This is a genomic window from Paenibacillus sp. FSL k6-2145 (genome assembly GCF_037976585.1).
Classification (GTDB): Bacteria; Bacillota; Bacilli; order Paenibacillales; family Paenibacillaceae; genus Paenibacillus.
This window is the reverse complement of sequence record NZ_CP150267.1, coordinates 4,209,790-4,671,162: the sequence shown is the minus strand read 5'-3', so window position 1 is coordinate 4,671,162 and position 461,373 is coordinate 4,209,790. Positions and strand designations below refer to the sequence as shown.

Here is a 461,373-nt window from a genome sequence, read left to right as displayed (position 1 = left end):
CGACCGATAATCCGGCCTTTCATTTCTTCATTTGGCAGAGTAACAACAGATACCGTTGTTTCCGCTACGTGGTCAGCCGCACAACGTTGGATGGCGAGTGTAATAATCTCGCGGGACTTTTTGTCCGCTTCTTCCTTCGCTTGTTGTTCAATGTCCTTGATCATTTGAGCCGTCTCATGACGAACTTCCTGTTCTACGTTGGACAGTATGATACTGCGTGCGTCTTCCATGGTGAGGTTGGATATACGTTCCAACTCTGTCACCTGGTTTTTGTAAATCATTTCGATCTGCTGCTGAGTCTCATCAATTCGTTTCTCTTTGTTAGCCACTTGCTCTTCTTTACGTTCGAGTGATTCCAATTTTTTATCCAGCGACTCTTCTTTTTGCAACAATCGTCTTTCTTGTCGTTGAATTTCATTCCGACGTTCACGAGTGTCTTTTTCAGCTTCAGCACGAATGCGATGGATTTCATCCTTCGCTTCCAGCACCGTTTCTTTCTTCAGTGCCTCTGCCTCTTTCTTCGCGTTCTCCACGATTTGTACGGCAGCTTGTTCCGCACTAGAGATTTTAGCCTCTGCAAGAGATTTGCGAATAAAATATCCTACTCCGAACCCAATGATTAGCGCGGCCACAACGAGAGCGATCGTGATTGCAGGATTCATACTGTTCACCTCCTCGTTGGTTCCTCCAAGGCATTCCTTGGGTCAATTTGCAGTTTTCAAACCTTACATATGTTTGGGAATAACGAATACTCACGGCGATCCCCCGCCGATTTTCATTTCACATGTACATGTTTCCACGTACTATTCACTGTTTCCAGCGAACCCATAATTAAGAATGGTATAAATCTTAAGAAACCGAAACCGCTTTTTTGGAAGGAAAAAGGGTTGTCCATTTCTTACAGACTCATGTCCATTTTAGTATTTGACGAAAGAAATTGTCAAGAGAATGCAGTATAGAGACTCTAGTCTGCTAATCCCATAACAACGCTTCGTCATCTTCAGGGTCCCCAGCCTCATCTTCTTCAATTAAACAATTCACGACCCGGCGCACCATATCCATTGAAAAACCACGTCTCATTAGGAAGGGAAGCGTTTTATTTTTCTTCTCTTTGACGTCCCCTTTGACCTGATTCCATTTTTTGCGTCCGGCACTCAAGGCAGTCTCAAATTCCGCATCTGTACTAATACCTTCTAGTGCCTCAACAATGAGATCATTGGCAATGCCCTTTTGACGCAGCTCTTGCCTTATCCACAGTTTTCCCTTCCGCTTGCCCTCCATACGCTGTCTTGTCCATTCCTTCGCAAATAGATCATCATCCACTAACTTCTCCCGCTCAAGGCGATCCAGCGTCTCTTCAATTAATGGTGCAGCAAACTCCTTCTGACGAAGTTTCTGACTTAATTCATGGCGCGTACGTGGCTTATGCTCCAAAAAACGCAGAGACTGTGCATACGTCCGCTGTCGCTCATCAGCTACAATGATTTCCTCCAGATCCTTCTTCATAAACGTATTGCCTTGAGTCATCCTGTATTTAATCATCACATCTTCAAGAACCGTAATGGAGTGGATACCAAAAGTGATTCGATAACGAGCTTGCCTGCTCTTCGTTCGTTCTACACGTGTAATAATAAGTTCTTCGTTATCCGGAAATTGGGATAGGCCATCCTGTTCTGCTTCTTCATATAAATCCTCGTCATGTTGATCCATTCAGGTCTCCCCTTTCATAACATTTTCATTCTGACTACGCCAAGCACATCTCCACACATAAGACAAAGAACACTAATAATACAAAAGACCGGGAACTCTGCCCGGCCTTTACTCCACAGTTAGCGTGCTAACAGCCCCTGTCCATTGGGACAGGGGCTGTTAGACAGCATGAGTACTCCCACTACAATCCATTATCCAGATTGATCCAAGCTCAATCTGATAAGTTTACGGAGCCCAGTGGGGAACACCCTCAGGGTCCTCCCTACAAGGGAGGACCCTGAGAAATTACTCGTTGATTTCAAACAATTCTTGTTCTTCTTCTGCTTCTTTTTGTTGCTCTTCACTAGTTGGCGCAGGAACTGCGGTAGTCAAGTTACTAGCTACCCGAATTTTTTGTTCAATGATTTCAGCAATGTCTTTATGCTCTTTCATGAACTGCTTTGCGTTCTCACGGCCTTGTCCTAAACGCTCGCCTTCGTAGGAGTACCATGCACCACTTTTATTAACGATATCCAGCTCTGTACCAATGTCAATGATACTGCCTTCTCTCGAAATACCCTCGCCATACATGATATCCACTTCCGCTTGTTTAAACGGAGGTGCCACTTTGTTTTTCACAACTTTAATACGAGTACGGTTACCAATCATGTCATTGCCTGATTTGATACTCTCAATACGACGCACATCCAGACGTACTGTGGAATAAAACTTCAGAGCACGACCACCAGGTGTTGTTTCCGGGTTACCAAACATAACGCCGACTTTCTCACGAAGCTGGTTAATGAAGATTGCGATTGTTTTGGATTTGCTGATTGCACCAGACAATTTACGCAACGCCTGAGACATCAAACGCGCTTGCAAACCAACGTGTGAATCACCCATTTCGCCTTCAATCTCTGCTTTTGGAACCAAGGCAGCTACGGAGTCAATAACAACGATATCTACTGCACCACTGCGTACAAGAGCTTCTGCAATTTCCAGCCCTTGCTCACCCGTATCTGGCTGAGATAGAAGCAATTCGTCAATGTTAACACCCAATTTGCTTGCATATTGAGGATCAAGAGCATGCTCGGCATCGATAAATGCTGCTTGTCCACCAACACGTTGTACTTCAGCAATCGCATGTAATGCGACAGTTGTTTTACCTGAGGATTCAGGTCCATATATTTCAACAATACGGCCTTTAGGCAAGCCGCCTGTTCCTAATGCAATATCCAAAGCCAAGGAACCACTGGGAATAATTTCCACATTCATATGAGTGGACTCACCCAGTTTCATGATGGATCCTTTACCAAATTGCTTCTCTATTTGACGGAGCGCCATATCAAGCGCGGCACGACGGTCTGACAATAAGCTCACACCCTTTACTGTTTATAAGATAATGATACCTTGTTTTAACACGTTTGCCAAGCTTTTTTTCGAACATACATTCGTTTTTTTGTAAAGGCCGAGGCGCCTCTTCCTCAAGGAAACTTTCCATTAAACAGAAAAAAGAACCGTAAACAAGGCTGTAAAGCCTAATTCTACGGTTCTTCCGTCTTCCTTAATTATACTTGCTTGGAACTGTAAATGCAATCGAAGCTATTAACTAATCAATCCATCGCCACAAGTTTTTGCCATAAGCGATAGAGAATCGCTTTGGCTGAACGAATGCGAACAGTCTCACGATTACCATTAATACGCAGCTCATGAATTTCCGTCTCTTTTCCACGTTCAGCAAGAGCGATGAAGACAAGTCCGGGTGGTTTACGTTCCGAATATCCCGGTCCAGCTACACCGGTAACAGCCAGGCCAAAATCAGCATCGCCAATCATACGGATCTGTTCAGCAAGCACTTTTGCAACCTCAGGACTTACCGCCCCTGGTGCATCTTCACCTTCCAGATAATCATGAGGCACATTTAGCAACTTTTCTTTAATTTCATTGGAGTAACAAACAATTCCACCTTTGAGCATTGACGCACTTCCGGGTACAGAGGTCAGACTTTGCATGACAAGCCCTCCTGTACAGCTCTCAGCAGCGCTGAGCGTCAACCCCATGTCAGACATCATGGTTACAATCGTGTACTCTATAGGCACATCCTCGTTCGCGTAGAGATGTTCTGTCAAACGCTCCCGAATCTGAACCTCCATCGCATCCAGCTTCAGCTTCGCCTCTCCCTCACTCGCAGCCTTCGTGGAGACACGTACCGTAACTTCGCCTTCGCTCGCGTAAGGAGCAATCGTGGGGTCTGTCTGCGCGTCAATCAGATCCAATAGTCGATCTTCCAAAGCAGATTCACCAATACCTGCGAATTTGAGCATTCGGGAATAGATTGGCATCTCTTCTGTGAGCACATGCTGGAACAGCCAAGGCTTGACTTCCTGTTCAAACATTGGAATCAACTCTTTAGGTGGTCCAGGCATTACAACATAATATTTGTCATTGTCAGAAATCGCATTTCCCGCCGCAAGTCCTGTTTCGTTGGCAAGAGGTGTGCCGCCATCAATAACGATCGCCTGACGTCGGTTATTCTCTGTCATGTCCACATTACGATCTCTGAAAAAGCTCTCAATTTTGTCCATTGCCATTCGATCTGTATGCAGTTTCCGGTTAAGAACAGCTGCGAGCGCATCCTTGGTCAGATCATCTTGGGTAGGTCCGATGCCACCGGAAAACAAAATAACGTCTGCACGGCCCTGCGCAATGCGTATAGCTTCACTAAGACGGTTCAGGTTATCCCCAACCACCGTTTGGAAATATACATCGATCCCCATCGCAGCCAATTCACGGGATAGGTATCTGGCATTGGTATTGACGATTTGTCCAAGCAGTAGCTCTGTGCCAACTGCAATGATTTCTGCCTTCATTGAGCATCCTCCTGTACACGTGGTGAGTGATCAAAGGGCAATAGGATAATTTCCTATTGCCCCTGACCCAATGCTTCCTTCATGATTACCCATTTAAGAACAAACCATTATGCTTTTGTTAAATGAAGCAAATTTTTGTTTTTGATAAAGTAATCGATACCCGACCAGATGGTAATAAGCGCTGCTGCCCATACCGCAATAATATCGACGTGAATACCCGTGTATGAAAACGGGAAATTGTTCAACAGCAACAGCACAATCGCCACAATCTGCACTACAGTCTTCAGCTTGCCCCAAGCACTAGCGGCAACAACCGAACCATCCAGCAATGCAATTTGACGCAAGCCGGTAACTGCGAATTCACGACTAATAATAACAACTGCAATCCAGGAATCCAGCTTGCCCATCTCCACAAGCGAGATCAAAACTGCAGTAACCAGCAGCTTGTCTGCGAGTGGATCAAGCAGTTTCCCCAGATTGGTAACCATGTTATTTTTCCGCGCAAGGTATCCGTCAATTCCATCTGTGCTTGCGGCGATGATAAAAATAACAGCAGCAATCAGTTGATTATACGGAAGCGAAAAGCTTCCAAGCTGCAACGGCTCTGGATAAAATGGAAAATCCACGAGCAGGAACACCATCAAAAAAGGGATTAAGCAAATTCGTGCAAGCGTAATCCGGTTGGGTAAATTCACAAGACGCCCTCCCTCATATCCTCCATTACTCCAAACAATCATCATAATCCCGTTATCATCATCCGGAACATGAAATGTACAGTTTCAATGTCAATCCATATTAACATGATCCCACTATGTAGAAACGCAAAAAATAAAGTCAACCGCTCAAAAGCAAAACCGCTTTAAACGTTCCGGTGACTTCCAGAAGATGTACTGCTTTTCACAAAGTCAGCAAACGATGAGGACTGGACTTGATGCATGACTGCCAGCAATGCACACTTAGTATAATATACGCCCAATACAGTGTCAAAAAACACTTTTGCTACAAAAAGGCCATATTACTTGAAATTTGTATATTGCAAATCCAGAGGTAGGTTAGCACCATTTAGCAGCTGCATGACAGCTTGCAAATCATTTTTACTCTTACCAGTTACCCGGAGTTGGTCTCCCTGAATCTGACTCTTCACCTTCATCTTGGAATCGCGAATTAGAATATTGATTTTCTTGGCGATGTCCTGATCAATCCCCTGTTTAAAATTCAAACGCTGTCGGACTGTACCAGAAGACGCTGGCTCTACCTTTGCGTAATCAATGTTTTTCAATGGTAGACCACGCTTCGCCATTTTGGATTGCAGCACGTCAATGACAGCCTTGAGTTTGGTCTCATCATCAGATACGATCGTTAACGCATCCTTATCCAGTTTCAGGCTGCTCTTGCTGCCCTTGAAGTCATAACGAGTGCCAATTTCCTTCTCGGTTTGTGTAACGGCATTTGTCAGTTCTTGCAAGTCCATTTTGGACACGATATCAAATGAATTTTCTGAACTCAAACCAGTCACCCTTTCAGTTAATCGTATGTTCTGTAACATTATAGAGGATACCTTAAGCAAAAGTCTAATTTCAAGCTGTTTTAGACAAAGAAAAAAGCATTTTTGGCTTCCACTTGAAGTGGCTGCCAAAAATGCTTGCTGGTCCAGCTTCCAACCTAATAGCGGCTGCGGTTGGGCTGTCTGAACATATCGAGCACACCCAAAAGCACATGTGCAAGTCCAAAACCCAATATTCCGTAACCCCAAGCACTTGGAGTCAGGTAATAACCCAGGAGGCTGACAATGATCCCTAAACCTGTTACGATCCAGCTGACTGTCACAGCCATCCACCTCACTTCACCAAAAGTTAACTGCAAGTTAAGACACGGTTATTGTCTCCTGCAGTTGACCCGGTTATTCGCTCCCCGTGGTACCCCCTGTACCGTCCGTTGATCCATTTTCAACACCTGTAGAAGAAGTAGTACTACTACTACTGTCTTCACCAAGCTTCAAACGGATCCGATTGGTCGCCTTGCCATCCGTTACAACTTGCCCGCCAACCTCAATCGTGGTCGCTGCAGCGTAACCGGACTTAATATACATGCCTGCACTATCCAACTCAAAGGTATAGCTGTCACCTTCCGCTGTGTTACCATACTCCAACTTCTCTCCACTGGAGTTTTCGCCTTTGTACACTTCCAGCCAGCTATGACCTGTTGCTTTGATCGTAACCGTTACAGGTTGCCCTGCACTACCGTTAACTTTAAAGTTCGTAATATTTCCTGATTTCCCATCTTCGGCAACAGTCACATTAGACGGTGAATTGTCAGTTGGTTCTTCCTCAGTTTCATCCGTCTGTCCGTCCGTTTGGCCATCAGTTTGACCATCCGTCTGTCCTTCCGTGTCTGTACCACCGCCGTTACCGCCAGCTTCGCCCTCACCAGTACCGTCAGTACCTGAATCTGTCGCAGGCGGATTAGATGCCTGTCCGTTGTCGGCAGGTTGATCCGGTTTATCCTCAGGCTGTTGTTGACTGTCCGTAATTTTGACCTGATCAAGCCCCGGATTATCTGATTCATCACCATTGTTATACACCACGTATACATACAACAGTACTACGATCAAAACAGGGAATGTCCACATCAGCGCGACAGACATCCACCGATTACTACGCTCAACCGGACGGCTGGAACGCTTCTGTATAACCGGTTCCATCGTTGCTTCCGCCTCTTCTGCGGGTACGTCTTTTTTGTGTCCCTCCAGCAGCTCATCAGGGTTCAGTCCCACGGTCTCCGCATAGGTTTTGATGAAAGCACGCACGTAGAAGCTACCCGGCAGCACTTTATAGTCTCCTGCTTCTATGGCCTCCAGATACCTCTTGCGAATTTTTGTCATTTCCTGTACATCGTCAAGACTCATCCCTTTTTGCAGCCGGGCCTCCCTTAACTGCTGACCCAGTTCAGACATGCCATCTCCTCCTTATGTTTATCTCTTGAGTTGTTGCTAATCTATTTCATGATTCCGTACGGTTCCTTACAATTCGTCGGTGTAGCTAGCCGTAAACGTATCATAAATAATTTCTTCATTCGGATTGTTGCGAAGTTCAATAATAATATCAAAATCATTAAAATCATATTCGGATTCCTGTACAAAAATATCCGGATGTTCAATAACTTTGGTGCTAGGCATGGTCATAATATCCTGCAACAGGTTGTAATGCCGCTCACTGGAGCGTATCGTGCTAACAATACCGTCGATAATGAACACATTGTTCGGGTTCAATTCGTCTTCGGACATTTGACTCCTTATCGTCTGACGAAGAAGTGTGGAGGAAACAAACGTCCATCGCTTCATTGCGCATACGCTACCCGCAATAATGGACTCCGTTTTACCAACACGAGGCATTCCACGCAAACCAATGACCTGATTGCCTTCCCTCTTAAATACTTCACCCAAAAAGTCCACAAGTAACCCAAGTTCATCTCGTGTGAAACGAAATGTCTTGCGATCATCCGAGTCACGGTCAATGTATCTGCCATGACGCACGGCCAAAATATCCACCAATTTAGGTTGACGCAAAGCCGATACGGTGATGCTGTTTACTTTGCCAAGCATTTCACCAAGCAAACGGATTTTTTCATCATCATCCGATTCAAGCAGCATGCCTCGAGTTTTGCCTTCAACACCGTTAATGGTCAATATATTCACTTCAAGCATCCCCAGCATAGAGGCAATATCGCCTAACAAACCGGGTCTGTTCTTATGTATTTTATATTCCATGTACCATTGTTTAGATTCCATTTCAACACCCCGTAATGCATTATTCCACATTATTCGACAGCAACAGAACGTGTCCACTGGACAACAATCTGAGACATCTTCTAAAAATGGGTCACGTTAATGATATATAAAATGAAAATGAATTACAAGAACAGCTCTGTAATCCGTTTGTAATCATTAGAGAAAAGCCCCCTTGCGGGAGCTCTTCATCTGTAATCTTATGCGTTTTGTTTGGCCAATTTGACCATCAGGCACGCAATCGTACGACGCTCATCTGCATCGCCGACATCCCATAACTCTTTCAATGCCCGGTTGGAATGGTTCGCCGGATCGACTTTCTCATCAAGGAAGTCGCCGATTTCATACGCAAGTTTGTTGATGGTTTCTTCACTCATCCCCATCTTCTCTGCTTGCAGTACGCGGTCACCCAGGAACTTCTTCCATGTGTCAAAACTGGAGAGCACTGTTTTTTCTGTTGACATGATAAATCCTCCTTAGATGACGCATGAGATTTAAAATCAACAGTTGTAATATGTGCTTTCGAGGCATTTTATATACGAGCATTTTGAAAATAATCCGGAAGACGGTTGCTTCCAGGCAATCTTCACCTGTTTCATCTACAGCCAGTCAAGTTTTCTTGCTTTTTTACGTTAACCAACCGCCATTTGGACTGATAATCTGCCCATTGATATAACCAGATTCAGGGAGTGCCAGAAAATAAACCAGTGATGAGATTTCATCAGGTTGAGCAAGTCTTCCTGCCGGAATTTCCTCTTCCAGCATCTTCAGTTCACTCTGATCCAGATGGTTCAGCATGGATGTCTGAACGGCGCCAGGAGCAACGGCATTTACGGTTACTCCGGAAGGTGCGAGTTCTTTCGCAAGCGCTTTGGTGAATGCATTCACCCCACCCTTGGTTGTGGAATACAGCACCTCACAAGAAGCACCAGACAGTCCCCAGATCGACGATACGTTAATGATTCGGCCATACCTTTGGGAGATCATGTGAGGCATCATTTCCTGTGTGCACATAAACGTGCCTTTGAGGTTAATCGCCATCACTTCATCCCAGATCTCCTCTGTAACATCAGACAACATCCCGTAGTGCGAGATTCCTGCATTATTCACAAGAATATCTGGCATGAGATTATGCGACTCGAGTTTCTCACGCATGCGCTCAATCTGTTCCCGGCTGCGAAGATCCGCAGACACGGTCATGATTTTTCCACTGCCCTGTTCCATACACCGTCTGGCGGCTTCATTGGCTGCCTCATGCGATTTCATATAGTGTATAACAACATTCATTCCCACTCTGGCGAAGCGTTCTGCGATAGCCGCTCCAATGCCACCGCTTGCACCAGTTACCAGTACAGTCATTTCCCCGATTGCCTTCAATTGTCCTGTTCCCCTCTCCATATCAAGGACTCACGACTAGCGATACAGCCAGTTGATCCCAGCGAATATGCTCTCTCAGTCTGAGATTTACCTCTTCCAGTGTAATCGATTCATAGAGCGGGAGCATATTGAAAAAATCACCGCCACGGAATTGCTGACGTGTAAATTCATGCGCAATGTTCTCCGGAGAATTGAGCATACGCAAATATCCGCCTATTTTCTTTTTGCGTGCACGTTCAAAATCCGTGGATTCGAACCCTTTTTCTACAATGGCATCCACTTCTTCACGTATACGCGCAAGCAGTTGATCAGGGTCTTTTGTATCACCACCAATGGCTGAAAACGCATATTGCGGCGAACTGTTATACTCATGGCCAAAGCTGTCCGAGATCAGATCTTCATCGTAGAGCTTCTGAAATAATCGTGTGCTTGAGCCAAACAAAAGATCCATCATCAGCTGCGTTGTCATATCTCGCCGTAACAATTGTTCTCCGGTAAGTCCAATGTCTGTCTCCTTGAATCCAAACAGACATTTGGGCAGTGAAACAGCCAGTTTTGCTTCCCGTCTGGCTTCTCCTACCTGCTCAGGCTCCGGTTCGAAGAAGCGTTCAATACTCCCCTGTGGCTTATAATCCTTCTGCTCCTGGTTCGATCGAACCATATCAATGACTTCCTGTGGATCTACACCACCCACCACAAACAAGAGCATGTTACTCGGATGATAGAAGGTGTTATAACACTCATATAACATCTCTTTGGTAATCGTACGGATGGATTCCACCGTTCCTGCAATATCGATATGCACCGGATGTTTCTGATACATGGCTTCGATCAATCCAAAATAAACACGCCAATCCGGATTATCAGCATACATGTCAATTTCCTGTCCGATAATGCCTTTTTCCTTTTCCACGTTTTGATCGGTGAAGTAAGGATTTTGCACAAAGTCGACTAATGTTTGTATATTTTCATTCACATGTTCGGTCGCTGAAAACAAATAAACCGTCTGATCAAAGCTCGTAAACGCGTTAGCTGAAGCACCATGAGACGCAAATGTTGCAAAAATATCACCTGTTGGTTCTTCAAACATTTTATGCTCAAGGAAATGAGCAATCCCATCCGGGACCTTCACTTCTTCCTGCCCTTCAACCTGAAAATGATTATCCACCGATCCATACTTGGTTGCAAACGTAGCATACGTTTTCTGGAATCCCGGTTTAGGCAAAATATAGACATGCAGTCCGTTATCCATTACTTCGTAATATAGTGTCTCCTGCAAATGCTCATACCGAATGCTCTCCACCGATTATTCCTCCTTCTCATCCCGCAAGAAATAAATCGTATCCAGACGGAATTGTTCTGCCGCCTCACGCACATCTTCCTTGCTAATATGTTCTACTTGAGCCAACAGTTCTTCAGCCGTTCTTTCTTTGCCAGACAACTGTCGATTGAAGTCATAAGCGATCATCTCAAAAGCAGAATCCTTCATTTCCTTAAGCAGGTTACGGATCATCGCTTTGGTCTGGGACATTTCAAGGTCACTGATTGTACCGCTTTTCATTTCTTCCAGCTGCTGCTTGATGATCGTGACGGCCTTCTCATAATTCGGGATTTCAATCCCGGATTGAATCGTTGCAATGCCCTTATGTCCGTCATATCGCGAAGATGCGTAATACGCCAGGCTTTCTTTTTCACGAACATTGACAAACAGTTTGGAATGAGGATAACCACCGAGAATCCCGTTGTACATTAGTGCTGCAGCATACTGAGGATCTCCATAAGTGATAGATGTACGGAGTCCCATATTGAGTTTTCCCTGACTCACATTCAGTCGCTCAACAACGGTCTCCACTTCCTTATCTCCTCGAACCGCTGCCTGTGTCTGGTAATCAGAAGAGGACGTTCGATCTACATTGAAATGACGTTGAACGAGGTTCTCAACCTCCTCCAATGTCGTATCACCCACCACATACAGATCCATACTCGCCTGTTGCAGCCACTCCTGATAAGACGCAGTCAGTGTGTCAGGATCAATTCCGGGCAGATCCTTTCGCTCACCCAGTGGGTGAAGACGGTACGGCTCGTTCTTGCACATTTCCTCAATACTGCGTTCAGCGGCATAGCGCATTTTATCATTCACGATGGACTCCAGCTTTTTACGAACCGTCTCTCGCTCTGCTTGTACATAAGACGTCCTGAAATGTCCATTCTCCTGTGCAGGTCGAGTAAGAACCTCTCCAAGGAAGGCAAATGAACGATCCAATAGCTGCTCATCCCCTCCAACAAAGGAATCATTAATGGTATCCATTCGGAACTGTACAATCTGGTAATCCCCGCGTTTATAGACGTCAAAACCAAAACCTGCTCCATACAGATGCTCCAGTTGCTCACGAAATTGCGTTGTTTCCGGATAGGACTGCGTGCCACGTCGCAGAACAAAAGGTGTCAGCGCTACTTTGGTTACTGTATCTTCCCGTAAGGGAACTCCTGCATATAACGATATAGCAAACGTTTTGAAACGTTTAGTCGGAAGCACATGTATACGAAACTCTCTCTTGCTACCTCGTTCGAATCCTGATGTATTCAAATGTCAAAACCCCTTTACGGCGTCATTTATCATGCAATCGTATTAAGCTAAACGTAACAACCATTTTAACCCATTCAAAAGGCAAGAAGCAACCGAAGTCACGCCTTCTGGTTGCTTCCAACATCATCACATACAAAAGATATGCTGTCCGATTGTTTTCACTTGTGGGCGGGTCCAGATCCATTTGGATGTTGCTGTCTTCGGGTTAAAATAATAGAGACATCCACCCGACGGATCCCATCCATTCAGGGCTTGCTCAACTGCCTTTTTGGCTTGTGCGTTCGGTTCCAGATAGATCTGTCCGTCCGCTACAGCCGTAAATGCACCTGGTTGAAAAATTACACCAGAAGGCGTACTTGGAAAACTTGGTGAATTTACGCGATTCAGAATTACTGCTGCTACTGCGACTTGACCTTCAAACGGTTCACCCCGGGCTTCACCATACACAGCGTTAGCCATAATCTTGAGTTCATTCTCTGAGAGACCAAGGGCATTGGCAGATCCCATATTATCTTGCTCTTTATCTGCCGTATTGCTGCCGCCTCCACCCCCACCTGAGGATTCCTTGTGCAGCGGCGGCTCTGTTGGCGACCATTTGGTTGACGCATTGTACAGCTTGAGCTTGGTCTCAGCTCCAACCACACCATCTGCCTTCATGCCAAACTCGGATTGAAACCATTTGACGGATTTCAGCGTACTGCTGCCAAAATTACTGTCGATTTTACCATTGTAAAATCCCAGGTACTTCAGACGCCCCTGAAGCTCATATACATCCTGACCGTAACTTCCATATTTCACTGTATTGCTGCTAAACGTAGGCAAGGCCTTTTCTTCTACCTGCGGTGTACGCTCGGCTGAACTTTCAGTTGCTGTATTCGCAGGAAGCAAATAACGAATCCCCAATGCGGATATCAGCAAAATAGCAGTGAAAAGCCATAGGTTCATTTTTCGCATCGACTGTGCTCTACCTTTCTCTTGTGGGATTAACAGAATCGCTAAGCTTATTATGACAAGCCTGCTTATTTCCTATGCACCAAATCATCCGATCTTTGGAGTAGATGGCAAAACTTCAGTCTCCTGAGCAAGCAAAAAGCCCTCAACCAATATGGTTGAGGACTTAAACGATTCGTTGTAACCATGTTACATGTTACACTACGAGCTTATTTTATTCTGCTGATACTGTTCAAGTGAAACCAGTACTTCCCTTGGTTTACTGCCCTCGTAAGGACCAATTACACCCCGGGCTTCCATGGAGTCAATTAAACGCGCTGCACGTGTGTAACCAACCCGCATACGACGTTGCAGCAGGGAGACTGAAGCTTGTTTTGCCTCCAAAATAATCTGTACAGCTTGCTCATATAACTCATCTTGTACTTCATCTGCTGCCTGAATGGAATCATCCACTTCAGGTACAATGGATTCATCATACTGCGCTTCACCTTGACCACGTACGTAGTTTACAATATTCTCGACTTCTTCATCGCTCATAAATGCACCTTGTACACGAACCGGTTTTGATGCGCCCATTGGCATGAACAACATGTCTCCACGACCCAACAGCTTCTCAGCCCCACCCATATCCAGAATCGTTCGGGAATCGACTTGGGAGGATACGCCGAAGGCAATCCGCGATGGAATGTTAGCCTTGATTACCCCGGTAATAACGTCAACAGATGGACGTTGTGTGGCAATAATTAGATGGATTCCGGCTGCACGAGCCATCTGAGCAAGTCGTGCAATAGCATCCTCCACATCTCCGGCTGCAACCATCATCAGATCTGCAAGCTCATCCACAATGACAACGATATAAGGTAGAACAGCTGCAGGATTATCTTTCATCAGATTATTGTAACCCTCGACGTTACGCGTCCCTGATTTGGAGAACAGTTCGTATCGTTTCTCCATCTCAACCACAATCTTTTTGAGAGCAAGTGACGCTCGTTTAGGATCAGTTACTACTGGCGCCATCAGATGTGGAATTCCGTTATATACGTTCAACTCAACCATCTTGGGATCGACCATCAGGAACTTCACTTCATCCGGCTTGGCTTTGTACAATATGCTGGTAATAATTCCGTTAATACACACCGACTTACCGGAACCTGTAGCACCCGCGACCAGCAAATGGGGCATACGAGCCAAGTTACCAATAATCGTCTGACCCGAGATATCTCGGCCAAATGCAATGGTCACTTTGGATTCTGCATCCTGGAACGTTGCTGTCTCCATTACTTCACGCATCGTTACAACTGATACCTCGCCATTAGGTACTTCGATACCAATAGCAGACTTTCCGGGAATCGGTGCTTCCATCCGAATATCCTTTGCCGCCAGAGCCAACGCGATATCATCAGTTAGGCTGACAATCCTGCTGACCTTAACACCAATATCAGGCTGAATTTCATACCTTGTAACGGCAGGGCCCCGGACCACTTCAAGCACCTTGGCGCGAACACCGAAACTCTCCAGTGTAGCTTCCAGCTTGCGTGCTGTCTGCATATAATCCTTCTGGTCACCCGCCTTGCCCCCATTGTTTGGCTTGGCAAGGAGACGGAATGACGGCAGCTTGTACGGCTTAGGAGGTGGCGGTGGTGGTTTCACCGGTTGTGTTTCCTGCCCTTCAGGAGTAGGAGTATCTGTTCCCTGCATTGCATCATTAGGTACTTCTTCTCCACTCTGAATCTCATCCACAGCATTCAACCCGTTCGTACCCGCATCGGATGCAGACCACTCTGTCTCTACCAGTTCATCCGTTATTTTAATGGCATGCTCGCCCTGTTGTACTACGTTTGGATCGGCCAGATCATCCGGGAAAGGATAAGCATCGTCCAGATCATCTTCAATGCTTGCCTCTTCTGCTCTGACGTGCTCGAAAAAGTCTCGAATGATCGGCGCTGAGTTAGGTTTAGCCTGAACAGGAACACGTGATGAAGCTGATTTGTTCACTACGTCTTCGGTCGCATCCTGCCACGCCTCTACATTGTGATCTTGTTCGGCGCGGTACACAATCTGTTCTGTTTCTGCCGAATCGACCTCATCCATTTTACGTCCTGATGTCGCCTGTTCCCGATTAGCTCCCCATTTCCCAAAAAGTTGGAAGAATATTGGCGATTTTCGTTTTGGCAGATGCTGTTCCTCTAATTCATCCTCATACTCGTCTTCGTCATCTTCAACAGGAACAGGCACCACTTTACGAGCGTTACCTTTCTTCCTTCCATCAGATGCTGAAGCAGAACGTGCAGAGGGCCTCGACTCCAGCTTCTTGTACATCGAACTCCCGGCATCCCAAATCTTTGTACGGAATATTCGAATCAGATCCACATAAGATAGACTTGTGATCAGCATAAAACTGATGATAAACATGACAATCATGATGAGTCTCGCCCCAAGGCTGCCGAACAGCCACAGGAAAAGAGCAAATTGCCCAGCTCCGAGATAACCACCGCTGATGTCCTTATTAAGCATGGAGTCCCTCTCACCTGGCGCAGCAGGAGTTAGTAACTCGGTTTGCATATCATTATGTACCTGTGTAATTACAGCACCAGGCTCAAGCGCACCAACCGGAATGAGCTTCTGGTGCATTGCAGAGACAGTACTCATCAAGGTTAAAGCAAAGACCAGCAATACCAGTCCTGTTTTGCGTGTAGTCCAGCCACTCGGCCATTTCCGGTGAATCATCACCATAAGACCATAATAAATACCAACAAGTGGAATCGCAAAATAAAACTTACCAAGCATCAGTCCGAACATCTTGGAAAGCGAACGTCCAACGGTGGCTTCACCCGATAATGCTATGACAGCAAGGGTAATAAGCACAATCCCGTAAATTTCATATTTTAAAACGCCGCTAAAACCAGCGCCCTTTTTTTTCCTCTTTTTTCTTCTGGCCAAAATCAGGTCACCCCCAGAAGAATATTATACCATACAAATATAATCCGTACATATGTTCTTTTTCTGCTCAATTTGTCTGAATTCGTCGCGTTATGCTGATCCCAAGTTACCCGAAAGCGGAATGGTCGAACCGGGCATATTAGCAGGATTGAGATAGGCTTCAAGTGGACAATCCAGCAAACGTACAATGACGGCTTCATTGTCATTAACAGGTCTCACCTGCATCAATAAACCATTCATCTTGATCTCCTTTGTATCTTCGCCCTCTTTCCACATTCCCGACCAGAGTTGTTCCGGGGGCATCACTGTATATAATGTCATTGGGTATAACCTCCCGCCTGCAGGGTCTGTCTCTTGTCTCCTATGAGCTGATTTAACTGAGCAATGGCTTGTCCAATTCCGCCTACTGCATCCATCAATCCATATTTCACTGCATCTGCGCTTCCTACAGCTGTGCCGATGTCCCGATTCAACTCACCGGTCTTAAACATCAGCTCTTTAAACATCTCTTCAGAGATATTCGAATGCGAAGTCACAAATCGAACAACCCTTTCCTGCATTTTCTCCATATACTCAAACGTTTGAGGTACACCAATGACAAGGCCGTTCATCCGAATCGGATGGATCGTCATCGTTGCACTTCCGGCAATCAGGGAATACGTTGAAGCTACAGCAATCGGTACTCCAATGCTATGCCCGCCTCCAATGACCACAGTAACCGTAGGTTTGCTCAGAGAAGCAATCATCTCTGCAATGGCCAGACCCGCTTCTACATCTCCACCTACCGTGTTCAAAATGATCAGAATACCTTCAATACGCTGATTCTGTTCCGCAGCCACCAGCTGTGGAATGATATGCTCATACTTTGTTGTTTTATTTTGTGGTGGCAAAATCAAATGCCCTTCGACCTGTCCAATAATAGTCATACAGAAAATATTCGATTCACCTGCAGGCGACTGTGTCTGCCCAAATTGCTGAATAGTCTCTGTCACGGGAGAGATGGCCTTGTCCTCCTGAATCGGAATCTCCGGTGCTTCAACTTCCGGTTGATTGGATCTTGATGCCTGCTTGCCATTCATACGTTCATTCATTTCAATAATCCCCTTCTCCATAAACATTTAATGTATTTCCTTAGTATGGGGATTTTTCCAACCGCCTTATACCCGGTACAGCAAATTGCTTCACATATTGATCCTATTGCAGATCTTCCTGAAAACGCAAAAAAAGCCCCTTCTCTACGAGGAACCGTCCAATATTACTCGTAGAGAAGGGGCGACTGTGTGCCTGAATATATGTTTTTGTTTAGCCTATTTTAAACTTCCATAATGATTGGCAAAATCATCGGTCTACGACGAGTTTGCTCATACAGGAAGCGTCCCAGTGCATCTTTAACATTTGTTTTGAGTGAAGCCCACTCGTTAACGTTCTCACTCATCAACTTCTGCAATGTGCTGCTAACGATCCGGTTGGCCTCATCCAGTAGTCCTTCCGATTCACGTACATACACAAATCCACGAGAGATGATGTCAGGACCGGAAACAATTTTTCCATCCTGTTTGCTCAGTGTTACCACAACAACAAGGATACCATCTTGTGACAACAATTTGCGGTCACGAAGTACAATGTTACCCACATCGCCTACACCCAAGCCGTCGATCAACACATTACCTGCAGTAACTTTACCTGCTCTACGTGCTGCTCCACCTTGAATTTCAATCACTTCACCGATATCCGTGATGAAAATGTTCTCAGGTTCTACCCCTACAGACTCAGCAAGAACCGCGTGGCGACGCTGCATACGGAATTCACCGTGAATTGGCAAGAAGAATTTCGGTTTCATCAGGTTGAGCATCAGTTTCAGCTCTTCCTGGCTACCGTGACCAGATACGTGGACGCCACTGTTAGCACCGCTGTAATGCACGTTAGCACCCAGACGGAACAGTTCATCAATCGTACGGCCTACATATTTTTCATTACCTGGAACCGGTGTTGCTGCGATAATGACGGTATCACCTGGCAGGATGTCCACTTTACGGTGTGTGGAACGAGCCATACGTGTCAATGCTGACATTGGCTCTCCTTGACTTCCTGTGCAGAGAATCACGACACGATCAGCTGCCATCTTGCCTACTTCTTCAGGTTCAATGATCATGCCATCCGGAATCTCAAGATAACCCAGTTCTGAAGCAATACCAACCACGTTCACCATGCTGCGTCCGATAACTGCAACTTTACGTCCAGTCACTTCTGCTGCATTGATCACCTGTTGGATACGGTGTACGTTGGAAGCAAATGTCGCTACAACAACACGTTGACTAGCTTTACGGAAGATATCTTCCAGAACGATACCCACATTTTTCTCCGATGGTGTGAATCCAGGTTTCTCAGCGTTTGTACTGTCGGACAACAGCGCTAACACGCCATTTGTTCCGATCTGTGCCATACGCTGAAGATCTGCATATTGACCATTGACTGGAGTATGGTCGAATTTGAAGTCACCTGTGTGAACAACTGCACCTTCCGGTGTTTCGACACATACACCAACTGAATCCGGAATACTATGGTTAGTAGCGAAGAACGATGCTTTCAGAACAGATCCAAGTTGGATCTCGGAATCAGCATCAATCAGAATACGTTTTGTTTCACCCAGCAAATTCGCTTCTTTCAACTTGTTTTCTACAAGTCCAAGCGTAAGTCTTGTTCCGTATACAGGAACATTCAGATGTTTGAGAACATATGGCAGACCACCAATGTGATCTTCATGTCCGTGAGTAAGGATGATTCCTCTTACTTTGTCACGGTTCTCAGTCAGGTAAGAAATGTCAGGGATGACAATATCAATACCAAGCATATCTTCTTCCGGGAATTTAAGACCAGCATCTACGACTACAATGTCGTTGGCGTATTGGATGACGTACATATTTTTACCAATCTCGCCTACGCCGCCCAAAGCAAAAATCATCAGTTTATCGTTATTATTTTTCTTAGACAAATGAATCTAAACCTCCTATGGTAGTTGGACGTCGTACCTTATTATTTATTGTAAGTTAAGAAAAGTAGTCCATACATCACATACCCACCTATCGGGATGAATGCAAAAGAACACCTTTATTCACGATATTTGGAAGAAGTTCTTCGAAGTTATTCCCTTTGACCAACAAGTTGGATTTGAAATTCCCTCTTAGCCGTTCCTTCCTTTTTCACCGCAAAGCTACACCACGAAACGATGTCGCTTTCAATTTCAAAAAAATACCGCACCCAGTCACTTGACATCATTATACATGATTAAAAACAAAAAAAACAAGTCACTCTCTCGTTAACCTGTAGGTTTCCCCTTAGCAGTGGAAAAGAAACCTCACATTACTCGTAAAAAAAAGAACCGCAGCCTCTACGAAGAGGAGCGGTTCTTTTGCTAATCTGAAGGATATTCCCATGATTAATAAAATAGTCCATATACAACCAAAATGATTACAAATTAAGCAAACCTTTGATATAAACCTTCTCCTCTTCCGTTGGCGGAATAAGGGGCAACCGTACGGAGCCAACGTCTAGACCACGCAATGTCAGCGCATATTTTACCGCTACCGGGTTCGGTAGAGGCTGTGGACACTCAAACAGGCCTTTGAACACTGGGAACAACTGCTGATGAATCTGAGCAGCCTGAAGAGGTGCTCCGCCATAGAAGGCGTCAATCATTTTTTTCATTTCTGCCCCTACGACATGACTGGCCACGCTGACAATTCCATGTGCTCCAACCGCAATCGCTGGTAAGCCTGAAGCATCATCACCGGAATAAACTCTGAAATTTTCTGGAGCACTTGCTGCAATCAGTGTAACCTGCTCCATGGACGCACATTCCTTCGTAGCGACGATGTTAGGAATCTGTGCAAGACGAAGCGTTGTGGCTGCTGACAGGCTGGTTACTGTACGCCCAGGCACATTGTAGAGCATAACAGGTAGTTTGGTTGAGTTTGCAATTGCTTCAAAATGTTTGAACAAACCTTCTTGACTTGGTTTGTTGTAATACGGAACAACCAGCAATATGCCATCCACTCCGGCACGTTCAGCTTCCTGTGTCAAATGGATGGAATGTGCCGTGTTATTGCTTCCCGTTCCGGCTATAATTTTGCACCGACCGGCCGCATGTTTCACTGCAAATTCGAATAATTGAACTTTCTCAGTATCACTAAGTGTTGGAGACTCCCCTGTTGTTCCAGAAACCACAAGCGTCTCCGACTTTTGATCTACAATCAGATAGTCGATTAGACGTGCCGTTTCCTCCCAATGAATCTCTCCTTGTTCATTGAACGGAGTGACCATTGCTGTAATCAATCTTCCAAAGTCCAATTCGATTCCTCCTTCAAAACAGGTTTGGCTCCTCTAACTTCAGTTATTTACAAATGAAGTTCGAATGAGGCGTGAAGTGCCCTCAGGGCCTGAACCATATCTTCTTTTTTTACGAGTACCCAGATCGTTGTGTTCGAATCTGCCGATTGCAGGATCTGAATGTCTGCCAGTGTCAAGGACTCCACAATTCGAGCCATGATTCCAGGTACACCATTAATGCCTCCGCCAATGACGGACACTTTGGCACAACCGGAAAGGCTTTGTGGCTTGAGACCTATCTCCTGCAATACCTGTATTGCTTTCTCGGAATCACTGTCAAAAACCGTATAGACAACTCCCGAGGGGGTAACATTAATAAAATCAACGCTGATTGAATTATCAGCCATGGTTTTGAACACTTTTAGTTGCAATCGATCTGCACCACCAGGCACATCCACCGTAATTTGCGTTACATTGCTCACGTAGGCGATGCCTGTTACATAACGGTCAACAATGCCTGTCTGCACATCCTGGAATCCTTCCGGATGCGTAACCAGCGTTCCTTCCGTGTCTGCAAAAGTAGATCTTACCCGTACTGGAATCTGGGATTGCATCGCAATCTCAACCGCACGTGGATGGATAACCTTGGCCCCGTGGTGGGCCATGTTACAGATCTCTGCATAACTCACAACAGTCAGTGGACGTGCATCCTCAACAATTCGCGGATCAGCGGTTAGTATCCCGTTCACATCTGTGTAGATATCCACCATTTCAGCACGTAATGCTGCACCGAGAGCTGTAGCAGACGTATCGCTTCCCCCACGACCCAGTGTCGTGAAGTCTCCGTTCTCTGTCTGCCCCTGGAATCCGGTTACAACAACGACACGGCCAAGCTGAAGCTGCTCCAACACACGAACAGGACGGACATCCAATATCCGGGCATTCCCGAAATTGTCGTCCGTCACAAAACCTGCTTGTGCACCGGTCAGCACTGTAGTTGGAATGCCTTCATGTTCGAGTAAACTGCTCAACGTTGTCGCAGATATGATTTCACCACAGCACAGCAGTAAATCCTTTTCGCGTGCGGATAGTGCGTTTCCGTTCTGTGCAGCCCAGTCTAGCAACGTATCAGTCGCATATGGCTCGCCGCGGCGCCCCATCGCAGACACAACGATGACCAGACTCAATCCTGCTTCAAGTTCACGTTTAACGTGACGGAGCACATGCTCTCTCGCCTGAACAGTGGAGAGAGACGTGCCTCCGAATTTCTGTACCATGATACGCATCTTTATTCCTCCATTTGTGTACGCAAGAAGACTGGACACGGGTCAAATCAACAAATGGATCACTCTAGGGAGCGTTCTGATGCGATAATTTCAGCATTTTATACGGCATTCCATCCCGCTCCTTTTTTTGTAATTGTCTAGGACAATCGCAAATTAAAGGTCGCGGTTGTTATCGAGGTCATGACGCATACATTCACAATAGACCTCTCCCGCTTGCTTAACCTGTACTGCCCGCAAGCAGGAATGCCTTATATACAGGAACGTGGACATAGTAGCTGTTCAATCCAGCATATCGTCCCCCATGATTTTCTTTGTCTCTCGAACCCCTTCATTTCTCCAAGCGCATAAACGTTGTCACCGAATCATTGTTCCATCAAGCCTGTGAAGAACGCTCCACAATCATCGGCTGCAACTGTTTGCCCTCAAGAGCACTCCAGCAAGCCTCTGGAATCAATTCCATTTTGGCGACTAACGAGTTTGGTTTTTTCACTGGATCGTCTTGCCCAAATGGCACAAAATACAAGTATTTAGCCACGAGCAATTTGGCGATATTCGCAGCATTCAATCCCAGACCGTCATTCGTGGAAATCGCGAGCACAAGCGGACGCTGATTGCGCATCTGCGCTTTGGCTGCCATAAGCACTGGACTGTCGGTCATCGCATTAGCCAGCTTGCTTGTTGTATTCCCTGTGCATGGAGCAATCACCAGCACATCAAGCAGCTTGGAAGGCCCTAATGGCTCCGCTTCAACAATTGTAGAAATGATATCATTACCTGTTATATCTTTCAACTGTTTTTGCCAATTTTGCGCCGTACCAAAGCGTGTATCCGTCGTCAGAACCGAATTCGAAATAATCGGAATGACGTTGGCACCTTCAGCTACGAAGCGGCTAATTACCGGCATAACCTCTTCAAACGTACAATGAGAACCCGTAATTGCATAACCTACCGTTTTTCCCTGCCAGTTCATGATTTAACCTCCCGTGCGTTCTGTTCTTCCAAAAGCAAACGGATCAACGCGTCGGCAATAATGCCGCCAGCCGTTTTGGGAGCAACAATGCCGGGGAGGCCAGGCGCAAGTAGCGCTTTGATACCGCGTTTGTCGGCATACCTGAAATCACAGCCGCCAGGAGCGGATGCGAGGTCGATAATGACAGCCTTTTGCGGCATTCTGGACAGGATTTGTGCTGTGATTATCATAGTCGGTATCGTATTAAAAAGCAAGTCAACTTCCCCGGTTTGAGCGGCCAAATCCGTTGTCATGAAAGGCTTCCAGCCCATTATTGTAGCGCGGGCAGCATCCTCTTCCCGCCTGATTCCCACCCGTACATTTGCTCCAAGTCCCTGCAATGTTTTGGCCATTGTGAATCCTGTTCGACCAATGCCAAGCACAATGCATTCCGAACCATGGATTGTGAAGTCCGTCTCCCGAATAGCTATGGCGATGGCTCCCTCAGCTGTTGGAATAGAGTTATAAAGTGCAATATCATCACGATCAAGTACTTCAACAAGTCGCAGCCCATTTTCAAGACAAAGTTCGCGCAAGAACGGCTTTGCCATACCTGTGAACACAATACAATGCTCTGGTAATGCTGCAATATGTTCCTTTTTCAAATAGATCGGTGTGTCACTGAATGAAGTACTTACTTTTCCCTGGTCATCGCAACCGACAACAGGCAGTACCAGTACATCTGCGGAAGCAAACACTTCATCCTCCAGTTCCTGGTGCTCGATCCCTGGAATGGAACGCTCTATTTTATCGAAACCCACCACACTTACCGTTGCATCCAGCTCAGCGCACTTTTGAATGACTTCAAGCTGCCGCGCATCTCCGCCCAGGACTACAATCCGGACTCCGGTCAGCATCGGGACGTCACTCCTTTCACCACATGTATGCCTTATCGTATGCAGGGGCCCACAGGGGGGTGAAAACAATAATTGCATTCCACCGTCCGTTTCTCGAATGTAAAAAAGAGCCGCCCCTGTCAGGGACGACTCTAAAGAATGGGTATATTTACGCTGCTTATTTCCCGGTATGACCGAATCCGCCTTCGCCACGTACCGTTTCCGAAAGTTCATTCACTTCCGTCAATTCAACCGCAGGCACGGTCTGGAAAACGATCTGTGCGATGCGCTCTCCCCGTACAATCGTGAATGGTTCCTGACCCAGATTAATCAACAGAACTTTAACTTCTCCGCGATAATCCGCATCAATGGTCCCCGGTGTGTTGAGGCAGGTAATTCCATGTTTGAAAGCCAGTCCGCTCCGAGGACGAATCTGTGCTTCCAATCCAGCTGGCATTGCCATCGCAAGTCCGGTAGGAATCAGCGTACGCTGACCCGGCTGCAATACAACGTCTTCCTGAAGTGCAGCTACTACATCAAAGCCGGATGCCAGCTCCGACATTTTTTGAGGCAGTTTAATATCTTCATTGCCCGGCAGTTTCTGTATTTGAACGTAATGCAACAAAATCATCCCTTCTCAATCCAGCGATCGTTTTATCTGAAGCGCCAACCATAGCAAGTGCAAAAGGTTCAGCAAACATCAGATCAAGTACCGCATTAATATCGTCCATGGTAACTTGCTCAATTTTGGTGATCATCTCATCCAGCGTATGGTGTCTGCCCAGCATGAGTTCGTTTTTACCCAGACGATTCATGCGACTGCCTGTGCTTTCCAAGCTCAGAATCAAGCTGCCTTTGAGCTGTTCTTTTCCTTTACGAAGTTCATCTTCGGACAAGCCGTTTACAGCCAGATCGCGCAGAACCTCTTTGGTCAGATCGAGCACTTCTTTGGTCTGTTTTGGTGCTGTACCCGCATATATCGTGAAAAGTCCGCTGTCCGCATGAGAGCTATGATAGGAATACACGGAGTACGCAAGACCCCGTTTCTCACGAATTTCCTGGAACAGTCTGGAGCTCATGCCTCCACCAATGGCGTTATTCAGAACAACCATAGCGAATTGCAGCGGATCTCCGATTTTACAGCCCGGGAACGAAATACAGATATGATTCTGTTCCGTTTTCTTTTTGTGAAAGAGCTGTCCGCTTTGGAAGGCTGGCATCGTGACTGCTTCCGTTACTCCATTTACATCAAAAGCACCAAAATGCTTCTCCATCAGATCGATTACACTGTCATCAATATTACCCGCGATACTAATGACCGTGTTCTCAATCGTGTAGTGCTCCTTCATATATGCACGCAGATGACTGGAATCCATCGCTTTGAGACGTTCTTCCGTACCCAGGATTGGGTATGCGAGTGGATGCTCACCATAGGCGGCCAAGGCCATCAGATCATGAACCATATCATCAGGCGTATCTTCATACATCGAGATTTCTTCCAGAATGACGTTTTTCTCCTTGATCAATTCACCATCATCCATTTTGGAGCGGAAAAACATATCAGACAATACATCAACCGCAATCGGCAAATGTTCATCCAACACTTTAGCATAATAACACGTGTATTCTTTGGAAGTGAACGCGTTCACGTTACCGCCAATCGCATCGAACTGCTCCGCAATCGCCTTGGCATCATAACGATCTGTTCCTTTGAACAGCATGTGTTCAATAAAATGTGATACTCCGTTACTTGCAGGTTGCTCATTGCGCGAACCTGTCTTGACCCATATTCCGAAAGACACAGAACGGCAGGTCGGTATCTGTTCCATGACAACTCTGAGGCCATTGCCCAGCTGAATTTTTTTCATGGTTGGCCCTCCTACATCTCTATAATTGCCTTGATCTCAACCTTGAAATTGAAATCGACATTTGGTTCCAACTGTTTGATATTAACAAAAAAACAACGTTCACTCAACCGCAGAGGTATTTACACGTTCCGAGGACAGCGTCTCACTTACTGTTCCGAGCACCAAACCTTTGGCCCGTATGGATTGAATCATACCCTTTAAAGCTCCCGAAGAAGCAGCTGTAGGGTGCATTAGAATTAAGGTGCCTGCCTCGGTATTTTTTGCAATTTTGGCAACAACGGCATCCGGGCTTGGCTTACGCCAATCCACAGTATCTACTGTCCACAACACGGTTTGCAGTCCCATGGATGAAGCAATGTCAACGGTCTTCTGATTAAAGTCACCGGAAGGCGGAGCAAACCAACGATTCTCTACGCCAAGTGTTTTATGGAGCAGATCCTGGGTTTTGCTAATTTCCAGCTTGGCCCGTTCTGCGCTCAATCGGCTCATATTAGGGTGAGAATATGCATGATTGGACATCTCATGCCCACGCTTCTGAATTTCTTTGGCCAGTTCAACGTTTTTGCTTAACCAACTTCCATCCAGAAAAAAAGTAGCCTTCACTTTCTCGGCATCAAGCGTATCCAGCATCGGTTTAATGTATTCGTTCCCCCAGGCCACATTAATCATAAAAGAAACCATCGGTTTGTTTGCATTGCCCCGATAGATCGGATGTGCACCCAAATCTTTAAGCTGAATCTCCGGCTCAATCTGACGGTAGACATACGCTATTTTGGTATTCAACGTTCCACTCAGCGCCTTACGGTATGTCGCTTCCACATCAATCTCCATGCCATTATAACCAGGAATCGCTTTCCATACCCGATCCACTCTGGCATTCACCGGAGCAATTTTCGTTTCAGCCGCTTTATCCCGAATCGCAGACAACAGCGCATCTTCTCCAGTTGCCTCCTTAAACATGTCAAAAGCATTTTGCGTACCTGGCCCATCACGGATCTCCGTAATGTATGTACGTACACTGCCAACTTGTCCGATCAATATGACCGCAGTCACACCCGCCAGAACAGCCGCCAGCTTTTTGGATTGGTTTCCCACAGCTCCATCCTCCCGCCGTCTTTGTCCCCATCATATGAGGACAAGGGCAAAAATATGAATGCTAAACCATGGTTTCATCCTTGCTTTACGTATTTAAACGTTAAAAAAAGAGCCAGAAATTCACATTCTGTCTCTTCATTCAATCTATCCATTTATAACCTGTCGCTTCGGTATCCTAGGATTGAGCCGGAGCTTCAGCAGTCAAAACTGCTTTACGGGACAAGTTGATTCGACCTTGTGGGTCAATTTCCGTTACTTTTACCGTAATGGAATCACCGATAGCTACAACATCTTCCACTTTGGCAACACGTTCAGTTGACAGTTGCGAGATGTGCACCAGACCTTCTTTGTTCGGAAGTACTTCAACGAATGCACCGAATTTCTCTACGCGTTTTACTTTGCCGACATAAATCTCGCCGACCAATACTTCGCGCACAATACCTTCGATGATCGCTTTGGCTTTATCATTCATCTCCTGGTTGGAAGAAGCGATAAAGACACGTCCATCCTGTTCAATATCAATTTTAACACCGGTTTCTTCGATGATTTTATTGATAATTTTACCACCTGCACCGATCACATCACGGATTTTGTCCGGATTGATATGCATCGTTGTAATTTTAGGTGCATATTGTGATAACTGCTCACGTGGCGTATTCATCACTTCAGTCATTTTGCTCAAGATATGCAAACGACCTTCTTTGGCTTGAGCCAATGCTTCAGACAAAATTTGACGATCAATACCATCAATTTTGATGTCCATTTGAATTGCAGTTACACCTTCAGGTGTTCCGGCTACTTTGAAGTCCATATCACCGAGGTGATCTTCCATACCTTGAATATCACTCAGAATGGATACATGATCTCCATCTTTGATCAGACCCATAGCTACACCCGCAACTGGAGCTTTGATTGGTACACCTGCATCCATCATAGCTAGTGTGCTGGCACAGATACTTGCCTGGGAAGTTGAACCGTTGGATTCCAGAACTTCAGATACGAGACGAATCGTGTATGGGAAGTCTGTTTCGGAAGGGATGACTTTGGAAAGCGCACGCTCACCCAGAGCACCATGTCCGATTTCGCGACGGCCTGGAGCACGTAATGGACGAGCTTCACCTACGCTGAATGGTGGGAAATTATAGTGATGCATGAAACGTTTCGTTTCTTCAAGGCTGATTCCGTCCAAAATCTGAACGTCGCCCAGTGCACCAAGGGTACAGATGCTAAGTGCTTGTGTTTGTCCACGTGTGAACAAACCTGAACCGTGCGTACGTGGCAGCAGGGAAGTATCACATTCAATTGGACGAATCTCAGCAAGTCCACGTCCATCCGGACGAACTTTATCATGCGTGATCAGACGGCGCACTTCTTCTTTAACGATATCGTGCAGGACTTCCTTCACGTCTTTAAGCAATTCAGGACTTTCAATATATTTCTCTTCGAAGTGAGCAACAGTTTCGTCATTCACTAGATCGATTGCATCTTGACGAGCATGCTTCTCGGCAATTTTAACCGCTTCAACCAGACGAGCACTTGCGAAATCACGCACACTGCTGTTGACTTCCGCATTAACGGCATGTAACTTAACAGCCATTTTTTCTTTACCAGCAACTTGCACGAGTTGTTCGATTACCGCAACAATGTTTTTGATCTCGTCATGTCCAAACATGATTGCTTCAAGCATTACTTCTTCCGGTAATTCGTTTGCTTCAGCCTCAACCATCATGATGGCATCCTTGGTTCCTGCAACCACCAACTCAAGTTCACTGATTTCAAGCTGTGCAATCGTTGGGTTAATGATGAACTCGCCATCAATACGTCCAACTTTCACGCCACCAATCGGTCCGCTGAATGGAACATCCGAAATGCTCAATGCTGCTGATGTACCAATCATTGCAGCGATTTGCGGTTCACAGTCTTGGTCCACACTCATAACGATATTCAGAACTTGTACATCATTCCGGAAGCCTTCAGGGAACAATGGACGAATTGGACGGTCTGTCAGACGGCTTGAAAGAATAGCTTTCTCACTCGGTCTGCCTTCACGTTTAATAAATCCACCCGGGATTTTACCTACGGCGTACAATCTTTCTTCATAGTTCACCGTTAATGGGAAAAAGTCCAAATCTTTCGGCTCACTTGATGCTGTCACGGTACACAATACCACGGTATCCCCGTATGTTACCTTAACGGCAGCATTAGCCTGCTTGGCCAAACGCCCGGTTTCAAACGTAAGCTTTCTTCCGCCAAGCTGCATTTCAACACGCTGTTCCATGAAATTCCTCCTTTTATTCGTCCTAACTCAATGGATTCTGCATATTCACAGTATTTCCTGCTTGTCCTGCATTCATTAGCTATGTAAGATCTTGCAACATGCTAATCTGCACAACAAAAGCTCCTCACGGAGCCCCATCTACAAATATATGGCAACATGTTCATCTACAAAACAACCCGGCTGTAGGTTCCGCTTGTCCTTTTAGACAAAAGAATGACGGATAACAGCCAGGTTGGTTTTGAAAACATGTACGATAATTAACGACGCAATCCGAGTTTTTCGATCAGTGCGCTGTAACGTTTAACATCTTTGTTTTTCACGTAAGCCAAAAGCTTACGACGTTGACCTACCATTTTCAAAAGTCCACGACGTGAGTGGTGGTCTTTCTTATGCGTACGCAAGTGGTCTGTCAAACTTCTGATGTTTTCCGTAAGGATAGCAACTTGCACCTCTGGAGATCCTGTATCGGACTCGTGAGTTTTGTGCTCGTCGATCAGTTGTTGTTTACGTTCTTGAGTCAATGCCATCCTGTTCACCTCCTTCAATATAATCGCCATTAGCCTCGTCACCGCCGGTGAGAGCAAGCAACCAAGCCAAGGTTAATGTTGTCTCAATCGACAACGTAGTACAGTATATCATAATTGCCTAGTTAAAGTAAATGTAAACATACATTTAATCCTGAACCTTTAAGATAACAGGCGGCCGGCAGTTAATGCATCTTCACGAATCTGGCTAATCAATGCATCAATGGAGTCGAACTTTCGTTCTGCACGAATATAGTGAACGAGCTCAACCTTTAGTTCCTGGTCATATAGGTGTCCATCAAAATCAAGCAGGTGCACTTCAAACGTAGGTTTCATCCCGCTTTCGTGAAACGTAGGTTTCACACCGAGATTCATTACGCCATGCAGTTCCTGTTCGCCATACTGCACACGAACAGCGTAAACACCCTTCGACGGGGTAACGTAATGATCCGTGAGTTCAAGGTTGGCTGTAGGAAATCCAATCGTTCGTCCACGCTTCTCCCCGTGAATGACGGTTCCTCTGATGCTGTAAGGTCGGCCAAGCCACTGACTGGCCTCATCCATCTCCCCACGCTTCAACAGGCCACGAATGAGAGAGCTGCTCACTTTTTCACCATTTAACAAGAAAGGAGGAACGGTTTCCACCGTCATCTCTCCTTCTCCCAAAGTACGAAGAAGTTGTTCATCCCCTGCACCCTTGTGACCAAAACGGAAGTCAAAACCCACCACCGCTGTTCGTGTCTGAAGAGGAATCAACAAGTCTTGTACAAATTGTTGCGGCGTCAACCGTGAGAAATCTTCATTGAACTCCACCACATACAGTACATCAACGCCCATTCCTGCCAAGATGTCTTCTTTATCTCTCAAGGGAGTTAAATAACCCTCGTAATCCCCTTTGCGCATAACTTCCTTCGGATGTGGATGAAAGGTCATGACCGCTGCCTGCATGCCCGTTTCCCGCGCAATGCGGACAGCTGATAAAATGACACTTGCATGTCCGAGATGCAGTCCGTCGAATTGACCAATCGCAAGCACTTGGGGCAGTGTGCTCAGCTCAGTCGAATGTAACGTCTGCGGATAGGTTAGCATTACGGTTTTCACAATCATTCACCTGCATTTCACTAGATAGGCCAAGCTTGAGCATCACCACAACTCTAAGCCCGAGACCTCTTTATTCCGGCAAAAAGACTTTAACTGCCCTCACCGTTGGTTTTAGTTCATCCCGTTCAAATATCCCCAGAAACGTACCATCCTGAGCATACAACCGCAATAAACCAGGTTGCTCTACAGGCGGTTCCAGAAGACGTGCAGACAGTTTCTGACCTTGAAGTGCTCCTTTGGCCTGTTCTTCTCCAACCTTGTGGGCCGGAATTGAAGCAATAGCCTCGTCAACAGGAATCAGCGCCTCCGCCAAAGTCCCGTCAGCCATAAGTTGTTCCACTTCTTCAATACGAAGACAACGATCTGCAGAGATACCTGCCGATATCGTACGCTCCAGTTGAACCATGGTCGATGGATATCCGAGTTGCCGGCCAATGTCTACACACAATGTACGAATATAGGTACCTTTTGAACACAAGGCCCGGAAGGATATATCGGTGGTCTCACCCTGAGTCTCAATCCCTGTAAGTTCGAGCTCATAGATTGTGACCTCTCGGCTCTTACGCTCTACCGTCTTACCTTCACGAGCAAGTTCATAAAGACGTTTACCGTCTACCTTTACCGCAGAATACATGGGTGGTACCTGAGAGATCGTGCCCAGAAACTGTTCAAGCACCTGTTGAACCTGTTCCTGTGTTACTTCCACAGTCGTTTCAGCCCGCTCAATGACTTCCCCTGTCATATCCTCTGTGTCAGTAGAGAGTCCCAATCTGAGCGTAGCAAGATATTCCTTCGGAAGCTCCTGCATGTACTCCACCACACGTGTCGCCCGTCCAAGACAGAGCGGCAGAACGCCTGTAACTTGTGGGTCAAGTGTGCCCGTATGCCCAATGCGCTTCATTTTGAGAATGCGACGCATTTTGGCTACAACATCATGAGAAGTAAATCCCGCCGGTTTATATACCGGAAGTACACCTTCAAATGGCTTTACCATTGTGAATTCACCTGCTTCAGTACTTTTGCGACAATATCATCAAGTTTTCCTTCCAGACGACATCCGGCTGCGAGCACATGCCCGCCTCCGCCAAAGGTCTGTGCTAGTGCAGCAACATCAATCTTCCCAGCTGAACGCAAAGAAACCTTGACTGCATTCTCGTTGATGACTTTGAAAAAGATACCAACTTCCACGCCCTGAATGTTGCGCGGATAGTTCACTACCCCTTCAAGATCTTCATTAGCTGCTCCACAAGCCACCATATCATCTGGTGTAATAACAACCCAGGCTATCTTTCCATCATCTGTCATCTGCAGGCTTGATAGTGCCTGATTCAAAATCCGAACTTGCGGAAGAGTCACCTGCTCCAACAATGTCTGGGCGAGATAGGGTCCATCCACGCCATGTTCAAGCAGTCTGGAGGCCGTTGTCATTACATTTGGACTGGTGTTGGCATAGCGGAACCCACCTGTATCCGTAAGCAATCCTGTATAAACTGCCGTCGCAACATCTTTATCCCATGTTACTTGGAACAGGTTAAGAAAATCGAACAAAATTTCAGCCGTTGCAGCAGCATCTGACTTAATGATGTTGACTGTACCATAACCGTCATTTGTAGGGTGATGATCAATATTCAAAATAACAGCATCGTCTTCGAAATAATGACGTGTCAAACCTACTCTGGCAAAGTCTGCACAATCCACACAGATAACAGCTTTGTATTTTCGCTGCGGTGGTTGTTCGGTCATGTTCACAATGTTGCCTGCTTCCCACAAAAATTGCATGCGCCCGGGGATTTCACCTTCATTAATCATCGTGAATGTCTTACCCAGACATGACAGCAGCCAGCCCACCGTTACCGTCGAGCTGACTGCGTCACCGTCCGGCTGTACATGCGACACGACCAGGTAATCATCATGCTCCAGCAGAAATTGCTTTCCCGCCTGGAGCGCCTGTTCATAAGTGTGCATTGCCGTCTCCTCTATTCTGTTACTGGGATTCGTTCTTGTCGGAACCAATATCGCCAAGCAGCTTCTCAATTCGGCTGCCATAAGCGATGGATTCATCAATCTTAAATATCAATTCGGGAACATGCCGGAACCGGATACGTTTACCCAGCTCGGAACGCAAAAATCCATTTGCTTTTGCCAGAGCTTTGAGCGTGTTATCTTTTTGTTCCTGTTCACCGAAGACACTCAGATAAACTTTGGCTTGCGACAAGTCTCCTGTCACTTCGACTCCCGTTACCGTAATAAAGCCGATACGTGGATCTTTCAGTTCAGACTGGATGAGCAGACTGATTTCTTTCTTGATCTGCTCGCCCACTCTACCTGTACGAATCTTAGCCATCGTTGTTCACCTCATGCTTCCTTGCTTATCGTTGTACTGTCTCCATAATGAAAGCTTCGATAACGTCGCCTTCTTTGAGATCATTATATTTATCCAGTGTGATACCGCACTCGTAACCTTGTGCTACTTCTTTGGCATCATCTTTATAACGTTTCAGGGAATCCAGCTTACCTTCGTAAAGGACAATGCCATCACGAATCAGGCGTGCTTCCGCAGAACGCGTAATTTTACCCGAGGTAACCATACAACCAGCGATGGTACCCACTTTACTGATGGAGAACGTGCTCCGAACTTCAGCATGACCGATAACTTTTTCTTTGTAGATCGGATCAAGCATACCTTTCATCGCTTGTTCAATTTCTTCGATAACACTGTAGATTACGCGATGCAGACGAATGTCTACTTGCTCTTGATCTGCAGTTGCTTTCGCCTGGTTATCAGGACGAACGTTGAAACCAATCACGATGGCATTGGATGCTGCGGCCAAAATGATGTCGGACTCAGTGATTGCACCAGCGCCGCTATGAATGATTTTCACGCGTACACCTTCAACTTCGATCTTCGCAAGGGAACCTTTCAATGCTTCAACCGAACCTTGTACGTCACCTTTGATGATTACGTTCAGATCTTTGATCTCACCATCTTTGATGTGTTGGAACAGATCATCCAACGTTACGCGAGTATGTGTACCCAGATCGGATTCACGTTGCGTAATCGCACGTTTGTCAGCGATGGAACGCGCTTTGCGCTCATCTTCAAACACCATGAATGGATCTCCCGCACCTGGAACTTCAGTCAAACCTGTGATTTCTACAGGTGTTGAAGGTCCAGCCTCTTTCAGACGACGACCTTTGTCATTGACCATCGCACGGACACGACCGAAACAGTTACCTGCTACGAAAGCATCGCCGACTTTCAATGTACCGTGCTGTACGAGGATACGTGCAACTGGGCCACGTCCTTTATCCAGCTCGGCTTCAATCACCGTACCACGGGCACGTTTGTCCGGGTTCGCTTTGTATTCGTTCACTTCTGCAACGAGCAGAATCATTTCAAGCAGACCTTCCAGACCCATTCTTTGTTTTGCTGATACGTTAACAAAGATGGTATCTCCGCCCCACTCTTCTGGAACGAGTTCATAGTTAGTCAATTCTTGTTTTACTTTATCTGGATCAGCGCCCGGTTTGTCAATTTTGTTGACAGCCACGATAATTGGAAGCCCCGCAGCTTTGGCATGGTTAATTGCCTCAACTGTTTGTGGCATAACACCGTCATCGGCAGCTACGACAATAATTGTAATATCCGTAACCTGTGCTCCACGTGCACGCATTGCTGTAAACGCTTCATGACCCGGAGTATCCAAGAACGTAATTTTTTTGTTGTTGATTTCGACTTGGTATGCACCAATATGTTGCGTGATTCCGCCTGCTTCGCCGCCTGTTACATTCGTGGAACGAATGGCATCCAGCAAAGTTGTTTTACCATGGTCAACGTGACCCATGATTGTAACTACTGGAGGACGAGCTTGCAAGTCAGCAGCATCATCATTCTCTTCCAGTGTTTCGAAACGGTCATCTTCAAGCACAATCTTCACTTCAACCTCAACACCGAATTCACCTGAAAGCAGAAGGATCGTTTCGATATCAAGCTCTTGGTTGATTGTTGCCATAACGCCCATAGCGATGAGCTTTTTGATAACTTCGGAAGCATCCTTATGGAGCAACTTCGCTGTTTCACCTACAGTCATATCACCACGAACGATGATTTTCTTAGGTGTGTTATCAATTTTCTCACGTTGTTGGTACTGTTGTTGATTTCTGTTGCGGTTGTTCTTGCCACCACGGTTACCACGGAAGTTGCCACCACGGTTGTCATCATAACGACGTCCACCGCCACCGCTGTTCGAACGGTTACCACTATTGTTGTTGCTGCCAGTAGTACCACCTGGGCCGCTTCTGCGTTGGCCTTGTCCTTGGCTCTGACCTTGGCCACCGCTACGGTTGCCAGCAGTACCCGTATTGCCACCGCTGTTAGGTCCTGAAGTTCTTACTTGACCGCCACCGCTGTTATTTGGACGTTGACCCGATCCTTGCGGACGGGATGCAGTACTGCTTTGTCCACCTTGAGCTGGTCTTGGACGGTTAGTTGATTGTCCTCCTTGGCTTGAGCCTTGGGAAGAGTTCGTTCTGTTGCGGCTGTCTTGGCCGCTGGGTCTTTGGGTGCCATTGTTATTGTTGGAATTTGGTCTATTGTTCATACCTACCTGCTTTTCCTGTTGTATTTTTGTTTGTACGGGACTACCGGATGGGTTACTGCTCTTCGGCGTGTTCACTCCGCCGGCCGGCTTGTTGCTGTCCACTGGTTTGTCACTGCGCACTGCCGAAGTAGCAACTGGTTTTGCATCGTTGCCTTGTTTCGAAGCAGCAGTGGATTTTATATCTTTAAAAAATTGTTCCACCTTACCGACTGAACCATTCTCCATGACACTCATATGATTGTTTACGGGAATTTCCAGCTTTTTAAGAATGGTTATAATTTCTTTACTACTCATATTAAGGGACTTCGCATATTCATAAACTCGCAATTTATCCTTGTTTTCCTGTTTACTCAATATACTCCACCTCCGACATTATACCGACTTGCTTGGAGATCATTTTTGCAAACCCTCGATCCGTTACTGCAAGAACAACACGCGTGTCTTTACCGATACTTGAACCCAGACTATCCCGGTCAAATCCGATCAACAGAGGAACCTTATACGTTCCGCATTTATCGCGAAATTTCTTTTGTGTATTGGCTGAGGCGTCACCCGCAACAATAACCATTTTTGCTTCGGAAGAACGGATCGCTTTAAGTACAATTTCTTCACCTGTTACAAGTTTGCCTGCACGCATAGAAAGTCCCAGATAAGACAGCGTTTTAATATTAGTCATTTTCACGCTCCTGTGCTGCTTTGAATTCATCCTCAACCGCGATGAAGTCAGCTGCTAATTGCTCGTAAATTTCAGGTGAGACTTTGCCTTTTAACGCCCGATCCAAAGCCCGGTTTTTGAGTGCGAGCTTAAAACAGGACTCTTTGCCGCATAAATAGGCACCACGTCCGGATTTTTTGCCAGTCAAATCGATCAGCACTTCATCCTCTGGCGTTTTAACAATGCGAATCAGCTGCTTTTTGGGCATCATTTCTTGGCATGCCACACATTTGCGCAGCGGCACTTTTTTTGGTTTCATACGTCAGCGCCCCCCGTACTTTACTTTAGTCGACGGAGACGGAATCCTGATGCATTTCAGAAGAAGAATCTTTTTCTCTGCCGAATTCCTGTTCCGCCTGGCTCTCGCTCTTAATGTCGATTTTCCAGCCGGTTAATTTGGCTGCCAATCTGGCATTTTGGCCTTTGATACCAATTGCGAGCGACAGTTGATAGTCCGGAACGATAACCCGAGCCATCTTTTCTTCCTCAAATACATGAACTTCCAATACTTTGGAAGGACTCAGTGCATTAGCAACATATTCGTCTACCTGATCGGAGAAACGAACGATGTCGATTTTTTCACCGCGCAGCTCACCCACAATGGTCTGCACGCGCATTCCCTTAGGACCTACACAAGATCCAACTGGATCAACTTCCTCGTTGCGGGAATGAACGGCAATCTTGGAGCGGAACCCTGCTTCGCGAGCGACGGAGCGAATCTCAACTACACCGTCAAAGATCTCAGGCACTTCCAGTTCAAAGAGACGTTTCAAGAGGCCCGGATGGGTACGGGACAAAATGATTTGCGGCCCTTTGGTCGTATTCTCGACCTTGGTGATATACGCCTTAATACGGTCACCATGAACAAACTTCTCGTTCGGCATCAATTCGGTCAGCGGTAAAGCCGCTTCGATTTTGCCCAGATCGATGTAGATATTGCGCAAATCCTGACGCTGCACCACTCCCGTAACGATATCTTCTTCCTTATCTACGAAAGCGTTGTAGATCAGGCCGCGTTCGGCTTCACGAATCCGCTGGGTCACTACCTGTTTGGCAGTTTGTGCCGCGATACGTCCGAAATCACGCGGCGTAACTTCAATCTCCGCAATATCTTCCAGCTGGAAGTGTGGGTTGATTTCTCGTGCAGCAGGCAATGAAATTTCGGTACGTGAATCCAGGACTTCTTCCACGATCAATTTACGGGCATACACCCGAATAACTCCCGTATTACGGTTCATGTCAACACGCACATTCTGGGCCGTGTTGAAATTCCGTTTGTAGCTGGAAATTAGTGCAGCCTCGATCGCTTCAAACAGCACATCCTTGCTGATCCCTTTTTCCCGTTCCAATTCATTCATTGCTTCAATAAAATCCATACTCATGAATGTTGATCCCCCTTTCAAACATGGCATCTCATACGTAAAACGGCGAAAGGCTCTGAACTCATGAGCACCTTGCCGTTATCGTGAGATGTGTCTTTTTCATTAATAAAGTGAACAAGGCACTTAAAACAAAATAGCTAGGCGCGCACTGGCAACCTTATCATAAGAAATGGCATGCTGTTTTTTGCCTGCTTCGATCACGAGTTCCCCGTCATCAAAGGAAAGCAGCTTGCCTTCAAATTCCTTCAATCCGTTCACCGGCTCGTAGGTTGTAACAAAAACATTTTTGCCTACAGATTTGGTAACGTCCTCAGGTTTTTTCAGTGGACGCTCCGCACCGGGAGAAGACACTTCAAGGAAATAGATGGTTGGAATCGGATCGTTCTCATCCAGCTTGGCGCTCAGCTTTTCGCTGATCAAGACGCAATCGTCGATGTCGATGCCACCCTCTTTGTCGACATACACCCGTAAAAACCAGTTGCTGCCTTCTTTGACGTATTCGATGTCAACCAGCTCGAAGCCTTGTTCGTTCAAGTAGGGTTGGATCATTTCTTCCACGGTAGATTTAATGTTCGTTGTGCTCAAAACCAATAACCTCCAACTTAGGTTACACCAGCAAAAAAGCACTGGCAGATTATTCAATACCCAAGATTCTTGTATACCAAAGACTAAAGAGTGGGTTTCCCCACTCTTTAGAAATTCGTACTATCTCGTTCACTTCAAAAATTATAACATAGTCTGGTAATAGTGACAAGTAAGCGATGGTTCAGGCAGTTTACTTACTAATGAAGGAAAAATTACGTTCCTCCAACAATCGCTCTGTTTAGATCCAAATTCAATCCTAGAAAAGGGAAAGCTGATTGCTCTCTGGCAAGCCACGGAAACATCCCATATTCGACAGGAGTTCAACAATGGTCTTACTTGCTTTCGACTTCTGCTGGAAGTCCTCAACCGATAGAAACTCACCATGATCTCTTGCTGCAGCAATATTGCGAGCAGCATTATCCCCGATTCCTGCCAACGCCGAAAATGGAGGGATTAGTGATTTTCCGTCAACGATGAACTTTGTCGCTTCCGAACGGTATAAGTCAATGGATTTCAGCGAGAATCCGCGCGCTGCCATTTCCAGACCCATTTCCAGAACAGGTAACATGTTTTTCTCTTTCGGAGGTGCCTGGAAACCTAATTGCTCAATCTCCGTAATTTTGCGATAGATCGCGTCATATCCCTGACACATCAGTTCGATATCAATCTCATCCGCCCGAACGGTAAAGTAAGTTGCGTAATATTCAATCGGATGATAAAGCTTGAAGAACGCCGTACGTACTGCTGAAATAACATAAGCGGCCGCGTGAGCCTTCGGGAACATGTACTGGATTTTCAGACACGAATCAATGTACCATTGAGGCACTTTACAATTCTTCATCTCGTCAATCCATTCCTGTGGCAGACCCCGTCCCTTACGAACACTCTCGGTAATCTTAAAGGCAAGACTTGCGTCCATTCCCGTTTTATAGATCAGGAACAACATGATATCATCCCGACAACCAATTACCGTCTTAATGTTACACGTTCCGTTCTTAATCAGATCCTGAGCGTTTCCAAGCCATACGCCTGTACCATGGGACAATCCGGAAATCTGCAGTAAATCGGCAAAAGACGTCGGCTGGGATTCGACAAGCATCTGACGTACAAACTTCGTGCCCATCTCCGGCACACCAAACGTCGCGACTGGCGACCTAATCTGTTCTGGTGTAACACCCAGAGCGTCGGTTGAGTTGAACATGCTCATGACTTTGGGATCATTCATCGGAATGGTCGTTGGATCGACTCCTGTCAAATCCTGTAACATCCGCATCATAGTTGGATCATCGTGCCCCAGAATATCAAGTTTTAGCAAGTTTTCTTCAAAAGCATGATAATCAAAGTGTGTTGTTTTCCACTCCGCATTAACGTCATCAGCCGGGAACTGAACGGGTGTAACGTCTTCGACCTCGATATAATCAGGTACTACGACAATACCGCCGGGGTGCTGTCCAGTGCTCCGTTTTACCCCTGTACATCCCGAAGCCAAACGATTCAATTCAGCTCCGCGCCATTTCTTGTGATGTTCTTCCTCATATTTCTTGGCAAAACCAAATGCTGTTTTCTCAGCCACCGTACCAATGGTCCCCGCACGGAAAACACTCTTCTCACTAAAGAGTACTTTCGTATAGTTATGAGCATGAGGCTGATAATCACCAGAGAAGTTCAAGTCAATATCCGGAACTTTATCTCCTTTAAATCCAAGGAAGGTCTCAAACGGAATATCCTGACCTTCTCCTTTAAGTGTTCCACCACAATCCGGACACTCTTTCTCCGGAAGGTCAAATCCACTCCGAACACTGCCGTCCAGGAACCACTCGCTGTGTTTGCATTCCGAATTCACACAAATATAATGAGCAGGTAGTGGATTAACCTCGGATATACCCAGGAATGTAGCAACAACAGAGGAGCCTACCGATCCCCGTGAACCTACGAGGTAACCATCCTGATTCGATTTTTTGACCAAGCGTTCCGAGATCAGATAGTTGGCAGAAAACCCGTATTTGATAATTGGAATGAGTTCTTTCTCTAGTCGTGCCACGATTACTTCCGGTAATTCCTCGCCATAAATTGACTTGGCAGTGTTATAGCAGGTATTACGGATTTCTTCGTCCGCACCTTCCAGAATCGGAGTAAACAGTTTGTCCGGGAATAACTTAATTTCCTCAAATCGGTCAGACAACTCCACCGTATTTGTAACAACGACCTCGTAAGCTTTGTCTTGACCCAAGAACTGGAACTCTTCCAGCATTTCCTCTGTCGTTCTAAAATGTGCATCCGGTTTACGCTGATCTTTCAGTGGACTAAATCCTGTAATTCCGTGAATTGTGATATCCCGATATAACTTGTCACGCGGTTCCAAATAGTGCACGTTACCTGTGGCTATGACCGGTTTATTAAGTTTTGCACCTATATCAATGACTTTACGGATCGCTGTTTTGATTTCTTCGGGTGTAGCCACCAACCCTTTATCCACCAAATGCATATACATTGTAAGTGGTTGGATCTCCAGTATGTCATAGAACTCAGCGATCTCTTCCGCTTCTTCGAGCGATTTGTTAAGCACCGCTTCGAAAAATTCACCTTTTTCACAGCCTGATATAACAACAAGGCCTTCACGCAAATTAATCAGTTTCGATTTGGGAATGCACGGTACCCGCTTGAAATGTTCCGTATGAGAGAGAGATACCAGCTTATATAGATTTTTCTTACCGACATCATTCAATGCATAGATTCCACAATGGAAAGGTCTTGTATTCGACAAGTCGACACCTACATAATCATTCAAGCGATCAAGCCTCGTCAAACCTTTCATCTGGGCAGCATCATTTAATAATCCGATCAGTATACCCGCGAGTGCAACCGTATCATCAATGGCACGGTGATGACTTTCGAGTCCAACCTTATATTTATCCGCCATCGTATTCAGACGGTGGTTCTTATTTTTGGGAAATAACAATCTCGCCAGTTCCAATGTGTCAAGGACCGGGTTAGGAAGCTCTGGCAATCCAATTTGCTTCAGGGAAGCCTGGATAAAGCCCATGTCAAAACGTGCATTATGCGCAACAAGCACACCATCACCAGCAAACTGCACAAAATCACGAATAACAGGCTCCAGCTCAGGTGCGTCTTTTACCATGTCATCATTAATATTGGTCAACTGCTGAATGTTGTAGGGAATGCGTTCATGCGGATTCACAAACGTTGCAAACCGGTCAATTTCTTTACCATCTTGCATCTTCACGGCAGCAATCTCAATAATTTTGTTCTGCGTTACCGACAGACCTGTGGTCTCGATATCAAATACGATGTATGTCGCTGTTTGCAGATCCAATGGCTGAGGAGCCATTACAACGGCAACAGAGTCATTCACAACATTGGCCTCAAGGCCGTAGATCATTTTAATCCCGTTTTTCTTAGCAGCCTTGGAAGCCTCGGGATATACCTGCACACCACCATGATCAGTGACAGCAATCGCCTTATGTCCCCACTCAGCTGCCATTTTCACGTATTTGTCAATTGAAGTTACAGCATCCATCGTACTCATTGTAGAGTGCAAATGGAACTCCACCCGTTTCTCTGGTGCATTATCTTTGCGAGACGGCGGTGCTTTAACTTCAATCAAATCCGAAGGAATCATGGCGAGTTCAGGAATTTGCATAAACCGGTCATATTCTACACGACCACGCACTTTTACCCATTTACCGTTAGCCAGCAAACTGAGAATTTTAACATCCTCTTTTGTTTTGGCAAACATCTTCATTTGCATGGAATCCGTGAAGTCGGTCAGGTAGAAGGTAAACAACGTATTTCCGTTTCGCAATTCTTTACGATCCAGTCCAAACACCGAACCTTGAAGCGTGACCTTTTTCTCTTCATCTTGGATTTCCTGCATGGGTACTGCTGGCTCCTTGATGTCATAACCCATTTGCAAACGCAGATCACCCTGCTCCTCATCCACCGGGATTTCTGTGTCCACTTCACTCATCATCTTTTCGATGACCTCAAGTTCCTCTACACGTTTTTGGGCCTGGAACTGTTCCATGGCCTCTTTATTGCTTCCTACTTCGCCCACTTGCATCTTGATGCGAAGAGGTAGATGAAAGTATTTTTCATAGAATTTCGTAATAGCCTGATCAATCTGTTTCTTACGAGCCAATTCCATCGACGTTGCATCACTCATTGTCAGTTGTAGGAGATCCTCTTCACATTCAAAGGTTGTCCGATTCATCCAGCCATTTACAGACGGAATCTCACGGGTAACCCACTCCAGAAACAGATTCCAATATTCACTGACGATATCACCATTTTGTACCTTGTCCGTATATTTGAAGCCAAATGAAATTTTGGCGATATGATTCATCTTCTCTTGAATATGCAGACAAAATGTGCGATAGATTGGAGCGGGTACCAATGTGTCCTTCGCAATCAGAATATTCCATTCCCGATTACTTCGATTGGTCTCTACTTGTTCAATCCATCCATCCAAAAAATAGGGCTCTAACAGACCAGCCGGAAGCTCTGCCTGTTTCATCAACAACTCAAACCGTTTTCTTTTCTCCTCGAATCCGCTCATCGTGTTCCTCCTTGTACCCCCTTAAAGCATGAAAAGCCCCTGCATTCAAAAATGTCACCGATCCGAACTCGCACCGACTCATTTTATCCGACAGAAGCTCTCCATTCATTACTCAACTGGTGAATAAGTGCTTTTCGTCAAGTGATCCTGACTTAGTATGCTCTTGCAAACACAACCGTGTGTTCTGCCTGTTCACCACAAGCCAGGCACGTATGCTTTTCTTCCGCAGGCTGGAACGGAATGTTCCGGCTTGTTGCACCTGTGACTTCTCTTACTTTATCTTCGCAAGCTTCTGAACCGCACCATCCAGCCAGTGTAAACCCGCGTTTATTTTCCATCAGTTCTTTCATCTCATCGAGTGTATCCACGGAGTAGAAGTTATCCGACATAAATGTGCGAGCACGCTCTAACATATCTACCTGAATCTGTGTCAGCATAGCCTGGATCTCTTCTACCAGGTTTGCTTGTTCTACCACTTTCTTCTCACCTGTGATGCGTGATACGAGTACACAAACACCATTTTCCATATCACGTGGACCAATCTCCAGACGAATCGGAACACCGCGCATCTCGTATTCATTGAATTTCCAACCTGGGCGAACATCGCTGCGATCATCCATTTTCACACGGACTCCAGCTTTTTTCAACTCAGTGAACAACTCATCTGCACGCCCAACAACAGCATCACGCGTTTTCGGAGGTCCAATTGGGATCATGACCACTTGTGTTGGTGCCACTTTAGGAGGAAGTACGAGACCACGATCATCTCCGTGAACCATAATTAATGCACCGATCAAACGTGTGCTTACTCCCCATGAAGTAGTGTAAGCCAGCTCCAGCACATTATTTCGGCTAAGATACTGGATTTCAAATGCTTTTGCAAAGTTCGTCCCCATGTAGTGAGATGTACCTGCTTGTACAGCACGTCCATCCTTCATCATGGCTTCGATCGAGTACGTATCCACCGCACCCGCAAACTTCTCGGATTTGGTTTTCTGACCCACAATTACAGGAATAGCCAAGTATTCCTCAACCACTTCACGATAAATCTCCAGCATTTTCATCGTTTCTTCACGTGCTTCTTCTTCCGTCTCATGCGCTGTATGACCTTCCTGCCACAGGAACTCACTTGTGCGAAGGAAAGGCAACGTTCTTTTTTCCCAACGAACTACGTTAGCCCACTGGTTAATCAGTACCGGAAGATCCCGATAAGACTGAATCCACTTGGAATACATGTGACCAATAATCGTTTCGGATGTAGGACGGATTGCCAGACGTTCTTCCAGCTTCTCTCCGCCAGCTTCCGTAACCCATGGTAATTCAGGGTTAAAACCTTCCACGTGCTCTTTTTCCTTTTGAAAGAAGCTCTCAGGAATGAACATCGGGAAGTACGCATTGCGATGACCCGTTTCCCGGAAACGACGATCCAACTCATCCTTAATGTGTTCCCAGATTTCAAAGCCGTCTGGTTTAAACACAATACAACCGCGTACGGGTGCATAGTCCATGAGATCAGCTTTTTTGATAACATCGATGTACCAGCGTGAGAAGTCCTCACCCTGTGGTGTGATTTCAGTCACGAACTGTTTATCATTTTCCTTTGACATAAGACTCCAGCGTCCTCCCATAACGACTATCTCTGAATGTCCAGAGCGTAGTCCAACCGTAATTATCCGTTAATTAAACGTAATATATCATTGTAAGTTACTGCCAGCATCAACACAAACAACATCGCAAATCCGATGAAATGCACCATGCCTTCGCGATTGGGATCAACAGGTCTGCCGCGCAGCGCTTCAATTCCTAAAAAGACCAGACGACTGCCGTCCAGTGCAGGTATTGGTAGCAGGTTGAAAATCCCAAGATATAGACTCAAAATCGCTGCCCATCTCGTTAACTGCTCAATCCCTTGTTTAGCAATTTGCCCTGTCACTTCGAATGTACGAACTGGACCACCAATATCATCCATGTTGAATTGATTGATCAGATGTTTAAAACCTTCAAATATCACTTTGGTTGTATCAACCATGGCCACGCCTGAGACTTTAAATGTCTCTACAAATCCAACAGATCGGGTTGGTAACGTAGGTACGATTCCCACTTTACCGCCCTCTTGTCCTTCTACAGCACGTGGAGTAATCGTTATATTAAACGTATCCGAACCCCGGCGCAGCGTCCATTCCATCGGCTTGTCTTTGGAATCGGCAATCATCGACACCATTTTTTGTGAATCTGTACCAATCACTGTACCATTGATCGTCTCAATAATATCACCTTTTTGCAGGTTCGCCTGATCGGCTGCCCCACCTTCAAGCACTTCACCAATTTCAAGATTTTTTGGATTTTCCACAGGAACTCCTGCCATCTGCGCATATACAGCAAACAGCACAAAGGCTAAGATAAAGTTCATGAGTGGGCCTGCAAAAATAGCCAATGCACGCTGTCCAACGGTTTTGCTGCCGAATTGACGATCTTTCGGTGCAATCTGCGTTTGTTTACCACGACTTACCAACATTGCTTGAGGATGAATACGATACTCCTGAATCTCACCATCTACATCCAGTTGAAGCTTCAGGGCGTTCTCCATATCAATGGAGATAACTTCACCACGTATTACATTTTTACGGTTATCCAACTGATCCAGATAGATCATCTTCACCTGGTCATCCGCTGATCTTACCGCAATGGTCTGTCCTTCCTGGATCTCTACCAGTTCCGGATCTTCCCCTGCCATCCGTGCATATCCACCAAAAGGCAACAAACGCAATGTAAACTGGGTCTCGTTTCTTTTATATGAGAACAATTTGGGACCAAAACCGATCGCAAACTCCCGTACAAGAATACCGGCGCGTTTGGCAAAATAATAATGCCCCCATTCATGAACCGTCACGATGACAAAGAACATGAGCACCGTTAGAAATACCACTTGTATGGTTTCCAATCCCTATCCATCCTCCTTCACGGCACATACCGCAGTCTGTCCCTCTAGATTATCATTATTCTCTGATGCCGCACAAGAGAATCACTTCTTCCAATTTGTTATGAAAAAAGAGATTACAGACTGGCCGCAAGCTTACGGCTCTCCTGATCACAACGCGCGATCTCCTGCAGATCAGGCTCGTCCACATTGTGGTGTGCTTCCAGCACAGAAGCAATAATATCTTCTATTTTAAGGAATGAAATCTCTTTACGCAAGAAACGGGCTACAGCAACCTCGTTGGCTGCATTAAACGCCGTTGTTGCGGTTCCTCCCATTTTACCACACTCATACGCCATTCTTAAACACGGGAACCGTACCATATCCATCTCACGGAAATGTAATTTCCCAGCTTGAGCAAGAGACAGACGCTTTGCTGGTGATGGCAAGCGGTCAGGGTAAGTCAGTGCATATTGAATTGGAACTCGCATATCCGGATTCCCCAGTTGTGCGATGATGCTGGTGTCATCAAATTCCACATAGGAATGAATAACACTCTCTGGGTGAAGTAATACATTAATCTGATCATATCGAAGACCAAATAACCAATGTGCTTCAATGACCTCGAGACCCTTGTTAACCATCGTTGCCGAGTCTATCGTAATTTTGGACCCCATTGACCAATTCGGATGTTTAAGCGCATCCTCTATAGTCACGCTCTTCAACTGTTCACGGGTAAGATCACGGAATGATCCACCTGAAGCGGTGAGCGTAATGCCTGCCAAGCGTTCTCTGTTTTCACCATTCAAGCATTGGTATATCGCAGAGTGCTCACTATCGATGGGCAGCAAAGAGACTCCTTTGGCAGCCGCTCTTGTAGTAACAATATGTCCCGCCGTAACCAATGTCTCCTTGTTGGCCAGCCCAATCTGTTTGCCTGCGTCTATGGCAGCAAGCGTTGACTCCAATCCAACACTCCCCACCACCGCTGTTACAACCGTATGCGCATCAGTTCCTGCCGCAACTTCTACGAGTCCTTCTGTGCCATAAAATAGTTGCGTTCCTGCAGGCAAATGTGGAGCTACCTTCTCCGCCAATTCTTTGGACCCCACCGATACTTTCTTCGGCCGATAACGTTTGGTTTGTTCGATCAGCAGGTCTGTATTGCCTCCGGCAGCCAGTCCCTCTACTTGAAAGAGTTCTGGATGCATGTCAACTACATCCAGTGTCTGGGTTCCAATAGAACCGGTTGACCCAAGAATCGCAATTTTTTTCATGCTGCACCTCATCTTAAATTATCCAATGCCTACGGCGAACAATGCTGGTATCTCAGACTCATGTTCGTTCTTTAGTAGGGCAGTAGCATTAGTATATGTACGAATGGAAAAACAACAATCCAGCTGTCGCACCGATCAAGAATGCCTCCATGCCCTGGGAGAAGACTGCCTGAATCCTTGATATTATATACACGTTTGTATGCAGACTGGATCAAGTCACCCATCTGACCTACAACTGCACAGGCAATTCCGATCACAATCGCTCTCTGCCAGGAAAGTAAACCATCTGATACTAATGCAAAAATAACAGAAGTAACAATTGCAATCACGATGCCACCCAGTGCACCCTCCACGGTTTTGTTTGGACTAATGGAAGGCCACAGTTTGTTTTTACCAATTAGTTTCCCTACAAAATAAGCTCCTGCATCACTGGCCCATATGGAGCCCAGCAAAAGGAACGTCCAGAACAATCCATGATGCAGATGTCTGGATTCTGCAATGTAATAGAAACCGATCCCTATATACAACACGCCAAGGAAAAGCATGGCCACTGTATTCACGGGAACCTTATTTTTGGTGACAACCGAAGCTGTCATCAGTACAAGCATTACTATCCAGATGACCTGAAATAAGGATAGCGGTCTTGCCTCCCAAAGCATTTCCCAAGGAAACACAATGGCAAAAACACCAGCATATCCAATCAGGGCCACACCTGAAAAAGGCATCACCCCGGTCATTTTAACAAATTCATAATAACCGATGAGAGCCATAAGCAATACCAAACCATGGTACCAGGGTCCGCCCAGCATGCAAAAACCTAAAAACAACACACCTGCTATGATTCCTGTCGTTAATCGCTGTTTCAACGGCTTCATCCTCCATCTATTTCAAACCGCCGTAACGCCTTGTTCTGCGCTGATATTCGGCTACTGCTTCAAGCAAATGCTTTTTGCCAAATTCGGGCCAGTATATATCCGTAAACCATAATTCACTATATGCAAGCTGCCAGAGCATAAAGTTGCTTAATCTCAACTCTCCACTCGTCCGGATCAGCAGATCCGGATCGGGCATGTCAACCGTCAGCATATGTCTATCAATGAGTTCAGGTGTTATGTCCTCTGCCGATAGTTCCCCCGATTTCACCTGCAGAGCGATCTGTTTAACACAGTCCGTCATTTCACGACGACTTCCATAGTTCATTGCAAAGTTCAAAACGAGACCTGTATTATGTTCCGTAAGACGAATGGCTTCCCGCAAGGCATTAATGGTATGAGAAGGTAAATGTTCCTCTTGACCCATCATGCGAATGCGCACATTTTTTTCTATAAGTTCATCCAGCTCTATGGCTAGAAATTCTTGCGGAAGTCGCATCAGAAAATCCACTTCTTCTTTTGGACGCGTCCAGTTTTCTGTCGAAAAAGCGTACATCGTCAGATATTTGATGCCCAGTTCATCCGCCGCGATGGTCGCACGTTTGACCGCCTTCATGCCATTTTGGTGCCCGGCTATACGCGGGAGTCCCAAACGTTTGGCCCATCGTCCATTGCCGTCCATGATGATGGCGACGTGCTGCGGGATATTGTCCTCGGATATAGTCAGCGTTTCCTGCTTGTCAGCCCCATTCCACCACGACCGAACCCGTTTGATCATTCCTGTTCCTCCAAAATCCCTGAAGTTTCTTTATCTGAAGCTTGGAAAAAGAGACAAAACCCCACCGTATTGGAGGGGCTGCGCTTGTCTTACACTTCCATGATTTCTTTTTCTTTGGCAGCGAGTACCTTATCGACTTCAGCAATAAACTTGTCGGTCGATTTTTGGATGTCGTCCTGATGTCTCCGCGATTCATCCTCGGAAATATCTGACTTTTCCATTTTCTTGATGTCATCATTCGCGTCACGGCGAATGTTACGAATCGCTACTTTACCTTCTTCACCGAACTTCTTCGTCAGCTTAACAAGTTCCGCTCTGCGTTCTTCCGTCAATGCCGGAATAGACAAACGGATCATGCTACCATCATTGGCTGGAGTAAGACCCAGATCTGATTTCATGATGGCACGCTCGATGTCACCCATGGAGGATTTGTCCCAAGGCTGAATCATCAGTGTACGGGAATCCGGAGTACTGATATTAGCGAGTTGATTCAATGGCGTCATTGCTCCATAATACTCTACCTGAATTCGGTCCAGAAGAGCTGGAGTTGCGCGGCCTGCACGCAAAGTAGCCAGGTCACGACGCAATGCTTGAATTGCTTTTTCCATACGCTCTTCGGCATGTTGTTTAACCGCTTGTGGCATTAATCTACACTCCCTTTAACGATTGTTCCGATACGTTCGCCCAGAACAACACGTTTGATGTTACCTTGTTCCGTAATGGCAAATACGATCAACGGGATGTTGTTGTCCTTACAAAGCGAGGATGCCGTTGAATCCATTACACCAAGGTCTTTGTTAAGAATATCCATGTAAGTCAACTGATCAAATTTCACAGCTGTACTGTCCTTAAATGGATCTGCTGAGTATACACCATCAACTTTATTTTTGGCCATCAAGATAACTTCTGCTTCAATCTCCGCTGCGCGCAGTGCTGCTGTTGTATCCGTGGAAAAGAACGGGTTACCTGTACCTGCTGCAAAAATAACGACCCGGCCTTTCTCCAGATGGCGAATAGCTCTACGACGAATATAAGGCTCTGCAATCTGTTGCATTGCAATAGATGTCTGTACACGCGTAGGCACTTCAATCTGTTCCAAAGCATCCTGCAGTGCCAGCGAGTTCATTACTGTCGCCAGCATACCCATATAATCGGCAGTTGCACGATCGATGCCGTTTTCGCTACCGGCAATACCACGCCAGATGTTTCCGCCGCCACATACAATAGCAACCTGTACACCAAGTGCAACAACCTCTTTTACCTGTTGGGCAATCGACGAGATCGTATCTGCATCAATACCGTAGCCGTTTTGACCGGAAAGAGACTCTCCGCTGACCTTTAAGACAACACGTTTAAATACTGGCTGTTCCAATTATTCACCCTCCACTTTGAATCGAACACGCTTGGTGTCCAACCAACAAAACTTCTCGCGCATGGCCTCCTGCTTAAAAAGAAAGGAACACAGTTGTGTTCCGCTCTTTTAGGAAAAACATTTAACCGGTAAGGCACTGTTTTCCTGAGATATAAGGGAGTTTACGCTTCGAAGTTTCATCATTCTTATATCTTCGAAAATCAATTCTGCTCGCCGGTTTATAGAAACCGTCTTATTTGTTTACTTGGGACATTACTTCTTCTACGAAGTTGTCTACTTTTTTCTCAAGACCTTCACCCAGTTCGTAACGAACGAAACGACGGATGGAGATGTTTTCACCAATTTGGCTGATTTTTTCGTTCAGCAATTGAGAGATCGTTTTGTCTGGATCTTTAACGAAAGTTTGTTCCATTAGGCAGTACTCTTCGTAGTATTTACCGATACGGCCTTCAACCATTTTTTCAATGATTTTCTCTGGTTTACCTTCGTTAAGAGCTTGAGCTTTCAAAATTTCTTTTTCTTTTTCCAGCTCTTCTGTAGGAACTTCTTCGCGTGTAACGAATTTAGGATTAGCTGCAGCGATTTGCATAGCTACATCTTTAACGAAATCCTTAAATTGATCCGTTTTACCAACGAAGTCTGTTTCACAGTTAACTTCAACCAAGACACCAATACGTCCACCAGCGTGGATGTAAGATTCTACAACGCCTTCAGTTGCTGCACGGCCTGCTTTGCTTGCTGCTGCAGAAAGACCTTTCTCACGCAACAATTCAGCTGCTTTTGTTACATCACCGTTTGCTTCTTCCAGTGCTTTTTTGCAATCGAGCATACCAGCGCCCGTTCTTTCGCGAAGTTCTTTTACTGCACTCGCATTAACTGCCATTATAAATTCCCTCCAAAATTAAGTATTGTACGTACACTCTAAAAAAAGGGCAGTGAGAGGTTATCCACCTGCCAACCACCCTTTTCATTTAGTTTATAACATATGTTCGAATCTATTAAGCGGAAGTTTCTTCGCCTTGGTTAGCTTCGATTACAGCATCAGCCATTTTACCTGTCAGCAATTTAACAGCGCGGATCGCGTCGTCATTACCTGGGATAACATAATCGATCTCATCCGGATCGCAGTTAGTATCAACGATACCTACAATTGGGATACCCAATTTGCGAGCTTCCGCAACAGCGATACGCTCTTTGCGTGGATCGATGATGAACAGGGCGCTTGGCAGGCCTTTCATATTTTTAATACCGCCCAAGAATTTCTCCAGACGATCTTTTTCTTTGCGAAGCAAGATAACTTCTTTTTTAGGCAATACAGCGAATGTACCGTCTTCTTCCCAAGCTTCCAACTGTTTCAAACGATCAATACGTTTTTGAATAGTTTGGAAGTTAGTCAGGGTACCGCCGAGCCAGCGTTGGTTAATGTAGAATTGACCAGCACGTTCAGCTTCTTCTTTAACGGAATCTTGAGCTTGTTTCTTAGTACCCACGAAAAGAATTTTACCATTCTCTCCTGCGATTCCTTTAACGAAGTTGTAAGCCTCTTCGACTTTTTTCACCGTTTTTTGCAAATCGATGATGTAAATTCCGTTTCTTTCAGTGAAGATATAACGATCCATTTTTGGGTTCCAACGACGAGTTTGGTGACCGAAGTGTACCCCAGCTTCGAGAAGCTGCTTCATGGAGATTACTGCCATCTTCACACACCTCCTAATATGGTTTTTATTGTGTCCTCCGCCGGCATCATTTTTCGCCAAGACTCTCCATAAGGAAAGCACCCTCAACAAAATTAGCACATGCGTGTGTTTTAACACCGTTATCTAATATATCACAACTGACTGTCTGATGCAACAGTCTTTGAAGCTAAAATCTACTTTTTACTTTTTGCTAGTATCGAATCATTTTAAATCTGATATGTAAATCAACACTAATTATTATCAAGCTTTGAAAATGCACCGTTTAATACGCAAAAACCGCCCTGTCCGAGCATGCTCAGTTTGACGGTTCTTTCGTAATTTTTGCGATAATGGATTTGAAACTTTCACCTTTTTCAAGCGCATAAGTACCCACTTGGATTTTGGTATTGATTCGCTCAGCCTTGCCAGCCTTTATGAATGCTTGAGCATCATCTACGATTCCCGCGGTTTTGAGATTTGCTGCTACGATCGCCAGACTATTGCCTGAACGTACTTTGAATGATACTGTTGCGCCTTTTGGATTGCTTGGCGTTACAGGTTCTGTTGTCTTCGGCTCTGTTATCTCTTTCCGCCCTTCACCTTCACTTACAGCAGGCTCTTGTGGCTTCTCAGGCTCTGCGGGTGTTTCCGTAGAGGTTACTGTCTCAGGTGGCGTTGCTGTATTCCCCTGCAACTCACTGCTCTCCTGCTTTTTCTTTGCTACCCACTCTGCTTCTGTGTATAGTTCCTCTTCAGAACCGACCAACTTCATATCCAAGGTTTTTGCGACTGTTTCAAGCTGTTCTTTGGTCATATTGGCGGTCTGCTCGGGGTCCAGATTACTATCCGACAAAGCATTTTGTCCAACTGTGGCCAGTTGAAGCAAAACCGCACCAATAATCATGCCGCTCCCCAGACCAATCCATAAGGATCGCTTGTCCATGACTTAGCTTTCCTCCCGTTCTGCCAGTTGCAGTATTAACTGTACCTCACCACGCTGAATACCTGTCTGCTTGGATATGGCATCCATCGACTTACCCTCAGCGTGTAGATTAAAGAGTTCTGCATATCGATCTTTAATAGATTCACGCCCAGGCAAAGATTCGACTTCACTGGTCTGTACGTCTGCTTCTAAAGCCTGCTGGGCCGCCTCAGCTTGTACACTTTTCACGAGGGCTTGTGCTTGCAAACCTTCGGAAGATTGTACGGATACATTCCCGGAGTGTGGAACAGGTGATGCGACAGGTTCGTTCTTTTTGCTCTGTTCGAGCTGATCCAACCGCTGCTGTAATTCCTGAAGTTGCAATTGCATACGTTGATCGGCTGCTGTCGCTTCTCCCTTCATTTCAGCCACACGTTGAATAAGAGCATCATTATCATTTTCGATCTCGGTCATGTAGTGTTCAAGCGTAGATTCCATCTCCTGCACCAGTTGATGCCCGGGCTCTTGCGCCTTGTTTTTCCGAGGCATTATATAAGCGTAGGCGATGGCGCAGGCCCCTAATATGACAATAATGATCCATGGTGACAAATTGGGTTCTCTCCTTCTGATTCAACCATCGGTGCGCAAGACTCCATGTCCATAACAACCATTTATTATAAAGACAGATCTATGTGTTTTCCTTTGTACGGGTGCTCTGCAGGTTTAACAGTTTCTTGAGCCTGAGCAGTCTCCTGTCCATCGGAATCACTCTGCTGATCCCCATCATGGGTATGACCATCACGCACCGAAGTCTGTGAAGTTTCGTCCATTGCTTCACTTCGTTGCCTTGCTTCATTTGCTTCTTTCGACGTTTGCTCTGCCAAAAGATTCTGATCCGTAATCGGTCGCTGCTGGGCTTCACTTTGATAACGTCCCGCTTCACTTGTTCGTGGTACCGCAATCTGCAACTCCACTGCTTTGAAACTCATACGCTCACCTCACGGTTTCGAATGGATTTCTTCCTGTGCCTGAATGCTGTACTTAAACGTATGGAACCATCGTAATATCACCATCGTGATAATAAAATGAAATTCGACTCACTGGATCTTTAATAAATTTCGTGTATCTGCCGATAACTATTTTAGAGCCGCCATAAATCATCTTCAGAATATCAACACGAGCCTTACTTGTATCTTCAAGTGCCTTCTCAATTTCAAAGATACGCATTTTCGTTTCTTCACTTATACGAAGAGCGGATTTCTGCGTAGCATTCAGCTTGATTCGCATCGACATCTTATCTGGAGTTAGTTGTCCAGCGGCAGCTAATTGATCCAGCAATGTCAAAGCTTTCTTCGTTTTATCCAAGGAATCCATCTGCTCTCTGACTTCCTTGCGCAGATCATTAAGTTCGTTACGCAGCTTTGGCAGCACACCAACTTCAATGGAAGTGACCGTGGACATGCTGTTGCCCACAACACGCGCTGAGACGTTCTGACCAGCCTGGATCGAGCCACCAACGATAAGACCTTTGGTGCCCGCACAGATGACACCATGGCCAGCACGAATATTGGAATGCATAATACTTTGGGAAACCAGAACATCTTCACCGGCATCCACGTTGCCTTCTTGAATGAAAGTACACTTGACATTATGGCCTGCTTGTACCAGTCCTTTGTTATAACCAATAATACCACCGGTAATTTCGATTGAGCCGCCTGCTTCCAGTTCAGCTCCTTCGACACCTCCGACGACACGAATGTCACCTGCTGCTTTTACTTTAAATCCGGTAAGTACATTGCCTCGTATGACAACGGTGCCTACAAAGTCGATATTACCGTTATTGTAATCAACGTCACCATTGACTTCATAAACCGGAAACACATTCAGTTTGTTACCGTCCGTTTTGGTAACCAGCCCATCCAGTGCAGCATACATCGCAGAACCATCCGGGTTAATCACAACGTTTTTCCCAACTTTAAACCGAGCTTCTTTTCCCGGACGATAAGGAATTTCCTCACCCGTTACTGCCCTGCCTGGTATGCCATCGCTAGGAGCGATCCGCTCTGCAATGATCTGACCACTACGAACATTGTTTAACCGGGTCACTTCTTTGTAATCGACGGTTCCATCTTCCGATTCCAATGGTCGTCGTTCATTCGTATCGTCCATCCCAACCAGGACCTTGATGAAGCCATCTGTTCCTTGAATGGGAGCGACACCTTCTGCAATCTTGTATTTATCTTTCAAATAGGTTTCAGGGTTGCTCACAAAAAGTAATAATGCCTCTCGCGATACACCTTGTTTGATGCCCTTGTCCGCCACAAATTGTTCAAGTTCATCGATCGTGCAGGCAAAGCCTTCTTCCTCTTTGGAAAATTCAAGGTAGGCTGTGCATTTGTCGTCCGATAAAACAATGTTTAAACATTGTTCCAAAGCAGTCCGCTGTGTCACTGCAATTCTTCCCCCTTTTAGACTTTCCACTCCCCAAACTCCAATGATATTACTTCTCTTTATTAATCTTTACGCATCAACAAATCTTTCTGTTTGTCCAACGTGCCGCGTAATCGTAATATTGCCTTGGAATGTAATTGGGATATACGAGACGGAGAAAGAGACATAACCTCAGCAATTTCACTAAGAGAAAGATCTTCGTAATACAAGAGTGAAACAACCGTTCTCTCTTTTACCGTCAACTTGTCAAGCCCTTGCACCAAAGCTTCCTTCAAATAAAACTCATTCACTTTATAATCTGGATTTTTGGCTTTCTCATCCACCATCAAAGACAGACGAGTCTCAGACTCTTCCTCACGAATTGGGTCCTCCAGCGAGCAAAGTGACATGACTGCCACTTCCTGAAGCATATGTTGAAAATCTTTAGTGGATACGTCCAAGTACTCGCTCATTTCCTCATCACTAACAGACCTGAGATAACTTTGTTCCAACTGTTGGTAGGCGTCTTCAATTCGCTTGGCCTTCTCCCTGACAGAACGCGGAACCCAATCACCTTGACGCAGACCGTCAAGAATGGCTCCGCGAACCCTCCATGATGCATAAGTTTCAAATTGCAGACCACGTTCATAGTCGAACTTCTCCAATGCATCAATTAACCCCATAACACCATTGCTCTCCAAGTCATCCTTGGGAACATTTTTGGGCAAACCAACAGCCAGTCGACCGGATACATAATTTACAATATGAAGATACTTTTCAATCAAAGTTTTCTTGGCTTCAAGATCTCCATGTTCTTTCCACTTTTCCCACAGATCAGAATGGTTCAAATGTGAAGCTTTACGCTCGTTCAATTGCTTTCACCCTCCTTATTTGTCTGTCAGGTGACGAACGGCCTGCGCCAATTCCTCCGGATCCTTGGTCCGGACAAGTTTAGGCGGATCCAAAGGGGCGAATCCCGTTGGAGCTTTCGTCTCAGATGGCGGAAGATCGTCCCCAGATGAAGCGTTCTGTCCACTCTTGAGCAAATCATTCAGCTCTTGTCCATCGTCTTCGATTTTAATGTCCACCTGTGAACCTCTTTGATCTTGAGCATTTGGTGAATCATAACCATACCCATTTCCCTCGATCTGAGGGTTCAGCAGCAATCCCAATCCCCAGCGTAAACCATATGCAAGGACAAACCAGGCTACGAATCCGATCAATCCGCGAATTAAACTGGTCATCAGCACATTGCTGCTGTATGCTACAAAAAAAGTAAGAATAAACCCAACGATGCCTGCTCCAAGATTAATGCGGTAGTTTCCTATCATAGTCTTATAGTTCCTTTACACCCATTTGTACACTTCGAATAGTCAAAAGTCCAGTTTCACAGTCCATCTCAATCGTTCGTCCATAATTCCCACCCGTATCTTCTGCTAGAAGAGGGATATTGAGTTTTTGAAGCCACTCTCGACAAGAATCTGCATTCCTTGGTCCAATGCGCATTGTATCTCCAGCGCCAGCAAAGGCAAACATCTGAGAGCCTCCGGCCATTTTAGACACAATACGTGAGCGAGAAGCGCCTAGTTTAATCATCTTTTCCAAAAGCTCAGGCAACGCCGTATCCGCATATTTCGCAGTGTTCAGTTTCCCTTCACGGGCGATCTCTGAAGTAGGAAGCATGACATGCGCCATTCCAGCCAGCTTCAAATGTGGGTCATACATTGTTAATCCCACACACGAACCCAAGCCAGTCGTACGGATTACACCAGGAAGATGAGCGATGTTTAAATCCGCCATACCGACTTTAACGACGCTTTTGTCCTCAATCATGGCTCAGTGGCACCCCTAGCGATTCAAATATCTTTGCAAAGGATGGTGGATCCGGAATGAGGAAAAACTGACCCTCAACTTGATCTTCACCTTCAAAGAAAGATGTGTCAATTAACAATGCAGCGTCACCCATCTCGCCAAATTGCAGCAAGCCATAACTTAAAATGGCACCCGCCATGTCGATGGCAAGTCCAGGAACAGTTGGATACATAGCCAACTTCGTGAAATCTGCCAAAGAAGAAAGATAGGATCCAGCCAAAATATTTCCAATCTCGGAAAGCGCTGATTGTTCCATATCTGTAAAAGCGAGTCCTTCTTTCAGATCAAACCCGGCAAGTCTATTCAACAACATTTTAGCAGCCTCTGGTGTCATCATAAAGAAAAGATTTCCCGGTGCTTCGCCTTCTACACGAAGAAACACGGTAACCACGATGCGTTCATCTCCGCCCACTTTTTCGGCAACTTCTTCAAAAGGGAGCATTTGTACTGTAGGTACACCCATGTCAATCGGTCTGTTGAGGAGTTGAGACAACGCCGTTGCGGCGTTGCCTGCTCCAATGTTACCGACCTCTTTGAGCACATCCATCTGGAATACCTCAAATCGGTTGAACATCTCCACGGTACTAGCCCTCAACACTTTCCAGCTGTACAATCTCGCTTTTATTTAATACTTCGTTTAGGTTGAGCATAATCAACAAGCGTGAATCCTCCAATTTAGCAACACCTCGCAGGTATCTCGCTTTGACGCCACCAACCACTTCTGGTGGGCTATCGATTGCACTGCTCTTGATATCAATAACATCATTGGCTGAATCAACGATAAAACCAACTTGCATGTCGTCTACACCTACGATAACAATACGAGTCTGATCCGTGTATTCCGTTTCCGGAAGGGAGAAACGACCGCGTAGATCAATGACCGGAATTACAACACCACGTAGATTAATAACTCCTTTTACAAAGGAAAGTGTCTTGGGAACACGTGTAATTGGCATCATACGCTCAATCGTCTGAACCTTATCTACCTCAATACCATACTCTTCGGTACCCAATTTAAAGACGATGACTTTCAACTCTTCTTCCATGTAAAAAACCTCCCTATTAAATGTAAGACTTAGCTCAATGCTTATTTAATAAATGCATTAGGATCAAGAATCAGGGCTACTTGTCCATCTCCGAGAATGGTTGCTCCAGAGATTCCTTCAATAGCAGGAAGATAGGTTCCCATTGATTTGAGAACAATCTCACTTTGTCCAATAAATTCTTCAACAGCTACGGCTGCAAGACGGTCGCCTTTGCGAATCACGACTATTTCTGTTTCTTGCTCATCAGCGTCATTGAAATCCGGTACCGAGAATACTTCGCTCAAGGACAAGTACGGAATCAGTGACTCACGGAACGTGATCATTTTATTGCCGTGAATATTACGAACTTGCTCACGTTGTACAATGGCCGTCTCTACAATGGAAGACAACGGAACAGCGTATTTCTCTGAACCAAGTCGTACAAGCATTGCAGCAATAATGGATAGAGTCAACGGAAGCTGAACAGAGAAGTTCGTGCCTTTGCCTGGAGTTGAATGAATCGTTACATTACCGCCAAGCGAAGTAATCTTCGATTTTACTACATCCAAGCCAACGCCCCGGCCAGAGATATCCGAGATAATATCAGCAGTACTAAAACCAGGTGCGAACAACAGTTGATTCACTTCATCGTCACTCATCTTGGCACCTTGTTCTTCGGTTACAACACCACGTTTGATCGCAGTTTTCAAAAGCTTGTCGCGATAGATACCTTTACCATCATCTTCAATCTCGATAAATACGTGATTTCCACTGTGGAAGGCACGCAGGTTTACTGTACCCATCTCTGGTTTACCTGCAGCTACACGCTCTGCAATGGATTCCACACCATGGTCAACCGCGTTACGCAGTAAATGCACAAGCGGATCACCAATCTCATCAATTACCGTACGATCCAGTTCCGTCTCAGCACCTGTAATCACCAGATCGATTTTTTTATCAAGTGTCTTAGCCAGATCACGGATCATGCGCGGGAATCGATTAAATACGGTATCTACCGGAACCATCCGCAATTTCAGTACAATATTTTGCAAATCTGTGCTAACTCGACTTAAATGAGCTACTGTATCGGATAAATCATTGTTGCCTGTTTCACTGGCCAGTTGCTCCAGACGTGAACGGTCAATCAATAATTCACTGAACAGGTTCATCAATACGTCGAGACGTTCAATATCCACACGAATGGTACGTGAAGGTGCAGCAGCTTGCTTCGGTGCAGCTGTTTTAGCTGGTGCCGTTGTCGCCTCTTCTTTGGTTACAGAATTCTTATCCGGCGAAGCAACCTCAGCTACAGCTGTTGGTGCGGGTGGCGCTTCAACTGTAGCTGCTACCTGATTGGCCATCTGCTGAAGAGTCTCCTGATCCAGTTGAATGAGCTTCGCACTTTCAATTTCAGAGATACTCATGATGCCTTCTTCCAGTTCGTGCGCCTCTTTAGTTGTTATGTAATACAACGAGAAACTGCGCTCAAACTTCTCCTGCTCAATATCCTGAACGGATGGGTAAGCCTTAACCACTTCACCTGAACGTTCCAGCATATCAAAGACCATATAAGCCCGTACACCTTTTAACTGGCTATGCTCGCTAACAAGCACATCCACGTAGAACACACGATGACCTTCGGCGATCGACTGATCCAGCACTGAATATTGGAATTCATCCAGCTCAACAGCCGAAGAGATTGAAGTGTTAGCCGACTTGTTTGTATCTGTAGCAGGTCCATCTCCTTTTGTCATTTCACCATTTTCAATGGCCTGAAGTGAAGCTACAATTGACGACACATCTGCTTTACCTTGTCCACCTTCGGTAATATCCTGAACCATGGTTTCCAAAGCGTCCAGACTCTTGAACATGGTATCAAAAATGTAATCCTGCATTTTCAACTTCTCATTACGAACCAGATCCAACACATTTTCCATTTTATGTGTCAGTGATGCCAAATCTTCAAAGCCCATAGTTGCTGCCATACCCTTCAAGGTATGAGCAGAGCGGAATATAACCTGAACTATGCCCAGGTCTTCCGGATTGCCTTCAAGTTGAAGCATGTTTTCGTTAAGCGATTGCAGATGATCATTAGACTCATCAATAAACATGGATAAATATTGGTTCATGTCCATTGTGAGGCACCTCCTCCGTGAGTTACACTCCGTTATTTCACTGCTTGAACAAGTTTAGAAGCAATCTCCTGCAATGGCAGAAGATGACGAACGCATTGCAGCTCTACAGCAGAACGCGGCATACCATATACAACACATGTTTCTTCATTCTCGGCAAAGGTTGATGTAACTCCAGCTTCGTATAACCTCTTCATCATACGTGCTCCATCACTTCCCATTCCTGTCAGCAAAACAAGATGCCTTTGTAAAGATGTAAACGGCAGAAGTGACTCAAACATCGTATCCACTGAAGGTCTATGTCCATTCACTGGTTGATCTTCAGTCAGCTTCACGATAAACTTCCCGTCTGCTGTTTTGTTAACTTTCACATGGAATCCGCCGGGTGCTATATAGGCGGTTCCTTTTTTCAGAACCATGCCATCTTCAGCTTCAACCACATGCAGTGGACTGAATGTATTCAATCGTTGAGCCAGAGAACGGGTAAAATTGGGCGGCATATGCTGCACAATAATGACCGGTGCAGGCAAATCAGCAGGCAACTGCTCAAGCAATGTCTTGAGAGCCCTCGGTCCACCCGTAGAACAACCTATTGCCACAAGTTTGTTGAATGGTCCTTCCAGCCCCCCTCCACCTTTGGGAACAGGATTAGGCTTGATTACATCCTTGGCTTTTGCAGAGGCAGAGGTTGCCGCTATTTGATCAGCTGCCACTCTAGCTGCATTAGGTAGTCGAACTTCCTTTGGAGTCTGTACTGGATTAGCTGACCTCACTGCTTTTTCTGCCTTCGTCCCCAAATTACGCTCAGCCTTTGGCAAAGGCTCTGGTTTGTTCTCTACGCGACCTGGTTTTGAAGTTGACAATGGTTCAATTGCTTTCTTTGATTTGGCCTGAAAGGCTTCAGTCCGCTCCCGAAGAGAGCGTTGACTCGTTTGGACAGGTTCGATTGTTTTTTTCACAGGCTCCGCTGGATCCCTGACCGGCATTTCTTTCTGCACTGGCTGAGTTGGGGGAGCAACTACTCCTCGCAGCATGTCTCTATTTTTCATGGATAACTCACGATCAGCTTTTCTTTTGATCTCATTCATCGCAGCACGCATGCGCTCAACCAAGGCTTTACCGACTTGAGCAATATCCTGGTCATGTGAAATAGATGGTTTGCGAATGAAGTCAAATGCCCCAGCTTCAAGCGCCATAATGGTTTCTTTCATGCCTTGTTCATTGATACCAGAGAGCATAATCACAGGAACGAAGGATTCCTTCATAATTGATTTTAATGCATCCAACCCATTCATTTCGGGCATCTCAACGTCCATTGTAATAATATCGGGTTTCAATTCTAGTGATTTTTGAATCGCTTCTCTACCGTTTGATGCCGTTGCCGTTACCTTGAATTCCGGATCCGCTTGGATCAAATCCGTAACAATCTTACGCATAAAAGCGGAATCATCGACAACCAATACTTGATACGCCGCCATGTTGTGTCACCCCTGTTTCCTTTATTCAGAAATCATGTTGTCCGTTTAAGCCACTTATTCATAAATCCCCTGATTCCTGTCAAGGTTCCGGATCCCGGAGTTGCAGGTACAGCCAGATAACGAAGAGCAAGTTTCTCTATATCTTTGGAGGCTTTGGCATTGGGATAAGCCAGACTATAGGGCATTTGCCTTTTGACAGCCTTGACTACCTGGGCGTCTTCTGAAATATACCCAAGCAGCGGAATATCCGTCTGCAAAAACCGCCTTGCCACTCCAGCTATTTTTTCTGCCACTCGTTCCGCTTCTCGTTCGTCTTCCACCCGGTTAACGATCATCCGAAAGGGTGTAGCATTTTCCTGGCCGTGCATAACTTTGACTAAAGCATAAGCATCGGTTATTGAAGTCGGTTCAGGTGTGGTTATAATCAGGCATTCATCGGCAGCACCGATGAACTTCATATTCTCTCTGGAGAGTCCTGCCCCAGTGTCAAAGATGACATAATCCATTTCCTGGGCAATATCCTCGACTTGACTGGCGAAGAACTCCAGATCACGATCAGACAATGAGAACAACTCTTTCATGCCCGATCCTCCAGCAATGTAAGGCAAGCCACTGGCACCCAATTGTATGATTTCCCTTATGGATTTTTGTCGGTACAACAGGTGGTAAAGATTATAGGAAGAAGACGTACCCATAAGAACATCAATATTAGCCATTCCAATATCAGCATCAAATACAAGTACCTTTTGCCCCAAAGCCTGCAATGCCAAGGCAAAGTTCAGTGTAAAATTGGATTTACCAACACCTCCCTTACCACTGGCCACAGTAATGATTTTTGAGGATCGAATATCTCGCTCAATGCCTTCCAATTCCAATGGCGCGGAGACCATACTTCGAAGTGCAGCTGCCTGATCCTTCATTGTGACCATTCTCCCAGCAACTGTTTAGATAACGAATCTGCATCTGGTTTCAACAAATCGTCCGGAACATTTTGTCCATTTGCCACATATGCGAGCTTGAGTGGAAAACGGTGTAACAAGTTAAATAGCGGACCGCAGCTCCCAGTCTCATCCATTTTGGTGAAAATCACCTTATCCAGACCATATTTACTGAAATGTTCCGTGATCTGAACCATATCAGCACTTTTGGAAGTCATACTCATGACCAGAAAAGTTTCGCTATTCTCTACAGGAGCAAGCAAACTTTGCAGTTCCGAAACAAGTAATTCATTTCTGTAGTTTCTACCCGCTGTATCCATAAAGATCAAGTCACAATTCTCTAATCGAGAAATGGCACGTTGTGTATCACCGGGCGATTGTACCACCTCAAGTGGAACATTCAGTATAGAAGCATATGTTCTAAGCTGTTCTACCGCCGAGATCCGATACGTGTCTGATGTAATGAATCCAACTTTACGCTGTTTTTTGAACATTTGTTCAGCAGCCAATTTTGCAATTGTCGTGGTTTTCCCTACACCGGTTGGTCCAGCTACATAGACGATTCGCGTGGTAGGAAGAATGCCTTCTTCAATACGTTGCTCCAAAAAGTGCATGACCTCAAGCTTCACTACTTGTTCTACATCCTGTTCTTTCAATCCACCCTCAGACCATTTTGCTTGAATTGAATCAAACCAGGATTCCCATACTTCCGGCCAGACATCTTGTTCTGTCAAACGTTCTCGGATCATATGCAGTTCCTCTGGCACAGGGTCCGCAGAAGTACCTTGCTTCGAAAGCCTGGTCACCATCTGTTTAAGATCCTGCAATTCAGTCATCAACTTGTCCTGCTGCAGGTCTGAACCTGTTGGCATTGGACCAGTTGTTGAACCCGAAAAATCCGCCCCTTGCGGTCGCGGTTTATGATCCATGCTCGAAGAACCTGAGCCGCTGTCTATGTCTGAACCGATATTACGCGATTCAAACACAGACGGCGCAGCCGCAGATTGGTCCTGTACACTTTGATCAGCTGTATTCGTTGTCGCCGACTCATCAGAAGCCGCAACAAACGAACGAGCTGTTTGCCGATAAGCCTCAGGTACAAATGCACGAGGTACAGGTGTGAATTGATTTTGTACTGGCTTTGTTGTTTGCTTGTTTTCTTCCTTATCCACTGCAGCTACAACTTCGATCCGTTTTTTGCGAAACATTCCCATCACACCGCCCACCTTAATCTCTTTGGTGGACAGAATAACGGCATCACTTCCCAGGTCTTTGCGAATTTGAAGCATAGCTTCGGGCATGGTCTCAACAACGTATTGTTTTACTCTCATAAGTTCACCACCCCGATACTTTGAATTTCAACATTCGGCTCCAACTCGCTGTAGGAAAGCACAGGAATGTCCTGCATTGTACGTTCAATAACCTGACGCAGATACATCCGAATGGTTGGAGAAGTTAATACAACAGGTTGTTGACCTGATTGAATCAAACGGTTCACTTGTTCACTCAGCTTCTGATACACACTTTGTGTAGATACAGGGTCTAGCGCAAGATAACTGCCTTGATCCGATTGTTGCACACTTTCAGCAATTTTCTTCTCAAGACCAGGTCCAACCGTGATCACGCGAAGTGTCTCACCTTTCTGTGAGAACTGCTGAGTAATCTGACGTGAGAGGGATTGTCTGACGTATTCAGTCAGCACATCAGGATCCTTCGTATACGTACCATAGTCAGCCAGTGTCTCGAAGATGGTCACCATATCCCGAATAGATATTTTCTCACGCAATAACTTGGCAAGCACTTTCTGTACATCACCAATGGAAAGTAGAGAAGGGATCAGTTCATCCACAAGGGCAGAATAGTTCTCTCTGAGATTATCCACAAGTGCTTTTGTTTCTTGTCTTCCAAGTAACTCATGCGCATGTTTCTTAATCAGTTCCGTCAGATGTGTAGCTACAACGGAAGGCGGGTCTACGACTGTATATCCTGCAAGTTCCGCTCTGTCCTTGGTTACTTCATCAATCCAAAGTGCTGGAAGTCCAAAAGCCGGCTCTGTCGTTTCAATACCTGTCACGGACTCCTCATCATAGCCAGGACTCATGGCAAGGTAATGATTCAACAACAGCTCTCCTCCGCCTACCACATTACCCTTGATTTTGATAACATACTCATTGGGTCTGAGCTGGATATTATCTCGAATCCGTATGACCGGAACGACCAACCCCAGTTCAAGAGCACACTGCCTCCGAATCATAATGATCCGATCCAATAAGTCACCACCCTGCTGATTATCAGCAAGTGGTATTAAACCATAACCAAATTCAAACTCAATAGGGTCCACCTGAAGCAGGTTAATTACACTTTCAGGACTTCTAACCTCTTCAATCTGCTGTTCTTCTTCCAACTGTTCTTCCGCTACTTGTTTCATATTCAGATTATTTTGCATACGCCACGCGGCATATGCCAACACACCTGCCAACGGAAGCGTAGTAATAACATGAATTGGTGTGAAGAAACCGAGCATGGCAATAACGAAAGCTACGATATAAATAAGTATTGGATATGTAAACAGTTGCCCCGTAATATCATCTGCCAAGTTTCCTTCTGATGACGCTCTGGTGACGATCAGTCCTGCTGCTGTGGAAATAAGGAGAGCAGGGATTTGGCTTACCAATCCATCTCCGATAGTCAGTACAGAATACGTTGACATTGCATCTGCGAAAGCCATCCCATGCACAGTCATACCGATAATAAATCCACCAATGAGATTGATCAGGAGGATGATAATACTTGCAATTGCGTCACCTTTTACGAATTTACTTGCTCCATCCATCGCTCCATAGAAGTCGGCTTCACGTTCAATTTTGGAACGACGCTCACGAGCTTGTTGCTCGTTGATCAGACCCGCATTCAGATCCGCATCAATACTCATTTGTTTACCAGGCATCGCATCGAGGGTGAATCGGGCAGCAACTTCAGCTACACGTTCAGACCCCTTTGTAATAACGATAAACTGAACGACAACGAGGATCAAAAATACGATAAATCCAATCGCAATTTGCCCTCCAGCAATCCAACTACCAAAGGTAGCAACTACGGCTCCGGCATCCCCTTCACCAAGGATTAGCTTGGTTGTCGAAATGTTCAGTGCCAGTCGGAATAGTGTAGTGATCAACAGCAAAGCTGGAAAGATAGAAAACTGCAACGCTTCTTTGCTGTTCATTGCAACAAGGAGTATCATCAGTGCAATTGAAATATTGACGACCAGCAACAAGTCCAACAGCCAGGTCGGGATCGGAAGAATCATCATCAACACAATGCCAATGATACCCGCAAGGACAGCTATATCTTTAATCTTCAATGAATGTACGGCCTCCGATCCCCTTTTATTTCGTTCTGCCCTTTAGTTTATATACATAAGCCAGCACTTCAGCTACCGCTTGAAACAAATCGGCCGGTATAGCGTCACCAATCTCGGCTCTCTGGAACAATGCCCGTGCCAGCGGCTTGTTTTCCATCGTAATAACACCGTTTTCTTTGGCAATTTCCTTAATACGCAAGGCGACATAATCCTGACCTTTGGCAATAATCTGTGGTGCCTCCATCTCGGAACCTTCATACTTTAGCGCAACCGCAAAGTGGGTCGGGTTCGTAATGATTACATCCGCATTCGGCACTTCCTGCATCATGCGCTGCATAGCCATACGACGCTGACGTTCCCGGATTTTACCTTTGATCAGCGGATCACCTTCCATTTTCTTGTACTCATCTTTAATGTCTTGCTTGGACATACGGATCTTCTTCTCATGGTCATACTTCTGATACATGTAATCAAATATCGCAAGTATCATCAATGCCGCTGCAATCTTGATACCAAGACTTAAAGTGATCGACGCAGCGAAATGTAAAATGGCATCCAATGAAAAATGAGAAAGTGAAGCAATATCTGACTGGTAGCCCTTAATTGTACTGTAAACGAGATAACCGATAATCGACATTTTCAAAATGGATTTAGCAAATTCCACTAATGAACGGAGAGAGAAAATATTTTTGAAACCTTTAATCGGGTCCAGTTTCTCAAGTTTTGGCTTCAAACCTTCCCCTACAAGAAGAAAACCAACTTGCATGTAGTTAACGATCAAAGCAACCAGTACCGCACCCAGCAAAACGGGAGCGATCAATAACAAAACTTCAATGCCATAGCGCATCATAAGCGCCATCACATTCTCTCCAGTGATTTCCATACTCAATCGATTGATGAAGATATCTGTGAACAGACGAACTATACGTTCTTTATAGAAATTGCTGAATACCATCATGATCAAAAACGCGAATAGAAGAATGGATGCGCCAGATAGTTCAGCGCTTTTGACAACCTGTCCTTTTTTTCGTGTATCCTGTCTCTTTTTCGGGGTAGCTTTCTCCGTCTTCTCCCCTGAAAACAACTGGAGGTCGAGTTGAAGTTTCATCCGTGTCTTTTCCTCCGTTTCACTCAGCCGGGCCTTTGTCCAATGGTTCCAAGCAATTTTTCCATGGATCTGAACATTACTTCGAACAATTGACTAAATACAAAGGAGAAACTGGGAACCAGCAAAAGCAAAATAGCAACCCCGACGAGTACCTTAAGTGGCATTCCGACAGCAAATACATTAAATTGAGGAGCAGTCTTCGCAAGAAACCCCAATCCCACATCCGTCAAAAACAAGGCAACTACAATCGGTGCAGACATCTGAAAAGCCAGCATAAATGATTCACCTAACGTCCGAACCAAAAATTCAGCAATACTTCCATCTGCCAACCGCAGGAAAAATGCGTTCGATAATGGAATCCACCGGTAACTGTATACGACGGCATCCAGCAGATGATGGTGTCCGTTCATTGTCAGAAACAGCAGCATAGCAAAGGCATACTTGAAGTTACCTGTAAGCGGGGCTGATGCACCTGTCATCGGATCATATACGTTAGCCATAGCGAATCCAATCTGTAGATCGATAAAGGTCCCCGCAGTCTGAACAGCCGTCATCAACAGATAAGCCACAAAACCTAAAAGCAGGCCAATTAGAATCTCTCTGATGATCAATAAAACATAGCTCAGATCGGTGGGTACGGTCTGGTCTATTCCGTAAATCAGATAGACAGACAATGTGACAAATGCAGAAATACCAATTTTAACTGAAGTTGGCACATTTCGAGCCGAAAAAACTGGCGCAGTTACAAAAAATGATGTGATTCGACAAAACATAAGCAGAGCGACAGGGAAACTTTGCAACAATGTCTCCATCTGCTAAAGCCTACCCTATGTATCTGTATAGATTATCGAGTATGTTGAACGTAAAATCGACCAATATATTCAAGATCCAAGGTCCAAACAAAAGTACTGCCAGAAGTACGGCAACAATCTTGGGCACAAAGGCTAATGTTTGTTCCTGAATTTGAGTTGTCGCTTGAAAAATACTGATTGCAAGTCCTACAACCAGAGCTAGTATAAGCATGGGTGCACTGGCCAGCAATGACGTGTATACCGCTTTCCCGGCCAGACCGATAATAAATTCCGAAGTCATGACCGTCCTCCTTTAACTTTCCGGATCAAGTGTTAAAACTCAGCAACAGTGACTTGACAACCAGATACCACCCGTCCACAAGGACAAAGAGCAGTATTTTGAAAGGTAATGAGATCATGACCGGCGGAAGCATCATCATCCCCATTGCCATGAGTGTACTCGCGACAACAATGTCTATAACCAGGAATGGAATGAAAATCATAAACCCCATCTGAAATGCTGTCTTTAACTCACTGATTACATATGCCGGTACCATAACAGTAATTGGGATATCCTGGTAGGTCTTTGGTTGTTCAGTCTGATTGTACTTCATAAACAGCAGAAGATCTTTTTCTCTCGTGTGACTAAACATAAATTTCTTTATTGGGTCCGCTGCTTTTTCAAGTGCCTCGGTTTGCGTAAGTTCTCCCTGAAGATAGGGCTGAAGCGCTACCTGATTGATGGAAGACAACGTCGGCGACATAATGAAAAGTGTCAGAAATAGTGCCAAGCCAACCAAAACCTGATTGGGTGGCATTTGTTGTGTACCCAAAGATGTACGTACAAAACCGAGCACAATCACAATCCGAGTAAAACTGGTCATCAGTACAAGCATTGCTGGTGCAATGCTAAGCACCGTAATTAACAGAATGATGGACAGTGAACTTGTGCTTGGTGTCCCTCCGTCACCGTTTCCGATTTGAATATCAATATTCGGAATGGGCTCGGCAAAGGCAACTGTAACAGAAGCTAGACTGATAAGTCCTAGCAAACAACACGCTAACCAAATCTTTTTCTTCATGAATCCCTCGACCGATCTGTAGTATTGTCTTTATCCAGGAGCTTCTCCATCTTCTCCTTACGGTTAGGCATCTGCCGAAGTTTGGATTCAAACATTTCGTGAAAAGAAGTTGTGTCCTCCAGTTCCATTTCCCGCGGCGGTTCATCTTTACGGAAGCGTTTTGTGAGCTTGGCAATGAGAGGTGACAGATTCCCTTGTTGTGCAGCAGCATCTCGTTCAAAGGAATCAATGATTCTTTGCGCCTCTTCCAGATCCGAAACCTTATCTATCAACTGGATGTCTTCACCTACACCAAGCAGATATACACTCCCACCAATTTCTATAATTTGCAGCGACTTGTTTTGTCCCAGTCCAACCCCGCCAAGAGTACGAATTGTGCCGTGCCGGAACATTTGCTGATTCCGTTTGTTTAAGAACCGGATCAGATAAACAATAAGGACCAGGATGACGGCCAGGACAACAATCACCCATACAAGCTGTAAATAATAATTGGCTCCCGCGCCAGCTGCTTCTGGAAAATCACCCTGAGCCATCATCATGTCTCTTAAACGCCCAGTGTCTTGCTAATCGCTTCGATAACCCGATCAGATTGGAACGGTTTAACAATAAAGTCTTTAGCACCTGCTTGAATAGCGTCGATTACCATCGCTTGTTGACCCATCGCGGAGCACATAATTACTTTAGCGTTAGCATCAATCTTCTTGATTTCTTTCAAAGCTGCAATGCCATCCATCTCAGGCATCGTAATATCCATTGTGATCAGATCCGGACGAAGCTCTTTAAATTTCTCAATTGCTTGTGAGCCATCCTGTGCCTCACCAACAACCTCATATCCATTTTTGGACAAAATGTCCCGGATCATCATTCTCATAAATGCAGCGTCGTCTACGACTAAAATTCGGTTTGCCATCTTGATTCAAGTCCTCCCTAAATTGTGCTTATTGTAATTTCTGAATTCGGTCCCATTGGCTAACGATATCTATAACACGAACACCAAAGTTTTCGTCAATAACAACAACTTCTCCCTTGGCGATCAGTTTGTTATTCACCAAAATATCGACAGGTTCCCCGGCTAACTTATCCAGTTCGACAATCGAACCCTGTGACAGTTCCAAAATATCTTTAATTTGCTTCTGGGTCCTTCCTAATTCTACGGTGACTTTAAGGGGAATGTCCATCAATAAATTCAAATTGTTTTCGTCTACCTGCCCATACGCCCCATTTTGCAAATTGGCGAATTGAACTGGTTGTACGTTAACATTCCTATTTGGCATTCCACCGTAATGTTGAGGTGCACCATAAGGTTGCTGCGGGGGCATGCCATAAGGCTGCTGCGGCGGCATTCCTTGCGGCATCCCCATAGGTGCCTGTCCATATCCGTTATTATAGTCCTGAACAGGCTGCTGAGGAGCCTGTGGGGGCTGCTGGTGTTGAACGGGCGGCTGCTCCGCAACCGGTGGTGGCGTTGCTGGTACAGCTGCTGGTGCAGGTTCAGGTGTTGATGCCACTGGTGCGCTGGCAGTTGACTCCTGAGCGCCTCCAATCAGCATATCTACCATGTTTTTGGCAAAATGCACTGGAAGCAACTGCATCAGATTGGAATCGATCAGATCCCCGATCAACAAACGAAATGAAACTTGAATGAGGGTCTCATCTGCTGGAAGATTACTTACACCCTCTCCACTCTCCAGATTGAGAATATCGATTCCCGGAGGGGAAATATTCACAAAACGATTAAAAATCGTGGACATTGAGGTTGCAGAGGAACCCATCATCTGGTTCATCGCTTCCTGTACCGCACTAATATGGATTTCATTCAGTTCTTCATCGACCGGATTTCCTTCGCCCCCCAGCATCAAATCAGCGATGACTTGAGCATCTCTCTTCTTGATAACAAGTGAGTTAATGCCTTCGAATCCATCCACGTAATTGACATGAACGGCAACATGCGGCTTAGGAAAAGCTTCTTCAAACTGCGTTCGACTAATGATAGAAACTTTAGGTGTTGTAATATCTACTTTGAGGCCTAATAGCGTGGATAATGCTGTTGCCGCGCTACCAAATGTAATGTTACCAATCTCCCCCAAGGCATCCTGCTCCAACTCGGTCAAAAAATCATCAACCGTCTTTTCAGCGGGTTCCGAGCTGTTTATCGATTCCGATTGCCTGAGCAAAGCATCGATTTCTTCTTGGGATAAATAATCCTTACTCGTCAAATTCTTCAACTCCTTCGGTGACAATCTTGTCTATTTGCACAGCCACACGGTCTTTGATTGTCCCCGGACTGCCCATGTATTTCAGTTTGTCACCCACTTTAATGGAAAGTCCCTCATCAACTGGTTTGTTCAACGTAATGACATCACCAACGGACAGACCCAGAAATTCTGCAATTGAAATTCTCGATTCTCCCAATTCCGCAACGATGGGTAACTTGGCTTTGTTCACACGCTCTTTTAGAGCATCATACTCCTCCGGAGCTCTCGTTTTCTTCTCCGAAACAAACCACTGATGAGTTGACAACCGTGACATAATAGGTTCAAGAACGACATGCGGTATACATAGATTGATCATGCCTGTCGTGTCACCAATTTTGGTACTGAGCGAGATCAGAGCAATGGTCTCATTGGGAGATACAATCTGCATAAATTGCGGATTGGTCTCGAGCGCTTCCATCCTTGGGGAAATATCCAACACAGTCTTCCATGCTTCTTGCAAACTTTCAAATGCTCGGCTGAATATCCGCTCCATGATGGTCGTCTCAATCTCCGTCATGGATGCGATCTTGGTTGGAGCAGTTCCGGTTCCACCAAGCAGGCGATCCAACATCGCATATCCCACGTTTGGATGGACTTCCATCACCATTCGTCCCTGTAGTGGCTCCGCTTCAAAAATGTTCAATATCGTCATCTTAGGAATAGAACGGATAAACTCATCATAAGGCAACTGTTCGACCTGAACGACATTGATTTGAACGAACGTCCGCAGTTGGGCTGAAAAATAAGTGGTGAGAAAGCGTGCAAAGTTTTCGTGAATACGAGTCAAGCTTCTGATATGGTCTTTGGAAAAACGCACTGCCCGCTTAAAATCGTACGATCTGATTTTCTTCTGAGTTTCTTCCTTCTTCAATTCTTCTGCGTCCATTTCACCAGAAGAAAGGGCTGCTAATAGGGCGTCAATCTCATTTTGTGATAATACATCCACCATGTTCTCACCCCCTTACAGGTCTACAGCGTGTTCTGTTCATTTACATTGGTGCTATAACAATGTCTGAAAAACTAGTGCTTTTCAATTTCGGCTCAGGCAATGCCTCATTAATTAGACCTGTCAGTTTCTCATTGAATTGTTTCATACCCTTGGCCGAACTCAGTTCCTCAGCCTTGGTGTCTGCAAGTGCCTGAATAATAATGGGCTTCACCGTAATGCTTTTGATTTTTTCAAAATCTTCTTTGGCTGTTTTGTCAGATAACTTGAAAGAAAAACTAACCATAATAATACGATCCGGATCGGCCAGATTCGTTTTAATCTGTGCAAGCTCTGACGATACTTCTACAATTTCATCCGCAGTCATTTTTTTTTCTTCAGCAGCTGCCGCCGTATGTGTGTCGTCCTTATTCCCGTTCTGTCCTTGCATAAATACAAACACAACCACCACAATGAGTGTTATCGCCAGCAACATTGTTGCAAGCCAGGGCATCATTTTTTTCATCAGGATTCCTCCGTTTGCTGCACTTTAATAGTGGCTGCCTGAACCCCGATTTCACGGTTGTAATCTTTAATCTTGGAAATAACGTCAGTGGCTTTTTCAAGCACAATCAGTCTCTTTCCAGTTACCAGAGTAATATACGTATCCGGCGTCTCTTCCACAATTTCAACCATCAGCGCATTTAACCACATGGGAGAACCATTTAACCGCGTAACCGAAATCATGCTAAGCCCCCTTGATCAGAGTAGGAGGAGCAAGCTCCCCCACGTTTTAAAAATTCATTAATCAGTTATTAACGTTTCAGGTTAACAACTTCCTGAAGTATTTCATCCGACGTTGTAATGATCCGGGAGTTTGCCTGGAATCCACGTTGAGCTACGATCATCTCAGTAAACTCTCCAGTCAGATCCACGTTAGACATCTCGAGCTGTCCAGCAATGATTGCTCCTGTTCCGTCCTCAGCACTGTTCGCTGTTAAAGGATCAAGAGTACCGTCAGGATTTGCGTTAGCTGTCATCCGGTATAGGTTACCCCCTATTTTTTCCAATCCTTCAGGGTTAACTACCTTCCCTATTCCAATTTGAGTATCGCCTTCGATTGTTCCATCAGCCATTGTCTGATTAATCATACCGTTCTGTCCGATTGTGAATGAAACAACATCATCCCCAATTGTAATGGGCTCTCCCTCACTACTTAAGACGAACAAACCATCTGAAGTTACAAGATTTCGAGCAGCATCAACATGGAAATCCCCTGCACGTGTCAAGTAAGGAATTTCCTGATCTCCACCCAAGGAGACAAGAAAAAAGCCATCTCCGTTAATACGTAAGTCTGTCGGATTGTTTGTAGTCATTGGGCTTCCTGCGAGATGCAGTGTATCTATAGATCCCACAGATACACCCAAACCAATTTGCTTTGCATTCACACCACCAGATGGAGCATCAGTTGGGGCAGTTACCCCTGCCGTTGTTTGGCTCATAATATCTTTGAACATAACCCGACTGCCTTTGAAGCCAACCGTGTTTACGTTCGCAATATTGTTACCAATTACGTCGAGTTTTGTTTGGAAACCCCGCATCCCGGAAACGCCTGAGTACATTGATTTCAACATTTTTAAAAATCCTCCCAGTCTTCATTTGGTTACCGCATCAGTCGGTCAGCGGCATTCCGGCTCCCGAGAAGGGCCAGCCGGTCAAGAAATGATTACGGCACTATCAATCTGAGTGAACACATTATCCTTCATGCTCTCACTATCCATAGCTGTAACCACAGTACGATTTTTGACATTGACGATAAAAGCCATATCCTGCATTAAAATCAATGACTCTTTGGCTCCTTTGGCAGCAGCTTTGTCCAAAGCAGAACCAATCTGTTCCATTTGCTCGGTTTTGAGTTCAATACCACGCTGTTCCAGTCGTTTGGCAGCATGATTGCTCAATTTCAGAAGGTTATCTTCCAGCACCTTGGCAAAAGGTTTTTCGGGTATAGCCGAAGCTTCTCCCGTTTTGGGTCTTTGAAGCATATTCGGTGTAATCGGGCCTGCGTATAATTGTCCAACCGTTATGCGATCACTCATATCGTTTTCCCGCTATCTTCCGTATCACCCGTTTCAGCGGATGATTCAACTTCCTGGCTCTCGTTCGTTTCAGGGGTTACATCCTGAACGTTCTGTACCGGAGTTTGACTCTCTTCTGCCTGTTTTGGATAATTCACCTGAATGATCTCATCCAGCTTAATCTCGTCGTTGCCCACTTTTGCGTATTGAACGCCATCTCTTACAATGATGGAATCTACAATACCCTGACGAAGAGTTCCGTTATCATCTTTATTAGAAGAAAGCCAACTTACCTCCATGCCAATCATACCGGATACAGCACCAAGGGACTGGTTCAATGTTTTAAGCTGCGTAGAAATATTGACCAGTTGTTCCACTGAGCTGAACTGTGCCATTTGAGCGATAAATTCCTTATCCTCCATCGGCTGCATCGGGTCTTGATTTTGCAGCTGGGTAATCAGGATTTTTAGAAACTGATCTTTACCCAATTCTTTTGTTGCAGCACTTGTGGTTGCTTTATTGGCTGCCGAATAGTTCGGCCAGGTATTATTCATTGAAACATTTTCATTAGCCATTTACTCACCTCATTTCTGCTTAAGCCTTAGCACTAAATGTATCTCTCTGTAATTCGTTTCCTTCGACTTGCTCGCTACGCCAGTTACGCAATTCTTCTTGTATCCCTGCTGTAGCTATAGCATCATCCGATTGTTCCTCACGCTCACGCGAACGGCGTTGTTGTTGAGAGTTACTTCCCGGCTGACGGCCTCCGTCCTGATACATCTGTGATCCGATTGAACTGTTCTGAGTAACCTCAAGTCGTTCCACCTGAATCCCCTGGGCTTGAAGTGAAGAACGCAGCTGCGTCATTTGTTGTTCAAGCATGTCTTTAGCCATCGTATGCTCAGTCATAAACCGTGCAACCAACTGCCCGTTCTGCAAGGTAATTTGAACATCCAACTTACCTAGATGCTCAGGCCGAAGTGAGATGGTCGCCTCGGAAAATCCTTTTTGCTGGACAATATCCAGCTTGTTAACAACAAACTGTGTCATTTCCTTGGCAAACTGTGATGTTTGCATTACAGGTTCAGCCGGTTTTCCTGCTGTTGTACCTGATGAACGCAAGGACAACTCTCCTGCAGTAATGATGGTTGAGTGTTCCACTTCTCCACCTGCATTTGAAGCAGATGTGGTCTCAGCCTCAGCTTTCACCTGGGTTCCAGAATTCGCGACTGCCGCAACAAGAACTTGTGGCACAACAGAATCCTGTTTGGATGTTTGAAGCGAAGCACTTGGAGCTACCTGTGCAGTCTGATCCTTAACTGCAGTCAATGTATCCAGTATGGATTTCAGTTCAGTCCATCCTTTGTCACTAGTGGTATCCACTCCAGCCTCTTGAAGCTGACTCTGCAGAGATTGTAACAAATGTTTGAATTCAGGAGCGTTCTTCGCAACGTTACTCTCAGGATCATTCATTCCAGCTACTAATTGTGTAAGCATATCTTGCAGAACAAAACGTACTGCTGCCGGATGCTGCGACAGTTCAATTGCGGGTACTGTTTTTACGCTTTCCGCTCCAGTCGAAGATTCGTCGGAACCTTCTGTATTAGTACCTGAAGGATTACTTAATTGTGTATACATCTGTTGAATCAGAGTTTGCAAACCTGCAAGTAGAGCTGGGTCATTTTCCAAAGCTTCGTCAAGCGAATCCAAGTCCGTGAACAACGAATTCAGTATAGCCGTGATTGATGTCGCTTCTCCTTCTTCACTTGTAGCAAAGGAAAACACCAGCGGATTGGCTGTTAAACTTCCAGTAGCGCTTGAACTATCACCTTCTGTGTTTCCTCCAGATAGCGATTGTGCAAGAGTTTGGAGAAATTCACCGCTAGCACCTGCAGCTGAACCTTTCGATTGTGCTCCGGTTGTCTGACCTGCTCCTGTTGCTTTTGCAGATGCTGTGGATGCCATTTGATATACAATCGACATTTATTTTCACCTCCTCTCAGATATCACATGAATAAGATCTACTTGTTACCCATTAATTTGTTCAAAATTTTTGCAGTTTCAACCGAGTCCTCTGAAGACATGTTCTCAAGCAATTGAGAGCGTGTTGCATCATCTACTGAATTCAGGATGGTCAATGTTTTGTCAGGACTTAACTTGTATGTTTCCAATAATAGCTTGGCACCACTTGAAGCAGACATCGAAGCAAATGTTTGACTAAGCTGGTTTTTATCCAGGTTTTTGCTTGTGGTTGTGGATGCAGTTGAAGTTGCTGCGGTTTCTTTCTTCAATCTGGATTGCAGTGCATCCAGTGCCAGATCCCCGGACGGTTTAGCATCCTTCATCATCATGGTGACATCGGCTGCTGTTTTCGGGTCCATCTTTTCAAGCACCTTGGTCCGAGCAGATGACTGCATGGCATTCAACAACAATACCATTTCCTCATTCGTCATATTTTGCAAAATAGGTGCAGCTTTGCTTGGGCTCATGTCAGCATACATTTTAGCCAAATCTTTGATTTGTTTTTGATAATCAGATTCCGTCTCTGGCGTTGCTGCTGTAGCCGTTTCAGCCGCTTTTTCCGCATCATCCAACTTCTTCTGAAGGTCCGTTGCCTTCTTTGCTTCGGTTGTTGTAGCTTCCTGTGCTGCCTTGAGCTCTGTTTCTTTGGCAGTTACCTGGGATTTCAGCTTTTCGATTGTGGCTTCAGCACTTTCAACCTGCTGCTCACTCTTCTCCAGCTTCTCCTTCTCCGGATCCAGTACAGGATCAGGTACCCATTCCTTGACTACCGGTATCTTGTTGGCGAATTCAAACAAATTATTACGAATATCTACATTAAATAGCGTAAGTAGTACACCTAGCAGTACTACGGTGAATACAATCGGGATTGAAATCATGAGAAATTTTTCCCAACCGCCTCCCGACTCTTTTTCCATGTCGCTATCATCTTTAACAGCCATCGTTCATTCCTCCTTCACGAGACAACTTCGCGTCCGGCTCACATCAATTCGCGCGTCCGGCTTTGGCAGCGAAGCGTACAGTAGCCATCTCGTCCAGATCGTTCTGTTCCCGGAGGAGCATCTCCTGCTGAAATTTGATTTTGGCCTTGTCTCTCGCTCCAAGCCATACTTTTTCGTCAATCATCTTACCGTTTAGAAACGTCTGATTCCGCTGCACATTGACCTGAGCATGTTTAACATCACTGTTTTTGCGTGAAATGCACTCGTCAAGGTGATGTACATAACGCTGCATCTCCTGCAGACTGTTTACAGACGCTGTATTTTCCGTAGCAGATTGGATAATGCCGATCAGATTACTTCTGTCGTTCAGAAGTTGTATCAGATGTTCTTCCTCCGTCTGAAGTTTGCCGATCGCTGTGGATAACATCCACTCTGCCTGTGTTTTTTCATTACTCTTCAGGTCAACAACTTTCTGGAAATGATATCGAAATTTCATCGTTTACCCATTCATCTCCTTGCAAATTCAAGAATCAAACGTTCCTGTACTTCACTTAAAGTGACTTTCTCGTCGACTTTCTGCTTGGTAAAGTTCCATATACTATCAATCTGGTCTATCGATTCATCTATGGCTGCATTTGATCCCCGCTGGTAAGCTCCAATATTGATCAAATCTTCCGATTCTTTATACACAGCCATCAAACGTTTCATATTATTAACGGCTTCCAACTGCTCTTCCGGAGCAATATCCTTCATAACACGACTTATGCTGGCTAGCACATCAATCGCTGGAAAATGACCTTTATTTGCAATGGATCGATTTAACACAATGTGTCCATCCAGAATACCCCTTACCGCATCCGCAATTGGTTCATTCATGTCATCCCCATCGACCAGAACGGTGTAAAAGGCTGTAATCGAACCGGTAGGTCCTGTACCCGCCCTTTCAAGCAGTTTGGGCAAACTTGCAAAAACCGATGGCGTATATCCTCTCATTGCCGGAGGTTCACCTACGGCCAGACCAACTTCCCTTTGTGCCATCGCATATCGGGTTACCGAATCCATCATGAGCATCACGTTCATTCCACGATCTCGGAAATACTCTGCAATAGTTGTCGCAATAACTGCTCCCTTAATCCGAATCAGGGCAGGCTGATCTGAAGTTGCAACAATGACTACGGAGCGTTCCAGTCCTTCCGGACCCAAATCCCGTTCAATAAAGTCGCGTACCTCACGTCCACGCTCACCCACAAGCGCGATGACATTGACATCTGCTGCTGTATTACGAGCAATCATACCCATCAATGTACTCTTACCAACACCAGAACCAGCAAAAATACCTACACGCTGTCCCTTACCTACGGTCAGTAATCCATCGATAGCTCTTACACCAACACCCATCGTTTCAAGTACACGTGGACGATCCATTGGATTGACCGGAGTATTGGAGGTAGAGTACATCGGCATTCTTGATGGAAGAAGGGAACCGTCCAGCGGTTGTCCAAGTCCATCCAACACTTTACCGAGCAATTCGGAGCCTACCTGAACGCCGAGCGGTTTACCCGTACCTACTACATCGCAACCAGGACCGATGGATTGTAGTTCACCCAGTGGCATAAGCAGCACTTTGTTATCTCGAAACCCAACAACTTCGGCCTGAAGAGGCTTGGCTGATTTACCAGGATAGATATAACATACGTCACCGATACTTGCATCTGGCCCTTCTGACTCCACCATAAGACCAATGACCTGAGTAACTTTGCCGTTAATACGAACAGGATCGAATTGGCGCAAATGTTCCATATATCGCTGTGAACTAAGAACCTTCATGTTGATTTTTTCGCTCCTCATCCTCAAGTGCTATGCGGACCAGTTCTTTTTTAATCTCAGCAAGCTGTGTATCAATTCTCGCATCTACACTTCCGAACGAAGAACGAATGACACATCCCTTATCTTTGACCGTTGAATCAGGCAAAATCTGCAATTCTGCCTGAGAGTCAATGGACAGAGACAATTCTTCACGAGCTGCCTGTACAAATGTAAACTGATCAGGTGCCACACAGAGTGTGATTAACCCCTGCTCCCGTTTACGTGACAAACTCTGACGAATCAGTTCCAATGTATGATCGGGTTCAATGGTAAGTTGCTTATCAATGACTTTCTCAGCGATTCCGCAAGCGAGCTCCACGAGGAAAGGTTCGGCTTCCTGAATGATCTGATCTTTCGCTACATAAGCTTCCTTGAGCACTTCCTGGGCTTCAATCATCATCTTTTCGATCTGCACCTGGAGATCCAGTTCAGCTTGTACTTTGCCTTCTTCAAAACCCTGTTGGAAACCTTGTGAACGAAGCGCTTCAGTCAGATGTTCATCCTGTTGTCGTTGTTCCTGCCACCAGCTGTCGATCTGTTCACGGGCCTCTTGAAGCATGCGCTCTGCCTCTTCTGAAGCTTCACGTACTTGCTTTTCTGCAAACTCCTTGGCATCTTCCAGCATTTCTGCGGTAAGACGTTGTGTTTCTTCGTCCACGCGTGCTTGAAGCGTTTCTGCTTCAGAACCTTCAGCACTGTCACCGTATAATTCCGTTTCAGACTCCTCAGTACCACCATAATGATGATGATTTTCAAGTTTTTTGCGGTCATCAACGGGTACATACTGGAAAGATTTAATCAAATTAGACAATGATATCATCTCCTCCACCGCGTGCGATAATGATCTCACCGGCTTCTTCCAATCTGCGTATCGTTCCTACGATACGTGTCTGAGCTTCCTCAACATCACGCAATCGCACAGGTCCCATGAATTCCATCTCTTCTTTGAATGTCTCGGACATCCGTTTCGACATATTCCGGAACACGGCATCCCGAACTTCTTCGCTTGCCACTTTGAGTGCCAGCTGCAAATCTGCGTTGTCGATATCCCGAATAATGCGCTGAATCGAACGATCATCCACATTGACGATATCTTCGAATACAAACATGCGTTTTTTGATTTCCTCCGCAAGCTCAGGATCCTGAATTTCAAGCGAGTCCAAAATGGTACGCTCTGTACCACGATCGACTCCGTTCAGAATCTGAACGATCGATTCAATACCACCCGCATTCGTGTAATCCTGCGTTACGGTAGAAGAAAGTTTTTGTTCCAGAACCCGCTCCACTTGAGAGATGACTTCCGGCGAAGTACTATCCATAACAGCCACCCGGCGAGCGACATCTGCCTGTTTCTCTTGTGGCAAGGATGATAGAATCGCTGCTGCCTGTTCGAATTGCAGGTAAGACAGAACCAGGGCAATTGTTTGCGGGCTTTCATTCTGAATAAAGTTCAAAATTTGGTTCGGATCTGCTTTGCGTGCAAAGTCAAATGGTCTGACTTGCAGCGTAGCTGTCAAACGGTTAATGACTTCAAGTGCTTTTGAAGAACCCAGAGCTTTCTCCAGGATTTCTCTCGCATAATTGATACCGCCCTGAGAAATATATTCCTGCGCCAGACAGATCTGGTGAAACTCGGCCATAATCATGTCCTTTTCGGAAGAATCAACCTTGCGCACGTTGGCAATTTCCAACGTAAGTTGCTCAATCTCCTCATCACGCAGATGTTTGAAGATCTGAGCCGAGACTTCCGGACCTAATGTAATCAACAAAATTGCTGCTTTTTGTCTTCCAGTCAAACCTTGACTGCTTGCCTTCGCCAATGCGTTCACCTCTATTCGTCAGCCAGCCATGTACGCAGCAGATTGACGAATTCGTCTGGCTTTTTCTTGGCCAAACTCTCCAATTGTTTGCGCACCTGACTTTCGTTCGTTACACTGTCCAGCGTAATGGACGGGAACTCTGTTGCTATTGGAAGAGGAATCTCTTCTTCTTCGACTTCGTTTTGTTTGCGGCGACGGCGTACTAACAAAATAACTACCGCTGCGATCAATGCCGCTATGAGTGCGCCTCCACCCCACATCATCGTTGAGGAAAGCTGGAAACCTGTATTGTCTGTAGAGGCAGTCTGGAATCCTTGTGACATGACTGAAACTTTCTTTGTCAGATCGGCGTCACTTATTACAGTGCCTGAGTCTGCCAGTGAAGCACGAACAATGTTAACCAAAATGTTCTCAATTGCGTCCTGAACCGGTCCCTGTAATTCTGTTTCTCCATTCGGTGGTTCAACTGCAACGTTAATGGTTAAATCTTTTACAGTATACGGACTGGAAATAATATCCTTGGCGATTCGATTAACATCGTAGTTTATAGTGCTTGATGATTCTTCGGAGGTAGAGTTACCGGCTGCATCAGATGATGGATAACCCGGAACTTCCTCTTGTCCTGTGCCAGCAACTCCACCTGTTGGGTTGCTTGCGCCAGTGTAACTCTTTTGAATCTCCTGCACACTGATCTCGATGCCTTTCATATTATCTACATCAACAGGTGTGACCAGATTTTCCTTACGTGTTTCTTTGTCAAAATTAAGCTTGGAGGCTACCAAAACATTAACTTTGTCTTCGCCTACAATCTGGGAAAGGAATTGCTTTACGTTATTACGGACATCGTTTTCAAACTTTTTCTGTAATGCCATGTTCTCTTGGACTTCGGAAGACAACCCTCCACTGCCACCTCGGGCAGTTGGAATCAATTCTGCTTCATCTGTGTTCGTAATCGTGATGTTCTCAACAGGCAGATTAGGAATTGCAGTTTTAACCAAGTTAAAGTAGCCATCTACCGCTGCCTGATTGGGGTGATAACCCGGTTTGAATTGAAGAGCTACCGATGCTGATGCTTTGTCTTGTTCTTCTAAACCAGCAAAGATGTTATCTTTCGGCATATTAACGAGTACTTTAGCATCCTGTATCCCTTGCATCCGCTGAAGTAACTGTTCAACTTCTCCGTTTATAGCGTTGTTGTACTTTACATCAAACTCTTTATCCGTCATTCCGATCGGCGATGATGACTCCTCGAATGACTTATACCCTAATGAACCATTCTGAATAATCCCTTGAGATCCAACATTCACCTTTGCAATTGCAACACTTGTACTCGGTACGGATATGGTCTTGCCATCTGAACTTAATTTGTATGGAATGCTAGATGAATCGAGATAACTGATCACGCCCGCTGAATCACTTGCATTCAAATCTGTAAAAGCTACTTCATATTCCGTCTTGGACAATTGCATCGTGAGTACAACAGCAGCCAAAATCAGGAACAGGAAGGTGGATATAAATAATACTTTTTGCTTTTTGCTAAAACTATTCCAATACTGGGATGCCTTATCCCTGTACTGGGCGATTCTCTCATTCACTCTGTCACCCCATCCGAAACTTTGCTTAGTCTGTCCTTACTCAACCCTCGCCGTTTCATAGGTTGACGATCAGGAGCAGCATCGCAGCTGCTTTGTTGTAATGATCAGCGCTATTATCGAAGCGCAAGTAGGTTATTTTATAACTGCGTTCGCATAACTTCCTGGTATGCTTCGACCACTTTGTTTCGGACTTGAGTTGTGAGTTGTAGGCTTAACAAGGCCTGTTCTGAAGCAATCATCACCTGGTCCACATTCGCTTTGCCGACCAAAAATTGATTCGACATTTCATGCGATTGAGCCTCCTGTGCTGCGACGGATCCTAATGCATTCTGTAAGTATGTACCGAAGCTCTGAATGGTTTCGGCTGGTGTAGAAGGCTTACTTTCGGTTGCACTCTTCATCTGTAGCGGTTGTATCCCCTGTGTGCTAAACATGTTGTTCTGAATCATTAATGTCCCTCCCCTTCATCCCTGGTTTGTATTTTTCTTATTTTCATTTCAAAGCAGATTATCTTCCAATCTCCAAAGCTTTGGAGATCATCGCTTTGGTTGAATTCAGTGCTGTTACGTTTGCTTCATAGGAACGCGAAGCAGAGATCATGTCGACCATTTCTTTCGCAATATCCACATTAGGCATAAATACATATCCTTCTGCATTGGCATCTGGATGAGAAGGGTCATACACAGGCTTCAAAGGTGACTGATCCTCCCGAATCTCCGTTACTCTTACGCCATCTCCTGAACCGCTACCTCTCATCTGATTTTGCAACATCGTACCAAATGACGTTTTATTCGGCTCAAGCACAACCATTTTACGTTTGTAAGGGACCGCTTCACCATTGGATACGCTCGCGCGCGTCGTCTCTGCGTTGGCAATGTTGGAAGATATGACGTCCATCCGCAACCGTTGGGCTGTCAGAGCTGAGCTACTGATACTAAAACTATTACTAATGTTCAATTTAGGTTATCTCCCTTCCACGCCAACACGCATAATTTTAATTTGTTCGTTCACTTGCTGAATATAAGCGTTATAACGCAACTGATTCTCCGCCAGAAGACTCATTTCTCTGTCTATATCGACATTGTTTTCGTTGTTATTCATGGAGGTTGACTGGTCCATATTAACTACTGGCGTTGGTACGGAAGAGGAAGGACCTATGACAAAATGCCTTGCATCAGTTACTTTACCCTTAAGAACAGGCATATCTCCATTCATTTGCCCTTGCAACATTTCTTCAAAAGAAACGTTCGAGCGCTTGAAATACGGGGTATCGGCGTTCGCGATGTTGTCAGCAATCGTTCGTTGTCTGATATTGGACGCATCGAGTGCACCTTGCAATCTTTTAAAGCTGATATCGTTTAAAAGATTCACAATCCCCCTCCTCTCTTTAGAAGTAATGGAAAAAGATTGAATCTTTTCCCTTGAAAATTCTTATGTTTTTTTCGACAAAAACATTCGTCTTTACACGGTTTTCTAGGACTTAAGTAGAATTAACTCTGATGTTGTCGTATAACATAAGTTTCTTCGAGTTTGGGATTTATTACAATAAGAAAAAAGCCCTATCTTTTCTGAAAGACAGGGCTTTTTGTGTATTTTCTGCAAATTATGAATTTTTTCGTAAATGTTCGGGCCCAAAACAAAAGTATGTTAATACTCTCCCTGATTGTTCTTAAACATTCTTAAAATAAAAAAAAACTTTCAAGTCTCAACATGAGCTTACAACGCCCGTAATTATGTATATTTCCGAATATTTCATAGTTGATAATGTTAGAATTTTTTGCCGTTGTAGTAAGGGTTTAAGGACAATATGATAGATATACATACAAAGCTATATATTAATCAATTGACAAGTTATCTTTCAATGATGAAGAAAACTCGACCTTCCTACACAACACTTTCTTAACAATTAAGCGGCGTCTATATATTTTAATTTTAAGAAAACAATTAGTGGGTTCACACTTTTCAACAATTCATCATTTTGCGCATTTACGCAACATTTACCAATCTATCGACTAAACCGATGACCAGACTTGGAATAAGAAAAATTCTTTTAATGGGAATCATTGGGTATGTAAACGAAGCATAACTACCACTCTGATAGGTTTTAACTTCGTATACATGCGGCACAAGTCCTAGGTTTTGTCGATCCGTATAACAACCCCACATCTTTTATCGGCTGTAACATCGAAATCCTTTAGCTAGAAACAAAAATAAACGATATGCGTCGTCAAGTAAGAGAGCCTTTGTGGATCGCTAAAGGAATGCTTCCCTTTGTGGATCACACAAATGTTCTCTACTTTCTTGCATACCGTTCATTTATAACATCATTTTAACAACTACATTGCTAGTTCCATGTTACAGGATATACTGACTCAAATCACGATCAAGCGCAATATCATTTAATTTCTCCCGGACATACTCCGGAGTGATCACCATACGTTCCAGTGTAAGCTCAGGTGCCTCAAAGGATAAATCCTCCAAAAGCTTCTCAAGAATCGTATGCAGTCGACGTGCACCTATATTTTCTGTATTTTGATTGACGGATTCGGCCAATTTGGCAATCTCGCGAATGGCCTCATCCGAGAACTCAATCTCAATATTCTCGGTGCGCAGTAGATCAACATACTGCTTGGTCAATGCATTTTGCGGTTCAGTCAGAATGGATACAAACTCCTCCAGTGTAAGACTACTTAGTTCCACACGAATTGGGAAGCGCCCCTGAAGCTCAGGAATCAGATCAGAAGGTTTGGCGACGTGGAATGCTCCAGCTGCCATAAACAGAATATAATCGGTTTTGACAGGGCCATACTTCGTCATTACCGTTGAACCTTCGACGATAGGCAGTATGTCACGTTGCACACCCTCGCGGGACACATCAGGACCACTACCGCGCCCTTGACTGGCCACCTTGTCGATTTCATCTATGAAAATGATACCTGTCTGCTCCGCCCGGCGAATGGACTCCTGGGTAACATCATCCATGTCGATCAATTTCCCTGCTTCTTCCTGGATCAACACTTTACGCGCTTCTTTAATAGCGAGTTTACGTTTTTTCGTACGACGAGGTAAGAGGCTGCCAAACATCTCCTGCATATTCATGCCCATCTGATCATTACCTTGACCAGCAAACATGTCCATCATATTAGGAGCAGTGTCTTCTACATCAATTTCAATGATGTCATCCTCCAACTTGCCGGACAACAGATCAAACTTGATCTTGCGTCGACGCTCCGCAACTCCTGTATCCGGTTCTGGCTCATCCTGCTCCTGAACGTTGTTACCATTATTGCCAAAGATCATCTCAAAGGGATTGCGCTGATTCTTGGACTTAGACTGTGAAGGAGCCAAAATATGTACAATTCGTTCGTTGGCAGCTTCTTCAGCTTTGTCTTTCACTTTTTCAGTCCGCTCCAGCTTCACCATCCGCAGTGATGTCTCAATCAGATCACGCACCATCGATTCAACGTCACGGCCAACGTAACCTACTTCAGTGAACTTGGTAGCTTCCACTTTCACAAATGGCGCACCTACCAGTTTAGCGAGGCGACGGGCGATCTCCGTTTTACCCACACCGGTAGGTCCAATCATCAAAATATTTTTAGGCACAATGTCGTCCTGAGTGTGTTCAGGCAAAAGGCTACGCCGATAACGATTACGAAGGGCCACTGCTACCGATTTTTTAGCTTTCTTTTGACCTACAATATACTTGTCAAGCTCTGCAACAATCTGTCTCGGTGTTAACGCTTGAGTATTCATATTGCTTCCCTCCTACCAGTATGTTGAATTTATTTTACCTAACAAGGACAAAGAATCCCCTGGACGTCCTGGAGCAGATTACAGAATCATGCTCCACTACGGGAGATTTCTTTGGCTTATAATTCTTCTACAATAATATTACTGTTGGTATATACACATAGCTCCGAGGCAATCTGAAGTGATTCACGCGCAATATCTTTCGCTTCCAGGTTTACTGCATGACGTTTCAACGCACGTGCAGCAGATAAGGCAAAGTTTCCACCTGATCCGATAGCAATAACGTCATCATCCGGTTCAATAATTTCCCCGCCGCCTGAAATGAGCAGCATACCTGATTTGTCCATCACAATCAACAGTGCCTCAAGCTTACGCAAGATCCGATCCTGACGCCAATCCTTGGCAAGCTCTACAGCAGCACGCTGCAAGTTACCATGGTGCTCCTCAAGCTTACCTTCGAATTTCTCAAACAGGGTGATCGCATCCGCCACAGAACCAGCAAAGCCAGCAACAACCTGTCCGCGGTACAAACGTCTTACCTTCTTGGCTGTATTCTTCATCACAACACTTTGGCCCATGGTCACCTGACCATCTCCTGCGATTGCAGCCTTACCATTATGACGAACAGCACAGATCGTTGTAGCATGAAATGACATATCCATGATATCAGCATCCTCCCACGAATAATTTATACGCGTTCTGGAACAGTTAGACCTTCTGCCGCAGCAAAACTAGTGATGCCATCCAGTGCACGCTGTGCAAGAGCTTCATTTTTTTCCTTTTTGTTACGAATCTTCGTTTCAAGCTTCGGCAACAAACCAAAGTTTGCGTTCATTGGTTGGAAGTGCTTGAAGTCAGCCGTTGTAATATACTGAGCCATACTGCCAAGTGTTGTTTCTACCGGCAATACCACCAGTTCCTGCCCAAGTGCTGCTTTGGCTGCGTTCATGCCGGCAATCAGCCCTGATGCAGCAGATTCCACATATCCTTCTACACCCGTCATCTGACCTGCAAAGAACAGGTTTGGACGCTCTTTAAACTGATACGTCGGAAGAAGCAGTTTAGGAGAGTTAATAAATGTATTTCGGTGCATTACGCCATAACGAACGAACTCTGCATTTTCAAGTCCAGGAATAAGGGAAAAGACACGTTTCTGTTCTCCCCATTTCAGATGCGTCTGGAAGCCCACCAAGTTATAAAGGGTTCCAGCTGCATTGTCCTGTCTAAGCTGAACAACCGCATGTGGCAACTCTCCTGTATGAGGGTTAACCAGACCTACCGGTTTCATAGGTCCAAACAGAGCCGTCTGTTTTCCGCGTTTCATCATCACTTCGATTGGCATACAGCCTTCAAAGTAGATTTCTTTCTCGAACTCTTTCAATTGAGCGACTTCAGCAGTAATGAGAGCTTCATAGAAGACATCAAACTCTTCTTCTGTCATCGGACAGTTCAGATATGCCGCTTCACCCTTATCATAACGTGAAGCCAGATACACTTTGTTCATATCAATTGAATCTTTTTCGATGATCGGTGCAGCTGCATCATAGAAGTAGAAATACTCTTCCCCCATTAGTGCCTTAATTTGCTCAGACAATGCGGGTGAAGTCAGCGGCCCCGTTGCAACAACAACGATGCCATCTTCTGGCAGAGAAGTTAATTCCTCATTCACCACTTCGATGAGCGGATGTTGGTGCAACGTGGATGTAATCTCACCTGAAAATCCATCTCGGTCCACAGCAAGTGCCCCACCTGCAGGAACTGCATGTTTGTCTGCTGCTGACAATACAAGAGAATTGAGCATTCTCATTTCTTCTTTTAACACACCCACTGCATTGGTCAATCCATTCGCACGCAACGAGTTGCTACATACCAGCTCTGCAAATTTATCCGTATGATGAGCTGGCGTTTTCACAACAGGTCTCATCTCGTATAATTTTACGCGTACGCCGCGACTTGCAATCTGCCAGGCCGCTTCTGTTCCTGCCAGCCCGGCACCAATAACGGTTACTTGTTGTTCATTTGTCAAAATCATTTACCCCCATAAAGCAATTTCATATTTCACTATAATTGAATTGATTCACATATATACTAATCTGCTGATTCGTCATCCGGTTCATCCACCGGCTCCTGATGATCACATGAAGTGCACTGCAATCGTGCTCCCTTTTTGTTCCGCTTTTCAATCATTAGCGATCCGCAACTTGGACATGGTTTGGCTGAAGGTCTGTCCCATGAGACAAAATCACATTCAGGATATTTGTCACAACCGTAGAAAATACGTCCCTTTTTGCTACGACGCTCAACAACATGACCTTCCTTACACTTCGGACAAGTCACGCCGATATCCTTGATAATCGGTTTGGTATTCCGGCAATCAGGGAAGCCAGAGCACGCAAGAAACTTGCCAAAACGTCCAAGTTTATAAACCAGCGGTTTGCCACACTTCTCACAGATCTCATCCGATACTTCGTCTTCAATCTCGATTTCTTTCATTTCTTCTTCCGCAAATTCAAGCCGTTTCTCAAAAGATTCATAGAATTCTGCGAGTACTTTGACCCAATCCTCGGAACCTTCCTCCACATGGTCAAGATCACCTTCCATGTTTGCGGTGAACTCTACATTCAGGATTTCCGGGAAAAACTCTTCCATCTGTTCGATGACCAGTTCACCCAGCTCGGTCGGCATGAATTTCTTTTCCTCAATTGCAACATATCCGCGCTTCTGAATGGTCTCCAGTGTTGGCGCATATGTACTCGGACGCCCTATTCCCAATTCCTCAAGCGTCTTAACCAACCTTGCCTCCGTATACCGGGGTGGCGGTTGTGTAAAATGCTGTTTTGGCTCAATCTCCTGCTTCTCAAGCACATCTCCACTTTTCAACGGAGGCAGCAGACGATCTTCATCGGTTGTACCATCGTCGTTTCCTTCAACATATACCTTCATGAAACCTTGGAATCGTACCTTAGAACCTGCTGCACGGAAAATGGTGTCCCCCGCAGCAATATCTACAGAGAGTGTATCCAGAATAGCCGAAGACATTTGGCTCGCTACAAAACGTTCCCATACCAGTTTATACAACCGGAACTGATCGCGACTCATGAATGACTTGATTGAGTCAGGGTCACGCAGAATTGAAGTTGGACGAATCGCTTCATGCGCATCCTGAGCATTAGCTGCTTTTTTGGAATAGTTTCGTGGAGTCTCAGGTGCAAATGGCTCACCATACTTACCAACGATATATTCTTTGGCTTCTTCTTGTGCAGATGCCGCAATTCGTGTGGAGTCCGTACGCATATACGTGATGAGACCTACTGTGCCTTCTTTTCCAAGGTCTACACCTTCATATAGTTGTTGGGCGACCGACATCGTCTTGGAGGCTCTGAAATTCAATTTACGCGCCGCTTCCTGTTGCAGAGAACTCGTCGTAAACGGGGCGGAGGGGTTACGGCTCCGTTCTTTCTCTTTAACTTCCTTGATCGTAAAGTCTGCACCTTCGATCTGTTTCAGGATCGCTTGCACTTCCGCTTCACTGCCCAGCTCTGTTTTGGCCCCGTTCAGTTTATGAAACTTGGCTTCAAACGGATTGCCGTCTGCTGTCAGTTTGGCGGTAATGCTCCAGTATTCTTCCGGCTCAAAATCATCAATTTCATTTTCACGATCTAAAATGATTTTAACAGCCACGGACTGAACCCGGCCTGCAGACAAACCTTTTTTCACTTTCTTCCATAATAACGGACTAATTTTATATCCAACGAGCCGATCCAGAATACGTCTTGCCTGCTGCGCGTTAACCAAATCCATATTGATTTTCCGCGGCGTTTTGAACGCATCTTTGACCGCCTGTTTTGTAATTTCATTAAATACAACCCGGCAATCTGCCGTATCGTCCAGTTCAAGGGCATGGGCCAAATGCCATGCAATAGCCTCACCTTCGCGATCCGGGTCAGCTGCGAGATATACTTTTTTCACTTTCTTCCGTGCATCCTTCAGTTCTTTCAAAATTGAACCTTTGCCGCGGATCGTAATATATTTCGGATTAAAATCATTCTCTACCTCAACGCCGATCTGACTCTTTGGCAAATCGCGAACATGCCCCATCGAAGCTTTTACGATGAACTTGCTGCCTAAATATTTGCCTATCGTCTTCGCCTTTGAGGGCGACTCCACGATTACGAGTGCATCCGCCATAGGTTCATCCTCCTCTCAGTCATGAAACTGTCATGAAACTGTTTCTGTAAGCTTATGCATAGTTAATAACTTCTGCTAATTATATATTTCCACGCACCACGTAGGTTGTAGCTTCGTCATACCCTCGCGTATTTAGTGCCTGGTAATTGGCTAATCTGCTTTTTTATGATTAAAGATAACAGAACTGAATGCAAATGTCCAAAATCCCAACCAAGCAGCTCAACCAGTTGATCCAATGATTGTTCTCCCTGTTCCAACAGATAAATCACGCGTTGTTCATCTGGAGAGAGCTTTACCTCAGCGAATATCCCTCGCCCGGAAGGCTCGGTTGTTTCGGTCGAACGTCCTCTATTGTAAGGAAGTTGTTCTGCATTTGGCAAGCCCAATCGATACTCTTCCAATACATCTGCTGCACAAGTGACCAATTTGGCCCCTTGACGGATAAGATTGTGTGCTCCCCGACTTTTCGGCGATGTAATAGGTCCAGGGACTGCAAATACATCCCTGCCTGCTTCAAGCGCAGCATCTGCTGTAATGAGTGAACCACTGCGAATGTCAGCCTCAACAACCAATGTTCCCAGTGTCAGACCGGCAATGATTCGATTCCGTTCCGGAAATAATCCCTGGCGCGCTCGCGTACCTGGTGGATATTCCGACAAAAGCAGACCCGTCTCCGCGATTCGCTCGGCGAGGCTTGTATTTTCGGGTGGGTATATATTATCAATCCCTGTTCCGAATACTGCAATCGTTTTTCCTTTAGCACGTAGTACTGCCTCATGACATACGCTATCAATACCGCGGGCAAGCCCGCTTACAATCGCAAGTCCTGCATTGCATAATTGCTCTGCCAGCTTTTCTCCAACTTTGCGCCCATACACGGTTGGCATACGAGTTCCCACCATGGCAATAGACGAATTGTGTAGCAAACTAACATCCCCTCGTGCATACATTACCCAGGGAGGCTGAACGGTTTCCTTCATTAATATGGGATAATTCTGATCCAGATAAGTAATAACCTCTATCCCCTGATTGTAAACGTGTTCTCTTTTACTCTCAATCCAGTCGATAGTAAATTGGCTAGCCAAACGGGCAGCCTGATCTTTGCGCAAGCCTGCTGCGACCCAGTCGCTTTCCCCATAATTCAATAGATCGGGTAATTCATGTTGTCCCAGAATCAATTTCGAGATTGTTTTTTTACCAATACCCTCCATCTCATGCAACCCAAACAAGATCCATCGTTCTTCCATACCATAAACCTCCCAAAGCGGGAAGAGATCTTCCCTCATATTGTGTGTTAAGTGACCACGGAATGCAAGCGTTTACGTCGATGAGAGACAATCCAACCCCCTTTTCCCGTAAAAAAACGCAAAAAAGCAACCCTTCGCCCTGTTCAAGGACAAAAGGTTGCTTACCTTTTCCGTAACCATAATAGTCGATCTACCAGAAATAGATCATTTCCGAGCCGTTTCTTCTATTATAACGAAAAAGAATTAATGTGTCGTGCACAAATTCAAAATACCGCGTTCCTCAAGTACACTCACCAAAGTCGAACCCATCTCAGCAGGAGTTGGTGCTACTTTGATTCCACATGATTCCAGCTTCGCAATCTTCTCTTTGGCTGTACCTTTACCGCCAGAGATAATAGCGCCAGCATGGCCCATCCGTTTGCCTGGAGGCGCTGTTACGCCACCGATAAAGCCAACAACCGGTTTGGTCATGTTTTCACGTACCCAATCTGCAGCATCCTCTTCAGCTGTACCACCAATCTCACCAATCATGATGACCGCATGAGTCTGTGGATCTTCATTGAACCGTTTGAGGATATCAATGAACTCGGAGCCTTTTACAGGGTCTCCCCCGATTCCTACAGCAGAAGATTGTCCAATACCACGTGTCGTCAGTTGATGAACGGCTTCATAGGTAAGTGTTCCACTACGGGAAACAACGCCTACGTGCCCTGCCATATGGATATAACCAGGCATGATACCGATTTTACATTCGCCTGGTGTAATGACACCTGGACAGTTTGGTCCGATCAGGACGGTATTTTTACCTTCCATGAAGCGGTCAACCTTGATCATGTCAAGAACCGGAATACCTTCTGTAATACAGATTACGAGGTCCAGCTCAGCATCAACAGCTTCCATAATGGAATCTGCTGCAAATGCAGGAGGAACATAAATGACGCTCGCTGTTGCGCCTGTAGCTTCCTTCGCTTCCTGTACAGTGTTAAACACCGGCAGACTAGCTACTGTACCGTCTTCCAACGTGATATCCACATTAGTTCCGCCTTTACCCGGTGTAACTCCGCCTACCATCTGGGTTCCGTAGTCCAATGCGCCCTTCGTGTGGAACATTCCCGTTGAACCCGTAATGCCTTGCGTAATGACTTTTGTATTTTTATCGATCAAAATACTCACGTTGCTTCACATCCTTACGGTTATTTTTCAATTCCCGGACAGCTCCGGTACTAAGGAATGAACTTATTTTACGAGGGCAACAATTTTCTGTGCACCATCGGCCATGGAATCAGCAGGAACGATATTCAGGCCAGATTCACCCAGAATACGTTTGCCAAGCTCCACGTTAGTTCCTTCAAGACGAACAACCAGCGGTTTGGTCAGGCCAAGCTGCTTCGCGGCTTCAACAACACCATTGGCGATAACATCACAGCGCATGATGCCACCAAAAATGTTAACAAAGATCCCAGCTACTTTGGCATCGGACAAGATGATCTTAAATGCTTCAGTCACCTTCTCTGTTGTTGCACCGCCCCCAACGTCAAGGAAGTTGGCCGGGTCTCCACCGTAGTATTTGATAATGTCCATCGTTGCCATCGCAAGTCCCGCACCATTGACCATACAGCCGATGTTGCCATCGAGTGCTATGTAGCTGAGGTCGTATTTGGAAGCTTCGATTTCTTTTTCATCCTCTTCATCCAGGTCACGCAGTTCCAAAATGTCTTTGTGACGGAACAGGGCGTTGGAGTCAAAGTTTAATTTCGCATCTAGCGCGATAACGTTTCCATCTCCGGTAACAACGAGAGGATTGATCTCGGCAATAGAGCAATCTTTTTCGACAAATGCAGTGTACAGCGCGAGCATGAACTTAACAGCTTTGTTCACCAGTTCATTCGGAATCTTAATGCTGTAGGCCAGTTTACGGGCCTGGAACACTTGCAATCCAATGGCAGGGTCAATGATTTCTTTGAAAATTTTCTCAGGTGTAGCTTCAGCTACTTCTTCAATCTCAGTACCGCCTTCTTCGGAAGCCATCATAACTACACGGCCTGTGGCACGGTCCACAACAACACCCACATAATACTCTTTGCGGATATCGCATCCTTCTTCAATCAGAAGACGTTTCACTTCTTTGCCTTCTGGTCCAGTCTGGTGTGTTACCAATACTTTGCCCAGAATTTCGGAAGCATAGGCACGAACTTCATCCGTACTCTTCGCCACTTTTACGCCGCCGGCTTTACCCCGGCCACCTGCGTGAATTTGCGCTTTAACAACAGTCACCGGACTGCCCAGTGCCTCTGCGGCCGCAACCGCTTCATCGACTGTATAAGCAACCTTTCCATTTGGAACGGTAACTCCATACTGTTTCAGTACTTCTTTTCCTTGATATTCATGGATATTCATTCTCGAATCCTCCTATCAACATGACTGCAACAAGGCGGGTTGGTAGACTAACAAAAGACAAATGTTGACTATTTTCACTTAAACCCAATTCATTGTAACACGTTTTTAAAACGCTTTCCTTAAAAAATTAATGGTTAATAGACAGTATTTTGATATGAGTATGATCCCATATTGTGAATGCTTGGGTATATATGGAAAAAACCTCAGCTAAAAGCTAAGGTTTCCTTGATGTAAAACTACATTTTATTTTTTGGCTGCGTTAGTGTTGGTTTGGTGAACTTTCTCCAGCAACCCTTTGAACTGACCCAGCAAAGCTTCAAACTCTGTACTGTTCAAACACGCATCTCCCTGAATGGATTCAGGGATGGACAATGCCTTGTTCCGCAGCTCACGGCCGGAGTCGGTTAATGTAATTAATACTTTTCGTTCATCCTGAGCAGAGCGTTCGCGATTAATAAGTCCTGCTGACTGCAACCGTTTGAGAAGTGGTGTCAATGTTCCCGAATCGAGATAGAGTGCCTCCCCGATCTCCTTAACCGTACATTCTTCACGTTCCCACAATACCATCAGAACCAGATACTGTGAATACGTTACGCCGAGCACCTCCAGATAAGGCTGGTACATCTTCGTAATCTCACGTGAACAAGCATATATGGCAAAGCATAATTGGTTATCCAGCTTCAAACTGTCAGTCTGCATATATCTTTCTCACCTGCCTATTGTGCATTCTATTCCTTATAAAAAAGGAACTATAAATCTATCTTATCACAAATTAGAAAAAAAACAGAATAATTGAGCACAAATGATTTTACTATTCAATTTAATTATGATAAATTAAATTGTGTAAAATATAAATATAGATAGAAAATCAGCAGTACATCCCCATGATTTAACAACAATAATAGCTAAGTCCAGCGAACAGATTCACGCTTTCTCGGGTCAAATTTAATAATCATAATGAAAGTTTATACTTAACTATTTTCGCCAAAGCTATTTAATGATTTCCTTCCAGAAATAAAATTCAGGGATCCCGAGAGATGACTACAGCAATGATAATGACTGGTTGACTCCATGATTCCTTTTATATAAAATGCTTAATAGAAGCTGAGGAAGCACCTTAATTCGTAGACTGGCCCGTATTATGCGGAGTCAAGAATCGAGTGAGGTGTTTCTTTGTCATGTACGGAAAATTACACAGTGCGTGTTTGTACGGAATCGATGGCGTTCTGATCGAGGTGGAAACCGATTTATCCAATGGTCTGCCACAGACATCCATCATCGGTTTACCGGATTCAGCCATTCGAGAGGCCGTTGAACGTGTTCGTGCAGCGATTAAAAACTGCGGATATCAGTATCCTTTACAGCGGATCACAATTAATCTGGCTCCCGCTGATCTGCGCAAGGAAGGATCTTCCTTTGATCTAGCCATTGCTATTGGTTTACTTATGACAAGCGGCCAGCTTGTACTTCCTCCCCAGGAACGGACACTAGTGGTTGGCGAACTGGCGTTGGACGGTTCGATCAGGTCCGTGCCCGGCATTTTGTCCATGGTGGATCTGGCCAAACGACAAGGCTTTACTTCCGTGCTTCTGCCTTTCGATAACGTAGAGGAAGCGTCACTGATTCGAGGTATCCAGGTGTTTGGCATTCGTCATTTACAGGATATTGCTCCGGAAAACCCAGATGAACGCGCTAGTTCAGTGGGAATACCAAATAATTCGAATGCAGGACCAGTCGTATTGAAAAATTATGCACACCTCGCTTCTCCTATAACAGATAGGCCACAGAAGAAAATGGATAAAAAGACGAGACAGACTCCATTACTGGTAGATGACTATAGCGATGTTCTGGGGCAGCACCATGTAAAACGTGCGCTTATGATCGCTGCAGCTGGCATGCATAATATACTGCTCGTTGGACCGCCAGGCACGGGCAAAACGATGTTAATCAAACGGTTGCCTACCATCCTTCCACCTTTGTCAGAAGATGAAGCGTTAGAAGTAACCAAAGTATTAAGTGCCGCAGGCAAATTGAAAGAAGCGCCTCAAGGCCTGATTGCAGATAGACCTTTTCGCTCCCCTCACCATACAATATCCACCTCTGGTCTGATTGGAGGCGGTGGTATCCCAAAACCGGGTGAAGTGAGCCTTGCCCACCGGGGCATATTGTTTCTGGATGAATTACCTGAATTCCAGCGTCAAGTGCTGGAGGTATTAAGGCAGCCGTTAGAGGATCGCACAGTGACAATTAGTCGGGCACGCGCTGCATTCACCTTTCCGGCCCAGTTCATGCTAGCATGTTCCATGAATCCCTGTCCCTGCGGTTATTTGTCCGCTCATTCGGAGGAGCAACGCTGCATATGTAGTCCAGCCCGTGTTGCCGCGTACCGAGCCAAAATTTCAGGGCCACTGCTGGACCGCATTGATCTTCAGGTTGAGGTTCCTCCACCAGGCGAGTGGCGCAAGTCTGCTGCTTCCCCTTCCTCTGAAGAAATGCAGACAAAAGTGATCCACGCTCATCAAATTCAGGCTACACGTTATGCCAAAAGTTCGGTTCGTTGGAATAGCCAGCTTTCGGGCACGCTTTTGCGACGGACGATCCATCTCCCCCAAGAGGCAGAGCAACTGTTAGAGCAAACCTTGCAAACGTTAAACCTGAGCATGCGGGCACATGATCGGATTATCAAGATGGCACAGACAATTGCCGATCTGGACCATGAAGGTGAAATTGTGACAGCTCATGTGGCTGAAGCCATCCAGTATCGTCAACTGGATCTTAATTTATTTTGAAGCTATTTTAGAAGCATATGGAGGAAAGAACAGGCCGATTTACCCAAAGGCAGTGATATGGGCATGAAACTGCAGACAGCAGAGGAAGATCGAGAAGGATTCCTTATAGAGATTCTACAATGCGGATATGCCAACATGACAAAAAACGTACAAGCCCTTCTCTTCTGTGAAGAAAGGTACTTGTACGTAAATTTCCCTGTAACATAAGGGGATCGTATATAGCTAAGGTCTACAAATAATTTATTATTCAAAAAGAGTGAGTTTGTCCTTAGCTGGTGTGCGTTCTTTGGCAGAAGGAATAACATCAGGGTATCCCATATAAATCATGCCTACAATCTTCTCTCCCGCCTCTATTCCAAGCGGTTTGCGGAATTTGGGGGCGTACAAGAATGGCTTGGTCACCCAGAACGTTCCAATGTCTTCACTCCAGGCTGCAAGCATAAAGTTCTGAACCAATGCACTGACCGCAGCGAAGTCTTCGTCCCATATATTCTGTCTTGGATCTTCCTCCAGAACGACAAGCATAACGGATGGAACTTGCAAAATATTGGCTGAGAATTTGTTGTCTTCTCCCATTTCTGCATCAATAGCCTCAGCCAGTTTCTTCCGTCCATTCCCGGTAAACAACAAAAATCTCCATGGTTCGCGCAATTTATGGTTAGGAGCCCAGACTGCGGTGTCCAGCAATTCTATAATCTGCTGTGTAGGAACAGCTTCTTTTTTGAATTTTTTCACCGTACGACGGTTTTGAATCGCATTTCTGACTTCATTTATTGTTTTCGTAGCTTTACTCATCGGCCGTACCTCCTGTTTATAATATGATTTGTAACCGTAACGATGGGTTACGGTCTGGAAAAATTCGTTTATGACAAATCAAAAGATTAAAACGCCAGATTACATCCTTGATTATACACCCATCTGATCACGAGATTCAAAGGGAAGGCCTCAACTACTAGGGCTACAGGTATTAAAAACGGTAAAGACGGCTCCGAATCCTGATCTACCGAGGGCGATCATCATGTCAGAGCCGTCTAATTAAATTAGCATCTTATACAAATCACACTATCATATCAATGATGAATCAATATGAACCCGCGCCTTCAAATGTGCCATTAACAAAATCCATTTTGTTGTACTTCTCCTGGTTACCTGCAACATCTGTACTGTAGTACTCTACCACCTTGACATCGGGAGCATAAAACTTGACGGGTCCTTCATAGTTCTTCCATTCTCCCCCATTGATTCGATATTGCGTTGTTTTAACGCCCGAACCTTTGACTTCGTCCGTTGCCTGAAGTCTGAATGTAAATCCTTTAATGTATACCTTCCCGTTCACAGTATCTGTAATAGGAACTAATCTGTACTTGGTTACTGGAGGTGTAATATCTGCATCTTTCTTAAGTACGATATTAAACGTATTACGATCTCCTTGTACGAGGGGAATGTTCTGAGTCGATTTTAAGTACCCTGCTGCTTCCCCCGTTATTGTTATGGTGCCTGTTGGCACGCGCTTTATGAAATAATTTCCTTGAGCATCCGTTGTTGTTGTTGCCGAGCCTCCGGCATTCACTTTAGCTCCACTTACTGGATTGCCCGCCTCATCTACTACTTTCCCCCGTACATGTGCGGCTTCTGTCAAAACAACATCTACGATTAAGGTTTTTCCAGCCTGAACATTCAAACGATCCTGTTCATAAAGCATATAATCCGCAGAATCTACCCAGATCGCAATGTTCGGATTGTAGTCAAAATCAAGCCCGGTAACGGCATACCGACCTTGCTGATCTGTTTTAACCGGGCGATCCAAGGCCCCTGTTACTTTGACCAGGGCATCTGGAATCGGTTTGCCTGTTTGATCGGTTACAGACCCTACAATCGTAGAAGGTTCATATAGCTCGAAATTAACCAGAATCTGTTCCCCTTCTGACAAATAGTAGGTATTACGGTGCCTGTCAGTCACATAGCCCTCTGCTTCAATTATAAAACTAATTTCCGTATAATCCTGGACAGACTCAAGTATAGAATAACTTCCAGTACCATCTGTCTTTACGCTTTTTTCAGTTTCTTCCCCTTGATATCTAAGGGAATACTTGATTGTTGCATCCTGGATAGGAAACCCTTCAAGATCAGTAACTTTACCTGATATTTTTGCCTGTGTAGACGGATCTGCTGCATAAGAAACTCCAGAATACATGATTCCAAACAAAATGAAACATAAAGATAGTGTACTTAGTCGAATTATCCATTTGATACTTGTCTGCATCTTCTCACTACACCTCACCATTTATTTTTATGGATCAAACATTCCTCTTTAGCCTCTTTAATTAACTGACTAAAAGCTCAAGTTTCCAGAATTCTCCGTCCCAAACATATTGCCAAATCCCCTGTCCACCGTTCATGGTCTCGCTGATATCCAGCACTTCCATCCGAGGACACTCCCATACTCTTTTTACTGTGTTGCTCGAAGCGTTCTGAAGCTCTTCCATACATCCCACCAACCTCTTTTTAAATTTTTCAACGTTCTTATTTTATTATAAATGATACGATTTGTATCTAAAAATTCTGAAATACAATGATTTTATTATCAATGCTCTATCCTCTGTTTTGTGATTTCATAGTTAAATCAAAAAAAGCCGCAGTTCCTGTATGAAGAGGAACTACGGCTTTAGTATATTAACTAATTCAAAACTAAAACGAATGCAAAGATAAGACATAATTAAACTTGTACTTCGAAATAACTAATCGACTCACATTAAACAAAGATACATTTAGTATCAATCAATACAGCAATAACTTCGAGTTTAATTCTTAAAAAGCATTAACAATATGATTCACAGAGACAGTCTCCCCTGCTTGATCAAGCATTACGGCAATTACATCAAAACGGATCTGAAGTTCCGTCTCTCCCGTCATTTGCAAATACACAGATGCGGTTGAACGTACCTGCTGCATTTTACGCATATCAACCGATTCCTGAGGTGTACCGTACTGAGTGGCTCCACTTCTGCTTCTTACTTCCACAAAGACAATCAGGCCCTCGCAGGAAGCAATGATGTCAATCTCACCGCTACGGCAACGCCAGTTCTGTCTAATGATCCGATAATCGTGCTCTCGCAACCATTGACAGGCAGCCTCTTCACCTAATCGGCCTTTCTGCTGTCGTGTGAGCTTTAATCCTGGCTCCTGACCCAATCTACGTTCTACCATGACTCATTTTCCTCACGTCCTGAGGCCATTCGATCTGCACGGTAGACATACGTTAGCACCTCTGCGACCAGTTGATACAGTTCTGCCGGAATCTGTTCATCCAGATCCAATTTGGAGAGCACCTCCACAAGTGCTGCATCCTCCTGAACAGCCACGCCGTTTTCTCTGGCTTTATCCAGAATGGCTTCTGCCACTTTGCCGCGCCCCTTGGCTACAACAACAGGTGCTTCACTCTCTCCAGGGACATACTTTAGGGCAACCGCCTTTTTGGAAAGCAGGTCCGGTTGTGACGACTCGTCTTTCATACCTTCAAGTCCACCCCTTTGTATCGTTCAGGACTATAGTCCGAGGCCCGCGTTTTTCGTTCCGCGCCCGGTTCCTGCCCCACAGGCCACGGTTCCGCCTTGAAGGTCAGCAGTTGATAGCCCAGCTTGTCCAATGCCTGATGGATTACCTCTCGTCCGCTCTCCAGGAGCGGTCCCATTCCTTCGCGATCATTTAATACACGCAGACTGACAATGTTATTAACCACATGGACATCTACCAGAGTAGGCCCAAGACTTTTCATATCCAGATCAAACCATAGACGGCAGTTGGACGCATCCAGCTCACCACGAGGTCCACGACGTGATTGAATCTGAACAGACGCCGTTTCTTCCCCATCCGGTCCAGTGATCGGAATAAACCAGTGCATCTGTGCAAAGGTAGCACTGCGATCTGTCGTTAGCAATAACTGCTGACCCGTCAGATATTGCACGGCCTGTCCGGCGGCATCCTTAAGCGCCGCTGGTGCACCTTCGCTGCTGGCAAGCTGCAGCAGCAAACCCTTCAGCGTGTCCGCATTCGCCGGACTGGCCGCATCCCCCACGCGCGGCTGCGCTGCCGCGCCGTGAACGGCCTGCTGCTCGTGCTCCGCACCGAGCAGCTTCAGCACGCGCCCCACCCACGGGTCCCCCTCGTGGGTGACAGGCGCGTGCACTGCCGCAGCTCCCGCAGGTGCTGCGGCATTACCGCCAGCCGGCGGCGCATCAGCGCCGGCTGGCAACGGCTGCGGCACGCCTACGGCAGCCGCAGCCGCCTGGCCGCCCTGCGATGCAGGGGCGGCCTGTACTGCCGCACCAGGCTGTGCCGGTGCGGCAGTGGACGCGCTGCGCAGGGCGTCCAGCAGCGCCAGCAGCTTGGGCGCCAGCTGCGCTGCCGTAGGCGCTGCTGGCGCCGCCTGGCCTGCTGCGGACGGAGTCCCCGCAGCAGCAGGCGTTTCAGCGCGGCCGTCAGTTCGCCCGGCCGCGCCTGCTTCAGGCTGGCCTGCACTTGCACGGCCTGCCACAGATTCAGCTGCCGCCCCTGGTGTACCCGGGCGGCTCCCAACTTGGCCCGCGTCAGCACCGCGCGGGCTCTCGCCAGGTATTCCGGTTCCAGACGGAATACCTGCACCTCCTTTGCCAGCCGTTTCAACATTGCTGGCAACTGCCTTGGCCCCGGCTTCAGCATTTCCTGCGCCTGCGACGGTCTGCTGGTTTCCTTTCATCGCAGTACCTGCATCCTCTGCCCCGCCATCCGTCATGGATATAGATCCTGCCAATGCCGCTTGTCCTTGTTGCGTTGACAAAGCAGGTGTTCCGGTTACAGTCACCTGACGACCATTGCCTGATACAGCCAATCCTTCTTCCGTCTGTGATGCATTTGATACAACAGGTACACCAACCATGACTGCTGGTTTCAACGTAGCAGATTGTTCTCCAGTCAGTACCGGTTTACCTGTTGTTTGAGTAAGCATCGTTTCCAACTGATCAGCCAACCCGCTTAACAACTGATGCAAAGGGGGGCCAAACACCGTCTGGTGTAATCCTTTTACTGTTTCCGCCGTAACCGGAAGCCCACGCTGAAAAGCAATCCCTGTCGCCTGCACCCATTCTTCCACAGGGACCTGTGCAGGTTTGGCAGTCATCATATTCTGGACCATAGCCACATTATCCTTCGTGAGCGGCACTCCGCTACGCTGCATGGCAAGTAACAGTTCCCGGTTCCCTTTTGTATCCGGCAGTCCTACATCCTTAAGCAGGTTGTTCAGCGAAGCTTGTGGCAGCTCAGCAAGTGTTCCAGCCATAGGTTTCATTACCGTTATGCCATTTTCACCTGGAGGCTGCACTTGAAGCAACGTGGTCTCACCCGGACGGAGTGGAGTCTCCAACTTGGCGCGCACCTGCACACCTTGAATCTGCAGAACTGCTTCTCCTCCATCATCGGATACACTAACGACGGAGCCACGAACCACCTGACCTTCCTTTAATTCAAGCGGTTTGGCATTGCCGGGCTTACTATCTCCCATTAACCCCTTAATCATGGAACCGATATTCAAATCTCTCCCCCTCCTTCCTTCAAACCTGTGTTAAAACAAAGATTGCTGCTCTCCAAGCAGGTTGCCGAGAAAACTGCGTCGATGCATCGGGGTTGCCCCCAATGCCATAATTTGCTCCCGATGAACTTTTGTTGCATATCCTTTATGTATCGACAAACCATATTCCGGATATAACGTATCCCATTCTTCCTTACACAGCCGATCTCGCGTTACCTTGGCAATAATAGATGCCGCTGCGATCGATTGACTATTAGCATCACCTTTAATGATGGACAGTTGAGGTACATTGACATCCACCTTCTCGGCATCCACCAGCATATAATCAGGAGTTTCTCCCAATGCTTCAACAGCTCGTTTCATCGCGAGTCTCGCCGCCTGCTTGATATTAAGCCGATCAATCGTCTCTGCATCCGCGTACCCGATACCTACCGCCAGCGCTTTTTCCATAATGACGTCATATAGTGCATCACGTTTTTTCTCCGTCAATTTCTTGGAGTCATTCACACCTTCCAGAATGAGATCCTTCGGTAAAATAACCGCCGCTGCGACAACATCCCCAAACAAGCATCCCCGTCCTACCTCATCAATACCAGCAATACGTTCAAATCCACTGTCCCAATACTCCCGCTCGAAGATCAGCAGGTCTCGAGGTTCACTGGCTTCTTTTTTCTTCTTCGGTCCAACCGGGGTATCCAGTAGATTCAACCCGATCTCTTCATTATTTTCAACCATAACGCTCATCTCCTCTACCCACGCTTTTTCAGCATGCGTATCACTTACAACTTTTTTATAATATAGACGTAGATCCTCTGTCTTTTGTTCTGTACAACCTGTCACTCTCAGCAAAACTTTTCCTTGAGATTTACAATATAAAGATAGTGATGTCTTCATTTATCGGTATTTGATGGTTTAAATTGAATATATCAGACCTCGACTAATCTAAATTGCACCACCATTCATCATAGCACGATTTAGACGCACCTGATATATAGGCCAGCCAATTCCATAAAGCGTACTGTTCTTCAATCCTCTTCCATTTTATCGTTTCGACATATGTTCCAGCGCTACTTCCGCGTTTGTATACACAAAAAAACGACCGCTCCGGGTAATCCGGTAACGGCCGCTTCTTTCGGCACTTGTATATATGAAATGAACAGATAAAGATAATGATCTTCATCGTGTAGAGTCCATTTTTTTAATAGGGAGCTTCCATAGAAAAACGTCCCATTTTACCCGCGCGCAGTTCACGCAGAAATGCTCGTGATGCCTTTTCCAGATCAATGCGTCCACCGCTTACAACACATCCACGGACACGGCCGACTTGTTCCATAATCGCAATAACACTGTCTGAATCATCTGCATCCTTGGAGAACTCCTGAAGTCCGTATCTCTCTTCCAAAGCGTCCCAGTAATAACGCATCAGGTAACTGATTCCAAAAAAGGCGATATCCTCTGCATTCAGAATTTCCTCTTTGATTGCACCTGTTACGGCAAGACGATAACCTACATTTTGATCTTCGAACTTAGGCCACAGAATACCCGGAGTATCCAATAACTCCATTTCTTTGCCTACCTTGATCCACTGTTGCCCCTTCGTCACACCAGGACGATCTCCTGTTAACGCAATACTCCGTCCAGCCAGTCGGTTAATCAGTGTTGATTTACCTACATTGGGAATCCCTACGATCAACCCGCGAACCGCACGAGGATTAATCCCTTTAGCAATTTGACGGTCAATTTTTTCTTTAAGAAGAAGCTTGGCCTGCACGGGAATATCTTTAACGTTGGTTCCCGTCGAAGCATCTACAGGAAAAGCGGTAATTCCTTCTTTTTTGAAATATTCAATCCATTCTTGCGTCACTTTAGCATCTGCCAAATCCGATTTGTTCAACAAAATCATCCGGGGTTTATCCAGCAATATTTCGTCAATCATCGGATTACGGCTGGAGACAGGCAGACGGGCATCCAATAGTTCGATGACCACGTCGATGAGCTTTAACTTATCCTGAATCTGGCGTCTGGCTCGAGTCATATGACCTGGAAACCATTGTATCGTCACCTTGTCTTCACCTCATTATTTACTTCAATTTCAGTGGTTGATCCACTTAATCTCACCGATCGGCCAGAAAATAACATCTGCACGACCAATAATATCTTTTAACGAAACATAACCGATCATACGGCTGTCTGTACTATTTGGACGGTTATCTCCCATAACAAATACATGACCCGCCGGCACTTTGCCGTCAGGGAACTGCTCATTCGGGAAATCCTTCACGTTATAGGTTCCACCATTTGCTTCAGCTGCATCAATGGCTCCTTGAATATACGTTTCATCAACCTTTTTGCCGTTAACCATCACGGTATCGTCCTGAACCTCAACTGTATCACCTTCAACAGCAATAACACGTTTAATGAAATCTCGACCTTCGGATGGTACGTGGAAGACGATAACTTCACCGCGCTTCGGTTCTCTGATATCATATAAGATCTCGTTGACGATCACACGTTCACCCGTTTCAAAGTTCGGCTGCATGGACGGACCGTCCACAACAAACGGTTTGAAGAGCAACCACCGAATCAGAATGACGAGAACTAATGCGATAACAATGGCTTTAAGCCATTCAACAATTTCATTTTTGGCTTTTTTGGATCGACTGTTTTTCTCTTCGGCAGGATTGCCCCGGTCATGTTGAACTTCTTGTTCCATTCAAGATCTTCCTCTCTTCACAGTACATGTTTATAGCAGTACACACATCCAGCATTCTGTATCGTTCCAATAACTCCATGGATGGATACAAAACATTCACATCAGTTATGTAATCTTACACCAAGCATTACAGTACATTTAATCCACAATTCAAATGCCTTCAAGAGGTTGTTCAAAAAGTCGGTACTGAAACCGGTCTTTTGAACACGCACTTCAATAACTGATTTTACAAGCCTCCCGGACTATTCCCCGCATGTGTTGCCATACCATTTTACTCGGAAGTGTACCTCCGGTTCAACTTTTCCCGGACAAAAACGAAAAGGGCTTGTCTCCAAGCCCTTCCCGGTATCCGTTATATTAACGAATTTCTTTAATTCTCGCTGCTTTACCGCGTAGTTCACGAAGATAATAAAGCTTCGCACGACGCACTTTACCACGGCGAGCCACTTCGATTCTATCGATTTTTGGGGAATGAAGCGGGAAAGCTCTTTCCACACCTACACCGTAAGAAATTTTACGAACTGTAAAAGTCTCACTGATTCCACCACCACGGCGTTTAATCACAACACCTTCGAACAATTGGATACGCTCACGAGTTCCCTCGATTACCTTAACGTGCACTTTCAAAGTGTCACCAGGACGAAAACTCGGAATATCCTTACGAAGTTGTTCTTGTGTAATCGCTTGAACGATATTCATCTATGACTCCCTCCTTCCGTACAGGCGTTCATACTTCTTCCAGAGATCACCTTGTCTCCTTCATTATCCATAGAGGACCGCCGTATTCCACATAACAGACTTATTGTATCACGCAGCATATCAAAACACAAGAGAAATTAAACAAATGCCTATTGTTCAATCTGCCGCTCTGAAGCTCATCCATCACATGTTGACTTCATTCTAAAATACATTCTCTCATGTGGACTGTGAATCAACACTCTCATCTGCAAGTCAAGCTGATACAGGAAAAAATACTGTAACTTCCCGTGTAGAAATATCGTCTATGATATAACTTAATGACCACTTTAAAAGGAGAACCCCAAGACTCATGAAATATTGGAAAAAGATCACACTTGCCCTGCTCGCCATGTTCATATGTTCCATTACACTGTATGCATATGCCGTAACTCATCCAACGAATGCACTGTCACACAAAGCCTGCACATCCTGGGACATAGTCAAACGCAAAGCATTCGAGCTGTCACACACTGACTTCTCTAACCAATCTGCGCTGGATCGTTCTAACTTCAAGATTGAACAAGGTACTGCTACAGAAGTTCCTGTGCTGATGTATCATTACATAGAGCCCAAATTGAATAATCATGAGACAGATAATAAATCCATCATTAATCTGGAGGATTTTGAGCAAAATATGAAATACCTGCATGATGAAGGCTACCGAACAATTACACTGGATCAGCTTGAACAATATGTTAATGGAAAGTTATCCTTACCACAGAAGTCCATTGTAATTACCTTTGATGACGGATACCAGAACAATTATACATTAGCTTACCCTGTGCTTCAGAAATATAATTTTCATGCCTCGCTGTTTGTCATAGGCAGTAAAATTCAGGAGCAACCTTCGGAATTTGAGCCCGCCATTAACAGTTTCATCTCCAAGCCAGAGATGCAGGCGGCAACCGACGTATTTGAATTCAACAGCCATACCTATAACCTGCATCACAAGGGATTTATGCGCTGTGGTAACAGTGTGCCTGTCGGTCTGGACACCAGTCTTCTGGATGATGATATCCAGCGTATGAAGCAAACCGGAATAGACACACCTTATCTGGCATATCCTTTTGGTTATACCAGTACACAGATGATCTACAAGTTACAACAACATGGATATCGCATGGCCTTTACCGTAAAGTCTGGATTTGTGCATCCAGGAGATCATCCCATGAAGCTGCCTCGCTTGACGGTCACCACAGGTACTGATTTGGCGACCTTGCTTCAACCCGAATCCAGTCCGCAGAACGAATCATCTGCATCGGAGAATGACCAGTTAAAATCTACACTTTAACTTCACCGCCCGGATACAGAGTCGAGCTATACAGCCTTTTGGGCTGTGGCTTGGCTCTTTTTGCATCGGTAAGTGATAATGTCATCGGGAAGCTGGAATAAATCACTGCTTCCTCTGCGTCATAGATGATGATTTGTTCTTTCCCCGTCTGAACCAGGTCTGCATGCACCGCATATCCCTCTTTCGGGAATTCAGTAACCGTTTTCATATCTCCATCTACCAAAGAAGGCAACACATCTCCACCTCGGCGATACGCCAAAATATAATCGAGTCCACCCTCATCCCAGTTACATACAGGCTCTATAATGGTTAACCAGCCACGAGTCGTGCGATTTTCTTTCCAAATTTCTTGCCCTGTACTATCCAGCATGAACATTCCATCCTTACCATTCTCATCCCCTCGGACAATCCGGTCCAGACCTGCAATCTGTAAACCTTTCATTCCAGAACAAAAATGGCCCAGTGCAATATGCTGTGATTCAATCGAATCTTCATAACGCCACTTCTCATTACCATAGCGGTCCATCATGACCGTCACACTGCCACCGATAACAACCTCGACTTCCCCATCACCGTCAACGTCTCCAAACCATATACAGTCAGCATGATCATCGAGATTATGACAAGACCATAATAACGTCCCATCATGATCCAGCATGTCATACCCCGCCATCACTTCATCTTTCCCATCTCCATCAATATCATATACCCATGGAAAATGTCCTGGGTTTCCCTCATGCTTCCACAACAAATTAAAATCATGGTCAAGTGCCCATAACGTCTTATAGCGGTCTTTCAGTATAATGTCCATTTTCTGCTGGTTGCCAGTCAGGTTGGCGAGAATAATGCAGTCATGTGCTTCATCACCTGGCAGATCACGTGTTTCTTTGATCTCTCCGGTCCGGCCATCCAACACGAGAAATTGTTTGTCCATGACACACAATACTTCATTATTTCCATCTCCATCCCAATCTGCGATCTGAGCGGGATAGTCTGAACCCGGACCACCTGCATCAGGATCAGGAGTTCCGACCTGCCATAGTAATGTTCCTTCCAGATCAAACGCAGTCAAACAACATACCTGATGCGGGACATACCGATCGTCTATACCCCCATCTGCCTGTACCAGCAACATTTCAAGTCTGCCATCCCCATTAAGATCTCCCAAAAGCATTTTGCAGCGTTCTCCGCCTTCGCTAATATCTACTCTGGCGATTTCATAAGGCTGATTGCTCATCATCTTCCTCCTCAGCGTATCGTTAACATTCCATTACAGCTGAGTTCAACATAAAGAAAACCCCTGATTTTTACAACCCTATTATGTGCTCATGCAAAAATGTTCAAAGCTGCAAAAAAGTACCTCGGTCAACAATAACCAATTTAAAGGAATGATTTAAACCCACTCTAAAAACTCAAGACGATTGCCAAAAGGATCATTTATATAGAATCGTCGTACACCTTCATCTGCTCTTGCTTCGTCATCGACAATATGAATTTGGTTATGAATGAGATGATCACGTAACTGATCCAAATGTTGTACATGAAATGCCGGATGAGCTTTTGTAGCGGGAATAAAATCTTTTTGTACCCCAATATGCACTTGGTGTCTGCCACACTCGAACCATACACCACCCCGTTTTCTCAGAATTTCAGGTTTGGGAATCTCCGTCCAGCCTAACACGTTATTGAAAAAATGACGTGCCTCCGCTTCACAACCTTCTGGTGCTGCGAGCTGAATATGATCAAGACCAATAATATTGTAAGTCATTCTTACACCGCCTTCGTTTCATTTAATGAAACTTAGTTTCATTAATTACACTTGTATTTTATATAATATACTAATGAAAATCCAGTTTTCTTTTCAATGTACACAAAAAAAGCCAACCTTTAGTATCAAGGTTGGCCCTTTCGAACTCTGGAAAATAATATTTACGTGTTTATACGATACAAATACTTACTCTGTGCTATTTTCACGGTTTGAGCGCATCTTTTTCAGCCAAACTCGCTCTTTATCCGTCAAATCGGCCGTTTCCAACATCTCCGGTCTGCGCTCCAGCGTACGAAGCAACGACTGTTCTCTGCGCCATGCCTCAATGTTAAGGTGATGTCCCGACAACAGCATATCCGGTACTTTCATGCCCCTAAACTCGGGTGGACGTGTGTAGTGTGGATATTCGAGGAGTCCAGTACTGAATGAATCCGTCACCGCACTTGTCTCATTACCAAGCACACCAGGGATAAGACGTACGATACTATCAATGGCAACCATAGCAGGCAACTCCCCACCCGTGAGTACGTAATCACCAATGGATAGTTCATCCGTCACGAGAAATTCGCGAATACGCTCATCGTAACCTTCATAATGTCCACATATAAAAATCAGATGATCTTCCTGCACAAGTTCTTCTGCTTTTTTCTGTGTAAACGTCTCACCTTGCGGACACATTAGAATGATACGTGGAGCTTTCATCGATGCCGCAGCTTCTCCGCGTTGCTCCAGAACATCTTCTACAGCAGCAAAGATCGGATCTGGTTTCAGCACCATACCTCCGCCTCCGCCATAAGGGGCATCATCTACTGTATTATGTTTATTGGTCGCATAATTTCGGAAGTTGGTTGCACCAAGGGATACGAGCCCCTTCGTTTGAGCTTTGCCCAGAATGCTTGCTCCGAACACACCGTCAAACATCTCCGGGAATAGCGTTAATACATCCACTTTCATGTTATAGCAGCCCTTCCATCAGGTGAATCTTCACTTGCTTCTGTTCGATGTCCACATCAAGTACTACATCATCAATAACGGGAATCAGCACTTCTTTACCTGCTGGCGTTTTGACAACCCATACATCATTGGCACCCGGAGTCAAAATTTCTGAGATGGTTCCAAGCGTTTCACCCTCTTCGGTGATGACCGAACACCCAACGATTTGATGGAAGTAGTATTCACCTTCGTCCAGCTCAGCCAGGTTCTCTTTTAACACTTTGGCCATGCCGCCTTTAAACTTTTCTACTTCATTAATATTTCCGTACTCTTTCAGACGAAGAATATACATATTTTTATGCAAACGTGAAGATTCCACGTTAACCATGACTGGATGATTATCTGGTGTAAAGAAAAACAACTCTGTATTTTTCGCGAAACGCACTTCCGGGAAATCAGTTAAAGGCATGATTCTCACCTCACCACGAATTCCATGCGTATTAACGATTTTACCTACATTCATAAACTCTGCCATATTTCCTCCTACGAAATTAAATCAAACTAAACAGCTACTTCGACTCTCGTACGGTCGTTTCGGCGACGGTTCGTTCTTTCGATCGCTGTTACCCCCTCATTTTTCAAACTTACTTTAAAGGTGAAAATGAGGGGGTAAAGGCGAACGCTAACACTTCTCCAGAATCGATCCCGTCCCCTGCACTGCTCCGAAGTCACTCATACCCAAATATATTTTAATTCAATATCTAATCCAACATATTAAGTTCAGCATGCACGAAAAGGGGCTAGGACATGCATCCTAACCCCCTTTCGTATATCTTTAAGATATGATATCAACGGTAACCCGTTTATCCATCTTAACTGCTGCTGATGTGACGACCGTACGAAGTGATTTCGCGATTCGTCCCTGTTTACCAATTACCTTCCCGACATCGTCAGGATGAACGGTTAACTCATAAACGACAAGCCGGTCTTTCTCAACCGTCCGAACCGCCACATCTTCCGGATGATCGACTAAAGCCTTAGCAATTATGCTTACTAATTCTTCCATAGATGACCCTCCGAATCAGCACTTTATTTAGATAATTTAGACTCGTGGAACTTCTTCATCACGCCCGCTTTGCTAAGCAAGTTGCGGACAGTGTCAGATGCTTGTGCACCGTTTTGAAGCCATGCCAATGCTTTATCTTCATCGATCTTAACAACAGCCGGTTGTTCAACCGGGTTGTAGTAACCGATCTCCTCGATAAAACGACCGTCACGTGGGGAACGGGAATCCGATACCACTACGCGGTAGAAAGGAGCTTTGTGAGCACCCATACGTTTCAGACGAATACGAACTGCCATTTGAAAATTCACCTCCTTCAATGAAATCTGTATATGATCCAGCTTCGCTTAAATCAACGGAAAGGAAACTTCATTCCTTTGCCCATACCTTTAAGCTGCTTCATCGCTTTGTTTTTACCGCCTTTAGGTCCCATCATATCCGAGAACTGTTTCATCATGCGGCGCATCTCATCAAACTGTTTGATCAGACGATTTACTTCAGCCAGAGATGTTCCGCTTCCGGTAGCAATACGCTTCCGGCGGCTATGGTTGATCATGTCCGGGTTGCGTTTCTCTTCGGTCGTCATTGAGTAAACGATCGCTTCAATCCGGCCCATCTGTTTATCATCAACCTTCAGGTCCTTGGCTTGTTTCATCTTGCCCATGCCGGGGATCATATCCATGATCTGATCGATTGGTCCCAGCTTTTTCACCTGATCCATCTGCTCCAGGAAATCTTCAAACGTGAATTCTGCATTACGCATCTTCCGTTCCATTTCCTTGGCTTTATCGGTATCAATGTTTAATTGTGCTTTCTCAATCAGAGATAACATATCACCCATACCGAGGATCCGTGAAGCCATACGTTCCGGGTGGAACGGCTCCAAAGCGTCAAGTTTCTCTCCAAGGGAAGCAAACTTGATTGGACAACCCGTAACTGCTTTGACGGAAAGCGCAGCACCACCACGAGTATCGCCATCCAGCTTCGTCAGGACAACACCTGTCAGATTAAGCTGCTGGTTAAAGTGTTCTGCTACGTTAACCGCATCCTGACCTGTCATACTGTCTACGACAAGCAGTACTTCATCCGGATTCACTACGCTGTGAATCTGGCGAAGTTCTTCCATCAGTTCTTCATCAACATGCAGACGTCCAGCTGTATCGATAATAACATAGTCATTACCATTATCTTTAGCATGTTGAAGACCTTGACGTGCGATCTCAACAGGGCTTGTCTGATCTCCCAGTGTGAATACCGGCGCTTTGATCTGCTCGCCAAGTACTTGCAACTGTTTGATCGCTGCCGGACGATAAATATCTCCTGCAACAAGCAATGGTCTGCTGTTTTGCTTTTGCAGCATTTTAGCCAGTTTACCCGATGTGGTTGTTTTACCAGCACCCTGCAAACCAACCATCATCAGCACCGTAGGCGGTTTGTTCGCTTTAGCCAGTTTGGCCTGGCTTCCACCCATCAAATCCGTTAGTTCCTTGTTAACGATGTCGATGATGACCATTCCTGGCGTGAAGCTCTCCATCACTTCTTTGCCAACAGCCTTCTCTTTCACCTTGGCGATGAATTCCTTGACCACTTTGAAGTTTACATCCGCTTCGAGCAATGCCAGACGTACCTCGCGCATAGCCTCGGCTACATCTTCATCAGACACCTTGCCTTTGCCGCGCAGCTTGCTGAACACATTCTGTAATCGGGTCGTTAATCCTTCAAATGCCATGATCCCACCTCCTTAAGCTTTAATACTGTTTTCAAGACCGATACGTTCCGCTCAGCCAATTTTTCATTCACTAAGCTGAGCAACGATATCGTGTATTTGTTTGTTGTTATCAATGGAGACGCCTGCGCGTTCCAATGCATTTTGCAAATCTTCAAGATTACGATTACGCCGTTCATGCTTTTCCAGCAAGCCCAGCTTGCTTTCGTAATTTTCCAGCACTTGTTCGGCACGCTTGATATGCTCGTATACCGCCTGGCGGCTGATCTCAAACTCGGCTGCAATTTCACCAAGTGAGAAATCGTCATGAAAGTAATACTTTAGAAAAGTCTGCTGTTTCTCGGTAAGTAACAATTCATAAAAAGCAAACAGCAAGTTAATCCGGTTTGTCTTCTCAAGCCGATTTTCTTGACTCACATCGGGGCACTCCCTTCGTCAAGGAAAAACACTTTACACTCTTGCAACGTTCCTAATAATACCTAAAACAAATCAGGTTGTCAAGCAAAAATACTTGTCACAATAAAAACAGCTCTGATGATATGTTATTTCGATGTTTAACGGGTGGTTTATACCCTTTTCGCTACAAGCAAATCCTGTCTGTATCTCTGCGATCCACCTCTATGTAGAAGAAAAAACGAATGCGTCTCAGTCCGTGGAGATGCATCCGTTTATGGTGTTCTAGCGAAGTGGTGTCAGATACAGCAGTACCATAAAGAAATGAAGAATACTGCCTGCTAACACAAAGAGATGCCAAATCGCATGGTGGTACGGAAATCCACGCCATACATAAAAGAGCGTACCCAGTGTATACATCAAGCCTCCAGCAACCAGCAGCACAATGCCGCCTGTAGGAATGGCAGCCATAAGCGGTTGCCAGGCAATAACGATGAGCCAGCCCATCGCAATATAGAAAATCGTGGACATGAATAGAAACTTTTTCGTAAAAAACGCCTTAAAGATCACGCCGAATAATGCGATACCCCAGATTATACCGAACAGAGTCCATCCAAGTGTACCGCGAACAGCAATAAACAAAAGCGGAGTGTACGATCCCGCAATAAACAAATAAATGGAAGAATGGTCGAAAATCTCAAATAAATCTTTCACTTTTCCATCTTTCCATGCATGAACGAGTGTAGAGCTTGTATAGAGCAGCAGCATGGTGATCCCGTAGATCGTGAAACTGACCACATGCCAAGCCGTGCCTTTCATACTTGAAAATACAATCAATATCACCAGTGCAGCTACACTGAGTGCAGCGCCGATTCCATGTGTCACCGCATTGGCGACTTCTTCACGGCGAGAATAGGTATACGTATTGGCCATTTTCAACCGTCCTTTCTAACCCTTTAACATTGCCTTCTTTATTCCCATTATACACGTATTGCCAGTGACATTACACGTGACACTTATCACGTATATCACTGGCAATACGGTTAACATTATTAATTCATGCTATTATTAAGGATTCTAGGAATTAGCTTCCTCTTCTTCAGCACTTTCCGCTGGCTGTTCCTGGATTAATCCGGCGAACAAAGCATGCACAAATTGCTCAGAATCAAACGGCTGCAGATCATCAATCTTCTCACCCAGTCCTACGAGCTTCACAGGCAAGTCCAGCTCCTGACGGATCGCAACAACGATCCCACCTTTGGCTGTTCCATCCAGTTTTGTCAGTACGAGTCCAGTTACACCGCTTTTCTCACCGAAAAGTTTGGCTTGGTTCAAAGCATTTTGACCTGTTGTTGCATCCAGTACCATCAGTACTTCATGCGGAGCATCCGGAATTTCACGCTGAATGACACGATAGATCTTGTTAAGCTCGTCCATCAGGTTCGATTTGTTTTGCAGACGACCTGCTGTATCACAGAGGAGAACATCCGCACCCCGTTGTTTAGCTGCCTGTACCGCATCATACATAACCGCTGCTGGATCAGAACCAGATTGCTGTTTGATAACATCGACACCGGCACGTTGTCCCCATACTTCCAGCTGTTCGATGGCTCCGGCACGGAACGTATCTCCAGCTGCCATGATGACTTTTTTACCTTGCTGTTTAAATCGATGTGCCAGCTTGCCAATCGTTGTTGTTTTACCAACACCGTTAACACCAACGAACAAAATAACGGTAATGCCATCCGGATTCATTTTCAATTCATTATTCTGTTCACCGCGAAGAAGATCCGTCAGTTTCTCAGACAGTACAGGCTGCAGCTCAGCCGCGTCCTCGATTTTGCGTTTTTTCACCTCAACGCGCAGGTCTTCGATCAGATTCATGACTGTATTCACGCCAACGTCTGCTCCGATCAAAATCTCTTCCAGTTCTTCATAGAACTCTTCATCGATTTTTTTGCGGCGGATAACGAGATCCGACACTTTTTCCACTAACCCTTTACGTGTCTTTTCCAATCCATCCTTGAACTGTTTGGTGACCGACTCCGTTTTGCTTGCAATGCTGTCTCTCAGCTTTTTAAAAAAACTCATAAAGCCCCTCCATCGTGTACATAATCTAAGCGCTTTTGCAAAAATGCTCAATCTGAATGATTTTCAATAATTACAATGAGTTCATTTATCTCGCAGGTTTGGATCAGATCAGGCAATTACTGCTTCCTCATCTTCCAGTTTAACCGAAACAAGCTTGGATACTCCGCCCTCTTCCATCGTAACACCGTACAGCACATCTGCCTCTTCCATCGTACCTTTACGATGGGTAACAACGATGAACTGTGTCTGTTCAGAGAATTCACGCAAGTACTGGGCAAAACGTACCACGTTAGCTTCGTCCAGCGCTGCCTCAACTTCATCCAGCACGCAGAATGGTACAGGTTTGACATGCAAAATAGCAAATAACAAAGCCATCGCCGTCAAAGCCCGCTCCCCACCGGATAACAGTTGCAGGTTTTGCAATTTCTTGCCTGGTGGCTGAGCCACAATATCTATTCCCGTTTCAAGCAAACGCTCCGGGTCCATCAGAACAAGGTCAGCACGTCCTCCGCCAAACAGCTTGGTAAACACGGTACCGAACTCACGGCGGATGGCATCAAACGTGATCTTGAATCGCTTCGCCATCTCGTCTTCCATTTCCCGAATAACCTGATACAACGTTGTTTTGGCTTCCACCAGGTCATTCTTCTGTTCACTCAGGAACTCGTATCGCTCATTGACCCGCTGGAACTCCTCAATCGCTCCCAGGTTAACATCACCCAGGGCGGATATACTGCGCTTCAGCTTTTGTACCTCTGCCTGTGTATGCTCTACATCTTCCGGCACAGGATAACGCTCTTTGGCCAGTTCATAGCCCAGTTCGTATTCATCCGTCAGCTTTCGCAGTATATTTTCCAGCTCAACATCCAACCGGTTCACGGAAATTTCTGTTTGTCGCATCTGCTCTTCCACTGCTTTTAACTGCGTACGCTGTTCCTTCGTTTCGCTCTCGGCAAGCTCAAGCTTTTTCGACAACTCACTTCGGGCAGCACGTTTGAAGTCCAGCTCCTGGGAAGCTTCCGCTTTTTTCAGCTTGTACTGGTTCAGATCTTCAATCTGTTTAACACTCTCGGTTTGTGTTTTCTTGAGATCTGCTTCCATCGAAGCCAGCAACGTGCGATTCTGACGCAGATCTTTGACCAGCGACTCTACTTCCCGCTCCAGACGCCGCAATTGTTCCCCATTGGAGAATCGCTCCTGATCGAGCTTGCCTTCGCGCACTTTCAGTTCGGTGAGTTGGCTCTGCAATTCTTCCTTCGCGGATTCATTGGCTTTCCGAGCAAACTCAGCTGCATGAATGGCACGATGAGTCGCTTTTTCTTCCTCTTCAAGCTGCTCCAGCTTCTTCACAGCAACGATGCGAGCCGTATCCAGCTCTTTGATCTCTTCGGTAAACCCGCTCTTCTCCTGCCCGGCAACGGCCACCTGTTCAAGCACGTGGCGAAGCTCATGCTCTACCTGCTTCATTTCCATCGAAGCCTGCTGTTCTGCATTTCGGGTATCGTCACCGGACTGACGAAGTTCATCCAGTTTGTCCTGACACTGCTCCAGTTGAACTTTTACATCATCCACACTGCGATGCAGTTTCACGATCTGATTTTCGGTATCCAAAATATCCTGGTCGAGCTGGTCCAGCTGCCGTTTCCGGCTGAGCAGACTCACATTTTTCTTGTGCTGGCTACCACCCGTCATGGAACCACCCGCATTGACCACGTCACCTTCAAGCGTCACGACCCGGAAACGATACTGGCAGCGAGCCGCAATTTTGTTCGCGACCTCTAGAGTTTCAGCAATAATAACATTACCTAACAGACTGCCAATGATCGAAGCATACTTGGATTCGAATTGTACGAGATCAGCACCGATCCCCACAAAGCCCTCCATGCCTTCAATCATGGAACGTTCAGCCGCGCCAATGGCACGTGGGCGAATGACATCCAGAGGCAGGAACGTTGCACGGCCCAATTGACGTTGCTTAAGGAAAGCGATTGCCTGTCTGGAAACTGATTCATTTTCCATGACCACATGTTGCAAGGATGCTCCCATTGCTGTCTCTACCGCAAGCTCGATCTTTTCGGGAACTTTAACGAGTTCAGCCACAGCTCCATGAACACCGGTAAGCGTGCCCTTACGCGAAGCCTTGAGAACCTCCTTGACACCCAACATGAATCCGTCAAAATCATCCTGCATCTCTTTCATCGTATCGCGGCGGGAGACCTGAGCTTCACGCTTCTGTTCCCATTTACGAACTGTGCCCCGACTTTCTTCGAGCAGCTTCTGCAGCGACTGGAGTCGTTCACTTTCCGTAATGTAACCACCACGTAGATCACTGATTTCTTTGCCCAAGCGAACAACTTTTTTCTCGATGTCCGCTTTGCGACTTTCCAGTGTCTCTTTCTGCTCTTCCCATTTGCCTGATTCTTCAGCCGCGCGATTCATTCTGCGCTCCAGCGTTTCTTTCTGCTGATCCACATAACGAATTTCATTGCGTGTCTGAGCCATCTGATTCATCAGTTCCAGCAAGTTGCCTTTGAGGCTTTCCTCTTGCTGCTGACTAATGCCACCTGTAACACCGATGAGTTTGGCTTCTTCCTGGGACAACTGATTTCTCACATCATTCAGTTCATGCTCAAGTTTGCCAAACTTCTCACGCAGTGCAAGCAGCTCGGTTTCCCGTTCGGAATGTCTCTCTTCACTGGCAGCAAGTGTTACTTTGAGCTGCTCCTGATTTGTTTGCAGATGGTGGGAGCGCTCCTTGAGCAATTCTCCAAGCCCTTCACTTTTCTCTGTCGCTTCACTGAATTGCAATAAAGCGGCTTGCAGTTGCTCTGTCTCTGTTTCTAGGATACGCAGCGCATTCCGATCATTTTCCAGCTTGGCATCATGCGTAGAGACAATCGCTGCGAGTCCAACCTCTTCGTGTTTTAGCGATTGCAGGCGCTCGTTCGCCTTACTCCAGGACGCATGAATCTGTTCGATCTGGTACACATACATGGAAATTTCCTGTGATTTGAGCTGAGAACGAAGTTCCTTATAGTGGATCGCTTTCTCTGATTGTTCTTTTAGCGGTCCAATCTGATCTTCGAGTTCAGTCACCAGGTCATGAATACGCAGCAAATTCTGCTCTGTCTCATCCAGTTTGCGCGTCGCATCCCGCTTGCGGGATTTATATTTAACGATACCTGAAGCTTCTTCAAAGATGCCTCTGCGATCTTCTGAACGGGTACTCAGAATCTCTTCGATTCGCCCCTGTCCAATAATCGAGTAGGCTTCCTTACCGATGCCGGTATCCATAAACAACTCTGTGATATCCTTCAAACGACAAGATTGCTTGTTAATAAAATATTCACTATCTCCGCTGCGATGTACACGACGAGTCACCGTCACCTCACCGAAATCCAATGCAAGTGCATGATCCTCGTTATCAAGTGTTAGCGACACCTCACCGAAATTAACGGCCTTCCGTGCGTCACTGCCTGCAAAGATGATATCTTCCATTTTGCCACCACGCAGCGACTTGGCACTTTGTTCCCCCAGAACCCAGCGAATTCCGTCTGATATATTACTCTTGCCACTTCCGTTCGGACCTACAACAGCCGTAATGCCACGAACGAACTCCATCTCCGTTTTGTCGGCGAATGACTTGAATCCACCCAATTCAATCCGTTTTAAAAACATAGGGTTTCTCGTCACCTCCTCTTGCAAATTTCAAGTATTGCATTCCAGCGCCTAAATAAATTGAACCATTGCATTACACATGATCACTCCAATTGCAATACCATCCTCCGATTGCGATTGGTTCTGCACTCTTCGTTTTGTGTAAAATACGGTTCAACTTATTAGTTAACGATCAGGCAAACTCCGCCTGAACCTCTTTACAAAAAAAAGAGCAAAAAGCAGTCCGGCCGATTACTTCCGCCGGGGCGGACCCGCGGGCTGCTCTTTGCTCTTCGTTTGTCTATGCGCTATCGGTTAAGCTCCGGCTTCCGGAAGCTTCAGTCGATCAAGTGCTGCAGATGCAGCCTGTTGCTCCGCTTCCTTTTTGGAACGTCCTGTACCTCTGCCAAGCCGTTCTTGACCCATATGGACCTCCGAGACAAACTCACGTTCATGGGCAGGTCCCCGTTCCTCAACGATACGGTATTCCAAAGCTCCCATATTGTGATGCTGAGTAAGTTCCTGCAGTTCCGTTTTGTAATCACTCATTTGCAGCTTGCTGCCCAATACGATTAATGGGAAGACATGCTGGTCGAGAAATGCCCGGACAGGCGCAAGCCCCTGATCCAGATACAATGCACCAATGAAAGATTCAAACACATCTGCCAGCAGAGCCGGCCGTGTCCGTCCTCCAGTTAGTTCCTCACCTTTACCAAGAAGTACATACTGCCCAAAACCCAACGCTTCAGCAAATTTGACGAGGGAAGGCTCACAGACAATGGATGCCCGCAGCTTAGTTAATTCACCTTCCGGACGGTTAGGATACAAATGATACAAGTACTCCGATACAGTCAGTTCCAGCACGGCATCGCCCAGAAACTCCAGGCGCTCGTTGTCCTGATGCTGACTGAACCGGTGTTCGTTTACATAGGAAGCATGGGTAAACGCTTGTTTTAAAAGCTGCCTGTTGTCAAATTTGATTTGAAGTTTATGTTGTAACTGCTTCAGATCTTCACTCAAACGAACTAGCCCCTTATGCTTCAAATTTTTTGAGAATAATGGTGGCATTGTGACCGCCGAATCCAAATGAATTGGACATGGCAATATTAACTTTGGTTTGACGTGGAACATTTGGTACATAATCCAGATCACATTCCGGGTCCTGATTTTCCAGGTTAATCGTTGGAGCCAGTGTCTGATGTGTCAGGGACAATCCGCAGATGACCGCTTCTACACCACCAGCAGCGCCAAGCATGTGACCCGTCATGGATTTAGTGGAACTCACGGCGAGCTTGTACGCATGATCACCAAACGCCTTTTTGATCGCAAGCGTTTCGGATCTGTCGCCTACAGGCGTCGAAGTTCCGTGTGCATTAATGTAGTCCACTTCTTCAGGCTCAATACCCGCATTACGAAGTGCCATCTTCATGCAACGTGCTGCTCCGTCCGGATCTGGTTCTGTCATGTGATGTGCATCACCTGTCAGACCGTAACCGATCACTTCACCATAAATGCGTGCACCACGTTTTTGAGCATGCTCCAGGGATTCCAGAATCAGAACACCAGCGCCTTCGCCCATAACAAAACCATCACGTTCTGTATCAAAAGGACGGCTTGACTTCGCAGGATCATCATTACGTGTAGACATTGCGCGCATCGCACAGAACCCTGCAAGACCCGTTGGTCTGATTGTTGCTTCCGCACCACCACAGATCATGGCATCTGCATCACCATTGGCAATCAGCTTAAAGGAATCTCCGATGGAGTGTGTACCTGTTGCACAAGCGGTAACAACGTTAATGTTAGGACCTTTGGCACCAAGGGAAATAGACATTTGGCCTGAAGCCATGTTGGAGATCATCATGGGAATAAAGAATGGGCTTACCCGTTTTGGACCTTTTTGCAACAATGCATTATGTTGGTCCTCCCACGTACCCAATCCACCAATACCTGATCCGATGGATACACCGAAACGCTCTGCATCAATATTCTCGTTAATTTTCAGACCACTGTCTTCAACGGCTTTAAAGCCGGCTGCCACAGCGAACTGTACAAAACGGTCCATTTTGCGAGCATCCTTACGATCCATATATTCTTCCGGGTTGAAATCCTTGATCTCGGCTGCAATCTGTGTCGTGTATTCACTAACATCAAACGCCTCAATCTGAGAAATTCCGGACTTTCCTGCCATTAAACTGCCCCAGAACGTTTCCAAATCTTTTCCGAGCGATGTCATTACGCCCATTCCGGTAATTACTACTCTTTGTTTCAAACCGAGTCACCTCTATATCGACTGCATTACGCAAGTATTTTGTGGGAATATCCGCAAACAGACATCTATTCAACCAAGATAGGCCTGTTTGAGTAGAGCTGCTTGCGGAATGAGAAAAACCAATGAATGATGAGAAGTCCCGCCTGTTCGAAAACATGTGCGGGACTAAAAATGACTTTAGGTATGAGATTGTATGTAGTTTACAACTTCACCTACGGTCGTGATTTTTTCTGCATCTTCATCAGAGATTTCCAAATCAAATTCATCTTCCAATTCCATGACCAATTCCACTACATCCAAAGAATCAGCACCCAAATCTTCTTTGAAAGATGCTTCAAGTGTAACTTCAGCTTCGTCTGCGCCCAAGCGGTCGACGACGATGCGTTTTACACGCTCCAATACATCGGACATCCGGTTCACCTCCTTCTTTGGTATTATACGAGAATCGCAGGCAAAATGCCATAGAAGACATATGCGGCTCCCGGCCGGGGAACCCGGCCTTTTTCCGGCATTTCGGATCGTCCAGCGCCTGTTCCCCGACTATTGTTCAAGTCCGGGAAGAATTACATGTACATGCCACCATCAACATGCAGCGTCTGCCCTGTCATATAAGATGAAGCCTGTGAAGCCAGGAAAGTGACTACACCAGCGATTTCATCCGGCTGACCCAAACGGGACAACGGAATACCACTTAGCATACCGTCCACCAGCTCCTGGGACAACTCTTTTGTCATATCTGTCTCAATGAAACCTGGTGCAACACAGTTAACTGTGATTCCACGAGAAGCCAGTTCACGAGCAGATGCCTTTGTCAGGCCAATGACTCCTGCTTTGGCAGCAACATAGTTCGCTTGTCCAGCATTACCGAGCACACCTACAACCGAGGAGATATTGATAATTCTTCCCGACCGTTGTTTCATCATTGGACGTGTAACCGCCTTAAGGCAGTTAAACACACCTTTGAGATTGGTTTCAATAACCTGATCGAATTCTTCCTCTTTCATACGCATGATCAGATTATCACGGGTAATTCCAGCATTGTTCACCAGAATATCAACGTTTCCCCATGCTTCGAGTGTAGCTTTGACCATTTGTTCAGCTTCATCCATCAGGCCAACATTGGCTTGAAGTGTAATCGCCTTGACTCCTTTGGCACGAATCGCTTCCGCCACTTCCTCAGCTGCCGCTTGGCTACCCGCATAATTCACGGCTACGTTCGCTCCAGCTTCTGCAAGTGCCAGTGCAATACTGCGCCCAATGCCCCGGGATGCCCCGGTAACGAGTGCATTTTTACCTTCTAATGGTTTAGACATAATCATTCCTCCTTTCCCCAAATCTATATCAGTTCAACCAAAGAATGTTTACACTTGCCACTCCGATGACAGAATAACCTTCCGATCGCTGTTATCCCCAGATTTTTTTGATTCCCTTTTCTAAAGGGAAAATCCGGTGATAAAGGCGAACACTCCGCTTCTTCAGGTTTTTTCTGTCCTCTCCGTTCTCGTGTAAAAAGTTTAGTTTAACTCATATAATTCCTTCTAATTCACTTGCCGTTGCTTCGAGCGTTTCAAGACTGTTCACATTGTACAGTTTTACGGTTTTATCTGTTTTTTTAATCAAACCGGTCAATACACTGCCAGATCCAATCTCGATGAACGTATCCACGCCTTGCTCAATAAGCCATGTCACACTGTCTTCCCATAATACAGGAGAATAGACCTGAGCTGTCAACAAATCCTGAACCTGTCCATCTTCTGCAGGTCTTGCAGTCACATTAGCGACTACAGGGACCGCTGCCGGTGAGAACGTGACGGTTTTCAGTTTCTCTGCCAGCTTCTCAGCTGCACCTTTCATCAATGAAGAGTGGAACGGACCGCTTACTTCAAGTGTAATAGCGCGTTTACCACCCGCTTCTTTCACTCGTTCTGCGACAGCAGCTACGCCTTCCTTCACACCAGAAATGACGATTTGTCCCGGACAATTAATGTTGGCAAGTTCAACCGCATGACCACTTTCAGATACGTCACGGCAAAGCACCCCCAGCGCTTCCCGATCCGCACCCAACACAGCAGCCATCGCTCCTTGTCCACCCGGTACTGCCTGTTCCATATACTGACCACGTGCCCGCACAGTGCTCACTGCGTCAGCAAACGATAGAACGCCCGCTGCCACCAGTGCACTGTATTCTCCCAGACTGTGTCCAGCCGTATAATCAGGCTGAATTCCTTTTTCTTTGAAAGCTTCAAGCAAGGCAATACTTGCTGTCAACAGAGCCGGTTGTGTATTTGATGTCTGTTTCAACTCGGTCTCCGGTCCTTCAAATACAAGGTTGCTCAGCGAGAAACCCAATGTTTCATCTGCTGTGCGAAAAATCTCGGTTGCCGCAGGCACGGACTCATACGCGTCCTTGGCCATGCCTACAGCCTGTGATCCCTGTCCGGGAAATACAAATGCTATTTTACCCATCTCATTCATCTCCCAGATGTCTATTTTACCAAACGAGTACCGATGCTCCCCATGTCAAACCGCCACCGAATCCAACCATCAGAACGGTATCTCCTGCTTTCATACGACCTTCCTCCGCAGCTTCTACCAGAGCAAGCGGGATGGAAGCAGCAGATGTGTTTGCATACTTATCCACGTTGACTACAACCTTTTCTTCAGGAAGTTCAAGTCGTTGCATCGCAGATTGGATAATCCGAATATTCGCTTGGTGAGGAACAAACAGATCCACATCCGTACGCTCCATACCAGCCTTGCGTAATACCTCAATGGTAGCCGTCCCCATGACACGTACCGCAAACTTGAACACTTCACGACCGTTCATGTAGATGTAATGTTTTTTATTTTCAACGGTCTCTGCGGAAGCAGGCAGACGGGAACCGCCGCCTTCCATCTGAAGAAGACTACCGCCAGCACCTTCGGCACCGAGATCGAATGCTTTGAAGCCGCGACCTTCGGGAACTTCACCAACAACTACCGCGCCTGCTCCATCACCAAAGAGGACACATGTGTTACGGTCTGTATAATCCGTAATGCGAGACAAACAGTCCGCACCAATAACAAGTGCATTGTTGTACATACCGCTTTGGATGAAGCTCGTAGCACTAGCCAAACCGTATACAAATCCGGAACAAGCAGCCGACAGATCAAATGCCGCGGCACCTTTTGCACCCAATTTGTCCTGCAAGATGCAGGCTGTCGATGGGAACGAAGAATCCGGAGTAATGGTTGCAACAATAATCAGATCAAGATCACTGCCTGTCATGCCTGCAGATTCAAGGGCTTTAATAGCCGCTTCATATGCCAGATCAGAAGTTGCCTGATCGGGTGCAGCGATGTGACGCTCTTTGATTCCAGTACGACTGACGATCCACTCGTCATTGGTATCGACCATTTTCTCCAGATCGCTATTTGTCAAAATTTTCTCAGGCACATATTTCCCTGTACCAATAACCCCTACTGGGCGCAAATTATTCATATCGTCACTCACTTCCCGCTAATTTCCTTAGATATACTCTCTACCAGCTGATTCTGCACTGCAATCCGAGCTTGGCGCACAGCATTTTTGATGGCATTGCCATCAGCAGATCCATGACTTTTCACAACCAGTCTGCTCAAACCAAGGAGCGGCGCTCCGCCATGCTCCGTATAATCCAGCTTTCGTTTCAACCCACGCAGCTCAGGCATTAGTACAGCTGCAGCCAGTTTACTTTTGAGAGAAGATGAAAATTGTTCCTTAAGCAAGGCGAAAATGGCACCTGCTGTGCCTTCCAGCGACTTCAGCAGTATATTCCCTGCAAAACCGTCACATACAAGCACATCACAAGCACCAGTCAGCACATCACGTGCCTCAACATTACCGACAAAACGAATTGGGAGTTGTTCCAGTAAAGGATATGCATGTTTGGTTAACTCATTTCCCTTGCCTGGCTCTGTTCCTACATTGAGCAAGCCCACTCGTGGGGACTCAATGCCCTGTACTTTTTGCCGATACAAACTGCCCATCAGGCCATATTGTGCAAGGTGCTCCGGTTTGGCATCCATATTCGCTCCCAGATCCAACGCAAGCACACCTACATCATCAATCGTTGGAATCATAGGCGCAAGCGCCGGACGTTCAATGCCTTCCATGCGACCTACAACAAGCAAACCCGCTGTCATCAACGCTCCAGTATTGCCCGCCGAAATCATCGCGTCCGCTTCGCCCTCTTTCAGCATGCGGCCTGCGACCACCATGGAGGCATCCTTCTTGCGACGCACTGCTTTGACGGGTTCATCATCCGAACCAATAACTTCGGAAGCATGCCGGACCGTAAGATTGGCAGGTCTCACACCTGACTGACTCAAAAGAGGCTCCAGCTTGGCTTCATCGCCGATCAGGACGATCTGTGTATCCGCCCATTCCGTGGCTGCAGCAATCGCACCTTCTACCGTTGATGCAGGTGCATTGTCGCCTCCCATGGCATCAATGACGATTTTCATTCCAAATGACCTCCTTCTCCGCTGTCTTCTCCACCTGAATGGTAGATTACAAAGTTGCCTTGAAACACCATTTCTTCACCTACATAAGTGAATACTTCCACTTTGGCTTTGCCCTTTTGACCCGGAATCGATCTCACATAAGCCTTTGCAATACATTTCTCTCCCAAATGAACCGAACGGACAAAGCGAATGTCTGCTGATGCAGTCAACGCGATCTCGTCATTAATAATCGCTACAGCCAAGGAGTTAGCCTGTGCAAAGACATAGTGTCCACGTGCAATGCCTGTTCTGGAAAACACGTGTTCTTCCTTAATCTCAAACAGGGAAATCCCGCTCTTGTCCAGTTGTAGATCCACAATATCACCGATAATCTCATGCAAGGGCAACGAGCGTACCTGATCATACGAGAGCTCTGCCATCAGTTTCATCCGCTCCCGAAGTTCGGGTATTCCAAGTTCCAGCCTGTCAAGACGAATCGTCTGAATACTTACCTTCAATTGGCGTGTAAGTTCCTGATCCGTCACAAACGGGTTCTCTTCTATCATTTTGGTTAACTGCTGTTGCCTCTGTCTCTTCGGTACACGTTCGATGCCTGACACCCCCCGCTGTATCGTTTACGGAACCGTCCCGTCCGGCCAGTTCAACCATTCTTTCGTGTTGCTTCTATAGTTGCATCCCTGGTCACCAGGGTCGTTCTCAAACGGATTATGGTTCATCTATATGTAACGTCAAATCTTAGAACCTGGTACTAAACTATAGTATATCTCATCCCGTGTCAAAAAGAAAGACTGGCCTAACAAAAACAATTCACCCTTGTGGAGCAAGGATTTCATGCTAGTTAGCTCACTCTACCTACACTCTCTAATCCAAAAAAAGTAGCACCTCATCGAAATGAAGTGCTACTTAATGTCCAACTATTATTGAGAGATGATCTCTCTTGCTTTGTACGTTCCGCACACTTTGCACACGTGGTGACTAAGTTTAAGTTCGCCACATTGTTCACATTTCACCATGCCCGGTACAGCCAATTTAAAGTGAGTGCGACGTTTGTCGCGACGCGTCTTGGACGTTCTCCGTTGAGGTACTGCCATTATTCCCACCTCCTTATCAAAATCAACCTTTGCAGGTAGTCTTAAAATGTTCGATTTTCAATCATGCTCATTTAAAAAAATCCTTGAGCCCTGCAAGCCGCGGATCGATAACCTGGTTATCACAACCGCAGTCACCTTCGTTCAGCTCATGGCCACACTTGGGGCATAACCCTTTGCATGTATCGCTACATAGCGGTATAAACGGAAGATCCAGCAGAAAAGCTTCCTCGGCATAACCCTTCAGATCAACGCTATCTCCATCCACATAGAGCGTATCATCGTCTTCGTGTAATTCCTCTGGCTGTTTTCCCTGCTTGAATTGCTCATGAAAATCAATATGAAAATGTTCATTGATCGGCTTAAGACAACGGGAGCACAACATGTCCACTCCTATGGTCAGCTTGCCATGAACATCCACAACGTCACCTTCTCTGAATTCTGCAGATAAGTCCGCAGTCAGCGGGGTAACGGCTGTGATATCTTGTCGGTTAGAAACCAGTTCCTTGATATCCCACTGTTCGTTAAACTTCAGGGGGCCATCACTGGTAGCCACTTTGCGAAATGGCATTAACATTTCCATCACTCCAAACGAAACCAATTTCATAATTCATGTCAAACGTATCACGACAGTTATACAGGTCAAGCCTGCTTTTGTAAAGCAATATATCCTGACTGTATGTATTCTGACGATTCATCGTTAAAAGTATTATGAAATTGACTTAACAAACAAAAATCATTATACCGATTTTTCAAGACGTTTGTCAACACTTTTAACTTTACACCCTTTTTAAAACCAATGGCTCAGAACCGTTTACTCCATCTGGTCTATTATAGACTCACTTCAAGATAAATCACAAGTCGTCATTTTAGTTGTAGTTCCTTGCAAACAGCGGTCACATTTCGTTAACGTTTAGTGTGATCTATATCACATAGACCCGCTTGCCCCCTATCTATACTTGCTATAAACCAAAGCACGATCAGCTCCATGACCGATTTATTATCCAACTATTTCATATCATATCGGGAGGGAAAATGTATGTTAAGTGAGAACACTATTAGAGTCATTAAATCTACAGTCCCCGTACTTGAAGTTCACGGTGAAGCGATCACACGCCATTTCTATGAAACGATGTTCGCAGCTCATCCGGAACTGCTAAATATTTTTAATCACGCAAATCAGAAACAGGGACGACAGCAAGCTGCCCTCGCCAATATGGTATACACCGCTGCCCTGCATATCGATAATCTGTCCTCCATCCTGCCTGCCGTCCGGCAAGTTGCACATAAACATCGCAGCCTGGGTATCGTTCCCGAGCAATATGCGATTGTCGGCACCTATCTGCTTCGAGCCATCAAAGATGTACTCGGAGACGCGGCAACGGATGAGATTATCACCGCGTGGGGCGAAGCCTATAATGTCATTGCAGACGCCTTTATCGGGATCGAGCAGGACATGTACACGGAAGCGGTAAACCAGACGGGTGGCTGGGAAGGATTTCGTACCTTCAAGGTTGCCAAGAAAGTGCAGGAAAGTGAAATCATCACGTCCTTTTACCTCGTTCCAGACGATGGTCAGCCTATCGCCACCTATGAACCGGGACAATACATCAGTATCAAAATCCAGCCAGAGGCACAGTCATTTACCCAGATTCGTCAGTATAGCCTTTCAGATACCCCGGGTAAACCCTACTATCGCATTTCCGTTAAGCGTGAGCTAGGTGGATTAGAGCGTCCTGATGGAGTCATATCCACGTATCTCCACGATCACATTGAAGAAGGTAGTCAAGTGGAACTATCCGCTCCTGCTGGCGACTTCACGCTGGATGCAGAGGATAAACGTCCTGTTGTGTTACTTAGTGGGGGTGTTGGCTTAACGCCAATGATCAGTATGTTAAATACGCTGGTTCATTTGAACGAAAACCGTGCAATTACTTTTTTACATGCAAGTCCCAATGGTCAATCTCACGCGTTCCGTGATCACGTGAACAGTCTGGCCGAACTTAATGAGAGCGTTAAAGCATATTATTGTTATACACAACCTGAGAATTCTGATCATATGAGCAGTCATTTTCATAAGGAAGGTTATATGGATGCGGTCTGGCTTCGCCAAGTGATTGAGGAACTGGATGCCACCTATTATCTGTGCGGACCCGTTTCGTTCATGCGGGCAGTGTATACGGAGCTTCTGGCGCTTGGAGTTGCAGCAGACAACATTCATTATGAATTTTTTGGGCCGAAAGCTAGTCTTTCTCCCGCGCCGGAGAGTGTCTAGGTGTTCTGAGATTGTGAGATGTGATTGTCCTAAATTCCTAATGTATAAGTTTATAGGTAAGTGTCCTATCATGCTGAATTATTAAGATGAAGTTATGAAGAGGTCATTCTCCATATATCGAAAATGTGTAATATACAATAGATTTACAGGCACATTCTGACATCCGTTGATGTTGGATTTGTGCCTTTTTCTTGTCTGAATTGGTGCATGATTTGATCTAATACATGACATCCCCTATGATGGAATGGATGTTATACATACTCGGTTATCCAATCGAAAGGAGTACGTCTAATCATGAAAGCCGTAGGCGTCATTGTTGAATATAACCCCTTGCACAATGGGCATGTCTATCATTTGCAAGAAGCTCGGCGGCTAAGCGGCGCAGACGCCGTTGTTGCAGTCATGAGCGGCCCTTTTCTCCAGCGTGGCGAGCCCGCCATCGTGGGTAAAAGGGCACGCACCGAGATGGCGCTGCACGCAGGCGCCGATCTGGTGCTTGAACTGCCGGTTGCGTACGCGGTCCAACCGGCAGAGTGGTTCGCCTTCGGTGCGGTATCGCTGCTGCACCGCACCGGCATTGTGGACTCGCTCTGCTTTGGCAGCGAGTCCGGTGACCTGGACAGCCTGCAGCGCATTGCGCGCGTGCTGGCTGTGGAGCCCGCAGGGATGCGCGAGGACATCGCGCGCCGCCTGCGGGAAGGCGCCAGCTACCCCGCCGCGTACGCAGGCGCGGCGGCGGCGCTGGCGCCCGGCGGCGTCGATGCTCACGACGCCGCTGCACTGCTGGAGCAGCCCAACAATTCGCTTGGGCTGCACTACCTGATCGCGCTGCAACGACTTGGCAGCGCGATCCAGCCCTTTACGGCGGCGCGTACCGGTGCCGCGTATCATGAGGCGACGCCCGGGCCGGGGGCGATCGCCAGTGCAACAGCCGTCCGCCGCCTGCTGATGGCGGACGGTCCCAACGCCGCCGCGCCATACGTGCCGGCGGCAACCCTTGCCATTCTGCATCGCGAATGGCAGGAAGGGCGCGCTCCCATACACTGGGAGCGCTTTGCGCAGCCGCTGTTGCACCTAGCGGCTACCCGCCGTGCCTCCGAGCTGGAACGCATCGCCGAAGTCACGGAAGGCCTGGAACACCGGCTGAGCCGCGCACTCGCTCAGCTCCCGGAGCCTTCAGTCGAAGCACTCCTGAATGCACTGAAGACCAAACGATACACACGCACCAAACTCCAGCGTATGCTCGCCCACCTGCTCCTGAATCACACCAAAGCCGAGTGTTCACCAGAGCAATTGGCTGCCGGACCCGGATATCTCCGAGTCCTTGGATTTAATGCTCAAGGGCAGAGCCTGCTTAAACAAATGAAGAAAACCGCGACACTGCCTGTTGTGCTGAAACCGTCGACGTTCACACACAATCAACTGGAACTGGATATCCAAGCTCAGGTTGCGTATGGACTCGCTTGCGAGCATAGGGACACACGCAGGATGTTCAGTGACTACTATGAGTCGCCTGTAAGGCTGTAATCCGCTTTTGACCACAAGGCTTCATCTCCTAAGGAGCTTTTTATTCCATCATCAATCAGATCATTGATGTCCACTATTCGTTACTCAACTATACAATTAAAAAATCCCCTTGCTGCGCACCGCTTAGGCACCTCGCAACAAGGGGATTTCCTTATTAACTTCTTTTGTTCTCTTAATTCTTTTGGTTATCTTTAACCTTTGGGTCTAGTGAGTTTGTTGATCTTCTCAAATCTCTTGAACACACTTCATTCCACTGTAATCAGTTATTCCGATTTCATCCGTTCATTATCCATCCGGTTCAACGTTGGCTCGATCTCTTCCCGCCCGATTATAATCTATGATTTCACGGACAGGGTTTTCAAATAAGCCAGCGCATCATCTACCGTGCTTACAGGCACAAGTTTCATTTTGGTGCCGATCTGTTCAGCCTTGGCTGCTGCTTCCTTATAGTTATCCTTAGGTACAAAGAAGATCTCCGCTTCTTTCCGGTCAGCGGCTACAATCTTGTGCACTACACCACCAATGGCACCCACCACACCGTCTTTAGTAATGGTACCTGTACCCGCAATTCGATGCCCCTTGGTCAGATCTCCAGGTGTTAACTGGTTATAGATCTCCAACGTAAACATCAAACCGGCAGACGGACCACCAACCTGAGTATCGGTAAAGGAGATCTGTTTGTCCGGATCTTCAGCTTTCACCTTCTGAACCGCACCGATCATAACGCCGAGTCCCGGGCGGGTTTCACCCGTTTTACTATCTTTTACCTGAATCAGTTTCACGTCCCGGCTAATGGTCTCTCCACCACGTTCCAGTTGCATTTCGACTGTATCTCCGACCTTTTTATCTTTTAACTGGGCAGAAAGCACCGTATTATCCGGCGTAGCTGTTCCATTCACTCCCAGAATGATATCTCCCGGAGCAATATCTCCTTCCGGTTTTGGATCTTCGGACAGTCCAAATACAAAGATATGTTCAGGTACAATAGAATAAGTCACACCAGCCTGCTCATATGCAGCCTCCATTGCGGAGGATTGTGAGTCACTCATGAACCACACCTGTTCGGCAGAATATTCCGCTTCGCTTTTGCCGCGCAGTCGGTCTTCCTTTTTATCCACTTGAGCATTTTTATTGAACAGAGAGGTTCCTAGCAAAAACACATTGGCATATGTTGCCGACACGGTCGTCATCATGAACACACCGCGTTCTTCCTGGTCTCCACCCTTAACGGTTACCATTGGTTTTACTTCGTCTGCACTGCCAGGCATATATATGATATACGGCGTTGGCATGTACACGGCAACATAGACGACCAGAGCCACCACGATCACAAAGATCGAAGCTCTGAATCCGCCAGATTTCCGAATCCGATTCATCGCATGAGCCTCCGTTCTTTGTATCTCTATATAAGCTGAACTCTACACTAATCAGCGATCGTAATTCCACCTTGTGAATACTTCCATTCGTCGGTTAGATTCACGCTCCTTATAATGCAGATACTCAGCTCATCTTGTTTAATCATTTTTTTCAAGTCTAACACTCTGGTCCTTGTGCATACAATGGTACAGGCCGGATAGGCCGCTGTATACAATAGCCTGTCCGGTCAAGGCCGAACCGCCCTTCGGGCGTCATTCGGCCGTCCATAACGATTCAGATGCCAAATCGGCGTTATCTGATATGAGGTGAAACGATGACATTACAGAGCGAGGTTAGAGATTCTGGCCCGTTACGAACGATAATCCTAAGTACCGGCGCTTTAATGTTGGTCATTGCGGTAGTTGCTTCCCCCAAAGAAGCGTTTGATGCCTCTATTCAAGGTCTGGATATATGGTGGAAAATCATCTTCCCTGCCATGCTCCCGTTCCTCATGTTATCCCAAATGCTCACTGCGTTTGGATTCACCCACGCGATCGGCGCCTTGCTCGGACCGTTAATGCAACGCTGGTTTAGGCTTCCAGGCAACGCAGGTCTGGCAATTGCCGTTGGCATGTGCGGCGGATTCCCCGCAGGAGCAGATGCAGTATCCCGTTTATTTCAGGATAGACAAATTACCGCCAAGCAGGCGGTTGTCCTTGCGGCGGCATCTCATTTTGCCAATCCAATGATGATCATACTGGTCGTTGGTGCTGCTTTTCTCCACCAGCCAGCAGCCGGATATTTTCTACTCATGGTCCACTGGATCAGCGGCTGGATTGCTGCCATTCTTGCCACACGTCTCCTGCCTGCACCGGGTAACCAGAAAGACAGGGTTGGCTCGACAGCCGTACAAGCAGATAAGAGCTCTCTTGATTCTCAGCCTGCAAGTTCCACAAGTCGCTCATCTGCATCCCACGACGCAACGTTCAAACGACGCAGTATATGGTCTGATATGATGATTGCAGCCAGAGAAGCCCATCGTCGTGATGGAAGAGGATTTGGCAAACTGCTCGGTGACACCGTATCCCAAGCTGTACAGACCTTGATGATGACTGGTGGATACATGATCGGTTTTGCCGTGTTTATCCGGTTGGTCTCCCTATATCTGACTCCCGGGTCCTCTGCTGCACTGTGGCCAGCCTTCTTTGAGCTTCATCTGGGCACCTATCATTTGAGCCATACTTCACTTACACCCATGCTGCTCATATCTCTACTTGCAGCCGTTCTGGGATGGGGTGGATTATGCTCCCATCTGCAAGTCTCTGCTGTCCTGAGAACAACTGGTCCAAGCAGCAAATCGATGTTGTACTTTGCGGGAGTTCGTCTGACTCATGGATTAATCGCCTTTTTCATCAGTCTGTTCCTATGGATGCCGTTCAGCCGTTATAGCACAGAAGTCTGGACCACATTACAAACGAATGCAGAGCAGGACCTCTCGACACCATTTAATTGGCTATTCATACATAGTCTTGGTAACACATACACAATCAACACTGTTTGGAGCGTCTTCCCTGTCGCATGCATGGGTCTTGTGTTACTTCTTGCAGTCATGGTTAGTCTATCGGGTCTTACCTTCTGGTTTAACCGCCGGTTTTCTCGCTGATTTTCTGACGGAGCGCAGCTTCCACTTCAGGTGATACAAGATCTGTAACATCTCCATGATAATGAGCGATTTCTTTGACGATGCTGGAACTTAAATAGGAATACTTCGGATTCGTCATCATAAATATCGTTTCCGCATCCGGATTCAACTTGCTGTTGGTCGATGCCAATTGCAACTCGTATTCAAAATCAGTTACCGAGCGTATACCACGAACGATGACCTGAGCTTCCTTTTGCCGGACGTAATTGGCCGTCAGATCGCGGAAACTGTCTACCTCCACATTTGGTAGATGGCGGGTTACTTCCGTAATCAGTTCTTTGCGTTCCTCCACCGTAAACAGTGGATTTTTGCTCATATTGTTCAACACAGCCACAATGACGCGATCAAATTGCTTTGACGCTCTGGCGATAATATCCAGATGCCCCATCGTTACGGGATCAAAACTTCCAGGATATACGGCGATCCGTTCCTGTCGGTGTATCATTTCAGTCATGAGGAGCCTCCTCTTCCGGTGTAATGGATTCTCCATCTTCAACTGCTTCTGGCGCATAATAATAGATGGATACTGCCGTCTCCCCATACAAAGCCTTGCGCGTTTGTTCAAACGGGCCGAATTGCTCAGGGTAATCATGTTTGGATTCATATTCAAGCACGATGGTTGCTTCGGGTTCCAGAAGTTCCAGTTCGTGCATGGTTAACATCAACTCGTGCCCGTTCTTCATGCGATATGGCGGGTCGAGAAATACCAGATCAAACGTTGTGCCTCGCTTGGCGAGTGCCTTCAATGCCCGACCTGCATCATTACGATATACGGCCGCCTGGTCTTCCAGCTTGGTCGCCTTCAAATTCATGCGGATAACTTCAATACTTTTTGATTCCAAATCAACAAAAACAGCCTTGTCCATGCCGCGGCTCAGCGCCTCAATACCGAGACCTCCACTGCCTGCAAACAGATCCAATGCTGTGCCGCCCTCAAAATAAGGACCAACCATGCTAAATAACGCTTCCTTCACCTTGTCGGTGGTCGGCCGCGTACCCGTGCCAGGAACAGCCTTCAGCGGCCTGCCTTTTGCACTCCCAGATACCACTCTCACTTGACGAGTCACCTTTTCTCTATGTAAGTTTATTGATACGACTATCGTACCACACTCGGGTTCAGTTTGAAAAATGTGCGGTCTTCATTTCCCTTGGAAAATTGTTGACGAATTGTTGACGCATATGTATAAAAAGAAAACAATCGGGCGATTCTATAATTATCGACATCACAAGTGTCGTAGACAACCGCGGAGAAGACTTACGTTTCCCCATAAGCTCTTCGTCCGGTTTCTCCTCTCCCATGAAAAGTAGGCCCTCGAAAGAGGGCCTATTTTTGTTGTTTATATCACTTTATTTTGTTAGTTATACTTTTCTTCAAATTCACTTATTTCGGCTTCATCTTTGGTCTGCAACCATCCGATCTCCCTCAGCCACATGCCCATATCTGTGATAAACTCATTCACTTTTAAATGTTCAATCTTGTATTTCTGGATCTTTTCACTCAAAAAAGCATAAAACTCATGGCTTAACGCATATCGTTGTTTGCTTTTGCTTAATGTCTTATACCGATCCTCGCTAACCACCAGATCGAAATATATAACATTCTCCTTCTTCACATGCCTGACCGTGGACCTTCTCTCGTATTCCTCAGGGAGACACCTGAAAACAAAGAATAGTTCAATATCAACTATTTGATATTTGCTTTCTGCTTGATCAAAAATAGGCTGCAACTCATCCGATAGATTGGCAACCTGCGTTAATCCTGAAGTATCCGTTGATTTTTCGAAGATCATTATTGAACTCCTCCCGTTCATTTTCACCATTCAGAATACAACTAAAAAAGGTTGACTAGTGATGTAATCTCCGTCAACCTTTCCTATGTTCATCCTCCTTGTGCCTTGCCCCAACGTAGCAAGACCTCACGAGTTCAACTCTCTATGTTTCCGATTGGAAATCCGCAAATTGATCAATGGAATGATAAGTAAAACAACCGGCAAGAGAAGATTTATCGAACCCGTCTTAATCATCATGAAGGTAATAAACAACACTGCGAGCCAGGTTATAATCTCCATCATTTCATATTTGGTTAACGTCAGCTTGAAAGCTTTTTTCGAAATGAAACGAATCAAGAAATAAGCGATCAAGCTATAAAACAGGACCATTCCCAAGATAGCAACAAGGATTATGAGGTACATATCCACCATAAAAATCTCACCCGACCCTTATATATTTCCTTAATTATACCATATAAGAGATAAGGTGTAATTCCAAATTCGGAACCAGCGCTTCTTCAAGACTCGCAAATAACGCTTTACTTCTCTTCAACAACAATCGTTGCATTATAGATCACAACACGTTTCCCATTGAGATCAAATAATACTTTATTGCCGTATTCCGTATCTTCCACGTCAATTTTGCCATCATAGGTCTGAATCAATTCACCATTATTGCTGTACACTTTAACAACCCTCTCCAGCCCACCCGAGTTATTGGACCTCATCGTTTTGAGTGCACGTTCACCTGAAGCGGTATTGAAATACCATATGAAACATCCAACAATGATACCCAAGAAGACCAACACCGTCACCCATATACCTGTCTTTGCTTTTTTACTCATCTTGAACCCCCTCTTATGTTTCCTGTCTCGTACATTACGAGGTTGGAGAGAGAACGGTTTCATACAATGCCTCTCAAGCTGTTCGTTGACATAACAAAACAGAGGCCTCCGATGAGCGAAGACCTCTGTTCTTTATAGTATACATTCTTTATTCTGTACGATTCTTTTACTTACAGTGCTCGAATGACAAATTCAAATGTCAGTTCGCCGTCTGAAGGGATCAGGTATTCCGGATGAACTGGAGCACCCCAGCTATCATCACCGCCAACACCCATTTGTTTACCTGCTACAGTCACGACCGTATAGTGCACAGGAGGTAATTCGTACGCATGCTGTGCGTTCTCCAGCTCAAATGCTGTATATGGTGAGACATTCAGCTCGACTGGAGTTCCGGTTGCTTCAATTTTGAAGCCACGTCCCGCGTTGTCTGTCAATTTGGCCCAACGTACGCCCGTACGGTTGCCTGATTCCTGTGGTACCAGATATGGAGCCATGGTATCAACTACCTTGCTGCCATGGATACCCAGACGTGCGCCAAATGCGCGGTCTGCATAATTTTCTTCGGGTCCCATCGCGAGCCATTCCACGTTTTCGAAGTCAGGTGATGTTCTGAAGGACAATGCATGAATTGGCAGGTTTGGCAATCCAGCTGTACCTTTGTACGTATTATGCACACGTACGCTTCCATCTGCATGAACGGTATATACCACTTTCACTTGTACATCCTCCGAAATGTTGAGCTTGTACGTGAACTCGATCCGGTATTGATCCGGTTTCTGTTCCGCTTTCCACTCTACAGAACGTGGCATCAGGCTCGCTGCATACCAGGCACCCAGTTCGAAGCCCATCGCCATACCTTTGTCATTATCCGTCATTGCACGCCAGAAGAGCGGTGCAGGTGGTACAGCAATCGTCTCACGACCGGACAATTTCAGGGAAACCAGTGTCCCAAACTGTTTGGAGAACAGCGCATGTGTCTTGCCAGCACGAACACCAATGTTAACGTCACCTTCAACCACCTGTACATCACTTACAAGGTTCAAGTCGACTTCAACTGCATCATTTACCTGATCCTGTGTGAAAATAAACTGTCCAAATGCCACTTCTTCGCCTTTGTCAGCCCACAGTGTAGCAGCTTTCAACACAAGTGCAGTGTTCACAGCATACTCGCCACCCGTCAGAGCATCTGCACCCAGCGGAAGTTTCACAACCGTCTCGCTTTGTGCATCCACGTTCACTTCCAATGTTCCACGCAGTACTTCATGCCCCTCGCGCTCCAGGCTGTATACCAGTTCCAGCGCAGATGTATCTGCGAACAGATTACCGTTCACGATTTTAACGCCTTCACGATCCGGGAATAGCTTGATGTTTTGATACAGGAATTTAACCTCCTGCATTTTCGCAGTTACTTTACGGTCAGCATGGACGATACCGTTGCCACAGAACGAATAGTCTGATGGACGATCACCAAAATCTCCGCCATAAGCGAGGAACTCTTTGCCGTAACGATCTTTTTTATAAATGGATTGGTCGATGTAATCCCAGATGAATCCACCTTGATACATCGGATATTTGTCTTCCAACTCCGTATATTTGTGCATACCGCCAATAGAGTTACCCATGGCATGCATGTACTCACAGCTAATATAAGGTTTCGTCGGGTTTGCATTCAGGAATTCCTCAATGTCCGCCGGTTTGGCATACATGCGAGTCTCCATATCACTTGTTTCATCGAAACGGCGATCATGGAATACACCTTCGTAATGTACCAGACGTGTTGGATCAGCTGATTTGAAGTATTGGGATACTTTGTAGATGACTTCACCACCATGTGATTCATTACCACAAGACCAGATCAGAATGGACGGATGGTTTTTGTCACGCTCCACCATGGATACAGCGCGGTCCATAACGATATCATGCCATTCCGGTTTGTCACCTGGAATAACCCATGAAGGCTCAACGGCACCAAGTTTCTGCCAAGATCCGTGTGTCTCCAGGTTCATCTCGTCAATAACATACAATCCATATTCATCACACAGCTCATACCAGAGACTTTGGTTTGGATAGTGTGACGTACGTACAGCATTCATATTATTCTGTTTGATCGTACGAACATCCCACAGCATATCTTCCTTCGTAACTGCACGTCCACGACGCGGGTTGAACTCATGGCGATTCACACCTTTGAATACGATACGTTTACCGTTGATGTGCATCACTTTATCAATCATTTCAAATGTACGGAAACCAACGGCTTGAGGAACAACCTCAACCAGTGTACCCGCAGCATCATATACTCGAATATAAAGGCGATACAAGTATGGAATCTCTGCGCTCCACAGATTCACTGTACCAATATCTTCACGAAGACTTACTTGTCCATCGTTAACCTCGGATTCAAACGTTTTAACGGTATTACCTTCACGATCACGAAGTTCAGCCTCTACACGTGCTCCAGCAACCGCTTTTCCTTCCAGTTTCAAATCTAGTTGCAATGTACCGTTCGTATAGGACTTGTCCAGATCTGTGCGCACATGAACATCACGTACGTGTGCAGCAGGGACCGTATACAGATACACATCTCTGAAAATACCGGAGAAACGCCAGAAATCCTGATCTTCCAGCCAGCTACCTGTGCTGCGTTGATACACCTCAACTGCGAGCTTGTTCTCTCCATCCTGTAGGAATGGCGTCAGGTCAAAATCAGATGGCGTAAAGCTATCTTCCCCGTATCCTACGAATTGTCCGTTAAGCCATACATAGAATGCAGACTCTACACCTTGGAAAGAAATATATACCGGATTCGACTCCCAACCTGTCGGCAGGTGGAATGTGCGAATGTAACTTCCAACCGGATTTTTATCCTGCGGCAATGCCGGCGGACGAATTTCGTTCAGGCCATCCCAAGGATATTGTGTATTTACATATTGAATCTGTCCGTATCCTTGTAGCTGGATGTGCCCCGGAACTTCAATATCATCCCAGCCTTCACTGGAAAAATCGGATGTATAGAAAAACTCAGAACGGCTGTCTGGACGAATAGCATAGTTAAATTTCCACGTACCATTCAGATCATAACGCATGGACATCGCGCTTGAACCTACTGCTTCTTCCATTGTTTGGTAATAACGGTGGTCGGAATAAGCATGCAGACGGTTCACCTCAAATACACTTACGTCCCCCAACCAGTTGATATCTGCCTTTGTTGCTTTCATCGGCTCTCTCTCCCTTTAAAACGTTATAGTTTGACTTATTCAAGGTTTACTCTGGATTTCCTTTTGCTTTACATAAACAAAAAAGACAGAGGTACGCCATAACAGCGCCCTCTCTTCTTTCCTGCACCCGTCATTTGCACGGATTATGCTGTTTTCATTACTTCACGGAACCTACCATACCTGCAACAAAATGTTTCTGCATGATGAAGAAAACGATTGCTGTAGGCAGTGTTGCAATAACGATTGCTGTCATGATTACTCCGTAATCTGGAGAATAACCAGCACCCAGATTTGAGATCAATAGCGGAATCGTTTGTTGGTCAGGTGTTTGCAATACAATGAGTGGCCACAGATAGTTGTTCCAGCTACTCATGAATGTAATGATTGCTGCCGCTGCATATGTTGTTTTCATGGTTGGCATATAGATCTTCAAGAAGATGCCGAGTTCACTCAAACCATCAATACGTCCAGCTTCGAGCAAGTCTTTCGGGAACATTTTGGTGTTCTGACGGAAGAAAAAGATCAGGAACGCTGTTGCGATGGTTGGCAGGATCACTGCTGCCATCGTGTTGATTCCGATAACCGGTGCAACTCCCGAGATTGTTGCGAACATACGATACAATGGTACCATAATCGCTGCAAACGGGATCATCATGGACAACAACAGGATATTAAACACGACATCACGGGACTTCGTGCGATATACCTCGAAGCCATAACCTGCCATGGAACCAATAAACAGTGCCAAGACAGTGGAGATTACAGAGATAATCGCCGAGTTTCCGAGAGCCTGTACCAGATTTGTCGAATCAATCAGTTTGTTAAAGTTATCAATGAAAGCTGAACCCGGCAGCAGTCTACCCTTGGTGACATCGACTGATGCATTTGTTGAACTGACCAGCATCCAGAAGAAAGGGAAAATGGATACAAAGGCGACGATGGATAGGAACACATACGTGAAAATCCGTTTTGCTTTAGCTTTAGCCATTTTTATTATCACCTGCCACTTTAAACTGGATGATGGACAATACAATAATCAAGATTACGATGGAATAAGACACTGTTGCTGCATAACCGAAGTCCGGTGAATATTTGAACGAAAGGTTGTAGATGTATTGTGAAATCGACATGGTCGCATTACCTGGACCACCTTTGGTAATATTCATGATCTCATCGAAGATTTGTAATGTACCAATCGTTGATGTGATCGACGTGAAGAGGATAATCGGTTTAAGCAAAGGTACTGTGATTTTGAAGAATTGTGTAAAAGCATTCGCTCCGTCAATTCTTGCAGCTTCATAGATCGATTGATCGATGTTTTGCAGGGATGACAGATAGAAAATCATGTTATATCCGGTCCAACGCCAAGTAACGGCGATTATGATCGTAATTTTAGCCCAGAACGGGTCTGTGATCCATTGAATTGGATCGCCAATAATGTGCAAGCCCATAAGGAATTGATTCACCATTCCATCTGGTGCAAACAAATATTTGAATACAACAGAGTACGCTACCAATGAAGTTACACAAGGCAAGAAAATCGCTGTACGGAAGAAGCTCCGGAAGCGTAGTGTGCTGTCATTCAGCAATACGGAAATAAACAAACCGAGAATAATCATTACAGGCACTTGAATGATCAAGTAGATAAATGTATTCGATAATGCTGTACGGAACGTTGTATCAACTAACAATCTTTTGTAGTTAGAAAGGCCCGAAAATTCAAGATTGGCTCCTACACCAGACTTGAACGATAAGAGCAGCGCTTGGATCATCGGGTAGAAGTAAAATGCAACAATCCCGACAACAGCCAGCAAAACAAAAGCCCATCCAGTCAAATTATTTTTCTTTTGGAGACTGTCTCCTGTATTCATGGCTTTCACAGTATGGCTCCTCTCTCTCCATGGAACATGGGTAGAACCCACGGAGCCTCTCGCCATATCCGGTTCGACTTGCGCCGGACATGGGAGACGGCTCCGATGTTTCCTAGGGTTCTATAAGTTACCTTGGGTATCTTAGTTTAATTGTGCTTCAGCTTGTTTTTGTGCATCAGCCAGAACGTCATCGATTGATTTACCGTTCAGGAATGCTTGCATTTCTACTACCAGAATATCTTCAATGGCATATGTGTTGATACCATAGTTTACGCTTGGAATTTCTTTCGTCCAATTCGCAAAGTCTGTGAAGATTTTTTGTCCGCCGAAGTACTCGTCTGCTTTGGCATACGCGTCACCATCAACTGCTGGTTTGTACGTACCAATTGCGCCGATGTTGTTCAACAGATCTTGATACAATTGTTTGTCAGAACCAAATGTTTTTGCTACAAAATCAGCTGCTTGATCTGCACCAGGAACGTTGTTCATAACATACCAAGAGCTACCACCCAAGTTGGATGCGTGAACAGATTTTGGTTGACCAGCCATTTTCGGCATTGGAGCTACAGCCCATTTACCGGATTGGGAAGCTTCTTGACGTACAGATGGTGAGAACCAGTTACCTGTAGGAATTGTTGCTACGCTACCGTTATTGGCGTTGGCAACGAATTGACTCCAGTCAGAGTGCAATTTAACAATGTTGGCATCCATCATTGCTTTGTAAGTAATAAACGCTTCTTTCAGAGCAGCATTATTAGCAATGTCAGGTGTTTTACCATCTTCTGCGGAATACCATTTACCTGCAGTTTGGATCATCATACGAATCAAACCAAGGTCATTCGGGTCAAGAGAAAGAAGCTCTTTACCTGTTTTAGCTTTTACGTCTTTACCAATTTGGATGTAGTCATCCCAAGTGATGTCTTGCAGGTCAGCTGCTTTGTAGCCAGCTTGCTCCAGCAGGTCTGTTCTGTAGTACAAACCAGCAACGCCGGAGTCAAATGGTACTCCGTATTGTTTGCCATCAAACGCTGTTGGTCCGAGTTTGTAATCTGCAAAATCGGAAGCCGTGATACTGGAAGACAGATCTTTGAACGCATCAGGATATGCATTCAGGAAGCTTTGTGAACGATAGTCTTCAATCAGAACTACGTTTGGGAGACCGCTGGCAGTTCCGGAGTTAAGACCTGTGTTCAGTTTCTGAATGATATCAGCTTGAGCGTATTCAATGATGTTAATTTTCACATCAGGATTTGCTTTTTGATATGCTTCTTTTGCTGTTTCCATTGCAGCTACGTTAAAAGCTTTGTCCCAAGCCCAGACCGTAATTTCGTTTGTTTTTTCGTCACCACCACTAGCGGAATTACCTCCGCCACCGGATGAACATGCGGACAACAGCAGTACTGTAACGAGCATCAATACCCACATTTTTTTCAAAACATTCAACTCCCCTTCGACCTCTTTGTGTGTAATTTGTTTACGTTTTCTGAAAGCGGTTGCTTTCGATGTATTCATCTTATCATTCCCATATCTCCATTCGTTAGTAATAATTTTGTACGGATTTGTCATCTTATTGCCACAATGAAAACCTTTACAGAAACCGTTTGCATTAAATTTGGTTTTTTGTAATTTCTTTTGATTTTGTAATTTCTTGATCTTGAAATAGTACAAAATTCACCCGCTTTACCTCTGACACGTGAAAATCCCCCGCCTCTGTAGAAAACAGAAGCGAGGGATCTCGATTTTAGTGTATTCAATCGAATCGGGTTTCAATTCAACTCGTGATTAAAGGCAATGTAACCGTTACTCTCGTCCCTTCACTGACATTGCTCATAATCGTGACACCGTAAGGTGAACCATATAATAACTCAATACGGTCATGTACGTTGCGAATACCGATACCACTGAATAGTTGACGATTGTTCTTTGGATTGGGCAATGTTTCTCCCATGACAAGCCCTTCAATTCCATCACCATTGTCCATAATCTCACAGATGAGTGATTCTCCCGCTCTGGAAACCATGACATGAATCGTACCCGTTTCTTTCTTGATAAATCCATGGAAAAATGCATTCTCGATAAACGGCTGGATCACCAGTTTGGGTACATGATAGTGTGTACAATCCGGAGCAACGTAGAAAGCTGCTTTAATCCGGCCACCATATCTGACGTGATTAATGAAGACATAATTTTTCAAGTTCTCGACTTCTTGCTCCACTGTAACCGTCTGACTCACATCACTGATCGTATTTTGCAGCAATCCAATTAATGCGTTAATGGTCTCCGCAGCCCTGTCTTTGTTGCCTTGTTGCACCAGAACTTTGACAGATGCAAGTGTATTGTACAAGAAGTGAGGATTAATCTGACTCTGTAATGCCGCAAGCTCTGCGTTGCGTTGTTCATGCTGTGTCTGTACTAATTGATCCACATAATCATGCAGTTCATCAAGCATGTAATTGTAAGCATGACCAAGCTGCCTGCTCTCGTAGCTTCCACTCACCGGAATGTAGTTGTCCAGATCACTTTTTGTAATGTTGGACATCTGCTTCACAAGTCTGCGCAGTGACTTGGTAATCTGGCTGGTGATGAGAAACACAAGGATGAGTGCCCCCACAACGATAGCTGCACAGATCAGGGCAACCGTCTTCATGTCGATAAGTTGACCCATCGCCAGGTCCTTATCCACTACATTGACAATATAAAACCGATAGAACGGTAGATACTCGGATAGCACAACGCTATCCTGATCCATCACACGAGCATTAATACTTCTCGGAGAGTTGTTGTTCATATCCCGGGCATACGATAGCAAATCCAGCTGAGTTGTTCCGATCCAGTCTTCACGATTCGATGATACAATCTCACCTTTTTCATTCATAATGACCACATCATTGCCACGACTTGTAAAGCTGCTGTAAAATTGCCGGAATATGTCTTCTCTCATCGTGACATAGAGCGTACCGTATATTCGGCTGCGTGTTCGGTCCGTCAACGCTTTCGTCGCAGAGATCATCTGCTGACTCCCGATCGTTGCCTCGTTTTGGTAATCATCAAAGATAAGACGACTGGGCGTCTCAGCAGCTTCCATCGTAATTGGCTCTTGCTTCAATTCATCCACGGACAACTGAAGGTGAGCACGATTCGTGGAATAGCTCCGTCCATTAATCCCGATAATCGTTATCCCTACTTCGTAGGATTCGGTTATGGACTGAATTCGATCCATCGTTTCCCTCATATTATAGAAGGATTTGGCCATCGTGAGGGAATCGGCATCTCCTTCGGACAGGAATCCTCTGATCGCTCCACTCTGCGTCACATTATTGGATACGGCAGCAATGGCCTCATTAAAGGATTCAAAATTTGTCTTGATCTGATTAAGCACCTTGGAGTTTGTGATACTGAACGTCTCAGTAAACAGATTGGTTGACATGTGAATGGTCGTCCATAAGATGAGTACAGAAACGAGGACAATACTGACCACCATAACCAAAAACAACTTGGGAAACAATCCGAGACGAGATAATTGGTTCATCCATTTCTTCATGATTTTATCCTTCTGACTTTATGCCCAGAATTTGCGCCGGTATCGGCTTGGTGATAATCCAGTGAATTTTTTGAACACTTTGCAAAAGTAACTATGATCGGAATAGCCTACCATACTGCTAATCTCAGAGATCGTTACATCATCGGATCGGAGCAGTTCCTCGGCTTTTTCTATCCGAATTTTATTTAAGTATTCATTAAATCCTTCTTTTTTGTGAGATGAGAAATAACTGGATAAATACGATGGATTAAAATGAAAATGCTTGGCTACTTCAGCAAGCCCGAGCGGCTGATCAAAGTGCTCATGCATGTAATCCAGCAGCATCTTCATGTTGGGATCACTTCGTTTTCCACCCGCACCAGCGGTGCACTCCTGAACTTCGGTCATGAATTGGTCAAGCACAGTCATGACTTCGTCCAGACTTGAAGCCCCGTCCACATTTTTAAAATACGTATATTTGCTCTCTTCCAGCCCGGTGGACTGGACATCCATATCCGCGAGGGTAATGGTCACGTTGAAGATCAAGTTACCGAGAAATGATTTGATCTCAAACACATCCGCAATATAATCCCGTCCAAGTGTTTTTGCATGATCCTGTAAATACTCCCTTGCCGCTTCGACCCGGTTACGCTTCACATGCTGCAAAAACATATTCACATTAAACTGATAACCTGCGGGATGCATTGGAGGCAGTTCACCATACACCAGGATTGGTCGATCCTTATAATAGAAGCGATATTCAATCAGCTTAATCAGATGTTCCCGGTAAACAACACCCATTTGTTCAAATGAAGTAAAGCTTTCACTAAGCACCCAACCAGGACTGCCTTCTCCTGCTGCATTTTCACTGGCCAACTGTCTGATCCGTTCAAGCATCCATTCATCTCTTGCAGGGTCGACATTAAGAAGCATTACAGGTAATGTACCCTCTGCTGGAACCATTGCACATTCTACTTCAGGCAGATCGCTCCTGAGCTTGGATTCAATCTGTTCCTGATCCATCTTCAGTGGATTTCCCCCAGCACCCACGGGTTTATACACAAGCAAGCGAAAGGATTCATACGGAAAGGTATCTCGAATCATCGGCATTTCGCTATCTTCATCCAGTGTAAATCCGGACAGCATCTTCTCCATCAGTTGCCCAAGTCTCCAGCCATCGTGCGACGGCTCGAACTGTAGCTCCGGAATTTTACCCGCTGTGCGTTGAAGGACTTGCAATAATTCATTTGTATCCAGCTTGGGTTTCAGTATATAATCGGCTGCCCCGTGCTGAAGCGTTGAACGTACATACTCGAATTCACTGAAGCTGCTAAGTACAATAACTTCAATCTGCGGATTACTGGCTTTTAGTGTACGGACAAACGTTTCGCCATCCATGACAGGCATGACAATATCGGTGATCACAATATCCGGTTTTAACAGGTTCACCTGCTGTAATCCTTCTTCACCGTTGGAAGCTTCACCCACAATGATAAATCCTTCCGCTTCCCAGTTCATATGGTGCTTTATGCCCTGTCTTACCAGAAACTCATCGTCAACAATCAGCACCTTGCACAACCGGTTCATGATCGCGACCCCCTTGTCTAATCTTTCCTCTATATCTGTACAGGCTATACCAACTATTATATATCGGTTATAAACACTTTCCAGTGTTAGCGGTTACATTAATTTTAAATTGATTGTACATCTTTTTATATCTTAAAATGATCCTTTAAGCAATGGTAACTATCTATAGTTTACACTATATTTCGACAAAATAAGAAGCCCCGACTCGCCATTTGATCATTTGGCGAATCAGGACCCCTATTTCAATCCTATTTCGTTAAATCACTCACTTATGGTTCAATTCCCCATTGGAGACTTCCCGCGATATAACCGGTGACTTTGGACCAGTCCGTATAGGAAGTCTGACTACCTGCAAAAGAATAATCATCCGTTTGCGTATAGTTGGTCCAATTGTTCTTTGAGATGCGCGTATGGATTTCCGTGCTTTGTCCTGCATTCAGAGTTCCAGCGGAAGCTGTGAATCCAATCTCAAGCACGTGGTCAGCACCTGTCCGAACTGGATTGAGTGCACTGAACGTGCCTGTTACATTCGAACTGCCAGCAGTCGCCCAGTCAGCGAAGAAGTTCTGAGGCTGTTCACCGTTTATCGTATAATAGTATCTGATTTTCACATCAGACAGATTCAAAGCTGTAGTATCCGTATTTGTCAGTTTGAATTTGGGACTAATCGAGCTGCCCGTTGCTGAAGTGTTGCTGTTAAACATCTCAATGCGTATGGTTCCAACAGGTGCAGCTGTCGTGTCTTTAATAAGCAGATTCAAGGTCGCATGAGCGCCTGCGCTGAATTGAAAGGTTAGCGCCGCTGCGCCATTTGGCAGTGAAGCCAGGTAGTTTTTACTTAATACGACCTCATTGCCTGTCAACGTGTAATCTGTACCTGAAACCAGCGTTGCATTCCCGTTGCGAATGGAGACAAGTGTATTGCCGTTCAGCGTTAACGTGACTGGAATATTAACCTGATTGCCTGCTTTGCGATCAAATTCGGCTGTAACCGGTGTAATCACAGAGTTGGTCACTGGTGTACCCCCGCCGTCTCCACCGCCATTGTTACCTCCAACACGGTCAGCATATAAAATTCCGCGGCCATTTGTTCCGAGATATACTCTTCCATACAAACGCGGATCACCCGTAATAGTGGTTACACGAGCATACTGATGCTGATCATCATTGATACGAACCCAATTAGCCCCACCGTCATCGGAGCGGAAGAATCCACGTGTTCCATCGATCTGTGCAACCGTGTATAACGCAACAACGTTTTGCCCTGGGGCCGCTTTACCAAATCCGATACTGTCTGCTTCCTCTACATTGGCAAGCTTCGTGAATGTCGCTCCTGAATCCGTGGAATGCCATAATCCGTAAGGACCTTCTTCCTCACTACCACCAGCAAACCAGAGTTCGCCTTCAACGCCTGGAACGGCATCCAGATCGGCATTTCCTTCCATCGGAAGTCCGGTCGCAGGTGAGGCCGTGAAAGTAGCACCACCATTCACACTCACATAGATTTTACCGGCTGCAAATCCATAAAATTTGTTTGGATTGACACGATCCGATATCACTTTTGCCTGTGCAGGTATCCCCGTGCTTGCCGTCCATGAATTGCCGCCAGTCGAATAATGTACACCTTTATCTGATGTGCTCCATACGAGTTGGTTACCATTCGCAGAGATGGCTACGGTCCCTCCTCCGGTTGTGCCGGCAGGTTCTGCATTGGCCTTATACCACGTAGTGCCTCCGTCACTGGACAAACCAATGGATTTTGCATTTGGATCAGCAGCATAATCTGCTTTACCTACGCGAACCATCGTATTTGGACTTAACTCTGCAAAATCCAGACTTTCTGTGGAAGAATAGTTCGGGCTCGTAAATATGGTAGCTGGCGCCTGGTCCAGATTGTTATGACGGAATCCGGAGACATCCCCCACTCCACTTATCAAATGTGCACCACTTGGCGGGCTGATCAGATCCAGTACGGCAATCTCCTCAACCCCTTTCGCCATCACTGAAATATTGATTTTTTCGTCATCATCCCAGTCTGTCAGGTTCTTCGTCCCATAGATCGTAGCACCTGTTCCATACATCATGCGATCCGAATCAAACGGATCAATCTCCAGATCACCGATCATCCAGCCCAATTTTGGGGTTGTTTCGGGTGGGGCAGGATTGGTGCCAAATGTGAGCCATGGCGCTGCCGAAATATCCTGTGTATAACGCAACTTCCGGTTCGGATATCCTTCAAATTCCCATATGCGTGTCCACGTCGCTCCGCCATCTGTACTGCGGAACAAGGTGGCATCCGGCCACCAGGAATTCAATGTAGCGACCATCAATGTACCGGGATTCTGTGCATCAACAGCCAATCCGCCATATCCAAAATAATTATCCGTGCTGCTGCTTGGAACAGGGCTGATGTTGCTCCAGACACCTGTCGATGTATTCAGTTTCCACACGTCACCTTTTTCCCCATCATACGGTCCAACACCATCGCTGTACGTAATATAGAGGCTTCCGTCTGAATCAAACACACCATGATGCGGGATATAACCTGTAGGTTGACCAGCAACTGCTGACCAGGTCAGGCCGCCATTTGTGCTGCGATACACGCTTTGAGCTTTATCCGCAACACCTACATAGATTGTCTGGGTTGCTTGCCCTGCCGAACCTGTTGTTTTGTCAAACGTGATCCATGCCAGACCTACGATGTCACTGGTATATTCATTCGAAGGATCTTGCACATAATTTCCCGGATTCGGGAAGCTTGTGACTTCGTTCCAGGTCACACCGTAATCGGTACTTTTCCATAACCCATGACCACTTCGTGCACCGAAATACAGAATACTGTTATCATTTGGGTCCACGGTCAGGCGTTCTCCCATTGAACGTCCCGGCATGTTGCCGCCCACTTTGAACGGAAGTGTTGTGGTTTGCCATGTATCTCCCCGGTCCGTAGAGCGCAAGATGGAGCCATTATTTTGGTCCCACGAATTCGTATACGTCCCAACTGCCATATACACCCGATCGGGATCAACCGGGTCCGTAGCCAGTGCGTCCACACCATTCTTGTTCCAGTCATCCCAGCCGACAAAATCCGTTAAGGGTATCCACCTCTCGTCAGCCGCATTCCAGCGATAGGCTCCCCCGATATCCGTACGGGCGTAGATCAGATCCTTTTCCGACTCGTTGAAAATAATACCCGGTACAAACCCGCCTCCTGCACCCGTCACCACATTTTTCCACTCATAGGCTTCACTTGGTGCCGCCAGTGTCGTTCCAGCAAGTCCTCCCAGCGAAGCGGTTACTACGGCAACCGTCAGACTCATCATTCGCAATTTACCCATAAACGTTCTCATATCAACTTATCCTCCTCTTCTACTTCGTTACTGCATTTCGGTCTATCCCCGCTGTCTCATCGTGCTGATGATGGCGTGCCAGACGAATCAATGCATCCCTTGATACAAGAAGCCTCACCCCCTTTCAGTCATATTGTTAAGCGCTTACATAATTGTTCTTGATTCGCGGTTATCTGGATAATACTTTCAATAAATAACATTCGCTGGAAACCCCCAAACCCCTCTGTCGAAATTCCGATTTTTGTAAAATATTTTCAGTGTTTAAAATCGTTTATACAACAAAAAAAGCCGCTAAAATAGCGACTTCAATGGGATATAGATTAACACAAGACTTCAACAGTAAATCCACCAGGGGCTTCAACATAAAAAGTATAACCGTGTGCATGTTTAGGTGCGTCTACTTCAAAGCCATTGTCTTTCAAAAGACTATATATTCTGTCAACCTCTTGTTCGGTCGGTTGGGGAAATCCGATATGAAAAGTCACTGGATAGAGTACGTTTTTACCCTTCATTAGAGTGAGAATAAAGCCTTCATCATCAAACATAACTGCAAATGCGTTTCCTCTCGTACCTTCACATTTCATACCAAAATAAGTCTCTAAAAACTCGCGAGCAGCTGGAACATCAGTAACTGTTAGGTTCAGATGATTTAATTTCATAATTACACCCTTTCCTACATATTTAATGCGTCCTCCGTAGAGCTTTATCTTCAATCCAAATAATACCACAAAATGGAAGTGTTCGGTCCGTTACTTCAATGAAAAGTCGTTTTATTTTTGTTCTATACAGACGATAATCTAAATCAACAAAAAAAGATGCTGTTAGAACAGCACCTTTTGACATTTTATATAAGAGTAAAAAATGAAATCGTTTCTTACCTGGCAAACCAGGCAGAGGTTCACTAAGGTTCACTGCATGACTGGCACCTGTTTATTGCTGGCTACCATAAGCGTGAGTCTCCTGCCCTTTAACTCCCGGTCTGATGACAAAAAGTGAGCCCGCATCCGGTGTCTCTTTCAGACGTTCTTCCTTTATCCCTATACGTGCTGTTGTAATGTATAACTCTTCGAGATCCGGTCCACCAAAACAGCAGGATGTTACCTGATCTGCCGGCACCTCGATCTGTTGCAACAGTTCTGATGTATGGGGGTTCCAGCGAGTGACTCTTCCTCCGCCCCAGTGCGCAACCCACAGCATGCCCTCACCATCAACCGTCATCCCATCCGGAAAACCAAATTCCTCCGGTATGTGAATGATACTTGTCCGATTCTGTATCGTACCTGCCGTCAGATCAAAATCAAACCGGTCAATAGAACGTGTCGGGGTATCAATGTAATACATGGTCTGCCGATCTGGACTCCAGCCCAGGCCGTTGGATGTAGACACACCTTGTACCATTGTGCGAACGGGCTGCCCTTGCTCCAAACAATACAACGATCCGGCTTTGCTTTCATTATTCATGCTCATCGTGCCTGCCCAGAAGCGGCCCTTCGCATCACATTTTCCATCATTAAAACGATTGGTATCCTTATCTTGTTCGGGGTCCTCAATGGCATGCAGCTCACCCGTATGCAAGTGATACGTATGGAATCCACTGCGTAAAGCAACCAAAACTTCGTCACCACGATAGGGAACAACAGCCCCGACATGTTCACCGACATCATAAGCCTGATCCTGCTCTGTAGCCGGATCATACACATGCACCTTAAAACTTTCAATATCTACCCACAATAATCGATTGTTCTCCGCATCCCAGCTTGGACCTTCCCCCAATAATGCCGGGGTTTGTACTGCTACAGTTACGTCGCTCATGCCATCACGTCCTTATTCAGATTTGACGCCGCCTGACCATTCGAATCCGATGGCATCCAAGAGTGCTTTGGACAGTACCATATGGCCCGTTGCATCCGGATGTACCCGGTCATAAGTCAACACAGACGTATAGAAATGATCCCAAAATGGAGCAAATGCAGCCTGTGTATCCACATACACCGCATCGTACTCACTGGCTACCCTGCGTACCGCTTCTCCGTAGATATCCATCGTTGCCCGCATCGGGTCTTCCGGATTGGCCTCAAGATAATAAGGCGTCATTAGTACCAGACCTTTCAGGTTGGGACGAACCGAAGCCACCAGTTCACGCAATGTGGATTCGTATTCTTCAAGATACACATGTGAGTCTGTTGACAATGGGTTGTCGAACTGACGCCATACATCATTAATGCCGATCATGATCGTCAGCCAGTCCGGTTTAAGGTCAAGCACATCACGATCCCAGCGCTGTTTCAGATCACGAATCGTATTTCCACCATTACCCACATTCTGGACACGCAACATCAACTCCGGATATATGGACCGCAAGAGGGCATAGACTTGCGCTACGTAACCATGGCCCAGACCTGAACTGCCTTCACCTACAGGATGTTCCCGACCACAATCCGTAATCGAATCCCCGATAAACAAAAGCTTGTCGTTTTTTTGCAATTTCATCGTTATTTTCTCCTTCGCTTCAAAGCGCTAATATACGGATTGCTCGATTAGTCAGGACCGTTCACTTGATACCAGCCAGAAAATTACCAGCCTTGATTCTTGAGCCATGTGAGACACAGATCCGACCATACCCGAATCGCATGGTTGTCCTCAGCCAATCCAAGACCATGTGAACCTTTCTCAAAAACGTGCAAGTCATAGGGAATGCCATGCTCGCCCAATGCAAGCGCATAACGCAAGCTATTCTCCACAGGTACTGCCTGGTCATCGCTGGTATGCCAGATGAATGCTTCTGGAGCATCCGCTCTCACCTGCTGCTCCGCACTGAAAGCCTTGATCTGCTCGGCAGACGCGTCAGACCCAAGCAAATTCTCACGGGAACCAGCATGTCCGTAGGACTCCATCGTAATTACCGGATAACAGAGAATAACTCGATCCGGGCGTGAACTCTGGCGTTCAATGAGGTCCTCATGATCCGGTTGTCCCTCGTCATATAGCGTTCCCAGTGTTGCTGTGAGATGTCCGCCTGCGGAGAAACCAAGTACTGCAATCTTGGCAGGGTTGATGCCATACTGCTCAGCATGAGCACGAACATAACGTATGGCTCGCTGACCATCTGTTATAGGTGCAGGATGCTGGTGAGGCGCCACCCGATATTTCAGGACAAATGCACTGATACCTGCACGGTTCAACAATTCAGCTATTGGAGCACCTTCATGATCAGCCAAAAATCCATAACCGCCACCTGGACATACAATGACAGCGCTCTCTGAACCGGGGTGAATAAATGGAATCAAATGTGGCATTTCGTCTTCATGGCCCTGGGCTGCATAAGGTGCAGCATGATCCCATAAAGGTATAGTTGTTGTCATCTTCAATCATCCTCTCCAAGTAGAACGGAACCATGGGTCCGTTTAAACGTTTTCGAATCTCAGGAATCGATACCATCATAACGGTAATGACCCTAACGCATCAATACCTTCCTGGCATCACTTTTTGATCATTTGGGTACATGTTAGTACAAATTACGGAACTGTTCAGGAGTCACCCCCTCAATCCTGCGAAAGGTTGCAACAAAATGGCTTGCATCTCGAAACCCTACCCTAACTGCAGTTTCCCTAATCGTGGGTCTATGTTCTGCGGTCATGATTTCCTTGGCTTTGCGAATGCGCAGCAAAATAAAATAACTGTAGGCTGTCATGCCAAAGGACTGCTTGAACAAGGTATTCAGATGTCTGGATGAGATCCCCGTGAGGTCAGCCATATGTTCGAGCCCAATCTCGGGATTCGCATAATGCTGTTCCATGAATGCAATGAGCGGAGCGAGTCTCTCCACGGCATGTGAGATGGAAGAACGATTGCCCGTCATGCCATGTTTTTTGAGCAAAATCAGAAATCGGTATATATCCGCTGACGCTTCGAGTCCCGATAAATCCTGATCACTTCTGATTGAATCCAGCACTTCCTGGCCGTAATCGTTGAACGGACTGCTCTGCTCCCACTGATGGAACGCCGCTTCACCCAGACTAAGCGACTCCAAGATTGCCGGACACTGGGAACCGCCAAATGTAATGTAAAGAGTCTCCCACTCTCCTTGGGCGCGCACATATTCATGCGGTTCATTCGGCGGCAGCAAAATACCTGATGCTTCCCCCAGTATGACCGTGGACCCGGCAAACTTGAATTCTCCGGCTCCCTTCACGGTCTGAAGCCAGTGGTAACAGGGATACCCCACAGGTCTGGACACCTTCTCCTGATTGCCGTTATAACCCAGGCTCTCAATATAAAGGGGTAGCGGCTGATCACGTGATGTCATGAAATATCGTTGATGTCGGGGGGAGATAAACATGGGATGCCTCCTTGGGTATAAGCTGAAATAGACTTCCGTATTCTTATATGAGTCATTACTTTTATTATATTTTAAAAGTCATATGTATCATATAGTATAGGATTATTCTTATACAAGAGGTGAACACATTGATTAGCAGCAAACTGCCCAAAATGTTCTACGGGGGCGATTATAACCCGGAACAGTGGGATCACGAAACCCACCTTGAAGACCTGCGCATGTTCCAATTGGCAGGCATTGATATTGCCACAATCAACGTATTTTCATGGGCACTGATTCAGCCTGATGAAGTTACTTACCGTTTTGAAGAACTCGACCAACTCATTAATCGTTTATATGAAAATGGTGTCTATATATGCCTTGCAACAAGCACTGCTGCCCATCCGGCTTGGATGGCAAAGAAATATCCAGACGTGCTTCGTGTAGATGCCGATGGACGCAAACGCAAATTCGGTGGGCGCCATAATTCCTGTCCCAACAGCCCGACCTATCGCAAATACGCTGAGAAGATTGCAGATAAACTGGCCGAACGATACAAGGATCACCCTGCGGTTCTCGTATGGCACATCTCCAACGAATATGGCGGTGAGTGCTACTGTGACAACTGTGAGAAAGCGTTCCGCGTGTATCTGAAAGAACGCTATCAGACTCTGGAACAGGTCAACAAAGCATGGAACACGAATTTCTGGGGGCATACCTTCTACGATTGGGACGAGATCGTATTACCAAGCAACCTGAGCGAACATTGGGGTAACAATAATTCAACGTTCCAGGGAATCTCGCTGGACTATTCTCGCTTCAACTCCGACAGCATGCTGGATTGTTATCTGTTGGAATACAATGCGATCAAAAAACATATTCCGGACTCCGTTGTGACTACCAATCTGATGGGATTCTTTAAACAATTGGACTATTTCAAATGGGCAAAATATATGGATATTGTCTCCTGGGACAGCTATCCCGGTCTCGCAACACCCGTCAGCTTCACGGCAATGGCTCATGACCTTATGCGCGGACTGAAAGATGGTCAACCGTTTATGCTGATGGAGCAAACACCAAGTCAGCAGAACTGGCAGCCATATAACTCCCTGAAACGTCCAGGTGTCATGCGTCTGTGGAGTTATCAATCTGTTGCGCACGGGGCCGATACCATTATGTTCTTCCAGCTTCGCCGCTCCATCGGTGCTTGTGAGAAGTATCATGGTGCAGTTATTGAGCATGCTGGGCATGAGAATACACGTGTATTCCGCGAAGTTGCTGAGCTGGGTAAGGAATTGCAGATCCTTGGAGATACCACGCTAGATGCATCTGTTGAATCCAAAGTAGCGATTGTGTTCGACTGGGATAACTGGTGGGCCATCGAAAAATCAAGCGGACCTACGGTTGCCCTGAACTATGTGGATCAGATCCATAAATACTACGCAGCCTTCTTCCGCCGCAACATACAAGTAGATATCATCAGTGTGGATACGGATATGAGCAAATACGACATTGTCCTTGCCCCTGTCCTTTACATGGTTAAACCAGGATTTGCCGTCAAACTGGAGAAGTTTGTTGAAGCAGGTGGAACATTCCTGACAACCTTCTTCAGTGGCATTGTCAACGAGAACGATCTCGTGACCACAGGTGGATATCCGGGAGAACTTCGTAAACTGCTCGGAATCTGGGTGGAAGAGATTGATGCCCTGCTGCCTGAGCAAAAGAACCGCATTGTCCTCAAAGAAACCTACGGTGATCTTCAAGGAGAGTATGGCTGCGGTATGCTATGTGACCTGCTGCACAGTGAGGGAGCTGAGGTCATCGCGGAGTATGGAGACGACTTTTATAAAGGCATGCCTGTTGTGACACGTAATACCTTTGGTCAAGGTGAAGCATGGTACGTTGCATCCGACCCGGATGAGCGCTTCCTGGATGGTTTGCTGGGACAGCTTGCAGCAGCCAAGAACGTAGAGTCCTTGCTTGAGACACCAGAAGGTGTTGAAGTAAGCGCACGAACCAAAGACGGCAAGCCCTACCTGTTTGTCATGAACCATAACGCAACCACGCAATCCTATGATCTGGGAACAGCTAAGGCACATGATCTGCTCACCAATCGTGAGCTTTCGGGAAGTGTTGAGATTGAAGCCCGTGGAGTGCAATTGCTCGAAATGAAATAAGCGATTTCGCTTAATTGGAATTATTCGGAATGAAAAAATGTGATAGAAATACCCGTGATACAAAGTGTCACATATTCATTCCTTTTATACTTGTTATTGTCTTCAGCAAGGATATTGGTATAGATTTCAGACCTTTATCGTCTTCTGTAAGCCAAAAGCTGCTACTTCCCGTATCCGTCTACACCGGATACGGGTTTTTGGCATGATCTGTGGTCTTTTTGATAGAAGGAAATATCAGTATGCAAAGCGAATTGGACGAGAAACACATTTTAACAAAGCCTGCCGGAACATGCTTGTGAATCCTGATGTTGATCCATTATAAAATAATGAACAGTTGAAATATTGGTGACACTCATGATGTCACTTATTCGTTGTTACAATAGAAATATAACTACGACATCACTTTCCGGCGGCGCAGATCGAAACGGAGTGGCTGACATGAACAGAACAAATCGGCTTGCTGCCATCGTAATGGCATTACAGCATGGTCACGAAACGGCACACTCATTAGGCGAGAAATTTGAGGTTTCCCGTCGCACGATTCTTCGGGATATTCAGTCCCTCTCCGAGATGAATGTGCCCATTATTGCCATTTCCGGTCCGGGAGGCGGTTTCAGACTTATGGAGGGTTACGTATTACCCCCATTACAGCTGGACCCGGTAGAAGCAGCGACGCTCATATTCGCTCTTGAAGGTCTAAGTCGCTACGCGGATACACCCTTTCATGAGAAACGCTGGACCCTGATGAACAAAGTTAAGGCCATCATTCCGGATGATATCATGTCGCGAATTGATCCCATGCTCAAACAGCTGCATCATCATATTCCAGACCGCAATTACATTCTTCCTCATCTGGACGCACTGCTGGCATGCATACCCGAACATGGGTGGCTTAGTGTGCTATATCGCTCCGCAACACGTCAGCGGTGGTTGCATATCTGTCCCTCACGGGTATATGCTTCCTCCGGCTTCTGGTACTGTGAAGCATATTCGATCGAACATGGTGAACAGCGTCTGTTCCGGGTTGACCGAATTATCGAAGTCAAGGCGATCGAACCACAGGATGCACTCGTGTTTCACGAACAGGCGGAGCAACAGCAGAGCAAGCCGATCCCTCCAGAACAGCCGCCAACACTAGTTAAGGCACGACTGAGTTACCGGGGAATGATTGAAGCTGAACAGGACGAGCATATTGGTGAAAAGATGATTGAAATTGCCCCGGATCTCTGGGAATTATCATTCCTTTGTCCACCAGGGGAATGGGACTGGGCCGTCCGATTCTTTTACCGATTGGGACGTGAAGCTGAAGTGATTGAACCCCTCCAACTTCGCAGTGAGATTCGTCAGCATGCCGAGGAAGTGAGCCAAAGATACCTCGCTTCAACCAAGTCGTAGCCTGACTACACACAAAAAGGAGCCTACTGATATCATGACATATGAAGCCGTTATAACGTACGAACAAGCAGTACAGCGTATCCAGTCTATAGGGCTGCTGCCTCTGGCACCACTATTTGCCGATTATCCTTCGCTGTCATCGCTAACCCCCAAAGAACATTGGCACAAGGATGATGAACTCGATCCTTGGTTATGGCGTTCACGCCTGGCTGAGGAGGGCATTGCTGCATATGGAAAATTTGTCAAAAAGAAAGCGCTTCTTGTCTCATCTGAATACTTCCCTTGGGTACACCGACTGCTGGCCGATTCCAGAACCATCAAGGAACAGTATGAAGCGGGTCTACTCTCCCGTGAGGCGTTCAAACTCCATGCGTTAGTTGCAGAACAGGAAGGCATCGATGGACGTGCCTTGCGATCACAAGCCGGTTTCGGGGCAAAAGAGGACAAAAAAACATTTGACCGTGGACTTCTGGACCTTCAGGGCTGTGCAGCCATTGTGATCAGTGGAACCAAAGAAAAAGAGGGGCTCGCCGAAGGCAAAGTTGCATGGAACAGCTCCGCATATGAAACCGCAGATCACTGGATGCAACGTCATGACATTAAGCCATTTGAAGGCAGCATAGAAGAGGCACGTGAACTATTGACTGTGCAACTACAACAACATGCTTCACCTGCCGCATTATCAAGCATCTCCAAAGCGCTTGGCATCCGTACAATCTAAATAAAGCCAATCCCGGTTGTAGTTCAGATTTCAACCGGAATTGGCTGTGGTTCACCCTATAATGCAACCTAGACGATTAACAGCCCCCATCGACAATGAATTTAGAGAATTACGCCATCCTTGAATATGGCAATCTCCCGGAATCCATGCTGCTCACTGAGTGTATGTGACCGTCCTGAAGCAATATCAATCAGTTGGCTGAACAGCTGTACTTTGACCTCATCCATCGTCTGCCCCTCCAACAGCTGGCCTGCGTTGAAATCAATCCAGTGTTTTTTGCGATTAGCCAGATCGGATTGGGTCGCAATCTTGACGGTAGGTACCGGACCTCCGAAGGGAGTCCCCCGCCCTGTTGTGAAGAGCACAATATGTGCACCCGCCGCAGACAGTGCCGTTACAGATACCAGGTCATTACCCGGTGCTTCTACAATGTTCAGACCGGTTTGAGTTACTCGTTTGCCATAACGTAAAACGTCGACTACGGAAGAACGTCCTCCCTTTTGCGTACATCCAAGTGACTTTTCCTCAAGCGTTGTGATGCCACCAGCCTTATTACCAGGTGAAGGATTCTCATAGATGTTCTGGCCATGGTTCACAAAATATTGCTTGAAGCCGTTCACGAGGTCCACCAAATCATGAAATACCTGCTCATTGGCAGCCCGGTTCATTAAGATTGTCTCCGCACCAAACATCTCCGGAACTTCCGTCAGAATAGCCGTACCCCCGGCAGCAACCAGCATATCAGCAACTGCACCGACCAGCGGATTGGCTGTAATGCCAGATAAACCATCGGAACCGCCACACTTCAAACCAATTTTGAGTTTGCTGAGCGGAAGCGGCTGCCGTTGTTCATGTTCAGCGATCTCCACAAGTTCTTCCATCAGTCGAAGCCCTTCCTCAAGCTCGTCATCCGTTTCCTGTGCTTTGAGAAACCGTACTTTGCCGCGGTATTCCGGAGCAATACACTCACGGAATTCATCGACCTGATTGTTCTCACAGCCCAGACCGATGACAAGCACGCCTCCTGCGTTCGGATGCTCCACTAAGGAAGCCAGCAACTGTTGTGTATACTTCAGATCATCGCCAAGCTGTGAACACCCGAATGGATGCGGAAAGTGAAATACACCATCTACCCGGCTTCCAAATTGGGACTGACCCATACGTGCCAATGCTTCACACACTTTATTGATACATCCAACCGTATTCACAATCCAGATCTCATTACGAATTCCTGCTTCACCATTGGGGCGCAAATATCCATCGAATGAGCGCAGATGTTCCGGAGGCATGTCTGTCTGAACCTTGGCTCCTGGTTGGTACTCATATTCAAGCAATCCGTGCAGCCCTGTCTTCAGGTTGTGACTATGAATCCATCTTCCCTGCTCGATCTGCTCTTGGGCAATCCCGATGGAGAAACCATACTTCATTACATCATCACCTGGTGCCAGCGTATGCACAGCAATCTTATGCCCCTTCGGCACGTCATCGAGCAATGTAAAGGAAACACCGTCTGGCAATGTAATACGTTCTCCTTTGGCATAATCCCGAAGCGCTATAATGACATCATCCTGTGGTTGAATGGCAATCCAGTCATTGATTGTACTTGTTGTGTTCATTTCCCTTCACCTTCCAACAATCCGATTTCACGAACAAGTGCTGCACGCAGCCCTTCTCTTGCATCCAGATTTTCGCCCCAGATCAGGGTATCTGACAACACAGCCGCTACCCGGTTATCCAGTTGGTTCTGATCCCTGTTAAGCATGTCATAACCGTCCCAGTGTGCAGCCAAAGCAGCCAGGACATCCGGGTCATCCCGCAGCAAAATGTCCTCTCCATTCAGTCGTTGTGCCTTGTAACCTTCTGGCGTATTTACCGGACGATAGAGACACAATAATCCAGCAAACCCTTGAATTAAACGTTCTGGCCAACTTCCCTGATTTTGCTCATAAGACAAAAGTGTAGGCAGCACACGAACCTTGAATTTCCCGATCGTATTCAAAGCAATATCTTGCAATTTGTGATTAATATACGGGTTAAGGAACCGTTCGAACACTTCTTCTGCATACTGGTCCAGCTGATGATCGGGCATATCCAGAGCAGGGACGATCTCCTGATGCACAGCTTCCCTGATCCATGAGCCAAAATGTGGATCTTCCATTGTTTCTCTCACATGCTGCTTGCCTTGAAGAATGCCGAGGGATGACATTAAGGTATGCGCCCCATTCAAAATACGAACCTTGCGTACCTGAAAAGGCTTCAGATCTTTCACCCAATGTACATTAAGACCTGCCTGCTTGAGAGGAAGTTTTTTGTCCAATGATTCATCACCCTGAATGGCCCAGAAATGATATGGCTCTGCCGTATTAATCAACTGGTCCTCATAACCCCAACGATTCGTCAGGGAATCGGCTTCCTCCTGGGTCGGCGCACCTGTGACAATTCGGTCTACCAGATTGTTCAAGAAGTGATTATGTTTCTCGATCCATGAACGGAAGCCATCCGAATACCCATAATCCTCACTATGACGGAGGACACAACTGCGCAGCACATCCCCATTGCCTTCAAGCAGCTCACATGGCAGATGAATCAAACCTCTGGATGGATCACCATCAAATTTCAAATATCGCTGATGCAGAAAAACCGTTAATTTCCCCGGAAATGATTGAACGGGTTCACCCTCGATATAGTCCGCATACGTATATTTCAATCCTGATTCGGTTGTATTGGAAATAACGAACTCAAGTGAAGGCAGTTCCGCCAAGTTCAGAAAGGCATCCCATTCCTCATACGGATTGATACACTGTGAGAAAATGGAGATCAATTCTGTCCGCTCAACCGGCTTTCCTTGAGACAGACCACGCGTAATCATTGTATATAACCCATCCTGATCGCGAATCTGCTCCAGCTTGGCCTTGCCTCCCGGTCGTGGTTGGGTAACAGCTACACTTCCATGGAATTTGCCTTGTCTGGCACTCACATGAAGCATCCAGTCTGCAAATCCCCGCAAGAAATTACCTTCTCCAATCTGCAAAACCTTCACGGGACGCTCCATAATCTCCTTGCACTTGCGCTGACCATCGCTCCCCAGTAAATTCAGCTTCAATCTTGGCCGTTTCGTGCTTGCCGACATGGACACTCACCTCATCGATTATTTGTACTGTCGGGATGCAGCTCAAAGGCTCTGCACCCTTTTATTGTAAACGCTTTAAATTCATTGTATCATCAATAAAAGGAAATTAAATTGCTTATATTGCGGTAAATATACTCTCTCATGACCAGGTATAACATCTCGTTGAAGACGATCGTCTGGAAAGGAGTCTTTATGGAACGTTCACCTGTTCGTACGACTATTCAAGCAGAATCCGGTATTCCGTTCCGCCTGGTGTACAGCGACACCAAATCCCCTCAGAACGAACTGCCAGATCACCTTCACGACTGGCATGAAATTATCTATGTATATCGTGGACAGGGAAGCATTTTTATTGATACGGGACTTGAGAATATGCAAGAAGGAGATCTGTTCATCATTCCAGGCAGCACGGTTCACCGAGCCTTGCCGGATGCAGGCAACCCTGTCACATCTTCGGCATTGTTCTTCAGCCCGGGATTGCTTGCATCCACCGCCGGAGGTGCTGCTTCTTCCTTGCTAAGCCTGTTTGAACGTTGTCGTAAACAACGCGTGTATAAGAGGCATCTAAACACAGAGGAGCAATCACAGGTGGCCGCTTTTATTGATGATATTCAGACCGAATTCCAGCTAGGTCATCATCTAAGCGCACATGCGGCCCTGTTAAGGCTGCAACTGTTACTCATTTTTCTGGAACGTCTGGAAGCTGCAGGACCTGCGAATCCGGGTAAATCCGCTCCGGGTCCCTCATGGCTCTCTTCTACGATCTCTCATATTGACGATAACCTTCGGAGTGGCCTGTCCCTCCCCGAACTGGCGCAGTACGCCTCTGTATCCCCTGCCCATTTCAGTCGTGCCTTCAAACGATACACGGGAATGACTCTAACGGATTACGCATTAGCGCGAAGGGTCATTATGGCGAAAGAGCATCTGGTACAAGGTGATGAGACAATGGCAGCCGTTGCCGATGCTTGCGGGTTCGATAGCCTGCCCCACTTTTACCGTCAATTCAAAAAATTAACCGGTACAACCCCCGCAGCTTATCGCAGAACCATGAACAGTTCTCGTTAAAATAGAAACGCCCCAATCATATATATCCACATATTCTTCCATATGGAAGATGTGGTATGATAATCTGGATTATTACTTGTCGGAAACATTGCATTCCGTTGTCAGAGGAGCTTAGCATTCCATGTTAAACGAATTGAATCGCAGGAATATTGGCATCTTCGCCCATGTGGATGCGGGAAAAACAACTACCACCGAGCATATGTTATTTGAGAGTGGTGTCGTCCGCAGTCCGGGACGTGTAGATGACGGAACAACAGCCACAGACTCCCTGGACATTGAGAAAGAACGTGGCATATCCGTACAGGCAGCCATGACCTCTCTGATCTGGAAGAACACCATCATTGACCTCATTGATACACCTGGTCATATTGATTTCAGCTCCGAAGTAGAGCGAACGCTACGGGTAATGGATGGCGCTATTCTCATTCTGTCGGCAGTAGAAGGCATTCAGTCCCAGAGTGAAGCCATCTGGCATGCCCTTCGTTCACTTCGCATCCCAACCATCATTTATATTAATAAAATGGATCGGATTGGCGCATCTGCCCCAGCGGTAATGGAGCAGATTCGTTCTACCCTGTCCCCTTTCGCATGCGAAATCCAAACGTATCAGCTCCATGAAGATTCATTTCATGGCATCGACTCCCTATGGAACCCAAATCAAGATTCTCTGTCAGATGGCACCCCTTCCATTCCAGGTCTGGTCGAGATACTTGCCGAGCTGGACGAAGAGGTCATGGAAGCCTACATTCAGGAAACTCCGTTATCGCAAAGGGATCTGAATGAAGCGTTCCTGCGGTATGTGCATCAGGGTGAGATGTTCCCTGTGTGTTATGGTGCTTCCGGTAAAGGAATTGGCGTCACGGCATTGCTGGACACAGTCCTTGCATTTCTGCCTGCACCTGCACAACCAGTGGACTCTCCCGTATCCGGTGTTGTGTTCAAAATTGAACGTGATCGCACGATGGGACGTACGGCTTACGTCCGTATGTATGGTGGCAGCTTACACAATCGGGATACCATCCATAATTCGACGCGGGAGCTTGAAGAGAAGGTGACGCAGATTCGCCGCATGGATGGGTCGAAATGGGCGGATACCGGTGCCGTTCACGCGGGGCAGATTGCTATGCTGTACGGACTGAGTGACACACATGTGGGTGACATTATCGGCAATCCTGAGGGTGTGCCTCCTCTGCCACAGATGGCTGTACCTTTGCTGACCGTACAAGTGCACGGTAAGGACTCGGCACGTTACCCCGATCTTGTTGCAGCATTGCAAGAGTTGACGGATGAAGACCCCTTACTCGACCTGCAATGGTTGCCGGAGGAACGGGAACTGCATCTCAAGGTCATGGGAACCATTCAGCTTGAGATTTTATCCAGCCTGTTGCTGAGTCGTTTCGGATTGGATGTCGTGTTTGATCCGCCATCCGTCATCTATAAGGAGACACCCCGTACAGCCGGAGAAGGTTATATCGCCTATACGATGCCTAAGCCCTGCTGGGCCATCCTCCGCTTCAAGATTGAACCTTTGCCTCGCGGAAGCGGTCTGATCTATTCCTCAACCGTAAGGACAGATGATCTGCTGTTACGTTATCAGAATGAAGTTGAACGACGAATTCCGGAAGCCTTGTCTCAAGGTATGCTCGGTTGGGAAGTAACCGATCTGCGCATCACGCTGGTGGAAGGGGAACATCATGTCTGGCATACGCATCCATTGGATTTTGTCGTAGCCACGCCTATGGGAATCATGGATGGATTGTCGAGAACAGGTACCACGTTGCTGGAACCCCTTCTTCAGTTCCGGCTGACGGTCCCGGAAGAATATGGCGGTAAGGCCCTTAGCGATCTGGTACATATGCGGGCAACCTTCGAAGCCCCCGTCATTGGTAGCGGACGTTGTATTATTGAAGGAGTTATGCCTCTTGCCACCTCAATGGATTATCCGGTGAAACTGCGTTCCGAGACAAGCGGCCGCGGGGTGCTTACGACTTCGTTTGCCGGATACCAAGATTGTCCTGCGGATGTGAATCATGCTCGCAAACGCAGAGGAGTTAACCCGCTGGATCAGTCGAAATATATTTTAAGTGTACGAAACGCGATTACATCATAAATGGAGTTGAACCTGTGCTTATAAAATTTCTTATCTTTGGGCTTCTATGGCGGATTGTAGGTAATCCGTTCATTGCCATCCTTATTTTACTCGTTATACTGTATTTCCTGGATCGTCGTTACGTTGGCGTATTCCCAAGCTTCACGAAACCTCTGAAGCGTATGCGTAACATCTCCCTTCTTCGGCAGCAGCTTGCCATGAGTCCCAATGAAGTTTCTTCCAAGCTGGAACTGGCTCGCCTGTTAATTGAGCGCAAGCGTTACAATGAGGCACATGCGTTATTGCTTGAACTGGAGCGCCCATACGAACAATCGGCTGAGTACTGGGAGGCATTAGGGACGACTGAGCTTCATTTGGGCAACATCGAAAAAGGCGAACGTCATATTTTGCAAGCCCTCGAGATCAACCCCAGAGTCAAGTACGGACGCCCGTACCTAACCCTTGCTGGAGCCTTCAAAGATACGCATGAGGACAAAGCGCTGGATTATGTGCATCAGTTTCAGGAGATTCATTCCTCTTCCAGTGAAGCTTATTATCTGCTCGGCTCGGTTCACCGTTCCCTCGGACGTAATGCAGACGCGAAGCAGGCATACGAGCAATCGTTGAACGTTTATCGTTCGTTACCCAAATACAAAAAACGTCAGGAGCGCCGCTGGGCTGTCCGCAGTTGGTTCCGCAAACGTGGCTTGTAATGTCGTAATGTCATCCGCTATATACTGTAATCTTCATATATCACTTTTCTAACCAATAAAAGTGCACTGATCTCTGCCCTCGTATGAGCAGAAACAGTGCACTTTATTCATAACAGCGATATTAATATACCAATATTTCACGCAGTCGTTCTTCATGAAGACGCATCCAGTCAATCCGCTGTTTGAGCTTCACAATCTGATCCACAGCCACTTCCGGCTCATCTGTACCCTCGAACATCCGATTGATGAAATGCATGACCACATCCAGACTACGCAGCAAAATCAATCGAGGTATGGCCAGCAACTCTTCTGGTTCCAGGCTGACCTGTTCCCGAAATCCCTCGATCAGTCCCTCCTGAGCCTGCCACATCCAATCCTCACTCTTGTCCATGGTAAGGAGGTCAGACATCGGAACAGCCAGCTCCATTACCCGCAAATCCCATGTCGCAAATTCAAAATCCAAAATGGCACAGATTTCACCATCCTGCTGATCTACCAATACATTCGAGGCATTCACGTCCCCATGAACTAATTGATGCGGCAGATGTTCCATTCCCCGCAGGGCTTCAAACAGATCTGGCAGCTCATCTCTCAGTTGCTTTAGCTCATTCGCACATGCGGCCAATTGCTCCGGCGGCGATGTGCATAGCTGTAATAATCGTTCTGGTGAACAGAGCGGATACGCATCCTGAATTCGATAGTACGGTGGGTATACAGGTTCAAGTGGTATATCCAACGTAGCCATAACAGAAGACAGGGCCCCCGCCGCTTTACCGAGCCCCATCAATTGATCTGGTGTAAGCCAGATGGGATTGACGCCTTCCCTATAACGAAACAGAGTCACGATTTTGGTATGACCTGTGAGGGGTTCTTTTACTGGAAGGAATGTACCTCCCTCACCAGATAACCGCCTTACAGGTGAAGGTGTATCAAGCTTAAAGTTCGAACGTTGGAGGGCTGCCAGCACCTCGTGTTCAAAGGCGATTTTCATCGGATCATTATGTGTTTCATATTGTCTCATGACGTAATTAGTCCCGTCTACATGGAGCATGTAAGTAGAATTATTCATCCCACCCTTTCCACGCTCTCCTTTCCAGTCCGATGTGAAACCATATAAAGCCAACACTTCGGAAATACGCTGCTGCTCTGAAGGATGGAGGGAACCGGAATCGATGTTTTGCACCTAAAATTAACCCCTTTATCTCACAAAATGGAACTGTCTTCTATTTATCTTAAAGGAAGTCCATCGCTCGGTCTAGTTCAGTTCCGGATCTATCAAGAGAATGGATAGTATCCAGTCCGATTAAGCTGCTCTGCAATGACACGATATCCTCTTGCATTGGGATGTACTCTGTCCCAGAACAACAGTTCACGTTCACGACCTTCAAACCTGTCATATACCTGAGCACACGCATAGTTGCCCGATCCCGCTCCATTCAGAAACGAATTATATTGGCGAACCCAGTACGCAGCTTCCGTCGCTTGTGGGTACGGGTTGTACAATCCGATGGATCGGACCATATACTCATGTTTGCCCTTTAACTGCCGAATGTGCCGCATGATCTGGGATACATTACTGCGGGTTTCTCCGAGTACCTGTGTCATTTTACTGGCATTTGGAATGCCATTACTTGCTTTGAACGTACGAATCAGATCATTCCCGCCAATGGATATGGTAATGATATCCGCTTCACGCAGCGATTGCCGTACTCGGGGATGCGAAGAGATCATCTGCAACATTTCCCCCGACGTCAGTCCATTTACGCCCATATTTTCCATGGATACAAACGTACGAACATTCATTTCTGCCATTCGCCGATATAAAGGAACAAAGCCGGTGCCCAGCAACGCTCCTGTACCTACCGTTAATGAATCGCCTATAGCCACATATCGATATACCATCCCGTCGCCCCTCTCTGCTGTGATTTCTCTGAACCATAATGAACTGCTCTATATCTTATGATGAGTGGCAAGACAAGGCGCGGGATGGTGTCCTTAGGCATGCACCTTTCTTTTGCATAAGATTGTAGTTTTCCTGTAGAGGTAAAAAAAGAAAAAGCCCTGCCGCATAACGCGGCAGAGCCTAATCCATTGCAATGCATTACATGCCTATGGTCCGATCCGAATCAACGGAATCTGATTGTTCCTTGTTCGGGAACGGCCACCAGTTGGCCCGGCCAAACATCTTCACCATCACTGGGACGAAGAATGGCAGGAACAGCAGAGAGTACAAGATCAGTCCGCTAAGGACTACTGTGGCAATCTGCATCATCGAGAGAACACCGGATGGATACATGGCAGCAAATGTACCGCTCAGAATGACCGCTGCAGATAAAATGACGGTTCCCATGTTCTTCATCGCGTATAACATGGCATCCTGTACTTTCATACCTTTGTTCTCATTGAAACGGTCCATCAGGAAGATGCTATAATCCACACCAAGTGCAATCAGCATGACAAATCCGAAGAACGGAGTAACCCAGCTGATGCCTGCAAATCCGAGGATATTAACAAAGATCACTTCGGTTAACGCCATCGATGTGAAATAAGCCAGTAATAAGGAAACGATCAGATACAATGGCATAATGACCGAGCGAAGCAGCACGACCAGAATAATGAATGTACCCGCCAGCATCAGCATTACAGTACGTGTATAGTCGTTATTCGAGATCTCCTGCAGATCTGCAAATGTACTCGTAACGCCACCTACGGCGATGTCTGCTTTTTCAAGCGTACTGCCTTGTACCGCACGATGTACAGCCGCCTCAATGTCAGGAACACGATCAATGGCTTCTGTTCCGTATGGATTTTCGGCGAAAATAACATCAATCGTCATCGTCTTCCGATCTTGAGACAGATACGTATCAAATACTTGTGTGAAGTCTTTGCTGTTCAGTGCTTCTTCAGGAACGTACCAGCCTGCCAAATCGGAATCTGGTGAATTTTGCAATTGCGTCAGGTAGCCCTGCGCTGAATCCAGTCCCCCGGACACCTGTTTAATACCATCGACACTTTGATTCAAGCCATCTGTCAGTTGTGTCAGTTGACCACTCAGATCCGAGAAGCCTTGCTGAATTTTCTCCTGACCACCCTGAAGCTGGCCAAGTCCATCCTGAATGGAAGGAATTTCGCTAATCACTTTGCCCTGACCATCCGCAGCCTGTTTGAGACCAGATTGCAACTGACCGATTCCTGTTACAATTTGACCCAGGCCATCGGCAAGCGCCTTTTGTCCGGCTGCTGCGGAGGCAAACCCTTCATTGGCCTGATTAATTCCAGCAGCGGCTTCCCCAAGTTTGGTCTTAATCTGACCCAAACCTTGAGCAAGCTGCGCTGTGCCAGAACCTGTTTCACCAATTGTACCTTTGATACGCTGGTAATCAGCATCCTGCTGTAATTCAGGATAACGCTCTTCAAGTGCTGTGAAGGATTGGGACAGACTCGTTAGAGCTGTTGAAACCCCGTTCAGCTGTTGTTCCAGTTCGCGGGTTCCATCCCCCAATGCAGCGACCCCTGCTCCCGCCTGACGATAGGCTTCAAGCAACTGATTGTTCGCCTGCGCAAGTTGATCTGCGCTCGTTTTGGCTTGCTGAAGTCCGGCTTTCAGATCACCCGCACCTGCGGAACCATCTCGAATGCCTTTTTCAATCTGCCCAAGTCCCTGACTGAGTTGCGTGATACCCGATTGCAGCTGGGCGGTCCCTTTGGTAAGTTCCCCTGCTCCATCAGCAGCTTCTTTTAATTGTGGTTCATTTTTACTTAGCTGACTGCTGGCTTCACTCAGGCCATCACGGATTTTGTCCAGACCCGTCTTGCCTTCACCCAGTCCATCCGATAATGTTCCGACTTGCTGTGTAACTTCAAAATCTTTAATCTCATCACCCGTAGGTCGTGTCATACTGCGGACACCAGAGACTCCGACTACTTTCTCTACTTCCCGGCTAATTTTCTCGGCAACGGCCATATACTTCGCATTATCCATCGCTTCATCGTTCTGGATGACGATCTGACCCGGCAGTGATTCACCCGGACCAAAGCTGTCAGAGATAATGTTGAATGCTTTTACGGAATCATATTTCTCACCAATCTCATCGAGACTATTGAACGAAAGTTTGCCATCGTAGGTTGCCAGAAGAGGCACACAGACAGCTGCAACGATGAGTAACGCAGCCCATGGACGTTTAAGTGAAAAGCGACCAGCTGCACCATAGATCTTGCTCTCCGCATGTTCAAGTGAACCCTTCGACGGCCAGAATAACTTCTTGCCCAGCACCGCCATGAAGAATGGTACGATGGTCACCAAGGCGAGCATCATCACAGCAATACCTACAGCTACGGCAACCGCAGAGCGGTACAACATAAACTGGGCAAAGCCAATCGCAATGAATCCAACCAGCACGGCAAGTGCTGAGAAGAGTACCGTTTTACCGGCAGTACGATAGGTCGCAATGATGGCATCCCACGTATTTTCATGATGAGCCAGTTCTTCCTTGAACCGACTGATCAGCAGGATGCAGTAATCCGTACCAATCCCAAACATGACGGCGACCATAAAGATCTGTGTAAACGTGGATATCGGGAAGTCGAGCCCATCCACCAGGAATGCAACAATCTGTTGCGATACAATGTAACTGATCCCCACCGTCAGCAGTGGGACAAACGGAGCTACAAACGAACGGAAGACCAGGAACAGAATAAGTAAAATAAAGACAACGGTAATATATTCCGATTTCTTAAGCCCCTCTTGTGAACTTTCAATGGTGTCTTCATCAATCAGACCTTTACCGGTTATGTAGTGCTCCACATTGACGGACTTCAATGCTTCATTCAGGTCTTCCCGCATTTCCTTGACCGTACGATCTCCCTGATCAATGGATAGCGATGTTAGAATCGTTTTGCCATCAGCCGAGATCATCTTCTCGGACAATTCAGGCTGAGAGAAAGGTTCCAGAATGGACAGAATGCCCAGCTTCTCCTTGTCGGCCTCCAATTGCTTAACGGCCTTCTCTGCCTCTTGTTTTCCGGTGGTACCCAGACCTTCCGGATTATAAAATACAAGAGCGATCTGGCTGCCTTGCTGCTCTCCTTTTTGTGCTGCAGCTTCATTCAAAATTGCTGCTGCCTGGGTGGAAGAGTACCCTTCCGGAACCGAAAACTGTCCCTTTTCCCGAATCAGTTCACTCATGTTAGGGGCAGTAAACATCAACACGGCAGCTACAACAACCCATAGCCCCATTAACCACCATCTTGCTTTTAGTATCGCTCTCATTCGTTCTCCTGTCCTCCTTCATGCGTTAACAAAGCTGCAAGCTTCTCAAAAGATTCAATGAAAATTCGGACTTCTTCCGGTTTAAAATGAACCAGATATGGCTCCAGAATCTGCTGTATTTCCTGTTCTGTTTCCCTATATACATGTCGTCCGGTATCCGTGAGTGTCAGATATACAACGCGGCGATCACGTTCATCTCCGGCACGATGGACCAGATCGCGATCTACCAGCTTGTTGACCAAAGCGGTAATGCTGCTCTTGCCTATGCACAGAAGCTCTGCCAGATCAGAGGGCGTGCAGGAAGGTTTCTCTTCAATCAGACGAAGTGCGCAGAACTGATCGGTCGTTATGGTCTGCCCCACTTGTTCACGTATCCGCGTATCAAACCGCTTATTGACCAGAAAGGAAGCATCCAAATAGCGGTTCACCAAACTTTTCGCATCCGGTGTATTCATTCTTCATTCTCCTTTCCCTAATCTATATAGTTCACTTAACGAACTATTCTTCTGTGAAACTATTCTATAATGAAACAATCTCTTAAAGCAATACTTTTTTCCTGCTTTTTTGATGAAAACGACAAAAAAAACAGGACGTCCGACTCAGCTCATTGCCAAATCCAACATCCTGTAATGATTATAATCCATATATTTCTTGAAGTAATAAAATACCTCTGTGCTACTCTTCGTCCGTATCTTCCTCTTTTTCAAGCACACAACGGAATCGCTCCACACCTGGGTATAATTCACCCAGACTATATACCACAAACCCCGTATTCCGATAAAACTCCACGGCTTCCAGCTCGGTCTCAGCAATCAGTCTATCTGGATTGTATGTTGCCAACAGTTGTGAGATCATACCACGTCCATAATTTTTAAAGCGGTTTTCAGGCAAAACCGAGATATGATGAATGGTAACCTCACTTGTTCCTGTCTTCTCATATCCAATCAGACCGATCAATTGTCCCTCATCTTCGTAACCGGCCAGATACAGTTCGTCATTCTCTACATATTGTTTTAACGCACGTTTCAGATGATCCGGATCAGGAAAGACCGAGTAGGACAACAGTTCCTGTACTTCCGGCTCCTGTATGCGTGATTTCAGATTAATTAACACCTTGATTCCTCCTATACCTTGCTTGTTTCCGTTATCGTATTGTAGTCGTTAGCCTCTAAAAGTTCAAGTCGTGTGCCGATTCAGCTCCGATTGAAGCACAGTTGAGATGTTATCCGATACGTTGATCTGCGCCAAATGATAGGCATCCAGCAGTGCGCCCCCAACTGCCGGCAAGTTACTGGTTATGTATTGAATTTTTTTCCCTTCGCGCATATAGGCAGCATCCAGCCCTTTCTGAACAGCCTTCACCATATATGGTGAACTCAGACAACTTCCGGTAAGCGTCATGGACACTGTTGGATGTTCAAAACAGGATGCCAGCATGAGGATTCCCACAACAGCCGTATCGGCAGCCGAGTCACATACCCTAACCGCGAGGGGAATATTCCGGGCAGCAGCTTCAGTCACCATAGACGCCATCTGACCAAATTTGCGATTGGTCACCTGTTTATTTTCGGCAAAACCGGCTATCCCCAGCGCAGCGAGCTCTCGAATTGAGGCAACATTCCAATATTTCAACACCTGCTCAATCCATTCTTCATCCTGCAACTCATAACGTTCCGCGAGGATGGAATGCACCGTGTCGTAAGCCAAGAAACGTGCTGCTGTCGGCGCATAATGACCGAACTGATCATTGCGGAGCCAAGCTCCCTGTTCGGTTCTGCCAAGGATCAGAGATCCTGTTCCTCCAATAGCGACAATACCTGGCTCACCGTCGAAGGCCGCTGTATGGGCGATGTGCGTATCGTTTACCGCACTGATCCTGCCTGTAATCCCCGTAAGAGCGAGCAATGCCTCCGCCCAAACTGTATCTTCAGGCCGATTTAGACCCGCCATTCCTGCCTGAATGGCAGCGATCTGATCTGATTGGAGTCCAGCCTGAGTTATGGCTTCAGCGATACCTTCCAACACATTTTGCTCGGCATGGATATCGTGATAACGATTGCAACCTCCCTTTTGCACATATGACAAAAGCTTTCCGTTCTGATCGGCGACAGCCACACGAGTGTGACTACCTCCTCCATCCATCCCAATCACGTATGTATTCATCCTTGACTCTCCCCTCCCAAGCGAACAATAAGAGTGCCGGGGCTTTATCAGGTCCCGGCAGAGAATTTATTGTTTTTGCACAGCGAAACGAAGCAGTTCACAACGAAATTGTGTCGGTTCATCATACTTTTCCTCTTCAATCGTCTGTGTAATATGCTCCTGAAGCAGAATATTCCAGCCTTTGTAGGCATCCTCCAGTATAGCAATCGCCTCGGCTGTGGGCAGGTTCAGCTCAATTAATGGTTTAATCTCCTTGCCTGTATTGATTTCTTTTTCCTCCACATTGGTACTCATCGTAATACAATGAATGCCCCCTGTACGAGTTCCGACCTGTAATCGGTATATCGCTTCCATGAAGGCTTGCTTATTTGAGACATGTTCCAGACAAGAACAAGCAGCGATATAATCAAAATAGTTTGGCTCCACAGCATAATGTTCAACATCTGCTTTCACTGCCTGTACGATATGATCAACCTGATATTCTTTTGCATACTTGCGTAGTCCGTCTACTGCCTCATCCAGCAAATCCACACCGATGACTTCACTGTTCGTTTTTGCAAGGCGCTGTGCAATCGGTATCGTATGCCTTCCCACTCCGCATCCCAGATCGAGGACACGCAATTCCTCCTTGTGAACAAGGAGACGTTCCAGCATATCCATCACCATAGGCATGGGCCTCGACATCCAGGTACCGGAGGCGAATAATTCATTATTCTGATAGAAATTGGAATGATAACCTGCCTCTGCTTTTCGCGCAGCCTCAAATTGTTCGTTTCCCATCAAGACACCCCCATCGCTTAGAAAATGATTTGCATCTTCTACTTAATACCCAGATTGTCACAAAAAAATCAATTAAACGCCGCACCCCTTAATTATTGGCATACCTATATACACAAGGTCATCGCTTTACTTGGCCTCTGCACTTTCAGGTACGAAGCACGAAGGCGACAGATTTTTCTTCATAAAGGATTCCAGTACCGCCTCATATCCGGTGCGATCAACTTGAAACGCTGTGCCATGACCCGCACGGGGGACGGTCAGCAATTCCTTTTCGGTTGGGCAAGCTTCATACAACCTGTACACCATTTCCGTTGGTACAAATGTATCAGCCTCACCGTGGATGAACAGCACGGGAACGTTAACTTTGGCAAGCTGCTTGAGTGCCGAAGCCTCTCTAAAGGAATACCCTGCTTTCCACCGGGAAATTAGACTTGTGACAGGTATAAAAGGAAATGCAGGTAGCTTGTATAATTGCTTTAACTGGAACGTCAGTTCTTCTTCCACGGATGTATACGCACAATCAGACACAATCGCTTTGACCTGAGTCGGCAGGGCTTCACCACCTGTCATCAGTACGGTTGCTCCTCCCATGGATATGCCGTGCAATATGATTTCCCCTTGTGTACCCACTTTTTCAAGCACCCAGTTGGTCCACTGGACATAATCCTTCCGATCTAACCAGCCAAAACCGATGATATCACCTTCACTCTGTCCATGACCTCGATCATCTGGCATGAGTATGTTATAACCGTGCTTTTCCGCATAAAACCGGGCAAAACCAGCCATTTCTCTGCCTCTCCCCGAATAACCATGTGCCAGAATAACCGTCTGATCCGCCCCTTTATTGGAACCGAGCCATGTACCATACAGTTTTAATCCATCATGTGATTGAAGAGATATCTCTTCTGTAGGCTGAGCATCCAGCCACTTCAGGTCAGAAGCACTGCTAATGATTTCATTGTCCGGTTCAGGCATCAGATTCGGATTATCCACCAAAAATGTTTTTGGCGTACGGCGAATGGCAGTTTTGAAAAAATAAAGCCCACCTGTCCACAGAAGAGCAAGAACGATCAGTACCAGTGCTGCAAGTACGTAAAATAACATGAACGAGCCCTACCCTCTTTCCTTATTAGAATGTTCAATCTTTACTTACTCGTTGCAGTGACGCACATGCTGCTTGATAGGCGGGTAACAAAGCATCCAGCAAAGGTTCTGCTTTCCGTGATTGACCTTCCTTCGCGAACTGCTCTATCCGGGCAAACAAAGTTGATAGATAACGAATCCCCAGACTCAAACTCCCTGATTTCAGATCATGGGCTACCTCAGTTGCAGCAACATGGTCGCCCGACACAATATGTCTGCGCAGCACCTCAATCTTGCCAGGTGTTTCGGTACGATACATGTCCAACAACATACCAAGGAGTGTACGATCGCCATCGGTGTTTAATTCCGCAATCTCATGTACGATGCTCATATTTAATACCTCTGTCGGTTCGGAGGATTGCTGCCACTTCTCGATCATCTTACTCAAAATTTCCAGTGTGAAGGGTTTGCCAATAAAGTCATTCATTCCGGCTTCCATACACTTGTCTTTTTCTCCCTGCATGACATTACCTGTCATTGCAATAATGGGTGTGGAATGGCGCATTTCATCCATTTCTATCGAGCGGATTTTGCGTGTTGCCTCCAAACCGTCCATCAATGGCATCATATAGTCCATGAGAATCAAACTGTATTTTTTGCTGAGAAAAGCAGCTATTGCCTCTTCCCCATTCACTACAGCGTCCACTTGGGTTATTCCCAGTTTCTTGAGCTGTAACATAACAAGCTGTCGGTTGATGACATTATCATCGGCCAGCAATACAGATACAGAAGGAGCTTCATCATCCATATCCTGCCCCTGATGCTCTTGAGCGGAAGCAACAGACTGATTAGCGGATTGGTTACCGTCTTTCTTACCAAGTGTAAGTTCGAACCAGAATGTTGATCCTTCCCCCTCCTGACTGTCTACTCCAATCTGACCTTCCATCAGTGTAACGAGAGACTTGCAGATCGATAATCCAAGGCCCGTTCCTCCATACTCACTTGAGCGTCCTCGTTCAGTCTGCACGTAGGGTTGAAATAACTGGTTCTGATCTTCTTCCGAGATACCAATCCCCGTGTCTTCGACTTCAAATCGGATCATTTGTGTAATCTCATCATCTTCCATAAGGGTAACTCGTATCCGCACTGTACCTTCTGATGTGAATTTGTTCGCATTCTGAATTAAATTGATCAGTATCTGTGTAATCCTCGTTGGATCCCCTTCAAGAAGAGTAGAGATTCTGGGGTCACAGTCTATCGATAACTGATTTCCGTTCTTTCTGACTTGGGGTTCGAGCAAACGAACAATATAGTTTATCGTCTCTTGCAGATCCACTTCTCCCAGTTCAAGTCGCATCTGACCCGCCTCAAGTTTGGACAGATCCAGAAGATCCTGAATCAGCTTAAGCAGCAGTTTGGCAGCATCCTGTATAACGGAAACCGAATTCTCCTGTTCTTCAGACAAGGGAGACAACTTGAGCATCTCAGCCATCCCCAATATGCCATTTAATGGTGTACGAAAATCATGACTGATACCTGCAATAAATGCGATTTTTGAATCACCTGCATCTACTGCTTGCTGACGTGCAGCTTCAAGACTGTTATTGTTCTTTGCAAGCAGACGCTGGAGTGTCACCAGTTCATTATTCATATCCGAGAATTCTGCAAGTGTCCGTTCCTCTTGCTCTTTACTCCGAATCATCTGATCCGATAACTGCTCAATCGTTCTGCGTAGCCTCTGTATCTCTCCGCTCTCATTAGACATCACATCATCCCTCTCTTAATCCCTAACCATATCAAGCTGATTACATGTAGCTGGCTGAGCCAGTAATTGTTCTGCAACCGCTACCGCTTCATCGGCTCCTGGAGCATAACCGTCAGCTCCTATCGTTTTCCACAACTCCTGATCAATATTAAAGGGATATCCCCCAACCATAATCTTCACATGTGCCGTTGCCGGATGATGACGGATCAGATGAATCAACTCTTTGGCCAGATGAAGGTGATATGTCATCGTAACCGATATCGCAACAACATCGCCCTGATGCCGCTCTATAGCCTCTATTACACTTCCATTGGGAACATTGGCTCCCAGATAGTGCGTATCCCAACCTTCCATCTCGAACACATCTGTGAGCATACGCAGTCCGATCTCATGTTGTTCACTACCTACACAGGTAGCCACTAGTTTTTTATCCTGACCTGTATGAATCAACCAGCGAGAATAAAGACGTGATATGAATGACTGGGTCGCTGCCGTACAAAAGTGTTCCTGTCCCACACTGATACGATGGCATTGCCACAATCGTCCAATTTCATATTGGGTGGGCTGAAAGATATATCGATAAATATCACGAATCGTCACCCCAGCTTCTAACTGGGCTTCAATGATCTCGAAGGCTTCTTTCCGTTTATTCTCAAGCAAACACTGCAAGTACGATTGCGCGGCATCTCCATATGGCATGGATTCGTTGATGTAACCCGCCTGTGACTCCATGTGTGTTGTTCTATATATTCCCATCTCCAGGTACTCAAGCAAAAATGCCTTTGACGGATGGTCAAATTCTTCTTCCAATGTCTCTTTGATCAGATTGAGATTAATCGCCAGGTCTTCTGGTGATACCTTATAACCCTCAAGTAGAACTTTCAGCCAGGCAATATAATGAGTAAACAGACCTGGACTCTGTACGAGCGCACTTTCTGCCAAATAGTTCAAGCTATACTCCGAATCCTGTTTGGTTCGCATTTTTCCATTCTCGCCAAATCGCTCAAGTAAATCGGGCTGTCTGAGATACTGTTTCTCCGTTATTTTATCAGCTAATTTCGCAGATTCTTGGAGCAAACGTTCTCCTGCTTCTTGATGACTCATAGATGCACCTCTCCTCTACCCGCATCACATCTCCATCATCATTCGTGACTAATCCAGAATGAGATCGATGTTAGCTAACTTGCAATCGGGATAGGTTCTTCTACTTGATCCAATCCATCCATTCCGCTCTTAATCGTTCTGTTCCATTATACATGAACTTTCGATGATCATGTTTTACACACGATGAATGTATAGAACAATCTTCCTATATTATGGAGGGCCTTGCAAGCCAGTCAGCCAGTATATGCCTGTACTTTTCGAGATCCACAAAAAAACTGACCTGCGTTATGAACGCAAGTCAGTTTTCCCTTCTGCCGCCAATCCCAGCTTCTTCAACATCTTAATCGCATCCACTTTCTCGGAAGGGTCAAGTCCTTCCAAAGCATCAATGATGACCTGATGGTGTTGAGGAAATATCTGTGTGAACAATTCTCTTCCTTCCTCGGTTAACTCAGCGTAAATGACACGCCGATCTTCCTTGGATGGTCGACGAAACAGCAGATTTTTATTTTGCAACTTATCTACAACGTACGTAATATTACCACTGGACATTAACACCTTTTCACCAATCTTTTGCAATGCCTGCGGTCCCTTATGATATAACAAATCAAGCACACCAAATTCTGTCGTATTCAGTCCGTGACTCTGGATGTCCCGATTGGAACGTGAGGTCACAGAATTGTAGGCCCGAACAAGAACCACGAATAATTGTAAAGACAGTTCCCGGTTGTCCTCCGTGTTCAGCATTTCAATAATCCTCCATCAGTTGTTTACATTTCGGCTCGTATGAGAGGCCCGCTTCTGCTCCCACTCCTCACGGAGCATCCCCATACGAATTGAATCATAGTACTGCCCGCGAACCATACGACACTTCCGCATTCGCCCCTCCACCTGTAATCCGGCTCTCACAGCCGCACGCATCATACGTTCATTACCAGACCAAGTAGTCAATCCAACCCGAACCAAAGGCATCTGTTCGAACAAATGACTTGACCACATGGTAAGTGAACGTGTGCCAACCCCGCGTCCCCACTGGACAGATCTGTATATTACAATCCCCATTTCCAGCCACATGGATAACTCATCTTCTATGTAATAGCTGATTGTACCCACAATTTGTCTGTCGGATTCAATAATACGGATTGACACGGGTTTGGAATCGCCTGGATCTACGTCCATACGTTTGAGCATACCTTGTTCAAAACTTTCATAACTTTCGTGTTTAAGTGGGTAATAGGGTGCATCCCATTGCTTCCATTCAGGTACGTCATCACTGTAGATCAATTCATAGAGCTCTTTCAGATCCTGTTTCTCCACACACCTGAGTACAAGTTCACCATCAACGATAGGCAGTTCTTTCATACGATGAAAAGCACCCTCTTCCATATTAAGAACGATGAAGCTCTTCGATACTTCCGTCCGCATTGGCAAGAATGACTGTACTAGCCATATCCACAAATAGTCCGTTATCAACAACACCTGGCAGCATGTTCAACTGAACATTAAGGTCCGCAGCGTGATCAATCGCCTCCAAGTGGCAATCTGCTATCAGGTTTCCGTTGTCTGTCAGATAACGTTGCTGTCCATCCATCCGCCACTGTGGCTGACACCCCAATTTTTCGAGCGCCTGTAAGGTCCACTCAGAAGCAAATGGAACCACCTCAACTGGAAGCGGGAATTTCCCCAACTTTTGCACGGCTTTGCTGCCATCCGCTACAATAATCAATTTGTCACTATTGGCTGCCACGATTTTCTCACGCAAAAGAGCCCCGCCCCCCCCTTTAATCAGGTTAAATTCGGGATCTACTTCATCAGCGCCATCAATGGTCAGATCCAGACGTCCAATCTGGTCAAATGGGACGATGGGAATCCCCCATTCACGGGCAAGCTTGTCCGAAGCCTCTGAAGTGGCAACTGCTTGAATGTTCAATCCATCACGTACCCGCTCACCGATCCGGCAGATGGCATAATAAGCTGTTGAACCTGTACCCAAACCAACCTTCATTCCATCCTCAACATATTCTGCCGCACGCTCTGCTGCTATCTGTTTAAGATTCATCTATAAACCCCCGCTGCTCATAATTTGAGAAATGCATATGTAGTTATTATAGATAAAACCGCTTCCGATGTATATCCGTGCCTTCTGTTGCATCTTTGCCATCATATTTTTGTTTTGTTGAAGGATGTATTTTTACCCACCATGTTATAGAATACAGAATGAAGCTAAAAAATGGGAAATTTTAAAATAAACAGTTCTAAATACCTATAATACATCTGATATGTCCATAAATACGTAAAATATTAAAAAAAATTTAACGATACTATTCAATTTAACGACATTTTATACGACATATTAATTATAGATGTGTTTTAATAATTAGACACCTATGGTTCATACGGTACATAAGTCTCTACGAAAGCGACTGATAAACCAAGACCATGGTCGCATAAATTTCCTTTGGAGGGGATCACGGAATGATCTAGTTCACTGTACGAATGCAACCCTAAAGTTTCTTAATTTAAAGAAGATCAGGAGTGGAATTAAGTGAAATCATTAAGTTGGAAAAGCATGTCGTTTTTCTCCAAAAATCTGTTACTCTCATTTACCAATATCATTATCATCGGGGTAGCACTTATCGCAAGCAGTTACTATTTCCAAAAAACAGTTCTTGTTGATCAACTGCATGGACAGGTAGAACAAATTACCAAAAAGTGGGCTGAAGATATCAATCCTGCCGAGGTACAAGCTGCTATTGCGGAAGGTAGCTATGATGGAGCAACACAAACGAAATTACGAGCGTATTTCGATGAAATGCAAGAATATTATCCTAACATTGCACAAGCCTACATCTTCGGTGTTGAGCTCGGTGGCGATAACAAGAGATTAACTTCCCTTGTAGCGATGCCGACCAACCTAAGAGAGGCTTTTCAAAGTGAGAACGTAAATATTGGTGACATGTATGAGCAGCCGGTCGTTGTAGCCAATGCACTGAAAGAAATGCTTAATACGGATCGCCCAACATTCACAACATTTTATTCCGATGATTTCGGAACATGGACAACCATTGCATATCCAATCAAAGACAGCAACGGAAAGATTTTCTCATATTTTGCCATTGATGCAGATGCATCAGCCGTACCCGCAGGACTGAACTCCTTGCTTAAAAACGGAATTATCATCCTTGTCGCCTTCTTGCTGTTATTCCTGATTATCCAATACCTTGTAGTTAAAAACACACTTTCCCCTATCCGTCACTTGATCAAAGGAATTGATGACGTAAGTCGGGGTAATTTGAATGTCAACATTCCGACAGGCAAAGACGATCTGGGACTCGTTAACGAGAAGTTCAACACCATGGTTCGCAAAATCAACGATACTATCGTTAAAGTGCAAATCACATCACAAGAAGTAAATCAGTCTGCCAAAGAACTATATGAAGTATCCGAGCGCAACAGTGAGAATGCAGATTCTATTAATAATAATGTGACTCAAATCACTTCCAACATTCGTTCACAGGAACAGGCAACCCGGGATAGTGCACGTGCCATGTCCGAGATGGCTACCGTAATCCAGACGATTGCCAGCAGCTCGGCAAGTGTAGCGGATGAAGCCTATGAGATGGAACGTCGTTCGCAACAAGGTAACAGTGTTGTCCGTCAGGTATCTGAACAGATGAATCTGATTACGGAATCGGTTAAGAATACGGCTTCTGCCATTAAGGTTCTGGAGAGTCGTTCACAGGAAATCGGCGATATTCTCAATATCATCTCGGGAATCTCCAGCCAGACTAACTTGCTTGCTCTTAATGCATCCATTGAAGCAGCTCGTGTTGGTGAAGAAGGAAGAGGATTTGCAGTTGTTGCAGGTGAAGTACGCAAACTTGCTGAGCAGTCTGAACAAGCAACCAGCCAGGTTGGCGTATTGATCCAAGAGATTCAAGCCGGAATTAAACAAGCTGTACGTGCTATGGAACAAGGTACATCAGAAGTAGATACAGGGCTCAGCGTAGCCGATCAAACAGGACAACTGTTCGAAGATATTTTAGAAGCAGCGAAAAAAGTATCTAATCAGATTCAGGAAGTCTCAAGCGCGACGGAAGAAATCTCTGCGGGTACGGAGGAAATGACCGCTACGGCAGATGACTTGTCTTCAAGCGTAAGTAAGACAGCAAACAGCAGTGAACAAATTTCCTCATCTGTTGATGAGCAAAAAGCATCTTTGATTACACTGGTGGACTCCTCCACACGTCTTAACAGCATGTCTGAGGAACTCCAAGAATTGATCTCTCATTTCAATGTAAGCAAACAATAATTCAAATCCACAAACATTCGGTTTGAACCAAGGAGGAATAACTGAAGTGATTGAAAACCAACCATCTTCTTCCCATTCCATGGAATCTAGCTTGCCAGTTCTGCAGATTCCACTGGATTTTGGGCGACGTCAACAATCATTCTCTTATCAGTCTGCTCAAATCACATTACATGCTTCTCTGAGCCGTGAACTTAAACAGAAGTATGGAGAACAGATGGTGTACCCGGTACTCCTCTCAGCTTATGCAGCCTTGTTATTCCGATTGTCAGCTGAACAGGAACTTGCCATAGGTATACTTTCCCCCGATCAGGCAGCTTCCTATCTTTCTTTACAGATTCAGGGGAAATTGACCTTCAGCCAACTATGTCATGAGGTTTCAGAACAGCTCAAGATTGAATACACGTTGCAAAACGGTGGATACCCTGAATCGTTTTTTATGCTGAATAGTGTACAGTTGCCTCAAGCTCCTCAAATATTAAATTGGAACGTTCGAGATGATCAGAACATGCTCATCCTCGATCTGTTCTATGATAGTTCACTGTTAAAAGAGTCTACCGTGCTGAGATATGCAGAATATTATCAGACTCTTCTACTCGCCCTTGTGCGTGACGGTGAGAAAGCAATCGGTACGGTAGATATTCTTTCCGCCTCAGACCGATTGCTTTACCGTGAAATGAATGATACTTCTGTTCTCGAACCAGAGAATCAGACGGTTCATGGCTGGTTCGAAGCAACGGCAGCGGCATATCCGGATTCACCGGCGATAACATCGCCATCCAAAAGTTATACGTACAGAGAATTGAATGAACGAGCTAATCAGGTTGCACGTGTTCTGTTATCCAATGGATTGCAGAAAGGTGAATTCGTCAGTATCTTTATGGATCGAAGTCTGGAGACCATCATCTCCCTGCTTGGAATTCTGAAAGCAGGTGGTGCATATGTTCCGATCGACCCTGAGCATCCACAAGAACGTAACAGTTATATTGTGGAAGATACGGCGTCCTCATTCGTGCTGACAACGGAGGCTTCTTATGCCCAAGCTTCCAGCTTGTTCTCCAGTATAGCTACGGTCCGTCAGATTCTCGCTGTGGATGGTCGTTTAGCTGGATTTGCAGCAAGTAACCCCAATCTGGATATTCAGCCAGATGATCTTGCGTATATTATCTACACGTCAGGGTCGACCGGTAAACCCAAAGGTGCACTGATTGCCCACCGGGGTGTAACCAATCTTGGCAGTGTGGTTCAGCGTGATTGTGACATTCAACCAGGTGATGTATTAACCCAGTTTGCTACATACAGCTTTGATGCATCCGTGTGGGATACCATTGGCGCCTTGTTCTATGGAGCAGAATTATATCTGTTGTCTGCGGAAGAACGTGTATCCGTTGAAGAATTCGCAAGTGCAATTGAACGGACAGGAACAAACATCATTACGATACTGCCCACGATTTTCTTCAATCAGCTTGCTTCCTACTTATCCGATGAAGGTTTCCACAAGCTGGCCAAAGTCAGAATCATTACTGTAGCCGGAGAAGCGCTCTATGGTGAACAGGTTCGTGCCTTCCAGCGCAAATTTGGAAACCAGATTGATATTGTTAATGTGTACGGACCTACCGAATGTACAGTAGCCACAACTACTCACCGCATCAGTGAGCAGGTTCCCGAACATGTGGTGAACATCCCTATCGGTAAACCAATTCATAACTACAAAGTATACATTGTAAATGAAGAACAACAGCTCTGTCCGGCAGGTGTACCTGGTGAGGTATATATTGCTACCCCTGCACTGGCCAAAGGTTATCTCAATCAGCCAGAACGTACTGAGCAAGCATTCATTGAGAACCCGTTTGCGATAGGTGAGAGAATCTACAAGTCTGGCGATATTGCCAAATTGCTGGATACCGGGTTGCTGGAATATGTCGGTCGCAGTGACTCACAGCTAAAAATTCGTGGTCACCGGATTGAGATCGGGGAGATTGAAGATCACTTTGCACGGCTTGATCAGATCCAGAACGTTGCCGTCATTCCGAAGAAAGAATCCGATGGACAAAATATGCTGGTTGGTTACTTTACATCGAAAGATGGCAGTACCCTCTCTGTTACGGACATCAAGGCAGAACTGACGGAGAAACTTCCTTCTTATTTTGTACCGAAGTGGATCTGTCAGCTGGATGAAATGCCGATTGCACCGACTGGAAAAATCAATCGCAAAGCGATGGTATCCCTGCCTCATGTGGAACGACATGAAGATCGCCCTGACCGGGTCATGCCTGAGACGGAGACGGAATCCATTATCCTGGACGCATGGAAAGAAATCCTTCAGCACGATGACTTCGGTGTCGAAGACAGCTTCTTCAATATCGGTGGTGATTCACTCCGGGTCATTCATGTACTGGTCATTCTGAAGCCACATTATCCGCAGCTGAAAATTGCCGACTTCTTTGCCGAGAAAACAGTCCGCGCTCTCGCTCGGCGTGTGGAAGTATTGTCTCTCAGTGCTGCAGAAGTTACGGATTCAGTGGTGACCGACGGTATGATTACACAATTATCCGAACACCCTGTGGAGCTAACATCCCAGTTGGGGTACCCGCTCATTCGTGAACCTGAGCATGTGTTGCTGACTGGAGCAACTGGTTATCTGGGCTCTCATGTGCTGCAACAGTTAATTCTGAATTCCAGCACACGAATCTACACCCTTGTTCGTCGACCATCCAATGGAATAACTGCAATGGAACGTTTGACTAACGTGTTGGAAGGTTATTTCGGCAAACAACTGACTGACCATCTCTCCACTCGTGTGGAGATTATTGAAGGGGATCTCGAACAACCTAATCTCGGTCTGTCCGCTGAACAAACGGCTTATGTTCAGGATCGAATTGACCGTGTCATCCACTGCGCTGCAGACGTACGTCATTTTGGAGATGCCGATCAGTTCGCCAAAACAAACGTGGAAGGAACGGTCGCATTGCTTGACTTGATTCGCAGCAAACCAGGTGCTTCCTTCCACCATGTATCCACGATGGGTATTCCAGAAGATCTGGCACTCAGCGGACAATGGGAATCTTCCCTGCAATATGATCGGTTCCCGGCTGACCTGCATGTGGACAACCTGTATTCGGACAGCAAACTTGAAGCCGAGAAAGTGCTCATGATTGCGGCAGAGGAAGGTATACCTGTCAGCATCTATCGTGCTGGTAATCTCACTTGCCACTCCGAAACTGGACGCTTCCAGTCCAATATTGATAGCAACGCCTTTTATCGTATGATCAAAGCAATGTTATTGCTCGGCAAGGCTCCTGCGGCTGACTGGATGGTTGATTTTACACCGATCAACTATGCAAGTGAGGCTATCGTTCACCTGGCCTTACGTCAGGATACCGCCGGTCGTGTATTCCACATCTGTAATCCGGAGCCCATCCGCTATGACGAGCTGATCCGTTCTGTGAATCGGGCTGGTTACGAAGTTGAGACGCTACCATTCGCGGATTACACACGTTGGTTGTTCGATGCGAGCATCAGTAAAGAGCCGGAAGCTCTTCAGTTGGCTATTGCACAGCTTGAAGGCGACGGCGCGAAGGATTCAGCATATGTCTATGCTTGCCCTGTCACAACGGCTTATGTGGAACCTGCCGGAATCTCATGTGCAAAAACAGATGATCGCTTCATCTCCGCCATGTTAGACTACGCCGTTCAGATTGGATATTTCCCGTCTGCAATCCGGCGCCATAACGGCACTTCTACAGCAATGGAGTAAGTTCCGTGAAGTTCAACTTTAACTAATAGGAATACGCAGAAGCCACCTCATCGTCATTCACTGACGAGAAGGTGGCTTCTTTACTTCGCATTTTTCAGACGTTTTAGCATTTCTATATCAATCTTTTAGACCCATCGGATAATTGCAATGATGGCAAGATGCGCTGGATAGAAATAACGCCAGACCCAACGTGGCCCCTTCATACGGAATCCCGCTTGGTAATACTGAGCAATAGCAATGCCGGCGGTTGCGAGCACACTATACATTTGCACAGAGCTGTTATGCAGGAGAAGATATAGTGCATTTAACACGACATGTGCCACGACAAGTACAGGACCCCGGAAATAACGGAATAACAGAACCAATAACAACCCGTACATCCCGTAATCCATATGGCTAATTTCCATGAACCAACCTGCTCCAATTACAATCGGAATCCCCAGTAGTTTGGATGGCAATTTATCAATAACAAATAATACCAACAGGGCTGACCACAATGTCCATACCACGTTCAGAGAGTAATGATTAAACGCAGCCATGAACGGCACCTGTGATATGATCGCGATCCAGAACAGCCGCCATATGTATTTTTGTACGTCTCGTGTATGTTTATAACCGATATACACTGCAAAAGCATAAATTGGAAAAGCGATACGACCTATGATCCTCAACTCTATAATATGTGGAAAAAAGACAGCCCCTATATGATCAATTAACATCGTGATCATGGCAATCCACTGCATCATGTTGCGACTCCCCTCCCTCTTTCCCGACGACACGAGTCTGCCATTCATTTATATAATGCGTCTTTTTGAGCAACTTCTTATACATTAAGTTCATAATACATGAATCTGGTATCCTGTGCATATCCTTCGGATTCATATAAAGCTTGTGCTTGTTTGTTACTTAACTCAGTTGAGAGTGATATACGAAGAACTCCTCGCTCAGATGCCAATTGCTTGGCTGCTTGCAAGAGCTTCCTGGCAATGCCTTGCTGACGATAATCCGGGTACACATATAGATCATTAAGCACCCAGACAGGCCCCATTGATACCGAACTGAAACTGGGATATAGCTGAACGAATCCAGTACAGATTAAGCCATTCGAGAGTGACATACCGTTACTTTCATCTGTCCCATGTTCACTTTCCGCATCTGTTTCTGCTACCAAAATCACCGATTCATGGCCTTCCATTCGTTCTCTAATATACTGACGTGCTGCCTCAATGTCAGCATTTTGGTTGTAGAACATCCTGTACTCATTGAACAATCGACCCACTTCGTTACTATCAGGAAGACCCGCTTGTCTGATTCGGTGCTGCATTTCACTCAACTCCTCTGAGATGGAGACCATCGTCTCATCGTTTGTATTTCTCAATTGTAAAACATTCTTTTCCTTTTCCCCATTCATCATCTGCATCAAAGTTTGTAGTATCTTGAGCAGTGAGCTGACATTCGTTCATGCGCGCTTCCAGATTGCATCTTGCTTATCTAGTCCATACCAATTCTGTACGTTTTGTTATATTTACTTCGTATTGGCAAAAATAAAAAGGCGACCAAAGCATCCACTGCTCCGTCGCCGTAATTATTCAGTTCGATTCAGCATTCTGCTGTTCCTGACCAGAATCAGCATCGGGGAAAATGACGCCTTTCTTCAAAATCAGATTGGCATATTGGGCGCGCTCACCAGTTGCAACAATCACATAGGCATTCGAAGCGCGTTTATAAAAATCAAATCGCTCTTCATGATCAAAAGCATCCGTAATGCCTTCGTATTCTTCAATCAACCGGCGATAGTCTTCCCATATGATCGGGATCACCTGATCCCCTTTCACAACCTGCATGACAGCAGCGGGACGCTCAGCATAGGTATCCAGTGGATATAATTGCAGGATGGCATCCAGCAGTTCAACGACTCCCAGTGCGTCACAGCGTACCAGTCGCTTGGCATGACTGGCTGCGGGGAAATTGCCATCCGCCAGAACCAACTCGTCTCCATGGCCCATTTCGGACATGATTTTGAGTAACTCTGGAGGTATTATTGCGGGTATATTCTTTAGCATATACAGCTCTCCTTGGTCATCTCCAACATTAGTTAGAGCAAATTGGTTTTCTCCATACTTCAAGCACTTTGATATCGATTCCATAAAAGCGGTTTCATCACTATTCTAACAGTATTTTTGGATGATTGCACAGCGCACACGTACGTTCGATAAGAGAATATTTCATTTTGACAAAAATACTTGTTTGACATATAGTTGTTATAACAACTAATTAATCGGGACATCTTATTATGGAAGCGAGGTCTAGCAATCACATGGACTATACACTGGAACAATCTGTTGGATTCATGCTGGGTTTCACACATCGTAAAGCTGTAGCTTTACTTGCGACGCGATTCAAACCTTATGATATTACGACAGAGCAATTTTCTGTTCTCTTTAATGTTGACCGCGGTGAAGGTGTTAATCAGAAGGAGCTTGCTGCACGTGTCTTCAAAGACCAACCCACCACTGCGCGGATTATTGATCTGCTTGAGAAAAAAAGCTGGGTAGAACGCCGGACCAGCGAACAGGATCGCAGAGCCTATCTGTTATATCTCACCACGGAAGGCAAAGCGTTAATTGATATCCTCGTTCCGATTGAAAGAGAAATGAATAAAGAACTTGCTGAAGGTATATCCGAAGACCAGATGGAAGCATTTAAACATACTCTTTCCCTCATTAACCGCAACTTGTAATGAATCACAACTCAGGGGGAATACAACATCATGAAAGAACAATCTACACAACAAGTTAGACTATGGACCACCGATTTTATACTGCTGATGCTGTGCAACTTCTTGTTGTTCTTGCAACTGCACATGATCGTCTCTCCGCTTCCGTCCTACGTTCAGGAGCGATTTCACGCCAACGCATTTGAAGTAAGTTTATTCACCTGTCTGTTTGCACTAAGTGCCATTGCAGCCCGTCTCTATTCCGCGAAAGCGCTGGAGAAGGGCCTTCGTAACGCCATGATCTATATAGGCCTGTCCGTTGCCCTGCTGGCAACGCTCGGCTATTATTTTGCTGCTGGTATAGCTGTGCTCTTGTTGCTGAGAATGTTGTTTGGTATCGGGTTTGGTATGAGCAGTACCGCTTTTCCAACGATGGCCTCGGACATTGTGCCCGTCAAACGAATGGGTGAAGGTATGGGTTACTTTGGTCTATCGACTAGCTTGGCTATGTCTATGGGGCCAATCATTGGGGTTACTCTGCTCCAGGGTGCTGGATTTGTAACTCTGATGTTATGTACTGCGGGTGTCCTCGCTGTGATCTATCCACTGAGTTATTCACTGACACGCAAAAAAGCAGTCAGAACCGATAACAGTACAACCATCATGCCACAAGCCACAACAAGTGCTTCAGGGTCCAACCCAAAACAGAAGACACCTTTCAACCGCAAGCTGATTCTGCCCAGTGTGCTGAATTGCCTGTTATCCATTACCTATGGTGGGCTTGTCGGATTCATCGTTTTGTATGGTAAGGAAGCCAATCTGGCCAATCCTGCACTGTTCTTTTTGTTCAATGCACTCGCCGTGTTATTGGTTAGACCATTTGCAGGGCGGATCTATGACAATAAAGGTCCAAAAGCACTGCTCATTCCAGGGGCAATATTCGTTGCTGTCGGCCTCATTCTGCTCTCGTATGCAACCTCCATGTCCGTACTGTTCATCGCTGCCTTTATCTACGGAATCGGTTATGGTTCCATGCAGTCGTCTCTGCAGACCTGGATGATTCAAGTTGTATCTCCTACTCAACGGGGTATGGCTAACGGTATGTTTTTGAACTCGCTGGATCTGGGTATTGCGACCGGTGCCCTTCTACTTGGCGCCATTGCGGCCATCACCAGTTATACTGATATGTATCGATATTCCGTGATGTTTATGATTCTGTTCTTGCTTATATATCTGATTCAGGGAAAACGAAGCGGCAGCTTCTCCATTGAACCTCATGCTCTGCTCGCTCATACTCATATCACTGCAACGGAACCACCTCAAGATCAATCCAAGAATTCAGAATCTGGAGCCGGCAACACCGAAACTAGCCAGTCGAATAAAAGTAAACACGAATGATTGATTAAGGTCATTCTGAACATAAAAACGCGTTTACACCGAGAAAGCAAATTCATCCGCTTTCTTAGGCGTAAACGCGTTTTTTTATTAGAACAGATCTGAATGTTAAACTTAAGACAGCATGGAAATGAACGCAGCATACAGCACCGTCTATCTAAAATGGACTTTTCTTGCGACCTATGGGAGCATACCCTCTACTTGTCTCGATCACATCATTAGATGTTTCATCCTGTTTCTGCTTGCTTCCTGAAGTAGGTTGGTCTCCCTTATCGGGTTTAACTGCGAATAAGGTGAGCAATCCGCCCACTGCGCCAGACGCAGCGAGCACACCAAAAAGCAGGAAATGATGAGAACCGATCAGCAAAGAAACGACAGGTGGACCGAGAGATACTCCAATGAATCGCATGCTGCTGAACAGAGCCGTGATTGTGCCCCGCTGTTTTTTGTCCACGCCTTCTGTAATCAAGGCATCCAGACATGGTAACGTTGCACCTATTCCGGCACTTCCCAATGTGAAAAGACCTACTACAACATAGATATTATCGAATAAACCTATAACGCCAAGGGATACCGTCAGAAGCGCAAGTCCTGTGAAGCCAAGCCACTTCATTCGCGTTTTGTTCTTTCCAATCCACTTCCCTGCCAGGAAAGAAGACAGACATAACGCTGCCAGCGGGATCGCAAGGACAAGTCCTTTAAGTACACCTTTCAGGGCAAATTCGCTCTCCAGCGTCTCGGATAGATAATATAACACACCAAAGATGACAAACATGCAAATACCACCGATTGCAAACAATGCATACAACCAGCGTCCCTTTTCTTTTAATACGTCACGAATGGATGCCACAAATTCTACAAAGGTGGGAGGCTTTTCTTTTTTCCGTGGAGTCTTCACCAGGAAAATAACAAGAACCAGCGAAAGTACACAAAGGATAGGAATAGCCATGAATGGCGCATACCACAACCAGACCGCCAGCGCTGCACCCAGAATCGGACTTATGACTTTACCAAACGTATTCGAGGTCTCAATGATACCCAGGCTTTTGCTTACTTCGTTCTCATCATTAAACATGTCCCCAACCAAAGGGATAACAATAGGAAATGCGCCGGCAGCACCTATTCCCTGCAATAACCTGCCACCCAGAATGGTCCAGTAGGCTATGTTTCCGTTCAGCATCCATGCTGCCACACCAGCGACAGCACCTCCGACGGCTGCAATAACGAGGCTGGGAATGATAACTGCTTTTCTGCCAAAACGATCCGACAAGTACCCTGCAAGAGGAATAAGCAGGATCGCAACTACAGCGTAGACTGTAATGAGCATACTGACCTTAAATGCAGATACCTTCAACTCACGTTCAATCTGTGGCAGGATCGGTATTAGCATGGAATTACCCAAGGTCATAATTAAAGGGATGGAAGCAAGTGCGACGAGGTCCCACTTTTTATCGTTCATACCACAACCACCTTTACAGATTCTACACACATCAGCATTATTGTGCTTGTTTCGGAGGTTGATTATTCAGGACATGCTACAACTACAACAATCTAAAGTGCCGTAACGCTGCTCCACCTTTAAAAATAATATACAGCTCATTCACCTTACGTGGCGCCTCAAGCGAACATTGGACGGTTGTCCACTTGATATCTTTTCCGTTCACACTGCCACCCGGTCCAGAAACTTCACACACACCGAGCAGTTCGCCCTCCAGTCCTCCGGAACGAATCTCCAGTCTGCCCTCTTCCCCAAAAGCTGCCACTCTGGCTTCAAATCCTTGTACTTCCTGAACAGCATTATGGTTGAAAGCGATCCAGGACGATTGCTCCTCTCGATATAAGGGTTCTTCCGGAGTGATTGCCCGAACTGCCGAACGCCCTTCCAGACATTCATCCAGAAGAACACCTGCACAAGCATCGTAATTCTCGGCAAAGGTAAGCAAGTGCAGCGGACGATCCGGAATCGTCTCACCTTCAATTTCAATATCAGCCGACTGACGTATATCTGCGGAAGAACGCCCTGCGAGGATGGCCCAGGTCGCTGTCTCCAGGCAGTATCGATCTCGGGTAACATCCCATAGCGCCAGCTTCTGAACAGGAACCTCGAAACTTATCGTAACACGCGTCCCTGCTTTGACATGAACACGACGGAAAGCAAGCAGCTGCTTCTGAGCGCGTTTCACTCGGGAGGTATATGAAGATCCATAGATCTGTAAGACTTCATCACTGTCACGTTGACCTGTATTGTGTATCTCCACTTCAATCTTCAATTGATCTGTGGTGGTGGATTCCGGCGAAGCACTTCGACTTACACGAATTGCTTCGTATTCGAATTCGGAATACGTCAGGCCATGACCAAATGCATATTGAACCGGTCCTTCATGATACATATAGGTCCTGCGATTCTGAATGATGTCATAATCCATTATGTCAGGCAGCTGTGATTCGTCTTCATACCATGTCATATTCAATCTGCCTGCCGGGGCATAATAACCTAACAGCACATCTGCAAGCGCATTCCCCAATTCCTGACCTGCATGTGTCATATAAACGATTGCGCGGGCAATACCTTTCAACTCCTGCAAAGCAAATGGATAACTGCCCATAATCACAACCACCGTATTGGGATTGGCTTCACATACGGCTTTGACAAGCTCGACCTGACTCGGCGGAAGCAGCAGACTTGGGCGGTCAATTTCTTCTTTGCCGTTGATATAAGGGCTGTTGCCAACAACGACGACAGATACCTGACTGCTACGTGCAGCTTCTACGGCTTGTTTTATTCCGCTTGTCACAATATCAATATTGAATGCAGAAGTTATCTGTGTATTGCCTGGTGATTGACTTGCGTGTCCAGAGTCACCAACATCATTCGGATTTGTACCTGTAGCTGTAGTTTGTTCTCCTTGTGGCCGGAGTGGTGATACAGCAGAATGTCCCTGATACTCGCTCAGTCCAACAGGAATACCGTTCCACGTCCGCAAGGTGTTACTTCCGTCCGTTAGAGGATCTATTCGAACAACTTCCTTCACAAACCAGCCACCAATCTCTGGGGCGTTTGCCTGATAGATGCCTTGCTCGGTTAAACTAACGTATCGATTATTGTTCACACTTCTTAGCGTATGACTTCCCCAACCCCAATCCTGATGTACAAATTCGGCGGCTGTAGGTGCACTGGCTTCCGGCACAGCGACGAGTGTACCTTCCGCACCCAAGGTTATAACCTGACCGTCTGTTGTCTTCAGCTGAATACGGTCATTCCCATCTGAATACGTTATGTCTGATTGAGGGAGTCGATTACGCAATCCATCGAGGACGGATACACGATAAGGCAGTGTGCCACTGTACCAATCGGTATAGACAACATCCGCAAGGGGCCCAATCACACTGATTTTTTGCAACGTTTCTGGCTTCAAAGGAAGCAATCCATCATTTTGGAGCAAAACAATCGATTCGGCAGCGGCACGATAACTAAGTTTGGCATGTTCCGGTGCACATAATACCGACTCGGGAATAGACGCATATGGATTTTGCCCCGACTGATCCAGTTGTCCAAGTCGCATTCGCACACCAAAAATGTTACGAATCGCTCGGTCCAAATCAGCGATCTCCAACAGATTCCGGTCAAAAGCATCCTCCAGAGCAGATATTACAAGATCAACTTCATCTGTAAGACAATCCACTCCTGCCTTCAACGCGCCTGCTGCTGACTCGGCATGGCTGGTATGATAACCATGATAATTCACAGTCTGTGACAGGTCTCCACCATCACATACAATGAAACCTGGCATCGCCCACTCACCCTTAACCACATCATTCACATATGGACTTTCAATGGCAGGTGTACCATTGATGGAATTGTAAGCTGTCATCATGGACAATGCTCCGCCTTCCACAAATGGTGTCTCAAATGCTTTTAAATAATATTCCCGCAGATTGCGCGGATCGATGCTTGATGAACAATTCAGCCGATCTTTCTCATTATTATTGGCAAAAAAGTGTTTCAATGTCGCAACCATTTTCAGATAAAAAGGATCACTTCCCTGCATTCCTTTGACGAGAGCTGCCGACATTTCTCCCGTGAGGACTGGGTCCTCGCCATACCCCTCTTCCGTTCTGCCCCAGCGTGGGTCACGTTCCAGGTCAACCGTTGGTGCCCACAATGTTAACCCATGAACCTCAGGATCACGGTGATGATATGCCCTCGCTTCATCGCCAATGACGGAACCAATCTCCCGCATGAGCCTTGTATTCCAGGTACTTGATAGACCGAGAGGTTGCGGAAATACCGTTGCCTCACCTTTCCATGCAACCCCGTGGGCAGCTTCGCCCCCAACGTTGTAGGCTGGAATGCCCAGTCTTGGCACAGCTGCTTCGCGTGTAGGAATTAGTCGGATCTTCTCCTCCGTTGTCAATCGTGCAATCAGGTCATCCAACCTTTCCTCAAGTGAAAGTGACGCATCCCACATCGGGTATTGATGATACTCCTTCATCCTTCATTCCCCCTGCGAATTAGTTATGTCCGAGTTGCTTCCATTGCTCCAGTAAATCCAGCGTGCGCTGGCGATACTTCCGACCATCTTCAGGTTGATTGACCTGATGTTCATGAACGTAGGCATTAAAATACGAAGACAGTATTCGGTACGCAAGCCTGCGTGCCTGTCCTTCAGCGGATGAGTCCAGTGGACGATCATATCCTTCATGAAAAGCCACCGATTCTGTCGACAATATGGCTTCAAACTCCCTGTCGGCAAACATGGAACGATCTCCATCAATGATGGCCGCAATGTTTAGCTCACCATCTTCCTGATGAACAAGCACATTGGCTTCCGATAGGTCATTATGAACCAGTACCGGATGGGTCACTTGATCGAATAATTCTTTATTTTTGATGAAAATAGCGGCGATTTCTTCTCCCACACCTGACATATAATCGGCTTGTGCCGCTTTAAGTGCCGTTTCTTCTGCAAAAGAGTGCAACACCTCGGACCATTGATCCGAGCCTTTAATCGTCCCATCTCCTTGCGGCCAGCCAAACGATGCACCCTCGATCTGATGCATGATGGCGGTATACGCGCCAAGCTGATGATACAATCGCTCTTTGTCTATGTCTGAAATCGATGCGTGATCCAGCTGCTTACTCGGGATAAACTCCATAAACATGTACGTTCTTGGAATGATGGATCCGCTATCATCACAGGCGATAATGTTGGGAGCAGGAATGCCTGCCTTACGGTAATATTCATACACAATCGGTTCAGCCGCCATCATCGTACGTTCAAAAGAAAAGAGTGGGTCACTCGCAGAACCAGCCGCCATCTCTCCCCGCTCTGGAGCCAAACGTAAAATCACATCTGTATAGGAAGTATGTTCAAGTTGAATCCGATAGGTTGTATTAAAAAGTCCACCTTGCAGGAGACCAAACGCCTTTACTTTGGTATCGCTTCCAAAATTAATCTCTACCAGTTGATGCAGCATCTCTGCTGATATCGTGCAGTGCAAACCGGAATTCATTGTACTCATTTCATTCAATCTCCTATCATCGTAGACAAACAGACGGCACCTTTCGGCACCGTCCTTTTCTTTTACTATATCATTTTACAGTTGGATTGTAAGCGCGCTTTCGCCTGTTGCTGCCGTAACGACAACACCATTTGCACCAGACACTTGGGAACCACCTTCAACGCTGGATACACTCTCAATGCCGCGAAGCACCAAGTTCCATGGTTTGCCTGCACCTTCAGCACGAACATCCAGCACTGAACCATTACGTGTAACGTTAACTGTCAGCTCCTGCTCTGCCGCTTGGTTCACAACGACAGCTTGAGCCGTTTGACCATCAGCCAGTTCGAACAAGTGCAAGGACACATCATTCGCAAAGTCGTAATCCGGTTTGCTATCCACCGCACCCACAGCGATCAGACTGTTTGGCTTAATCATCATTGGCAGTGTTTTAAAGTCATGGTTTTCACTGATCCAGCGTCCACCTTGTACTTTCGCTCCTGTCAGATAGTTCGTCCAAGTTCCTTCAGGCAGGTAATAACGCACATCACCTTCCTTGTTGAAGATTGGAGCCACCAGAATTGAATCACCAAACATATATTGCGTATCCAGGTTATATGTTGTTGGGTCCTCTGGGAAGTCCAGCAGCATAGCGCGCATCATCGGAATACCTTTTACCGTTGACTCTACCGCAGAATTGTACAGGTACGGCATCAGGCTGATTTTGAGTTTGGTAAAGTCACGAACAACGTCCACGGATTCCTCGTCAAACAGCCAAGGCACACGATACGAAGTGCTGCCATGCAGGCGACTGTGTGAAGATAACAATCCGAATTGTACCCAGCGTTTGTATACGTCAGGGCTCGCTGTGCTTTCAAAACCACTGATATCATGGCTCCAGAATCCGAAACCGGAAAGCCCCAGTGAGAGGCCACCGCGAAGTGATTCAGCCATGGATTCATACGTGGAAGAACAGTCACCGCCCCAGTGAACCGGGAACTGTTGCCCACCTGCTGTTGCAGAGCGTGCAAACAGGGCAGCTTCGTTTTTGCCAATCTTCTCTTCGAGCAATTCAAATACAGCTTTGTTATAGAGCTGTGTATAATAGTTGTGCATTTTAACCGGATCAGAACCATCGAAGTACACAACATCGGTCGGAATTCTTTCGCCAAAGTCTGTCTTGAATGAATCTACACCTTGATCCAGCAGGACTTCCAGCTTGCTCTTATACCAGTTCACAGCATCCGGATTCGTGAAGTCAACCAGAGCCATACCTGCTTGCCACATATCCCATTGCCATACGCTGCCATCGGCTGTTTTGACCAGATAACCGTTCTCCATACCTTCATCGAACAAGTAGGATTTTTCTGCAATATATGGATTGATCCAAGCACAGATTTTAAGGCCCTTCTCTTTCAGACGTGCAAGCATGCCTTCCGGATCCGGGAACATCGCTTCATCCCATACAAAATCAGACCATTGGTATTCCTTCATCCAGAAGCAGTCAAAATGGAATACAGAGAGCGGAAGATCACGTTCAGCCATGCCATCTACGAAATGGTTAACCGTTGCTTCATCATAATCCGTTGTGAATGACGTTGTCAGCCACAGACCAAAAGTCCACGCTGGTGGAAGCGCTGGTTTACCTGTTAATTTCGTATAATTATCAAGTACATCCTTTGGATTGTCACCGCCGATAATGAAGTATTCCAACGTCTCTCCTTCTACGCTGAACTGCACTTTAGATACATTCTCGGATGCAATCTCATACGATACGCGTTCAGGATGATTTACAAATACGCCATATCCTTTATTGGACAAATAAAACGGAATGTTCTTATAGGACTGCTCACTGCTTGTACCCCCGTCCTCATTCCAGGTATCTACAATTTGGCCATTCTTAACAAACGGCGTGAAGCGCTCACCGAGTCCGTAAACGTATTCACCAATACCGAGATCCAGCTGCTCGCGGAAGTACGCTTCCTTGCTTGGACCTGTAATATAACCAGCAGCTCTTTGACCGCTACCTGTAATCCGTTTTCCTCCATACAGGAAGCTAATGTCCCAACCGTTTGTTTTGTCGATTTGAACTTCCAGATTGCCGCTTTTCAAAACAGCACCTTGTTCATTTTTTGAGATCTCAACGTTGGCTTCTTGTGTGTTAAGCTCAAATTCAGGCCCTTTTTTCACGCCGCCCTTATGGTGATTCAAGGTTACACGAATAACGTTAGGCATTGGTGAGCTGTACGTTGCTTTCAGCAATGTTCCGTTCAACGTGTCGCCTTTGGTACGAATATATTTAGTTGCCGCATATACGGTCACAGAATTCTCTTTTTGCACAATATCACGAATGTCAGTCGGGTTTTGAATCTGGTACCCTTCACGAGTCATCCAGAATCCATCAGTAAATTTCATGTTTTCTTTCCCCCTTTGGTTATATTATAATAATATTGATATTAATAACGAATTTCTTCTCTTATTTTGACCAAATATATCACGATTTTGATAATAAACATCCGATTCTTGAACATCATCACCAATCTATGGAAACGATTACATTAATAATGTAACAAAAGGAGAATCTGATATGGAACGTGAACGATTACGGGAAGACCGGATTCACGGCAATGCCATGTATCCCGTCAGTGTGTACCCGGATATTCAACAACTAAACGGAGATAGCATTCTCGATTGCCACTGGCATGATGAGATGGAGTTCACCATGGTGACCAAGGGCTGCGCCGTCTTTCAGATCGATATGAACACTGTTGAGGTTCAAGCTGGAGAAGCCATTTTCATCAATAGAGGCGAGATTCATGCGGGGTATCTGAAGGGTGATGTTCCCTGTGTATTCTCTTCCATTGTATTTAATCCCGAGCTGCTTGGCAGCCGCACCTTCGATACCGTCCAAGAGAAATTCATCGGTCCACTGGTACGCAAAACGGTGATTCCCCCCAGTCATATCAAGGCAGATGAGGATTGGGGACAAGAAATTCTGGATCTCCTGAAACGTATCTTTGCCGACCACGCTACCCGAACCGAAACGTGTGAAATGTCAACAAAAGCGTACCTGTATCTCATATTTGCCCGTATGTTCGAACATATGAGACCTGCTCCGCTTAAAGGCACCGTGGCTACAGGGAGTCATGACAAGGTAGAGCGCCTGAAATCCGTGCTCGGTTATATCCACAAACGTTATCCTGAACCGTTAAAGCTGAAAGAACTGGCCGATGAAGCCAATATGAGCGAAGGACACTTCTGCCGTTTCTTCAAACAGATGGTGCAGAAAACCCCTGTAGATTACATTAACTATTACCGCGTTCAACAGGCCTGTGTTCAGCTTGAGAATACGGATCACAAGATTGTTGATATCGCCATGGATGTGGGTTTTGAGCATCTAAGTTACTTCATCACTACATTTAAAAAACATAAAGCCACTACACCTTCACAGTATCGCAAAATGTTCTATGAGAACGTAGGAATGGAGTCTGCCCTAGTTCAGGTGTAAAAGAAGAAGGTGCTCACAGCTATTCAGCTGCAAACACCTTCTTTATCAACTTCCAATTCCCAAGAACTAACAAGATAAGGTTCTGAGGCACGTTGTCTCAGCTAGAACTCATTTCATGTGCTGCTACAAGAACTGCGCTAAGGAATTTATTGATGTCTCACTTTTTCAGCGTCTTCCATGAAGTGTACTCATGTACGGAGAAACCGTTAAAGGACGCATGTACTGAAGCCATTTTTTCGACCAACTTCAATTGTGCTTCCATATAAGCAGATCCCTCTTCATAAAAAGTAATGAAGTCGCCTTCCTTGCTTTGCTTTGTTTCCACGGCGATTGAGATCGTCTTGCCAAGCAGAGCTGCTTCTGCAAGTTCATCCTTCGCCACACTATAGATTGCAGCAGCTGTATCGCGGTAAGCCATAATGGTGATGGAATCAAACTTGCGAATCATCCAGCTACTTACGGCCATCGTGGAACCCGGAATTTTGTAGTTATCGAGCCAGAAAGGCAGATCAGCCGCTACTGGCATCTTCATCCGTGATGCTCTCTCAACAATGTACTCCACATTGCCTTGCCACTGGGTAATTACACTGGCCTGATTGATTTTCCACTGCGGGTGCACATGTGGCTCAATATCCAGATGAATACCAGCAAATTTCTCATTGGGCAACGCTTGCGCCTGATATGTCTCGATCCAGTCCAGGAAAGATGCAATCTGCTCCCGACTTTCCGTCAAGCCCCAGGCTGATCTTCCATCCATGACGTCAACCGCAATGTTCTTGGCTCTCGCCTGACGGATAAAACTTTTATATTCAGGAATTTTTATATCCCGGTTCATCTGCAGATAGATCGTATTGATTTTGTTCGCTGTAGCATAATTTAATACCTCTTGAGGATTACTTCGGATCTGGGTGGTATCCCACACCCATGTCGCTCTCACCGGTGCATCAAGTTTTCCATGAATCGTTGCATAACTGTCGACTGAACCATCCGCAATGGCTTTGGAAGAACAGGCTGTACTCGCACACAGGATCAAACAACTCAGTAATACGATAAAACGGTAACCCCTTTTGCTTTTCATATTTGTACACTCCCTCTGAAGTTATCAGCTCTGACGTGCAAATCTGGATGAAATTGTGTCGTTTCATATTCATTTAATGGATATTTATTAGGTACGACGAATTTGGATTGCTTCTATATGCAATATCATCTTTAAGACTCACTACGAAAGAATCATATAACTATATTTCGGGAATTCGTAGTTCTGTATGTATAGTTCAAAAGTCACAATTATTCACTATTTTCTAAATTAACCCTTATTTCAGCATGACTTCAGTCATTATTGCCATATGCACACCGAGATCCAGAAGACCTAGAAAGCGTTTTCTCCCACAATGTACAAAAAAACCGCCCTAAGGCGGCTTTGCATGTATCTTAATTTATTTGTGCTCTAGTCGACATTTCCGTTCATTCATTACCCGATGGAGCTACAGGTGTATTCTCAACCACTTCATCGAAAAGGGACACCAGTTCAATACCTTCTGCCGAGATCCGCACAAGACCCTTGTCGGACAAACGTAGTTCTGGAATCACAACCAGCGCGAGCAACGAAAGCGTCATGAACGCATTATTCAACGTACATCCTGCAGACTGTAAAGCTTCACTGATTGCTGCCGATTGGGCTGCAACGACTTCGAATGGCTCGGTTGACATCAAACCTGCAATCCGCAGCGGGAATTCGGTTACACCTGCTGCCGTTACCACGGCGACTCCGCCCTGCATTCGAATGACACGGTTACCGGCTTCGGCCATCAGGGCATCATCATTACCGATAATCAACAGGTTGTGACTATCATGAGCAACCGTCATCGCAATCGCTGCAGGGGATGTGAAGCCGATGCCTCCAACAAGCGCTACCGCTCGATTCCCGGTTTGTTTGTGACGCTCCAATACCGCAATTTTGCATACTTCCCCTGAAGTTGAAACCACAACCTTGCCGTTCTCTACGGTGACGGGCAGGTGTTTCTCCTTTGTATCCACATGGTTCTCTGTCACATGAATGATTTTGGCACCAATGATCCCCTCTTGAATCGGCGCAGCCAACTCCAGATCTACTGGCTGAATATTAGCTTCTAACTTCACTGTGTTCAGCGCTTCCTCAGGGTACGTGAAGCTGTCCCAGACCGCCGTCATTTTCCCGTTCTCGGCTACAACTTGCCCGGCAGCAATCGTCATGCCCACACGTACATCCGCCAACCGGCCGTCCAGCAGAATAATATCGGCTATATTGCCCGGAATAACCGCACCAATATCACGCGCAACACCAAAGCGCTCAGCCGTGTTAATGGTTGCCATCTGAAAAGCAGTGACCGGCTTCACACCTTGGGAGATTGCAAGACGAACAACAAAATCCATATGTCCTTCTTTGAGCAGGGATTCAGAGCTTCGGTCATCGGTCACCAGCATCATCCGGCGTGTATCCAGTCCAAGCTCAGTGCAGGCTTTGATTGTCTCAGCCACATCATGCCATGCCGAACCTTGGCGCATCTTCGCATACATCCCGAGTCGCAGACGTTCAACCACATCTTCCTTGGTCACACACTCATGATCCCCTGTAACGCCACTCGCTGCATACGCTGGCAGACGCCAGTCATCTGCAGCCCAGGTGAAATGACCGTCTGCCACTTTACCTGCCCGGATCGTTGCCTGTATCTCACCAATCATCGTCTCGTCCCCATAGACTACCCCAGGGAAGTTCATCACTTCACCAAGACCAATTATGTCTGGACCCCAGGAAAGAGCCTCAGCTACCTCCTCAGGCCCGATATAAGCACCTGTTGTCTCCAATCCTGGATGAGTGGAAGGCACACAGGAAGCCACCTGCATATAAGCAGCCATCGGTGTGGTCCGCGCTTCATCCAGCATCAGTCTCAAACCTTTGAGACCAAGCACGTTAGAGATCTCATGTGGGTCAAAGAAACCTCCGGTCGTGCCTGAAGGCAATACCGCTCTCGCAAACTCGGTTACTTTCATCTGTGTACTTTCGATATGGCAGTGTCCATCCAGCAAACCAGGAGCGATATACTTACCGTTCGCTTCAATAATCCGGGTATGTTCTCCGATGGTGTGGCTTACATCTTTACCGACATAAGCGATTCGAGCTCCCTGTACAGCTATGGACATCTCAGGCAAAATCTCACCCGATATCACGTTTACCAGCGTACCTCCCCGAATGACCAAAGTCGCTGGCAAATCTCCCCGTGCTGTAGCGACCAGATCAGGTACACAATCGGCCATAAGTGGCCGTTCAAAAGATGGTTTGTTCATTTTGTTGCCTCCTTTAATAAACGATCCAAAAAAAATATATTGTTACGATTATATGAGTCCGGACTTCATGTGTAAAGAAAAATCACATCTATTGTGCTTAAATACAAATTATGAAGTCCTCTTTATCCACGGGACCCAATCCTTACGGATTCACGTTAGGTATTTTCATTCAATACGATCACTTAAATGGCTGGAACCTCATCTCGTATAATTCCCTCGCTAAGCTAGCTTCTTCCCGATCTATGTATCATATACAGAAAAACTCCCGTTCCATTGAACGGAAGCCTTCTTCATGCATATGAAGTGTTATGTCAGTCCACTTGCGCAGCAGACACCTTGCCAAGATCATACCATTCTTCCGACTGGGCAGTAATGAAAGGACTCGGTGTACCCACGCAGTAAACGTGCAGCAGATGCATCGCTCGTGTACAAGCCGTATAGAACAACTTGCGTTCATGTTCCTGCGCATACTGCTCCGCAGAGCCGTCATAGATCAGGACAGCATCGAACTCCACACCTTTGGCCAGATACGCCGGGATCACATGAACACCCTGCTCAAAAGCCAGCGTCGTTTTTTTGATTAACTTCGGTGCTGTGGGGAGTACCTTGCTCAATGCAGCATGTACGTCTCTGCTCTCTTCGGCGGTCTTGCAGATGACTGCGACCGATTCGTATCCTTCCTTAATCAAGTGCTTGAGGTCTGTCGTGATGACATTCATATGACGCTCGGGATCAGAAGAAACGATCACTTTAGGTTTCTCACCGCTGCGGTTAAATGGAATTATCTCTTCCCCACCAGGCACCATACCACGTGTAAACTCCACGATCTCCCGGGTAGATCGATAACTTCTAGTCAGCTCAATCACTTCCGTATTGTCTGGTCCGTACAGGTTAGTCAAGGGTCCTGTTCCACTAAGTACTGAAGAGTGGGCATAGATTGCCTGATTAAAGTCACCAAGTGCTGTTATTTTCGCCCGTGGGAACAATCTCTTCATAAATGCCAACTGAAACGCAGAATAATCCTGGGCTTCATCAATGATGACATGGCGAATATTGGAGTTAATATGGAATCCAAGCATAAGCTCACGCAAGTACAAGTATGGCGTAATATCTTCATATGCCAACTCCTGAGACTTCAATCTGCGTAAAGTCATCTTACCAATTTCATCCCATTGAGCAGGCAGTGCTTCGTCACCCAGCAATCGCTCCATCTGAGCCTGATCGCTGAACAGATGTGCATATAATTGTCTTATATCAACGAATCGTAAGGACTTGATCCATTTGCGCAACGGTTTGAGTCGGTCACTGACCACCATACGTGCCAGAATTTCTCTTTCCTGCTCGAAGTCATTAAATGTATGGGTCTTTCCTTTTTGCTTGCGCTTCAACCGTTGATATGCACGTTGCAGATCCTCCGGCTCCATCAGATCAAGCTGCTGATCAACCCAAGGCGCATCCAACTCACCTTTACCAAAGGCAGACAGTTCTTTCAGCATCCAGTCCCGTAACATCTCCAGTCGACTCACCAGCTTAACGGACGACTCGAAACTATAGAATTTCTCAGCCATAGCCTCTGACGTGACAATCGCTCGGCCCTGGAAGCGAACCGGCTTGAATTTCATGCCACCTGACAACATGCTTTCCTTATAACGTGTAATGACTTTCAGGAAAGTTTCGGACGACTTGAAGCGAATGCTGGACATGCGAACATCGTAATCGGGATCTTCCGTCCCCGTAAGTACATATTCGAGTTGAATAAACGGATCTTCCAGTTGATATTCACGACCCAAACGGCGCTCCAGATACTCCTGGAAGGTCGTTTGCAACATGTTTTCCTCCCCAAGCTCAGGCAGTACCGTGGAGACATAACTGTTGAACATTGGATTCGGTGAAAAAAGAACCATCTGATCCGCTTGCAGATGCTCGCGGTATTTATAGAGAAGATATGCCACACGCTGGAGCGCCGCGGATGTTTTGCCACTGCCGGCTGCGCCTTGCACAATGAGCATACGTGTCCGGTCATTACGGATAATCCGGTTCTGCTCCTTCTGAATGGTCGCTACAATACTCTTCATCTGTGCATCTGAAGTTCGACTGAGCACGGCCTGCAACAACTCATCACCAATCGTAACCCCCGTGTCAAACATAAAACGGATACGTCCGTCCCGAATGACAAACTGCCGCTTCATCTCTATATCACCGCTGATCTCTCCGCTTGGTGTATGATATGTGATCGGGCCCGGTGCTCCGTCATAATACAGGTTAGAGATTGGCGCACGCCAGTCGTAGACCAGAAAAGATTCTTCCTTCTCATCCAGCAACGATGCAATGCCGAGATAAATTCGTTCTGCATTTGGATACCCGTCTTCCTTAAAATCAATGCGCCCAAAATACGGTGAATGATGCAGTCGTTTCATTTTATCCAACGCAGCTGCTGTATTGAGATGGCTGCGCTCCCGATCGGACAGTACCTGTGACTGCTGCCGCATGCTGGTTGAAGTCTCCCCGACATCGTCCGCTTCACTGAAGTTCATCGTGACTTCGTCCCAGAAATCTTTTCTCATGCCAACCACTTCGTCACGGAAGGAACCTACTTCATCTTCTAACGTTGTGATCTTGCGTTCAATCTGATCGGTCACCGTGTTGACCCGTTGTTGTTCCTCAATCCATTGCTGATCTGTACTCATATGTTAATAGCCCCTCTTTCCCCGGATTGTGTCCTCAAAATCCCATTTGACAAGCCCGAAAAGGCAATGGTATAATTATTAGAAAGTAAACATTTTAATTATATGTTAATTAGTTCTAATTTTCTGAAAACCATTTTTTATTGTACCAGTGACAACGTCCCGATGCAAGCGGAGGCGTTTTTTGTTGTTTTCTTCTTCATTATTACCCAATTACCGGTCCTCAACTGACCTAGCTACTCCTGCCTACTTTCGTAATTCTTCAATCGTCTCTTTCCAGCGTGTAATTGCCCCAAGTTCATCTTTTAATTGAAAGGTTATTCCTGAAGTGATCTCCGCATATGGCGCTTGATCCACACGTACATGGAGCACTTGTGCTTCAAAACGATCTCTCGGATGAACAGCGCTCTTAATCTCAGGCAACCGTTCTACTTCTATACGGATATGCAGCAATCGATGTCCTTGAACCGCAATCAAGGTAGCCTTGCCTGTTTTGCTCATGTTCATACTGGTCTGTGTACCTGGCCATAAAGCAAGTCTGAGCTGATGCGGATTTATCGCAATCACTTCCCCCATACTGATCATCGCCTGATGCGGCCATTGATCCTCAGATACGGTTAGCAGTTGCATGGCCTCATGCTGTTTATGCTCCAGATTTGTCCCACTCAACCATTCCATTAGTTCAGCGTCCAATTCCTCAATAATCATGTCTCTATCCCTCGGTTCGTTAATATTCATGCCATTCAGCCTTATGTATGACAAAACAACCCGGACACGATTGTCCGGGCAATGTTGTAGTTCCATTGTATATGATCACAAAGCAGGTGCGCAATTCGTTATCAAGGCCACTTAAGCCAATTCAAAATTTTGTCCTGTGATTCTTTGTCTTCACTGGCACTATGCACATGTTCGGCAAGTCGATTCAGACGTTCCAGCTGATATCCGTAATCATAAATCGCAGCAGCCACGATGGACAATCGTAACATCCCTTCCTTGTCGATATCAAACTGGGTGATCGCCTGCTCCATGAAACGGTCATTATCCAATACAAACTGTGCGGCCTCTTCCCCATTAGGTTTCAGCTTATCCTCGAACTTGAGCAGTGCATGCTCATGGAATTTGATAACCAGTTCAAGATGTGAGTCAAAAAACTGATCCATGGCCGTTGTCCGTGGTGCCTGGAAATAGTGGCGTTCCACCGAATCCAGCACCTCATACCCTTTTTGCAGACTCAGCAGCATTTGTTTGTAGACCACCATCTGACGAGTTTCGCTGAATTTCGAACGTTTCATCTTTTTCTGTTCCTCTTCGAACAAGTTATACTTGTCGGACAGAGACTTAATGGAACCGCCCAGATTGCTTTTCTCCTCCCGGAATACAACTTCCTTGATCTCATCCGAGATCGAGGTTCGCAGAAGCAACGACATACCGCTGAATACACTATGGATCTGCTTCACGAACTGAACCTTCGGTTTCGGAGGAAATACCGTAATGTTGATGAGAAACGCCGAGACAATACCAACCAGTGTCAACAGAAAACGATTGAGTGCAAAATGCCAGTCACCCGAGGCTTCCATAATGGATACAACCGTGACCAGTGTCAGGCCAACCGTCTCACCCATATTCAATTTAAGACAGATCATGATGACAAGTACAATAATTAATCCAACGGCGATTGGCTCATTGGACAGCACCATGCCCCCCAGAAGGGCGACAATAGCTCCCAGCGTGGTCGTTTGCAACTGATCCAGGAAGTATTTCCAAGAACGATAGATCGAAGGCTGCATGGCGAATATAGCCGCGATTGCGGCAGGCACGGGAGATTGCGGGTTCAAGAACAGGCTGCTTAGGTACAAGGCAAGCGTGACCGCGATCCCCGTCTTAAGTACACGTGCACCAAACGACATGGTGGTGACCCCTCCTCTTTACCGAACCTGAAATTTTACATTTGATGATCATTTTCATTATTACCCCATATTTCTTTTTTTGCCTGAATTCATTCAGGAGAACGATTTATTGTACCATGTAAGGTCTTCCGTTGCCATGTCATAAGTCAGAGGTATTGTGAAATTGATTTCCTTATGTATGTTAATACACATTATTAACCCAAAAAGAAGCAAATCTTCAAAATGGATTTTCACCACTTCAAAGATTCGCCTCCGTTACTTAATTATACTTTGTGGAATGCTCATGCTTATTATGCCTGCCTAACGGTCCGTGCCCTCCCATTCCCTTTTGAACTGGTCCACAAACTGCACCATATAATCATGACGCTGCTCCGCCAGCTCCTTGCCATAGGAGGTATTCATCAGATCCTTGAGCTTGAACAACTTCTCGTAAAAGTGATTTATCGTTGTGCTGCGCCCATTGCGATATTCCTCACGGGTCATCTGCTCCCGTGGGGGGAGGGACGGATCGTACATCTCACGCCCTCTGGCGCCTGAAAAGGCAAAGGTTCGCGCGATCCCAATCGCACCCAGTGCATCGAGTCGATCCGCATCCTGAACAACCTGTGCTTCAAGCGAACTGACCGCAGGACGCTGGCCTCCCGCATATGAGATGGTGCTAATAATACCCACAACCTTATTACGTATATCCGGGTCAAGAGGCTGGGTATCCAGCCAGTCATTCAGTTTGGCCATCCCGGCTTCCAAGCTCTCATTCAGCTTCTCATCTGGTACATCATGTAATAATGCGGCCAGTTCGCAGACAAATGGATCTGCACCCATGCGGTGAGCGAGTTCAACCGCAAGTGCGGTTACCCGTTCAATGTGCGGCCAGTCATGACCATCACTATGCTTGGATGAGTCCCCTTGAACAAAGGATCGGGCAGCGCGCAGAACAGCCTCTCCTGCCGTTATTCCATCTATATTATGCATGTGCCCTAATTCCTGCAGATTCCCACCAGATTGAAGAGGGTTCTCTGACATCTTACGATTCCCCGCCTTCACGGGCCTGTTCACGTGGAATACGCCGAGCTACACCCGTCTTAATAGCTGCTTCAATCACGCGACTGCGCATCGATTTGACCACTTTATCATTGAACACACTCGGAATAATGTAATAACGTGTACGCTCTTCATCCGTAATGGCCGAAGCAATCGCTTGAGCGGCTGCCAGCTTCATTTCTTCATTAATTTCAGTAGCACGGCAATCCAAAACTGCTCTGAAGATACCCGGGAAACATAACACGTTGTTGATCTGATTCGGATAATCGGATCGGCCTGTTGCCATTACCGCCACAATGTCTTCCACCAATGCAGGCATAATCTCAGGTACCGGGTTTGCCATTGCAAACACGATTGGATCTTCTGCCATGGTCTGCACATCTTCGCGAGTTAACAGATTCCCGCGGGACAGGCCAATGAACACATCGGCTCCACGAATGACATCACGCAGCGAGCCAGTCTCCAGTTCGGGATTAGTACGAGCTGCATAATCACTCCAGACTTCATTCTCATAGGTTTGTGTCCGTACAATCGCACCCTCACGATCGACACCTATAAGCCGGCTGGCTCCCGCGGACAATAATATGTTGCTGCATGCTACACCTGCTGCACCGATACCACAGACCACAATCTTCACATCATCAATGGACTTGCCCACCAGTTTGAGCGCATTGATCAGACCGGCATATAACACAACCGCTGTGCCATGCTGGTCATCATGAAATACAGGAATATCCAATTCCTCATTCAGACGACGTTCAATTTCGAAACAACGCGGTGACGAGATATCCTCCAGATTAATGCCGCCAAAACCAGGTGATATCGCTTTCACAGTACGTATGATTTCCTCCGTATCCTGTGTGTCCAGGCAGATTGGGAAGGCATCCACACCTGCAAACTGTTTGAATAACATCGCTTTACCTTCCATCACAGGCATCGCTGCACGAGGACCAATATTACCAAGTCCAAGCACCGCACTGCCATCAGATATGACGGCCACTGTATTCCGTTTAATTGTCAATGAGAAGGCTTTGCCGGGTTCTTCTGAAATGGCTGAACATACACGAGCCACATCCGGTGTGTACACACGTGACAGATCTTCCCGGTTTTGAATCGGGGTCTTTGGTGTTACTTCGATCTTACCGCCCAGATGAAGCAGGAACGTCCGATCCGATACGTTAATAATGGACACACCTTTGAGTTGGCGCACCCCTTCTATAATTTTACTGTTATCTTGCGCATCTGTAACGGCGACCGTCAAGTCGCGCACGCTTACATCCTGATTGGTGGAAATCACGTCGATGGCAATGATGTCTCCCCCAGCTTCCGAGATGGCCGAAGCCACTTCGCCAAACTTGATATCCTTAGTTGTCATTTCCAGTCGAATAATAATGCTGTTACCATCCAGATTTCTTTGATTCATTTCCATTCCTCCCAGACTGAAAGTCTTGAGTTACATGTTACGTGTTTGTCTTCGCTGCGCGGACACGTTTATCCTTTATCTTGTCCAGAAAAAGTCGTTCAACAGCCAAATACATAAAATAAAAAAGGTGCCCTGAACACCAATGCAGGCGTTCAGGGCATCTCTTCTTAATACTAATTTCATTTATTTAATAACATATAAAATCTATATTATTTCCGGGCAGCCGGTCTGCGCAGAACACAAATATCATATGGCTTCAAGCTGAGACTTGCTTCCACAGCATCACCACTGAGCAGATCGGTATAGGACTGTCCATCTAATTCAACCAGCTTCTCATCTGGTGTGTAGTTCTGTACAAACACATAATCTGCAGTACCATCTGTACGTGTATGTGCCGTTGTTCCGGCAGGCAGCTCAGTTTCAAGTCCACGCTCAATGTTCAGGTCAGCGATTAGTTTCGCATAGAAATCATCATAGAATGGTGCTTTCAGACGTGTCGCTACGTAATATGCTTTTCCTGAACCCAATTGGTTGACCGTCAATGCCGGACGTCCGGCATAAAAGTCAGAACGGTACGTAGCCAGAGACTTCGCGCCTTCCAGATGAATCAGATCACACAGTTCAATTGCATCATACGCTGTATTAAGCTGAAGCTCATTGCCCTTCTCCGGAATGATTTCGTTCAGATCACGATCATGCAATCCGTCAATTTCCTCGGACCAGATGCCAAGTGTCTTACGAAGCGGGCCTGGGAATCCACCCAGGAAACACAGATCGTTTTCGTTAACAATACCAGACCAGTAAGTTGCTACAAACGTACCACCTTGTTCTACAAACTTCTCAATGCGTTCCCCGACACCTTCACGTACCAAATAGAGCATTGGAGCAATCAGCAGCTTGTACTTGGACAGATCTGCATCCATATCAATAACGTCTACAGCGACTCCCTTTTTCCAAAACGCTTCGTAATGCTCTTCCACGGTCTGCTCATACTTCACACCGATATTGCGTGGACCCTGGGAATCATTAACGGCCCAGCGGTTTTCCCAATCAAATATGATCGCAACTTCTGCCGGAACCGCTGTTCCTACAATAGCTTCCATGCCTTCAAGAGCCGTTCCTACGTCGGTGACATCTTGGAACACTCGAGTGTGTTCCGTTCCTACGTGGTCTACCACCGCACCATGAAGTTTCTCACTGGACCCCCGGCTTTTTCTCCACTGGAAGTACTGAACACTATCAGAACCGTGTGCCACAGCCTGGAGGGAAGAGAGCAAATGCATACCCGGTTTTTTCAGCTTGCTGACATCTTGCCAATTCGTTGAACTTGGAGTACTCTCCATCAGCAAGAACGGCTGACCGCCTTTGATGGAACGAACGATATCATGCATCATGGCGATACGGGATGCCTGTTTCGCGTCGTCATCTGCATCATGCCAAGTCGGATAACTGTCCCAAGAGAGGAAATCCAGAATATCAGCGAACTTCCAATAGTTCAGACCGCCATAGAATTCCATCAGGTTCGTTGTGACTGGCAGATCAGGATTCTGAGCTTTCAATGGTTTTGTTTCATGGACGATAAAATCAGCTGTCTGATCCGTAACGAAACGGCGCCAGTCCAGATTCATCGCGTGTACCTGTGTCTCACCGTGTGGAGCCGGAGATTCCACTTGACTCCAGTCTGTAACCGTATGGCTCCAGAATGTCGTCCACCAGGAATGATTCAGTTCATCGAGTGTTTGATACTTCTTCTGAACCCAACCACGGAATGCTTCCTGACAATAATCACAATGACAATCTCCGCCGAACTCGTTCGAGATATGCCAGCCGAGTACAGCCGGATGATCCGAATAACGCTCTGCCAGTTTTGTGTTGATCGCAGTAACCTTCTCACGGTATACCGGGGAAGTATAACAATGGTTGTGACGGAAACCATGCAGATTGCGGACACGCTTCTCGGATACACGGAGCACTTCCGGGTACTTCGCGGACATCCAGGCAGGTCTGGCACCACTTGGTGTAGCGAGGAATGCATAGATGCCGTTTGCTGCAAAACGATCCAAAACCTGATCCAGCCATTCAAACGTATATACGCCCTCTTCCGGCTCAAGGGATACCCACGAGAAGATACCGATGGACATCACGTTACACTTGGCAAGCTTCATCAAGCGAATATCTTCTTCCAGAACTTCAGGATAGCGGAGCCATTGCTCCGGGTTATAGTCTGCGCCATGCAACATGTGCGGGGCTTTGGAACTTACAGGTGGAAATTTGTATGTCATAAGGACAACTCCCTTGCATTAATTAATTACTGTTTTTAGTTTATATACGATAACAACGATTTCACAGAAGATACGTATTACGCTAGATTACACATATGTCACGACATCTGATTCTTCTGCAGTAGTGAGTGCTGTAAACGATTCCAACTTGCGACCTTTAAAATCAAACATGGTGAGGTTGCCCCAGTTATTCGGATGACCGACGGACCATTCTTCTTTACTTGGTATCCAGGCAGGTTCCCAATAATAGAATCCGTGCCCCAAACCACCAGGAACTTCGCGGATAATCTGCAATAGATCCTTCAGATATTTGGTCTGTCCCTCTACACTTGCAGGGTATCCTGGTAACAACATATCTTCCTGATTCAAAATCCATTCAATGCCTTCCGGCTGTTCCAGCGTCCATGGATAAGCGGTTTCAACTACATTAATAGGTTTGCCATAACGCTCAGCCAGATCATGAAGATTGTCACGTAACGCATCAAGTGTGCCATGCCACCAAGGGTAATACGAGAGACCAATGATATCAAACTCCACACCCAGTGCTTCAAAGCGATCGTAAAACTTGCGGCTCTCGGCGTTATCTCCACCACGATCAATATGTATCATAATCTGAATATCCGCGTCAACGGATTTGACCGCAGCAATTCCGTACTTCACAAGGCCTGCAAAACGCTCCCACTGTTCATCCGTATCATGCTCTTCTCCACCAACACGTCCCTCATTCCATAACATGCCTGGTGTAATCTCGTTGCCCACCTGCACCATGTCTGGAAGCGCATCGTGTTCCTTCAACGTTCTCAGAACGTCAGCCGTATACATGCATACCGCACGTTGAAGCTCTTCATAGGACAGATTCTCCCATGCTTTCGGCTTCCATTGATTGGCTGGATCAGCCCAGCGATCAGAATAATGGAAATCAAGCAAAAATTTCAATCCCTGTTCCTTGATCCGTTTGGCTACCTCCACCGTTCTCTCCAGATTGCAGAATCCACCAACAGGATCATTCCAGATTCGAAGTCGTATCGCGTTAGCGTCATTAATCTTCAGGATGGACAGCAAGTCTTGTTCCTTGCCATCCACATCACTATAACTCCCGCCATGCTGTTCGATTTCATCCATAAAGGACACATCCATTCCCAGAATGAATGTCTTTTCCGTCAAATTGCTCACTGTATCAACCTCCATTAATTTGGGGTACAGGCTCAGCCTTTAACTGAGCCCAACGTCATACCTTTGACAAAGAAACGTTGCAGGAAAGGATACACAATCAAGATTGGTGCACTTCCGATGAAGATCTGAGCTGCCCTTACCGTAGTTTGAGAGAGAGCTTCCATTTCTTTTGGATTCATGCTCATGCTACTCATATCACGTCCAATAATGACCGTTTGCATAAATGTAGCAAGTGGGTAATCCTTGGCGTTATTCATGTAGAGCAATCCGTCAAACCAGGAATTCCAGTGGAACACCATACTGAACAATGCAATTGTTGCAATGGACGGCATCGAAATGGGAAGGAAGATACTGAACAATGTTCTGAAATGGTTAGCTCCATCCATCAGTGCCGCTTCCTCCAGCTCTTTTGGAATACCGCGGAAGAAGTTCAGCATCAGAATGACAAGGAATGTGTTAACTGCCCCAGGGAGTACCAGTACCCAGAAGGAATCCATCAACCCGATCTTCTGGATAACCATGTAGAATGGCACCAGTCCCCCGTTGAAAATCATACTGAATACAAAAATCCAGGAGTAGATTGTTCTGCCTTTGAATTCACTATTTTCTTTGGACAACGGATACGCCGCCAGGAACGTAATCAGCAAGGTAATAGCTGTACCAATTACTGTACGTAGAAGTGAGATCCAGAGCGAGTTCAAGAAAATTGGATTGTTCATCGTTTTTTTGTAAGCCTCAAGTGAAAATCCTACGGGCCAGAGATTGACCAGATTGGCGTCGGCAGCTGCCTTCGTACTAAAGGATACAGCCAGTACATGAACCATCGGTATGATACACATAATGGCGATCAAAATCAGAAAGCAGGTATTGACTATATTAAACACGCGATAAGGCAATGATTTATGATACATCGTGGTCCCTTCTTTCTCTGTTCATTCGTTTAGAATATGCGATATCCAGCGTACTTTTTGGCTAAGCTGTACGATACAAGAATCAAGATCATACTAATGACCGATTTGAATAATCCGATCGCGGTTGCAAAGCCCATCTCACCATTCTGCATTGCGGAACGATATACGAATGTATCAATGATGTCACCCGTTTGATATACGAGCGGGTTATACAAGTTGAATATCTGGTCAAATCCGGCATTCAGTACGTTACCAAGTGCCAGTGTTCCTACAACCATCAGCATCGGCACAAGCGAAGGGATTGTAATGTGCAGTGTCTGTTTCCAGCGTCCTGCTCCGTCAATTTCCGCTGCTTCGTACAATGCTGGATTAATTCCGGCAAGGGCAGCCAGAAAGACAATCATGTTATAGCCAAATTCTTTCCACACATCTGTCAGAATGACCGTAGATCGGAACCAACTGTTGTCTCCAAGGAAGAAATATGGCCCGAGTCCAAAGGTTCCCAGAACCCGGTTAACCAAGCCGCCTGTTGACAACAGATCTATCAAAATCCCGCCCAGAATGACCCAGGACAAGAAGTGAGGTAAATAGACAAGTGTTTGAATCGTTCGCTGTATAGCCATCTTGCGAACCTCATTCAAAAGAATGGCAAAAACAAATGGAACAAATAAATTAAAAATCAGTTTAAGTACAGCAATAATCAATGTGTTCCAGATGACCTGTAAGCTGTCTTCACGTTCAAACAGATATCTAAAGTTGTCCAGTCCAACCCATTCAGAACCGCTAATCCCAAGCCATGGCTTGTAGTTCTGGAATGCCATAATGATCCCGCCCATAGGCACATAACTGAAGATAATCAGAAAGATAATGGCTGGCAACAGCATAACGTGGAATGGCCAAGTGCGTTTCAAAGTTCTCATGATTGCTCCCCCTGTATTTCTTCCTACTCAAGTACTCCCTGAGTGGCTTATAATGCGATTATATCAACCTTTTACGGGGTCCAAACAGCACATAAAAGCAATATAAATGGCACAAATTCAACCACTTTGCCTCAGCTTGAATAAACAAAAAAAACGCCCAGACGTTAGTCGTCTGAGCGCTGCTTGTAACTATTTTTTCACACTATCATACCATTCGTTAACCTCTTGCGTGATTTGGTCACCGCCACCCGATTTCCACGTTTGTACAAAGGTATCAAACGCATCCGCCGGATTTTTGCCATAGATAATTTCGTTAAATGCCTGATTCTCGATTTTGTTCAGATAGTCCAACTTGGATTTCATCGTCTGTGTTGTTGGACCTGTGAACATGTTTTTGAAAGAAATTTCTTCTTGGCTCAGTAACACTTTCGCTGCTGCTGGAGTTTCTTTACCGTAATTGACAGCAACATCTTTCTCAAGTTTCGTTTCAGGCTCTTTGCCATCCGCTAAGTTCAGAAGTGCTTTCATCTGGGCATCTGGAATACGAGCACCGTCGCGAACAAGCAAATAACGTACAACGTTCACGTATCCGCCTTCGATCTGGTCAATCGGCATTTGTTTTCCATTTGCATCCAATTGGTAGTCATAACCTGCAAACAGACCGTTATCATAAGGGCTACCTGGTGCTGGGTCTGCATAATTGTCAAACAGATAGTTCTGATACGTAAAGAATGCTTCTGGGTGTGCCATATCTTTTTTGATCAACGTAACACCATTAACAAACTGTGTTCCGTGACGCATCGCTTTTCCTTCAGGACCGGTAGGAATTTCAATCGGTTTCCATACCGCACTCGGTACATTTTTCACTGTATCGAGAAGTGGCCACCCACTCATCCAGTAAGGTCCTGGAATAATGCCGGCAGTTCCTGCAACTGCTGGCTCTGCTGTTTTGTTTTCATCCCATAGAGCTGCTTCCTGGGGGATATATCCTTTTTTGAGCCATTCGCTCAATTTGGTCAGACCTTGCTTCATGCCTGGATTAATGGAGCCATACTCGAGCTTGCCATCAGTTGCCAGATTCCATTGTTGAGGTAAGGTGCCATATGCACCAAAGATCCAGGATACATCTCCCATCCATGTGTTCATGGATGTTTTGAAACCAACGCTGAGCGGAGTGACTTTTTCAGGAGCCAGGCCGTCAGGGTTATTGTTTTTGAATGCTTCCATAACGGTTTCCAGCTCATCGATTGTTTTTGGTGCTTTCAGATTCAACTTGTCCAGCCAATCTTGGCGAATCCAGAGCAAGTAATCATTGTTGTATGCGTAGTCCAGAACAGGGATACCCATTCTTTTGCCATCACGACTATATTGGTTCCAGACGTTAGGATCTTGCTCCATCGCTTTTTTCCATGTGTCTGAAGCATATTTGTCGAACAGTGGACCGACCTCTTCGTACATGCCAGAGTCGATCAAGTCTTGAGCAACGAGATTGTCCGCACTACCAATCGTCACGATATCTGGCATTTCCTGTCCAGAGGACATAGCCAGACGAAGTTTAGTTGCAAACGCACTGTTTGTGTCTGTTACTGACCAGAGCGCGCTGACATTAATCCCGAATTTTTCCTTGGCCCACTTGGTTGCCACGTTATTTTCCATGGATTCGCCATTTTTAAACTTCAGCTCAGGATCGATTCCCCATGCTGTTGTAATGGTTACTTCCGGATCATACTTTTCTTTGTATTCGTTTTGGGTTCCAGATGTACTTGGTGTTGCACTATCTCCGCCCCCACTGCCTCCTGAACATCCTGCAAGAACGACAGTTAGACTCAGCGTTGTAGCGAGAAGCGTCAAGAATCTCTTTTTCGTTGATTGCGCTCTCATGTTGTTCCCCCTTAAATCGTTTTGGTTACCCTTTCATTATAGGCTGACCAGGCCTTTGAGCCTATGATACGAAATCAAGATTTCTGCACCTTTGCCAACCTATATTCTGGAATGTTGTTGTAATTATGCCTGATCCCGAAATTCATTTGGCGTCATGCCATAATGTTTTTTGAACATTTTGCTGAAATATTGCGGATTTTGATAGCCAAGTTCACTCGTAATCTCGTATATTTTTTTATTGCTATTCTTAAGCAGATACAGAGCACGCTCCATGCGCATACGAATCATGTAGTCCCCAAGACCTTCCCCTGTCTCTGCCTTGTAAATTTTCGATAGATATACGGGGTGTAAATATACCTTGTCCGCAATCATCTTCACTGACAGATCCTGTCCTGTATCTCTTGTAACCAACTCCTGAACCTGCTTGATCACATGTCTGCGGCTCTGCACACCTTCCTGATCGGACAACTCTTCCTGAAGCTTCGCCAGCATCTCGGTTGCCCAGCGCCGCAGCTTCTCGGGGGATTGAATCAACTGATGAGCAAGGAGCAGATCGAATCCCGCATGATCAATCTCATGCACCAGATGCCCCTGTTTATGGGCGATATACATAAATGCATTGGTTACCGACAGATACATCTCATACACGTGTTCTCTGGACAATCGAACCTGTTCTGCCGCGTCAAAGACCGCGTTCAGCTTAAGCGCTGCCGCTTCCCATTGCTTGGTCTCAAGCAATTGAGGAAGTACAGGCGGTTTGTACAGCTCTTCGAGCGCCTGCGTTGCATCATTCTCCGGTCTTTTGCTGAGTGCCTGATCCATGTCCATATATATAATCTTGTGTTCTTCCGGTCCTGAAAGGACAAGCGAACCCAGACTTTTCCGATAAGCTGCTGTTAACTCATTAAAGGGAAATGACGGTGTAACTACCATGGACAGGTCTCCCTGTAAATATCGAATGACATGCTCACGGAAAGTTTCAGCTGAGATTCTCAACGTCTCCAAGTCCATCTGCGAAGCTTCGATCTGATCTTGATTCTGCAAGAACATAACCAGACACTCATGGGGTCCGCGACCAAACCACACGTTAAATTGCTCTCCGAGTACTTCCTCTGCAATATTACCTACCGCAAAATCCATCAGATCCAGAGATTGCTGGTCCATTGATGAGAAGCGTCCTGTAAGCCGAATCAGCATCATCACAGCCGATTGTTCCGGATCAATATGAATCTCATATTGTTGCAGTTGTTCCCGAAGTGCCCGCGCCGTGATCTCACGCCCCAGCAGCAGATCATGCATAAGATTTTCTCGTAAAATTTTATAGTCAGACTTCCGACTGTATAAAAGCCGGTGATATTTATCAAATTCATCCCACTCATCGCGAAGAGACGTGATGGCTGCCGACACCGATCCCATAAACTCATCATCGTTTACGGGTTTCAGGATATAATCCGCTGCCTGTAATTGAATGGCTTTTTTAGCATAATCAAAATCACTGTGACCCGTTAGTAAAATACAGCGAATATGAGACCAGCGCTTGCTTACCTCTGCAATGAGATCCAGTCCGGACATGCCAGGCATGCGAATATCGGTCACTACGATATCTACTGCATTTTCCTCCATAATCTCCAACGCTTCCTTACCGGATGCGGCACGTAGCACGGTCGTTACTCCAAGCTCTCCCCAGGGGATCGTAAGTTCCAGACTTTCTGTTACGTATGTCTCATCATCTACCAGCAATATATCAATCAAGTGATTCACTCCCTATTTCGTTCATTCTGCAAATGGATTCCATCGTGCATCATGCGCTACACATTCCAAGTGCTTATCCTTCATTCTCCAGAAGAAACTCCTGCTCGGCAGGCCATGACAGCGTAACGCGTATTCCGCCAAGTTCCGATTCCGTTATATCAAGCCCAGCCTGCTCCCCATATCGAAGCTGGAGTCTCTGATTCACATTCCACAGGCCACAGCCCATCTCCTGATCCATCGTTCCCCTGAGCTTACTCAGAAGCGCCTCACGTGCCTCCTGCGTCATGCCTTGCCCATCATCTTCTACCACAAGAACCATGACACCGCCCTGTTTTTCCCCGGATACTCTTATTTCTCCTGCTTCCGCATCCGCTTCGATACCGTGAATTACCGCATTCTCCACCAATGGTTGCACGATGAGTGGCGGTACCTCCTGTCTTAACATCTCATCAGGCAGATCAATCTTGTAATGAATGCGGTCCATACGCATCCGTTGGATCTCCAGATAACAGCTGACAAATTCAATCTCTTCTGTCAACGGTACCACGTCCCGCTCCTGTCTTGTCGTATACCGATAATATCGCGATAGGTTATGCGACATCGCTACAACAGCGTCCATACGCTTCAGCTTCGCCATACTCGTAATGAAGGAGAAACAATTATAGAAAAAGTGCGGGTTAATCTGCGATTGCAGCTGCTTCAACCGGGCTTCACGCACATGAATCTGTTCCAGGTAAACGTGTTCAAATAACTGCTGGATCTGCTCCACCATCAAGTTGAAACGTTCGGACAGGAAACTGAATTCATTGCGGCCCTTTGGTTTAATCCTCACGGAATAATCTTCCTGCTTCAACCGCTGGAACCCGCGAATGAGTTGTTTCACTGGTACCTGTACCTGAACATAGAACAAATACGCCACACCAAAACTCATTAACAACAAACAAATCATGGAAGAATAGAACAGCATATTGGATTGATGAATAGGCTTCAGAATATCTGACAGGGGCATGTAGTCCACCAAATACCAGCCTGTTGTACTGGATTTCACCGTGTTAACCATGTAAGGCTCGTCCCCGATCACCACTGTACGGTTATCAACGTCCTGAAGTTTATGAACGGACAGTTCTTCCATCAACTGATTCGTTAGTGAACGATCTGAAGTCCGGTTATAGATGACCCCCGATTCTTCTCGGAAATAGAAGGGATCATGCCTGCCATCGTCTTTGAATTTGTCGAGCATATCCCGAATGTTGTCACTATCAAACTCCAGTTTAATAATCGTTTCCGCATTATTAGCCGGGTCTTTAATACCGTACGGAGATACCGTAATCCAGCTAAACATGAACCGATCATCTTCCCCATCCTGAATTTTGCGTACATCCCAGCCGGAACTGATATTCTCCCTTAGCGCTTGTTTATCGTAAGAACGTGCGTCCCTTTCGGAAACCACCCTGCCCAGCGAAGGAGAATACAGATATAATTTCGTGGCCCAATTGGATGAGCTTTCCTGAATACTCAGCTTATTCTGAATACGTTTGACCAGGTTGATCGCATCCAGGTCAAAGTAGTTACTGTCCGCATAGATTCGCCGGAAGCTGGCAATATCAGGATCATGTATGAGCAGATTCGGCCATGAGGATAACAGTTCGATGTTTGTGTTCACTTGATTTTGGAAAAATTCAAGCTGATTACTATTTGATCGATTCAACTCATCTCTGAGAACAGCTGTTGTTTTGTGATTAGAGTACCAGTACAGAAGCACTACAGGAATCAGCATAATCAGAATAAGAATGACCATTTTGGAAAACAGATTTGTCCGATATGACATCTTTTCATCTCACCTTGTCTTAATTTGTCGTGACATTAATTGTAATGATGTAAGCGCTAAAGACAAACTATTTTTTTGAGACAAACCGATTCATTATCTAGCGTAAGCGTTACCAATTCAAGGTGAAAGGAGATAAAACCAATATTTCTGCACTAAATGCAACTTCCACGCACAAAAAGAGCCAGCGATTAGCCAGCTCTCTATCTAATTTCAGTATATATCTTTGATCTTTCTATTCAACTCAAACCTTATTCCACTTCTGTTTATGTAATTATTCTTTTTTTCTATAAAAATATCAACTATGGAATATCATAATCAAATACCGTATTCGCTCCATCCACGCCTACATCCAACACAATATCCATAAGTTTTCCATTGACGAACAGAGGGGATTCCGCTTTCCCGTAAAACTCCAACTTACCTGTAAACGTTCCATGACGTTCAATCTCAACATGTACGGGCCTCAATTGGACAGACTGCAAAGCTTCCAATAGTGGATCGTCCTTAAACTTATAACTGCGTGCGAGATCAGGCAATAACACGGCGGATACGGAATCTCTGCCGTAATTTTTGAGTGTCAGGTCACAGGTTGCTCGGGTCTCACCCGTTTTTAGCACGTTAAAGGTACAAGAGCTTGCATTCTGTACATAGGATACCGCATTAATGCCTGTAGCTCCCCACTTGGCGACATACATGAATTTATCCGTCATGTACGAGTAACTGAGAATGATAGCGATAACTACGATCCATAACCCTTTTGCAAGACCGGGGGATGATTTCCCGATTTCTTTGCGTGTAAGGTAAAAGCCGCAAGCGAAGATCCCCAATCCAAGGAAAAGTGTGATATGTACACCACTTAAATAAGACGTAGTATACGGTGATATACCTATTGCTGACAGCATGGTATCCCCAACAGAAAAACCAAGATGATGGTTAAATGTAAAGATGATAGCAAATAGCAATAAAGCCCCTGAGAACACAAGTCTGGTTCTCGACACACGAACACCCCCTAATCAACCACCTTATTATATCATATTTTTCCTATTTATGATTAACAATCCAAATCAAAAAACAACATAAAAAGAACGCCTTCGGTTGTTTACCGAAAACGTCCTCCATTTTCACCGCTGACAAGAGCTTGTAGTAACACAGGTCTCTCTGTCATGGCTGACGATCATTTATTGCTTAGACAAGAATGCATCGAGTTGTTCCTGTTTGGCTGCAATAATTTTATCAATTCCTGCTGCTTTCAATTTCTCCAGATATTTCGGAATCATCTCATTTGGATCAACGGCACCCGATGTCATACCCGGCTTGAACTGTTTGTTCACGTTGTTGACCGCAGCAATTTCATTTTTGACAGATTGGCTGTTGAATGTAAAGCCCAGTGCTGGAGACTTGACACCTTTGGCGTTAAATTCTTTGAACTTCTCCCATTTCTGTGGATCTTCATTATCCCAGAGGAAGTTCAGGAACTGGTTACCAAGCTGCCATTGGGCACCTGGGTTATAGGTACGACTGTTGGCATCTACGCCATCAGGGAGAGCAATGATATTATCCTGTCCGTCTTTTTTCACATAATGTGTACCTTCAATTCCGAAGTTCAGCAAGTTGTTAATTTCCTTGTCGGAATGCAGCAGGTTAATGACCTGCATCGCTTTCTCCGGTTGCTCGGAAGAACGGGAGATTGCAAGCATCGCTCCAGACGCATCACCCGTCGTGATTGTCGGCTGTGTCATCTCAATCTGAGTAAGTGGGAAACCCACATACCCTTCTTCTTCTTTATCCTTGCCTGGCTTCATGCCATCTGTCCAGAGAAACGCTTTTCCAGCCTTCGCCTGGTCTTTCGGGAACACATTAGAAGTAGCAGCATCACTGTTGATATATCCCGCTTGATACCACTTGCGAGCGAGTTCAGCTGCTTCTTTGAATTCAGGGGTCTCCACTTCATTCAGCACCGTTGTTCCGCCTGCTGTTTTGGAGATGACTCCAGGTACGGAAGCATCACCGAGATAATCCCAATCCAGATTCTCCAACAGCCCGTTACCGTTGGTATTGGACATATAGAATGGTGTGATGGCTGGCTCGTTTTCCTTAATTGTTTTGAGCAGGGGCTCCAGATCAGCCCATGTCTTTACAGCTGTCAGGTCCAGCTTATACTTGTCAGCCAGATCTTTACGTACCAACACACCACGTGTGGCAGCGAGTTCCTTATTCGTAGGAACGCCATAATTCACGCCGTCCACCTGGGAACCTTCCAGAAAGGCAGGGTCCAGGTTTTTCTTAATATCCTGACCATGTGCATCAAGCAGATCATTCAAGGGCAAGAATGCGCCTTTAGCCACATTCACCGTGTAGTTCTGCCAAGCTGCTGTGAAGATGATGTCTGATTTTTCACCTGAGGAAATCATGAGATTCAGCTTGTTATCCCACTGTCCCCAGTCAATTGCATTGATCTTAAGCGTGGCTCCGATCTTCGGTTCCATCTTTTTGTTAATCTCGGCTTCCACCAGAGCGACATCCTTCTGTGGTGTCCCTGGGTAGAACAGTGTCACTTCATAGGGTTTGCCCCCACCTTCACTTGCTCCTCCGCCTTCTGCGCCAGGTGTTGTTGTTCCACCCTTGTCTGATGAACAAGCAGCCAGCACCAGGCTCAGCGCCATAACCGTTGCCATCATGCGTGACCATACCTTTAATGATCTAACCAATTGAACCCCTCCTGTCATGTGTTGAACCATACAACCGAATTCCCCAATTCACAATTAAACCGATAACTACTTCTGTATATGCCCTTTCAGTCCATCTTCATTTACCTTGCCCACTCCGCTAACCGGTTCAGAGTTATCCCTTCACAGCGCCAACCGTAAGACCTTTGATGAAATAACGCTGGAAGAACGGATATGCCAGTACAATTGGACCAATACCGACCACAGCCATCGCCATTTGCAGAGTTTTGTTAGGCAGATTGAGCAATCCACCCTGCGACGAAATCTGTGAAGAGACGTTGGAGTTGGTTGTTAAATATTGAATATCGAGCAGCGTCCGGTACATAAGGTACTGAAGGCTGATCGTCCGGTTATCTGATATAAAAATCATGCTAAGGTACCAGTCATTCCAGTAATTCAATGTACTGAACAACGCGACGGTTGCCATTACGGGAAGAGAGAGCGGAAGCACGATACGTGCAAACGTTCTCAATTCTCCCGCACCATCAATCCGAGCCGATTCCAGAATAGACACCGGAATGGAGTTCGCGAAGAATGTACGCATGACCAGTACAAAGAATGGGGATAGCAGTAGCGGCATAATGAGTGCCAGTAGGGAGTTTTTCAGATCCAATACGTTGACATAGACCAGGTACCAAGGTACCAGCCCCCCATTGAACAACATCGTGAAGAAGATGAAAAAGGCGAACCAGCCCCGGTAAGGCAGATCTCTCCGTGAGAGCGGATACGCATACAATGCGGTCAGCGCAACGCTTGTAATGGTACCTACAACGGTAACGATAAAGGATATACCATACGAGTGAATGATCTGATCCATATCTCTGAACAGAAACTCATAAGCCGTCAGGCTGAATTTCTCTGGAATAAGCTTATAACCATTGGCAATTACTGTTGTCTCGTCCGAAAATGAGATGGCGAAGACAAGCAGGATCGGCACGATACAGGCAATGGCATAAAATAGAAACATCGCATGAATAACGGATGCGGAACGCTTCGATACGGCTAGTGGATCACGTGATTTCACAGCTGACTTGCCTCCTCTCAAAATAATGCATTATCTTTATCAATTCGCCTTACGATGGTATTGGATACAAGAACAAGCACAAATCCAACGATTGCTTGATATAGACCGGCTGCTGATGACATCCCGATATCTCCACCGATAAGGAACGTACGATATACGTAGGTATCCAGTACATTTGTTACAGGGAACAGCGCTCCCGATTCCAGTGGAACCTGATAGAACAGACTGAAGTCTGCATAGAATATACGGCCAATTTGCAATAACGTCATAATGACGATTAATGGGACGAGAAACGGAATGGTAATGAAGCGTATCTGATGCCATTTGGTTGCTCCATCGAGCACAGCTGCTTCATAATATTCTTCATCGATACCCACGACAGCTGCCAGATAAATGACGGCATAATATCCAATATTCTTCCATGTGTTCACCAGTGGCAAAATATACGGCCAATACTTTGGCTCTGAATACCAGTCGATCGGCTGACCGCCGAACATCTGCAGAATCGTTGAGTTCATGAAGCCTGAATCCTTGCCCAGGAAAGCCAGTACCAGATAACTGACCACAATCATGGACAGGAAATACGGCAATAACATAAGTGATTGATATAACTTGGACATTGCCTTGTTCTTCACTTCATTGAGCAGAATAGCAAGCCCGACACCTACAAAGAGATTCAGTGCAATGAACACCGTGTTATACGCGAGTGTATTTCGGGTAATTTCCCATGCATCACTGGTTGAGAACAAATATTTAAAATTGTCCCATCCACTCCATGGGCTACCCCAAATACCATCAGCATAGTTTACATTTTTGAATGCGATCAGAACGCCGAACATCGGCATGTAGTTGTTCACCAGCAGAAACAGGACACCTGGCAAGAACATGAGATACAGCACCTTGAATTTGCCAAGATTGTGCCACACAGACTTGCGCTTTCGGACTGTTTCTCCCGGTATTTCCGATATCCGTACTCCCTTACCCGCCTGGGGTTGTGTCTTCATAACTTGTTCTCCCTCACTCCTCTTGAATTCTTCCTCAGGATGAAGCTCCGTTGCGGCTCCTGTGGTTCAAGTATACGGCGGGGCGAGTAAGACCTCTATCTGCTGTGGTGACCTGTTGACTTATCAAATTATGACTTTAGTGCCAAATTAAACAAAACAAAAGGCGCAGCATGCTGCGCCCTGAACTATACGGTACGTGACTGTTTTCGAAACTCCTGTGGCGTTATACCCGTGCACTTTTTGAACATTTTGGTGAAATGCGAGTAATTGTAGTACCCCACCTTGCCAGCGATATCCGTCACTTTAACGGTGGACTGGGACAACAATGTCTTCGCTTTGGCTACTCTGCCCTGCAGGATAAACTCAGATAGGGACATCCCCTTCTCTTTCCGAAACAGACGTGATAGATAAGCGGGATTGAATCCGGCAAAAGCTGCAAGCTCCTCTCGCATAAGTTCTTCACCAATATGAGTTTCAATATAAACGCACAACTGATCCACAATGGTCATGGTGCTATGATCGTCCGGATACAACACCGGGATAACACGATCAATCAGATCAGACGTCCATTGCTTCAACTGCGGCAACGACCTTGTCACCATACCCTCTTCCGGCTCCCGTTCACCCGGATAAAGACTGCGTATTGATACGTTTTTCTGATGAAGCAACGGATAGACCACATGCAGCATGGCATGATAGTAGAGATGAAGCATTTCAGGAGACAAACCCTCCTGTGCTGCAAGCAACTCAAAAATCTCATCCACACGTTCTCGCAAATCCCCCACTTTACCCGTCTCAAAAAGAATAGATAATTCCGAAAACCATGGAATAGGCAAAAAGCGATCTTCCTGATCTCTTCCCCGCTCATCATAGACAAAAACTTCTTCAAGCTCCTTAATATTACGCCGTTCCATATCCATCAGTTCATTCAACATGCCTTGCAGTTCAGTTACAGCAACCGGGGCACCAACATAACAGGACAACCGACAGTAGAAATACGTACCACATTCCTGAATATACCCCTGACAACGTTGTGCCACTTCGCTCGCACTCGGGATGATGCCATCTTGCTCGTAAGCAAGCACAATATTTAATCCACTTTGATCCTGGAACACCTCACCGGGCTTGTCGCCTAGCAGCATCTCTTTGGCTGCATTACGAAGGGCATATTCCAATACCTCTTCGTCACGCAAATCAAAATCACGCACCCATTCCTCTACCGAGATCACAATGGGTAACACACGAGCCTGCGGATCAATCTCGGCACCATACAGTTCTGCGAGCTCTTGCAACCGTTGTTCGGTTAACGTGATACGCTGAGAGATGGCATCCTTCCAGAAGCGTTCCGTCAGTAGCGGTTTATGGGTTTTCCAGCGTTTGTATACGGTCTCATAAACTTCGTTGGTACGGGTACGCTGCTCTCCATCCTTGATCTTTTCCACTGCCTGAGTTACTACCTTAATCAATTGATCCGCTGGAGCCGGCTTCAACACATAATCAAAGCTGCTTAGCTTAATGGCTGTCTGAGCATAATCGAATAAAGCATGCCCTGTCAGGAAAATGGTCAGTATGCCTGGATCATGTTTTAACACCCAGCTTTGCAGGTCAAGCCCTGTTTCACCAGGCATCTCGATATCACAGATCATAATATCGATAGCATTTGCCCTTAAAATCTTTCTTGCCTCTTCGGCATCACCAGCACTGTATATCTGGTCAATGCCTGCTGCTTGCCAATCGACTCCTTCCACCATTGCTTGTAATGCATACACTTCATCATCCACGATCAACAGGTTCCGCATAGGCTCCCCCTTCTTCCTCTTCAGTCTGAGCGGGTAAATCAATGATGACTTTGGCGCCATGATCCACCTCATTGCCAAACTGCAAACTGGCTTGATCACCATACTTTACTAAAAGCCGATGAGCCACGTTCCATATACCGATATGCTGTCCACTCGGGTCTTCAGCGTATTGTCCATGTTGCAGACGCCCCAACAATTCCTCTTCAAATCCGACACCATTGTCCATAATCATCAGTTGAAGCACCGTCCCATCGTCCTGACCGGACGACTTCTCACCGAGGCGCGCCACGATCCGAATGACAAAGGCTTGTGTCCGGCGCTGAAATCCATGAATAATGGCATTCTCCACAAAAGGCTGAATGGTTAATGGCGGAATCACATAATGTCCCAGATTCGACTCAACATCCAGTTCAAAATCGAATCTGCTTGGAAACCTCAGCTTTTGAATTTCCAAGTAATGACGAATGTGCTCGAGCTCTTCATCCAGACGAATAACACGTTTGCCTGCACGCAGACTGAATCGAAAATAATCGGCCAGATGACCAGCCATCTGCTGCACCAACTCATGTTTTTGCAAGGAAGCCAGACTATGAATAATATTGAGTGAATTCAGGTAAAAGTGAGGATTGATCTGCATCTGCAGTTGTTTGAACTCTGCCTCCCGCGTCCGCAGTTGTTCCTCATACACATCAATCTTCAGATGCCTGATCTCACTGGTCATTTGATTGAAACTTCGTGTCATAAATTCAAGCTCCGAAGAAGATGGCGGTTCCAGCTTCACATCGAGATCTCCACGGCTGACCCTTCTCATGCCTCGGATTAACGCATTCATCGGGCGGAATAACAGATGTCGCAAAAAGATCAGTGCAGTAACCAGAATTACTGCCGCACCAATGGGAAGCAGACGAATGATCTGCTGGAAAAACGGGAGGTTACGCATCATGTCTTCCTCAGGCAGCAGCACGATATAATTCATCTCGGACATGGCCGAGGCAATACCCAACATCAAATATTGACGTGCTTCTCCCTTGTTCACAACTTCAGAGATAACCTGATACGGATTCTTCAGGCCAGGAAGATGTGCTGCAGCCAGCTGAATCTGTGCAGTATTTAATGTGGAATCCGATAGTGCCCCACCGTCTGTTCCAACAATGACTGCGCCTCCCCGATCTCCGGATTCAGTGAATTGTTGTGTATGATTCAGTGCATTCATATCAACAAGTGCACCTGCATAGAACTGCTGGTTGATTCGCACCGTTTTCACCAGCGCATTCCACGTCCCGCCTCGCACGATGCTCCATTCGGGCTTCTGGATATCCCCTTCCAATTGCTGCATCTGGACTGGCATACTCTCCTGCACAACCGACTTTTTGACATCATAATTGCCTGAAGTGGCGAGCAGCAGATCATCATTCACGGCATCATATAGAAAAAAAGAATCGATTAGATTATAAAAACCGATATCTGTCATGAATTTGTTCATAATCCGTTGCTTTGCAATGATATAATCACCGCTGCCGTATTTCAGAAAAAACAGAGAGATAATATCCGGGTCCCGCTCACCCAGACTATATAAATACCGATTTGTCTCCTGTAACACACGTTCATTCTGCTCCACACTCTTGGCGAGATGATTCATATTGGTGAGGGATACTTTGTCACGTACAACTTTCATGGCGTAGACGTTGTTGTAATAAAGCAGCATGAATAATGGCAGCATGATCAATGTAAGGCCCACTATAAATTTAAAACGAAGTGAACGGATAAAGCTCATGGATTATGGATTCCCGCCCTTTTAGAGGTAGTTTAAAAAGTCCGCTTTTGATTACGAATTATGCCTAGCGGCATCATCAGCTTCGAATATGAAATTCAGCCGAAATGTCCGTTGCTCACGTAGTTTCCCTACGCTCCGCTACTCCATTTCTAACTTCATTCCATCTTCTCGGTACTGAAAACCAGACTTTTTGAACACACACTTTATTTCAACATAGTTTTTTCTATTTTCTTCCTTATGATGGCATGTTTATTGTAATCACCCCTGCTTGCCACTGTCTATGGGGTCGCGTGACCTTCACATATCAATTCTGGTGACTTTCATCCGCTCCGATTTCAAGAGTAACAAGCTTCATGTTGTAATAAATTCTCCAGTTGTAAAATAAATCCTTCATTTATAGCTCAGAAGCTTCTCCCTAAAAATAAATGCTGCGGCAAGCCCCGGACTCCACGAACGCCCGATCTTGACATGCATACGATATATCACTCCTCGGGTTAGTCACCAGGATGTAGGGAGGCCTGTTCGATGAATATTCAACTCACTGCGTTACACTATGTCTATCTGGCATTTATCGTCTTGATCATTGCCGTAATGATCCGGCGCAGGGACACCACCATCATCTGTGTCGCAGGTATTATGACCATTGGACTTCTGGCAACAGAAACCTTAAGCGGGTCAGTTGCTGGGATCTTCAGCAGTTTTATCTATGCAACAAAAGAATTGTTAAGTACGATTTTCATCATCTCGATTATTGTGGCAATGAGCCGTGTTCTGATCAGAACAGGCATTAATGAGGTCATGGTAACACCTGTCACCCGGTTTATCCGTTCTCCTCAGGTCGCGTATTGGGGTATCGGATTGATCATGATGGTCGTATCACTATTTTTCTGGCCATCCCCGGCCGTAGCACTCGTCGGTGCAGTACTCCTTCCTGTAGCCGTGCGTGTAGGTCTTCCCCCGATTGGAGCCGCCATTGCCATGAACCTGTTCGGACATGGGATTGCACTGTCGGGAGATTACATTATTCAGGGGGCTCCCAAACTTACAGCTGATGCGGCGGGTATACCGGTTACTTCCGTCATGACGGCCAGCATACCTCTGGTCATTGTCATGGGAACGGTATCTACACTTACAGCCTTCTGGATGCTGCGCAAAGAGATGAAATCAGGCGCACCTGTTCATTCCCCAAATTTTATATCAGGTACCGTGACCACGGAACCTTCTTCCTCATCAGAGGCTGTGTCCACCTCCCTACCCACTGATCAGCCTGTTCAACGTCAAGTCATGTCGCCCCGTTTGCAAAAGACGTTCGCTCTGCTTATCCCTCTGTTATTCGCAGTTGATGTGATTCTGATGTTTGTATTGAAGTTGCAAGGCGGCGACGCAACAGCTCTGATTGGCGGAACTGCTGTGGTTATACTGATCGCTGTTACCCTTGCCGCACATCGACATGCGGGACCAGAGGAAACGACCAGTTATTTAATAGAAGGATTTCAGTTTGGTTTCAAGGTGTTTGGACCGGTTATTCCCATAGCCGCATTTTTTTATCTGGGAGATGCTGCGATTACGGAGTTGTTCATCAACCCTCTTCCTGAAGGTTCACACGGGATTGTGAATGATCTCGGGGTTGCACTTGCTGGACTGGTGCCATTGAATGATACGGTGGGAGCCATTACAATGACGGTAACTGGAGCAGTGACCGGAATGGATGGTTCGGGGTTCTCGGGGATATCCCTGGTTGGCTCGATTGCGTCCATGTTTGCAGGATCGGCAGATTCCGCACCTGTGCTGACAGCACTCGGTCAGGTTGCAGCTATATGGGTGGGTGGTGGGACTTTGATTCCATGGGCATTGATTCCTGCTGCTGCAATCTGCGGAGTCAATCCTTTTGAACTTGCAAGACGCAACCTGAAGCCTGTACTGCTGGGACTCACGGTAACAACAATTGTAGCCATCTTTCTGATCTGACCAAAGGTTATTTACACTGACACTACGATGACAGAAGCACCTTCCAATCGCTGTTATTCCCAGATTTTTTTGATCCCCTTTCTCAAGGGGAAATCCGGTAATAGCGTATGCTTCCGATGCAGCTTTCTTTCAGAAAGCTTTTAGGCTACCGCTTTGCTTTTTCAGGTTTTTTCTGTCCTCTCCGTTATCGTGTAAATGATTAGTTCATCTCAAATAGACATTTTAAAAAGACGTGCGTGAACGCGCCCAGTTCCAGAGATTTTCACGTTTCATCTCTGCCAGATGCAGCATGTCCACATATGGATCTCCCTGTAATCCAAGTACAGAAGCAAAAGCAGGCTCCGTCTTCCACCCTGCCTGTTTCAGTCTGCGGATCTCACGGTGTCCCGCGTCTCCCCAACAGTTGCAACAATCTCCACTCTACGATCATATGTAGGTATGCATTCTGCCTGTAAACTGGCACGGATTGGGCAAAAATCTCCACAGACCAATGTCCCACTTGCAAATTACAAGTCACATAAGGACGTTGGTCTGGAAGATCCCCACCACGTACACATTGAAATTCAGCAATGGCTCCGATTCGATTGTATATCTCGGCTTCAAACACATCCAGATCCTCTGCATAACACAGCAGATCCAGATCACTGCCCGGAATATCAATATCAATTGGTACCGTTCCTGCTGGATATGGGTGATAGTCAGCTAATATCTCGAGCAATCCACTGCTCTGTAACACATGATATGCGTCCTGCTGACGTGCATTACCCGAAGCCAGATGTGCCATTACTTCTGCGGTAGTACTCATCTCCCCGCCTTGGACCACAGTTAGTTCGAGCCGCCTGTAATGACCTGTTTCACACGTCCCACTTGACCGCTCGTCAGTCGTACTTTGATTCCGTGTGGATGCGTAGGTGACTTGGTTAACAGATCCTTTACAATGCCACGTGTCAGCTTACCTGTAGCTTGATCCTGCTTCAGCACAATGTCCACTTCCAGACCTGGCTTAATATTTACACGTTGTTGTCCATTCATCATATTCACTCTCCTCTATGTCGTAATTCATATCTTGTATACTATATAACCCTTAAACACAAAGCTCCATCTATTGTAGACGTTTTGGTTTCAAAACAAAAGGGACGCGGCAATAACCTCCTACGCCTGGTTCAACGTTTTATATGGGACACATGGAGACCAAGATAAAGAAACCGCAGGTCTCTTCATCTGAGACTTACGGTTTCTAAATTGGATTACCATGCTTAGGGTTGCACGTGCTCCAATATTGACGAAGGTGAAGTGTTGTTCTTCGCAGCTTCGCGTGCCTTCACAGCAAGCAGTTCAGACACCGTCACGAATTGGTATCCTTGCTGCTGTAACTTCGGCAGAATTGTTTTGAGTGCAGCTACCGTATGGGACTTGCCTTCCACCTTATCGTGAAAGAGTACAATATCCCCATTTCGTGCGTTATTCAGTACTTTTTTAACGATAGCCGATACACCTGGAGAAGCCCAGTCCCGTGTATCCTGATGCCAAGACCAGAGTACAATGGTATACCCTTTTTGTTTGGCAGCCTGGATGACCATGTCATTGTAATAACCGCCCGGTGGCCTGAACAACAGGGGACGCTCTGCACCTGCTTCAATGATGGAACTTTCTGCTTCGTTCATATCCTTCATGTACTTGTCCGCACTAGTAGATCGAACTGCATACGTGTGCGCATAGGTATGATTGGCGATTTCATGCCCTTCGAGCTGTTCCTGCTTAATCAGTTCAGGAAATTTATCTGCCCACTTGCCAAGTACAAAAAAAGTTCCTTTAGCATGATACTGCTGTAACAAAGCCAGAATCTGCGGAGTCTGAATCGGATCTGGTCCATCATCAAAGGTAAGGGCGATGAGTTTATCCTGTGTGGGAACTTCCCACACAATCTCTCCTCGTTCCTCATAATACTGACGGTTCTTCTGTACAGGCTTCGCATAGGCAGAACTGCTACCCAGCAAAATAATTAGCGTGAACATTCCGATGACTCGGGCTGCCTTCAGGTTCATGTGGTGTCCTCACTTTGTCTTCATACGTAAACTCCCTGTTAGCATTTCCCGATTCACCCGAACTCATTAACGAAAGATCTGATCCACGACTGCAATTTCCTCAGCAGTTAATTCCACATTTAATGTTTGCAGATTGTTAATGACCTGCTCCGGTCGCTTGGCACCCGGAATCAATGCATCAATCGAAGGCTGAGTCAGGTACCAGGCCAAAACCAGATGAGCAACCTCAACATCTTTGGATTGTGCTATGCTGCGCAGTTGCTCAACTTTATCGAGATTTTCAATAAAAGCTTCACCTGTAAACAGCGGGTTCTTCGCCCGTCCATCCTGAAAGGTTGTATCACGATTATATTTCCCGCCAAGCAGTCCCGCTGCCAGAGGGAAGTAAGGAACAAAAGAAATGTTATGCTCAGCCGTATACGGCAACAGCTCTTTCTCCGCATCTCTTTTGAACAGATTATATTCAGATTGCAGTACATCTACATGCCCGTCCTTGTTGGCTTCACGCAACTGATCAATGGAGAAATTAGATACGCCAATGGCACGGATTTTGCCAGCGTCTTTTAATTGTTTTAACGTATCTACCGCTTCATCCTTAGGCGTATGTTCATCCGGAAAGTGGATGTAGAACAGATCAATGTAATCGGTTTGCAGACGTTTCAACGCCTCATCCACGGATGTTTTCAGAAAAGCAGGTGAGTTATCCATGACAATCTTGCCATCCACTAATTTATGAGCTGCCTTGGTTGCAATGATGGTATTCTGCCGCTGACCGGTTTCCTTCAGTACTTCACCAATCAGTCGTTCGGAATGCTCCGGTCCATAGATGTATGCCGTATCCACAAAGTTAATACCTTGTTTCAAAGCTGTACGAACCACTTCCTTACCCGTCTCATCATTCAGCATGTCCGGATAGATATTATGTCCGCCTACTGCATTCGCACCCAATCCAATGGGATTCACGATCAGATCCGTATTGCCCAATCGAATTTGTTGTTCTGCCATGTCTCATCTCTCCTTCACTGATCGATATAAGTACATTTCTGTAATGATGCATGTTTCTTGTTACATATTATATCAAACCATTTAGCATATTTAAAATATCGGATTTATCGGATTAGGTGTTTTTCAGCGCAGTTGCTTCCACGTCGTTAATAAACCGGCGCAGTTTCGCAGCCACATCACGGGTGATTTCGCCGTTTTCATACAGTTGCTGAACCGTATTGCGCTGTTCCTGAATGGCCACCATCTGCAACTCCAATTTCTCCTGATTAAACGGATCTTCCGTTTTACCCTGGTTCCAAGTGCGCAATTTGGCAATTACACGCTCATACTTGGCAATGACCGACAGTGCGACGACTCGATTCCCATCGTTCATATGGGCACGAATACCCTTAATTGCTGCTTCAGAGGTGCGTAACTTCACCTGACGGAACAGTTCTGCATTCTCAAGCATGAATGGTTGCTTCGGCTTCTGGGACCGGTTGGTGAACAGATGTCCTAACACACGGCCGATCTCGCTGATCGAAGTCATGAACTGAGTGTTTGTGCGATTCGCCAGCATCATTTCCTTGCGATCCAGCCAGCTGTCACATTTGAAGGCCGCATCAGAAGCAATTGCATTTTCATCCAGCATTACTTCAACTTCTTTACGCTCCGCGCGGGTGGCAATCAGGTTAATAGCCGTTTCTTGTTTCTGAATATCTTTGCGTTTACCGGCGGTAAGCTGACCTGCGGCCTGTCTGATGTACTTGGACAAGTCGGAGACAACTGCGAGTGCAGCAGCTTTATTCTCATCGTTCATTTCGGATTTGACAGCTCGTATTGCCGCATTGAGCATAATATCATGTGCTTTTCGTTCTGACTTCTGCGGTGTTTCTTCTGTGGATTTCCCATCGTCCTTGGCCAGAACCGGAAGAAACACACTCGCCGCAATCAGGGAGAAGAGGATAACCCCTGCCGCGAGGAAAATAATCAGATCCCGTTCAGGGAAAGGTGATCCATCCTGAAGCACATAAGGGATTGAGAACGCACCCGCCAATGTTACAGCCCCCCGTACCCCAGAGAGGGAAATGATCGTAATATCCTTGAATCTGGGCCGGCCAATTGAGGATTTGGTACGCAACAATTCATTCCCTTGCCAGAACAGATAGATCCAGAGAAAGCGCAGAACCAGCAATAGCACTGAGATCAAACCCACGTATCCCAACACCTGCAGATTATTAAACGATACATTTTCAAAAATGGTACTCAGCACATCCGGGACCTGTACACCCAGAATAACAAACACCAGACCATTTAGTATAAATAAAATGACTGACCATGTGCTCGCAGATACCACCTGCATTTTCAACTGAACAGATTCAGCGCGGTCACGCTCAATGGCGTGAATAATACCGCCTGCCACTACCGCAAGAATACCTGATACCCCAATTTCTTCACTCACCAGATAGATGATAAATGGCGTCAGGATTTGCAGCAACATGTGAATGGTCACATCTTCCATACCCAGTCTACGGATCCATACCCCTAGCCTGATTAACAGAAAAGATAACAATGCCCCGACAAGAAGTCCGCCAATCGCAATCAGAATAAAACTGAAGGTTGCATTCGCCAGGGAAAATACACCTGTAACTGTTGCTGCAATCGCGAATTTGAAGGCCACGAGGCCAGATGCATCATTCATTAATGCTTCACCTTCAAGAAGCCTATGTATGCCTTTGGGCAAATGTACTCGCCCTGCCATGGCGCCAACGGCCACTGCATCTGTCGGGGACAATATGGCTGCAAGAGCAAAAGCAGCAGGTAACGGAATCGAAGGAATCAGCCAGTGAATGGCATATCCCGCCACGACTACCGTCACGAATACAAGTCCTAGTGCAAGCAGAAGTATCGGTGCACGCAGATTCCATAATTCATTCCTTGGTGTTCGCTTACCATCGTTGTATAACAAAGGTGCGATGAAAAGTACAAAGAACAATTCCGGATTCAACGGCAGGTGAACACCTGCGGGAAGCAAAGCTATAGCTACACCAAGCACAATTTGAATGAGCGGAACGGGAATAAAGGGTACAAACCGGTTTAAAATATTTGATAAACCAATTAGTACCAGTAACACAAGTACGGCAATAAATATTTCCATGATGACAATCCCTTTCCGCTATAGAAGTGGTGAAACCTTTGTTGTATAGGTTTATTTTAACATAATCCATACTTTATTATAAAAATGTTGTCATATTCATATACCCATTCAACTGGTTTCAGACTAGTCTGAATGAAAGAATTCTGATGGATTCTGTATATAAGATGTTACAATATGCTCAGGACAATACCCGTTTGGAAAGGAACTTGCATCTATGGCATTTGGAATTAAACGACAAGAGCTTGCTGCGTGGAAGGAACAAGTGGCTCGGGGTGAGATCGCGTACCTCACTCATTTCTGGATTGACAACCGATTCCCCGGCATCACCAGTGTCACCAAAGTTGGCTGCGCAGATCTGGAACGTCTCGAGCGTTGGTGCAACGATCATGGGCTGGACCCGCGATACATTCATCGGCGGCAGCCATTTCCCCACTTTGACCTGATGGGCAGCAAACAAAAAGAAGTTTTGATCCAGGAAGGCTTAACGGATCATGTGGTTCGCTTTCATTTGTAAACCAACTCAAAAACGCCAGTCTTCAAGGTTCATCCCCCCGCAATTAGGGACGAACTCATGAGGACTGACGTCTTCAAGGAATCAAGTCATATATGGACTACCGGTGGATCTGCTCAAACGACTTCATGTTCTCCAGCAGTTTCAGTTCAATTTTCTTCAGCATGCCAAACATCTGCTGTTGCTCCTCTTCGGAAAGTGCTTGCAACAATTCCCACGTCATTCGGCCGCGATTCGCATTAAGTGTCTTGGCAAGCTGCGCGCCTTCATCCGTTAAGGACAGCCACACAATTCTCCGATCTTCTTCACTGCGCACCCGCTGGATCAACCCTTCCGTCTCCAGTTGATTCAGTACAATGGTGGTTGCGCCGGAAGACAAACTGAGTTGTCTGGCCACATCAACCGCCATACATTTTTTTTCACGTAAAATCATGCCCAATATATGACTTTTTGTCGGATTCAGTTTACAGTTGGTTTCGGTCTTCTGCTGCTGATCCAATACTTTATTTTTATATCTGAAGAAGGCCTCCAACAATTGATCTACATTTGCCAATTGAGAGTTTCGCTCCGTATCCGGGCTCATAAACGTTCCTCCTGCCTTTCATCATAACCTACCTTATATTGTAACATATTTACACTGTGATGTTTGTGAAAAATGCGCTTGTATCCCACACCCTATCGTTGACTGCAAGACTCTTGTTTTATTTCGGGTTTCACCTATTGCATTATGGCAACGGGTTTGTTTATAATAACCTATATCTTTAAAGTTACTTTTAGTTACTTAATGATTTTAATAAATCTGTTGTTATAAAGTAAATAAAGCGTCACCATTATAATGTAAGGGACTTATGCACATGAATCAGAATATACAATCTCAACTCAAAACGGATGTTTGTATCGTCGGCGCTGGACCTGGTGGTGCTTTGCTTTCTTACTTACTGAATCAAAAAGGAATCTCCACGATGCTCATTGAGCGGCAGCCCCACCTGCACAAGTCGTTTCGCGGGGAGTTGCTCAATGTGGACGGCGAAGCCATTTTAAATAAACACGGCCTCTATTCCCTCATCCAGGAACGGGGAGCGCTACTCTTGGAGCAGATTCAGTATTGGGAAAATGGGCAGATTATTCATACGGTATCACCAGGCAATGGAGAATCTCATGTTGGTATTCATGTACCCCAAGATCATCTCCTGGAAGCCATCGTGTCGCACGCTCAGCAGCACAACTCCAATGAACAAGTACTGTTTAATACCATCATGACTGGCTTGCTACGAGACAAAAACGGCCAGGTCGTGGGTATTAACATTCGGCAGAACGGCGTTCCTGCCTCCATTCAAGCATCTGTTATTGTTGGTGCTGATGGCAGATACTCTGCTGTACGCAAACATTCCGGTATGACCCCGGAGATTCGCAAGCACGGGTATGATCTGCTCTGGGCACGCATTCCGGCACCCGTAGGTTGGGAACCCGCTGTTCGGATGGCCAGCATGGATGGTCAACAGCTCGCACTGTTCTCACAGTTCGGCGGTTATGTTCAGATTGGATGGAACATTCCCGAGGGAGCTTACTCCAAGCTGCGAGAGCAGCCGATTGCTCCTTTTGTAGATAAACTTGTATCTGCTTTTCCTTGCCTGTCTGATTCTGTAGCTTCCAACATTCAGAGCTGGAGTGATTTTGTTCTGTTATCTGTCGAAAGCAGCTATTGCCAGTCGTGGGCACAGGACAATGTTGTACTCATCGGTGATGCCGCTCATACCATGACACCAACCGGTGCGTTTGGACTTAATGCCGCGCTCGAAGATGCGGATGTGCTCGCCGAATTACTTGTCCAAATGGCCGCAGATCAATTCAGTTCCACTGCACAACTTCAGGAACTTCAGACGATTCGCGGTGCAAAGGTACAGCAGCAACTTGCACGACAAGTGGAGATGGAATCCTCTTTCCAACAGCGTTATGAATCCTTTCTCTAAACCCAGTTAATACGGATAAAATGTTTATATGCCCAAACAGCCGATCACTTCCTCATAGAGAAGAATCGGCTGTTTGGCTTGTTGGTTTATCTTTTTTATGTAATTCCGTACCCTTCTTCATTTTCGTTTGCGTGGAGCAAACGTGTCTTCTCTGGGTGCTTCTTGTACAGTATCAACGTCCTTCGGATAGGATGAGATGTTATCTTTTTCATATACCGCTTTCTCCAGATTGCTTAAGCGGCGCAATACTTGTTTGCTTTTACGAACGATATATACAATACCAATAATCAGCAGGATCAACATCAGAATGAATATAACCATCTCCGGATAAAAGACAAATGACATAAAATTACCTCCTTTTGAAAACGATTGCTTTCCATCATTCTAACCTTAATATGCCAACATGTGAACCCGATTGGAAGTTTCGCTTGTGGACTAAGGACAGGGTAACCTGACACAACGACATGAACTCGCCTGCTGCAAAAGCAAAAAAAGGTGGCATCCCTGATCAGGATTACCACCTTGAACCTCGAATAATATTTGAAGTCTATTATTATTATTATTTTATCCTTCTCTGCCGTTCATGGCACTAACCCGAAGTTCTGTCAGTGGCAGAGACGTTTGCTCTGGGTGACGTAGTCTCACTGTTCGGCTTTCACCGGGGAGCAGATCGAAATAATTGTCACTGAATCGGACACGCCCAAGGGGAAGCTCCAGCTTCACCAATCGTGCAATCGCTCCACTGGCCGTAACCGTTACAGACTGTTCCTCTTCGTTCACATGTACGCTCAATTGCGACTCTGGCAACGTCACATCCTTAGGATCACGCAAGAAGTATCGATTGCTCGGCGCCGCAAACCCTTCGGATACCAGCTCAACCATTACTTCCTCCGCACGTCTGCCCTGTAACACCTCTGCTTCAGTTAATTCAGCAATACACAGTGAGGTTTGAGATGTTACTTCAACAGCATGTGAGCTGGAGTAGATCTTCTCTCCATTTAATGCATAGACATTGAGTCGAAGCTCCCCTTTCAAGACTTCACGTGTATCGTTCACGACCCACAATGCAAGCGGCTCCCCCGGCTCATGCTCCAGTGACAACAGGACAGGATGAAAGAATATTTTCCCGTAATAAAAGGATGCCTTCGGTAGCAGTTCATAATCAATCATGGACCAGCTTGTTCCTGGCCAACTGTCATTTAATTGCCACACAAGCGCACCGCTGTTACGGTGATTGATGCGCCGGAAATGTTCAATTCCATAGCGTAATCCTTCTGCTTGAGTCAGCATGGAATAATTCATGTACTCCTCTATATTTTGCGGAATGCCTGTGTAACCTTCCATCAACAAAATACCTTTTTGATGATTGGTATCCTTGTTACGATAGGCCATCTCCGGACTGCCCCAGTAAAACTGCCCTGCGGGCATATTTTTCTCCAGCGTGTAACGATTGGCCGAGGCGTGCATACCAAATTCACTGCTGAACAACGCATGATCCTTTTTATAATTTTTGAACGTTACACCTTCAATGCTGTAGTCCAGCAGTGGTGGCTCTCCATGCTTCCTTGGATAGACCGAACCATGCCATACCTGCCAGTTGTGGCGATCCCCCACATCCGGGTCATTCGCATCCTGACCGTTGCTGTCTCCGAACGGCGAAGAAGGCCAGTACGGACGAGACAGATCCAAGCGCTCCAGCACTTCAGGGATTAGCTCATGATATATCTGTTCGCCGTAGAACGGACTGGTAATATCTCCACTTGCCGACTTCATATCATAGAGCCAGTCTATCTCGTTATTACCACACCAGAGAGCAAGCGAGGCACGGTTACGCAGGCGCAGGACATTGTTTTCTACCTCTTGCCGCACATTATCCATGAAATCACGATTGAAATCAGGGAACAATGCATTCGCAAATGCAAAATCCTGCCACACCAATACGCCTTGTCGATCACACTCATCGTAGAAGACATCCTTCTCATATATACCACCGGCCCAGACACGCAGCATGTTCATATGTCCTTCCACCGACAGCTCGACAAGCTCACGATATCGAGAGTTCGGGATGGCGCCAATCAGATGATCAGCCGGAATCCAGTTGGCTCCCTTGGCGTAGATCTTGACTCCGTTCAGGATAAAAGCAAATACATCTTCACCCCGTTCATTGTGAAGAGCCAGCTCAATCGTTCGTAACCCATAAGGCTCGCTATAACGATCCACCTCAACGCCATCTGCGAATAATGTAACCTCCAGTGTATACAGATACGGCTCACCCAGATCATGAGTCCACCATAACTGCGGTGACGTAACGTTTAATGTGGTATCCGCTTTGCCACCCTCTACGGGTAGTTCAGTGACACCTGCCACCTCGTGTCCGCTGCGATCCAACAGACGAACATTACAGGACGCAACCACAGCCTGCTCTCGTTTTTGTTTGCTACGGAAAGACAAGACGGATTTCACATCTGCCGTGACACGCAAAACAGCCATCTCAGTACTGACTGATTCCGTTCGAGCATACACATTTTCCAGCTTGGCGATTGTTCGTTTTTCCAGCCTTACAGCACCCCAGATCCCCACTGTAACCATACGTGGACCCCAGTCCCAGCCAAAGTTCATCGCTGCTTTGCGCAACCATGGCCGTTCCTTCGTATACGAGGACCAGTCGAAGGTTTCTTTGTCCCGGTGATGCAGGTGTAGCGGATCGAACTTGACAGCAATCGCATTCCAGCCACTGCGTACCAGAGACGTTACATCAAATGCATGTGACATAAGCATATTGGCCGTTTTCCCGACTTCATGGCCGTTCACGTAGACCGTTGCAAACGTATCCAATCCTTCAAACACCAATTCAAAGTGCTCCTCCGTCTCTGCATCTCTCACCAGATTGAAGGTTGTGCGGTACCACCATTCCTTTTGTTCAATCCAGCGACTTTTGGCATCATTATGTCCATAATAGGGCGGATCAATGATACTACGCTCAACCAATGCAGCATGTACATCGCCAGGCACTTCAGCCCCAATCCAGAAACGGTCATCCAGCGCAGCTGCTGCCACATCCATTGCCCGCTTCTCTCCAACTTCAAAATGCTGTATCTTCCATTGTCCCGATAAATCCTGACTTGAACTATAAGTCTTCACAGTACGCCCTCACTCTCCAATAACCCTGAGTAATACCACATCGAAAACGTTTGCAGAAAGGCAAGACATGTTTCCTAATCTGCTCATTTCTAACTTCCAGAAGGCTTGAACGACAACGCCTCTTCGCGATATTCACTCGGGGTCTTGCCGGTATGTTTTTTGAACAGTCTGCTAAAATATTTCACGTCCTCGTAGCCGCTGATGGCAGCGACTTCACTGACCTTCGCTGGAGACACCGCCAGCATATCCATCGCTCTTCGTATACGCATATCGGTGACAAAATCACCGAAGGTCACACCCATTTCTTTTTTAAACAGCTCACTGAGGTGACCCGGATGCAAATGAACATGTCCAGCTACCTGCTGCAGATTAATATCCTGCGCCAATGAAGATTCAATATAACCGATAGCCTTCTGCACATGAGCAGCCTGTCCCTGACCCATTCGGCTATGATAGATATGCATCAGACCATACAGATGATGGAACAGCATATCCCCGAGGTCACCAGCTTCAGCATCCGGTTCCGGCAACCATGGCTCGAGCCTTGCGGGTTCTTCACGCCCTGTGGCTCGCATTGTGCGAGTCAGCCAGCGATGACCTACAATGACGGCTGAGTGCAGACAAGCATTGAACGATTCTGGTGTGACCTCCGGCTCTGTAATCAAATTAGCCACAAGTTCCCGCGTCCATGTCGTTAACGTGACTGAATCATTATCCAGCAATAATGTACCAAGTGTGGTCTCCTCTTCGTGCGTAAGTACAGTTTTACCACCTTGGCGATCCTGAACATGCTCATAATGCCATACTTTATAATCCACCAAACCCCGATATCGGAATGCAGCTGACGCAGTACTGTAGCTTTCGTGCAGATCTGCATATCCACGCACAGGCAGACCTACCGCTGCGCGCAGGGTACACTTCAGTAATTGCTCCACCCGACGTAATGCACTCTCCAGCCTGAACGTAGTTTCATGTTCCACAGGCGGCCATGAAACTACACAAATAATTTGCTGTTTCTCTACATGAGCAATGGCACCAGGTAACATATCCTCCAGGGTATTCTGCACCGCAAATCGTAATAGCGCATCCGAGGATCGATCCCAACCCTCTGCTCGAAGAATAATGACTTGTCTGAGAATCTGTTCATCATCAAGGCCACCAACCCCTGCCTCTTTTCCAACATCAGATCGCAAGAATGAAGGAAAATGGCCCGAAGCGGTGTCACCATCAATGATCCACCCGGCAAATAACCGCTCTCGATTCTCCCGCATAAGCTGTCCCTCTCTGGACTTCTCTGCCCAACGTTCCGAGATTCGCTGTTTGGCCTGTAATACGGTTTTGATGATCTCTTCCGGCTTACTTGTTTTGAGCAGATAATCTGTAACACCTTGGCGAATCGCCTGTTGGGCATAAGAAAAGTCATCGTATCCGGACAAAATAATGACCTCCAGCTCAGGTAACAATCGCAGGCCCTCTTCAGCCAGTTCGAGTCCCGATCTGCCTGTCATCCGAATATCGGTCATCAGGATATGTGGACGTTCCTCAGCCAAACGTGTTAACGCCTCCTCTGCCGAGGCAGCAGGTTGAAGAAGTTCAATTCCGAGTTCATGCCAAGCGATAACGCTGGCAAGCCCTGTACGGATAATCACTTCATCATCAACAATTAATAGTCTCATGGCGAACCCTCCAAGATTGGAATGGAAAACGAAATCCGGGTACCTCCCCCAACCCTGCTGTCTACTTCAAGCTGTGCATCCGCTCCATAATGGAGCAGCAGTCTCTCATTCACATTGCAGAGCCCATAACCGCCTTGGTTTAGCTGTTTTTCCGGCTGTTTTCCCTTCCATTCCCTAATGCTTATCCTTAATTGTTCCAGCCTGTCCGGCTCCATGCCGACACCATCATCCAGCACCAGCACATTCATCTGTTCATTATCCGGGTCCTTGCGAATCATTATGGTGATGGTGCCCACGCCTGTTTTGGGCTGAATGCCATGAATCATGGCATTCTCAACGAGCGGTTGCAGCAATAGCTTCAGCATCATTCGCTTCTCAAGCGCTGGATCTACGATATAATGCAACACGAATTGATCAGGGAAACGAATCGACTGCACACGCACATAATGGCGAATATGAGCGATCTCCTGTTCCACAGGGCAGTAATCCTGACCATTGTTCAAGCTGATACGTAGAAAATCACTCAAGCCCTCAACCATATCCGCGATCCGCTTCTCTTCAGACATCAAGGCAATCCAATGAATCGAAGAGAGCGTGTTATAGAGAAAGTGCGGGTTAATCTGCGCCTGAAGCACTCGAAGATCTGCCTCTTTTTTGCGAGCTTCACCTCGAATAACCTCTTCCTTCAATAACTGAATATGTGCACCGAGCAGATTGTAACTCTCCCCAAGCCTGCCAATCTCGTCATCACTTTCAGACCGAAACAGCGGAAGAGGACGCTCCGGATCAATTCGGGACAGATGTCTGGTAAGCACACGAAGCGGCCTCGTCACACGCCGCACCGTAAACCAGACCAAGGCAGCACTGATCGCAGCAGACATTGCAACGGCGCAACCGGTCAGAATAAGAATGTACCGATTCTCGGACTTGTACTGGTCATAGGGAACCGTTCCAACCAACGTCCACCCCGTCAATTCTTCGGGATAATAGAGCAACGTCCGTTTATCCTCACCACTACCATATGTGGTTGTTCCGCTACCACCACCCTGAATTAACGTTGTGACTCCTGGTTCGGCCTGCTCCAGCTTAAGTCCAAGCCGGGATTTGTCCATTGAAGACAGAATCTCTCCAGAACTGCCGATGAGCTCCAGTCTGCCTTGCCCTCTGCCTAATCCCAGAGCGGCCCATCCCTTGGATATGGCCTTCTCATCCAGACTAATGGCTAACCAGCCGATGGGTCGATAATCATGGATACTGCGGATTGGCCGAACCAATGTGATCACATTTTGAATACCCGCGTAATTCTGCACCGGGTATACCCCCGTCCATTGTTTGACTGCTTCACCGCTTGGAACAGAGGGATACGACAGGTTGGATTCATTGGATTCATACCAGGTAGCGGTTGACAATGTGGCATCAAAACGTCCCGGATATATGGCGATGTTAGCGATATATTTCTTGGAAGCCGCCAGATTGGTCATTCTGCCCAGGATATCCACCCGGTCCAGCTCATGATCTTCATTGTGGCTAAGATACTGCTGGATGTCCCGTTCTCCAATCAGGAAAATCGATAGGTTCTCGGCATCTTGCAGCATATAACGAAGATTCGCTTCCACCTGTTTCAGTGTATCCATGCCGGACAGTTTTGTTTTTTGCTCTGTAATGCGGGAAGAGATCAGAAAGGCGAACAGGCCCAAGGCCAGCAATGGCACAATCATTGAAGCCGTCACGACGACCGATAGCTTCCTTTGTAACGAAGATGTGAGCCAGCGTGCCAAACGTTTCTCCTCCTCTGGATGCGCTTTCGCTTATCCTTTGACAGCTCCTGCTGTCATGCCTTTCATAACCTGTTCCTGGAATATGAGATACAAGATAATGGTTGGAATGACCGACAGGGTCATGGCAGCAAGCGTTAAGCCGTAATCGGTTTGATACCCATCCGCAAAGTTCGCAATGGCCAGCGGTAACGTTTTCAATCCGGTTTTGTTGATGAACACAAGCGCAAATGAAAAGTCATTCCATGCATGCAAGAAACTTAGGATCGTAACCGTAGACAACGCTGGGACGGACATCGGTAACATGATCCGGGTAAACAGCCCCCAAAGTCCTGTTCCATCAATAAAAGCTGCCTCTTCAATATCACGTGGAACACTTGTCAGATAAGCAGTAAGCACAAAAATTGCCGTAGGCAAAGCAAAAGCCGTATAAGGTAATATTAAGGCCCAGTACGTATTTAGCAAAGACATCTGTTTCATTAAAATAAATAAGGGGACAAGTGTACTATGGATCGGAATGAGCATACCAACAACAAAGAAGGTCATGATTAACCCTTTCCAGCGAAACTGGAAACGAGCCAGGATGAACGAAGCCAACGCTGCAATAAACAGCGTTAGAATAAGTGACCCCACCGATACGATTAGTGAATTGCCAAAAGCGGTCCCCAGCCTGGAGCTTTCCCATGCATTGCTAAAATTGGCAACATTCCAGTTTTCCGGCAGTCCGAAGGGCCTGCTATAGAAATCTTCATTTGTTTTGAATGCACTAATCACGAGCCAGTAGAACGGATACAATGTTAAAATACCATAGACCGTTAGCAGCGTCCAAACAATTCCGCTACGTAGGCGGCGAACCGGATGGCCCGAGCTGCTTCGTGGTGATGGCATGGATACAGGTGTCACGCGCATGATAACTCCTCCTCTCTATTGATTCTCTTTTCGTTTGCGACTGGTTAACCACTGGCTTGTTCCGATCAGCAGCAGGGAGATCAGTACAATGGTTGTTGAGATCGCACTACCAAAACCATATCGGTATGTTGTAAAGGTGGAATTGTACATATACGTTGCAAGCAGTTCCGTCGCATGTGCCGGACCACCCTTGGTCATGATGTAGACCAGATCGAATGATTTCAGACTACCCGAAATACATAGAATGATCGCTACCTGAACCGTACCCCAGATCATGGGCAGAGAGACGGATACCAGCTTCCGGATTCCTGAAGCCCCGTCTATTTTGGCAGCATCATGAATCTCGCCGGGAATATTCTGCAACGCCGAGATGAAGATAATTAGATACAACCCGACAAAGCTCCAGAGCAGCGGCGGTACCAATGAGAAAATGGCAATCTTGTCATCGGAAAGCCATTGCAGCTTCCAACTTTCAAGCCCCAGTGCGTCCAGCAGAAAGTTCAATATCCCGATCTGCGGATGATAGATATACTGCCAGATCATACCAATAACTACAGTGGATAACACCATCGGCAGAAATACGGCTGAGCGCAGAAACCGCTGTAATGGATTGCTTTTGTGTAAGATGACCGCCAGCATAAGCGCTAACGGAATTTGTCCAAATACCGACGCCAACACAAAAATAACGTTATTTTTCAGCGCCCGCCAAAATACAGGATCATGCCAGATCTCCACGTAATTATCCACACCAATATATTTGGATGCGCCGATGCCGGACCAGTTGAAGAAACCGTAGTATGCCGACCACACGACCGGTACAAATACAAACAATGCATAAATGATGACTGCCGGGGCCAACCCCAGCATAATAAAACGCCGACTGCGCAGTGCGTTCATCTGTTCACTTCCCTTCGATAAATTCCTTTACCAACTTGCAACTGACTATCCCATTCATACTTAAAACCCCTCCCCTGCCGGGAAGGGGTTTTAACGAATGCTTACTGACTAACTGCATTGGCTTGAGCCGCCTGAATTTTAGCCGCAATGTCTTCGGCCTTGCCACCCATAAGCAACTCTTGCAATGCATTATTAATAACCTCAACCGTTGCCGACCCCAGCTTGGAATCGTATACTGGCGTGATCTTCACTTCCTGCATCAGATCATATAATTCTACGAACAATGGATGTGCTTTGGTTTTGTCCAGATCAATCTTGTAACTCACCAATGTGCTGCTATCCAATGTGGCCTTCTGACCATCAGGTCCTGCCAGCGCGTAGAACAGCTCCATCGCTGCCTCTTTTTGTGCACCGCTCAGCTTTTTACTTACACCCAACCCGGTTCCTACTACACCGGATGTTGTTCTTGGCTCACCCTGACCTCCGTCCACTGGAGGAAGAATCGTAATATGTGTGTTGTTCAACACCTCTTCAGGTGCATTGTTCACCAGATTTGCCAAGGCCCATCCGCCGTTCATGACCATCGCTGCCTTACCTTGGAAATAAAGCTGCATCATCTGTGTCTCATCGATACTGTTGAATCCATCTTGGAATGCTTTGGTGTTGCCAAGCTCCTGCATCTTGTTCAAGGCTTCAATAAATTGTGGATCGGTAAAGCTTGCACCCTCTTGTGCTGCCGCTTTCAGGAACCAGTCTGTGCCGGTAATCCGATCAGCCAGTGTACTGAATATCGTTGATTGAGCTACCCAGTTGGCTTTGTTGCCAAGTGCCATGGGAATGACTTTATTTTGATTAAAAGTAGCAATCGCTTGTTCCAGTTCCGCCCAGGTCTCAGGCACTTTTACGTTGTACTGTTTGAACAAAGCTTCATTGTAATAAATGAAGGAACTCGGCGCCAGATTCATGGGCACGGAGTAGATATTCCCGTCTACGGTGTATCCGTCCAATGCATTGGGGATAAAGTTATCTTTCCACTCTGGCTTTGCGTCCAGCTCTGTATTAATGGGTTGTAACAGATCCCCTTTTACAAATTCCTTAGTCATGGCATCCGGCCACATCACGAACAGGTCTGGCATCTCGTTGGCAGCTGCCACCGTACGAAGCCGAGTTTTGAGACCATCTGTTGGCAGGCCTTCATCCACAACTTCAATATCTGGATGCGCCGCGCGAAAATCTTCAATTATTTTGCGCATCGCAACCGCCTTTGCATCCTGTCCGGTCCAGTTGTGCCAGAGAGTGACGGTTACTTTGTCATTGCCGCTGCCTCCTTCTGAAGTGTCCCCGCCAGCACAACCAGCCAGAATAATGGAGAACAATGTTATTGCCAGGAAACCCGAAAGCCATTTTTTCAACATCTCTATAATCCCCCTCGGCGATTTGAATACACTTATTGTAAATGTTAACGCTATCATACCGTAAGGTGACGATCCACGGATGCAGGGGTGAAAAATATCGGTTTCCCTGTTTGGAATTCACTTTGCTGACTAATTGTTCCTAACATATAAAAAGAGCCCTCACAATGAGAGCTCTTTCTTGTTGCAGCCGTCGGTAGCTTCACCCCAGGCTATATATAATGAATAAGTGCTAAATCGTATTAAATATGATTGCGTATTATTGGATACTGTTTTTCACCAGTTCTGCAAAAGCTTCGGATCCTTGCGTAGTGAGATGTACGCCGTCTTTTTCAAAATATTCGTCATGTCCCTCACTTGCACTGTTCCAGTCAATCAACGAGACATTGCTGTATTTGGATGCTGCCTCATTCAAAGCCCTGTTCACCGTTCGTTCCCACGGACGAGGTACGCGCACAGTAACCAGATATACCCGATCCTCATCCTTGAGATAATCAAGCACAGCATTCAAGTTTTTGGAGTTAAAGGAACCATTCGTCCCGAGCTCCAGCACCACTTTGCTGCCCATTTGGTTGTTTTGTTTCAGACCTTCCAATACATCACCTGCCTGCCACATCTGACGACCGACATGTCCGTCCACATACACTCCCGATATACTTTGCTCCAGATACGGTTTTGCATCCAATATCACCGAATCTCCAATGACGGTATAATGAATCTTGCCATCCTGGGCAGGAGGAGCCGTTTCTTCATTGTCCTGAGATGAATCAGGTGTATCATCCGTATGATCCGTATTATCGGATTGATTCGCTCCAGCGTCATCTGGTGTATCATTCTCGTTAGTCACGGAGTCATCGGCCGGCTTATCTTCAGACTGATCGTCCTTGCCAGGATTCACTGAATTGTCTTGGTCGTCAGGTTTCGAGTCTGGAGCAGACTCTCCTGTTGGCTTCTCGTTTTTCCCCGGATCATCTTTCGTTCCTGCTTCCGGTTTATGTGTATGAGCATCGTTCTTTTGGCCAGAGCCTGACGTTCCTGTAATAGCTGGCAACACATCCTGTCCCTGTTCCTCCGCCACGGAATTCTCTCCATTCAATGTGTTGGACATCGATACCGAATGGGAGTCGGAGTTCGCTGCATGTGAGACCATCATCTGGGATACCGTATAGGACAACAGCAGAATCGTCATCAACAGACCTGCCCGCTTCCACCATACGTTACGTATACTGATCGATGACCGCCCTCTTCCCCATAATCGGGACCAAGAATCACGGAATCCGTTGTACCGAATCGGATTTTCAATATATTTAAGAGACAATGAAGCCAGTACAACCGTTGCAGCAACCTGTAAAATGATTCGTACAGGATGTGCTCCTCCCGTATCCACCGCGGGATTGGTTAACATAATGACAGGATAATGCCACAGATATAATCCGTAGGATCGCTCTCCGATCCAGCGTAGTGGCTTCGCTCCAATGATACGTCCTAGGAAAGACGATGGGTGAGCCAACACCGCTACCAGCAACGTTGTTGCAATAGCCTGAAGCACCATGCCCCCTTGATACAGAAACGGATCATATTCACTGCTATTCAGCATCATGTAGATTAATAAAGCAAGCGCAGCAAGTCCCGACACATCGAGCACAAGCCGATTCATGCCAGGCAGAGAGCTCGACAGCTTACGACTAGGCCATACCACGGCAAGAGCAGCACCAGCAAGCAGTGCGAATGCCCGCGTGTCTGTTCCATAATATACACGGCTCGGGTCCAAATCTGGATTATACATGATGGCCATTGCACCAGCAGACAATTCAGCTGCAACAACAATGAAGACGACCAGCCATCCCTTTCTTTTGAACACTACGATTGCTGCGATCAGTAGAAGAGGCCATATAAGATAAAATTGCTCTTCCACAGCCAGCGACCAGAAATGTCCAAACGGTGATGGAGGGCCAAAACTTTCGAAATAGGAAACGTTGTGAAAGATATACCACCAATTGCTTATGTATAATACACCCGAAACGATATCACCACGAAGCGCAGCGAGCCGGGATGGGTCTGTACAGGCCAACCAGATCATCACCACAGCTGTCATGGTCAGCATGCCTGGAAGCAAACGCCTTACCCGTCTTACCCAGAAATCACCGAGTGAAATGCGTCCATGTTCCTGCCACTGTGACACGAGAATATCTGTAATTAAATATCCCGAGAGAACAAAGAATATCCCTACACCGAGCAGTCCGCCCGGAATAAAATCCAAATTCAGATGATACGCGATTACCGCAATTACAGCGATGGCTCGCAAGCCGTCAAGTCCGTTCATATGTCTCTTACGATTTAACGATTGTGACATGCATTCCCCTCCTTGTTACTGTGAGTCAACAACATCGGTGTTGGGGGCATAAAGGAACTCCTGATCGTTCTGGTTGTCATTAACATACGTATTGCACCTTCCATCTTTCATTTACAACATAAGAAAAGCTTCTGTTTGAAGCACTATCCGATGATGCTACATTCTGTGTGAATTCTATAATCTTAAAGAAGACGAGTTGCCTGTCCATTAAGTTTAATCATTAAAATATTCTTTATATTCATTCGTGAGTTCACGTTTAGCATTATACGCCCGAAATAAGCCTCATACTTTACAGGAATAGTTACAAACGATTAAACCGATGTAACCTTTCCTGCCAGCTCATATAGCTGTAAAATCATACTCTAATTTTGTCGTTAAATATAGTACTTTTCATCGAGTGGCTAAAATTACCTGTCCCGCTTGCGCAAACCAGCATACCCACGCACACAACGGTTGAAACAATTGAATTCATAACAAAAGGCTGCCGACTTGCTCAGCAGCCAATATCCATTATAAACCTATGTCAGACCGGATTGAAAGTTTTGCTCATAATTGCTTCTTCTTGCCTAGGACCCTAGAGGTGGAACGGGTGAATCTTTTCTTCTGTCCTCGCATCCATGATCCGGTATGTTGAACGCCCTGTGTACATTGGGATTTGCAACTTCTCCAGATCAACCATTCCATTCTCCAGAAAATACTTCTGATCCTGATATCGCTGCAACACTTCACCTGCAATCCATTCATGGTCACCATATGTCGTAATCTCCATAACCTTGCATTCATAAGCAAAATAAGCGTCTGTCAAAATGGGTACACTTACCTTGATTCCTTCCTCATATGGAATGCCGAATCTTGTGAATTTATCCGTATCTCTTCCACTGAACGTTCCTGCAGCTTGAATCCACTCCGATCGATGACCTGGTAGGAAATGAACACCGAATACGCCGCTCTTCTCAATGAGTTCATAGGAGTATGTTTCCTTACGAAGGGAGATGCCATATACGCCTGGTGATGATCCGATGTATGTATGCCATCCGGACGCCATCACATTCTGGACTCCCTCATGACGTGAAGTCACCACCGCTACCATTCCAGGATAAGAATAAAATATGGGTTCTTCTATCGGCTGACGCATCTAATCCCCTCTCTTCTTCGTTATAAAGACAATTTTAATTATAAAGTAAAGAAGCAGGTTGAAAAAGCGTTTTGCAGAGGATTTCGCTATAAGCGACACATTCAGTATCATGTTATACTGAGATGGTCAATTTCTAAAATACGATACTGGGAATGTGATAGGATATGGTCAAATCAGTCAAATATACCTCCTAAATGAAGGCATTATTCAAATTTAGGAGGTTATAACTTATGTTTAATTCAATCGTGTTAGATCAGTGGGATCGAAAGCCATACTTTGACCACTACTTGAATCAGGTCAGATGTACCTACAGCATAACTGCTAATCTGGATATCACTCTATTGAGTACCGAACTCAAGCTTAAAGGATTGAAATTCTATCCTGCTCTTATCTATATGATCTCTACGGTTGTCAATGCACACAGAGAATTTCGAACTTGTTTTGATGCCGAGGGGAAATTGGGCTATTGGGACGAAATGTCTCCGAGTTATACGATTTTTCATGAGGACGACAAGAGTTTCTCAACGATCTGGACAGCATTCCATGAAGATTTCGAGACGTTCCACAATCGTTATCTGGAAGATATGAAGAATTACAAAGATCACAAACAATTTGTTGCCAAACCCAATGAACCGCCAAATACTTTTCCCGTTTCCAGTATTCCTTGGGTGAACTTTACGGGATTTAATCTGAATATTTACAATGAGGGAACCTACTTGTTGCCTATTTTCACGATGGGGAAATATGTTCAACAGAACGATAAAGTTTACCTTCCCTTGTCTGTTCAGTTACATCACGCCGTGTGCGACGGCTACCATGCTGGCGTTTTATTTAATGAATTGCAATCACTTGCAGATCGATGCCAGGATTGGTGTTAATTAGCTAAATGACAAAAAGGCATTCCTGACTTCATGATGGAGTCAGGAATGCCTTTCTTTTTCTCTTTTTTTCAAGAGATATTTAATTGCATTTACTGTACCCACAGCTGCTGCATGTTTTGCATCCTTCCACATTCATCAGGGATGCCGAGCCGCATGAAGGACATAAATCTCTCGATTCGTTAAAGGTTTTCTGATCCTCCACTTTTGGATACGTGCTCTCCACTTGATTCTGTTCTATTAATGCTTCAGGTTCGTTCCCCTGCACATCGCTTTGTACATGACTTTCCAATGCTTTGGCGACTGCATCAGCAATCGATTCCACCCGGTTGGCCCCGAAGCCAATCGCACCCGAACCACCGATTCCCTTGAGATGTTTGATCAACAGTTCAACCTTGTGCCCATGATCTCCGTATCGCAGGAACAGAGAGCACACTCGACCGAGTGCCTCAGCCATGGCAAACACGTCCGATCCCGCTTTGCCCACGTTCAGGAAGATCTCACCCGGCGTTCCCTCCAGATCATTGATCGTAATGTAAGCCATGCCAAATGGCGTATTGATTTTGTATGTCGCACCGCGCAGTACTTGAGGACGGCTTCTGTATTGTTTATCCAGCACTGTAGAAGAGGAAGGGGTTTGCTCGGAAGAATGCGTACTAACACCGTCCTGGCTATTGGAAGTCCCATCACTTGCCTGCACTTCAGCATTATTCGGGTTTTCTATGGCAGATACGACTGTCTTCTCTTCAGCTTCTGCCGTGTTCTGATCTTCAGCCTGGGTCTCTTCCTTCTTCGACGTGGACAACACCTGCACATCCCTGCTGCCGTCGCGGTATATCGTTACTCCCTTGCAGCCTAGGTCGAAGGCCAGTTCGTACAGCTCAGCTGTATCCTCCACTGTAAAATCAGCCGGACAGTTGGCCGTCTTCGAGATCGAACTATCCACCCATTGCTGGATCGCAGCCTGCACCCGAATATGATTCTCAGCCGACAGATCCATCGCCGTCACATAATAATCTGGTAAAACTTCACCCGGATGTTTATCCAGCCAGTCTTGTGCAATCGGTACGAACTGTTCATCATAACCTAGACGGCTTTGACGGAAATACTTGAAGGCGAAATACGGCTCAATACCTGTGGATGTGCCCACCATCGTACCAGTACTTCCCGTTGGCGCCTGAGTGATCAGTGTGACATTTCGAATGCCCTGTTTACGAATGGCCTCTCCCACTTCAGGGTACGTCGCAACCATGTTTTTCATGAATCCACTCTGTAAGTACGGTTCAGCTTCGAAAGCTGGGAAAGCTCCCTTCTCTGCTGCAATCTCTGCTGATGCCAGATAAGCCTCCTTCGCCATGAATCCATACAGTTTATCCAGAAAAACAAGAGATTCAGGACTGCCATATCGTATACGCAGCTTAATCATCAGCTCTGCCAGTCCCATTGTGCCAAGTCCAACCCGGCGTTCACGCTGCTGATTCAATCTATTTTCCTCAAAATGATATGGTGTTGCATCGATGACATTGTCCAAAAATCTAGCCGAGATACGAGTGGTTTCCGCCAGTTCATCCCATGCCACATCATGATTTGTTTCATCGTAGAATTTGGACAAATTGATTGCTGACAGATTACATACACCCCAGGCAGGCAGACCCTGTTCCGCGCAAGGATTAGTACAGATGATCGGATTGAAATACCAGCTGTTGGACATCTGGTTATAGTACTCCATGAATACCACACCAGGCTCTGCCGATTTCCAGGCTGATTCAATAATGGTATGCCAGATTTCGCGAGCCTTCAGCGTACGATAGTGCACCACCGAATGACCTGCGGCTTTCCATTGCTGCATATCCCCGTTCCACTCGGTGTCGTAGTCCGGATCGTTCGTATCAGGGAAAACCAAGTCCCAATCTCCGTCCTGCTTGACAGCCTCCATAAATGCGTTGCTCACACATACAGACAGATTGGCATTGGTCACCTGCCCCATCGTTTGTTTCACGGTAATAAAATCAAGCACATCCGGATGCCAGTCATTCATCATCAGCATGAGCGCACCCCGGCGGCTTCCGCCCTGTTCAATCAGTCCAGTCGTATAACTGAACAATCCGCCCCACGATACGGAACCGCTGGATGATCCGTTGACACCTTTCACCACCGCTCGGCGAGGACGCAAAGAGGACAAATTAATGCCAACACCCCCACCACGTGCCATAATTTCCGTCATCTCGGTCAAGGTTCTCATGATGCCACCCCGACTGTCTTGCGGAGATGGAATGACATAACAATTGAAGAGTGTCAACTCATCGCTTGCCCCCGCACCCGCAGCAATTCGGCCTCCGGGTACTAACTTCCAATCCTCCAACACAGAGCGGAACTTGGACTCCCACGTTGCCCGCTTATCGGCTGTGGATTCGACAGAAGCCATGGCTTTGGCAAGACGGTCCCACATCTCTTCCGGTGTTTTTTCTATATTAAGTGTCAGTTTCTCCACGTTTGTCTCGAGGATCTCTCCGCTTCGAGTCCTTACTTGTACAAGCTGGCCCTGTCGTTCTATGATTTCGCCCACTTCCTTGGTTGGGAACTTGGGATCATCCTTCGTTAATACCAATACCACATCTCCGACCTTGGCATGATTCGAATCAGCGTCCTTCCAAGCGTATCGGTCCAGAAATATTTTTTCGCTAAGTCCTTCTAATTGATGCGATCGTTGGTTTGATTTCATCGCTACGTTCAACCTCCCCGAATAACGCTACATTTTCACTACAAGAGTAAATTATGATAAAACACCACATATAGTGATATAAATTCAGTATAATACACCATATATTGATTTCCCATATGACTTTTATCACAGTCCATCTTCATAGACTCCCTATACTCGGACAAGCTTCTTCACACACCCTCATACGCATGAATACGACATCTGTGAATTTTTTGGCACAGAAAAAACATGTGCCTTCACTAAATTTCTGGGTTCAATATAAGTTAAACTAATCATTTGCACGTCAACGGAGAGGACAGAAAAAACCTGAAAAAGCGAAGCGTTCGCCTAAAAGCTTTCTGAAAGAAAGCTGCATCGAAAGCATACGCTATCCCCGGATTTCCCCTCCAGAAAAGGGAATCAAAGAAATCTGGGGATAACAGCGATTGGAAGGTTGTTCTGTCATCGTAGTGTTCGTGCAAATAAACTGTAGTTCAACTTGTATAGTTATGAACTGACTCTCATTCGTCCATACTATTACCTACGAATAAAACGTCATCACGTATGGCAGGGGAGGAAGCACAATGAACCGGAAAAACCCGCACCACATGAATCAACCAGTAGCCGAACTGCCCGTTCCGTTGGAATTTGATCGAAGCTGGATTAATCAATTGGAATCACGACTGGATAAAGGAGGTCCTTGGGGGGATTATCGACTCTTCCAACTGGGCATTCAAGCCGAAGAGACCAACCTGATTCCCAATTTTGACGAGATCCAGTGTTTGAAACATCTACAAGGCCTTACTCCACTTCCTCACCAGATGGACACTGCACGCAAAGTATTATTTGAAATGTCAGGCCGGGCCATTCTCGCCGATGAGGTGGGTCTTGGCAAAACCATTGAAGCCGGTCTCATTCTGAAAGAATATATGGTTCGAGGTCTCGTATCCAAGGTACTCATTCTCGTGCCAGCATCTCTTGTGTTGCAATGGGTACGGGAGTTGAATTCGAAATTTGGCATCCCTGCGATTGCCCAGAAAAAGGCCTATTCCTGGCAGAATGAAGTGGTTGTTGCTTCCATGGATACAGCCAAACGGGACCCGCATAAAGATATGCTGCTGAATACTGATTACGACATGATTATTATTGACGAGGCACATAAGCTCAAAAACAAGAAAACAACCAACTATCAATTCATGCTGAAATTGCGCAAAAAGTATTGTCTGCTGCTGACAGCTACACCTGTGCAGAACGATATGAGTGAATTGTTCAATCTGATCAACCTGCTGAAGCCCGGTCAACTGGGTCGTCAGGGTGACTTTGCGGCCAACTTTGTCGTAGACAAGCGGGTTCCGAAAAATCAGGAACAGCTTAAAAACGAGTTATCCAAAGTCATGATTCGTAACCGTCGCGGCGAAGGCCCCGTTCAATTTACCAAACGGAACGTCTCCAACGTGAATCTGCAATTATCGCCCGAAGAACAAGCGCTTTATGATGGTGTGACTTCCTTTGTTAAAGACCAGTACCAGGAAGCTGGCGGCAATCTGAGCAGCATGCTATCCCTTGTTACATTGCAGCGGGAAGTGTGCAGCAGTCGGGATGCCGTGTTCGTGACACTGGTTAATCTGTCGAAGAAACTTCCGCTGGACTCTCCCCTTCGGGACAAAATTTGGGAACTCGTGGCCCATATTAAAGCGATCAAGGAGAATACCAAAGCGGAAAAAACGATGGAACTGGTTCGGAACATGAATGAAAAAGTAATTATCTTCACCGAATACCGGGCCACGCAGGAGTATCTGCTAAACTATTTCCGCAACAATGGACTTACAGCTGTACCCTATCGGGGTGGCATGAATCGAGGCAAAAAAGACTGGATGATGGATCTCTTCCGCGGGCGTGTGCAAGCCATGATTGCAACCGAAGCGGGTGGCGAGGGCATTAATCTGCAATTTTGCCATCATATGATCAACTTTGATCTGCCTTGGAACCCTATGCGGGTAGAGCAGCGGATCGGTCGGGTACACCGGCTTGGACAGCAAAATGACGTGAACATCTTCAATTTATCTACGAGCGGAACCATTGAGGAACACATTCTGAATCTGCTGCATGAGAAGATCAATATGTTTGAGATGGTGATCGGCGGGCTGGATGTCATTCTGGAACGGCTGGAGAAGAAGGAATCAATTGAGAAAAGTTTGTACAAAATCATGTTGGAATCACAAACTGATGAAGATATTCGCCGTAAAATGGACTCACTTGGAAAATCGCTGAACTCCATTCAACGCGAGGTTGCCGATGAAGGCCCTGCCGTATCCGGGTTGTTAGATCTTCGCAAAGGAGGTAGCTAACTCATGACGATGTCTCCCCATGAAGTGCAGGCTTATGTTCTCACCTATCTGGAAGCACTTGATTGTCAGATTATGGAGCGTTCCCCTGCCCATGTTACAGTCAAACTCTCGCCTGAGGCGGACAAAGCGTTGACCAATCGTCCCTATTATTGGGGGTTCGTGGAACGAACCGGAGCACCCGCTGAGACGATGTCCTTTACATTTATATTTGATCCTGACAGTTATCAGCAGGCCATTGAAGCAGCAGAAGCCAAAGTTGTGCAAGCATCACCTCCTGTTGTACCTAACCCTGATGGAACGAATGGCGTAACCAACGGCACTCCTCAAGGCGAGCTACCAAAAGAAACTATTCTAGGCCGTTACTTCGGTATTACACCATCACTGCCACAGCTGGGCCCAGGACGAATATTACGTGAAGAAGTGGTGTACGGCAGTCGCAGACTGCAGCAGATTTTCGGCGCTGCCCGTGAAGGCGGTGCCTTCGTAAACCTGTTCGAACAGGCTGCCAAACGGCAATTGCGCGCTACAGCGCCAGCCGTATATGAGCCTTGGCTTGGTGTGTGTTTCAAGGTGGAATTCGCCTGTGATTTGAAACGGGAGGAATTGCATTTTCTCGGCATCTCCCTTCGCTCGGGTGAAATTATAGAAAAATTCGGCACCAAGCTGAACCGACGTGATCTCAGTCCGAGACTTGCGGAGAACATGCATGTACAGACAGCTAAAGTTTCGTTACTTGATGCCGGAGCTGCTTTGGAATCTCATTTGACAAATCGCTTGCTGGAACTCGATTATAGCTGGGCAGAGAAAGCCCAAGAGCGGCTTGATCTGGAGCTGGACGTGTTGGACACCTACTATGAAGCGGTACTCCGAGAAGATACGCCTGAGGTAGAATCACCAGGTAACATAACCTCAGACACGGAGAATGTCCAATCTGACCGCACGCCACCTGCACCACTGAAAAAAGTTCTGGATATAACTAACGCTAAACCCATTGGAGCAGATGTAGAACTGGCGGCAGAAGCCACAGTACCGATCGACTCCGAGACAGATGCCGAAGAAGAGAAAGCAAAACAGGCGGTAATAGATCGTGAAGCTATGAAACTGCAGTATGAGACACGCCGGACCGAGATGATCTGGCAATATGAACCCAAAGTGAAAGTGACTGCCATTAGCAGCGGCATGTTTCACTTAAGATAGACGAAGACACTACTTTTCCTGCAAATGCTGGCAAAAGTAGTGTTTATTCATGATCAGCTGCCCGACAGGTTGCGGCAACCTTTGCATAGCCTGTCCCCTAGAATGAAACTAGGACCCGCTCAGGTAACGGATAAATGAAAAGTAGGTGTAAATTTGAAACGATTCTTTCATACATGTTGGAACAACGCTCGGAAAACAACCTGTATAACCTTGGGCTTGCTCAGTTGTCTTGCCCTGTTCTCTTTTTGGTCGATAGCCAATGCAGAGGAACAAAAAACGTCTTCACTATCTCCCGTATCATCTACAGAATATAGTCCCGAACATCATGTCATTCAGAATGAAAAGCTAGCTCCCGCTGCTGTACAACGGTTTGCAGAGCAACAAGCTATTACACTTGGTAAAGGTACCGCCGAAGCACATTGGAAGAATGCCGATCTGGCCTTCTACCCTCTGGGGCCGGGTACACATAGCTGGCTCGTGCAAGCTGAGTTTGAAGGCAAACCTATCGGATATATGATTATTACAGTCACAGAGCAGGGTCAGTTGATGCTTAGTGAATATGGTCATGGAGAACAGTCACCATACAACAATGAACTTCTTGGACAAGCCTTGGATCGACAACATGTGAACCTTGAGGCATTACTTGCTGGCGGAGGAGAGCTTCATCTTGGTTATGCTCTTCCCCTGCTTGCTTATTGGAAAGTGGAACAACCTAACCATCCTGCACTTTATATTGATGCTACGAACGGAGATGTACTACCGTCAGAGTTCCTGAACCTGCTGGAGGCTGATTCCAAACAGACCTCTGCCAGCATAAATGATTTGTCCACAATACCATCTTTATCAGTTGATCCACTTCATCTCCGACCCGTCTTCAATCCGGCTGACAATCTGTTGTGGATTACCGCCACGCCTGTTGCTGCCGACCGGGCACAAGATGTGATACAACACGGAGAGAATCAAGAGATTGTTTTCTCAGCGGGTGATCGTAACGTCGTATACGGCGGTCCTCTACCCGTTAGCGGTTATCAGCTATGGCATACAGATCAGGAAGCAGAGTCCATTCTATATGTAGCGCTAGGTGGAAAATCATCCATTCAACGCTTTGTCCCTTTGAGCACATTGCAACAAGACGGCCATTTTTACATCGTTAATCCTTGATCATCAGCAAATTTTTAAGATACAATCAGATAACCTGTACATCTATAAACATCCACAACAAATAAGACGCCTTCCCATTTTATTAAGGGATTGCGTCTTTTGGTTTTACATTAGTGAAATAGGTAAGCGATTGTCACCCTTTACCCGAAGAACTTCGTTTATGGGACTGTGTATCGAATTCTTTTTCCTTTTTCCCCACCCACAGGGATACAGCGAAAGGGATCATACCAAACCACTTCATCGCCCACGGCTCTTTCCTTTTGGTGCGACCTTTCCGCTCTTCCTTCGGCGTATCAATATAATGAACAACACGCTGCGTAATATATTTTACCAATTCATCACTTTTGGCCATAATTCTGCCTCCTTCGCTCCTGCACATTCGCGGAGCTTACGATAGTTCTATTGTGTGCAGGATGTGTACTGGTTAAACATTTTTTTATTGAAAGAAGTATGAAAACCCTCAGAATGCACAGTCTAATGCCAAAGGTATCCATCGAGTCGTTAATCTGCATTCGATACCTATTTCATGAAGGAGTGTGTATTCCCATGTATAAGCTGCTGATCGCTTCGTTAGCCTTGCTAATCAGCTTCCATTGCCTTCCCATGCTTCCCCATGTCGCTTATGGAAAAGCAGCCCCGTCCCAGAACAGTCCATCCATGCTGCCGGTGACCGATGGAGATGCTTATCGCTCAAGTCATCATGCCTTTGCAGCACCCGTTATCCTGCTCGATGTAGGCCATGGCGGTATTGACGGTGGTACCTCAGCCCAAGGTGTGCTGGAAAAAGATATCAATCTGGCCATTAGCCAAAAGGTCTATCTCCTGCTTCGCAGCAAAGGTTATGCCGTTATCATCAATCGACTTGGTGATTATGCACTTAGTGATGAGAACCGCTGGCTGAACAGCCGCTCCCGTCATACCAGAGATCTTGCCCAACGTAAAAGCCTTAGCGAAGAAGTAAGTACTGATATCGTGGTCAGCATTCATGCGAACTGGAGTCCCCGATCGAATGCACATGGCCCGGTGGTACTGCACCAGAAGGAAGGCAGGAGTTATTTGCTGGCCCAATCCATTCAGGACGCCATGAACAAGTTGTACGGAACGGAGCACGGGGTCGTATGGGGCAAGCCCTTTTATATATTGAATTACGTGAAGCAACCTGCCGTCATCGTTGAAACCGGATTTTTGAGCAATGCAGCAGACCGAGCCAGAATGAATGACCCCGCTGAGCAAAAACGAATCGCCCAGTCCATTGCCAATGGCATTATTTATTATCTGTCGGTAGTGTAGGAGCAGAATGCCATTGCCACACCTCTCGAACCAGATCACCGATTCCTACAAATTGAACCTGGTTTTGCAGACGAGAGACGGATTCACGAATTACTGCGGATGTGTTCATCCCCGAATGACCGACATGACCAATGACAACACAGATATTCTTGTCGATCGCACGCTGAGCAGCCAGATCCAGTTGCTTGCGAATGTGTGGCTTGGAGTTTTGATCATCCAGAAAAATGTCATTGCCTACAGGTGGCATATTTTTGGATACGGCCAGTTCCCCCACCACGGAGCGAAAGTTCGTACGGCTGTCTACAAAGAAGAGGCCCCGCTCCTTGCATACATCGAGCACAATTGACATGATGCGTTTGTCCGAAGTAATTTTGGAACCCATATGATTGTTCATGCCAATTGCGTGGGGCACATCATCAATCGCTTTCTCCACACGTGAACGGACTTCTTCATCTGTTAGATTGGATGTGATTGCACCCGGGCCCAGCCATTCAGGTCGTCCTTTCTTGGGTTCCATGGGCATGTGCACAATCACATCCATCCCCTTTTCATGTGCAGCTATCGCATCTTTCTTCGTTGTGGGTAAAAAAGGCATGACCGCTACCGTTAGTTTAACTGGCATCGCCAGGATCTCTGCCGTACCCTTCATGTCATTACCAACATCATCGATGATAATGGCTAACCGTTTGTGATTCGATGTGGACTCTGAAGCTGCCGCTGTTGGCCCTCCTACGGATATGCCTGCGTAAATCACAATCAAAAATGCCATAATACCTGCAATTAATCGATAATTCTTTCTCTGTTCCTTCATCAAGATTCCCTCCCCGTAACTTCTGTGATCTCATTGTTTGATAATGAAGGGAGGAATATGTAAGCCAAAGCCTTCCTTAATAACAACATCCCCAGCCATTGGAGACCTCTATCTCAAGCGAAGATCCCCATTATTCCAGTTTTTTCCTATCAATTCAGACAATAACTGTCATTGTACAGTTGGAAAATAGAGATTAATTAGAAAAAATACTGTAATTTGTCAGGTTTTCAGTTTAGGAATTATTTAGTAGAATCAACAAATGAAAGAGCTTATATGCTACATTTCTTTCCTATGATTTATGGAAGGAGGTTTTGAAAGGGTTTACATAAAATAAATGCAAGACAATCCGCTATTCTTGTTTGTTATTCCTGGTCGCGGTTTATCTATGTAACCATTTACCATTATCGAGGAGGATGAAAGTAGTGAAATTCAAACTAAAAAAGACGATTAATGTTCTTTTGGCCTGTTTAACAGCCCTGCCTTTGATGTTAACCCCGACAAATGTGTCAGCAGCCAGCGATGCCAACATTAATTTGTCCTCGGAAAAACAACTGATTAAGGGCTTTGGGGGCATTAACCTTCCTGCCTGGATTGGTGATCTGACTCCCGCTCAACGTGAAACTGCTTTTGGTAATGACCAGAATCAGTTAGGCTTTTCAATTCTCAGGATCTACGTCGATCCGGATTCTAATAACTGGTATCGTGAAGTTGCCACAGCCAAACGGGCTATTGAAAAAGGGGCTATCGTATTTGCATCCCCATGGAATCCTCCAAGCAGCATGGTTGAAACGTTCAACCGCAATGGGGACACCAATGCCAAACGTCTGAAATACGACAAATATGCCGCATATGCGCAACATCTGAACGACTTTGTAACCTACATGAAAAATAACGGCGTAGATCTGTATGCCATTTCTGTGCAAAATGAACCGGATTATGCTCATGACTGGACCTGGTGGACTCCACAAGAGATCCTTCGATTCATGAAAGAAAATGCCGGGTCCATTCAAGGTACCAGAGTCATGGCGCCTGAATCCTTCCAGTATTTAAAGAATATATCCGACCCAATCCTGAATGATCCGCAGGCACTTGCCAACATGGACATACTGGGAGCACATACGTATGGAACCCAGATTTCGAATTTTGCCTACCCTCTCTTTAAGCAAAAAGGAGCCGGTAAAGAACTGTGGATGACTGAGGTGTACGTTCCGAATAGTGACAACAACTCAGCAGACCGCTGGCCTGAAGCACTGGACGTTTCCTATCACATGCACAATGCCATGGTAGAAGGTGATTTCCAGGCCTATGTGTGGTGGTACATCCGCAGACAGTATGGTCCGATGAAAGAGGACGGTACCATAAGCAAACGCGGATATAATATGGCTCATTTCTCCAAATTCGTGCGTCCAGGCTACCTGCGAGTCGACGCAACGAAAAATCCGGATACGAACACCTTTGTCTCAGCCTACAAAGGTGATAACAAAGTTGTCGTCGTGGCGATTAACCGTGGAACTTCAGCCACAAGCCAAAAATTCGTTCTGCAGAATGGTAATGCCTCCACTGTGTCCTCATGGATTACGGACAGCAGTCGAAACCTGGCAAGCGGAACCCTGCTTACCGTATCCAATGGAGCCTTCACGGCACAGCTCCCGCCTCAGAGCGTAACAACATTTGTTGCCAACATTACTGGCGGAAATAGCGGCGGGAATACAGGCAGTGGCACTACGTATGAAGCTGAGACCGGAACGTCACTTACGGAAGCTGCCATTGAAACAATCTACCCCGGTTACACTGGCTCCGGGTATGTTAACTTTAATGCGATGACTGGTTCAGCCATTCAATGGAACGGCATTAATAACGCTACAACAGGTACCAAAAACGTAAAGTTTCGTTATGCGCTGGAAAGTGGAACACGGAACCTCGACATTTTTGTGAACGGAACCAAAGTCATCAGCAACGAACCCTTTCCGGCTACGGGAAGCTGGTCCACTTGGGTTGAAAAAACAATACAGGTCCCCATGAACACGGGGACCAATACATTGAAAGTGGTTACCACCGGATCGGAAGGACCGAATATTGACAGCATTAATGTTACCGCAGCGCAATAAAAGTTCCATATGGCTGATGGAAGACCATTTGCTGTAAGAGCAGCTAAGTAGTAACCTCTTGGATACTCAAGTCTAAAGTTAGTGTTATATCAAAAAATGCAAAAAAAGACTCCTTAAGCATTAGCTTAAGGAGTCTTTTTGTTAGATGCGGTCGAGAGGACTCGAACCTCCACGGGGGGGTTAGCCCACACGGACCTGAACCGTGCGCGTCTGCCAATTCCGCCACGACCGCATATTGTATCTCCGTCATCAATATTGGCGACAAGAAATAATATATCATGTGGAATCTATCATGTCAACACTGAAAATAATAACAATAAAGCCCGAACCAGACATCCATGTCGATTCGGGCTTTACCTTTAACTACAAATTACAGCTTGGAAGGCCAGTTGCCATACCAGGCATAACCGCCTCTTCTTTCTTTATCAATATCACTTAATTTGTATTTAACTACCCCGTCACGACCAATAAAGATTGGTTTATCCGTTCCGATCTCATAGAAGCGTGCCCAAATTGGTGCAGCTTTGGAATCTGCGATAATTTTACTGTCTCCATTAGCTCTTTCATACTTGTAACCCGTAATTTTCACCTTGTTAAACCAAGCCTCAGCTCCTTTAATGGATGCGGTAATTTTAGCGTTAGCAGGTCTGGTTTTTAGAAATTTAACAATCGTTACACTCTCTCCAGCTGTCAGCGATGGCACTTCGTAGATTCTTGCGCTCGCTGGTTTAAGGGAACTGGAATCATGTTGTTGTCCCCATGCTGTCAGCTTACCACCTGAAACGACTTGTGTATTCAGAATCGCCTCCACACCTTTGGCAACTGAATTTTTACTGCGGTTAGCAAGTGTGCTGTCGATAAATGAAAAATCACCTTTGCGGGCTGCTACTTCATCCAGCATGATCATTACATTAATCATGGCATCATCATTATAGGTAATGTGCTTGTGATATCCGGAGCTTTGGTAGACCTGTGGCCATCCTCCGTTTGAATACTGCATGTTGATCAAAAAGTTAATTCCTTTGATTGCAGCTGTGGAGTATCGCGGATCATTCGTCTTTTTAAACTCCTTCGCCAATCTTCTAATTTCTGAGTATGTAGCCTTGTTGTCTATCGTGGACTTCGCCCACTCTCCACTTGTCTGTTTATAATCTTTTCTCCAACCTCCATCTGGCAGCTGGTTCTTCAAAATATCAGAAATACTCGCTGTAGTACCCGATGCATCCGCAGCAGATACCGTCCCTACAGGGAGAACTGCCATTCCAACTGCTGAGAACACCATCGTACATGCCAGGACAAAAGTAATTATTTTCTTCGCTTTCAAATGTAACACTCTCCTATGTTCGTTTTTATAAATCTGCCACTTCTACTTTACCTATGATAAGCGTCCCCAAACCTCCTTTATTTGTATTTATCGCATAATAAAATCAATTTTAATCCAATATGTGGATTGGATAATCAGATAATATGCAAAAAATCGATTTTTGTCAATATATGCAACTTAATGAATATAATCTCTCTAATTCTACATAACGGAATAGTTCTTTTAACTCATGACAAACCTATTTATTTATCCAAATTCGTCTTAAACGAATCAATAATGACGTTTTTGTCATGAATGATACCCAAACTTAATCCCTTCTTTCATATAAAAACCTTAATTCCGCTAACATTGAGGTATTACGAAGGGTTTTAAATGGGTTTGACAATTACGCATTTATGCAATATAGTTTCAAATAGTTACAAAAACTTAATTATTCATTGCCGAGTTTCATGTTTGAAAACGGGGGAACCAATTTGGGTGAATTATTCTTATACATAGGAAATATAGGGAACCTTCTACCGAACCCTTAGCTAACTCCGTAGGCATCGAAGGGAGAACATTGATTTTGAAAAAACTGATTATCTCCATTTTTGGAGCAGCTGTATTATTTACATCCGGGGCAACAAGCACAGAGGCAAGCAGTATCAACTCCGTAGTGAACAACATGACAGGTATTCCTTACAAATGGGGTGGCACGACTGTAGCCGGCTTCGACTGTTCTGGTTTTATGAGATATCTTTTCAACAAATACAGCATTGAATTGCCACGTACTTCTCAGCAGCAAGCCAAAGCAGGTACTCCGGTAGCCAAAAGCAATGTTCGGACAGGTGATCTGGTGTTCTTTAATACAACAGGCAAAGGCATTTCACATACAGGTGTATATATCGGCGGCGGACAATTCGCTCATGCCTCCAGCAGTAAAGGTGTAAGCATCACGAAGTTATCGAATCCATACTTCAATGACCGCTATGTAACAGCACGTCGGGTAACTGGACAGTTTATGTATGATAAAATGTTAGGTAAAATGTAATTCACATACAAAAAGGCATCGGTTATTAACCGGATGCCTTTTTTGTACTTAAAATGTATGTTGCATTGCTTACTAATGCAGCGCCTTCTGCACTCGCATCGCACCCTGAGACAGGGCATGTCCTCCTCCAACAGCTCCGGCCACGGCTACGGTCTCCATAATCTCCTGATCTGTTGCACCCTTGGCACGTGCTTCTTCTACATGGTAGAAGGTACATACCTCATTGTTGGCGAATAATCCAATGCCAAGTGCAATTAGCTGTTTTGTCTTGGCATCAATCACGCCTGGTTGGAAGCATTCTCCCGTAAACTCATGATATGACTTCACCACACCTGGCAGTACATCGCTTAATGCTCCAATCTGATCCTTGTAGGCATGAACTTTATCATTCATCAATGTCATGGCTTGTAGCACACCCTCTCGGCTATAGTTACAGATCTTCCTCACTGTACCTATCTTCTCTCCCGAGTGAGTCAATTATGCCAAGAAATCATGGTAATTCCAAACATTTAACGCTCATGGCTCTGCCATAATTATAAGCTGTTACTCACTAAGTGGACTCTGGCGCGGCTCACTGAACAGCTGATATTTGTAACTGCGATCCAGCTTAACGACACGTCGATTCTGACGACGGATAAGTACCTGCTGGCCATCCCAGGCAACAACAATCCCGGTTACATCGTTAGATTCCAGCTCGTCCCGTACTACTCTTACTTTCTCACCTGACAGACGCAGGGCGTCCAGTTCTGTATCACTTATCATCTTCATGGCTCCTATATTCCAAATTTATTTACAAAAAGAGACCTAAATGAAATGTCATTTAGGTCTCACGTGACTGTATTGGACTGTCATGTCATTCGAAATTATGTCCCGACTGAAAGTTACCGCTGCGCGTGCTCTTTGCTGTCGTTCTTCTCGAACCAAAAATCAAGCACTTTGGCAGACATCACACGTTCTTCAAGGTACTCCACTTGATGCGGTGTAAATTGTTCTTTCCAAGAGAAGGACAACTCTTCGCATAAGCCTACAATCGTCAGTAATTCTGACCAGGCAACATAGCGTTTGTACCAGAAAAATTGAGGATGTTCAATCATATAGGGATAAAGGTCATCGAATTCCGTATGTTTACAATCCAGGGCACGTTCAAAATGAACTTTCGATTCCGCCAGCTTATCATTGAAAAATTGTTCTGTTGCCGGTTGGTTCCCCATGGTGTTGCCTCCTCTCCCTAACATAACCCCATTATAAATGAAATCGGCGGTCATGCAAAGGCATAGTTCAAAAAATAGGCCCTATTCCTTTAAAATGTCACATTTCGTTATCGTCAAATTGTACCGTACCATCGTTCAGGGAACGAATGCGTACCAAGGCTTCCACCGGAATACCCTGTTCACGAATCGTGCGTGCCCCTGCCTGAAAACTTTTCTCGACCACAACGCCGAATCCGACAAGTTCCGCACCGGAACGCTCGATAATTTTGATGACGCCACGAGCGGCATCGCCATTGGCAATGATATCATCAATGAACAAAATACGGTCATTCTCATGAATGAACTCGCGGGATACCATAATGTCAGTTACAATTCCTTTGGTAAAGGACGGTACACGTTCACAGTAAGCATCAGGATCAGCCAGAAGTGTTTTTTTGCGACGGGCGAATACAAGTGGCACCCCAAGTTCATAGGCTGCGGCAAACGCAACCGGAATCCCTGAGGATTCTACCGTGATTACCCGAGTTACTCCACTTTCACGAAAACGGGCAGCGAACTCACGTCCCATCTCCATCGTTAATGCAGGATCAATCTGGTGGTTCAACAGACCATCCAGCTTTAATACTTGATCCGAGATAACCACACCTTCTTGTAAAATTCGTTGTTTCAATAATTCCATGATTTGACCTCCCAAGCCTATCCTATGAGGTAAAAGTATCATATATCTATCTATAAGTTCAAGCGAAATTGCCTGGGCGCTTTCCTTGGGACGCAATTCAAGCCAAAGCTCATTATCGATTGTCATGACTTTCGTGGGTCAAGCATACCTTGTACCATGGTACCCGCATGTCCAAACTAAACAGGGGCCTGAGAGGGGAAACACATGAAACAGGCATTTCGGGTGCTGCAGATCGCATTTACATACATCGGAACGGTTGTCGGAGCCGGCTTCGCTACAGGGCAGGAAATTTTGCAGTTTTTTACCCAGTATGGCAAATGGGCCACCGTCACCATAGGCTTATCCACCATGCTCTTTGTCTGGTTAGGTACCAAAATGATGCTGATCGCTCATGATACCGGGTCCCGCTCTTATGAGGATCTGAACAAACATTTATTCGGCCACAAGGCAGGCAAATGGATCACCTGGGTAACCCTTCTCATTCTCATTGGTGTGAACAGTGTCATGCTTGCCGGAGCAGGTTCCGTTTTTGTCGAACATCTGGGTTTGCATTATCAGACAGGTCTGATCGTCACACTTGTAGGGACATATCTGCTTCTCGGTCGGGGCATTCAGGCCATCCTACAAATGAATAGCATCGTCGTGCCCATGATGCTCCTGTTATCTCTGCTCATGATCACCAGTACGATCCATCATCCAGGTGCTTCCCGATTCATCACACTGACGACAGACTCAAACCCTATTCAAGTGTGGCTGTCTCCACTGTTGTATACTTCATTCAATCTGGTGTTGGCTCAAGCTGTTCTTGTGCCAGTAGGTAACCAGATTCGTAGTCGGAATGTGCTGAAGTGGGGTGGAGTTTTGGGTGGAATTGGCGTTGGTTTCATGCTGATGGCAGCTCATTTTGCCATGTCAGCTCAGATGCCCGGCATCATCCAATTCGAAATCCCGATGGGTAGTATTGCCTTTCAACTTGGATGGGCAGTGCAATCTGTATATGTATCCCTTATTTTCATGGAAATATTCAGTACCTTTGTAGCCGATATCTATGGAATGACCTTGCAACTGAGACAACATATACGCGTTCACCCCCGTTTCATTACATTAACCATTATGCTGTTGTGTTACTCACTCAGTCAGTTTGGATTCAGTTCCCTGCTATCCATCCTTTACCCCATCTTTGGAAGTATGGCATTAATCTGGGCTGCCAAATTGGTACTGAACCGCTGGGGCGCCTTTCGTAGACGCAACAATATATAAATCTCACGGTCCATGTGCTTCATGAATATGAGCATCCGTTTGCCTCATAACCACAAGTCACCGCGGTTACTCTTTCCTTAAACATGACAAAAAGCCGCTGTTTATCACAGCGGCTCGCACTTTTTGCCCTACGTTTTAGGCTTTGCTAGGAAACTGCAGATACATCTTTTTCAACTCATTGACCGATCTGCCGAGCGAGTAATGTGTCTTGGCTTTTTCACACGCTGAACGGGCAAGTTCATAACGATAAGCCGGGTCCAGCATCACCTTTTCAAGCGCTTCAGCCAATGCAGAAGGATCTTCTGCCGGTACAAGCAACCCATTGCTACCGTTCTCGATCTGTTCCGGTATACCACCTACATCCGTACCCACAAGGGCAAGACAACTCAGCGCCGCTTCAGCGAAGACGGAACCAAATGCTTCTGCCCGTGAAGGAAGTACAAAAATATCAAAGAATGGCATGAATTCCTCAGGGTGCAGTGTGTAACCATAGAAGATGGTCTCATTATAGATCCCCAATCGTTGTGCCAATTCTTCCAGATCAGGACGAATCGGTCCATCTCCAATAATATGTAACACATAATCATGACCTCGGCCCTTCAGTTCCGCACAAGCTTTGAAAAGAATATCCAACCCTTTTGCCGGAACAAGCCGACATACCGTGACCAGTTGTGGTATCGCATTATCATGAGGAATCGGCTTAAACCGCTTCTCATCAAATCCATTGGGAATCACACCGATGACATCAGGTTCCTTCACGTAGGGAGCCAGATAACGACGGAACGAATCCGACACCGTCAAGAGGCGCTCTGCCTGATGTTCCAGCTCACCATATATCGCAAGCAGGAATCGATGCTCGGGTCCATCCGTTTCAATGCGTCCATTAAGGATTAATTCTCGTTCATAACTAGAGTGAATCGTCTGAATGAGGGGTGTATCCGGGAAAACCGTTTTCATCGCAAGTCCTGCAATTGGGTGGTGTGCATGGATCAGATCATAGGGCTTCTGAATACGCAGTTTGGTCCACCAAAGATAATCACGATAGGTTTGAATATATTTTTGGACAACAGGACTATCCTGATATTCCGTCCAGTCAAACGTTTCGAACTGAACTTCCTCTCTGCCCTTGTTGCGAATTCGCTTTGGCAACGAGAACAGATCCATTTCCCACCTCGGGGTTGTAAATCTCTCTTGCATATACGGAATCATAGAGGATACACCTCCGGGCTGCTCCGGAGGAAAGAAAAGCGCCTGCAGCAATTTCACCGTTAGTTTCCCCCTTTCTAACTTACGTACTACTCTACTATCCATTATGACATAGGGAAGCCGGAACATCTATATTACGTAAGATAGTGCAAACTTTTGGCTATTTAAACCGCTCAATCAAAGCTACACTGATCAAGCTTTTGTTCACCAACTCGTATATACAACATATTCATGAAACGTGCCCCTCAGAAGCAAAAGCTTTAATCCAGCTGTTAACCGCTCGCGTTTGTCGTCAACATAATCATTGGGTATTCAGAATTCTCAGCTCAGTAGCTCCACGGGCTTCTCATATGTACTGTAACCATCTGTCTCTCCCAAAAAAGTATACCCGTTCCGCGCGTAAAAGGCGTTCAACGTTGCGTTGCTCGCTCCGCAATCTAACCGAACCGTATGTTTGCCTTCAAAATGTATGCCACTGCTGGACCATTGCAAAATGGACCGTCCCAGACCGCTCTGAGCATATTTTCTTCGAATCGCCAGCCGATGCAGATAAATTGCACCATCCTCGGGATGAGCTTTTGAACCCCAAAGATGAATATCCCAAGGGCTTGGCTGAACCAAAAGGATGACCATCCCCGCTACGTCCGCTCCTTTTTTAAATACAAACACATCTCCACGCCGAATCGCCCCTGCCGTATCATGAGAATCTTCCCCTTTAAGCAGAGCGTTCCATTGGGAAGAACCTTGGCTCTGTAACCATTCGGCTGTCTCCACCAGCAGCGACATCACATCGTCCGTATCTTCCGGCTTCGCCTGAACCGCTTGAAAACCATCGTTAATATATTCGCTACTGATCCTGAATGAGTGCATCATTGTTCTCCTCCGCTTCCTGATCTCTTTTAAACTAATGGTACTATACCGGGAAATGGATTTTTCGTCAAAATGAGAACAAAAAAAGGTAAAAGGCGGTTGCCCTTTACCCATCTATTCTGGCTTCATCAATAATCTGATTTCGATACAACATCGTCAGGTGCAAGGTATCAAACTCCATTTCCTTGTCCAACTCCTGCATCAACACTTCGACTAGACTCTTTCGCTGAATGCTGGTACCAGGAACCTCGTAATCAATGTATCCCGTCAGATCGGAATGAGAAGTGTCTATTGTTGCTGTTCCCACAGGCAATCCACCTCGCTCCTGAAGAAACAGCTCATATACTCGGAACTCCCGATCCTTACGCTTCAGCATGACATAACATGTTTCTTCAGCAGCTTCCAGCTCATCCAGACCCGATTCATCGGTATCCTCAAACTCCTCGGAGAAATCGCGATGTACCCACTCTAGCGTCTCAAGTTCGTTGCCCTGATGCCACATGCGGATCGTAATCGTATCGATGATATCTTCATCCAGCTCTCTGACCAGCAACTCTGCCGCAGCTTCCAATTGATTCTCTTCCGGCTCGTCATACCAGTGTATTTCACCTTGTACATCAGCGCCATATTGTTTCAAGGAAGCTTCTGCAAGTTCCTGCCCTTCGACATCATTGAATATATACGTCGATATACTGCGTCCCGCGCTTACCATTTCCATCTCCAGAACCTGATCCCGATCTTCATATGTAAACGATTCGGCTTGTGAAACAGGAATTACCTTACTTTCACTGGTGTCTATATCGTCATAGCTGCCTTCGTCATGATTCATATCTTCAGACGGCCATGTGTTCTCTGACTCAGGCTTATGGAGAACGGAATGTAATGAGCCACAACTAACCAGCACTTCATAATATGCAGCTTCCAACGCGTCTGCAAGAGATCGGACATAGGCATGCACTTTTTCCACGATACGTTCCTCTGTACCATCTGGCAGAGACTCCTGCTCGATCTGAAGACACCCTGATAAACGATCTCCTTCTCTGTACACAAGGAAAAGTGAGCCTGCATATTGACCATTAACCATCACGTCCTGTACTTCTCCACCTGATGTCCGCAGGTCTGCAACCAATTCCACATCATAATTCATCACGTGTCCTCCTCCATTCCTAACGTTATTCTCTTAGGATGCCCCTGAGGACGGTAGATTATGAGGGAAGCGTGCATTTTAAGTATAAGATGTAGGGTTAGACGGATAACACATATTTTTGGATTGCGTGTGCCACACCCTGCTCGTTATTGGAGAGTGTAACCTCGTCCGCAGCAGCTTTCACCTCTTCCGGTGAGTTATCCATGGCAATGCCTTTGCCAGCAAAGGTCAGCATCGTAATATCATTGAAGTAGTTACCAATCGCCATAATCTCCGAAGGCATAATTCCTTTCGATTCGGCAAGCCTTTTCAGTGCAGCGCCTTTGGACGCTTCGGGATGCATCAGATCAATAAAAAAGTCACCACTCCGTGTCATATAATAAGGCAGATTCCAGGTAGACCATTCCTGAAGCACTGCATCCATCTGTTCAATCGGACCAAATGCAGTGAATTTCGCCAGCGGTTCTGTCATGTCAACCCACTTGGGTAACTTCAGTGGCTCTGCCATAAAGTTGTAATACATCTCACGCACCTGCAAACCCAAACCTTCCGGTTGATCCACATACAGACCAAATGCTGTATTGATATCAAAATGTACTCCATTGGTTCGACAGTAGGATATGATTGGCTCCAGTCCTTGTCCATCTAATGCAAAATGATGAACCACTTCACGGGTATCGACTTGCGCAGTAACGGCGCCATTATGTGTAATCACATATCCATCCAGTCCCATCTGCTCCATAAAAGGAATCGTGTTGGCAGGACCTCTACCCGAACACAGAACGATCTCTGCTCCCTGACGGGAAGCTTGGATCAAGGTCTCCTGAGTCCATTCGGTAAGTTCATGATGATCATTCAGCAATGTTCCATCTACATCAAGTGCAATTAATTTATAAGTCATTCTGGCTTCATCCTCATCTGTTAGTAGTCGCACCCACCCAAACCCTCCCTTCCGAGGGAGGGCCCCAGAGGGCTCTGCCCTCTGGACTCCCGTCTTGCTCACCGGTGTTAGGTCGGGTCTTGCTATGTCACGGTTGGCGTAGGAACGCTTATTGCCGGGCACACCGCTGGTTAGCGGCGCTCCCGCCCAAGCTTAACCGGGACCATTACGGGCAGGGCTTCGCTCTCTGCCCGGCTCCCTGCTTCACTTCGTGAAGGTCGGGAGCTTTCTCGCCTGCGGCGTTTAGTATCGGGGCTTCGCTTCCCTCCACGACTCCCTGCTCCGCTTCGCGAAGGACAGGAGCTTTCTCGCCTTCGGCGTTAGTATCGGGGCTTCGCTTCCCTCCACGACTCCCTGCTCCGCTTCGCGAAGGTCGGGAGCTTTTACTTCCGCAGAAGGTTCATCTCGTCTGCGGTTAGTTCACGATAGCTTCCGATAGCAAGATCGGAAGCTAGTTCCAGCTCACCCATGGCAACGCGTTTCAGATAGATCACACGCTTGCCTACCGCCTGAAACATACGTTTTACCTGGTGAAACTTCCCTTCGTGAATAATAAGCGAGATTGACGAAATCGTGCCTTCTTCCGTTTCTTCCTGACCAAGTATAGTCAGTTCGGCCGGCAGCGTCTCGTATCCGTCATCCAATTGAATGCCCGCCTTGAAACGTTGCACATCTGCTTCATCCACGTTTCCCAGCACACGGGCTTCATAGGTTTTGGGCACATGCTTGCGTGGAGATAACAGATCATGAGCAAGTGGACCATCATTTGTGAGAATGAGCAGTCCTTCCGTATCCTTATCCAGTCGTCCCACAGGAAAAGGATTGAACACCCGATCCTCTTTGCGTAGCAGATCCAGTACCGTCTTATCTCTGTTGTCCTCGGTAGCAGACACAACACCCGGAGGTTTATGCAGCATCAGATAGATCATCTCCCGATACACAATCCGCTCGCCATCGGCTTCAATGACGTTGACCTCGGGATTCACCTGTACACCACTGTCTTTCACCGCTTTGCCGTCCACATGGATTCTGCCTTGTTTCACCATCTTTTTGAGTTCACTTCGTGTTCCCACACCCATATGGCTTAATATTTTGTCCAGACGTAGCGTTTGTTTGCCTTTTCCACTCATACCGATGTCCACCTCCAGCCTGCCGGATATTCATTCTTCAGCACACCATCCAGCCATTTTCCCCAGCCAGCGGCATAACCATCTACACATACAAGAACGTACCCTTTGGCAAACGTATCCGCCTTGAGCACCACTCGTTTTTCTTCAATATTTAACGTTTCACCCTTGAGGTACCTCACGGCTTCGCCATCAGCGGACGACAGATTTACGCTACGCCGTGCTTCAGATGCATTCAGAGCACATGCAAGCGGGTGGGACGGAACAAATCGTCCATTCTTGATCGTGCCCATAAACCAGCCTGGACGAATGACTTTCAGTCCCTCCAACCGAGCTGCACCAACCGAGGATTGATACACACGATCTCCATAACATACCGTTTCTCCAGTTAACTCAATCTCCATTTGTTCTTTCATAAATGAAGTGTAGATCGCAACCGAATCAATACTTGCTGGATCAGTTCCGCGTCCCTGACCCCGTTCCGATTTACGTCCACCGTGATCTTTACCTTTTTTGCTCTGTCTACCCGAATTCTTGCCGCCACCAGCCTGTCTGTCATGGGACTCTCGGGATTCAATTCGCAATAAACGTTCCTTTTTGCGATCAGCCTTGGTCATAGCAATTGAAGAAGCAGCAATAGAGTGATCATTGTTCCCCTCTACTTCAATCCTGGACACATCCACGACCTGTCCATACTCCATTGCTCCTTCTTTAACTACTCCAGGTTGATCTGTTTCTATTCCTTGCCCTGCACGATGCTGCAACACAGCGACATAATGTCCCTCGCCTTCCAAAAGGTGAGGCCACAATCTTGCGGTGCCACGCGTTTGCCCCAGTACAGCTTCCGTCTCATCCGCCTTCTCAGGCATCATCTGACGAACCCATTCCGGACGTCCTGGAGCAAATCCTGTCTCTTCAGGAATGTCACTTATTACGAAATCACTGTTTACATTCAGGAACTCCGCAATCATCGCTTCGTTCTCCTCCGGCGCAAAAGTACATGTCGAATATACGATGGTTCCTCCCGGGGCTAGCAATCGTGCCGCAGTTTCAAGAATATCGCGCTGCATGAGCACACATTTTTCCACCGAATGATGTTCCCACGATTTCACCATGTCTTCATCCTTGCGGAACATGCCTTCACCTGAACAAGGCGCATCAATTAATACTTTGTCAAAATAATGAGGAAATGCATTTGCGATCCGCTCGGGCGACTCATTCAAAACAACGGCGTTACGCACCCCGTACAATTCCACGTTCTTGGCCAGCGCTTTTGTGCGTTCAGCATGGATATCGTTCGTGACAAGTACACCCTTTCCTTGCAGCTTTGCAGCAATCTGTGTCGTTTTTCCTCCCGGAGCAGCACACAGATCAAGCACGCGGTCTCCAGGCTCCACCTGCAATAATTCAACTGGAGCCATTGCACTTGGTTCCTGTATATAATACAGACCTGCATGATAATAAGGGTGCAACCCCGGTTTAACACCATGAGGTACATAGAATCCTGTCTCACACCACGGAATAGGTCTTAGGTCAAACGGAGCGATCTCATCGAATTGTTCCATCGATATTTTTAACGTATTCACTCTCAGTCCCGCATGAGGAGACTGTTCATAAGATTTCATAAATTGTTCAAACTCATCACCCAGCAAACTTTTCATTCGCTCAGCAAATATCAAAGGTAACTTTACACCCATATTCCCACTCATCCTGTCTTGGTAAGATTGCAATATCGTTTTATTTTATCATATCCAAGCTTTGCTTTCCTATCATATCGTATCTATTCCACTACAGCGTGTAATGTAGTATAATGGCAAGTAGATTGATTCCTGAGCAAAAATTCGGGTGTTTATGCATATTATCCCAACCTTTATTTTTGCCCAAACTATATTTCGATATGATCGATGGGGGATGTCCAATGAAATCCAAGAAGAAAAAGAAAAGTGCTGCGATCCTTATATTCCTGGGTATTTTAATCATTATGATTGCAGCACTGGTTGTCGTAGACCAGCAATCCAAGAAACAGATGGATTCAGTGGAAAATGCTTATGGAATCGCTGCTTCCAAGCTTAATCCAGCTACACGGGAGCTACTTAGTGATCCCAACTATCAACAAATTATTGTACCCACTGATCTCAAAGCCAAAATCGATAACAAAGACAGCTTTTTTGTTTATTTCTTTGCTTCCGACTGCTCGCATTGCCGTGCAACAACACCTCAGTTGATGCCACTGGTTGACAGTGAAGGTATTGAGCTTCCGCAGTTCAATCTGCGTGAATTCGAAGCAGGATGGACCGATTACAATATCGAGTTCACGCCTACACTCGTCTATTATGAGGCTGGTGTCGAGAAAGACCGTATGGTTGGCGGACTGAAAGAGAATGGCAGTGACCAAGGCTACACACTGGATGATTACAAACAATTTTTCCAAAAATATAAAGGTAGTGCCGCTCCTTCAGCAAGCTAACTGATAGATCAGTTTCCACAAGTATCTACAATCAGGCACTTGTATCACCAGACGCAGTTGTTGAAGGACAGGCTGTGCCACCTGCAATCATCTGGATATGACGCAACATTCAAAAACACCCCGATCTTTCCCTTTACAGGAATCGTCGGGGTGTTTCATATACATGGAACTTCACATCCATGGGATGCTCATTTGGATGTTAACGCTAATAACAGCTTAACTTTTACCCTGATCCATCGCCTTCATCTTCTCTTCGTATATTCGCCCTCTGGTAGGACTCCGGCGTTGCGGAATATTAGGTTTTAGCTCAAGCGATCTTCTAGATATCTCCTGTTCTAAGACCTCATCAACAATTCGTATGGACAAATCCCTGTAAGTCACAGACTGAATATCTGATTGGGACAGTTCCTTCACGATTTCCTGTACATCCCGTACCAAAGTCCCAAGGTCAATGCCCAGAATCGTAGCAGGATAAGGTTCCAGAAGATCAAGTGAGCTCTGTAACATCATCGTTCCTCCGCGGAGATTGCCATTCCTGAAGTGGTATAAACCAACCGCAATTTGCAACAACCCTTTATAGAGAGAATCCCGGTTCCGTTCAAGCCACAATTCTTCCAGCACCTCATGGCACTCGAAATAATCCTGATCCCGATTGAAGTAGATTAAGTAGTCAATGTACAGTGGCTCATAGATGCTCATCCGGGTTTTCGCCCTTTCTGGCGTTGTTCAGAAGTTTCTTCACGTCATCCAGCAAGTCTTTGAGCCCTTCCATATCATGCCGTTCCCAGTAATCGTTAAATCGCTTCTGTGCTTCAATCGCTTCACTGACAAGGTGGTAGAAGTATAATTGATGAATGATATTCAATGTTCTTGAGACGATATTGGAATCATCCTCAAATGCCTTCTGCGCCTCCAAAATCTGTAGACGAATTGCAGACATCTCATTATCCAGTACAAAAGCGGCCTCAGCTGTTTTTTTCAGCCTGGCTCGCATGTCATCCGGTAAGCTCTCCCGAAATTTGTAACTCAGAGAATGTTCAATGGTAGCCCAGAAATTCATGGCAAGTGTCCGGATCTGAATCTCGGCTAATACGATCTTTTGTCCCAGAGCCGTCTGAACGGGATACTCAATAATCATATGGAAGCTGCGATAGCCGCTCTCTTTGAAATTCGTAATATAATCTTTCTCAATGAGTACCGTGAGATCCTTGCGGCCTCGAATGTATTCGGCAACCCGACGGATATCGTCTACGAATTGGCACATGATACGGATACCTGCAATATCCTCAATGCCTGTCTCCACGTCATCAAGCGACACATTCAGTCGTCTGGATTTCTCCAGAATACTGGATATTTTTTTGACACGACCGGTAACGAATTCAATCGGGGCATACTCTTCCCGTTTTTTCAGCTCCGCCCGCATTGTCTTAAACTTGACTTTTAATTCCTCTACCGCTTGTTCATAAGGAAGTAAAAATGTACCCCAGTCTCTACCGTCCATGCTTATGCCTCCTGTCTCTATAGCGTCCCCTGTTCTATTCCATTATACATGATGTTTGGTGGGGGGAAGAGTCCCGAACCATTTTACGCTCTTCCATGCTTCTATATTTTCAATCCGGGGATCCACATTCCTTCTTAACGATGCTCCGCACCAACCGCTTCAGAGATATGACGATAACCGTCCTTGCGCAGTAACTCACGCAGTCCGGCATGAATGCGCCGATTCACCTCAGGTCCTTCGTAGATTAATGCTGTATATATTTCGACCAGACTTGCTCCGGCTTTAATTTTCTCGTAAGCATCCTCACTTGTGAAAATACCACCTGAACCGATGATCGGAAGTTTGCCTTCAGTCTGACGATAGATCTGGCGAATAATCTCCGTAGAACGCTCACGCAGAGGTTTACCGCTCAGACCGCCAGTCTCTTTTGCATGTTGGTGGGAAAGTCCTGTACGACTGATGGTTGTGTTCGTTGCAATAATGCCAGCAACACCGCTGTCTGCAATTGTGCGAACCATATATTCAAGTTCCTGATCATTCACATCCGGTGCGATCTTCACCAGAACGGATTTGGTCGCTCCGCCCGCTCGTGCATGTTGCACGTTCATCTCGTTCATAACCGCAGCGAGCAGTTCCTTCAATTCATTCCCATGTTGCAGATTACGCAAATCCGGTGTATTTGGTGAACTGATATTAACCACGAACAGATCAGCATAATCGTATAGTGCCTGAATGCACTTCGAATAGTCCAGGTGAGCTTCCTCATTAGACGTTGCCTTATTCTTGCCGATGTTAACAGCCACTGGAATACGCCGATCCTGTAGACGTGAAAGTTCTCCTGCCATCGCTTCCGCACCCAGATTGTTGAAGCCCATCCGGTTCACCAAAGCCTCATCTGGAGGCAAACGGAACAGCCGTGGTTGATCGTTACCTGGTTGTGCAAGTGGCGTCACGGTTCCCACTTCCATGAATCCAAATCCGATGGAAGAAAAGCCCGTTACGGCCTGTCCGTTTTTGTCCAGACCCGCAGCCAGACCAACAGGTGTAGGGAAATGACACCCAAACATGTCAACAGCCAGATCAGACGTTTCACGAACGCCGTACATCACTCGCAGTCCGGAAGGAACCGGACGGATGCTGCCCATGCCACTAAGGCCGCCAATAATCAGATGATGGGCCTGTTCAGGGTCCATTTTGAACAACAAAGGTTTAGCAAGACTTCTGTATAACAAATCACTCACTCCGTTCTGTTCCGGTACGCCAAAAAGCCGTTTTCCGTCTTTTCATATGTAAAAAAACACTCTACACACAAGTCTATCTGTTTCTTATTAAAAAGGAAAGTAGTTTGCGCATAGACAGCACAAATCGAATAATACAAAATGCTCACAAGAAATCCACCCGCCCACTGGAAATGACGAGTTGAATTCTTTACAATGAGAGCATGGTTACTCTACACTAGTTCTATTCCAAATAAGGAGGAATAACTCATGGCTCCCAAACGTAAACCACCTGCATTACAGCAAAAGAAAGAAGAAGTGAATCGCAAAGCCATTGCATGGACTGCAGCCAGTGTAGGCGGCTTGATCATCATCATTGGTGCTCTTATCATTATTGCCAACATGTAGATGATTCAGGCTGAATCCATCTGATTCTACATATCAAACAGATCAATTCAGCCAGTGATACGTTTTGTTCGGATTATTCTGCTTTGGAACAAGCGTATGCTGATAACGCTGCTTTGCTTCTGGAACAAGCGTCAGATCTGGCAGTACATCTTCTCCAATACGTACCGGAGTGCCTTGCGGAGCAAGAGCGAATAACTCTTCTACATCTCCTGTACGCATTCTCACACATCCAAGGGACTCATCCAGTCCGATACTGTCTGGCTTGTTGGTCCCATGGATGGCATAATTTGTATTCGAGAGCTGCATACCCCTGCTTCCAAACTCACCGTTCGAGCGCCCATTCGGATTGACCACTTTATCTGTAATGACAAATGAACCTTCCGGTGTTCGATCACCGCCAAGTCCCACATCATACATACGAACAATGGTATCCCCACTGATTAATGCAAGTTTATGTATATCCTTATCAATGACAATCTCCAGCGGTTCCTGCAAAAAAGGCTGACCTCCCAGCGTATCTGCAAAAGCGGCATTTTTGCCTTGAGCCGAATTCGAAGTCGTTGAACCATTCTCTTTACCACTCGAATCGTTCTTTCCTTCCTGTGCCTTTCCTTGATGCAAAGCTAGCAGCTTCGGAAACATCTCAGTCATCCCTGGCGCAGTCTCGCCCAGAATATTATTCGGAAATGGCTGAGCCATTTGCGTTACACTCTTGGGCCAAGCGTCATTTTTTTTGCGATAGGCAACGATTGCACTTGATAATGATGCAGCGGCTTCCTGCTTGGCGGTCCACGCCAAGGCCATCTTTTTGATTTTCGGCGTAACTTCAGGAGGTTCACAGTTACATTGCTTGGCATCATAACTCTGTGCAGTTAATTTACCGCTTGTATTAGTTTGTACTATGTATTTCACAGGCATATTTCGTTTCCATAAAGACCAGTCATCCGAGGTTTGCATACCCAGTACAGCCGAAGTCTCTACTTTTGGGCCAGACCCGGACCAGGCAGCTGCGAGAGCAGCCTCGCCATGGTTGCCTCCACCAAATGCCGCAGCGGTGAACACATTGCTTGGCGCAATGGATGCAGTTCCAACCTGTTTATCCGCTTCTACAGGCGCTTCGATGTCATCTGTGGATTCCAGTGCTGCTGACAGTGCGTCGGCCGCTTCACGACTGAAACCCGGAGCGTCCGCAGGTGGCAGACCTGCCAGCACAAGCAGCATGAACAGCGTAAGCCACATTTTGCGTCTACGTTGTTTTTTCTCTTTTTGCTCAGACATCTCCACCAATTTCTCCTGATAGTCCACCCAGATGTCAGCAGGAGCTTTACTGCGTTCAAATGCCTCGTAAACCTCGCCCGCTTGCTGAAAACAATAATTGGCTTTGGCCTCCTGTCCTTCGCCCAAGTACTCCTTTCCAAGCAAGTACCAAGCCATTTTATTGTCTGGATGTTTCTTGACATATGTTCTTAGATGAGTATTTTGCATCCGATCCTCCACTATTCACCTTTTTCCGTATATCATTATATATCGGCATAACCAGGCGTTGAATCCATAGGACTTGAGTACCCGGTGGAAAAAAGGGTTTTCGACAATAATCGTCCTTGATCCACAGGTCATAAGATCACAGTAAAATGAAAACAAAAAAAGCACCTTCCCTTGTCGTAAAGACAAAAGAAAGTGCTCTGTGTTCATGCAAGAAATACTTAACCCTCTTTATTGAAAGGCTCATCCGCTACTTTGATTGAATCTGTAGGGCAGCCATCGCATGCATCCTGCATATCGTCAAACAAGTCGTCTGGAATAGCTTTGATACCATGGTTAGCATCGCCGTCAAAGATAACTTCTGCCAAACCTTCATCATCGTAATCGTAGATGTCAGGAGCCGTTGCTCCACAAGCGCCACATGCGATGCATGTGTCTTTTTCAACCCAAGTATATTTACTCATTTACATTCTCTCCTCCTAAAATTCGAAACGTACAGTGTTTTTATCTAGAAACATATTAATACAAAGTAAGGATAATTACAAATCATTTTGCAACCACAAGTCTCTATTATCCCTTATTTAATCAAGACTTTGCAAGTTATCTTTTTGCAGGGAAGTACCGCGCACTTTATGATTACGAAGCAGCACGGAAGGATCGTCTCCAAGCATACCTGCGGTCACAACAGCATTCTCACCAAATTTATCACGTAACTGATCCATAATCCGAATCAGATTGTCCTTCTTGGGCTTCTGCTCATATTCGAACAAGTCCATCTGTACAGCGGATTCCTCTCTTGGAATCAGGTTCTGAAGTGTCACACCGAGCATGCGTACAGGCTTGCCACTACCCCAATGCTTCTCAAATAGTTTACAGGCCTCACGGTAAATGACCGTTGCATCCTCCGTAGGAACTTCCATTAGACGTGATCGGGTGATTGTCTTCATATCCGGTGTGCGGATCGTAATCTGAATCCCCTGGCTGAACATTTCGTGCTTGCGCAACCTTCTGGCTACCTGATCACTTATATTGAGGAATACCCGATGAATCTCATTCATATCCGATACATCCGCCGGTAAAGTGGTTGTATGCCCAATGGATTTATTGGCTTCCCGTTCCGCGTGAACTGCGGAATGGTTAATGCCATTCGCAGAATTTTTGAGCCATGCTCCATTAACTCCAAATAGTTCGGTCAACATGTTCTCATCCGACTTGGCCAATTGACCAATCGTTTCAATGCCCAGTTTTTTCAGCTTTTCAGCCGTTTTTTTGCCAATGCCAAACATCTCGTTGCATGGTCTGTGCCAAAGAATCCGGGGTACGTCCCTCATGCGTAAAATGGAGATACCGTTCGGTTTTTTCAGATCCGAAGCCATTTTCGCCAATAATTTGTTGGGTGCAATGCCAATGGAACATGGCAGCCCCAATTCATCCTTGATTCTACGCTGAATGCTCTCCGCAATCTCCATTGGATTCCCGAATTGCCTTGAACCTGTAATATCAAGATAACATTCATCAATGGATGTTGCCTCAAGTTGAGGGGTATAACTATACGCAATCTGCATGAAAGCTCTTGAATATTGACGATATAAATGAAAATCAGGACGAATCACAATGAGATCAGGGCACTTTTTCATGGCTTGGTGGACAACCATACCTGTTGAGATGCCTCGATTACGAGCGGCATATGAGCAGGTTACAATTACACCCTTTCGCAGTTCACTGCTGCCCGCAACGGCCGTTGCTTTTCCTCTATATAAATCTGGTTCCTCGGCTTCATGTACAGAGCAGTAGAAAGCATTCATATCGACATGCAGAATCACCCGTCCGGCTGTAGGGTAGTATTGATCCACATTCGCTGGAGGATTGCCGTCTGAAGACATCATGAACCCCCGCCCTTTCTTGCACACTAATTAATGAAACGAATTTCTTTCTTCTATAGTATATCAAACCCGTTATGTTAATTCAGTCACGAACATTTATTTTCTGCGAGAACTGATCAGAGACCGAATAATTAACCAGCCTACACTCACAAAAAGGATCAATGTGATCAGCGCAATAACCGTATTTTCCCATACAAAACTCAAAATCAACCCTCCTTTTCTTCCATATATTCCAATTAAAACTCAATAATAAATTATAACACACATCCGGATTATCATTAACATCCTTCTTTTTGCTCTAAAATCCGTTAATTGTTACATGAAACTGCGATTTCTATGTAGCATTTGGCTATAATGGTGCTATAATAATTAATTATACAAATTGACGACTTTAGGACAAATCAGCGCACCCAATTTAACACAGTGTAGCGTTGCCGAATCGAAGGATTCGTCCACTAACGTACTTAACAGCTTTCCCAACTTACAATCCAATCTTTTAAAAGAGCGCTTTATCTCAAAGGAGGATCTTCATGTCAAAGGCCATTTCCATCTTCGATACGACTTTACGTGACGGCACACAAGGGGAGGGTGTCAGCTTATCGGCAGACGACAAACTCAAAATTGCCAAGAAGCTTGATGACCTGGGTGTCCATTATATTGAAGGCGGAATTCCCGGCAGCAATACCAAGGACATTGAGTTTTTCAAAAGAGTCAAGGAATTAAACCTGAACGCAAAGGTTGTTGCTTTTGGCAGTACCCGCCGTAAAGGCAGCGTTGCTAGTGAAGACGCCAACCTGAAGCGCATGATCGAATCTGGTGCTCAGGCTGCAACGCTGGTCGGTAAATCATGGGACTTCCATGTGCATACCGCTTTGCAGACTACATTGGAAGAAAACTTGTCCATGATCTATGATTCCATCGCCTATCTGAAACAAAATGGTATGGAAGTGATCTTTGATGCAGAACACTTCTTTGACGGATTCAAACATAACCCGGAGTATGCTCAAGCGGTCTTGACCAAGGCTCACGAAGCTGGAGCGGACTGGCTCGTCATGTGTGATACCAACGGCGGGACCATGCCAAACGAGGTACATGAGATCGTATCCACACTGCATAGAAGCCTGCCTCATGCACATCTCGGCATCCATACACATAATGATTGTGAACTGGCTGTAGCCAACACACTCAGCGCTGTACAAGCCGGAGCCCGTCAGGTTCAAGGAACAATGAACGGTTATGGAGAGCGTTGCGGTAACGCCAATCTCGCGTCCATCATCCCGAACCTGCAACTGAAACTTGGCTATGAATGTGTTACTGAGGATTCCATGAGACAACTTACAAACGTGGCTCGTTATGTTAGCGAGATTGCCAATGTAAATATGCCGATTAATCAGCCTTATGTCGGCAATGCTGCTTTTGCTCACAAAGGTGGAATTCACGTCTCTGCCATCCTGCGGGATTCCCGTACCTATGAACACATCGTGCCTGAACTGGTTGGTAACAAACAACGTGTGCTGGTCTCGGAACTTGCCGGACAAAGTAACATTGTATCCAAAGCTCAGGAACTGGGGCTTGAGTTCGATCCAAGCAGTGCCAATTCACGTCAGATTATTGAGAAAATTAAAGACCTGGAGCATCAGGGTTACCAGTTCGAAGGTGCAGATGCTTCGCTTGAATTGTTAATTCGTGAAGCGAACGGTGACATGAAAGAATTGTTCACTTTTGAATCATTCAAAATGCTTGTAGAGAAAACGGCGGGAAAATCTGTTGTTTCCGAAGCTTTTGTCAAAGTGAATATCGCTGGAACAAGCGCTTATACCGCTGCTGAGGGCAATGGTCCGGTTAACGCACTCGATAATGCGCTTCGGAAAGCGCTGGTGCAATACTTCCCTTCACTTGCCAATATGCATCTGTCAGACTACAAAGTGCGTGTACTGGATGAGAAAGATGCCACAGCCGCCAAAGTTCGTGTATTGATCGAATCCAAAAATACGGAAAATACATGGAACACAGTTGGTGTATCCGAGAACGTAATTGAAGCAAGTTGGGAAGCTCTTGTACACAGTTTCCGCTATGCTTTGCTTCAAGAAAAATTGCAGGATGAGCCGGGCACACTCCCTATTCCTGCTCATGGGATAAGTAATCATTAAAGTGTATGTTCAAAAAAGGCTTTTTTTGAACAGGCTCTTAAAGCTTATTTCCCGGAAAATAAAAAGGAAGCCTCTGCACCCATGATTCATGGATGCAAAGGCTTCTTTCTTTGCAGAAAATTAATTCGCAATTAACTTTTCAATCTTACGCTCCAACTCTTTTTCGGGCAGTATGCCCAGAACAATCTCCTGTATAACTCCTCTGGAGTCAATCAGAACATTCGTTGGAAAAGCCACCCCATTGTATTGAGCATACACAGTCCCCTTCTCATCCAAGGGAATAGGGAATGTCAGTTGGTACTCATCCACAAAAGCTTTGGCATCTTTGAGTTTATCGTATGACGTTACATTAACCCCATACATGTCAAGCTTATCCTTGTATTTCGCAGCCATTCTGTTCAGCTCTGGAGCTTCCTGCTTACACGGCTCACACCAGGATGCCCAGAAACTGACGAACGTGGCCTTATCTTTGGCACCGCCCACACTGTACGTCTTTCCATCCATTGCTGTCAGAGAAAAAGCAGGTGCCAGAAGACCCGCACGTGGTCCCGTCTCTGTAGGCATCGGTTCTTCCTGCTTAAAGACGGCTGCAATGCCGTCACCCGCATTCTGGGCCAGTGCAATACCAACCAGCAAGACAACACCAAGGAGTATGTATATGTTTCGTTTCATAACCCGCCACCCTTTTATATAATTAGCATATTGAAACTGAAACCGTAATTTCTGCACATGCTAAGTGTTTATCACGCTCTATCACAGTTCACCAGAACATGATTGCCAAATGTTCTCTTTATTATTGTACCCTTTTCCTTTAAAATTTTACAATCCGGATTACAGAAAATAAAATGAAAAAGGACTCCTGCCTAAGCAGGAGCCAAAGAGAGAGGGGTGAATACAAATGGCAGCACTTCACGGGCAGCAAAACGTCTTTTACATCCCTTCTTCCGTAGAACAAGAGATGTCAAAGCACATGTTCCTTTCGCTGCCGCAAGAAGCCTGCGGGGTTATGCTGGGTGAAACCGCAGCGGGCGGTATACGAATCAGTCGGTTTCAGCCCATTCGTAACGTAGCACCTGACCCGCTGCACCATTTTACTCTGGATGATGCCGAATGGATTCGGTGCGTATTCTCCGAGCCCAAGCTCATTGGTATCTTCCATTCTCATCCGCAGACCAGGCCTGTTCCTTCCTTAGAGGACTTGCAAGCTCTTCCGGCCTTCGCCAGTTTGCTTCAGATGTACCTCATCGGCTCACCCGACCTAACAAGCGGGTTGCGATCTCATATGCATCTGAACGGTTATCTGATTGAACCCTCGAAGAAACCGCAAGATCCGGCACACCGCGTTGCGCCTTCATACAATCTGCTTCCCGTTCCGTTATGCGTGACTTAGCTGGGTATACAAATCACCCAAGGTCTCCACATTTTTACGCATCATGTCCTCCAAATAACAGGACCATAATTGTGCAGTCATTTTGGAATCTTCCAGTGCATGGTGACGCCCATAGATCGGAATGCCTCTGGATTCCAGCAATTCATCCAGACCATATCCCGGCCTGCTCGGTTCAAGCCAGCGGGCCAACATCATCGTATCGATTAAACGATGTGTCAGCCTTACCTTTGAAGTCCGCCACAGAGCCGCATTCAGAAAAGCTCGGTCATGCGCACTTGCGTGTGCAATCAGAACATTTCCACCTACAAAAGACATGAAATCATGCAGCCCTTCCAGCAAAGTTGGTGCGTCCAGCGTCATCTCCTGCGTAATACCTGTAAGTTCAGTAATATGTTCCGGAACCGCAGTCTTGGACTGCACCACCGTATAGAACTGTTCTCCTTCCAGTACCACACCACCATGTATACGGACCGCACCAAATGAGATAATCTCATCCCCATGCTGGGGCGAAAAACCCGTCGTTTCCAGATCAAATACAACTGCGTCCAGCTCATTTAGAGGCGTATGCAGAACCTCAGGTCTGCGCTGTTCTCTCATCATAGAGCGGATAAACGCCATGTGTTGCGCCGTAGGGGCTCCCATAATGGAAGCGATGGCGGAAGGAACCCCTCCCTGACGCAGCGAATTCCAGAATCCTGTATTGCCCCTTGCCGGCTCTCTCATGGACGTCTCCTTTCTGCAAAACGCAACTGTCTTTGCAAAGCACGATGCACTCGTCGTACCAACCCGAGCGTATCCCTGAGCTCATAATGAATCTGCTTTTGTTTCATCTGTTTCTCATCCAGGAACCCACTGCTATGTTGCAAATCCCCTTGGATGACAACCGGTGTACTTCTGCGAAACTTCAAAGCGGCTAAGAAGGCCCGCTGGCATGCATCCAGTAATGTAAATGGAACAGCTTCAAGTGAAGTCAGTCTCTCCATTCTTTTTAACGTCGATGACTCCTTGATCCCATGTTGCAAAGCCAAATAACGGGCACTGTTCACCAGCGGAATGTACAAACCATACTTAACATCAAATCCGCCTGCATGTTCACCAAATCGTTCTGTGACCACACGTCCAAGTACATTTAATGTAGCTTTATGTTTAACCGTATTGCGAAGAACTGCATCCGAAAGTTCAGGAACCAGTCTGAACTGTTCATAAAAACTCGTGATCCATTCCTCCGCCAGACTTTGCTCACCTGCAACAAAACGCATGTCTGAAGCAATAATGAGATTACGAACGGGCTCCCAATTCAGATCCGAGCTCCAATCTGCTAATTGATGCTTCCATGACGCCAGCGTTTTTCTCCAGAGTGGCTCAGAGCACATGACTTTGCCTTCGCATTTGGCGTAACCAAGCTCTTCCAACATATCCGTCATTCGCTGTCCGAGCTGAGCAAAATATTCCTCTTTACCTTCATGCGGAGTATCGCTAATGATCATGCCATTATCCTGATCACTCCATAACGTTGCTTCTTCCCTGCCGGAACTGCCAAATACGATAAAGGCATAGGGGACGGGAGGTTGGCCGAAGCCTTCCTCAACCATCCCCTGAATGCATAACTCTACTGCTTTCCGTGCAATCCGGTCATGCAGTTCATTTACCGTTTGGTACCACTCGATCGGCGACAAGGAAGCGGACAACAATTCCTGGAGCTCGTTCTGTAATATCACACGTGCCTGGCGCAGTTCTTGAGAAGACACCGCACCATCGATTCCCTGATAAGACCAGGAATAGTTTGTATACGAGATGGGTTCCATCATGTCCAGCCTCCTTGAAGCATGATTCAGCATCATTCACCTCAGGAGCTGAACGTACCACCATTGGATTTAGAATCTACATTTTTCATTTGTTCAGGGTATCCGTAAGTACCGTGCTCACTGATATCCAGACCCATTGTTTCTTCTTCTTCAGTAACACGGATGCCCATGATTGCTTTCATTCCGCCCAGAATAATGAAGGACATTACCAGTACGAAGGCAAAAGCACCTGCCAGACCGAGAAGCTGTACGCCCAATTGGTGGAATCCACCGCCATAGAACAGACCCGCTTGACCTACACCAGCATTCTCGGCAAGTTCAGGAGTAGCGAACAAGCCCGTGGAGATCGCACCCCACATACCCGCAATACCATGCACGGAGAAAGCGTAGATTGGATCGTCAATTCCTTTACGATCGAAGTACTGTGCTGTGAAGAATGTGATGATACCCGCCAGAGCACCGATAACCAGCGCTGCCCAAGGTTCAACGAATGCACATGCTCCTGTAATTGCAACGAGTGCCGCAAGCACACCGTTTAACATGCTAGGAATATCAGACTTACCAAGTACTGCCCATGAGATCAACAGCGCAGCAACACCACCGGCTGCAGCAGCTACGTTAGTAGTTAATGCAACATAACCGAAGAATCCATCCCCCATGGCAGATAATGTACTACCTGGGTTGAATCCGAACCAACCGATCCAGAGGATAATAACCCCGAGTACGGAATACACTTGGTTGTGACCTGGAATGATGTTAGGTTTGCCGTCTTTGTTATATTTACCAATACGTGGTTTCAACAAGATGGTCGCTACCAATGCTGCAGTCGCACCAGTCAAGTGAACAACCGTCGATCCTGCAAAGTCTTGCATACCCAGCTCAGCCAACCAGCCGCCGCCCCATACCCAGTGAGCAACAACCGGATACATGATAATGGTATAAAGAGTACCGAAAACAATATATACGCTCATCTTTGCACGTTCAGCCATACCACCGCAGGCAATGGCCAGAGATACCGCCGCAAAGGCGAGGTGGAATACGAATTTAATAGTCAGTGGAACATCGGAGAAAGCCAGTGATTCGAAGGAAGCAGCCATCTTGTCACCACTCAGGAAGAACCCTGTTGTTCCAAAGAAGCTGTTACCATTACCGAAACCAAGACCGAAACCCAAAGCCCAGAAGGCAATAACTGAAATTCCTAATGTCAGGATGGTCTTACCCGCAATGTGTCCTGCATTCTTCATTCGTGTTGAACCCGCTTCGAGTAAAGCAAATCCCCCTTGCATCAAGAACACCAGTACAACAGCCAGAAACGTAAAGGCTGAGTTCAAACCACTTTGAAGTTCAATGTTAGTCGGACCCTCCGCAGCCGCAAATGCGCTGACCGGAAAAGCGAACAAAGTAAGCATTACTAACATGGAAACTAACCATTTCTTTCTCATATACCCCACTCCCTCTTATGTTAAGTTTCTTCACATAACGTGAAACTCTTAATGTCATTATAAGCAGAAGAGAGGAAAGTTGACAAGAGTATTTTCATCAAAACTGAAAATTATTTCTGGGAATAAAGTCATACGTCTTTTTCTTGCACTTAAGTACATAATCACATTCTATGAGCACATAGATATAGAAATGCAGTATGCTGATTGCCAAAGCATAACGTTTGACTGTACGGTTAAAGATCATGTATCATACTTATTAGTAAGAAAAATTGGGCGTAGTCTAGAAATTCACAAGTGGAAACTACAATTCCCTACATTTGAACTTGCAAGCGAGGTGAATATCATTGGGGATATGAAACTTTTTCGGATTGGCGAACTTGCCAAGACCGCTGGTGTTAGTGAACGGACGATTGATTATTACACAAAGCTTGGACTAATCGCTCCCGAAGAACGTACACAAAAAAATTATCGTCTCTATAGTAATGAAACTTTAACGAGGCTTGAACGTATTGTACAGATGAAACAAGAGAAGTATAGTCTCGACGAGATTAAGCAATCTCTTGAGAAGTGGCGTCTGGTTAGTACAGAAGAACAAGTTGCCAGCAAACTGACAACGTTGGAGCTTCATGTACAACAACTTGAGCGAGAGGTTAACGAACTCAAACCGCTACTTGGAGAGATGAAACCTGTACAAGCACGTAAAATGATGGCAGGACTCCTCACCAAAAGTGCCGGTACAATGGAGGCACTAAAAATCTTGCTTGAGAACACCATGATGTAGCTTATTTTTAGAAAGCGGAGGAATGAATATGAGTTTTAATAACGGTATGTTCGTATTGATCATTATCGCCTTTTTGCTCTCTTTATGGGCGCAATTTCGCGTTAAAGGTACGTTTAGACGTTGGTCGGAGGTACCGAACCAGAACGGAATGACTGGTTACGATGCCGCTCGCCAGATGCTTGATGCTAACGGCCTGCACGATGTTCCAATTGAACCTGTACGCGGCACGCTCTCTGATCACTATGATCCGATCAATCGGGTTGTACGTTTATCAGAACCAGTATATTATGAAAACTCAATCTCAGCTGTTTCGGTAGCGTGTCACGAAGTTGGCCACGCCATTCAGCATAAAGAAAGTTATCCGATGCTGGCACTGCGTCACCGGATCTTCCCAATTGTGAACTTTGCATCCGGATTAGCTCCATTCCTGTTGATTGCAGGATTCATCTTCAATGCCATGAACCTTGTAGGTATCGGTATCATCTTCTTCTCCGTAACTGTAGCATTCCAACTCATCACTTTACCGGTTGAGTTCAATGCAAGTAATCGCGCTAGAGAGATTATGGTATCCGAAGGGTACATTCGTAATGAAGAAGAAAAAGGTGTTGCAAAAGTTCTGAATGCCGCAGCCTTGACTTATGTTGCTGCAGCGTTGATCTCACTGCTTGAGTTGATTCGTTACATCGGAATCTTCAACAGCCGCGATTAATCAGATACCTAATACAACAACAACAACAAAAAAAAAAAAAAAAAAAAAAAAAAACAATACCCCACCGTTAATCGGATGGGGTATTGTTTTGTTGTAAACCAAAATAATGAAGCAAAAATGAACGAAAGGACTGGGCAACCAGCGGCAGCTTGTCATCCGCACGGTGAATTAACCCAATGGTCCGTGTTACTTTGGGATGAGAGATGGCCACATGTGCCGGTTGCAACGGGTTCGTCTGGAATAACGCCATCTCAGGCAGCAGACTGACCCCCATGCCCGCAGCAACCAATCCGCGGATAGTGTCGGTCTCTTCCCCTTCAAAAGCAATCTTGGGTGTAAAACCAGCTTCCAGACAGGCATGCCACACAATAGGACGAAGAGAATAACCTTTGCTAAACAATACAAATTTATCATCCTTGAGCTGTTCAAGCGCAATTGTCTCTTCACCAGCTAACGGGTGATTGGGGGGAAGGATGGCGTGTAATTCTTCCGTAAGTACAATATCACCATCTACTTGATCATGCTTCTCTGGAAAAGGAGAAATAAATGCCAAGTCTACCTCACCCGATAATACATCACGAATCAGTGTAGGGAACATCCCCTGCTTAAATCTGAATTTCACGTTGGGGTAGCGCTGACGGAAAGCAGCCACCACGGAAGGAATGAGATGAATCCCCAGGCTATGCGGAAATCCAATTCGAATCTCCCCATGCTCCGGGTCCAGAAACTCATGAACTTCCCCGACTGCCTTGTCCAAATCTTTCAAGATACCTTCAATTCGTTTGCAAAAAAGCTGCCCTACTGCAGTCAACTGCAGATTTCGCCCCTTTTGCATAAAAAGATCCACGCCCAGTTCTTCTTCCAGCTGATGAATCTGACGACTCACCGCCGACTGTGCCACATGCAACTCTTCAGCAGCCTGTGTTACATGTTCCTTCTGTGCCACTTTCAAAAAGTAATGCAACTGTCTTAATTCCACTCGCCTGATCGCTCCAATCTGTTATACCCTACTTATCCTTGATTGCATTCCATCTTGAGAACGTTCTGACTACCGCTTTAAGCTACGGGGTTTCCACAACCTGATCAACAGTCCGTAAATAAAGAATCCACCCAACAATCCTCCGAGGTGAGCCATCCAATTGATGCCTGACATGGCGAAGGAGAATATGATTCCGAACAAAAGCAACGTGTACATCGTTTTGCGAGAAGCCTCGTCCATCATCGTTCGCTGGAACAGTGCTACATACAGGAATGCACCATAGACGGCATAGATCGCTCCTGAAGCCCCTACCGAGATGGTAATACTCCCAACCGAGTTGTACCACGCAACAGCAAGAATATTACCCAATACACCGCCACCCAGGTACAATACACCATACCTTACCGACCCGAGCAACCGCTCCATCGGTGGTGCAAATACGATTAACGCAAAGCTGTTAAACAATAAATGACTGAAGCCCGCATGCAGGAACATGGATGTAATGTAACGCCACCATTCATGTGCGAACAGTTCATGATTCGTGAGTGCCCCAAATTTCAGCAGCACCATATTGTTCGTTGATCCACCGTTCACCGTTAACACAATAAACATGACTACATTGGCAATTAAAAAAAGCGACGTCAAAGGGAAATACTTCAAATAACCTTTCCAGTTCTCATAGCGAATAAATATCATAAATTTCTTCTTTCACTCCACCCTGTTCAGATCGGACTTACATCTCTGATCCATCGTAATGGTACATGCCCGAATTGGACAATGCCTTTCATAAAAGATTATAATGGATTTTGGCACGGATCACCAATTTATAAGGAGGAACATTATTATGACACAAGAACGTACAGGCGCAGCCACATTTAAAGGCAACCCTATTACATTGATCGGACCCGAACTGAAAGTGGGCGATCAAGCACCTGATTTTACACTGAGCAAGAACCTGGTTGAGGATGCTTCCCTGAAAGACTTCGCAGGCAAAATCAAATTAATCAGCGTTGTTCCTTCCCTGGATACTGGCGTATGCGATGCGCAAACTCGTCGTTTCAACGTGGAAGCTGGAGAACTCGGAGACAATGTTGTTGTCTTGACAGTCAGCGTTGATCTTCCGTTCGCTCAGGCCCGTTGGTGCGGAGCAGCTGGTGTTGACCGCGTAGTTACATTGTCAGACTACAAAACACGTTCTTTCGGTGAAGACTACGGCGTTCTGATCAAAGAATTCCAACTCGACATGCGCTCCATTTTTGTTTTGGATGCCGAAGACCGGATTACATATGTGGAGTATTTGCCTGAAATGACAGACTCCCCTAACTTCGAACAAGCAATTGCTGCTGTAAAAGCTTTGCTGTAGAAGTTATCATACGTTCAGAACAAAAGCGAGGAAGGTTAACCTTCACTCGCTTTTTGTTATTTATCATCTATTTCAATCATTTGCTTTATACTTGCTTAGCTTTTTATCGAGTACAGAGAATAAATTCATAATCGTGCGATAATTGGAACCCAAGTCTCCAAGTGAACCACGTGAAGCTGAATACATATCCACCGCACTACGAACAGGACTTACCGAGATAATGGAAACTGTAATATCCATCGTCCGTCCAAAGGTAGTCCGCTTCTCCAGAATAACTTCTCCAACAGAAGGCACTTCATGCAGCACTTTATAACCCGGAATCTTTTTGAGTGTCGAAGAGACCTCTTCCCAGGCTCTGTCTTTGGATAAGTTATAATACCGTGTTTTTAATTTGGGATCCTTGGCTCGATCGCTGGTCCCCTCCATGCTGCGGATGATACCGACGAGCGTTCTCTTTAAGGTCAAGACCCTTCCTCCTTTGAATGTAACCGTTCCATTTATGTATCTTAGTGTAACATTGTTCAAGTAGTAACAAAAGGGCAAGCATCATATTTATCGTAAAACCAATCAAAAACATTCATTACAACTTAAAAACACCCTGAAATTCCTTCTGAAGAGGGAAAGTCAGGGTGCTGTACATAAGATTTAGGAACCCGCCTATGCCGTCCGGCTACATTGTCTTATGAACCTGCTTGGCAGGTGGGTGACCGCAAAAATGCTTTTTGAAGTCCCCATGTCGTATAGACAGGGCTTTTCAGCAACATTCTGTGTTGATCTCCCGAAGACATCATCATTGGTTCAAAACAACGAATAACCGAAACGTACATCGCAGGATGTACAATTATTATATCCCTAACTGTGTAAAAAGTAAATGGCGATCCATCATGTTTTATTTTTGCAATGTAATGTTTTTGTCGTCTGATGGCTCAGATGTTTCACCATTCTCTGCTGATTGTTCAGCCAGCGCGGCAGCTTCCTCTTCTTCCTTCTTCAGCTGCATCTTCTCCATCTGCTCCTGCATCTTGTTGAAGGTTGCGTAGAAGTTAAAGAAAGCGAACCAAGCAATGATACTGATAATGAAGAAAACGAACAAGACCGGATAACGGAAACCGATGTAGAACAACAATCCGCTTCCCAGCAATGTGGAAAATACACGGAATGGTCTGATCAGCGTAAGCAATACCGCGTTTTTGATAATGAGTCCGATGGACATATGATAGTGTACAACCATCGAGAAAAAGTTAAAGAGTGATACAAATAACAAGAGAAGCAGTACTAACATGATGATTCCCACGAGCTGCATATTGCGGAACTGCGTCATGTACACTGTATAATCCAAATACATAATCGCGAACAGCAGTGTGTAAAAAATGCCCCCAATTAAACTTTGCTTGTAGTTTTCCTTGTAACCTACAAAGAAAGTACGGAAGATCGGTACATCCGTATCGCCCATATTCCATTTACGAACAACCGTAAACAGCGCCGAAGTCGCCGGGAACAGTGTAAGCGGTGCCACAATAGCTATAGCCCAGTTCATTTGCAATGATTCGTTTGCGAGGTTCTGCTGCATCACGAGCAGTTTCATAATCAAGAAAAACAAGAACGGAGACGAACAAATAGCCCACAACAGATTGGTTGCGGCCAGTCTCGTAATCCACTCTGTAAGCCGGTAGATCCCACCCATAGCTCCTTTAAATTCCAAACATTTCTCCTCCTCTGCAGCCTTGCGTATTACCTGAAGTCTAATATTAATATACCTTATTATAGATAGGAAAAGCCAGTACTTCCCGAAAAGAGATCGTCATTGTCCTTAACTAGCGCTTCTAGCCGCTTCTGGCAGTGAAATAAATGATGCAGTAATTTTGAAAATAAAAAAATGGAGCAGTTGCCCGCTCCATTTTTCAGATTATACGTTTATATTACTCGAAAGAAGAATCTTTCGCTGGACGACGCCCTTCGTTACTGCTTGGACGCGGTTTGCGGTCACGGTTGTAACCACCTTCTCTGCTTCCACCGCCAGTGCTGCTGCCGCTGTTACGATCACGGTTGTAACCGCCACGTCCGCCACCACTACTGTTGCGATCACGGTTGTAGCCACCACCACTGCCGCCGCTACCACTGCTGCGGTTACCGCTGTAGCCAGATGGTTTACGTCCGCCAGAGCGAACATCCGGTTTGCGACGTTTCGCACGGATTGGATCTTCAGGAGTCAGGTCAACTTGAGCGTCTTTTTTGTCACCTGTCAGGAGCTTCAGAGCAGCCGACAACAGTTGAACAGAATCATATTGCTCAAGCATTTGAATCGCGATACCTTTATATTCGTTCAGTTCGCCCGATTGTACGATTTCCAGCAAACGCTCTGCTGTCAAACGTTGTTTTCCTTCAACCGCTTCTGCCATTGTTGGCAGTGGTTTACGTGGAATACGGTGACGTGTTACACGCTCAATGAAGTGCAAGTGATCAATCTCACGCGGTGTAACGAAGGACCAAGCAGCACCCTCTTTACCCGCACGACCTGTACGACCGATACGGTGAACATAACTCTCCGGATCTTGCGGAAGGTCAAAGTTAACAACGTGAGTTACACCAGATACGTCGAGACCACGTGCAGCCACGTCTGTTGCAACGAGTACGTCAATGCTGCCGTCACGGAACTTACGCATTACCGCATCACGTTGATTCTGGGACAAGTCACCATGAAGACCGTCTGCAGAATATCCACGTTTTTGCAAAGCTTCAGCCAATTCGTCAACACGACGTTTTGTACGTCCGAATACGATCGCCAGTTCAGGAGATTCCATATCCAACAAACGGCTTAATGCTTCGAATTTTTGACGCTCAGGTACTTCGATATAGGATTGGTCAATCAATGGTGCACTAACATGTTTCGGAATCACAGAAATGTGTTCAGGATTGTTCAAGAATTGTTGTGCCAATTTTTGAATGTTAGGAGGCATTGTTGCTGAGAACAGCATGGTTTGACGCTCGTCTGGAACTTGTTTCAGGATGGATTGGATATCCTCCATGAAACCCATGTCGAGCATTTCATCTGCTTCATCCAGTACAACAGTTTGTACATCATCTAGTTTGATTGTTTTGCGGTTGATGTGGTCAAGGAGACGTCCAGGTGTACCAATGATGATCTGTGGTTTTCTTTTCAGTGCACGGATTTGACGCACGATATCTTGTCCGCCGTAGATTGGCAGGGAGCGAAGACCTTTGAAGCGAGTGAGTTTTTCGATCTCTTCAGCAACTTGAATGGCAAGTTCACGTGTAGGTGCCATAATAAGGGCGCGGATTTTCTCATCACTTTTTGTGATTTTGCTGATCAACGGAATACCGAATGCAGCTGTTTTACCCGTACCTGTTTGAGCTTGACCAATCAAATCTCTGCCTTCGAGTGCCAAAGGAATCGCTTTGGATTGGATCGGTGTTGCTTCTTCAAACCCGAGCTCAGTGATGGCTTGCAGCACCAGTGGTTCAAGATTGAAATCTGTAAAGTTTAAATTTGTCAAAATTATTCATGCTCCTTTTATATGGTGGACATGGTGGACAATCCACTTTGTTGTCTGTATTCTTAAGTAGCGTTAATATTTATAGGGTATCCCAACGGGACGAATTATTTTCATAACGAATATAATTCCATGAATGGGTCCCCAACATAAGACTAAAACTACATACATGTGTTTGAAACATTTCAAAATTTTATTGCTCCATTTAGGAAAAGTTTCCTACTCAAGAATATCCACAAATTATTATATCACAAAACAATTCAAGATTACCAGCAATCTGGTTTTAAATATAAATGAGGTGATTAAATTGCCCAAAATAATTTGGCACTCTTTAGTGATCATTTTGGGTGCTGCAGCTATTGCCTGCGGCTTTAACTGGTTTTTGGTCCCCCATCAGCTTTTAAGCGGCGGGGTGTCCGGTATTTCAATGCTTCTGGGTTATTTTACAACGTTGAATCTTAGTATAATGTATTTTGTTCTTAACATTCCCCTGCTCATTGCAGGTTGGTTTATTCTTGGACGACGCTTCATTACGTTAAGTATTCTTTCGGTAGCAGCCACCTCCTGGTTCATTGCGCTTCTGCCTGTTTTTGCTGTGGCTACAGACCCTTTACTTAGTTCTGTATTTGGCGGTGTGCTTATTGGAATGGGCACTGGTGTTTCCTTCCGAGTCGGCGGCTCCACAGGAGGACTCGACATTGTTGGGTCCATTTTCACGCGTAAACGAGACTTTCCGATTGGTACAGTGATGGCCGGTATGAACGGTACGATCATTATGCTTGCAGGATACCTGAGTGACAATTGGAATACAGCCTTGGCCTCCATGGTATCCATCTACATCACAGGCAAAGTGCTTGATCTGATCCATATCAGTCACGTCAAAGTAACACTGTACATCATTACAAACGAAACCGAAGCCATGTTAAAAAAATTACTTGTTCGGCCTCGTGGAGTTACCAAAATTAAGACTCAGGGAGCATACACGGATATTGAAAAGGACATGCTCATGACCGTAACTACCCGCTACGAGTTGGTTGAAATTAAACGTATTATCAAGGATACAGATCCAAACGCTTTTGTTAACATTGTGGAAACGGTTGGTGTTATGGGTTCATTTCGCAGAAGTTGAGACACCTGTACGGTTAACAATTCACAACATTGTGGTATAATAACGGTGTACGGCTCCTAAATATGTTGTATAGCAGGTTCAACCCTTCAATTTCACAGGCCATATGCTTTCCCGAATCGCGCCGAATGACTTACCATTTTGGAATTCGAGTAGGAAAGGGTGATTATTGTGGATATGGAAACGGTAAAACTGTTTGAGATTGTCAACAGATGGTGCCCGGAAATGCTCCCTTTCTTGAAACCGAATGAACTCGACTCACTGATTGTCCTCCGGGATGGGCTGGGCATCCTGGAACAGGGAGACGCAATGGAAATCATTCAGTACAGTATTTGTGAGCATCAAAATGAGATTTACATTCAATAATTTTTTTCAGATTGATCACGCCGCTTCTTGCAGGGGATTTCCTCAGCAGGAAGCGGTTTTCATTTTTTCCATGTGTTTCATTACTTGATTAATATGGTTAAAAGCCCAGAGGCTTTAATGTATAATTCATACATGGAATGCACACATAAGGGAGTGGAAATGAATGAACATGTTTTGGGCTTTACTGGCTATGGCCTTTGGAAGCTTTGGTGGTGCCCCCGCAGTGGCAGACCAGGGAAACCCTCAATTCCAATCGTTAACCAACAGTTTTAACACCGCAATTATTCAATCTCAAAAAGATCAGGTTGTTATCGATGCCGATAACCCACCTGCCAAAATTGATCCTCAACCTGATGCACCTGTGGTCAAAGGTATTTATGTAACGGCCTACAGCGCAGGCGGCGCACGTATGAAAGAATTGCTGGAACTGACAGACAGCACAGAACTGAATGCCATGGTCATTGATATCAAAGACGATCTCGGATACATAACTTACCCCACAGAAAACAAAGCGCTTCAGAAAATGGGTAAATCCCAACCTTTTATTCGGGATATCGATGCCTTGATGAAACGATTGCAAAAACATGAGGTCTACCCGATTGCACGTGTCGTTGTATTCAAAGATACGATTCTTGCCAAGAAAAATCCGGAGCTCTCCTTCCGTAACAAGGATGGATCTGTCTGGGCAAATGGCAAAGGCGATAGCTTTGTGAATCCGTACAGCAAGGAAGTATGGGACTATAACATTGAGATTGCCAAGGAAGCTGCCAAGCTTGGATTCAAAGAGATTCAATTTGACTACGTTCGTTTCCCGGAAGGTTTCGAAACTCGAGCCGATGTACTGAAATATACCAAATCCGACAAGTCACGAGTGGATGTTGTGGCTGAATTCGTGCAATATGCACGCAAGGAGTTGGCCCCGCTAGGGGTCCGTGTCTCAGTTGATATTTTCGGTTATGCCGCTTCTGTACCTGCGGCTGAAGGCATTGGACAGGATTTTGTTAAAATATCCGAAAACGTGGACGTGATCTCACCGATGGTATACCCTAGTCACTATTCAACTGGCTGGTATGGGGTCAAGGACCCTGACAAAGATCCTTACACAACCATCAAGGGCTCAATGGAAGATACACACAAGAAACTAGACCCTACCAAAGAACTCAAACCCGTCATTCGTCCGTGGATTCAGGACTTCACAGCAAGCTGGCTGGGCAGTGGGCATTATATCAAGTATGGCAAGAAACAAGTAGAAGACCAGATTAGAGCGATGAAGGACATGGATGTGCATGAATATCTGCTCTGGAATGCGTCCAACCGTTATACATCAGGTGTACAATATAAGTAATCCGCACTCTTTCATACTTTTCATTTCATCCAACCTCGTTCTGCTTGAAGCGGAGCGAGGTTTTTTGGTGTTCATTTTTCTCTGTACACCCCTACTCTGCTTCTGTCCCTATTCAAATTGAACAAAATCCTCTACAATAAGTAGCTGTCCATATATGACACTTGGATGACATCTCTTTAGAATAGCGAGGCACTGCCATTGAACATGAACACAACAAGTTTTTCCCAAAAAGTGAAGCAATTCCTGATTATATTTTTGCCCATCTTCACCACTCAAATCGCCCTCTCTGCCATGTCGTTCTTCGACACCAATATGTCAGGCAAGTTTTCTCCGGCCGACCTTGCAGGAGTTGCAATTGGTACAAGTCTATGGATGCCAGTTCAAACTGGACTAAGCGGGATTCTAATTGGCATAACGCCTGTTGTTTCCCATCTGCTGGGTTCCAAACGTAATGATCAGATCGGGTATAACGTCATCCAGGCGTTGTATCTCGGGATTGCTGTCAGTCTCGTAGTGATCGGAGCCGGGGCGTTGTTACTTGGCCCTATACTGAACGGAATGCCACTTGAACCCCGAGTTGCCCAAGTTGCCTTCTATTTTTTGTGCGCACTTGCTTTTGGCATTATCCCGCTCTTCGGATATACGGTGCTGCGCAGCTTCATGGATGCGCTGGGCCAGACAAGGACTACGATGTTCATTACGTTGGTTTCCCTGCCCGTTAACATCTTTCTAAATTATCTGCTGATATTCGGCCGCTGGGGCTTTCCACAATTGGGTGGTGTTGGTGCTGGTGTTGCTACAGCATGTACATACTGGCTGATCTTTCTTATTAGTCTCTGTTTTGTCCATCGGGTCGAACCTTTCGCTCAGTATGGCATTTTCCGTCAATGGACCCGTGTATCATTGTCCAAATGGAAAGAGTTACTTAAGATTGGAGTGCCCATCGGATTTGCGACTTTTTTCGAAACGTCCATCTTCGCTGCTGTGACTTTAATGATGAGCCGTTTCGATACCACAACAATTGCTGCCCACCAGGCGGCGCTGAATTTCGCTTCTACGCTCTACATGTTGCCTGTGAGCATATGTATGGCTCTTACGATCCTTGTGGGCTATGAGGCAGGTGCGGGACGTCTGAGAGATGCCAAACAATACAGTCTGCTTGGAATTGGTGGAGCCATCGGCCTCTCACTGCTGACAGCGATCGTGTTGATTGTGTTCGGCGAACAGATTGCAGGCGTGTATTCAAACGATCGAGAGGTCATTGCACTTACGCAGCATTTCCTCATCTACGCCATTTTCTTTCAGATCTCTGATGCGATTGCTACACCGACCCAAGGAGCATTGCGTGGCTACAAAGACGTTAATCCGGCACTAATCATCACGTTCGTAGCGTATTGGATCATTGGCTTGCCTGTAGGTTATCTAACTGCTACGTATACTTCACTCGGTGCCTTCGGATACTGGATCGGCCTCATTGCCGGCCTTGCTGTAGGAGCAACAGCGCTTCTCTGGAGACTCTTCCTGGTACAAAAACAAGCCGTACTCCGCAAGGCGTAGTATTAATATACTCACTCTGTGAAACAACAAAAAGAGCACAATCCACGTTAATGCGGGATTGTGCTCTTTGTTTTTGAATCGAATTATTGGGACAAACGTTGTGCGAGCTGGTACGTTTCCATATCGAAATCTTTTTTTGTGTTAACCACTTTATCAATATCTGTCAGGGTAAGTTCACCCTTAATAATGCCACAACCTTTGTCTGTCTCGCCTGCGATCAGACTACGAACAGCGAAGTCGCCAAGACGACTTGCCAGGTTACGGTCGAAAGGTGTTGGCGTACCCCCACGCTGAATGTGACCCAGAACGGTTACACGTGGCTCATACGTTGGGCAACGTTCCATCAGTTCTTTTGCTACATCCTCACCTTTGCCTACGCCTTCTGCAACGATGATAATACTGTGACGTTTGCCATGTGCAAAGTTAGCTTTCATCCGATCTGCTACTTCGTCCATGTCAAATGGAACTTCTGGGACAAGAATCGTTTCAGCACCGGAAGCAAGTCCGGCATGCAGAGCGATATCTCCACAGTGCCGACCCATAACTTCAACGATGGAAGAACGTTCGTGTGAAGACATTGTATCACGTAATTTGTTTACTGCATCAACTACTATGCTTACAGCTGTATCAAATCCGATGGTATAGTCGGTGAAAGAAACATCGTTATCAATCGTTCCTGGCAGACCCATGGTGTTAATGCCCAGCTTGCTCAGTTTATTCGCTCCGTTGTAGGAACCATCCCCACCGATAACAACCAGACCATCAATGCCACGCGCACGCAGAATGTCCGCACCTTTTTGCTGACCTTCAGCGGTATAGAACTCCTTGCAACGTGCCGATTGAAGAACCGTTCCCCCACGTTGGATGATATCCCCTACACTCCGCAAATCCATTGGGAAAATGTCATTATTCAAAAGACCCTGGTATCCACGTTGAACTCCAAATACTTCGAGACCGTGAAACAGTCCGCTGCGAACAACCGCACGAACAGCCGCGTTCATCCCCTGTGAATCACCACCGCTCGTTAATACTGCGATTTTCTTTACTGCTGTCATGATGTTTCTTCCTCCTCTAGTTTCACTTCAGGCTCCGCAATATCACACCTGACTTACATATTTTTCCGTATCCAGCGACTGAAAATGAAGAAAAATATTCTTGTGATCGGACTATTTTTCAGCAGACGTTTGGATACAACGCGAACTTCCTGTTGTTCGCTGACTTTGGGATCAGACAGGTAAATGGCAATCAGTCCTTCGATGATCATCCGGTGAAAGGAGCTTCCCGGAATCTTCTGCACATCGCTGCGTGCCATCTCCACAATAAAAGCAATTCGGTCCAGCATTGTCTCTACATTCTCATAATAGTTGCAGAAGTTGAGATCTCCCCCGATGCGGTCCTCATCCTGATCAATTAAATAATCGAGCATAATGTGCAATGCGCATACATGTGGGAAATAGGCCGTGTGGATCGAGGCCGCTTGCTCTTCAGTCAACTGATCGTCACTCGCAGCCAGAAACAGCATGAAAACGCCCAGTGTAGAGCCAGTTGCAGCAGCAAATTCGTTCCAGCGAAACTGAGGTGTGCGATGCCGATGCTCCGACCACCATTCGAGCAGTGCCGTTTCCCTCAGTTCCGGCTTGATATGCTTATATACCTGCAGGTCCGTGTATAGGCCTGCCAGATCCTGAATTTGGGGCTTGGCGGACGTATAGCCCGGTAACTGACGGGTCAGTTCCTGACATGTGGTCACCAGATTCCGTAGATATCCACCGTCATCCTGCTCCTCACGGAGGGCATAATAATTGACGGGAATTGCTTCGGGATCTACCGCATCAAGCATGGATTGATGGAGAAGACGAAAGTCATCCGGGTCCATCGACGTGCTGCGGTCGCACAGATTGTCCAAATAATCACTAATAGTTTGATATGAAACGATCAGCGGAATCAGAATGTGTCTGTTGGGCAAATCAGCTAATGCGTAGACGGTTCCGCCTTCACAGTGAAACTGTTTATCCTTCAGACTGGCAAGTGCCTGTGTACGCAATTCCTCATTCGGAATCGCCTCAGCTTGAGCACGCCATCCATTCAGTGCCTTCCGTGTTTCCGGAATGGTGTATTTGTACACCCCTCTCATCAATGCCAGCGGTCCACGCGGATATTGATGACGTTTTCGATTTGATTGGCTCAAAATAAATGTGCCTCCACTTGGTTGAATACGTATTAGAGCGATTTTTAACCATTCCTATTATAATATGATCCCCTTAATTGTACAAATGATCTGCCGCATATTCCGCATAAAAAATCGCATCGGCGTTCAATGCTTTGTGATATACTAGGCATATTTCATCCATCAAAGGAGTCGTTGACATGTCGTCAAGTGAATCACTTTCGTGGAGACGGTTATTTTCTTTTTTTGTGCCACTTGGCATTTCCGCCTCTCTCGTCACCATTTCTCACGTCATCATAAACAGCACATTAGCACGTTCCGCTCATCCCGAGACGGTTATTGCCAGCTATGCCATCGCCGGTAGCTTGTTAACCCTCACGGAACGCCCCTCCACCCTGCTGCGGCAAACCTGTTCCGCACTGGTTCGCGATCGCCTATCCTTTCAGGCCCTCACGTTTGTGACCAAAATATTCCTTGCTTGTGTGCTTCTCATTGGGTTTCTCATCGTATACTCTCCCGTTGGTACCGGGGTGTTCAAATACTTGTTTGGTGTAAGTCCGGATCTGCTGAACAAGGTCATCGACGTATATGAAATTCTCATGTATGTGAGTATCTTTTCAGTGATCCGCAACATCTATCAGGGGATCATCATTACGAATAACCGCACCAAGTGGTTAACCATCGGTATGGTATTCCGTTTAGCCGGCATGTACGGCCTATCCCTCTATTTCATATACACAGACAGCATTGACAGTGGACGTGTAGGCGCTATCATTTTTGCTGCTGGCATGATGATTGAGGCGCTCGTCAGCTTTCTGGAGGGAAACAGCATCAAACGCAAGATGCCAGCCAAGCTTGAGGATCATCCCGTCGAGAGCAAGGGAGACGTATTTCGCTTTTATAAGCCGCTGCTGTTATCCAGCTTTGTAGCACTGTTCATAGGACCGGTTATTAACATCGTACTTGGCAAAACGACCGGGATCGCACTAGCCATTTCTTCCTTTGCCATAGCAAGCAGTCTGATGCAGTTAATGCTAAGCTTCTTTACATACATCCATCAGATCGTGCTGAATTTCTACCTTGTGGACGCCAAACTGGTACGGAAATTCGCACTTGTGACCGGATTTATTCCGTTTGCGATGATGGTGTCGATTGCCTATACCCCCTTGGGACCTTGGGTACTCGAAAATGTCATGAGCGTTCAGGGTGAACTGTTGGAACAAAGTCTGTGGACACTGCGTGCGTTTGTCTTATTTCCGCTGATCTTCCCTTTTCTGGATTTCAGCAATGGTCTCATTCTGCTTCGCGGCCAGACAAAAACGATGTTTCGTTCGCAAACGGCGAATGCAATCTGCACGGTAATTGTGCTGCTTATACTGGTTAGTATTTTCCCTGCGTGGAACGGTATGATTGGCGCTGTAGCCCAATCCCTTGGCCTGCTCGCCGAACTTGTTATTGTCTGGCTTGTCATCCGGCGCACGAAGCAGGAACCTACGATGTCTGTGCCGAAAGCCCGTAAATCAACATCCCTGAAAGGGTAATAAAATCATTGAATTGTTATCAGGATTGGAGTCTCTCATCATGAAATTAAGTCACAACGCCCGCCCGGACCAGAACTGGTTGCGGGCTCTCATGTTCACCATCTTTGGTTCCACCGTTCTGGTGGTATCCTACTTCCAGCTTTACTTCAGTCATCTGGGCTTCAGTCGGGCTGAGATTGGATATCTTTACGGAATTGGCCCCCTTATCTCCGTGTTCTCCAATATGTTCTGGAGCATGGCCAGCGACCGCTACCAAACAGTACGCAAAGTGATGATCATTCTGCTTGGTGGCCAATTGATCACAGGTATCATGCTTGCCAACGCAACAACTTTTGGTCAGGTATTTGTACTCGTAACCCTGTTTTACTTTTTCTATTATCCGGTCTATCCACTCTCCGATACGATGGCTATTACAACCGCCAGCAAGTACGGCCGAAATTTCACTTCCATTCGAGTCTTCGGATCGATCGGTTATGCCTTCTTTGCATTAAGTATCGGGTATTTCCTTGGATCTTTTGGTCCAGCATGGACGATTTGGGTCTGTGTTGGTCTTGCTGCCACTACACTATTGATCAGTTTTCAATTGAAGGATCAACCTTCGGGAAGCAGTAGCAAAATGGATCTATCGGGGTTATGGGCTATTTTGAAACGCAGAGATGTGCTCACCTTTTTTGGCTGTGTGTTTTTGCTTGCCATGGGACATCGCATGAACGAAGCATTTCTTACCATCACGCTAAAAGATCTGGGTGCCAGCGAGGGGCTGATCGGCTGGTCTTTGCTGATCTCTTCCGTAAGTGAAATCCCCATATTTCTACTGCTCAGCAAGTATGGAAACCGTTATAAAGAGCTGCCGCTAATTGCTTTTGCTGCACTGATGTATACGGTTCGTTTGCTTCTCATGTCCATATCCGATACACCTGCAGCTGTCGTTGCGATTCAGACGATGCACAGTGTTACCTTTGGTATTTTCTACGTTACGGCGGTCCGCTATATCATTCGCCTAGTTCCAGACGGTTACAGAGCTACGGGTATGGCTTTGTTCACCATTGTCTGGTCCAGTGCTTCGGGACTTCTTAGTGGAACGTTGGGCGGGCTGCTGCTGGAACATGCAGGCAGACAAACCTTCTATCTCACCGCTATGGCTTTCTCCCTGGCTGCACTGATCGGTTTCGGATTGAAGTTATGGTCCAGCATGACCAATCGTGTCTCCTGAACACACAGGGAACATACATCGTATTCAACCGTTATTTACACTGAGAAATCTTAGAATCAAAAAAAGCACAGCCTCCCTTGGGGGACTGTGCTTAGGTTCTTAATATTCAGCTATAAATTTATCATATATAAGAAGTCCGTTGACCGGAAAAATTCTTACAGTTTGTTTACGTTAGCTGCTTGAGGACCACGGTTTCCATCAGTGATTTCGAATTCTACCGCTTGACCTTCTTCCAATGTTTTGAAGCCATCTCCTTGGATTGCGGAGAAATGTACGAATACGTCCTCGCCGCCTTCAACTGAAATAAAGCCATAGCCTTTTTCTGCGTTAAACCATTTAACTGTACCTTTCAAATGAAAAACCTCCTAAAAATATCGCCATCTATGGCGAATACCCTTATTATACTGTATGGGCTTCCATTTTGCAATTTATCTTTCCATAAATGTCGAAAAAATTTGCTTTGAATCGTAGGGTACGGTATCATTTTACCAAAACCGTTAGTTTGGAGACTACCTATGATAAAAAAACATGAAATATACAAAACAGACAAGTGGAATATGATGACCGTAGAAGTTCAAGGCAAATATCTCGTACTGCGAGAAATTTCGGAAGAGTGGGGCGAAGAATGCCATACGTTCCTTAGCCGTCCTGCATTAATGCACTGGGCTGAACGCCGTTTTCCAAAAGCAGATTTTGAGAACCGTGAGGATGAATGGCGTCAATTGATGGCTGCCTTCAAAGGGGTCTAACCCATGCAGCTTGACTCAAGCAATGTCGTCATTTTTATTATCCTTGCCTTCTCTCTTGGTATTGTGCTTATTTTGGGACGCAATTCCATCCCGGATCGATTGAGACGGGGAATGGCGCTTATTGCTACCCTGCTCATTTGTTTCGCCTTTTTCCTGATCGTTTATTTTCTGTATAACATGGGAACCTAATCACGGGGACCCAGATGCTCAAATATTTCATCGTGCCTAAGGTCATACTATACGAGATTATTCGTATTGTAAGGAGGAAGGCCGTTGAAATACCAGAAATCGCTATCTGTTATCCTGGTACTTAGTCTGATTCCTTCGTCTCTCTCCGCACAGGCAAGCGAGACGAAGGTAGCTTCGTCCATACATTCATCAGATCATCAAAGGAGGATTTCCATGAGTCAATTATTGAAACGTTCCGAGGTGCCGGCTGAGCATAGCTGGAAACTGGAAGATTTATTTGCCGATCAGAAAGCCTGGGATCAGGAATATGAAGAAGTATCGTCTTTGACCAAGAAGGCCTCCGAATTCCAAGGCAAACTGAATCAACCTGATGTACTCAAATCTTGCTTCGAATTCGAAGATGAGATCAGCCTCAAAATAGAACGCCTCTTTGTGTACGCACGTATGCATCAAGATGAAGACACAGCGAATCCTACATATCAAAACCTGTCCCAAAAAGCCCAGAAATTAGGCGTACGGGTTGGTGAAGCACTTTCTTTTGTCACACCGGAGATTCTTTCCCTGCCGGATGATCAGTTGGACGCATTTATTGCGAACGAAAAACTCTCTGCTTACACGTTTACATTGGAAGAGATGAAACGCGAAAAAGCCCACGTTCTTAGCCAAGCTGAAGAGGCTTTGCTTGCACAGGTAGGCAACCTTTCACAAGCACCACAGACAATCTTCAGCATGCTGAATAACGCTGACCTCAAGTTTCCAAGGATCAAGGATGAACATGGTAACGAAGTCGAGCTGACACACGGCAGCTACATTCAGTTCCTGGAGAATCCTAATCGTGAAGTTCGCGAACGTGCCTTCAAAGCGGTATACGAAACCTATGCCAAACAGAAGAACACAATTGCGGCTGCCCTGAATGCAAATGTAACCAAAAATATGTTCTATGCTAATGTTCGGAAGTACCCTTCCGTGATGGAAATGTCTCTATATGGAGATAACATCCCAACGGATGTGTATACCAATCTGGTAGACACCATTCATGAGAGCCTTCCGTTATTGCATCGTTATATGGACTTACGCAAAAAGTTGCTGGGTGTGGATCAATTGCACATGTACGATCTGTTCGCTCCACTCGTAGACGAATACAAAATGGATATTACCTATGAGGAAGCGAAACAAACGGTCAAAGATGGTCTGAAACCACTCGGCAAGGACTATGCTGACGCATTGCAGACTGGATATGATAACCGCTGGATCGATATATATGAGAATGAAAATAAACGTTCAGGCGCATATGCCTGGGGCGCTTACGGTACTCACCCGTATGTCTTGTTAAATCACAAAGATAACCTGAACAGCATGTTCACACTCGCACATGAAATGGGTCACGCTCTGCATTCACATTACTCGGATACAGCACTTCCGTATCGTGATGCACAGTACACCATCTTCCTGGCTGAGGTTGCATCCACAACCAACGAAGCGTTGCTGATGGATTATCTGCTTAACAAATCAACAGATCCAAAGGAAAAATTGTATCTGTTGACCTATTATGCCGACCAATTCCGTACAACGGTATTCCGTCAGACCATGTTTGCTGAATTCGAGAAAATCATTCATGAACGTGCGGAACAAGGTGACGCATTAACACCACAATTGTTATCCGAGATCTATTATGATCTGAACGTTAAATATCACGGAGAAGGCATGGCTGTCGACAAAGAAATTGAAATGGAATGGGCTCGTATTCCCCACTTCTATAACAGCTTCTACGTTTACAAATATGCTACAGGCTTCTCCGCAGCGACAAGCTTTTCCAAGCAAATTCTGGAAGAAGGCCAACCGGCTGTTGACCGTTATCTTGGCTTCCTGAAGAGCGGTGGCAGTGATTACTCCATCAACATTCTGAAAAAAGCAGGTGTGGATATGTCTACACCACAGCCAATTCGTGAAGCTATGAGTGTTTTCAAGGAACTGATTGAACAGATGGAGCAACTAACCAAATAAGGTTGTCTATCCATGTGACCTGCATCCCTTGCCCGTTTGGGCAGGGGATTTTATCATCATTGCTAGATGCAACATACCCGAATATGGGTAATGCATATCTAGTTCTCAATTGTTCAACAAGGAGGCAACACCATGAAAATGCAATGGGCACTCATAGCAGGTCTTGTTTTTGCACTGCTCACGGGAATCTTTGCGGTTATTAATGTGGATTCCGTACAAGTCAACCTGTTATTTAACACGGTACAAATCCCGCTGATCTTGCTGATTCTCGGCTGTACCCTGATCGGTGGAATTATTGTAGGGTCATATGGCATCTATCGCCAATACAGACTGCAACGCGAGAACAAACAATTGAAATTGCGTGTATCTGAATTGGAAAGTTCCGCGACAAGCAAATCTACGTTGGATTCTTTTAAATCGATGGATTCGCTTGACTCCAATGAATCCGACAGCCTATTGGAGAATGATTCGATCCAGAGTCAGCGCAAAGGAAACCCTACGGGAACACTGTAACCAATCAGAGACAGCCTGCTGGCGAGTCAGGAATGGTAGTATCACATTCTCTCCCCCAGACAGGCTGTATTTTGTTTCACACCATACCCATGATCCGAGGAGGAAATTACACAATGAGTTTTAAAATTGATGAATCATACGTCCTGTCTTTTCTGAAAAAATTGCTGGATACACCAAGCCCAAGTGGTTACACCCATCATATTATCGAGATGATCCGCAAGGAAGCAAAATCACTGGGCATCGCCTGTGAGCTGAATAATAAGGGCGGTGCAGTGCTTACATTGCCAGGGCAGGATTCGTCCAAGACAATTGCTTTGAGCGCCCACGTGGATACGCTAGGGGCCATGGTGCGCTCCATTACATCTTACGGCACATTGAAGCTTACCTCTGTTGGTGGATTTTCCATGCAAAGTATCGAAAACGAATATTGTACCATCCATACTCGGGATGGAAAAACATACACAGGCACGATCCTCTCCCTTCACCCGTCTGTACACGTCTATCCAGATGCACGCACCTTTGAACGGACCGAGAGCCATATGGAAGTTCGAATCGATGAAGTCGTCTCTTCCAAGGAGGATGTGTTGAAACTCGGAATCTCTGTGGGCGATTTTATCTCCTTCGATGCTCGCGCCGTCATCACTCCGAGTGGTTATATCAAATCACGTCATCTGGACGACAAAGCCAGCGTGGCTGCGCTATTCGGCATCCTTGAGTCTGCACATCGCGAGGGCTGGAAACCATTACATAACGTCTCTCTGCTCATCTCGAACTATGAAGAAGTCGGACATGGCGCATCGTATATCCCTGCGGAAATCAGTGAAATGATCGCTGTAGACATGGGTGCGATGGGTGACGATCTCAGTTGTAAAGAAACCGACGTTTCCATATGTGCCAAAGATTCTTCTGGCCCGTATGACTATGATATGACTAGCCGTCTCATTGAGCTGGCCAAACAAGATGGCATGGATTACGTCGTCGACATTTATCCTCACTATGGCTCAGATGGCAGTGCAGCATTACGCGGAGGAAACAATATCCGAGCAGCACTGATCGGTCCAGGGGTTCACGCATCTCATTCCATGGAGCGTACGCATAAGGATGCTGTCCTGAATACGGCACGATTGCTCGCTGCCTACATTACAACCAAGTAAAAAAGCATCATTTTTCTACGAAATCATCATGGTGACATCCATAAGTCTTGTCTAATCAAAAAGGACACTTCCAAGCACAGCAAATCGGTGCGCTATCGGAAGTGTCCTTTTTTGTCATATTTCTTAATCTGCCTGTTCCACATATGCATGGTATTTACGATCCAATATCTCTAACTCTGCCTTATGGTCACGCATTTCGTTTCTTAACACATGCATGGTCTTCCGAACCGCGCTCAGTCCATCCTTCACCTGACGTTCGGCTTTGCGAATTTTGTCCTGAACCATCCAGTCCACAAAGAGGTTATCAAAGAAATAGTCTGCGAATGAAAGCAGACCTCCAAGATGCAGATCGGCATGTACGGCCATCTCTACATCCTCCAATTCCTTCTGAAAACGTCGTAGACGCTTACCTGCATCCATAATAGCGACCTGAGCGTCATCCATTCGTCCCCGCTTGATATGTGTGGAGATGACCCCACCGCCCATCATGTCATACACACCCCAATTACCTGCCGAAGACAAAGCCTTCTCCGCACGTTCAAGGGCATAGAGCAGATATTCCCCCTCCCGAAAAGCTTCATCCAGTTCCTGAAGCTCACTCGCCAGATGTTCCCGATTCTCAGCCATGTGTTGCAATTCCCCATCCTGGTCCAGCAGACGACCTTCCTTCTTCCCCCACAGAGCGTTGTAGTCGCTCTGCCAGTACTGATACTGCCGCCCGCCCTCCAACTCCTGCTCCACATGAATTCGTTGCTCCTGTACGTCTTGTAACATGCGACAAGCGGTGTCGTATGCAGCCTTGCTCTCCAAGAGCTCCAGCTCTTCCTTCTCCAGCCGTTCTGTCTTCTTGCCAATCAGTTGATAAAAAAATGCTGACAATGTCATACTGTTCAGTCGATCAACATCCTTCTGTTCCTTCTGGAGATGCTCCAGACGACGCTTTACCTTTGCTTCCCATTCACTTTCCTCCGTTTGAAGCTTCTCCAGACGCTTGGTCCATTTCTCGTAAATTCTCCCCTTTTCCTTGAGCACTGCCAACTGTTGATTAATTTCCTTATACATAAGTGTGGTGTTCTCTCCCTTCTATGGAATTCTTTACTTATACAACGTAATGAACATACAGAACGTTTCACATAAAAGCGCAAATTCGCAGACAAAAAATCGCCCTTTCCTCCAATGCGACATAAAGTCACTATGGAAAAAAGGGCGATGTTTAGTTATAAATCAAGACTTGCTCTGTTCAATCTGCTCTGCAAGTTCATTCAGAACGGTCCAGCGTTCCATCAATTCATCCAGATGACGCTCAGCCTCAACCTGCTCCGCCATCAACTCCTGCAGACGGGCAGAATCACTAAATGACTCTTCCATCTCTTTGTTAATCCGGACAAGATTGGCTTCAGCCTTCTCAATATTTTCATCGATCTGGTCGTATTCACGTTGCTCCTTAAAGCTGAATTTCAACTTCGGTTTGACCGCTGACACTGCAGGCGTCGTTTTCTCAGATGACTGCTTCACCTTCGCTGCTCCTGTATCACTCTCTTGATTAGCTCCAGGTGCATTTTTCAGCATCCATTCCGCATACTCACTGTAGTCGCCGACGTGTACACGTACAGCACCGTTGCCCTCAAAAGACAGCACTTTATCCACAGTACGATCAAGGAAATAGCGATCATGGGATACGACAAAGACAACACCGGGGAAATCATCCAGGTAGTCTTCCAGTACAGCGAGTGTCTGGATGTCCAGATCATTCGTCGGCTCATCCAGCAGCAATACATTCGGCGCAGCCATCAGCACACGCAGCAGATACAGGCGACGCTTCTCTCCACCAGACAGACGCGAGATTGGCGTCCACTGGGATGCCGGAGTAAACAGGAACCGCTCCAGCATCTGGGATGCTGTAATCAGAGAGCCATCGGCTGTTTTCACATTCTCGGCCACTTCCTTGATGTACTCAATCACACGAAGAGATTCATCCATCTCCTGATGTTCCTGTGTGAAATAGCCCAAATTGACCGTAGGACCGACGTCAACCACGCCTGCATCGGGTTCCAGCTTGCCAGATATCATCTGTAACAACGTGGACTTACCACTACCATTCGGTCCGACAATCCCTACCCGATCTCCAGGTACAGCAATATAACTCAGATCTTCGATCAGTTTGCGACCACCGACGGATTTGGAAAGATGCTCAATCTCCAGTATCTTTTTACCCAGACGCGTGGAGCCAACCGATACTTCCAATGAACCCGAGCGCTGGACTCCTTGTTGGTCTTTGAGTTGTTCGAATCGATCAATTCTCGCTTTTTGTTTTGTTGTCCGTGCCTTGGCACCGCGACGAATCCACGCAAGCTCTGTCCGAAGCAGGTTCTTACGTTTCTGTTCGGAAGAGGCTTCCCGTTCTTCACGTTCTGCCTTCAGTTCAAGAAAACGTGTATAGTTGGCTTCATATCGGAACAAACGACCATGATCCAATTCCAGCATGACATTCGCCACACGATCCAGGAAATACCGATCATGCGTAATCATAAGCAGTGCGCCGCGGCGCTTCTGCAAGTACTGCTCGAGCCATACGACCGAATCATTATCAATATGGTTCGTCGGCTCATCCAGAATGAGCAGTTCGCAAGGATGAATCAGTGCAGCGGCAAGTGCTACCCTTTTGCGTTGTCCACCAGACAATGTGCCCATCAGTGCATCGAATTGACGAATACCCAGTTTGGACAAAATGCTCTTCGCTTCACTCTCCATCTGCCAGAGTTGAAGCTGCTCCATTTGCTGATTCAAACGTAATAACCGCTCTTGCAATGCTGGATCGGACGAATTCAGTTCCAATAATTCCATCGTTTCCGTATATTCACGCACGGTTTTCATTTCCATGCTGTCACCTTCGAATACTTGTTGCAGTACCGTATTATCCGGATTGAAGTCCGGATTTTGCGCCAGGAACTGAATACGTACATCATTACCGATCGAGATCTGTCCCGCGTCTGCAGGCTCCATACCGGATATCACACGCAAAAACGTGGATTTACCGGTTCCATTTACCCCAACGACACCAATCTTGTCCTGATCAGCCATACCAAATGAAGCATCCTTGAACAATATTTTTTCGCCATAACTTTTTGCAATTTGTTCTACCGTCATTATGTTCATTGCTCGTACCCACTTCTCTGTAAATTAAAATTCAATATTACGTACATCCGCGCACTTACTTTACACTTGTAAAAAAGAACGGCATCCGTCCAGAAACAATGCTGCTGCAAAAGCAATTCGTTTGTTCAGATGTTCCTCATTAAACTCCGGATTTAACATAATATCCATCTTCAGCCGGTCCAGAATTCCAATGTAGGCTTCAGCGAGCAATACAGGCTCAGGTACACTTGCACTTTCCAATACCTCACACACCATACTCATGTATTGATTCATGAATGCCTTCATGAATTTCATCAGATCCGGATCATTATTGGGTGCCATAAAAAAGAGCTTGGTATGATTGCGACGCTCATAATAATACGTAAGGTGGGTCTTGGCTATTGCTCCAAGTTTATCACCTGTGTTCTCATGCGAGTTCAAAGCATATTCAAGACGGCTGATAAAACTGTTACAATCCCGCTTGGATACTGCGATAAAAAGTTGTTCCTTGCTTTTGAAATATAAATAAATGGTGCCTTTTGCGATGCCGGCTTCGTCTGCAATATCAGACATTTTGGTCTCATAAAAACCTTTCGAGCCAAAAATACCATAGGCCGCATCCAAAATAGCCTCCGATTTGTCTCCCTGTACAGTGCTCAAAATGTACTCCCCCCTACAACGCCAAAATGTTACCTAAACCAATCGCCACACATCCGCCGATCACCGAGCTAAGCACGTTCACCAGGTCGTTACTCATCCATGCCCAGCCACGAGCCCGAACCGTCGGATGCCCGCAATGTTCATGTACCTCAACTTCACGGCCACACACAGTACAACGATACATCATCTGCACCGTTGCGCCCAGATAGGAATCGGCAAAAGCCCCTGCCAACCCGCCTACAAGACCGACAAAAGTCCAACTAAACAGACTAAGCCCTTCTATCCCGGCGATCCAGGAAAACAAGAATGCTCCCGCACCAATCAGAGCCCCGCCTACGGCTGCAGCCACGGTGCCAAGAAGTGAGACCCCTCCTGAAGCACCAGGAGTAAGTACCTTCCACGTGAGAACAGAGCGCGGCGGCTTGCGACTGAGACTCCCAATTTCGGTTGCCCATGTATCCGATGTAACAGTAGCCATTACACCAATGAAAGCATACACCCATGCCGGATGTGGAAATATCCAGTATCCCAGGCATAGGAACATGCCCATTCCACCATTAGCCATCACTTGTCCCGCATCCCGATTTCCTGACTTGGCATAGGATTTCTCCAGCTCCTGCTTCCGATCTTTACGGAACCTGGAGAGCAACGTTGAAGTAATGAAAAACAACAATAACGTGCCAAACCAGAACAGGTTCCCCGCTCCGTAATATATCGTTCCCATCATGATTGCTGCCAGGCAGCCAGACAGGGTTAGCGACTTTTTCGCATAGGCAGCACCTGCCACCATAGAAGCGCATACGGCGCCAATAATCCAATCCATAATGTCTCCTGCATGCAGCGTATGTACAGCCCGCATGACGTTTATTGTATTTTTGAAATTCAATTATACCACGGTTTGATCCCAATGCCGAAACTCCTTACGCCAGCACACAAAAAACCTGTTTTGGCCTCGTGTAGAAGTGCCAAAACAGGTTATCGATCAAACGTCAAAACAAGATAACTTCCCTTTTCAAGTAACGTCTGGAATTCAATGTTCCTATGTTCTAATTCAGACCCGCTTCGCTCCGCCAATTACCCCATATCGGTAGAGTACTCTGCGACCAAACCAGTTGAACAATCGATCCGTCAGGAATCCCATAAAACCCAGGGAAATCAGCCCGACAAAGATCCAATCTGTTCGGAAAAAGAGTCTGGAATTCCAGATCAAGTAACCGACTCCCTCATTCGAGGCAATCATCTCAGCACCGATTATGGCCATATAAGAAGTTCCCATCGCCAGTCGCACACCCGTGAAGATATACGGGGTTGTCGCCGGGACAATCACATGCAGCAGAATCTGCCGTTCATTGGCTCCCATACTGCGGGCCGACCGGATTTTGTCTTCTTCAACGGAGAGTACACCTGTCAGTGTATTCAATACAACAATGAAGAAGGTTGCGTACATAATGAGCGCGATCTTGGATTGCTCACCAATTCCGAACCACACCAGAAATAAGGTAATAAAGGCGATCGGCGGGATAAAACGTATAAAGTTAAGGAACGGTTCGGCGAACAGCCGGATGAGATGAACTTTGCCAATAATCAGCCCTACCGGAATAGCAATGATGCTTCCGAGTACCCAGCCGGCCAGTACACGAGTGAAGCTGATTCCGATATACTCCATCAGCGTACCGTCAGCTATCAGTTCGCGTGCTCCCAGGATCGTGTGCCACGGACCAGGGATTACGTCAGGCCCATAGATAAGGGCACCAAGCTGCCAGATTAAGATGACCGTTACCCATAGAAGCGGGATAGACACCCATTTTTTCTCCAACCATTTCATCTTGTATATCACCTCAGTTATTCTTCAAAGTGGCCTTGAATACGGTCATATAGGGTGTTGAACTCAGACGAGGCGATGTTCCTCGGGTAAGGTAACGTGTTGTGGTAAATATCCGTGATATTCGAAGACGGACCTACAGACATAATGCCTATGCGCTCACCAAGCAATAACGCCTCCTGAATATCGTGTGTGACAAAGATAACGGTTTTATGTGTTTCTTTCCAGATATTCACCAGTTCCTTCTGCATGGTCCGTCTCGTCATCGCGTCCAGTGCACCGAATGGCTCATCCATCAACAAGATCGCCGAGTCATTCGCAAGTACGCGGGCCAATTGAACCCGCTGCTTCATGCCACCCGAGAGTTCTTTTGGAAATTTTCCCTCATGAGCACTCAGTCCAACAAGCTGGATGTATCGATCAGAGATCTCACGTCGTTGTGTCTTAGGCACCTTGGACATTCGAAGTCCGAATTCAACATTTTCCCTCACAGTTAGCCATGGAAAGAGAGAAGAATCCGCCTGCTGGAATACCATTGCCCGATCCCTGCCCGGTCTGTCGATCTCCTTGTTGTCTACCTTGAGCTGCCCACCCGACTTGGAAATAAAACCAGCGATCATGTTCAGCAGCGTTGACTTCCCGCACCCACTGGGACCAAGCAGGACAAAGAACTCCCCTCCCTTGATAACCAGATCAACATCCTTAATGATATAATGCACATCCCCATTGGTCGGGGCATGATACGTTTTCCGAAGCTGTTCAATATGAATGGTATGCTGAGTTGCAGGTAAGGACATAACGGACACCTCCCATTTCAATAAGAATTATTTACTGTATGTCACTTTTTTCGGCAACGCCTGCTGGAGAGAAGTCAGATTGAGTTTGGTGTCGAGATCAAAATCCTGTTCGATGATTCCGGTGTCCACCATATATTGCTTCTGACCTGCCAAACTATCATAAGCGGCCTGCGTAAACCCAACTTCCCATGGATTGATCGGAAGGTCTTTCAACGTGGCATCTTTAGGCTGTTTGGTCTCTTGATACATCAGATCCGCCACTTCTTCAGGATGCGCTTGGGCATACGTGGATGCCTCATCAAGAGCCGCGAGGAAGTCACTGATCTTTTCGGAGTTTGCCTGGATGAAGTCATTACTCGATACCAGCCCCATACCAAGGCGTATAGGCGTCTGAGACATATCCGTCAGCTGATGTACTCCTTCGAGTGCATCGAATTTATCGGTTAACGCTGAACCTATAACCCAAGCGGCATCAAGGTCTCCCTGTTTCAGTGCGATGTAGGCTTCATCAAAAGCCCCCTGACCAATTTGCGTCACATCACTCAGCGCCACCCCCTGATCTTTCAAATATTCATCCCATAGATATGGAATAAATGTACCTCGAATGAAACTCACTTTCTTGCCCTTCAAATCCGCTCCACTCTGAATATCATCCCTTGCATACAGTTTCCAGGCGGCTGCCGCTTCATCCGTAGTCTGACCTGCGGAAGCGATGACTGAATATTCCCCTTTAGCCAAAGCATTTAATACAGGGAAGTCCGCCCCGTACGCAATATCTACCTGTTTGATAAATAGTGCATTTACACCTTCAGCCGGTGAGCCAAACGTAATACTCTCTGCATCAATGCCCCGTTTTTCAAAGAACCCTTTGGCAATGGCTACCCTGAACGTTGGGTTGGTACTTGTATCTGCGATGCGAATTTTTACATTATCGGCATTCTTGTCGGTAGCGTCTTTTGCTCCAGATCCTGCTGCATTTGAGCTGCATCCGGATAATAGGAGTGCCGTGGCCAGAAATAATATCAATACGCCAGTTACTATGGATGGTTTTCTCAAAATATACACCCCATTCGATCTAGTCATGATTCTTGACGCTTAACCGCCTGACTTGCCTTCATCCGACGTTGCCACACAGGCTGCACCCTCCACAAATGGAAGAGTTGTCTCTACGCTCACGATGGATGCAGAACCTTTGGGCGCTGCTCCCGGCACCCTGTAGTTGGAAACATCAATAGCTTCGATCGCAATCTCCTGCGGTTTCTCCAACTGTGGAACCCACTGATAAGGAACTCGATACGAACGATAGACCATATTGGTATTCCGCCCATCTGTGTACGGGGAGACATACTCCCAGACCAGCTCATGCTCCGCTGTCACTTCGAACAATCTGCCATTGGAACCCTCGGTTATCAGGGTGTTGCCGTTAGGTAAACGCTGGGCGGAACTGATGTATGGGCTATAAAATTTATAAGAATCCGTCGGAACCGAGAAACCTGCTTCTGCCGAGGTATACTGCCAGACAATCTCCAGGGTGACCGGGTTAATCTCCAGTACACGGGAGTGATCCCGAATCGCATGTTTCAATCCAAATGGAGAAGCCGGATTTGGGAGGCCATAACCTGCCCAGCCGCCATTGTCGAATACAAGCAAGTTGCCTTCTCCCGGTAGACCTTGGGGAATGATATGTGCATGATGCTGCCCGATAATTGTGCCGATGTGTTTCACTTCAGGTGAAGTATAGTCTGGCCCTAATCTCCACACGATCTTTCCGCTCTGTCTGTCTGTAATGGCGATTATGTTGGCCTCTCTGGCATCCCAGATAATATTGTCGGGGTGGAAGCGTTCGTCTCCTTCTTCATAGAAGCGGTTGGGTCCGACATAAGAAGCAGAATTAATATGTAACCAGTCACCAACGCCACCACCCAGATGACCGAAAGAACGTGTATTCGGGTCACGGAACAGAACATTTCGAGCAGCTTCATCAAAACCTAATTCTTCAAAGTGTTTGTTAGGCAGCCATTCCCAGAGTACCTTCCCCTCCCAATCCACTTCGATAATGGCATCATCAAGCAATGGCTTATCTGAAATTTGCGGATTACTCACATTTTTGTGTGCCAGAATAAGTGTTTTGCCACTCTTCGTCTTTGGCGCAAGGCCAGGTGCATAATAACCTACCGGATTTCCCTCACGCTGATAATCATGATGCTGGCGGGCATACCATAATGGCTCATACCCCGGATCTTCGATGTGTTCGTAGCTATTGTATTTCCATACAATGTTGCCGTCCCAATCCACCTGAACCAGATCGACATTATCCTGAATACCGAACTTCGGATCTCTCCGGCCTGTGCTGCCCAGCACGTAGCCGCCAGGTAATATTTTAGCCGGAAAACCTAACAATCCTTTCCACAGGTGAACCTCCTTGCCATTCATATCGATCAACACTACGCCTTCCTCACCTGCCTGATAAACGGTATAACCGCCCCAAGCCTTATCCGGATTGTATAACGTCGCTCCAGTTGGATATATTGTTGAGTGTCCCATTGATCATCTCTCCCCTAGAATGTTTGTGGTATATCAAATGTCCTTACTTTGACCCAACCTCAATAACTGAGATAGTTACTCTTCCCGGTATTGTCCCGCTGCTTCTGCTCAAGGTTACTTGTGGAGGACCGATCATGTTCTTGTATCCCGTTGTTCTCCGCCAATTCCAGCACCGTGTCCGAGAATCCCTCCAGATTCGCTACTACCCGCTCGTAGAATTGACTTTGCTGCTCCAGTTCCTCACTCGTAAAACCCTCAAACAGAAGCGTGATACATCGGGCACCGATATTGCTGTTTCTCGCATACATCTCCCGCCCGCTGGATGTGATGTCCAGTAAAACCGTCCGGCGGTCGTCTTCCTTTCGTCTGCGGATGGTGAGTCCCTTTTTCTCCAACTTATCGGTCAGAGCTGTAATGGCACCCGATGTAAAGTCCAATTGTTCCGCCAGATCTCCAAGCCGCTGTTCTCCCTCACGAATGATTTTGTGCAGGATAAGCATGCCTGGCAGGCTGATACCTTCTACAGAGATGCGATCCCGCTCTTTGACGAATCGTCTGACCATTTTGCGAAATAACCAATCCGTCCGCTCCAACGCTTCCCAGTCTCTATCACTCATTCCATAACCTCCTTGATCGTCTGAAACCCCAACAGCATACGAAAAAAGGCCCCCGAGGACATTCCTTAGAGGAGTAGTCCCGGGAGCCTTTGGTGGTCCAATCAGCTCAATGCAGTTTTCAGTTCAAATTATTTCACTGTTCATTTAATGAGTATTAAAATAATTGAGATTATCATATAACCAACTAACCCAACCTGTCAAGTGCGAATTATATTAGTGATCTTTTCTTTTTGCAGCCATTCTCCGCTAGGTTGAAATTACTTATCCTGTTTTAAGTTTCACTTCAGGTTTCCCGTTTACACTATTCTCAGATCGAAACATCTACAACTACATCAACGACAAGTTACGATTCAGTTCGTACTCAACTACAGAAATGAGGATTATCCATATGAATATGAAAAGAGTCATTATTATAGGCACAATGATTGTCACCATGTCCTTCGCCGGAACAGCATGGGGCCAATCCGCCATCTCTCCCATACCTACTGCTAAATGGTCCATCGTTGACTTGGACACTCGTGAGGGAAGTAGCGACGAGCTGCTCAGCGCTCTGAATCAGCCTTCAGAAGCGGATCTGTATCAGGAACTGTACAACGGCAAATCACTGAGGATGATTACGGAAGAAAACAACGGGAATTTGGATGAGGTCATTGCTATACAAGTAAGACAGCTCAGAGAGCAGTTGGATGAACGGCTCGCCAGTGGAAGTATCAGCTCGGAGCAACATGCTGCACAACAAGCTGAACTGGAAGAGTTGGTCACACAGAGCGCAAATACAGCATACAGCTTGGCGTAAATTAGTAGCGTATCCGTACGATGAAGATATAAACATATATCCACGATAACACAGCAAAAAGGAGCGTATGCACGCCCCTTTCTTGTACCCTATTCATCTCAAGCAGGTATGATGTGTAATCCTTATTGCGCTGCCTCAATCGTACAGGCACCCAAGGATTCGCCGTCCCATGCCAGTTCGAGCACATCTCCTGCTTGTGTTGGTCCAACACCTTCGGGTGTTCCTGTAAAAATGACATCGCCCGGCCCCAAGCCGTAATGGTGACCTACATATTCCACAATGTCCTGTAAACTGAAGATCATGTTACGAATGTTACCACGCTGGACTTCCTCACCATTTTTGGTCAATGTAAAGTCTTTCTCCAGTAATGCTGCCGCACCCGGGAATGCCTGAAATGCAGTAACCGGAGCGGAATTTCTGAACCCTTTGGCCGCTGTCCACGGGTGGCCCTTTTTCTTAATCACGGTCTGTACGTCACGTAACGTAAAATCAATACCAAACGCATACGCATCCACCAGCTCATCTACCGCCATACCTGGCTCATAACTCCGGCCGATTTGCACGACCAATTCAGCTTCATAGTGAACTTCACCCTTGGTAGCAGGCAATTCAAGCGTTTCACCATTCAGGGACACGACTGCATGAGAAGGTTTCATAAAGATCATTGGCTCATCCGGAACCGCGTTACCCAATTCTTCCGCATGAAGTTTATAATTGCGTCCTACACAGTATACATTGCGAATGTTAGTCAACATGGGTATATAACCACCTTTATTGGATTCATTAGTGTGTATGGTGTGAATTAGGGTCTGAAAAATCGGCTGCTCGTCTCCTGAAATGCCAGCTCCCATACGTCAGGACGGTTCGTACATAACATGAGTTCTGGATCAACTGCCGCCAGTTTCTTCATAATGGTCTTGTCATCCACTGTCCAAGCCATCACCCGAATGCCTGCACTCCGCATCTCGTTCATTAAGGATTTGTCCACATTGGTGTATCCAATCGAGAGGAATGTACAATTCATCTGCCGCAGGGCGGTTAACAGATCACCTGGTCGTGCATCGATAATCAGCCCCGTCTGGATCTCCGGTGCAAGTTTCTTCACTTCGATCAGAGCGGCTGGTTCAAATGAGGTGATCACAACATCATTTTGCATATGTCTTTTTCTCACTTCATGTATAACAGCCGCAGGCAGACCCGGGTACATGTCTCCCTGCGTTTTCAGTTCAATGTTCAAACGTACTCTGCCGCACGAGCGATCTAACAATTCACTTAGCGCCGGAATCCGTTCGCCTTTGTAAGACTTATTTTTCCACGATCCGGCATCCAGTCGTTGCAGATCTGCCCAATCGGTTTCCCGAACCAGGCCCTTGCCATTTGTCGTGCGATCCACTGTAAAATCATGAATGACCACCGGTACACCATCACGCGACAACTGCACATCCAGCTCCATCCACTGAACTTCAGGCCGTTCCATGGCCATCAGGAATGCAGCCATCGTATTCTCTGGTGCAATAGAAGAAAATCCACGGTGCGCTACACAAAGGTTGTTCATTCGATTCCCTCCTCAAAAAGGTTATTAATTAGGTGAAGCGACTCCATTCCCATCATATCGAATACCAGGAGAGAGCTTTGCCATCTGTTCCAACAGCAGTTTGTTCGCCTCATCGATCATCGGAATGGCCTGACCTAGCCCGGCCTCATAAGGGATAACTTTCATGCTGCAAGCTGCATCTTGACTACAACGAGCCTGAAATACCGCCGTTTTCCATGTCTCTTCGGTTGTTGATCTGGAGAAAATGAAATTTCCCGTACTGTATGCAATCCACTTCCCCTTATAGTACTCCAGCCCTTGCAACACATGAGGATGACCACCTATGACCAGATCAGCGCCAGCATCTACAAACTCATGAGCCAATCGGGTCTGGTCACTATTCGGAGTACTTACACGTTCCTCTCCCCAATGTGCAACCACGATCACCAGATCAGCCTTCTTACGGGCCTCCTGGATCGCTGTGACTGCCCCTGTGGAATCATAAGCTTCAGCCACGCCTGCCCGATTACCTTCCGCCTTCCAACTCGTTTCCGGTACAACTCGTGAGAACCCAAGCAATGCAATCTTCATGCCTTTGCGTTCCAGATACGCTGGTGCATAGGCCTCATCCCTGTTCATACCTGCCCCGGTGTGAGCTATGCCATATTCCTTGAGATAAGTTAACGTATCCACCAAACCCTCTACGCCCTGATCCAGAATATGATTGTTAGCCAAGTTGACAGCATCAAAACCCGCAGAGGCCATTGCCGCCAATGCTTTGGGCGAAGATTTGTATACATAGGTTTTGTCGACTGCACCAGTACCACCCAGGGTTATCGGTGTCTCCAAGTTGCCGATGGTAAGATCATCATCCTTGAATAATCTGCCGAGTTTGGCAAAGGGATAATCATAACCGTTCTTATCCAGCAGTTCAGCAACTTTGCCCGAGAATTGAATATCACCCACAAAGTTAATCGTGACATCCTTCGCTGAATTGGAAGGTTTCGATGTCCCTGATTCCTGATCCACACCTGCATTTCCCTTGGTGCCGGACGGTGTAGAATCTGCCGCTGGTTTTTTCGTTCCGGATTCTGCTTTCCCACTATTGGTATTGCCTGAAGTGTCAGGTGTCGCTGCTCCAGATGTCTTATCTGCATCCGCTGTTGTCTCTTCATCCGTAGCTTCGGGTTCTTCTTCCGAAGTCTCATCGGATTCCGAGTCTGGAGAACTTACTTGATCCCCGCCTTTGGCATCGTCTCCAATGGAAGGCTTATCCTGATCAACTATTTCTTGTTTCACTGGCTGGTCCGCCTGTTGCTGACGTGTATTAATAACATAAAAAATGCCCACCAGACCAATTGCCATGATCAATACAATATTAACTGTCCAGATAATTGTATTGCGCGTGCGTTTGCCTTTTTTCTTCTTTACACTTCGCTCTGATCTTGGGGGATACATAAGCAACTCCTCTTCTTCTTCACAGCCATACATACCATTATATCAGGCATATTCTGGATTTCCATCATTCCTTGGAACTGTATCGATTGAAAGGGTATTAACTCGGTTAGCTTCCAGATCTTCATATAAAAAAAGCCATCTCTCCAGTAGATAATTCTACGTTTGAGACAGCTCTCTTGCTGTACTTAATCTGCTGCAAGCTCTTGTGTAGCCTGGACAGACATTTCCTTCGCTTGTCTGATGCAATCAGGCAAACCTACACCCTCATAACCTGCACCCGCAATGTACACACCCGGTAATTTGCTGCCAAGCTCCTCACGGAGGGCGGCAATATGTTGGAGGTGTCCCACCGGATACTGTGGCATGGACTTACGAAGCCTTGTAATCTCGGAGAAGATCGGCACTGCTTCAATACCCATCGTCTCTCTCAGATCCTTGAGAACCAGATTCGTCAGCGCTTCATCCGGAAGCTCCACATTCTGTTCGTCACCGGAGCGACCAACATAACAGCGGAGCAGTACTTTATCATCCGGGCTGGTATGCAGCCATTTCGTCGATGTCCACGTGCAAGCCGTAATATTCCGCCCCTCTTTCCGCGGAACGAGGAAACCCGACCCGTCGAATACATGCTCCACCTCTTTTTTCTCAAAAGCGAGCACGACATTGGCTACAGACACATAGTTAATCGCATCCAGTGCCGCTGTGTCCACGTGAGGCTTCAACAGCTCCGACGCGACATAGGTCGGCACAGTAATCACTACATCATCGGCTTCAAGCATTTCGCCATTACCAAGTTCAACACTGTATCTGGTCTGCGCTCCATCAAGGCGTTGCAGCGACTTCACCGCAGTGTTCAGACGTTGATCCACATCCTGCAACTCATGGACGAGTGCATGAACAAGGCTCTGAAGTCCCTGGCGAAAGTTCAAAAAAGCGCTCCGTTTTGTTCCGGTATGTGTCTCAGCCGGTTTGCGACCCGTCATCATACCCCGGATCAAGCTGCCGTAATCGCGCTCTACTTCTCCGAACTGCGGGAAGGTAGCCTGGAGGCTCAATCGCCGCATATCACCTGCATAAATTCCTGCGAGCAGTGGTTCCGTCAAGTTCTCCAGCACTTCTGCTCCAAGACGGCGTTCAATCATATAACCGAGCGATTCATCCTCTGTTGTACGACGCGGCGGGATGACAAAATCCATCAACGCCCGCAGTTTGCCTGCCGGAGAGACCAGACCACTTCTCAAGAATGGTCTTAGTTCTGTAGGAATACCAAGAACAAGTCCTGCTGGCATAGGATGAAGTTTGCCACGCTGCATGATATACGTTTTCTTCGACTCCGGATTCTGACTGACCAGCTCATGATCAATCTCCAATTCTTTAGCAAGGTCAATCATTGCTGTTTTGCGAGCCAGGAAAGAATCGGGCCCTTTTTCAATCACAAATCCATCCCGGTGCAGTGTCTCAATCATGCCTCCCATGGACGAGCTTTTCTCGACCAAAGTAATCACGGGTTCAACTCCTGCTTCCCGGTAATGCTTGCGGATATAAAATGCCGCGCTGAGCCCGGTAAGGCCACCACCGACAACAACAACACGGCGTTTCTTATCACCCATTACTCATCCGACCCTTGCTGCCATTGGCTTATAATAACGTCGCTTAACGTCTCCATGTATAGAGGATCGCTATTGAGAGAATCAATACGCATCAGGCGCATGTCGATCTCTTTGGCAATCGATTTGGCCTCAATATCGAGATCATAGAGCACTTCGAGATGATCCGAGACAAACCCGATTGGTGCCACAAGCACATCCTCTACCTGTTCACGCGAAAGCTCCTGTAACGTATCCAGAATATCCGGTCCAAGCCAAGGCTCAGCTGTTCGTCCGGCACTCTGCCACGTAAATTGCCAATTGGTTATTCCTACACGTGAGGCAATCACTTCCGAGGTCTCCAGCAATTGTTGCGGGTATGGATCACCCATCTCCACAATACGTGCCGGCAGGCTGTGCGCACTGAACAATACCTTCACATCTCCGCGTTTTGCTCCAGCTTCTTCGAACGCATCCAACTTGGCACTGACACGTGTGGACAACGCCTGAATTAACTTCGGATGCAGATGATAACTCTCAATAAAGGACATATGAACGCCCAGCTCTTCTGCTTTTTCACGCGCACGTTTGATATAACTGCCTACACTCATCGTTGAAAAATGAGGAGCCAGTACAATACCAATTGCTGTCTGAATTCCATCCTTCGCCATCTGCTCCACGCCATCCTCAATAAACGGATAGGCATGCTTCAGTCCTTGATAACAACGGAATTCCACATCAGTGCCACGCTCATCGCGGTTTAATGTCTCTTGAAGGGCCTTGACCTGATTGTCTGTGTTCTCCCGAAGGGGGAAAACACCGCCAACAATGGCTTCATAACGATCCGTCAGTTCTTTCAATTGCTCCGGTTCAGGCGGACGTCCTCTGCGGATATGTGTGTAATACGCTTCAACACTCTCCATATTTTCGGGTGTGCCATACGACATCACCAGTACACCTACAGTATTAGTCATTAGTTACCGTCACCCCAGTCTTCATTGCTTCGGCAGAATATTCATGAATATACGCCGTTAGTTCTCTGAGCTTCTCTAGCGATGCTTCAGGAAACAATCCGTGTCCCAGGTTGAAAATATAACCCGGCTCCTTGATTCCTTCGTCAATAATCACTTTGGCTTGCTCTTTAATCAGTTCCATCGGGGCAGTCAGCACATATGGGTCAAGGTTACCCTGTACTGCAAACTTGCCACCAAGACGTTGACGCCCTTCTGAAATGGATACTCTCCAGTCCAATCCAATTACATCGGCTTGCAGATTATGCAGTGCTGGCAACAACTCACCCGATGCAACACCAGGGAAATAAATCTTCGGTACATTCAAATCCGATAATTCGGTAAAGATACGGGTAATCGTAGGCAACACATATGTTCTGAAGTCTTTGGGAGAAAGTGCTCCAACCCAGCTGTCAAACAACTGGAATGCCTTACCGCCATTCGCAATATGCGCACGGACATATGTAATAACCATATCACCAAGCTTCTGCATCAGCTTATGCCACACCTCAGGCTCGCTGTACATCATCGTTTTGGTGCGGATATAACCTTTCGAAGGTCGGCCTTCAATCAGATAACTCGCAATCGTGAATGGTGCGCCCGCAAACGTAATAAGAGGCACATCAAGCTCCTTATCCAGAATTCGAATGGTTTCCAGAATATGTGACAGATCTCCTTCTACGTCGATGGGACGGAGCCGATCCACATCTGCAGCAGACCGAATAGGATTATCGATAACTGGACCAATATTTTTTACAATGTCAAAATCAATGCCCAATGAGGCAACCGGATTCATAATATCGGAATACAAAATAGCCGCATCTACACCAAGTTTGCGTACCGGCATGAGTGTAACTTCAGCCGCCAGCTCGGGTTGTTTGCAGATTTCTAACAAGGAGTACTTTTCTTTAATTTTGCGATATTCAGGATCGTAACGTCCAGCTTGACGCATGTACCACACCGGGACACGGTCTACCTGTTGTTTGAAACTTGCCCGAATCAGTCGATCATTATAGCTCATGTAAGAAGCCTCCAATAGTTTTTGGACTCATAATTACCATTATGCCCTTTTTAAACAGCCGTAACAACCACATGCAGATGCGTTCTACGTGACAATACTATGACATTCCTTACACCCATCCCTCATATGCCAATTATGTTATAATGAAAGAATGGTGTTTTTTTGAGAATTACAGAAATATCTTTGAAAGGAAGTGAAAGCACTTTGAAAACGTGGAAAGTAAACCTCATTGTGCTTTGGTTCGGACAATTTTTGGTCAATTCGGGCATGACCATGATTACCCCATTTTTGTCTCTTTATCTCGCAAGAGATCTGGGCGTTGTTGGCGAACATGAAATTGGCATATGGGCGGGATTTATTTTTGCAGCCAATTTCCTCACCTCATTTTTGTTCCAACCGCTCTGGGGCAAGTTATCGGACAAGTATGGCCGAAAAGTAATGCTGCTGCGTTCGGGATTCGGGATGGCCATCGTAATTGCCCTTATGGGTCTGGCACAGAATCCTTGGCAGCTTCTCTTATTGCGTTTGCTTAACGGTACCATCTCCGGTTTCAATCCTGCAGCTGTTGCGCTGATATCGGGTACCACACCGAAAGACCGCATGGGTTTTGCCATGGGAATCAGTCAGTCCGGGCAGGTTGCCGGCACAATCCTGGGTCCACTCATTGGTGGTTTGTTAGCGGATGCGGTAGGCTTCCGCCCCATTTTCTATATTACAGGTGGACTGATCTTTGTCGCTTCCATGCTCGCCATGTTCCTGGTGAGGGAGAAGTTCGACCGTCAAGAAGCAGCCAAACTGCCGGCACAATCCGTATTGTCCGGTCTGAAGGAATTGAATAAGTCACCTCAACTTCCCGCACTGTTTGCTGTGACGTTTCTGTTGCAGTTTGCGATGATTAGCCCCATGTCACTCTTGCCGTTGTATGTGCAAAAATTGCATGGTTCGGATGTAAATGTGGCCTTCTGGGCAGGACTTGTCGGTGCAGTTACGGGACTATCCAATATGGCGATGTCTCCGATTCTCGGGAAGCTGAGTGACCGGATTGGTCCTCACAAGGTGCTGACGTTCTCCCTCATAGGTACAGGACTCATGCTAATTCCGCAGGCATTTGTTCAGACCGTATGGCAACTCATTCTTGTTCGTTTCATGATGGGTGTGTTCATGGGTGGACTGCTTCCGAGCGTTAATGCCCTGATCCGTTCCTATACATCCGATAGCATGATCAGCCGTGCATTCAGTTTTAATACGAGTACTCTGGCGCTGGGCAACATGCTTGGAGCGATCATTGGAGGATTTATGGCAGGATTCATCGGAATCGAAGGTCTGTTTATCGTATCTGGCGGACTGCTGCTGCTTAATATGGTTTGGGTCCGATTCAAATTGTATAACAAACCTGCTTCTATTCGGGAATCCTGATTCCCTATCCATTTCTTAATTAGTACATCTTAACTTTTTCATTTGAAAAAGCCGCTTCCAGCGCCTAATTGGCCTGAGAGCGGCTTTTGTCATTCATTCGCCATTCATCATTTATTTATTAGATTGAATTGTATCGGATAATGTTTCACACCAAATACAAAAGCACTTTGTATCGGTTGCAGAGCCGTTCCCGGAACAAGTTGAATGTTTCCCATGTGCTGAAGCAATGTATGAAGAACTACCCTTGCCTCCAATCGAGCGAGTGGTGCACCCAGACAAAAATGAATGCCAAAACCAAAGCCCATATGCCTGTTCGGCTTGCGATCAGAGATGAAATCTTCCGGGTTTTCAAATTGGGCACTGTCCCGATTGGCTGCTCCAACCCAGGAAATCACCTGCTCCCCGGCTTGAATCATCTGACCATTCAACTCTACAGTTTCCTTGGCAACCCGCCCAATCGCGACAATTGGCGGATAATATCTCAGCGTCTCTTCAATCGCAGAAGTAATCCGTTCAGGATGTTCGCGCAACTCCTGTTGTAGCTCAGGTTGTTCAGACAGAATACGAACCGCATTGGTAATCAGGTTGGTTGTTGTTTCATTACCGGCAGCGAGTAAGAGAATACAGAAGCCTACCACTTCATCTGAAGTCAATTTCTGACCATCAATCTCCGCAGCAAGCAGTAATGAGATCAGATCATCCTTTGGCTGCAACCGACGTTCTTCCATAATGCCAGTGAAATAGATATGCAACTCCTGCATATTTCTTTTTTTCTCCTCCAATAACTCCTGGAAAGCCTGCTCACTATCATCACGTGCGCCTTTCACCAATACATCAGACCAGTCCTTGAACTTTTGACGATCCGCCGCAGGGACTCCGATCAATTCCGCAATGACAATGACGGGCAATGGTGTTGCAAGGTCATCAATAAGTTCCATATGCCCTTCTGACAGGTGTGGAGCAATTAACTCATCTGTGATTTCCTGAATACGGGGAGCCAATGCTTCAATTGCCTTGGGTGTAAACGCCTGGTTCACCAGATCACGCAGCTGTTTGTGTTTGGGAGGGTCTGTCGTCAACATGCTCGTATTGGCACGATCACGTGCAGAAGAGAACAGTTTGGGATTTTTCAGAACGTACTTCACATCTTCATACCCGAAAACATCCCAACATTCTCGATGCTCATCATATCGGACTGGAGTGTTATCACGAAGTTCTGCATACACCTTGAAGGGAGATAACCTCTCTTCCAAAGTCTCCAGTTCCCGAATCGGAATGTAATTTGCATACTTTCTCGGTGCCTGTTTCATCGTTTCTCCTCCAATCAGTATTATATATTTATTTACATATGTTGATCACCCCTATTATAAACATAACTCTATAACGAAACCACTCTTTAGACCGTAATTGAGCCCCATTACCTAATATGCGTTACTATCATCCTCTCATTCTGTTACCTACTTCTGATATGAGTCCCAATTCGACATTCTTTTATTAAAATACATCGTTTTATCAGGACAAAAGACTCATTATGTAATATTAACTAACACAATGAAGGCGTATTTCTCTTCAAAACAACTAAAATCAACTCTTATATATCTCTATCAGACTGAATATTCTTTCGTAATTCCTCATAAATAATCATTTTACTCTCACTATCTACGAATGTAACCGATTACTCTACCATTATCTATGTTTGTCATATTACTTGACATGAAATACAATCAATTTGAAATGGTATACATATTCTTCTTAAAAAACTTAACATCACACTTACTTGAAGGAGAGTGCTATTCATGAGTAAAACATCCAAGCTTCGTCCCTGGGCCGTATGGAGTACCGCAGCTTTAACAGCATTGACCATCTCGTTGTCCCCCATTGGAACCTACGCTGCGCACGCAGCTACGGTAGAGGTGAAAGGCACAACAGGTGCTGTTCAGACAGCAACCACTACTCCGGCTCGCAATACTTCCATCCCTGCAATACCAGACTCTTCCAAGCAATCTGCACTCCCTAATGTATTGGTGATCGGAACTGGCGGAACGATTGCCGGTCAATCCGAGGATGCCACCAGCTTCCAGAATTACAAGGCAGGTACGCTTCCCATTGGAGAGATGGTAGACGCCTTACCGGATAAACAGAAGATTGCTGATGTTAGCACACTCCAATTCGGAAACTCAGGTTCAGGTTCCTATAGCATGACCGACCTCTATGACTTGTCGCAGACGGTAGACAAAGCTCTGGCAATGTATGACAGTGTTGTCGTTACCACGGGTACAGATACAATGGAAGAAATCGCTTATTTCCTCGATATGACGGTTCAGAGTGACAAACCTGTCGTGATCACAGGCTCCATGCGTCCATGGACTGTCATCGGTTCTGACGCTCAAGCCAATCTGTACAACGCAATCAAACTTGCAGGTAGTGGTCGTACCACTTCATTTGGCACAGTGCTCATGTTGAATGATACAATCCAGCTTGCTCGCGGTGTAACCAAGACAAATGATTATCGAACAGATACGTTTGAAACGCCGATGCTCGGCGCTGTAGGATATATTGATGAAGAAAACATTCGAATCTACCGCGCTCCTGCACGTGCCTTGAAACCTGAAGGCACAGCGAAGCCCGTATTTGATCTAAGTAAAATCACAAAGGCAGATCTGGCCAAAGTAGAAATTGCGATCTCATATCAAGAAGCTGGCGGTGGAGCCATTGAAGGATTCGTGAGCAGTGGTGCCAAAGGAATCGTGACTTCCGGTACCGGAGCTGGCGGTATCTCCAGAGCTATGGGACAAGCTCGTACCAAAGCCATTGAAGAAGGTGTTATCTTTGTGACCACCACTCGGACGGGTTCAGGAAGTGTGTACGGCGGTGGCAAAGGTATCATTGCAGGCGACAACCTGAGTCCACAACAAGCTCGTGTATTATTGATGCTGGGCTTGTCCTTCAGTGATGATTTTGACACCATCAAAAAATGGTTTGAAACGTACGGAACACCTGAAGTATAAATAGAACGACTACAACGATATCTGTAAATACAAAGAAAGAGACGACACATTTTTGATCATTCAAAATGTTGTCATCTCTTTCTTTGTGTGTTTTTAGAAAACTCCGTACAGAATCACGATCCACCTCACAAGCATAAAAGCGCGAGATCGTGTTCCATCGGAGTTTTATCTTTAGGAAATATCCACTTTTACTTCACCCAGGCAAGTACCAGCCCATCGTAATCCGGCAACATCGTCGTCACCAGACGCGGGTCACTTGCCATCTGTTCATTGAAACGACGAACAGCAAGCACGGCCGGACCCTGCTTGTCCGGATTCAGTGTACGACCACGCAGGAAACAATTATCACCTACAATGACCGCACCTGGCCGAGCCAGCTTAATGGCATAGTCAAGATATACCGGATAATTCTCCTTATCTGCGTCAATAAAGAAGAAATCAAATGTGCGACCTTCTTGCTCCAATTGCTCCAGGCTGTCTGCTGCTGGGCCAATGCGATACTCTACCTTTTCGCCAAAACCGCCTTCTTCCAGATGACCACGCGCCATTGCCGCATATTCCTCTTTCAGTTCCAGCGAAGTCAGGGTTCCATTCTCACGCAAACCTCGTGCAATGCAGATCCCACTGTAACCGCCCAGCACGCCGATTTCGAGCGCAGCTTCTGCTTTGGATGTCTTCGCTAGAAACGTGAGCAATCGTCCATACGCCGCAGCAACGGAAACTTCAGGCATCCCGTTCGAACGGATGGCCTCTTTCACTTTTAGCAAAAGCTCATCCTCTTGAAATAATTGATTTACATATTCATCAGGGGTCAGATTCACCACTAAAATCCTCCTTGGACACTTGGACTGCTTTCCATATGGATGCCAATGTTCTATAATAAATGTTTGTTATCAACACAGGCGGTTGACTGATGCATCACCTCGAAAGAGGAGTGCATACGTTCACCGCATTTCTCATTGTAAGTTTTTTCACGGAAAGCGGCAAGGCCGCACCGTTACTATACAGCAGAGAGAAGGATCTCCCTTCTCCAGCTTGAAATGGAGTTGAAATGAATCACATGGCTCAATTGCAATTGATTGCAACCTCGGCGATGGGACTCGAGGCTGTTGTTGCCCGGGAACTAAAGCAACTGGGGTATGAAGATGTTACGATCGACAACGGCCGGGTTTTCTTTACAGGAGATTATATTGATATATGCCGTTGTAATCTGTGGCTGAGAAGTTCGGATCGCGTATTGGTGAAAATGGGTGAATTCCCTGCCACAACTTTCGACGAATTGTTTGAAGGCACCAAAGCACTGCCTTGGGAAGAGTGGATTCCAGCCGACGGCGAATTCCCTGTAGAGGGTCGCTCTCAAAAATCCCAGTTAAGCAGTGTGCCTGCATCACAAGGGATCGTGAAAAAAGCAATCGTAGAGAAACTGAAGCTGACTTATGACACAGAGTGGTTCCCAGAGGATGGATCTCGTTATGTGATTGAGGTTATTCTGCTGAACGATCGCGCCCTGCTTACTTTAGATACAACGGGACCAGGTCTGCATAAACGGGGTTATCGTAAACTCGTCACCGAAGCGCCACTCAAAGAAACACTTGCTGCAGCTCTTATTCAGCTTAGCCGCTGGAATGTAACCCGTCCATTCTATGACCCGTGTTGTGGATCAGGCACAATGCTGATCGAAGCCGCTATGATCGGCTGGAACATTGCACCAGGACTTCGTCGAACCTTCAACTCTGAAGACTGGGCTGTCATTCCTGAAGAATTATGGGAACAGGCGCGCGAAGAAGCATTCGATGCTGTACGTGACGATGTCCCATTACAGATTTCAGGTAGCGATATTGATCCTGAAGCGATTGAAGTTGCTATGGCAGCGATTAAAAGTGCTGGCTTCGCCAAAGATATTGAAGTCAGCGTCCTGCCCGCTCATCGCGCAAGACCACAGGGTGAATATGGTGTCATCATTACCAATCCCCCATATGGTGAACGTTTGAGTGAAGAAAAAGAAGTTCAGAAGTTGCTCCGCTCATTAGGGCGCAGTTACCTCGACATGCCAACATGGTCCTTTTTTGCCATCACGTCGACCAAAGCTTTTGAGGAGTATTTCGGTCATAAGGCAGACAAACGTCGCAAGTTGTTCAACGGACGAATTGAAACCCAGTACTATCAGTATTTGGGCCCACTGCCCCCACGAAATAAAGCACCACAATCTTCATAATTATTTCGAATCTAAAGTGCTCCTGCCATTCATGGCCGGCGCACTTTTTTTGTGCGCTTTTCTGGTCATAAGAATTCACCGACTTCGCTCTTCGCTTCAGCAGAAATCAATTCTTCTGAGGCATAGTTGAAAACACATGAGGCCACGCTATAATGAATGGAGCCCTATTTTACATTCCGATAACAAAACAACAAAAAGCAAGGGGGACATACATATGGTTGTCACTCGGCCTACGCGCAGTTCCATGCCACGCGGGCTTCTAAATCATCCATTAATGTTATATCTTATTTTTCTAGCACTTATGCTGCTCAAACTCATGTGGCTCCATCACAATCTTCACGCTTATAACATTACGATGGGACTGCTGGATAAAGTCATTGCCATTGGATCTTTACTACTCTTGTCCTTCTGGACCTGGTTGCTGCCACGTAGAGGCATGATCGTGTCTCTCGCCGTCCTTAACCTGCTGCTTACCGCACTAATCTACGCCGATATGGTGTATTATCGCTATTTCCAGGATTTCTTGACCATCCCGGTATTGTTGCAGGCGAGACAAGTTGACGCATTAGGTGACAGCATCGCTACACTGATCTACACAAGTGATCTCTGGTTCTTTGCCGACTGGCTTGTCGTCATTCCGTTCGCAGCTATCGTACTGTTCAGCAGACGTTACCGTTCGAAGCACTCCAGCACGTCTATTACTGGTTACGGGAGTTATTCGTATAACGATGGCAAGGCACGGTTGCGCCGCCGTCTCACGGCTGGCAGTATTGCCCTTGTGCTGGGACTTGGCCTCGCCGTCGGCCCGATTTATTTTTATAGCAAAACATGGGCCAAAGGCCTGTTTGATAACAACTGGTGGAATGTATCCATGTACAATGTGACCGGACTGCTCGCTTTTCACGGTTATGATCTGTACAACTATGCCAAAGACCACATCGGCTCCGGGCCGCAGGCTGAACCCGCTGATGTTGAGCAAGCAAAGGCATTCTTCGCTGAAAGGCAAGGAACTGCCCCGCAGAATGATGCCTTGTTTGGCAAATATAAAGACAGCAATGTGATCATTGTCCAGGGTGAGGCTTTTATGAACTTCATGATTGGCCAGAGCATTGGCGGTCAGGAGATCACGCCCCATTTTAATGAACTGATGAAGGAAAGTCAGTATTATAGTCACTTTTATCACCAGACCGGTCAGGGCAGAACGTCAGATGCCGATTTTGGCGCAAATATTTCCCTACATCCACTTCCGGTTGGATCAGCCTTTGTACGATATGCAGACCATACGTATGATTCCCTTCCTTCCATTCTGAAGGACAACGGGTACAGCACCAACGTATTTCACGCTTATGAGAGTGGCTTCTGGAATCGGTATACGATGTATCAGAACATGAAGTACGACAAGTTTTATAGTAAAAATGATTTTGCACAGGATGACCCGCTTGGCTGGTCCCTGTCTGATGAATCCTTTTTCCGGCAATCCGTTGAGAAAATGAGTAGTGAGGTGACCGAACCGTTCTATTCCTTCCTCATTACACTCAGCAGTCACCACCCATACGCCCTGCCAAAAGAGAAGCAGCAACTGGATGTAGGCGAGTTCCAGGGAACGATGTTCGGTGATTATCTGCAATCCGTTCATTACGTGGATTCGGCGCTTGGCAAGATGGTGGAGGATCTGAAAAATCGGGGATTATGGGAAAATACCATTTTTATGTTCTACGGAGACCACGACAACTCGATCAAGGAACAATCACAATACGAACAGTTCCTGGGACGTTCGCTGAACGAACTGGATATGGCACAAATCATGAACGAGGTTCCCCTGCTCGTGCATTTACCGGACGGAGCAGATGCCGGAACCATCGACGAACCTTCGGGACAACTGGACATCACGCCATCCGTATTGCATCTGCTCGGCGTGTCCGACCAGTCCTATTATCATATGGGCAACGACGTATATGACGGGTCTGCACGTACGGTTGTGCTGCGTAATGGCGCATTCTCGGATGGTTCTGAATTTTATATTCCATCGGATGATTATATCTACGAGAATGGCGCTTGTTATGACCTGTCAACACGTGACAAAACAGATATCAATGCTTGCCGTCCAGGTCATGATGAAGCAGCCAAGCGATTACATGTCTCGGACACCGTGATTACCTATGATTTGATTGAGCGCTTTCGAGAGGAAGACAGTGGAGCAGCAACATCTCAATGATTAATATCGTAATGACAAACTAAACAATACACGAAATGAATTTAATTTGTATTTGCATTTAAAAAGGGGAACTTGTATTACATGACATTACACACTGAACCACTTAATATGGAACAGAAATTGTTCGATGCAGCCGCAGAATTTGTGAAGCAACGTTATCCTCAGGGATGGGGTGGCGCAGGTGCCGTCTATACTGAAGCCGGTTCCCTACTGATTAGCGTAGCGCCAGAGGTCATCAACGATGCCACACATCTATGTATGGAAACAGGGGCTTATCTGGAAGCTCACAAATTGAACGAACGTGTCACCCACTCCCTCTGTATCGCTCGTGATGACGAGCATTCAGAATTTAAGGTCCTTACACCTTGCGGTGTATGCCAGGAACGATTATTTTACTGGGGCGAAGAAGTCAAAGCTGCCGTATACGACCCTTCTGGTCAACTGGTCTTCAAGAGACTGGATGAGATCCAACCGTACCATTGGTCCAAGGCATATCGGGATAAAAAGTAATCTCCTTGCGAATTATAGAAAGTGGCTTTATAATTGTAACCATATTGGTTTCAACTAAAAGGATGATGGAGGTTATAATAAAATGAATATTGAGATATGGTCTGATTTTCTGTGCCCTTTCTGTTATATCGGCAAACGCCGCCTGGAGAATGTACTGGAACAGTTTCCACACCGTGATGAAGTGAAGCTGCAATTCAAAAGCTTCGAGCTTGATCCAAACGCAGCATTGAACCCAGGCAAAACCAATTCGGAATATCTGGCTGCCAAATATAATATGAGCGTGGAACAGGCCAAAGGTATGAATGCCCAGATGAATGCTAATGCTCGTACGGCAGGACTGGAATACAATATCGATGCCATGATCCCTACGAACTCCTTCTCAGCTCACCGCTTGACACACTGGGCGGATACACAAGGCAAAGCGCTTGAACTGAGTGAACGGATATTCCAAGCTGTGTTCATTGAAGGTAAACACTCCGGCGACCCTGAAGTGTTGGCTCAGTTAGCAGAAGAAGTCGGCTTGGATCGAAATGCAGCTACGGCAGTGCTGTCCAGTGATCAATTCACCGACAATGTCCGCGCTGACCAAGCAGAAGGCGAGCAACTCGGTATCCGTGGTGTACCTTTTTTCGTATTCGACCGCAAGTTCGCTGTATCGGGCGCTCAGCCTGACGAGGTGTTCCTGGATGCCATTCAAAAAGCATGGGACGAGCGTTCCCCATTCACAATGGTTGAATCCACCACAACAGAAACAGACGGCAGCGGAGTCTGCACAGATGACGGTTGCGAAGTCCCGAAAAAAAATTAAGCTAAGTCACACACACAAAGCAGCAGGATCAGGGGATATTCCCCGATCCTGCTGCTTTTTTTATATGCTACACACCACTCAAGCTCATTGTATATACTTGTGTTTGATGAACAGTTACTGTGGAGGGGACGGAATCGATTCTGAAGAAGCGAAGCGTGCGCCTTTGTATCCGAATTTTATCCTCTGAAAAGAGGATTCAAAAAAATTTGGAGACAACAGCGATCAAAAGAACGATTCCGTAACCGGAACAAACACAAGTAGTTCATCAAACACTTATATTCAATTAGCGCCACCCACTTAATCCCAGAACAGTTGATCTGGATGTGGACCCGTCCGCTTATCCGAATCCAGTGCATCAATTTGTCTCAACTCATCCGGTGTCAATTCAAAGTCAAAGATGTCCGCATTCTCACGAATACGCTCCGGGGTAACGGACTTCGGAATCGTCACAATCTGATTCTGAATGTCCCAACGCAGAATAATCTGTGCTGGCGTTTTCCCATATTTCTGGGCCAGCGCTTTGAGGGTGGACTCTTGGTTCAGCTTGCCTTTCATGATCGGGCTCCAAGCCTCCAGTTGAATTCCCTGAGCCCCACAGAAATCTTGAAGTTCCTGCTGGATCAGACCCGGATGCAGCTCTACCTGATTTACCGCAGGCACCGTTCCGCCCTCATCTATGATATCTTGCAAATGATGTACTTGAAAGTTACTCACACCAATCGCACGGATGCTTCCTTCGCTATATAGACGTTCGAATGCTCTCCACGTCTCCTTATACTGGTCTCTGCCAGGCCAGTGAATTAAGTAAAGATCAATTACATTCAGTCCAAGTGCCTTCTGACTAGCTTCAAATGCTCTCAACGTTGAATCAAATCCCTGATCCTCGTTCCAAAGCTTGGTCGTCACAAACAGTTCGTTACGGGCAACACCACTGCTTGCAATAGCTTGTCCCACTTCTTCTTCATTTCCATAGATGGACGCGGTATCAATACTGCGATATCCAACCTCCAAAGCGGTCTCAACCGCCTGTTGTACTTCCTTACCTTTTGCTTTATATGTTCCAAATCCTAGCCATGGCATCGTTACTCCGTTGTTCAGAATCGTACAATCTGTAATATGTTTTGTCATTCTGTACCTCCCGTATGGAATTTTGCCTGCTCTTGTTCTATTAACCTTCTCACAGAATTTTAAGCGACCATTCGACATACTGTCGGAGTAAACCCATGGACCCAGAGTCTTTGCAAATGATATGAAAAACCCGCAAAGCATTGCTGCCCTGCGGGTTCTGATGTGACAGGAACGTTATAAATTCCCTTGACCGTGCTGACTCTGGATTGAATTCAATCTTCTCTTCTCCTCGATGAACATTTCCTCTGCCAACTCAACACCTTGCCCTCCGAGCGAAAGCTCTGCTTGTCGCATCGCCTGCTCCGTGTGTGCCAGACGACGTTCCGCCTGTACAATGGTCTGTGCCGTCGGATGAGACATGGCCTGAGATACAGCATAATGAAGCTTGTTCACCGCATTTTGCGCCTGAGATACGGTGGTATCGGCTTGCAAACTGGAATCATAACGCTTCGGCATGAGTATTCCTCCTTGGGATTATCATGTTCCTGTTACCCCTTTAGGATGGATAACACAAGCCTTCCTTATTCTTCTTTTGTGTTTTTAACGTAACTTTAGTTGATTACGCTACGTTAATTAGATAATCATGACGAAGCAGGAGGAAATCATTTGAAGAAAATAATATTGACACTCTGCATGTTGCCCTTGCTCATTTGGGTACAAGGCTGCGCTCCAGCTACATACGAGATAGAAGGATATACAGCGTCATCCATGAACCCAGACATCCCGGTTCCAACCAATGCAAAACTTATTGAGAATATAACTTATTCCGATGATCCCAACCTTAAAAAAGGGGCTAAGTACGAACTGAAACATATTGGGGGTGAGCAAGGACTCTACCCACCAATGGATTATTTTCAGAAGTTAGCGGATACAGGCTGGGTAGAATTGAAGGAAGAACGACTTGGACATGTCCATTTCCTGAAAAAGGATATTACCGTCATTGCCATTGAAATTCAAGAAGATTCCTTCCAAATTACTGAAATGGTCAAAGGTGGTATGGAGTAAAACATCCTTTCACTGCTACCCAAACGCAAAAAAAGGAGAGGCACTTAGCCCCTCCTTTCTGATGTGTGGACAGTTTTCTCCACTCACCTTGTTATATCCTGTTACTTCACGAACTTTGCGACTTTGACGAGCACTTCTTCTTCTGTCGGCGCACTGATGTACCGACCGTTGATAAAGACAAACGCACGTTTCGCGCAAGGACCGCAATAGGATTTGCACCCAATCTTGATCTCCGTGTCTGGAGCCATTTTTTGCAACTTGGGTACAATCGATTTCAGTCGGACATGATTACACTTTTCGCATACACGGATATCGTTAGCCATGAGTTCCCCTTCTTCGCGCCCTTAGTGGTCGCCGTGATTACCTTGGGACGGATTCGTAATAACAAATCCCTCTTCCGGGAAGTAGAGGTAGTCAATTTTAACACCGTTCAACAAAGGCTGATCATTCGCAAGAATGACATCAATTTCTTTATCCGTAGATACAACCGTATCATTTTCTTTTGGTGTGTCGAGATCAAGCCCGTAGTGAGCATGGTCACCATGTGCATGTGTGATGACAACGCGCAGTTTTTTTCCTTCGTTCTCCGGCTTGTCCAATTCAAGCTTCAATACTTTAGCAGCATTACGCGTAATTTTGCAGTTCATTCTCTTCATCTCCTATATTGTAATTGCTGGGTTCAACAATTTCAGCATTCTTAAACTACAGCATCTATTGTAAAGAAAGTTACCGCTCTTCGCAATAACATTGATGCGAATTCAATGTTAAAATGATCCATTTGGTCGCAAATTAAGAAGGTGTCCCCTCCTGAAGCACAGGATATTTACGTTCTGCCCGGCTTACAAACCAGTTCATCAGAATCAAAGTGACCCCGATATCATCGATGGGCATAAACGGCATTACGTCAGGAAGCACCCAGTACAACAGCGCTGGAATAATAAACAACAACTTTTCTCCCAAAGGAATCTGCGGAGCCCGGAGCAGCCGGGGGAGCCTTTTGAAAACTTGTGTCCATCGTTTGAACGACAGCAGTCTTCTCCACTTCATTTGAATCCCTCCGTATAATAAATATATGTCACCGAAACGGCACATCCATCATTACCCGTTCAAAAACATTCAGAACGAATGACGTAGAATGTCATTATAAAAAATAATAAAAACGGAACGTCGCTCATAGCGTCCGTTCCTGTTATACGAATGATCTACTGTTAAGTTTCACACCATCATAATTCCGGGTCTTGCCTCATTGTCCATTGGATAACAGTTCAGCCAGCAACATTCCCACTTCTATACAAATATCATCAAACTGTTCTACGGGAAGCGGATTAACACCCAATCCAACTTCTACCGTGAAGCCCGGTCTACCGAAATCTTGAATAAACCAGTCCTTGTATCCGGCATCACTGCCACCGAGCTTCACCGCCTTGTAGCCGGAAGCTTTGGCGAGTCTACGCGACAACGGTCCACTCTCTCTAGGTTCCAGATCACGGTAGTTCCAATAGATCTCCTGTCCCTGACTATGCAGGGATACAACCGCATCAAATGTATGTTGCTGCGTCCACTGCGCAAGGGCCTGTGCCTCCGGTTCTGTCAATGGCGCTGTCCCTGCATAATCCCTGGGGCCAGGTGAGGTCACACCTCTTCTCGCTGCCTCTTCATCCCAATGGGCTGGAAATTGATCATTTAGATCCACCCCTCTGATGTTGGCCTTCCAATGGGTAAAATGTGATCTGTCGGCATTCCAGGCCAACAACTGCTGTGCATGTGGATGCTGATTGACCACACCTTCCTGAACCAGTTCGACCCCGTCCGGATTAACCATAGGCACGGCCCAGAGTGTCGTCTCTTGCATCCAGCGTTCAGTCTGGTATTGATGCCATGTCCTATGCGCACTATACGCCTCGGCATACTCCTCGATAAACTTCATCAGAACTGCAGTTGTCAACCACTCATTAGCATGAACGGAAGCGTTAACATGGATATGTCTGGACCCTTGCCCAATACGCAAATAAGGCAGCGACTTCCCCATGACACTTGTTCCAATGGACCCCGTCTCGATAAACGGGTATTGATTCTCCAGCTTGTCTATATCCCTGATTAATTCTCGATAACCATACTCTCCCTGAATCTTCACAATAGTTTTTCCATTCGAAGCCGGAATATGAATACAGCGACCAACCCAGTCGGTTACATTGGTGTTTTCGGGATTGGCCTGGCGCAATACCTCTTCGTCCAGACCAAATCTGCCTGCAATCTCCCCTACACTTTCTCCAGGTGGTACAGCGTATCTGCGACCTGTCCCGGGGACAATACGCAGCATCTGACCCGCCAGCAAGTATGGCTGGGCAGCTACTTCCGGGTTCAGTGCAGCAAGAAACTCTTTGGTCATATGATGTGCTGACGCAATTCGCGGCAATGTATCTCCCCGCTGAACGATAATCCACTGCAGATCCATGTTGTTCTCCTTTCCGCAGGAAAAGACAGTTCTCCTGTCCAGTTCTGACCGATTTTGTGTCTGTAACATATGTATGCAGGTCAGGTTGTCCGTCATGTGACATGAATCATGTTTCTCTCCGGTTAATGCATAATGACGACAAAAAATCCCGGAACTTCACAGTTCCGGGATCGTCCACAACCAAAATACATTAATTAAAAGTCTTATTCATGCATATTTTGAGTATAACTATGATAATTGCGTTACCTGCCAGACAACAGGGGTCTTGGAGATCTGCTCCCCCAACCATCGACGGGTGATATTCTGGAACATTCGCGGGTCACCCGTGCAGAAAAATTGATGCACCGGAGTCTCATCCCCACTGGCCAGCTTTCGTTTATCATATAAAATCGTACTGATTTCACGTGCCGTTTCATCTGCTGAACTGATTAACTTCACTTCCTGCCCCATAACTTCCTGAATCGTGTCCATGAGAAAGGGATAATGCGTACAACCCAGAATAAGACAATCGATTGGCTGTTGTTTAATCTCGCCCAATGATTGTTCCACCGTATGTGTCGTGTGCTCGGAACGAAATTCACCTTGTTCCACCAACGGCACCAGCGCCGGACAAGCCTGACTGACCACATCAATATAGGGGGACAACTGTTTGAGTGCCGATGTATAAGCCCCACTACCTATGGTACCCGTGGTACCAATCACACCAATACGTCCTGTACGTGTCGCTGTGATTGCGGCCCGCGCACCTGGATGTATAACACCAATGACAGGCACATTCACCTTGGCACGGATATACTCCAGCGCGGCTGCTGTTGCTGTGTTACAGGCGATAACGATAACCTTCGGATCGAATTGGATCAAGAAATCAACGATTTGTTCCGTAAATTGTTTTACTTGTTCGGACGAACGGGGTCCGTACGGTGTCCGGGCAGTATCCCCAAAATAAATGATCTTTTCCCGCGGGAGCTGACGCATCACTTCCTTGGCGACGGTCAATCCCCCCACACCGGAGTCTAATATAGCGATTGCTTGCTGCACGAACACACCGCTTCCTTCTTCATTGAATTGGTTCTCAAAACGATTGTTTCTCAAAGCTTTCTTCCTACCGTATGAACATTCCGGCAAAAAGGTACCTACATCTTACCCGATTTCATCGCAGGGTTCAAATTAAATCCACGCGCTACGTCATCTATGTGTGGACACGCAACAAAGCAGGCTCTCCTCTAAATAGAGGAAAGCCTGCTTATCAAGCTTTGCTTAGTTGTCGTCCTTGGACTCATCCGCAGGAAGCTTCGCTACGATGTCAATTCCGGGTTCATCCACTGCTTTATCGATATCGTTATCAACAATGGCTGCCGATATGCGAATTTCTTTCCCTTCAGCGCAATTGCGCCAGGATTGAATATCCTGAATCACGACATCTGCGGTCTCTTTAACTTTGGATACGATCTGCGAACTTTGTTCTCCCACGATACCAGCCAGTTCCTGACCTTTCTCCGATACCTGACGAGCACCTTCTGTAATATCCTGACGAAGTTCACGTCCCGATTTCGGCGCCAGCAATAATGCCGTTACTGAGCCAACCACGGAGCCAATTAGAGCTCCCCACAACAAACTTTTGTTAGAATCCTTCACGTCACATCTCTCCCTTTACTATTGTTTAAGTACCGGACTAGAAGCAACGGTCTGTCGCTCAGCCATCCGGGCGAATGCCTACTCTGTTGATGCATTATAAGCAGCACAGGCTTGACTTGACACTCCAGATGTTAAAAATAATCTGAACGCTCTTTTTGAATGGATGCAGATGACTTGGCTTAAACTCAATTCTGACGAGCCGGCTCGAGATCAGCCGCGGCATGCTCATCCCCCGGGTCCAAATCAATCACATATCGTCCCGGTGCAATCAATGCCGCCTGATGTTCACAACGCCAGCGACGTCCACCTGAAGAACCCAGCGTCTGTCCATCTTGCAGAACATCCCCCTGATCAAATATGTAATACGCTGCACCCAGTAAGGTCTGAGCCACCGTATCTGGATCAAGACCGACGAAGTGACACTGGACATCAGGTACACCCAGCGCAGATAATCCCACGGTATCCATGACCAACCCGCGTTGTTCCTCTGTACCTCCGGCTTGATACATTCGAACGTTCATGGCTGCATACAGATGTTCCTCACGTTCCTGAGCTTGCGTATATGCTTCCGGTTCAACCAGCTTATCACTGCCATACCAATACAGCGCGTCACAGGTGACACTCTCCATGATTGCCAGTACAGTCTTCTGAAACAGCTCCAAGCGCTGTTTACGAGGCATAGCAGCCGTGAACATATCATGTATCCGGATGGAGTAACGTGAAGCTTCTACAACTTGTCCCACTTCCGGCCAATGCCATGCTTGCTGCAGAGCCCCGCCAAAGCGTGCACGATCTGCAATTTTATTCACAGGGAGCATACAGGTCTGCGCAGGGATATTTCCTTCCTGGAAGGATACCTTATGGTCCAGATGATAGAAGACAAGCATCTCATGCTCTTGCTCTCCACTCCCTTGTTTCACATCCAGTCGGACTTGTCCTGTATGACGAATCATCGATTCCTGCAAACGCAGGCGATCCACCTCTGGACGTTCCCGGAACAAGAGTTCAACCATATACACCGGATGGAATCCGGAAGGTGTTTCATTCGTTTCGTTACTTTCAGTATTTACTTCATTAAATTCTTTTGATTCATTTGTCATGCGATTTCCCTCATTCCTTACGCTGTCCCTCGGCCTGTGCCGTATTGAAAGGACCAAGTTCTGTTTCCACGTAGGCGCTAACCTGAGTAGTAAAATGTTCAAGTATACTCGGCAACTCTACGCTAAGCGGATGAAGCTCAGACCGCTCCCAACTGTAATAATCCTGCACCAGTGGTTTGCGTAACGTGACAAGCTGACGCAATATCTCATAGGTCGAATGATCAAAAACCTTTTCTTCATAATTAATCTGAATAATATCATCATAACTGCTCGCATCTCTCATGATGAAGCCGTCTATCAGATAACTTCCCACATCGGTAACAATTTCGATCGCCAGGTGAAGACAACGTTCCTGTACCATCCCCAGCATGAGACCGCCATCCCAAGCCTCTGCTGCCCCACGAAGTCCTTCAGCTACTTCCGGTACAGCAGCAAGCCGGCGGGCAATCTGTTCTCTGTTCACATAATACATTCGTTCACTTCCCGTTCAGTGAGTTATCGGTTCCGTTTCCCTCTTCGCTTAAGCCAGAATACCATCACAGGACAAGCGATTAGAAACACAACAAAAATATATAGAAATTCCATAACGTCTCTTAAATCGCTCATGCAGAGTCCCCTTTATCTCAACGTAGTTTGAATGACAGATCAGATTTCGTAGTCCACTGCAATTGACTGTTCTCTGACTTCGTTCATGTACTTGATAACTTCCTGATGAAGCGGGTGTACCTGATACGCCTGAAGATCTTCCAGTGACGCAAACTCCGCCGTGAGTGAAATGTCGAACGATCTCTCCGAGCGAAGCACATCAATCCCAATTTCAAGTGAAACCAGAACATCAATTTTACCTTCCAGATTGCGAAGCACCTGGGCTGCAGCTTCAATACTTTCTGCTGAGCGATCTTTCATTTTGAACAGGACAATATGTTTTATCATCTGGGCAAGCACCTCGTTTAATATAATAGTAGAAATGAATGAATTTTCATGTATCCAAAATATATCATAACGTTCTCTATTACGAAAGGATACTTGGAAACGTTCTCTTGATAAGAAAAACTAATCCGAACCGTTTCCTTTCGATTCGGATTTCTTTTGCGATCCATCCTCCGTCTGTTTTGCTGAGTCATCCTCCAAAGTTTGTCCTGTTTCAGCCTGCTGCTTGATGTTGTCTGGAGTTTGCTGCGGTTTGGCCCATTCACGATTCATCAGATACTCCTGATCTTCCTGTTTCTTCAACACTGCAATGGCCTGTCTGAGCTTTGCAGGCAATGGAAGACCGATTTTGGCATAATTCTCGGTAATTGAAATGAGTTCATTCACCAGATAGAAATAAATAGCTCCGCCTTTGATAAAATCGGTTCCCATGATCAGATCAATTCGATGAGCAAGCAAAACAACGGTCAGCATGAGCCCTTTGCGAGCAATCCCCCAGAATCCAATGTTGCTATTCAACCCGGTACCTGTTCTTACCGCCGCTGCCAAACCTGTTATATAATCCACAGCCATCGCGACCGCGAGCAGGCTCAGTAACTGATCCCATCCGCCAAAAGCAAACGTAACAAATGCTCCCGAGATGGCAGCAAAGGTATTCACAGATAGATTCACGTCCCTCACCTCTCCCTTACACTTGAGTATCATACAATATATGTAAAAGTAAGAGATTTGACAGGTCACATGTCATGCTGAACATGCGGATTTATCATTTCAGATTTGTGCACATCCTCTTCGCAACAGGAGAACGAAAATCACATGCTTTTGGGGAATTCAGGGAAATAAACCGCATCATATCAACAAAAAACAGATAAAAGTTCTTTAGACCTAATAATAAGTAATTAGAACTATATTATTTTTATTCCTGTTCAATATCTCCCCTCATTTTTAGTGAAACATTGTAATCTAGGAATATACTAGGATGTGAATTGCGCATGGTCTAGTTCGTAGTTCCCTCTTTATCATGAATTGACGCATTGACGCATTTGTAACCGGTAAACCCGGCACTTGAAAGTACCCCGTTGTTTATTGTAGTATTTGGTTAAAAAAAATCGGAGGAAATATGCCTAATCAACCAGAACAACATTCCATCCAGGCGTGGTCTCTGATCAACCGTAAATACTTGGGAAAAGGCGTCCGTGTTAAACGATTCCGAAAACCGACACGCTGTCAAATCCGCAATCGGGTTCTTCTTGCCGTGCTGATGGCCAATGATATCAAATTGTCCCAGCTTGCTGAAGACCTCTCCATCTCTTCACGCAGTGTCAGTGCGTGGGTATATGAAGGACGGATACCCGGCAGTACCAATTTGGACAAGACTTGCCAATTACTCGGCTACCCCCGTCATATTCTCTTCAATGAAGAAGTTGTGCGTAATAGCCCTGTTATATGTCAACCCGAGTCATCTCGCTTCATGAAGCGTACGGTGACCCGTTCTCCGGTTAGTAACCGTATTTTGACAGGCTTGTGTATGGTCCATGATTTGTCGGTGACAGATGTCAGCCACTGGATCGGGGTTCATCCCGGCACTTTCCGCAAATGGCTGCATCAGGGAACACTGCCTTCTGCTGCGTTTCAGGAACAAGCGGAGCAATTTTTCCGTATCCCGAAAACTATTTTGTTCGCAGATGTCATCTTGAAAGATCGTCGCAACAACTAAATAAGCGAACAGCCAAAAGGCTCTGACCTCCTCTTAGGAGGCCAGAGCCTTTTTAAAATGAAATGCATACCTTCTCTCTCGAACTTGAAGCACTGTTCTGGCTATTCCATCAGAAGTGTCAGGTAACCTACCCTTTTTCGCCTTTCGCTCCCAAGGAGAGCCATCAGAGCCCGCTACAAGCTAAGTTTATGCATTTCATCATGACCATTCTCACTAAAAGGTCATCCTAACTTCGTGTTCAACACTTCATTGATATATCTCAACCCCGTATATCGAGGACGAAGCGTATGCGCTGTGTTGAACGCATGTTCCACCATCTCCGGGGTTACACCGAGTTGCTCAGTAGTCACAGGTCCACCTACTTGTTCCAACCATACGATGAGCTGAGAAGCCTCCGGCAATTGGTCATATATCCCAAACACCGGTTCACCCGATGCCTGTGCAAGTTCTTTATATTTTACCGTAAGTAATGCACAAGCTACGCCAACTTTGGCACCATGCAAAACCGGTCTTTCTCCCGCTTGCATCAGATCCATCTCCAAGATGTGAGACAGATGATGCTCACCTCCGGATGCCGGACGGGAATGGTCAATGATCAGCATGGAGATACCGGAAACAATTAATGCATCCATTAATACAGCTACTCCCTCTGCTCGCCCCTCCGCAATAGCTTGTACATGATCTATGCAGGTATTCAGCGCTTCTTCTGTCATCCGATAAGCAACTGGACAGAACGGTTCTCCGCCCAGTTCACGAGAAACAATCCAGTCTGCAAGTGAAGTATATTTACCAAGCATATCTCCGAATCCGGCAGCTGTCATCACTTGGGGGGCTTGCTCCAGAATATCCAGGTCGGCAAAGATAGCCTCCGGCGGAACAGCCTGAAATGTTTGTTTGACGCCGCTTACAATTAAGGGTGCACCCGCAGAGGTAAACCCATCCACTGAAGCCGCTGTCGGTATCGACAGAAAGGGCTTGTTCATTTTGGAACAAACAAATCTCACCAGATCATGAATGGTACCTGAACCCACCGCAATTACAGCCTGACTTTCCAGTTTCACACCCAACATGACCTGTACAATAGCTGCTTCATCCGCAATGATATCACCCGTACGATTCTCCGGTAGAGCGATCTCATCCACATCCATTCCCGCTTCCCGAATTCTGCTCAGCACATCAGATCCAGCGGCCAGAAACGTATGTCGATCATAAACAACCGTCACCTGACGATATCCTTGCTCAGACAAATAACCCGGTAACCTCTGAATGGCCCCAGCTTCCAGATGAATCAGCATATCCACCACCCGGTGTTGATGACCGCAAGCACACTGTTGTGCTTCCTCATTCCATGCTGCAATTCGTTCGTTCATATTCATTCGCTCTTACCCTCCCATATGAGATATCATGCATAATTAACGGGTTAAAACCACAAGATAAAAAAGGAAATAAAATGTGATGATTTTCCTGATCACACTTTACTGCCTGTACCCAATATTTGCAAATCCATATCTCACATTTCCAAGTAGGTGAAGCAATGAAATTAACCAAAGAATTAGGAATTTCGCTCGGATTTCTCGCTGGAACCACTTTTGGCAGTGGTATCGCTTTTTTGTTTCGTCTCCAGTCGGTTGAAGTGGTTGCCAGTGTTACGCTATTTGGTATTGCAGGAGCCATTGCCGGAATCATCATGGCAGTCATTCTGCGCCAGCGGCAACATTAGCATTAGCAAGCCGGTAGCAAAATGTAGGCTTCACACGAATGATCCACAAAATAAAAAAAGGTTCGTGGATTGCCCTAGAGCAACTCACGAACCTTTTTTGTTAGATGCGGTCGAGAGGACTCGAACCTCCACGGGGGGTTAGCCCACACGGACCTGAACCGTGCGCGTCTGCCAATTCCGCCACGACCGCATAATATGTATCTCCTCATCCATCGATGAAAAGCGTTCCGGTGAAGCAATTCCTTGTTTTACCGTAATTCAGAGTATACATGCTCCAAAATAAAAATGCAACTTCTTTTTTATTCATTCAAGAATAGGACATATGTCCTTTTTTCTCAACTTCAAACACCCTATCGTAACATTAAACAAATATACCATCCATACGAATGCAAAAATGAAGGAGAGATCCACCTTGAAAACAACCCATCTGTGCTTTATCGGTGCCGGGTTTCATGCATCCACAAATATTTACCCTTCTGTTGTTGAAGCCGGAGCGCAGATCCAGGCCATTGCCACACGCAGTATGGAACGCTCTGAAGCAGCTCTGCTGCGATTTGGCAGCAACGGAAAAGCGTATGATAACGCTGGGCTTATGTTACAGCAGGAAACTTGTGACGGTGTCGTTGTGGTCGCACAGCCTGTAGATCAGACCGCTCTTGTCCTTGAATGCATTCGGGCTGGTAAGAATGTATACGTGGATAAGCCGCTCGGATGGAATGCAGCGGAAGCCGCCGCTGTAGCAGAAGCTGCCGAGCAGGCTGGCGTCATTGTCATGGTCGGTTTTATGAAACGTTATGCTCCGGTATATATGAAGCTCAAGGAGCTCATTGATAGTGGTTCGCTAGGTAAAGTACGTTCATTCCAGATGAAATTCGCTGTAGACAGTACCCCATTTTGCAAAGATGAGGAACAATTCATGAAGCTCGCTGCCATTCATATGGTCGATCTGATGCGTTACTTATTTGGAGAAGCAATACGAGTTACAGGCACAACCGTGAAAGATGGGGAACACATTAATCAAAGCATTTCCCTTGTATTTGAGAATAACGTAGTAGGCAGTGCTTATTTTACCGGCATGAGTGCTTGGTCACGGGAGAGTGAAAGTGTACTCGTCACCTTTGACAACGGATTTGCGTCAGCTGAAGAGATCAACACACTTACTGTTCATCAATCCCGAAGCTCGACCAACCTTCCCTGGAAATCTCTCGAGGAGCAAGATACTGTATATACACCTTCCGGATCTCCCATGTCAGGAGCTTATCGCGACCTTTATCTACGCGGGTTTGTTGGTGAAATGGTGCACTTCATCAAGTGTTGCCAGAATCAGACCGTCCCATATTCCAGCGCCAAGGATAATATTGCAACGATGGCTCTATGTGACTCCATTCTATCATCACTAAAGTAGCGTAAATACGCTCATCATCATATTTTATACATCCAGAGAAGAGCCTGAAACCGGGGCTCTTTTTTTTATTATAGACATCAACACATCTGCCTTCGACTATAATTAGGGTTTATAATCTTCATCATAAGTGATATGCTCTTTCATGAACTATACGTACTTTATGTAATGTAACCACCCAAATGGATACCATAGAAAATCACCCTAAAGTGGAGGTGTACTATAATGAAAAAGGACGCAACCAAGCTATGTCCCGCGCCATACGGCTGTTCCGTAGAAGTTACCCTCAGCGTGATCGGAGGCAAATGGAAAGGTGCCATTTTGTATCATTTATTCTCCGGTCCTTTGAGATTTAACGAGATCCGAAAATTGTTTCCTGACATCACCCAGCGTATGCTCACCCTGCAACTTCGAGAGTTGGAAGGCAGCGGAATTGTTCATCGTGAAATATACCCCCAGATCCCACCTAAAGTGGAGTATTCCCTCACACCATTTGGTGAAACGTTACGGCCGATCATCTTCAGCATGCGAGATTGGGGAGAAACGTATACAAATGAGGTTCTGGCCAGAACCTCACAAGAGGTATAGAAAACAAAAGAAGCTGTTCCTAGTTTTTAGGGAACAGCTTCTTTGCTTGCTTATTTAATAACCGTTTGGATCGTAACCGTACGGTTACGCCCCTCTTCCTTCGCTTGATACAGTGCATTATCCGCCAAGTGAAACAGTTCTGTGGATGTTGTGGAGTGTTTCGGATATTCAGCAATTCCAGCCGAGATGGTGACGGAACGATCTATAGGCAATACGCTTTCTTCGACCGTTATTCGGATACGTTCAGCAATCTCAAAAGCTACGTTAGACTCGGAATTTCTTAACAAGACTACAAATTCCTCTCCACCAAACCGGGCGCAGACATCTTCTGGTCGAACAGACAATTGAATGATATTGGCAATGTGTTTCAAGACCTCATCCCCAGCATGATGACCGAATGTATCATTAATGGACTTGAAGCGGTCGATATCCAGAACAATAATGGAGAATGGCGCCTCATCCTGAATCCATTCCTGAATAACTTCTTCGAAGGTTCTGCGATTGTTCATACCTGTTAAAACATCTGTTCTGGCATCATAGACAAGCTGGTTTGTCTGTTTCCTAAAGTTCGCCAATGCGCCAACAACTGCTCTTGTTAGAAGGTCTGCCTCTCTATTCCAGTGAGGTTTCATCACCGGTAGATCCACTTGTCCCTTATCGACCTGATTCACCAAATCAGCCAGCATAGCAAAAGGACTGGCCAGCTTGCGTGCAACCCGAACCACAATAAGGGTCAGGATCAGGAAAGGAACTGAGGTGTACAGCAACAACATACGGATATGATGATTCAACTGATCGTACACCGTTTGGGTTGGAGACACGATTACGACACCCCAGTCTGTTGATGGAACTTTGTAATAACCTGCAAGCGAATCCACACCTGCCAGATTTTTGTATTGTTCTTTACCGTGCTTGTTTACTAGCAGCTTTTGCACCACTTCATTTTTACTGACATTTTCACCAATTCGGTTGGTGTTTGGGTGAAATAACAAAGTGCCCTTCTTATCCACAATAAAAAAGTAGGAACCATTACTTGTCTTGAGCTGACTGCCAAAAGACAGACTCAATATATTATTTTCCTGCAGAAAGATATTTCCACCGATTGTTCCTTGGTACTCCCCTGCCGAATCAAAGATCGGTTCACTGACAAATACAATTCTGCGTTTCGTTCTGGGTGTCTGGTACGCTTCGGAGATATACGAAGTCCTCAATTTAACCGCTTCTTTTGCTGCATGGGAACTAACATGGTGACCTACACTAGCCTGTGAGTAGGGTGAGGTAGACTTGATTACTCCCGCTTTATCTACCAAAGAAACGGAATTAAAAAAATTACTGCTATTGCGAACCAAATCCAATGTGGAATTCAACTCTTTTGTATTGGACTGATCCATATCCGGGAAATAATTGGCTGCATATTTCAAGCTCTCCTGCATGGAATAAAAAAGCGAATCCAGCGTTTGGCTCATTTGCACAGCGCTTGCATAGTTTAGCGAAAGGGTGTTATCAATGAGTGACTGTTTCTGAGATGTATAAGATGAGATGACCATGAGGGTCAATGTCATTATAACTGAAATAGTGACCAACCCACCGAGTAAAGCCGTGAGGCTGATCTTCTTGATGTTTTTTATTTTTTTTCGTAATCTATATCTCTTGATCTGTGCAATCATCGTTTACTTCCCCCGGATTTTCATGAAAAGGCATATTCCTTCTATCTTATACGAAAGTTGTTAAGATCAAATAAAGAATTTGAGAAATCTTAACAATTACATCGTAAGATTGACGATTTAATGACATTTTACTTTCCCTGGAAGAATCACTGTTCAGGATCGCCCTAATCGACAATGATATATCCTTCTTCTGGCTCTTGTACAACAAACCCTGCCATCTGACGAACCTGAAATTCGATCGGGTGATGACTACCCATTAAAATGCGATTTTGAACTTCATCCGCTGTTTCTGTAGGTAATGCGAATGCACGTGTATAGGCAAACTGTGCCTGAAGTGTCGTATAGATCGCATTGACAAGCCGATCGTTGCCCGCACGCCCAAACACATTAAGGATCACAGCTCCGTCCGAGTCCAGCTTGTCCTTGACCATGGCAAAAAAATCACTGGATATAAACTGCTCGGGTGTACCCGTTGCCGTAAAGGCATCAATAATAATATAATCATATGTCGCAGCGGGTTCCTTGCCTAATAATTCACGACCATCCCCAATGAGCACAGGACTTCCCTCATATCCAAAAAAGGTTTGGCTCAACTCCACGACCTCTGCGTCAAGCTCAGCTACCTTTACCTGACGATCAGACAAGTAGGTTGGCAATGTGCCAATACCATGTCCCACCACAAATACGGTATCAAACTCAGGATCATTCCGTTCCATTAGATGCACCATCGCTCTCGGATACTCCAACACCATCCGGTTAGGCTCATCCAAATCCATGGCTCCCTGCACAGCTGCGTTGGAGAATTCTAATACACGAAACCGGCCCTTCTCTCCATAAAGCTTTTTGGTATCATATACCGTCAGCTCATGCTGTTCACTTTTATTTCGATACAGAACTCTCACTAACCGTTCTCCCTTCGTGCTTTCACACCTATTCGACATATACCTTCATTCTATTACACGGGATGACAACATACCACCCTATACTTGAAAGATCGTAGTACAACAAAAAGACCGTTCCGATCATTCGGAAACGGCCTTTTGATGAACCATACAACACCACTAAGACCCTATGGCCTCATGCAGAGCCTGGACATATGCTACGCCCAGATTAGAGAGAGAAGTACTTTTGTGGCTTATCCACCCTACATTAATCGATTCCTCACATTCCAGCGGTACAGGAATTATCTCGTTTCCGTTCAGATCAGCGCTAAGTACACCCGTAGAGATCGTATAACCATTCAGACCAATCAACAGGTTAAACAATGTTGCGCGGTCATTAACCTGTATGCTTTTGGGGTGAGATAACGTACTTAGGATTTCTTCGGAAAAATGAAAGGAATTGTACTCCCCCTGGTCAAATGACAAGTACGGATAATCCTGCAGTTGCTCGATTGCAACCGACTCCTGCTTCGCCAGCGGGTTCTTCACACTGATAAAGATATGGGGCTTGGCTATGAACAAACTCGTGAAAACCAATCCCGCATCTTTTAACAATTTGTTAATGACCTTGGCATTGAACTCATTCAAATACAGGATGCCAATTTCACTCCGCAGGCTTTTCACGTCCTGAATAATCTCGTAGGTCTTTGTCTCCCGAAGCGCCAACTCGTATTCATCCTGACCATACTGCTGTACCAGACGAACAAAGGCATTTACTGCAAACGCATAATGCTGCGTCGATACGGAGAAGTGCTGAGGGGATGGCTTGGCGTTCAGATAACGATTCTCCAGCAGTTCAGCTTGTTCTACCACCTGACGTGCATAACTCAGAAACTCAACGCCTTCTTTAGACAGAGATATCCCCTTATTGGTACGTTCAAAAATAGTAATTCGCAACTCCTGCTCCAGATCCCGAATGGCATTCGAAAGGCTGGGTTGCGAGATAAACAACCTCTTGGCTGCTTCATTCATGGAACCGCGCGTGGCAACTTCGATCACATATTTTAGTTGTTGTAATGTCACTGCACTATTCCTCTTTTCGTATCAATTGAACCTATTATATACCAAAAGAGGATCCAACCTTAAGCCATGCTTGCTGTCGGTCTCACTACAATCTCATTTACGTCCACCTCTGCCGGCTGGCTAATGGCATACAAGATACTTTGCGCAATCGCCGAGGCGGGAATGGATATGCGCCGATACTCTTTCATGAGATCACGTGCTTCTTCATCAGAAATCGTATCCGCGAGTTCCGATTCCGTCACGCCCGGTGATACAAGGGTTACACGGATATCTCCGCCTACTTCCTGTCGCAACCCCTCCGAGATGGCGCGGACCGCGTATTTGGTTGCACAATACACCGCTGCCGTTGGTGACACGGCATAGGCTCCAATAGAGGCGATGTTAATAAACTGGCCGAAACCCTGCTTTTTCATGACGGGTAGTCCAGCCGCAATGCCATGCAGAACACCACGAATGTTAACATCGATCATGCGATTCCACTCATCTACTTTTAACGATTCAAGGGGAGATAGCGGCATGACTCCAGCGTTATTTAAAATAACATCGACACGTCCATAGCGAGTTTGAGCGAGGTCAACGATCGTATGCATCTCTTCCAATCTGGTAACATCCAGCGAATGATACTCCACCGATCCGCCTTCCAAACGAATGGCGGAGGCCAATGCCTCCAAACGTTCCATACGTCTAGCTCCAATAACTACATGCGCTCCATGCTGTGCAAGCAATCGAGCTGTTGACTCACCAATTCCACTACTCGCACCGGTAATGACAGCAACTTTCCCTTTTACATTGGACATATTAAATCGCTCCTTATTTGGTTGTTATTGTACATTTTCTCGATACAAAACCATGCCTGCATGATACAAAACGCCGCCCCTGAAGTCTCCATCCGCTGTAAATCCCGTATCATCCACGTATTCTATATGTTTCCCATGAACAACATAGCGACCCTGATATGCACTTTGCCGATCCCCTCTCGCTTCATCATATCTACCGCAAGGAAGAAGTTCGTGTTTGATATATCCATCCTTCGTGACCCACATCCCCACATACGAGTGTTTTGGTTCTTGTTGGTCGCCCATTGAATAACGCTCCATTGTTTCTCACTCCTCTCTGCTTCAAAAGATTCCGTTGCTTATCTCCATTATGTAGAGGATCAGTCGTTGTACGATAGAAAAATCCCGCAATATTCTTGCCTATTCCTCCAGCGCGGTTTAAAATAATAGTAATAGTGGTTTACAGGGGGGCTGCAATTCATGCTTATCAAAATAAATGAAACGGATACGGGCATCACGGAGCAGCAGCAACAATTGGCTCAACTTATTGAGCATTTCACCCCAAATGATGGGATACATACAACAGCAATTCCATCCCTTTCCTTAATCCGTGCCTCCGAGATCTCACAACCCATATATTCCGTTCATCAGCCTGCCCTCTGCATTGTCGCCCAAGGTTCCAAATTAGTTATACTCGGCCGCGAGAGCTACACCTACGACTTGTCACAATACTTGGTAGCTTCCGTAAACTTGCCTATTTCAGGGCAGGTTGTAAAGGCTACAATCAAACATCCCTATCTATGTATTCGACTCGATTTTGATTCAGGACAGATTTTCGATCTGATTCAGGATACGCCTTCTGCACAACCCAAACCTGACCATTCAACACGAAGAGGACTGTTTGTTAGCTCAACCAAACCTTCCCTTCTTGAAGCTGTGATCCGATTGGTTCGGCTGCTGGATACACCTGAAGACATTCCCGTCCTTGCCCCTATGTTTATCCGCGAGATTCTATATCGTATTATTCAGGATGAACATGGACATTCCATCAAGCAGTTTGCGATTCAGGACAGTCATGCACAGCACATCGCCGAGGTGATCGAAGTCATCCAATCCGATTACGCCAAGCCACTTCGGATTGAGCAACTTGCTGCCATGATCAACATGAGTTCTTCCTCATTACATCATCATTTCAAAGCCATTACCGCCATGAGCCCTTTGCAATTCCAGAAACAAATTCGATTGCATGAAGCCCGGCGAATGCTGCTTGCAGGTTCAACCGATGCCGCCGACGCTGCGTTCCAGGTTGGCTATGAAAGTCCGTCTCAATTCAGCCGGGAGTATGCCCGCATGTATGGTCTCCCTCCCAAAAGCGATATCAAACGACTTCGTCATACACTCGATATTTAAAACTAGAAACAACAAAAAGACCCGCGTCATCATGACGTGGGTTTTCGGATTCAAATTGCAGCATCGCCATCAAGAGAATATGTTCTGTTTTTCAAAAACAGACAACTGGTTCTCCCCGGTAATAGGACATTCATCAGGATACATACTTCGTTTCTCCAACTTCTCATCGATAAAATAAACGACTTGCTGTAGCGAAGCAATCTGTGCTTCAACTTTCTTCCGGTGATTCACCAGCATCTCCCGTTCATCCGGGAAATCTGCGAGATCGGAATCCATGGACATTTGTAAATAAGGCTTCATTTCCTCCAGAGACATTCCTGTTTTTTTCAGGCAAGTGATCAACTTCATCGTATGGATATCCTCCGAGCGATATACCCGATGGCGATTGGCTTTGCGTTCCGCTCGAGGAAGCAGCCCAATCTTCTCATAATAACGAATTGTATCTTCCGATAATCCGGCCTGTTCTGACGTTTCTTTGATGGAGAACATTACATTGTCGCTCATCATATGGGGCCTCCTCCACATTCATTTCTCTCCATATTACAACTTGGAGCTGACTCCAAGTCAAGCATGATCCGTTTCAGCCCCCCCCCCTTGACTTGGAGTCGACTCCAAGTTATAGAATGAGCGCAGCATACAGATTCGTTCTGTAATCCCATTCTTCTGGAGGTATATATGAATATACAAAATCAGGTTCGCACCGCTCTCATCACAGGTTCAACGTCAGGAATTGGTCTTGAACTGACACGCAAGTTACTGGCTGAAGGATGGCAGGTAATCGGTCTCAACCGTTCTGCTTTCCCATCCGAGGATACCGATATTCAGAACGCCTTACGTTCAGGAGAGCTTCGTTGGGTTCAGGCTAATCTGACCAACTACGACAGTCTGAGAACTGCACTGGATCAGATTAAATGCGATACCGATTCGATCGATGTCTTGTTTAACAATGCGGGTGGCAGCGCTTCGGAGCTTCTTTTCTCTGATCAGGGGCATGAACTGCACTTTGAACTTCAGACGGTAGTCCCTTACATCATCTACATGGAATTAGTGGAGCTATTGCTCAAAGGACAGATGAAAACAGTCGTCAATACTTCCACCACCGCGTTCAGTATGGTCAAACAATTTGATCTAAACATCCTGGAACGTCCAGCTGAATTCAAAAAGCTGTTTGGTCCCTATGCTGTCTCGAAGCTCGGTCTATCTCTGTGGACACGTGAGGTTGCCAAGTCTGCCAAAGCGAATGGCATACAACTGCTAAGCGTAGATCCCGGTGGAAATAATACGCTAAGGGGCAACAAAACATCCGGCCTGCCCTTCTATATCAAACCCATTATGAAATGGTTCTTTCCCCATCCAAGTCATGGCGCTTCATTACTCTACAGTGCGGCTTTATCACCCACCAGACATGAATCCGGTACATTTCTGGTGAAAAATAAAGCGACAGCACTTCGTTTCACAGAGCAAGGCCCTGCTGTTCTCCACCGGGTAAACGAGCTTTATGAGCAGCGTTTTCGTACAACGCAGTCTGGAAAGACCACATTCACCCCATCTTAACCATGATGGATGTTGGGCACTATATTATCAGTGCCTTTCCTCATTGAAGAGCATCTTCAATTCGATCTGGAATTCTGCCTTCATTTGATTCAATAACCGGATTCATGGATTGTTCGACTTTCTCACATCCGTATAAAGACGTGACCGCATGCGGTCACGTCTTTATTTTTCGTTTGTCCCTCATATTATCCAGGCCCTGATTCATAGGTGTAAACATAACGATACAATGTCGCGTGTGACATGTTATTGAATCTGGAGGGATTACCTAATGACCAAAGGACAACAACCAAATGAAAAACCATTTATCATCCCGCAACCCATTCGCAGTGATGGAGCCGGTGGACCTGATCTGGGACCCAGAGACGTCATGAGAGATATGCAAAACCCCGATATGCTGGTACCTCCGGCAACCGATAACGGGTTATTGCCCAATCTGAGAATGTCTTTTTCCGATACACATATGCAATTGAACCATGGGGGCTGGTCACGTGAAATCACCGTACGGGATCTCCCTATTGCCACTACACTGGCTGGTGTGAACATGAGCCTGACACCGGGGGGTGTACGGGAATTGCACTGGCATCAACAATCCGAGTGGGCCTATATGATCTGGGGAACGGCAAGAATCACTTCGGTAGATCAGAACGGACGTAATTTTATTGCGGATGTCGGGCCCGGTGATCTGTGGTTTTTTCCTAAAGGTCTACCCCATTCCATTCAGGGACTGGAGGATGGTTGTGAATTTCTGCTTGTGTTTGATGACGGGTCCTTCTCCGATCTGAATACGTTATCCATATCGGATTGGTTTGCCCATACCCCACCAGAGGTATTGTCTGTCAATTTCGGCGTGCCCGAATCCGCTTTTCAGTCGATGCCGAAGGAACAAGTGTACATTTTCCAAGATACCGTCCCGGGTTCCATCGAAAGCCAGGAAGTTCAATCCCCATACGGCACCGTTCCTCTCACATTCAAACACCGATTGCTGGCCCAGGAACCACTCATCACACCCGGCGGAAGCGTACGGATTGTCGACTCCACCAACTTCCCCATCTCAACTACCGTTGCAGCAGCACTTGTTGAGATCCGACCTGGCGCCATGCGTGAGCTGCACTGGCATCCCAATGCGGATGAATGGCAATATTATCTGACAGGACAAGGAAGAATGACAGTGTTTGGAGGCAATGGCATTGCTCGTACCTTTGATTATCGGGCTGGAGATGTCGGATATGTTCCTGTCGCTATGGGACACTATATACAGAATACCGGCACAGACACTTTATGGTTTTTGGAGATATTCCGAAGTGATCGATTCGAGGATGTATCGCTGAATCAGTGGATGGCGTTAACCCCGCGGGATCTGGTCCGTGACAATCTGAATGCGCCGCCCGAGTTACTCGATGCCTTGCGTAAAGTAAAATGGCCTGTCGTTTAATTTAATATGTATATCTATCATTTATGCTGAAATGGGGTAATTGTCAGAGAATCCCACTATATAAGGAGGAATATGAAAGATGAGAGCCGTTACGTTTCAGGGAATAAAGGACATTCAAGTCAAAGAGGTTGAAGATCCCAAACTGCAACAGAAGGATGACATTATCGTTCGTATTACTTCCACAGCTATATGTGGATCCGATTTGCATATTTATCAGGGAGCTCTGCCTGCTGCCAAAGATTATGTTATCGGTCATGAACCGATGGGCATTGTGGAAGAAGTAGGTCCGGAAGTGACACGTGTGAAGAAGGGGGACCGTGTGGTCCTGCCTTTTAACATCGCTTGTGGTGAATGCTTCTATTGCAATCATGACATGGAGAGCCAGTGCGATAATTCCAATGGCAATCCGGATATTCATACAGGTGGTTATTTTGGGTTCACCGAACGCTACGGAAATCACCCCGGAGGTCAGGCTGAATTATTGCGTGTTCCCTTCGGGAACTTCACTCCGTTTGTGATTCCGGAATCCTGTGAACTGGAAGATGAAGCCTTATTGTTCCTGTCCGATGTTCTTCCAACGGCTTACTGGAGCGTCGAGAATGCCGGGGTTAAACCGGGAGATACGGTCACTGTACTCGGTAGTGGACCCATTGGACTGATGACGCAGAAGTTCGCCTGGATGAAAGGTGCCAAACGCGTTATTGCTGTGGATCGCCTGCCCTATCGACTGGAAAAAGCCAAACGTTTGAATGACGCAGAGATCTTTAATTTCGAAGATTACGATGATATGGGTGAGCACATTCGTGAGATTACACAAGGCGGAACCGACGTTGTTATCGACTGTGTAGGTATGGATGGTAAAAAAACCACGCTGGAGGAGATCGGACAGAAGCTAAAACTTCATGGCGGTTCACTGAGTGCGATCGAAATCGGCATGAAAGCAATCCGCAAATTCGGTACACTCCAACTTACGGGTGTATACGGCTCTTCCTACAACATGTTTCCGTTAGGCAACCTGTTTGAACGCAATATCAATCTTAAAATGGGACAAGCTCCTGTTATACATTACATGCCTGAATTGTTCCGCAAAATCACTGCTGGTGAATTTGATCCAACGGAGATCATCTCCCATCGAATTTCACTAGAGAATGCAAGCGATGCGTATCGCATTTTCAACGATCATGAAGACGAGTGCACCAAAGTTATACTAAAACCCTGAACCGTTGCTTTGATTATAAATATGCAAAATAAAACAAGCAGATCTACCTGTTCAAGGTACTCTGCTTGTTTTATTTTATCGACATTCATCCATTAACTCTTTTCATAAACTGCTCAGCTAAATCATTTGTTTTACCTAATCAGACATGAGTTGGTTTAATCGCTTGGATATACACACTTTCTCCTTGGAAGCTGTCGAGCTTCCCGTTCGTTGTCACTTCAAAATTAAAAAATTTTCTGATGATGGATGGTGCGCTCAACATGCTCGCTTCAAGTTCCCTTCTCTCCCGTTCCGGCAGTGCTGCACGGTTACACCACTCTTCAAACTTAAAGCGCTTCTGGAAGGAAACCATCGTTTCCATTCGGAAGCCCGCATACTCCAGCATATGAATCCATTCCGTCTTGCGCCATGCTCGAACATGGCTTGCATCTCGGCACTTCTCCACTTCATTGTAAAACTGGTCATTCTCATCACGTTCAGGTGCCACGTTGTCAATGAATAACAACCTTCCACCGGGCTTCATAACTCGTAATGCCTCATGAACAAACGAAGAAACGTCCGGAAAATGGTGAGCAGCGATTCGGCAGGTTACAAGGTCAAAGATATCATCATCAAACGGCAGCTTCTCTGCATCTCCGGCTACAAAATCTACATTACCGTGTCCATTCCCCTGGATAAATGCTTCAGCTGCCTGAAGCATTTCCTCCGTTAGATCGAGGGCTGTCACCCGCTGAACAAGTGGAGCCAAAGCATTAGCAACATGCCCTCCCCCTGTGGCGATATCCAGCACGTTCATATCCGGAGTGGCTTGAGATGAAGCCACGAGCAACGCGAGATCCTCACCTTTGGCATGCCCCGCACTCGTCACGTATTTTCCTGCATTTTTCGCAAACTGCTTCTGCACCTGACTTTTAATTACATCAGACATTCCAATTCCTCCTGCATAAGTTTCATTAGACGAAACATAGTTTCAAAATATAATTATATTTAGTTTACCACACATGAATGTAAAATCTAAATAAGCATTTTACACAAATCCGGAGGCAACTTTCCACTACCTGACGAAAAAGCTGAAATAAAAAACATCCCCCAAGTGAGTTTCACCCAGGAGATGTTTCTTATATTTGTTACTTCACAAGCGTTGGTGACTTCTTCCACAGTCCCAGAATCAGACCGGAGATCACAGAACCAATCGCAACAGCGAGCAAGAACAATAGTGCGTGGTTCGCCAGTGCTGCAACAAAGATCCCGCCGTGCGGAGCTGGTACATTAATGCTCCACAGTTGTGTCAATCCGCCAGCAACAGCGGAACCCAGAATACAAGAAGTTAATACACGCAATGGATCAGCCGCAGCAAATGGAATTGCACCTTCTGTAATGAAAGAGAATCCAAGTACATAGTTAGTCAGGCCGGATTTACGTTCTTGCTCCGTGAATTTGGATTTGAAGAACGTTGTTGCAAGTGCAATCGCCAGAGGAGGCACCATACCGCCTGCCATAACCGCTGCCATCCATGCACCGTCTGTGTTACCACTGGATGTGAATACGCCGATAGCGAACGTATAAGCCGCTTTGTTGAACGGTCCACCCATATCGATGGACATCATACCGCCAAGCAACAAGCCCAACAATACCGCATTACCTGTACCCAAGTTACCAAGTGCATCTACAAGCCATGTGTTCAGGGAACCAAAGATTGGATCAAAGACATAGAAACTGATGGCACCCACGATCAGCAAACCAAATACCGGATACAGCAAGATTGGTTTCAAGCCATCAATCGCTTTTGGCAATCCTTTGAACAACTTACGGAGACCAATAACAACATAACCCGCCAGGAAACCGGCAGCCAAACCACCAAGGAAACCGGCGTTTGAGTTAACCGCCATCAATCCACCGACCATACCAGGCATCAGGGCCGGGCGATCACCAATGCTCATCGCGATAAATCCGGCAAGTACCGGAATCAGGAAGTGGAATGCACCTGTTCCGCCACCGATCGTTTGAAGCAGTTGCACAATCGGATTCTCAGGGCTAGCAAGCTGTTCGAACAAGAAGGAGATTGCTAGCAGGATACCGCCACCTACAACGAATGGCAGCATATGCGAGATACCATTCATCAGATCTTTATAGATTTTGCTACCTACACTGATTTTGCCACCGCTTGCGCCCTCTTCTTTGGCATTTCCGCCTTGGCTGCGATAGATCGGTGCATCACCGTTAACGGCCTTGCGAATCAGCTCTTCGGATTTACGGATTCCATCACTCACCGGTCTTTGCAATACCGGTTTGCCATCGAAACGTGCCATCTCCACATTTTTGTCTGCGGCAACGATAACCCCTTTAGCCCGAGCGATCTCATCAGCAGTCAGAACATTCTGCGCTCCTTCAGAGCCGTTTGTCTCTACGCGAATATTGATGCCCATTTCCTGAGCTTTCTTTTTAAGTGCATCTTCAGCCATAAACGTATGCGCTATACCAGTTGGACAGGCTGTAACCGCAACAACAAAATCTTCCGAATTTGCATTACCTACAATCACACCAGAGGTATTCTGTTGCTGACCAGTAGTAGAAGTGGATGCGACATTTGCTGCTTTTTCAGCTTTTGCTTTTTCTTTGGCTGCTTCCTTCTCCGCTGCTTCTGCCTGTTTGGCATCAAACAATGCACTAACTTCGGCAGGTGTATCTGTACTCATCAATTGTGAGATGAAATCGCTATCAATCAACAACCTGGAAAGAGCTGCAAGCGTACGCAGATGGGTATTACCTGCGCCTTCTGGAGCTGCAATCATGAAGAACACATGAGCTGGCTGATCATCCAACGCTTCAAAATCAAGCCCTTTTCTACTTTTGGCAAATACAACTGTTGGTTCGTTCACCGCTGTTGTTTTGGCATGTGGCATTGCAATTCCGCCACCAATCCCCGTGCTGGATTCAGCTTCTCTTTTATAGATCATTTCCTTGAACAGGACCGGATCATTAATTCGTCCGCTTCGGTTCAGGCTTGCAATTAGTTCATCAATAGCCTCATCTTTGGTTGTGGCTTGCAGGTCCATGATCATCGTTTCCTGGATCATCAAGTCTGTTATTCTCATCTTGGTACACTCCCTTAAGTTCAGTCGGCCTGCATAGGCAGGCCTCACTACATTACAATTACAATGAAAACCTTTTATATGGCCTTTAGACTAGATTGTCGTAATGGTTACTTGATTGCGCAATTCATCAATCAATTCACGTGTTGCCAGATCATCCGAGAACGCAGTCGCGCTTCCAGATGCAACCCCTGTGCGGAAAGCTTCCAGCAAATCTCCGCTCTGTACATAGGTACCTACGAATCCGCCAATCATGGAGTCACCGGCACCAACCGAGTTTTTCACAATGCCTTTTGGCACATTCGCATGATGAACTTCCGCTTTGGTAATGAATAATGCACCCTCACCTGCCATGGAGATCAACACATGTTTGGCACCGGCTTCCAGCAACTTACGCCCGTATAACACCAGTTCCTCGCGAGTATCAATCGTTACACCGAACAGTTCAGCCAGTTCATGATGATTTGGCTTCACCAGCAATGGTGCATGTTCAAGAGCTTCCATTAACGCAGGGCCAGTTGTATCAATCACAAATTCAGCACCCGTTTGCTTGCAGACTTTAATGAGACGATCATAAAAATCCGTTCCAAGTGAAGGCGGTACACTTCCGGAGAGAATGACAATATCTCCTTTTTCCAACGAAGACAATTTGTAAAGCAACTGCTCTGCCTCTTCTGCACTTATTGCAGGTCCAAGACCATTAATCTCTGTCTCTTCTCCATGCTTCAGCTTGATGTTAATGCGAGTATCGTCTGCAATCGTGACAAAGTCTGTCCGAATGTTATCTTCTTGCAACTTGTCATTAATGAAACGTCCAGTAAATCCACCAAGGAAACCAATGGCCGTGTTATCTGCTCCAAGTTGATTCAGTATGCGAGAGACATTAATGCCTTTGCCGCCAGGGAGCTTCAAATCCCGATTCATTCGATTCAATCCGCCAAGCTTCAGCTCATCAATTTCCACGATGTAATCAATGGACGGGTTAAGTGTTATCGTATATATCATCGTTATCCCTCAATTATTTTAGTTTTCTGGGCGATTCCAGGCCGCCAGTGTTCTGGCATCTGCTCGGTAATCAAATCGGCCTCCTCCAAATCAAACAATTTGGCAAAAGTAATTTCCCCTATTTTGCTGGAATCAGCCAGCACATAAGATTTTCCCGACAATTGATGTGCACGCCTTTTAATCAAGGCTTCCTCTGGATCCGGTGTTGTATACCCCATTTCGGGATCAACTCCGTTGCTTCCAAGAAAACATTTATCAAAACGGAAATTATCCATGTTCTGTAATGCGATACTGCCAATGACTGCTTTTGTATGAATTTTCATCATACCTCCAAGCAAATAACTGCGAATACGTTTGCTTACCAAAGCTTCAACATGTGAAAGTCCGTTGGTAACAACCGTTACGTCCTTAGCTTCAATAAAAGGAATCATGGCTAACGTTGTCGTTCCTGCATCCAAATAGATGCATTCGCCATTTTCGATCTCCTGTGCAGCCAAACGGGCAATCGTCGTTTTTTGTTGAATGTTTTTGAACGTTTTTTCTTCCATGCCCGGTTCCAGCGTTTTTTCATTCACCAGTGCGGCACCGCCGTGGATGCGTTTGAGCATCTGACGACTCTCCAGATCAATCAAATCACGCCTAATCGTTGATTCAGAAGCACCCAACACATCAACAAGCTCTTGTAACTTCACAATTCCCTGTAAATGTAAGCGCTCTATAATTGCAGCATATCGTTCTTCAGTCAGCATCTTCATTCCTCCAACTGCTTCTATAGTATCATAATCCACTCAAAAAACAACCACTTTCATTCAAAATAATTTAAAAACATTCAAAAACACGCATCTTTCGACTTATTTCCTTGTCCAATTGTCCCTTTCTCTGACGCCTGAACGCACATCTGATATTTTAGTCCCTATTTTATCGAAGGTGGTAACCTGACTTACCTCATGTTCTTAAAGTTGGAATTTCGCGCCCTTCGTGTCTCCACTAAAAATCCTGCAGCCTCCAGCGCTTGATGCGCGGCGTTGCAGGATTTTGCTTATCATGGGAACTTTATGACGTTTATGAATCTACAAACATTGCATCCGGTTTGGGTTTAAGCCATTTTCCATCTTCATTAATAAAAGCCCCCTTGAAGCGGCCCATCTCCAATTGTTCAATCAGCCTCTCCTCATCCATGGCCAAAATTTCAGCGAGCTGCCCCGAGGTGTAATAATGAGCGGGGTTGTAATCGAGCAGCACAGGAACAGACGTATCATATAGTTCTTTGATCAGATTCTCAAAAGAATGCCGACCCAGGTTCTCCATGTCTCTATAAAACTGCAAATGTTGGGACACCATATTACGGAAAGATTTATTCTGCAGATGCATCCACAGCGTATTGCAGGCCTGAACACTCATATGATTTTGTTCCACATCGTAAAATTGAACTTCTTCAATCTTCATGTATTTCTCTTGAAATGCAACGATCTTAATCAAAGGTACATTTCGTTTACGTGACGCTTTCTTCAAATGGGCTCTAAATTGTTCATAGTTCATTTCATTCATCTATTATCCCTGCCTTTAACATGTTCCAACCGACATTTTACAACAAATTAAAGGCAAGTGTAACCTTCATCATATGAAAAACAAAAAAACGTGCAGCAACAGATGCCACACGTTCACAATATTATAGAGCGCGATTACTCAGCGAGGGCACCACTTTTCACCCACGTAGCCGTAAATTCCTGTTCTTCATACGCATAGAATTGTTGCAAAATAACCTCCCGATCATCGAGGAACAACTGATCCGCTATGGCAGAGACCAGTTTGGGCACCGCGCTCTTGGTTCCCGATATTGCCGATGCCGACAGACCACAGCTGGCAAGTGCAGAGTAATTGAATACAAACAGTCCATGCAACTGCTTCTCACCCTGTTCACTCCTGCTTGTCATTGCAAACCCGGAACTCAGGTAAGGATGTGCGTCCAGCAATGCATTGCGATGCTCTGGCGGAGCCTGGTAACAGTCCTCCCAGCGCGCGATGTATGGCTCCACAAGCCTCAGCTCAGGACGGAGTGCCGGATCACTGAGAAGACCTGTGCTAATAATTAGAAAATCAAACTCATATACTCCCTGTGCGGTATGCACAATCGCGCCTTGGTCCGTCGCTTCTACACTCAGCCATGGAGCGTTCAGATGCAGCTCGAATCCTGGCCAAGCTGCCGCACGATTAAACGTATCGTTGGTTGGCGGTTGATTGAATTTGAAGAAATGAGAGATCACTTCATATTTATCAGCAACCGGAAGAGCGTGGTATCGCTCGATCATACCGGATTGTTCCATCTGGCGAATAGGATTAACACTAGGCAGCTGTTCCCGCCGCACAAATACATGAGCTTCTGCCACACCAGTGGCAAGCGCATAACTGGCATTATCAAAAGCAGAAGCGCCGCCGCCAAGCACAGCAACCCTTTTACCTTTTAACCGATCAAAATCAATCGCTTCCGACGTATGGGCATACCGATCCCGAGGTAATCTATCCGCAATCATGGATGGCACATGCCACTCTCCACCACCTTGTATTCCCGTAGCAAACACTACTTTGCGAGCAAGTATAACATCCATCTGAGTTCCTGCCTTGTTCACATGAAGTCGATGTATTCCGTCCTCTGTTGGCTCAACCAGTGTCAATTTCACCTCATTAAGCACAGGCAGCTTCAATACTTCCCGATACCAGCGCAAATAATTCATCCAGTCTCCACGCGGGATCTTGTCTACCTCTTCCCAACCTTCGGGCCCAACCTGTGCTTCCCACCATGAGCGAAAGGTTAACGAGGGGATCCCCAGATCGATGGAAGTCAGATGCTTGGGTGTACGCAAAGTAACCATACGCGCATATGTCTCCCAAGGTCCCTCAAGCCCCGATGTATTCTCGTCAATGACGACAATATTGGAGATCCGTTCACGAAGAAGTCCAAATGCCGCCCCTAATCCACTCTGGCCTCCGCCCACAATGACAACATCATAGACATGACCATCCGCATGTTCTCTTGGACGCACCCAATTCGCGCCACCAAATGACAAATAAGCTAGATCTTTCTTCACACGTTCATTCAAAGCCTCCAGACTCATGATTCATCAACCCTTTCGAGATACATATATGAACTAGTCTTTCTTTAATTATTTGATGTGAGTTTTTTGTCAGTTATATTGAGGGGAATTGTGCTTTTTGTTTGTTTTCTGAAATATATTAGCGTTATTATATGAGTTATCAGAGATCATTTGAAGTTCGCGGTAGCTTTATTGTCATCAACACTAAAAATATCTAACATGCTTGTTAATTCGCACGAAATCCGAACTAGATTTTTGATGCAGTTCGTGCTGAACGAATGATTTGCAGAAAAAAAAGACAGACCAAGATGTAACCTTGGTCTGTCTTATTAAAGGAATGCTATTGGCCGGCTTGTTCACGGCGCTGCAATTTTTCATTGGTTAATTTCTCAGGGGTCACATCATGCCCCAGTGGGTCCACAACGGATACTGCCAACATGGTTGTCAGTACCTGACCTCGAATAGCCTGCAAATATTGTTTTCTAAGCTCCTGCTGCTCGCTTTTTTCTGCTTTTGTCAAGCCCAAGCTGCTGCGTTGTTTTCGACTTAATTCATTGATGCGTCCCAAAATAGGAATCATGTAATCCACCTCACTTGTTAGTCCAATTTCCGAAGATATTTCGAATATCTTCAAACTAACTTATTACAACTTTACGAATTTGTCCATAGGCGCAATCCGTTAAGAAGTTTTTAGGTGATCTCATGCACAGACCACACAATGCCATTTGTAGCACCACTGCCCAGATTCAACGTAATCGTCAGTCCGTTTGCAGCATAGAACAGTCCAATCACATCTCCCGCATTCAATGCCACTTCTACCGCCAAAGTAACTGCACCGCTTCCCAGCACTGCCCGCAGTGTTAGTAGTGTAACTGCTATATTGAGTACGGGCAATAAACCACTAACTAGCGTTGTAACTGTCGGTGATGTCCTCTGGACTAGAAAGGCTGGGTTAACTCCAGCACCCAGTGATAGGGCGATCGCTGCGGTCGTTGCATAATTGATCGTGGCCACAATGGAATATCTCCCTGTCACCGGGACCGTATAATTTCCTGTTGTTGCATTGAAGTTGGCATTACCGTAATAAGGACTCGTTGTCGTCCAGTTGGTTAACTGTGCGCTCGTTGCTGTCGAAAGTGTAGCCAGGAAGGCCGAGAACCCTTGTGTTGCAAAATTGGGGCCGGTTGGTCCAGTGGCTCCTGTCAATCCCGTGGCACCTGTTGTTCCTATAATTCCTGTTGCTCCCGTAGCTCCCGTAGCTCCCGTAGCTCCGGTTGCACTAGTTACACCAGTTATGCCGGTAGCTCCTGTAAGTCCGTTAGCACCAGTTGGTCCAGTCGGGCCGGTTGGACCTGTGATGCCTGTAACCCCAGTAGTTCCAGTAGCTCCGGCAACCCCAGTGACCCCAGTTGCACCTGTAGAACCAGTAGCTCCCGTTATTCCTGTTTCTCCAGTTGCTCCGGTCGCGCCAGTTATACCTGTAACTCCTGCTGAACCAGTACTTCCGGTGGCTCCTGTTACACCCGTGATACCCGTAATTCCTGTTGTGCCGGTGGCTCCTGATACACCTGTGAGCCCTGTAGCCCCAGCTGCTCCGGTCGCGCCGGTCGGTCCCGTTACACCTGTCGTGCCGGTTATGCCAGTTGCACCAGTCGCACCCGTAATTCCAGTCGCGCCGGTTACGCCAGTAAGTCCCGTGGTTCCCGTTGCTCCAGTAGCCCCGGTGGGTCCCGTCTCACCAGTCGTACCTGTAACCCCTGTTAGACCCGTCTCACCAGTTTGGCCAGTTGTGCCGGTGGCACCTGTAATTCCAGTAGCTCCAGTCACACCCGTAATGCCAGTCGCGCCGGTTACGCCAGTAAGTCCCGTAGTTCCCGTTGCTCCAGTAACCCCTGTTAGACCCGTCTCACCAGTTTGGCCAGTTGTGCCGGTGGAACCTGTAATTCCAGTAGCTCCAGTCACACCCGTAATGCCAGTTACGCCGGTCGTGCCTGTTGGCCCTGTTTCACCAGTAATACCCGTTGGACCGGTGGCCCCTGTAGCACCAGTCGTACCTGTGACTCCGGTTGTACCTGTCGTGCCGGTCACGCCATTAACTCCCGTAGATCCGGTCGCCCCAGTCGTGCCTGTAAATCCTGTTAGACCTGTTTCCCCAGTGGCACCGGTCGCACCTGTTGTACCCGTAACTCCAGTTAAACCAGTCGTGCCTGTTGGTCCTGTGGAACCAGTGGGTCCCGTCTCCCCAGTGCCACCAGTTGCTCCCGTCGCACCTGTACTGCCCGTAAATCCCGTAATACCGGTCGTCCCGGTTGCGCCAGTGATTCCTGTGATACCCGTACTCCCCGTTACACCTGTCGTACCTGTAACGCCTGTTACACCCGTTTCTCCTGTAATGCCCGTGGTTCCTGTTGCTCCAGTTAATCCGGTAACACCAGTTGGACCAGTGATTCCTGTCAGACCTGTTTCCCCTGTGATGCCAGTTGTGCCCGTTACGCCAGTAGCTCCGGTTGTTCCAGTCACACCTGTGATACCCGTGATTCCTGTTGCTCCAGTAGCCCCGGTGGGTCCCGTCACACCAGTCGTACCTGTGACCCCTATTAGACCCGTCTCTCCAGTGGCACCAGTTGCTCCCGTCGTGCCGGTAAATCCTGTATTACCTGTAACCCCAGTAAGTCCAGTTACTCCCGTCTCACCAGTTTGGCCAGTTGTGCCGGTGGCGCCTGTAATTCCAGTAGCTCCAGTCACACCCGTAATGCCAGTTACGCCAGTCGTGCCGGTTATTCCTGTTTCACCAGTAATACCCGTTGGACCGGTTTCCCCTGTAACACCTGTAAATCCAGTTACCCCAGTAATTCCAATCGCACCAGTCGGTCCTGTACTACCTGTCGTTCCCGTGATGCCGGTAACTCCGGTGGGACCTGCACTTCCTGTTACTCCGGTCGATCCAGTGATACCTGTAAATCCGGTTACCCCAGTAATCCCAGTAGCACCAGTCGGTCCAGTCGCACCTGTGATCCCGGTTACACCCGTCTCACCAGTGAAGCCAGTAAGTACAGTTACTCCCGTAACGCCAGTAACTCCGGTTGATCCTGTCACACCAGTTTGACCAGTAATTCCAGTAGCACCAGTCGGCCCGGTTACGCCAGTTATTCCTGTGGAACCCGTACTCCCCGTTGCTCCTGTAACTCCAGTCGTACCTGTGACTCCGGTTATGCCAGTCGCACCAGTGGCTCCGATTGGTCCTGCTGTACCTGTCGTGCCGGTAACGCCTGTTACACCAGTCTCTCCTGTGATGCCCGTGGCTCCAGTTAATCCCGTAACACCAGTTGGACCAGTGATTCCTGTTAGACCTGTTTCCCCTGTAATGCCAGTTATGCCTGTTACACCAGTAGCTCCCGTAGTACCAGTACTTCCCGTTGCTCCAGTCGTACCCGTTTCCCCTGTGACCCCAGTGGCTCCGGTCGCACCGGTTGGTCCTGTGAACCCTGTTTCTCCAGTTGATCCCGTCACACCAGTCGTACCTGTCACCCCTGTTGGACCTGTAGCTCCAGTAGTTCCGGTTGCACCAGTAACTCCCGTGATACCCGTGGCCCCAATCGTACCTGTTGGTCCTGTTTCACCAGTAATCCCTGTTAGTCCAGTAGTGCCTGTCGGACCGGTTATACCAGTAACTCCAGTCGTACCTGTCCCCCCTGTTAGCCCCGTCTCTCCAGTTGTACCAATTGTTCCGGTTGCGCCGGTTACTCCTGTGGCACCGGTACTTCCTGTTTCTCCAGTCGCACCCGTAGGACCTGTAATACCAGTTGCACCTGTACCTCCTGTTAGACCCGTCTCTCCAGTGACACCAGTGGCCCCGGTTGCTCCAGTCACCCCAGTCGGTCCCGTCGCTCCTGTCGTGCCTGTGAATCCTGTTAGACCCGTTTCCCCAGTGACACCAGTCAGTCCGGTAGCTCCGGTCACGCCTGTGATACCCGTGGTTCCAGTAAAACCAGTTAGTCCAGTTGTACCTGTAATCCCTGTGGCTCCGGTCTCACCGGTGATTCCGGTTCCCCCTGTTGGACCGGTATCTCCAGTAGTTCCAGTTGCACCAGTAATTCCTGTGGCTCCTGTTACACCAGTATTGCCGGTTATGCCAGTAACGCCGGTTGAACCTGTACTTCCCGTTGCCCCTATTGCCCCAGTAGATCCTGTAGCACCTGTAACTCCGGTTGTACCTGTCGTACCTGTAATTCCTATTTCTCCAGTAGCGCCGGTCGGTCCTGTCTCACCTGTCGTGCCGGTGATCCCTGATAGACCCGTCTCTCCAGTGGCACCGGTATTTCCCGTTACTCCTATATCCCCAGTGAGTCCTGTCACACCAGTCGTACCTGTGACTCCGGTTGTGCCAGTGGCACCAGTTGCTCCGATCGCACCTGTGCTACCTGTAAATCCAGTAATACCTGTTGCACCGGTCACTCCAGTCGTTCCTGTTGTGCCCGCAATTCCAGTAACGCCAGTCAATCCGGTTGTACCTGTTGGTCCTGTTTCACCAGTGACCCCGGTGGGTCCCGTTAGACCAGTCGTACCTGTAACTCCTGTTAGCCCCGCCTCACCAGTACTTCCTGTCGCTCCGGTGAACCCTGTCAAACCAGTCGTGCCGGTCGCACCTGTACTGCCCGTAGATCCAGTAATCCCTGAAGCACCAGTATTTCCAGTAACGCCAGTGATGCCTGTCGTGCCTGTTTCGCCAGTTGCTCCCGTCACACCAGTTAATCCAGTTGCCCCCGTAGTGCCTGTTGTTCCAGAAGTACCAGTGCTTCCTGTAACTCCAGTCTCACCCGTAATACCTGTTAGACCCATCTCTCCAGTGACGCCAGTCGCTCCGGTCGCACCAGTAAATCCTGTCGTTCCTGTGTTACCTGTTTCTCCAGTAGTACCAGTTGCGCCAGTTAGTCCAGTCGTACCTGCTATACCCGTAACGCCAGTTAAGCCAGTCGTGCCAGTGACACCAGTTGGACCTGTGACCCCTGTTAGCCCCGTCTCACCAGTACTTCCAGTAGATCCGGTTACACCCGTAATTCCAGTAACTCCCGAAGACCCAATCCCCCCAGTGGCACCAGTTGCGCCGATCGCACCTGTTATCCCTGTCGTGCCGGTTATGCCAGTATTTCCAGTTGGACCCGTACTTCCCGTTGCTCCTATCGCCCCAGTAAATCCTGTAGCGCCTGTAACTCCGGTGATACCTGTTTCTCCAGTAGATCCAGTCAAACCAGTCTCACCGGTTGAGCCGGTCGTACCTGTAATCCCAGTTTCGCCTGTAGTCCCTGTCGGTCCCGTTACACCAGCCGGACCCATAGCTCCTGTAGTACCGGTTATGCCTGTTGCTCCAGTAGATCCAGATGGGCCGGTTGTTCCTGTAACACCTGTAATTCCAGTTGCGCCAGTGACTCCTATGGTACCCGTTGATCCAGTAGCCCCGATTGGTCCCATCACACCAGTCGAACCGGTACTTCCCGTCACTCCAGTCACGCCCGTGATCCCTGTGAATCCAGTAATACCGGTTACTCCAGTCGGTCCTGTTAAGCCCGTTGCTCCAGTAAATCCTGTTTCACCAGTAGATCCTGTTAGTCCCATCACACCAATTCCAGTTGGACCAGTTGCTCCAGTGAACCCGGTAGCCCCAGCTAATCCTGCAACTCCAGTTGGACCTGTAACTCCGGTGCTGCCCGTAAAGCCGGTTATACCTGTATTTCCTGTAGCCCCGGTCATGCCTGTAACACCAAATCCGGTATTTCCAGTTGCGCCGGTTGTTCCTGTGACTCCAGTCGATCCAGTCCCAGTCGCACCTGTAACTCCTGTGCTTCCTGTAGATCCAGTTGCTCCCGCTTCACCCGTTGGACCGGTCTGACCTGTAGATCCTGTAGTTCCAGTCACACCTGTCGTGCCCATCAGTCCGGTAGTTCCAGTTACACCTGTGACTCCAGTTATTCCGGTACTTCCCGTGGTTCCAGTTAATCCGGTCCGTCCTGTTAAATAGGTTGCTCCGCATATGCCGGGATACCCAGGGGCTCCGGTTAACCCAGTAGCACCTGTTGCTCCGGTGTATCCTCTCATTCCCCGATAACCCCGTGGGCCGCGAAGGAAAGGAATCCTGTGACTTTTCTTTTTTTTGCATTTACGTCTGCTTTTCTTACAAGACTTACTCTTCTTCTTTGGGATAGAGTGTTTTTTTGCTTTTTTTGCTTTCCGTTTACCTGTACTGATTGAGGAAATTTTGCGTTTCTTTTTGGACATACCGCTCACAAGAAAATCCCCCCTCCTTGTACACCACGTCAAATCCCCGCATTTTACAATAGTACACTCTATGCCCGGGACTAGCTTTGTGCGCCCCCTATTGAATATACCTATGAAACCTTCAAAGTTAGTGATCAATCAATTACTTTTCTCCAAAAAAATATATTCCCCTCTACTCCCCCCGCAACTCCAACTCCTTAATCGTCAACTTAATTCCTTCTTCAAAAGATGTTGCCACAACTGGGCCAATCCGTTCCACATACTTCTGTCTACTCAAGATCAGGGGTTCCTCGGTCAGATATAACATTTCTACAATTTCTTTCATAACGGGTACACCTAGTCCAATCAAAGACAATCCCACTCTTCCTAACGCCATCACAGGTTTGCTTCTTCCAGCAGCCTTCTGTGCCAATCGCACGATGTCATGACCCGAGATGATCCCCGATCCAGGAATGTTCCAGTTCTGTCCATACGTCTTCTCTCTGCTTGCCAGCTCCACCACCATGACCGCAGCATCCGGTAAATAGATGTACTCTCTGGGTACCTTCATATTCCCGATAAAAAAAGCCATCTTTCCTTTTGCTATTGCTTCAAGGGTTGAACCCAGATAGGAAGCCTGATTGGCCGATGGGCCATAATAGTCTGGCAAGCGAACAATCATCACCTGAGCTCTGCTCCATCTTGTGCTGAATAACATCTGTTCATAGGCAAGTCGTGTCTTGCCTTTGCGGGTATGTGGCTGTTTCGGATGTTCTTCGGTTACTTCCTTCATTTGTCTTCTGCCATAGGGGTAGATTCCGTCTATTACAACCACGTTCAGACCCAAGTGTTCTGCCGCCGCCATCACAGATTCGCCGAGCGGAATCAGCCTGCTCTCCATCTCGTTATAAGGGACATTCGCACAATGAAATATGACATCGCATTCCTGGGTAACAGCAATAATATCATCCGACCGAAATGCATCTCCAACTCCGATTAACAGGTGATCTGGAGATCCCAATTTTACCGCAAGCTGCTCCAGTTTTTGACGGGATCGCCCAAATGCAATTGTAACAATACCCCTTTTAATCAATTCTTCCGTAATTGCTGCACCTGTTCCACCTGTGGCTCCAATCACAATAGCTCTTTTCATCGTAGATCGACCTCTCTCACCCATTTAGTTATTGATCAATTACTTACCTGAAAACAATATAAACCATAATTAGTGATTGATCAATAACTAAAATTCAAAAAGGGACTTTCCCTCCCCCTCTATCGTTCCTTCAGCTCCGGCATATCCAGTGCATTAGATACATTACACAACATCCCGATTGCCAGAAAAATCATGGTTCTTTTTAGCGGTTCAGCCATTCCTGCAACGGTGAAAGCTTCCAGTACCATACTTCGTACATCACTAATGCCTTTTTGCATGGCCTGACGAATGACTTCCTCCCGGATCGTTTGCGCCTGCATCTGAAGCAAGATTTCGCTCTTGTGCGATTCCAGAATCTTATCATAGGCTTCTATGAGATCATTCTCTAACTGATCTGGCGTCGCCGTCTCCACCACAATTCGAAACGAATCAATCACCCGTGTCCATGAGACCTCAATTGCAGTTAATAATAAAGCTTCTTTTGTTTTGAAAAAACGAAATATATACGGCTGTGAGATCTGTGCCCGTTCAGCCACCTGAGCTGTAGTCGCACGATAATAGCCAATTTCTGCGAAGACGTCAATTGCTGCAGAGATAATATCATTTCGCCGGTTAACTGACGCTATTGTTTCCTTAGCCATGATAATCCGCCCTCCAATAGGTAGTGATTAATTGATCAATAGCTTGAAGTATAACGAATACTATCCCTCAATGCAAAGGTATCTTGACCTTGTACAAAGCCAACAAACCCGCAGACGCTGGCTCAAGCCGCTGCAGGTGTAGCTTGTCGATCATAGATTCTACCCACTGGAAACCGAAGAGAACACGGATTGTCTGAAACAGTTTCGTACCATGCATTACAAGAGTGTCTGTTCACTGATGGAGAAGTTTGCGCAATCGGGATTCCGAATCCAGCTTCGGACAACTATTACAATATCCATGTGCGTGACTGCCGCTCCCAACCTGATATGCCAAACAACAATATCGGCGTATCAGGAACGGCGGTCCCTGCCACTTGGGGTGATCAAAGCGATGCAGCTCGAAGGCAAATGAAAATGCATTTTCATTTTGTTGTTTGTCAAGCCATATACTTTGATCTTCCTTGATCTGTTCAAGCCGTTCATCTGTCTTCCAAATGCTCCGATCATTGATCATTCGTGCATACAATTGTTGCACATTATGGGCAACCAGAGACCACATGACCTTATCGCTCGCTCCTGTACTAACGGCTACTGCTCGCAGAACAGGTTCCAGATGTAACAGCATTCTCTTCTTGAGCAAGCCGCTCTCTGATCTGCGCTGAACAGGATCTCCACCCTCCAGAAAGGAGCTCTTCAGCCGAGTCTCATATCGCATGCCACCTGCTCCATTCAATTCAAACCGCACATCATCGTCTGCAATGCTAAGTATAGTATCGTATAGACTGAATGCTGAGATTACGGACATAACAAATACGGAGTAACGTTTGGCAAAAAGTGTACCGACGGCCACACTTCCTTTGCCGCCCAGTTGAAGCCCTTGCTGCACAGCCTGTTCATGCAATATCGAGTTTCGTTTCTCATCATTCAGCACATCCTTCACACGAATAGGATACTTGGAATCATCGCAGTCCACTCGAATCGTCGTCACAAAAAATTGCTGTAATGCTTCAGACATCTCTGAATAATCATGTCTTAGATAACGTCTCATCTATTAATCATGTCTTCAACTTCGTTGATAATCTCGCTTCGCCCAATTGCTCCCCAGCCCTTAAACAACCAGAACGAATCTGTCGTATAGACCTGATCTGCACCAACAGCTGGTACTCCCTTCCAGAGTGAGCTTGCATTGATGTTGTTTAAATACTCATCGGCATTCGGGTCAATCTCCAGAACTACGAAATCAGCATCCACATCTGCAATTTTCTCCATGGACAGGTCCTCACGTTGTTCGGCAGGTGTCACAGTCGTTGGCACAAATCCAAGATCATGATACAAAAGTGTGTTGGTTGGATGTCCTTTTGCCGCGTAAATCTGCAAGGTCTTCTCTCTTACACGCAGATAAGCCAGCTTTTTTTGATCCAGTTGTTCGATCTTCGCCTTTAGTTGCTGCGTCTGCTGCTCTACCTCGGCTATCTTTTCTTTTGCCAGATCCACTTTGTTGTACATCCCGGCAATGGTCAACAGATCCTGTGTCCAATACGTTGTATCATCTGCATAATCCAGCCATTCAGTACCAAGTACAATCGTCGGAGCGATTTTCTCCAACTGTTCATACGTACTCTCCGCAGTTCGACTCTCAACAACGATGACATCCGGATCAATCTGAAGGATAGCCTCCAGGTTAGGACTATCTGCCGACCCTACCGTTGCAACGCCGGCAAGCTGATCTGCAAGGTAAGGCAAATAATCTCCTCCGTAACGAACTTCTACATTAACGCCTGCTGGTTTCTCACCAATCGTCAACATGTGATCGATGTAAGCAGCAGATAATACCACCATACGATCTATCTTTTGCGGTACAACCGCTTTTCCTTTAAGATGCTCAATCGTTTGCGTACCACTCTCTTCCACAGGTGTATCCTGTTGCGGAGGCGTTGCTTCCGTTACTTCTGATGCCTTGCTACATGCCGTCAGAACAAGCACAAGCAGGGCCAACAGTATCATCGTTGCTGCTCTCTGTCTTACCATTTGTAGTGAATCCCCTCTACTATTTAATAATAATAATCATTATCACTATAGTAGGGAAAAGCGTACAGGCTTACCATGGATTATTCCACTCTCTTCTCTTGCACAATATCACCGTAAGGTAACCCCAAGTTGCTCTGCCACATATTGCATGGCCCACATGCGTCCGGTTGGACCCAGCGTTTTGAAGAAAATATCTCCTGCATTATATACATGGCCTACTTGAACAGCCTTTAATGCCAACCATGCGCTGGATTGCTGCAATTGCCTCAGTTGAGCACGTGCCTCTTCTGTGGGATCGACCATTACAAACACATGATCCGCGTCGTATAAATGCAAATCGCGAACTTTACTCTCTACAGCCCACTGTTGTTCCGGAAAATCACGAGGCAAATAAAATCCCAGATCATCATACAACAGGGCCCCTGTCTGATTATTCAATCCATACATTCGGTAGAAATGAGAAGTCACCCGGATGAACATGGCACTCTGTTTCCCCCACCTCGATTGAATGCGCCCTCGAAGAACCCGGCTCAGTTCAGCATGTTGTTCTATCCACTGTACAGCCTGCTCGGTGCGGCCCATAATATCCGCCATATACAGGAGCCTCTCGCCAAAATGGTTGGTGTGCTCCAGCATGGTGGTAGGCGCAATACGATGCAGGGAGTCATTTGGCTCCAAACGATCACTTGTAATGATCAGGTCCGGTTGGACTCGCCTCAAATCATCATAGTTCTGATTGAAGCTATCCAGGATAAGTCCCTGATGACTGTGTGCTTGAAGCGCAGGTATGGCAATATGACGAGCCACCCTCTGACCATAGGATAAAGCGGATACTGGCCTCAAACCGAGCGTTATCACATAATCGTCCAACCCGTAATACAAGGTGGCAATGCGATTCACTTTATTTTTCATATACAACGTTGGGGCGATTCCTTCGTTTTTCTTGAAAACTCTGCTGAAATAGTGCTCGTCCTTATAACCCACTTGCTCCGCAATTTCCTTGATTTTATCTGAAGAAAATAACAGTCGCTTGGCCTTTGCCATACGTAGTTTCAGTATATATTCATTCGGGGTCATATTTAATTGCCGTTTGAATGTTCTTATAAAATGATTCACACTAAGCCCTGCCATGCGGGCCATCTGATCAATTCGAATGTCTTCCGTATACTGATGCGTCATATACTCAAGTGCCAAATCCATCCCTGCTACAGGGGGAGTTGCTTCTTTCACGTGCATCATTAACTGAATCAACAACTGATGCAAAAGATGTTTCCTGCGTGTCTTTTCCAGACTCGTGATGGAGTACTTTCCACTCACCAGGGTATCCATCATCTCCTGAATATCGCGTGTATTGGAAGGAACATTAAGTTTGCCCGTCACAGGAACATCAAACGGCTCGGTATACCAAGCATTGCGACTCCGGGTAAGCGCCACACAGGAAAATAAGATGATCTGATATCGAACAGGTGCTTGCAAATCCGTCTGAAACTCCACATGCATTCCTGGCTTCAACAAAAACCACTCGTCTTGAGACACCGTATGTACATTGTTATCCATAGACAAAGATCCCTTGCCAGCGATGACCCTGCAAAGGGCGAACCTTTTCCAGATCCGACGCTGAACAGCCCCCGGATTGCTAGAGTAATGGCAGACGTGGACAGCAGAGAAATGTAGTTGCTCCAATCGTTTGATCCAATCATTTTCCTCCATGATGACATCACCTCCCTGTTTGGATCGAACCCTGTAATCGTCTGATTAACAATATATTTTGCCTTTCAGTTAATTATAGAAAGATTGATAACAATTCTCAATAACATAAACAATCAATATTAACTTATCTATTTGGACATCCTATACGGACTACAATGTAACGTAGCGGGATAATAACGCTAGAATCAGCAACATTTTCTAACCTGTTGCAAAATCATAAAAGGCATGATATATTAATTGAGCCATCAATGATTGACGCATCAAATATTGATACATCAATGATCGAGAGCATCCAAATAATCATTAGGCAATGGCATTGTATACTGCAATATTAATCATTGGTTAACATACGCCGTTGTTCATGATTCAGATTCACCCGGGAGGTCTAGTCATGACACGTATTGTTTCCAAAGAAGAACAAATCATCAATCTGTTGAACGTGTTGGGTAATAAAATCAGTCCCAAGTTTGAACGCTGTACAGGTATCAGTTCCTCTCGCTTTGAAATTCTGCATGAGCTGGATCAGGTGGATGAGATTAACCAATCCATGCTGCAGAAAATCATTAATATTGATAGTGCTGCGATTACACGCCACTTGAAACAGCTTGAGGCGGACCTGATGGTTACAAGACGTAAGAATCCCGATGATAATCGGGTCACTTTTGTTCGTTTGACGGACCACGGTCGGAAGCAGATTGAAGGCTACAAAGCAGAGAAGACCAATTTTATCAACCAGATTTTACAGGATTTTAGTGAAGACGAAGTTCAATCACTCGCCGATTTCCTGGAACGTATGCAGAACAATTTCTAAACCCATATATATAGAGGAGAGATCCATTCATGAGTACAATTCAAAGCAAATTCCAAAAAACCAATGATTTTAACGAAATTACCTACGGCCGCCGCTCTGTTAAGCTTTACGATCCTGAAGTAAAAATCAGCCGTGAAGAAATGACTGAAATTCTGGCAGAAGCTTCCCGTGCACCATCTTCGATCAATTTGCAGCCTTGGCGTTTTCTGGTTGTAGATACGGCTGAAGGTAAAGAAAAACTTGCTCCACTTGCAAGATTCAATCAAAATCAAGTGTTGACTTCCTCCGCAGTCATTGGCGTATTCATTGACATGAAAAACGCGGAACATATGGAAGAAATTTTTGGTAAAGCTGTAGAACTCGGTTATATGCCACAAGAAGTCAAAGATATGCAACTCTCAAAAGTATTGCCTTATTATGAAAGTATGCCTGCTTCCGCTATTCGCGAAGTTAATATGATCGACGCTGGCCTTGCTTCCATGCAATTAATGCTTGTAGCACGTGCTCACGGTTATGATACCAACCCAATCGGTGGTTACGAAAAAGATCAAATTGCAGAAGCATTTGGCATGGACAAAGAGCGTTATCAAGCGGTTATGCTGATCTCGATCGGTAAATCGGCCAAAGAAGGTCACCCATCCTACCGTCTGCCTGTAGAAACAATCACAACTTGGGCATAATATCAGGGACGGTTTCCCTGTAAGTCACGATTTTACTAGTTAATAAGCATACATTCTTAACACATTCCAAACAAACACAATATGGAGGTTTTACATTATGATTATCATTCACGCTCATCTGCAAGTTAAACCGGATCAAGAGCAAGCATTCCTCGCAGCTGCGAAAGAACTGATTGCTGCTACACGTCAAGAAGAAGGTAACATCAGCTACGATTTGGCAAAAAGCACAGAACGCGAACAACAATACACGATGATCGAGCTGTGGAAAGATGAAGCTGCTACAGCATCCCACAACACAAGCGCGCATTTCCAAGCTTTTGTTCAACAAGCAGCAGCATTCATGGCCGCTCCAATGAACGTTGAAGTATTTGCTGGAGAACAAGTTAAAGCTTAATAGCTCATTAACTGCCATGCGTATCTAACATGCGAAGAAGCCGCTCTTGGTCATATGACCAAGGGCGGCTTTTTGTATTATCAGGTTAGCCAGTAATTACTGGTTGGCCTTATAAAATGTTCTTTCAGCATCACCAGTAATTCTACGATCCTCAGATTGACTAAGATAGCCTGATTGGGAGCTAAATCATTTCCATTAGAAGATCATCCCCCGTGTATGACGTCGTTTAGTTCTCATGTTTGACCGTAATCACGACATTTCCCCTCTTTCGTCCTGTTTCCACATAACGATAAGCTTCCTGAATTTGCTCCAAGGCATAACGTCTGTCAATCACTGCTTGCATCTCACCAGCCTCCATCAACTCTTTAAGAAGTAGCAGATCCTTTGCAGTGATCCTTGCGATGCCTTGCCCATCAACAGTGACATATGTGCCGTTAGGTGCCACTAGGTGCCGACACTGACCTTTGGTGACTTTGCCGACTGCATCCAATATCAGATCATACCGCTGACTTGTTTTTGTAAAGTCTTCCTTCATATAATCTATAACATGCTCGGCACCAAGTGACTTCGCGAACTCCACATTCGTTGTACTGCATACCCCCGTCACTTCTGCTCCAAAATATTTCGCAAGCTGTACAGCAGCAGTTCCTACGGCTCCCGAAGCTCCATAGATGAGCACTTTCATTCCCCGTTTAATGTTTCCTTTGCGCAGAAAATATAAGGCCGTAGTTCCACCGAACGGAATTGCTGCTGCTTCCTCATACGTTGCGTTGAGCGGTTTCAGAGCGACTGGATCCTCTTCGGATAGACATATATACTGAGCATGGGCACCAAAAGACAATCCATTGATAGCATACACCTGATCACCTAACTTAAATTGCTTGATTTCCTTGCCAATCGCCGTAACTTCTCCTGCCAACTCTACGCCCAGGACCGAATTTCGAGGTTTTCGGAATCCCAAAAAAAGACGCATCGGTACCCAGTACAGAAACGGAACATTGGAACCACGAACTCTGCAGTCCCCGGATGTTACAGTTGTTGCGTGTATTTTAATCTGAATCTCATGATCTTTGGGTGATGGCTTCGCTATGTCTCTAAGCTGCAACACATCTGGTGATCCATACTTCGTACATATGATAGCTCTCATATCTTTTCCCCCACATGTTCCTGTTTGTCAAGAGTATATCTGGAAGTGGGTTCGGCCCCTAGATACTAAAGTATCGTTTCAAGGATACACCCGTTACAGGATTTTCCATTCACGTGCTTTTGCCACTGCTTCGGTTCGTCGCTTCACCTGCATTTTGTCAAAAATAATCCGGTTATGTCCTTTCACGGTAGGCAGTGCAATATGAAGTATCTCACTAATCTCCCGATTGGATCTTCCCTGCGCAATGAGATGTAATACTTCGAGCTCTCTCACGCTTAACGGATCGATTTGCTGTTCAGAAACGTACGGATATACATCTGTCTCTTCCAAAATCATTTCTATTCTGTTGTCCTCAGCTTCATCAAATGCAGCCAGTAATTGAAGCAAATATAAACGTGAGTCACCGCGTGCTGTTATCCTCTTCAAAAGGCTGTACACAACAACACCTTCGTCTACAAATACACGAATGAAGCCTGATGGCTCTGCCATCATCATTGCCTCAGTCAGGAGCTCCATAGCTTGTGTTCTATTTCCATGTTCCTCATGGATAACCGCCAGAAGGATTGTTGCCTTGAGCTGTTCATCCTTGAAGCCTTTGGTTATGGCCAAGCGAAGACAGGATTCCATCATACCAAGTGCCTCCAAGGTGTTCCCCTGCTTCAGCAATACTCTGGCCTGACTAAGCGCATGATTTCTGTCCCATGATAATCGCATTGCTTTTTTCAGATCGCCCTGACGAAGGAGCACAAGAACGTATGCAGCAGTAATATCAGGGATCACCTTTGTAAAATTTAACCGTTGGGCCGTTTCGTTGATTCTATCTAACATGATAGCGGCTTTATGAAGATCCGCCTTCGCAAGCGTCACTCGGGCGAGCCATAATTCACTTGCAACAACCCTGTCCGTCTGGACAAATTGATGTGCCAACTGCACACTCTGTTGAGCGTGCAACATCGCCACATCAAGGTTATTCCATTCATAATGAACTCGCGCCAGACCAAAATGGGCTTCACATGCAATGGGCAGCGGTGGCTTACCTGCCATATGTACCACCTGCTGATAGGCTTCAGCCGCCAGGTGTAGCTGATTGTTGGATTCCTGCATATTCCCCATGCCCAGTGTCGCCATCATCGTGATGATATGATGTCCGATCCTGGTACTGTTCGCTAATGATTCCTCGTAGGACAATTCGGCTTCCACACGTTTTCCCTGAAGCTGATATGCATATCCTAATGTCCAAGCTGTTGCTGCACGAATGGGCAGATTATGAGGATGCAAATATTTGAGTGCTCGAAGTGACTCCGCAATAATTGTATCCGCATCGTGCCGGCTGACAGCCAGCGTGGCTCGGATGGAAGCGATATGTCCGATGAGATCAGAATTTATCTTTTCAGGTTCCGTATTTTGTAACGCTTGTTCAGCAGACTGCAATCTGGGTTCCACGTCTATCATATGTCCTGACACTAATAACGCAGCCGCATGCATCACCCATAGGGAAGGTATTGAATCCATTTCTACTGAGGATAGAGAACTCAACCATTGCAAGGCAGAAACAGCACCCCCGCGAAAAAGAAGTGGCATACCTTTACCTTCCAACAGATTCGATGCCCGATGAGTATCTGCCGCAGCTACAGCATGATTGAAAGCCTCCAGCTCCATTTGGTGCTTCTCATACCAGATGCTCGCTCGCTTATGTATCTCAGTAACAGACAGATCGGTCTCAGCTGTGCCGGCGTAATTTGAATTCTGGTGTACTCTTGTACGCAATAAATCTGCAAACAGATGATGGTAACGATACCATCGCCTCTCATTATCTAGGGGAACGATGAAAAGATTGGCTTGCTCCAGCCACTCCAACATGTCCTGTCCGGTAAAATCAACGGATTCATGTTCCTTTGGTTCATCTATATCAAAGATCGCATCACACAATGAACCGCATAATCGATCCAACATGCACGTTTTCAACAAAAAGTTCTGTACCTGTTCGGTTAGCCCTTGTAATATTTCTTCCATTAGATAGTCCAGTACAAATGGGTCCCTGCCACTGAACGTTTCCATAAAGTGATTTGGATCAGAAGAACCCTGCATGGATAAGGCCGCTAACTGCAACCCGGCAACCCAGCCTTCTGTTCGTTTTTCAAGGAGAGCGACATGTTCCTCTGAAAGTTTCAATCCCATGACCCGATCCAAAAACTCACTGCTTTCGGCAGAAGTAAAACGCAGATCACTACCACGTATTTCAATCAATTCCCCCTTTGCCCGTAGTCGAGCCAAAGGTAACTTGGGTTGCTGACGCGTAGTCATGACGATATGCATATGCGGGGGCATGTGCCTCAGTAAGTAGACAAGCGCTTGATTGATCACTTCTGAAGTCATGAGATGATAATCATCCAGAACAAGTACAAAATGATTTGTTATTTCAGAAACTTCATTAAGAAGGTATGTAATAATGGTCTCGAGAGGTGGCGGCTCGGAAGATTGAACAAATCCCATGATTCCTTCAGCAAGTTGGGGGACAATCGTCTGTAACGAAGCACATAGATATGTCAAAAAACGTGAAGGATCGTTATCCGCTTCTTCCAGCGAAAGCCAAGCAGTATCTATTGAAGAAGACTTAACCCATTGATTGACTAGTAGTGTTTTTCCTGATCCTGCAGGAGCAGAGACCAGTATAAGTTTAGCGTGCATCCCCTCGCCCAAACGGACATACAGGCGGGGACGATCGACTACATGGGAGCGCTGAACTGGAATGGTTAATTTCGTAGATAAGATCGGTGCATACATGAGCCAAACCTCCATTCAAGGGTCTCGAACAGCAACTGTATCGTTTCATATATCGTTTTGGCATCTATACTACCATAAAAATCAATAAGACACGCCATAAAAGACGTGTCTTTATTATTAGTAGTACATAGATGAATTTAACTTCTGATTAGCACTAGCTGCTAGTATAAATGAATGGCTCTACCTTACACTCTCCGAGCCGGCGTGATGCTTTGCGGATTGTTAAACACATTTTTCGGGTCATACTTGGCTTTGACTCTCCGCAGTCTGGCATAGTTGGCTCCATAGTACACTGGACCGGAATTCTTGATCCCTTGGTCTGGAACGTTGATATAGGAACCCACAATGTATGGTTGCAATTTCTTGCGAGTATTACGAGCGAGTGCAATATTTTTGGCGGCATGGGATGGTTTGAGCCACGTACTGGTCCATTCCACATAGAACTTCTCTTTGCGCCAGAAGAACGCGGTAGATCTAGGTGATTTGCGACTTACCGCTCCGCCCCAGTTGAGGAAATAGAACCCGCCTGGTCCCTCTTCCAAGTTCTCCAAAAATGCGCGCATCGATTTAATCGCTTTGTCGGGGAATGGTTTTCTTCCAAAACCGGACGAGAACTGGTTGCTATACCGTTGAGTCTCGGTCGGATCAGGTTGTAATAAGAACTTCACAACTTCTGTGTAAGGTAACAAACGAACAATGGAACTTGTCGGTTTGCCAACACTCGTAATTGGCTGTAATAAACGGAGAGCCTCTGTTTTAGAGCCTAAGAACAGCCCTTCCATAAGGACGTTGCCACCCTTTTTCGGTCCGATGGACAACTCGCTACCCAGTCTCGTATCCACAGAGGGAGCCCACCTCTGCCATACTTTAAGTACCTTCTCGAATTGAGACCATGGCCAGGTGATTTTAAATACAGTCGCCTTCGCTGGAGCACGGCGCACTTTGAATTTGTAGCGGGTGTATACTCCGAAGTTACCACCGCCTCCTCCCCGAGAGGCCCAGAAGAGATCTGCATTACGATTTTTATTGGCCCGAATCACTTTTCCTTTGGCGTCCACCATCTCTACCTCAAGCAGGTTATCACTGATAAGACCGATGGTACGCTGGAGAGGTCCAATTCCCCCACCTAATGTAATTCCACCGATCCCTACAGTAGGGCTGTCACCAAAAGGAGCTATGAAACCTTGCTTGGCAAGGGTATTCGCAATTCTTCCAACTCGGTTTCCTGTTCCAACAACAACCGTTCCATTTTTTTTATCAAGTTTGATGGAATTCAGATCACTCACATCAATCACAATTCCGCCGTTAACCTGTGAAAGATTAACCTCAAGTGCATGCCTGCCGCTTCGCGGCCTGATCGGTACATTATTTTCACGAGCCCATCGGATAGCGTTGGAAACATCTTTCGTCTTTTGGGCAAAAACAAAAACTTTAGGATATTTGTCGGTATGCGGGTCCCAGTTCTTGCGCGCGGCTTCATATCCTGGATCACCCTTGTAAATAACCCGTCCGGTAAGCTTTGTTGATGATTTCACACGTCCCACTCCCTGCTGAATAATCGTCCTACAGCCTCTACTGCATCAAGCACTTTATACTGTATGACGGACATTCGCGGAGGGAATGGGCTGGTGCCCTTAATTTCAAGGTTCGTGTTTCGGATTGAGTTAGGCCACAGAACAGCCTTGAGGAAAATCCCTTTTATCTCGAAACTAGTCGCTGCCCGAATCGGAATCAATTTTGATTAACTTGCGTGCTTCCTGTTCTTTTTCACCATACCAGACGAGCACGTCGGCAAATAAATCCATGATGCGAACAAAGTTCTGCTTATCCACTTCTGAAATCTGATCTGCATACTTGAAAATTTCATCAAAGCAAAGCTCCCTTACAAATTCGGTATACTTCGCATATACCTCGCGACCTTTCGGCGAAGGTTTGACGTATATGTCTTTGCGGTTACCGCTTAGATGAAATTTTTCGAGCAGGCCTTTTTCCGTCAGATTCTTCACGTTCTTGGAAAATGTACTGCGGCTTACGCCCAGGCGTGCCGCCATTTCCGACATCTTCTCTTCTTTGTCCTCGGCTTCCAGAATGTATTCCAGCGTCTGGATCTGTGAAGCCGAGAACATCATGTCTGTACCATAACTTCGCTGCAGCTTATAGGTATTCGAGTACGCATTACCGTATTTGATAATTTTCTCAATCAGTTCCCGATGGTCGCCCATCCAATCTAATTTCATGAGTAATCCCTTTCATATTCAGATTCTCTCTTACTCTACTGAAATCAGATTCGTTTTTCAATCCATGTAATTGCTTCTTCAATAACATCATCACGAGTTGGTTCATTAAATATCTCATGCATCAGATGAGCATATATTTTGAGTGTTTTATCCGTCGAAGCGATATCGCCGTAAAAATCACGGGAATCCTTTTCGCTGACCAGTCCATCATTGGCTCCATGCAGTACAAGCACGGGATCTGTAAACTGTTTGGCTTTCTCCTTGAGCCATGTTATGCCATTTCCCAGACTGTTAAATAAATCTACAGAGATCTGCTTTTCCACCAGCGGGTCATTTGCGTAAGCGGATACAACTTCAGGATCGCTGCATACACCGCTGCCCAGCTCATTTGGGAAATACGTGCCTGTAGGAAGATCCATCGGCAGTTCTCCGGCAACTTTTGTATTGTAACGAGTGAGCGCTCCGGATAGCACGATGCCTTTAACCTTGCCAGGATATTTCGTTCCAAAGGATGAGGTTGCAAAACCGCCCATACTATGTCCGATGACAAACAGCGGAAGATCTCCGCTCTCTTGCAATGCCGCCTCGACAATGACATGAACATCTTCAATAAGATGATCAAATTCTTTATAAAACGTTCGCTGTCCTTCCGATCTGGCATGACCGCGATGGTCAAACCGATATACGTTAAACCCGCGCTGGCTCAGCTTCTCTGTCACATAATCGTAGCGCCCTGCATGCTCAGCTAGTCCGTGTACAATAACGACAGCGGCTTTTGCATTTTCTACTGTATCCTTGCTGAAATAAAGCTGTGTACCGTCAAAGGATTGAATCTTTGTCTCAATTTTAGTCATCGTTTCCCCGTCCTTTTTGTGATGTCCAAGCTTAAGCTCCGAGAGATCATTTCCTCCGCCCTACCATGGACACGCTTATTATTATTTCACTTAAAAATGATATTGTTTCTCACAGAAACAATATATCATCCGACATAACTGTTGTCCACAGTAATTTTAAAGCGTTTTCAAACAAATAAGTATCACTGCTATGAATCATAAAAAAACCACTAAACACTCGAGAATCCTTGTGTTTAGTGGGAGGCTTTTAGTTCATTTCATCAACAGCAGTCTTACCTGCGATTCGTCCAAAAGTAAATATGTCTGTCAAGGCATTACCACCTAAACGGTTGCCTGCATGTATACCTCCTGCTACTTCCCCAGCGGCATACAGATGTGCAATCGGCTGACCGTTTTCATCCAATACGCGAGTTTGGGTGTCGATCTTAATTCCGCCCATGGTATGGTGAACCGCCGGTTTTCTAGGTGTGGCATAGAATGGAGACTTCTCGACTTTTAAGCTAAACGTATCCTTATGAAACTCCGGATCAAAGCCCGCATCCACATATGAGTTATACTTATCAATCGTATTTCTAAGAACTTCAGGTTCCATATTGATTTTCACTGCCAGTTCTTCTATGGTATCGGCTCTGAACAAGGTACCTGCTTCGACTTGACGGTCTATCTTTTCCTGACTTGTATTCGCTGCGGTTTTCTTGATCTCGTCATCCGCAATCAGGTAAAATAAACTTCCCTGCTCGATTGCCGCTTTTGTTAAGACATCTCGTCCAGAGAATTCATTAACAAATCGTTCTCCCTTTTTGTTCACAATGACAAAGTTCTCAGGTGGTACTTGCAGTCCACTGAAGAGTTCGCCCGTTTCCGGATCGGCTACCGGCATCATTTGAGTGAAGCCCATGCCTGTCAGTGCTGCTCCTGCACTCTTACCAAGCGATATTCCATCACCAGTCATCGCATAGGAATTTGTTGTTTTGATATCATCGTCAATATGGCTCCAGTACGTGTTATATTCCTTGAGCATCTGTGTATTTGCACCAAAACCACCACTAGCAAGAACAACCGCTTTAGCATGAATCGTAATTCTCTGTCCGTTAACTCCGGTTGCGATGACACCTGTTATTTTTCCATCTTCGATGATCAGTTGTTTGACCGGGCTATCTGTAATAATTTTTCCTGAATGCTCTTCTACATATTTGCTAAGTGCAATGATAAATGCAGAGCCATAACTTTTCACAGGTTTATGACCACGGCGCCAAAGGGCACCCACTGGAGCAAACACGATGCTTTTATCGTATTCAACACCGATATCCTCAAGCCATTGCACACTTTCCAAGGCATAGTCTGTAAGTACTTTAACCAGATCGTACTGTCCATAGATCGTGTTTCCATTCAGGTCCGTTCGTTTGCCCCCGAAATACGTTTGCATTCTGTGAAGCAGCGGGGAATCAAATAAATAAGCCTTTTCTGTGCCGAACTTATCCTGATACGCAGTAAACTCTTCTTTGAGTGCATGAAAATCATCGATATATTCCGGATGGATCAAGCTCTCATCGGTACTTAATAAATTCTCAATCGTCTGTCTTTCCCCTGGATTCTCAGTGAACTGTTGTTGCCATACAGGATCTGCAGCATTAACAGGACCACCTGAACGGATCGTGTTTCCCCCAACAGCAGGATATTTCTCAAGCACAATCGCACTTGCTCCATACTGTAAAGCTGTAGCAGCCGCACTGAGTCCAGCGCCGCCGCCTCCTACAACGACTACATCACAAATATATTCCTCATCATTCTTCATCTGACTGCTGGCAGGTTTTGGACGTCTTTTCAGAATATCCGGGTTAACTCCGGCAAGTTTAACCGCTTTGGATACACCGTTAATCACAGCGTTACTTGTTTCAGAAGCACCAGAGAGAGCATCCACATTCAGCGTCTGACCCTCGATAATTTTATTCGGAATTCTTACAAAAACAACATCCGCGATACCTTCGGTTTCTCCGGTGGAATCAATATCGATGCTTTCGATCCGATTTTCACTAAAGGATACCTTCATCGGCAGATTGCCACTATGACCTATGGCATTGACCTCATACACACCGGGATTATAAGTGAATTCTTCTTCTTCGTTCAGCTGATTTGAAATTTTGGCAAACCGAAGGAACCGCAGGAAACATGTTTCCAGGAAATCGATCGTTCCTTCATTGTTCAGGTTGCCTGATTCGTCAAATGCTTTATGTGCGCTGCCAAGCAAAAATTCATACCCTGGCATCACATTAGCTTCGACACCTGGTGCATCCAGAATTTGACGAAGATGCAGCTGTGCACGCGAGGAACCTTGTGTTCCCTGTGACGCACCTATGATCATCACGGGTTTTCCAGCCAGCGGATGGATTTCAAAGCTCAACCATTCCAGCAGACTTTTAAGGGATGAAGGGATGGAATGGTTATATTCTGGAGTCGCAATAATGACACCATCACTTGCCATAATTTTTTCATTAAACGATTGTATAATTGCACTGTTTGTTTGGTTATCGGACTGATTAAACATCGGAACATCTGTAATATCGAGGATTTCAATGGCTGCTCTGGACTCAAAATGCTTTTGTATGAATTGAAGCAGCTTGCGATTATACGATTTCTTTGCATTTGTGCCAACGATCGCTATGATTTTCATTGTGATTAGCCCCCTACTCTTGCCAGGAAAATTTCTTCGTTTTTTTCTTCAACGTCCGTTTTGACAGCAGTTCCGTAGTGATCTCCGTAAACAAAACAAACTCCCTGAAGATTTCGTCAAGCTCCGCTACTTTGTCAGCGTCAATGAGATTACCACTGCTATCAAATGCACTCTGTGATTTTCCCAAAAGAAACTCGCTGCTAGGCATCATTCTCGCACCAAGCTCAGGCGAATCCAGGATTTGTCTAAGATGTGCTTGTGCCCTGGAAGAACCGAGTGCACCATGTGAAGCACCCACAATCAGAACCGGCTTGTCTTTCAAGGTTTGAGTGGTATAACTGATCCATTCCAGCGCACTTTTCAGAACGGCAGGAATCGCATGGTCATACTCAGGAGTAGCGATAATGACACCTTTCGCTCTAGAGATTTGATCTAATAAGTCTTGTACCTTCACAGGAATATCAACTTCAGCATCCTCTAATTCATCTTTTTCAATAAAAGCAGGCAAATCCTTAATTTCAAACAAGTCAATCTGGGCTTCACTAGCAAAATGCTTTTGCATAAATTGAAGTAACGTCCGGTTGGTTGACACATCTGAATTTGTGCCTACGATTGCTAAATAGTTCATCATAATCCCCTCTCTGTCATTCAAGATGATGTTCGTAAATGTCAGACTCGTTCTTTCGGCATAACTCTAACATTCAAAGCTCAAATGATCTAATAGTTATTCATTGCAGTTTGATAACTAATTTGTTATAATCACCTCAAATTCAAAGTTTGTTACTTTTTTCACAAAGGGTGAGGAACATGTCTAAGTTAGAATCTCAAGATATCTTGTGTTACATTGACAGCCTATTGAAATACAGTAACTATAGCAGGGCCGCACAATCCCTTTACATATCTCAGCCCTACCTCACTAAGGTTATCAAGAAAATCGAAAGTGAATTGGGCTGTGAGCTAATCACTCGCAACAAACTTCCGTACCGATTAACCGAGCAGGGAAAAATATATTATCAATACCTAACGTCACTCGAACATAGCTACGCCAAGCTTATGAGGGAAATCTCATATGTATCGGATCTCGACAATATAGTGTTACGGATCGGCATTCTTCCGAGCCTCGGTGCGTACTTAACGCCCCTTTTTTTACCAGCTTTTCTGGAGCTTCATCCTGCTTATAAAATTAATCTTGTCGAGGATTTACCTGAAAAAAATGAGAAACGTCTCCAAAATAATGAGTTGGACTTCTGGATCGGGCAAAATTCAAGCAGTATCTCCCCTAACTTGAACTCGTTTAACTGGGGCAGGCACAGTTACCAGGCCATCATTCCGCGTTGCTGTGAATTATATCAAGAGAATGTTGCAATTATCCCGGAGGGCACGATTGAGATTAGCACCATTTTGAATCAACAGCTTATTCTAACGTCCAAGGGTTCGGCAATCCGAAAACAGATTGATCAATTGCTCAGTGTCTACAAGATACAGCCTAATATCGTGATGGAGAGCAAAGAAATTTACACGGTACTGAAGCTGGCAAAGCATAATTTAGGTCTGACCTTTGTGCCTGAAAGTATCCATATCAAGGAGTGCCCTTCGGAATACAACATCTATCCAATCCCTATAGAGAAGATGAGTCTGGATTATTTTATAGCCCATCATGGAGAAAAAAAGCTGAATAGCGTGGATCATGACCTCATCCATACTTTTCTCAATCACGGACAACAATGTGCAATATAGGAGGCTATCATGAAACCTTTTACGAGAACGATACCGCTTATGGGAACTAACATATCCCTCTATATCGAGGGGACAGATGCTGAAGAGCTTGCCGAGGAAGCCGCGAATATGCTCGTCCGTTATGAACAAGTGTTTAGTGCCAACAGTGAGCAATCGCAGCTTGCCATGCTAAAAAAAGAAGCCGCATCACATCCGCTTAGCGTAGACAAGGAACTGTATGATCTTATTAAGATAGGCAAAGAACACAGCCTGAATAAGGATTCTTTTCTGAATATTGCGATAGGGCCTTTGATCAAATTGTGGAGAATTGGTTTCCGCGAGGCACATGTGCCGGAGGATACAGAGATTAAAGCGGTGCTGGAGCTCTTGAATCCGGAGCATATACAGCTTGACGATGAGCAGCAAACGGTTCATTTATTCAAAAAGGGCATGGAAATTGACCTTGGAGCGATTGCTAAAGGTTATTTTGCCGATCAAGTTATGTCATTTTTCAAAAAAAACGGAGCTGCATCAGCTATGGTCGATATGGGCGGCAATGTTTTGGTTCATGGCGATTCTCCTACCGGGTCCAGTCACTGGAAGGTTGGAATTCAAAATCCCTTTTTACCTAGAGGAAATGCAGCAGCACTCGTTAGTATACGCGAGCAATCCGTTGTTACATCAGGAATATACGAGAGAGTTTTAGAGAAGGAAGGGAGTCAGTACCATCATATATTTAACAGCAGAACAGGTTATCCCATCGAAAGTAATATTGCTTCGTTAACGATTATTGCGGATAAATCGCTGGACTGCGACATATATACTACAGAATTGTTTGGGTTAGATGCGGTCTCGATTATTCATAAAGTAAATAATATGAAGGATATCGAAGCTGCCGTAATTACGACGGATGGAAATCTGGCCTATACCGATAATCTTAGGGGAAGAATTGAGCCTGTATTAAGGTAAAGTGGACAGACCTATGACATAAGTGGATATCATCTTTCATCCTACTCACTGATTAAACAAATAATAAAGTGGACGGAAAAAGTTCTTCCGCCCAACTTTATTATCAGAGTGAATCAATAGCAACTGCCCTTTACTTCACGTGTCTACATCAAACCCAACACATTATAGATCATCACTGCTGCTTCTGCACGGCTAGCATTCTTCTTCGGTGCAAACTCATCGTTGCCCACACCGTTTATTATGCCCGCTCCCTGAATTGCCTCTACCGCTTGCTTCGCATAACTTGCGATGTTTGCTTCATCCTTGAAGGCTGTAACTTCACCACTTGCTAACGCTAGTTGCTTCATTTGGATCGCCTTGTATACCATAACCGCCATATCTTCTCGCGTAATGTTCTCATGAACTCCGAATCTTCCATTTGGTTTCCCGTTCACAATCCCCAGCTTCTGCGCGGTTGCGATATTTCCATGGTACCATTCTCCTTGCTTCACATCACTAAAACTTGTCGTTGCGCTCTCATCCGATAGCTCAAACATATTCATCAGCATGGTGATGAATTCTGCTCGTGTCACTCGACCATTCGGATTAAACTCTCCGTCGCCTACACCCTTCACAATGCCTCTTGCTCCCAATGCTGAGATTGCATCCTTCGCCCAGTCTTGGGTCACATCCTTAAAGCTCGTTGCAACATACGCTACCGTATACTTGAGCAGATACGTTGGCTTGAACTCTACTTTTCCTGTCGCTGCATTGTATTTACCATTCGTCACCACTCTTAACTCTCCGTTGTCCTTCACATCGTATACGACGACGTTGTTTGGATTTTCGTTAGCCTTTAGTGTGTATGGCAATGCAATCACGAGATCATCTCTGCCATCAAACTCTGTAAGTTTCTTACCATCCATCGTTAGCTCGATATCGTATACGACTTCACCGTTCAGCTGAGCTGGGGCGCCAGCTGGCAGTTGATTAGCTGCGATTTTCTTAATCGACAATCCTAACGTTTTCCCCGCATTTGTTCCTGTTCCAAGCAGTTCGGTTGCCACGGTTACGACTGCAGAGCCTGTGTTGATCTCGATGCGATCTACCGTAGAAGATCCACTTGTTAAACGCGGATCTACGGCTAGCTCAATCGTTAGCCCGTTCAAGCTTGCATCAGCTTCAACTCGCATGTGTAACTTACCGCCTGTCATTTGATCAAGCGCACGCTTCATTGTATCCGCACTTAACTTCACTTCAGAAGTACCGCTCTCATTTACAACTGGTTTAATATTTATTTGGCCGTTGTCCATGACCACTGGCTCACTTCCACCTGGAGCTGTTGGTACTGTAGGTGCAGGGATGTTACCGTCACCGCCACCATTTCCATTACCACTGCCTGGTGCTTGTGGTGTTCCATCAACCAATGGTGTTACCGTTACCGTAGCGCTGGATGATAAACCACCATCCACTGTAGTTACTGTAATCCTTGCTGTTCCTGGTGCCACCGCTGTTACTTGACCTGTCGCACTTACAGTCGCTACAGCTGTATTGCTTGAGCTCCATGTTACTGCTTTTTTCGTTGCATTAGCTGGTGCTACCGTAGCTGTCAATTGCCCTGATTGACCTTCTACGATGGACAACGTCGTTTTGTCCAAGCTAATTCCGCTAACGGGTACGTTCGTCCCGTTGAGTGCATCATACTCACTTTGTGTAATTGGAATTACCGTTCCGTGACGCGGACTAGCCGGTAAGTTGTAGTTAGAAGATAATGTCCAGACACCTGATGCAAGATTGGTTGTCTCGAATGGAACATAACCTCTTCCACCAAACTCATCTACGAATAAATACCATTTTTCATCTGTATTCGATTTGAAGATCGTTGGACCCTCGACCCATTTGATGTTACCAACGCCTTGATTAATCATCTTGAAGGTTGGATCTAAGATCGAGTCACCCACCTCTTGGAAGATCATCTTGCCAAATGGAGCAGAAGCTCCGTTGTTTTGCTCATCCTTCGTAAAGCGATACACTTTTCCTTCATGCTCAATCATCGTTGTGTCAATGATGGAATATCCATAATCCAAATATACTTGCGGTTCAGTAAACGTATAGAAATCTCTTGTCTTGCTATACATCATTTTTTGATAAGCACTGCCTGTATGAGATGCATCCTCAAACATTCTTGATGCCCAAAATACGATATATTCACCCGTTGTCTTGTCGTACATAATTTCTGGTGCCCATGTATTACCCGCTTCTTCCGGTGCAACCTCTACCATGCGTTGATCTGTCCAGTTGACTAGATCATTCGATTCCCAAACCATAATGGAACGACTGCCCCATGTCTGTGCTCTACCCCAGTTACCATTGCCGTTAATTTTCAGATCGGTAGCGATCATGTAGAACTTGTCACCTTCAGGCGAACGAATAATGAACGGATCACGTACCCCTTTCTCCCCTAAGGTAGAGGTCAATACCGGTTTACCATCATTCAATTCTCGCCAGTTCAACGGATCATTACCGTTACTTAGTGCAAAGTAAACTTGCTCGCCTGTTGAAGTACCTTCTCCAGTGAAATATGTGAAAAAGTATCCCGCATAATTTTCATCAGCAGGCAGTTCCTTCACCTTTGCAATGAATTCCTTCGTAGTGGATGCTGAATTTAATGTAATCGTAGCTGTAAGCTTCACGTCTACATTTCCACTACCGTGTGCCGGACGTTTTACTTCTCCAGTAACTGAAACGACGTTTGTTTGTACAGAAGCCCAAGTAATTGTTGTTCCATATAGTCCAGATGCTGGTAGTGTTATATGGCCTCTTACATCATTAATGTTATGAACGACTAGTGCTGCTTTTGCTTCATCTACAGAAGTGCCATCGTTTGGCAATGCCTTAACCGTCAACTGAAAAGTTTTGTTAACTGTCTCTGTACCATCTGTAAATACTGCTGTTAACGTTACAACTTGATCACCTTTTGCGTTAGCTGGTCTAGTTACGGCACCTGTAGTTGAGATGACATTCCCCTTATCTGAAGTCCAGCTTATTGTTGTGCCATAAGCACCTGATGTTGGCAATGTTACATTGCTTATAATCGTATCTTTTGATGCATTAGAAGCAAGAAGATCATTAATCGTTAATTTCTCTGTCGCAGCCGATACAAGCATGCCCTCCATTAAAGCAATCTTCTGATCTGAATGGGCCTTAAGTGATGTAATATCTGCCGCAGTCATAGCACCATCATAGATTTGGAAGTCTGCAATCATACCACCGAAGTATGGATCAGCTGGATAGAATGACTTACCGATATATCCACTACTGCCTGAAGTATTTTTTATTTGTTCTAGTGTCATTCCATTCGTTGAGCTTGATGCAACAGCAACACCATCAATATAAAGCGTTAGTGTACCATCCGTGCCTGAAACAACAGTTGTAACTACTTTCCATTCATTATTCTTTAAGCCCGTGGTAGAAGTTGATGACTCATTATTCCAAGCATTCGTCGCGATACCAAGGCGAGCTAGACCGTTAGCGTTATAACGTGGTGTGAAATACGTATAGTGCGTGTTATTGTCTGGTCTTCCTAATGCATACAACCACTCCGCAGCGTTTTTACCGCTCCAGTTCACAATGGATGAAACGGTCATATCCGTTAATCCATCGAGTACTCCTTGTGGTAGCTCTACATAAGAGTTAGTTGTGCCACCAGTAAAGCTTAGTACACCAGCATCTTGTGTACGAATCCATTCAGCTTTAGACGGATTCATCCATTTTCCGTTGAAGTTTCCTGTTTGGTCAATAACCATGGCACCATCGATATCATTCATATCGTAGTGAAGAATGAGCTCTGCCCCAGATGGCTGCTCTACTGGAGGAGTAACGTCTTCATCAGCTAATGTTGCAATCTCTTCAACGGATAATGCACGATTATAAATACGGAAATCATCCAATTTACCATCAAATAAACTATGAGAGCTGTTTCTCGATTTACCAATATAATTCATCGTTGTTTCCAGTAACATTCTCGGCTCAACGTTAAATGTCGAGCTACGTTTAACCTCTTGACCATTCACATACAATACTGCATCAAATTCATCCATTGTAATTGCAATATGCTGCCAAGTCTTCGTTGGTAATAGCCCGGAATTTCTCACCGCATATTTATATTCTGATCCCAGTCGCGTGCTGTCACTGCTAAATTTCTCTGTAAAAGGTGTTACGACAGCAAACTCCAGACTATCTGTATCCCCTTGTGTGCTCAAGTACATGGTGTTGCGGTTAACCTGTCTGCCTGTCTCGGAAGCAAAATCAAATATTCTTTGATTTGCTTGATTTCTGTCCATTTGAACCCATGTAGAGAACGTAGCCTTCTCAAGATTCAAGGATTGAATCAAGTTATCTGGCAGCTTCACATATCCTGTTGTTCCATTAAGCTCTAGTGCACCACCCGTTTTACCGATACGATCCTCTTCATTAATCGTTGCTCCACCTACTAGTGTTGCGTGATGACCATTACCAGAAATGTCATTCAACGTTGTACCATTCACTGTATTTGCATCAAATGAGTAATGTACAACCGGGTCTGTTGATGGTGCTGGACCTTTCCATGCATACTTCTCTTGCAAAGCATCATACTCTGCACGTGAGATTGGAATTACCGTTCCGTGTCGTGGTCCTGGCGGAAGTGCATATTGATCACTACTTAATACATTGTTAATATATTGCGTGCTACTATCCAGATCTGTTGTATATCGGACATGATATGGCCATGAATCAAGGAACAGATACCATTTGTCTTTATTATTATCCTTAAAAATCGTCTGCCCTTCGTTGTTTCCATTATTTCCGATCAAGCCAAGTTTATTATCACGGGTACCCGGAACAGCGTTGTATTGAAGGCCGTTTGCTGCAATACCGTCCTTGTCATCGTAGAAAGTTGGTGCTTTCTCCACATACACTTTAGTATTCACTTCTGATTTGGTGAATCGGTACAACATATCATTATGCTCAATAAACGTCGTATCAATGGTTGGAAGTGACTCATCAATCATGACCTTTGGCTCAGAGAAGTTATAGAAGTCTCTTGTTGTTGCGTAGTACATCACATTGTACTGACCTTCCGGTCTTCCGTTATAGTCACCATATGTCTCTGTGTTTTTCATCGATGATGCCCAAAATACGATATACTCTCCAGTTACTGGATCATAGATAGCTTCTGGTGCCCACGTATTTCCTCCAGTCTTAGGAGCAACCTCGATCATTCGCTGCTCGCTCCAGTTAACGAGATCCTCTGACTCCCAAACCATCATGTAATGACTGCCAGTAATTTGAGCTTGGTCGAAATCGGTACTTTCACCCATTTTCAAATCCGTGGCCAGCATATAGAATTTATCCCCTTCTGCTGACCGGATCACGAATGGATCACGAAGTCCTTTTTCACCCATATCGGATTGAAGGATCGACTTACCATTATTCAGCGCTTTCCAGAACAATGGATCTTCAGCTGTGGCGAAGGATACCTCTTCACCGCCCTCATATTCACCTGTAAAGTATGCAAAGAAGTAAGCATCATGCTGTACTGGCGCAATTGCTTGTTTAATCGTAACGTTAAGCGTAAGCTGTTTAGAAGCTGCACCGTTCGTAATTGTAGCTATTAGCGTAACGGGCGTATCCGTAGCTTGACGGCTTACCCAGCCTAGCTGTGTAACGTTACCAGCCGCTTCAGCCGTTCCTTTAACAACTGCCGGTCTGCTAGATACCCATGTAATTGCGGAGCCTTGTTCACCTGTAGTGACAAGACGTAAGTTACCTTTAACGTTGTCAGCATTGTAGATCTCTATCTGTTCAGCATCTAAATCAACCTTCTGCTGATCATCGAATTGCTTCAAGATCGTAACAGGGAATATAGCTGTAGTCGATACGCCTTGATACGTTAAAGTGGCCGTAAGCTCTGCCTGAACATTACCTGCCTGAACAGCTGGACGTTGTACAGTGCCATGGTTAGAAATGACATTAGGATGACTAGAACTCCAAGTAATGCTCACGCCGTTTTTACCGCTTGTCGGTAATGTAACGTTTCTCGTTATCTTATCGGTGCTCTTATCGCCTTCACCTAAGTAAGTACTGATGTCAAGTTGATTCGCGGCATCATCAACAGTGAGCTGACGTATTTTTGAGATGTGAGTTGCTCCCTCTTGTTGATATAACTCGCCTACTTCTTGCTCCGTCAACGCGCGATCATATACTCGAAAATCAGCTACGCTACCTTGAAGGTATGGATCGTTTGAGAAGATTGATTTACCGATAAAGCCAGAGAAAGTAGCATCCGGATTAATAATTTCTGACAGCTTTAGTCCCTTCGCATTACCTGAAGCAACCTTAACTCCATCCACGAATAACGTTATCCTATTGCTAGCTTCGGACAAGGACACCGTTACATGCTTCCACTGCCCACCAATCAGGTTTGAGTTTGCGCTACCTGTAACTAATGCTTCGTTTGGCCAGCCATTTTTGGAGATACCTGTAGCAATCATATTACCTGATCCGCTACCGTGACGTGGTGTTACGAAGAAATATTTGTTCGTTTCTGGTGTTAATACCGTACCCAAACCGAAGATCCAGCGATTCGTCCCATCATTCGTCCAGTTCACGATTGAAGATACTGTAATCTCATTCAGACCGTGTAGTAGATCTAGTCCATTTGAGCCCTTAGGAATCTCAACATGCCCACTACTAGATGTAGAGCTTCCACCATTGAAGGAAACAAAGCCAACCTCACTATTTGAAATGAATTGTCCATTGTTTGGATTTCTAAATATTCCGTCAAATGTAACTGCCTTGTTGGCAACATCCTTCAGTACGAGTTGACCGTCTACTTCTTCGGTCGTTTTCATGTTGTAATGAAGAATAAGATCATCTTTTAGCGATTTTCCCTTAACGGTAAGGGCTGATGTAGCTGTAAACTCTCCATCTTCCGTCTGTACCGTAATTGTGGCTGTACCTTCACTAACAGCTGTAACTTTACCCGTTGAATTGACAATCGCTACACTGGAGTCACTAGATGTCCAGATAACTCTTTTATTCGTTGCATTTGAAGGTGAAATAGTAGCCACTAATGTTTCGCTGTCCCCCACTGATAAAATAAATGTAGGTTCATTAAGCGAAACATTCTTAACGGCAATCTGCTCAATAGAGTCATCCTTAGGTAGTAAGGTAACAATAAACTCCTTCGTTGCCTGGCTTCCACCTAAAGAAATGGTTGCAGTTAACGTCACTTGTTGTTCCATTTCTCGTAAGAACACTTCACCAGTTGGACTAACCGCACTCTCATCACTAGAAGTCCATGAGATCATTGCGCCATTCTTATCTTCAGTAGGTAGTTCAAGAGATTCTGTAACTGCCGATATATCACCTAACGTTAGCTCTATTTTGCCTTTTTGTACTTGCTTGTCATTAAATGATTGTTCATATACTACAGCGATATCTTCATTATTTAGTGCCTCTCCGTAAATTCTTAAATCTTGAAAGCTGCCCGCAAAAGTAGCATCCCCTAAATAATTGGAGCGACCGATGTAAGCATGCAAATCCGTACCAAAATTTGCTGTTGTTTTCTCTTTGGCGGTCGTGCCTATATGAACACCGTTAATATAACCTGTAATAGAGCGTTCTGTAATAACCGTCGTATAGTGAACCCATTGACCTTTGTACTGTGACGTAGAAGTGCCTGATACCCCTACCTCAGTCGTCCAAGGCTGGTCAACATTATTGCTATTCGTAAATACTGACTTAAAATCACCACTTGGATTCGATGGATTCAACATCCAGTAATTTGTTGGCAAGTTATTGCCAGCTGCTGGCGTACCGTAGAATAATGCTGAGTAGTTCCCACTCCCCGTGTTGCTCTTGATCCATACAGAAATCGTTGTATTTTCTTGATGATCAAACAAACCCGTAGGAAGCTGAACGTAGTTCGTATTACTATCTGTTCCCCCAGGTAGAGTGAGACCATCGGTGTACGTAATATTTCCTACGGCCGTTCCATGCTTTTTATTACCTGATATATCCTGTACATCCTCAAGCAATGGATAATGCGCCAACATCGTTGGTGTTATTGTGTCCGCTGAAGCTTGATTGCTAAATGGCAGAACAAGACTAAAACAGCTACTAAAGGTCAAAAGAAAAGCTAACATTATGATTGAAATCCGTTTTCGCATAGCATTCTCCCCTTCGGTTAATATTCAGAAGCATACAACCCCTTCTCACCTTTAAAACTAGACCACCTCGCTCAAGGAAATAGAGAAGCACCTTAAAAAGAATGCGCTTACATTTCTTCTCATATTACGTATTCAAGACTTTCAATTCAATGTACTATCTTGTTAATAATGTGGATTTTTTTATTGCAATTTGAAATTGATGCAGACTGCAACACCATTCATATGAAGCAATCTACATGCACAGATGCGTACAAGATTATCAAAACAATAAAACGGCATCTCTGCCGTTCTAGATGTTTACGTATGGTTTATGTGTAAATTAAAGGATTTAACCCCTGATAAACTTAATATATATAGTTGGGCGCTTGTCATATGGACAATGTGTCCAAATACGATGCGGGTAAGCCGTGGGCGCACCCGATCGAAAAATAAGGAGGATTTTCATTTATGCCAAAACGATTTAGCAGAATGCTCGCGTTCCTCTGTTGCTTGGTAATGGTGGCGTCGCTATTGCCTACCAGCTATGCCGCCGCTACTGACAACATCGAGAACGCAGAAGCGAATGAAACACCCACCGCCATTTTTGGAACTCCCGAACTCGGGTCAAACGACCCACTCTGGAGCCAAACAATGGAGCATCACATCAACAAAAGCACTGTGCCCACCGACCCAAGACCCCATGCCACGGGCACAGCCAGAATCCTTTGGGATCATGACTATCTGTATGCCCGCGTAGTTGTACAAGACAGTAATCTATATCAGGGAGCCGGTGGAGATCACCGATACGACAGTCTGGAGTTTTATGTTGGCACCGGAACCTCAGGCTCAAACCAATGGCGCGTCAGCGCGACGGGTGTGTTTTCAGGGCAGGCCGCTCCAGGCAGAGCTGCATGGACCCAGATCACGGAAACAGGATATATCGTGGAGATGAGAATACCCAAAAGAAATTTGATCTTACAGGAGGGAATGCTTACCTTTGAGGTTTACATTAATAACTCAACGGAAAAGGGCGGTGACCGCTATGAAGTCGTTTCCAGTTTCGGAGATCCGGACGCGGCTTATACCAGCTCTGTTTCATTTACAGACAGCCTGCAGCTCACCTTAGCCAATGAAGTGGATAACAGATTATCAATCACCGCAACTGCAGGTCCGGGGGGCCGAATAACGTTGAACCCACCCGGCGATGTTCTGAGAATAGATCGAGGCTCTAACAAAGAAATTACGTTTACCCCCGATTACGGCAAAGTTGTGGATACTGTAACGGTAGACGGCGAGATCGTAACTCTATCTGCTGGCACGTATACCTTTACGAATATTGAAACAGACCATACCATTCATGTGACATTCAAAAATGATCCGGACGCGGGGATACTCCCCTTTATCGTATGGAATGACAACTTCGCCAGTGGCGAATACACAACGGCTGTCATCATTGACTTAGGCGAGGGGAAGGCTGCGTTAGGCTCCGAGCTTAATCCGGGCTTGTTTACTTTGTCAGCTAGGAACACGACTCTGAACGGCGAAGCGGTGACCTTTGAAGGGACGCGCAAGATCACTAGGGTATACGCTAATGACGAGCCAAAGGTACGCGGCTATGTGGGGCAGGTTAGCAATTCACCCGATTATCAGGACGGACTGGAGAGCGGTCGTTACATCGTCGTTGAGTCTGAGTTTTATTCAGAGAGCGGCGGCAATACAACGCTGGATGGCAGCAGTAACTCGACAAAGCAGGTTTACACCATTGTCCAAAACGGAGAGATTGTACTGACAGAAGGAAATCCGCTTCACAACGTGGTTTTTGAACAGGAAAAGGTTGTGAATCCAATCCTCGATAAGTTCACTACTTTCACGGACAATTCGGTCAATCGTTCGCTCTACCTTCACAGGGATGATGATGGTAAGGTGATGAAAGGATTGCCACTGTATGTTTATACTCACGGCATGTCACGCGGCGGCACAAACGCTGCGACAGACCAAAAAGCGGCCATGAAATCCGCCAACGGCTCAGTCGCTCTAATGAAAAAGATGGAGCAAAATCCCGATAAGTACGCCAGCCATGTACTGAATATTTCCTATAATGGCGTATCTGTTCCCTCAACAGAGAATGTTAAGAAGGTCATAGACGCCTTGATTGCTAGCGGCGAAGTAGACTCTAACCGTGTTTACGCGGCGGGCTTCTCCTGGGGCGGCCAGTATACCAACAACTTAGTTAACAGCTATCCTGGCTTCTTCGCTGCCGCTGCACCTATGGCCCCGGTAAGTGGTTCACCGAACGCTAAGGACAATGACGCTCACAACAACCTGGCCTATTGGATGTTTGTAAATGCTCATAATGTTGGAGGCTACCAGACTAACCTCAATAACTTCATCAATAACAATATGCCGAAAATGATCAACGCAAGGGCTTCACGCTTTGAGAGTAATGAGGCTCTTACGTGGCCCTACAATCAATTTGATCAGCCGAATCTGAGGCCTAATCCTGCCAATACACCTGTTATGGCTGATTATATAGCACATGAAGTGGAAGCAGCGGTTCTTTACAATCAGATCACTATGGGAACTTGGAGTATAGCTCCTACGGCGCAGTCCTCTAACTTGCCGGCTTGGAACAATGACTACACAGATGTCTTTGATTGGATGTTCGCGCAGAGAAAACCGGTCGTGCCCGGTGCTCCGAGCGGCTTCAAGGCGACAGCGGGTGACGGACAGGTCACATTGAGCTGGACTGCTCCTGCTGACGACGGTGGCAGTCCGATATTGGGCTACAAGGTATGGTATGGCAACGTAACGCCGGTCACACTGGATGCGGCGGAGACCAAATATACCTTCAAGAACCTGACAAACGGTCAAGGCTACAGCTTCACCATCATCGCGGTGAACGCAAAGGGCGACGGCGCGGAGATCAGTGCGACGACGACGCCGATGAAGACGACGAACCCCACTGTGCCTGATTCTGGCGGCAATACGGGCAACACCGGAAATACCGGCAACATCGGTAATACGGGCAACACTGACAATACGGGCACCGGGACAGACGCTGGAACGCCAAAGTCGACCTACACAGTGAATACACCGAAGGATAAATCCGCGGTCACAGACAAAAACGGCAACACCACCCTCCCCGGTGGCGGCGAGATTACGACCAAAGGCGGGACGAAGATTAAGGTGCCCGAAGGCACAACGATAGACTCAAACGGTAAGGTAACCATTCCGGCAGACAAGAGCGCCGAAGTGACACTACCCGGCGGCAACAGCACAGTGACTATTTCGGGTGGCTCGACGATATCGAGCGACGGTACGGTCACTGTAGGCGGCAAAGACGCGCATGTGGACCTGCCAAACAGCAACCAGCTGCATATCCACGACGGATCGAAGATACGGAGCAGCGGAGCGGTTGTGGTAGGACCGAGCGGCGCAAGAGTTGGCTTAGACAACGGCATGTCGCTGAACATCCGTGAGGGTACGGAGCTGGCGTTTGATGACGCCACCCCACTGGGCTTCCTCGTGATAACAGGCAATCCTTTCAGGGATGCCAACATGGACGACTGGTTCTACAACGATATAAATTTCGCCTACACATACGATCTTTTCAACGGCACGACGTCCACAACGTTCTCACCCGGCACCGCAATGACGCGTGCAATGTTCGTGCAGGTACTGGCCAATCTTGAGAACGTAAACCTCTCCAGCTATACGAGTTCCCGCTTTAGCGACGTGACGGACGGACAGTGGTACACGGCGGCAGCCGAGTGGGCGGCCGAAAAAGGCATAGTCAACGGTACAAACGCAGACCTGTTTGACCCCAATTCACCGATGACGCGCGAGCAGATGCTGGTGATCCTGTACAACTACATGAAGTACAAGGGCTATGAGATACCTGAAAGCCACTCAAAGTCCTTCGCGGACGAGAGTGAGATCAGCTCTTGGGCATTGGAGGCCGTTCAGGCACTGCGGGACATCGGCATCGTATTAGGCAAGCCGGACAACTTTTTTGCTCCCAAAGCCAACGCCACCCGCGCCGAAGTAGCCACGATCTTTGTAAGGTTCGTTGAATATCTGGTTAAGTGAAAGCGTATACAGAAAAATACAAACCCCTCCGGTTGGACAATATCCAGCCGGAAGGGTCTCCTTGTTTTCAAACTGTACTTTTTTGACAACTCTACGATCAGGACTTTAAACCCTCGATTTTTGCATCTAGAATATTCGTCCCCAAGCTCGACCCCAAGTCCAAAATTCTACTTCATTAATAAATGTTCTGATTTATTTCACCACAAAAAAAACGCCATCGCAATAATGTGATGGCGTTCTTGATTATGGAGCCTAGGGGGATCGAACCCCTGACCTCATCGCTGCCAGCGATGCGCTCTCCCAGCTGAGCTAAGGCCCCAGGATATGAAATAGATAACTTGTCCAACACTGCTACGTTCCACAGGCGACTCCTATATCATATAAAATCCAGCTTTCGCTGTCAATCACTTTTTCATGATCCAAAGTGTTTGGAGAAGAACAACCGATTTCACTGGCACATACGGACTGGAACTCCAGACTGCTCTTCTCCCTTTACCCACTTCACTAATCCTCCAGATCGTCTTTGGACAACAGGGATTTCAGTTCTTTCATGAACATATTGATATCTTTGAACTGGCGGTATACCGACGCAAAACGGACATACGCCACTTCATCGACCGGAAACAATTGTTCCATCAATAGCTCGCCAATCTGGCGACTCTCAACTTCAGCATCAGCTGTATTACGCAGAGATTTCTCCACTTCAGATACCATCATTTCCAGGGTCTCTACGGAGACTGGACGTTTCTCACAGGCACGAATAAGCCCGCGGAGAATTTTATCCCGGCTGAACTCTTCACGACTGCCATCTTTCTTAATAACAATCAGTGGAGTCTCTTCAATCATCTCAAACGTTGTAAATCTTCGGGCACACTGCTCACACTCACGGCGACGACGAATGGATTTTGCTTCGTTGGCCGGACGCGAATCAAGCACTTTGGTACCCATATAACCGCAATAAGGACACTTCAAATCAGATCACTTCCCACGTTTTACTTTTTACCACATATTCCCTGTACTGATTTTGTAATGAAAAACGCATTGCCTACACATAATACTTTTACCAACCCGCGAGGAGGTGAACAGCAATGGCACAAAGCAACGGTAACTCCAACAACCTGGTGGTAACTAGAGCTTCCGCAGCCCTCGAACAACTGAAATACGAAGTTGCTCAAGAACTCGGAATCAGCATCCCACAAGACGGATACCAAGGTAACATGACTTCTTACGAGAACGGTTCGATCGGTGGATACATCACGAAGCGTCTGGTAACAATTGCAGAACAGCAATTGGCAGGTCAATACCAATAATATCTGCATCGTAATACGCTACAAGAGGAGCATGGAGCGGCCGGTGAATAACCGGCCTGCTCTGTGCTTCTACTTATATACTTAGAACGTATTATAGATCTTTACATACTGATTATAATAGTAAATGACTCTTTGTACATAGTGACGCGTTTCACCAAACGGAATATCTTTCACCGTATCAAACGAGCCATCCCATACACCATCTCTAAGCCAACTGTTCACTTTGCCTGGACCCGCATTATAGGCAGCGATCATAACTGCTTCATTGCCATCGAATTGATCGGACAGATTTCGCAGATACCATGTACCTAACTGAATATTGCGTTCAGGCTCGTGCTTTAATTCCTCCAGCGAAGTGTCGGGAATTTTGGCTTGTTCCAGTATCCAGTTGGCCGTGTCTGGCATCAGTTGCATGAGCCCAATGGCTCCTCGTTTGGATTCCTTGCTTGTCTTGAAATTGGTCTCCACCTTGATAATGGAAGCAATCAGAAACGGATCAACCTCATAGCTCTGAGATTGGGTACGAATCTCTTCCTTATAATGAATGGGATAGAACCATGCCATCCAGTTTGTATTCAGAAATAATACCAGTACAAAGGACACAAACATCAACAGCAGTACACGTTTCTTGCGTAATACTCTCATAACAAACCCTTACGCTGTAGAAATGAGTCAATTTGCTGCTCCGTCGCAGACCATAAGCCGCTGTTATCAATGACAATGTCTGCCAGCTGTTTTTTGCGCTCAATATCCATCTGAACATCCATTCGTGCCTCAGCCTGTGCTGCAGTCATTCCATCCCGACTCATCAAGCGATCTCGTTGGATCGACCTTGGAACATATACAACCATGACTTCCTCGAAACCATCTTCCAGACCTGATTCATAGAGCAAAGGAATATCTGACACCACAAGTTTATCCGGATGTTGCAATTCGTATGCAGCAGCCCGTTCGCGCATCTCTCTTCGGATCGCCGGATGTGTAATAGCCTCAAGTGCCTTTCGTTCCTCAGGTTGTTGAAAAACAATACTCCCAAGCTTTTTCCGATCCAGTGTTCCATCTTCGTTCAGTATGGCTTGTCCAAACCGCTTAACAGCGGCGGCCAACACGGGATGCCCGGGCATCATAACTTCCCGGGCAATAACGTCTGCATCGATGAGCAACGCTCCCTTACTGGCGAGATAGGCGGAAACACTGCTTTTGCCTGTCGCGATCCCGCCGGTTAAGCCTATATTCATCGTTTCACCTCATAACAGCTTCATTATTCCCATAATCATTAACAATAGTGCTGGCAATACAGACAGTCTTCGCATCCAGCGCAGAGCTGAGAATCGTAGGCCAACCTTCATGCCGAGTGACAGAAACGCCCCACTAAACAGTGCAATAATGAGTGCTGTCCATAGTGTAGGGAATCCCAGAAGTGCCGCTCCCAAACCTGCTCCAAACGCATCCAGAGACAGGGCAATACCAAGCCACATCGCTTCCTGGGCAGATATACTCCCCGAGTTATCCATATCCGCCTTGGAGGGACTGCGAAGGATCTGAATGACAACGCCCAGCTTGCGCAGCTCCAGTGTAAATACCATTCGTTCCAGTGATCCACTTGAAGCCGACTGTTCCAGATCCAGCGCGAGCACCTGATTCCTGCCCTTTGAATCCGACAGTTTCTCTTGTGCTTCTCCCATCCCAGTTACCGTTGCTTCTCTTCCCTCACCCGTTCCAGTGTCTGTTTCCAGCTGTTCTTTGCCTTGCTTTCGAATAAGTTGCAACAATGACCATGCGCCAATACCTATCAATATGACGGCTCCCACAATCGAAGCGATATCCGGTGACACCACATGGGACAACAACACACCTACTTGCATCGACAAGGCAATAACCAATCCCGAACAGATCGAAATAACAGCGATAGATAACAGGGGAATCTTAGTCCTCCGTAACCCATATGTAATCCCGACTCCAAAACCATCTAAACTAAGCGCCAAAGCAAGCGCCAGCAATGAAATAAAATGATGCAGCACCCCGGACTCCTCCTCTGTGCGGTACTCGTGCCAACTGAAGATGCCAGTATGGGTATACGCCCGCTTATTTCTGCCATATCAGTATATGGAGGGAGGAATCCAAGGGTGCTATGATTTCATCATTTCGTTCATTCAGTTCATGTTACAGCAGCTGACAGTTCGGACAAAAATGCGTGCCACGGCCACCAACCACCGTTTTTTCAATTAACGTACCACATGTTGTACAAGGTTCTGATTTGCGTCCATAGATTTTCAGTTGATGCTGGAACATCCCCATCTCACCCTGTCCATTCACATAGGACTTGATGGAAGATCCCCCTGCATTCACTGCATCTTGCAACGTAGCTACAATCGCTTCATGCAGCACCGTTAACTGAGTTTCGGTCAGTGTCTTGGCGATGGTCTCGGGATGGATACCTGCGCGAAATAGAGCCTCGTCCACATAAATATTCCCGATACCGACCACATATGCCTGATTTAAAAGCACTGCCTTGATTTTGGTTGTGCGCTTGCCAACCGCCTCACGGAATGCAGTTACCGTAAAGGCGGGATCAAGCGGCTCCAGTCCCAGCTTCAGCAAAGGTTTGGACACCAGTTCCTCACCTGCATTGAACAGATGCATCGTACCGAACTGACGCACATCCTTATAACGCAATTCCGTACCATCATTAAAATGGAAGATCACATGTGTATGCTTCTCCACATCTTCATGCTGCTCGTACACACCGTACCTTCCTTCCATCCGCAGATGGGAGACAAGCACCAGCCCGTCCAGCAAAATACGCAAAAACTTGCCTCGACGCTCCACCCCAATGACGGTATGTCCCGCGAGTTCCATTGCAAATGCATCTATGTCGTCCGGCCGCTGAATAATCCGCGGCAAGCTAACGGTAACATGATCAATCGTTTTGCCTACAATAAGTTGATTCAATGTTCTTCTGACTGTTTCGACTTCCGGTAATTCCGGCATGATGTTCTCACCTCCCCTATATTATAACGGAAGATGGCGCTCAGCGGGACCCTTTTCTTATATCTCAAACATGGAAAGTCCTTTTGTAAAATACCGGAAAAACCGCGCAGCACTTGATTTATTTCGCTTCGTACCAGTTATCACCAAAGCTGACTTCTGCTTTTAGCGGAACCGACAGTTCCAATGCTTTTTCCATAACAGAAGGGACTAACTCTTTCATCAGTTCCAATTCATCCGCAGGCACTTCGAATACAAGTTCATCATGCACCTGAAGCAACATACGGCTCTTCAAATTGCGTTCCCGCAGCGCTTCATCCATCTGTACCATGGCCAGCTTGATGATATCTGCCGCTGTTCCCTGAATCGGTGTATTCATCGCCGTACGCTCTGCGAAGGAACGCAGATTGAAGTTACTGGCGTTAATCTCTGGCAGGTAGCGACGTCGTTCCAACAGCGTTTTGACGTAACCATCCTGGCGAGCTTCCTTCACAATGTCATCCATATATCGACGGACACCCTGGAATACTTCAAAATACTGGTCAATAAACTGCGCGGCCTCTTTACGTGTGATGTGCAGGTTCTGGGATAAACCATAATCACTTATTCCATACACGATACCAAAGTTTACTGCCTTGGCGGAACGACGCATATCCCCATCCACATCCTCAGGCTTCACGCCGAATACATCCGAAGCGGTCTTTGTATGAATATCCATATCATTGACAAATGCTTCCTTCAAGCGCTCATCGTCCGAAATGTGTGCCAGTACACGCAGTTCAATCTGGGAATAGTCTGCTGCCAAAATGGACCATCCGGGTTCCGAAGGAACAAATACCTTCCGGATTTTGCGACCTTCCTCCATCCGAATCGGAATGTTCTGCAAGTTCGGGAATTGACTGCTAAGTCGTCCCGTTGCAGCAATGGTCTGACGGTAATACGTGTGCACTTTGCCATCGCGATCGGAAATCTCTTTGAGTAATCCTTCCACATAAGTGGATTGCAGCTTGGCAAGCTGACGATATTGCAGAATATGCTTGACCACATCATTATAAGGGGCCAATTTCTCTAATACTTCAGCATCTGTGGAGTAACCCGTTTTGGTTTTCTTCACCACTGGCAAGCCCAATCTATCAAATAAAATCTCACCCAGTTGCTTTGGTGAATTCAGATTAAATTCCGTTCCTGACAGCTTGTAGATCTCAGCCATCAACCTGCTGATCTGTTCTTCAAACTCACTGCCCAAAGCCTGTAGATCTGCCGTATTGGCCTTGATGCCCTGTTTCTCCATGTCCGCCAATATGCGTGACAACGGCATCTCCAGTTCATGGAACAACGAATTCATCTCATCCGTTTCCAGCACCTGCTCCTGAAGTGGAATAATGGCTGCGACAGCAGCGGCTTTGCGGCACAGGAAATCACCCAAGATCTCTACTTCCGGCACCTTGTACTTGGCCCCTTTGCCCATAACCGTGTCATCCTCTACAAGCGACGGCAGACCATACTTGGTCGTGAGTCCACTAATCGTCTGGTTGGATTCCGTTGGATCAAGCAAATAAGCTGCCAGTTGTACATCAAATGACGCACCAGCGAATTCAATGCCATGCGCATGCAGGGCCAGGTCTACACGATGAAGATCATAACCGCGCTTCGGCTGGTCTGAATTACCAAGCCACGCCCGCACTGGAGCCGCAGCCTCGGAATGAAGCAATTCGGGAGATATGAACGTATACGTTCCAGCGGAACCTAGAGCTAGTCCAATCAATTTCGCTTGGTGCGGGTTATCCCCATGTGTCTCCACGTGGAGGACATCAATGGAATCCAGTGAACTGAACAGCTCACTGATGTTGTCCTCTGTTGCTATGGAAGACTCTACCTCGGCAGCAGGGACCGCTTCCTGTTCAGAACCAATGCTGCCACTGAACGACAGGCGTTCGAGCAAGGATTTGAATTCAAGCTTAGCTAGTGCAGGGCCAGCATGTTCTTCTTTTAATCCAGCGAATTGCATATCCTCCCATGTCTGCTCCAGCGGAACTTCCCGGTGAATCGTCGCGAGTTGTTTGCTCATCCGGGCATCTTCGGCATGGGTCTCGATCTTTTCTTTCATCTTGCCTTTCAGCTCACTTGTGCCGTTCAGCACATCTTCTACCGATCCGAACTGGTGCAACAGTTTCAACGCTGTCTTCTCTCCAACTCCGGGAATCCCCGGAATGTTATCGGACGCATCGCCCATCAGACCTTTGAGATCAATGATTTGCAGCGGCGTCAGACCATAACGCTCTTTAATCTGAGCAGGATCATACAGCTCAATATCGGTTACCCCTTTACGCGTCAGACCGATATGTACATTTTCGGAAGCAAGCTGCAGCATATCTTTGTCACCCGATACAACAAGCACCTGTCTGCCCGCTTCATCTGCGCGTTTGGTTAATGTTCCGATGATGTCATCCGCTTCAAATCCAGCCAGCTCAAACTGAGCGATGCCAAGTCCTTTCAGCAGTTCTTTGAGCAATGGGAATTGCTCTGACAACTCTGGTGGAGTTTTCTCCCGACCGCCCTTGTATTCCTGATACCCTTCGTGGCGGAACGTGATCTTGCCTGCATCAAATGCAACCATAACATGTGTAGGCTTATGCTCTTCAAGCAGTCTCAGCAGCATCGTAGTGAAGCCATATACCGCATTGGTATGCAGACCTTTCGAGTTGGTCAGAGGCGGCATTGCAAAAAACGCCCTGTAAATAATGCTATTTCCATCTATGAGAATAAACTTGTCCATTCCAGCACCTCGCGTATTATATGGTCAACCTCTTCAAAATACATCTACTCTCATGATACCATACCCACCTGTCACATCAAAAAGAATAGCCTCTTTTCACTTCATTTTAATCGCAAAAAAAGAACCTTCTCCACAGACAGCTGTATACAGCCTACCTGAGAGAAAGTCCTTTCCATTCATATGATTGCATTACTTAATCAGTACTGATTCCCCAATTCCATAGCAATACTCTTCTATTGATTCAGATCCGGACGTTTACCTGTCACCAGATATACCGTGCTCTCACCAATGTTGGTGGCATGATCGCCAATACGTTCAATGTAACGTCCAACCATCATCAGCAGCATAGCCTGTGAAGCCTGATTAGGATGCTCTGTCATTAACGTATAGAGATCACTGATCATGTGACTGTACAGTTGATCGACCTGATCGTCAGTCTGAGCCATTTTGTAGGCCAGGTCTGTGTTTTCTTTCAGGAAAGATTCGATGGATTCATCGATCATGGATTTCACGATTTCTGCCATTTGCGGGATATCCACCAGAGGTTTAATCAGCTTCTGTCCATCCATTCGGAGTGTCACCTTTGCCACGTCGAGCGCAAGATCTCCCATACGCTCCAGATCACTGGAGATTTTGAATGCCACGATAATTCGTCTGAGATCCTTCGCCACCGGCTGTTGTGTGATGATCAGTTTGGAGCCAAGTTCCATAATTTTGTCTTCAAGGGCATTCAGATTCGCATCATTCTTGATGATGACCTGAGCTTTCTCCGCGTTCATCGTTTGTAAACTCTCAATAGCACCATCCAATGCTGCTCCTACATGTTCACCCATTTGTTTGAGCAAGGTACGCAGCTCTTCGAGCTCCTGATCAAATTCTTTTCTGCGAATCATAGATTTCATGTCCTCCTTATCCATCATCTCCGGGTATGCCGGGATCATTCCAATTCAGCTCGCTTAACCGAACCTTCCAGATATATAATCCTCGGTCCGGGAATCTTGCGGTGTGGAGAATAACGTCTCCGTATCAGCTGCCTCCACCACTTCACCATTCAGGAAAAATACCGTGCGTCCAGATACCCGTGCCGCCTGATGCATATTGTGGGTAACCATAACGATCGTGTACTTGTGATGCAATTCCTTCACCAGTTCCTCAATCTTCAATGTGGAGATTGGGTCGAGTGCAGACGTTGCTTCATCCATCAGCAGAACGTCAGGCTGGACAGCCAGCGCCCGTGCAATACAGAGACGCTGTTGTTGTCCGCCGGACAAACTAAGTGCCGATTTTTTTAATACATCCTTCACTTCATCCCACAATGCAGCATGGACAAGACTTTGTTCCACCAACTGGTCCAGTTCAGCCTTTTGGGTTACCCCGTGCAAGCGTGGTCCATAAGCCACGTTATCGTATATGGATTTTGGAAAAGGATTCGGTTGTTGGAACACCATGCCAACTCGTTTGCGCAGTGTCTCCACTTCAATCTCATTACTGTAGATATCGGAGCCATTCAGCATAACCTGTCCTTCCACACGAACACCCGGAATCATGTCATTCATCCGGTTTAACGTGCGAAGCAATGTCGATTTACCACAACCTGACGGCCCGATAAACGCAGTAACGGTTTTTTCCGGCAGATCCATCGATATATTTTTAAGCGCGTGATGCGTATCATAATATAAATTAAGATTTTCAATGTGAATGAGGTCCTTCATGGATGTTCACTTCTCCTTCGCTGCAGGGACACGAAAACTCCCTTTACGTTGAGACCGATGCTGATAATCTTTCATCGCTGCTCGGCCATCTTTAATATCCTACCCTTTCATTGTAAAAACAGTATCACTTTCATGTTAACGGAATGTAAAAAAGACATCCTTAACCTTCATGATCTGCTTGATGGATCAATCTGATTGCTGATGCCTGCTTTATTGACTACCTTATATTACTCACCATTCGAAACCATCTCATCCAGCTTCGTACGAATGTGCTCTGCGACTTCTCCAGCTTTTCCGCCTTCGATGGCGATCTCCTCTGCTATACGAGACAAATCTCTCACTGCACTGTTCAGTTGTCGGAACGTTGCTCCCCCTGCGGTGACATGCACCGAACTGTCGTCAATCTCCGCTCCGCTTGCCTTAACCAGTTCAACAGTCTGAAGGGTCAATCCACCAATATTCTCTAGCAATGAAGACATGTTCCCCGCAACCTCACGGGTCTGTTTTGCGAGCGCTCGGATCTCGCCTGCAACAATCTGAAAACCTCGTCCATATTCACCGGCATGAGCTGCTTCGATGGAAGCATTCAGGGCGAGGAGACCACTCTGATCTGCCAGAGAGCGAATGGAATGTGCCATGCCTGAGCCTGTTTTGATCGAATTCAGCATGTGATCCGCATGTTGTCCTTGACTCTCCATATGCTGATGTACCCGGTTATAGGAAGCATCTACATGCTTCAAACTCTCTTCGCCCTGCTTGGACAATGCCATGATCTCACGTGCCTCATGAACGGTCTGATTCGCTGCATTCACCAGCTTGGTGACCGCATCGTTGATTCTGGATATCTCCTGTCTGCTCTCGGACACCGTACGTACCCGTTCTGCTGAAGAAGCCTGTTGCAATCTGCGGGAGAGCGACATTACGTCACGCATCGTCAGCACACCAAGCAGTCTGCCTTGGTCCGTAACCAGCAGACAATCGTAAAAATGCTGTTCATTCCGTCCAAGTGCGATATCAATAATCGTTGAGGCTTCCATATGAATATCTGCTATAACGGGAGATGTATTCACTACTTGTATGACCGGCTTACGGTAGAATAGATCTGCGGCAAAACGGCCATTTAACATCCGATATAACGTCTCTCGCATTAACAATCCAGTAGGTTTCATCTGCTCATCACATAATACGATGCATGGGTGCTCCTGATCCTGATTCATCATCGTCGCAGCTTCTCCACAGGTCGTATGGACCCCGGCGACAGGAACCTGACGATAATAGTCATGCAAATGGATTACAGATTCTTCAGCAACAACCGTTTCTTCACTCTGCTTCATTTGGGATGTTATTAATTCTTCACTATGTAAAACAACATGAGGCTGGTCAGGTTTCACTTCGAGCAACATGGGCATAAATGCGCAATCTCCTTTACGTATTAGCTCCGTCTTTAGATAGATTATGTAGGTATAAAGTATCACCCAGATAAGTCCATGCTACTCCCTCTACGTAAAGTAAAATCCTCCTTTATGTTAAACAAACGTAAAATAAAACTCCCCGATCATTGTTAACTTGAATGATGGGGAGTTTTTCTTTTGACAACCAATTTATAACCTACACCACGAATGGAATCAATGTGAACTGATTCCGGGTCCAGCTCCAGCTTTTTACGTAATGAGCTGACGTGTACGTCCACCGTTCGTTGACCTCCAATATAATCGAAGCCCCACACAGCGTTCATCAGATCATCCCTTGTCAGTACCACACCCGGCTTTTTGGCCAAATATAGCAGTACTTCGAACTCTTTCGGACGCAGACTGATGGATTGTCCACCCAGTGTCACTTCATATTTCAATGGATAGATCTCCAGCTCTCCCAGAATAATTCGTGAGCCATCTTTGTCCTCAAGCTGTGGTAAATCTTCGCCATTGGAATAACGTCTTAATACCGCATCCACCCGGGCTAATAACTCAGATACACCAAACGGTTTGGTAATATAATCATCGGCACCTGATTTCAGTCCCTGTACAACCTCGGCTTCACCGTTCTTGGCCGTCAGAATGATAACCGGTGTACTAACACCCTGTATTCTTAACTTGTTCAGAATGTCCAGACCATTCATACCCGGAAGCATCAGATCCAGCAAAATGAGATCAAATTCCTGGGACAAGGCCCGATCATATCCTGCAGATCCGTGATCCTCTGCCGTAACGTCGTAACCTTCCTGTGTCAGGTTATACGTGAGTAATCTTGATAATGTAGGTTCATCTTCAATAACTAGTAAACGCTGTGCCATGATACCCCTTCTCTCTTCATAGGTTGTCTGTTGCCACAACACTTTTTCTATCATAGCACTAATTTGTTAACGCGGTGTAAAACAATACACACTTTTTACATTTTGATACCAGACGCCTACATCTCTTCGTCTTGAATGAATGGAAGGATCACACGGAACGTTGTCCCCATGCCCAGTTCACTCTCTACAGACAATTTGCCATGATGCAATTCCACCAGATGTTTAACGATAGAAAGTCCAAGGCCTGTGCCCCCTGAATTACGGGATCTGCCTTTATCAACACGATAGAACCGTTCGAAGATTCGCGGCAAATCTTTTTTCGGTATGCCAATTCCTGTATCTGACACCGCAAAGATGACTTCATCATCGTTATCCATCGTCACCTGTAACTTCACTCGCCCACCATCGGGGGTATAATTGATTCCGTTGGATAACAGATTGATGAATATCTGCTTCATCTTGTCCTCATCCGCTTCAATGTACAGTTCCTCCGGAACATGCATTTCCAGACGAATTTGCTTTTTCTCCGCCACCTTGGACAAGGTGCCCAGTACCATTTCGAAGAAAGAGTGTACATGAACAGGTGAGCATTGCAGCGGTGCGCGTTTCGATTCAATTTTGGATAACTCCAGAATATCCCCAATTAATCGGTTAAGTCGATCTCCTTCATCATAGATGATTTTCAGGAATGATCGCTCTGTCTCCTTATCCTGTACCCCGCCACTGAGCAACGTTTCGGCAAACCCTTTGACCGCAGCAACTGGTGTCTTGAGCTCATGAGAGACATTTGCAACAAACTCACTGCGCATTGACTCCAATCGGCGAATCGCCGTCACGTCCTGCAACAGGAACAACATGCCTCGATACCCGCCATCATCTTCGGACATCGGTACTCCATCAAGACGGATCAGTTTTTCCTCCGGGTTAAACACACTCACTTCTTCATGCATCCGTTCTTTCAGGGCAACACTCTCTTCAATGGTACGTGTTAATTCGTAGTGTCTTTTCAATTCAGTATAAGGCTTACCCGTAACTTTTCCTGCCTGAATACCAAGCATACGCTCCGCTTCCCGATTGACCAGTGCAATGGATTGCCCTGCGTCGATCATGACAATTCCTCCGGTCATGTTCGCGAGGACACTCTGTAGCAACGCTTCATTGTCACGAATCGTCTTCAGTTGGGACTGCAAGCTGTCTGCCATTCCGTTTATCGCAAGCCCCAGCTGTCCGATCTCATCTCTTCGCGTTACATCAACTCTCGCATCGTATTCCAGCTTGGTGATCCGATGGGCAACTTTTGTAATATGCTCAATCGGGGAGGTTAATCCGCGTGCAACCCGATAACTGACAAACGCGACAATTAAGAACAATAGCCCTAGTGCAGCAAACATAATCATCCAACCACGCTGAAGACCCTGATCAACCGCATGCAGACTCATGGAAAGGCGAATGTAGCCATCAAATTTGCCGCTAGGTATTTCAATCATGTCACTTTGATCCGAATTCACAGGTAGTGCTACATACAGCATGTCCTGTCCCAATGTCTCACTGTAACGTATGGATTGCCCGTATCCATCTCCGACGGCACCCTTAATCTCCTCACGGTTCAAGTGATTATCCATGGATGCCGGATCACTCTCGGAATCTCCAATGACCATGCCGTCTTTATTGATGAAGGTTACACGGGAATCCGTCAGACGATCCAGTTCCAGCGCCCGATCTGAATAATACTTTCGTGTGGCTTCCGAGGTTGGATCACTTGCATCATGGAATGGAAAAGTTGCTTTGAGCAAATTAATCTCGCGCACCATGGTTTGCTCCAATGCGGCTATATGCGTAGTCTTAAACACTCTGCCCATCGTATATCCAGCCACAATGACGGATACGCCGATCAGCACCATCATAATGATGGCAAGGCGAATTCGGAACGGTCTCATCTATCTCTTCCTTTATGATCAGAATAATATCTAATGAATTGCTCTACATTGAATCCAGTTCGATTCGGTCCCCACGGGTACCCGGATTGGAAATTACAAGAAACTCCACTTCTTCGTTGCTCCGATTCATCATCTGATGCGGCATTCCGGGTGCAATTTCTATTCCTTCATGGGTTTCCAGCACAAACGTTTCTCCATTAAGTTCCATACATGCTTCACCGCTGAGGATGAAAAAAAACTGACGGCTTACCGAATGATAATGTCGTATTTCAGCCGTTCCTGCGGGCATGCGTTCATGAATAATGCTCAGTGTTTCATTTTGAACGAGATGCCAACCGTCGCACTGTGCACCCCATATATAATGTGCTGCATTCTGTTTGCTCATTTTCATATGACTTGTCCCTCCGAGTATAATTGCTCGATCTATCATATCACAGATTAGGGAGTTTCCAGTCAGACAAGGCTAATAATAAAATATCATAGTTGTATCAACAGAGATGCCGACTTTTGTAAACAGGTGCTAAACCGCATCTTTGACATACAAATTCACCTGATATAAAAAAGACGCACCGCTCAGCCATGCTGAAAGCGATACGCCTCTTTATATAATCAATCTTATCCTGAGTCTAAATGTTCTTAACGTATTATCCGTTCACCACTTCGCCGCCATTCACATGTATCACCTGTCCGCTTACATACGAAGAATCATCTGAAGCTAGATATACATAGGCGGGAGCCAGTTCATCCGGTTGTCCTGGCCGCTTCATTGGCTGTGTTGCGCCGAACTCACTTACTTTTTTCTCATCAAATGTAGATGGAATGAGTGGTGTCCAGATCGGCCCTGGTGCAACGGCATTAACACGAATTCCCTTCTCAATCACATTCATCGATAGCGAACGAGTGAACGAAGTGATTGCTCCTTTGGTAGATGAATAGTCAAGCAGGGTCGGGCTGCCGCGATAGGCTGTGATGGAGGTTGTATTAATAATCGTACTGCCCTTCTTCAGATGTGGCAGGGCTGCCTGCGTCACATAGAACATGCCAAAGATATTGGTGCGGAATGTACGCTCCAGCTGTTCTGGCGTAATATCCTCCAGATTCTGCTGTGGATGCTGTTCTGCTGCGTTATTCACGACAATGTCCAGTTTGCCCAGTTCATCTACTGTCTGCTGAACCGATTTCTTCGCAAAGGCATCATCACCAATGTCACCTGCAATCAAGATGCACTTGCGTCCTTCCTGTTCGACCTGACGCTTCGTTTCTTTGGCATCTTCGTGCTCGCTCAGGTATACAATGGCGATATCCGCGCCTTCCTTGGCATACGTAACAGCAACAGCACGTCCAATTCCGCTGTCACCCCCTGTAATAAGCGCCACCTTACCCGTCAGTTTACCTGCTGCCTTGTATTCAGGCTTCTCAAATTCCGGTCTGGGATGCATCTCTGATTCGATTCCGGGGCGTTGATCCTGGTGCTGTGCCGGCATTGTTTTTTGATTTTGTGGTGTAGTTGACATCTAACATTCTCCTCTCAAAATGTGAACATATTTGGATTACAGAAGACATGGACATAACTGCACACTTCCTTGTCTTTCGTTCTCTGAAAAAAGTCTCATTCTGTAGGATGGCAGTAACAGTCCAGATTATTCTTTTGCGATCAACAGCAACTCAAGCCTCAGCGCGCTGTCTCTAATCGTTATTTACCACGATCTTTGGACATCAAACAATCGATTTGCTTCAATACGTGTTTAGCCAAAATTCGAAATTTATTCGAAATTAGACTGTTTCATGATACAAAGTGTATTCCTATGCTGCTTAGGCTGATGTACAATGTACAGTATACTGATGTGCTTTAACTTTCATTTTTTACTGGTTTAATCATCCTAACCTAACATGGAGACCTGACAATGGAATCGCATATTAATTCATATATAACACTCGTAGCCACTTCAGCCGTGCTGAATGTCTTTTTGTGTTTATATACCTATTTCAGAAGATCCGAGATCCCCAGTTCCAGAATATTCATTCTCTACACAGCAGCACTCTCCATATACACTTTTGGTTATGCAATTGAGCTGGCCAGCAACACGCTGGAGCAGATGAAGTTTTGGACCACCGTGGAGTATATAGGCATGCCCTTCTCCGCTTCTCTTGGCCTCATGTTGATGATAAAGTACACAGGAAAAACGTTATCCAAAAAGGTAACTGCCGCATTGTTTGTAATCCCTTCCATTACACTATGTATGGTTGCAACCAATGACTTTCATCATCTTTTTTATAAAAAAGTATGGCTGAGAGAAGATAGTCCCGTTCCTCTGATGGATATCGCAGTGGGTCAATGGTATGTTGTGCACGGTGCATTCACCTTCTCCTGTCTGTTATGTGCCTGTCTCATTCTAATTGGACAATGGAGACACACCAAGAAGATGTATCGTCGTCAATTACTTACTCTGATTACTTCACAGATTATTCCTATGGTCGCAGCTTTTCTGTACTTGCTTGGTTTGACTCCTGGCGGAATGGACCCCGTACCCGTACTCATGTGTATCACATCTGCCATGTATATCTGGGCCATCCTATCCTCTCGTCTACTGACCATCGTCCCCATCGCCAAAGACAGTATTTTCGAGAGCATGCGTGAAGGTGTTATTGTACTGGATAGTTTCAATCGACTGGTCGATTACAACAGATCTCTGCGTGACATGTTGCCAGAGCTTAATACAACCATGATTGGCCAACCCTTGGATGATATCTGGCTTAATCTTGCTGGAAAGACGTTTCCCGTTGAATACGGCAGGGAAGGATTGCAAACAGATCTGTACTGGCAGTTAAATGGAGAGACCGTTTGTTATCAGGTCAGGACATCTTACGTGTATAACAAGGATGCACAGACTGTGGGCAGTCTAATTATGTTAATCGATATAACGGAACAACGCTTCTTGCAAGAACAGCTGAAACAACTGGCTTATTTCGATGGTCTGACCAAAATCTATAATCGCACTCAATTTTTGCATAGAGGACGGGAGATTTTGAGTGAAGCTCAGCTTAATCCGCAACCTGTTTCATTTATTTTATTTGATATTGATCACTTTAAACGCATCAACGATACGTACGGGCATGATGTTGGCGATCAGGCCATCATTCATGTGGTCTCCGTTTGTAATCGATATTTAAGCCCTGAGATGTTATTTGCCCGTTATGGAGGAGAAGAGTTTGTCATCGCTCTTCCGAATACCTCGCTTCAAGAAGCCGAGAAACTTGCCGAACAACTGAGAGTTGCCTTGTTGAATGATCCACTGGATGTTAAGGGAGTGCCTATTACGCTGACCTCAAGCTTTGGTATTGCCCAGTACAATGGAGGTTCCGATTCGCTGGAGTCCTTGTTACGCGACGCTGATACTGCCTTGTACGAATCCAAGCGTAATGGTCGAAATGCAGTTCATGCGTATACTGTGAGTACAACCTAACCAATGTAGACCGTGTCTGATGGAGTATGCATGCTGTTATGTATGATAGTGATCACTCTAGTTCCAGTTCAAATAAACCCAGGAATGTTGATTTTATCTTGGTAATAACAAAAAATAGACAGCCAATGAGGCTGTCTATTTTTTGTTTGTTTCAACGAAACACCATCTTACATATCATCCGGCTTGTCCTAATTCCGTCTGCAAACGCTTAACCAACGACTAACAATACATCTTTGTAGGGTGGATTAACCGTCCACAACGCACTTAGATCACCTGATTATTCACCATCAGGTACACCATGATTAGCAAGAATACAGCCAGAAGTGTACTGAACATACGGATCTTGCTTTGCTCAGGACCCACATCACGCTTGTTTTTCACACCTTCTGCAGCGAGTCGGAGCGGTTTACCCATAATTCCTCCAATAGCCGCAATAGCCAAGAGCAGAACAACAACGACAGCCATCCAGACATGAGAATACTCACCTTTGGTCATCAGGTAACCACCAGTAAGAAGTTGGATTACAAGTCCATACTGCGCGACTTTATTCAAAGAACGAAGCGATGCAAAGGCTCCCTCTTGTGCTGCAGCATTCAAGGTACGGATTTTACCGACCACAAATGGCAGAATCAAATAGAATCCCATCGCCAGTGCTCCAACAATATGGAGCAAATACATAATCATTGTCAAAATTTTCATCCTCCTCAACATTTTCGGTGTGCTATACATCACATCCCATTATACTGGGGAACTTATCCAAAGAAAAGAAAACCTCCGGGTTTACCGGAGGTTTTCTTTTAGCTTCTGTTCAAAAAGTTTTCAAACTTACAGGTTTACTACCGAAATGACGTTGCGAACCGAATCAGCAGATTTATCCAATCCTGCTTTTTCTTCTGCAGTCAGGTCAAGTTCGAATATTTTCTCAATGCCGTTACCACCCAAAATGGTTGGTACACCGAGGAACAGATCATTATAGCCATATTCACCTTCAAGATAAGCGATCACTGGAATGATACGTTTCTTGTCCTTCAAAATCGCTTCGGTCATCTGAACAAGTGAAGCTGCTGGTGCATAATAGGCACTGCCATTACCCAGCAAATTCACAATCTCACCACCACCTACACGTGTGCGCTGCACGATGGATTCGATCCGGTCTGCCGGAATCAGCGTATCGATCGGAATACCTCCCACGCTCGAATAACGAACGAGGGGTACCATATCGTCTCCGTGGCCGCCAAGAACGAATCCACGAACATCTTCAACGGATACGTTCAACTCTTGCGCAATGAAGGTACAATAACGTGCTGTATCCAGAACACCTGACTGACCGATAACACGGTTTTTAGGAAAACCAAGGGTCTGATAAGCAGCATAAGTCATCGCATCCACCGGGTTGCTTAGAATAATGACGATGGAATCAGGGCAATATTTTTTCACATTTTCACAAACGGACTTCACAATACCCGCATTCGTATTGACCAGATCGTCGCGGCTCATACCCGGTTTACGGGCGATACCAGCCGTGATAATTACAATCTCAGAACCTGCAGTATCTTCGTAGTTGGAAGTACCGACGATATGACTGTCAAATCCTTGAACAGGACTTGCTTCCATCATATCGAGTGCTTTCCCCTTCGTCGGGTTCTCCAGTTGAGGAATATCAACCAGCACAACATCCCCGAGCTCTTTTTGGGCAAGCATTAATGCGGTCGTAGCACCGGTAAAACCGGCGCCGACTACTGTGATTTTTTTGCGCTGAATAGTCAAGATTCACATCTCCCCTTACAGGTTTTTAATGATTTGATCCGCGAATTCAGAACATTTCACTTCAGTAGCGCCGTCCATCAGACGTGCAAAGTCATACGTTACTGTTTTATTGTTAATGGATGTTTCCATACCTTTGTAGATCAGGTTAGCTGCTTCTTGCCATCCCAAGTGCTCAAGCAACATTACTCCGGACAGAATAACGGAACCAGGGTTCACGACATCTTTGTCCGCGTATTTAGGTGCAGTACCGTGAGTTGCTTCGAAGATAGCATGTCCTGTTACGTAGTTGATGTTCGCTCCAGGAGCGATACCAATTCCGCCAACTTGCGCTGCAAGTGCATCGGACAGATAGTCACCGTTCAGGTTCAATGTTGCGATAACATCAAATTCGCCTGGACGAGTCAATACTTGTTGCAAAGCGATATCGGCAATCGCATCTTTTACGATGATTTTACCAGCATCTTCAGCGGCTTTTTGTGCTGCATTCGCTGCATCTGTACCTTCGTTATCTTTGATGATGTCATATTGTGCCCAAGTGAATACTTTGTCAGCGAACTCTTCTTCAGCCACTTCGTATCCCCAGTTTTTGAAGGCACCTTCGGTAAATTTCATGATATTACCTTTGTGTACCAATGTAACACTCTTACGATTGTGATCAATTGCGTATTGAATTGCTGCACGTACCAAACGTTTCGAACCTTCGGAAGAAACTGGTTTGATACCAATACCGGAAGTCTCAGGGAAACGGATTTTGTTAGCACCCATCTCCTGTTGCAGGAATTGGATCACTTTTTTCACTTCTTCAGAACCTTCAGCATACTCGATTCCTGCATAGATATCTTCCGTATTCTCACGGAAAATGACCATGTCTACCAGCTCAGGACGTTTAACCGGAGAAGGTACACCGTCGAAATAACGAACAGGACGCAAGCATGTGTACAGGTCAAGCTCTTGACGCAGGGCTACGTTCAGGGAACGAATACCGCCACCGATTGGCGTAGTCAATGGTCCTTTGATCGCTACGATATACTCACGAATGGCTTCCAGTGTATCATTCGGCAACCACTCACCGTATGTATCGAATGCTTTTTGTCCAGCAAACACTTCATACCATGCGATTTTTTTGTTGCCATCATAAGCTTTTTCAACAGCTGCATCCAATACACGTTTGGAAGCTTTCCAGATATCACGGCCTGTACCGTCACCTTCGATAAATGGAATGATTGGATTACTAGGTACTTGAAGTGTACCGTTATCAATTTGGATTTTTTCGCCTTCAGTTGGGTGAGCAAATTTTTCTAATTTCATAGTTAAAATTCCTCCTAGGTTTCGTATATGCAGTATTCATCATACCACTAGTCTTGTTGAGAGAAGGGTCCTGAGAGCTTAAGCCAGTAACGCCTCTGCTTTCCAACCCTTCACCTCGTCTATATTATTATACTGTTTTTGCGGCTATTAGCGAAGTTCAATAGAAACGTATTTCTGTTCTGTAGGGCCAGTGTACTCCGCACGTGGACGAATGATGCGATTGTCCGCAAGTTGTTCCAGAATATGCGCAGTCCATCCAGACACCCGGCTGATGGCAAAGATCGGAGTAAACAATTCCTGTTCGATCTCCAGTTGGGTATATACAGAAGCAGAATAGAAGTCTACGTTAGGCTTCAGTCCTTTTTGTCCTGTTACCAGTTCCTCGATCTTCACAGACATCTCATACAAGCGCGTATCATTGTTCATCTCGCCAAGTTCCTTGGACATCTTCTGTAAATGTTTGGCGCGTGGATCACCGTTTTTGTATACGCGATGTCCAAAGCCCATGATCTTTTCACGGTTGTTCAGTTTTTCCTGAATAGCCGCTTCCAGACGATCAGGCGTGCCAATCTCATTCAACATTTTCATAACGGCTTCATTAGCACCGCCATGCAGTGGCCCCTTCAGTGCGCCAATGGCGGAAGTTACACCGGAATAGATATCCGACAGCGTAGCAACCGTTACACGGGCTGCAAATGTCGAAGCGTTTAACTCGTGATCCGCATGCAGGACAAGCGCTTGGTCCAATGCTTTTACTGCGGTCTCGGATGGTTCTTCACCAGTCATCATATATAAAAAGTTCTCTGCGATGGAAGCGCCTTCTTTTGGAGCCACAGGTTCTTTGCCCTGACGGATACGGGCGATGGCTGCCACAATCGTTGGCAACTGTGCTTGCAACTTAACGGCTTTGTTCTCATTCGCTTCCGTTGTCATCTCATCCGCTTGCTCGTCGTACAGTGCAAGTGCAGAGATCGCGGAACGAAGTGCTGCCATGGTACTGACGTTTTTCGGATACAATTGGATTTGTGCAATCAACTCGCTCGGAATCGGCGCGTAATCGCTCAGGCTTTTACGAAGGGATTTCAGTTCATCTGTTGTTGGCAATTTACCAAACCACAACAAATAGGCAACTTCTTCAAAGCTGGCATGTTCAGCCAAATCGTCGATATCGTAACCACGGTATGTGAGCACACCGTCTACAATAGAACTGATCGAAGAGGTTGTTGCAACGATGCCTTCCAGACCTTTGGTAGCTGTCATATACATCTCTCCTTTAATAAGCGAAATCAGGAACCATTCCAGAGTGTCATATAAGTGCCAAAATGCACCTATTCTCTTTTTGTAAACATTTTCATTTTAAAATTAACAAATATTTCAAACTACGGTTTTCCTATCTGTCAATCGGTATTTACTTATAACATCATACTGGATTTTGTCGTTTATGTGAACATGATGAGAGTTCATTCGCACATCAAACTTCTTTATCGGACTGATAAAGCATTTTTGAAAGCCTTTACAAAAACAAGGTTGACATTTAATGTTTTTTAACCAATCCTGTCTTATGAGGAACTTTCTATTGCTATATTCTGTAATACTAAGGCATACTCTAGGCAAAAGAAAGAATCCCCGTAGATCTTGTTCAAAAGTCCGCTTCTGAACAAGATCTGGTAACATCCCGGCGTTTCAAAACCTTGTAAATGCTCTATATTAATTAAGATAGCCATCTATATCTAATACTGCTTCATGGATCATACATAGGTCGGCTTAATTGAAATAAGGAGAGTTGATGCTTGGATAGAATTATAATTAAACGCCTGCTCCGCGGCTTATGGGTTATCATTGCGGCCGTTCTGATCGCCGTTGCCATATACTTGCTGTTCCCGCTTTTGTACCCTTTTGCGATTGCCTGGATTATCGCCTATGCCATGAATCCATTAGTGAAACTGCTTCAGCATCGAGCACGATTCCCGCGCTGGCTGGCTGTGACTCTTTCATTGATCCTTTATTTTGGAGCCATTGCAGTGGTGTTGTCTGCGGCGATTACCCGCATGGTGAAAGAAGTCATTTCACTTACGACAAGCTTTGATCTTCATGTTGATGAGATTAAGGACACGTTTGTACGCTGGACCCAGAATGACACCATTCAAAGTTTGACTGCGCAGATCAATGAATTTTACAAGGAAAATCCCAACTACCAAGAAACCATTAACAGCAACATTAGTAAAACGACCGAAACAGTAGGTACAGCCGTGACCGATCTGGTCACCGGATTTTTCAACATGATTCTGAGTCTGCTGACTTCCCTGCCTAACATGGGTGCGGTATTAATCGTTGTGTTGTTGTCTACATTCTTCATTAGCAAAAGCTGGACCCGGCATGGCATTACCGTATCGGGCTGGGTGCCTTCTTCCATTCGCAAGCCAATATCAGACATATGGACTGACCTTAAAAAGGCTTTGTTTGGGTATGTAAGAGCACAATTGATCATGATCTCGATTACAGCACTATTCGTCATGATTGGACTGCTTATATTGCAAGTCAATTCAGCCTTCACCATCGCTCTGATGATTGGTTTGGTCGATCTGCTTCCTTATCTGGGTGTTGGCCTTGTCATGGTGCCTTGGGCAGCATACCTCTTTATGAATGGGGATCTGTATCTGGGTATTGGCATTAGTATTATCTATCTGATCTTATTGATCGCCCGTCAGATTATTGAACCGAAGGTACTTGCAAGTAGTGTAGGGCTCGACCCACTTGCCACGCTGGTTGGCATGTTTGTGGGTTTGAAGTTGTTCGGTGTTCTGGGCTTGATTATTGGCCCTGTCAGTCTCGTGATTCTCGATGCGTTCAATCGGGCTAACGTATTACGCGACCTTAGAACGTATATCATCAACGGACGTGTCCGATGAGGCATCATCTTATGAGCACCCAGGAAAAATAGAAAAAGGCTTCGTTCAACAGAAATCATCTGCTGAGCGGAGCCTTTTCCATTATGCATAACAACTGGTGTTTCATTTCGGACGGCGATAAAACGTAATTTTACCACTTTTCATTTTTTTCTCCAGCCACCCCAGGAAGAACAGACGGTAAACCGGACGTGTTAATGGAAATACCAGTGTAAACCCGATCAGATCCGTTACAAAACCTGGAATCAAAAGCAGGAAACCACCGACAAAAATAAAAAGACCATCGACCATTTTTCTTCCAGGTACCTTGCCACGCTCCATCTCGGATTTGGCGTCCACAAGTACTTTTCGCCCTTCAAACTGCAACATTGCTATACCAATCAAGGACGTGAGAATCATGAGAAGCAATGTCTTTCCGGCTCCGATCCAGTCACTCATCAGAATAAAACCAAATAATTCAATCACCGGAATGATTAAGAGTAAAGCCCACATCCATTTTCGCATTGACGTATTACCCCTTTCCCGAAAGCCACACCTTTTCAAGCGCGCTGTATAGCACAGAGGCTGCCTTATCCAGCCGAACTGGCTTCCAGTCCCCATTCACCCATACATGCTGGGTAGTACCTGTAACTAGCCGTTCACCGGGGAGTGATTCATCAGCTGACCATACCCGTTCTCCAATCGCCATATGCTCATCAGGTTCTTCAGACATGCGTCTTACGTCATACTCATAGTTCAGTCGCAGACCACTAAATGCAGCAATACGGGTGAAAATGATAATTTCATCATCATATCGGGCAGGCTTGTGATACTTCACATCCAGTCCGGTTACGGGAAGCAGTAACCCCTGTTCCTCCATTTTACGATATGTATACCCCATTTGGCGAATCATCTCAGTTCGACCGATTTCAAACCAATTCAAATAGTTCGCGTGGTAGACCACGCCCATCTGGTCACTTTCTTGATAGCGTACACGAAGACGTGCCGCATACCAGTTACCATTGCTCTGTTCTCGCACGTTATCGGCCTCCTTCGTTCTATCATTCATACGTGTTACATGGTTGTAAAGTGTCAATAAGATGGAAAAAAAGCAACGGGACAAGAACGCCCCATTGCTTCTTTCCTGTTGCTTCTCCATCCAAGACGCTATTAAGCGTTGTTTGGAATTTGGCTTACTTTAATCAGGTTGGTAGAACCGGAACGACCCAAAGGTACACCTGCTGTGATCACAACCAAGTCTCCTTCTTTAACAAGTCCGGATTTTACGCCGCCTTCAATTGCATTTTCGAACAAAGCATCCGTGGAATCAACCAGTCTTCCTTTAACAGGAGTTACACCCCAAGCCAGAGCCAAACGACGGGAAGTTCTGTCTTCCGTAGTCACAGCGATGATTGGAGATTCTGGACGATACTTGGAAATCATGCGTGCAGTATGTCCTGATTCAGTCGAAGTAATGATCGCTTTTGCGTTCAAATCTTGAGCTTGGAGAGCAACCGATTGGCTGATTGCTTCTGTAACTGTTGTTTGTTGAGCAACACGTTGTTTCAGGTACAACTCTTGGTAAGGCAGAGCCGATTCTGCTTTTTCAGCAATACGGGACATAGTCAGAACAGATTCAACTGGGTATTTACCCGCAGCTGTCTCACCGGACAACATGATTGCGTCCGTACCGTCGAAGATCGCATTCGCCACGTCACTTGCTTCCGCACGTGTTGGACGCGGGTTACGTTGCATGGAATCCAGCATTTGTGTAGCTGTGATAACCGGTTTACCTGCAACGTTACATTTTTGGATCATGCGTTTTTGTACCAATGGTACTTCTTCCGCAGGAATCTCAACACCCAGGTCTCCACGAGCAACCATCAGGCCGTCAGACACTTCAAGGATTTCGTCGAGGTTATCGACACCTTGTTGGTTTTCGATTTTGGAGATGATTTGAATATGTCCAGCATTGTGTTTTTCAAGCAATTCACGAATCTCAAGTACGTCACTTGCTTTACGTACAAAAGAAGCCGCGATGAAATCGACACCTTGTTCGATACCAAATACGATATCGTTAGCGTCTTTTTCGGTGATACCCGGCAGAGAAATGGCAACGCCCGGAACGTTAACACCTTTTTTGCTTTTGATCGATCCGCCGTTAACGATACGGCATTTGATCTCGGTGCCTTGCACTTCCACCACAGTCAGTCCGATCAGACCGTCGTCGATCAGAATTGTAGATCCCGGTTCAACATCATTCGGAAGATCTGTATACGTAATGGAAAGACGTTCTTTGGTGCCCAGAATTTCTTCTGTTGTCAAAGTGATGTACTCGTCTTGAACCAATTCGATCGGTTCAACTTCGAGTTTACCTGTCCGAATTTCCGGTCCTTTGGTGTCCAGCAGGATCGCTACTGTTTTGTTTAACTCTTCGCATGCTTGGCGAATCGCAATGATCCGTCCGCCGTGCTCATCGAAATCACCGTGGGAGAAGTTCAGACGGGCCACATTCATACCGGCCATAATCAATTTTTTGGTGTTCTCCAGAGATTCACTGGATGGACCAATGGTACATACAATTTTCGTTTTGCGCATTTTGGGTTTCCTCCGATTTTAAAGGTATTACTCTTTATCTATTTTTCTTTTTCCAACTATTAAATTTACTATACTTTTACTCATTTGTATAGGAAATTCGTCACATTATTCAGCATTTCCCGACAAATTACTCGCTACATCGACTTCTACAAGCTCTTGAGGAGCTTCAATGGATGCTTGAGGTTCAAACGTGACCGATCCAATTTTACGGAATTTCTCATAACGATCTTGCTTCAGCTGATCCCCGCTCCAACCCTTCATCTCGTCGAGATGACGTACCAAAGCTTCACTGATGAAAGCAGCAGACGCTTCATAATCCCGATGAGCACCGCCGCGTGGCTCAGGGACGATCTCTTCAATGACTTCCATCTCCAGCAGGTCTTTGGCTGTTATTTTCATCGCTTCAGCCGCCTGATCTGCCTTGGATGCATCCTTCCAGAGAATCGAAGCAGCGCCGTTCGGAGAGATTGCCGAATAGATCGCATGTTCCAGCATCAACACACGATTACCCACAGCCATAGCGAGGGCACCGCCGCTTCCACCTTCGCCGATGACCACAACAATAACAGGAACCGATAGCTTCGCCATTTCCATCAGGTTGCGAGCAATCGCTTCCGATTGACCTCTCTCTTCTGCAGTATTACCCGGATACGCCCCTTTAGTATCAATAAACGTAATAATAGGACGGCCAAATTTGTTCGCTTGTTTCATCAGACGAAGTCCTTTTCGGAAACCTTCTGGATGAGCGCTGCCGAAAAAGCGGGCGATATTATCCTTCGTGTCTTTCCCCCGCTGTTGTCCGATTACCGTTACTGTCTTTCCATTCAACTTGGCAAGTCCCCCAACAACCGCAAGATCGTCTCCGAACATGCGGTCACCATGCAGCTCAATGAAGTCTGTAAAGATCAGCTGGATCAGGTCCAGCGCTGTTGGGCGCTGCTGATGACGCGCCAGATGCATCTTCTGAGCTGCTGTTATGCCAGTGTAGATCTCTTCTTCAAGTCTATGGTAACGTTCTTCCAGGCGGGCAATCTCGTCCGTAAAGTCGATGCCTTTTTCCTGTCCAAACTGTACGAGTTCATCAATCTTTTTGCGCATCTCAACCAGAGGCGCTTCATATGGCAACTCACCCGCCATTTAGACCCCTCCTTTTTCACTATGCATATCCAAAAGCTTGCCAAGAGTGGCCCGAAGTTCTTTCCGGTGCACAACCATGTCCAACTGACCATGCTGCATATTAAATTCAGCCGTCTGGAAATCATCAGGTAACTTCTGACGGATCGTCTGTTCGATAACGATTCTGCCGGCAAAACCAAATACAGCGCCAGGTTCGGCAATATTAATATCGCCCAAGCTCGCAAAACTTGCCGAGACTCCACCTGTCGTTGGGTCCGTAATGACCGAAATGTACAGCCCGCCCTGTTCATCCAAACGGGATAAAGCTGCGCTTGTTTTGGCCATTTGCATGAGGCTGAGAATACTCTCCTGCATCCGGGCACCACCTGATGTGGAGAAAATAATCATTGGCAAGCGCTTCTCTGTTGCATGCTCAATGGCACGGGTAATTTTCTCCCCTACAACAGAACCCATGCTGCCTGTGAAGAAATCAAAGCTCATGACAGCCACAACTACAGGCAGGCCCTCAATGGTTCCTTCCCCTGTAATTACCGCTTCCTTCAGACCCGATTTCAGACGCTGTTGTTCCAATTTGTTGCTATATCCAGGAAAGCCAAGTGGATCAACCGATATCATATCAGCATCAAACTCAACAAATCCTTGATCATCGAGTACCATAGCAATGCGCTCCATAGCGTTAAGACGCATATGGTAACCGCAGGCAGGACATACTTTCAGATTTTTCTCCAATTCCTTGCTATATTGAATGGTGCCGCATTTGCTGCACTTGTTCATAAGCCCTTCAGGTATTTCACGTTTTGGGCGTTCTAGGACTTCCTGGCCTTCGCCGGGAAGTGCACGCTCGGAAGGTATGGTAGCGTACTTCCGTTTCTTCTGGAATATATCTTTGAACACAACTACACCTCTCCAGCCGTTGATTTGATGGCCGCAACCTGCAGAGCGCTGCTTGTGGCAGCTTCATCCGCGTGTTACGGTAAACCGCTTACGACCCACACGCTGCCATGGGCCTTGTCCAGCATTCACAACAAAAAAATCCGCCGGTACAGGGCAAGGATCACCGGCTTCTGTCAGCACGATTGATGTTACCTGCAAAAACCGAAAGATTGTTGCGCCGATGTTTGAATCTATCTTGGTAGGGTCTCCGGGAGCAACCAGGTCGGTCCTTGTCCTAACAAAAAAAGAAGGAAGGACAGCAGCATACAATACATGCAAGTCGATTCCTCTCTCCGCTTACGCGATTAGTCCCTTATGTACCGATGGTACTTCTTCATCTGCCAAGGCACGTTGATGTCGAACGAATCAGGAATGCAGAATGGAATTCAGCACTTCCTGGACCTCTTCCAATTCCCCAGAAGGGACGCGAATCTCAAATTGCTGCTTGGATAAACTGATGGGACGGGTCTGTACCAGAAAACCTTCTTCCGAAAGCTTGGTCTTGATCTTGTCCGCAACCTTTGCTGTCGGCGCAATGTAAATCACCGTCCACATGCCTTGTCCGCCCCCTAAGCTAATGTTCAGAGCCCGTATATTGGACTAATGATAACATACCTCACTTTTTTTCTGCAAGAAAGGGTTCGGGACCTTTGGGGAGAATTTGGGATCATGAGGGACATTAGTCCCCCACGAATAACTCATATGGTTGACGAAATCTTCTTGTTCTTACCTCTTCCATAAGCAGCCGCAAGCTTATCAGGGCAGCCTCGGCCGCCCTTGATGACTTCATATGAGCCATTGGAGTGACAACAGCATATAAGCATGGAAATACAGGGGGTTACAGGTCTGAGGGGTATTTTTTGGCTTTAATATTTTTGTGTGCAATCCGGGCAGATGCGGCAGCCGCCACCCCTGCGACCAGATCATCCAAAAAGACATGAATGGCTGTTGTGTGTTCGTTCAAATCATGAATTACACCTATTTTTTCTTTATCCAGATAACCAAAGCTGGTTAAACCGATCATACCATACACATGAGTAATGCCGAGGGCCAGAGTCTCGTCCACTCCATACAGGGATTCATCCGCTTCCATAATAGCCTGTAACGGTTGGGGCAAGAGTTTTTTCTCCGCAAGTTCGTCGAGAGCAATGCCCGTATAGAGCGTATATTGCACCTCTCGTTTCTGCAGAACGGATTTCACGCTGGTTACACAGTCGTCCAAGGTCAGTTCGGGGTGGTACCCTTTTTGCAGACGGTATACAATTGCTGCGATTGCATCAATCCGTACACCCCGCCGGGCCAGCATGGCTTCTACGATTTCATATGACATATCTCGACCTCCCGCATCAATCCCCCGAGGACCACGAGGTCCTTCGGTGTTCTCAAGTGTATGCAGCAACCTGTTAAAATGTTCATAAAATGTGCGGATGGTTAAGACCAGTCGCAGCCTAAACCTGTTTCAGGATTGTACATTCCGCTCTGGTCTGTAGCTGGCCTATAACAAGTCTGCAATTTGTTTGTTTAAACCCTGTCGTCAGGGAACCGAGCTCGCACTAAAATAATCAAAAAAAACCTGTTCAGCATTGAGCCAAACAGGTTTCATACTATGGATAAGTGCTATCACTTACGGGACAGCCTCTTATTTAATTTTGACTGTGCCTTCACCCAGCATTTTCTCCATCTCGGAGAACAAGGTTGGTGATGGCTTAATCCGGTAGGCATCACTCAGCGCAAGCAGCTTCTGCTGCTGCTCATAGAAGAGCACTGTCGCCACAGGTCCGGGATGCTCCTGAAGCAGCTGCTTCAGACGTGCCAGAAGCTCAGGCTTCTCCGCATGCGGGGCAATCTTCACGAACACCCGCTGCTCCACAGCCCGCGGTTCGCGGCTCTGCTCCGGGCTGCCTGCCGCCTCAGCGGCACCGCCCGGCCGGGAAGCCGCAGCCGTGGCTGCGCCCGTACCCGCCGCATCGCTGCGCGTCGCTGCCGAGCCTTGGCTCCCGCTGCTGCGCACAGCGGAAGCATCCCCGCCTGCGCTGCTGCGCTGCGCTTCGGCTCCTGCGCCCGCTGGCCGCCGCGGCGAAGCCGCCTGCGCCGGGCGCGAAGAGCTGCCGCTGCCGGGCTTGCCGCGCCGGTCGCGGCTGCGCAGCTGCTGCTCCAGTGCTGCCGGTGACAACGGCACCACTTCCTCAGCCAGCAGCTTAAACCCTTCGTCCTGCTGCTGCACTTTGGCACGCACGACGAGCAGTTCACCTTTCCCGACATGTTGCTGGCTACGCCTCCATACCTCGGGAAAGAGAACGACTTCACAGCGTTCGATCTGGTCTTCCAGCTCCATGAACGCCATAGCCTTGCCCTGTTTCGTCGTGATCGACTTCACAGACACAACCATACCCGCGGCGACGGTCATCGTGTCGTCTGCCGCCTCGGTCAGCTCCATGATCCGGTCAGCCCCACTCGATTCCAACACATCTTCATAGTCATCCAGCGGATGCCCGGAGAGATACAAACCTAACAACTCACGCTCTAGCTCCAGTTGCTGCCCTGAGGAATAAGGAGGAATTTCCGGGTATTCAATCTCCCAGTTTGGCGTCTCAACAAAGTCGAATAATTGAATCTGCAGATCCTCGCGTTCCTTGCGCCATTTCAACGCCGCCTCAACAGTTTCATCCAGCATCGCCAGCAATTGGGCCCGGTGACCAGGTAATGTATCAAAAGCTCCGGCCTGGATCAGCGATTCAATCACCCGTTTGTTGCATACACGCAGATCCACACGACGACAAAAATCGAGCAGACTGTCGAACGGTCTCTCCTGCCTTACGATCATAATGCTTTCCATTGCTTGGGTACCGACATTTTTCACAGCGGCAAGACCAAATCGTATTGCACCCGTTAATTTTTCCTTATCTTCATCCGCATTTGCATTAGACACTGCATCGTTTTTCTTCACAGAGTACAGTTCACCTTGCTCCGTGTGCGAAGAAGACGCTTCTTTCCCCTGGTCATTACCATTTTCCGTTGAAGCAGCCGTCACCAATCCCGGTTCCTTCCGGTTGTCGGATGCCTCAGGCATGGATGTCGCTGCTTGCCACTCATATCCGCCACTGTCCTCTTCCAGTCCAGGACCGGGATCATCCGGCAGAGGTGCTTCACCATATTCTGCTTGTCCCGAATGCCCATCATGCTCATGAACGCGATCTTCCCTGAAGGAGCTCTCATTACCGTTCGCGGCATGTTCTTCAGCCGAGCTTCCGGGGTTACTCTCTGCATCTGCTCCCGCATTCTGCTGCGATACATTGCTCTGATCCCCAGCTCCTGCGCGGCCAGACGGCACAAATACAGGTGTAAACAAAATACCGCTCTCATTCACATCCGGCGGAAGCACCTCCATGTCCATACGTCGACATTCCACCACGTACTCTGCCACTTTCCGATGACTGCCCATTACGGCTGTTAACATGGATGCCATAAAATGAACCGGATAATGCGCCTTCAGATACGCCGTCTGGAACGCAAGCACACCATATGCCGCGGCATGAGCACGCGGGAAGCCATAGTTGGCAAACTTGACGATCATATCGTAGACCAGGTCTGCCTCTTCTTCGCTATACCCTTGTTTCAGGCTGCCTTGTACAAAGTGTCCACGCTCCAGATCCAGCACTTCCCGTTTCTTCTTGGAGACCGCTCTGCGGAGCAAATCTGCCTCACCCAACGAGAAACCCGCCATCCGGGAAGCAATCTGCATGATCTGTTCCTGATACACGATGATACCGTACGTATCTTTCAGGATAGGCTCCAGATCCACATGGGGGTAATCCACTTCAATCTGTCCATGCTTACCCTGAATGTATTTGGATATGAACTCCATCGGACCCGGACGGTACAAGGCAAGTACAGAGATTACATCTTCAAAACTACTTGGCTTCATCTCTTTCAGCACACGGCGTACCCCGGCAGATTCCAGTTGGAATATGCCCATCGTGTCCCCTCGCCCAAGCATCTCGTACGTTAACGGATCATCATCGGGGATAAGGCGGAAATCCGGAATTTCTCCATGTTCCCCAATCCAGCGTACACACCGCTCAATGATTGAGAGGGTACGTAAACCAAGAAAGTCCATCTTAAGCAACCCGATCGACTCCAGGTTTTCCATGGAATACTGGGTTAACGCTGTCCCTTCACTGCCCTCCTGAAGGGGCACCGCATCGGTCAGCGGGTCACGGGAGATAACCACTCCCGCTGCATGCGTCGAAGCATGGCGTGGCATACCTTCGACCTTCATCGCCATATCCAGCAGTTCACGCGTCTTGGGCTTGGTTTCATACAGCGCCTTCAGTTCAGGTGTAGCTTCCATGGCCCGCTCGATGTTAATGCCAAGCTGCGCCGGAATCAGCTTTGCAGCCTTGTCCACTTCACCATAAGGCACATTCAGGGCCCGCCCAACATCACGTACAGCTGCACGGGCAGCCATCGTTCCAAACGTAATAATCTGGGCGACATGGGCTTTGCCATATTTATGAGCGACATAATCAATGACCTCATCCCGCCGTTCATCGCTGAAGTCAATATCAATATCCGGCATGGAGATCCGCTCGGGATTCAGGAATCGTTCGAAGAGCAGGTTGTATTTCATCGGATCCACATCGGTGATGTGCAACGTGTATGCTACCAAACTTCCTGCCGAGGAGCCACGGCCTGGTCCAGTAACAATGCCTTGCTTATGCGCATAGGCGATAAAATCCCAGACAATCAGGAAATAATCCGAGAATCCCATGCTGTCGATTATACCCAGCTCATACGCCAATCGTTGTTCGAGTTCGGATCGAAGCTCCGCATCTGTCCAACGTGTGGACTGCGCATAACGATCCTCCATTCCTTCTTCGCACAGCTGACGCAGATACGCCGAAGGGCTGAGTCCATCAGGAAGCGGTCTGTATTCCGGCAAAATCGATTTGCCGAATTCCAGCTTCAATTCACAGGACTCTGCAATGCGGACGGTGTTTGCCAGAGCTTCCGGTACATGAGGAAACAGACGAGCCATCTCTTCTTCACTTTTCAGATAGAGCTGATTGGTTCCAATCCGAAGCCGATTCTCATCATCCACGGTCTTGCCCGTTCCGATACAGATCAGCACATCCTGAAGCTCAGCATCCTCTTCAGACAGATAATGCGCATCATTGGTCGCTACAAGCGGAATCTCAAGCTCAGCAGCCAGTTTGATCAACTGCGGATTTACCCTTTTTTGCTCGGAAAGTCCATGATCCTGAAGTTCCAGATAGAAGTCGTCACCAAAGATATTTTTGTAGCGTAACGCCGCACGTCTTGCCTCTTCTTCTCGCCCATGCAGCAGATGCTGTGGTACTTCACCACCCAGACACGCGCTTAGACAGATAATGCCCTCATGATGGGCAGCCAGACTTTCCATATCTACACGGGGTTTGTAATGAAAACCCTCGAGATGTCCAATCGAGCACAATTTCATCAGATTACGGTAACCCGTCATATTTTTGGCCAGCAAAATCAAATGATGAATCGGTTGATCCTTGCGGCTTCCCCGCTCTTTGCGGGACCCCGCTGTCATGTATGCCTCGCAACCTATAATCGGCTTGATGCCTCTCTCCATACATGCTTTATAAAAAGGAATTGCACCATACATCACGCCATGGTCGGTCAGCGCAAGTGTCGTCATTCCGAGATCTGCAGCCTTATTCACGAGATCCGGAATACGCGCAGCGCCGTCCAGCAAACTGTATTCGCTGTGAACGTGCAAATGCACAAAAGAACTCATGTTTTTTTCTTCCTTTCGCCGCAGATAGTCGCAGCATCGATCTTCTGATCCGTCTGCTACCCTATCTATCTCATATATATGAATTAAATAAATAATAAATGGAATCCCCATATTAGAATTTGTAACAACCTCTTAAAAGGAGACTTTATTATTCTATTTTATCATAACGTTCGGGGGCACGCCCATACAATAGAAGTACAAGCCGCTCCCCCTGTGACAGACCGAAGACAGGAGGTGTGCTGCTAGGTCTGAAAGGGGTGTTGCCAGTGAGCACATTTTTGTCCAAAGCCATTCTTGATTTCTTTATTGCGTTTGGAATCGTGCTGGGCGGCGCGATGATCGGAGGTGTTGGAGCGGTGATTTCTCTTCAGCCTCCAACACAAACGATGCTCGATATTTCTGGAAAAATAAAGATATGGGCACTCGCAGCCGCTGTCGGCGGCACAATAGATCCCATGCGTGTCATCGAGAGCAATTTCCTGGACGGTAACCTGTCTCCGGCGGTCAAACAAATCCTGTATTTGATCTCTGCTTTTATGGGCGCGCATATGGGAACCGAGCTGGTGAAATGGGTGTGCGGCGGAGGCCGGAGCTAATATGAGACAGGAACAGCGTTCATGAGAATTCCGCCATTTTCCCGTTACCGCCCGCTAATGCGAATGACCGCTGTGTTTGTTCTGGGAATGATCGCTGGATGTGTCGTCTACAATGGTGTATTTCACCTGAGTTACAATGCGTTGTGGCTGAATAATCAGGAGCTGCAGCTTCAGCTGCATCAGAATGAGGAGGATATCAAAACGCTGAAAAAATACAGTAAACGCCAAACCGTTATCAAGGAAATCAAGGTCCGTGCAGAAGAATCGGATAAGGGGCCAGATGAGGCTTCTCTGAAAGTGATGTTACAGAAGCTCGGAGACGAACTTGAGGTACTTCGGGGCAGAGATGTATTCAACATCGATGAGTATAGCAAAATGACGAGAATCATGCTGAATCAGAAAGTGTACTCGGTCAGGGAAAAAGAGTACACCGTTCAGGTCAAAACGATGCTGGTTATGGAAGGCGTACTGCAAGTTTGGGTACAGATTCGCATGCACGTTCCTGCGTAACAGCAAAAAACTGCCCTTGTCTGCATCTCTCCATGGTACAATAAGGGCAGTAAATGCTTTCCAGAAAAGGAGCTGCGTCTTTGTGTTCATTGATGTACTCAAATATGCTCTAATCGCTATCTTTGCTGTTGCCATGGTTTTTGCAGCGTTGAACAGTATTCGTTCACACAGAAGCTCGGATGCTGCCAGAGCCGGTCTGTACCGTTCGTGGACAAATATCTGGATGGGTGGCATGCTTGTCGTGCTTGCGCTGATCCTGATGTTTGTCTTCACGGGTTCCACTTTATCTGTGGTTGTGGAAGCGCTATTTCTGATTATGGGTGCGTATAATGTATTTGCCGGAATACGTAACCGCAGTTATTATGCACGGCTTCAACAACGGTCCAGTAATGGATCAGGTACAACCTCCGGACAATCTGCATGATCCGTTGAATCGCTCGTTGTTTTTGCAAAAAGAGAGTACTTCCCCTTCGTTAAGCGAAGCCAGAACCGCGCGACAGCGCAACCCGGCAGAGCTTCTCGATCGGGGAGTACTCTCTTTGTCTGTGCCCGAGGCAACGTACCCTGCTAGGCATGGTCAATCGACTGCAATGTCATTACCGCTTTGCATACCACACTACCTTCACGGGTAACCACAATGTCCATTTTGCACGTTCGACGGCTGGTTTCCAGAATTAACGGTCGAACCAGGATCTGATCCTCAATCTGTACCGGTCGAACAAAATAAGTCGTTACATTATCCACCACATGGTCGTTCCCTGTAACATCCCACGCTGCCCGCCGGCCAGCCTGTGTCATCACATTCAACAGAACACCTTCGGAGATCGTACCCAGATCCGTTGCCATCTGAGGAATGATGAATCCGTGAAATAACAATTCGTTCTGTTCACCGCGCTCCTCGGCAAACCCGTTCCAGATCAGATGATCAAACGTTTCTCCCAGTTGTGGCTGCTTCTGTGCATCCCGCATGGCCTGAAGCACTTCCTTGCGTGTGACGGACGCAATCAGTTTGCGATTCCGATCCACGATTGGCAGAAAATCGATGCCTTCCCAAGTCATAATCTGGGCAGCAGAAGCAAGAGATGTCTGCAATGAGGCCGTAATCGGGCGGCGTATCACACATTTCTCAATACTTTGATCTTCTTTCAGCTCACTGACATCCTTCAGACTCACAATCCCGATGACCCGGTTCCATTCATCCACCACCGGGAAGCGATGTTCACCTGTCTCTGAAACCAACATATGAAAATCTGCGGCTGAACTGGTCACCTTCAATACCTGCAAGCGAGGTTTCTGACCAATGATATCCTCAACAAGCATAATTTTTTTCTTAATCAGCCGGTCGAAGATCGCACGGTTAATCATCGAAGCCACCGTGAATGTATCATGTCTGGATGAAATAATCGGTAGCCCAAGCTCGTCAGCCATAATTCTTACTTCACGACTTGTCCCAAAACCACCCGTAATCAACACGCCCGCTCCCTGTTCGAGGGCAAGCGAGTGAGCATCTTCACGGTTACCTACAATCAGCAGACTCCCAGCGTCAATATAACGGGCCATTGCCTGTTCTTTCATCGCACCAATCACATACTTGTGCAGCGGTTTGGCGAGACCTTCGTTCCCCCCCAGCACATGGCCTTCCACAATGGTCACAACATCAGCAAAGGTCAACTGTTCCGACATGCCCCGAGGTCTCTTCTCGATCCGCACCGTTCCAATTCGTTCCTTGGTCACGACCAGCCCGAAGTTCTCCGCCTCTTTCACCGCACGATACGCTGTCCCTTCACTTACACCCAGCTCCCGCGCAAGTCCACGTACTGATATTTTGCTGCCAACCTTCAGTTGTTCAATATGTTGAAGTAACTGTTCATGCTTCGTGACGTTCTCTTCCTGTCCGTCCAACTGTACCACCCCCGAAGATGCATCTGTACTATACTGTATCTATTATAACACGGCTCTAGGAAAATAACCCCACCTCTACCCATTCTCATAGGCAAGTTCGCCATCTAAATTTAATCATCTGATTAACCTCTAATTCTGTATGTACCAAAAAAGACCGGCCCCCTTGTATCAAGGGATTCCGGTCTTCCATGTTGGATCTCATACTGTACCTTATACTGACTCGCTCCGCTCCTGCTTGTCCAGCAGTTTCATCTCCCACTGCCGCAGCTTCGCCCGGCGAACGGCTTCCAGTGCACGCTTCTTCTCTTCATCCACACCGAGAATAAAATGCAGATGTGCACCAACGATTAATAAGGAGAACAGCACCCATACGATGCCAAAAATATTAACCCAGTCCATTCCTCCAGCAAAGGAAATCCGCGGCAGTGCAATGACCAGCATCGACAACGCAATAAGCAGATAGATCACATGTTTTGCTTTTTTCAACCTCTTCACCATTCACAGCTCCTTCGTTCTTGATCGACTCTATATGTCTAGTCTATGAACGATAAGGAGCCAATATGAAAGGTTCAGGTAAAAAAACAAGACAACCTTTTAGTACGTGTTCAAAAAGATCAGTTTTCAGTACCGAGAAGATGGAATGAAGCTAGAAATGTGGAGTAGCGGAGCGTAGGACAACTACGTGAGCAACCGCAATGTTTCCGCAGGAAACAACCTTCGTAAGCCCACACTTATTTCGGCTGAATTTCATATTCGATGCTGATGATGCCTCTAGGCATCCTTCGTAATCAAAAGTGGACTTTTTGAACTACCTTTTTACGCTTCAGCGCCACCGTACAGATGACCCAGGCTGTCAGCAATAATTTTGTTCACGTCTTCAATGATGACACTGAGACGACGCTCCGCATCAAACAAGCGACGGATGTTCAGATTCAAGCTCAGTACTTCGAACAGTTTCTCCATTTTCTCCATCTCATCCGGAGCTGGCATATCCCCGCTCATCATACGTTGTTGCAGTTCCATTTGTTGATCACGGAAGTTATCCAACATTGCTTTTGCATCCGGATCAGCTTCAATCAGCTTCATCGCGGAAGTAATCTCTTCCACCTCGCTGCTTTCTCTCAGTGCTTTGGCCAAATCATTGGCTTTGTCATAAATGTTCACTATTATTCCTCCTCAGATTGGTTTGTTCATCCGTGTTAATACACGCTTTTCTCTCCTGTCAAACAAGGGCGATCTGAAACAGGTCATCAATAACCTGCCTCGAAATCAAATGCATTTAATCCATATGGGTCAATCACCAAGGGTTATATGTCCTCATATGATGAAGCACATGCCATGTTCAGATGCCGTTCAACTTCGAGATCAGACATCAAGTTGCCGCCCGGAAGGAGATCCGTGATGTCCACTAAAAAAGTAACGATTCAGGTTACCGGCTCGGGCATCCTGCAGGACGACGTCATCATGCTGGGCGAAGGGGTACTCAAGGCGCTTAAAATCCCTTCAGGAAGGCCGCTTCAGCTGCAATTTGGCTCTTTCCGCCGAGAAGTCACTGTCATTCCGGTACCAAGGTATGACGGGCTGCGCATCAATCAGACAGTTGCCAGCAAGACCGGTCTCGTTCCGCGTTCGGTCCTGAGGGTATCCTATCGTTCAGCCAGCCGTACGCTTCGCCTTGGACCCTACATCAGTGTACTGGTTAGCCAGGATTATCCCGATCAGCCCGATCGGCCCTTTGGCTCCATCACGATGTTCTGTCAAGAACTGGTGAACGCCTGCCGTAAGCAAGGCGCCTATGTATCCTTTTTCACACCGGAGGATATTGGAGCGGTAACGGGTTATATGAAAGGCTGGGTGTATGATGACGGCTGGAAAAAGACTGTTCTGCCTGTAGCAGACGTCGTCAATAACCGGCTAACGTCCCGCAAGCTTGAGAACAAACCTAGCGTACAGCATTTTATGAAAGAAGTAAAATCGCTCTACGGCACGCAAACCTTCAATGAAAAGTTTCTGGACAAAAACGAAGTGTTTGACGCACTCAAGTCCATTTCAACGCTTAAACGAGTTCTTCCCGAGTCTCATTTGCTCAAGACGTCCGCCATGCTCAAGACGATGTGCAACCGACATCCGGTTGTATTTCTGAAGCCCGTACGCGGTTCTTTGGGCAAAGGGATCATCCGGGTCTCACGTCAGACTGACGGAAGCTTCCTGACTCTGGCGACTGGCGTCGGGGGTACCCGGAAACAAACGTATACTTCTCTGGATAAACTGTATGCCAGTATGTCTGGGAAAATGAAAACAACGCGTTATCAGATCCAACAAGGGCTGACTCTCATTGACAACAGTGGCAGACCCGTGGATTTCCGTGCGCTCGTGCAAAAAAACCGTACAGGTAAATGGAGTGTAACCTCCATCGTCGCCCGGATTGCGGGCGGGAGTCACTACGTATCCAATCTGGCACGGGGTGGAAGTCTCAGCACCGTCAAGGATGCTGTTGCCAAAACACAGTTGTCTGGATCAGCCAAAGCTTCCGCGTATGCAGGATTGCACACCGCAGCACTGGATATCGCAAAAGGGATCGAGAGTGCCATCCCTGCTCATTTTGGTGAACTTGGTATTGATCTGGCTCTGGACACCACTGGGCGCGTATGGCTGCTCGAAGTCAACTCCAAACCATCCAAGAATGATAATACACCACTGAGTGAGAGCAAGATCCGCCCTTCCGTCAAAGCCATGCTTGAATACTCTACGTACCTGGCGGGTTTTTGAAAAGTTATTTCATAGAGGAGAGGTGCAGCGTAATGTTTCCATCATCTCAGACCAAGACACTGGCCATTCTGGTACGTGCAACCGAAGGCTCACCTCCCTTTACAGATGAACTTTTCTGCCGTCGTCTCAGTTTGGGGAGCATGCGATACGCCCTTCAGATTATTGTGATCCCGATATCGAATGATGCAGTCCATCTCCCTCTTCAATGGGGATATATCTATCATCAAGGGAAGTGGAATTCGGTACCTGTTCCTGCAGTCGATCTCATTATGGATCGTTGTCTTCGCCCTATCTCCAGGTACGTCAGACAACAGCTTAAGGAATGGATACCAACCAACGGCACAGATCAACACCGTTATTGGTCTGCTTCCCTTCCAGGAAAATGGGAGGTACATCGTGTGTTGTCCCGAAATCCTGAATTGAGGTCACAACTTGCTCCCACAACCCGGATAGGATCGCATATTCCTTGGGAAACATGGCTGGACCGTTGGCCCAGAGGACTGTTCTTCAAACCGGTATCCGGGACTCATGGCAAAAATACCTTTCGCCTGTCTCAGGGAGCGACTCCATCAACATGGGTCGTGGAGGGGCGTAACGAGGACAATGAACCCTTTTTTCTTACATTCAACCATACCCAGGCTGTATCTTCCTGGCTAGCATTACATCAGGCTGAGCGTAAGATGATCGTGCAGCCATATCTGGATCTTAGCCATCATGGAAGAGCATTCGACATACGGGCTCTAATGCAAAAGAATGGGCAAGGTCGCTGGACGCTTACCGGATGTATGGTACGGGAAGGACCCGAAGGTTCACTCACGTCCAATCTTCACGGTGGGGGTAAAGCATATCCTGCCCACGCATATCTGCTCCAGCGATATGGAACAATCCGCACGGAAACTCTGCTGAAGAGCATCCGGCAGACTGCTACTCTTATCCCCACCCTGCTGGAAAGCCGTTTCGGCAGGTTAGCCGAATTGGGGCTTGATTTCGGAGCAGATGCAGAGGGCCAACTCTGGCTAATTGAAGTCAACTCCAAACCAGGCCGCACCTCATTCGCAGAAGCGGGCGACCGACGCATGCATACCCTGACTTATACCCGGCCGCTTGCCTATGCCCGTTATCTGTTGCAACAACATGTTCTCACGGACGTCATTCGTCCAATGAAATTGCCGAATACATCCAGCAAAGCTGGCCTGAAACCCATCCCGATTCACGGCGGCTGAGGCCCGCAGCGCCCGCTTGCCATGGAGCCCAAGGATCTTTTCAGGATAGGAGGATAAATCATGAGTTTGACCTTTTGCAATCTGCATTTCACCAAGCAACCGGATAAAGTGGTTTATGTATCCAACGCTTTAATGAAGAGCCTCAACCTGTCCGGCAAAAAAACGGTGCACCTTCGCTTCGGGCGTGACCGGGTACCTGCAACGATCAAACCAATCAAAAAAGCAGGTAAACATCTGTATCTCGCTTCAGGTATCCGTAATATGATGAACGTTCCCAAACGGGGCAGTATTTATCTCCGGAATTTGCAAAATGATGAGGTCCAGTTAGGTCCACTGATCGGCGTACTCTCTGATGGGCCTGCGACGAGCACTAATCCATTCGGTTCCCGTACTGGTTTCATCAAACAGTTACTCCGTGAAGGTAGCCGTAAATCCTACATTTACGCATTTACTCCTCGGGATATCAATTGGCAGAACGAGACGGTATCGGGTTTTTTCCTGAATGATAACGGAAGCTTCACACGCAAAACAGTACCTCTGCCCGATGTTGTCTACAACCGATTGCCGAGCAGACGCTCAGACTTCTCACCAGCAATCAACCAGCTGCGGGAACGATTTGTTCGCCGAAAAATTCCGTTCTTCAACTGGAGCTTCTTCAACAAATCGGATATCTATACGTTGCTGGAGAACGAGCCGGCAGCAGGACGGTATATCCCTGAATCGATTACCAATCCTTCCGTTGAACAGATGAAGGAAATGTTGGAACGCCATCAGTTCGTCTACTATAAGCCTACTGCTGGAAGTCTGGGGAACGGGATCTACCGCCTGACTTATTCGCCCAAACGCGGATATTTCGCACGTTATCGCAAAAAAGGCGGTAATGCACTCCTGCGTTTTGGGTCCTTCAACAGTCTGATGCGCATGCTTCAGGGAAGACATGGCAAACAGCTACGCGGATATGTTGTTCAGCAGGGAATACGTCTAATTGAGATTGATGAATGTCCAATTGATTTTCGTTTTCACATGCACAAAAATGGTAACAATCAATGGGTTGTTGTCGGGATTGGAGCCAAAAAGGCAGGACGTGGCAGCGTCACAACACACATCAAAAATGGCGGCTCCCTAATGACTCCTGAGCAGGCGCTCAGTCGCAACTTCGGCGATCGTGCGGGAGAAGTTCTTCAGCAGGCCAAATCCGTCGCTATTACACTGGCCCAGGCGATTGAAACCCAGCACCAGCATCTGATTGGTGAGATTGGCTTTGATCTGGGCATTGATCAGGAGGAACATGTATGGATGTTCGAAGCGAACGCCAAACCCGGGCGCTCCATTTTCCGTCACCCTTCACTCCGGGTGGAGGGCAAATCGTCGGTGGAGCACATCTTGGAACACTGCCTGTATTTGAGCAAGTTCCGGAAGAAGGAAGAAATTTGATGAGCCTTCATGATGATTTCAAACCTGTCATTGCTGTTTTGACCATGCATGATAAACAGCGCATGTTCAGGGGAAATCATCAAAATTTTCAGGATATCTTACAGACAGGCGAGAGCATGGGATACGTGGTGTACATTGTGACTGTGCGGGATCTGAACGTGAGTGGTCCCACCGTGAAAGGATATACGTACAACAAGGGGAGTGGAAAGTGGGTTTCACAACCTTTCCCCCTTCCCCATGTTCTGTACAATCGTATTCCCAACCGGGAAGACGAAGGAAAACCTTCCGTTCAGCGCAAAATTGACGAATGCATGCAATCAGGAATCGAACTGTATAACCCATTCTTTTTTAACAAATGGGATCTGTTCGAATGGCTTAAGAAGTCCAAATCGACTCAGCAACTGATCCCTTATACTCGGCGGATGCGAAGTGCTTCTTCTCTGGGTGCCGTTTTACGGGCGTATCCCTATCTGTACCTTAAGCCCGAGAGCGGCAAAGCTGGCAAAGGAATCATGATGCTTAAATTCCAGGAAAAAGAACGGCTTCCCTACCGACTCAAAATACAAACCACACGTAAAAGCACGACCTATAAAGCAGCTACACTCTCCAAGTTATGGGCACGAATCCGCAAAGAAACCGGACATACGCCCTATATCATGCAACAAGGCATTGAATTGGCATCCTCTCGTAAACGCCCCTTCGATTTGCGTGTTCTTGTACAAAAGAACACCAAGGGCCAATGGAGCGTAACCGGTGTAGGAGCGAGACTTGCTGGCTCCCGCAGCATTACAACTCATGTGCCACGCGGCGGGAGCGTAGAAGACCCTGAGAAGCTGCTGACTGAGCTTTTTGGCGAAGAAATGTCAACAACCCTGATGAAACGTGTGAAATCCACTTCATTAATGATAGCAAGACAGGTAGAACGGGGATCAGGTTACACGCTCGGAGAAATGTCCATGGATCTGGGCATTGATGACCTGGGGGAACTCTGGTTCTTCGAAGCCAATGCAAAGCCCATGAAGTTTGATGAACCACAGATCAGACGGCGGTCATTGGAACGTATATTTCACTACAGCGCTTATCTTGCCCGTCAGTCCAAACGATGACAGACAGGAATACTGCAAAAAGAAGGTGATTGTTTGTGTCCTCACCTGTTCTGGGCATTATGACGTTGTACTTAAATGAACATCGCGCTCTTGAAGAACGAAGCGTTTATCGCAGAATGATTCTTGAAGGGCGCAAGCGGGGACTCGATATCTATGTATTCACACCAGCCGACGTACACCCCGGCGGCAAACAAATTGAAGCCATGGTTTTTCATGAGGGAAAAGGCTGGTCCAGGGAGTGGCGATCATTCCCGGACCTGATCTTTGATCGCTGCCGGATTCAGCGTAATCGAAGGTTCCAGCAATTGCTTGCTTTTCGTGAGAAATATGGGCATCTGCTCTTTCTGAACAGGCCACTGCGCAATAAATGGACCATCCATCAGACCCTTTTACAAAAAGCAAACTTTCGTGAACACCTGCCGGAAACCGCTCTATTTCAGGATATGTCCGATGTAAACCGGATGCTCAAAGTTTCTTCTCTTGTCTATCTCAAACCCATTAATGGAACAGGCGGACGTGGTATTCTGCGCATTGAACGCAGCAGTAGCGAGGCTAATACGGTGCTTGTTCAGGGGCGGGATCAGAAGCGTCGTATCATCACTCCACGTAAAGTTCATTTATCACGACTTGGCGCGTTGCTCCAGCACTGGAACATGAAAGACAAGTATCTTGTACAAAAGGGCATTCAACTTCAGCTTCCGAATGGACGTGTGCATGATTATCGCATGCTCGTTCAGAAGAACGGTGAAGGACAATGGGAGCTTACTGGATGTGCTGGACGCATGGGTGCAGAAAAAAGCGTGACCTCCAATCTGCATGGCGGCGGTCAGGCAATAGCGATGAACCGACTCATGAAGCAATGGATCGAAGATGACGACCTCCGGGCAGAAATTAACACAACTGCAGAAACGTTTGGCATTGATGTTGCTTCGTTTCTGGAAGATACGTATGGGGACCTGTGTGAGCTGGCACTGGATTTGGCGATTGACAGAAGCGGACGTATCTACCTGCTTGAAGTTAATCCCAAACCTGCACGTGAAGTATTCGCTCGCATCGGGGAGCGGGATATCTATTATAAAGCCATCACTCAACCGCTGGAGTACGCCTTATGGGTATATCGCAACAGACCTCCCGGAACGTCCAGAAAGCCAGCCATTCCCAAGCCCGTTTCGCAAAAAAACGCCAAAGTAAAAAGAAAAAGGAAAGTCAAGTGAATGGATAAGACAAAGCAGGAGTGTATGTTCGCCAAGTGCGAGCATCTGCTCCTGCTTCACTGTTTTTTATTTCTGTTCTTTCGTCCATTGCAGCGTGTCGTTGTCAATCACAATATACCCTTTTTCCTCACCTTGCACATAAGATAATGTCAATCTCATCAGGTCAGGTTCTAGTTGACATGTGGTAACACGTGTAACCTGGTCAATATGATCCGCAGGCAGGCACAACGTCAGAATACCCACTTTACCCGAGAAATCAGTCTTGCCCTGAATGACCGATGTTTCCGACTTGGAACCGTACACCTCAGATACCCAGCCGGGCTGCTCCGTCAACGCGAAGGCTCCCTTCCCGATGCCTGCCGTAACCCATTGCATAATCAGCGTTATGGAAGATGCCTCATAGCTCATATCCGCCGTCATTTCTCCAGCTTCATTCATTCTCAATGCAATATCCGCTTGCGGATGCAAGTGAAAACGTTGCTCCAGCGTATGCTCTGCTTCTGCTTCCAGCCAATCCACAATTAGTAGTATAGGGATCTCCACCCCTGCCAGCATCCACCGACGATGTGTAACTGGATCTGGCAAATGTGTATATCCATCCTGTGAAGCATCAATGAAGTGATAGCTGTCATTGCTCTCCCAACGTAGCGTTGTGGCCTGAGCCTCCGGTTCACCCCATTTCTGTGTGGAGAGATAAGGTGTCTGATCCAGACCATCCACCGTGACGGTATTGTGCGCCCGCGTACTTTTGAAATACCGCCGCCATTCCCCTTCTTCATACGTATAACGTCCGGTGTCCGTGAAGAAAAGCTGGTTCTTCCACATCCACTCCACATTCAGCGCATCCGCATGTCCGTGTGCTCCGCCCATGGCAGCCGCATCAAAAAATAGATATTGATACTTGTCCCTCATGACATAATATCCTGTCTGCGGAAAAGCCCGACTCGACAACGCCGGAGAAGAAGAAGCCTGTAATCTGAGGCATCGCTCATATTTCTCCACACCCAGCAACCAGAGACACTCCGAGCTATCTGTTCCGCGAGCCATCAAATCATCATCGTCCAGAATCGCTCCAAGCAGGGTCAGTCGTTGTCGTCCATCACCAACCCAATCCGAATCACCAATACCGGTAGACTGATGATCTGGTCGAATCAGCGCCTCGGTGAATGCAGCCATTTGGCGTAAACAGCGGGCATACCATGCCGAGAAAGGATGTCCTGATATCTCGCCCAACCGATAAGGCGTGCCAAACATTTCGATGCTGGCATTGTGGTAATGTGTTGTCAGTTCAACCTGTATCCCTTCTTCACCCAACTGATGCAGCAAACACAACTCAAGACGTTCCATCGCCACTTGACGCCAGTATGGACTTCGCGGATGCTGGTGGTAGAATGTAGCGATCATGAACAACCCTTGCATATGCATAATGGCATGATTGATTTCCGTGCTGCCGAGGTAACGGGTCAAAAACTCGGCGTGCTCGTTCAGACCTTGTCGAAACTCCGCTTGAAAGCCTTCGTCTATCAGTGAACTTGCTTCCATATATTTATATGCCGATATCCAGGACTGCACACGTAGTCCCGTCTCCAGCAGGCGCCATGGACCGGGCTTTTGAAAGAACACGGCCTCGTCATAAACCAGATTTACAGGTACCGGGTTTCGCTGTCTCCAGCTACGGAAGTGGTCAATAAATGTTGTTACATATAGCGGATTGCCCTTCATCAGATACGCCTTGCCTAGATCGAGCATATGCCAGTGTCGATTGATGCCCCATGTGAACTCCAGATCATTGGTCGGGTTGTGAAGCCAGTCCACAGGTGTCCCCATCGGAATCCAGCGATTCAGATCGTTGGTATAAGGAACGATAAATTCATTCAGGATGGCACGATTGGCTATCGTGAGCGAATTTCGGGCTTCTTCCGGAAAATGTTTTTCATAATATTGGGCAGCCCGTTGCAGATCCGTTGCCGAAAGGTAAAAATCGCTCATTGGGACGCCTCAAGGAAATCCTGACGGAACGGGGTAAACACATCCAGAATGACGGAGTCCTCTAGTGCCTTGACCCCATGCGGGACGTTAAAACCGGCATAAAAGCTGTCCCCTGCTTTTAAGATGCGAGTTTCTTCACCGACCTGTACCTCAAAGCTGCCTTTGACGATATAGCTGACCTGCTCGTGCGCATCATGGGAGTGAACTTCTCCAATACCCCCTTTAGCAAAGGTAACCTCCACCATCATTAATGTACCCCCGATACCCAAGATCTTCCGGGAACTCGTTTCGTTAATGATATGTGCATCGATAGACGCATGATTAATAATCATTTTTCTTTTCCCCTTTCCTTGTGAATAAGCGACCGAAGTAGTTAAACCACGGCCGCTATGAACGTTTATTAGTCTTCTGTGGACAATTTACCCTGAAGCTTGGAAGAATCAAACGATGGATCAGCAGTTATATTGGTCAGCCCTGCTGCTTTGGTTTTCTCCAGAGCTGCATTGTATCTCGTATCCAGATCCTTGATTACACTATCGAGATCACCACCCGTGAATACATAGATGGAGAATGCATCGCTCCATTTATTTCCTTCCAGTGAACTCTCGGTCACCACACTTGGATTTGCCGGGAAAATGGCATCATAACGTTTGGGCAGGAAACCTTCAATGCCCGGAATGCTTGGTTTTTTACCAGAGCTTAGTACAGCAGGAATCAGTGAAATCCCATATCCTTTTTCGTAATACTCACTCTGAAGATCTGTGCTATACACATACTCCATAAACTTCCATGCCGCTTCCTTGTTGGCAGAATCTGCATTGATGCCGATGTAGGAGCCCCCGATGACTTGCGAAGCGCCCTTGATCGTTCCATCATTAGTTGGTACAGGAGCGGCTGCCCAATTTTCTTTTGTAGGAAACTGATCTTTATATACACCTGGTTCACCGGAGTGGTTAATGTACATTCCGATTTTACCTTGAGCAAACTGGGCTCTGAGCGGATCGATGTCCAGACTTTCAACACCTGGCAGCATGCTACCATCCTGATTCATCTGACGAAGTGCCATTGCGATATCCTTGTACATCCCAAAATCAAATTGGCCAGTCTTGTAGTTGTAACCATCAATACCAACATTATTGCTTGCACCTGCAATCGTATTGGCTGCTCTCCAGAAACCGCTGCTGCTCTTGAACGGGCTGGCAAAACCATAGATGCCTTCACTTTTACCAACTTCGGTAATTTTTTTGGCATCCGCAACCATCTCAGCCAACGTTTTTGGCGGACTCTCGATCCCTGCCTTTTTGAAAATATCTTTGTTATACACAAGCCGCCAGACCTGCCCTGTATTGGGGAGGGAATATATTTTTCCATCAATTGTGTTTTTATTCTCAATCAAGCTGTCTTTAAACACGGCCTTCATCTCATCACTCATGTATCCATCGATCGGGGCGAGATACCCCTTCTGATAATACGTCTGAAAATCATTAACTTGCAGCACATCGGGTGCCTGCTTGCTGGCAAAAGCAATATCAACCGCCTGTGGATAGTTGTCCCCCATCACGGTCATCTCCACTTCAATGTTGTCCTTGTTTGTCTGGTTGAACTCATCGATCTTGGATTTCATAAAATCAGCATCATGGCGGTCCGGTGTCCAATATATGATTTTGGTTTTCCCTCCGGAATTCTCCCCGCTGGTCCCCGATTCGCTATTTGCCGAAGTACCACTGTCAGCAGAACAACCTGCCAAACTTAGCGCCAGCAATGCACTTAGCGTAGTCACCATCCACTTTTTAACCATTGATATGCCCCCTTATGCTTGTCTGGACAACCCGTTTGGTTATCCGTTAACGTAATGATAATCGCTACGCTTTCATGGAGGTGAGGGACATTCTGACTTTGCATGGTGGGAAAAATGACGTTCCGTATCGGTTTCAATTCTCATACATTTGTCGGAAGCAGGTTGGCGTCATGCCGCAATATTTCTTGAACAAACCGCTGAAATAAGGCCTGTCCTCATAACCCAGCCTCTGGCAGATCTCTTGCACCTGTACACCTGCAACTAGCAATTCTTTGGCCTTTTCCATCCTCATCTTAGTAATATATTGAATCGGCGTTATGCCGGTTTCCTTTTTGAAGGCATTGGCAAAGTAACTCGGACTTAAATGTACGGATTGGGCACAGGCATGCAGCGTCAGATTCTCTGCAAGATTCAGACTGATATATTCCTGGGCTTTGCTAATCGCCTGTTTGACATCGGTGAGTCGTTTTTTGTCCATAATCTCGCAACCCATACTGCTAAAATGTTTGATATATCCCCTCCAGCCCTCAAACGTCAAGGAGCGCATCGCCTCAAGCACTGTCAGGTCGGCCTCCAGACGCAAGCGTTCCTCTGCTGTAATCTCATCACAAAAGGCACGGTAGATGGCAAAAGCCAGTCCAGACAGCAAACGAATCATCGTGAGCGGCTCGGGAAATCCTTCGGAGACCTGCCATTCTTCGAGAATTTCATCAATGATGCGGTGACAGGTGCTCTCATTACCACATTTGAGTGCGTAAAAAAGCTCTTTCTCCTTCTCCAAAGGATATACCGGAGCCACACAGGCCTGATTTTCCAGTTCAGTATACTGGAGGATGCAATTTCCTTCACTGTAAAAACGATAGGATATCGCCTGATCTGCATGTGCGTAGGACGTCCAGATTTCCTGTGGTCTGCGGGCAATCGTACCAACACCAATCGAGACTGTTTTTTTGCTGAATCGCTCCACATTTTGGCGGCATTGCTCCAGTAGCTCAGAGACGTCGATCTGGCTTGGTGTGTTAAATATGGCTGCAAGCCGGTATCGGTTTTCCCGTAAAACAACGCCTTTGGTATAGCGGTTTAAGGTTTCTCCCACAATATTTTGGACCGCAAAAGGAACGATTTCGGCATCCAGATGCATCGTGTATCCATATCGCGTATAACCATCCACCTCGATGACCATGACGAGAAGATTGGATGAATCGAGATCAATGTGCAGCTCGTTCCAGCGACTTTCATTCAGGAAGCCCCCGATTTCATGACGCAACAAGCCCAGGAGATAGCTGTGACGCTCGTACTGGCTGCTACTCTCCACCTTCTGCTCCAACTGTTCCAACTGTTTGCACTGTGCCTGCTCTTCCGTAATCACCTGTCTTACCTTCAACACCGCACCTAGTATTTCTTCAGGGGTAAACGGTTTGAGCAAATAATCGGATGCACCAAGCTTGATGGCCTCCTGTGCATATTGAAAATCAGAATAACCACTGATGAAAATAAATTTGGCTCGCAGTCCGGCATCCAATGCCCGCTTCATTAGTTCCAGCCCGCTCAGCTTGGGCATCCTGATATCACTAATCACGATGTCGGGTTGCTGCTCCAGCAACAAGGACCAACCGCGCTCTCCATTGCCCGCCGTGCCTACAATCCGAACCTGATGATCCTCCCACGGAATAGTTGAAGATATGCCCTTTACAACTGCCTGGATATCATCCATAACACACATCGTCAATTGGCCCATACTGCCCCTCCTCAGGTGATCGGAATCGTGATAACAACCGTTGTTCCCACATCTGTACTGCTATGAAATACAATTGAGGCCACATCCCCGTAGTGCAGGCTTAATCTGCCATGGAGATTGGATAGGGCATAACCTTTGCGTCCCCCGTCAGGAACATCCTCAGCATAGATGCCGGCTACATCCATACCACATCCATTGTCAGCCACCTCCAGCCGTAGTGTGTCACCCTGACGATCAATGCGGATCAGGATAACGCCCAAATCTTCTTTGTCATTGAATCCATGCAGGATGGAATTCTCGACCAAGGGCTGAAGTAATATTTTTAAAATATCAACAGCGTAACAAGAGGGGTCCCCCACCTCAATCCGATAAACGAACAGATCCTCGTAACATTTTTGCTGAAGCTGCATGTATTGTTCGACATGTTTGATCTCCTGCTCCACACTGGTGATGTCTTTACCATCATTCAGGCCCAGACGGAATAATAAGGATAAGGAGACGATCATCTCACTTACATCCTTCTTCTCTCCGCTCTCACTTTTCCAGAACATCGTATTAAGCGTATTGTAGAGGAAATGAGGATCAACCTGCGCCTGAAGCGCCTTGACTTCAAACCGCCGTTTATCTTGCTCCGTTGTCCGTACTTCTTCAAACAGAATCTGAATCTGGTCCAACATCCGGTTGAAACGATGCCCTACAGCGCTGACTTCATCGTCATACTTGCTGCGAAACCGTACATCCAGATCATTAGACTCCACCTCAACCATCAAGCGTCGCAGTTTGTTCAGTGGCTTCAGCAGAGCGGAGGCCAGCAGCTTGGACAACCCGAGTGCAAGCAAAATGCAAAACAACATGATCAGGATGATCAGCCAGCGTATCTTTTGGAGGGGGGACAACAAGTCAGCCTTGGACTGTACACTTACCATGACCCAATCCTCGTTCATCGACAATGCCGAATAGTTAACAAGCATGTCCTCCCCCTGATCGTTCCTGTAGGTGAAATCCCCAGCATCGTCACGGCTAAACTGTTGTGTAAAGTCAGGCTCCATAATGAAATCGTAATTTCGGGACCTGGGCCGAATGACTTCATTTCCGTTTTTGTTCAGCAAAAACAGTTGAATCTGGTTATTCATGAGATCCTGCGTCAGAATGTCTCGCATCGCCTCTTCCTTCATATTGACGACCATATATACATTCGAATAGGTATGATTATCGATCACAATGGGTTTGAGCAACAGAGATAACACATTTCCTCGGGATTGAAATAACTGACTCTGATGTGAACCAAACCACATCGTATTCCAGCCTTGCAGCTTCACGTAGCGTCCGTATTCCCTGTCGAACGAGTTATTGCGATTCGGAAAATCTTTGGTTGAGAAAAAATCACCGATAGGTGTTTTCAGATATGCGGTATCAATCAGTGGCTCTACGAGCTTCAATTGAGCAAACGATGTTTGCAGCAGCGAGAGATTCTGATAATAATGAGATGTTTTATTTTTTCCAACGTCCTTCATGACCTGGGTGAACGTTTCATTAAGCATAAAAGAAAAAGAGGATACAACAATGTGCCTTAGATGTTCATCCATAACCTGCACTGATTTGTTCAGAATGCTTTGTTTCAGTTCAAGTGCATTCTGCTCAATGCTTCGTGCAGCAAAGAGATAAGAGCATATCCCGGTCACACTGATGCACAAGACCACGAGAAAAATGTACAGCAGCTGTATTCTTTTTTTCAGGGACATTTTATAAAAGTCGAATATCATCGGCGCTCGCTCCTTGAACACGGCTTGGCCCGTCCGCTGTGAATTAAAATGAGTATAGCACAGTGGAATAACCCGTAAAACCGTTTCCATGATTGTGCTCACGCCTATCCTTTCACAGCTCCCAAGGTCACTTGCATGAATGATTTGTTGGCAAAAATATAAACGATGAGCAGCGGCAAAATGGACAGACAGGCTCCGGCCATCATCAGTTGGACCTCAGCTGCAGCTCCGATGCCATATCGCAGATTAGCCAGCCCAACCGGCAAAGTCTGCAAGTCCGGATTGCTCATGGTGAACACAAAAGGAAGAATATATTCATTCCATGAACTCTGGAATACACCCAGACCTGCAACGGCGAGTCCGGGCCGCAGGAGCGGAAGAATAATGCGCCAGTATGTGGTGAAGAAATTACAGCCATCAATCATCGCCGCCTCATCCAGTTCGCGCGGGATGCTCTTGAAGAAACCAATGAGAATAAAGTATGTGGCAGCGTGTGCGCTGATCAGTATAATAATAACGCCCCACAACGTGGTATTCAGCCCCAGCTTGACCATGAGGTCAAATTGCGGACGCAGCACAACTGCGCCTATGGAAATAAACAGAGTAGATGCCATGAGCAGGGTGTACCCCTTTTTCCCTTTGAAATTCACTCGATCCACAGCGTAGGCTGACATCGAAGCTACCAGCAGCGTGCCAACTGTTGTACTGATGCTAACAAACACGCTGTTAATGGTAAAACCCGAAAAATTGGCGGTTTTCCAAGCCTGAGCATAGTTGGAGAACTGCCAAATCTTCGGCCAGATGGTAGCTCCTCCGGTTAATTCCTGGTTTGTTTTGAAGGAACCGAGCAATACAAGTATGATGGGGAACAGCGACAGCAGAGCGATTGCGATCAAAAACAGCCAAAGTACTGTTCGTTTGGTCCAGCGAATGAGTTGGGGAGACCCTGAGGGCGCAAGTACTTTTTGAGTCATCATCGTTTCCTCCTGATTAATTTTATACGTGTTCAAAAAGTCTGTTTTTCAGTTTAATAGACATCATTGAGCTTTTTGGATATCCGGAAATAAATGAGCGTCACAGCCCCTACGATGAGAGCCGTTGTAAAACCGACTGCACTGCCATAACCGAGCTGCTGGAGTGATTGTGTGTCAGCCGACACGGGAAACAACAGTTTGAACAAATACAGATACATCACCTCTGTTTTGCCATATGGCCCCCCTTCGGTCAGCACCATAATACTCTCGTAACCTTTCAGCGCCGTGGTAATTGCCAGCATGATGATCATCTGCAAGACAGGACCCAGCAACGGAATCGTTACATTCCGCAGTTTCTGAAACTCACTTGCTCCATCCAGCGATGCCGCCTCATAAAGCTCTTCAGGAATGCTCTGAAGACCCGCAATGAACAACAACATATAGTTGCCCACAGCCCCCCAGATGGCGATGATGATGGTTGTTAACATGGCATGTTCAGCCCCCAGCCAGCTAATGGATTCGGAGATCACATGATACTTAAGCAGCAATTGGTTCAATATTCCGTTATAGGAGTTGAAAATAATAAAAAATACAATCGCCATGACCGAAGCGCTGAAAATAGTGGGAAGATAATAGATCGCCCTAAAGAGGGATCGACCTCTCCATTTACGATTCAGAATAATCGCCAGAGTTAACGACAGTGGAATCGTAACGACGAGTTTGCCCAGGGCATACACACCCGTGTTGCCTACAGAATCCCAGAATTGCCCGTCACGCAAAATGCGTCCAAAATTGTCAAGCCCAATAAAGACAGGCGTCCCGATGCCTTGATAATCATAGAACATGTAACGCAGCGCCCATAACAGCGGATAGATCCCGAATACAACAGTTAAAAAAAGACTTGGAAAGATGAACATATAGGCATGTATTTTGGATGGTTTCACCAGAATCGGACCCCCTATAGCTTTTGAATGAAGTATAGAGGGAATATGAAGGAAAGCGGGATAGGGAAATCAACTTTCTACAGGGGAGAATGTGACTGCATGACCAAACAAAAAAACCTGTATTCAACGAATTTCCGTTGAGTCTACAGGTTCATATCATGCGGTTCGTAATCTTAAATCTCAGTAAACGTATACAGCGTAGAGACTACTCTGCTTCATCATACAGACGCAGCAGTTCTGTAAAATCAGAGATGAGCACATCTGAGCCCGCAAGCTCCTCATCACGTCCGAACCCGGCATAGGCACAGCCGATGACCGCCTGACCGTTCATTTTACCAGCTTCCACATCAGAAGAGCGATCCCCTACCATCCATGCGTCCTGAATACGATGTTTCTCAAGCAGGATCTGCACCAGATTAATTTTGGAAGGAGTCTTGTACTGGCCTGCACTGTATACCCCTTCAAAGAAAGGCATAATCTCGTGTGCAAACGCCACACCCTTCACATAGTCCTCCAGCCCATTACTTGCGACAAAAAGACGCACTCCTTGTTGTTTTAATGCTTGCAGCGTTTCTTTCACCCCAGGATACAATTGAGAACTTCCTTGATCAAGCCCCTCAATCTCCAGTTGAAGCAACAGTTCGTCTGCCCGGCGATGTGCCGCTTCCGATGCCTCAGGCATAACCACTTTCCATATATCTTCGAGCAACATGCCCAAACTTCCCAGCATCCGTTCCTCGGGTGGAGTTTCTCCTTCAAAGTGCCCTTCGGCACGCAATGTATCAAATAGTTGCTGGTATGCTGGCAACAACAGGGTCTCTGTCTGGAACAGCGTACCATCCATGTCAAAAATCATCGCTTCCGGTTTGAGCAATACCTTCTCTTTATTCATGTCCAATGTTCCTTTCGGATTGGGATATTGTATATGTAATTGGAATCGTTCCCTTCCCATGATAAACATAACGTTTCAACGTGTAAACCAACGATTGTAAAACATCATCATCCCCAACCTTATACAGCATTAATCAAACGTTATATTGTAGTTAAACAAACTATATACAAAAGAAGTTTCTTTACGTATAATACTAAAAAAATAGTGCTTTAGACACCTAATCTAAAGACCTATAATTATCACATTTCCGGTTTTTTCGACAACTACATATACCCCATAGAGAGGAATAACAAACATGAAAAAGCGTAAGACCTTTAAGATTTTTTATAAGATAGGATTAGGATATTTACTCGTACTGGCTGTACTGGCTGGTTGCATCCTGCTGATTCAGAACAGCACAAGTCAGCTCCAACGGGAACTGGATTTTCTGGTCGATCACGATATGAGGGTACACGCCCTCACCTATGAACTCGAAAGAAACATGGTAGATATGGAAACAGGTCAACGTGGTTACATCATCACGGGTCAGGACAATTATCTCGA

399 protein-coding genes, 3 tRNA genes, 1 other RNA gene, 1 pseudogene and 1 riboswitch (2 of these 405 cut by a window edge) are annotated in these 461,373 nt (G+C 46.2%); of the genes and pseudogenes, 79 read left to right on the top strand and 325 right to left on the bottom strand.

The features are described from left to right. The 91 genes from rny to NZ043_RS20360 all read right to left on the bottom strand — a co-directional run. Positions 1 to 662, bottom strand: partial view of a ribonuclease Y gene (gene rny / locus NZ043_RS20810; RefSeq protein ID WP_036609258.1) — the beginning only. Its footprint begins 880 nt before the window's first position; 662 of the gene's 1,542 nt are visible here — the first part of the coding sequence; the start codon lies at positions 660 to 662; its stop codon lies beyond the left edge, outside the window. Positions 663 to 972: 310 nt separating this feature from the next. After that, on the bottom strand, positions 973 to 1,710 hold the full coding sequence (locus tag NZ043_RS20805; RefSeq protein WP_091031821.1) for a regulatory protein RecX: 738 nt from the start codon (positions 1,708 to 1,710) through the stop codon (positions 973 to 975). A gap of 285 nt (positions 1,711 to 1,995) precedes the next feature. Next, complete coding sequence (recA, locus tag NZ043_RS20800; RefSeq protein WP_062833851.1) at positions 1,996 to 3,060, bottom strand: recombinase RecA; 1,065 nt, start codon at positions 3,058 to 3,060, stop codon at positions 1,996 to 1,998. Between the two features lie 242 nt (positions 3,061 to 3,302). Then, entirely contained in the window at positions 3,303 to 4,559 is a 1,257-nt protein-coding gene (locus tag NZ043_RS20795; protein ID WP_091017238.1) for a competence/damage-inducible protein A, read from the bottom strand. Between the two features lie 107 nt (positions 4,560 to 4,666). Continuing rightward, on the bottom strand, positions 4,667 to 5,254 hold the full coding sequence (pgsA, locus tag NZ043_RS20790; protein WP_062833849.1) for a CDP-diacylglycerol--glycerol-3-phosphate 3-phosphatidyltransferase: 588 nt from the start codon (positions 5,252 to 5,254) through the stop codon (positions 4,667 to 4,669). A 320-nt stretch (positions 5,255 to 5,574) separates the two neighbouring features. Continuing rightward, positions 5,575 to 6,066: a YajQ family cyclic di-GMP-binding protein gene (locus tag NZ043_RS20785; protein WP_017689115.1), complete on the bottom strand. Its 492-nt coding sequence runs from the start codon at positions 6,064 to 6,066 to the stop codon at positions 5,575 to 5,577. Between the two features lie 155 nt (positions 6,067 to 6,221). Next, a complete protein-coding gene (locus tag NZ043_RS20780) occupies positions 6,222 to 6,386 on the bottom strand; it encodes a hypothetical protein (protein ID WP_167350848.1) in 165 nt (54 codons plus the stop codon). Between the two features lie 73 nt (positions 6,387 to 6,459). Then, entirely contained in the window at positions 6,460 to 7,512 is a 1,053-nt protein-coding gene (locus tag NZ043_RS20775) for a RodZ domain-containing protein (RefSeq protein ID WP_091031823.1), read from the bottom strand. A gap of 66 nt (positions 7,513 to 7,578) precedes the next feature. Then, a complete protein-coding gene (locus NZ043_RS20770; protein WP_024630282.1) occupies positions 7,579 to 8,346 on the bottom strand; it encodes a DUF3388 domain-containing protein in 768 nt (255 codons plus the stop codon). Positions 8,347 to 8,543: 197 nt separating this feature from the next. Further along, a complete protein-coding gene (locus NZ043_RS20765) occupies positions 8,544 to 8,807 on the bottom strand; it encodes a DUF3243 domain-containing protein (protein WP_017689119.1) in 264 nt (87 codons plus the stop codon). Positions 8,808 to 8,970: 163 nt separating this feature from the next. Then, positions 8,971 to 9,741, bottom strand: coding sequence for a 3-oxoacyl-ACP reductase FabG (gene fabG, locus NZ043_RS20760; protein ID WP_026081137.1), 771 nt, complete (start codon positions 9,739 to 9,741; stop codon positions 8,971 to 8,973). 1 nt (position 9,742) lies between these two features. Continuing rightward, positions 9,743 to 11,023 (bottom strand): pitrilysin family protein, encoded by a 1,281-nt coding sequence (locus NZ043_RS20755; RefSeq protein WP_133384339.1) that lies wholly within the window; start codon positions 11,021 to 11,023, stop codon positions 9,743 to 9,745. Positions 11,024 to 11,026: 3 nt separating this feature from the next. After that, complete coding sequence (locus NZ043_RS20750) at positions 11,027 to 12,307, bottom strand: pitrilysin family protein (RefSeq protein WP_133384338.1); 1,281 nt, start codon at positions 12,305 to 12,307, stop codon at positions 11,027 to 11,029. A gap of 126 nt (positions 12,308 to 12,433) precedes the next feature. Next, on the bottom strand, positions 12,434 to 13,261 hold the full coding sequence (gene sleB, locus NZ043_RS20745; RefSeq protein WP_133384337.1) for a spore cortex-lytic enzyme: 828 nt from the start codon (positions 13,259 to 13,261) through the stop codon (positions 12,434 to 12,436). Positions 13,262 to 13,459: 198 nt separating this feature from the next. Continuing rightward, positions 13,460 to 16,198, bottom strand: coding sequence for a DNA translocase FtsK (locus NZ043_RS20740; protein WP_133384336.1), 2,739 nt, complete (start codon positions 16,196 to 16,198; stop codon positions 13,460 to 13,462). Positions 16,199 to 16,288: 90 nt separating this feature from the next. Continuing rightward, positions 16,289 to 16,519 carry a YlzJ-like family protein gene (locus NZ043_RS20735; RefSeq protein ID WP_036670404.1) on the bottom strand — a complete coding sequence of 77 codons (231 nt, stop codon included), beginning with the start codon at positions 16,517 to 16,519 and terminating at the stop codon, positions 16,289 to 16,291. Next, positions 16,516 to 17,289 carry an ATP-dependent Clp protease proteolytic subunit gene (locus NZ043_RS20730; RefSeq protein WP_223869123.1) on the bottom strand — a complete coding sequence of 258 codons (774 nt, stop codon included), beginning with the start codon at positions 17,287 to 17,289 and terminating at the stop codon, positions 16,516 to 16,518. The genes NZ043_RS20735 and NZ043_RS20730 overlap by 4 nt, the downstream gene beginning before the upstream one ends. A 221-nt stretch (positions 17,290 to 17,510) precedes the next feature. Then, positions 17,511 to 19,190 carry a ribonuclease J gene (locus NZ043_RS20725; protein ID WP_076208870.1) on the bottom strand — a complete coding sequence of 560 codons (1,680 nt, stop codon included), beginning with the start codon at positions 19,188 to 19,190 and terminating at the stop codon, positions 17,511 to 17,513. A gap of 476 nt (positions 19,191 to 19,666) precedes the next feature. Continuing rightward, the gene (gene dapA / locus NZ043_RS20720; RefSeq protein ID WP_091031836.1) at positions 19,667 to 20,545 is read right to left on the bottom strand and encodes a 4-hydroxy-tetrahydrodipicolinate synthase; all 879 of its coding nucleotides are present in this window, start codon (positions 20,543 to 20,545) and stop codon (positions 19,667 to 19,669) included. A gap of 47 nt (positions 20,546 to 20,592) precedes the next feature. Then, positions 20,593 to 21,810: an aspartate kinase gene (gene dapG, locus NZ043_RS20715; RefSeq protein WP_133384335.1), complete on the bottom strand. Its 1,218-nt coding sequence runs from the start codon at positions 21,808 to 21,810 to the stop codon at positions 20,593 to 20,595. Between the two features lie 373 nt (positions 21,811 to 22,183). Further along, a complete protein-coding gene (locus NZ043_RS20710; protein ID WP_062833836.1) occupies positions 22,184 to 22,780 on the bottom strand; it encodes a dipicolinate synthase subunit B in 597 nt (198 codons plus the stop codon). Further along, positions 22,777 to 23,676 carry a dipicolinate synthase subunit DpsA gene (gene dpsA, locus NZ043_RS20705; protein WP_076208873.1) on the bottom strand — a complete coding sequence of 300 codons (900 nt, stop codon included), beginning with the start codon at positions 23,674 to 23,676 and terminating at the stop codon, positions 22,777 to 22,779. The genes NZ043_RS20710 and dpsA overlap by 4 nt, the downstream gene beginning before the upstream one ends. Positions 23,677 to 23,833: 157 nt before the next feature. Continuing rightward, positions 23,834 to 24,280, bottom strand: a complete 447-nt coding sequence (gene dut / locus NZ043_RS20700) for a dUTP diphosphatase (RefSeq protein ID WP_017689132.1) — start codon at positions 24,278 to 24,280, stop codon at positions 23,834 to 23,836. Next, entirely contained in the window at positions 24,240 to 25,523 is a 1,284-nt protein-coding gene (locus NZ043_RS20695; RefSeq protein ID WP_062833834.1) for a pitrilysin family protein, read from the bottom strand. The genes dut and NZ043_RS20695 overlap by 41 nt, the downstream gene beginning before the upstream one ends. Before the next feature lie 99 nt (positions 25,524 to 25,622). Then, positions 25,623 to 26,618 carry a polysaccharide deacetylase family protein gene (locus NZ043_RS20690; protein WP_047842504.1) on the bottom strand — a complete coding sequence of 332 codons (996 nt, stop codon included), beginning with the start codon at positions 26,616 to 26,618 and terminating at the stop codon, positions 25,623 to 25,625. Between the two features lie 175 nt (positions 26,619 to 26,793). After that, on the bottom strand, positions 26,794 to 28,896 hold the full coding sequence (pnp, locus tag NZ043_RS20685; protein WP_249911080.1) for a polyribonucleotide nucleotidyltransferase: 2,103 nt from the start codon (positions 28,894 to 28,896) through the stop codon (positions 26,794 to 26,796). Positions 28,897 to 29,153: 257 nt separating this feature from the next. After that, the gene (gene rpsO / locus NZ043_RS20680) at positions 29,154 to 29,423 is read right to left on the bottom strand and encodes a 30S ribosomal protein S15 (protein ID WP_056700672.1); all 270 of its coding nucleotides are present in this window, start codon (positions 29,421 to 29,423) and stop codon (positions 29,154 to 29,156) included. Positions 29,424 to 29,582: 159 nt separating this feature from the next. Continuing rightward, entirely contained in the window at positions 29,583 to 30,509 is a 927-nt protein-coding gene (locus NZ043_RS20675) for a bifunctional riboflavin kinase/FAD synthetase (RefSeq protein ID WP_249911815.1), read from the bottom strand. Between the two features lie 82 nt (positions 30,510 to 30,591). Then, on the bottom strand, positions 30,592 to 31,515 hold the full coding sequence (gene truB, locus NZ043_RS20670) for a tRNA pseudouridine(55) synthase TruB (RefSeq protein ID WP_076318528.1): 924 nt from the start codon (positions 31,513 to 31,515) through the stop codon (positions 30,592 to 30,594). Beyond that, the gene (locus NZ043_RS20665) at positions 31,509 to 32,486 is read right to left on the bottom strand and encodes a bifunctional oligoribonuclease/PAP phosphatase NrnA (protein WP_091031847.1); all 978 of its coding nucleotides are present in this window, start codon (positions 32,484 to 32,486) and stop codon (positions 31,509 to 31,511) included. Before NZ043_RS20665 ends, truB begins: the two co-directional genes overlap by 7 nt. Before the next feature lie 19 nt (positions 32,487 to 32,505). Then, the gene (rbfA, locus tag NZ043_RS20660) at positions 32,506 to 32,865 is read right to left on the bottom strand and encodes a 30S ribosome-binding factor RbfA (RefSeq protein ID WP_017689140.1); all 360 of its coding nucleotides are present in this window, start codon (positions 32,863 to 32,865) and stop codon (positions 32,506 to 32,508) included. Positions 32,866 to 32,890: 25 nt separating this feature from the next. Then, complete coding sequence (gene infB / locus NZ043_RS20655; RefSeq protein ID WP_091031850.1) at positions 32,891 to 35,476, bottom strand: translation initiation factor IF-2; 2,586 nt, start codon at positions 35,474 to 35,476, stop codon at positions 32,891 to 32,893. Then, complete coding sequence (locus tag NZ043_RS20650) at positions 35,469 to 35,798, bottom strand: ribosomal L7Ae/L30e/S12e/Gadd45 family protein (protein WP_017689142.1); 330 nt, start codon at positions 35,796 to 35,798, stop codon at positions 35,469 to 35,471. Before NZ043_RS20650 ends, infB begins: the two co-directional genes overlap by 8 nt. After that, positions 35,791 to 36,096, bottom strand: a complete 306-nt coding sequence (locus NZ043_RS20645; RefSeq protein ID WP_249911082.1) for a YlxR family protein — start codon at positions 36,094 to 36,096, stop codon at positions 35,791 to 35,793. Before NZ043_RS20645 ends, NZ043_RS20650 begins: the two co-directional genes overlap by 8 nt. Positions 36,097 to 36,121: 25 nt before the next feature. After that, positions 36,122 to 37,219, bottom strand: a complete 1,098-nt coding sequence (gene nusA / locus NZ043_RS20640) for a transcription termination factor NusA (RefSeq protein WP_062833827.1) — start codon at positions 37,217 to 37,219, stop codon at positions 36,122 to 36,124. A 123-nt stretch (positions 37,220 to 37,342) separates the two neighbouring features. After that, complete coding sequence (gene rimP, locus NZ043_RS20635) at positions 37,343 to 37,804, bottom strand: ribosome maturation factor RimP (RefSeq protein WP_091017262.1); 462 nt, start codon at positions 37,802 to 37,804, stop codon at positions 37,343 to 37,345. A 256-nt stretch (positions 37,805 to 38,060) separates the two neighbouring features. Continuing rightward, positions 38,061 to 42,380 carry a PolC-type DNA polymerase III gene (locus tag NZ043_RS20630; RefSeq protein WP_091031852.1) on the bottom strand — a complete coding sequence of 1,440 codons (4,320 nt, stop codon included), beginning with the start codon at positions 42,378 to 42,380 and terminating at the stop codon, positions 38,061 to 38,063. A 152-nt stretch (positions 42,381 to 42,532) separates the two neighbouring features. Beyond that, the gene (gene proS, locus NZ043_RS20625; RefSeq protein ID WP_091031854.1) at positions 42,533 to 43,987 is read right to left on the bottom strand and encodes a proline--tRNA ligase; all 1,455 of its coding nucleotides are present in this window, start codon (positions 43,985 to 43,987) and stop codon (positions 42,533 to 42,535) included. 62 nt (positions 43,988 to 44,049) lie between these two features. Next, complete coding sequence (rseP, locus tag NZ043_RS20620; protein ID WP_091031857.1) at positions 44,050 to 45,321, bottom strand: RIP metalloprotease RseP; 1,272 nt, start codon at positions 45,319 to 45,321, stop codon at positions 44,050 to 44,052. 113 nt (positions 45,322 to 45,434) lie between these two features. Continuing rightward, complete coding sequence (locus NZ043_RS20615; RefSeq protein WP_091031860.1) at positions 45,435 to 46,574, bottom strand: 1-deoxy-D-xylulose-5-phosphate reductoisomerase; 1,140 nt, start codon at positions 46,572 to 46,574, stop codon at positions 45,435 to 45,437. A 71-nt stretch (positions 46,575 to 46,645) separates the two neighbouring features. Then, complete coding sequence (locus NZ043_RS20610) at positions 46,646 to 47,440, bottom strand: phosphatidate cytidylyltransferase (RefSeq protein WP_091031861.1); 795 nt, start codon at positions 47,438 to 47,440, stop codon at positions 46,646 to 46,648. A 16-nt stretch (positions 47,441 to 47,456) separates the two neighbouring features. After that, positions 47,457 to 48,224: an isoprenyl transferase gene (locus NZ043_RS20605; protein WP_017689151.1), complete on the bottom strand. Its 768-nt coding sequence runs from the start codon at positions 48,222 to 48,224 to the stop codon at positions 47,457 to 47,459. An 89-nt stretch (positions 48,225 to 48,313) separates the two neighbouring features. Next, entirely contained in the window at positions 48,314 to 48,868 is a 555-nt protein-coding gene (gene frr / locus NZ043_RS20600; RefSeq protein WP_017689152.1) for a ribosome recycling factor, read from the bottom strand. Beyond that, entirely contained in the window at positions 48,868 to 49,596 is a 729-nt protein-coding gene (gene pyrH / locus NZ043_RS20595) for a UMP kinase (RefSeq protein ID WP_017689153.1), read from the bottom strand. Before pyrH ends, frr begins: the two co-directional genes overlap by 1 nt. Positions 49,597 to 49,828: 232 nt before the next feature. Beyond that, positions 49,829 to 50,479 carry a translation elongation factor Ts gene (gene tsf / locus NZ043_RS20590; RefSeq protein WP_062833819.1) on the bottom strand — a complete coding sequence of 217 codons (651 nt, stop codon included), beginning with the start codon at positions 50,477 to 50,479 and terminating at the stop codon, positions 49,829 to 49,831. 115 nt (positions 50,480 to 50,594) lie between these two features. Then, positions 50,595 to 51,293 carry a 30S ribosomal protein S2 gene (gene rpsB / locus NZ043_RS20585; RefSeq protein ID WP_017689155.1) on the bottom strand — a complete coding sequence of 233 codons (699 nt, stop codon included), beginning with the start codon at positions 51,291 to 51,293 and terminating at the stop codon, positions 50,595 to 50,597. A 295-nt stretch (positions 51,294 to 51,588) separates the two neighbouring features. Beyond that, the gene (locus NZ043_RS20580; protein WP_133384330.1) at positions 51,589 to 52,215 is read right to left on the bottom strand and encodes an endolytic transglycosylase MltG; all 627 of its coding nucleotides are present in this window, start codon (positions 52,213 to 52,215) and stop codon (positions 51,589 to 51,591) included. A 3-nt stretch (positions 52,216 to 52,218) separates the two neighbouring features. Continuing rightward, positions 52,219 to 52,803: a hypothetical protein gene (locus NZ043_RS20575; RefSeq protein WP_133384329.1), complete on the bottom strand. Its 585-nt coding sequence runs from the start codon at positions 52,801 to 52,803 to the stop codon at positions 52,219 to 52,221. Between the two features lie 65 nt (positions 52,804 to 52,868). Next, on the bottom strand, positions 52,869 to 53,183 hold the full coding sequence (locus NZ043_RS20570; RefSeq protein WP_133384328.1) for a hypothetical protein: 315 nt from the start codon (positions 53,181 to 53,183) through the stop codon (positions 52,869 to 52,871). A 52-nt stretch (positions 53,184 to 53,235) separates the two neighbouring features. Beyond that, positions 53,236 to 54,645 carry a FapA family protein gene (locus NZ043_RS20565; RefSeq protein WP_133384327.1) on the bottom strand — a complete coding sequence of 470 codons (1,410 nt, stop codon included), beginning with the start codon at positions 54,643 to 54,645 and terminating at the stop codon, positions 53,236 to 53,238. Between the two features lie 62 nt (positions 54,646 to 54,707). After that, a complete protein-coding gene (locus NZ043_RS20560; RefSeq protein ID WP_017689160.1) occupies positions 54,708 to 55,496 on the bottom strand; it encodes a FliA/WhiG family RNA polymerase sigma factor in 789 nt (262 codons plus the stop codon). Positions 55,497 to 55,511: 15 nt separating this feature from the next. Further along, complete coding sequence (locus tag NZ043_RS20555; RefSeq protein ID WP_076208888.1) at positions 55,512 to 55,955, bottom strand: hypothetical protein; 444 nt, start codon at positions 55,953 to 55,955, stop codon at positions 55,512 to 55,514. Positions 55,956 to 55,959: 4 nt separating this feature from the next. Beyond that, positions 55,960 to 56,457 carry a chemotaxis protein CheD gene (locus tag NZ043_RS20550; RefSeq protein WP_091031874.1) on the bottom strand — a complete coding sequence of 166 codons (498 nt, stop codon included), beginning with the start codon at positions 56,455 to 56,457 and terminating at the stop codon, positions 55,960 to 55,962. After that, positions 56,450 to 57,070, bottom strand: coding sequence for a chemotaxis protein CheC (locus NZ043_RS20545; protein WP_133385936.1), 621 nt, complete (start codon positions 57,068 to 57,070; stop codon positions 56,450 to 56,452). The genes NZ043_RS20550 and NZ043_RS20545 overlap by 8 nt, the downstream gene beginning before the upstream one ends. Positions 57,071 to 57,080: 10 nt before the next feature. Beyond that, complete coding sequence (locus NZ043_RS20540) at positions 57,081 to 57,542, bottom strand: chemotaxis protein CheW (protein ID WP_091031877.1); 462 nt, start codon at positions 57,540 to 57,542, stop codon at positions 57,081 to 57,083. A gap of 41 nt (positions 57,543 to 57,583) precedes the next feature. Beyond that, positions 57,584 to 59,656 carry a chemotaxis protein CheA gene (locus tag NZ043_RS20535; RefSeq protein ID WP_091031882.1) on the bottom strand — a complete coding sequence of 691 codons (2,073 nt, stop codon included), beginning with the start codon at positions 59,654 to 59,656 and terminating at the stop codon, positions 57,584 to 57,586. Between the two features lie 32 nt (positions 59,657 to 59,688). After that, on the bottom strand, positions 59,689 to 61,131 hold the full coding sequence (locus NZ043_RS20530; RefSeq protein ID WP_091031885.1) for a chemotaxis response regulator protein-glutamate methylesterase: 1,443 nt from the start codon (positions 61,129 to 61,131) through the stop codon (positions 59,689 to 59,691). A 32-nt stretch (positions 61,132 to 61,163) separates the two neighbouring features. Then, positions 61,164 to 62,051, bottom strand: coding sequence for a MinD/ParA family protein (locus NZ043_RS20525; protein WP_017689167.1), 888 nt, complete (start codon positions 62,049 to 62,051; stop codon positions 61,164 to 61,166). Further along, positions 62,048 to 63,400 carry a flagellar biosynthesis protein FlhF gene (flhF, locus tag NZ043_RS20520; RefSeq protein ID WP_091031887.1) on the bottom strand — a complete coding sequence of 451 codons (1,353 nt, stop codon included), beginning with the start codon at positions 63,398 to 63,400 and terminating at the stop codon, positions 62,048 to 62,050. Before flhF ends, NZ043_RS20525 begins: the two co-directional genes overlap by 4 nt. Continuing rightward, the gene (gene flhA, locus NZ043_RS20515) at positions 63,397 to 65,430 is read right to left on the bottom strand and encodes a flagellar biosynthesis protein FlhA (RefSeq protein WP_133384326.1); all 2,034 of its coding nucleotides are present in this window, start codon (positions 65,428 to 65,430) and stop codon (positions 63,397 to 63,399) included. The genes flhF and flhA overlap by 4 nt, the downstream gene beginning before the upstream one ends. A 25-nt stretch (positions 65,431 to 65,455) precedes the next feature. Then, a complete protein-coding gene (gene flhB, locus NZ043_RS20510; protein WP_206105731.1) occupies positions 65,456 to 66,538 on the bottom strand; it encodes a flagellar biosynthesis protein FlhB in 1,083 nt (360 codons plus the stop codon). A gap of 23 nt (positions 66,539 to 66,561) precedes the next feature. Then, a complete protein-coding gene (gene fliR / locus NZ043_RS20505; protein ID WP_133384324.1) occupies positions 66,562 to 67,350 on the bottom strand; it encodes a flagellar biosynthetic protein FliR in 789 nt (262 codons plus the stop codon). A 10-nt stretch (positions 67,351 to 67,360) separates the two neighbouring features. Then, positions 67,361 to 67,630, bottom strand: a complete 270-nt coding sequence (gene fliQ, locus NZ043_RS20500) for a flagellar biosynthesis protein FliQ (RefSeq protein ID WP_047842485.1) — start codon at positions 67,628 to 67,630, stop codon at positions 67,361 to 67,363. A gap of 25 nt (positions 67,631 to 67,655) precedes the next feature. Continuing rightward, on the bottom strand, positions 67,656 to 68,411 hold the full coding sequence (gene fliP, locus NZ043_RS20495; protein WP_133384323.1) for a flagellar type III secretion system pore protein FliP: 756 nt from the start codon (positions 68,409 to 68,411) through the stop codon (positions 67,656 to 67,658). Continuing rightward, positions 68,408 to 68,944, bottom strand: a complete 537-nt coding sequence (locus tag NZ043_RS20490) for a flagellar biosynthetic protein FliO (protein ID WP_206105785.1) — start codon at positions 68,942 to 68,944, stop codon at positions 68,408 to 68,410. Before NZ043_RS20490 ends, fliP begins: the two co-directional genes overlap by 4 nt. A gap of 11 nt (positions 68,945 to 68,955) precedes the next feature. Further along, positions 68,956 to 69,321, bottom strand: coding sequence for a response regulator (locus NZ043_RS20485; protein ID WP_017689175.1), 366 nt, complete (start codon positions 69,319 to 69,321; stop codon positions 68,956 to 68,958). A 28-nt stretch (positions 69,322 to 69,349) separates the two neighbouring features. After that, a complete protein-coding gene (gene fliY, locus NZ043_RS20480; protein WP_133384321.1) occupies positions 69,350 to 70,627 on the bottom strand; it encodes a flagellar motor switch phosphatase FliY in 1,278 nt (425 codons plus the stop codon). Continuing rightward, positions 70,617 to 71,615 carry a flagellar motor switch protein FliM gene (gene fliM, locus NZ043_RS20475; RefSeq protein ID WP_074094566.1) on the bottom strand — a complete coding sequence of 333 codons (999 nt, stop codon included), beginning with the start codon at positions 71,613 to 71,615 and terminating at the stop codon, positions 70,617 to 70,619. Before fliM ends, fliY begins: the two co-directional genes overlap by 11 nt. Positions 71,616 to 71,655: 40 nt before the next feature. After that, positions 71,656 to 72,117 carry a flagellar basal body-associated FliL family protein gene (locus NZ043_RS20470; RefSeq protein WP_133384320.1) on the bottom strand — a complete coding sequence of 154 codons (462 nt, stop codon included), beginning with the start codon at positions 72,115 to 72,117 and terminating at the stop codon, positions 71,656 to 71,658. Next, positions 72,117 to 72,338: a flagellar FlbD family protein gene (locus NZ043_RS20465; protein ID WP_074094564.1), complete on the bottom strand. Its 222-nt coding sequence runs from the start codon at positions 72,336 to 72,338 to the stop codon at positions 72,117 to 72,119. Before NZ043_RS20465 ends, NZ043_RS20470 begins: the two co-directional genes overlap by 1 nt. Positions 72,339 to 72,406: 68 nt before the next feature. Further along, entirely contained in the window at positions 72,407 to 73,225 is an 819-nt protein-coding gene (flgG, locus tag NZ043_RS20460; RefSeq protein WP_036609361.1) for a flagellar basal body rod protein FlgG, read from the bottom strand. 81 nt (positions 73,226 to 73,306) lie between these two features. After that, entirely contained in the window at positions 73,307 to 73,690 is a 384-nt protein-coding gene (locus NZ043_RS20455; protein WP_047842481.1) for a TIGR02530 family flagellar biosynthesis protein, read from the bottom strand. Next, entirely contained in the window at positions 73,687 to 74,244 is a 558-nt protein-coding gene (locus tag NZ043_RS20450; protein WP_133384319.1) for a flagellar hook capping FlgD N-terminal domain-containing protein, read from the bottom strand. Before NZ043_RS20450 ends, NZ043_RS20455 begins: the two co-directional genes overlap by 4 nt. A 19-nt stretch (positions 74,245 to 74,263) precedes the next feature. After that, complete coding sequence (locus NZ043_RS20445) at positions 74,264 to 75,652, bottom strand: flagellar hook-length control protein FliK (RefSeq protein ID WP_339309134.1); 1,389 nt, start codon at positions 75,650 to 75,652, stop codon at positions 74,264 to 74,266. 38 nt (positions 75,653 to 75,690) lie between these two features. Continuing rightward, positions 75,691 to 76,632: a DUF4088 family protein gene (locus NZ043_RS20440; protein ID WP_076208900.1), complete on the bottom strand. Its 942-nt coding sequence runs from the start codon at positions 76,630 to 76,632 to the stop codon at positions 75,691 to 75,693. Positions 76,633 to 76,675: 43 nt separating this feature from the next. Beyond that, positions 76,676 to 77,128 (bottom strand): flagellar export protein FliJ, encoded by a 453-nt coding sequence (fliJ, locus tag NZ043_RS20435; RefSeq protein WP_091031905.1) that lies wholly within the window; start codon positions 77,126 to 77,128, stop codon positions 76,676 to 76,678. 11 nt (positions 77,129 to 77,139) lie between these two features. Then, on the bottom strand, positions 77,140 to 78,459 hold the full coding sequence (gene fliI / locus NZ043_RS20430) for a flagellar protein export ATPase FliI (RefSeq protein WP_036609365.1): 1,320 nt from the start codon (positions 78,457 to 78,459) through the stop codon (positions 77,140 to 77,142). Then, positions 78,446 to 79,309: a FliH/SctL family protein gene (locus NZ043_RS20425; protein WP_074094560.1), complete on the bottom strand. Its 864-nt coding sequence runs from the start codon at positions 79,307 to 79,309 to the stop codon at positions 78,446 to 78,448. The genes fliI and NZ043_RS20425 overlap by 14 nt, the downstream gene beginning before the upstream one ends. Continuing rightward, positions 79,302 to 80,318, bottom strand: a complete 1,017-nt coding sequence (fliG, locus tag NZ043_RS20420; protein WP_047842476.1) for a flagellar motor switch protein FliG — start codon at positions 80,316 to 80,318, stop codon at positions 79,302 to 79,304. Before fliG ends, NZ043_RS20425 begins: the two co-directional genes overlap by 8 nt. 11 nt (positions 80,319 to 80,329) lie before the next feature. Continuing rightward, entirely contained in the window at positions 80,330 to 81,913 is a 1,584-nt protein-coding gene (fliF, locus tag NZ043_RS20415) for a flagellar basal-body MS-ring/collar protein FliF (protein ID WP_339309133.1), read from the bottom strand. A gap of 137 nt (positions 81,914 to 82,050) precedes the next feature. Further along, the gene (gene fliE, locus NZ043_RS20410) at positions 82,051 to 82,362 is read right to left on the bottom strand and encodes a flagellar hook-basal body complex protein FliE (protein ID WP_017689190.1); all 312 of its coding nucleotides are present in this window, start codon (positions 82,360 to 82,362) and stop codon (positions 82,051 to 82,053) included. Positions 82,363 to 82,420: 58 nt separating this feature from the next. Then, positions 82,421 to 82,870: a flagellar basal body rod protein FlgC gene (flgC, locus tag NZ043_RS20405; protein WP_017689191.1), complete on the bottom strand. Its 450-nt coding sequence runs from the start codon at positions 82,868 to 82,870 to the stop codon at positions 82,421 to 82,423. 6 nt (positions 82,871 to 82,876) lie between these two features. Further along, entirely contained in the window at positions 82,877 to 83,284 is a 408-nt protein-coding gene (gene flgB, locus NZ043_RS20400; RefSeq protein WP_076208905.1) for a flagellar basal body rod protein FlgB, read from the bottom strand. 984 nt (positions 83,285 to 84,268) lie between these two features. Continuing rightward, positions 84,269 to 85,669 carry an ATP-dependent protease ATPase subunit HslU gene (gene hslU, locus NZ043_RS20395; protein WP_076208906.1) on the bottom strand — a complete coding sequence of 467 codons (1,401 nt, stop codon included), beginning with the start codon at positions 85,667 to 85,669 and terminating at the stop codon, positions 84,269 to 84,271. A gap of 116 nt (positions 85,670 to 85,785) precedes the next feature. Continuing rightward, positions 85,786 to 86,328 carry an ATP-dependent protease subunit HslV gene (gene hslV, locus NZ043_RS20390; RefSeq protein WP_076208907.1) on the bottom strand — a complete coding sequence of 181 codons (543 nt, stop codon included), beginning with the start codon at positions 86,326 to 86,328 and terminating at the stop codon, positions 85,786 to 85,788. Between the two features lie 26 nt (positions 86,329 to 86,354). Next, positions 86,355 to 87,692 carry an FADH(2)-oxidizing methylenetetrahydrofolate--tRNA-(uracil(54)-C(5))-methyltransferase TrmFO gene (gene trmFO, locus NZ043_RS20385; RefSeq protein WP_036609377.1) on the bottom strand — a complete coding sequence of 446 codons (1,338 nt, stop codon included), beginning with the start codon at positions 87,690 to 87,692 and terminating at the stop codon, positions 86,355 to 86,357. A 62-nt stretch (positions 87,693 to 87,754) separates the two neighbouring features. Then, positions 87,755 to 89,854, bottom strand: coding sequence for a type I DNA topoisomerase (topA, locus tag NZ043_RS20380; protein WP_124114065.1), 2,100 nt, complete (start codon positions 89,852 to 89,854; stop codon positions 87,755 to 87,757). 116 nt (positions 89,855 to 89,970) lie between these two features. Beyond that, entirely contained in the window at positions 89,971 to 91,101 is a 1,131-nt protein-coding gene (gene dprA, locus NZ043_RS20375; RefSeq protein WP_339309132.1) for a DNA-processing protein DprA, read from the bottom strand. Between the two features lie 243 nt (positions 91,102 to 91,344). After that, a complete protein-coding gene (gene sucD / locus NZ043_RS20370; RefSeq protein WP_036609382.1) occupies positions 91,345 to 92,274 on the bottom strand; it encodes a succinate--CoA ligase subunit alpha in 930 nt (309 codons plus the stop codon). A 63-nt stretch (positions 92,275 to 92,337) separates the two neighbouring features. Beyond that, complete coding sequence (gene sucC / locus NZ043_RS20365) at positions 92,338 to 93,498, bottom strand: ADP-forming succinate--CoA ligase subunit beta (protein ID WP_036609384.1); 1,161 nt, start codon at positions 93,496 to 93,498, stop codon at positions 92,338 to 92,340. A gap of 243 nt (positions 93,499 to 93,741) precedes the next feature. Then, a complete protein-coding gene (locus NZ043_RS20360) occupies positions 93,742 to 94,197 on the bottom strand; it encodes a MarR family transcriptional regulator (RefSeq protein ID WP_076208912.1) in 456 nt (151 codons plus the stop codon). Between the two features lie 479 nt (positions 94,198 to 94,676). Between NZ043_RS20360 and NZ043_RS20355 the strand changes: the two genes are divergently transcribed. Further along, complete coding sequence (locus NZ043_RS20355) at positions 94,677 to 96,287, top strand: YifB family Mg chelatase-like AAA ATPase (protein ID WP_133384315.1); 1,611 nt, start codon at positions 94,677 to 94,679, stop codon at positions 96,285 to 96,287. A 243-nt stretch (positions 96,288 to 96,530) separates the two neighbouring features. Here the strand turns inward: NZ043_RS20355 and NZ043_RS20350 are convergent, their stop codons facing one another. The 10 genes from NZ043_RS20350 to rplS all read right to left on the bottom strand — a co-directional run bounded on the left by NZ043_RS20350 (position 96,531) and on the right by rplS (position 105,262). Beyond that, on the bottom strand, positions 96,531 to 97,082 hold the full coding sequence (locus tag NZ043_RS20350; protein ID WP_133384314.1) for a nitroreductase: 552 nt from the start codon (positions 97,080 to 97,082) through the stop codon (positions 96,531 to 96,533). Between the two features lie 286 nt (positions 97,083 to 97,368). Continuing rightward, positions 97,369 to 98,247 carry a carboxypeptidase-like regulatory domain-containing protein gene (locus NZ043_RS20345; RefSeq protein ID WP_339309131.1) on the bottom strand — a complete coding sequence of 293 codons (879 nt, stop codon included), beginning with the start codon at positions 98,245 to 98,247 and terminating at the stop codon, positions 97,369 to 97,371. A gap of 364 nt (positions 98,248 to 98,611) precedes the next feature. Further along, positions 98,612 to 98,773, bottom strand: a complete 162-nt coding sequence (locus tag NZ043_RS20340) for a paeninodin family lasso peptide (RefSeq protein WP_133384312.1) — start codon at positions 98,771 to 98,773, stop codon at positions 98,612 to 98,614. Between the two features lie 322 nt (positions 98,774 to 99,095). Beyond that, positions 99,096 to 99,494: a YraN family protein gene (locus tag NZ043_RS20335; protein WP_133384311.1), complete on the bottom strand. Its 399-nt coding sequence runs from the start codon at positions 99,492 to 99,494 to the stop codon at positions 99,096 to 99,098. Then, a complete protein-coding gene (locus NZ043_RS20330; protein ID WP_036609395.1) occupies positions 99,488 to 99,799 on the bottom strand; it encodes an EscU/YscU/HrcU family type III secretion system export apparatus switch protein in 312 nt (103 codons plus the stop codon). The genes NZ043_RS20335 and NZ043_RS20330 overlap by 7 nt, the downstream gene beginning before the upstream one ends. After that, positions 99,796 to 101,853: a DNA ligase gene (locus NZ043_RS20325; RefSeq protein ID WP_339309130.1), complete on the bottom strand. Its 2,058-nt coding sequence runs from the start codon at positions 101,851 to 101,853 to the stop codon at positions 99,796 to 99,798. The genes NZ043_RS20330 and NZ043_RS20325 overlap by 4 nt, the downstream gene beginning before the upstream one ends. A gap of 30 nt (positions 101,854 to 101,883) precedes the next feature. Next, positions 101,884 to 102,585, bottom strand: coding sequence for a ribonuclease HII (locus tag NZ043_RS20320; RefSeq protein WP_339309129.1), 702 nt, complete (start codon positions 102,583 to 102,585; stop codon positions 101,884 to 101,886). 463 nt (positions 102,586 to 103,048) lie between these two features. Beyond that, a complete protein-coding gene (gene ylqF / locus NZ043_RS20315) occupies positions 103,049 to 103,912 on the bottom strand; it encodes a ribosome biogenesis GTPase YlqF (protein ID WP_062833774.1) in 864 nt (287 codons plus the stop codon). A gap of 30 nt (positions 103,913 to 103,942) precedes the next feature. Further along, positions 103,943 to 104,563 (bottom strand): signal peptidase I, encoded by a 621-nt coding sequence (gene lepB / locus NZ043_RS20310; protein ID WP_017689211.1) that lies wholly within the window; start codon positions 104,561 to 104,563, stop codon positions 103,943 to 103,945. Between the two features lie 357 nt (positions 104,564 to 104,920). Continuing rightward, on the bottom strand, positions 104,921 to 105,262 hold the full coding sequence (gene rplS / locus NZ043_RS20305) for a 50S ribosomal protein L19 (RefSeq protein WP_024630190.1): 342 nt from the start codon (positions 105,260 to 105,262) through the stop codon (positions 104,921 to 104,923). Between the two features lie 349 nt (positions 105,263 to 105,611). Between rplS and NZ043_RS20300 the strand changes: the two genes are divergently transcribed. After that, the gene (locus tag NZ043_RS20300; protein WP_339309128.1) at positions 105,612 to 106,592 is read left to right on the top strand and encodes a polysaccharide deacetylase family protein; all 981 of its coding nucleotides are present in this window, start codon (positions 105,612 to 105,614) and stop codon (positions 106,590 to 106,592) included. Here the strand turns inward: NZ043_RS20300 and NZ043_RS20295 are convergent. From NZ043_RS20295 to NZ043_RS20195, 21 genes are all read right to left on the bottom strand, one after another. After that, a complete protein-coding gene (locus NZ043_RS20295; protein WP_339312813.1) occupies positions 106,582 to 107,829 on the bottom strand; it encodes a hypothetical protein in 1,248 nt (415 codons plus the stop codon). The genes NZ043_RS20300 and NZ043_RS20295 overlap by 11 nt on opposite strands. A gap of 156 nt (positions 107,830 to 107,985) precedes the next feature. Continuing rightward, entirely contained in the window at positions 107,986 to 108,360 is a 375-nt protein-coding gene (locus NZ043_RS20290) for a VOC family protein (protein WP_289391993.1), read from the bottom strand. Between the two features lie 186 nt (positions 108,361 to 108,546). Continuing rightward, positions 108,547 to 109,314: a tRNA (guanosine(37)-N1)-methyltransferase TrmD gene (gene trmD / locus NZ043_RS20285; RefSeq protein ID WP_339309127.1), complete on the bottom strand. Its 768-nt coding sequence runs from the start codon at positions 109,312 to 109,314 to the stop codon at positions 108,547 to 108,549. A gap of 1 nt (position 109,315) precedes the next feature. Then, positions 109,316 to 109,828, bottom strand: a complete 513-nt coding sequence (rimM, locus tag NZ043_RS20280) for a ribosome maturation factor RimM (RefSeq protein WP_339309126.1) — start codon at positions 109,826 to 109,828, stop codon at positions 109,316 to 109,318. 300 nt (positions 109,829 to 110,128) lie between these two features. Beyond that, positions 110,129 to 110,359 carry a KH domain-containing protein gene (locus tag NZ043_RS20275; RefSeq protein ID WP_024630185.1) on the bottom strand — a complete coding sequence of 77 codons (231 nt, stop codon included), beginning with the start codon at positions 110,357 to 110,359 and terminating at the stop codon, positions 110,129 to 110,131. A gap of 23 nt (positions 110,360 to 110,382) precedes the next feature. Further along, on the bottom strand, positions 110,383 to 110,655 hold the full coding sequence (gene rpsP / locus NZ043_RS20270; RefSeq protein ID WP_017689219.1) for a 30S ribosomal protein S16: 273 nt from the start codon (positions 110,653 to 110,655) through the stop codon (positions 110,383 to 110,385). 53 nt (positions 110,656 to 110,708) lie between these two features. After that, a complete protein-coding gene (ffh, locus tag NZ043_RS20265) occupies positions 110,709 to 112,085 on the bottom strand; it encodes a signal recognition particle protein (RefSeq protein WP_062833767.1) in 1,377 nt (458 codons plus the stop codon). 63 nt (positions 112,086 to 112,148) lie between these two features. Continuing rightward, positions 112,149 to 112,499, bottom strand: a complete 351-nt coding sequence (gene ylxM / locus NZ043_RS20260) for a YlxM family DNA-binding protein (RefSeq protein WP_017689221.1) — start codon at positions 112,497 to 112,499, stop codon at positions 112,149 to 112,151. Between the two features lie 261 nt (positions 112,500 to 112,760). Continuing rightward, positions 112,761 to 113,408, bottom strand: coding sequence for a hemolysin III family protein (locus NZ043_RS20255; RefSeq protein ID WP_017689222.1), 648 nt, complete (start codon positions 113,406 to 113,408; stop codon positions 112,761 to 112,763). A gap of 144 nt (positions 113,409 to 113,552) precedes the next feature. Further along, positions 113,553 to 114,566 (bottom strand): signal recognition particle-docking protein FtsY, encoded by a 1,014-nt coding sequence (gene ftsY / locus NZ043_RS20250; RefSeq protein WP_091031943.1) that lies wholly within the window; start codon positions 114,564 to 114,566, stop codon positions 113,553 to 113,555. 108 nt (positions 114,567 to 114,674) lie between these two features. Further along, the gene (gene smc / locus NZ043_RS20245) at positions 114,675 to 118,244 is read right to left on the bottom strand and encodes a chromosome segregation protein SMC (protein ID WP_339309125.1); all 3,570 of its coding nucleotides are present in this window, start codon (positions 118,242 to 118,244) and stop codon (positions 114,675 to 114,677) included. 294 nt (positions 118,245 to 118,538) lie between these two features. Then, positions 118,539 to 119,243 (bottom strand): ribonuclease III, encoded by a 705-nt coding sequence (rnc, locus tag NZ043_RS20240; RefSeq protein WP_091031948.1) that lies wholly within the window; start codon positions 119,241 to 119,243, stop codon positions 118,539 to 118,541. 13 nt (positions 119,244 to 119,256) lie between these two features. Further along, positions 119,257 to 120,495, bottom strand: coding sequence for a beta-ketoacyl-ACP synthase II (fabF, locus tag NZ043_RS20235; protein WP_062833763.1), 1,239 nt, complete (start codon positions 120,493 to 120,495; stop codon positions 119,257 to 119,259). Positions 120,496 to 120,672: 177 nt separating this feature from the next. Continuing rightward, complete coding sequence (acpP, locus tag NZ043_RS20230; RefSeq protein WP_024630176.1) at positions 120,673 to 120,906, bottom strand: acyl carrier protein; 234 nt, start codon at positions 120,904 to 120,906, stop codon at positions 120,673 to 120,675. Between the two features lie 152 nt (positions 120,907 to 121,058). Then, complete coding sequence (gene fabG, locus NZ043_RS20225) at positions 121,059 to 121,808, bottom strand: 3-oxoacyl-[acyl-carrier-protein] reductase (protein ID WP_017689228.1); 750 nt, start codon at positions 121,806 to 121,808, stop codon at positions 121,059 to 121,061. Positions 121,809 to 122,019: 211 nt separating this feature from the next. After that, the gene (fabD, locus tag NZ043_RS20220; RefSeq protein ID WP_289391986.1) at positions 122,020 to 122,961 is read right to left on the bottom strand and encodes an ACP S-malonyltransferase; all 942 of its coding nucleotides are present in this window, start codon (positions 122,959 to 122,961) and stop codon (positions 122,020 to 122,022) included. A 25-nt stretch (positions 122,962 to 122,986) separates the two neighbouring features. Then, a complete protein-coding gene (locus NZ043_RS20215; RefSeq protein WP_091034990.1) occupies positions 122,987 to 123,976 on the bottom strand; it encodes a beta-ketoacyl-ACP synthase III in 990 nt (329 codons plus the stop codon). 8 nt (positions 123,977 to 123,984) lie between these two features. Then, positions 123,985 to 124,980 carry a phosphate acyltransferase PlsX gene (gene plsX / locus NZ043_RS20210; protein WP_017689231.1) on the bottom strand — a complete coding sequence of 332 codons (996 nt, stop codon included), beginning with the start codon at positions 124,978 to 124,980 and terminating at the stop codon, positions 123,985 to 123,987. Next, positions 124,977 to 125,525: a transcription factor FapR gene (fapR, locus tag NZ043_RS20205; RefSeq protein ID WP_047842457.1), complete on the bottom strand. Its 549-nt coding sequence runs from the start codon at positions 125,523 to 125,525 to the stop codon at positions 124,977 to 124,979. Before fapR ends, plsX begins: the two co-directional genes overlap by 4 nt. Before the next feature lie 372 nt (positions 125,526 to 125,897). Beyond that, complete coding sequence (gene rpmF, locus NZ043_RS20200) at positions 125,898 to 126,071, bottom strand: 50S ribosomal protein L32 (protein WP_017689233.1); 174 nt, start codon at positions 126,069 to 126,071, stop codon at positions 125,898 to 125,900. Between the two features lie 67 nt (positions 126,072 to 126,138). Then, positions 126,139 to 126,645, bottom strand: a complete 507-nt coding sequence (locus NZ043_RS20195; RefSeq protein ID WP_091031953.1) for a DUF177 domain-containing protein — start codon at positions 126,643 to 126,645, stop codon at positions 126,139 to 126,141. Positions 126,646 to 127,107: 462 nt separating this feature from the next. Here NZ043_RS20195 and hmpA point away from each other — a divergent pair, with 462 nt between their 5' ends. Together hmpA and NZ043_RS20185 are read left to right on the top strand one after the other, a co-directional pair. Then, positions 127,108 to 128,343, top strand: coding sequence for an NO-inducible flavohemoprotein (hmpA, locus tag NZ043_RS20190; RefSeq protein ID WP_091031955.1), 1,236 nt, complete (start codon positions 127,108 to 127,110; stop codon positions 128,341 to 128,343). Between the two features lie 294 nt (positions 128,344 to 128,637). Further along, entirely contained in the window at positions 128,638 to 129,870 is a 1,233-nt protein-coding gene (locus NZ043_RS20185) for a nucleotidyltransferase (protein WP_339309124.1), read from the top strand. 335 nt (positions 129,871 to 130,205) lie between these two features. Here NZ043_RS20185 and NZ043_RS20180 read toward each other — a convergent pair whose 3' ends face one another. Then, positions 130,206 to 131,246, bottom strand: coding sequence for a SepM family pheromone-processing serine protease (locus tag NZ043_RS20180; protein WP_091031961.1), 1,041 nt, complete (start codon positions 131,244 to 131,246; stop codon positions 130,206 to 130,208). Positions 131,247 to 131,560: 314 nt separating this feature from the next. Here NZ043_RS20180 and NZ043_RS20175 point away from each other — a divergent pair, with 314 nt between their 5' ends. Beyond that, the gene (locus NZ043_RS20175; protein WP_249911104.1) at positions 131,561 to 132,889 is read left to right on the top strand and encodes a nucleoside recognition domain-containing protein; all 1,329 of its coding nucleotides are present in this window, start codon (positions 131,561 to 131,563) and stop codon (positions 132,887 to 132,889) included. Here the strand turns inward: NZ043_RS20175 and coaD are convergent. The 16 genes from coaD to NZ043_RS20095 form a co-directional block, all read right to left on the bottom strand. After that, positions 132,867 to 133,373: a pantetheine-phosphate adenylyltransferase gene (gene coaD / locus NZ043_RS20170; RefSeq protein ID WP_085981453.1), complete on the bottom strand. Its 507-nt coding sequence runs from the start codon at positions 133,371 to 133,373 to the stop codon at positions 132,867 to 132,869. The genes NZ043_RS20175 and coaD overlap by 23 nt on opposite strands. Position 133,374: 1 nt before the next feature. Then, positions 133,375 to 133,983, bottom strand: coding sequence for a 16S rRNA (guanine(966)-N(2))-methyltransferase RsmD (rsmD, locus tag NZ043_RS20165; protein WP_036609474.1), 609 nt, complete (start codon positions 133,981 to 133,983; stop codon positions 133,375 to 133,377). 300 nt (positions 133,984 to 134,283) lie between these two features. Then, positions 134,284 to 134,718: a hypothetical protein gene (locus tag NZ043_RS20160; protein WP_339309123.1), complete on the bottom strand. Its 435-nt coding sequence runs from the start codon at positions 134,716 to 134,718 to the stop codon at positions 134,284 to 134,286. A 518-nt stretch (positions 134,719 to 135,236) separates the two neighbouring features. After that, positions 135,237 to 135,542, bottom strand: coding sequence for a hypothetical protein (locus NZ043_RS20155; protein WP_017689244.1), 306 nt, complete (start codon positions 135,540 to 135,542; stop codon positions 135,237 to 135,239). 170 nt (positions 135,543 to 135,712) lie between these two features. Beyond that, a complete protein-coding gene (locus NZ043_RS20150) occupies positions 135,713 to 138,760 on the bottom strand; it encodes a glycoside hydrolase family 2 TIM barrel-domain containing protein (RefSeq protein ID WP_339309122.1) in 3,048 nt (1,015 codons plus the stop codon). 157 nt (positions 138,761 to 138,917) lie between these two features. Further along, positions 138,918 to 139,748, bottom strand: a complete 831-nt coding sequence (locus NZ043_RS20145; protein ID WP_062833750.1) for a carbohydrate ABC transporter permease — start codon at positions 139,746 to 139,748, stop codon at positions 138,918 to 138,920. Continuing rightward, complete coding sequence (locus tag NZ043_RS20140; RefSeq protein WP_036610887.1) at positions 139,741 to 140,631, bottom strand: sugar ABC transporter permease; 891 nt, start codon at positions 140,629 to 140,631, stop codon at positions 139,741 to 139,743. The genes NZ043_RS20145 and NZ043_RS20140 overlap by 8 nt, the downstream gene beginning before the upstream one ends. A gap of 141 nt (positions 140,632 to 140,772) precedes the next feature. Further along, a complete protein-coding gene (locus tag NZ043_RS20135) occupies positions 140,773 to 142,056 on the bottom strand; it encodes an extracellular solute-binding protein (protein ID WP_339312811.1) in 1,284 nt (427 codons plus the stop codon). Positions 142,057 to 142,402: 346 nt separating this feature from the next. Next, the gene (locus tag NZ043_RS20130) at positions 142,403 to 144,172 is read right to left on the bottom strand and encodes a sensor histidine kinase (protein WP_339309121.1); all 1,770 of its coding nucleotides are present in this window, start codon (positions 144,170 to 144,172) and stop codon (positions 142,403 to 142,405) included. An 18-nt stretch (positions 144,173 to 144,190) separates the two neighbouring features. Continuing rightward, on the bottom strand, positions 144,191 to 145,738 hold the full coding sequence (locus tag NZ043_RS20125) for a response regulator transcription factor (protein ID WP_339309120.1): 1,548 nt from the start codon (positions 145,736 to 145,738) through the stop codon (positions 144,191 to 144,193). A 269-nt stretch (positions 145,739 to 146,007) separates the two neighbouring features. Next, positions 146,008 to 149,058 (bottom strand): X2-like carbohydrate binding domain-containing protein, encoded by a 3,051-nt coding sequence (locus NZ043_RS20120; protein WP_339312809.1) that lies wholly within the window; start codon positions 149,056 to 149,058, stop codon positions 146,008 to 146,010. 350 nt (positions 149,059 to 149,408) lie between these two features. After that, positions 149,409 to 149,747, bottom strand: coding sequence for a VOC family protein (locus tag NZ043_RS20115; RefSeq protein ID WP_062323243.1), 339 nt, complete (start codon positions 149,745 to 149,747; stop codon positions 149,409 to 149,411). A gap of 271 nt (positions 149,748 to 150,018) precedes the next feature. Beyond that, positions 150,019 to 150,900, bottom strand: coding sequence for an SMP-30/gluconolactonase/LRE family protein (locus tag NZ043_RS20110; RefSeq protein ID WP_133384298.1), 882 nt, complete (start codon positions 150,898 to 150,900; stop codon positions 150,019 to 150,021). A 12-nt stretch (positions 150,901 to 150,912) separates the two neighbouring features. Next, complete coding sequence (locus NZ043_RS20105; RefSeq protein WP_339309119.1) at positions 150,913 to 151,578, bottom strand: SGNH/GDSL hydrolase family protein; 666 nt, start codon at positions 151,576 to 151,578, stop codon at positions 150,913 to 150,915. A gap of 83 nt (positions 151,579 to 151,661) precedes the next feature. Then, entirely contained in the window at positions 151,662 to 152,450 is a 789-nt protein-coding gene (locus NZ043_RS20100) for an alpha/beta hydrolase (protein ID WP_339309118.1), read from the bottom strand. Between the two features lie 143 nt (positions 152,451 to 152,593). Further along, positions 152,594 to 153,427 carry an AraC family transcriptional regulator gene (locus NZ043_RS20095; protein ID WP_091031988.1) on the bottom strand — a complete coding sequence of 278 codons (834 nt, stop codon included), beginning with the start codon at positions 153,425 to 153,427 and terminating at the stop codon, positions 152,594 to 152,596. Positions 153,428 to 153,555: 128 nt separating this feature from the next. Here NZ043_RS20095 and NZ043_RS20090 point away from each other — a divergent pair, with 128 nt between their 5' ends. The 3 genes from NZ043_RS20090 to NZ043_RS20080 all read left to right on the top strand — a co-directional run bounded on the left by NZ043_RS20090 (position 153,556) and on the right by NZ043_RS20080 (position 157,699). After that, positions 153,556 to 155,583 (top strand): beta-galactosidase, encoded by a 2,028-nt coding sequence (locus NZ043_RS20090; protein ID WP_339309117.1) that lies wholly within the window; start codon positions 153,556 to 153,558, stop codon positions 155,581 to 155,583. Between the two features lie 438 nt (positions 155,584 to 156,021). Next, positions 156,022 to 156,978, top strand: a complete 957-nt coding sequence (locus tag NZ043_RS20085) for a WYL domain-containing protein (protein WP_339309116.1) — start codon at positions 156,022 to 156,024, stop codon at positions 156,976 to 156,978. 34 nt (positions 156,979 to 157,012) lie between these two features. Then, complete coding sequence (locus NZ043_RS20080) at positions 157,013 to 157,699, top strand: hypothetical protein (protein ID WP_249911111.1); 687 nt, start codon at positions 157,013 to 157,015, stop codon at positions 157,697 to 157,699. A gap of 101 nt (positions 157,700 to 157,800) precedes the next feature. Here the strand turns inward: NZ043_RS20080 and NZ043_RS20075 are convergent, their stop codons facing one another. Further along, positions 157,801 to 159,315, bottom strand: coding sequence for an altronate dehydratase family protein (locus NZ043_RS20075; RefSeq protein ID WP_339309115.1), 1,515 nt, complete (start codon positions 159,313 to 159,315; stop codon positions 157,801 to 157,803). Then, complete coding sequence (locus tag NZ043_RS20070) at positions 159,312 to 160,829, bottom strand: tagaturonate reductase (RefSeq protein WP_339309114.1); 1,518 nt, start codon at positions 160,827 to 160,829, stop codon at positions 159,312 to 159,314. The genes NZ043_RS20075 and NZ043_RS20070 overlap by 4 nt, the downstream gene beginning before the upstream one ends. Before the next feature lie 192 nt (positions 160,830 to 161,021). On the opposite strand from NZ043_RS20070, the gene NZ043_RS20065 reads away from it, so the two are divergent. From NZ043_RS20065 to NZ043_RS20055, 3 genes are all read left to right on the top strand, one after another. Beyond that, the gene (locus NZ043_RS20065; protein WP_339309113.1) at positions 161,022 to 161,897 is read left to right on the top strand and encodes an AraC family transcriptional regulator; all 876 of its coding nucleotides are present in this window, start codon (positions 161,022 to 161,024) and stop codon (positions 161,895 to 161,897) included. Between the two features lie 121 nt (positions 161,898 to 162,018). Continuing rightward, the gene (locus NZ043_RS20060) at positions 162,019 to 164,007 is read left to right on the top strand and encodes a translation factor GTPase family protein (RefSeq protein WP_339309112.1); all 1,989 of its coding nucleotides are present in this window, start codon (positions 162,019 to 162,021) and stop codon (positions 164,005 to 164,007) included. Positions 164,008 to 164,021: 14 nt separating this feature from the next. Then, the gene (locus NZ043_RS20055) at positions 164,022 to 164,699 is read left to right on the top strand and encodes a tetratricopeptide repeat protein (protein ID WP_339309111.1); all 678 of its coding nucleotides are present in this window, start codon (positions 164,022 to 164,024) and stop codon (positions 164,697 to 164,699) included. A gap of 121 nt (positions 164,700 to 164,820) precedes the next feature. Here the strand turns inward: NZ043_RS20055 and NZ043_RS20050 are convergent, their stop codons facing one another. From NZ043_RS20050 to rpiA, 13 genes are all read right to left on the bottom strand, one after another. Then, positions 164,821 to 165,882, bottom strand: a complete 1,062-nt coding sequence (locus tag NZ043_RS20050; protein WP_339309110.1) for a phosphotransferase — start codon at positions 165,880 to 165,882, stop codon at positions 164,821 to 164,823. A 92-nt stretch (positions 165,883 to 165,974) separates the two neighbouring features. Continuing rightward, positions 165,975 to 166,601 carry a GDSL-type esterase/lipase family protein gene (locus NZ043_RS20045; RefSeq protein WP_339309109.1) on the bottom strand — a complete coding sequence of 209 codons (627 nt, stop codon included), beginning with the start codon at positions 166,599 to 166,601 and terminating at the stop codon, positions 165,975 to 165,977. 199 nt (positions 166,602 to 166,800) lie between these two features. After that, entirely contained in the window at positions 166,801 to 169,968 is a 3,168-nt protein-coding gene (locus NZ043_RS20040; protein ID WP_339309108.1) for an MMPL family transporter, read from the bottom strand. Then, positions 169,965 to 170,423 (bottom strand): MarR family transcriptional regulator, encoded by a 459-nt coding sequence (locus NZ043_RS20035; protein ID WP_091032016.1) that lies wholly within the window; start codon positions 170,421 to 170,423, stop codon positions 169,965 to 169,967. Before NZ043_RS20035 ends, NZ043_RS20040 begins: the two co-directional genes overlap by 4 nt. Before the next feature lie 220 nt (positions 170,424 to 170,643). Then, a complete protein-coding gene (locus tag NZ043_RS20030; protein WP_249911117.1) occupies positions 170,644 to 171,081 on the bottom strand; it encodes a GNAT family N-acetyltransferase in 438 nt (145 codons plus the stop codon). Between the two features lie 63 nt (positions 171,082 to 171,144). After that, positions 171,145 to 172,131 (bottom strand): BadF/BadG/BcrA/BcrD ATPase family protein, encoded by a 987-nt coding sequence (locus NZ043_RS20025; RefSeq protein ID WP_249911118.1) that lies wholly within the window; start codon positions 172,129 to 172,131, stop codon positions 171,145 to 171,147. 66 nt (positions 172,132 to 172,197) lie between these two features. Then, positions 172,198 to 172,911: a class I SAM-dependent methyltransferase gene (locus tag NZ043_RS20020; RefSeq protein WP_339309107.1), complete on the bottom strand. Its 714-nt coding sequence runs from the start codon at positions 172,909 to 172,911 to the stop codon at positions 172,198 to 172,200. 126 nt (positions 172,912 to 173,037) lie between these two features. Continuing rightward, entirely contained in the window at positions 173,038 to 174,015 is a 978-nt protein-coding gene (locus NZ043_RS20015) for an alpha/beta hydrolase (RefSeq protein WP_339309106.1), read from the bottom strand. A 34-nt stretch (positions 174,016 to 174,049) separates the two neighbouring features. Beyond that, entirely contained in the window at positions 174,050 to 175,759 is a 1,710-nt protein-coding gene (locus tag NZ043_RS20010) for an ATP-binding protein (RefSeq protein ID WP_339309105.1), read from the bottom strand. A 15-nt stretch (positions 175,760 to 175,774) separates the two neighbouring features. Beyond that, the gene (locus NZ043_RS20005; protein WP_339309104.1) at positions 175,775 to 176,863 is read right to left on the bottom strand and encodes a cobalamin-dependent protein; all 1,089 of its coding nucleotides are present in this window, start codon (positions 176,861 to 176,863) and stop codon (positions 175,775 to 175,777) included. A 285-nt stretch (positions 176,864 to 177,148) separates the two neighbouring features. Next, positions 177,149 to 177,610: a MarR family transcriptional regulator gene (locus NZ043_RS20000; protein WP_017689273.1), complete on the bottom strand. Its 462-nt coding sequence runs from the start codon at positions 177,608 to 177,610 to the stop codon at positions 177,149 to 177,151. 15 nt (positions 177,611 to 177,625) lie between these two features. Beyond that, positions 177,626 to 178,225, bottom strand: a complete 600-nt coding sequence (locus NZ043_RS19995; protein ID WP_256332287.1) for a GNAT family protein — start codon at positions 178,223 to 178,225, stop codon at positions 177,626 to 177,628. Positions 178,226 to 178,250: 25 nt separating this feature from the next. Continuing rightward, complete coding sequence (gene rpiA, locus NZ043_RS19990) at positions 178,251 to 178,922, bottom strand: ribose-5-phosphate isomerase RpiA (protein WP_091032039.1); 672 nt, start codon at positions 178,920 to 178,922, stop codon at positions 178,251 to 178,253. Between the two features lie 510 nt (positions 178,923 to 179,432). Here rpiA and NZ043_RS19985 point away from each other — a divergent pair. Further along, the gene (locus tag NZ043_RS19985; protein WP_339312807.1) at positions 179,433 to 181,175 is read left to right on the top strand and encodes a methyl-accepting chemotaxis protein; all 1,743 of its coding nucleotides are present in this window, start codon (positions 179,433 to 179,435) and stop codon (positions 181,173 to 181,175) included. A 46-nt stretch (positions 181,176 to 181,221) separates the two neighbouring features. After that, on the top strand, positions 181,222 to 184,929 hold the full coding sequence (locus NZ043_RS19980; protein WP_339309103.1) for an amino acid adenylation domain-containing protein: 3,708 nt from the start codon (positions 181,222 to 181,224) through the stop codon (positions 184,927 to 184,929). Positions 184,930 to 185,054: 125 nt separating this feature from the next. On the opposite strand, the gene NZ043_RS19975 is transcribed toward NZ043_RS19980, so the two are convergent. The 3 genes from NZ043_RS19975 to NZ043_RS19965 form a co-directional block, all read right to left on the bottom strand. Next, complete coding sequence (locus NZ043_RS19975; RefSeq protein ID WP_240767976.1) at positions 185,055 to 185,675, bottom strand: TraX family protein; 621 nt, start codon at positions 185,673 to 185,675, stop codon at positions 185,055 to 185,057. A gap of 77 nt (positions 185,676 to 185,752) precedes the next feature. After that, positions 185,753 to 186,253, bottom strand: a complete 501-nt coding sequence (locus NZ043_RS19970; protein WP_339312805.1) for a GNAT family N-acetyltransferase — start codon at positions 186,251 to 186,253, stop codon at positions 185,753 to 185,755. A 265-nt stretch (positions 186,254 to 186,518) separates the two neighbouring features. Continuing rightward, on the bottom strand, positions 186,519 to 186,992 hold the full coding sequence (locus NZ043_RS19965; protein WP_339309102.1) for an RbsD/FucU domain-containing protein: 474 nt from the start codon (positions 186,990 to 186,992) through the stop codon (positions 186,519 to 186,521). Between the two features lie 230 nt (positions 186,993 to 187,222). On the opposite strand from NZ043_RS19965, the gene NZ043_RS19960 reads away from it, so the two are divergent. Then, positions 187,223 to 187,669: a MarR family transcriptional regulator gene (locus NZ043_RS19960; RefSeq protein ID WP_339309101.1), complete on the top strand. Its 447-nt coding sequence runs from the start codon at positions 187,223 to 187,225 to the stop codon at positions 187,667 to 187,669. 30 nt (positions 187,670 to 187,699) lie between these two features. Beyond that, a complete protein-coding gene (locus NZ043_RS19955; RefSeq protein WP_339309100.1) occupies positions 187,700 to 189,043 on the top strand; it encodes an MFS transporter in 1,344 nt (447 codons plus the stop codon). 154 nt (positions 189,044 to 189,197) lie between these two features. Here NZ043_RS19955 and NZ043_RS19950 read toward each other — a convergent pair whose 3' ends face one another. The 4 genes from NZ043_RS19950 to yicI all read right to left on the bottom strand — a co-directional run bounded on the left by NZ043_RS19950 (position 189,198) and on the right by yicI (position 196,957). After that, positions 189,198 to 190,499 carry an MFS transporter gene (locus tag NZ043_RS19950; RefSeq protein WP_249911126.1) on the bottom strand — a complete coding sequence of 434 codons (1,302 nt, stop codon included), beginning with the start codon at positions 190,497 to 190,499 and terminating at the stop codon, positions 189,198 to 189,200. Between the two features lie 82 nt (positions 190,500 to 190,581). After that, positions 190,582 to 193,533, bottom strand: a complete 2,952-nt coding sequence (locus NZ043_RS19945; RefSeq protein WP_339309099.1) for a glycoside hydrolase family 3 C-terminal domain-containing protein — start codon at positions 193,531 to 193,533, stop codon at positions 190,582 to 190,584. A 19-nt stretch (positions 193,534 to 193,552) separates the two neighbouring features. Beyond that, entirely contained in the window at positions 193,553 to 194,563 is a 1,011-nt protein-coding gene (locus NZ043_RS19940) for an aminoglycoside phosphotransferase family protein (RefSeq protein ID WP_339309098.1), read from the bottom strand. Positions 194,564 to 194,638: 75 nt separating this feature from the next. After that, complete coding sequence (gene yicI / locus NZ043_RS19935; RefSeq protein ID WP_249911129.1) at positions 194,639 to 196,957, bottom strand: alpha-xylosidase; 2,319 nt, start codon at positions 196,955 to 196,957, stop codon at positions 194,639 to 194,641. Positions 196,958 to 197,129: 172 nt separating this feature from the next. Here yicI and NZ043_RS19930 point away from each other — a divergent pair, with 172 nt between their 5' ends. Next, complete coding sequence (locus NZ043_RS19930; RefSeq protein ID WP_339309097.1) at positions 197,130 to 198,050, top strand: AraC family transcriptional regulator; 921 nt, start codon at positions 197,130 to 197,132, stop codon at positions 198,048 to 198,050. Between the two features lie 157 nt (positions 198,051 to 198,207). Here NZ043_RS19930 and NZ043_RS19925 read toward each other — a convergent pair whose 3' ends face one another. From NZ043_RS19925 to NZ043_RS19830, 20 genes are all read right to left on the bottom strand, one after another. Then, on the bottom strand, positions 198,208 to 199,128 hold the full coding sequence (locus tag NZ043_RS19925; protein WP_091032059.1) for a hypothetical protein: 921 nt from the start codon (positions 199,126 to 199,128) through the stop codon (positions 198,208 to 198,210). A gap of 386 nt (positions 199,129 to 199,514) precedes the next feature. Continuing rightward, positions 199,515 to 201,374, bottom strand: coding sequence for an adenine deaminase C-terminal domain-containing protein (locus NZ043_RS19920; protein ID WP_339309096.1), 1,860 nt, complete (start codon positions 201,372 to 201,374; stop codon positions 199,515 to 199,517). A 311-nt stretch (positions 201,375 to 201,685) separates the two neighbouring features. Then, on the bottom strand, positions 201,686 to 204,061 hold the full coding sequence (gene helD, locus NZ043_RS19915; protein ID WP_339309095.1) for an RNA polymerase recycling motor HelD: 2,376 nt from the start codon (positions 204,059 to 204,061) through the stop codon (positions 201,686 to 201,688). 243 nt (positions 204,062 to 204,304) lie between these two features. Further along, positions 204,305 to 204,796, bottom strand: coding sequence for a pyridoxamine 5'-phosphate oxidase family protein (locus NZ043_RS19910; protein WP_240767974.1), 492 nt, complete (start codon positions 204,794 to 204,796; stop codon positions 204,305 to 204,307). A gap of 101 nt (positions 204,797 to 204,897) precedes the next feature. Next, positions 204,898 to 205,965 (bottom strand): aromatic acid exporter family protein, encoded by a 1,068-nt coding sequence (locus tag NZ043_RS19905; protein ID WP_091032071.1) that lies wholly within the window; start codon positions 205,963 to 205,965, stop codon positions 204,898 to 204,900. A 300-nt stretch (positions 205,966 to 206,265) separates the two neighbouring features. After that, positions 206,266 to 206,988: an HD domain-containing protein gene (locus tag NZ043_RS19900; protein WP_091032073.1), complete on the bottom strand. Its 723-nt coding sequence runs from the start codon at positions 206,986 to 206,988 to the stop codon at positions 206,266 to 206,268. 1 nt (position 206,989) lies between these two features. Further along, entirely contained in the window at positions 206,990 to 208,429 is a 1,440-nt protein-coding gene (locus NZ043_RS19895; RefSeq protein WP_091032075.1) for an NAD-dependent malic enzyme, read from the bottom strand. 209 nt (positions 208,430 to 208,638) lie between these two features. Continuing rightward, positions 208,639 to 210,711, bottom strand: coding sequence for a beta-galactosidase (locus tag NZ043_RS19890; RefSeq protein ID WP_339309094.1), 2,073 nt, complete (start codon positions 210,709 to 210,711; stop codon positions 208,639 to 208,641). A gap of 87 nt (positions 210,712 to 210,798) precedes the next feature. After that, complete coding sequence (locus NZ043_RS19885) at positions 210,799 to 211,884, bottom strand: arabinogalactan endo-1,4-beta-galactosidase (protein ID WP_249911135.1); 1,086 nt, start codon at positions 211,882 to 211,884, stop codon at positions 210,799 to 210,801. Positions 211,885 to 211,916: 32 nt separating this feature from the next. Further along, the gene (locus NZ043_RS19880; RefSeq protein WP_091032085.1) at positions 211,917 to 212,795 is read right to left on the bottom strand and encodes a carbohydrate ABC transporter permease; all 879 of its coding nucleotides are present in this window, start codon (positions 212,793 to 212,795) and stop codon (positions 211,917 to 211,919) included. Between the two features lie 29 nt (positions 212,796 to 212,824). Continuing rightward, the gene (locus NZ043_RS19875; protein ID WP_074094500.1) at positions 212,825 to 213,715 is read right to left on the bottom strand and encodes an ABC transporter permease subunit; all 891 of its coding nucleotides are present in this window, start codon (positions 213,713 to 213,715) and stop codon (positions 212,825 to 212,827) included. 189 nt (positions 213,716 to 213,904) lie between these two features. Continuing rightward, a complete protein-coding gene (locus tag NZ043_RS19870) occupies positions 213,905 to 215,596 on the bottom strand; it encodes an extracellular solute-binding protein (RefSeq protein WP_091032087.1) in 1,692 nt (563 codons plus the stop codon). 123 nt (positions 215,597 to 215,719) lie between these two features. After that, positions 215,720 to 217,348 (bottom strand): response regulator, encoded by a 1,629-nt coding sequence (locus tag NZ043_RS19865; RefSeq protein ID WP_091032090.1) that lies wholly within the window; start codon positions 217,346 to 217,348, stop codon positions 215,720 to 215,722. 73 nt (positions 217,349 to 217,421) lie between these two features. Beyond that, a complete protein-coding gene (locus tag NZ043_RS19860) occupies positions 217,422 to 219,176 on the bottom strand; it encodes a sensor histidine kinase (RefSeq protein ID WP_339309093.1) in 1,755 nt (584 codons plus the stop codon). A gap of 299 nt (positions 219,177 to 219,475) precedes the next feature. After that, positions 219,476 to 220,174 carry a hypothetical protein gene (locus NZ043_RS19855; protein ID WP_091032095.1) on the bottom strand — a complete coding sequence of 233 codons (699 nt, stop codon included), beginning with the start codon at positions 220,172 to 220,174 and terminating at the stop codon, positions 219,476 to 219,478. Positions 220,175 to 220,354: 180 nt separating this feature from the next. Next, on the bottom strand, positions 220,355 to 221,884 hold the full coding sequence (locus tag NZ043_RS19850) for an ABC transporter substrate-binding protein (RefSeq protein ID WP_036609560.1): 1,530 nt from the start codon (positions 221,882 to 221,884) through the stop codon (positions 220,355 to 220,357). Between the two features lie 133 nt (positions 221,885 to 222,017). Further along, positions 222,018 to 222,926 carry a carbohydrate ABC transporter permease gene (locus NZ043_RS19845; RefSeq protein WP_017689303.1) on the bottom strand — a complete coding sequence of 303 codons (909 nt, stop codon included), beginning with the start codon at positions 222,924 to 222,926 and terminating at the stop codon, positions 222,018 to 222,020. A 17-nt stretch (positions 222,927 to 222,943) separates the two neighbouring features. Beyond that, on the bottom strand, positions 222,944 to 223,930 hold the full coding sequence (locus NZ043_RS19840) for an ABC transporter permease subunit (RefSeq protein WP_076208980.1): 987 nt from the start codon (positions 223,928 to 223,930) through the stop codon (positions 222,944 to 222,946). Between the two features lie 185 nt (positions 223,931 to 224,115). Next, complete coding sequence (locus NZ043_RS19835; protein ID WP_165980140.1) at positions 224,116 to 225,729, bottom strand: helix-turn-helix domain-containing protein; 1,614 nt, start codon at positions 225,727 to 225,729, stop codon at positions 224,116 to 224,118. Further along, positions 225,704 to 227,503 (bottom strand): sensor histidine kinase, encoded by a 1,800-nt coding sequence (locus NZ043_RS19830; protein ID WP_133384265.1) that lies wholly within the window; start codon positions 227,501 to 227,503, stop codon positions 225,704 to 225,706. Before NZ043_RS19830 ends, NZ043_RS19835 begins: the two co-directional genes overlap by 26 nt. Before the next feature lie 525 nt (positions 227,504 to 228,028). On the opposite strand from NZ043_RS19830, the gene NZ043_RS19825 reads away from it, so the two are divergent. Next, complete coding sequence (locus NZ043_RS19825; RefSeq protein WP_133384264.1) at positions 228,029 to 229,471, top strand: hypothetical protein; 1,443 nt, start codon at positions 228,029 to 228,031, stop codon at positions 229,469 to 229,471. A gap of 376 nt (positions 229,472 to 229,847) precedes the next feature. Here NZ043_RS19825 and NZ043_RS19820 read toward each other — a convergent pair whose 3' ends face one another. The 5 genes from NZ043_RS19820 to NZ043_RS19800 all read right to left on the bottom strand — a co-directional run bounded on the left by NZ043_RS19820 (position 229,848) and on the right by NZ043_RS19800 (position 234,658). Beyond that, positions 229,848 to 230,276, bottom strand: a complete 429-nt coding sequence (locus tag NZ043_RS19820; protein WP_339309092.1) for a DUF4269 domain-containing protein — start codon at positions 230,274 to 230,276, stop codon at positions 229,848 to 229,850. Between the two features lie 20 nt (positions 230,277 to 230,296). Continuing rightward, entirely contained in the window at positions 230,297 to 230,503 is a 207-nt protein-coding gene (locus NZ043_RS19815) for a YwbE family protein (RefSeq protein WP_026081155.1), read from the bottom strand. 224 nt (positions 230,504 to 230,727) lie between these two features. After that, entirely contained in the window at positions 230,728 to 231,516 is a 789-nt protein-coding gene (locus NZ043_RS19810) for a polysaccharide deacetylase family protein (protein ID WP_133384262.1), read from the bottom strand. 66 nt (positions 231,517 to 231,582) lie between these two features. Then, positions 231,583 to 232,521, bottom strand: a complete 939-nt coding sequence (locus NZ043_RS19805) for an aldo/keto reductase (RefSeq protein WP_133384261.1) — start codon at positions 232,519 to 232,521, stop codon at positions 231,583 to 231,585. Between the two features lie 112 nt (positions 232,522 to 232,633). Further along, positions 232,634 to 234,658: a Na+/H+ antiporter gene (locus tag NZ043_RS19800; protein ID WP_339309091.1), complete on the bottom strand. Its 2,025-nt coding sequence runs from the start codon at positions 234,656 to 234,658 to the stop codon at positions 232,634 to 232,636. Positions 234,659 to 234,872: 214 nt separating this feature from the next. Here NZ043_RS19800 and NZ043_RS19795 point away from each other — a divergent pair, with 214 nt between their 5' ends. Beyond that, a complete protein-coding gene (locus NZ043_RS19795; RefSeq protein WP_091032117.1) occupies positions 234,873 to 235,172 on the top strand; it encodes a hypothetical protein in 300 nt (99 codons plus the stop codon). 97 nt (positions 235,173 to 235,269) lie between these two features. On the opposite strand, the gene NZ043_RS19790 is transcribed toward NZ043_RS19795, so the two are convergent. Beyond that, on the bottom strand, positions 235,270 to 235,752 hold the full coding sequence (locus NZ043_RS19790) for a MarR family transcriptional regulator (protein ID WP_091032120.1): 483 nt from the start codon (positions 235,750 to 235,752) through the stop codon (positions 235,270 to 235,272). A 271-nt stretch (positions 235,753 to 236,023) separates the two neighbouring features. On the opposite strand from NZ043_RS19790, the gene NZ043_RS19785 reads away from it, so the two are divergent. Further along, positions 236,024 to 237,139 carry an FAD-dependent monooxygenase gene (locus NZ043_RS19785; protein WP_133384259.1) on the top strand — a complete coding sequence of 372 codons (1,116 nt, stop codon included), beginning with the start codon at positions 236,024 to 236,026 and terminating at the stop codon, positions 237,137 to 237,139. Between the two features lie 117 nt (positions 237,140 to 237,256). Here the strand turns inward: NZ043_RS19785 and NZ043_RS19780 are convergent, their stop codons facing one another. From NZ043_RS19780 to NZ043_RS19740, 9 genes are all read right to left on the bottom strand, one after another. Further along, positions 237,257 to 237,484 (bottom strand): hypothetical protein, encoded by a 228-nt coding sequence (locus NZ043_RS19780; protein WP_047842410.1) that lies wholly within the window; start codon positions 237,482 to 237,484, stop codon positions 237,257 to 237,259. Positions 237,485 to 237,703: 219 nt separating this feature from the next. Next, positions 237,704 to 240,202, bottom strand: a complete 2,499-nt coding sequence (locus tag NZ043_RS19775; RefSeq protein ID WP_133385928.1) for a glycoside hydrolase family 2 protein — start codon at positions 240,200 to 240,202, stop codon at positions 237,704 to 237,706. 167 nt (positions 240,203 to 240,369) lie between these two features. After that, a complete protein-coding gene (locus tag NZ043_RS19770; RefSeq protein ID WP_133384258.1) occupies positions 240,370 to 241,956 on the bottom strand; it encodes a helix-turn-helix domain-containing protein in 1,587 nt (528 codons plus the stop codon). Beyond that, on the bottom strand, positions 241,953 to 243,734 hold the full coding sequence (locus tag NZ043_RS19765) for a sensor histidine kinase (protein ID WP_133384257.1): 1,782 nt from the start codon (positions 243,732 to 243,734) through the stop codon (positions 241,953 to 241,955). Before NZ043_RS19765 ends, NZ043_RS19770 begins: the two co-directional genes overlap by 4 nt. Positions 243,735 to 243,764: 30 nt before the next feature. Further along, on the bottom strand, positions 243,765 to 244,619 hold the full coding sequence (locus tag NZ043_RS19760; protein ID WP_165980265.1) for a carbohydrate ABC transporter permease: 855 nt from the start codon (positions 244,617 to 244,619) through the stop codon (positions 243,765 to 243,767). Positions 244,620 to 244,655: 36 nt separating this feature from the next. Next, entirely contained in the window at positions 244,656 to 245,537 is an 882-nt protein-coding gene (locus NZ043_RS19755) for a sugar ABC transporter permease (protein ID WP_091032136.1), read from the bottom strand. Positions 245,538 to 245,638: 101 nt separating this feature from the next. Continuing rightward, the gene (locus tag NZ043_RS19750) at positions 245,639 to 246,952 is read right to left on the bottom strand and encodes an extracellular solute-binding protein (protein ID WP_289391932.1); all 1,314 of its coding nucleotides are present in this window, start codon (positions 246,950 to 246,952) and stop codon (positions 245,639 to 245,641) included. A 256-nt stretch (positions 246,953 to 247,208) separates the two neighbouring features. Further along, a complete protein-coding gene (locus NZ043_RS19745; RefSeq protein ID WP_133384254.1) occupies positions 247,209 to 249,302 on the bottom strand; it encodes an acyltransferase family protein in 2,094 nt (697 codons plus the stop codon). 574 nt (positions 249,303 to 249,876) lie between these two features. Continuing rightward, positions 249,877 to 250,437, bottom strand: a complete 561-nt coding sequence (locus NZ043_RS19740) for a flavin reductase family protein (RefSeq protein ID WP_100529326.1) — start codon at positions 250,435 to 250,437, stop codon at positions 249,877 to 249,879. Between the two features lie 230 nt (positions 250,438 to 250,667). Here NZ043_RS19740 and catA point away from each other — a divergent pair, with 230 nt between their 5' ends. After that, entirely contained in the window at positions 250,668 to 251,315 is a 648-nt protein-coding gene (gene catA / locus NZ043_RS19735; RefSeq protein ID WP_133384253.1) for a type A chloramphenicol O-acetyltransferase, read from the top strand. 82 nt (positions 251,316 to 251,397) lie between these two features. Here the strand turns inward: catA and NZ043_RS19730 are convergent, their stop codons facing one another. Continuing rightward, positions 251,398 to 254,037 (bottom strand): adenosylcobalamin-dependent ribonucleoside-diphosphate reductase, encoded by a 2,640-nt coding sequence (locus NZ043_RS19730; protein WP_133384252.1) that lies wholly within the window; start codon positions 254,035 to 254,037, stop codon positions 251,398 to 251,400. Between the two features lie 563 nt (positions 254,038 to 254,600). Between NZ043_RS19730 and NZ043_RS19725 the strand changes: the two genes are divergently transcribed. The 3 genes from NZ043_RS19725 (at position 254,601) to NZ043_RS19715 (ending at position 258,722) form a co-directional block, all read left to right on the top strand. After that, on the top strand, positions 254,601 to 256,364 hold the full coding sequence (locus NZ043_RS19725) for an SNF2-related protein (protein ID WP_133384251.1): 1,764 nt from the start codon (positions 254,601 to 254,603) through the stop codon (positions 256,362 to 256,364). Between the two features lie 3 nt (positions 256,365 to 256,367). After that, positions 256,368 to 257,561, top strand: coding sequence for a YqhG family protein (locus tag NZ043_RS19720; protein WP_240767973.1), 1,194 nt, complete (start codon positions 256,368 to 256,370; stop codon positions 257,559 to 257,561). Between the two features lie 153 nt (positions 257,562 to 257,714). After that, a complete protein-coding gene (locus NZ043_RS19715; protein ID WP_339309090.1) occupies positions 257,715 to 258,722 on the top strand; it encodes a hypothetical protein in 1,008 nt (335 codons plus the stop codon). A 133-nt stretch (positions 258,723 to 258,855) separates the two neighbouring features. Here NZ043_RS19715 and NZ043_RS19710 read toward each other — a convergent pair whose 3' ends face one another. Continuing rightward, on the bottom strand, positions 258,856 to 259,074 hold the full coding sequence (locus NZ043_RS19710) for a YqzE family protein (protein ID WP_091032160.1): 219 nt from the start codon (positions 259,072 to 259,074) through the stop codon (positions 258,856 to 258,858). 194 nt (positions 259,075 to 259,268) lie between these two features. Here NZ043_RS19710 and NZ043_RS19705 point away from each other — a divergent pair, with 194 nt between their 5' ends. Further along, positions 259,269 to 260,012 carry an N-acetylmuramoyl-L-alanine amidase gene (locus tag NZ043_RS19705; RefSeq protein ID WP_091032163.1) on the top strand — a complete coding sequence of 248 codons (744 nt, stop codon included), beginning with the start codon at positions 259,269 to 259,271 and terminating at the stop codon, positions 260,010 to 260,012. Here the strand turns inward: NZ043_RS19705 and NZ043_RS19700 are convergent. Next, positions 259,987 to 260,823 (bottom strand): divergent polysaccharide deacetylase family protein, encoded by an 837-nt coding sequence (locus tag NZ043_RS19700; RefSeq protein ID WP_240767972.1) that lies wholly within the window; start codon positions 260,821 to 260,823, stop codon positions 259,987 to 259,989. The two genes, NZ043_RS19705 and NZ043_RS19700, sit on opposite strands and share 26 nt — an antisense overlap. Before the next feature lie 422 nt (positions 260,824 to 261,245). Between NZ043_RS19700 and NZ043_RS19695 the strand changes: the two genes are divergently transcribed. After that, positions 261,246 to 262,931, top strand: a complete 1,686-nt coding sequence (locus NZ043_RS19695) for a carbohydrate-binding protein (protein ID WP_339309089.1) — start codon at positions 261,246 to 261,248, stop codon at positions 262,929 to 262,931. A gap of 146 nt (positions 262,932 to 263,077) precedes the next feature. Here NZ043_RS19695 and NZ043_RS19690 read toward each other — a convergent pair. Next, a tRNA-Leu gene (locus tag NZ043_RS19690) sits at positions 263,078 to 263,163 on the bottom strand. Positions 263,164 to 263,301: 138 nt separating this feature from the next. Further along, positions 263,302 to 264,264: a pectate lyase gene (gene pelA / locus NZ043_RS19685; RefSeq protein WP_036609609.1), complete on the bottom strand. Its 963-nt coding sequence runs from the start codon at positions 264,262 to 264,264 to the stop codon at positions 263,302 to 263,304. 419 nt (positions 264,265 to 264,683) lie between these two features. Beyond that, positions 264,684 to 264,815: riboswitch (cyclic di-AMP (ydaO/yuaA leader) on the top strand. A gap of 5 nt (positions 264,816 to 264,820) precedes the next feature. Between pelA and NZ043_RS19680 the strand changes: the two genes are divergently transcribed. Continuing rightward, positions 264,821 to 265,285, top strand: coding sequence for a C40 family peptidase (locus NZ043_RS19680; protein WP_091032168.1), 465 nt, complete (start codon positions 264,821 to 264,823; stop codon positions 265,283 to 265,285). A 72-nt stretch (positions 265,286 to 265,357) separates the two neighbouring features. Here NZ043_RS19680 and NZ043_RS19675 read toward each other — a convergent pair whose 3' ends face one another. The 4 genes from NZ043_RS19675 to NZ043_RS19660 form a co-directional block, all read right to left on the bottom strand. Continuing rightward, positions 265,358 to 265,687 carry a carboxymuconolactone decarboxylase family protein gene (locus NZ043_RS19675; RefSeq protein WP_017689352.1) on the bottom strand — a complete coding sequence of 110 codons (330 nt, stop codon included), beginning with the start codon at positions 265,685 to 265,687 and terminating at the stop codon, positions 265,358 to 265,360. 141 nt (positions 265,688 to 265,828) lie between these two features. Beyond that, a complete protein-coding gene (locus NZ043_RS19670) occupies positions 265,829 to 266,047 on the bottom strand; it encodes a hypothetical protein (RefSeq protein WP_133384248.1) in 219 nt (72 codons plus the stop codon). A 119-nt stretch (positions 266,048 to 266,166) separates the two neighbouring features. After that, positions 266,167 to 266,496, bottom strand: coding sequence for a hypothetical protein (locus NZ043_RS19665; RefSeq protein ID WP_036609615.1), 330 nt, complete (start codon positions 266,494 to 266,496; stop codon positions 266,167 to 266,169). Positions 266,497 to 266,593: 97 nt separating this feature from the next. Beyond that, positions 266,594 to 267,175: a xanthine phosphoribosyltransferase gene (locus NZ043_RS19660; RefSeq protein WP_036609617.1), complete on the bottom strand. Its 582-nt coding sequence runs from the start codon at positions 267,173 to 267,175 to the stop codon at positions 266,594 to 266,596. A gap of 204 nt (positions 267,176 to 267,379) precedes the next feature. Here NZ043_RS19660 and NZ043_RS19655 point away from each other — a divergent pair, with 204 nt between their 5' ends. Beyond that, complete coding sequence (locus NZ043_RS19655) at positions 267,380 to 268,435, top strand: hypothetical protein (RefSeq protein WP_091032171.1); 1,056 nt, start codon at positions 267,380 to 267,382, stop codon at positions 268,433 to 268,435. Positions 268,436 to 268,570: 135 nt separating this feature from the next. Here the strand turns inward: NZ043_RS19655 and NZ043_RS19650 are convergent, their stop codons facing one another. From NZ043_RS19650 to NZ043_RS19625, 6 genes are all read right to left on the bottom strand, one after another. Further along, positions 268,571 to 269,701 (bottom strand): glycosyltransferase family 4 protein, encoded by a 1,131-nt coding sequence (locus tag NZ043_RS19650; protein WP_074094467.1) that lies wholly within the window; start codon positions 269,699 to 269,701, stop codon positions 268,571 to 268,573. Between the two features lie 261 nt (positions 269,702 to 269,962). Next, the gene (locus NZ043_RS19645; protein ID WP_133384247.1) at positions 269,963 to 270,511 is read right to left on the bottom strand and encodes a GNAT family N-acetyltransferase; all 549 of its coding nucleotides are present in this window, start codon (positions 270,509 to 270,511) and stop codon (positions 269,963 to 269,965) included. Between the two features lie 106 nt (positions 270,512 to 270,617). Further along, positions 270,618 to 271,658, bottom strand: coding sequence for a hypothetical protein (locus tag NZ043_RS19640; RefSeq protein WP_133384246.1), 1,041 nt, complete (start codon positions 271,656 to 271,658; stop codon positions 270,618 to 270,620). A gap of 97 nt (positions 271,659 to 271,755) precedes the next feature. Continuing rightward, entirely contained in the window at positions 271,756 to 272,559 is an 804-nt protein-coding gene (locus tag NZ043_RS19635) for a Cof-type HAD-IIB family hydrolase (RefSeq protein ID WP_249911822.1), read from the bottom strand. Positions 272,560 to 272,981: 422 nt separating this feature from the next. Beyond that, entirely contained in the window at positions 272,982 to 273,728 is a 747-nt protein-coding gene (locus NZ043_RS19630; protein WP_339309088.1) for a pseudouridine synthase, read from the bottom strand. After that, on the bottom strand, positions 273,725 to 275,422 hold the full coding sequence (locus NZ043_RS19625; RefSeq protein ID WP_339309087.1) for an RsmB/NOP family class I SAM-dependent RNA methyltransferase: 1,698 nt from the start codon (positions 275,420 to 275,422) through the stop codon (positions 273,725 to 273,727). The genes NZ043_RS19630 and NZ043_RS19625 overlap by 4 nt, the downstream gene beginning before the upstream one ends. Positions 275,423 to 275,643: 221 nt before the next feature. Here NZ043_RS19625 and NZ043_RS19620 point away from each other — a divergent pair, with 221 nt between their 5' ends. After that, a complete protein-coding gene (locus NZ043_RS19620) occupies positions 275,644 to 276,192 on the top strand; it encodes a thioredoxin family protein (RefSeq protein ID WP_036609632.1) in 549 nt (182 codons plus the stop codon). A gap of 216 nt (positions 276,193 to 276,408) precedes the next feature. On the opposite strand, the gene NZ043_RS19615 is transcribed toward NZ043_RS19620, so the two are convergent. From NZ043_RS19615 to NZ043_RS19605, 3 genes are all read right to left on the bottom strand, one after another. After that, positions 276,409 to 276,891, bottom strand: a complete 483-nt coding sequence (locus NZ043_RS19615) for a DUF309 domain-containing protein (RefSeq protein WP_091032181.1) — start codon at positions 276,889 to 276,891, stop codon at positions 276,409 to 276,411. Next, on the bottom strand, positions 276,878 to 277,693 hold the full coding sequence (locus NZ043_RS19610) for a GTP pyrophosphokinase family protein (RefSeq protein WP_091032183.1): 816 nt from the start codon (positions 277,691 to 277,693) through the stop codon (positions 276,878 to 276,880). Before NZ043_RS19610 ends, NZ043_RS19615 begins: the two co-directional genes overlap by 14 nt. Positions 277,694 to 277,827: 134 nt before the next feature. Then, on the bottom strand, positions 277,828 to 278,925 hold the full coding sequence (locus NZ043_RS19605; RefSeq protein ID WP_133384241.1) for a quinone-dependent dihydroorotate dehydrogenase: 1,098 nt from the start codon (positions 278,923 to 278,925) through the stop codon (positions 277,828 to 277,830). A 255-nt stretch (positions 278,926 to 279,180) separates the two neighbouring features. Here NZ043_RS19605 and NZ043_RS19600 point away from each other — a divergent pair, with 255 nt between their 5' ends. Beyond that, positions 279,181 to 279,318 (top strand): hypothetical protein, encoded by a 138-nt coding sequence (locus tag NZ043_RS19600; RefSeq protein WP_017689367.1) that lies wholly within the window; start codon positions 279,181 to 279,183, stop codon positions 279,316 to 279,318. 42 nt (positions 279,319 to 279,360) lie between these two features. On the opposite strand, the gene NZ043_RS19595 is transcribed toward NZ043_RS19600, so the two are convergent. From NZ043_RS19595 to NZ043_RS19585, 3 genes are all read right to left on the bottom strand, one after another. Then, on the bottom strand, positions 279,361 to 280,803 hold the full coding sequence (locus NZ043_RS19595; protein WP_133384240.1) for a L,D-transpeptidase family protein: 1,443 nt from the start codon (positions 280,801 to 280,803) through the stop codon (positions 279,361 to 279,363). A 218-nt stretch (positions 280,804 to 281,021) separates the two neighbouring features. Next, positions 281,022 to 281,264: a ferredoxin gene (locus tag NZ043_RS19590; protein WP_091032191.1), complete on the bottom strand. Its 243-nt coding sequence runs from the start codon at positions 281,262 to 281,264 to the stop codon at positions 281,022 to 281,024. 117 nt (positions 281,265 to 281,381) lie between these two features. Further along, complete coding sequence (locus NZ043_RS19585; protein WP_036670145.1) at positions 281,382 to 282,683, bottom strand: DNA polymerase IV; 1,302 nt, start codon at positions 282,681 to 282,683, stop codon at positions 281,382 to 281,384. A gap of 530 nt (positions 282,684 to 283,213) precedes the next feature. Between NZ043_RS19585 and cimA the strand changes: the two genes are divergently transcribed. Further along, positions 283,214 to 284,833: a citramalate synthase gene (gene cimA / locus NZ043_RS19580; protein ID WP_100529309.1), complete on the top strand. Its 1,620-nt coding sequence runs from the start codon at positions 283,214 to 283,216 to the stop codon at positions 284,831 to 284,833. A gap of 120 nt (positions 284,834 to 284,953) precedes the next feature. On the opposite strand, the gene NZ043_RS19575 is transcribed toward cimA, so the two are convergent. Further along, a complete protein-coding gene (locus NZ043_RS19575) occupies positions 284,954 to 285,505 on the bottom strand; it encodes a TlpA disulfide reductase family protein (RefSeq protein ID WP_091032198.1) in 552 nt (183 codons plus the stop codon). A 226-nt stretch (positions 285,506 to 285,731) separates the two neighbouring features. On the opposite strand from NZ043_RS19575, the gene NZ043_RS19570 reads away from it, so the two are divergent. Then, a complete protein-coding gene (locus NZ043_RS19570; RefSeq protein ID WP_133384239.1) occupies positions 285,732 to 286,223 on the top strand; it encodes a M67 family metallopeptidase in 492 nt (163 codons plus the stop codon). Here the strand turns inward: NZ043_RS19570 and NZ043_RS19565 are convergent. The 3 genes from NZ043_RS19565 to NZ043_RS19555 are packed head-to-tail and all read right to left on the bottom strand — an operon-like array spanning position 286,209 to position 289,470. Further along, complete coding sequence (locus NZ043_RS19565) at positions 286,209 to 286,946, bottom strand: exonuclease domain-containing protein (protein WP_091032202.1); 738 nt, start codon at positions 286,944 to 286,946, stop codon at positions 286,209 to 286,211. The two genes, NZ043_RS19570 and NZ043_RS19565, sit on opposite strands and share 15 nt — an antisense overlap. Further along, the gene (locus NZ043_RS19560; protein WP_133384238.1) at positions 286,943 to 288,031 is read right to left on the bottom strand and encodes a DUF294 nucleotidyltransferase-like domain-containing protein; all 1,089 of its coding nucleotides are present in this window, start codon (positions 288,029 to 288,031) and stop codon (positions 286,943 to 286,945) included. The genes NZ043_RS19565 and NZ043_RS19560 overlap by 4 nt, the downstream gene beginning before the upstream one ends. 38 nt (positions 288,032 to 288,069) lie before the next feature. Beyond that, entirely contained in the window at positions 288,070 to 289,470 is a 1,401-nt protein-coding gene (locus NZ043_RS19555; RefSeq protein ID WP_036609643.1) for an ammonium transporter, read from the bottom strand. A 352-nt stretch (positions 289,471 to 289,822) separates the two neighbouring features. On the opposite strand from NZ043_RS19555, the gene NZ043_RS19550 reads away from it, so the two are divergent. Together NZ043_RS19550 and NZ043_RS19545 are read left to right on the top strand one after the other, a co-directional pair. Beyond that, complete coding sequence (locus tag NZ043_RS19550; protein ID WP_017689377.1) at positions 289,823 to 290,251, top strand: MerR family transcriptional regulator; 429 nt, start codon at positions 289,823 to 289,825, stop codon at positions 290,249 to 290,251. 28 nt (positions 290,252 to 290,279) lie between these two features. Further along, the gene (locus tag NZ043_RS19545; RefSeq protein ID WP_036609646.1) at positions 290,280 to 290,960 is read left to right on the top strand and encodes a zinc metallopeptidase; all 681 of its coding nucleotides are present in this window, start codon (positions 290,280 to 290,282) and stop codon (positions 290,958 to 290,960) included. Positions 290,961 to 291,027: 67 nt separating this feature from the next. Here NZ043_RS19545 and NZ043_RS19540 read toward each other — a convergent pair whose 3' ends face one another. Both NZ043_RS19540 and NZ043_RS19535 read right to left on the bottom strand, forming a co-directional pair. After that, positions 291,028 to 291,939, bottom strand: a complete 912-nt coding sequence (locus NZ043_RS19540; protein ID WP_062833647.1) for a LysR family transcriptional regulator — start codon at positions 291,937 to 291,939, stop codon at positions 291,028 to 291,030. Positions 291,940 to 292,008: 69 nt separating this feature from the next. Then, the gene (locus tag NZ043_RS19535; RefSeq protein WP_036609651.1) at positions 292,009 to 292,635 is read right to left on the bottom strand and encodes a rhomboid family intramembrane serine protease; all 627 of its coding nucleotides are present in this window, start codon (positions 292,633 to 292,635) and stop codon (positions 292,009 to 292,011) included. A gap of 148 nt (positions 292,636 to 292,783) precedes the next feature. On the opposite strand from NZ043_RS19535, the gene tpx reads away from it, so the two are divergent. Further along, positions 292,784 to 293,302, top strand: coding sequence for a thiol peroxidase (tpx, locus tag NZ043_RS19530; protein WP_036609653.1), 519 nt, complete (start codon positions 292,784 to 292,786; stop codon positions 293,300 to 293,302). 72 nt (positions 293,303 to 293,374) lie between these two features. Here tpx and NZ043_RS19525 read toward each other — a convergent pair whose 3' ends face one another. From NZ043_RS19525 to NZ043_RS19510, 4 genes are all read right to left on the bottom strand, one after another. Further along, positions 293,375 to 293,767, bottom strand: coding sequence for a DUF1499 domain-containing protein (locus NZ043_RS19525; RefSeq protein ID WP_017689382.1), 393 nt, complete (start codon positions 293,765 to 293,767; stop codon positions 293,375 to 293,377). A 181-nt stretch (positions 293,768 to 293,948) separates the two neighbouring features. Continuing rightward, positions 293,949 to 294,140, bottom strand: a non-coding RNA gene (gene ssrS / locus NZ043_RS19520) — 6S RNA. A gap of 51 nt (positions 294,141 to 294,191) precedes the next feature. Then, positions 294,192 to 295,004 (bottom strand): DUF624 domain-containing protein, encoded by an 813-nt coding sequence (locus tag NZ043_RS19515; RefSeq protein WP_017689383.1) that lies wholly within the window; start codon positions 295,002 to 295,004, stop codon positions 294,192 to 294,194. A 217-nt stretch (positions 295,005 to 295,221) separates the two neighbouring features. Further along, on the bottom strand, positions 295,222 to 296,817 hold the full coding sequence (locus NZ043_RS19510) for a DEAD/DEAH box helicase (protein WP_339309086.1): 1,596 nt from the start codon (positions 296,815 to 296,817) through the stop codon (positions 295,222 to 295,224). Positions 296,818 to 297,121: 304 nt separating this feature from the next. Here NZ043_RS19510 and NZ043_RS19505 point away from each other — a divergent pair, with 304 nt between their 5' ends. From NZ043_RS19505 to NZ043_RS19490, 4 genes are all read left to right on the top strand, one after another. Then, positions 297,122 to 297,943 carry a YitT family protein gene (locus tag NZ043_RS19505; protein WP_036609659.1) on the top strand — a complete coding sequence of 274 codons (822 nt, stop codon included), beginning with the start codon at positions 297,122 to 297,124 and terminating at the stop codon, positions 297,941 to 297,943. A 174-nt stretch (positions 297,944 to 298,117) separates the two neighbouring features. Further along, the gene (locus tag NZ043_RS19500) at positions 298,118 to 298,306 is read left to right on the top strand and encodes a hypothetical protein (RefSeq protein ID WP_029880762.1); all 189 of its coding nucleotides are present in this window, start codon (positions 298,118 to 298,120) and stop codon (positions 298,304 to 298,306) included. Between the two features lie 163 nt (positions 298,307 to 298,469). Beyond that, positions 298,470 to 299,651 (top strand): putative glycoside hydrolase, encoded by a 1,182-nt coding sequence (locus NZ043_RS19495; protein WP_133384236.1) that lies wholly within the window; start codon positions 298,470 to 298,472, stop codon positions 299,649 to 299,651. 204 nt (positions 299,652 to 299,855) lie between these two features. Continuing rightward, positions 299,856 to 301,208 (top strand): MATE family efflux transporter, encoded by a 1,353-nt coding sequence (locus tag NZ043_RS19490; protein ID WP_091035014.1) that lies wholly within the window; start codon positions 299,856 to 299,858, stop codon positions 301,206 to 301,208. Positions 301,209 to 301,291: 83 nt separating this feature from the next. On the opposite strand, the gene pfkA is transcribed toward NZ043_RS19490, so the two are convergent. Continuing rightward, complete coding sequence (gene pfkA / locus NZ043_RS19485; protein WP_091032214.1) at positions 301,292 to 302,263, bottom strand: 6-phosphofructokinase; 972 nt, start codon at positions 302,261 to 302,263, stop codon at positions 301,292 to 301,294. A gap of 53 nt (positions 302,264 to 302,316) precedes the next feature. Further along, positions 302,317 to 303,396, bottom strand: a complete 1,080-nt coding sequence (locus tag NZ043_RS19480; protein WP_017689390.1) for a tetraprenyl-beta-curcumene synthase family protein — start codon at positions 303,394 to 303,396, stop codon at positions 302,317 to 302,319. Positions 303,397 to 303,575: 179 nt separating this feature from the next. On the opposite strand from NZ043_RS19480, the gene NZ043_RS19475 reads away from it, so the two are divergent. Both NZ043_RS19475 and NZ043_RS19470 read left to right on the top strand, forming a co-directional pair. After that, positions 303,576 to 304,916 (top strand): hypothetical protein, encoded by a 1,341-nt coding sequence (locus NZ043_RS19475; RefSeq protein WP_017689392.1) that lies wholly within the window; start codon positions 303,576 to 303,578, stop codon positions 304,914 to 304,916. Between the two features lie 40 nt (positions 304,917 to 304,956). Next, positions 304,957 to 306,129, top strand: coding sequence for an MFS transporter (locus NZ043_RS19470; protein ID WP_074094449.1), 1,173 nt, complete (start codon positions 304,957 to 304,959; stop codon positions 306,127 to 306,129). 155 nt (positions 306,130 to 306,284) lie between these two features. On the opposite strand, the gene NZ043_RS19465 is transcribed toward NZ043_RS19470, so the two are convergent. Further along, positions 306,285 to 306,482: a cold shock domain-containing protein gene (locus NZ043_RS19465; RefSeq protein ID WP_017689394.1), complete on the bottom strand. Its 198-nt coding sequence runs from the start codon at positions 306,480 to 306,482 to the stop codon at positions 306,285 to 306,287. Positions 306,483 to 306,644: 162 nt separating this feature from the next. Here NZ043_RS19465 and NZ043_RS19460 point away from each other — a divergent pair, with 162 nt between their 5' ends. From NZ043_RS19460 to NZ043_RS19440, 5 genes are all read left to right on the top strand, one after another. Then, entirely contained in the window at positions 306,645 to 306,878 is a 234-nt protein-coding gene (locus NZ043_RS19460; RefSeq protein ID WP_017689395.1) for a hypothetical protein, read from the top strand. A gap of 3 nt (positions 306,879 to 306,881) precedes the next feature. Further along, positions 306,882 to 307,067: a hypothetical protein gene (locus NZ043_RS19455; RefSeq protein ID WP_047842378.1), complete on the top strand. Its 186-nt coding sequence runs from the start codon at positions 306,882 to 306,884 to the stop codon at positions 307,065 to 307,067. A 213-nt stretch (positions 307,068 to 307,280) separates the two neighbouring features. Continuing rightward, positions 307,281 to 309,071 (top strand): oligoendopeptidase F, encoded by a 1,791-nt coding sequence (pepF, locus tag NZ043_RS19450; protein WP_338593574.1) that lies wholly within the window; start codon positions 307,281 to 307,283, stop codon positions 309,069 to 309,071. Positions 309,072 to 309,203: 132 nt separating this feature from the next. Then, a complete protein-coding gene (locus NZ043_RS19445; protein ID WP_047842377.1) occupies positions 309,204 to 309,584 on the top strand; it encodes a lipopolysaccharide assembly protein LapA domain-containing protein in 381 nt (126 codons plus the stop codon). A 113-nt stretch (positions 309,585 to 309,697) separates the two neighbouring features. Then, positions 309,698 to 310,738, top strand: a complete 1,041-nt coding sequence (locus tag NZ043_RS19440; RefSeq protein ID WP_339309085.1) for a M42 family metallopeptidase — start codon at positions 309,698 to 309,700, stop codon at positions 310,736 to 310,738. A gap of 123 nt (positions 310,739 to 310,861) precedes the next feature. On the opposite strand, the gene NZ043_RS19435 is transcribed toward NZ043_RS19440, so the two are convergent. From NZ043_RS19435 to NZ043_RS19395, 9 genes are all read right to left on the bottom strand, one after another. After that, positions 310,862 to 311,800: a hypothetical protein gene (locus NZ043_RS19435; protein ID WP_339309084.1), complete on the bottom strand. Its 939-nt coding sequence runs from the start codon at positions 311,798 to 311,800 to the stop codon at positions 310,862 to 310,864. A gap of 162 nt (positions 311,801 to 311,962) precedes the next feature. Further along, positions 311,963 to 313,894, bottom strand: coding sequence for an ABC-F family ATP-binding cassette domain-containing protein (locus tag NZ043_RS19430; RefSeq protein WP_339309083.1), 1,932 nt, complete (start codon positions 313,892 to 313,894; stop codon positions 311,963 to 311,965). Between the two features lie 60 nt (positions 313,895 to 313,954). After that, positions 313,955 to 314,533, bottom strand: a complete 579-nt coding sequence (locus tag NZ043_RS19425) for a TetR/AcrR family transcriptional regulator (protein ID WP_017689402.1) — start codon at positions 314,531 to 314,533, stop codon at positions 313,955 to 313,957. A gap of 13 nt (positions 314,534 to 314,546) precedes the next feature. Then, positions 314,547 to 315,356, bottom strand: coding sequence for a DUF92 domain-containing protein (locus NZ043_RS19420; protein ID WP_264929651.1), 810 nt, complete (start codon positions 315,354 to 315,356; stop codon positions 314,547 to 314,549). A gap of 228 nt (positions 315,357 to 315,584) precedes the next feature. Beyond that, positions 315,585 to 316,358, bottom strand: a complete 774-nt coding sequence (locus NZ043_RS19415) for an ABC transporter permease (RefSeq protein ID WP_074094444.1) — start codon at positions 316,356 to 316,358, stop codon at positions 315,585 to 315,587. Positions 316,359 to 316,375: 17 nt separating this feature from the next. Further along, a complete protein-coding gene (locus NZ043_RS19410; RefSeq protein ID WP_074094443.1) occupies positions 316,376 to 317,152 on the bottom strand; it encodes an ABC transporter ATP-binding protein in 777 nt (258 codons plus the stop codon). 27 nt (positions 317,153 to 317,179) lie between these two features. Further along, positions 317,180 to 318,208 carry an ABC transporter substrate-binding protein gene (locus tag NZ043_RS19405; protein ID WP_339309082.1) on the bottom strand — a complete coding sequence of 343 codons (1,029 nt, stop codon included), beginning with the start codon at positions 318,206 to 318,208 and terminating at the stop codon, positions 317,180 to 317,182. Positions 318,209 to 318,247: 39 nt separating this feature from the next. Next, on the bottom strand, positions 318,248 to 319,696 hold the full coding sequence (locus NZ043_RS19400) for an aryl-sulfate sulfotransferase (RefSeq protein WP_133384230.1): 1,449 nt from the start codon (positions 319,694 to 319,696) through the stop codon (positions 318,248 to 318,250). A 59-nt stretch (positions 319,697 to 319,755) separates the two neighbouring features. Beyond that, positions 319,756 to 320,313, bottom strand: a complete 558-nt coding sequence (locus NZ043_RS19395; RefSeq protein WP_133384229.1) for a MarR family transcriptional regulator — start codon at positions 320,311 to 320,313, stop codon at positions 319,756 to 319,758. Between the two features lie 388 nt (positions 320,314 to 320,701). On the opposite strand from NZ043_RS19395, the gene NZ043_RS19390 reads away from it, so the two are divergent. Next, positions 320,702 to 321,109, top strand: a complete 408-nt coding sequence (locus tag NZ043_RS19390) for a hypothetical protein (RefSeq protein WP_091032249.1) — start codon at positions 320,702 to 320,704, stop codon at positions 321,107 to 321,109. Between the two features lie 122 nt (positions 321,110 to 321,231). On the opposite strand, the gene NZ043_RS19385 is transcribed toward NZ043_RS19390, so the two are convergent. The 6 genes from NZ043_RS19385 to hemE all read right to left on the bottom strand — a co-directional run bounded on the left by NZ043_RS19385 (position 321,232) and on the right by hemE (position 327,718). Continuing rightward, the gene (locus NZ043_RS19385) at positions 321,232 to 321,864 is read right to left on the bottom strand and encodes a fumarylacetoacetate hydrolase family protein (RefSeq protein WP_339309081.1); all 633 of its coding nucleotides are present in this window, start codon (positions 321,862 to 321,864) and stop codon (positions 321,232 to 321,234) included. Positions 321,865 to 321,911: 47 nt separating this feature from the next. After that, positions 321,912 to 322,664 carry a glycerophosphodiester phosphodiesterase family protein gene (locus NZ043_RS19380; protein WP_091032254.1) on the bottom strand — a complete coding sequence of 251 codons (753 nt, stop codon included), beginning with the start codon at positions 322,662 to 322,664 and terminating at the stop codon, positions 321,912 to 321,914. Between the two features lie 24 nt (positions 322,665 to 322,688). Continuing rightward, positions 322,689 to 324,101 (bottom strand): CapA family protein, encoded by a 1,413-nt coding sequence (locus NZ043_RS19375; protein WP_339309080.1) that lies wholly within the window; start codon positions 324,099 to 324,101, stop codon positions 322,689 to 322,691. A gap of 185 nt (positions 324,102 to 324,286) precedes the next feature. Beyond that, positions 324,287 to 325,711, bottom strand: a complete 1,425-nt coding sequence (hemY, locus tag NZ043_RS19370) for a protoporphyrinogen oxidase (RefSeq protein ID WP_133384226.1) — start codon at positions 325,709 to 325,711, stop codon at positions 324,287 to 324,289. Beyond that, positions 325,711 to 326,661 (bottom strand): ferrochelatase, encoded by a 951-nt coding sequence (hemH, locus tag NZ043_RS19365; protein ID WP_036609705.1) that lies wholly within the window; start codon positions 326,659 to 326,661, stop codon positions 325,711 to 325,713. Before hemH ends, hemY begins: the two co-directional genes overlap by 1 nt. Further along, a complete protein-coding gene (hemE, locus tag NZ043_RS19360) occupies positions 326,654 to 327,718 on the bottom strand; it encodes a uroporphyrinogen decarboxylase (protein WP_133384225.1) in 1,065 nt (354 codons plus the stop codon). Before hemE ends, hemH begins: the two co-directional genes overlap by 8 nt. 204 nt (positions 327,719 to 327,922) lie before the next feature. Between hemE and NZ043_RS19355 the strand changes: the two genes are divergently transcribed. Then, positions 327,923 to 329,134 (top strand): MFS transporter, encoded by a 1,212-nt coding sequence (locus NZ043_RS19355; protein WP_017689411.1) that lies wholly within the window; start codon positions 327,923 to 327,925, stop codon positions 329,132 to 329,134. A gap of 107 nt (positions 329,135 to 329,241) precedes the next feature. On the opposite strand, the gene NZ043_RS19350 is transcribed toward NZ043_RS19355, so the two are convergent. Continuing rightward, entirely contained in the window at positions 329,242 to 330,444 is a 1,203-nt protein-coding gene (locus tag NZ043_RS19350) for a cytochrome P450 (RefSeq protein WP_091032269.1), read from the bottom strand. Between the two features lie 486 nt (positions 330,445 to 330,930). Between NZ043_RS19350 and NZ043_RS19345 the strand changes: the two genes are divergently transcribed. Beyond that, positions 330,931 to 332,142 (top strand): asparaginase, encoded by a 1,212-nt coding sequence (locus tag NZ043_RS19345; RefSeq protein ID WP_339309079.1) that lies wholly within the window; start codon positions 330,931 to 330,933, stop codon positions 332,140 to 332,142. Between the two features lie 188 nt (positions 332,143 to 332,330). On the opposite strand, the gene NZ043_RS19340 is transcribed toward NZ043_RS19345, so the two are convergent. After that, complete coding sequence (locus NZ043_RS19340; RefSeq protein WP_036670998.1) at positions 332,331 to 332,963, bottom strand: O-methyltransferase; 633 nt, start codon at positions 332,961 to 332,963, stop codon at positions 332,331 to 332,333. Between the two features lie 239 nt (positions 332,964 to 333,202). On the opposite strand from NZ043_RS19340, the gene NZ043_RS19335 reads away from it, so the two are divergent. From NZ043_RS19335 to NZ043_RS19320, 4 genes are all read left to right on the top strand, one after another. After that, complete coding sequence (locus NZ043_RS19335; protein WP_133385923.1) at positions 333,203 to 334,357, top strand: class I SAM-dependent RNA methyltransferase; 1,155 nt, start codon at positions 333,203 to 333,205, stop codon at positions 334,355 to 334,357. A gap of 214 nt (positions 334,358 to 334,571) precedes the next feature. Beyond that, on the top strand, positions 334,572 to 336,572 hold the full coding sequence (locus NZ043_RS19330) for an LTA synthase family protein (RefSeq protein WP_339309078.1): 2,001 nt from the start codon (positions 334,572 to 334,574) through the stop codon (positions 336,570 to 336,572). 81 nt (positions 336,573 to 336,653) lie between these two features. After that, positions 336,654 to 337,082 carry a cytidine deaminase gene (locus tag NZ043_RS19325; protein WP_091032279.1) on the top strand — a complete coding sequence of 143 codons (429 nt, stop codon included), beginning with the start codon at positions 336,654 to 336,656 and terminating at the stop codon, positions 337,080 to 337,082. Positions 337,083 to 337,164: 82 nt separating this feature from the next. After that, positions 337,165 to 337,890 carry a DsbA family oxidoreductase gene (locus NZ043_RS19320; protein ID WP_133384220.1) on the top strand — a complete coding sequence of 242 codons (726 nt, stop codon included), beginning with the start codon at positions 337,165 to 337,167 and terminating at the stop codon, positions 337,888 to 337,890. Positions 337,891 to 338,187: 297 nt separating this feature from the next. Here NZ043_RS19320 and NZ043_RS19315 read toward each other — a convergent pair whose 3' ends face one another. Then, the gene (locus tag NZ043_RS19315) at positions 338,188 to 339,018 is read right to left on the bottom strand and encodes an aldo/keto reductase (RefSeq protein WP_036670089.1); all 831 of its coding nucleotides are present in this window, start codon (positions 339,016 to 339,018) and stop codon (positions 338,188 to 338,190) included. A gap of 174 nt (positions 339,019 to 339,192) precedes the next feature. Then, positions 339,193 to 339,474 carry a hypothetical protein gene (locus tag NZ043_RS19310; RefSeq protein WP_076209046.1) on the bottom strand — a complete coding sequence of 94 codons (282 nt, stop codon included), beginning with the start codon at positions 339,472 to 339,474 and terminating at the stop codon, positions 339,193 to 339,195. Between the two features lie 150 nt (positions 339,475 to 339,624). On the opposite strand from NZ043_RS19310, the gene NZ043_RS19305 reads away from it, so the two are divergent. Beyond that, positions 339,625 to 340,023 (top strand): hypothetical protein, encoded by a 399-nt coding sequence (locus NZ043_RS19305; RefSeq protein ID WP_133384219.1) that lies wholly within the window; start codon positions 339,625 to 339,627, stop codon positions 340,021 to 340,023. Positions 340,024 to 340,124: 101 nt separating this feature from the next. On the opposite strand, the gene NZ043_RS19300 is transcribed toward NZ043_RS19305, so the two are convergent. The 10 genes and pseudogenes from NZ043_RS19300 to NZ043_RS19255 all read right to left on the bottom strand — a co-directional run. After that, positions 340,125 to 340,346, bottom strand: a complete 222-nt coding sequence (locus NZ043_RS19300) for a DUF1450 domain-containing protein (RefSeq protein WP_091032287.1) — start codon at positions 340,344 to 340,346, stop codon at positions 340,125 to 340,127. A 21-nt stretch (positions 340,347 to 340,367) separates the two neighbouring features. Then, positions 340,368 to 340,670, bottom strand: a complete 303-nt coding sequence (locus NZ043_RS19295; protein WP_036670085.1) for a heme biosynthesis protein HemY — start codon at positions 340,668 to 340,670, stop codon at positions 340,368 to 340,370. Between the two features lie 142 nt (positions 340,671 to 340,812). Next, on the bottom strand, positions 340,813 to 341,070 hold the full coding sequence (locus tag NZ043_RS19290; protein WP_036670081.1) for a hypothetical protein: 258 nt from the start codon (positions 341,068 to 341,070) through the stop codon (positions 340,813 to 340,815). A gap of 196 nt (positions 341,071 to 341,266) precedes the next feature. After that, complete coding sequence (locus NZ043_RS19285) at positions 341,267 to 342,472, bottom strand: M14 family metallopeptidase (RefSeq protein ID WP_133385922.1); 1,206 nt, start codon at positions 342,470 to 342,472, stop codon at positions 341,267 to 341,269. A 234-nt stretch (positions 342,473 to 342,706) separates the two neighbouring features. Next, positions 342,707 to 343,516: a glutamate racemase gene (gene racE / locus NZ043_RS19280; protein ID WP_076209504.1), complete on the bottom strand. Its 810-nt coding sequence runs from the start codon at positions 343,514 to 343,516 to the stop codon at positions 342,707 to 342,709. 219 nt (positions 343,517 to 343,735) lie between these two features. After that, entirely contained in the window at positions 343,736 to 344,113 is a 378-nt protein-coding gene (locus NZ043_RS19275; protein ID WP_091032288.1) for a YtxH domain-containing protein, read from the bottom strand. Positions 344,114 to 344,298: 185 nt separating this feature from the next. Next, positions 344,299 to 345,213, bottom strand: a complete 915-nt coding sequence (locus tag NZ043_RS19270) for a DUF4261 domain-containing protein (RefSeq protein ID WP_091032291.1) — start codon at positions 345,211 to 345,213, stop codon at positions 344,299 to 344,301. A 10-nt stretch (positions 345,214 to 345,223) separates the two neighbouring features. Then, positions 345,224 to 345,685 carry a HepT-like ribonuclease domain-containing protein gene (locus NZ043_RS19265; protein WP_091032295.1) on the bottom strand — a complete coding sequence of 154 codons (462 nt, stop codon included), beginning with the start codon at positions 345,683 to 345,685 and terminating at the stop codon, positions 345,224 to 345,226. A 173-nt stretch (positions 345,686 to 345,858) separates the two neighbouring features. After that, positions 345,859 to 346,146 (bottom strand): Dabb family protein, encoded by a 288-nt coding sequence (locus NZ043_RS19260; protein ID WP_017689429.1) that lies wholly within the window; start codon positions 346,144 to 346,146, stop codon positions 345,859 to 345,861. 285 nt (positions 346,147 to 346,431) lie between these two features. Continuing rightward, positions 346,432 to 346,815 (bottom strand): annotated as a pseudogene (locus tag NZ043_RS19255) (phage holin family protein); the annotation flags it as partial. Between the two features lie 448 nt (positions 346,816 to 347,263). Here NZ043_RS19255 and NZ043_RS19250 point away from each other — a divergent pair. Further along, positions 347,264 to 347,860 carry a helix-turn-helix transcriptional regulator gene (locus NZ043_RS19250; RefSeq protein ID WP_017689431.1) on the top strand — a complete coding sequence of 199 codons (597 nt, stop codon included), beginning with the start codon at positions 347,264 to 347,266 and terminating at the stop codon, positions 347,858 to 347,860. A 221-nt stretch (positions 347,861 to 348,081) separates the two neighbouring features. Here the strand turns inward: NZ043_RS19250 and NZ043_RS19245 are convergent, their stop codons facing one another. Beyond that, on the bottom strand, positions 348,082 to 349,236 hold the full coding sequence (locus NZ043_RS19245) for a sn-glycerol-1-phosphate dehydrogenase (RefSeq protein ID WP_133384218.1): 1,155 nt from the start codon (positions 349,234 to 349,236) through the stop codon (positions 348,082 to 348,084). 158 nt (positions 349,237 to 349,394) lie between these two features. On the opposite strand from NZ043_RS19245, the gene NZ043_RS19240 reads away from it, so the two are divergent. Then, complete coding sequence (locus NZ043_RS19240; RefSeq protein ID WP_076209053.1) at positions 349,395 to 349,580, top strand: hypothetical protein; 186 nt, start codon at positions 349,395 to 349,397, stop codon at positions 349,578 to 349,580. Between the two features lie 105 nt (positions 349,581 to 349,685). Here the strand turns inward: NZ043_RS19240 and NZ043_RS19235 are convergent. After that, positions 349,686 to 349,770, bottom strand: a tRNA-Leu gene (locus NZ043_RS19235). 222 nt (positions 349,771 to 349,992) lie between these two features. Between NZ043_RS19235 and NZ043_RS19230 the strand changes: the two genes are divergently transcribed. Next, positions 349,993 to 350,985 (top strand): Gfo/Idh/MocA family oxidoreductase, encoded by a 993-nt coding sequence (locus NZ043_RS19230; RefSeq protein ID WP_339309077.1) that lies wholly within the window; start codon positions 349,993 to 349,995, stop codon positions 350,983 to 350,985. A gap of 222 nt (positions 350,986 to 351,207) precedes the next feature. Continuing rightward, positions 351,208 to 351,570, top strand: a complete 363-nt coding sequence (locus NZ043_RS19225; protein ID WP_339309076.1) for a helix-turn-helix domain-containing protein — start codon at positions 351,208 to 351,210, stop codon at positions 351,568 to 351,570. Between the two features lie 50 nt (positions 351,571 to 351,620). Here the strand turns inward: NZ043_RS19225 and NZ043_RS19220 are convergent, their stop codons facing one another. The 5 genes from NZ043_RS19220 to NZ043_RS19200 form a co-directional block, all read right to left on the bottom strand. Then, the gene (locus NZ043_RS19220; RefSeq protein ID WP_133384216.1) at positions 351,621 to 353,237 is read right to left on the bottom strand and encodes a sensor domain-containing diguanylate cyclase; all 1,617 of its coding nucleotides are present in this window, start codon (positions 353,235 to 353,237) and stop codon (positions 351,621 to 351,623) included. A gap of 164 nt (positions 353,238 to 353,401) precedes the next feature. Beyond that, positions 353,402 to 354,139, bottom strand: coding sequence for a fused MFS/spermidine synthase (locus tag NZ043_RS19215; RefSeq protein WP_339309075.1), 738 nt, complete (start codon positions 354,137 to 354,139; stop codon positions 353,402 to 353,404). Between the two features lie 159 nt (positions 354,140 to 354,298). Further along, the gene (locus NZ043_RS19210) at positions 354,299 to 355,201 is read right to left on the bottom strand and encodes a LysR family transcriptional regulator (protein ID WP_091032319.1); all 903 of its coding nucleotides are present in this window, start codon (positions 355,199 to 355,201) and stop codon (positions 354,299 to 354,301) included. A gap of 59 nt (positions 355,202 to 355,260) precedes the next feature. Continuing rightward, on the bottom strand, positions 355,261 to 355,998 hold the full coding sequence (locus NZ043_RS19205; protein ID WP_339309074.1) for an SDR family oxidoreductase: 738 nt from the start codon (positions 355,996 to 355,998) through the stop codon (positions 355,261 to 355,263). 24 nt (positions 355,999 to 356,022) lie between these two features. Next, positions 356,023 to 356,298: an Atu4866 domain-containing protein gene (locus NZ043_RS19200; protein WP_339309073.1), complete on the bottom strand. Its 276-nt coding sequence runs from the start codon at positions 356,296 to 356,298 to the stop codon at positions 356,023 to 356,025. 159 nt (positions 356,299 to 356,457) lie between these two features. Here NZ043_RS19200 and NZ043_RS19195 point away from each other — a divergent pair, with 159 nt between their 5' ends. Beyond that, complete coding sequence (locus NZ043_RS19195; RefSeq protein WP_339309072.1) at positions 356,458 to 357,387, top strand: AraC family transcriptional regulator; 930 nt, start codon at positions 356,458 to 356,460, stop codon at positions 357,385 to 357,387. A gap of 69 nt (positions 357,388 to 357,456) precedes the next feature. Here the strand turns inward: NZ043_RS19195 and NZ043_RS19190 are convergent, their stop codons facing one another. Next, positions 357,457 to 357,894, bottom strand: a complete 438-nt coding sequence (locus tag NZ043_RS19190) for a MerR family transcriptional regulator (RefSeq protein ID WP_339309071.1) — start codon at positions 357,892 to 357,894, stop codon at positions 357,457 to 357,459. A 168-nt stretch (positions 357,895 to 358,062) separates the two neighbouring features. Between NZ043_RS19190 and NZ043_RS19185 the strand changes: the two genes are divergently transcribed. The 3 genes from NZ043_RS19185 (at position 358,063) to NZ043_RS19175 (ending at position 361,592) form a co-directional block, all read left to right on the top strand. Then, on the top strand, positions 358,063 to 358,941 hold the full coding sequence (locus tag NZ043_RS19185; RefSeq protein ID WP_339309070.1) for an SDR family NAD(P)-dependent oxidoreductase: 879 nt from the start codon (positions 358,063 to 358,065) through the stop codon (positions 358,939 to 358,941). Between the two features lie 268 nt (positions 358,942 to 359,209). Beyond that, positions 359,210 to 360,373, top strand: coding sequence for an oxalate decarboxylase family bicupin (locus tag NZ043_RS19180; protein WP_339309069.1), 1,164 nt, complete (start codon positions 359,210 to 359,212; stop codon positions 360,371 to 360,373). 79 nt (positions 360,374 to 360,452) lie between these two features. Then, positions 360,453 to 361,592 carry a zinc-dependent alcohol dehydrogenase gene (locus tag NZ043_RS19175; RefSeq protein ID WP_133384212.1) on the top strand — a complete coding sequence of 380 codons (1,140 nt, stop codon included), beginning with the start codon at positions 360,453 to 360,455 and terminating at the stop codon, positions 361,590 to 361,592. Positions 361,593 to 361,731: 139 nt separating this feature from the next. Here the strand turns inward: NZ043_RS19175 and NZ043_RS19170 are convergent, their stop codons facing one another. The 13 genes from NZ043_RS19170 to NZ043_RS19110 all read right to left on the bottom strand — a co-directional run bounded on the left by NZ043_RS19170 (position 361,732) and on the right by NZ043_RS19110 (position 380,565). Further along, positions 361,732 to 362,520, bottom strand: a complete 789-nt coding sequence (locus NZ043_RS19170; RefSeq protein ID WP_091032339.1) for a class I SAM-dependent methyltransferase — start codon at positions 362,518 to 362,520, stop codon at positions 361,732 to 361,734. A gap of 199 nt (positions 362,521 to 362,719) precedes the next feature. Continuing rightward, positions 362,720 to 364,687, bottom strand: a complete 1,968-nt coding sequence (locus tag NZ043_RS19165) for a PTS fructose transporter subunit IIABC (RefSeq protein WP_091032340.1) — start codon at positions 364,685 to 364,687, stop codon at positions 362,720 to 362,722. A gap of 90 nt (positions 364,688 to 364,777) precedes the next feature. Beyond that, a complete protein-coding gene (pfkB, locus tag NZ043_RS19160; RefSeq protein WP_339309068.1) occupies positions 364,778 to 365,689 on the bottom strand; it encodes a 1-phosphofructokinase in 912 nt (303 codons plus the stop codon). Between the two features lie 2 nt (positions 365,690 to 365,691). Beyond that, complete coding sequence (locus NZ043_RS19155) at positions 365,692 to 366,438, bottom strand: DeoR/GlpR family DNA-binding transcription regulator (protein ID WP_017689448.1); 747 nt, start codon at positions 366,436 to 366,438, stop codon at positions 365,692 to 365,694. 313 nt (positions 366,439 to 366,751) lie between these two features. Beyond that, positions 366,752 to 367,237: a hypothetical protein gene (locus NZ043_RS19150; RefSeq protein ID WP_339309067.1), complete on the bottom strand. Its 486-nt coding sequence runs from the start codon at positions 367,235 to 367,237 to the stop codon at positions 366,752 to 366,754. 134 nt (positions 367,238 to 367,371) lie between these two features. Next, positions 367,372 to 368,802 carry an NAD(P)-binding domain-containing protein gene (locus NZ043_RS19145; protein WP_339309066.1) on the bottom strand — a complete coding sequence of 477 codons (1,431 nt, stop codon included), beginning with the start codon at positions 368,800 to 368,802 and terminating at the stop codon, positions 367,372 to 367,374. Positions 368,803 to 369,121: 319 nt separating this feature from the next. Then, positions 369,122 to 369,361, bottom strand: a complete 240-nt coding sequence (locus NZ043_RS19140) for a DUF896 domain-containing protein (RefSeq protein ID WP_339309065.1) — start codon at positions 369,359 to 369,361, stop codon at positions 369,122 to 369,124. Between the two features lie 110 nt (positions 369,362 to 369,471). Next, on the bottom strand, positions 369,472 to 374,874 hold the full coding sequence (locus tag NZ043_RS19135; protein WP_339309064.1) for a hypothetical protein: 5,403 nt from the start codon (positions 374,872 to 374,874) through the stop codon (positions 369,472 to 369,474). Between the two features lie 352 nt (positions 374,875 to 375,226). After that, positions 375,227 to 376,186, bottom strand: a complete 960-nt coding sequence (locus NZ043_RS19130; protein WP_339309063.1) for an NAD-dependent epimerase/dehydratase family protein — start codon at positions 376,184 to 376,186, stop codon at positions 375,227 to 375,229. Positions 376,187 to 376,305: 119 nt separating this feature from the next. Next, a complete protein-coding gene (locus NZ043_RS19125) occupies positions 376,306 to 376,827 on the bottom strand; it encodes a TetR/AcrR family transcriptional regulator (RefSeq protein ID WP_206105726.1) in 522 nt (173 codons plus the stop codon). A gap of 232 nt (positions 376,828 to 377,059) precedes the next feature. Continuing rightward, positions 377,060 to 377,842 (bottom strand): hypothetical protein, encoded by a 783-nt coding sequence (locus NZ043_RS19120; RefSeq protein WP_143023575.1) that lies wholly within the window; start codon positions 377,840 to 377,842, stop codon positions 377,060 to 377,062. Positions 377,843 to 377,871: 29 nt separating this feature from the next. After that, complete coding sequence (locus tag NZ043_RS19115; protein WP_091032359.1) at positions 377,872 to 378,855, bottom strand: ABC transporter substrate-binding protein; 984 nt, start codon at positions 378,853 to 378,855, stop codon at positions 377,872 to 377,874. Positions 378,856 to 378,963: 108 nt separating this feature from the next. Continuing rightward, the gene (locus NZ043_RS19110) at positions 378,964 to 380,565 is read right to left on the bottom strand and encodes an AraC family transcriptional regulator (protein ID WP_339309062.1); all 1,602 of its coding nucleotides are present in this window, start codon (positions 380,563 to 380,565) and stop codon (positions 378,964 to 378,966) included. Positions 380,566 to 380,956: 391 nt separating this feature from the next. Here NZ043_RS19110 and NZ043_RS19105 point away from each other — a divergent pair, with 391 nt between their 5' ends. The 3 genes from NZ043_RS19105 to NZ043_RS19095 all read left to right on the top strand — a co-directional run bounded on the left by NZ043_RS19105 (position 380,957) and on the right by NZ043_RS19095 (position 382,450). Continuing rightward, on the top strand, positions 380,957 to 381,376 hold the full coding sequence (locus NZ043_RS19105) for a MarR family transcriptional regulator (protein WP_074094402.1): 420 nt from the start codon (positions 380,957 to 380,959) through the stop codon (positions 381,374 to 381,376). Positions 381,377 to 381,405: 29 nt separating this feature from the next. Continuing rightward, positions 381,406 to 382,056 carry a nitroreductase family protein gene (locus NZ043_RS19100; RefSeq protein ID WP_091032364.1) on the top strand — a complete coding sequence of 217 codons (651 nt, stop codon included), beginning with the start codon at positions 381,406 to 381,408 and terminating at the stop codon, positions 382,054 to 382,056. 97 nt (positions 382,057 to 382,153) lie between these two features. After that, positions 382,154 to 382,450, top strand: a complete 297-nt coding sequence (locus tag NZ043_RS19095) for a putative quinol monooxygenase (protein WP_017689458.1) — start codon at positions 382,154 to 382,156, stop codon at positions 382,448 to 382,450. Positions 382,451 to 382,676: 226 nt separating this feature from the next. Here the strand turns inward: NZ043_RS19095 and NZ043_RS19090 are convergent, their stop codons facing one another. The 7 genes from NZ043_RS19090 to NZ043_RS19060 form a co-directional block, all read right to left on the bottom strand. Continuing rightward, entirely contained in the window at positions 382,677 to 383,597 is a 921-nt protein-coding gene (locus NZ043_RS19090) for an NAD(P)-dependent alcohol dehydrogenase (protein WP_249911194.1), read from the bottom strand. A gap of 93 nt (positions 383,598 to 383,690) precedes the next feature. Then, positions 383,691 to 386,381 carry a LuxR C-terminal-related transcriptional regulator gene (locus tag NZ043_RS19085; RefSeq protein WP_339309061.1) on the bottom strand — a complete coding sequence of 897 codons (2,691 nt, stop codon included), beginning with the start codon at positions 386,379 to 386,381 and terminating at the stop codon, positions 383,691 to 383,693. 185 nt (positions 386,382 to 386,566) lie between these two features. Beyond that, positions 386,567 to 387,916 carry an FAD-binding oxidoreductase gene (locus tag NZ043_RS19080; protein WP_339309060.1) on the bottom strand — a complete coding sequence of 450 codons (1,350 nt, stop codon included), beginning with the start codon at positions 387,914 to 387,916 and terminating at the stop codon, positions 386,567 to 386,569. Between the two features lie 174 nt (positions 387,917 to 388,090). Beyond that, complete coding sequence (locus NZ043_RS19075; RefSeq protein WP_339309059.1) at positions 388,091 to 388,618, bottom strand: MarR family winged helix-turn-helix transcriptional regulator; 528 nt, start codon at positions 388,616 to 388,618, stop codon at positions 388,091 to 388,093. Positions 388,619 to 388,662: 44 nt separating this feature from the next. Continuing rightward, a complete protein-coding gene (locus tag NZ043_RS19070; RefSeq protein WP_339309058.1) occupies positions 388,663 to 389,472 on the bottom strand; it encodes a lysophospholipase in 810 nt (269 codons plus the stop codon). 247 nt (positions 389,473 to 389,719) lie between these two features. Next, entirely contained in the window at positions 389,720 to 392,143 is a 2,424-nt protein-coding gene (locus NZ043_RS19065; protein WP_289391891.1) for a flavocytochrome c, read from the bottom strand. Between the two features lie 13 nt (positions 392,144 to 392,156). After that, a complete protein-coding gene (locus NZ043_RS19060; RefSeq protein WP_206105783.1) occupies positions 392,157 to 392,774 on the bottom strand; it encodes an NADPH-dependent FMN reductase in 618 nt (205 codons plus the stop codon). A 176-nt stretch (positions 392,775 to 392,950) separates the two neighbouring features. Here NZ043_RS19060 and NZ043_RS19055 point away from each other — a divergent pair, with 176 nt between their 5' ends. Together NZ043_RS19055 and NZ043_RS19050 are read left to right on the top strand one after the other, a co-directional pair. Next, complete coding sequence (locus NZ043_RS19055) at positions 392,951 to 393,880, top strand: LysR family transcriptional regulator (RefSeq protein WP_133384201.1); 930 nt, start codon at positions 392,951 to 392,953, stop codon at positions 393,878 to 393,880. A 9-nt stretch (positions 393,881 to 393,889) separates the two neighbouring features. Further along, complete coding sequence (locus NZ043_RS19050) at positions 393,890 to 394,828, top strand: FAD:protein FMN transferase (protein WP_133384200.1); 939 nt, start codon at positions 393,890 to 393,892, stop codon at positions 394,826 to 394,828. Between the two features lie 143 nt (positions 394,829 to 394,971). Here NZ043_RS19050 and NZ043_RS19045 read toward each other — a convergent pair whose 3' ends face one another. After that, positions 394,972 to 403,020 carry an immunoglobulin-like domain-containing protein gene (locus NZ043_RS19045; RefSeq protein ID WP_339309057.1) on the bottom strand — a complete coding sequence of 2,683 codons (8,049 nt, stop codon included), beginning with the start codon at positions 403,018 to 403,020 and terminating at the stop codon, positions 394,972 to 394,974. 447 nt (positions 403,021 to 403,467) lie between these two features. On the opposite strand from NZ043_RS19045, the gene NZ043_RS19040 reads away from it, so the two are divergent. Continuing rightward, a complete protein-coding gene (locus NZ043_RS19040) occupies positions 403,468 to 407,088 on the top strand; it encodes an S-layer homology domain-containing protein (protein WP_339309056.1) in 3,621 nt (1,206 codons plus the stop codon). 246 nt (positions 407,089 to 407,334) lie between these two features. On the opposite strand, the gene NZ043_RS19035 is transcribed toward NZ043_RS19040, so the two are convergent. Next, a tRNA-Ala gene (locus tag NZ043_RS19035) sits at positions 407,335 to 407,407 on the bottom strand. Positions 407,408 to 407,592: 185 nt separating this feature from the next. Continuing rightward, positions 407,593 to 408,060, bottom strand: a complete 468-nt coding sequence (nrdR, locus tag NZ043_RS19030; RefSeq protein ID WP_036609807.1) for a transcriptional regulator NrdR — start codon at positions 408,058 to 408,060, stop codon at positions 407,593 to 407,595. Positions 408,061 to 408,176: 116 nt separating this feature from the next. On the opposite strand from nrdR, the gene NZ043_RS19025 reads away from it, so the two are divergent. Further along, on the top strand, positions 408,177 to 408,398 hold the full coding sequence (locus NZ043_RS19025; protein ID WP_091032511.1) for an alpha/beta-type small acid-soluble spore protein: 222 nt from the start codon (positions 408,177 to 408,179) through the stop codon (positions 408,396 to 408,398). 81 nt (positions 408,399 to 408,479) lie between these two features. On the opposite strand, the gene NZ043_RS19020 is transcribed toward NZ043_RS19025, so the two are convergent. From NZ043_RS19020 to NZ043_RS18965, 12 genes are all read right to left on the bottom strand, one after another. Then, complete coding sequence (locus NZ043_RS19020; protein ID WP_091032514.1) at positions 408,480 to 409,043, bottom strand: lytic transglycosylase domain-containing protein; 564 nt, start codon at positions 409,041 to 409,043, stop codon at positions 408,480 to 408,482. Continuing rightward, a complete protein-coding gene (gene coaE, locus NZ043_RS19015) occupies positions 409,040 to 409,636 on the bottom strand; it encodes a dephospho-CoA kinase (RefSeq protein ID WP_339309055.1) in 597 nt (198 codons plus the stop codon). Before coaE ends, NZ043_RS19020 begins: the two co-directional genes overlap by 4 nt. 9 nt (positions 409,637 to 409,645) lie before the next feature. After that, positions 409,646 to 410,461 (bottom strand): MntP/YtaF family protein, encoded by an 816-nt coding sequence (locus NZ043_RS19010; RefSeq protein ID WP_133384195.1) that lies wholly within the window; start codon positions 410,459 to 410,461, stop codon positions 409,646 to 409,648. A gap of 100 nt (positions 410,462 to 410,561) precedes the next feature. After that, entirely contained in the window at positions 410,562 to 411,389 is an 828-nt protein-coding gene (gene mutM, locus NZ043_RS19005; protein ID WP_289391883.1) for a DNA-formamidopyrimidine glycosylase, read from the bottom strand. 118 nt (positions 411,390 to 411,507) lie between these two features. After that, complete coding sequence (gene polA / locus NZ043_RS19000; protein ID WP_339309054.1) at positions 411,508 to 414,162, bottom strand: DNA polymerase I; 2,655 nt, start codon at positions 414,160 to 414,162, stop codon at positions 411,508 to 411,510. A 233-nt stretch (positions 414,163 to 414,395) separates the two neighbouring features. After that, positions 414,396 to 415,055: a phosphate signaling complex protein PhoU gene (gene phoU / locus NZ043_RS18995; RefSeq protein ID WP_017689478.1), complete on the bottom strand. Its 660-nt coding sequence runs from the start codon at positions 415,053 to 415,055 to the stop codon at positions 414,396 to 414,398. A gap of 63 nt (positions 415,056 to 415,118) precedes the next feature. Continuing rightward, the gene (gene pstB, locus NZ043_RS18990; RefSeq protein ID WP_036609821.1) at positions 415,119 to 415,874 is read right to left on the bottom strand and encodes a phosphate ABC transporter ATP-binding protein PstB; all 756 of its coding nucleotides are present in this window, start codon (positions 415,872 to 415,874) and stop codon (positions 415,119 to 415,121) included. A gap of 227 nt (positions 415,875 to 416,101) precedes the next feature. Then, positions 416,102 to 417,283, bottom strand: a complete 1,182-nt coding sequence (locus NZ043_RS18985) for a methyl-accepting chemotaxis protein (RefSeq protein WP_339309053.1) — start codon at positions 417,281 to 417,283, stop codon at positions 416,102 to 416,104. A gap of 152 nt (positions 417,284 to 417,435) precedes the next feature. Then, positions 417,436 to 418,164, bottom strand: coding sequence for a response regulator transcription factor (locus NZ043_RS18980; protein ID WP_091032528.1), 729 nt, complete (start codon positions 418,162 to 418,164; stop codon positions 417,436 to 417,438). Positions 418,165 to 418,280: 116 nt separating this feature from the next. After that, a complete protein-coding gene (locus NZ043_RS18975) occupies positions 418,281 to 420,101 on the bottom strand; it encodes an ATP-binding protein (RefSeq protein ID WP_133384192.1) in 1,821 nt (606 codons plus the stop codon). A 43-nt stretch (positions 420,102 to 420,144) separates the two neighbouring features. Then, complete coding sequence (locus NZ043_RS18970; protein WP_091032535.1) at positions 420,145 to 420,492, bottom strand: cupin domain-containing protein; 348 nt, start codon at positions 420,490 to 420,492, stop codon at positions 420,145 to 420,147. A 253-nt stretch (positions 420,493 to 420,745) separates the two neighbouring features. Then, positions 420,746 to 421,615: an SDR family oxidoreductase gene (locus NZ043_RS18965; protein ID WP_091032538.1), complete on the bottom strand. Its 870-nt coding sequence runs from the start codon at positions 421,613 to 421,615 to the stop codon at positions 420,746 to 420,748. A 390-nt stretch (positions 421,616 to 422,005) separates the two neighbouring features. On the opposite strand from NZ043_RS18965, the gene NZ043_RS18960 reads away from it, so the two are divergent. Then, positions 422,006 to 423,565 carry a histidine kinase N-terminal 7TM domain-containing protein gene (locus tag NZ043_RS18960; protein ID WP_133384190.1) on the top strand — a complete coding sequence of 520 codons (1,560 nt, stop codon included), beginning with the start codon at positions 422,006 to 422,008 and terminating at the stop codon, positions 423,563 to 423,565. A gap of 264 nt (positions 423,566 to 423,829) precedes the next feature. Here NZ043_RS18960 and NZ043_RS18955 read toward each other — a convergent pair whose 3' ends face one another. The 4 genes from NZ043_RS18955 to citZ form a co-directional block, all read right to left on the bottom strand. Further along, a complete protein-coding gene (locus NZ043_RS18955; protein ID WP_036610969.1) occupies positions 423,830 to 424,249 on the bottom strand; it encodes a hypothetical protein in 420 nt (139 codons plus the stop codon). 141 nt (positions 424,250 to 424,390) lie between these two features. Beyond that, the gene (mdh, locus tag NZ043_RS18950; RefSeq protein ID WP_036609827.1) at positions 424,391 to 425,332 is read right to left on the bottom strand and encodes a malate dehydrogenase; all 942 of its coding nucleotides are present in this window, start codon (positions 425,330 to 425,332) and stop codon (positions 424,391 to 424,393) included. A gap of 15 nt (positions 425,333 to 425,347) precedes the next feature. Further along, a complete protein-coding gene (gene icd, locus NZ043_RS18945) occupies positions 425,348 to 426,640 on the bottom strand; it encodes an NADP-dependent isocitrate dehydrogenase (protein ID WP_076330335.1) in 1,293 nt (430 codons plus the stop codon). Positions 426,641 to 426,787: 147 nt separating this feature from the next. Next, on the bottom strand, positions 426,788 to 427,900 hold the full coding sequence (citZ, locus tag NZ043_RS18940) for a citrate synthase (RefSeq protein ID WP_091032543.1): 1,113 nt from the start codon (positions 427,898 to 427,900) through the stop codon (positions 426,788 to 426,790). A gap of 530 nt (positions 427,901 to 428,430) precedes the next feature. Between citZ and ytvI the strand changes: the two genes are divergently transcribed. Beyond that, positions 428,431 to 429,549, top strand: a complete 1,119-nt coding sequence (gene ytvI / locus NZ043_RS18935; protein WP_339309052.1) for a sporulation integral membrane protein YtvI — start codon at positions 428,431 to 428,433, stop codon at positions 429,547 to 429,549. A 102-nt stretch (positions 429,550 to 429,651) separates the two neighbouring features. On the opposite strand, the gene NZ043_RS18930 is transcribed toward ytvI, so the two are convergent. The 8 genes from NZ043_RS18930 to NZ043_RS18895 all read right to left on the bottom strand — a co-directional run bounded on the left by NZ043_RS18930 (position 429,652) and on the right by NZ043_RS18895 (position 439,978). Continuing rightward, a complete protein-coding gene (locus tag NZ043_RS18930) occupies positions 429,652 to 430,050 on the bottom strand; it encodes an FxsA family protein (RefSeq protein WP_036609835.1) in 399 nt (132 codons plus the stop codon). 7 nt (positions 430,051 to 430,057) lie between these two features. Continuing rightward, entirely contained in the window at positions 430,058 to 430,594 is a 537-nt protein-coding gene (locus NZ043_RS18925; RefSeq protein ID WP_339309051.1) for a thioesterase family protein, read from the bottom strand. A 101-nt stretch (positions 430,595 to 430,695) separates the two neighbouring features. Next, the gene (gene pyk / locus NZ043_RS18920; protein ID WP_017689492.1) at positions 430,696 to 432,123 is read right to left on the bottom strand and encodes a pyruvate kinase; all 1,428 of its coding nucleotides are present in this window, start codon (positions 432,121 to 432,123) and stop codon (positions 430,696 to 430,698) included. Between the two features lie 105 nt (positions 432,124 to 432,228). After that, positions 432,229 to 433,260: an acetyl-CoA carboxylase carboxyltransferase subunit alpha gene (locus tag NZ043_RS18915; RefSeq protein WP_315936561.1), complete on the bottom strand. Its 1,032-nt coding sequence runs from the start codon at positions 433,258 to 433,260 to the stop codon at positions 432,229 to 432,231. Continuing rightward, a complete protein-coding gene (gene accD / locus NZ043_RS18910; protein WP_339240998.1) occupies positions 433,261 to 434,154 on the bottom strand; it encodes an acetyl-CoA carboxylase, carboxyltransferase subunit beta in 894 nt (297 codons plus the stop codon). It abuts the gene before it with no gap. 405 nt (positions 434,155 to 434,559) lie between these two features. Next, positions 434,560 to 434,748 (bottom strand): hypothetical protein, encoded by a 189-nt coding sequence (locus tag NZ043_RS18905; protein WP_017689496.1) that lies wholly within the window; start codon positions 434,746 to 434,748, stop codon positions 434,560 to 434,562. A gap of 283 nt (positions 434,749 to 435,031) precedes the next feature. Continuing rightward, complete coding sequence (locus NZ043_RS18900) at positions 435,032 to 435,523, bottom strand: phosphatidylglycerophosphatase A (RefSeq protein ID WP_036609851.1); 492 nt, start codon at positions 435,521 to 435,523, stop codon at positions 435,032 to 435,034. Positions 435,524 to 435,832: 309 nt separating this feature from the next. Beyond that, the gene (locus tag NZ043_RS18895; protein WP_339309050.1) at positions 435,833 to 439,978 is read right to left on the bottom strand and encodes a DNA polymerase III subunit alpha; all 4,146 of its coding nucleotides are present in this window, start codon (positions 439,976 to 439,978) and stop codon (positions 435,833 to 435,835) included. A 266-nt stretch (positions 439,979 to 440,244) separates the two neighbouring features. Here NZ043_RS18895 and NZ043_RS18890 point away from each other — a divergent pair, with 266 nt between their 5' ends. From NZ043_RS18890 to NZ043_RS18880, 3 genes are all read left to right on the top strand, one after another. Continuing rightward, entirely contained in the window at positions 440,245 to 440,574 is a 330-nt protein-coding gene (locus NZ043_RS18890) for a YtrH family sporulation protein (RefSeq protein WP_249911215.1), read from the top strand. Positions 440,575 to 440,595: 21 nt separating this feature from the next. Next, positions 440,596 to 441,084: a hypothetical protein gene (locus tag NZ043_RS18885; protein WP_017689500.1), complete on the top strand. Its 489-nt coding sequence runs from the start codon at positions 440,596 to 440,598 to the stop codon at positions 441,082 to 441,084. An 82-nt stretch (positions 441,085 to 441,166) separates the two neighbouring features. Next, a complete protein-coding gene (locus NZ043_RS18880) occupies positions 441,167 to 441,508 on the top strand; it encodes a YtpI family protein (RefSeq protein ID WP_249911216.1) in 342 nt (113 codons plus the stop codon). A 143-nt stretch (positions 441,509 to 441,651) separates the two neighbouring features. Here NZ043_RS18880 and NZ043_RS18875 read toward each other — a convergent pair whose 3' ends face one another. The 3 genes from NZ043_RS18875 to NZ043_RS18865 all read right to left on the bottom strand — a co-directional run bounded on the left by NZ043_RS18875 (position 441,652) and on the right by NZ043_RS18865 (position 444,150). Then, a complete protein-coding gene (locus tag NZ043_RS18875; protein WP_036609860.1) occupies positions 441,652 to 442,986 on the bottom strand; it encodes a DRTGG domain-containing protein in 1,335 nt (444 codons plus the stop codon). Between the two features lie 210 nt (positions 442,987 to 443,196). Next, positions 443,197 to 443,481, bottom strand: coding sequence for a hypothetical protein (locus NZ043_RS18870; RefSeq protein WP_085981456.1), 285 nt, complete (start codon positions 443,479 to 443,481; stop codon positions 443,197 to 443,199). A 321-nt stretch (positions 443,482 to 443,802) separates the two neighbouring features. After that, positions 443,803 to 444,150, bottom strand: coding sequence for a YlbF family regulator (locus tag NZ043_RS18865; protein ID WP_036609862.1), 348 nt, complete (start codon positions 444,148 to 444,150; stop codon positions 443,803 to 443,805). A gap of 237 nt (positions 444,151 to 444,387) precedes the next feature. On the opposite strand from NZ043_RS18865, the gene NZ043_RS18860 reads away from it, so the two are divergent. Genes NZ043_RS18860 through NZ043_RS18840 form a run of 5 tightly spaced genes read left to right on the top strand, consistent with a single transcriptional unit; the run spans position 444,388 to position 450,732 of the window. Further along, complete coding sequence (locus NZ043_RS18860; protein ID WP_074094376.1) at positions 444,388 to 445,755, top strand: YheC/YheD family protein; 1,368 nt, start codon at positions 444,388 to 444,390, stop codon at positions 445,753 to 445,755. 32 nt (positions 445,756 to 445,787) lie between these two features. After that, complete coding sequence (locus NZ043_RS18855; RefSeq protein WP_249911217.1) at positions 445,788 to 446,978, top strand: YheC/YheD family protein; 1,191 nt, start codon at positions 445,788 to 445,790, stop codon at positions 446,976 to 446,978. A 60-nt stretch (positions 446,979 to 447,038) separates the two neighbouring features. Further along, positions 447,039 to 448,412, top strand: coding sequence for a YheC/YheD family protein (locus NZ043_RS18850; protein WP_091032558.1), 1,374 nt, complete (start codon positions 447,039 to 447,041; stop codon positions 448,410 to 448,412). Beyond that, positions 448,412 to 449,518 carry a YheC/YheD family protein gene (locus NZ043_RS18845; RefSeq protein ID WP_091032561.1) on the top strand — a complete coding sequence of 369 codons (1,107 nt, stop codon included), beginning with the start codon at positions 448,412 to 448,414 and terminating at the stop codon, positions 449,516 to 449,518. The genes NZ043_RS18850 and NZ043_RS18845 overlap by 1 nt, the downstream gene beginning before the upstream one ends. A gap of 35 nt (positions 449,519 to 449,553) precedes the next feature. After that, positions 449,554 to 450,732, top strand: coding sequence for a YheC/YheD family protein (locus NZ043_RS18840; RefSeq protein ID WP_133384185.1), 1,179 nt, complete (start codon positions 449,554 to 449,556; stop codon positions 450,730 to 450,732). A gap of 66 nt (positions 450,733 to 450,798) precedes the next feature. Here the strand turns inward: NZ043_RS18840 and NZ043_RS18835 are convergent, their stop codons facing one another. The 8 genes from NZ043_RS18835 to NZ043_RS18800 all read right to left on the bottom strand — a co-directional run bounded on the left by NZ043_RS18835 (position 450,799) and on the right by NZ043_RS18800 (position 460,830). Further along, the gene (locus NZ043_RS18835; protein ID WP_249911218.1) at positions 450,799 to 452,721 is read right to left on the bottom strand and encodes an alginate lyase family protein; all 1,923 of its coding nucleotides are present in this window, start codon (positions 452,719 to 452,721) and stop codon (positions 450,799 to 450,801) included. After that, positions 452,718 to 453,053, bottom strand: coding sequence for a cupin domain-containing protein (locus tag NZ043_RS18830; RefSeq protein WP_249911219.1), 336 nt, complete (start codon positions 453,051 to 453,053; stop codon positions 452,718 to 452,720). Before NZ043_RS18830 ends, NZ043_RS18835 begins: the two co-directional genes overlap by 4 nt. A gap of 68 nt (positions 453,054 to 453,121) precedes the next feature. Further along, positions 453,122 to 454,519: a sugar ABC transporter substrate-binding protein gene (locus NZ043_RS18825; RefSeq protein WP_249911220.1), complete on the bottom strand. Its 1,398-nt coding sequence runs from the start codon at positions 454,517 to 454,519 to the stop codon at positions 453,122 to 453,124. 133 nt (positions 454,520 to 454,652) lie between these two features. Further along, on the bottom strand, positions 454,653 to 456,257 hold the full coding sequence (locus NZ043_RS18820; RefSeq protein WP_091032572.1) for a helix-turn-helix domain-containing protein: 1,605 nt from the start codon (positions 456,255 to 456,257) through the stop codon (positions 454,653 to 454,655). A gap of 11 nt (positions 456,258 to 456,268) precedes the next feature. After that, positions 456,269 to 458,020, bottom strand: a complete 1,752-nt coding sequence (locus tag NZ043_RS18815; RefSeq protein WP_339309049.1) for a sensor histidine kinase — start codon at positions 458,018 to 458,020, stop codon at positions 456,269 to 456,271. Positions 458,021 to 458,124: 104 nt separating this feature from the next. Further along, the gene (locus NZ043_RS18810) at positions 458,125 to 458,994 is read right to left on the bottom strand and encodes a carbohydrate ABC transporter permease (protein ID WP_339312798.1); all 870 of its coding nucleotides are present in this window, start codon (positions 458,992 to 458,994) and stop codon (positions 458,125 to 458,127) included. A gap of 53 nt (positions 458,995 to 459,047) precedes the next feature. Then, the gene (locus NZ043_RS18805; protein ID WP_091014599.1) at positions 459,048 to 459,938 is read right to left on the bottom strand and encodes a sugar ABC transporter permease; all 891 of its coding nucleotides are present in this window, start codon (positions 459,936 to 459,938) and stop codon (positions 459,048 to 459,050) included. 205 nt (positions 459,939 to 460,143) lie between these two features. After that, positions 460,144 to 460,830 (bottom strand): HAD hydrolase-like protein, encoded by a 687-nt coding sequence (locus NZ043_RS18800; RefSeq protein ID WP_047844222.1) that lies wholly within the window; start codon positions 460,828 to 460,830, stop codon positions 460,144 to 460,146. Between the two features lie 295 nt (positions 460,831 to 461,125). Between NZ043_RS18800 and NZ043_RS18795 the strand changes: the two genes are divergently transcribed. Continuing rightward, positions 461,126 to 461,373, top strand: partial view of a methyl-accepting chemotaxis protein gene (locus tag NZ043_RS18795; RefSeq protein WP_339309048.1) — the start only. Its footprint extends 1,471 nt past the window's final position; 248 of the gene's 1,719 nt are visible here — the first part of the coding sequence; it begins with the start codon at positions 461,126 to 461,128; its stop codon lies off the right edge, out of view.

Bases quoted from the DNA above. Each gene is read 5' to 3' on its own strand.
- NZ043_RS19270 (WP_091032291.1), bottom strand. From the start codon at position 345,213: ATGACAAATGAATCAAAAGAATTTAATGAAGTAAATACTGAAAGTAAC.
- NZ043_RS19420 (WP_264929651.1), bottom strand. From the start codon at position 315,356: ATGGATTGGATTATTGGCGCCGTATGCGCTTCTATGGTGGCAGGTGCT.
- NZ043_RS19140 (WP_339309065.1), bottom strand. From the start codon at position 369,361: ATGATTCCTATTTTGGGACGCATCAATGAATTAAGTCGAAAACAACGC.
- NZ043_RS19670 (WP_133384248.1), bottom strand. From the start codon at position 266,047: ATGATAAGTGATACAGAACTGGACGCCCTGCGTCTGTCAGGTGAGAAA.
- NZ043_RS19400 (WP_133384230.1), bottom strand. From the start codon at position 319,696: ATGGGACACTCAACAATATATCCAACTGGAGCGACGTTATACAATCCG.
- NZ043_RS19700 (WP_240767972.1), bottom strand. From the start codon at position 260,823: ATGAAGGAACAGAGAAAGAATTATCGATTAATTGCAGGTATTATGGCA.
- citZ (WP_091032543.1), bottom strand. From the start codon at position 427,900: ATGACAGCTACCAAAGGTCTGGAAGGCATCGTTGCAACAACCTCTTCG.
- NZ043_RS20145 (WP_062833750.1), bottom strand. From the start codon at position 139,748: ATGGCTAAAGCTAAAGCAAAACGGATTTTCACGTATGTGTTCCTATCC.
- NZ043_RS19810 (WP_133384262.1), bottom strand. From the start codon at position 231,516: ATGAACCTGAAGGCAGCCCGAGTCATCGGAATGTTCACGCTAATTATT.
- NZ043_RS19325 (WP_091032279.1), top strand. From the start codon at position 336,654: ATGACATTACACACTGAACCACTTAATATGGAACAGAAATTGTTCGAT.
- NZ043_RS19620 (WP_036609632.1), top strand. From the start codon at position 275,644: ATGAAATCCAAGAAGAAAAAGAAAAGTGCTGCGATCCTTATATTCCTG.
- NZ043_RS19225 (WP_339309076.1), top strand. From the start codon at position 351,208: ATGAAAAAGGACGCAACCAAGCTATGTCCCGCGCCATACGGCTGTTCC.
- NZ043_RS20795 (WP_091017238.1), bottom strand. From the start codon at position 4,559: ATGAAGGCAGAAATCATTGCAGTTGGCACAGAGCTACTGCTTGGACAA.
- coaD (WP_085981453.1), bottom strand. From the start codon at position 133,373: ATGATACACCGACAGGAACGGATCGCCGTATATCCTGGAAGTTTTGAT.
- NZ043_RS19205 (WP_339309074.1), bottom strand. From the start codon at position 355,998: ATGTCCAATGTAAAAGGGAAAGTTGCTGTCATTACCGGTGCGAGTAGT.
- acpP (WP_024630176.1), bottom strand. From the start codon at position 120,906: ATGTCCGATGTATTGGAGCGTGTAAAACGCATCGTCGTCGACCGCTTG.
- NZ043_RS19615 (WP_091032181.1), bottom strand. From the start codon at position 276,891: ATGAGCATCTATGAGCCACTGTACATTGACTACTTAATCTACTTCAAT.
- NZ043_RS19665 (WP_036609615.1), bottom strand. From the start codon at position 266,496: ATGGGGAACCAACCGGCAACAGAACAATTTTTCAATGATAAGCTGGCG.
- NZ043_RS20135 (WP_339312811.1), bottom strand. From the start codon at position 142,056: ATGTGGGTATTGATGCTCGTTACAGTACTGCTGTTGTCCGCATGTTCA.
- NZ043_RS20465 (WP_074094564.1), bottom strand. From the start codon at position 72,338: ATGATTTCGGTTACGCGGTTAAATGGTTCTCCCATGTGGTTAAATGCG.
- dpsA (WP_076208873.1), bottom strand. From the start codon at position 23,676: ATGCTGACCGGAGTCCGGATTGTAGTCCTGGGCGGAGATGCGCGGCAG.
- NZ043_RS19785 (WP_133384259.1), top strand. From the start codon at position 236,024: ATGAATCAGAATATACAATCTCAACTCAAAACGGATGTTTGTATCGTC.
- NZ043_RS19890 (WP_339309094.1), bottom strand. From the start codon at position 210,711: ATGACATACAAATTTCCACCTGTAAGTTCCAAAGCCCCGCACATGTTG.
- fliM (WP_074094566.1), bottom strand. From the start codon at position 71,615: ATGGTGGATGTATTATCACAAAATGAGATTGACGCCCTATTAGCAGCC.
- NZ043_RS20340 (WP_133384312.1), bottom strand. From the start codon at position 98,773: ATGGAAGAGCTTCAGAACGCTTCGAGCAACACAGTAAAAAGAGTATGG.
- NZ043_RS20000 (WP_017689273.1), bottom strand. From the start codon at position 177,610: ATGCTGAACACGGAGGACAACCGGGAACTGTCTTTACAATTATTCGTG.
- NZ043_RS20675 (WP_249911815.1), bottom strand. From the start codon at position 30,509: ATGCTAACCTATCCGCAGACGTTACATTCGACTGAGCTGAGCACACTG.
- fabD (WP_289391986.1), bottom strand. From the start codon at position 122,961: ATGGGTAAAATAGCATTTGTATTTCCCGGACAGGGATCACAGGCTGTA.
- hemH (WP_036609705.1), bottom strand. From the start codon at position 326,661: ATGACTAATACTGTAGGTGTACTGGTGATGTCGTATGGCACACCCGAA.
- NZ043_RS19840 (WP_076208980.1), bottom strand. From the start codon at position 223,930: ATGAAGACACAACCCCAGGCGGGTAAGGGAGTACGGATATCGGAAATA.
- NZ043_RS19545 (WP_036609646.1), top strand. From the start codon at position 290,280: ATGAGTTTTAATAACGGTATGTTCGTATTGATCATTATCGCCTTTTTG.
- NZ043_RS19460 (WP_017689395.1), top strand. From the start codon at position 306,645: ATGATAAAAAAACATGAAATATACAAAACAGACAAGTGGAATATGATG.
- pfkA (WP_091032214.1), bottom strand. From the start codon at position 302,263: ATGACAGCAGTAAAGAAAATCGCAGTATTAACGAGCGGTGGTGATTCA.
- NZ043_RS20485 (WP_017689175.1), bottom strand. From the start codon at position 69,321: ATGGCAAACCGAATTTTAGTCGTAGACGACGCTGCATTTATGAGAATG.
- sleB (WP_133384337.1), bottom strand. From the start codon at position 13,261: ATGCGAAAAATGAACCTATGGCTTTTCACTGCTATTTTGCTGATATCC.
- rpsO (WP_056700672.1), bottom strand. From the start codon at position 29,423: ATGGCATTGACTCAAGAACGTAAACAACAACTGATCGACGAGCACAAA.
- NZ043_RS20805 (WP_091031821.1), bottom strand. From the start codon at position 1,710: ATGGATCAACATGACGAGGATTTATATGAAGAAGCAGAACAGGATGGC.
- NZ043_RS19660 (WP_036609617.1), bottom strand. From the start codon at position 267,175: ATGGAATTATTGAAACAACGAATTTTACAAGAAGGTGTGGTTATCTCG.
- NZ043_RS19120 (WP_143023575.1), bottom strand. From the start codon at position 377,842: ATGTCTGAAGCATTACAGCAATTTTTTGTGACGACGATTCGAGTGGAC.
- NZ043_RS19625 (WP_339309087.1), bottom strand. From the start codon at position 275,422: ATGGGTGTAAAGTTACCTTTGATATTTGCTGAGCGAATGAAAAGTTTG.
- NZ043_RS19110 (WP_339309062.1), bottom strand. From the start codon at position 380,565: ATGGAGGAAAATGATTGGATCAAACGATTGGAGCAACTACATTTCTCT.
- NZ043_RS19905 (WP_091032071.1), bottom strand. From the start codon at position 205,965: ATGTCGTTTGGTGCACGTGTACTTAAGACGGGGATCGCGGTCACGCTT.
- NZ043_RS20455 (WP_047842481.1), bottom strand. From the start codon at position 73,690: ATGAGTGATCGCATAACGGTTGGACAATTATACGCAGGCCCGATTACA.
- NZ043_RS19095 (WP_017689458.1), top strand. From the start codon at position 382,154: ATGATTATCATTCACGCTCATCTGCAAGTTAAACCGGATCAAGAGCAA.
- flhB (WP_206105731.1), bottom strand. From the start codon at position 66,538: ATGAAACTTCAACTCGACCTCCAGTTGTTTTCAGGGGAGAAGACGGAG.
- NZ043_RS19410 (WP_074094443.1), bottom strand. From the start codon at position 317,152: ATGTCCTTACCTGCAACTCAGCATACCATTCATATTGAACAGCTTCGG.
- cimA (WP_100529309.1), top strand. From the start codon at position 283,214: ATGTCAAAGGCCATTTCCATCTTCGATACGACTTTACGTGACGGCACA.
- NZ043_RS19825 (WP_133384264.1), top strand. From the start codon at position 228,029: ATGAATATTCAACTCACTGCGTTACACTATGTCTATCTGGCATTTATC.
- NZ043_RS19675 (WP_017689352.1), bottom strand. From the start codon at position 265,687: ATGACATTGATGAATGATAAAGTTCATGCCTACAAGGATCAGATTGGA.
- NZ043_RS19490 (WP_091035014.1), top strand. From the start codon at position 299,856: ATGAACACAACAAGTTTTTCCCAAAAAGTGAAGCAATTCCTGATTATA.
- NZ043_RS20085 (WP_339309116.1), top strand. From the start codon at position 156,022: ATGAACAGAACAAATCGGCTTGCTGCCATCGTAATGGCATTACAGCAT.
- NZ043_RS19350 (WP_091032269.1), bottom strand. From the start codon at position 330,444: ATGAAACAGGCACCGAGAAAGTATGCAAATTACATTCCGATTCGGGAA.
- NZ043_RS20775 (WP_091031823.1), bottom strand. From the start codon at position 7,512: ATGTCTGAACTGGGTCAGCAGTTAAGGGAGGCCCGGCTGCAAAAAGGG.
- dapG (WP_133384335.1), bottom strand. From the start codon at position 21,810: ATGCGTATCATGGTACAGAAATTCGGAGGCACGTCTCTCTCCACTGTT.
- NZ043_RS20350 (WP_133384314.1), bottom strand. From the start codon at position 97,082: ATGAGTAAAGCTACGAAAACAATAAATGAAGTCAGAAATGCGATTCAA.
- NZ043_RS20490 (WP_206105785.1), bottom strand. From the start codon at position 68,944: ATGGCTCAGGGTGATTTTCCAGAAGCAGCTGGCGCGGGAGCCAATTAT.
- NZ043_RS19560 (WP_133384238.1), bottom strand. From the start codon at position 288,031: ATGATGGAACCCATCTCGTATACAAACTATTCCTGGTCTTATCAGGGA.
- NZ043_RS20650 (WP_017689142.1), bottom strand. From the start codon at position 35,798: ATGACTAATATTAAAACGCTGTCTTATCTGGGACTTTCTATGCGTGCA.
- NZ043_RS19375 (WP_339309080.1), bottom strand. From the start codon at position 324,101: ATGTATCCCCCAAGATCAGAGCGAAGTGTAAAGAAGAAAAAAGGCAAA.
- NZ043_RS19920 (WP_339309096.1), bottom strand. From the start codon at position 201,374: ATGAACAAACCATCTTTTGAACGGCCACTTATGGCCGATTGTGTACCT.
- NZ043_RS19165 (WP_091032340.1), bottom strand. From the start codon at position 364,687: ATGAGAATAACAGACTTGATGATCCAGGAAACGATGATCATGGACCTG.
- sucC (WP_036609384.1), bottom strand. From the start codon at position 93,498: ATGAATATCCATGAATATCAAGGAAAAGAAGTACTGAAACAGTATGGA.
- pstB (WP_036609821.1), bottom strand. From the start codon at position 415,874: ATGAAGGACCTCATTCACATTGAAAATCTTAATTTATATTATGATACG.
- NZ043_RS20010 (WP_339309105.1), bottom strand. From the start codon at position 175,759: ATGTCTAATGAGAGCGGAGAGATACAGAGGCTACGCAGAACGATTGAG.
- NZ043_RS18835 (WP_249911218.1), bottom strand. From the start codon at position 452,721: ATGAGCGATTTTTACCTTTCGGCAACGGATCTGCAACGGGCTGCCCAA.
- NZ043_RS19155 (WP_017689448.1), bottom strand. From the start codon at position 366,438: ATGCTGACTGAAGAACGATATGCTGCAATTATAGAGCGCTTACATTTA.
- NZ043_RS19330 (WP_339309078.1), top strand. From the start codon at position 334,572: ATGGTTGTCACTCGGCCTACGCGCAGTTCCATGCCACGCGGGCTTCTA.
- mutM (WP_289391883.1), bottom strand. From the start codon at position 411,389: ATGCCGGAATTACCGGAAGTCGAAACAGTCAGAAGAACATTGAATCAA.
- NZ043_RS19940 (WP_339309098.1), bottom strand. From the start codon at position 194,563: ATGAGTACAATGAATTCCGGTTTGCACTGCACGATATCAGCAGAGATG.
- NZ043_RS19180 (WP_339309069.1), top strand. From the start codon at position 359,210: ATGACCAAAGGACAACAACCAAATGAAAAACCATTTATCATCCCGCAA.
- NZ043_RS19390 (WP_091032249.1), top strand. From the start codon at position 320,702: ATGAATATGAAAAGAGTCATTATTATAGGCACAATGATTGTCACCATG.
- NZ043_RS18860 (WP_074094376.1), top strand. From the start codon at position 444,388: ATGTCCACTAAAAAAGTAACGATTCAGGTTACCGGCTCGGGCATCCTG.
- rpsB (WP_017689155.1), bottom strand. From the start codon at position 51,293: ATGGCAGTAATCTCCATGAAGCAGCTTCTCGAAGCTGGGGTACACTTC.
- pnp (WP_249911080.1), bottom strand. From the start codon at position 28,896: ATGGAACAGCGTGTTGAAATGCAGCTTGGCGGAAGAAAGCTTACGTTT.
- fapR (WP_047842457.1), bottom strand. From the start codon at position 125,525: ATGATAGAAGAGAACCCGTTTGTGACGGATCAGGAACTTACACGCCAA.
- NZ043_RS19145 (WP_339309066.1), bottom strand. From the start codon at position 368,802: ATGAGTCTGGAGGCTTTGAATGAACGTGTGAAGAAAGATCTAGCTTAT.
- NZ043_RS20535 (WP_091031882.1), bottom strand. From the start codon at position 59,656: ATGGACATGAACCAATATTTATCCATGTTTATTGATGAGTCTAATGAT.
- NZ043_RS19955 (WP_339309100.1), top strand. From the start codon at position 187,700: ATGAAAGAACAATCTACACAACAAGTTAGACTATGGACCACCGATTTT.
- ffh (WP_062833767.1), bottom strand. From the start codon at position 112,085: ATGGCATTTGAAGGATTAACGACCCGATTACAGAATGTGTTCAGCAAG.
- NZ043_RS19040 (WP_339309056.1), top strand. From the start codon at position 403,468: ATGCCAAAACGATTTAGCAGAATGCTCGCGTTCCTCTGTTGCTTGGTA.
- pepF (WP_338593574.1), top strand. From the start codon at position 307,281: ATGAGTCAATTATTGAAACGTTCCGAGGTGCCGGCTGAGCATAGCTGG.
- NZ043_RS20045 (WP_339309109.1), bottom strand. From the start codon at position 166,601: ATGGTATATCGATATGTGGCTATAGGCGATTCATTAACGGTAGGTACA.
- NZ043_RS20080 (WP_249911111.1), top strand. From the start codon at position 157,013: ATGACATATGAAGCCGTTATAACGTACGAACAAGCAGTACAGCGTATC.
- NZ043_RS18980 (WP_091032528.1), bottom strand. From the start codon at position 418,164: ATGGCACAGCGTTTACTAGTTATTGAAGATGAACCTACATTATCAAGA.
- NZ043_RS19770 (WP_133384258.1), bottom strand. From the start codon at position 241,956: ATGAGACTATTAATTGTTGATGATGAAGTGATTATCCGTACAGGGCTT.
- plsX (WP_017689231.1), bottom strand. From the start codon at position 124,980: ATGAAAATCGTCATTGATGCCATGGGAGGCGACAATGCACCTGCATCA.
- rpsP (WP_017689219.1), bottom strand. From the start codon at position 110,655: ATGGCAGTTCGTATTCGTCTGAAACGTATGGGTGCTCACAAAGCTCCT.
- NZ043_RS20540 (WP_091031877.1), bottom strand. From the start codon at position 57,542: ATGGAAGAAGAGTTGAAAGTCATCGTCTTTAAATTGGGTACCGAAGAG.
- NZ043_RS20570 (WP_133384328.1), bottom strand. From the start codon at position 53,183: ATGAGTTTCAAAGCAGTGGAGTTGCAGATTGCGGTACCACGAACAAGT.
- NZ043_RS19320 (WP_133384220.1), top strand. From the start codon at position 337,165: ATGAATATTGAGATATGGTCTGATTTTCTGTGCCCTTTCTGTTATATC.
- NZ043_RS19950 (WP_249911126.1), bottom strand. From the start codon at position 190,499: ATGAACGATAAAAAGTGGGACCTCGTCGCACTTGCTTCCATCCCTTTA.
- NZ043_RS20300 (WP_339309128.1), top strand. From the start codon at position 105,612: ATGAAATATTGGAAAAAGATCACACTTGCCCTGCTCGCCATGTTCATA.
- NZ043_RS20185 (WP_339309124.1), top strand. From the start codon at position 128,638: ATGAAAGCCGTAGGCGTCATTGTTGAATATAACCCCTTGCACAATGGG.
- NZ043_RS19835 (WP_165980140.1), bottom strand. From the start codon at position 225,729: ATGCGGAACCTGTTGATCGTGGATGATGAAGTGTATGCATTACAAGCA.
- NZ043_RS19730 (WP_133384252.1), bottom strand. From the start codon at position 254,037: ATGAAATCAAACCAACGATCGCATCAATTAGAAGGACTTAGCGAAAAA.
- NZ043_RS19200 (WP_339309073.1), bottom strand. From the start codon at position 356,298: ATGGAGCGTTATTCAATGGGCGACCAACAAGAACCAAAACACTCGTAT.
- NZ043_RS18985 (WP_339309053.1), bottom strand. From the start codon at position 417,283: ATGCCCATGTTGCTCGAAGTGAAACCTGACCAGCCTCATGTTGTTTTA.
- NZ043_RS18800 (WP_047844222.1), bottom strand. From the start codon at position 460,830: ATGAATAAAGAGAAGGTATTGCTCAAACCGGAAGCGATGATTTTTGAC.
- rimM (WP_339309126.1), bottom strand. From the start codon at position 109,828: ATGGCAGAGTTTATGAATGTAGGTAAAATCGTTAATACGCATGGAATT.
- NZ043_RS20335 (WP_133384311.1), bottom strand. From the start codon at position 99,494: ATGGTAGAACGTAGATTGGGTCAGGAGCCAGGATTAAAGCTCACACGA.
- NZ043_RS19150 (WP_339309067.1), bottom strand. From the start codon at position 367,237: ATGAATGAAATGAACTATGAACAATTTAGAGCCCATTTGAAGAAAGCG.
- NZ043_RS20645 (WP_249911082.1), bottom strand. From the start codon at position 36,096: ATGAAACCAAAAAAAGTGCCGCTGCGCAAATGTGTGGCATGCCAAGAA.
- NZ043_RS20710 (WP_062833836.1), bottom strand. From the start codon at position 22,780: ATGAACTGGCAGGGAAAAACGGTAGGTTATGCAATTACGGGTTCTCAT.
- NZ043_RS20605 (WP_017689151.1), bottom strand. From the start codon at position 48,224: ATGATCAAACGGGTTCGGTCGTGGTGGAATGGGGCTGACAAGCAGGAA.
- hslV (WP_076208907.1), bottom strand. From the start codon at position 86,328: ATGGATATGTCATTTCATGCTACAACGATCTGTGCTGTTCGTCATAAT.
- NZ043_RS19895 (WP_091032075.1), bottom strand. From the start codon at position 208,429: ATGAATCAAAGAAATCTGGATGGTAACAGCATTATTATTCGACTGGAA.
- smc (WP_339309125.1), bottom strand. From the start codon at position 118,244: ATGTTTTTAAAACGGATTGAATTGGGTGGATTCAAGTCATTCGCCGAC.
- NZ043_RS19760 (WP_165980265.1), bottom strand. From the start codon at position 244,619: ATGCCATCACCACGAAGCAGCTCGGGCCATCCGGTTCGCCGCCTACGT.
- hemE (WP_133384225.1), bottom strand. From the start codon at position 327,718: ATGAGCTATAATGATCGACTGATTCGGGCAAGTTTCAAACAACAGGTA.
- NZ043_RS20355 (WP_133384315.1), top strand. From the start codon at position 94,677: ATGTACGGAAAATTACACAGTGCGTGTTTGTACGGAATCGATGGCGTT.
- NZ043_RS19775 (WP_133385928.1), bottom strand. From the start codon at position 240,202: ATGGATGTGGCAGCAGCTGCGCTGGATGACCGTTTCTGGATTGGGGCT.
- NZ043_RS20175 (WP_249911104.1), top strand. From the start codon at position 131,561: ATGACATTACAGAGCGAGGTTAGAGATTCTGGCCCGTTACGAACGATA.
- topA (WP_124114065.1), bottom strand. From the start codon at position 89,854: ATGGCGGATGCACTCGTAATCGTGGAGTCGCCCTCAAAGGCGAAGACG.
- NZ043_RS19805 (WP_133384261.1), bottom strand. From the start codon at position 232,521: ATGGCAGAACAACAAATTCGATTGGGCAATACGGATCTGATCGTGAAT.
- NZ043_RS19260 (WP_017689429.1), bottom strand. From the start codon at position 346,146: ATGATAAAACATATTGTCCTGTTCAAAATGAAAGATCGCTCAGCAGAA.
- NZ043_RS19290 (WP_036670081.1), bottom strand. From the start codon at position 341,070: ATGAAGTGGAGAAGACTGCTGTCGTTCAAACGATGGACACAAGTTTTC.
- NZ043_RS19600 (WP_017689367.1), top strand. From the start codon at position 279,181: ATGGCTCCCAAACGTAAACCACCTGCATTACAGCAAAAGAAAGAAGAA.
- NZ043_RS19135 (WP_339309064.1), bottom strand. From the start codon at position 374,874: ATGAGAGGATACACCGGAGCAACAGGTGCTACTGGGTTAACCGGAGCC.
- NZ043_RS19500 (WP_029880762.1), top strand. From the start codon at position 298,118: ATGGAAACGGTAAAACTGTTTGAGATTGTCAACAGATGGTGCCCGGAA.
- NZ043_RS19220 (WP_133384216.1), bottom strand. From the start codon at position 353,237: ATGATTGCACAGATCAAGAGATATAGATTACGAAAAAAAATAAAAAAC.
- NZ043_RS20075 (WP_339309115.1), bottom strand. From the start codon at position 159,315: ATGAACACAACAAGTACAATCAATGACTGGATTGCCATTCAACCACAG.
- NZ043_RS18820 (WP_091032572.1), bottom strand. From the start codon at position 456,257: ATGGGCCAATTGACGATGTGTGTTATGGATGATATCCAGGCAGTTGTA.
- NZ043_RS20070 (WP_339309114.1), bottom strand. From the start codon at position 160,829: ATGTCGGCAAGCACGAAACGGCCAAGATTGAAGCTGAATTTACTGGGG.
- coaE (WP_339309055.1), bottom strand. From the start codon at position 409,636: ATGAATATAGGCTTAACCGGCGGGATCGCGACAGGCAAAAGCAGTGTT.
- NZ043_RS19995 (WP_256332287.1), bottom strand. From the start codon at position 178,225: ATGAAAGAACTGCCTATCGTTGATGGTGAACTTGTACTCAGGTGTGTG.
- NZ043_RS18895 (WP_339309050.1), bottom strand. From the start codon at position 439,978: ATGAGTTCTTTTGTGCATTTGCACGTTCACAGCGAATACAGTTTGCTG.
- NZ043_RS19380 (WP_091032254.1), bottom strand. From the start codon at position 322,664: ATGAACAACCTTTGTGTAGCGCACCGTGGATTTTCTTCTATTGCACCA.
- NZ043_RS19635 (WP_249911822.1), bottom strand. From the start codon at position 272,559: ATGACTTATAAATTAATTGCACTTGATGTAGATGGAACATTGCTGAAT.
- NZ043_RS19925 (WP_091032059.1), bottom strand. From the start codon at position 199,128: ATGAAAAGCAAAAGGGGTTACCGTTTTATCGTATTACTGAGTTGTTTG.
- NZ043_RS18830 (WP_249911219.1), bottom strand. From the start codon at position 453,053: ATGATTATTAATCATGCGTCTATCGATGCACATATCATTAACGAAACG.
- NZ043_RS19975 (WP_240767976.1), bottom strand. From the start codon at position 185,675: ATGATGCAGTGGATTGCCATGATCACGATGTTAATTGATCATATAGGG.
- NZ043_RS19055 (WP_133384201.1), top strand. From the start codon at position 392,951: ATGTCTAAGTTAGAATCTCAAGATATCTTGTGTTACATTGACAGCCTA.
- NZ043_RS19475 (WP_017689392.1), top strand. From the start codon at position 303,576: ATGTCGTCAAGTGAATCACTTTCGTGGAGACGGTTATTTTCTTTTTTT.
- NZ043_RS20105 (WP_339309119.1), bottom strand. From the start codon at position 151,578: ATGAAATTGCAAAAAAACGACAAGCTTTTGTTTATCGGGGATTCGATT.
- tpx (WP_036609653.1), top strand. From the start codon at position 292,784: ATGACACAAGAACGTACAGGCGCAGCCACATTTAAAGGCAACCCTATT.
- NZ043_RS19870 (WP_091032087.1), bottom strand. From the start codon at position 215,596: ATGAGAGCGCAATCAACGAAAAAGAGATTCTTGACGCTTCTCGCTACA.
- NZ043_RS20025 (WP_249911118.1), bottom strand. From the start codon at position 172,131: ATGAATACATACGTGATTGGGATGGATGGAGGAGGTAGTCACACTCGT.
- NZ043_RS19415 (WP_074094444.1), bottom strand. From the start codon at position 316,358: ATGAAATGGTTGGAGAAAAAATGGGTGTCTATCCCGCTTCTATGGGTA.
- NZ043_RS19555 (WP_036609643.1), bottom strand. From the start codon at position 289,470: ATGAGAAAGAAATGGTTAGTTTCCATGTTAGTAATGCTTACTTTGTTC.
- NZ043_RS19085 (WP_339309061.1), bottom strand. From the start codon at position 386,381: ATGTATGCACCGATCTTATCTACGAAATTAACCATTCCAGTTCAGCGC.
- NZ043_RS20290 (WP_289391993.1), bottom strand. From the start codon at position 108,360: ATGACTTACAATATTATTGGTCTTGATCATATTCAGCTCGCAGCACCA.
- NZ043_RS19175 (WP_133384212.1), top strand. From the start codon at position 360,453: ATGAGAGCCGTTACGTTTCAGGGAATAAAGGACATTCAAGTCAAAGAG.
- trmD (WP_339309127.1), bottom strand. From the start codon at position 109,314: ATGAAAGTGGATGTATTAACGCTATTCCCGGAGATGTTTGACGGTGTG.
- NZ043_RS19185 (WP_339309070.1), top strand. From the start codon at position 358,063: ATGAATATACAAAATCAGGTTCGCACCGCTCTCATCACAGGTTCAACG.
- fliQ (WP_047842485.1), bottom strand. From the start codon at position 67,630: ATGACTTCGGAATTTATTATCGGTCTGGCCGGGAAAGCGGTATACACG.
- hmpA (WP_091031955.1), top strand. From the start codon at position 127,108: ATGTTAAGTGAGAACACTATTAGAGTCATTAAATCTACAGTCCCCGTA.
- NZ043_RS18810 (WP_339312798.1), bottom strand. From the start codon at position 458,994: ATGACTCAAAAAGTACTTGCGCCCTCAGGGTCTCCCCAACTCATTCGC.
- NZ043_RS19195 (WP_339309072.1), top strand. From the start codon at position 356,458: ATGCTTATCAAAATAAATGAAACGGATACGGGCATCACGGAGCAGCAG.
- icd (WP_076330335.1), bottom strand. From the start codon at position 426,640: ATGAAATTAGAAAAATTTGCTCACCCAACTGAAGGCGAAAAAATCCAA.
- NZ043_RS20545 (WP_133385936.1), bottom strand. From the start codon at position 57,070: ATGTTCAACCGATTTGAGGTATTCCAGATGGATGTGCTCAAAGAGGTC.
- NZ043_RS19985 (WP_339312807.1), top strand. From the start codon at position 179,433: ATGTCGTTTTTCTCCAAAAATCTGTTACTCTCATTTACCAATATCATT.
- NZ043_RS19170 (WP_091032339.1), bottom strand. From the start codon at position 362,520: ATGTCTGATGTAATTAAAAGTCAGGTGCAGAAGCAGTTTGCGAAAAAT.
- NZ043_RS19090 (WP_249911194.1), bottom strand. From the start codon at position 383,597: ATGAGAGCTATCATATGTACGAAGTATGGATCACCAGATGTGTTGCAG.
- NZ043_RS19445 (WP_047842377.1), top strand. From the start codon at position 309,204: ATGAAAATGCAATGGGCACTCATAGCAGGTCTTGTTTTTGCACTGCTC.
- NZ043_RS18925 (WP_339309051.1), bottom strand. From the start codon at position 430,594: ATGAATGATAGAACGAAGGAGGCCGATAACGTGCGAGAACAGAGCAAT.
- NZ043_RS19575 (WP_091032198.1), bottom strand. From the start codon at position 285,505: ATGAAACGAAACATATACATACTCCTTGGTGTTGTCTTGCTGGTTGGT.
- NZ043_RS19740 (WP_100529326.1), bottom strand. From the start codon at position 250,437: ATGCGTCAGCCGATAGAAGAACCCATATTTTATTCTTATCCTGGAATG.
- NZ043_RS20525 (WP_017689167.1), bottom strand. From the start codon at position 62,051: ATGAAGGATCAGGCAGCTGCACTTCGAAGTATGGTCTCCGCGCCATTG.
- NZ043_RS19875 (WP_074094500.1), bottom strand. From the start codon at position 213,715: ATGAGAACTTTGAAACGCACTTGGCCATTCCACGTTATGCTGTTGCCA.
- NZ043_RS19565 (WP_091032202.1), bottom strand. From the start codon at position 286,946: ATGAGAGAGCCGGCAAGGGGCAATACAGGATTCTGGAATTCGCTGCGT.
- NZ043_RS19595 (WP_133384240.1), bottom strand. From the start codon at position 280,803: ATGCAAAATACTCATCTAAGAACATATGTCAAGAAACATCCAGACAAT.
- fabG (WP_017689228.1), bottom strand. From the start codon at position 121,808: ATGTCTAAACCATTAGAAGGTAAAAATGCACTCGTTACCGGGGCATCC.
- NZ043_RS19585 (WP_036670145.1), bottom strand. From the start codon at position 282,683: ATGTCTTCAGACGGCAATCCTCCAGCGAATGTGGATCAATACTACCCT.
- NZ043_RS20065 (WP_339309113.1), top strand. From the start codon at position 161,022: ATGGAACGTTCACCTGTTCGTACGACTATTCAAGCAGAATCCGGTATT.
- NZ043_RS18965 (WP_091032538.1), bottom strand. From the start codon at position 421,615: ATGTCAACTACACCACAAAATCAAAAAACAATGCCGGCACAGCACCAG.
- fliR (WP_133384324.1), bottom strand. From the start codon at position 67,350: ATGGAGACATTGTTGCAAAGTTTCCCTGTCGCTCTGCTTATGTTTTGT.
- NZ043_RS19720 (WP_240767973.1), top strand. From the start codon at position 256,368: ATGACGATGTCTCCCCATGAAGTGCAGGCTTATGTTCTCACCTATCTG.
- NZ043_RS20695 (WP_062833834.1), bottom strand. From the start codon at position 25,523: ATGAAAAAAATTCAGCTGGGCAATGGCCTCAGAGTTGTCATGGAACAG.
- NZ043_RS19970 (WP_339312805.1), bottom strand. From the start codon at position 186,253: ATGCAGCACCGAATCAGACAAGCGGGTCTTCCTGATAGTAACGAAGTG.
- pfkB (WP_339309068.1), bottom strand. From the start codon at position 365,689: ATGATATATACGATAACACTTAACCCGTCCATTGATTACATCGTGGAA.
- NZ043_RS19310 (WP_076209046.1), bottom strand. From the start codon at position 339,474: ATGCCGAAGCGTTATGATTCCAGTTTGCAAGCCGATACCACCGTATCT.
- NZ043_RS19965 (WP_339309102.1), bottom strand. From the start codon at position 186,992: ATGCTAAAGAATATACCCGCAATAATACCTCCAGAGTTACTCAAAATC.
- NZ043_RS19130 (WP_339309063.1), bottom strand. From the start codon at position 376,186: ATGAAAAGAGCTATTGTGATTGGAGCCACAGGTGGAACAGGTGCAGCA.
- tsf (WP_062833819.1), bottom strand. From the start codon at position 50,479: ATGGCAGTTAATGCGAGTGCAGTAAAAGAACTTCGCGAAAGAACGGGC.
- NZ043_RS20015 (WP_339309106.1), bottom strand. From the start codon at position 174,015: ATGTTATTTTACGTACTTGCAGCACTGGTACTGATCGTTCTTGCTCTT.
- NZ043_RS19440 (WP_339309085.1), top strand. From the start codon at position 309,698: ATGAGTTTTAAAATTGATGAATCATACGTCCTGTCTTTTCTGAAAAAA.
- frr (WP_017689152.1), bottom strand. From the start codon at position 48,868: ATGCCACAAGCGGTTAAACAACATGCCGAAGAGCGTATGGAAAAAGCA.
- NZ043_RS20005 (WP_339309104.1), bottom strand. From the start codon at position 176,863: ATGAGTCATCAAGAAGCAGGAGAACGTTTGCTCCAAGAATCTGCGAAA.
- NZ043_RS20615 (WP_091031860.1), bottom strand. From the start codon at position 46,574: ATGAAAAAAATTGCGATTCTTGGGTCAACCGGTTCTATTGGAACCCAG.
- NZ043_RS19470 (WP_074094449.1), top strand. From the start codon at position 304,957: ATGAAATTAAGTCACAACGCCCGCCCGGACCAGAACTGGTTGCGGGCT.
- yicI (WP_249911129.1), bottom strand. From the start codon at position 196,957: ATGAAATTTACTGATGGATTCTGGATGACTCGTGAAGGGTACCAGATT.
- NZ043_RS19535 (WP_036609651.1), bottom strand. From the start codon at position 292,635: ATGATATTTATTCGCTATGAGAACTGGAAAGGTTATTTGAAGTATTTC.
- NZ043_RS20020 (WP_339309107.1), bottom strand. From the start codon at position 172,911: ATGGGAAACGAACAATTTGAGGCTGCGCGAAAAGCAGAGGCAGGTTAT.
- proS (WP_091031854.1), bottom strand. From the start codon at position 43,987: ATGTCAAAGGAAAATGATAAACAGTTCGTGACTGAAATCACACCACAG.
- NZ043_RS18970 (WP_091032535.1), bottom strand. From the start codon at position 420,492: ATGAAAATGAGCAAACAGAATGCAGCACATTATATATGGGGTGCACAG.
- NZ043_RS19705 (WP_091032163.1), top strand. From the start codon at position 259,269: ATGTATAAGCTGCTGATCGCTTCGTTAGCCTTGCTAATCAGCTTCCAT.
- ftsY (WP_091031943.1), bottom strand. From the start codon at position 114,566: ATGAGTTTTTTTAAAAAGCTGAGAGACAGCATTGCAAGCAAAACGGAG.
- NZ043_RS19065 (WP_289391891.1), bottom strand. From the start codon at position 392,143: ATGAAAATCATAGCGATCGTTGGCACAAATGCAAAGAAATCGTATAAT.
- NZ043_RS19795 (WP_091032117.1), top strand. From the start codon at position 234,873: ATGGCATTTGGAATTAAACGACAAGAGCTTGCTGCGTGGAAGGAACAA.
- NZ043_RS19900 (WP_091032073.1), bottom strand. From the start codon at position 206,988: ATGTCAGAGAACCCTCTTCAATCTGGTGGGAATCTGCAGGAATTAGGG.
- NZ043_RS20255 (WP_017689222.1), bottom strand. From the start codon at position 113,408: ATGGCCAATACGTATACCTATTCTCGCCGTGAAGAAGTCGCCAATGCG.
- NZ043_RS20155 (WP_017689244.1), bottom strand. From the start codon at position 135,542: ATGAGTAAAAAAGCAAAGACAGGTATATGGGTGACGGTGTTGGTCTTC.
- pyk (WP_017689492.1), bottom strand. From the start codon at position 432,123: ATGCGCAAAACGAAAATTGTATGTACCATTGGTCCATCCAGTGAATCT.
- NZ043_RS20040 (WP_339309108.1), bottom strand. From the start codon at position 169,968: ATGAGAGCGATACTAAAAGCAAGATGGTGGTTAATGGGGCTATGGGTT.
- NZ043_RS19105 (WP_074094402.1), top strand. From the start codon at position 380,957: ATGACACGTATTGTTTCCAAAGAAGAACAAATCATCAATCTGTTGAAC.
- NZ043_RS18915 (WP_315936561.1), bottom strand. From the start codon at position 433,260: ATGGCGGGTGAGTTGCCATATGAAGCGCCTCTGGTTGAGATGCGCAAA.
- NZ043_RS18930 (WP_036609835.1), bottom strand. From the start codon at position 430,050: ATGCGAAAATGGATGTGGGCTTTACTCTTAATCATTCCGGTGATTGAA.
- NZ043_RS19815 (WP_026081155.1), bottom strand. From the start codon at position 230,503: ATGAATGGACAACAACGTGTAAATATTAAGCCAGGTCTGGAAGTGGAC.
- NZ043_RS19295 (WP_036670085.1), bottom strand. From the start codon at position 340,670: ATGAACTGCAAAATTACGCGTAATGCTGCTAAAGTATTGAAGCTTGAA.
- rplS (WP_024630190.1), bottom strand. From the start codon at position 105,262: ATGAATATCGTTCAAGCGATTACACAAGAACAACTTCGTAAGGATATT.
- NZ043_RS19590 (WP_091032191.1), bottom strand. From the start codon at position 281,264: ATGAGTAAATATACTTGGGTTGAAAAAGACACATGCATCGCATGTGGC.
- rpiA (WP_091032039.1), bottom strand. From the start codon at position 178,922: ATGAATCTTAAACAGATAGCAGCAGAGCGTGCGGCAGAATATGTTGAG.
- NZ043_RS19830 (WP_133384265.1), bottom strand. From the start codon at position 227,503: ATGAGCTTTATCCGTTCACTTCGTTTTAAATTTATAGTGGGCCTTACA.
- NZ043_RS20630 (WP_091031852.1), bottom strand. From the start codon at position 42,380: ATGAGCGGATTCGAGGAGAAAAGAAAACGGTTTGAGTTGTTGATGAAA.
- NZ043_RS20320 (WP_339309129.1), bottom strand. From the start codon at position 102,585: ATGGTTGAAAATAATGAAGAGATCGGGTTGAATCTACTGGATACCCCG.
- NZ043_RS19385 (WP_339309081.1), bottom strand. From the start codon at position 321,864: ATGTTGACTAACATTCGCAATGTATACTGTGTAGGACGCAATTATAAA.
- NZ043_RS18845 (WP_091032561.1), top strand. From the start codon at position 448,412: ATGAGCCTTCATGATGATTTCAAACCTGTCATTGCTGTTTTGACCATG.
- NZ043_RS20770 (WP_024630282.1), bottom strand. From the start codon at position 8,346: ATGGAATCTAAACAATGGTACATGGAATATAAAATACATAAGAACAGA.
- NZ043_RS20120 (WP_339312809.1), bottom strand. From the start codon at position 149,058: ATGAGTCTGACGGTTGCCGTAGTAACCGCTTCGCTGGGAGGACTTGCT.
- NZ043_RS18815 (WP_339309049.1), bottom strand. From the start codon at position 458,020: ATGATATTCGACTTTTATAAAATGTCCCTGAAAAAAAGAATACAGCTG.
- NZ043_RS19800 (WP_339309091.1), bottom strand. From the start codon at position 234,658: ATGGAAATATTTATTGCCGTACTTGTGTTACTGGTACTAATTGGTTTA.
- NZ043_RS19550 (WP_017689377.1), top strand. From the start codon at position 289,823: ATGAAACTTTTTCGGATTGGCGAACTTGCCAAGACCGCTGGTGTTAGT.
- NZ043_RS19075 (WP_339309059.1), bottom strand. From the start codon at position 388,618: ATGAAATTAGATTGGATGGGCGACCATCGGGAACTGATTGAGAAAATT.
- NZ043_RS19265 (WP_091032295.1), bottom strand. From the start codon at position 345,685: ATGTATTATGTGAACAGAGAACAGATTGCCCGCCGGCTTGCTGCTGTA.
- NZ043_RS20360 (WP_076208912.1), bottom strand. From the start codon at position 94,197: ATGCAGACTGACAGTTTGAAGCTGGATAACCAATTATGCTTTGCCATA.
- hemY (WP_133384226.1), bottom strand. From the start codon at position 325,711: ATGGGTGATAAGAAACGCCGTGTTGTTGTTGTCGGTGGTGGCCTTACC.
- NZ043_RS19060 (WP_206105783.1), bottom strand. From the start codon at position 392,774: ATGATGAACTATTTAGCAATCGTAGGCACAAATTCAGATGTGTCAACC.
- NZ043_RS20125 (WP_339309120.1), bottom strand. From the start codon at position 145,738: ATGAACCGGTTGTGCAAGGTGCTGATTGTTGACGATGAGTTTCTGGTA.
- NZ043_RS20110 (WP_133384298.1), bottom strand. From the start codon at position 150,900: ATGAGCGACGTAACTGTAGCAGTACAAACCCCGGCATTATTGGGGGAA.
- NZ043_RS19455 (WP_047842378.1), top strand. From the start codon at position 306,882: ATGCAGCTTGACTCAAGCAATGTCGTCATTTTTATTATCCTTGCCTTC.
- polA (WP_339309054.1), bottom strand. From the start codon at position 414,162: ATGGACAAGTTTATTCTCATAGATGGAAATAGCATTATTTACAGGGCG.
- NZ043_RS19750 (WP_289391932.1), bottom strand. From the start codon at position 246,952: ATGTTGAAAAAATGGCTTTCGGGTTTCCTGGCAATAACATTGTTCTCC.
- NZ043_RS20440 (WP_076208900.1), bottom strand. From the start codon at position 76,632: ATGGCTGTTAAAGATGATAGCGACATGGAAAAAGAGTCGGGAGGCGGT.
- NZ043_RS19640 (WP_133384246.1), bottom strand. From the start codon at position 271,658: ATGAATTATGATGTGGAATTGGTTGCAGACCTGCGGACATCAGGTGGA.
- nusA (WP_062833827.1), bottom strand. From the start codon at position 37,219: ATGAGTATGGATTTTATTGAAGCAATGAATGAATTGGAACGGGAAAAA.
- NZ043_RS20555 (WP_076208888.1), bottom strand. From the start codon at position 55,955: ATGATAGGAAACTACCGCATTAATCTTGGAGCAGGCATCGTTGGGTTT.
- NZ043_RS18975 (WP_133384192.1), bottom strand. From the start codon at position 420,101: ATGAGACCGTTCCGAATTCGCCTTGCCATCATTATGATGGTGCTGATC.
- NZ043_RS18850 (WP_091032558.1), top strand. From the start codon at position 447,039: ATGAGTTTGACCTTTTGCAATCTGCATTTCACCAAGCAACCGGATAAA.
- NZ043_RS18885 (WP_017689500.1), top strand. From the start codon at position 440,596: ATGAGAATTCCGCCATTTTCCCGTTACCGCCCGCTAATGCGAATGACC.
- fliJ (WP_091031905.1), bottom strand. From the start codon at position 77,128: ATGAAATTTCGATATCATTTCCAGAAAGTTGTTGACCTGAAGAGTAAT.
- NZ043_RS19820 (WP_339309092.1), bottom strand. From the start codon at position 230,276: ATGAGTACTACCGCAGAAGTAATGGCACATCTGGCTTCGGGTAATGCA.
- NZ043_RS19335 (WP_133385923.1), top strand. From the start codon at position 333,203: ATGGCTCAATTGCAATTGATTGCAACCTCGGCGATGGGACTCGAGGCT.
- NZ043_RS19025 (WP_091032511.1), top strand. From the start codon at position 408,177: ATGGCACAAAGCAACGGTAACTCCAACAACCTGGTGGTAACTAGAGCT.
- NZ043_RS19630 (WP_339309088.1), bottom strand. From the start codon at position 273,728: ATGAGTGGAAAAGGCAAACAAACGCTACGTCTGGACAAAATATTAAGC.
- NZ043_RS18960 (WP_133384190.1), top strand. From the start codon at position 422,006: ATGGAATCGCATATTAATTCATATATAACACTCGTAGCCACTTCAGCC.
- NZ043_RS19780 (WP_047842410.1), bottom strand. From the start codon at position 237,484: ATGTCATTTGTCTTTTATCCGGAGATGGTTATATTCATTCTGATGTTG.
- flhF (WP_091031887.1), bottom strand. From the start codon at position 63,400: ATGAGAGTAAAACAATACGTTGTTGAGACCATGCCCGAAGCTATGCTT.
- truB (WP_076318528.1), bottom strand. From the start codon at position 31,515: ATGGTAAAGCCATTTGAAGGTGTACTTCCGGTATATAAACCGGCGGGA.
- hslU (WP_076208906.1), bottom strand. From the start codon at position 85,669: ATGAATACTCAAGCGTTAACACCGAGACAGATTGTTGCAGAGCTTGAC.
- NZ043_RS20665 (WP_091031847.1), bottom strand. From the start codon at position 32,486: ATGCACACTTATGAACAGGCGCTCCAGGCGGGAAAGCAATTTCTGCTG.
- NZ043_RS19930 (WP_339309097.1), top strand. From the start codon at position 197,130: ATGGAACGTGAACGATTACGGGAAGACCGGATTCACGGCAATGCCATG.
- NZ043_RS19910 (WP_240767974.1), bottom strand. From the start codon at position 204,796: ATGAATATTAACGAACCGAGGGATAGAGACATGATTATTGAGGAATTG.
- rbfA (WP_017689140.1), bottom strand. From the start codon at position 32,865: ATGGCTAAGATTCGTACAGGTAGAGTGGGCGAGCAGATCAAGAAAGAA.
- NZ043_RS19570 (WP_133384239.1), top strand. From the start codon at position 285,732: ATGGCAGCACTTCACGGGCAGCAAAACGTCTTTTACATCCCTTCTTCC.
- NZ043_RS20215 (WP_091034990.1), bottom strand. From the start codon at position 123,976: ATGAATAATTTGCGCCCAGTAGGGGTTATTGGTACAGGGAAATATGTG.
- NZ043_RS19860 (WP_339309093.1), bottom strand. From the start codon at position 219,176: ATGTCATATCGGACAAATCTGTTTTCCAAAATGGTCATTCTTATTCTG.
- NZ043_RS19345 (WP_339309079.1), top strand. From the start codon at position 330,931: ATGAGTAAAACATCCAAGCTTCGTCCCTGGGCCGTATGGAGTACCGCA.
- NZ043_RS19645 (WP_133384247.1), bottom strand. From the start codon at position 270,511: ATGCACTCATTCAGGATCAGTAGCGAATATATTAACGATGGTTTTCAA.
- NZ043_RS20100 (WP_339309118.1), bottom strand. From the start codon at position 152,450: ATGACAACAACTATACCTTTATGGGATCATGCTGCACCTTATGCAGCC.
- catA (WP_133384253.1), top strand. From the start codon at position 250,668: ATGTTTAATTCAATCGTGTTAGATCAGTGGGATCGAAAGCCATACTTT.
- NZ043_RS18900 (WP_036609851.1), bottom strand. From the start codon at position 435,523: ATGTCATATGAAATCGTAGAAGCCATGCTGGCCCGGCGGGGTGTACGG.
- NZ043_RS19045 (WP_339309057.1), bottom strand. From the start codon at position 403,020: ATGCGAAAACGGATTTCAATCATAATGTTAGCTTTTCTTTTGACCTTT.
- NZ043_RS20330 (WP_036609395.1), bottom strand. From the start codon at position 99,799: ATGAAAGACGAGTCGTCACAACCGGACCTGCTTTCCAAAAAGGCGGTT.
- NZ043_RS19725 (WP_133384251.1), top strand. From the start codon at position 254,601: ATGAACCGGAAAAACCCGCACCACATGAATCAACCAGTAGCCGAACTG.
- NZ043_RS20130 (WP_339309121.1), bottom strand. From the start codon at position 144,172: ATGAAGAAATGGATGAACCAATTATCTCGTCTCGGATTGTTTCCCAAG.
- fliI (WP_036609365.1), bottom strand. From the start codon at position 78,459: ATGAAGGTTCTTAGTTCACAGCGATATATGGAACATTTGCGCCAATTC.
- NZ043_RS19880 (WP_091032085.1), bottom strand. From the start codon at position 212,795: ATGTATCATAAATCATTGCCTTATCGCGTGTTTAATATAGTCAATACC.
- fliE (WP_017689190.1), bottom strand. From the start codon at position 82,362: ATGATTCAGAACAACATGTTTAGCACACAGGGGATACAACCGCTACAG.
- NZ043_RS19190 (WP_339309071.1), bottom strand. From the start codon at position 357,894: ATGATGAGCGACAATGTAATGTTCTCCATCAAAGAAACGTCAGAACAG.
- phoU (WP_017689478.1), bottom strand. From the start codon at position 415,055: ATGATTCGCAGAAAAGAATTTGATCAGGAGCTCGAAGAGCTGCGTACC.
- NZ043_RS18825 (WP_249911220.1), bottom strand. From the start codon at position 454,519: ATGGTTAAAAAGTGGATGGTGACTACGCTAAGTGCATTGCTGGCGCTA.
- NZ043_RS19755 (WP_091032136.1), bottom strand. From the start codon at position 245,537: ATGAACGCACTGCGCAGTCGGCGTTTTATTATGCTGGGGTTGGCCCCG.
- NZ043_RS20195 (WP_091031953.1), bottom strand. From the start codon at position 126,645: ATGTTAATGCCATTTCGCAAAGTGGCTACCAGTGATGGCCCCCTGAAG.
- NZ043_RS20445 (WP_339309134.1), bottom strand. From the start codon at position 75,652: ATGTCGATTGTATATCAAATGGCATCCACAGCATCTGCAAAAGCAACA.
- NZ043_RS20160 (WP_339309123.1), bottom strand. From the start codon at position 134,718: ATGATCTTCGAAAAATCAACGGATACTTCAGGATTAACGCAGGTTGCC.
- NZ043_RS20140 (WP_036610887.1), bottom strand. From the start codon at position 140,631: ATGAATACAGGAGACAGTCTCCAAAAGAAAAATAATTTGACTGGATGG.
- NZ043_RS19610 (WP_091032183.1), bottom strand. From the start codon at position 277,693: ATGGACGGTAGAGACTGGGGTACATTTTTACTTCCTTATGAACAAGCG.
- NZ043_RS19790 (WP_091032120.1), bottom strand. From the start codon at position 235,752: ATGAGCCCGGATACGGAGCGAAACTCTCAATTGGCAAATGTAGATCAA.
- NZ043_RS18955 (WP_036610969.1), bottom strand. From the start codon at position 424,249: ATGATTATGTATTTGCTCCATATTGTTGGAGCACTGGCGATGGGATTC.
- NZ043_RS19050 (WP_133384200.1), top strand. From the start codon at position 393,890: ATGAAACCTTTTACGAGAACGATACCGCTTATGGGAACTAACATATCC.
- rpmF (WP_017689233.1), bottom strand. From the start codon at position 126,071: ATGGCAGTACCTCAACGGAGAACGTCCAAGACGCGTCGCGACAAACGT.
- NZ043_RS20470 (WP_133384320.1), bottom strand. From the start codon at position 72,117: ATGAAAAAAATGATGCCCTGGCTTGCAACAATGTTGCTGGCGATAACA.
- NZ043_RS19435 (WP_339309084.1), bottom strand. From the start codon at position 311,800: ATGTATAAGGAAATTAATCAACAGTTGGCAGTGCTCAAGGAAAAGGGG.
- NZ043_RS20450 (WP_133384319.1), bottom strand. From the start codon at position 74,244: ATGGCTAATGAAAATGTTTCAATGAATAATACCTGGCCGAACTATTCG.
- NZ043_RS20150 (WP_339309122.1), bottom strand. From the start codon at position 138,760: ATGAAAGCAACAAAGGCAGATATCAACTGGTTGGGGGACGTAAGTGTA.
- NZ043_RS20550 (WP_091031874.1), bottom strand. From the start codon at position 56,457: ATGATTGAGGACAAAAGCGTCGTTAAAGTCGGTATGGCGGATTTAAAC.
- lepB (WP_017689211.1), bottom strand. From the start codon at position 104,563: ATGGAACAAGAAGTTCAACATGACCGGGGCAATCCTGCCGAAGAGAAA.
- NZ043_RS19945 (WP_339309099.1), bottom strand. From the start codon at position 193,533: ATGAAGGAGTATCATCAATACCCGATGTGGGATGCGTCACTTTCACTT.
- NZ043_RS20060 (WP_339309112.1), top strand. From the start codon at position 162,019: ATGTTAAACGAATTGAATCGCAGGAATATTGGCATCTTCGCCCATGTG.
- dprA (WP_339309132.1), bottom strand. From the start codon at position 91,101: ATGGAAGAACGATGGATCTTGTTTGGGTTGCATGAGATGGAGGGTATT.
- flgG (WP_036609361.1), bottom strand. From the start codon at position 73,225: ATGTTGAAATCAATGTACTCAGGCGTTTCCGGGATGCGGGGTTTCCAA.
- NZ043_RS19020 (WP_091032514.1), bottom strand. From the start codon at position 409,043: ATGAGAGTATTACGCAAGAAACGTGTACTGCTGTTGATGTTTGTGTCC.
- NZ043_RS20180 (WP_091031961.1), bottom strand. From the start codon at position 131,246: ATGAATCGGATTCGGAAATCTGGCGGATTCAGAGCTTCGATCTTTGTG.
- NZ043_RS18905 (WP_017689496.1), bottom strand. From the start codon at position 434,748: ATGTGGACGGTGATTTACATTGCGCCGACAGCAAAGGTTGCGGACAAG.
- NZ043_RS20735 (WP_036670404.1), bottom strand. From the start codon at position 16,519: ATGACATTATATACAGTGATGCCCCCGGAACAACTCTGGTCGGGAATG.
- NZ043_RS19100 (WP_091032364.1), top strand. From the start codon at position 381,406: ATGAGTACAATTCAAAGCAAATTCCAAAAAACCAATGATTTTAACGAA.
- NZ043_RS20530 (WP_091031885.1), bottom strand. From the start codon at position 61,131: ATGGCGGCGTATCAAGTATTGGTTGTCGATGATTCCGCTTTTATGCGT.
- NZ043_RS20275 (WP_024630185.1), bottom strand. From the start codon at position 110,359: ATGGAAGAATTAGTAAGCATAATTGCTAAGGCTTTAGTCGATCATCCG.
- NZ043_RS20765 (WP_017689119.1), bottom strand. From the start codon at position 8,807: ATGTCAACAGAAAAAACAGTGCTCTCCAGTTTTGACACATGGAAGAAG.
- NZ043_RS19395 (WP_133384229.1), bottom strand. From the start codon at position 320,313: ATGAGTGATAGAGACTGGGAAGCGTTGGAGCGGACGGATTGGTTATTT.
- NZ043_RS19495 (WP_133384236.1), top strand. From the start codon at position 298,470: ATGAACATGTTTTGGGCTTTACTGGCTATGGCCTTTGGAAGCTTTGGT.
- NZ043_RS19745 (WP_133384254.1), bottom strand. From the start codon at position 249,302: ATGTCACAATCGTTAAATCGTAAGAGACATATGAACGGACTTGACGGC.
- NZ043_RS19300 (WP_091032287.1), bottom strand. From the start codon at position 340,346: ATGGCTAACGATATCCGTGTATGCGAAAAGTGTAATCATGTCCGACTG.
- NZ043_RS19430 (WP_339309083.1), bottom strand. From the start codon at position 313,894: ATGAACATAATGACGGTAGAACAAATTGCAAAAAGTTATGGCGAAAAA.
- helD (WP_339309095.1), bottom strand. From the start codon at position 204,061: ATGAGTACAGATCAGCAATGGATTGAGGAACAACAACGGGTCAACACG.
- NZ043_RS19315 (WP_036670089.1), bottom strand. From the start codon at position 339,018: ATGACAAAACATATTACAGATTGTACGATTCTGAACAACGGAGTAACG.
- NZ043_RS20115 (WP_062323243.1), bottom strand. From the start codon at position 149,747: ATGAAATTAAATCATCTGAACCTAACAGTTACTGATGTTCCAGCTGCT.
- NZ043_RS20580 (WP_133384330.1), bottom strand. From the start codon at position 52,215: ATGGACAAGCGATCCTTATGGATTGGTCTGGGGAGCGGCATGATTATT.
- NZ043_RS20730 (WP_223869123.1), bottom strand. From the start codon at position 17,289: ATGAATGAACGTATGAATGGCAAGCAGGCATCAAGATCCAATCAACCG.
- fliP (WP_133384323.1), bottom strand. From the start codon at position 68,411: ATGAAGAAAAAGATTTGGTTAGCGTGTTGTTTGCTAGGACTTATCAGT.
- NZ043_RS20035 (WP_091032016.1), bottom strand. From the start codon at position 170,423: ATGAATACACCGGATGCGAAAAGTTTGGTGAACCGCTATTTGGATGCT.
- NZ043_RS19125 (WP_206105726.1), bottom strand. From the start codon at position 376,827: ATGGCTAAGGAAACAATAGCGTCAGTTAACCGGCGAAATGATATTATC.
- NZ043_RS19250 (WP_017689431.1), top strand. From the start codon at position 347,264: ATGCCTAATCAACCAGAACAACATTCCATCCAGGCGTGGTCTCTGATC.
- NZ043_RS19655 (WP_091032171.1), top strand. From the start codon at position 267,380: ATGAAACAGGCATTTCGGGTGCTGCAGATCGCATTTACATACATCGGA.
- NZ043_RS19960 (WP_339309101.1), top strand. From the start codon at position 187,223: ATGGAAGCGAGGTCTAGCAATCACATGGACTATACACTGGAACAATCT.
- NZ043_RS19245 (WP_133384218.1), bottom strand. From the start codon at position 349,236: ATGAATATGAACGAACGAATTGCAGCATGGAATGAGGAAGCACAACAG.
- NZ043_RS19115 (WP_091032359.1), bottom strand. From the start codon at position 378,855: ATGGTAAGACAGAGAGCAGCAACGATGATACTGTTGGCCCTGCTTGTG.
- NZ043_RS19070 (WP_339309058.1), bottom strand. From the start codon at position 389,472: ATGACTAAAATTGAGACAAAGATTCAATCCTTTGACGGTACACAGCTT.
- NZ043_RS19710 (WP_091032160.1), bottom strand. From the start codon at position 259,074: ATGGCCAAAAGTGATGAATTGGTAAAATATATTACGCAGCGTGTTGTT.
- fabG (WP_026081137.1), bottom strand. From the start codon at position 9,741: ATGGAGAGGGGAACAGGACAATTGAAGGCAATCGGGGAAATGACTGTA.
- NZ043_RS19240 (WP_076209053.1), top strand. From the start codon at position 349,395: ATGAAATTAACCAAAGAATTAGGAATTTCGCTCGGATTTCTCGCTGGA.
- NZ043_RS20295 (WP_339312813.1), bottom strand. From the start codon at position 107,829: ATGAGCAATCAGCCTTATGAAATCGCCAGAGTAGATATTAGCGAAGGC.
- NZ043_RS20095 (WP_091031988.1), bottom strand. From the start codon at position 153,427: ATGTTTATCTCCCCCCGACATCAACGATATTTCATGACATCACGTGAT.
- NZ043_RS18855 (WP_249911217.1), top strand. From the start codon at position 445,788: ATGTTTCCATCATCTCAGACCAAGACACTGGCCATTCTGGTACGTGCA.